The following is a 442,767-nucleotide window of genomic DNA, read 5'->3' on the forward strand; positions in this document are numbered from 1 at the left end:
ATTCTCACGAGTATGTTTCCCATGACCAATGGTAGGATCATTACCATGATCTGCAGTAACTAACAAAATGTCGTCTTCATTTAATAAATCTATTATTTTTTCTAAATTTTCATCACTTATTTTTAATTTCTCTACATATCTCTCCACGTTTTCAGCATGCCCTGCTAAATCTGTTTCTTGGATATTTATACAAAAGAAACCTGTCTTTGTATTTTTAATTTTTTCTAGAGATATTTTAAATATTTTATTTGTATCAACTATACCTTCATAATTTTCTCCATAAAAATTTTCTACTATATCAGCAACTTTACCTACAAAAATACTTTTTATTTCATTTTTACCTAATATAGTTTGAACCTGCGTTTTTTCATTTATACCATAACCTAGATGCCTTACTTCATATCCCTTGTTATACACTCCTGATTTAGGAGCATTTATCCCAATATATTTCCCCAACTTTTCTTCTTTAGCATCTTGAATCTCCTGAATAGTCACTCCTTCTCCTCCAAAAGCTATGACACGCGCAACTTTTACTTCCTCTCTTACAATTTTACCTATCTTTAGCAATTCATCAAAAGAAATTTTATCCAAATTTGCTGTAAGGTTGTATACTTGTCCGAGATCAGCTTCTAAATTATCTCCAATAGTTAAAACATTGTTCACTAAAAGATATTTTAAAGTTTCACCTACATATTTTACTTCATAACCTTCTTTTATTAACCTTAAATAGACACTATCTATTACTTTTGAAAAAGGCTGAACTAGAGGCTTCTTAGGTGTTGATCCCATTATCTCTTGATGTCCAAAAAAGGTATCGCCTCCAAAATGTTGTAATTTAGATTGACCAAAATTAGCTTCTTTTGAAATATCCATAATATTTATTTTTTTTCCTAAAGCATTAATAAGGCCTAATTTTTCAAAAGTTTTTAAATTTAAATTTAATTTTTTCTCTAAAATATGTTTACAAGTGTTAGCCCCTATATCTTGTGGTCTCACTTTTTCTACATCATCCATATACCCGATACCAAATGAATCTATGACTACTACTATAAATCTTCCCATATTTATCTCCTTCTTTTAAAATAATATTGATACTTATTAAAATTAGGAGTTTATCCCTTTTCTTTTGGATAAACTCCCCCTCTTTATTTTATAATTTTCTTCCTAATGAATCATAAATTCCAACTAATTTAGGAGAATTTTTAGATAATCCTTCTACTAATGCTACATCACTTCTAGTTACAAAAATTTGAGTTCTAAAAGCCATAATAGTTGCTTCACCTATTATACCTTCGTCTTCAATTTCAAAATAGTAATCAATAGCTTCAGGTGATGGCATAACTACTTTTGATAATCTTTCGTTTTTTGCATCTCCGCCTAAAATTATATTTTCCACATGTGAACGTCTATAATGTCCTCCTCCATATATATACCCATGACCTTGGAAATTATGAGAAATCTCACTTACATATACAATTGCAGGTAATTCAGGTGCTGATAACTCATTATGAAAAGGAGTGGTTCCTGATAATCCATGTCCTGGCTCTCCATGGGTTCCTCCAAATTCAGCTATTTTCCCCATACTTTTCACACAAGTTGAAGACGGTAGATTTAATTGAGAAACTTTAATTCCATTTTTCTCTAATCTCTTATTTGCTTCAATCACAGTATTTAAATTATGGGTTGCTTCAATTTTATTTGTTTTTTCATCATATAAAAAACAAGGGAAATGAGTAATTCCATCTATTTTGATATTTTTAAAACCTTTTAATTTTTCTATTATTTCATCTATTTTTTCAATTTCAAATCCACTATATTGACCAGGATACAATAAATCTCCATCCTTATAGATTTTTAGCATTATACTTTGAATAATTCCTTTTTTCTTTGCTGCTTCATTTATTTTTTTAGCTTTTTCTATACTGTATACAGTAATAATTTGAGGATTCATCTCTAGTATATTTTCTATTAAACTATCAGGAATTTGGACTAAGTGGCCTACATGTCCTATTTTAACTCCTTGATTATGGAGAACTCTTGCTTCTTTATAATCTACAACTACCGCTCCTTCATATCCAAGTTCATCTATCTTTTTGCATATATAAGGGTTTCGACCTAATTGTTTTGACATATAATAAAGTTTTATCCCGTATTTATCTGCCGACTCTTTTATCATTTTTGCATTTTCCAAAACGGCATCTACATCTATTACATAAGTATCCGGCAATATCTTTTTTGTCTTATGTAACTTTCTTGCAATTTCTATAAGTTTAGGATTTCTTTTTCTTGTTATTTCTAAAAACATCTACTTACTCTCCTTTACCCTTTTATAAGCTTCCTTTAAAATTCTAATTATTGTTTTCTCTCCACTTCTATTTGGGTTAATTCTTATCATTTTCTTTTCTAGTGTCGAGTCAGCTTTCCTAAAGGTTCCAGATATTCTATAAAACAAAGGCACAAATTCATATTTCGATTCTGCTCCTACAGGATTAGGTAAAGCTCCTAGCTTACTAGCTTCCTTTAAAATTTCCTCCGCTATTTCCTCTTTAAATTCAATTAATAATACTTTCGACTGAGCATTAGCTAATACAGCCCCTTTTATAAACTCAAGTTCACCACTTTCTAATAGTTTACACAAATTTTCATTTACTTCACCTTGTATAGCTAAAGCTACCGGAGCATAAGTTAACCCTCTTAAAACTTCCATAGCTTCATATCCTTGAACTTGACTCCCACCAGAATAATTATATTTCACTACTTTTTCAATTAATTTTTTTTTGCCAATTAAACAACCAATTCCTTCAGGACCTAATAACTTAAACAGCGAAAAAGCTGATAAATCTGCTCCTAACTCTACTCCTATCTTTTGCACTTTCATTACAGCATAGTTATCATCTGTAATAATAATTGTGTCTTCATCAATTTCTTTTATTTTTGATATCACTTCTCCTATTTCATAACTATCTTCTATTTTTTGTCTTGTATATTGGACTAATGCAGATTTTAACTGCCCTTTATTTTCCAATAATACTCTTTCTAAATCATAAATATTATTAAAATTAGCTTTTATAAATTCTACTCCCATAGTTTCTAAACTAACTAAACTTGTTGGATATACTGGAGCATCATGAACCAAAACTTTATCTCCTGCTTTCAAATGAGATATGAATCCCCACCTAAGAGCTCCAGTCCCCGCTCCTCTTACTAATACTGCCTTTTCTGCTCCAAAATAATCTGCCAATACCTCTTCTACTTTTATTGTTTGATATGGTTTATTCGTCCCACTTCTTACCCCTAAATCGCCTAACGATAACATCTCTTCTCCAGTAAAATTAGCTGTAATAGTATCTATTAAATCAAATTGTTTCTTCTTTGCTTCTTCTAAGGTTATTGATTCTAATGGAAATGTTTTCAAATTTTCCCTCCTATATATTTAAAATTCTATTCGGATTATCTCTTAATAATTTTTCTATGGATTTTTTGGTTACACCTCTTTCAATCAACATTGGAATAAAAGTATCAAATAAATAGTTATATCCTACTCCACCTAAATATTGCATATGTGATTTTCTAGTTATATCCATTGATAAAACAATTTGTTCTTCCCACCCTTTATTGATTAGACTAGTTAATATATCTGCTCTAATCTCATCTGATAGATAACTTAATTTTCCGATTGTATCAAATTCTATATTTACCCCTGTTTTTAAAATTAATTCAATATATTCTTCATCTCCACTTAGATCTAGGTGACCTATTATCACTTTTTTTAGATTTATTCCTAGCTTATTAAACAACTCTACTTGCTCCATTCCACAAGTTCCTAAAGTTGTATGAGTTGTTATCGGTACTCCTGTTTTTAGATGGGCTATTGCACTAGCCATAAAATTTTTTTTTTCTAATTCTGTCATTTTATCCTTGCTTGTCCCTATTTCCCCAATAATACTAGCTTTTATTTCACTACCATCTATTCCAATAGTAATTTCTTCTATCATTTTTTCAGCTAGTTCTTCTATTGTTTTTGTTGATACTTCTTTTGGTAAAAATGGCTCTTTATAATAACCTGTTGAAATTAAAATATTAATGCCACTTTCTTTTGCAACTTCTTGAATATATTTTATATCCCTACCAATTCCAATATTTGTTACCTCTACTATATTTCTAACTCCATTTTTATAAAGTTCTTTTAATTCTTTTATAGTTTCTTCTTTACAATCTAACCTGCAATCATCACTTTTCTTAATTACAGATAGATCAATAAACATATGCTCATGCATCATTGTATAATTCATTATATTTTCTCCTATAAATCAAATATCATATCATTTTTACTATCTAGATATGAATTTTTAAAATATCTATAATATAGTTTTGGCAGGTATTCTCCACTAAGTTTAGAAGCTATTTTTAGAGCTTCTATTCCATATTCTACTCCTTCTCTTGCTAGTATAATTACACCAGATGCTAATCTTTCATCAGGAATAGTTACAACTGTTAAATTCATCATATTAGCTACTTTTCCTAATACTTTTTTTGAATTTTTTTGATTCTTTCTACTTTTTTTCCCCAAACTTCCAAAAACTGAATCTCCTAATCCATCTATTTCAATATCATTTTCATAAGTTATTATTATATCTTTGTTTTCAAATATTTCTTTCAATGATTTCATAAGTTCATTTCTATCATCATTAAACTCATCTTCTATATTAATTTCTCTTTTATCAAAATTTAATTTAATTTTTTTAAAAAGTTCTTTATTTTCTATTTTATTTATATTTATTGTTCCTATTCTCATACTTGCATTTAATTCACTATCTAAATCATATCCTAATTTTTTAATAGCTTTTTCTATTACATCAAATTCATGGCTAATAAAACCTATTCCTGGAGTAAAACTTATCCCATCTGTCGATTCTTTAGTGTATTTACCATGTAACCCTATCCCTTTTCCCATTAGAGAATAAAGGTTCAATGACATTGCAGGGTAGATTATAGACCCACCACCATCAGTTCCAATTCCTAGGTCATTTATTCCGTATAACACGTTAATAGCTGTACCACTTGAAGATCCAGTCATTAAACTTCCTGTGATTGGATTCTTTAATTTTATATCTACTGCTCTACCTCTATCGCTTCCAGAATCTATTGTATGCCAAATAAATTCATCGCCATCACATATTTTCTTTATAAAATCTCGCTCAATATTTTTATTGTTTTTTATTCCTATAAAATAATTTTTTCTAAAATTTGATCTATCTGCAAGGAGAAGTGTATCTTTATTTATTATATCTATAGACTCTTGTAAAAATTCTCTTCCAGTTATTGTTTTTAATGATAAATTTAAGATATTCTTCATGACTACAACTCCTATTATTAAAGGGAGCTTTATACTCCCTTTAATTTAAAATTTATTACTCCTTTGCTACCCCGTATACAGACCTACCAAAGATAATATATTTACTATTATTCCTAATGATATTGCTGCTACTGGTCCTACTGCCATATCTACTAATGGTTTTTTAGAAGTTTTATTAAGAACATATGCTCCTGCTACAAATAAATACCCTAATCCTGGAGCTATATCATTTGCTGCAACCATTCCACCTACTAATAGAGCAATTTCTAATATTCTACTCATAGCTGTCCTAATATGATCCCCACAACTTTTCATTCCTGGAAACTTATCCAACCCTTTAGCTATTACTTCTAATAACATAATTTCAATTACTATTACTATTGCTCCTACTATAAATGCTATTAACGGATTCTTAATAAATATTCCTACTACAAATACTAATGTCATCCCTGCTGGCCCATATACACCTGTAGTTATAGCTGTAGTTGCAACTAGAGGGACAAAACCTATTCCTCTAGCTAATGCTGCTAACCCTGCTTCTGAGTATTTACCTTGAGCCAATAAGTTTAATGAGATAGGATCTCCCGCCATTATTCCTGCACTTGTTGTAGCGGCTATTAATCCTCCCATTATCGCTAATAAAGGCATATTTTTCTTTACTCTTGCAACTCTTTTAGAAAAAATACCAAGCAAAGCAGTATTTGCACCAGGAGAACCTTCTGGAGCTTTTTCTCTAATTGCAAAGAAAATCATAACTACCATTCCTACTAGTAAAGCCATTCCATCTTGATTTAATGTAATATTCTTTCCTTCTGCAAGAGCAAATGTTCCGTAATATTGAAAGAATTGTCTTGATATAAATGTTAGAAGAAAAGCTATTAAACCATTTTTAAACCCATATTGGTAAGCTACTACCAATGCCGGAAATGCTGCAAATGCCACTACAATCGGAGCTCCGACTTTCCCTAGTGAAGGTAAGAAATTTATTGGTAACATTGCAAACAGATCTACAACAAACTGCAATCCAAGCATAAGGCCTAATCCATAAAGAGCTCCTATAATTCCTGCTATAACTACACCTTTTTTTCCATCTGGTGATGAACTTCCTATTATATCGGTCCCTAATAATATGCAATGAACCAACAATATTGGCGTTGTTAGTGAAAATGGGATCCCAAAACCCACTACTAATCCAAAGCCTAACGCTAAAGAGGTCGCTGCCAATGATTTCCTATCCATTCTTCCTTCTAAATGTTCCGGCACGATAGGTCTTAACCCATCATTAAATACTGCAATACCCTTGTTCGCTAAGATAGAAGCTAATGCTCCTAACAACATAATTAATACATTTGCTAACATATTCTCCCCCTAAGTATTTTAGATTAATTTATTCATAATAATTTTAATGACCGCTTCAGCATCTTGAGGTGTAAAACCAAATGCTTTTTTCCCTGACTCTATATTATCTATGATTTCTTCTTCTGTTAATCTCTTACCAGGCATTCCCACAGTCACGCAGTTAGAAATCCCTAAGATAGCTATAGCCATTGCTAAAGCTCCTCCTCCTCCTGTATTACAAGCTCCAAAGTAATAATCTGCACTTCCAGACTGTATTGCCATTGCGGCTTCAATATCTGATTTAATAGTTATACTAGCCTTCCCCATTGAATATTTTTCTAATAAATCTGCTAAAAGTTGTTTATCTATTTGTCCTCCAACTACTATATTCATATTAATTTCCCCCTTCATTTAAATTTTCTAATATTAAAGTATTATTTACTAACATATATTTTCTCTCGCTATTTGGTAATTCTATAGGCAATATAGATTTCATATCTTCTAAGATCTCTTTTCCTTTTTCAAAGAATTCGCTTTCTGTAACTTCTTGATAAACTTCTTCATCGATTTTATTTACCGGTAATCCGTTTTTTACTCTCATTAGTGCCATAGAAAGGTGCGTAACCATCATTTGACCATTTTCTTCTGTTAATTCAATACCCCAATTCTTCTTAAATAATTCAATAACCTTATTCATAGCAATAAAAACTTCCTCATCAATTTGATCCGCTTTTTTTAAAAGTTCTAACCTAAAAACTAATCCCATTTCTTCCTCCTTTTCTAATAAGTTGGTATTACATTTCCTTCAATTACTTCATTTTGGTGTATTATTATATTTTTTCTATTTAATACTTTTTTTAGATAATTTTCTAACCATGTATTTTCTTTTTTTACTACAATAACTGCTTCTCCCAATAATTTTGTATAGTCATCATCTTTAATTTTTATATATGGTACATCTAATTTTGCTTCATTTAAATTATCAAGATTCCATATTGCTGCATCTATTTTTTTTTCTTTTAATAAACTCATTATTTCGCTATAGTTTATGTCAACAAACTCACAATCTTCATTTTTTTGAAAATTGATTTTAGTAAGAATTTCATGATCTTTTGAATTTCTATCTATTCCTATTTTTTTTATCTCTTCTCCTCTGTGGACTATAACATGTTCTCCCATATACGTTTTTTCTCCAAACTCAAAAGCAATTTTTATGTTTCTATTTTCTTTTATATATTCTTTTGCCGCCAATTTAGAAAGGATTGCGCAATGATAATTATCACTCTCTAAAAACTTTATTCTAGTTCCAGCTCCTCTCATATAGGCAAAATATAAACTATCTCCCATACTTTTTTTTATTCCGCTTGCTAATCCTTCGTATCTCTTTAAATACGGTAACGGCATTACACAAATTATATTTTTTAATCCACTTAAGTTCCATAATTTTTTATAGTCTTGTAAAACTAAAAAAGTTCCTAAATGTCCCTTTTTTTCTAACTCTACTCCACCACCTATTTCTATTTCTTTTATAGCTTTTGAGATAGTTCCAACTGATAAATCTAATGTTTTAGAATAATCTTTTACAGTCTCAACTTTATCTCCAATATTTAACCCCATAAATTCTTTTGCAAGCTCTTGAACAGCAAGCGCATTTTTTTTCAGCATACTTATCTTCTCCAATATTCATTTTTTTGAACTTTGAATTAAGTATAGCTTTAGAAAATAATTTTGTCAACTATTTTAAAAAAAATCCAACATTAAGTTCTAAAAGAGTTCAAAATCAACATATTAAATCAAAAATACTATAATTTTATATTTAGATATTATTTTTTCTTTTATGAAGATCAATCTCTTTTTTAGATAAATTAAGATTTGGAGCTTCAATATCTTTAAAATACCTATATGTACTTACCTTTAACTCTCCACAGGCATCTTCATCTGATACTATTATTCCTTTGGGGTGTAGTTGAAGTGCTGAGATAGTCCACATGTGATTTATTCCACCTTCTACAGCATGGTACATAGACCTAGCTTTATTGTGCCCACTTATCATCAAAAGAACTTCTTTAGCATCTAAGATTGTTCCTACACCTACGGTTAACGCAAGTTTTGGAACCTTATTTATATCTCCATCAAAAAACCTTGAATTTGCAGTTAAAGTATCCGTTGTTAATTCCTTATCACGAGTTCTAGAAGCAAGAGAAGATCCTGGTTCATTAAAAGCTATGTGTCCATCTGGGCCAACGCCACCTAGAAATAGATCTACTCCACCCACAGCCTTTATCTTTTCTTCGAATCTTGCACATTCAGCTTTGTAATCTAAAGTTGTTCCATCTAAAATGTTAATATTTTCTTCTTTTATGTCTATATGCTTAAAAAAGTTATCACACATAAAATAATGATAACTCTGCGGATGATCCTTGTCTAAACCTACATATTCATCCATATTAAAAGTTATTATATTTTCAAATGAAATTAAACCTTCTTTATAATATTCAATTAATTTTTTATACATTGGTAGTGGAGTACTCCCAGTAGGTAAACCTAATACAAATGGATTTTCTTTTGTAGGTTTAGCATCCAGTATTTTATTTGCTACATAAATTGCACTCCAGTGACCAATATCTTCACCTATTATTACTACTCTCATTTCTTCCCCCTTATAATTTATCAACAATAATGTTTAAGTTAGCACGTCTTTTTATCCAGGTCAAAAATAATAATTTATGAACGTTCAAATTTAATTTTTTATAAAAAAAATACTCTTTAAGTATTTTAACTACATAATTTTAGTTTAATTTATATTGCCCAATTGAATCAATAATAAAAGATAGGTTTATGCTAAAGTTACCTGTTGTTATAAATATTGTTTTTTATCTTATTCTATTTTCAATTTTACAGATATATATATTATATATTATTCATATTTTTTAATAAGTATTTAACTGACAAAACATTAATCATAGAAAATATTAGAGATTATTGCTTTAATAAATTTATATACATCATTAAATGTATTTTAAATTCAAAAATCACTTAAAAAAGCACTTTTATTTACCGTTTTCGTCTTTTATATGCTATTTTTAGGCTCTGTTATTGACATACAAAAAAGAAAGTCCTAATATATTAAAAATGAGAAGTAATAATTAAAAAATTATTACTCCTCATTTTATAAAAGTTTTACATTAATTTTTAGAGTTTACACAAAACTTGCAACAGCCCATTTTTTTTATACTTTTTTTGATTTTGTTTGCGATATTATTTATTATTTGTTTGTGATATTTGTTAATTTTTCTAAATATTTTTCTAATTGTTTTATTTTTCATTTTTAGCCTTTTATTTTATAATGTGTGTAAAAAAATAAAAAAATTACACATATATGAAAAAAAGGGGTATAATATACCCATATACATCTTATTAGAGTAAAAAAATAAAGAAATTACCCGTATGGAGGTTTTCATGGAAGCAAATAATAATTTAAAGTTTCTTCCCCCAAAGGCAGAAATTGAAACAATAACTATACTAAAGCAGCTGAATAAATCAAGTAGAGCCTTAGCAGAATTAAAGGCATATTCCGAGCTCATTCCTAATAGGGATATCTTGATAAGCTCCTTAGCCCTTCAGGAAGCCAAAGCCAGTTCAGAGATAGAAAATATAGTAACTACCAATGATAACCTTTACAAATCTATCGTCACTGAAAAAAATATAGATCCCAATACCAAAGAAGTTCTTAACTACCGAAAAGCTCTTTGGAAAGGAGTTGATCTGGTTAAGGAAAGTGGTTTTATCAGTACCAATATTATCTTGGAAATACAGCAGATGTTGGAAGATAATAAAGGTGGAATTAGAAAGATACCAGGCACAGCCCTGAGAAATTCCCTTACCGGGGATGTAATATATACTCCTCCTTCTGGAGAGTCCCTTATCAGAGATCTCTTAGCTAATCTGGAAGGATACTACAATATAGAAACAGAAGTGGATCCACTGATAAAATTGGCTGTATCTCACTATCAATTTGAGGCAATTCACCCATTTTATGATGGTAACGGAAGAACCGGCCGTATTTTAAATATCCTTTATCTTCTCAAAGAAGAACTCCTGGATTCTCCTATCCTCTATCTCAGTTCATACATTATAAAAAATAAGCAGAGCTATTATACTCTCCTAAACAAAATAACTACAGAAAATAATTGGGAAGAATGGATTCTATATATACTCAAAGCCATAGAATTTACAGCGAAGGAAACCTTGGAGTTGGCTAAGGGGATAAAGACATTGATGGATAACACTATTGCTGAAGTCAGGGAAAAGCTCCCGAAAATTTATAGTAAAGAGCTTATAGAGTTTATATTTACTGAAATTTATACAAAAGGATCCCACTTGGTAGAAAAAGGATTTGCCAATAGAAAAACAGTTTCAAAATATTTAAAATCACTGGAAGATATAGAGATTTTAAAGAGTGAAAAAATGGGAAGGGAAGTTATCTATATAAATATCCACCTTTTTAATCTGTTAAAAAATAAATAAACTTCTAAATCAAGAATAACTTCTGAGAAATAAACTCAGAAGTTATTTTTTTATTTTCTCCTACTTTCGCCAATATTCTTTTCTCATTCCGGGCGATTCTCCGAAAGATTCAGCTGGAGACCAGCTCCTGTACGACCAGGTATCCGCTTTTCTCTTTCGTCCTTATTGGAGACGGACTCGGAGGATCTCCAGCCGAGGGGAGCTTACTTCATCCCCCCTCGCCGTTCCCCTCACACTCCCCTTGGCTACCCCCTCTAAAAGGTAGCGTTCGTGAGGGGATACTCATATGGGAGATTCAGCTCGTTACGCACTCGCTTGGTGTAGATAGTAGGGATAGCCCTGTGACTATTATATTTTATAGCCTCTTCCACTTTTTTATAGAACACTAGGCAGGAAGGGGCTACCTGCGTCACTAGGGCCGGAAGTACAGGCACCTCATAAGCTCCCATAGCGATTCCCTGTAAGACTTCAAACCCTTCTCCACCCCTCCTGGATAGAATCTCCAGTTAGCTCCCAACAATTGCAGGTATTCATTGGGAAGATAGTAATACTAAAAAGAGCTTTTTAAACAAAAGCTCTTTTTATATTGTTGTTAATTTAAAAATAACTTGATTTATAAACTTAATTTAAGTATCATTTAATTAAAATTTAAATTGAGGTGATGAAATTTGTATAGAGGATTTAAAATTACAAAAGAAACAATAGAGAAAATTTTAGAGGATAAAGAATATTATAGAAGGGGATATAAAAGAGACGCAGAAGAAATAAAAAAAAAAATTAAGAATAAATTAGAAAAGTATTTAACTTCAAATAGTAAAATAGATGTAGAAAAATTAAGAGAGGAATGGTTTCCTACAGGCGAATATGATATATTCCTTTCTCATTCTCATGGAGACATAGAGGATATAGAAGCTCTAGCAGGATATTTAGTAAATGAAAAAGGACTAAAGGTGTTTGTAGATTCATTTATCTGGGGATACTATCATGAATTATTAGAAGATTTAAATAGGACATATAACTGGAATAAAAATACTCAAACCTATGATCATTCTGGAGCAAAGTGGTGTTGCAGTAACGTAACAATGATATTAAATTCAGCATTACAGGAGGTAATAGATAAATCAGAAGTTTTATTTTTCTACAATACTCTTAACTCTATTACCCATGACTATAATAGTAAAAATAGAACGGAATCACCTTGGATATTCTCAGAAATAGAGACCTCGAGGATCATAAGAAAAAATATGCCTAGAAGAGTCGAGGCAATGTGTGAAGCTGTAAGAGAAGAATTCTCAGATGATTATGAAAAGAAAGTGGCTGAATTTAGTTACTGGTTAAATAATAATCATCTTATTAAAATTGATCAGGATCAGTTTAATGAATGGACGGGGAATGTAGAAAATAATGATTATTTAAAATTTTGTGATATGGTGAATATTCCTCACGGAGGGCTAGAAAATTTAATAAAAGCTGGAGAAGAGCTAGATAAACTATATGAAATAGTGGGGGAAGAAAAGTAATTATGAGCGATAAGATATCTTTAGCAGAGGAACTTAACTTAATACAAACACAAATACAAAGAATGGGGAACAATAGCTTTATAATAAAAGGATGGTATGTAACAATTCAATTAGCTCTAGGAAGCTACCTATATAAAAATTTTCCATTAGGTAAAGAGTGGTTTATTTTAGTAGTAGTATTCCTAGCTTGTTCTATATATGATATGTATTTCTTAAGGTTAGAAAGAATTTATAGAAAAAAATATGAATGGAATATTGCAGAAGCAAATAAGGGCCATGAGCTAAGTGAGAGATTGGAGCTAAATCCTACAAAGATAGTAGGATTAGAATATAAGAGTAATTTACCTAAGAAAATAGATGTAGATGGCTTAAGGAACTTTTATATTACGGAAATGTCTGATTTTGGTGGAATTACATTTAAGGTTTACCTGTTTTCTATAATTATATTAGGACTTGTAGCGTAAAGAGGGGAATTAAAAATGGGGAAAAAGATATTTATTTCATATAAATATGCTGATAGAAATGTTAAAGAATTGGAAAATGATTATTGGGTAGAAGATCCAAGAGGAGTAAGTCTACAGAATAATCCAAGGATAACAACAGTTAGAAGTTATGTAAATAAGGTGCAGGGTTTATTAGATATAAAAGAACATACAAATAAAGGGGAAAGAGACAACGAGGATCTATCTCATTTATCTGAAGCAAATATAAGACAGAAGCTTAAAACCAAAATACATAATAGTAGTGTGACAATAGTATTTATATCACCTGAAATGAATGAAACTTTAAAAAAAGACAGAGAGCAGTGGATTCCTTGGGAGATATCTTATTCCTTAAAAGAGGTAGAAAGGGGTGGTTTAAGAGGTAGAACTAATGCAATACTTGCAGTGGCGCTACCAGATAGAAAGGGGAGCTATAACTATTTTGAAAATTGTGATGGAACTATAAAGACACATAACTTATTTAATATACTTGCAAATAATATGGATAATAGACAACCTTGGGCGACAACAAATGAGAAGAGCTTTATAAAAACTATAAAGTGGAATTCTTTTATAAGGAATATTAATAATTATATAGAGAAAGCTGTTGAGATAATGAAGAATATTAATCAGTATGATGTAAGTAAGGAAGTGTAGGGAGAAGTAATGACAGTAACTAGAGATGAAAATATGGTAAATGAACTAAATTTAATACAAATGCAAGTTCAAAGAATGGCTAATAACAGTTTTATAATCAAAGGGTGGTATATAACATTTTTTGTAGCGTTTATATTTTTTATGTTAGAAAAGAAGAATTATAAGCTTATTCCACTTGGGATAGGAGGTGCATTTCTTATAGCACTTTATGATTGTTATTTTTTAATGTTAGAAAGAAAGTATAGAGAAAAATATAATTGGGTAATAAAAAATAGTAGTAATAATAGAGATTTATTCGACTTAAATCCTTATAACATTAATACATTTATAACAGGAAAAGAATGTAGAGCTAGTGAATGGATTAAGAATTTCTTGTTACCAAAAAATTCTGGAAAGTGTTTATGGGAATATATAAAAAAACAGTTTAGAGTTATATTAGAATTTACTATAGCTTTCTTTAGTAAACCTATATTATTTTTTTATGGAGTACCAATTGTATATCTAATAGTGTTAGCTTAGGTTAAGAAGAAAACAAATTGTAAAAAAGATATTTATATCATATAAAAGAAATTTAAGGAGGAATAAAATGGCAAGAAAAATATTTGCATCATATAAGTATGCTGATACTGATGTACAGGAGTTGCCTTATAAGTATAGGGTTCAACATCCACAATATTGGAACTCGTTACAAACAACAACAGTAAGAAGTTATGTTAATAAATTAGAAGATATATTAGATAGAGGAGATCATATTTATAAAGGGGAAAGTGATGGTGAAGACTTATCTTATCTATCGGAATCAACTATAAAGGAAAGATTAAAGAATAGAATCCATGACAGCAGTGTTACAATAGTTTTTATATCTCCAAATATGAAGGATTTTTTTAAATGCGATAGAGATCAATGGATCCCTTGGGAAATTTCTTACTCTTTAAAAGATATTGAAAGAGGAGGACTAAGAAGCAGAACAAATGCAATTCTTGCTGTTGCTTTGCCTAATACTTATGGTAGCTATAGTTATTGTACAAACTATGGTGAAAATATAAATACTTCTATTTTCTTCAATATTTTAAAAAATAATATGAACAATAAAAAGAATTATTTATATAGTGGGGAAGATAGTTATATAAAAACTGTAAAATGGTCAACATTTGTAAGTAATCCAAGTCACTATATAGAGAAAGCTGTTGAAATAAAGAAAAATATTAATAATTATAATGTGGTGAAAGAAGTTTAAAAATAAGGGGGGGGAGTATGATATATTTTTTAAGACCTGAGATTTCAGGTCTCGATGATCAAATTTGGAATGACTTTTATGATGGTGCTCATGAATTATTAAGAAAATTCAGGCCACAAAAAGTTATTGAGATATCAAACTTGGAGCACTTTTCATTAACAGAGGATAGAAGTAGTAGCTTGTTAATATTCTTTGTTCCTCATAGAGATATTTATAGATTAAAGAAGGTTCTACAGGAAGCTGTAGAGATAGGAATGAAAATTTTTCCTATTTCTACTTCTGAAGAAAATAGATTTCCAATTGAAATTTTAAAAGAAAAGCAAAGTTTTGATATTGTAACAGAAAAAGAATTAAGAGGATTAAATGATAATTTTATAAAGCTAATAGGGGAATGTTTTGCCCGTGAAGTTATAACATTAAATTATCCAGCTTTTTTTGGTAAAAAGATGAATATTTTCTTAAGTCATAGAAGAAATGATGGAGAGAGAAAAGCTCGTTATTTCAAAAAGTCACTCCACCCAGAAAAAGAACATGTATTCATTGACTTACATGAGATTAGAACGGCAGAGGATGCACAGAAAAAAATAGAGGCAAATTTAACAGAAGATGCTGATATTTTAATTTTTGTACAAACTGAAACAACCTTTGAATCACATTATCAACTAGTGGAGCTAAAAAAGGCTTTTGAACTTGATATCCCAGTATTATGGGTAACTTTAGGTTTAGAAAAAAACGAATACAGAAATCTACCTTTACACCCAGTAGGGGCTCCTCATTTTGAAATAAAAAAGTTTACAGCTGATAATGTAAATCAAATAACTAATTATGCTTTTGATATGATTAGGCTTAGAAAACAAAGATTACTAGATAATGTAATTTATAAATTTAAATCTTTAAAAGAAAAAGGAATTACTTACAGAGCACTTTGTGATAAACATAATCTTTATTTGATAAATAGAACAAGTGAAAGTGCCTTTGGAATTGAAACTTCAAAAATGATTTTTAAGTGTTTATGTAGAGAATATGAAAAGGAAGATTTTGAAAGTTTAAAATCACGTTCTGAAGAATTAGATACTAATTCTAATACAATTTATATAAATAAAGGAGAGGAAAAGGAATTAGGTTGTAGAACAAATTTAAAAAAATACTCCTCTTTGTTAAAATCAAGAGATTCTCAAAAAATAAATGGTGGAATTATAATTTCGGGATCATTCCCTGAAAATTTAAGCTTAAAATACCAACAAAATATTATAGATTCAGTAAGTATTATAGTTGAAGATATTCTTAATAGTGGAGGAAAGATAATATTTGGATCCCATCCTACTTTTCAAGGATTAATATTAGAAAAATCTAAAAAATATAATACTTCTACTGAAAAAAAAGTTAAATTATATGCTTCTAAAAAGTTTAAAAAATTTTATGAAGTAAATATGGAATATTTTCATGAAAACGCAGAAGTTTATGAGATAGAAGAGATAAAAGGTGAAACTGAAGGTGAAAGCTTTTCTTTATCTTTAACTAAAATGAGAGAAGAAATGATTAATGATAGTGAAGCTATAGCTTTGATAACTTTTGGAGGGAAAGATGCTAAAGATTCTTTCACTAAAATCCCAGGGATAGATGAAGAAATAAGTTTAGCAGAAAAAAAAGGTATCCCAGTTTATGTGATAGGAAGTACGGGTGGAAGAAGTGCAACTATTGTAAAAGAAGGTTTTGAAAATCCTATAAGAGATGAGAATAAATATGAAGAAGTAGCTCAAGGAGATAATTTTAGATACATTTCTGAAATTATACTAGATGAATTATCAAGAAAATAGAAAAGGAATGATTATTAATGGGTATTATTAAATATTTAGAATTACATCCTCAATTAAGTACATTATTTTCTGTACTTATCGGTGGTATATTAACATTCTCAGGAGTTTATTGGCAACAAAAACAAAATAAAAAAACAAAAAATTTAGAATTTATTGAAAATACAAGGGTTGCATATGAGGTATTAATAGAAGAAATAAAAAAAATTCATAAATTGATTGATGAATGTTTGAGAGGTTATAATAATTTTATAGAGTTTCATATAGATACCGAAAAGCTTTAAAAATTTGAAGAAGAAGAATTTTATAGTTGTGCAACTTCTGACAAAGAATTAGAAGAGCTAAAAAAAATGGGACAAACACTAAAAGAATTAAGGGATAAAATGCGTTCAAATAATAAAAATTTTTTAGAACAGAATAAAAAACGTGTTAATGAAAATTTATCCGTAACACAAAGACCAGGGAACTATCTACATAGTTATATTTTGTTAGCTTTACCAAGTGAGAAACTCAACTTATTTAGAGTACAAATTGAATTAAATAATATCATAGACAAATTAAATAAAATTTTGGTAAGAGATCATCTAAATTTAACAGAATATCTAAATGCTGACTATCAAAATACTTTCAATAAAAGAATAGAAGCTTTAAAAAAAGAAACTTCAGAAAAGTATAAAATATTTTCTTCTATAAAAGTTCCAAAATAGAAAATTCTTCTGCGGTTATTCCTATGGGTTCTTTTTTCATTCTTGGCCTGGTAGGTGGTTTTAGATTAGTTCTTTGGCGGATTTTAAGGGGGGAGTATCGTGTTTGGAGTAAAGGAGATAGAGGTCTGTGATTTAGAAGGGGACTTTAGATTTGAAAATATTGGCGGTTATCTCATGTTTAATTTTCTTTGTTGTCACGTTGAGAACTTAGAGTATATCTATGAGGCCATAGAACCCAGAGTTCTGAGAGCTTACTTCCTACAGTCATATTAGATAGAAGAAGTCCTATCAGCTTATAACAGTATTATAGACCGAGGGAAAATTAGACGAGGAGTTGGTCGGTTATTACTTTGTAGAGATCATTGATTTTCAGAGGATACTTCATATTTTTAGTGATTTTTTTTAATTGACCTTTTCTATAAAATATTCTTTCAATGTTAGAGCTATCATAGCCATATGCCAACTATGTTCTGCATCATTTTATCTTCTTTTATTAAAAGCTAGAGATTTTCTAAAGATATCTTTTACCCTGTCAATTTCATGTAAAAAATCCAGTTTTTACACACCAAATATTACTTTTATCTGGAGACGGTCTAGGAGGCTCTTCAGTTGAAGGGAGCGCCCCCTCTATATATTCATAGGGGATTTAGCTCGTCTTCCCTCGCTCGGTGTAAATAGTAGGGATAGTCCTGTGACTATTACATTCTATAGCTTATTCCACTTTTTAATAGAACACTAGGCAGGAAGGGACTACCTGTGTCACTAGGGCCAAAAGTACAGGCACCTCGTAAGCTCCCTACAGTGATTATATATTTTTTTACTATATATAATCCTATTTTTTAAATAAATTCTTATCTCCAAATCTGATAGAATATTATCCCCGTAAAAATAAAAAAAGCCAAAATTATTTTGGCTTTTAGCTTTTAATGATTTATAAATCTCTGCTTATTATATAATCTTTTACTTTTTTATTAAAAGCTGGCTCTATATAATCAGCAGGAAGAGCTAAAAAAGTATCTTCTTCGTAAAGACTTATAAAGTGACCTGTATCTCTATTAACAGTTTTACAACATTCACAAGTGTATTTTGGAGATTTTTCATTAAACATGTTTTTTCTAATTATTTTAGGTATTTTATCTGTTTTCAGATATGTATAGTTACATCCGTCATCTGCTTTAACTGAAGATCTAAACCAATCATATTTACCATTATCATCCTTCATTATCACACCTACTATTCCATTAGTTCTAGATTTTTTATCTCCACGTTTAATTTCTTTTAATGAATATGATATTTCCCAAGGAATCCATTTGCTTTCATTCATCTGAGGTGAAATTATTAATATTGTCACTGAAGTATTATAAATCATATCTTTTAATTTCTCTTTAATTGTTTCTGTCGTTACATCATCTAAGCTAGGTGACTCCGAAGTCTCTCCTGTATAAAACCTAGAGGCATCTCCTAATTTTATTATTATTTTATCTCTTAATTCCTGAGCTTCACTATATTTATAAGATATAAATGTTTTTTTTGCCATAATAGTGCCTCCTCAAAATTTTATTTGATTGTTATTTCTAACTTTGTTTCTACATTTTTGACTACGCCCTTTATCACAATGTTTTGTGATAATAATAAAACTCCGATAATTAAACTAAATATCGGGATATACATTAATAATATACTTTTAGATTTTAAACAATCCTTAAGCTTAGTAATTTTTACTTGGTCTTCAATTAATAAACTTCCATCTATTGTTTCTACAATACTTTTGTATTTTACCCGAAGTTATCTTTCTAAAGAAAGATAATATGCTTCAAGAAGTACTCCAAGTACTAGTACAAAAAATATTATCCAGATATGGACTTTATCTTTACTAAGAAGTGCTATAATAGCTGTTACTACCCAACCTTTAATAAAAAAAAGTATAAGAAGCCATTCTTTTAATATTTTCTTGTACACAATCTAAAACTTTTAGTTTTGCTGTTTCATTTATACTACACATCTTTTTTTTTCGCCACCTCTTCTAATATTATTTCTGAAATTAATTTAAAATTATTACCATAAGTAATTTCATTTTTTTTATCCTCAGTAGATAAAGAATTCTCAAAACCTTCTTCTATAAGTTCTTTACTTCTACCTCCTGTACTACTAATTACAAAAATAGGAAGTTTTTTTTCTTTAGCTAAGTTTATTTCTTCATCTATTCCAGGAATTAAAGTTAAAGAATCACCTTTTTCTTTTCCTCCAATACATACTAAAGCAACTGCTTCTAGATCAGAGACCATAGCCTTCCTCATTTGAGTTAAAGAAGCTGGTATTTTTTCAACTATTGATTTCTCTATTTCAAAGACTTCGCTATTTTCTTTAAAATATTTGATATCATACATTCCTTCGAATTGTTTTGAAACATATAATTTCACTTTTTTTTCACCATTAACATTAAATTTTTTACTTTTTTCTAATATAAGACCTTGAAAAGTGGGGTGAGATCCAAAAATTATTTTTCCACCTCTAATTAACGTTTCTTCAACTATTACAGAAATTGCATCTATAATATTTTGTTGATATTTTGGATCTATGTTGTCTGGAAATGAACCAGATATTATAACACCACCAAAGAATTTTTGCTCTGTTTTAGAGTTTAAAAATTGTTCGTATTTTTTTAAGTTTATGTTATTTTCTAGCTCTCTTTCCTCACCTTTAATTGAAAGGATACAATTTTGATTATGTTTTTCTATTTTAAGAAGATGTTCTTTTAAATTTGTAAGATCTTCTTTTTGGTATTCTCTACATAAACACTTAAATAATCTAGCATTTTTTATGCTTGTACCAAAACAAGGGTCTAGACTTTCTTGTTCAATTAAGTAAATACTATCTCTATTACAAAGTTCTTTATAATCAATACCATTTTCTTTTAAAGACTTTAACTTCCAAATTATTTTATCAAGTAACCTTTGTTTTTTTAATTTAATCATATCAAAAGCATAATTAATTATTTGGTTAGTTTCAATAGATGTTATTTCATCTAATTCAAAATGAGGCTTTCCTAGTGGATGAAGAGGCATTTTTTTAAATTCATTCTCTTTTAAATCTAAAGTTATCCATAATACAGGAATAGATAACTCAAAAGCTTTTTTTAATTCTTTTAATTGAAACTCGGATTCAAAAGTTGTTTTGGTTTGAATAAAGATAAGAATATCTGAATTTTCTAAATTTTCTTCTATTATTTCTTGAGCTTTCTCACCAGTGCTAACTTCATGTAAATCAATAAATACATTTTCTTTTTTATCATGAAGTGAATCTTTAAAAAGTTTAGCGACATCTTCACATTCTTTTCTGCGATGGCTTAAAAAAATCTTTATTTTTTTATTAAAAATAGCAGAAAATTCATGAATAATAATCTCACGACCAAAGCATTCTCCGATAATTTTTATATAATTATCATCTAATCCTCTTATATTTTTTTCTGTAATACTGTCAAAGCTCTGATACTCATCTATATCATCAAGAGGTTTTCTATTTGAGGTTGATGTTGAAATAGGAAACATTCTTATATTTTCTTCAGCTGCTGCCTTCAATATTTTCTCTAATTCATAAATTTTTATATTTGGATTAAAGAATATTAAAAGATCTTCAGAGTTCATTTGTTCTAAGGAAAAATTATCGAGATTATTAATATCTGTAATATTCTGAGGTTTAAAGTTTTTTAAGACTTCATATGCTCCTTCATAAAATTGTTCCCAAATTTCGTCTTCAATTTTTGATACTTTAGGTTTAAAAAAATAGATCATGTCTTCACTTCCTATTTAGAGTAATTAATTTTATTTTTTATAGCACCTTAAATTTTCTTATTTTTCTTTACTTATATCATAATTACCTTTTTCATTTATTTTTTCATAAGCTCTTTCAATATACATATTGGGGTCTTCTAAAAAATGGTCTTCTTTAACAAATGAAATATAAGACCCTTTATCACCACACCAAATTTCACAGTTTTCACAATGATAAATAGGTGGTTCAGAGTTATACATATTTTTATTAATTATAGGGTATAATTTTCCATTATCATAAGATATATAACTACAACCATCTGTTTTAGTTCCAGTATTGGCAATCCAACTATAATCTCCATCAACTTTTTGAACTATTCCTACAATTCCATTGATTTTAGAAGTTTGATCTCCTCTTTTTATTTCCTTTAAAGCATAAGCAATCTCCCAATCTATCCAGCTACTTTCTTTAATATTTGGTGATATTATCACTACTAAAACCGAAGTATCATAAATCATATCTTTTAAATACTCTTTTATTGTTTCTGTTGATTTATCGGTTAAATCAGGGGAGCTGCTTGTTTCCCCTTTATAGTATCTAGCGTCTTCTCCTAATTTTTCTATAATATTATCTCTTAATTCTTGTGCTTCATTATACTTGTATGATATAAATGTTTTTCTAGCCATTCTGTCCTCCTTTTATGCAATCACGATAAATTAAGCAACAAAAACAAAATAAATAAAAACACTCCATCTTTTATTTTTATTTTTTGTTACATCTGAAAATCCCATAGAAAAATTAATTTGAGATTCTTCTTTATTTCGAACTTCATCATATGTACCTCTAAACATTCTTTCTTGTTGTAAATAAAAAGAATCTAAATACCAAAATATTAAAACAAATATAAATATTATTCCTAAAATTATTAATTCTTCATTTTGAGCTAAATCTTTTGCAAAAATAAATCCTAATGTTGCTGTAATAATAGTTATTGTCCATCCTTTTAACTTAAAAGAACAACTAGCCATTCTAAATACTACACTTTGTATAAATTCTAAATGTTTAATTTTTTTCGCTACTCATTATTTATCACTTCACAATTTTATATAAAGAATCTAAATGCTTTTCTGCTGTCCAGTGTATACAATAACAAGTTTGAAACCACTGATCTATATGATCTTTTGTTATTTCTTTTAAATGAGTAACATCTGTCTTATATGAGTAACCAATACTTTCATCAACACTATTTTGAAATTCTCCTTTTTCCATACTTTTCATTATTATACGTCTAGGCTTTTGTTTTCTTATAATTTGAGTTGTATTTATCTCTGAATAAATCCAAGGAGATCCAGTCCTTGTTTCATTAGACTTTTCAACATCAGAAGTATTTAAAGAATTAGGAGTATTTAAAAATAAAATACATTCTGTATTATCTATCATTTTATTTAAAGCGCTTGCCAACATTAAATATACATTTGATGCAGACCAATTTGAATTACTATAATGATATGTATTATTCGGTTGAAGATTATATTTATTATTTATTTCTTTTAAAAGATCTTCAGCATATCCCCAAACACAGGAATCTATAAAAACTTTAATCCCAAAATGTTCTTTTAAAAAGCCAGATAAAATTAAAGCATTATCTTTATCTTCGTGTGAATGGGATAAAAATATATGTGCGCCTACTTCTGGAAACCAATCATTTTGAAGTTCAGAAGCATCTATTTTACCATTTGGTAATAAATATTCATCTAATCTTTGTTTTATCTCAATATTTATTTTTTCTTTGTTTTCTTCTCCAATTTTTTTATATCTTTCTTTATTATTAAAATTATTTAATAAATCATTTCTTAAAAATTCATCATTTAATTGAAACCCTTTATACATATTTTTTTCACTCCTTCAGTTACATAAATTTTTTTATATCTTTCTAAAGAAATTAATTCCAAAGTTTTATTGGTAATCTTACATACTTTAAACACTTAAACTTTCATCATATAAATCCCAAAAATACTTATGTTAAATTATTTAATAAAAGTTACTATCGCGGTTACTTTTTGTCCATTCTTCTTTCTATACTGAAATTAATATGGCTATAGAACCCTATACTACAAGAATCTAAGTTTTAAGAATATTTTCCCCAATTTCTTACAATAAACCAGTTAGGTTGCCATTTTACATAATCTTCTGGAGAAAAAGAATCTTTTAAAATTTCTATATTTATGATTTGAGAAGGTAAAATTGATAAATTATGTTTTCCTTCAGGACTATCTAAGTCATAAAAATGGAATCTTGATTTTTTATCTTTGTACTTTCTACTCGGTCCAAAATCAAATGGGATACAAATTCTTTCAATTCTCCCTTTTTCTTTAGAATTAAGTATTACTTTAACTTTTTTCATTGAATGGATTGCTGTTTCTAATATTTCTAAATACATCACACACTCCTTTTTATCAAAAGTAAATCTATAGCCAAAATTTATATTTATTTAATCCAATCTAAAAAACTTGTACACCCATTATCATTTATCAATAAATTTTGTTTCGAAGCTCCCTTATCTACATATGGATATAATTCTAGATATTCAGTCCCCTCAAAAATTGAATTTTCATCAAATAATATTGGTAAAACTGCAACTTTACCTTTAATACCATCAAAATATCCAAGTTCCCAAGGCATCCATTTTGAATGTTGATAGTTTTCTGTTGTAGCATAAAATAAAGATTTGCAGCTTTCCATTCTTTTTTTCAATAGCAGGGCTGTTTTTTTATTTACATTTTTTCTGTTAAGTGTAAAATCTTCGATCCAATCTACATATACGGAAAATCCCATATTCTCAATTTCTTTTTTTATTACATAAATTTGTTTTGAATCCAAATAACTATGTGATAAAAAAATATCATAGATTTTTGTAGAAGCATCATTTTCTAATCCAGCAGATTCCATTATTACAGATTCTCCGTATAATTTATTAAAATTACTATTTTCGATTGTTTTGTTTATATCTTTCAGATTAAAAAAATTCATATTTATATCTCCCTTTGAACATTTATTTTAAAACATTATGATTATGGTTTTTGCGGTAACAATCACTAATTTTTACTATTTAGTTAAGATAAAACCTTGAACATACTTGCTTAATTATGGGTATCTTAACTCTTTTTTTAGTTTTTTACAATTAATTTAGCTTTATTTTTATAATATCGTTTTTTATTTTCAATTTTTTTTACAAAACAACAGTTTCTATTGTCTTTTGTTTTGTTTTTACTTTTCATTTTTAGATAAAACTCCATTTATTTTCTCTTTCCAATCAGAAGAGTGTATTATTCTATCTGATTGAAGGTTACCAAAAAGTACTTGAGTTTTAGTTAATTGAGATAAACTTTCCCATATTTTCTCCTTTTGTCAAAATTATAAAATGATTATATGACATTTAATAAAACATATAGCCTCCTCATTAAACACCACTCCACTATATTTAGTTGGCTACAAAAAAATACTACCATATGTAGTGTAAACTGTCTAATTCATTTTACGAGATAGAGGGTATATAAAATTTATATATTTAGGTTTAAGATTGATAAATAAGGACTAGAAAAAGATAAAAAAACAGGAAAAATTTCTTACTTGACATTGGATTTTTTGTTTTATGAAAAATTTTAAAAAAAACTTACATTATTTCTTCTTTTATTATTATCATGATATTTGGTGTAAAATTAACTAGCTTCCTTTATTTCTTTAGTCATGTCTAAAAATTCTCTGGGTTTTGGTACAAGTAAGCTGTTTCAAAATGTGAGATACGGTGGAATTTTAGTTCCTAACGCCTTCATTTTTTATTACCTCTAAACTTTACTATTTATATAATGCAGTAAACTTAAGTATTTAAGATCACCCTTTTATTATTCTACTATTTTTTAGAGAAATATCCTCCTAAAGTTACTAGAATACCTCCTACAAAAAATGTCCAAATTACTGATATATTTTCTACAAGATATCCTCCTATTAGTAAACCTAACAATAAAAACACCTTAAAAAGTGGAAGCATAACTGCCATTATTTTGCTTCGGTACCTTTCCTCTTTCTCTCTTTGTAACTTACACATTAAAGAAATATCATACATACTCACAAGAATTCCAATTATAATCAAAACCACTCCATAAAACATTATATATCCAACATCTCCAACTTTAGGAAGAGGTATAGTTAAAAACATTATTACTATTCCTATCAAAGAACATATAGTTATTATTTTACTTTCTATATTCAATCTCTCTTTATATTTCATTATAACCATAGCTCCAAATATTATTCCTAAAGAAAAAAATCCTTGTATTATCCCATAACTTTTAGATGAAACCTCTAAAACCTTCATCAAAAGTACAGGTAAGGCTACTTGTAGAGACGCTCCCATTGCAAAATTTAGTACCATTGCTGTTTTTATTATTACTAGGTATTCTGGATTTTTAACAATATAATTAAAAACCTGTTTATAAGAAACCTTATTATTCTCTTTTCTCATATTTTTATTTCTAACTTCTAATATCATCTCTAAGACAGCCGAAGTTAGAAAACTAATCCCGTTTATCAACATAAAAATCTCTATCTCCATAAAGGAATAAACTACTCCACCCAACACAGGACCCATTATCATCGAGGTAGAGTTTATTATCCTACCTATAGAGTTTATATTTACAAGATTTCTCTCCTCTACTAACTCTGGTTTTAGTGCCTCTGTTGCTACAAAGAATATCACCATAAATACAGAGCTAATTAATGTTGTTACATATATTAGATGCAATCCCAATATTCCCTTCATTTTTAATAAATAAAGAGATAAAAATATTATGCCATTCATTACATCCATTACTATTATTATTTTTTTCTTGGAAAATTTATCACATAGTATTCCTGCAATAGGAGAAAATATTATTAATGGAATACTCCCCATTACTAGATTTATAGCATAACTTCCACTTGAATCATAGGTTTTAAGTATATACAAACTCATCGCAAACACATAGATAGATGACCCAAATGCGGATATTCCCGTCCCTAAAGAATATACAAATATATTTCTTTTCCCTTTACTTCTTTGCTCCCACTTCATTATTAAATCTTTCACCTATATCGTCCTCCTTATTTTCTTGCTATAAGTATATAGGATAGACCTCACTCCACTTCAATAACCTTTTACAACTATAATATTTAAGTTTTCAAAAAAAAGGTGGAGCTAACTCCACCTTTTTCCATACACTACATAACCAGCTATTTTACTCCCTTTATTAATAAAATTTTCATGCTTACTATCGACAACTCTAGGTTCAAAATAATTTTCTTCTAATTTATAATCTAAACTTAAAAGTTCACTTCTACTAGCCTCTATATTTAAATTTTTTACTATTTCTTGTGAAAGACCAGTTCCTTCCCCTGCTTTATCTGTTACCATATAAGCGCCCAAGAGCTCTGCATCCTTTTTTATAAGATTGTTAATTTTCTTCAAAAGGTCATTATTTCCTCCAATCCTGTATCCACTACTTCCCCATGCATCTACCACTACATCCACAGTTTCTTCTGCTAGAGGTATCTCTGTAAAGTCGCTACAAATATAAATTATATTCTTTTTTTCTTTTTTATCCATTATATTTTTCAAAAATCTCAATCTATCTATTTTATGATCTATTGCTATATAAACATCTTCGCTCTTTAGCTTATCAACTATTTCTCTAAAGAAAAATCCAAATCCACTTCCTAAATCTAATATTATTTTATTTTTCTTATCTATTTTTTTATATTTCTTCACTAGGCAATCCAACTGTTGATATAGACTTTTCTTAAACTCTTCATTTGTCTCCTTTAAATACTCCCCCATCACTTCTTCAGTCATTTCTTCACTACTTGATTGTTTATTTATTACTAGTATCCCCCTACTTATCTTATATCCTTTCCCACAACTGCACCTTAACTCTCCATCTATTATCTGATTTTCTTCTACTCTCCCACTTAATATTTCTAAGTTTTTACCACAATTTATACATTTTATCATTCCTAAATAAAGTATATTTATACCAGATTCTTTCCCCAATCTGATATCTTTCTTTTTTTCTAATTCTTCCTCTAGTTCTTTAGATATTTCTCTTAACCCTTCTATTTTTTCTTTTATTTCATCTAACTTTTTTATAAAGGGTTCCCTGTCACAACAAGATGTGAGTTTCCCCAAGGTTCTATGAAGGGCTATTACACTTATTTCCTTCAAGGTAAATTCTAGTTTTTTTAATTTCAATATTTCCTTAAGAGTTTCTTCATCCCTTTCACAAAATATATATTGCCCCCCCTTTTTTTCAGGATTCAATAGTTCTAGTTTCATATAAAATCTTATTGTATCCTTTCCTACTCCATATTTATCAGAAAACGCCCCTATCCTCATATTCTCCTCCTATTCCTCTATCTTCTACATATTATACTTTTAAATCTACTTTTACGCTATCTCTTGATAGAAAAGCAACGTGATATCACCTTATAATTATAAATGTTTTTTTTATTCTTCATTGAATCAATTCTAAAATTTTGAATTTAGAAATGACTGAAAGCAATCGTCCAACTTCAGTGCAAATATTCAACTCTGTTCCATTAATTAATAAAAAAAGAGCTAAAGTTTATCCTTAGCCCTCTTACTATATCAAAACTGCAATATTTGCAGTTGTGGATTTGTTGGTGGAAGTGACGCTTATCAAACCCGTATCCAACTTCAGTAATAACTTTTACAACTTCACCTTCTAATTTATATACTCCTCAACTTATTAACATATGCTTGAACTTCCTCTTTACTAAATTGAGGATCGCCTAATTGACCAGTCAAAAACTCTTTTATGTGGTTTATTAATTCGCTCTTATTTAAAGCATAAATATATTCTTTTTCCTTATTTTTATCTTTATCCTTAAGGAGCGTCCTACAATCGGTTAAAGAAGTCCTCTTTCCATTTCCCTCAGAAATATAATTTAATTCGCTAGGCACTAATATTGCAACTTTATACGATTTAATTTCGTCGTCTATATCTAAGATTTTATAAAGCCCTTTTACAGCAGTGCCAACTTGAGTTAATGGAGTCGATTTTCTGATTTCATAGTGGGTATCAACATAGCCACTTTTCTTTTTCTTTTCATATTCTCGAACGGTCACTATAGAAGAATGTCGAGTACTATATATTTCACTCTTTAAAAGATTTGGTAGAAATGTCTTAAACCTATCTGTATAAAAGCACTCTTTATGTCCAATTCCGATATAAGAATTGCCAGAGTAAAATTTTGTCTCAATTGCTAAAAGTCCATATATAGAAATAATAAGGTGGTCTATTTGCTTAAATTTATCTTTTATTTGTTCATGATTTTCTGAGTCATGCTTTCTAAAAATAACATTATGAAGAACTTGTGGATAGCTACTACCCCTATATGTATTTACGCATGAATCTACAATACTTTTAACAAATGCTTCTCCGTCATTACTTGTAATTTCTTCGACTTTTTGTGTATATTCACGGTGTTTACTTATTAGTTGATCTTTTTTTGTTTTATGTTGCGATTCTAATTTAGAGATTTCATTACTATGATTTTCTTTAAGAGAAGTAACCTTGGTATCATAATCATTTTCAAGAGTGCCAATTTTTTCGTTAAAATTACTTTTTTGGGATTTATTATCTATGTATAGTTTATAAGCAATTAATAACAGTAAAATAATTAAAAAATATAAAAAATAAATACTCTTCAACCAAATAACAACCCTCTCCATTACAAGCCCCCCTTAGATTAAAAAATAATAAATAAATTTTTACCATTCTGCTCAAATAGGTCTTAATTACTTTTTTTCATTTTTTACTCCTCTTCTACAATCTTAAAATAATCCCATGTAGTTCTTTTAGTATCGTCTATTTCATAATCACCACGAAGGACATATTCGCCTTCACCTTGGTACTCAATTTTTATTTTATTTATTAACCCTGTAGAAATATAATGGTATTCCCCTAAAATTAATTTTAATTGTTTAAAAGGAATTGAAATTGCAAGTCTGAGGGCGCTAGACCACTCTATATTTCCATTTTCTAATAACTTTCCCATTGAAATAGTCAGCTTAACCTCTTTATCTTCAAAATATGGAAATATAGAATACATATCAAGTTCTTGATTAACTAATAATTTTAATTTATCTTCCCCTTTTTTTATTTTTAATAAAGTAATTCCTTGAAGACCACCTTCACGTTCATCTGAACGAACCATCAATGTTATATTATTAAATTTCATTTAGACCTCCAAAGATTAATAGATTAAATTGCTATCCTTCACCCAAACAACGTCTGAAACCAAAATAACTGCTCCCACGTGATTTTTCCCCCTTTATTTATTACCTCTAATTTAAACATTATTCGAGTAGGTTTTACTCTTTTTACTTTAATTGACCTATTAACCAATCAGTTCCAGTTTTTAATTCATCGAAATTTTGATATCTTTTATCGATTTCACTAACACCTTTATTTAAAAATTTCAATATTTTTTTATCTTTGATTTTTTTAAAACTCAATTTTCTAGCAGCAATCATACTAATTAATTTACTTAACGCATATGTTTCATGTCTAATTTCATAACTGTCAAATCCTTTTAAATCTAAATCGTTTGTATCATTTAGTGAACCCCTTAGTTCACTATCTTTATCAGTTAGGAAACTTTCGGGAATTTTAACTAACCCAAAGTCACTAACTTTTATTAAAATAGTATTATGATATTTATTTAACAAAATGTTTCTAGGACTTATATCTCTATGAAGAATATTCTTATGCGAAAGGTAATCAAATACTTTTAACAATTGAACTATTATTTCAAGCCTAATACATAAATTTGAGCTTTCTTGACTTTTTAAAAAATCTTCTAAAGTAATATCACAAAGCTCCATTTTATATTCATATTTTTTATCATCAAAAGAATAAACCTTTACTATGTTGGGGTGATTTAAAGACTTCATTGTCTTAAATTCTCTAGCGAATCTTTCGAGTTCTTTCTCGGTTAATTTTTGAATTGCTCGCTTTAATACAAATTCTTCATCATATTGCGAATCTTTATATTTAAAAACCTTCGCATAAGATCCTTGGCCTATAGGTTGTAAATGAATTGAATGGTCATTGTTTGACCTCATTGTATCTTCAGAAATAAAAATAGATTTAGTTTCTATTGTTTTTATTCTTTTAAAATCCTCTGGAACATTGGTTCCTCCTGAAGCCTGAAGAAAAGTTTGAAGTGTAGATATTATGTTTTTATAAGCTTCAATTAACTCTACAGAATAGCTCTCTACATTATCGAAGACAATATTTAAATCCTCAAAACATAATAACGCCTCCTTAGAGTCGCCTGCATGAAAATATCTATAATGTAATTGCCCATTCATATAATTAAAAATTTTATTTATTTTAAAGTGAAACGAGCTCAGAATCTCTGAAAACTCTTGAGGAAAGCTATTGTATAAACTAATATAACTAGTTGAGTAACTTTCTTCTTTTTTCAACTTAAGTATAATCCTTTGCAAATAACTTGTTTCTCCTCCAGTTAAAAGTTGGCCTTCTTCTCTTGAAGGTTGACTAGCTTCTTCACATTCTTTTTTTAATTTCTCGAATGACTCAAATATAGCCTTTCTCCTGTCTGCATATCCACTAATATTCTTAATATATCCCCAAAAGCTATCTAGAGAATGATTAGTTTTTATATATGATGGTAACTCTTTAAACTTAATAAAATTATTCCTCAATTTGATATAGTCTTCAGAGCTATAATCACCATTGGTTGCTTTCGCTATGAGTAAGTTTTTAAAATATTCTACCCTTTCAATATTTGAGACTAATTCATCATATATTCCAGGTATCTCCTTTGCAATTTTCATCTATTCTCCTTTTATTCAGTCTAAAATTAGATTTTCTTTCATCAAATAAACTCCACAGTTTACTGTTAAATCACCTTTATAAAGCACTGATAGCCTTCTTACTTTATTGCTTTGCCATTATCCAAAGAACCTTTCCACAAAGACTAAAAGAATCTTCTTCCCTTACTTCTCTTGGTGGATAATCAGGGTTATCTGAATATAAGAAACGTTTCCCATCAAAACACTTATACCTTTTAACAAGAGGTTCATCATCATAAATGAATACCCCAATTTCATTATGGTTTACTTCTTCATTTAATTTTACCAATATGCTGCTTCCATCTTTTAATGTCGGTTCCATACTATCCCCATGAACATTTATTATTACACAGCCTTCAGCCATTCTCTTAGGTAGAGGAACATATTCTACAGGAGTAGGTTCAGCTTCAAGGCCTGCTTGACATCCTGCTGAGACAGAATCATAAACTGGGACATTTATCATTTCTTCCATTTCTATGGGACCTAAATTCGATTTGATCTTTTCTTCATTTTTGTAGTCTTCTTCTTCTAAGTAACCTACTATTTTATATAATTCTTTATAGTCAACTCTTAAAGCATAAGCTAATTTTTTTAATTGATATGGATTAACTCTTTTGTTACTACCGCTTAAGATTTTAGTCAAAACTCCAGGATTTACTTCGGATTTTATTGAAAGTTGATTAAATCCTAATTGTCTTTTTTCTTTTAATTCATTTAAATATTTAGCTAATTTGATTCTTAATTTTTCTGGGACTTCTGTTGTATTTTTTGACATAAAAACCTCCTTAATATTAAAATATTACACTATTTTAATCAACTTGTTGATTAATAAAAAAAAAACTACTTTACAAGTTGATTGTTTTGATATATACTCAACATATAAAGTGGTTAGTTATAAAACTGATTAGTTTGTGGACTACTTAACGAAAAGGGGATGAGTATATGAAATTAAAAGATAAAGTTAAGATTGAATGTTTAAAAAAAGGGGTTACAATGGCCGATTTAGCTAGAGAAATAGGAATTACTAGGCATAATTACTATTTTCATTTAAATAAAGAAAATGAAGTTATAGTGCGAAAAACTGAAAAAATTCTTGAATTAGAAGATGGTTTTTTTAAATAGTGTAATTTATTTGATAATAAAAGGGGGGAATTATGGAAATTTCAAATGCTAAGGTTATAAAAAGTGTATTTAAGAATAAAGATAAGATAAAAAAGAATGAATTTATAAAAACAGTAAAAAAGATTTCATATGATGTTACTCCTAATGGAGAAAAGCAATATAAATTATTTTAAAGGAGGGATAACCATGGCTAGACCAGACTCAGCTTTATCTTTAGAACTAGAAAGAAGTATGAATATGCAGGTACGGGTAGCAACTTTTGAAGAACATCTGAGACAAGCTCAGATAATAAGTGATTTAGACCATGAAAGAAGGGTAAAGAGTTTTAACCTTAACAAATGAAATGAAGATATGCAAAAATCATTTACTAAGACTAGATCTAGCCTCTTGGAATTAACCGATCTTTTATCTATGAAAGAAGCTCTAAAAGAATTAGATAAAAAAATAAACAAATTTAATTATACATACTTAAAAAAGAGAAAAGAGATAGATGATTTAGAGATCCAATATGATGCTCTAAATAAGAAGTTAATTCTGTGGCTCTTAAAATATGCTGTTAGTTGCAGGGAAAAGTTAAGAATAGAAAACTGTAATATTGAGAAAAAATTTATTAAAGAGAATTTAAATTGAAAAAGAGGAGGACTCTGATGGAATACTTTACAATTAGCGATATTAGTAACCAAGGCTTTTATCCAATCCCTGAAAAGTTATTTAACAATCAGCACTATCAAAAGAAAGTAAAAAAAATCAAAAAGATAAAAGAAAGGGAAGTAATGGTTCCTAAAGAGGTTATCACAACTGAAGAGCTTATTTCCGATACATCAAAACTTATGTATGGGATCATGTGTAGATACCTGAACTTCTCCCTTCAAAATGGATGGTTTGATGAAGATAAGAGAGTCTATATAAAACTATCAGTAACAACTTTATCTAAGATCTTAAATAAATCTAGAGATACAATCGTTAAAAGTAAAAAACAACTTGAAGATGTAAAACTTTTAAAGATTATAAAAACAAAATATGAAAGCGATATTTTCTATTTAGGAAAGGTAAAAGATAAACCTAAAGATGATATTTTTATGGAAATTGAAGACCAAATTAAAGCTGCTAAAATCCTTGAAGTCGAAGATGTCGACCAGTCGAAACTTTCGGATGAACTAGTCGAGGATGTCGACTCCAACCTAGTCGAAGATGTCGACTCTAATAAAGATATGCTTATTAGAGATCATAAAAGAGTAGTAGCAGAGAAAAAAGATCCTGCTGCTGCTTCTGATGAAATTATTTTAAAAAACATAAAAGAGCTGATAGTTAAAAATGGATTTAAGAACTATAACTCCCAAACTCTGAAAAATATAAAAAATTATTCAAAGGGATCTACAGAAGAAGTTAAAAAGGTAATTAAGTTTATGAAATTAAAAAATAAATCTTTGAATTCTAAAATTTTAGTAGCTATCTTGAAAGATAAAGATCATTTGGTTGTTGATCCAATAGATATAAAAAAAGTTCCAAGGAAAGAAAAGATAAAGTTTATGGTTGAAAAATTGGGAGAGTATCAAATCAGATCTATGAGAAATAAAATTTTAAAAGATATTGGGTATGAGTGTCAGGGTGTAGATGATGATCTCGGTAACCAGCTATGTAAAAAATATAATAAATTAAAAACTCAAGAGGGAAGCATATAAAAAAAGTAAAAGAAATGCCTAGAAATAAGCAATAGGAGTGATAGTGATGAATATAGAAGAATATTTTACATTATTGCTATTCGTGCTAATAGTGATGGTAGTGTTGATAGTATTAGAATCTATCTTTTCTTTTATAGAAGAAAAAATAGATTTAGGTCCATATGAATTTTATATAAAAAGCTTTGTATTACTCTGGATCTTATTATCTATTTATTTCTTTTTATTCAATTAATTTTTTTAAAATTTATAAATAATTGGAGGGAGTGTATGAAAAAACCTAAAGAAAGACCTAGTCATAAAGAAATTATAGCCATGAGTTTAGTTGACCTGATCTTTATATTAAAAAGTGAATATGAGTTGACCAACAGGCAGGTAAAGCAGATCAAATCAGAGATTAAAAGAAAACGTGGGAAGGTGATTGTCTAATGGGAAAAGTAATTTTATTTAAAAATAATAAAGGGGGAGTAGGAAAATCATTACTAACATTTTGGACTGGACATATATTATCTTCCCTTGAAAAACCTAATGGGAAGAAAAATAAAGTATTAATTCTTACATCGGACTCTCAAAACAATATCTTGCAGCTGGCAGGCGTTGATACAGGGTATGGAAAAGGATTAGAGGGATACATTGAGAATGGCTCTGGAGAGCTTATGAGGCTGCGAGAAGGCTTGTTGTATATCCCACTGACTACTACAAGGATTAAATCTACATTTGAAGATAAATTTTTAAAATTAATTGAGATTTTCAAAAAGCAATACGACTATATCTTAATCGACGGGTCGCCGGTACTGAAACTAGATGACATATTTTTAAATGTCAGTGATAAAGTGGTTATTCCTACATTTTTAGATAATGTGACTACTAAAGGGATGATCAATCTAATTAAAGAGATTGGTATTGAAAAGGTAGCTATGGTAGTTCCTAATAGAGTTGGCAGAAGTAAGATGGAACAGGACCACCTAAGAAGGCTTAAAGATAATTTAGATAGAGGAGGAATCCAAGTTCTAGACCCGATCTTTCAATCTTCAAAGATCATGAAATTAACAGAGAAAGGGAAAACAATCCTGGAAACTAAAAGTATTCAATACAAAACTATACAATCTACCTTCGTAAAGATCGTAAAGGGGGTGATGTAGTGGATATCTTTGGGGAGTTGCAGGAAGTAATAAAAAAAGATATCTATGTTTCTAATTTTGATTTCGGAAGTTACGAAATTGAAGAAAAGGATATTGAGTTTATAAAAAGTAGTGAGCAGAAATTAAGAAAAAGTTTTATGACTATAAGTAATTCTCTATATGATATTTGTACAATGCTTAACCAGGTATCTTTAAAATTTAAGAATTCCGGTGATTTTATGAAGTGGTATCAAGCTAATGGGTTAAATAAAGATAATATCTCAGAATTTAACAAGAGGTTTATTTTATTTAATGAGTTTAAAGAAAAAAAAGATCTTATTTCTTCTCTTTCTAATCAGTCGGTAAAACTCTTAACCCATAAAGATGTAACTTACAGCACCAGGGAAAATATCATTAAAGAAAACATTACTAAAGCTGAAACTATTAAACAACTACTGAGATCTAAAAAAGATCAGGGTATCATTGAATTTAATGATAAACCAAAAACACATGTAAATTTAAAAAAGTTTGAAAAGATGAAAACTAACCTGACAAAGGTTAAAAACTCAGAAGAACTAAAAGATATAAAAAGCGAGATAGGTGCCATTGAAAAGTATCTAAAAGAGATAAATCAAATAGTTAAAAATAAAGAAGATGAGTTGGATAAGAAAAATAATTTAACATTACTATAGGGGGGAGAACTATGACTAATAGAAACCAAGAAGATCTAGGAGAATTATTATCAAAGATCCAAAAGAATGAAATTAAGTTAAATAGTAATTATAAGGGAATGAACTTAGATTTAAAAGGTTCAGTATGCAGCTTAAAGATAACATATGACTTTAAATTTAATGTTAGTGATCTTGAGCAAATTTTAAAAAATAAAGCACTTAATAACTAATAATCAATAACTTAAAAATTAAATATAAATAAATTAGTAGGGATTAACCTAAAGGTTTGTTTATAAAGGGAAGATTAATTTTTAAATAACAATAGATAGTGGGCATAATGACTCAAAGTCTGTTAGAAAAAGCAATTAAACGTTGCTTTATTTTAGCAGGCTTTTTTTATCGTTTTTTTTAGGAGGTAATCATGAAAAATAAGGAAATTAAAGCAATTGAATTTATCAAAGAGAACATTGGATTTTTAACTATAATAATCTTGTTTATTGTATTAAACCAAGCAAGTCTTGCTTCAGGAGTAGGACTGCCATTTGAAGGTAAGCTAGATAAGATTATGGAATCTATTACAGGTCCTGTAGCTAAATCACTTGCAATTATTTCAGTTGCTTCTTGTGGTCTTGCTATGGCATTTGGAGAAATGGGTGGTGCAATGAAAAAATCAGTAAACATAGTATTTGGTATTTCCATAGTGTTTGCAGCAGCAAATTGGGTTCCTTCATTCTTTGAATTCTCAGGTGGAGTAGGATTTTAAATAGGGAGGTAGAGAGTTATTATGTGGAAAACAAATATAAAAAAAACTAAGGATAAGGTAGAGCTTTCTCCATGTAGTCCTTGGAATGATAGATATATGAAATTAGCAAAAACAGTAAAAAATTGGCAGTTAGCATTTTTAAGTATGTTAATAATGTTTAGTATTAGCTTATTTGTGACACTTCGTATATCAACAAAAGCTTCATTTGTTCCTTATATAGTTGAAATAAAAGAAACCGGGGAAGTCACCAATATTGTGAGACCTCTTGAGAGCAGATACAGTATCTCTGATATCCAGTATAAACACTATTTAAGACAATTCCTGATTAAGGTTAGATCAATACCATTAGATCCTGTCTTATTTTCAACTGAATATAAAGAAGCTCTTAAGTATACAGGTTTGGAAGCGAAAACTAAATTAAGAAAAATATATATGGAAGATAACATCAACCAAAAATTTAAAGAGAAAGAAAGTAGAAATATTCAAATTAGTTCTATAGTAAAAGTTCCAAATACTAATTCATTTAAAGTTAGGTGGGAAGAAACGAGCTATAGAGAGGGCGGAATATCGAAAAGGATAAACCAGGAAGGGATCTTTAGTTTGAAGTCTATTCCTGCTAAGACAGAAGCAGAGCTAATTATTAATCCATTAGGGATAACAATAACAGATCTATCTATTAATCAAGATTTTTAAGGAGGACTAAATTTGAGAAAAAAATTATTAATTTTAATCATTGCTATTAGCAGTATTATTTCATTTAGTGAAGATTTTACAATGGAAAAAAGCAGGATACAAAGTGGTTTAAAAGAAACTAAGGCAAATATAAAAACAACTTTTGTATACAACAAGAGCGATTCATACAGCATCTATGGGAAACTTGGATATTTGACTGCTATCAATCTTAATAAAGATGAAGAGATTATCTTCATAGGAGCAGGAGATACCTCTAGATGGGGACTTGAGACTGTCTCAACACCTAATGGGTCAAGAGTATATATAAAACCATTTTATAAAGATATAAAGACTAATATAACAATTCAAACAGATAAAAGAGAATATAACCTCTTAATAAATTCATCTACTAATCAATGGAACTCAGTTGTTGAATTTGATTACCCACAACAAAAACTGGAGTTTAAGAAAAATAAAGAAAGAATAAAACAAGAGCAGGCAGCAAAAGATCGAAATGAATTAACAACTGTAAACACTGAAAGTATTAACTTTAGATACAAAATATATAGTCGTAAATTAGAGATTGCACCTACCCAGGTATTTGATGATGGGAATAAGACTTTCTTTGTTATGAAAGATATCATGCAAGAAGCACCATCTTTATTTTTAAAAGATGGTAAAGATCTAAAATTAGTTAATTACAGAGTAAAAAACAACTACTATATCGTAGATCGTTTAGGAAAAGAGTTCATATTAAAACTAGGTAAAAAAAGTGTGAAGATTAAGAAAAAATAGGAGGCTATATGGAAAAGATAGAAATTAAAGGAGTCCACATTTCAAAAAAGATGGTTGTACTAACAGCTTTAGGTGTAATTCTTGTATTTATCCTTCTTTTAGCCCTTAAACCATCTAAAGAAAAAGTGGTAAAAGTAGCTGAGCCTCAAGAAATTGAAAAAGTAGAGGAAGATATAGGGTTACCTGGAGACTATGCTGCACAAAAAGAATGGGAGAATCAGGGAAAAGAAACTGAAAGTTATAGCTATGAAAAACCTACGGAATATACTCCAGGAGATAGATATAAAAGTGATTACGAACAAGAGGTTCCATCTTATTATACTGATCAAGAAGAACAAAAGAGGTTAGCAGCTATTGAGTTAGCTAAGTTAAGTAAAATAGGATTTGTAAATTCAAGTGCAGATTATTCTAAGAAAAATATTAAAGAAAAAAAAGAAGCAGAATCAATTAATCAAACTGACCTGGGATTCTATAATACAAATTATCTGAAAGCTAGAGAAGAACTCCCGTTAAAAGAGTTAGAGATAAAACAAGGAACTATTATTCCATCAGTGACTATTTCTAAAATAAATAGTGATCTTCCGGGAGATGTAGTAGCACAGGTTTCTGAAAATGTTTACGATTCAAAGACAGGAAACTATTTACTAATACCTAAAGGGTCTAAACTCTATGGAAATTATTTATCAGACATTAACTTTGGACAAGAAAGGATAGGAGTAAATTGGGATAGAATAATTTTTCCAAATCAAAAGTCTATAAATTTACTTGGAATGGCTGGTATCACTTCTTCAGGAGAAAAAGGGTTAAAAGATAAAGTAAACAATCATTATGGGAAGTTATTACAAGGAATTATATTTTCAAGTGTACTAGCTACAACAGTTTCTATTATTACAGATGATGATAGTGATGATGACGAAGATAGAAGCTATTCATCAATTGCAGGTGAAGCAGCATCACTTGAAACAATCAAAGTTGGAGATAAAATTATTGAGAGAAGCCTCTCAATAGATCCAACAATAGAAATACGAAATGGAATGAAGTTCAATATCTTAGTTAATAAAGATATTATTCTTTCAGAATATAAAAAATAGTGAGGTGGAGAAATGAATGATGGAGTAAAGGATTTTAAGGTGATGTTTCAACTAGTTTTATGTATTAGTATTATCTATTTTACGTATCTCTTATTTTCTAAATTAGTTTTTAAATTATTAGAGAAACCAGAGAATAGAAAAAAATACTTATATTATATACTACCAGTTAATGAAAAAAGGCTTATTTCAATTTTAGAAATTAAGCCAACTGAATCTCAGCAGTTTTCAAGAATGTTGCTATTACTATCTATACTCTCTATTTTCGCTTTAATAGCTCTAGAGTGTCTATAAGGTAGAGCAAAGATTTAAAAATTTCAACATATATATATGTTGAAATAAAAACTAAAAGAAAATAAGGGAAATTCAAATAACCTGTTAAATCAAGAGTATTAATATCTATATTAGTATGTAAAATTTTTAAGAATAACAAAAAAAATAAACCCGTTAAACTCTTAGTTAAAACTAGTTTTTTATCTTTTTCAGTAGGTAAAAATATAGATGGTAAAAATATAAAAATCACCATAAAAATATCTATAAAACTTGATGGAAAGATAAGTTTAAAATAATAAACTATAAATCCTAAACTAGAGTGAATAAAGGGTTGGTAAGTATATATTAAATTTTCAAAAATATTTAAAAGTTTAGGAAATAAAAAGCTTGTACTTCTTTTAAAAATTTCAAAAAAGGTTATAAAACCACCAGATATTATGAAAAATGCGATAAAAAGTTCAAAAAAAGAATAATTGTTCAACTAAATCACCTCGGTATATTAATAGTAAATAAATTCTATAACGGAAAGGAGACAAAATCAAATGAATAATATAATTTTAACTTTTTTTATTCCTGTATTTGCAGCAATTGTAGTTCTTTTAATTCTACCTATCTTAGTAATGAATTTAAAACAAATTGCAGCAAGACATACAAAAACAACAGATGAATTAATTAAAGAGTATGAACTTAAATTAAAAGACTTAAAAAATACAGCTGAAGTTGAAAAAAGTAATGAAGTCATAATAAAATCATTTTCTTTTTTAATCGATCATCCACGTTTTTTACAAAAACTAAAGGATGGTAAGTATGAAGAAAATTCAAGTTTTAAACAACAAATCATAGAAGTGTTAGAAAAAATTTAGTTTGGAGGTAGTGAATAGGCAATGAAAAGAAAGAAATTATCAATATTGCTGCCTTAATAACTTTTATCTTTGATTTACAATCTGAAAGCCAAATCATAAACATAGACTGTCATATAAAAATATCATTATTAAGTATATCCATCATAACATCCTCTATTTAGGTATTTATCTTAGTAATGGAAAGGAGGCAAAATCAAATGAATAATCCAGATTTTATTAGTTTTCTTTTAATGTTTACAGGAGTTTTATTTCTTTTATCTATATATATTTTTGTAATAAATTTAAAACAAATTGCGGCAAGACGTACAAAAACAACAGATGAATTAATTAAAGAGTGTGAACTTAAATTAAAGAACTTAAAAAATACAGCTGAAGTTGAAAAAAGTAATGAAGTCATAATAAAATCATTTTCTTTTTTAATCGATCATCCATGCTTTTTACAAAAACTAAAGGATGGTAAGTATGAAGAAAACTCAAGTTTTAAACAACAAATCATAGAAGTGTTAGAAAAAATGTAGTTGGAGGTAGTGAATTGGCAATAAAAAGAAAAAAATTATCAATAGCTGTTACCTTAATAACTTTTATCTTTGCTTTACAATTTGCAAGCCAAACATATGCTAAGTATACCAATTATCATAGGAGTTTAAGTAATCCTTTATTAGTTATAAAGTCAACTCCTATCTATCCTTTTTATAGTTTTTTCATATGGGGGATAAAAGGATTCTTTAAAAATACTCCCATAGCTTTTGATAAAAGTATGAATTCTATATTTTTATCAGTTTTAGTTGGATTTATTATCCTAATCTTTTTAAATAAGAGTAAAAAACAATTAGACTCACACGGTACTGCTAGGTGGGGAACAAAAGAAGATCTAAAAAAAGCTGAGTTATATCCAAATTTTAAAAAGATAAGAAACAGTTTGAAAAAAAGTGGAATGTGGAAGAGATACAGCAAAGTTCTCCCGAATGAAGAGTTAAAAAGGGATGGAGTAGTTTTAGGGTTAGATGATAAAAAGAATGAGATCTTAGATAGCAGTGTTACACATATTACTCTCATGGCTCCTACAAGATCAGGGAAAGGTGTAGGTGTTATTATCCCTACACTTCTAACCTGGAAGCACTCAACTGTGGTAAATGACATCAAAGGAGAGAACTTTCAGCTCACTGCTGCATATAGAGAAAAGGTATTAGGTCATAAATGTTTTAAGTTTGATCCAACTAATCCATATGATAGTTGTAGATACAATCCTCTAAGAGAAATTAGAAAAGGAACAGTTTATGAATATCAAGACAGTATGGTAATAGCCGAGATAGTTTGTTCAGCAGAAAAAGAAGACCATTGGACTATATCAGCCAGAAAAATATTTTCAGGAGTATTGATGCACATTCTATATATCGAAGAGGAACCTACAATAGGTAAAGTTCTTAAGTTTCTAACTGATCCTTCAAAAAATTTAGAAGAAAAGATGGAGGAGATAATTGAAACAAAACATACAGATGATTCTACACTTTTTGAAAAAATATATAATGATACAACAAAAGTTAAGATGGAAAACGAAGAGGGTGATATTCAAGAGGTAGCAATGAAACATACTCATCCTAAAGCTTCACGGGAAGCAGGAGATATAATCTCTAAGCCAGATAAAGAAAGAGAAAGTATTATGTCTTCTTTAATCTCTATGCTTGGAGTATATGCAGACCCAATAATAGATAAAAACACTTCTTCATCAGATTTTTCAATAAAAGATCTAATGAACGATGAAGTTCCTTTAAATCTATATTTAGTAACACCACCAAAGGCTATAAAGATAACAGCACCAGTATTTAGATTAATGATAGCTCAAATAATAAATGGCCTGACAGATGAAATGGATTTTTCAAGTGGGACGGAGAATAAGGGATTTAAACATAGATTATTGCTGCTGCTAGATGAGTTCCCAGCTTTAGGAAAGATTCCTATCGTAGAGACTGCATTAGCATATATTGCAGGATATGGAATGAAAGCATTAATCATTACTCAAGATATCAATCAAATCAATAGGCTATACACAAAGAATAACAGTATTTTATCAAACTGCCATATAAATATGTTTTTTACTCCAAGTAAAGGGGACTATGAGACACCAAAAATAATATCAAATGCACTAGGAACTAAAACAATAGAATACCAAACTAAATCTTTTAAAGGAATAAAGTATTTTTCTGATTGGAACCATACAGAACACATTGCATCTAGAAATTTACTTACTGTAGGAGAAGTCGGGACCTATAGTATGGATAAAAGTTTAATTCTTGTAACAGGAGAACACCCTATTCAAGGAACTAAAGTTAGATATTTTAAAGATCCTAAGTATTTAAAAAAGATAGATAAGAAAACCTTAAATAAAATAGCTAAGGAAAAAGAAAAAGAGGTAACGGAACAACCAAAAGACATAGAAATTTAAATAAATAAGTAATAAAAATGAATTTCGGAACTTCCGAAATGGAGGAAAAAATATGAAGGAAACTACTGTGGAAAAACAATTAACTCCCCTAGAAAAATTAGAAGTTAAAGAGCAAAAGCTCTTAATTGAGAAAAAGAAAATTATCAGATTAAAAAAAGAAATATTGAAAAAGGAAGAGATTAAGCAAGAAAAGGAATTGATAAATTTTGTTAAGAAAACTGACATATTTAAAACATTCTCAAAATCTAAGGAGAATAAAAAGATAATATTTGGAGGTATCCTCTATGCTTTCAATGCTATTAAAAACAATAATACTTCTGAAATAAATACTTTAAAAAATCTAGTGAATAATCTAGAAAAGAAAAAATAGGGTATTAGAGTGTTCTTGTAAGAGGTTACTCTAATATCCAACCCAACCAAAGGGCGGAAGAATAATTTGAAATAAGACAGGGTCAAGGAGAGAAATATGATTAATTTATCACTATTAAAAAGTGCTTTAGGAGATAAAATTTTAACCTATCTAGATGATAAAGATGTAATAGAAATAATGGTTAATCCAGATAAAAAGCTTTGGATAGATACTCTTTCAAAAGGAAGGATCTTTACAGGAGAAATAATCCCTTCACAAAATTCAAGAAAGATAATAAATATTGTTTCAACTAATAGTAATGAGGTTATGAATAAGTTTAGCACCATTATTAGTGCTGAACTCCCAGGATGTGGGTCTAGATTCCAAGGAATGATTCCACCTTCAGTTATTAATCCAAGTTTTACAATTAGGAAAAAAGCTTCAATGGTCTTTTCACTAGATAGATATGTAAAAGATAAGATAATGACTCTTGAACAAATGAAAGTAATCCAAAGAGCTATTGAAGAAAGGATGAATATATTAGTTGTTGGAGGTACTTCTACAGGGAAAACAACACTAACTAATGCAATTATCAATGAGATGAAGAACTATAATAATCGAATTGTAATATTAGAAGATACACAGGAACTTCAATGTAATAATGAAGATCATGTATTCATGAGAACTACTCCACATACAAGTATGAGAGATCTACTAAAATCAACTATGAGATTTAGACCAGATAGAATAATAGTTGGGGAGGTAAGAGGAGGAGAAGCCCTGGACCTTTTAAAAGCATGGAATTCAGGTCATCCAGGAGGTGTTTCAACTATTCATGCTAATGACAGTAAATCTGGATTAGATAAGTTGGAACAGTATATTCAGGAGATTTCATCTACCCCTCAACAAAAAATGATTGCTGAAGCTGTTAATTTAATTATAAATATAAAAAAAGACGGACTTAAACGAAAAATACATGAAATAGTTAAAGTTAAAAAATATGAAAAGAATGAGTATATATTAGAAAAAATAAATTAAGCTGGAGGTTCAAATGAAAGAATACCAGGTATGTAAAGCGATAACTAAAGAACATACTCTAGCAGGTGGAGATAGAAAATTAGTTATTTTGAATTCAACATTAATAGCTATATTTATCTTAGGTTTACAAAACATGATGGTTATACCGGTGTTTCTGGTATTCCATGTTCTAATAATTATTGCTACAAAAAAAGATAGTGATTTTTTTAAAATTTTTATGAGGTACATAAAAACTAAAAAAATTTATTACCCATAGGAGGAATAGAATAAATGATATTTAAAGAATATTCAAATGAAGATAAATTGTTTAATTATATCCCTTGGGGATACTTAATAAATTTAGATGTTGAAGAAGATGAGAAAAATAATCAATTAGGTCTTATGCTTAATAAAGATGGGACTTTACAGGTAACTATTAAATATAGAGGTCAGGACCTAGATTCTAGTCTTGATGATACTGTTGATCTAATATCCTATAAGATAAATGAACTAATGAAAAGGTTAGGGAGTGAATATAGTTTCTATATAGAAGCTAGAAGAAAGAAAAGTAAGGTATATGAAAGTCATATAGATAAAACCAATAAAATACCACTTTACCTAATGGAATCTAAAAGAAAAGAGAATTTTGAAAGTGGTAACCACTATGAGAGTGAATACTATTTTACCATTGTATATAGTCCTCCAAAGGATAATTCTCAAAAGATAAGTGATCTATATATAACGAAAACTAAGGATGATGTAAAAGAAATTATTGCTAAAAAATATATAGATGATTTTATCTCAAAAATTTCATTTTTCTTTAGTGAATTTTCTACATATTTTGTTGAAGCTAAACTATTAAATCAGCAGGAATTGCTGACATACTTACATTCAACGATATCTAGACAAGATATAAATATGACAGTTCCAACTTTAGAAACACCTATAGATTATTATTTATATGACACTGAATTAATTGGAGGTTTAGAACCTAGATTAAAAGATGAATATCTGAAAGTAATATCTATAAATAGTTTCCCAGATACTTCTTATTCTTGTATTTTAGATGCCTTAAACAGGCTACCTATAAACTATAGATGGGTAACCAGGTTTATCCCTATAGAGAAAGAAGAAGCTCTTAAAACATTGAATTCTCAGTATAAGAAATGGTTTGGAGGAAGAAAATCTTTTTTCCAACTAATACAAGAAACTTTTACCGGGAGGGAAACCGAACATAACATCAATAGAGATTCATTATCAAAAGCTGAAGAAGTCCAGGAAGAGAAAGAACTTATCCAAGGTGAATATGCATCTTTAGGATACTATACAAACGTATTAATCCTTCGAAATAAAGATTTTCAACTCTTAAGAGACAATAGTAATTTAATACAAAAAGTCATAAACAGTATTGGGTTTACGTGCGTAGAAGAAAGCTTAAATAGTGTTGAAGGGTATTTAGGTAGCTTACCTGGAAACTTCACATATAACGTAAGAAAGCCGCTAATAAATTCTATGTTCTTATCACATCTTTTACCACTTAGCTGCGTTTGGCAAGGAGAGCAAAGAAATAAACACCTGAAAGATACATCATTAATAGCTACTAGTACTAGTGGATCAACACCTTTTTATCTTAATTTACATCAGGGGGATGTAGGACACACAATGATTATTGGACCTACAGGAAGTGGTAAATCAGTATTATTAAATGCAATTACTAATAACTGGTTTAAGTATGAAAAATCAAAGGTATTTACTTTCGATAAGGGAGGCAGCTCTAGAGTATTAACTAAAGCACTAGATGGTATCTTTTATGATTTAGGGCATGAAGAGAATATTATCAGCTTTCAACCATTAAAAAATATAGATAAAGATATAGAGTTTTGCCAGGAATGGTTAGAAGACATATTTATCCAGGAGAAAATAGAACTGATTCCTGAAAAAAAGGAACATATATATAAAGCATTATTAGATTTAAAAGAAACACCAGTAGAACTAAGAACTATTTCGTCATTTGCAACATACCTTCAAGATGAAGAGTTAAGGTTAGCTATAAAGCCTTATACGAATCAGGGAATTATGGGGAAATACTTTGATTCAAATGACGAAAATATAGATCTAAATAATTTTTATACAGTATTTGAAATGGAAAAGATCTCAGATAATAAAACTGCCATTACACCCATACTTTCCTACCTTTTTTATAGGTTAGAACAATCTTTAGATGGAAGTCCTACCCTTATAATTCTTGATGAATGTTGGTTATTCTTTGATAATGAGCAATTTGAACAGAAAATAAGGGAATGGTTAAAAGTTCTTAGAAAGAAAAATGCCAGTGTTGTATTCGCGACTCAAGAACTATCAGATATTATTAATTCGAATATATCTAATACTATAAAAAATTCATGTAAAACAAAGATTTTACTTCCAGATCCATTAGCACGACAGAATATAGAATTATATAAAAGCTTTGGTCTTAATGATCAGGAAGTAGAGATACTATCCCAGGCAACTCAGAAAAAAGAATATTATTATAAAAGTGAAAAGGGGAATAGGTTGTTTGAATTAGATCTATCACAAATAGAGCTTTCATATCTAGCAACCTCTAGTGAAACTGATAATAAGAAGTATCAAACTTTAGAAAATTTAGAGAATAAAAATTTTAATATTGAGTGGCTTATGTATAAAGGTATTGAAAAACCAAATGAAGTAGTTGAGAAAGTAATAAAACGTATTTCGGAACTTCCGAAATGAGAAGGAGGGAAAAAGAGTGAATAGATTGAAAAATATTTTTCTAATGCTGATTGCTATGAATACAATAACCTTTGCTACTTTACCAGTTTATGATCCAATGAACTACTTATTGGCTGTAGAACAAAAACTAAATCAAATAAATATGATAGAAAACCAGATAAAAGGCTATCAAAATCAAATAAAGAGTTTACAGAATGAAGCTAAACAGCTTGCAACTCTAGACAGAAGCTTAAGTGTGAATAGTTTACAAAGCTTACAACAGTCACTCCATCAAATAATACGATTAAACAATTCTACAAAAAGTGTTATTAAGAGATCTGAAGATATGTCTAATAAATTTTTAGATCTATTTCCTCAAAATCCTGATACTTCTATGTCGGTAAATGATTTAAATAGTAAAAGCAAAGAAGTTGCTGATGAATTAAATAATAGTGTTTATGATGCACTGAATAGTTCTTTAGTAGATCCGGATAAATATAATAATGATTATGAAAGGGTTAATGCATTAGTAGAATCTGCTGGTAATTCAGAAGGGAGTTTGCAGGCTCTGCAATCAGCCAATCAAATAGCAGGGTTAAGTGCAGGTCATTTAATGGAATTAAAGCAGTTACAAGCTCAAGAGATAAAGTTAATAGGAACTATAGAAGCAAGTAAACAAGAAAAAGAAAGAATTCGTAAAGAAACTGAAGAAAAATTAATGGATGAATATCTAACAAAAGATAGAAAAGAATCAGAAACAGGAAATCTAGAAATAGGAAAATTTAAGTAGGGGGGATTATGGGAAATTTAACAGAATTAATGAAATTCTTTGAAAAAAAGTTATTAGTTATTCCAGATAATTTACAACCCTATGCATTGGGACTTTTAGCTACATTAGTTACGATAGATCTAGGATTATTAGCTTTTCAATTAGGAGAGATAGATGTCATAAAAACATTATGTAAAAAAACTTTTAAATACGGCATGATCACATACTTTATAACTGATTATTCTAGTTTAGTAAATGTTCTTATTGATTCATTTATTAAAATAGGAGAGGTTGCTTTAGGTGGGAAAGCAGGTATTGAATTCTTTAGAAGTCCTTCTAAAATAATTGATATAGGAGTGAATCTAACAGCTGATATATTAAGTAAAGTTAAAGATATGGGAATAACAAATATAGGAGATATAGTAGTTAGTTATTTTTATATAGCTATTATTTTAATTATTGTATTTTTTATGGCTCTTTCAATATTCATAGCATGGATGGAGTTTTTTGCAATAGTGGGGATAGGAGTTATCTTTTTACCATTTGCAGTGCTGAACAAAACGGCATTTTTAGCAGAAAAGGTTTTTTCTTTAGTTTTGAATTTATCAATAAAGTTAATGGTTTTATCGCTAATTTTAAATCTATCAGTTGATTTCTTAACCTCTTTTACTACAAAGGCAGCAATACTGAATGCCCATCAAGATAGTATTTATAAAGTTTCATCTTTAGGAACATTGATGTTTTTAATGCTTAAATGTCCTAGTCTTGTTGCTAGTATATTATCTGGCTCTCCTAATCTGAGTGGAAATGATGTTGCTACATTAGGGGGATCGACAGGAAGGTCAATCATTAATAATACTAGAGGTGGAATACAGAAAGCTGGGAATTTAAAAGAAGGGTTAAAAGGAAATGCATCTTCTAGAACATCCATGTCTAATTTAGCGGGAAGAGGAGCTAACATTATTGGAAAAGGTGGAATGGGATTAGGAAAAGCAGGTGCTAGTTTAGGTAAGAAGTTTACAGGAAAAAAATAAAAGCTATAGCATAAATCAAAACAAAAATAAAGCATCTTAGTGAAGGCTATATCTATGTTTAATTTAGTAAAATATATAGTTAATAGGAATAAACAATGAAGGAGGAATACAAATGAAAAAACTATTGTTAGTATTAGGGTTAGTAGGGGTATTAATAGGGTGTGGAATGAAAACATATTCTCCAAACGAAAAGAGAGAATTAATTTTAAAAAGTTACTCAGAGGATGAAGCAACAAGAGAAGCAGCAGCAGAGAAGTATTATAAAATACTTAGAGAATTGTCTCGATTATATGACAAAGGTAATGAAGATGCTTATGCTGAGTACAGAGAATGGGAATCAACACTCGAAGAAGTATCTAAAGAAGTTAGAATAAAAAGAAGAGCAATTTCAAGGGTGAATTTTAGGAGAAAATATAATGATATCAATGAAGAAGAATATAAAAAAGAATTAATAGAAGCAACAAAGGATCCGGGAGCTTATTTAGAGAGAATAGACAGAGAAAAACCAGCTTTCCCACATTTTAAATAGGAGGGGGTTAAAATTAAGAAGAAGTTTATTATTATATTCATCTTAGGAGTGATTTTGTTATCTAGATTTTTTACATATAATATTAGTGATTCTATCCCAAAAGGTTTTTATTTTCTTTCACCAAAGGCTCAAAATATAGAAAAAGAAGATATTGTAGTTATACCTATTGATAGGTTAGATAAAGAGATACAAAATATAATATTTGAGAGAGGTTATTTACCTAGATTTACAAAATATCTTATTAAAGAGGTTAAAGGAACATATAATGACGATGTTTACCTAAAAGCAGATGAACTTCATATATCAGGGGAACAATTTAAAGTACAAACATACGACACATTAAAAAGACCTCTTCCGGTATTAAACAATGATGATTTTACTCTAAAAGAAGATGAATTCCTAACTTTAGGAGTCAAAGAAAACTCTTTTGATTCTAGATATTTTGGGAAAATTAAAAAGGATCAAATTAAATATATGGCTAAAAAAGTAAATAACAAATATTTTAAAATTAAGACTAATAAAGATAGTCGTTGATTAGGGTATCACTCTAAAATGAATTTTAAAATTATATTAGGTTAGTGAGCAAGAGCTCAAGGTCTGTTAGAAAAAGTAATCTTTGATTATTTTCTTTAACAGGCCTTTTATTTTATCAATAATTTAAGGGAGGTAATATGAAAAAAAAGATAGCAATTATAGCACTAATAGCTATATCAAACTTAGCTAATGCACAATTAAATGAAAATCAAAATGAATTCATTAAAGTAAATAAAAACAACTTATTAAATGATGAGAAAAGATTTCAAGAAAATAAGATATTAGTATTTGGAAATTTCAATTACTACAATAAGAATAGTAGACATTCTAAGAGTTATAAAAAGAAAGGAACTGTAAACCCACCATTAAGGCCAATAGGTGAATACAAGCCGTTAACCCCAGAAGTAGATCCATTAAGGCCAATAGGCGAGTATAAACCATTAACTCCAGAAGTAGATCCATTAAGACCAATAGATAAATATGAACCTATAACACCAACAGTTCCTCCAATATATAAACCAGAGATAATAATTTGGGAAGATGGAAAAGATATTACAGGAACTTCATATACACTAACGCATGATGTTACAACTAATACGAATGATGGTTTGAAAACAATAGGCGGTGAAATTATAAACGAAGCAACTATAACAGTTGCAGGAGAGTGGAAATATGGAATGAAGGTAGAAAATGGAGGGAATGGAATAAATAACGGGATTATTAATGCTTCTAAAGGTGTAAGAGCTATAGATGGTGGGAAAATAATTAATAACGGATTAATCTCTTTAACAGAACCTAATATTTCTAAAGTAGGTATGCAAGCTGATACTTCTGGAGTAGTTGTAAATGAAGAAACAGGAGTTATAGAAATAGAGAGTAACGGCGGAATTTGGGATTCTGGGATGAAAACAGTGGATGGTATAGCGAAAAACAAAGGGGAAATAATTTTAAGTGGCGGCGGCAGTATAAAAGATGGAATGTTTGCAATAGGTAACGGAACGATAATCAATGAAGAAACAGGAATAATAGAAATAAATAGTGATGATGGTGATAGTTATGGGATGAATGCAGATGACGATAGTACAGCAGTAAATGAAGGGAAAATAACTTTAAATGGTCATGGGATAGGAATGACTGCAGGCGATAGAGGAGTAGTAACAAATAAGGGAAGAATAATTTTAAATGGTGATGGAAATACAACATTTGGAATGTATGCAACTGGTAATGGAACAATAATTAATGAAGAGAAAGGGATAATAGAAGTGTTAAATAGTGGTGATGATGGAAGTTACGGATTGATTGCCCATGACGATAGTACAGCTATAAATAAAGGAACAATTAATATAAATAGTAAAAATGGAATTTATGATTCTGGAATGTATGTAGACGGTACAGGAATAGCAACGAATGAAGGAACAATTAATATGAATGGTGGAAGCTATGGAATGAATGCGAAAGATAGTGGAACGATAATCAATGAAGAAAAAGGAATAATAGAAATAAAAGATGGAATTTGGACCTATGGAATGAGTGTAGAAAATGGAATAGCAATAAATAAAGGGAAAATAGTTTTCAATGATGGTTATACAGGAAAAGTAGGAATGATTGCAATAGATAGTGGAACGGTAACTAATGAAAATATCATAGAGATTAATGCTATGAATGGTGTAGGAATGAGAGCAAATAATACATCAACAGCAATAAATAAAGGAACTATTAATATAAATGGTGATAATGGTATCGGTATTGAAATTAATAGTGGAGCAACAGGAATAAATGATGACCTTGGAGTAATTAATCTTAATGCTAATGATGGGATAGGGATTAAAGTAGATGGAGTAGGTAGTTCATATGTTAATAATGGTGATATAAATATTGCTTCTGGAACTACAGGAAATCAAAAGATTGTTTTATCTGGTGGTGCTACTTTTTCAAACTCAGGATCTATAGTTACGGAAGGAGAATTTAATACAGATAAAATGGGAAATGGTCAGTTCATTATGTCTGATGGAGGGAGCCTGGAAGCAGAAACAATAAAAGGTGATATCTATGCTAGTGGAGCTTTAGCAATGGGCGGATATGATGATATTTATAGTACATATAAGATGTTGAAGACAACAAACTTAGAAGGAGAGATAATCTCTAATTCAGCGATGTTTAATGCTGATTTTACGGAAAATGCAGATGAAAATGGGTTTTATGATGTTGTCTTAGATAGGAAAGATTTTAATGCCATTGTTAGCAATGAAGAGTTAGGAAAAATATTAGAAGATAACTATGAAGAAAATGGAGATAAATTCAAAGAGAACTACTATGATGCCCTAAAACTAGTGACAACAGAAAAAGGCTTGAATAAAGCTGCTGAAGATAGTTATGGAATGTCTTACTATCCAACATTAGCTAAGCAGACTTTCGAAATAATAAACGATAGTAATCAAGTAATAGTTAATAATGTTATAGATAACGTGAAGTATAGAGAAGTAGATGAAACTATAGCAATAGCAGGGGTTAATGTAACAAGATTAGAAAATGATTCATATAATGATATCTCAGGATATGATACTGATTTATACAGTGTTTATTTAGGAGCAGAAAAACAATTGAGTAAAAATACTCGTATTGGTGGAATTATTACTATTGGAAAAAGTGATACAGAATCTAAAGAGAACGAGGGTGGGCCTAGAGAAGATTATTATTATCAAGGGAATTTATACCTTACATATGAAAATGATGAAAGGTTAAAGTTTACATCCATGGTTTTTGGAGGAATTACAGATACGGCATTAGAGAGAACTTTGGCATTTGGGAGCTTAAATGAAACTATGACAGATGATATTAATAACTATTATTTAGGAATAAACAATGAAGTAAGTAAAAAATATTATTTTAACGGGAACTATATAAAGCCTAAATTTGAGATTAATTTTACATATATGATGCAAGATGATATTTCAGAATCAGGAGATCAAGGTTTAGAAATTGATGGTGTAAATTCCATATCTCTAGAAACAGGGATAGGTTTAGCACTAGGAAGAGATTTCTATTTAGAAAACAGAAGTAAAATCAATCTTGAGGGAAGTGTAACAGGATATGCAGAGTTAGGAGACCCATATAAAGATTTAGATTCAACATTTAATACTTTAAGCACAGATAAAGTTAAGATAGATGGATATAACAATGATGATTTTTATGGGGAGATCTTAATGGGAGGAAGCTACGAAACAGAAGACTTATTAACTATATATACAAAAGTAGGATATAGGATAGGGAATGACTTTGAAGGTTTTGTAGGAAATATTGGATTAAATTACTTGTTTTAATTAAAAACCCCACTTCTAGGAGAAGCGGGGGACAGATAAAAAACAGAGTGACAAAACTCTTTATCTAGGTTCCTAAAAATATTTACTTTAGGAATAAATGAAAGAGAAGGAACCTAAGTTAATCTTATATCAAATTTCAGCCATAGTCAAAAAATTTATAAGGATGAACTATCTATTTTAAATTTAGGGGATATAAGTGTTCGCGTATGTGGTTACTTAGATCACCAACCCAACCGATAGGGCGGAAGATAAAGGCTTAAAAAAATGGGGATTATATTCTTAATGTATATAAAATTCTATGGAATTTTAAGATGAATGAAAGAATAAAAATTGCTAAATTTATTATACGAGAGAATGGAAGTTGATCGAAGAGGTGAAGGAATGAAACTTTATAATCTAACAAGAGAACAATTTATAGATCATTTAAAATATACTATAGAAAAAACCGATTATATAATTTGTAATAATGCTTATCAGCATAAGGTTTCTAAAAAGGGCGAAACTGTAAATGTACTTGCTATAAACTTTGGATTTGATACCAATAGAATTTTTATTGAAGAATATATAGGAATAAATAAAAATAATATCTATGCAAGAGAAAACTATAAAAAAACTACATCAGATTTTATTTGTTGGGAAAATATTAATAATATTGAGTTAATCGTTGATGACGATGGTTTACCATTAAAGATTAAGTATATAACCCATGATAATATAACAATTATAAAAATAAAACTCAATGAATTAGGGTTATTAGAGAGTTTTCAAGAAATAAAACAAGGATTAAAAACTATAAATGAAACAAGGAAGGGTTAATAAAATTACACTATAAATTTGGACTTTGACAATTTAATAAGGCTTAAAAAAATTAAAAGGGGGTAAAGATGAAAAAATATGAATTTACAGGAAATGTATCTTTTAGTAATTACAAAGATACTTCTGTAAGATTAAAAGAAATAATAGCATTAAAAGATTTTGGGAATATAAAAAAAGGTACAGTTGGAGGGGAAATTTCAAGTGAAGATGATCTCTCACATGATGATAATTCATGGGTCCCTTATTCTTCAAGCTTATATAAAAGTAAAATATCAGAAAATATAAATCTTGAATGTAGCGAAATTTTTGAAAGTGAAATCAAAGGGAATGGAAAGATAGATAATTCTAGAATAGAGGCTTCTTTTTTAGAATTAAGAGGTAAAAGTAAAATTATCGATTCAGAATGCATATTTAATCTAAGAGCTAAAGGAATTATTAGAATAAGAGACAGTGCTATTTTTTATCAAATTATAGAAGGTAAAATATCTATTAATGAATCGTTAATTTTAAATGAAAAACCTATATTAACCGCATCACTAAAAGGAAATATAAAAATTTCTAACAGCGATATTATTCATACAATTTTATTAGGTAAATTTAAAATATTTGGAGGATATATTCGAAATAGTAAAATTAAAGGGAAATTTCTTAAGAATAAATTTTGGGTTTTAGATAAAGCAAAAATAAACTCTCCAAAATATTTAAAGAGTTATAAATCAAAAGATCAGGTTATTGTTAAGTTTAAAGAGGGGGAAAAGTGGAAAGAATACAAAGGAAATCCAATTTACTACGACAGAGAAATTATTATGTCTAATAAGTTATTTTTGTGTTAAAATACCTCTAAAAGATGGAGGTATTTTATGGGAATGATAGGTTTTTACAGTAAAAAAGATAATAGAGAATACGATCTTAAATTTTTTATTGAAAATTATAGGAACTATAAAAATGATGCTTATTGTATGGGGTGTAGGAAGCCTAGAGTAATAGGGGTTTTTAATGTGATTAATAGAATACCCCATATTCGTAAAGAACCTCGTATTTTACATCGACAGGGTTGTCCTTTAAAAAATAAACGAATTTCTATTAAATTTTTTCAGGAGATTAAAAAATCTCCTGAAAATACAGAAAGAATAAAACAGCTTTTAGTAGGAGTTTTTAATGATAATTTTCTTCCTAATAGAGAAAATGATGAGTTCGATATTATAAATGATAATACAATATTTGAAGTATTTTCTCTTCAAAATAAAACTGAGCATCAAGTGAGGTATTATTTACCGAGAAAAAAAATAAGTATGAATAAAAAATATATAGACGATGAATTGAGAATTTTTTATGGTGAAATAACGATTAACTCATATACTAAATATGATAAAGATCAAAAAGTTGTTTTGAGAACAAATCGTGATTCAAATATTCCAAATATTTTAATACCTTTAAATTTATTTTTTAAATTGAAGGTAAAAGAAAGTTATAATATTGTTTTTATTGGTTCGAATGTTCATTTTAACCATGGTGTTTATTTAGAAATAAAAGATATTAATTTTTGTAAAATTGAAAAAATATAAAATACATACTAAAAGCCTATGAATTATCATAGGCTTTTTTTATTATAAAAAAGGAGAGTATAAAATGAAGTTAATAATATGTGAAAAACCAAGTTTGGCTCTAAACATAGCTAAAGCATTAGGAAAATTTGATAAAAAAGATGGATATTTTATTGTGAATGATTATATTGTTACTTTTGCCTTTGGCCATTTATTTGAATTGAAAAATGTTACAGACTATCTAGGAGAAAAAATAAAATGGTCAGACATTAAATTGCCATTTATACCAAAAGAATTTGAATTCCGAATAAAAAATGATGAAGGGGTAAAGAAACAATTCAAAGTAATTAAAGATATTATTGAAAAAAATCAAATAGAAAAAATAATAAATTGTGGAGACGCAGATCGTGAGGGACAGATAATCATAGACACGATAATCGAGCAATTGGAGTATGACGGTCACGTAGGGAGAATGTGGTTGCCGGAACAAACAAAAGAAACTATAATGTTGAAATTACAAAATACAAAAGATAATAAAAAATATCTTTCGTTAGCTAATGAAGGCTATGCCAGAACTTATATGGATTGGCTTTTAGGAATTAACTTTACAATTTATTGTACAGTAAAAAAAGGGACATTATTAAAGGTTGGAAGAGTGATGACTCCAATTATAAAGTATATTCATGAAAGGGATTTAAAAATAAAAAAATTTAAATCTGAAAAATATATTCAATTAGTTTCTGAAGAAGATATAAAGTTAAATCTTAAACAAAAATTTTCTCCTGAAGAAAAAAATTATATTGAAGAGGTAAAGGATAAATTAAATAAGTCGGAAGCTATAGTTGTAAAAGTGAAAAAAGAAAATATAAAAAGAGTTCCTAAAAAATTATTTTCATTATCAAAACTGCAATCAGAACTTTCAAAATCTCATAAGATTAGTTTTGAAAATTCATTAAAGACTATTCAGAGTCTTTACGAGAAACAACTTATTACTTATCCAAGAACTAATACAGAGTATCTTGCTGAAAATGAGATTGAAAAAATTGAAGAGATAATTAAAAATTATTCAGAAATTAATTTAAAAGTAGAAAAGAAAAAATCAATATTTGATGATTCTAAGATTGAAAGTCATAGTGCGATTATAGTAACAAATAAAAAAATAGATGATGTAAATCTTAATAAAGTTGAAAGTATTGTATATGACACTATACTAAATAGATTTATTTCTAATTTTTTAAATGAAGAAACTGTTATATCTAAAACAACTTTAGAAATTAAAATTGCAGATGAAATTTTTAATTTAAAAGGAGAAGTAATAGACCAGGAAGGTTTTTTGAAATATGAACCTGAAAAAATAACAGACAACCTTCCAAAGTTAAAAGAAGGAGATAGAATTAAAATTAATTTTAAAGAAGTTGAAAAAGAGACTATTCCGCCAAAGAAAATTAATGAGAGTAGTTTAGCTGCCTTTTTAAAGAATCCGTTTAAAACAGAAAAAACAACAGAGGATGAAGAGTATAGAGCAATTCTTGAAGGTGTTGAAATAGGTACTGAAGCTACAAGGACAGGTGTAATCACCAAATGTTTAAAAGAGGGATATATAAGTAGGCAAGGTCAAAATTTTTCTATAGAACCGAAAGGTGAGATTCTAATAGAGACCTTAAAGATATTAGAGGTAGATCTATTTAAAGAAAGAAATATTGAATTTTCAAAAAAATTGAAACGAATCAATAAAGGAGAATTATCTTTAAAAACCCTAATTGATGAAATTTCTAAAGAATTAATAGAAACTTTATCAAAAGTTATTGAGGTTGATAAAGTCGAAGCTAATGCTGAAAAAGAGATTATAGGAAAATGTCCAAAGTGTGGAAAGAATATTTATCAAGGAAAGACGAAAACAGATAAATTAAATTACTATTGTGAAGGATATAAAGACGGTTGTAAGTTTACTTTATGGGAAGAAGCAAAGCATTATAAGAATTCAATAAAAATTACTAAAGCAAAAGCAAAATTATTGTTAAAGAAAAATGGAACAGCTAAATTTATGGTAGGAAAAAGTGTAAAGAAATTAAAAATAAAACTTAATGGTGATTGGGTTAATTTTGAAGAAAAATTATAGATTTTTATGAATTTTCATTTCGGAAGTTACGAAATTGAAAAAAGATCATAGAGGGGGGGATTAAAGAGTTGTCAAAGATAAAGAAAAGGGATGGTGAAATAAAGATAATTTAAAATTAGTATAGGAGGTAGAGATGAAGGATTTCTATAGAAAAGAAGATTTAATGAAGATTTTAGATATATCGGAAAATACAGCGTATAAGATAATAAGAGAGTTAAATGCAGAGCTAAAAGAGCAGGGGTATAAAACTATTTGTGGCAGGTTGCATAGAAAATACTTTGATAAACGTTATAGGAATAATTAGTTTATGAGTGTATATAAAGATAAGATAAGGAATAGCTGGTATGTAGAAATAAGGTATAAAACCTATAATAATGAACATAAAAAAAAGAAAAAAAGAGGCTTTAAAACAAAAAAGGAAGCCAAGGAGTGGGAAATTAAATTTATTTCTCAAGAAAAAGAGACAAGCTCAATGTTAGGTTTTAAACAATTAGCAGAAATTTATTTAGAAGATATAGAGGTAAGGGTAAAAGCTAGTACATTTGCAAGAAAAAAAAGAGTATTTAACGGGAAGCTTATACCGTATTTCAAAGATAAATTAATCCAGGATATAACACCTGCAGCTATAAAAAAATGGCAAAACCACGAATTAAAAAATGAATATACAAAAAGTTATTTTAAAACCTTACAAAAAGAATTGAGTGCAATATTTAATTATGCGGTTAAATTTTATGGAGTCAAAGAAAATCCTGTTAGAGTAACCGGAGGAGTCCAGGAGTCACCTTTATTAAAAGATAAAAAAGCAACCAATATAATAACTCCTGAAATATACAAAAGGTTTATAAGGGAGATTAAAACATTTGATAATAGTGAAATTTCACTTATATTTTCTCTACTGTATTACACTGGTTGTCGGATAGGTGAAGTATTGGCTCTAAATAGAAAAGATATAAATTTTAATGATGGAAGTATAAAGATAAATAAGACATATTCAAAAATTGATAAAAAAGGGTATATTACAAAACCAAAAACTAAATCATCAGTTAGAGTTATAAAAGTTCCAGATTTTTTGATGGATGATTTAAAGGTATATATAGATACTCTGTATGACAAGGAAATAAAAAGAATTTTTCAAGTTAGTAGAACCAATTTACATAGACGTAAAAATTTGACAATAAAAAAATTGAAACTAAAACAATTCAGCCTACATGATTTTAGGCATAGCCACGCTTCAATACTTTTTCAAAGCGGAGTAAACATTGTTAAAATTTCAAAAAGATTAGGTCATGAAAGTATAAAGATGACCTTAGATACATATTCACATTTAGTAGATACTGATGAAGATAAGGTGTTAGAAGTTTTAAATAAATTAAACAATATTTAAACTTTTGTCCCCAAATTGTCTCCACAGATTTATAAGCTCAATAAACGCAATTGTTAAAATCAAAAATGGCGCACCTAATAGGAATCGAACCCATAACCCTCTGATCCGAAGTCAGATGCTCTATCCAATTGAGCTATAGATGCAAACCAAGTAGGGTTAGTTTACCTTAATTACAGTGTTATGTCAACCAGAATTATTAATGAGGTTTAAGATTGGAGGGGAAATATGAAAAAACTATATATAATATTAATTATAATAGCATCTCTCTATGGTTGTAGTGCTAAAGAGGTAGTTCTTCCTGTAGAGATAAAATTAACAGTAATAGAAAATACAGAGACGGAGGAGAGTATACCTGTAGAATTAAAAACATTACCACTATATCAAAAAAAAATTGAATATACTGGAGAGTTACCACCAGTAGATTATTTGTTCACTAACTCCAAAGTTAATATAAGGAGTGAGGCATCGATAAATGGAAGGATCTTAGGTAGGACAAAGGTCAAAGAAAAAATAGAGGTTTTAGGAAGGGTAAACGGAGACAGGATTAGAAATAATAGGTTATGGTATAAGGTAAGATATAAAAATTATAGTGGATATCTCCATTCTTCTGTAATTGTGAAAAGAGAGTTTAGGTTCGAAGAGATGGCAAAAAGAGCAAGAAATTTAGATCTTTTTATTGCAGAAGCCGAGGTAAATAACTGGAGTACTGAAAGAATCATCCAGTACGCTCCGGGTTCTAGTGAGGAAGAGGGAACTCCTGTAGATGAGTACGGAAATAGGGGAGAGCAGAGTATTATAGGTATCTATACAAATCCAAGTGGGAAAAATTCTTTGAGACATCTTTCAGATGGAAGAATTATTGCTATAAAGGGGAAAGTTCAAGGAAAAGATCTTATAAGAATTCCAGATTCAATGAGAAAATATAGAATAGAGAGCGGGAACACTCGAAAGATTAATTTAGATAAAGGTATAAATAGAATTATAGTGATTGATTTGAAGAATCAAAATCAAGGTATCTTTTTAAAAGAAGATGACGTGTGGCAGCTAATCTCATATTCGTTGATTACAAGCGGTATAAATAATAATCGTGATTCGTATGAAACTCCAAAAGGTTATTTTTTAGTCGGAAACACAGTGAGACAAGTTATTTTTCCCTATGAAGAAAAAGTAAAAAAAGAAGATCTTGGTGAGGGAGTTGTTGAAAATATAACAGAAGAAGGGTTAAATGAAGATGATTATGAAGTAGTAAAAAAATATTCTAGAGCTAACTACGGAATAAGGTTTAGTGGAGGTGGTTATATTCATGGGATCCCGTTAAAGGATGATATAGTGGAGGAACTTGGGAATGAAAAAGCTGTAAAAGAAAGAAAAGAAAGAGCAATAATCACGTTGGGAACATATAAAAGGTCCCATAAATGCGTTAGGAGTCCAGAGGAACACGAAAGTTTTTTATACCATGACTTTGTAGGTTATGATCCAAAATATGAGGGGAAGTGGTGGAGAATTCCGAGGCAGAATGTAGCAGTTATTGTATTTTAAAGATAAAAATTCTAATTTAAAAATAATGTCAGTAGAATATCATTGATTATTAAGATATGGAGGGGATAGGATGAAAAATTATGATATTGATAAGATAAGAAATATTATATTTTTAGGACATGGGGGAAGCGGTAAAACCACTATTACTGAAGCTCTTTTAAATGTAGCTGGAGTGACCAATAGAATGGGAAATATTGAGGAAGGAAATACGATTTCAGATTTTGAAAAGGAGGAGATCCACAGAGGTTTTTCTATAAATACGTCTGTTATACCTATAGAATATTGTGGAAACAAATATAATATCTTAGACACACCTGGCCACTTTGATTTTAAAGGGGAAGTCAGTGCTGCACTCAGAGTAGCTGGAGGAGCAGTTCTTGTGGTAGATGCCACTTCTGGAATTGAGGTAGGAACAGAAAAAGCTAATAAAGTATTGGAAGAGAAAAAAATTCCAAGGGTAATCTTCATAAATAAGATGGATAAAGGATTCATTCAATACACTAAAATATTGGAGGAGCTAAAGGATACTTTTGGAAAAAAAATAGCGCCATTTTGTGTACCTATAGGTGAGAAGGAGAGCTTTGAAGGATTTGTAAATGTAGTAGATCTAAAGGGAAGAAAATTTGATGGAAAAGCCTGTGTAGATTCAGAAATTCCTGAAGGGATGCAGATTTCTTCCATAAGGGAGATGTTAGTAGAAGCTGTAGCAGAATCTAATGAAGAGCTAATGGAGAAATTCTTTAATGGGGAGGAGTTTACAGAAGAAGAGATTCACACTGGTCTTCATGCAGGTATTGTAAATGGAGACATAATACCGGTATTAGTAGGATCAGCTGTTAATTCTATAGGTATTCATACTCTATTTGATACATTTTTAAATTACATGCCTACTCCAAACGAGATGCAAGATGGAGAGAGAGTAGGGGAAGATCCTAAAACGTCTGAACTTAAAATTAAAAAGGTAGCTGTTGATGATACATTTTCTGCTATTGTATTTAAGACAATAGTAGATCCATTTGTAGGGAGGATATCGTTATTTAAGGTAAATTCTGGAGTATTAAAAACAGATATGGAAATATTTAATACAAATAAGAATAAGAAAGAAAAAATATCTAATTTGTTTTTTCTCAGGGGAATAAATCAAATAAATATTGATGAAATAAGAGCTGGAGATATTGGTGGGACTACCAAGCTGCAGCACACTCAAACAGGGGATACACTCTGTGATCTAAAGGATCCTATCCTCTATCCTGCTATTGATTTTCCTGAACCATGTCTCTATCTGGCTGTAGAACCGATCAATAAAAGTGATGATGAGAAGATAAGTACCCTCCTACAAAAACTGACTGATGAGGATCCGACTTTTAAAGTCGAAAGAAATTATGAAACTAAACAGTTGTTGATAGGAGGACAGGGGGAGAAACATCTCCAAGTTATAACTCATAAACTACAAAATAAATTTGGAGTAAACAGTGCCACGTCTGAACCTAAGATAAGTTACAGGGAGACTATTAAGGGTATGATAGAGGTTCAGGGGAAACATAAAAAACAAACTGGTGGATCGGGTCAATATGGAGATGTACATATAAGATTTGAACCGAGTAATGAAAAATTTGAATTTGTAGATAAGGTAAAAGGTGGGACGGTTCCAAAACAGTATATACCAGCAGTAGAAAAAGGTATCGTCGAAGCAAGTCAAAAGGGAATTTTGGCAGGGTACCCATTGATTAACTTTAAAGCTACTCTTTTAGATGGTTCTTACCATTCTGTAGATTCAAATGAACTTTCTTTTAAAATGGCAGCGATGCTTGCTTACAGGCTGGGGATGCCTAAAGCTAAACCTGTAATTTTAGAACCAATAATGCAGGTAGAAGTCTTAGTACCCAATGATTATTTAGGAGATGTAATAGGTGACTTAAACAAAAGAAGAGGTAAAATACTTGGAATAATACCCCTTGGAGATCAACAGAGGATAAGTGTAGAGGCTCCTCAGAGAGAGATGCTAAAGTATACTACCGATCTGAGAGCTCTTACTCAGGCTAAGGGAGAATTTACTCTGGAATTTAAAAACTTTGAGGAACTACCAGAAAAGATCAGTGAAAAAATAATTTTACAAAATAAAGCATAAAACATAGACAAAAAAATAAAAACCTGTGAAACTGGCACTAAAAAGTGTTTTCACAGGTTTTTTTATACTCTAAAAATAAAAAGCAGGTTTAATTTAAAAGATTAAAAATCATTGTTTGATTCTAGGTGAATATATTCAAAAATTTTATCTATTAATTTCCTTCCTTTTAGAATGAATAAAAATCCAGCGAATAACCCTAATAGGTCTATAAAAATATCAAAAAAATTAGAATCTCTCCCTAAATTAAAACTTTGTAAATACTCATCTAAAAATGGAATAAAAATAGACAAAATAAGGAGTTTTTTGTCAAGTTTCGTGCCTATGACTCCCAAACAGAAATATAGTGTAAAATGTGCTATTTTTCTTATAAAATTATGAAAGAAAAAATAATTTTCAGTTTGATAAATAATGTCATGTTTTGTTATTATTCCTATCCATATGAGTATATTATCTGAAATAGTTGAAGAATCAGATTTTGATTGAGATGAGAATAAAAAAATTATAATAATAAATGAAATAAATAGTAATTTTGTGATTTTTTTCATAGTTTTCTCCTTTTAATAACTTTTAGTATATAGACACTGTATAATATTTTCGAAAAAAGCTATAAAATCCTTTTATATTGATCTTTATAAAAGGATTTTACACCTAACTAAGGTAAATAATGGAAAGAAAGATTTTAAAAGATATTTTATATGGCAGGTGACAATATGGAGATAGATTTTGTATTAATAGGTTTAAATAGTGAAAAAACAATTGAAAGTTGTGTTAAGAGTATTAAAGAAGTAAGTGAATTTTTAAACAGATATACCCTTAAATATGTAGACGGAGGATCTACAGATAATACATTAACCTTGGTAAATAAAATTGATAATTTAAAAATATTGCATTCTATGGGAGATCCGACACCGGGGAAACAGCGAAATATAGGTTTTAAAGATGGATCATTGGAATATGTTATGTTTTTAGATTCAGATACACTTTTAATGGAGGGTTTTTTAGAAAGAGCATTGGATAGTATAAAAAAATCAGAAATAGCTGCAGTTTGCGGTAGGAGGGATGAGATATATCCAAATAAGACAAAGTATAACTATATCTCTAACATTGACTGGAACCCTTCCTTTGGGGAAGTAGAAGCTTTTGGAGGAGATGTATTGATGAAAAGATCAGTGCTATCTAAACTAGGGGGATATGATGAAGTCTTGGTAGGAGGAGAAGATCCAGAATTCTCTCGACGAATTTTAAAAGATAGATATAAAATAATTCGATTAGATATACCCATGACAAAACACGACATAGATATGCATACTCTTAAACAGTATTTTAAAAGAGGATATCGTACTGGATATGGATATGCTGCAGTGAATAAAATACATCCAGAATTTTGGGGTCATGAAATTAAAAGAATTTTAATCAGGGGAGGACTTAGTTTTATGTTTTTGTCCCTCATACCCTATAACTCTATTTTTTTGGTGTTTTTATTATTAATCTTATTTCGGCCTAGATTATCACTAGTTAAATACTTTGAGGAAAATCTAAACTTAGATAAAGAGAGTGCAACGTTATATTCACTTCATGCATCGGTTATTGTAATCCCAGAATTTCTAGGACTTGTAAGGTTTTATTTAGGACAAGTCTTAAGTAGACCACTAAAAAACAAAAGGAAGTGAAAAAATGAAAATTATTATTTTATTTATTATGTTTAACCTTTTGATAGGTTGTAATAATATAAAACCAAATCAAGAGCTGGTAAATTCAGGAGAAAATATGGATTTTAAAGTAGATGCAGCTAAAGGAAGTAAATTTACTACTCCAGAGGCGGTAGAAATCCTGTCCAATGATATCTCCGATAATTACTTACTAGGACCAGGAGATGTTTTAATCCTCAATGTTTGGAATAGATCAGATGTCTCCAAAGAAGATATAATAGTAGGGCCTGATGGAATTATTAATATAATTAGGATAGGTATAATCCATGTAAATGGAAGAACTAGAGTAGACGTCCAAAATGAAATTTCTGAGAAATTAGCAAAATTTTATGTCGGACCAGAAGTAACTCTAGAGATAAAAGAATATACCAATAATCGTGCTTTTGTTCTAGGGCGGGTAAGTAAACCAGGTATAGTTAAGTTCCCAGGACAGGGGACGCTCTTAGAGGCACTTTCATTAGCAGGAGGGCTCCCTATCTTAGATGATGCTAAAGCACCATTGACACAATGTGCCATATTGAGGGGAAAAGATAAAATTATATGGATAGATTTAAAAGATCTTTTAAATAACGGGAATATGCTTTTAAATGCAAGGATTAAAAATAATGATGTTATCTTTATTCCTGAGAGTGGTGAGAGTGAATATGTATATGTCATGGGAGAAGCCAAGAAAACAGGGGTAGTAAAATTAACAAGTCAATTGACAGTTTTGGATGCTCTTATGCAGGTTGGAGGAGTAAGTAAGGATGCAAATACTAAAAAGATCTACTTAATTCGATTAGGAGTCGAGGGTCAGAGCCAGGCTAGAGAAGTTAATTTAAAAAACATGTTAGAGACGGGAGATATCAGACAAAATTATGTGTTAAACAGCAAAGATGTAATCTTTGTAAGTGAAAAAGGGATATCTAGCTGGAACTATATCATGAATAATATTATGCCGACACTTGAAGTTTTAGATCTTGGAAACAGTGTACTAAATGGAACTATTAGTTTAGATGATGTAAAAGTTAAATAATCTATCTTTATGGAGAAGCAATAAAACTAAATTTTTTATAATAAGGGGGAATAGATGAATAAAGTACTGAAGAATTCCATCATGGGAATGGGAACAAATATGATTTATTTAATAACTCGATTACTTATAACCCCTATTATACTAAGCTTTATAAGTTTAGAAGAATTTGGTCTATGGTCTATATGTTTTGTAATCATAAGTTATATTGGTTTAACAGGAAGTGGGATAGGAAATGCTTATATTACGTATACAGCTAAATTTTATGCAAATGGAAATAAGGAGAAAATTAATCAATTAATCAGTAGTGGGACTGTATTTTTAAGTGTGACCTCTATTGTCTTATATTCACTGGTTTATTTTTATATTGATCTAATTCTCTCATTTTTTAAAATAGAGAACTTAGAATTTTACAACACAGCTAAGGTCTTAATCTTAGGATCTGTTATTGCTTTTTTGATAGAACTTACTTTTGAGGGATTTGAGAATTTTTTTGAGGGAATTCAAGAGTTTGTTACAACAAGAACAATTTGGATTGCAACAAATTTTTTAGAGATTTTTTTGAGTATTATATTTTTGTTTAATGGGTTTGGAGTTAAAAGTCTTTTGTATGCTTATCTTATAAAAGCCATAGTCAAGGTAAGTTTGCACTATATCTATATGCATAAATACATCAAGCCAAAATTTATATTTAATTTTAATATACTTAAAGAAATTTTTAAATTTGCCAGCAAGATACAAATTTTAAGTATTATTGGGATTTTTATGACTACATTTAATCAATTGGTAGTGGCTAATATTTTAGGACTAAAACAGACAGGGTTATTTGAGTTAGGACGTAAATTGCCTCAAAAGGGAGCATCTATAGCTGGAGGCGCCTTTATATCTTTTATGCCTGCTGCAGCTGAAATTTTAAAAAATAACACCACTAAAAATGAAAATCATAATAATACCGATGAAAGAAGGACTAAAATTTATATAAAATTAGTGGGGTTAGGGATATATATAGGAGCTTTAACAGTCTTCTTTCATCTAATTTATACAGAAGCATATAAATTCAAGAACATAAGAATTAGTGGCTATTCATTTATTTTATTATCTGGAGTCAGCTTATTTTTTATGGCTTCAGGATTTGTTGGATTTAGAAATTATCTTTTGAAAGGTGATAGTGAACATATTGAAAATATAAAACTAAAAAAATTATATTTAAATGGGAATAGATATATATCACTTTTAACTTTTTACCTCTTTGTATTTTTAATTTTCTTTGCCCATGAAATATTATACGTTTGGATAGGAAGAAATGATTGGATGATTACAGCAACTATGATAATCTTTTCTTTTTCCATTATGACTAATTTAAATACTGGGGTAGGTAGTTCTATTATGAGAGGAGTGAATAAACCAGAATATGAGATAGAGTACGCAGTATTGAATTTTGTTTTAGCTATTTTTTGGATCATTTCTTTTACACTTTTATTTGGAATAGTAGGAGCAGCTATGGGGACAGCATTGAGTACTATAGTATCAAGCATTTATTTTATCTTAAGAATAAATAGGAATTTTAAAATAGAAATTACCGAATACTATGAAAAAACTTTGAAATACCCTCTTGTAATTTTCTTAATAGGGGGAGTATTATCTCTGTTATTATCTCTATTTAGAGTAGAAAATAGATGGATTGGTTTAGCTGTTTTAGGAAGTAAATTTTTAATTTATACTGTGGTGATTTATCTGACTCTTAAATATTACTTTAAATTAGAGGAAATAAGCCGATTAGAGAGAAAAATAAGGAAACTACTGGGAAAGGAGAAAATTTATGAAGGGGAAAAAAAATAAACCCATTGATATTATTACAACAATAACCAGATATATAAAAAGGGTCATTATAATTGGGACTGCTACTTTTTTAATCCTAAGCCCCTTAGCTTTTTTGATGAATAAATTAACTTATTTAACATCAGGAACCATAAAAATAGAACCTGTAGCTATGACAACATTATCTGGGTATGAAAATTCAATCACTAGTTATTACAAAGATTTTATCCAGACACAAATTTTTAAAATTCATAGTAAAGAAATTATTGAAAAAGCACTAAATTCCCTTCCAGAAGAAAAGAGAAAATTGTTTATAAAGGGCGAATTGCCATATAATAAAGAGTTGGAAATTATATGGAGGAGTATAGGGGTAAAAGCTGTGAGGGATTCACATCTTATTAATATAAATTTTACTTGGGAAACATCACAGGGGATGGATGAACTGGTCAATGCAATAATGAAATGTTACTTTACAAGCGTAGAAGAGGAGATTGGAAATAAGAATAATAAGAGGTTAAACTATCTAAAGACTGAACTTCAAAGGTTAGATAAGGAGATTAAAGTTGAATTTGACAAATTAAAGGATATAACCGATAAGACTAATACTTCTACATTTTCAGAGCAATTTAATCCGTATAATAGTCGGATAGCTTATTTAAATGAAGCTTATATAAGAGCATATGATGCCAAACTTCAAAGTGAAAATCGTTATTTAGAGGTTATGAATGAAATAGAAAATATAAAGGCTGTTCCTTTAACGGCTTTAATAGATGAGATGGTAGAAAAAGATCAATCTCTTTGGGATCTAGGATTTTGGACATATAAGACCTTGCAGGAGATGAGAGCTAGTCTAGATGGGATGACTTTACAAAATACAGATAGAAAATATGTAGAAGATAGAATGAAAAATATGTCTGAACATCTAGAACAACTTAGAGAAGATGTTAGGAAAAGAGCTACTAAAGTTATTACAAATAAAAGAGATTACACTTTAAAATTAAAAGAAATAGATTCTCTAAGTTTGCATCAATCTACAGCAAGGACAGAAAATCAGTTATGGGAAGATCTAACAGAGGAAAAACTTAAAGCTGCAGAAGTGTCTAAATTGATGCTTATAGGTGCAAGGATAGAAACAAATTTAAAAAATTTAAGAACAACATATGATCAAGTTACAGAAAGAATATATTACCTTACTGCAGAATCTATGGCGCCTAGTAGATTGAGCTTGGTAAAATCAGCAGACTATCCATTTGAACCATCAGGAGCTACAAAAAGTAAGTTATTAGCATTAATATTTATGGTATCTTATGGTTGGATTGGAGGGCTATGTATATTTATAGATCTTGTGGACAATAGGATAAGAAAAAGTAAGGATATTGAGAGTGCATTAGGGTTTAAATCTAATTGGCCGATTTCAGCTTTAGAGGATGGAGATTTTTTAAAAACAAGTCTAGTATATAAAAAAAGTCAGCCATATCAGGCTATGGAGTCCATAGCTGTACGGTTAAATAGAGATCATTTTTTGAATAAATCAAAAATAGTGACTTTTATTCCTACTGATTTGGGAATTGGAACTACGGAGATCATAGTAAATTTAGCAGATCTACTGTCTAAAACAATACCTAGGGTATTAGTAGTAGAGATAAAGTCTTCTGGCTGTTCCTTAGGAGAAAAATTAAAAATTACTGTAGAAGATGAAATCCCATACTACGAAAAAGAAAGAAATATTTATATCTATCCTAAGTTAGACGATGAAATAATGGAAACAACTAAAATATTAGAGATATTAAATAAGCATAGAGATGAGTTTGATTTAATTCTTATAGATAGTGAACCAATTTTAAGTTCTGGTATTACTGAATTTGCTGCTATCAATTCAGATATTGTTTATATTGTAACTCATGGAGACTACAGCCGATATAGAGACCTAAGAGCAGCAGTAGAGATAATAGAAAAACTAAAAATTGAAGCTCTTTCAGTAATTTTAAATTGGGGAAGTAAGGGTATTATAAAAAGACGAAGATAAGGGGGAATACATTGAATATATTTTATTTAACTCCTAAAATAAAAAAGATTGTAAGGTATGAAGATGATACTACTATATTAAAAAAATTAAAAAGAATATTTTTTAATGATAGAAAAGCTTCTGGAGGAATTCAGGTAATCTATGAACATGCTGATATTTTAAATGAAAATAATATTACAACTAAGGTAGTAAGTTTAGGAGGGAGATATAATAGTATCAATGCCGATTGGTTCGAGCATAAGACAACTATCTCATACTTAAAAGGAGAATTAAAAGGAATAGAAGAAGGGGATCTTATCATCTGTCCTGAGGTCATACCCCAAGAAATTTTACAGTTTAAAAAAGGAAAAAAACTTCTTTTTGTACAAAATTGGGCTTTATATAGGGAGGGAAGTGCTGAAAAATATGGATTTGATGGGATAATAACTCTAGAAGGGTATTGTACTGAGTATATGAAGGAGCGGTCAAATCTGCCTATTTTTAGTGTCTTAAATGGGCTAGACTTAGATAAATTTAGTTATACAAAAGAATTGAAAACTCCTAATACAATGCTAATTTTATATAGAAAGAATCAAAAAGATATAGATGAGTTTATTGAGAAGTTTCCAGATGATTTAAAAGATACTTTTGAATTTGAGGTTATATATGAACACTTAGAAAAAGATGAGTTGATAAAAAGATATGAAAAAAATGATATCTACCTGTCTTTTGGTTACCCAGAGGGATTTGCATTACCTCCCTTGGAAGCTATGGGGTGTGGATGTGTAGTCATAGGTTTTACAGGCCGTGGGGGAGATATTCATATGATACACAATAAGACTGCTCTTACAAGCATGGATGGAGATGTAGAAAGCTTGTATACCCATCTTTATAGATTAAAAAATGAACCTAGACTCAAAGAAGAATTGAGATTTAATGGGACAGAGAAGATAAAAGAGTTCAGTAAACAAAATATGGAAAGCAGTGTACTGAAATTATTTAAGGAGGTAGAAGATGTACTATAACTATTTAATTCAACTACCTGTTATGATAAAGGAAGATAAAATCTATATGGGGAAACTACCTGCGATAGATATAAACCTTCATATAGATCTATTGCCTAAAGGTGTAAAATTAAGGTTGATAGCTCCTTTAGTTTTAGATTTAAACGAAGATTATATTTCATTAAACGAGAATATGGAGTTTATCCCCCTTGAATATGAAAATTCATTTAGAGAGGGCCTTAGAGTCTATCGAAAGAATAAAAAAATAATTAACAACGCTCTCTTAGAGGGAGGAGTGCTTCATACTGGAGGAGGAGGATATCCATATATGATCTCCTCTTGTTACACAGGAATTAGAGATTCTCAAAAATATGATATAAAGAAATTATTTATAATGGATTGTGATCTTGTAGGGAAATTAAAAGCAGATCAAGTAGATAGGAGTAAAAATATTTTAAAAAAAATATTTTGGACAGGGTTTATGCATTATTCTAAACACTTATATGAAAAGAGCATAGGAATCGGAGACACTGCCTTTATGTTAGGGGAAGGTGTTTACCAAAAATACTCTAAATTTAGTAAAAATCCATTTAAAATTTACCAACCTATTGTAGGGGAAGATCAAATAATTGAGGAATCAGCTTTGGAGAAAAAGTTGAATTCTATAGATGAAGATTTCGATAAAATCAAATTTTTTTATATAGGCAGGCTAGCCTATGAAAAGGGGTTAGATACATTAATAAATGGATTCATAGGGATTTCTAAAGAAAAATATGAAATTAATATAATTGGTGATGGAGATGAGATGGATAGGTTAAAAAAGTTAGCTGAAGACCTGGATATCGATGTTAAATTTTGGGGATGGGTACCTTGGGGTGAACAGCTATTTTCTATTATTTCAAAACAGCATATAATAATAATACCACATAGAACAGAAGAGATGACTCGTACAGTATTTGATAGTATGGCCCAAGGTGTCGGTTTTATAACAACAAAAACTATTGCACTATGTGATGTAATTACTAAAGTAAAAAATGGGATAACATTTGATATCGATGATACAAATGAACTAAATAAACATATTAAAAGGGTAATAGAAGATACAGATTTGATAAAAAAATGGTCTATGAATTCTTTTAATTATATAAAAACACATAATAATAGGAGTTATATTATTGAAAGGATTAAGAAATTAGAAAAAGATGGTTTTTTTAAAATATAATTTAAAGGAATGATGATTATGAAGGCATTAGCACTTTTTCCATTGATTATAAATATAATAGTTTTGATGACAAAGGGTGAAAAAGCTGCTTTTAAAGTAGTTTTATTTTGCCTTTTTGCAATACCTAGCTATTATTATTTTCCCACTCCAGGTCTTCCAGATTTTAATTTTTTTCACTTTTCATTGTTCCCACTATTTGGTTGGTGGGTCATGAATAGAGCGAGTGAGTTTAAAATTGAATTTTTAGATATTTTGGTTTTTCTCTATGTTTTAATCTCTATTATGAGTGAATTTACTACAATGGGGTTTGCTGATGGGAGAAACCTTTTAATAGATAGAACAGTACAAATAATAATGCCTTATATTTTAGCTAAAGAATTTCTATCTACTTTAGAAGATAAGATTGAATTTGCAAAATTTATTACGGTTGTAGGGGCTATTTTGGCTTTTTTCTCACCCCTTGAGTTCAAATTTGATTTAGCAGTTGTAGATGTTTTGCAATTTGTCTGGCCAGAGTATCTTAGGTGGCCGGGCTGGGCAAGATATGGATATGTAAGAGCAGCAGCTGTATATGCACACCCAATTTTGGCTGGGATGATGTGGGCTTTTTATTCCTTGTTTGCTATTTGGTTACGAAGGAGAAAAGTTTGGAAAAATGACAATATTGCAAAACTAATAATACTTTTAAATGTTGCAGGGATGTTAATGTCGATATCTAAAGGACCTATTTTAGGATTTATTGCTGGAGGAGTCCTTTTGGTTATTGGCTGGACAAAGAAGAGATTTATGGCTTTTACATTGGTAGCTATAATTTTAGCTATCGGTCTACCCCCTGCAAGTATAAAATTTATACAGTATGCATCTGTAAATAGATTTAATGCTCAAAATGAAACTCAGGAAAACATAGCATACAGAAAAGAGCTCATAGATAATTATGTTGTTGAGGTAAAAAAACAACCTTTATTGGGATATGGAAGGAATGGAATGCCAGTAGTCAATGGGCAGGTAAGTATAGACAATCAGTATCTTTTCATTGCTCTTCTACATGGGGTAATTGCTATGTACCTTTTTTTAGGAATGACATTTTATAGTATGTTTAAGTGCTTGAGAATTGGATTAAATACATCATTTGATAACCCCTACGGGGAGTTATCCTGGCTTATAGTAGCTTGTGCATTTACATGGTTTGTTACTTTGGCAACTGTCTGGATGGGGGCTCAGAGCGAGCAGATTGTATTTGTATTTATTGCTTTTGCTAGTACAATGAAAGCTGGATCTTTTGTTGAAGAATCCAAAACAGAAGATATCTCTTCAGAGTGGAACTTTAGACAGATATAAAAGGGGGAGTTTTATGAAGATAGCTTATTTAGTAAGTGAGTTTCCGGGGATATCTCATACATTTATCCTACGAGAAATAGAGGAACTAAAAAATAATAATGTAGAAGTAGTAACAGTCTCTATAAATAGTCCTCAAAATTTAGAAAAAATGGACGAAAAAGAAAAATTATATTATGACACGACTTTGTATCTAAAGAGGGAATTAAAAAAAAATCTTTTTAAATATTTTTTTAAGATGTTTACACCGCAAGGGATAAATATATTTTTTTCAACGGTTAGATTAAATTATTTTAAAGGGCCTAAAAGTCTTATAAAAACTGTTGGATATTTTTTAGAGGAATTGGTTCTCTTAGCTCATTTAAAAAAATTAGAAGTAGATCATATTCATATTCATTTTGCCAACCCAGCTGCATCTTTGGTCCTGCCAATAAATAAACACACCGATATAAATTATAGTCTTAGTGTACATGGACCAGAAATTTTTTATAACACTGATAAAAATTTATTGGAGGAAAAATTCAGAGGTGCTGTTTTTATACGAGGAATAGGATTTTTTTGTAGGAGTCAAATTATGAGATTTTTAGACCCCAAACAATGGGAGAAAATTCATATGGTCCCATGTGGAGTAGACCCAGAGATTTATAGGAGATCTGAGCTGCCTAGAAATGAAACAGTTAATATAGTATCGGTAGGAAGGCTTACACCTAGTAAAGGGCAGATTATAATCTTGAAAGCGTTGAACAGATTGGCTAAAAAAGGGTTGAATTTTAAGCTTAATATAATAGGTGGAGGGATTGATGATTCCCTTTTAAAATCTTATACAAAAGAGAATAATTTAGAGACACATGTAAAATTTTTAGGAGTGAAGTCAAGAGAGGAAACTAAAGAATTTTTAAAAAAAATGGATATATTTACATTGCCATCTTTTGCCGAAGGAATTCCAGTCTCTTTAATGGAAGCTATGTCTATGGAAATACCAGTTGTAAGTACCATAATAAATGGGATACCGGAATTAATTCAAGATGGTAAAAATGGATTTTTGGTTATGCCAAGTGATATAGAAGGCCTTTCAGAAATATTTGAAAAATTGATTCTAGATGATGTTCTTCGAAAAAAGATTGGAGAAGAAGGAAGGAAAATTATAAAGAATAAATATAATATCTATAAGTCTGCTGATAAAATGGTAGAACTTTTTAAAACTTATTGAGCTAGGAGGGTTTTATGATTTTTATTTTCTGGTTACTTTATATAGCTAATATTTTTTCTATATTTTATTTGAGTATTTTACTGTTTTCTTATCTTTTTATAAAACAGAAAACTTATCCCATTGTAAATACACAGAAATCTTTTAAATTGGCTGTCTTGATTCCTGCACATAATGAGGAGCTCTACATAGAAAAATGTTTAAACTCCCTTCAGAGAGCTTCTAAGGGTGGTAATTTAGTAAAGTTTTATGTTATTGCTGATAACTGTACAGATAGTACTGCTGATCTTGCATCAAAATGTGGAGCAGAAGTGATGGAAAGGAAGGACACTAAGAAAAAAGGTAAGGGATATGCTTTAGAATATGCATTTGATAAATTAAAAGATTATGATTATGACCTCTATCTTATTGTGGATGCTGATAGTGTGGTAGAAGAAAGTTATTTTCTTTCAATCTTTGATGGATATAGAAAAGGCTTCGAAGTGATGCAAGGAGGATATTTTGTAAAAAATAGGGTAAATAATAAAAATAAACTGATGAATTTAGCACTTTTAGTATTTCATGGGATTAGACCCTATGCTAGGGAAAAATTAGGTGCATCTGTGGGTCTCTTTGGAAATGGATTTGCTGTAAGTAAAGAAGTGATTACTGAAATACCATATAGAGCTTACTCTATAGTAGAAGATGTTGAATACCATTTGAAATTAATAGATAAAAATAAAAAAGTACACTATATTAAAGAGGCTAAATTATATGCTGATTTCCCCATATCCAAAGAAGGAGCGAGTACTCAAAGAGCAAGATGGGAAGGGGGAAGATTACTAATAATTAAGACCTACCTTCCAAAGTTAATTATTAAATTTTTAAAAGGTAGAGTTAATTTTATAGAGCCGATATTGGAATTGGTTACTCTACCTATGGCATATATAGTTTTGATTCTTTCGTTGCTGCTTTTATCTGGATTACCGTTTTTTATGATATTTTCTATTTACGGTTTTTTACTCATAGGAGTTTATGTTATTGTTGCGGTAAAGAGATTTGGCGATAGAACTGATTTTATATCTCTTAGAGGAGTTCCTTCCTATGTATTTTGGAAGATAATAAAACTACCACTTATCTTTAAAAATAGTAAAAAAAATACAAATTGGAAAAGGACTAAAAGAGATTAGGAGGTATTATGGATATTTCGATTATTATAGTTTCATTTAATACAAAAAATTTACTTATTGACTGTATTGAGAGTCTGAAGAAAGAAATAAAAAAATTAAAAAATAAATATCCTGTGATAAAAACAGAGATAATTATTGTAGAAAATGGTTCACATGATGGCAGTGATATTATGTTGAAAGAACAATATTCAAATTTAGAACTTTATTTTTCAAAAGTCAATTTAGGTTTTGGTGAAGGAAACAATGTGGGAATGAGAGTTGCCAAGGGAGAATTTGTAATTTTATTAAATTCTGATGCTTTTTTTGAAGAAAATTCATTGTTAAAATCGTATGAATTGATGTTAAATAATCCAAAAGTAGGAGTAGGAGTAGGGAAATTAATAGGTCGTGACCAAATATTTCAACCTTCTAAAAGGTCTTTTCCCAGTGTTTTTAATGACTTTTTCAAATTGAGTGGTTTAGAAAATAAATATCCTACTTCTAAATTATTTGGTCGGGGTGACTATCTCTATGAATCACCTGATTTAGAAAGGGAATGTGACTGGGGTCCAGGGGCATTTAATATCATAAGAAATGAAGTTTTAAAGGAAGTTGGATTATTTGATTCTGCTTTTTTTCTCTACTATGAAGAGGTAGATTTGGCTAAAAGAATAAAAAAAGCAGGCTATAAGGTCTATTACTGGCCTCAAATAGAGGTAGTTCATATAGGAGGGGAATCGGCTAAATCTTTAGATAAAAAAAGAGTAGCAAAATCAGGAAATCAGTTAACTCTTTGGAGACTTCAGAGTCAGTATATCTATTATAAGAAGCATCATGGAGCTTTTACAGCGTATTGCTCAAAATTTGTAGAATCCAGCTGGAGTAGATTGAGGATTCTTAAATCTTCAGATCAAGTAAAGAAAGATCAGTTATTGAACCACATAGAAACAATTTCGGAAGCGTGGGATAACACCGAAGGGGGAAAAATATCTCCTCCTAAACCTTGGAAGTAGGTGAATATTATGTTTGGAAATATAAAAAAAGATTATATAAATCACAATAAAGAGTTTTTAAATGTTGGTTTCTTTGCTATGGTTGTCTATCGTTTCGGACGTTGGAGATACGGTATTAAAAATAAATTTATTAGAAAACCTTTTTCTCTCATCTATAAACTCCTTTATTTTAATATAAAAAGTCGTGGAATTGAACTCCCATGCGAAGTTATTTTAGGAGAGAACTTTCAAATTCACCATAATGGAGGGATAGTGGTGAGTGGCTACACTCAATTTGGGAATAATTGTATTGTAAGAAATGGAGTAACTATAGGTACGGCACGAATTGATAAGATTGAAGCTCCAAGGATAGGGGACAATGTAAATATAGGTACTGGGGCAAAAATTTTAGGTGGTATTGTAATAGGAAATAATGTTGATATTGGTGCTAATGCTGTTGTTTTAAAAGATATACCAAATGATTGTATAGCTGTTGGAATTCCAGCTAGAATAATAAAAAAAGACAAATAAATACTAATTCCATGAATACTGATATTTTGCAGTAAATAAAGGTTGACTAAAATTAAATGATGTTTTTTCGTTCTAATGAATTTATTAGTTAAAAAAAGCATCTAAATATTGTAAAAGTTCAGATAATAATTATCAAGGTAGGTGTTTTATGATGAAGAATAGTGTAGTTTCTGTATTTGGTTATTTATTTAATAACTATAGTACGCCTGAATTAGCTGCAAAGATAATGGAACATGTAAAAAAAGATAATAAAATACTTTGGCAGATAGTTACTGTAAATATGGATTTTATTGACCGAGCCAAGAGGGATGAAGAGCTGAGATATATAATAAAATCATCTAATATAGTTACTGCAGATGGGATGCCTATTATCTGGGTCTCCAAACTATTTGGGAAACCTTTAAAAGAAAGGGTTACAGGTTCAGATCTGACGCCAATACTGATAAAAGAAGCTGAAAAAAATGAAGTACCACTATTTTTTTTAGGAGGAACCATAAAAGAAAATGAAATAGCGATAAAAAATCTTAAAAGAGACTATCCAAAGTTAAAAACAGGAAATTTTTCACCGGAAGTAAAACCCCTTTTAGCTATGGAAAATGAAGAAATCTTAGAAAAAATAGCAGAAATAAAGCCTAAAATATTATTTTTATCTTTGGGTAGCAAAGCTGAAAAATGGGCTAGAATGAATAGAGATCAGTTAGAAGAGATAGGAGTAAAAGCCGTAATAGGTGTAGGAGCGACTATTAAATTTTTAGCTGGAACGGTCAACAGAGCACCATTGTGGATGCAGAAAAATGGTTTGGAGTGGTTTTATAGACTGATGCAGGAACCGACCCATCTGTATAAAAGATATTCTAGAAATTTTGTAGCATTGGTGGCTGAGGTTGTCCATGAATTATGGAGGAGTTCAGAACAGGAATTCAATGGGATTATCTATAATCGAAGAATCTTTGCTTCACCTATAGTTGAGGACTTAAAAATTCCTGAAAAAGGGGTTTTACAACTGAAGTTAAAAAATAAAATACAGGTTTATCACCTGAATAAATATAAAAAAAGGCTTCATAAAGTCATATATGGAGATGAAATTCAAAAAGTTGAGATAGATTTTTTAAGAGTAACATTTTTAGACTCAGCAGCTCTAGGTTACCTTTTAAGGATGAACCAAGAGATGACTATGCTGGGAAAAGAACTGAAAATTTTAAGGATTTCACCACAATTATATAACTTGTTTAAATTTAGAAAATTAGATGATTTTCTAGACATGGATTTTTATGTTCAGAGAAAACCGCCAGAACTGGATATAAAATATTTGGAAGAATATAAAAATAAAGAAATTTTAAATGATGGATTATATTTTTTCAATAAAAGAATTATAGATTTAGCCGGAACCACTGTAGGTTTAGCTTTATCTGCACCTATAGTACTGTTAGCAGGGTTAGCTATAAAACTAGAGGATGGAGGACCAATCTTTTTCAAACAAGTCCGTGTTGGTAAGGGAGGGAAACCATTTTATATTTATAAACTCAGATCAATGGTTTTAAACGCCGAAGAATTAAAGGTGCAGCTGGAAGATAAGGCGGAGATAAAGGGAAAAATATTTAAGATGAAAAATGATCCTAGAATCACAAAAGTTGGTAAATTTTTAAGAAAAACCTCTATTGACGAGATGCCGCAATTTTATAATGTGTTCAGGGGAGAGATGAGTTTGGTAGGACCTAGACCAGCCATAGATCATGAAGTTGGAAAATACAGTTATGAAGAATGTGGAAGAGTAGTAAAAGTAAAGCCTGGTATTACTGGTATTACTCAAATCAGAGAAAGATTAGATGGGAAATTAAATTTTGAAGAACAGATTAAATATGATTTTGAATATATTGAAAAAAGAAATAGTCTTCTTGACCTTTGGATATTATTTAAAACTGTATATGCTGTTTTAAAAGGATCTGGTGAATAAAATGGAATATACAGCAAGGGTAAAGATAAATTTAAAAGAAGTAAAATTAATTGAAGAGTTACTCAAAATAGAGATTAATAAGAATAAATTGACTATTGAATCTCACAATTTAATTGAATACAATGAAGTTTTAAAACGCTTATTGAAAAAAATTCAAATGGGACAAATTCATATTTTAGAGGATATTTTAGAGCATTCAGAGGAGAATAAGTGAAGTATCCAATGTATATTATTTAAATTTAAAGACCTAGTAAGCTACCTTACTAGGTCTTTTTTTGCTAATAATTAAATTCTTTTAAAAATCTGTCTATTCCGTCTTGCCAGGCAGGCATCTTTATTCCTAGTGTTTTTTCAACTTTTTCATTTGAAAGTTTTGAATATTTAGATCTTTTAGCTGCTAAATTAAAATCACTTGTTTTAGCCCTTTCTAGTTTTCCTTTCCATCCAATAGAATTTAAGATATATTCGGCTTGGTCAAATTTACTGGCTTCCCCGCTATTCGTTATATGATATAATCCATATTTATTAGTTTGAATTAATTTCCATGAAAATAGTGCCAGATCATAAGAATATGTAGGAGAAGATGTTTGATCATCTACAATACTTAATTTTTCATTGTTCTTTGACCAATTAATCACTTGCTTATTGAAGTTGTTATTTCCTACACCGAAAACCCAAGAAGTTCTTATAATATAAGATTTATTGTGTGTAGTTGATACTAGTTTCTCCCCTTGAGCTTTGGTTTTTCCATAGATAGATAATGGAGAGACTTCATCTGTTTCAACATAGGGAATACTCTTATTTTCTCCAAAAACAAAATCACTGGAATAAGTGACGTATATCGCATCTATTTTGTTAGCTATTTCAGCTAACATGTTTGGTGCAATTGTATTTAGTTGATAACAGAAGTCTTTTTCTATCTCAGCTTTGTCGACATTATTATAAGCAGCACAATTAATAATATGAGTAAATTTTTTATTTTTTATAAATGCTTCAACATTAATTTTATTGGTAATATCAAGCTCTTTATGATCAGTAGCAATATATTCAATGTTCAAATCAGTAAATAGTTTTTGAAAATCTTGGCCTAACTGCCCATTAGCTCCTGTAATTAATATCATAATTTAACTCCTTTGTTTAAAAATTCTTTTAATGATTGCTGGATTTTATCTTTCTCTGAAAGTAATAACTCACTTTCATTTATTTCATATTTTTCAAAATCCCAGTTGATATTGATATCTTTATCATTCCAAAGTATTCCTGAATCAAATTCAGGAGCATAATAGTCTGTACATTTATATTGAAATTCGGTATTATCTTCTAAAGTTAAAAAACCATGTGCAAACCCTTTGGGGATATAATACATCTTTTTATTTTCTGCACTTAAGAGAACTTTATACCACTGACCGAAAGTTTTACTTCCATGGCGAAGATCTACTCCGACGTCTAAAACAGATCCAGAAATCACCCTTACTAATTTACCTTGGGCATTTTGGGTTTGAAAATGTAAGCCACGGAGAACACCTTTTTTAGATTTAGAGTGATTGTATTGTACAAATTCATCATTTATCCCCAGAGCGTCAAAATCTCTTTTAGAATAACTTTCTAAAAAAAATCCTCTATCATCTCCAAATACAGTAGGTTCAATGATTATAAGTTCATCTATTCCTGTTTTTATTTTTTTAAATTTATTCATATACCCTCCTACTTGATTAAATTCATGAGATATCTTCCGTAATTTGACTTCAATAATGGTTTTGCTAATTCTTCTACTTTTCCTTTATCTATCCATCCCTTTAAATATGCTATCTCCTCCAAGCAGCTAACCATAATTCCCTGTCTCTTCTGGACTGTAGAAACAAAGTTAGCAGCATCTAATAAGCCTTCCTGAGTCCCTGTATCCAGCCATGCCATACCACGACCTAAGTTGATTACGCTTAAGCTCCCTTCATCTAAGTAAATTTGATTTAAGGAGGTTATTTCTAATTCACCTCGAGGAGATGGCTTAACTTTTTTAGCTTTTTCTATAACTGTATTGTCGTAAAAATATAGTCCTGGTATAGCAAAATTTGATTTAGGATTTTTTGGCTTTTCCTCTAAAGAAATAGCCTCACCGTTTTCATTAAACTCAACAACACCAAAGTCTTCTGGATTATTTACTGGATATCCAAATATTGTGGCTCCTTTTCTTTTTTCAAAAGCACCTTTAAGTTTACCAGTTAATCCATGACCATAAAACACATTGTCTCCCAGTACGAGAGCACATGGGCTGTCCCCAAGAAACTCTTCTCCTATTATAAAAGCTTCAGCTAAACCATTTGGAGATTCTTGTATAGCATACTCTAATTTTATTCCATAATCAGATCCACTTCCTAGTAACTCCTCAAAGACACTTATATCACGAGGTGTAGAAATTATTAATATCTCTTTAATCCCTGCTAACATGAGCATAGAAAGGGGATAGTAGATCATAGGTTTATCATATATGGGATTTATTTGTTTGCTGATTGCTTTAGTTATAGGGTAGAGCCTCGTTCCAGATCCACCTGCTAATACGATTCCTTTCATAAATTGACCTCCATATGTTTAATAAATTTTAGTATTTAATTCTTTTAATTTTATCAAATAGATATCATTTTTTAATTTATCTAAAACAGTTTCTAATCTTTCAGGTTTACCAAGATAGTATCCTTGGAAAATAGAGACTCCTAATTCCATTAAAAAGTTAATTTCCTTTAGTTCTTCTACACCTTCGACTACAATTTTCAGGTTTAAATTTTTCCCCAGCTGAATTATTGTTTTGATAACATTCATATCTCTATGAGTTTTAAACATATTTACTACAAAAGATCGATCGATTTTAAGGGTTGTTACGGGCAATTTAGCCAGTGAAGATAGAGATGAATATCCAGTTCCGAAATCATCGATAAGAAAATTTACTCCCCTGTCTTTTAAAGTTTCAATTTTTATTATAGAATTATCGACCTCGTCTATAAAATTGTCTTCTGTTAACTCAAATTCTATGTCATCTAGATTGTCATATTTTTCAAGCATTTCCTCTAGGAAAAATTCTCTATTAAAATGAACGGGAGATATATTTAAAGATACCTTTGTTTTTAAAAGCTCAATATCTTTTTTTACCTGTTTTATTAAAAACTCAGTAAGGGAGATTATCAAGGAGGATCTCTCGGCTATAGGTATAAAATTCATAGGAGAAATCATCCCTTTTTCCTTATGATTCCATCTCATAAGTGCTTCAAATTCAACGTTTTTTGTCAAGACATCTATTTTAGGCTGATAGTAAACTTCAAATTCATTGTTATGAAGACCTCTTTGAATATCTAATTCCATCAAAGCAGTTTCTTTTTCACTATTTCCTTTTATAAATCTCAATTTTTCAAATAAAACTCTTAACATAGGGTTTAAGTTAGTTTCTCGGTCCCATTTTAAGAAGACTTTACGAACGGTCATGTGTAGCTCTCTTTTTTTCATAAAATCATATTTTTTTAAAAATAATTCAAATCTCTTTTCTAATTCTTCGATTGTTCCACCAGAGAGGGGTTCTTTGATAGCTACTAAAAACTGATCTCCATTTAACCTTATTATTTCATCTGTTTCTCTAAAAGCCATTTTTAAGACCTCAGCAAGTTTTTTTATCATATCATCGCCTACTTTTGTTCCAAATTCTTCATTTATATAGGTCATGTCCATGATGTCAAACAATCCCACAAACATTTTTTTATCTTCAAATGGTAGATCTTTTATTATTTGATTCATCCTTTCTATCCCTTTTTCTCTTTTTAAAACCCCAGTGAGGCCATCATAACTGATATTTTTGATGAAATTTTCTCTAATTTTTTTCTGTTCTTTCATATTTTTAGATATTATTAATATAAATAATAATAATATTAATAACATCAGCAATGTATGTAATATCTGATAAGAAATCTTTTTAAAGATAATTTTATTTAAATTAGTTATTGTCATGTCAGCACCAGATATATATTTTCTACCGTCTTCAGCAGTTGAGATGATATATATCGATCTATACTTACCTAGGTTATCAGAACTGTTGATATATATGATATCCCGATTGTTAAACATATCGATAGTTTCTTCAATTGAATCATCCTCAACATCCTCAAAAGTAAACCAATAAAATTGAGAGAGATCTTTATCTTTAAAATACTCAAGGTATTCCTCACTAGATCCACCAATAGAAGTATATGTAGGCATATTATCTTTAATTATAATGGTATATAGATAGTCAATTTCGTTTATATGGGCTATCTCTATAAGTTTTTCTGATGTTTCTAGAATTTGCTTTTCATCATATGACTTTTTGTTCATGCCATGAAAATTGTAATCATCTCCTATATAAAAAGGCATATTTTTTGCAGTTTTATAAAGGTTTTTATCTATTCTTTGAAGTTCTTCGTGGTATAGGGTGTTAGTTTCATAGTATATATCCAGCAATACTCCCGCCAATAAAATCAGAAAAACATATGTACTATTCACTTTAATTTTTTTTAATTTCATAAGAACTCTCCTTAAAATCAGAGATATAAGAACCTTGATTTTCCCTTTGTTTTATTTGAATCGCAGTAAAATGTTAAAACCTTAATAATTATTTATACAGATATATATTTTTTTTCCTTTTATTATAATAAGAGAAAATATAAACTAAATATAATTTATGGGGGGGAATAAGAATGCACAGTCGAATTTCTTATAAAGCTCTAAGAAATAAAATGATAAATTAAAATAAATTTTGAATTTATTTTATTTAGAGGTAGACTTTATTATAGATAGCTTTTTTCTTAGAAAAATAATATTTTTTTTAAATTTGATCTCCCAATAAAAATTTAATTTTATTTGTTGGAGGATTACGAGTGTTATTTTTTTAGTATTTACTGTATATCAGTTATAAATATTCGGTAATTATACAAAAAATAAGGAAATAGTACACTTGTTTATTTTTTTTGTTGACAAATAAGAAAAAATGAAGTAATATTATCTTAGAAAGAGCTTAAAAAAATAAGAGGAAATAGGGAGGAAATATGAAAAAAGTTTTATTATTGATTTCATCATTGGTTGTCTTATTAACACTAACAGCCTGTGGTGGCGGGGAAAAAGAAACTAAGGTAAAAGATACATTGGTGGTAGCTCAAGGGGCTGACGCTAAATCATTGGATCCACATGCATCAAATGACCAACCATCATCTAGAGTATCGGCACAAATTTATAATGGTTTGGTATCGACTGATGGAGATATGAATATTGTACCTGCACTTGCTGAATCATGGGATCAACCAGATCCGAAAACAACTATCTTTCATTTAAGAAAGGGAGTAAAATTCCACAATGGAGAGGAATTAAAAGCATCAGATGTTAAATTTACAATTGAAGGGATGTTAGCTTCACCAACAATTCATCACATTATAGAAGCTGTAGATAAAGTTGAAGTAATAGACGATTATACAGTTAAGATCATTACAAAAGAACCATTTGGACCATTATTACATCATTTAGCACATACAGCATCTTCTATCTTAAACGAAAAAGCTGTTACTGAAGCTGGAGACGACTATGGACAAAATCCAGTAGGAACAGGACCATATGCATTTGTAAAATGGGATTCTGGAGATAAAATTGTGTTAAAAGCAAATAAAGATTACTTCTTAGGAGCTCCTAAAGTTGAAAATGTAATCTTTAGAAATATAACTGAAGGAACAAACAGAACTATTAGTTTAGAAACTGGAGAAGTAGATATCGCATATGATATTGAACCTATTGACAAAAATCAAGTTAAAGGTAATGAAAATTTAGACTTAATAGAAGAAGAGTCGTTATCTATGGCATATATCGGATTTAACTTCGATAAAGCTCCATTTGATAATAAATTAGTTAGACAAGCTATTGGACATGCAATAGATGTAGATATCATCATCGATGTAGTATTAGATGGTGCTGGATCAAAAGCAAATTCACCTATCGGACCAAAAGTATTTGGATATGATAAAGATGCAAAATCATATGATTATAATCCAGAATTAGCTAAGAAATTATTAGCAGAAGCAGGATATGCAGATGGCTTCAAAACTACAATCTGGACAAATGATAACCCAGTAAGATTACAAATTGCAACTATTGTACAGGATCAATTAAAACAAGTAGGAATAGAGATGGCAGTAGAACCAGTAGAATGGGGAGCTTATTTAGATGGAACTGCAAGAGGAGATCATGAGATGTTTATCTTAGGTTGGGTTACTACAACAGGAGATGCTGACTATGGATTAAATGCCTTATTTAATAGTGCTAACATCGGTGGAGCTGGAAACAGATCTTTCTATGCGAACAAAGATGTAGACAAGTGGTTAGATGAAGCAAAATCATCTACAGACCCACAAGAAAGATTAGAATTATATGCTAAAATTCAAAAGCAAATCATGGAAGACTTACCAGTAGATCCATTATATTACCAAACAATGAATGCTGGTATTAATAAAGATGTAAAAGGATTTAAATTAAATCCAGCAGGACATCATAAGATCTACGGAGTATATTTTGATCAACAAAAATAATCTTAATTGCCCTCTGAAATAATTAATTTTAGAGGGTAATTTTTTTAAGAAATAAATGTAAAAATCAGGGAGGGAACATGCATAAGTATATATTTAAAAGATTATTATTATTGATACCTGTTTTATTAGGTGTATCATTTTTAGTATTTTCAATAATGTCATTTACACCTGGAGACCCAGCTCAACTTATTTTAGGAGAAAGTGCTCCTGAGGCACAGGTTTTAGCATTAAGAGAGGAAATGGGATTGAATGATCCATTCATAATGCAGTATGGAAGATTTGTTCTAAACGCAGTACAAGGCGATTTTGGAAGATCATATACAAGTGGTAGAGAGGTATTTGGTGAGATATTCCAAAGATTTCCAAACACATTGATCTTAGCAATAATTGGTGTAATAATAGCAATATTAATTGGTATACCAGTAGGGATTATATCAGCGACAAAACAATATTCTATAATGGATAGTACCAGTATGATTGCAGCACTTTTAGGTGTAGCAATGCCAAACTTCTGGTTAGGACTTATGTTGATCTTATTTTTCTCAGTAGGATTGGGATGGCTACCATCAGGTGGATTTGGTGGCTGGAAGAGTTTGATCCTTCCGTCAATTACATTAGGAACAGGAGCAGCAGCAATAATTACTCGTATGACTAGATCGTCGATGTTAGAAGTAATTAGACAAGATTACATTAGAACAGCTAGAGCCAAGGGAGTTACTGAGAAAAAAGTTATAAATAAGCATGCTTTGAAAAATGCATTAATTCCAGTAATCACAGTTGTAGGATTACAATTTGGATACCTATTAGGTGGAGCTGTACTTACAGAAACTGTTTATTCTTGGCCGGGAGTAGGAAGAATGATGGTAGAAGCTATTAGAAGTAAAGATACACCAGTTGTATTAGCAGCGGTTTTATTCCTTGCGACAACGTTCTCAATAGTAAATTTATTTGTAGATATATTATATGGATTTGTAGACCCTAGGGTAAAATCTCAATATAAATAAAAGGAGGATTTAATTATGTCAGAAGTACTAAGCAGTGAAAATATAGAGAAAAATTCTTCTGTTGAAACTGTAAATAAAAAAAGAAGTCAAATGGCTGAAGTGTGGAGAAGGTTGAAAAAAAATAATATGGCTATGGCCGGTCTTGCAATCTTAGGAGTAATAGTATTGTTAGCAATTTTTGCTGATGTTATTGCACCATACGACAGTGTAGCAATAAAGCAAAATTTAAAAGATAGATTACAAAGCCCAAGTGGAGCACATATTTTTGGAACAGATGAATATGGTAGGGACATGTTTGCCAGACTTATTCATGGTGCTCGTGTATCACTACAAGTTGGTATTTTAGCTGTGGGAATCTCTATCGTTATTGGTGGAACATTAGGAGCAGTAGCTGGTTATTATGGTGGTAAACTAGATAACGTTGTCATGAGAATCATGGATGTTTTCCTTGCAGTACCTAGTATCTTATTAGCTATTGCCATCGTTTCGGCATTGGGGCCAAACTTATTTAATCTTATGCTTGCAATCAGTATATCTTCAGTTCCAGGGTATGCAAGAATTGTAAGAGCATCTGTAATCTCAATAAGAGACCAGGAATTTGTAGAAGCTGCAAAAGCCATTGGGGCAGATGATTTTAGAATTATATTTAAACATATCATACCAAATGCACTTGCTCCAGTAATCGTTCAAGGAACACTAGGAGTAGCAGGGGCAATACTTTCTACAGCTGGACTTAGTTTTATAGGAATGGGAATTCAACCACCCGCACCAGAATGGGGAGCAATGCTTTCTGGAGGTAGACAATACCTTAGATATGCACCTCATGTAACGACTATTCCAGGTATAGCAATAGTAATTACTATCTTAGCTTTAAACTTAGTTGGAGATGGACTTAGAGATGCATTGGATCCAAGATTAAAATCTTAATTAAATAAAAAAGGAGACACACCTTATGAGTGATAAATTATTAAATATAAAAGATCTTACTATTCAATATAAGACTGAAGACGGAGTAGTAAAAGCAGTAAATGGTATAAATTTAGATTTAAAAGAGGGAGAAACATTAGGTCTAGTAGGAGAAACTGGAGCAGGAAAAACTACAACAGCTTTAGGAATGATGAGATTGATCCCAAATCCTCCAGGAGAAATAATGAGTGGAAATATTGAATTTGAAGGAAGGGATTTATTGTCACTTTCTGAAGATGATATGAGAGGAATTAGAGGAAACAAGATCTCTATGATATTTCAAGATCCAATGACATCATTAAATCCAGTATTGAGTGTTGGGGAGCAAATATCAGAAGTAATCTTAATTCATCAGGATATAAATGTTGAAACAGCAGTTGATAAAGCTAAAGAAATGCTGGAGTTAGTAGGTATTCCAGGAGCAAGATATAATGACTATCCCCATCAATTTTCTGGTGGAATGAAACAAAGGGTGGTAATTGCCATTGCACTTGCGTGTAATCCAAAGTTGCTTATAGCGGATGAGCCTACAACAGCTTTAGATGTTACTATCCAAGCTCAAGTATTGGATCTTATGAACAATTTGAAAGAAAAGTTTAAAACAGCTATGCTTATGATTACACATGATCTAGGTGTAGTAGCTCAAGTTTGTGATAAAGTAGCTATAATGTATGGTGGAGAAATTATAGAGTATGGAAAGATAGAGGATATATTTGAATCTACAAAACATCCATATACAATGGGATTATTTGGTTCTATACCAAGTTTAGATAGTGATGTTACTAGACTTAACCCAATCAAGGGAAGTATGCCGGATCCAACAAATCTACCTTCTGGATGTCCATTTCATCCTAGATGCGATAAAGCAAGAGATATTTGTTCTAGCAGAGTACCTAAACATACAAATGTTGATGGACACAGAATTAAGTGTCTAATGTTTGAAGAAGATATTAAACAAGAATGGATATAGGGAGGAATAAAGGTGGCAGATAAAATATTAGAAGTAAGAAATTTAAAAAAACATTTTAAAACTCCTAAAGGGATGCTGCATGCAGTAGACGGGGTAAATTTTTCTATAGAAAAAGGTAAGACTCTAGGGATAGTAGGAGAATCTGGGTGTGGTAAATCTACAACTGGAAGAGTAATTCTTAGACTTTTAGAAGCTACAGATGGAGAGATATTTTTCGAAGGTCAAAGTATAAGGGAATTTGATAAAAATCAAATGAGAAAATTAAGAGAAGATATGCAAATAATATTCCAAGATCCATTTGCCTCTCTAAACCCAAGAATGACTGTAAGTGAGATTATAGGAGAACCATTAATTATACATAAATTAGTTAGCAACAAAAAAGAGTTAAGTAGTAAAGTGAAGGAATTGATGGACTTAGTAGGATTAAGTCAAAGATTATTAAATACATATCCCCATGAATTAGATGGTGGAAGAAGACAAAGAATTGGTATAGCTCGTGCATTGTCATTAAATCCAAAGTTTATTGTCTGTGATGAACCTGTATCAGCATTAGATGTATCTATCCAAGCTCAAGTTTTGAACCTTATGCAGGATCTACAACAAAAATTGGGATTAACTTTTATGTTTATCACTCATGATTTGTCTGTAGTTAAGCATTTTTCAGATGATATTGCAGTAATGTATTTGGGTCAATTAGTAGAGAAAGCACCATCTGCTGTATTGTTTAAAAATCCAAGACATCCATATACAAAAGCTCTACTCTCTGCGATACCAGTAGCAAGCCTAAAGCATAAGATGGATAGGATTGAGTTACACGGAGAGATAACTTCTCCGATAAATCCAGAAGAGGGGTGCAGGTTTGCAAAGAGATGTGCATATGTTAGACCTGAATGTAGTCACGGAGATCCTGTATTAAATGAAATTTCAGATGGACATTTTGTAGCATGTCATCTAGTAGATAATTTAGTACAAAATAGATAGAATTAAAATTTAAAAAATCAGGAGAATTTTTTCCTGATTTTTTAATGTGAATAATTTTGTATTTTCCAGTCTTCTTTCAAAGGTCTTAATAGGATAGAAGTAATTGTAGAATAAGTTCTATTCTATATTTTACTTTTTTATTGAACTTTTTCTTAGATTAAAGTATAATTATAGTTGATTTTTGGACAATTAAATAGGAGGAACAAGATGATAAAAGAATTAGAATTTTATTCAGATGGATATAAACTTAAAGGAAACCTCTATCTTCCAGAGGGGTATAATGAAGAGAACCCTCTTCCGCTCATCCTCCTGTGTCATGGTTTTGCAGGAGTAAAAGAACTTCTTCTTCCCAACTATGCACTAAAATTTGCAGACAAAGGATATGCCGCTTTTACATTTGATTACAGAGGCTTTGGAGGCAGTGAGGGGCCAGCGGGACAGATTATTCCAGAGGAACAGGTTAGAGATATAAGAAATGCAATAACATTTATCAGTTCTCAGTCAGAAATCGACTGCGACAAGATCGGATTGTGGGGAACATCTTTAGGAGGAGCCAACGCTCTTATGACCTCTGCTGTGGATGACAGAATAAAAGCACTTAGTGTACAGATAACATTTGGAGACGGTGAAAGAAACAACACCTATAACCTCTCAAAAGAGGATAAAGAAAAAAGAGCACACTCTCTGAATAAATCTTTACTGGCTGCTGCAACGAAGAATAAAGTTATGAAGCTGCCATTAAAAAAGATTCTTTCAGATACACAGTCTAAAAAGTTTTTTGAGGAGTACAGTCCTTTATTTCCAGAGGCTCTCAAAGCAAAAATACCTTTTATTACCACTAAGTATATCGATGAGTGGAAACCTGAAAACTACCTTCATAAGATAGATATTCCTGTATTAGTGGTAGGAGCTACCAATGACATGGTAAATCGTCCTGAGGAATCTAAAGAGATATTCAATAAGCTTTCTACTAAAAAGAAAAAACTTCTTATGGTAGATTCTACTCATTATGACATCTATATCGATGAAGATCTGGATAAAGTAAGCTGTGAGCAGCTTAAATGGTATGAGGAGAATCTATAATTTTTTAAACTTAGTTAATATAATGTAGGTTTGAAAAATTATATAAAAAGAGAGAGTTTAATTTAAACTGAACCCTTTGTCAAGAACACTAAAAAAGATGGTTATATATTCTTAAAAGATGATTTCTGTATTGTGCAGGAGTCATCTTTTTTAAGTTTCGTTGATACCTATAGTTAGAATAGTAATACATATATTTAGGTAGTTCTTTCTTTATATAATGTTTTTTAAAGGCTTTAAACTTCTTCTTTTAAATTCATATATATTTTTATACTAGACTTTTCTTTGGAATTAAATCTGACTTTTATTTTCCATGGGAATATATTGTAGTTAAAAATTCCATTCATCCTTAGATGTTGCAATTCTTTCAAAAAATAGTAGTTATAACTGAAATTAAAAATAGAAAGTTCCTTATATAATCGCCCTTCAATCTTAAAACAAGAGGTGAAATTTTCAGAGATATCTATAATTTTTACAGTTTCATCTTTTAATCTGTAGTGACTTTTTAATGCGGCCTCTAAAAAAACATCAATAGGGGGAGCAAAATTTAATTTAATTTTATCAATTAATTTTAAAATTATTTGTGGTTCTCCTTCATCTAGAGAAGATTCAATTAATTTACTTATTTTAGGTATATCATGGATCTTATTTTTAATTGAATGTATGGTTATATTTGTATTTTTTAAAATTTCATCTTTTTCACTATCGATAAATGAAAACTTTAAACATGTTATTTTATTTGTTTTTCCTTGACCATTTTTAATTTTTTCATAATGGATATGGATTTTAGAAGACTTATTTATATCGTTGATAATAGGTTTTATAATATTTTTTTCAAAATCATAAAATCTTTCATAATAATCATCTTCAACTCCTAGGATTTCTTTTAATTGAGTTATATTATACTCAAATTTTTTAGAGTCATAGTTTTCAATTATTTTGGGGTAAAAATTAAATGTATGTTTTTCTTTAAACCTTATGAACGTTGATAGATCTATTCTATGAAAGATAGATTTTTTATCCAATGAGTAGATCAGCTCCAAAGGAGGAGTGACATATACTCCATCATTTTTAAGGTAGATAGAGTTCAAAAGATAAAATTCTCCTTGAATAGTTTCTTTCTCTAAATTTATCAATGTAAAAAACATTTTTTTCTTACTCAGTCTCAAAATATTTTTCTTTATTTCTAAAATATCTTTAGATTTATATATTCCATATAGTTCACCTAAAGAAAAAAAAGCTATATGAGAATTAATTGATATTTTTTTTATCAATTTATCCAAAAATATTTTTTCTTTTGATTTTAATTTAGGTTCGATTTTTAGAGAAAATGATTTCTCAAATGATTCTGCATCTAAAAAAATAGAATTTTTTGACATTTTTTACAACCTCCTAAAATTATTTTGTGGATTCTAAGGGTTAAATCTTTAATATTTGACGAAATAAATATAAAAGTTAATCGTTATATACTGATTATACTTTGAAAAAAAGTAAAAGTATATATTTTATCAACTAAATTAGACGAAAAAAACTTTTTTTTTGAGGGATTTGCTTTTGAATAGTTCATAATATACACTTGCAGTATAGAAGATGGTTAAAAGAAATTTATTTTAATTTGAAAAAAGAATGGATTCTTAGGAGGGGTAAAAATGAAAAAAATATTATTATTATGTAGTGCAGGAATGTCGACAAGTATAGTAGTAAAAAAAATGAGAGAGGCTGCAGAGTTAAAAGGAATTGAGTGTGAAATAGAAGCAATGGGGTTGGAACAATTTCATTTGAATTTAGATGAGTATGATGTCTTCTTATTAGGTCCACAAGTAAGATTTAAAAAAGATGAGTTAAATAAAATAGCTAATGAAGTTAATAAAACTGTAGAAGTTATCAACAGTATGGACTATGGAATGATGAAAGGGGAAAAAATATTAGATTTTGCTCTAGAGCTAATAGGGAAATAAGGAGGCTATCATGAATAAATTTACAAAAGAAGAACTTATAGAGGGATTTATGCCAATAATTGCAATGGCAGGAACAGCTAAAAGTATAGCTCTAGAAGCTCTTCGAAATAAGGATAAAAGAGGATTATTAGAGGCGAGACAACTATTATTAGAAGCCCATGGGGTACATCATAAATATGTAACAGCAGAATGTGAAGATGATGATAATGTGGTAGTGGAGTTAAATCTAATAATTGCCCATGCTGAAGATCAATATATGTCAGCTGAGACGATTATTTCGTTAGTAGAAATATTATTAGAAGTTATTTAATCTTAAATAAAATATATTTAAAAAGAATTTTTAATTAGTATAGGGGGAGAATAATGAATAAATTTATGACTAAGTTTACAAATTTTACAGAAAAGCATTTGATGCCATTAGCATCTAAGATGGCTAACCAAAAACATCTTACAGCACTAAAAGATGGATTTGTATTTGCCATGCCATTTTTAATAGTAGGATCTTTTATATTACTTTTAGTTAACTTACCTTTTACGGATAAAGCGTCGCCATTATATATGCAGTGGTATGTTGATTTGATGAGTGCTCATAAAGCTAATTGGGTTCAGCCGTTTTATGTCAGTATGGGAGTTATGTCTTTATTTGTGTCTTTTGGAATTGGATACAGTTTATCTAATCAATATAAGTTAAATGGTATTACAGGTGGTTTTTTAACATTATTTACATTTCTTATGACATCGGCAAAACTAGACTGGGTTCCTATGGCAAAAGATCCACAAGTAATTAATGTATTTCATGTAGATGGCGGGTGGATGCCAGTAATGGACGCTAGATATTTAGATGCAAACGGTTTATTTACAGCAATAATAGGTTCATTTATAGCAATTGAGATATATAGGTTTATGGCTACAAAAAAAATGGTGATAAAGTTACCTGATTCTGTTCCCCCAGCAATTGCAAAGTCATTTGAATTATTGACACCAATTATTGCGATAATAATAATTCTTCAACCTATTAATAATTGGGTTCAAAGTACAGGGAAAATGATTCCTAAATTAATAATGGATACTTTTGCACCACTTATTTCTGCATCGGATAGTCTACCAGCAGTTTTATTAATTATTTTAATCGTCCATATACTATGGTTTGCTGGGCTACATGGGGTAAATGTAGTGGTAGCGATCATAAATCCGATTATTTTATCTAATTTAGCAGTCAATCAAGCTGCACTTCAAGCCGGAGATAAAATTCCTAAGATACTAGCCGGTGGTTTTTTAGATGCCTTTGTATACTTAGGAGGTGCTGGTGCAACGTTAGGACTTGCAATTGCCATGTCTAGAAGTAAAACAGATCACTTAAGGTCTATAGGGAAACTTGGGACAATTCCAGGGCTCTTCAATATAAATGAACCCATAATATTTGGAGCTCCTGTAGTTATGAACCCGATATTGTTTATACCGTTCTTAGGAGTTCCAATAATTAATGCAACTATAGCTTGGTATGCTGTAAAAACAGGTTTAGTAGGTAAAATTGTAAGTTTAGTACCGTGGACAACACCAGGACCAGTAGCTGCATTATTAGCGACAAATTTTAGTGTTGGAGCATTGATTTTGAGTGTTGGACTGGTTATATTATCTTACTTTATATACACACCTTTTGTGAAAGTATATGAAAAATCTTTAGAGTTAGAAAATTAAAGATTAAAAAGGAGACTTATAATATGAGAAGATTAGGAATTTCAGTATATCCTGAACATGCTGGTTTAGAAGAAAATAAAAATTATATAGCAATGGCAGCAAAATATGGGTTTGATAGGATATTTACTTGTTTATTGTCTGTAAAAGGCGATCAAGAATCCATAGTTAGAGAGTTTAAAGAGATAATTACATATGCTAAAAGTTATAACTTTGAAGTAATAGTAGATGTAGCACCATGTATATTTAAAGAATTAAAAATATCCTATGATGACTTATCATTTTTCCGTGAAATAGGGGTAGATGGATTAAGGCTAGATGAGGGCTTTTCTGGAGTAGAAGAAGCAATGATGACTTACAATAAAGAAAATTTGATGATTGAGTTAAATATAAGTCAACCAAATAAATATCTTGAGAACATACTATCATATTGTGCTGATATCCATAATATTTTAGGATGTCATAATTTTTATCCTAAAAAAAGAAGTGGTTTAAAGAGGGAATTGTTTTTAGAAACTTCTAAAAACTACAAAAATAATGGAATAAGAGTAGCTGCATTTATAAACTCTACAGTTGCTACCTTTGGCCCTTGGTCGGTTTCTGAGGGGCTATGTACATTAGAGGACCATAGGTATATAGAGGATATTACAGTCCAAGCAAGAGATCTTTGGAATACTGATGTTGTAGATGATGTTATTATAGCTAATTGCTTTGCTTCAGAGGATGAATTAAGGGCATTAGGGGAGCTTAGGAGGGGATTATTGACCTTAGATATAGACTTAGAGGTTGAAGTCTCTGAAATAGAAGCTAAAATTTTATACGATGAACTTCATTTTTACAGAGGGGATGCTAGTGAATATACTATAAGATCTACTATGCCCAGAGTAAAATATAAAGATTATGAAATATCTTCTAAAAATACAAGGAATATAAAAAGAGGAGATGTGATTATTGAGAATTCAAATTATGATAGATATAAAGGGGAATTACATATAGCCTTAAAAGATTATGAAAATGAAGGGAATAGCAATGTAGTCGGTAGGGTTCGTGAAGATAATCTCATTTTCATAGATAAGATTAAATCATGGCAAAAATTTAAATTAAAATAATATATTAATTAAATTATGGAGGGGAAGATGAAAAAAAAATTATCGATATTAGGATTAATTGTATTTTTAGGTACTAATACTTTTGCAGAGGAGGCACCTCAGACATTAGAACAGTTAAAGGCAGAAAATTTAAGTTTGAAAGAAAAATTAGCAAATACAGTACTTGTAGTAGAAGATAGTGGAAAAGCAGAAATAATAAAACAGGGAAATCAAGGAGAAGAATGGCAAATCTCAGCTAGAACTTATATAGAAAAAGAAAAGTATGATCTAGGATCTAAGGATTTTGGAGAAAGTGAAAATATTTTGATGTTTGGGACAGGAATTAATGCTGTTAAGGGGAATTGGGGTTATCACTTAAATGTAGAGCAGAGAGGAACTGGACATATTAATTCTGATGGAGCAGATAATCAAAATACAAGAGTAGATTATAAAATTAGATATCAAGCTACACCAAAAATTGGGGTTGCTTTTAAGTATAGAAGTGAAAGGGGAACAAAAAAAAGAGATGCATATGCAGCAGAACAAAATAGAAATAGAGACAGGGTAGAGTTAGGATTAGACTCTTCATATCAATATGTTTCTGGTTGGTTTGTAGTAGGACATGATGTAGATAGTACTAATGGAGCTAAAAATAAAGGTAATTATTATGAGGGAGATTTAGGTCCAACATTTTCAATCACAGATAATTTTGCATTAAGACCAACGGTCTATTCAACAGGAGAATTTTATAATAATAATGATGAAACTATGTATGATCATCAAGTTAGGTTAATGGGGATTTATCAAGCGACAGATAAGTTAACAATTATGCCTAGAGTTAGATATTCATTACTAAGAGATCTATCAGAAACATCTAAAACTTATGATTATACAAGTGACTATAGAGTAAGAGCAGAATTGTTAGCAGCTTATAAAATTAACGATCAATGGTCGATAGATGGTGGTATAGCTTATGACTGGCAGGATAGAGAATATGATAGAGGAACATATAAAGAGAATAAAAATATAGATATGTTTTGGTATACGGCAGGAGTTAATTACAAATTCTAAAATAATTTTTTAAACTTAGTTAATATAATGTAGATTTGAAAAATCACATGAAAAAAGAGTGTTTAATTTAACACTCTTTTTTTATTTCATTGTGCATATCTTTTATATTTTTAAGAACTTGATCCAATGTGTTTATTGTTTGAAGATACTCTTCTTCTGGGATCTCTTTTACCATATCTTTCAAAAAATCAGCCGCTTCAACTTTAATTACTTTATAAGCTTTCTCTCCTTTAGGTGTCAAATAGAGATTAAAAGCTCTCTTGTCTTTAGCATCGGGTATTTTTTCTATTAATCCGCTCTTCAAAAGCTTAGTAACAGCTTTAGTCGTAGTAGCTCTATCTATCACTAAATATTTACTGAGTGTCATTAGAGAAAGGCCTGGATCTCTTTTTATGGATACAAGAAATGGATATGTTCCTGCTGTTATCCCAGACTCTGTAAGATTATGATTCAATACTGTCATTTGGTGCCTGTAGATTGCTGCTATATATTGCATAATTTCAAATTTTTTTTTCAAAATATTCCACCTCTTTTTAGTTAATCCTTATAACTATTGTATAGGTAATAAATAAATAAATCAATCCTTTTGAAATAATCCAAAAATAAAGATCATAAACAACATAGCACTGCTCAATAAAAATGCTCTCAGTGTAGACTTATACAATGCAGCACCATCTGTTGATAAATAAAGTGTTAATGGAACAATAATCCCTGTAACCATTTTCATATTATGATATGTTTTTTTAGGATGATTAGGACATATTGCCCTTTTAATTATAGGTATAAAGATTAAAAACAGCCCTGATACTAATAAAAAAATATTTTCATTCATTCCAAAAATAAGCAGACTAAAAATGGTCGTTATAATACAGGCTTTGGTGTATGCTTTGATATTTTCTTTTGCTTTAAATTTTGCTTTTTTTATATCAAAATCTCTAAAGAGAGAGATAATAATAATATAAGGAAAAAATGCAAACCGCAGTTCAAATAGCATAAAACACTCCCAAATAATGAGGAGTATAAAAGCATAAAAAATAATTTCTTTATCTGTCATCTTAGCCACTTCACAGGGAAGAGGTTCATCACTTTTTCCCCTGCCTGGAAAAAGAAAAAAGCCCGCTGTCACAATGATAAATACCCATAAAGCTTGAAACCAATATTGATAAACTAATATTTCATAGGAAGATTCAATATAACTTCCAAAAATAGATGACAAATTAAAAGTCATAATAAACATAAGGGCATTCCCGCAATTATGTTTATGTGCAAACAATTTTAATACAGTGATAAATATAGCATATGCTGCTATACTCTGCAAAAAAGGAAATCCATCAAATATTTGGCCATTTAACATTCCTATATAAAATCCTAAACAAATTATCTTAATTTTAAAAAATAACTCCTTAAAATTATATTTTTTCATTCCCAAAGTTATAATTAAAGGAAAGATACATAAAACCATGGGGTTGATAAAATGAAATAATTTAGAAAGGGTAATACCTGATACAGAGGTAAAGAGAAGTCTTCTATATAAATTTTTCAATTCTTTTTCCATAGCACCCTCCTAATAAATATAATTAGCAAAACTCATTAGTTTTATCCATACCCACGCTATTTTTGATAAAATCTTATGGTTGGAGTTTATAATGGTTACTGCTCCTTTTGAACCAGAACTTATATTTATACCTTCTGAAAGTTCTTCATTTAAAACTATTTTTACCCTTACCCGTCCGGAAGCTCTGATCCACCTGGTGTCTTTTTCTATTGTGTAAAGTTTATCAGGAGAGGTATAACCTGATTGCATTATTGAGACTGTTTTATCGATAGACCCCTTAAATATTTTTCCAGGAACAGAATCAAAAATGATAAGAGCCTCTTGTCCGGATTTAAAATTATTTAGACTTTTCTCCATATAGTCTACATAAATATTTAAATTATCTTTATTATAGATATAACCGTAACTGGTACTTGTATTTACCATCTGACCTTTAAAAAGCTGATGCATTGATAGATAACCTGAAAAATGAGATCTTACCACTGTATCCTTTAAATCCTTTTTTACTAATTCAATTTGAGTTTTAATAGATTTAAGTATTTCATTGTCTGAAGATTTTTCTCCCCTTTTTTCAATTAAAGAATTAACCATAAACTCAACTGCTTCGACTTTTTTCTGGGATAGTTTATATTTTAGCTGCCAATCCTCAAATTCAACTTTAGCTATTAGTTCTTCTAAATAGAGTTCTTTATATCTGACATAATTGATCTTTGTATAATGTAAGGTGATTTTAGCTTCTAGAAGTTGTTTTTTAGCCTCCATTATCTTATAATCCATAGCTTTTAATTGATTTTGCTGATCTTTATATTGATATGTCAATTCTTCCAATTTCAATTTTAATTTTTTATCATCTACTTTAAATAGAGGAGCTCCTGGTTCCACCCATTCTCCATCATCTATTAAAATTTCAGTTATTTTCCCGTTAACTTCACTATAGATAGGATAAAGGCTGTATTCAATACTTGCTCTTGCTGAATAGGGAGTATAGTAAGCCAAAGCTGCAGATATAATAAAGGTCAATATAAAAACTCCAAGTATTATAAAATAAATATTTTTTAGTTGTTTTAAATATTTCATGATAAGTTCCTCCAATTAATTTTTTACTGTTTTAATATAGTACAACAATATTGTTGCAATTGCAACTTTATTTGTTGCGGCCGCAACTTTATTTTGATGTGTTAAAAATTTTATGTTTCTATTCCTTTAAACTGCAGTCATTATATTTTCAAAATCTATTTTTTTATTCAATTTTGAAAAAATAAGTAGTATACTAATAATAAGTACAGTATTAAATATAAAATAAATAAAGATTTATAGCTATTTACTTCTGATAAAACCTTATATTTGGAGATTTTAAATATTTATATAAAAAATAATGGAGGATTTCATTGAAAAAAAATCTAGAAAATTCTATGAAAAAATATTTCTTTTCTCTCGTATGCATAATGACCTTTACCTATATAAGTTCTTATATTTTGGTTGTTATTCCTGCTCTTAAAAGGGCTACCAGAGAAAAACATAAGCAGGATATAAATAAATTATTTTCAGTTACATCACAACAATTTGATCATCTTTCCTCAATCCTAAAGGATAACTCAGAATGGGATACACTATATGAAAGTATGGATGGAACTATGAGTAGGAAGGAAAAAGAAATTTTTTTAAATGACCTTTTTGCAGAGGATTCCTTAAAACTTTTTGGATTAGATTATATTGCTATCTATGATGAGAAGCAAAACGAAGTTATCAATTATTCTATCTCCAAAACAAATATAAAAAACGCCATCTCATTGAAGGGAAAAAAATATTTTCTCAGCAGCCAGCCCAGCGGTAAAAATAGAGTCAAAACAGTATCAGGGTATATGGATATAGCTGGAAAAGCCTATATGTTTTTTTCTCATGTTATTTTACATAACGATGGTACCGGCAGATCCATTGGACATCTTTTATTTATTAAGGAAATAGATGAAGACTACATATTTGATTTAAAGATAAAAAATAATTTATTGTTGCAAATTTATATCCCCAATGAAAATGATGAAAAACTTATAAAGAAAATTATTGATTCAAAAAAAGAATTAGATTTTTATTCTCACCGAATAGAAGGCGGTAAGAGGTTATATTACGTCCCTTATATGAAAAGTGTTCACAATATAGCCTACATCATAAAGGTGACAGTAGATGACAGTATCTCCAAGGGAGCCCTATTAAATTTTTGGATAGGTATGACCCCGATTATTCTTTCGTTCTTTTTTATTTTCTTTGTAAGAAATAGATTAAATGAAAAATTAATTGCTCCTCTTGTATCACTTTATAGCCATATTATCTCTATAAAAGAAAATCAAAAATATAAGCTCCTTGTATATCCTGAGGTAGGGAATGAGATGGATGAAGTTCTCAGAGCATTTAATAACTTCATGGTTAAAGTAGAAGAGCAAAAAAATGATATAAAAAATAAAAAAATTGCACTAGAAAAGCTGGCATACACAGATTATTTAACAGGTCTGGCTACCAGAAGATTTCTAGATGAGGGGTATGACCTTTTATTTAAAAGTGCTAAAAGATCTGACAGTGTATTAACACTCATTATGATGGATATAGATTTTTTTAAAAAATATAATGATAGGTATGGCCACCCTGAAGGTGATCGGATTTTAAAAATAATTGGAAAACTTCTAAAAAAAGTTTTTAAAAGAGAGGGAGACATAGCCGGCAGGTACGGAGGGGAGGAGTTTTTAATAATTTTATATCAGACCCCTTTAAAAGAAACTATACGTCTGGTAAATGAATTCCAAAATAAATTAGAGATGTGCAATCTAAAACACGAAGATTCTTATTTTGGAAAAGTAACAGTTAGTATGGGCATAAAAAGTTCTAAGATAGTTAAAAATCAAAATTCTCATTTATTTTTAAAAGAAGCTGATAAAGCTCTCTACAAAGCTAAGGAAAGCGGCAGAAATAAATATATATTTGAACTTTAATAAAAACATTTAAACTATTTCTCGCCTAACTGACCTAAGTTTTTTTCTTAAATATAAATAAAGACCTCCCAGCTGGGAGGTCTTTATTTATATTTATTTTGAATGTTTTAAAATTACCCTTCCAATCAGCCTTGAATTTAGCATGTCCTGCACTTTTCCTAATATCTCATTCAATTGAACTTCTTCAATTCCATTTTCTAACTGACTTCCTTTCCAAGACTCAGCTAACAACCTCCATACTTCCTCTCTCTTTTCTTGAGGACATTGTACAGAATCAATTCCAATGAGACGTACTCCCCTTAAAATAAAAGGATAAACATTCATATTGTCAATATTTCCTCCTGCTATATTCCCGCAAGTAGTGACAACACCACCATATTTTAAGGTTCTGATAGCAGTCGACAAAGGATCTCCTCCTACTGTATCAATAACTCCTGCCCAAGTTTGTTTCAACATTGCTTTATTAGATGTATCTTTAAATTCATCTCTGGTAAGGGTATCACTAGCTCCTAATTCCAATAAAAAATTTCTTTTTTCTTCATTTTGAACAACACCTACTACTTCATAGCCTAATTTAACCAAAAACTTAACTGTGTGACTTCCTACTCCTCCAGAAGCTCCTGTTACAAGTATTGGTCCGTCTTCAGGATCTACTATTGAAATTAACTCATAGACAGACAATGCTGAGGTAAATCCAGCTGTCCCATAGATCATTGCCTCTTTTAAAGTTAAATTTTTAGGTTTTTTTACTATCCAGCTAGAAGGGATTCTTATATATTCACCAAATCCTCCATCTGTATTCATCCCTAGATCATATCCAGTGATAAAAACTTCCTCACCTGCTTTAAAAGCAGGGTTTTCAGATGAATAAACAATACCTGCAGCATCTATTCCCGGTGTATGTGGAAAATTTCTCGTTACCCCTTTATTTCCTGTACAAGATAGTGCATCTTTATAATTTAAAGACGAATACAAAACCTTAATAACTACATCTCCTTCTGGAAGATTTTCTATCTTTCTTTCTACAATTTTTGGGATATACTGACCCTCTTCTTCAAAAATTCTTACAGCTTTAAAATTCATCTCTCCAACTCCTCTTATCTAAATATTTAATTTTTATTGATTAAAACTTCCATAGTAATTTCTTTTGAAATTCTCAATTGAACTACCTCTAATCCAAATGGTACGATACCGTACTATTTTGTTTAATGATATAATAAATGATAACAAATGTCAAGAATTATTAATTTTGACTTTATATATTAAATATTTGAATAATAATATTCTATAAAAATTTACTTCAAAAGTATTACTCCTCCTTTATTATTTTTAATTTTTTTGTAAATAAAAAAACCTGACTTTAATACTGTTAAAGTCAGGAGTTCTTCTATAAAAATAAAACTCTTTTTCAAGTTTTTTACTCTGTGATTCTATCCTTTTTCTTTTTAATCCCTCTTAAATTTTCTTTGAAGGATGTTCCCTAGTAATAGAGATGAAATAACAATGCCTATTAAAAATGAACTGTTAAATCCACTTTTTTCGATAATATACCCTAAAATAATCTGAATAAAAAAAGTTGCTATAGTTGCTATACTGCTCACTAAAGAAAAAATTGAAGCTTTATACTTTGAAGGTGCATAGTTATTAATATATGTTGAATTCAGGATATACCCTAGTCCGCTTGCCAGACCAAAAAAAATCAATGCTAATATAAGTGGAACTATACTCTGTACAGTATTGGATATCCTGAAAAAAACAAAGGATAAAGCCATATTAAAAAATATAAAAAAACTAATTTTTTCGGTATTTTCATGAAATAATTTAATAAAATAAGAACCAAAACTCAAAAAAATAGAATATATTCCAAAAAGTACAGGGATATACTTTATATCTCCTAAAATATTTTTTGCAATGGGCTGCCAGGTAAATATAAAAATTGTAAAAAATGTATATATGGCAATATTAATCCATATAATATACCTCAACTTACCCTCCTTTAAGGTCAGCTTGATCACATTCATATATATTTTCCTTAACTTATCCGAACTTCCATAATTTTCTTTAAAAAATATGATTACGAAGATAGATATAATTATATCCACTATGGCTGTTAATAATATTAAATAGCCTATATTTTTAAGTTTCAGATAGATAAATATAATGGGAACAATTAACTTAATAACACTAGAAATTAATTTTGTTCTTAAAAGTGTATTTTTATAAGCCTCTTTATCCTCTGTATCTCCAAGCCAGGTTATAAGTGAACCGCTGAGCTGGGAACTCCCGATGCCCTTTAAAACATAGGAAAAAATAAGTGACTCAAAAGAAATACCAAAAAACAATATAAAATATGACAAACTGGTGAAAAGTTTCCCCACGATATATATATTTCTTCTCCCATATTTATCCGCCAATCCTCCTGTGGGATAATCCAATACAGCTGTTGTTCCTAAATACACTGAAAACAGCAGCCCTATTTGAGAAAAACTCAATCCTTTTTCAATCAGATATAGTGTTAAAAATGAATTTAACAGGACTCCTAATATTCCTGAAACTCCTACCAAAGTTATATATTTTTTATTCACCCTCTCCAGTGAAAACCTGAATTTCTTCTCTTTAAAATTTCGACTTATTGACTCTCCGACTGCCCTAATCATGATCCATACTCCTTCTATAAATATCAAGTTTTTTTATAAATTCAGTGATATTATCCTTTCTTCAAAAAAAGAGAGTATCCCACTCTCTTTACTTAAAGAGTATCCTATTTTATTAATTTCAACTAATTTCTTTGTAAAACATTAAACTTTGGAATTTTAATTCATTGTTTTTTCCAAGAGATATAAGAAATTCTTTTCAATGAAAACTCCCCTATTTGAAAATTGCCCCTACATTCCCCTCCTCTATACCTATTTCTTTTTGAGGAGTTAACAGTAAAAATACCAATGATACTGCTATGGGAATTACCCCTAAAATTATACTGTAACTTGGTGTACTCATATCGATGATTTTCCCAGATAATAATAGTGCTATAGGCATTATTGTTTTTATAATTCCAATGAACAGACCTATTACCTGTCCTCTGATATTATCCGGTATCTCCTGCTGAAAATAAGTCAATAAGGGGATATCTACCAAAGCAATCACTCCTCCTGTGAGGAACATTCCAATGGCATAGATTGTTGTTGTTCCCATCTGCTCTAAACTCACAGATATTGGAATTAAGAATAAAATATTTACTCCTATAAATCCAATAAATAATACTTTTATTAGTTTAAGTGTCAATTTGAGGTTAAATTTCCCCATTATCATAGCTACAATTATCAATCCTATGGAAAACATAGACTGTATCCCACCTAAGACCTTACTTCCATATTGAAAATAATTTGTAATGAGATATGGAATAGGAACTATTATTGCCATGGGAAATGAAAAATTTAAAATGACTAATAAAACAACATATTTTTTTAATTTTTTATCTAGCATCATATATCTGAAACCTTTGGTCAAAGACATCTTCTCTTTTTTCTCTGTTTCTGTTTTGACTTCTTCTATACTTAAGAATATTTCTGTAATCATAGAAAATAAAAACGAAATCCCATTGAATAAAACAAAGCTTCTTATATCAATAAATGCATATATCAGTCCTCCTAAGAATGGCCCCGCTATCCTGCTTCCAGAACTGATTATAGATGATAAAGAATTAGCCTTTACCAGCCAATCCTTTTCAAACATCTGAGGTTTCCCACTTTCAAACCCTATGGATACAAGAAGAGAAAATATACTGGTAAGTACAGTACCTGTGTAGATTAAAGTGATGCTATCTATATAGTTCCACATGTAGAAGATTCCAAACATCAAAAGAGCATTTAAGAGGTCTCCTAGGATTATCAGTTTTTTCTTGGAGTACCGGTCTACAAATATCCCAAAAATCGGTGATAAAACAACAACCGGTATTGTGTATAATATTATATTAAAAGCATACGATGTCCCCTGATGGGTTACATCTAATAAATACATCCCTGTGGCAAATGAAAATAATACCGATCCCAGTAGAGATATAAATATCCCCGGAAAATATATCAATTTATTTTTTAAATAACTATTCATCTCTTTCCTCCCTAATATTTTATTGTCTTAACCTCATTATAGAATATAGAGGTAAGGCAACCGCAACAGCTAAAATAAAGAAAATTAATAATAAAAATGCTAAAAGGTAGGGTTAACCCTACCTTTTACCAAAATATAGATATGTTGAAATTATTTCTCCGGGAACGGTAAAATCCTCATATTTCCCTAATTCTCCATCAATAAAAAAGGAAGGGAGGTGCTTTTGGGATAAAACCTTATAATTCATTTCAAATAGCTTAGTTTCAATATTTTTTAAGATTAAATATTTCCTGAAATCTGGTTTGATAAGTGAATTATTTTTAAATTTTTCAAAGATAATATACCCACTTAAAAGAGATGAGTTATTTTTTAAATATCTATCTACTTTTTCCATAAGAAACTCTTTATTTCTAAAGGAAAAATTACTGCTGGTTAGATAATCTACGAGAATGTCAATACTAGCTGTCTTTATTGGCATCTCTTTAAAATCTGAACAGATAAAAATTATATTTTTCTTAAGTCCTTTATTTTCAAGGTTTTTTTTTAGAAAAACTTGTGAATCAAAATTTAAATCTACAGAAATATAAGTAGTGTCTTCACTTAGATCATCATAGATATTATTCAGAAAAAAACCTATTCCACTTCCTATCTCCAATAAAATCTTGTTTCTAAAAAAATTGTTGGGGATTATATTAGAAAACCACTCTGAGTTTTTATAAACATTCTCTAATAACTCATCCCTGGTATTATCAATATAATTTAATAAAAAGTCTTTAGGATAATCATAGTTACTTTCAAAAGGAGTATGAGAAACAATAAGAATTCCATTTTTAATTAGATACTCTTTTTGACAGCTGCATTTTAAAACCCCTTCTAAAATTTGATTATCTTCTATATTTCCCCTATAAATTTCGAGATCAGACTGACAGACAGGACACTGTAATAGATGAAGACTGTTTAAAGGGATACCTATCTTTATTTTAGAGTTTTCCTCTTGTAGAAGTAAACTTTCAATTTCCTTGTTAAGCTCTTTATCAATTTCTTTTAGAGATTTAATTTTTTCTTTTATTTCCCCGCTTTTTTGGAGGTAGTATTTTTTATATAAATAAGAACTGGTTTTTGAATCAAGGTTTCCTAGTTTTTTAGTTAAAATAATATTTTTAATCTCACTTAAGGTAAAGTTTAAAGATTTTAGACGTAGAATCTGATCTAGTGTTTTCTGATCATTACCAGTAAAATTATATTGGTTATTTATTTTTTTAGGGTTAAGAATTCCAAGATCTATATAATGTCTGATCGTATCCTTAGTCAAGTTATTTTGTTTTGTAAAATTTCCTATTTTCATATAGTTCTCCTTATATATTGGATCTTAATAATTATTATCTATCCCATATTTTTTACCACTTTTATAGATCTTTCTGTATATTACTAATCCCAGTATAAAATAGATCATACTTACAAAAATCAACCTGACAATCAAATCTACAGGGGTTTCTCCATAATCAATGATACTTTTAGTTGCTTTTATAGCCAGTGCTAAAGGCTGAAAATTATTAATCCACTGAATGACCTTAGGAAGACTTGAGTTAGGAACAACTCCCCCGCTGGTAAAAAGAAGTATATAAGAAATAATAGATACAAAGTTTCCTATCTTTGCCGTTTTTATTGTCATACTCGTAATTATATAACCAAGACCTTGAAGAGCTATGAAAAGCGAAAGACTTATCAATATAATTTTCCGATCAAAGTAAAGCTTGAGCTGGATAGTCAAAATCCCTATCAAAATAACAAAACATATTTGAAATAAAGAAAATCCCAGCCAAAAGATATTTCGATAAGTTATTATTTTTAAAAAAGAAACTGGTTTTAAAAGCAGCTGCTGAAGAGTTCCTGTTTGTTTCTCTTGAGATGTTGAAATAGATCCATTGGATATGATCCCGCTGGCTAAATACCAATAAATAAAAGTCAGATAGTAACTTTTTGAATGATCTCCTAATCCCTGCATAAGTCCAAAAAATATAATTGTTGTCATCAGCATTTCACTGATATATCCGGCACTGTATGCCTTTATTTCTAAAATACACCTTTTGCACTCAGTTAAAAATATTCTCATTTCTTTTCTCCCTTACTTAAGTTTATAATTGCATTTTCAAGTTCATTTTGTGTTAAAGAAAAATCCAGTATTTCATACCTATGCTTTATAAGATCAGCTAAAATTTCATTGGAGTCATTCTTTTCGTCTATATAGATCTTAGTAATCTCATTTAAATAACTCTGCTTTAGAGATATAAACTCCTTTTCATTTTTTAAGACACCTTTCACACTGATTACTTTTTTAGATTTTGCAAATTTCTTTTTGAATTCATCGATATGAGCACAAAACTCTATCTCTCCATTATTTAAATAAGCTATCCTATCTGAAACTTCATCTACAGTAGATACTTCATGGGAAGTTAAGATTATTGAAATATTATGATTTTTAGACAGTCCTTTCAATTTTTTAATTAATTCCTTAGTGGAGATTAGATCAAGACCTAAAGTGGGTTCATCTAAAAATAAAACCTTAGGAGTTCCCAATAGGGCTACTCCAATTCCTAACTTTTGTTTCATTCCAGTGGAAAGATCTCCAGCTTTTTTATTTCGATGCTCATAAAGATCTAATTCTTTTAAAAGGCTTCCCCCTTTCTCTTTTATCTCACGTTTTTTTAGGCCTAAAAGTCCGCCATAATAATATAAATTATCCATTGCAGTAATATAGCTGTATAAATTATTCTGTCCCTCTAAAATAACTCCTAGATCTTTATAGAGATTATGTCCATAGGATAAAACCTCTTTGTTATTAAACTTTATACTTCCTGAATCATAACTTATAAGCCCCATCATTGTTTTTAACAGTGTTGATTTTCCGGCTCCATTTTTTCCTATAACAGTTATAATCTCTCCCCTTTTTATTTCAAGATTTATATTTTTCAATACTTCTTTTTTTCTGTAGCTTTTTTTTAAATTTTTTATTCTATAAATTGATTGATTTTCGTCGTTCATTGAATTCATTTTGGTGGGCCCCCTTTTTAGCTTCATCATGTTTATACGATTATTTTTTTGAGTTGTCAACAAAATATTTTTATTTGAATTGTTTCTTTAAAAAAAAATATGTAATAATTTTCAAAAATTATCGTATTTTACTTATTATTTAAAACTACATGAATGATTTACTCATCAAGAAAAATAGATAAATTAAAAAGGGTTCCTAAGAACCCTTTTAATTTATCTATTTACATACCTTTTAAATCTTGTGCTATAAATTGAGCTTTTGCTCCAAAGATTGCTTGAACACCATTTGTACCAACTTTAAGTACTCCTGAAGCTCCTAATCTTTTTAATTCTTTATCGTTTACTGCGTTTACATCTTTAACTTCTAATCTAAGTCTTGTAATACAAGCATCGATTGTAACTAAGTTATCTTTACCACCTAAAGCAGCCATAACTAAGATAGATAGTTCACTTCCGCTTACTTTTACTTCTTCTTCTAATTCTTCATCTTCTCTACCTGGAGTTTTAAGATCGAATTTTCTGATAACAGCTCTGAATAGGAAGTAATAAACAACAGCTAAGACTAACCCTACAACTATTACCATATACCAGTTGTTGTCGAAATCTCCTCTGATTCCTGGTAAAAGTCCGAATAAAACATAGTCGATAGCTCCACCTGAGAATGTCATACCGATTCTAACATTTAACATATTCATTACCATAAATGATGTCGCTGCGATTACACAGTGAATACCATATAAAACTGGTGCTACGAATAAGAATGCGAATTCAATTGGTTCAGTGATACCTGTTAAAAATGATGTTAATGCTGCTGAGAATAAGATACCTCCAGCTAATTTTCTTCTTTCAGGTTTTGCTTCATGATACATAGCTAATGCTGCTGCTGGTAGTCCAAACATCATGAATGGGAATTTACCAGTCATAAATTTACCTGCACCTACATAAGTATCAGATGAGAAGTTTCTAACTCCATCATTAAACATTGCAAACCAAATTCTGTTATCTCCTTGAACTAATTGACCAGCGGCATTTGTATATTCACCGAATTGGAACCAGAATGGAGAATAGAAGATATGGTGTAATCCGAATGGGATTAATGCTCTTTCTATTAGACCAAATATAAATGTTGATAAGTTTGAGTTATTAGGATCATTGGCTATCATAGATAATGATTCTAATCCACCTTGGATTGGTACCCAGATATAAGGCATGATCATACCAACGATAAATCCTACTACAGCTGCCATGATAGGAACTAATCTTTTACCTGCAAAGAATCCTAAGAATGGAGGTAATTCTGTTTTATGGAACTTATTATACATAGTCGCTCCGATAATACCTGCAATAAGACCACCGAATACTCCAGTTTGAAGTGTAGGTGTACCAAGAACTAAAGCGAATGCTTTATTCCCTGCTTCTACTCCTGCTGCTGCATCAGTTAAACTTCCCATAGTAACGTTCATAATTAACATAGCGACAATACCTGCTAAACCAGCGACTCCATCTCCACCTGCTAAACCTATAGCTGCTCCTACTGCAAACAGTAATGGTAGATTTCCAAATATAACGTCACCTGCATTCTTCATTAATGGTATATCCGCATGTGCTCCTACTGCTAAGAATATACCGGCTGCTGGTAATATTGCGATAGGTGTCATTAGTGCTTTTCCGACTCTTGATAATTGTGCAAACATTTTCATCTTCATTTCCTCCTAAATTATATATTTTAGTGATAATAATTATCTACAAATTTAAACTTGTTTTCCTTCCTAGAAAATAAAAATCCTTTAAAATTATTACATTTTTGATGTTAATGTGTATATTTTTGATTTATTTTTTATCTAGTTGTTCTAATTGGGAACTTTCAAGTCTTTTTTGCTTCATGCTTTAGAATAAAACTTTTTTAGAAAAAAGTCAACATTTTTTTTGAAAAAAAATGAGCCTTTTTTCAAAAAAATGAAAAAGAATCACTATTTTATTGACGTAGATAGGTTATTATTAAAAAATAATAATTAAGCGGTTGTTAACATTTTATATAAAAATTTGACTTATTTATTTAATTATCATAAAATCAAGATAAAATGATTAGTTATCAACTGTTTTGTACGAATTAAGATTAGGAGTAGTTATGAAAAAAGATAAGTATAGTATAATAGAGCCTTTTTTAAAAAAGGAAAAAAAATTGAAAGAACTCAGCAGTGAACATGATATCCCATATAGTACCCTTAAGAGGTGGATAAAGGCATATAAGGAATTTGGTACCAAAGGTCTCTCTAAAAAAATTAGGAGTGATAAGGATAGTTTTAGAAAAGCTGATGATGAAACTATGGAATATATAATGAAAGAACATAAAAAAAATCCAAACATAAATATAACAACTCTTTATAATAATTATTTAGCTGCTTTTAAAAATAAAAATATCACTAAGTTAAGTTACAATACTATATATAGAATGGCTACTAATTTAGACCCATTCAGTCAAAAATATGTAAATAAGAACTTAACTAATATAAAGAAGCCAAATGATATATATAGGGTATCCACTGAGAAATTGCACATTAAAAATTTAAATATTAATGAAGGTATTGCTACCATAGTGATCGTATATGATGTTTATGATGATAGTATATTAAACTATAAGATATATACTGGAGAAGTCATGGAAGAACACTATCTCATGCTTATTAGGGAGACCATTATAAAAAACAGGGTAGAAGACTATTTAGTAAAGCCTAAAAATATATTTATAGATGATTTTAAGATGAAAAATAAAGAAAAGTTTTTTAAAATTTTGAAGGAATTAAACATAAATATTAATGGGACTCTAGAAAAAAATAAAGAGATAACAAAATTTGTTAGATTTTTAGAAAAAGATATTATAAATATTTTTAAGGGGGAACCACTTTCTATTAAATATTTAAATTATAATCTTGAAAAATATATATGTAACGGTGTTTTAAAAAATATTCCAGAGGGGAATAAATTATTCGATCTTAATAAATTAGATTTTTTGTTCGAAAGTGCAGATAGAAAGATTCAAAATTATGGAATACGTTTTAAAAATAATTTATACAGTGATGAAGTATTGAAAGCATATATAGGGAAAATAGTAACTTTAAGATATAATACTTTTGATCTAAATGTTTTAAAGATATACCAAAATAATAAATATTTATTTTCTGTATACCTAACTGATGCATTGATTTAAAATCCTTTTTTAAGGTTTTTTTTCTAGAAGGTTAGAGTGTTTTGATAAAAAAATTGAGTTTAATTAAAAAACGTCACGAAATTTTTCGTGACGTTTTTAATAAATTTTTATTGCATTAATAATTTATTCAATAGGACTATTTTTCTGTTTGCAGATTTTTTTGGTAACTCTCATTTTTACTTATTTTTTTCTCTTTTCTTTTCCTAAGTAAAATTAAATCTCTTAAATAGTTTTCATTTTTAGCTTCTAACCATTTTTCTTGGAAATTATCATCTTTAATTAATGATGCTATTGATGCCAGAGTCTGTAGATGTAATTTATTTAGTTCAGGGCTGCTGACGAATAAAAATACAGCTTTTATCTCTGGGTGTTTTTCACTGAATCTAATTCCATCTTTACATCTAAATACAGCCATATGGAATGAATCTATATCATCTAAAACAATATGTGGAATAGCTGTAAACCCTGATATTGCAGTGGTTATGTCATTTTCTCTTTCAAAGAAAAGATTTTCTAATTCTAAATTATCTTTCCCTAATATAGTAGAAAATTTTTCAGCCTCCACTTTAATCAATTCTTCTAAACTAGTAAAACCTTTTAGATCTACAATGGGAGCATCCATAACTATCTTATCAAATTCTGTAAGTTCAACATCATCTCTTTGATGAATAATATCCCGTAGTTCACTCTCTAGGCTATGACCTAATTTGAGGTTATCGGTAATTCTGATCAAAAGGTGTAATAATGCATATTCCTTATTGGAATTTTTCTTTCCATAGATAAAATAAATAATTAAACTTATAAGGATAAGACCGATACTAGATTCTATGGCAGCGACTCCTAATTGAGCTATAAAAGATATAAATACAAATATAGTAAATATTTGAACCCATGGGTATAGAGGGGCTATAAAAGATGGTCTATAATTTTCTAAATTACTTTCCCTGATGATAATTACCGACAGATTAGTAAGGACATATGTCGTTAGTATTACTGCTGATGCTGTTTTTGCCAATGTTTCTAATGGTAATAATAGTGACCCGACCATAAGTAATCCTGTAGATATAATAGCTACTGTAGGAGTTTTAAATTTTTCATTTACTCGACCTACAAATGAAGGGAATAATTTATCACGACTGAGAGCCAATGGATATCTAGAAGCTGCCATGATTCCAGCATTTGCTGTAGAGATAAAGGCTAATAGAGAAGCTACTGTAATAACAATATATCCGGGGTTTCCTGCTAAGACCCTTGCAGCATCGGCAATGGGAGTCAGTGAATTTGCTAACTCGTCTCCTGGCAAAACACCTACGGTAACAAATAATGTAGCGGCATATACAAATATTATTACAATAATAGAAGAGATTAACCCTTTAGGAATATTTTTCTTAGGGTTTTTAACTTCTTCAGAGACACATGCTACAGTCAATAGTCCTCCGAATGATACAAAGATAAGAGCAGCACTAGAGACTACAAGACCTGCACCTAAAGCAGAAAAAGGTGAACCTGAACTCACTAAGGTTAATTTGTCGTTTACAACTTCATAAATTTGGACAAAGGGATTAAAAAAATCAAGATTGACATTGAACATTCCAACAGCTATAAAAATTCCCATTAATAATAATAAACCTGTCACTATAATAGTTTCAAATTTACTGGCTGCTTCAACTCCAACAATATTTAAAATTAAAAATACTGTAGTGACTAAAGAGGAGATGATGATCAATGTTTGATGATCCATAGTATCTCCGTACAATATTCCACCAATAACCCCAGCTATACCAAAGATTGCAAAAGCAGTTTTTAAGCAGATTGCAAACCAGCTGAGTACTCCAGAAATAGTTCCTATAAGAGGGCCGAGGGTTCTCATTATAAAAAAGTAGTCTCCACCGGCTTTTGGCATTGCAGTGATCAATTCAATAACAGACAGTGTACCTACAAGTACAATTAATCCACCTAAGATATAACCTAGAATCATCATTGGACCTGCCTTACTAAAGGCTATTCCAGGTAATATAAATATCCCTGAACTTATCATCGCTCCAGATGAAATACTAAATACATCCATAAATCCAAGTTCTTTTTTTAGTTCCATAATCTCACCCCATTAATATATTTTAATAATCTAAGTATACTCTATTTTTGTAACATTTCAAACTATTTTGTTAAGAAAAAACTAATATATTAATGAAAAACTAAGAATTATAAAGTTATTCTAAATAAAAAAACGTCACAAAAATTTAGTGACGTTTTTCTAAAAATATTTATTTTCTTTTTTTCTTTTTTCTTTTTCTGAGTAAAATTAGATCCCTTAAATAATTCTCGTCTTTAGCCTCTAACCATTTTTCTTGAAATTTATCATCTTTAATTAATGTTGCTATAGATGCTAGAGTTTGAAGATGTAATTTATTTAATTTAGGACTGCTGACAAATAAAAATACAGCTTTTATCTCTGGATGCTCTTCACTAAATTTAATACCATCTTTACATCTGAATACAGCCATATGGAATGTATCTATATCATCTATAACAATGTGTGGAATAGCTGTAAAGCCGGATATAGCCGTAGTTATTTCATTTTCTCTTTCGAAAAAGAGGTTTTCTAGTTCCAAATGATTTCTCCCTAAGATAGTAGAAAATTTTTCAGCTTCTAACACGATTAATTCTTCTAAACTAGTAAAACCTTTTAAGTCTACGATGGGAGCTTCTATGACTATCTTATCAAATTCTGTAAGTTCTACATCATCTCTTTGGTGGATAATATCTCTGAGCTCACTCTCTAAGTTATGTCCTAATTTAAGGTTATCGGTAATTCTAATTAAAAGGTGTAACAGTGCATATTCCTTGCTAGAATTTTTCTTTCCATAGGTGAAATAGATAATCAAACTTATAAGGACAAGACCGATACTAGATTCTATAGCCGAGATTCCTAATTGAGCTATAAAATATGAAAATACAAATATGGTAAATATCTGAATCCATGGATAGAGAGGAGTTATAAAGGAAGGCCTGTAATTAGATAAATTACTTTCTCTGATTATAATCACCGATAAATTAGTAAGAATATATGTCATTAATATAACAGCTGATGCTGTTTTAGCTAGTGTTTCAAGTGGTAACAATAAAGATTCGACTATGAGTATCCCAGTTGATATAATAGCTACTGTAGGAGTTTTAAATTTTTTATTAACCCTCCCTACAAAATTAGGAAATAATTTATCCCGGCTCAATGCCAGTGGATATCTAGAAGCTGCCATGATCCCTGCATTTGCTGTAGAGATAAAGGCTAAAAGCGATGCTATAGTTAGGACTATATATCCTGGCTTTCCAGCTAATATTCGTGCAGCATCGGCAATAGGAGTCAGTGAATTGGCTAGTTCTTTTCCTGGTAATACTCCTACAGTAACAAATAATGTAGCTGCATAAATAACAGTTATAACTGTTATTGAGGAGATCATTCCTTTAGGAATATTAACTTTTGGATTTTTTACCTCTTCAGAGATAGAAGCAACCTTCAAAAGTCCACCAAAGGATACAAAGATAAAAGCTGCTGTAGATATTATAACTCCTGCTCCTAAAGATGAAAAAGGTCCGCCACTGGCAACTAATTCCAATTTATTATCCACTAAATCATATATTTGAATAAAAGGAGTAAAAAAATCAAGATTGATATTAAACATTCCAACAGCTATAAAGAGTCCCATTAATAAGAGTAAGCCTGCAACTAAAATAACCTCAAAGGTACTGGCTATCTCTACTCCTATAATATTTAAAAATAAAAAGACAGAGGTAACAATAGCCGAGATAATAACCAGAGTATGGTGATCTAGATTATTCCCATAGATAACTCCGCCTATAACTCCTGCTATACCAAAGATTGCAAAAGCAGTTTTCAAACAGATTGCAAACCAACTGAGGACTCCAGAGATGGTCCCTATGAGAGGGCCCAAGGTTCTTACGATAAAAAAATAATCTCCACCAGCTTTCGGCATAGCAGTGGTAAGTTCAATAATAGACAATATTCCTGCAAATGCAATTAAACCGCCTAATATATAACCTAAAATCATCATTGGCCCTGCCTTACTAAAGGCTATTCCAGGCAATATAAATATTCCTGAACTTATCATTGCTCCAGATGAAATACTAAATACATCCATGTATCCAAGTTCTTTTTTTAGTTCCACAATATCACCTCGTTTTTTTTATTTTAATAATCTGATTATACTTCATTTTTACGCTATTTCAAACGAAGCTAATGCTAAAATTAGACTGTTAATTATAAAGCTCTTCCCAGATAGAAGGGAATGGAATCAATTTTAAAGGTTATTATATTTTTCAACAGACCTGATTACAAATAACAGATGTCTGTTTATCCTCCTAAATTTCTCCATTATTCTAAAATAGATATGAATTTCCATAGTATTTTCCTTTTTTTTATTAAATTGTAAGATTTGGTTAATATCTTCAGATCTTTTGATGAGATCTTTTATTTTATTGTTATCTGGATATTTTAATAGATCAGAAAATTCAGAATTTATATTATCTATCAAAGAGTGTATTTTTAAGATAGCCTTTTTTCTGTTAGGATGAAAATGCAGGTCATCTCTTTTCAATTGCAGATATTGTTTAGCTAGACTGGCTTCATAATCTCCTAAAGACTCATAAAAATTTGCTAATTCTAAATAATATCTCACTTCTAAGACGGATTTATTGGAATCGCTGTGTCTAAGAACAGAGGTCAGTGAATCGGTTATAATAATCTGAATTTCATCTAATTCCCGTTCAGCTTTAAATAATCCATCCACACATCTATTACATTTTTTTGAATCATCCGACATAAGTATCCCAAAATCATGAAAAGCAGAAGAATATATATCGTTCATCTTAGAGATTAAAAGTTTAGATTTTTCTAGAACAATAAATGGAACTTTAGCTAAATTGTCGTCATCAACTTCTAAATTCAAATTTTCTTTACTTTCTGGGACAATATAATTGAGTAGTTTTTCTAATTTAGTTGTAAATGGTAAAAACAATATTGCGATAAAAATATTAAATAAAGTATGAGAAATTGCAATATATTTAACTATATTTTCTTCTGGGCTGACTATGGAAGCAACAAATTTAACATAGAAAAAAAATAGTGGAATAATGATTGAAACTCCTATTATCTTTATACTGATATGAGCATAAGCTGCTTTTTTAGCGCTGGTAGATCCAGTAAGAGATGCTAGAAAAGCTGTGATAGTAGTTCCTATGTTTTCTCCTAAGACTAGAGCAACGGCACTGTTAGGACTTAGAAGCCCTTGACTTGCCATAGCCATAGTTATTCCTATAGTAGCTGAAGATGACTGTAAAATAGCCGTAAGAAGCGCTCCCATGACAGCAGATAAGATAACACCTTGAAAATTAGAGGCTTCAAATTTACTAAAGAGTTCTATAAATGCAGGAAGATCTTTAAGGGGTCTGATTCCGAGTTTCATCAGTTCTAATCCAAAGAAGATCATACCGATTCCTAGGATCAAATTGCCTCTTTGCTTCCATCTAGATGATCTATGAAAAAGAAAAATAAAGATACCAATTCCTGCTATAGGTAAGCCATATTTACCGATCTTTAAAACTAATAGCCATCCTGTAATAGTAGTTCCTATATCTGCACCTAAAATTATGCCTATGGCCTGCCTCAGAGTCATGAGGTTCGCATTTACGAACCCTACTACCATAACCGTTGTGATAGATGAAGATTGAATAATGGCTGTGATAGTAGCTCCTACACCTAATCCCATGATTCTATTAGAAGTCATACTATTTATGATGTTTCTTAGTTTCTGCCCCGCTAATTTTTGTATACTATCAGACATTCGAAACATCCCATAGAGGAAGATGCTTAATCCACCGATAGTATTAAATAATATCTTTAATGACATCTCCATAAGATCACCCCTTTAATATCTTTCAAACTTATCTCTAGGCCATTGATATCTACTTTTCCTAAAAAAAATTTATATTTTATTTCCCCGTACATTATTTGCAGATTTTGATCTTTAATATAGTAGATCTTATAAAAAAAATCTTTTTTTAGCCTGTATTTAGATATTTTTTTCTGATTCCATAAATAATCCAAATAATCTAAATATAGTAAAGCCTTATTTTTCAGTGTTTTCTCATAGCTCTCTATGAGATTTTCAATATTGATGTTTTTATAATCAGCTGTATGTTTACCTTTGTGAGTACAAATATCATAAGAGGTTTCCAAAATTTTAAGCTGAGATGGAGTATAGAATTTTGTAGGTAGGAGGCTGCTCTTTTGGTTGTTGCATTTTTTACAGAGGAGAACGGCGTTATATTTATTATCTATTTTTAAACCATACCCTAGAGACAGAGGTAGATGATGGTCTATTTGCAGGTTTTTTTTACTTCCGCAATTAAAGCAGCGATGCTCAAATAGATGTTTTATCCATTGAGAGTCGGCATAGGTAAAATTTGAATCTATAATTTTATGTCTTTCATACCGCTTTCCCTTAACTTTAAATATTTTATTAATTTTTTTTTCGGTAACACTAAAGGGGATCTTACCTTTAAAATCCCCTTTAATTATTCTATATGCAATTTCTTCTTTTTTTTTAATAAGTTCATCTATCCCATAAGGTTTCCTCCTTATATAAATTTATATCCATTTTTTTTCAGCCATCTACGGTAAGATTTTGGGTTTTCTATATATTTGCCTATATATTCCCAATATTCATTGGAATGATTAGGGTGTTTTAGATGTCCTAGTTCGTGTACCACCAAATATTCAATAACGTTTAGTGGAACTTTTACAAGGTTAAGGTTGAAAGTAATAGTTCCACTGGAATAACAGATTCCCCAGGCAGACTTCAATGGTTTAATTTTAATTTTTTTTGGATAAAGTTCCATAAGTTTAGTATATTTTTCAAGGTAGATCTCTAAAATCCTTTTTATTTTTTGTTGATACCACTCATTTAAGAGCAAATCAAACCCTTCAGAATTATTGGCAATTATATTTTCCCCTACTACTTTTATAGGAATTTCAGATTTTTTTATCTTCACTGAATAGAGTTTACCCAAATAATAGGTCCCTGAATTATTGGATGCAGAGGAATATTTTTCCAATTTTTCCTCTATCCAGGCAGATTTTTCTTCTATTAATTTTAATCCGTAGGAGTAGGATATCCTCATAGGGATACTTAAAATGATCTCCATAGATGGTTTTACCTGAAGGGAAATATTTTTCTTTTTTTTCTTGATTATTATGAGCTCTCGTTCTTTATTTGCAAGAGTTATCTTATATTTTTTTATCATTTTTTCCCTACGAGTAAGAATAATGGATATTTTTTATTGTTTTTTTCGATAACAAAAATATTTTCAACTACTTTTATCTCTTTAAATCCTGCATCTTTAAAAATTTTCTCTAAAAATTCATTTGAGAATCCCAAGGCATAAATTCCATCCAATGAACTGTGAAATGAACCATCTTCTTCCATCAGATCTGCAATGGCTATCATCCCATTAGGGTTTAAAGAATCATATAGTTTTTTTGCTAACTTTTCTATATCTTTTATATGGTGCATAACCATAGAACTCATAATAAGATCAAAGGTCGAGGTGATTTCAAATATTCCTGTAAGTTCTGTAGTTAAATTTTTGTATTTTTTACCTTTTTCTTTTAAAATATCCAACATATTAGGAGCCAGGTCTATACCATGAACTGACCCGATCTTCTCTATTAATGGAAAAATTAGTAATCCAGTACCGCATCCAAAGTCTAAAATTCTCATATTTGTATCTAATTTTATATTATTTTTTATTGATTGGGCAATTGCATTGCTACGTTCGATTTTTGATTCTGTATCCCAGTCTTTTGCACGTTCATTAAAGTTGCTCATATTTACTCCTCCTAATTATTTTTCTAGTATAATTATACAATAAAAAAGCCATAAACAAATGATTTTGTTTATGGCTTTAAATTTTAAATATTATGAGATTTCTAATTCTACCTCTGTTGGTTCTAAATCTCTACCTTTTATTCTTATATCATCCCAAAGTTTAAAGTCACCTTGAATTCCAATTTTATTAGGATCAAAATCCCAATCGTCTTGAGTTCCATTTTTCATTCTAGATTTATAATCTTTTAAACAGATTATAGTTGGTTTAAACATAACTAAGATACCTACTATATTAACCCAAGCCATCATTCCTACACCAATGTCACCCAATGTCCAAGCTAGACCACCAGACATGATTGTACCTAAGAATGTGAATCCTAAAAATACGATAGTTAATATCTTTCTAATTTTTTTACCAGAAGCTTCATCTCCAAATAGATAGACTGCAGCTGAGTCACCATTCCAGAAATAAGCTAATATTGTTGTAAAGGCAAAGAACATGATAGCTATTGCTACGATATATGCTCCATAACCAATACCAGCATCTAATGCCGCAGTTGTGTTAAGAGGACCAATAGTTGAAACTGTCATTTCAGCAGAAGATCCAAATCCTGAGTAGATCTCTTTTCCAGTAGGGCTGAAAACTTTATAAGCGCCTGTTATGATGATCATCAATGCAGTTGCAGTACATACAAATACAGAATCTATATAGATAGAGAAAGCTTGAATTAATCCTTGTTTAGCAGGATGTGAAGTATCAGCGGCAGCGGCAGATGCAGGACCGGTACCTTGACCAGCTTCATTAGAGTAAATTCCTCTTTTAACTCCCCACATAACAGCAGTACCTACGATACCAGCAAAGGCTTCTTCTTGACCAAATGCAGATCTAACGATTAGTGCTAATGATGGAACAATATCTCCAGCATTTAAAGCTAATACAATAAGAGCTACGATAATATAAGCTATAGCCATAAATGGAACTACTACACCGGCAAATTTCGCTATTCTTTTTGCACCACCAAATATAATTATTGATAATAATGTAACGATTGCTAATCCAGTTACCCATGTAGGGATTCCAGTAGCTGTCTGCATAGATCCTGCAATTACATTAGATTGTACAGAAGGCATAAATAATGACATACCGGCTACAGTTACAATGGCAAATAAGTTACCATACCAAGCTTTACCACCTAAGAAACCTTTTTTAAAGTAGTAAGCTGGACCTCCCCTGTATCCTCCTTCGATTTGTTCTTTATATAGTTGTCCTAGTGTAGATTCAACATATGATGACGCTGCACCTAAAAGTGATATAACCCATAACCAGAAGATAGATCCTGGACCACCTAAAGCAATAGCTGTAGCAACTCCTGCAATATTTCCTGTTCCGACCCTCCCAGAAACCGACATACACATTGCCTCAAATCCACTTATTGAGTCTTTTGATCTTTCACCTGGTTTAACATCTTTTCCTAATAATAGTCTTATCATTTCTTTTACCATAAAAAATTGTGCTCCTCCAATCTTTAGAGTGAAGAATAGTCCTGCTCCTAGACAAAGATAGACTAGTAGCGGTGACCAAATAATACCATTTAACTGATTAATAAAACTTTCCATAAAATACCTCCGTTTAAATACAATTTAAAATAATTGAAATTCGATCTGAATAATTGGAACGATAGTCTTTATCATTGGTAACAATTAAAGGATAGCACCCTATAAATAAGATGTCAAACCTAAAAAGAAACACTTTATTTGTTTTTAGGACAGGAACGTTTTGAAGTCTTTTATGAGTTAGTGAATTTTTTATTTTAATTTTAATGTAGAAAACGTCAGTTTGGATAACGTTTTTGTTGTAGGAAAGGGTGAGGAATAAGAAAAAAAAAGAGAAATGCCTACTAATTAATAGGCATTTCTCTTTTAATTTAAATTTTCTTATATAGTGAATTAAATAACAATCTTGTTGAATTATTTAATTTTTTTTACTCCCTCAAAAAAATTAAAGTTTAATTCTTTTCTAGGTATTTTTTAACTAGGTTTTCACTATTTTTTACAATCTCATCGATCTCTAAATCCTTAGGAAATAGAGGAGGAAGGAATGTTAAGTCAACATTTGTAGCTTTTGGAAACTTACTTCCAATAGGCATAGATTTGTAGGCTCCGTCGATAACAAATGGCTGAACTGGTATATCTAGAGTTTTACTCAGTATAGCAAAAGCCTTTTTAAATTCTGCCATTTCCCCATCTCTACTTCTAGCCCCTTCAGGGAAGATAACTAGGTTTTTTCCTTGACGAAGAACCATAGCAGCAGTCTGTAAAGTTTCACTTAAGTTATTATCTAAATCTAAAAGGATTATATTTCCATGATCAGCACCCCATTTTTTCAATGAACCGTTAAAATGTTTAGAGATAGCTAAGTAATAGGTATTTTCTAAAATTTTCTTATCCATAGCTGTATTGAGTATAAAACCATCTAAGAAACTTTGATGGTTTCCTATGAAAATTGCAGGCTGATTGGTTATATTTTCTAAACCACTTTTATTTATTTTGATGTAACCTTTAAAAAATGGAGTCAGGATACATTTTGCAAATTTTAAAGCGGCACTAGATTTAGGAATGAAGACATCGATATCTTTATTTAATATTTTAGACCAATCATTTTCTTTCTCTGTGATTTCGACACCTTTTTCATGTAAAAATTTTGATAGATCATATAGAGTAGGGTACTGAGAAAGTTCCTCTTCCATAATGATAACATTAAATGTATTTCCAACAAATGACAATAATTCAACAAAATCCAATGAATCCATACCTAGATCTAATTCAAAATGATCTTTTGGTGTAGAAGAGACCCCTTTCAAATTTTCTATAAATTTTTTCAATATTAAGTATTCTTTTGTAGTTGGTTCTGCTATTTTCTCTACAACTCTTTTTTTCTCTTCTAAGAGATCTTTCAACTTAAATCTTCTAAGTTTTCCGAGCCTTGTTTTAGGCAGTTCTTCCTGTACAATTTTGATATCTAATATTTTTCTATAACTAGGAGCTTCGATATTATATGGATCTATAACATTCCATTTAATAGCTTCACTTATATTTTTTATACCCTCTTGCTCAATGATGGCAAAATTAGGGTATACAATTGCAACTAGATGATTTTTATGTTCAGTAACAGCTAATTCAGAAATTAAATTAGTTTTTTTCATAATACTATCTTCAATATCCTGCGGGTTGATGTTTTTTCCGTTTGGAAGAACGATCATCTCTTTTTTTCTACCTATAATATAGAGGTAACTATCTTTTATCTCCCCTAAATCTCCAGTATGAAACCAGCCATCTTTATCTATTACTTCTGCTGTAGCTTCTGGTTTGTTATAATATCCCTTCATTACGTTTTTTCCACGGGCAATGATTTCACCATCATCAGCTATTTTTAATTCAATCCCCGGGAGTGCTCCACCACACGATCCAGGCCTTATATCATCATATCTATTGAATGTAAGGATTGGAGATGTTTCAGTAAGACCATAACCTTCTAGCATCCTAAATCCCAGAGTATTAAAATCTTTAACTATCTGTGGATCTATCTTAGCTCCTCCAGAAACCATAATATGCATGTGTCCGCCAAAACCATCCTGTACTTTTTTGAATATCTTTCTACCAAGCTCTATATTGTTTGTTTTAGAAACAATTTTAAAGAGGGTTCTAGGAATAAAACTTGAATTTATTTTTTCCATTATTCCCTTATGAAACATCTCCCATAATCTAGGAACCCCTATAAATAATGTAATCTTATATTCCTGCAATGCACCTTTAATGGCAGCAGAGGAAAGATCATCTAAGATAATAACTGTACCTCCAATCTTTATAGGAAGGATCAGATTTCCCATAAGTGGAAGGACATGGTGCATGGGTAAAAGGGCCAAGATTCGATCAACTTCACGGTATAAGCCAACTTTAGCAATATTATCGATATTGGAAAGGAGGTTATCCATAGTAAGCATAACTCCCTTAGGGTCTCCAGTAGTACCTGAAGTATAAAGGAGTAGGACAGTTCGATCTCCCACAGGAGCTTCGATATAGTCTTTTCTACCTATGTAATTTTCAGGAACTTTCACTTCATCTAAATTGATGATTGGGATATCTAATCCGGATATTTTAAGTGCTTCTGTAGCGACTTCTAAGTTTTTATTACTGGTATATAGATACTTTGGTTGTGCATCGGTTAAAAAATATGCGATTTCAGCAGCACTACTTCCAGCATCTACATTGATGGAAATTCCTTTTTTTTCCCAGATTGAAAATACAGCATATGCGATCTCAGGTCGATTTTCCAAAAATACTAATACCTTATCCTCTGGATGTTCTAATTTTAACATATCTGAATAATATAAAATTCTTCTTACTAATTCTTTATACGTAATTTCAGTTCCCTTGTATATTAGGGCTGGTTTGTCTCTTGAAATAATAAATTTCATGATATTCCTCCTAAATTATTGATAAACATTTTAACTTATTATACTATATTTATTGATGTAAAACAAACATACCCAAGGAAAAATAAGAATAAAGGTGTTATTTTATTTTTCTGGAAATTTATATGGAACTAAATATAAAATTTTTAATTAATTTAATAGGAAATTATAAGGAAATAAAGTATAGTCTATTAATCAAATAAAATGATTCATAAGGGGGGGCTGACCATGTATGCTCAAGAAAATGATAGTCAATTAATTAATGTAGAGCACATCTTGCCAGAAAATTTAACGATTTTGCCAATGCTAACAAGACCAATATTTCCAAACATTATGATCCCTATAACTTTTTCAGGGGAGGTTTTTTTAAAAACTATTAAAATGGTAGAGGAAACAGAAAATAAATTATTAGGTTTAGTTTTTGTAAAGGAATTAAATCAATTTGATATTTTTAAATCAGAGTTATATGAAGTTGGAACAGTGGTAAAAATACATAAGATAACACCACTTTCAGCTAATACAATTCAGATAATAGTTCAGGGGTTAAATAGATTTGAACTATTAAAAGTAATCAAAAAAGACCCTAATACAGTCTGGAATGTAAAATATGACAAAGGTGAGGAGGGACCTCCAAACGATGAAATACGTGCTTATATGCTGGCAATCATGTCATCTTTAAAGGAAATTTTTAAAGTTAATCCAATCTTGCAGGAGGAACTAAAGTTACTGATGACTCAGGTGAATTATGAAAAACCAGGTGTCCTCATGGATCTTATTACATCTATGCTGAAAACAGAAAATAAAAATCTGCAAGAAGTACTGGAAGAGTGGGATCTAGCCAAGAGAAGCAGACTGCTGTTAACAATGCTGAAAAAAGAACTAGAGATATCACATCTTCAGCAAAAACTTCAAAAACAAATTGAAGAAAAAGTAAGTAAACAGCAAAAAGAATATTTTTTAAGGGAACAATTAAAGTTGATCAAAAAAGAACTGGGAATGGAAAAAGATGATAAAGAGAGTGAAGTTGAAAAGATATTACAAATATTGGAAGGGAAAACTCTAAGTGAAGAAGCATTAAAAACTGTAGAGGAACAAATAGAAAAACTAAAATTATTGGACAGCCATTCTCCGGAACATAATGTGGTAAGATCTTATCTTTTAGCCATAGCGGAGTTACCATGGGGGATCTATTCAAAAGATAGTTTGGATATAAATAAATCGAGAAAAAAACTGGATGAAGATCACTATGGATTACAGGATGTAAAAAGTAATATATTAGAATTTATTAGTACTATTATGAAAACGGGAACGGTAAGTGGAGCTATCCTTTGTTTAGTAGGACCTCCAGGAGTGGGGAAAACTTCCATTGGAAAATCAATTGCCAATGCATTAAATCGTGAATTTTTTAGATTTTCTGTAGGTGGTATGAAGGATGAAGCGGAGATAAAAGGTCATAGAAGAACTTATATAGGTGCTATGCCAGGGAAGATACTACAGGCTATTAAGAAAGTCGGAACAGCAAATCCAATAATAATGTTAGATGAGATAGATAAAATAGGGAACAGTTATCAAGGGGATCCAGCATCGGCTCTCTTAGAGGTATTAGATCCAGAGCAAAATGTTGAATTTTTAGATCATTATTTAGATGTCAGGTTTGATCTATCTAAAATTTTATTTATAACTACGGCCAATCAGTTAGATACTATCCCTAGACCACTCTTAGACAGGATGGAAATAATTCAACTTCCAGGTTATATATTAGAAGAAAAAGAGGAGATAGCAAAAAAATATTTAATTCCTCATCAAATGTTAGAACATGGATTAACAAAAAAAGAAATATCAATATCAGCTCCAACATTAAGAGAAATTATTGATAAATATGCTCGGGAAGCAGGAGTAAGGGGGCTAGAAAAAAATATTAAAAAAATTATGAGAAAAGCTACTCTGAAAATTGCCGAAGGTGAAGAAAAGAAAATAAGTGTAAATAAAAAAAATATGGAAGAATTTTTAGGTAAACCAATTTTCACCACCGAGGAATTATATAATAAAAACGTCCCTGGGGTGACTTTAGGGCTGGCTTGGACATCTATGGGAGGAGTTACTTTATACATAGAGGCAAGCGTTATAGGTCATCAAGGTGGGTTTAAGCAAACAGGTCAATTGGGAGATGTAATGAAAGAATCCTCAATTATAGCCTATTCATACATCAAATCTTTAATGTGTAAAGAAGACTGTGATAAAGATAAGAAAGACTTCTTTGATAAACATAGTATCCATCTCCATGTACCTGAAGGTGCTACTCCAAAAGATGGACCTTCTGCCGGTGTGACTATGGCACTTGCTTTATATTCACTGGCTAAAAATAAACCAATCAAAAATAATATAGCTATGACTGGAGAGATAACTCTAACTGGAAAAGTATTACCTATTGGAGGAATAAGGGAAAAAACAATAGCTGCAAGAAGGGTAGGAATAGATACATTGTTAATTCCAAAAGATAATAAAACTGATTTTGAGAGATTACCTAATTATATAAAAGAAGGAATAACAGTGCATTATGCTGATTATTTTGAAGATATATTAAAAGTTGTATTTTAAAATCTTAACTTAATAAAAATCGTATTAATTTGAGAGGGTTATCTTTAATTAATACGATTTTTAAATATAAACGCTATAAAGTCCGATAATAATAGATTATAAAATTAAATTTCAAAACAAAAATAATTTATATTATAATACTAAAAAAGATGGAGGTTAAATAATGATATTAGTTCACGAAAAATTAAAAAAATATATGACTAAAAAAAATCTTAATATTATAAAAATTTCTATTAAAACAGCCACAAGCGGTTGATGTGCTGGAGCACAGTCGCTTCAGGTTGAAGCAATAAAAGAGATGGAGAATGAAAATGGATTTACTAAATACGAAGTAGATGATCTGAATATATATATCTATGATGGACTGAAATTAGAAGATAAAGTAGAGGTTAGATATTTATATTCCATACCTATAATAGGAACTGTCCTCAGTGCTTCTGGGTTAAGACTGAAAAATTAAAAATAAAGAAGTAAGATATTTTAAATATTTTTTTTAATAAGGGAGCTTTTGGGCTTCTTTATTTTTTTATTTTCTTGGAAAATCTAAATTTGATTACAAAAAATATGAGCTGAAAAAATCTAAATTTACTATAGGGGGGAATCATGGAGAAAAAGATAGAAAAAAAAGATATAGTTTTGAAAAAGCGAGATCTTCAAGGGTATAAGGGTAATTATGGACATGTGATAGTGATAGGAGGGAGCAGAGGGTTTACAGGAGCGCCTGTGATTACAGCTAATTCCGCAGTGAGATCAGGGGCTGGTTTGGTAACTCTTTGTATAGAAAATGAGATCGAAACTATGGTGGCATCCAACCTTTTAGAAGCTATGACCTGTGTTTTTTCATATGAAATAAGATTTAAAAAGTTACTAAATACTGCTACTGTAGTAGCTATAGGACCAGGGATGGGAATAGAGAAAACTTTAAATGTTTTAACACATACTCTAGATAACTCTGCATGTCCCTTGGTAATAGATGCCGATGGAATAAATGTATTGAATAAAAATATGGAATTGTTAAAAGGAAAAAAAGTAGTTTTAACTCCTCATTTAGGAGAATTTTCAAGGTTGACAGGGTTAGATATAGAAGAGATAAAAAAAGATAGATTAAATATCGCTAAAGAATTTGCCGCAGTTCACAATGTAGTTTTACTTTTGAAAGGATATAGAACTCTTATTACTGATGGGAAGGAAACATATATAAATACAAGTGGAAATTCTGCCATGGCAAATGGAGGTATGGGGGATTCTCTTACTGGGATAATTGCCTCTTTGATAGCACAGGGTTATGATCTGTTAGAAGCTGCTTATATGGGGGCTTATATCCATGGTTATATAGGAGAGGAGTTATCCAAGGAAAGATTTTGTGTCACAGCAAGGGATATAATAGAATGTCTTCCTATATATATGAAAAAGTTTCAAAAATAAAAGGAGGAATTTAATAAAAATAGGATTCTTTTCCTGCTTTTTTGATAAATATAATAATTATGCTTGTAATTTAAATTAATTTACAAGTATACTATAAGTATAATTAAATTGCTGTAGGGGAGAAAATATGCTGAGGATAAAGAGTTTAACGGTTGTGAGTGTTTCTAGTCTAATAGTTTTTATATTTATGTTTATTTATTTAAAAAAATCAATCGACACAGATTATAAAAATTTAGAAATAATTAGATCAGAGTCTGTATATCATCTGATAGATCAGGAGTTTCAAGGGGTGTATAAAAATTTAGAAAAACTCAACACTGACTGGAGTAAGTGGGATGATACCTACGAATTTATAGGGGGAGATAATAAAGTAAGGGGAAAATTTATAGAACGTAACTTAGAATATGGAGTACCGTACGGAATATTGTCAGACTTAAATTTAAATTTTATTATTTTTATAGATGATGAGGGACAAATTTTATATCAACAGGGTTATGATAATTTATCTGGAAATAAAATATCTGAAGAAAAAATTTATAGGATAACAAAAACAATATCAAAGTATAATGAAAAAACAGGTATGCTAGCTGGTGATAATGAAGAAGTTATTGTTTTTTCTAATCTGAAGATAACCGATAGTCAGGAAGTAAAAAAATCAAAAGGTAATTTAATAATGGGTTATTTTTTAAATAGAAACAGGGTTATGGCTATCGAAGAAAAATTAGGAATCCAATTTGGTATGGCAGGAACTTCAGAAATTTTTGAAACCCCCTATAAAATTAATATAGGTAGAAATAAAATATATAATAAACTATATATACCAGACCTCTCAGGGGGAAGTGTTATTTTTAATAATGAAAGAGATGCTGATATATTAATTTTAGGGAAAAAAAATATAAAAAAATATGTGATTGTGTTATTTGTTAATTTTATAATCCTGATATCTGCGATCTATATCTTTATGGAATATATTATAGTGAGAAGATTAAGAAAGATGGATCAGTCTGTAAGGGAAATTATAGAATGTCAAGATTTGGGGAAACGTCTTAAGATCAATGGCAGAGATGAAATTGGAAACTTGGGAGAAAATATAAACAATTTATTGGAAGACCTTGAGATTATGAAGGCAAAATTATATAATTTAGCCACCTATGATGTGATGACTGGAATTTTAAATAGACATACGGGATTAGAGAAGCTAGAAAGAAATTTTAAAATGAGTCAAAATAATAATAAAATTTTTACAATTGCTTTTATAGATATAAATGATTTAAAATATGTAAATGACAGGTATTCCCATGAAGAGGGAGATAAATTGATTAAAAACATTGTAAAAATTATAGAAAATAGTTTGAAATCAGAAGATATTTTTTTAAGGTTTGGAGGAGATGAATTTATTCTGGGATTTAACAGATTAAACTTATTAGAAGTAAATCTATTATTTAATGAAATTGAAGAAAAATTAGAAAATTACGATAATAAATCCAAAAAAGAATATACACATAGTATAAGTGTAGGAGTAGTAGAATGTCGAGAAAATAAAACTTTAGATGAATATGTCAATATAGCAGATATCAATATGTATGAAAACAAAAGATATAAAAAGAAATTTCCTGAAAGAAAATATGTAAAATAAAAAAAGAGGTATTTTTATACCTCTTTTTACATGGAAAAATTATTTTTCACAATAAAAACACACTTTTTCCCCTTTGAGATCTATCCACTTTCCTCCTAAATTCTCTATCTGTGAGATACATTTAAGATTTTCACATTTTTTATCTATTCCATCATATAGAGGTTTAGTGTGATCTTTCATAAGTAAACTCATGATGGCCTGTCTGACGAAAACACCATTTTTAGCCTGGGAAAAATAAATGGCATTGGGAGTAGAGTCTAAATTTGTATGGATCTCTCCAACCCTAGGCAGCGGATGGAGAATTTTTAAATCAGGCTTGGATATTTTTAAAATTTCTTTATCTATTTGATATTTACCGGCACATTTTTTAAAATCTCTGGGATCATCAAATCTTTCCTCTTGTATTCTGGTCATATACAGGATATCTGTATCCCCCATGATAGATTCATAGTTTTCTAAAACCTCATATTCCAAAGAAAGAGAATCTAAGATGTAAGATGGTATCTGCATCTCAGGAGGGGCTATAAAATAAATTTTATTTCCCCTAAATTTGTCCAGTGCCTTAGCCAGTGAATGAACAGTTCTACCATATTTAAGGTCTCCTACAAATGCAACCTCTAAATTATCTAGTCTTCCTTTTTCCTTTTGTATAGTATAGAGATCGAGTAAAGTCTGGGTAGGATGCTGGTTAGCTCCATCACCTGCATTTATTACAGGTATATCTAATATTTCGCTGGCTCTTTTGGCTGTTCCCTCATAGGGACTCCTGATTGCCATAATATCTGTATAGAGGCCCATCATGGTAAGGGTATCAGAGATTGTTTCTCCTTTTTTTAGGGAATTATTCCCTCCTCCATCTAACTCTATTACCTTCCCTCCTAATCTATACATAGCACTGATAAAAGATAATTTAGTCCGGGTAGATGGTTCAAAAAAAACAGTGGATAAAATTTTATTCTCTAACTCAGAAGGTTTAGGGTCATTTTCCAACTCTCTTGCTTTATCTAAGATATTTAAGATATCTTTTACTGTTAAATTATTTAATGATAGTATTTCTTTCAAATTTTCCTCCTTATTTTCCTTTCCTTTAATGATTTTTCTAAAGGAACATAAATTATATATTATGAAAGAGGTCATTATACAACCTCTTTCAAATTTATTATTAAATTTTATTTTTCCTGCTATAGATAGAATATCGGATAGTGGAGTTGTTTAGATTTTACTTATATCAAAGATATCTAAGTCTCTGGTATCTACATCTTTTTCCATGATATTTAATACTGCATTTAGTGTATCCAGTGAAGTTAGTACTTCTACACCATATTCTATAGCAGTTCTTCTTATCTTAAACCCATCTCTTTGAGCATCATTTGCTTTTGTAGGAGTGTTGATAAGGAGATCTATTTGTTGAGTCTTTAATTTATCGATTATATTAGGAGATGCTTCATTTATTTTATTAACAGTCTCACATGCTACACCATTATTATTTAGATATTCAGCAGTCCCACCAGTTCCAATCATTGTACACCCTTGATTTATAAGTCTTTTAGCCAGGCTTAAAAATTCATCTTTATCGCTTCCTTTTATAGTAGCTAAAACTCTTTTATTCTTAATTTCATGGATTCTGTATCCTCCTACAAGGCCCTTGTAGATAGCTTCATCCATATTGTTTCCTATTCCTAATACTTCTCCTGTAGATTTCATCTCAGGTCCTAATGATACTTCTACACCACCAAGTTTTTCAGTAGAGAATACTGGGACCTTTACTGCTACTAGATCCGGTTTCTTGTATATACCTGTACCGTATGGTAGATCTGCTAATTTTTGCCCTAGCATTACTTTTGTTGCCAGTTCGATCATTGGAACACCAGCTACTTTCGAGATGTAAGGTACCGTTCTAGATGATCTAGGGTTTACTTCTATTATATATAGTTTATTTTCATAAGCTATAAATTGTATATTCATCATTCCTATTATATTTAACTCTTTAGCTAATTTTCTAGTGATATCTAAGATCTCTTCTTCTGTTCCTTCATATAGGTTTTGTTGTGGATAAACTGTAATTGAGTCACCAGAATGTATTCCTGCTCTCTCTAAATGTTCCATGATTCCAGGGATAAGAACGTCTTCACCATCACAGATTGCATCTACTTCGATCTCTACACCATTTAAGTATTTATCTACTAATACTGGATTTTTAGGATCTCTAATGAAAGAAGCTTCTAAGTAACCTTTTAAGTTTTCCTCTAAGTAACAGATCTCCATCCCTTGTCCGCCCAATACATATGAAGGTCTTACTAATACCGGATATTTTACTTTTTCAGCTTCTGCTATACCATCTTCAGTATTCCAAACAGCTCTTCCCTTTGGTCTATTTATATCTAATTTTTCCAATATAGCTTCAAATCTTTCTCTATCTTCAGCAGCATCTATCATCTCAGCAGAAGTACCGATTATATTGATTCCTAAATCTGCCAGATCATTTGCTAATTTTATAGCAGTCTGCCCACCAAATTGTAAGATAACTCCCTCTGGGTTCTCTTTTTCAATGATATTCATTACATCTTCTAATACCAATGGTTCAAAGTATAGTTTATCAGCTGTTGAGAAATCTGTTGAAACAGTCTCAGGGTTATTGTTTATAATGATTGTCTCTATATCTAAATTTTGTAATGCTTTTACTGTGTGTACTGTACAGTAGTCAAATTCAATTCCCTGTCCTATTCTGATAGGCCCAGATCCAATAACTATAACTTTTCTTCTGTCTGATATTTCTACTTCATCATGCATGTCATAAGTTGAGTAGTAATAAGATGAAGAAGCTTCAAATTCTCCTGCGCAGGTATCTACCATCTTGTATACAGGCATAACGTTTAACTCTTTTCTTTTAGCGACTATATCATCTTCGCTTATTCCCATAAATTTTGCCATTGCTCTGTCTGAGAAACCTTTCTTCTTCCAGTTTCTAAGATTTTTAGGAGTAAGGTCAGATAATTTAGTTTTCTTTAAAACTTCTTCTTGATTTACTATCCACTGTAATTTTTCCATGAAGAATGGATCCATTCCGGTAATCTTTTGTAACATAGTCTTTGTATATCCACGTCTCAGCATCTCAGCTAGATCAAATATTCTTTCATCGTCTGGGCTTACTACTCTCTTCTTTAATTCTTGCATAGATCTAATTGTAGATGCTTTATGTTCTAAACCATATTGTCCGATCTCTAGTGATCTAACACCTTTTAAAAATGCCGCTTCAAAGTTGTTTCCAATAGCCATGATCTCTCCAGTAGCCATCATCTTTGTACCTAATTTTCTGTCAGCCTTCTCAAATTTATCAAATGGCCACTTTGGAATCTTTACTACTATATAATCCAGTGCTGGTTCAAAACAAGCATATGTTTTTCCTGTAACTTCATTTTTTACTTCATCCAGGGTATATCCTAATGATAATTTTGCTGCTACCCTTGCAATTGGATATCCAGTAGCTTTAGAAGCTAGTGCAGATGATCTAGATACTCTAGGGTTGATCTCAATAATTGCATATTCAAATGAATCAGGGTTAAGAGCGAACTGTACATTACACCCTCCTACAATTCCTATCTCATCTATTATGTTAAGTGCAGATGTTCTCAACATTTGATATTCTTTGTCAGATAATGTTTGAGATGGTGCTACTACTATACTATCTCCTGTATGAATTCCAACTGGGTCGATATTCTCCATATTACATACTGTAATTCTATTTCCATTTATATCTCTCATTACCTCATATTCTACTTCTTTCCAACCAAGGATCGATTTTTCAACTAATACTTGTCCTACTCTAGATAAAACCAGTCCTTTTAATAAGATGTCTTCTAATTCTTGAGGATTATTTGCCATCCCTCCTCCAGTACCACCTAATGTGTATGCAGGTCTTACAATTAATGGATATCCTATTTTTGCAGCGAACTCCAATCCATCTTCTAGGTTCTCAACTATCATACTCTCTATAGTAGGTTCCCCTATCTTATTCATGGCATCTCTAAATAGGTCTCTGTCTTCTCCCCTTTTAATAGAATCAATAGTTGTTCCCAATACCTTTATATTGTGTTCTGTTAATATTCCACTGTCTTCTAATTCTACTGCCATGTTAAGAGCAGTTTGTCCACCCATTCCAACTAAGATTGAATCTGGTTTTTCCTTTATGATTACCTTAGTTACAAATTCCAATGTAATAGGCTCTATATATATTCTATCAGCGACACTTTTATCGGTCATTATCGTAGCGGGGTTAGAGTTTATTAATACTACTTCTATTCCCTCTTCCTTTAATGCTTCACAAGCCTGGGTTCCAGAATAATCAAATTCAGCAGCTTGTCCTATTACAATTGGTCCTGATCCTATTACAAGGGTTTTCTTTATATTTTTATCTAACATTGAGTTAACCTCCATATATTTAAATTAGTAATTACTAATTTGTTTCTAGTATATTATCTTTCTTCTGTATAACCATTAATTGTTTACTCTGTCTATCCCAGCATTTTAATAAAATCATCGAATACATATTGAGAATCTTCCGGTCCCGGTGCTGCTTCTGGATGATACTGTACCGATGCTATCTTATTCTTGTAGTCTTTCATCCCCTCTACTGAGTTATCATTTAAGTTTATTTGAGTGATCTCTACACCTTCTGGCATCTTGTCTACCACATACCCATGATTTTGAGATGTGATAAAGATCTTATTTTTTTCCAAGTCTTTTACCGGATGGTTAGCTCCTCTATGACCAAACTTTAATTTATTAGTGGAACCTCCTAATGCCCAAGCCAATAGCTGGTGTCCTAAACATATTCCGATTATAGGAGTTTTTCCAATCATTTTCTTTATTTCGTTTATTACGTCTGTAAGATCAGCGGGATCTCCAGGCCCATTAGATAAAAATACACCATCTAGGTCATAGGATAAGATCTCCTCAGCAGTTGTATTCCATGGGAATATAGTTAAGTCACAGTTTCTCTTGTGGAATGATCTGATGATATTTTGTTTGATACCAAAATCAATCATTCCGATTTTTTTATTTACTTTTTCAGCACCACATGGAGCTTCATAGATCTCTTTTGTACTTACTGTACTTACTGCGTCTATATTTGAAAAATCATTCATTGTATTTTTGATTTCTTTTTGTGTAAGCTCGTCTACAGTGATGATAGCTTTCATAGATCCGTTATCTCTTATGATCTTAGTCAGGTGTCTTGTATCTATACCTTTAAATCCCATTATCTTATGTTGTTTTAGATAACCATCTAATGTCATCTCACATCTAAAGTTGTTTGGTAATTTAGCAGGTTCTTTTATTACAAATCCTCTTACCTTTGCACCATTACTCTCTAAGTCATCTAGGTTAAGACCATAGTTTCCTATCATTGGATAAGTCATTACAACTATTTGTCCATAATAAGATGGATCAGTAAGAACTTCTTGATACCCTGTCATAGATGTATTAAACACCAACTCTCCTACAGCTTCCTCTGTGTAACCAAAAGCTTTTCCTTCAAATACCATTCCATTTTCTAATATCAATTTTGCCTTCATAACGCCTCCTAGGTTCTCATAAGTTTATGCTAAAAAAAAAGAATAATAACTAAAATAGATTAGTCATTATTCTTTAGAATAAAATTATTATTAAAATTTAAAAACAAAGATACAGCTCCATATGCTATATAGGGAACATCTTTTAAAAATAAAAATTTGTTAAATTGAAATATATTGTTAAAATTAATTGGTATTACTAATAGTCTATTATTTTTCAAATTTAACGCCTCCTAAAATTTTCTTATATCAGAATATCAAAAATAATTGAATGTGTCAATATTTATTTTTGAATTCCCTCGGATATTGGTGTAACATGATATATAGCCTAAAATAATTTTAAATAGCAAAGGAGGAGTAAAGATGAAGAAGATATGTATTTTTTTGTTTATGATTTTAATTTCAGTTTTCAGTTTTTCAGAGTCGGAAAATATTTTTGGTAAATTCGCAATTGGAGAAAATGTAGTTGTAAATGATGTTGATGAAGGGGATTTAGTTGTAGCAGGTAGAGAAGTCCTGATAGACAGGAATTTCTCTAAACGTGTAATTATTGCTGGGGAAAGAATTACAATAAAAAGCAGATCGAAAGAGGTTTATTTAGCAGGGAAATATATTAAAATAGATGGAGGAGTAGAAGAAAATTTAAATATAATGGCTAAAAGTTTATATATAAATGCTCCTGTAGGTGGAGATGTCAGGATGGTTGTTGAAAATGCAGTTGTCTCAGAAGGAGCAGTTATAAATGGTGATATTGAGATAGATGGAAATCTTTTGATATCTAAAGGGGCAGTTGTTAAAGGGAATATTTATTATGATGATCAATTGCCTGTTATAGAAGGTCGTGTAATGGGAGAACTTGTAAAGAAAACAGATAAAAATTATTCCTATGAAAGACACCTTACTTTTCTTCCATTTAAACTGTTTTCGGTATTTTATTTATTTATACTCACCTATATAATTTTTAAACTAAAAAAAGAGTTAGGAAGGGAAAGACTAGAAAGATATTTAAATAATAAAAGTTTAATTCTATTCAATGGATTTGCAGGCTTGGTACTTATCCCTGCAGCTGTAATACTACTCTTTATCACAATTTTAGGATTTCCTGTAGGAGTCTTATTGATATTATTCTATTTTATATTGATGTTCTTGGCTATCCCTATAGCAAATCTAATAATAGCTGCTAAATATTTTGATGAGATAAATTTTCTCAAACTTCTACTAACTAGTTTTATTATAACAATTTTAATAAATTTACCATTTGTAGGCTGGTTGATAAAATTATTCTTAATCTTACTTGGGTTAGGAAGCATAATAGATAGTTTTAAAAATAAAATCAGATTATAATAAAAAAGAGGAGAGACGACCCAGAAGGGTCGTCCTCTTTATTTTATGTGTTCCCTATTGGATTCAAAGATTAGATTAAATTTTTCATTATGTTTTATAAATATATTTACAATCTCAGGATCAAAATGTTTTCCGCTTTCCTCTGAAATGATTCCCATAGATTTCTCATGGGTAAACCCGTCTTTGTAGGATCTTTTTTGCCGGAGTGCATCATAGACATCAGAAAGAGCAACGATTCTTGCTTCTAAAGGAATTTCTTTCCCCTTTAACCCCTCTAAATACCCCATACCATTCCATTTCTCATGGTGATAAAGTGCTATATTCTCTACCATAAGAGGGAGGTTAGCGTCTTTTATAAGATTATATCCTATCTTTACATGTTCTTTCATAGATTTAAATTCTTCTTCAGATAACCTGCCTTTTTTCTTTAAAATACCATCATGTACTCCTATCTTCCCTATGTCATGGAGGGAGGCATAGAAACCAATATCTTTAATAAAGTTTTTGTGACACCTGAGCTTTTCTGCAATTAATCTTGAATATTCATTGACCCTTCTTATATGATTACCGGTGTCTTCATCATTATAGTAATTAGCATTTTCAAGAGTAGTAACTAGGGATAGAGTGATTTTTTGCAGGGCTACCTTTCTATTTGTAACATTCCTATAGGAAATAAGGGTAATACTCAATATAACTAGGGAAATAACTAATATAAATATAGAAACCTTATAATCACTGGTAAAACTACTATAGTGAGCATTCCACTTTTTCATCAAAAATTTATTTTCTATATGAAGCTTAGAGAATATCTTATTTAAAACACTATAAAGTTCAGGGTTGTCTTTACTTACAGCAAAGGAAACCTCATAAATTTTATCGGTAACTCCAGCAATCTTTATATCGTTTATTTTGATACCAGAAAGGCGATTTTCAATAGTTTTCATATCTCCTACCAAGAAATCAACTTTACCCTCTCTCAAGAGGTTGAAAGATTCTCCTAGGGAGGTAGTGTTAATATAGGTTGCACTATTCAGGTGCTCTTTTAAATAACTGATATAATATGCACCTTTAATTACTGCTATAGTAGTATTTTCCAAATCTGAAATCTCATCTATAAATCCACCTGATTGCCGGTTATAAACACTTAAATTAAAGGAGTAATATGGTTCCGGGAATAAGAATTTTTTTTCTCGTTCAGGGGTTTTAATTAAAAGAGGGAGGATAAAATCTTTGTGGGTATGGGAGTCCTCATAAATTTTATCTTCCTTCACTATATATTCTACATCTATATTTTCATTTAATATGTTTTTTATAGATTTTATATAGTCGATTGTAAGCCCCTTTAGATCACCTTTGGAATCTCTAGAATAGTAAGGGTAATAATTATCATCTTTTAAAAGGACTAACTGTAATTTTGAAAGGTGGCTTAAAAATTCCCTTTCCTGAGAACTGAAATGGATACTGTTTTTTTTATACTGCAGGAGGTAATGTCCTATAAGTTGTGATCTATCCTCATCACTATACAGATCTATAAGTTTATTAAAAATATCTTTTAGGGGACTGTATTCTTTTTTTATGGCAAATTTGAGATTGGAATGAATATCAGGTAATAAAATATTAAGTTTAATAGTAGTATTTAAGTCGATAAAATTACTATTTTTTTCTATTTCACCTATATATAACAATGACTCATTTTCATTTAATTTTTTGAACGCTTGCTTTCTATCTTTTACAAAAATAGGCGTTATGTTTAAATAACCGTATTTATCTATAAAATCATCATATAATTTATCTCCCTTTAAAAAAATGATTTTTCTATCTTTTAAATCTAAGATTTTTTTTATGTCCTGCTGTCCCATAACTGCTGTATTAAAATCATAGATGGGGTTAGAAAAAACATAATAATTCTGCAAGTCCTTTTTTTCTAACATATCAAAGATTATTGTTCCTTCTCCCCTTTCTTTGAGTTTAGACAACTCGAAGATCTCTTTGGGAATTATATTTAAGTTAAGACCAAAACTTTTATTCATCCCTTGGGTGATCTTAGGGTAGAGTCCTCTTTGATTTTTTTCAAGATCGTAAAAAAATAAAAAATTGTCAGAATTTTCTACAAATACGTCTATTTTTTTACCTTCTATTTCCTTTAAAAAAGTTATCTCCTTTTCTGAAAGAGAGATTTTAGATAGATCAATTTCAGATTTTGAATAAAGATTAGTTCCTAAAAAAAATATAACCAAAAACATTATATATTTATTCATTTTTCTCCTCCTTTTATTTTTCCTAGTAAATAAAATTTACTAAGAAATAAAAAATTTCCTAGTTAGAATAAAAAAAGGAACCTGAGGTTCCACTTTTTATTCTTATAATATATATTATATATTGCTGTTAGCTATTAAAATCATAACTAATTTTTCTAAATTAATTTTATCTTCCTCAGAAAATCTATTCAATTTTGGACTGTCTATATCCAATACCCCAATTAATCTATTTTCTTTTATCAGTGGAATTACAATCTCTGAGTTAGATGCTAAATCACAGGCTATATGACCAGGGAATTTATGTACATCAGGGACTACATATGTAACTTTGTCTCTTGCAGAACTTCCGCAGACTCCCTTTCCCAACTCAATTTTAGTAGTAGCTGTAAGACCTTGAAAGGGTCCTAAAATCAATTTCTCATTTTTCCATAAGTAAAACCCTGCCCAGTTTAGATCCTCAATATTATTAAAGATCAGGGAAGAAATATTGGCACAGTTGGCAATAAAATCGTCTTCAGTTTCAGTTAAATTTTTAGCTAAGTTTAAAAGGTAGGTATAACTTTTAACGGGATTACTATTCATGATGTCTACAACTCCTTAATTTTTAGTTTAAGTGAGTATATCATAATTTATAAAAAAAAGAGAGATATATCTCTCTTTTTCTCTGTATTTACCTTGGGTAAAAAATACAGTAAATGTTCTATTTAGTTTTTCCCACAACATTTTTTATACTTTTTACCTGATCCACATGGACATGGGTCATTTCTACCAATTTTAACTTCTTTTTTGATAGTCTTTTGTGTAGATAATGCTGAATCATACATCCATGCTCCATCTATCTTTTTAAATACTGATCTTTCATGGTGAAACAATGTTTCTCCCTCTTCTAAATAGTGACCTTTAAATTCTACAATACCTTCAGAATCGTCAGCTCCTCCATCTACAGTTTCAATTATTTCTAATTTATTCCACTCTGTAGATTCAGACCAGTGTTTGATCTCTTCTTTACTAAGAGTTCCACGTGTTTTAGGATTATGTGTATTATAAACATAATCTACTTCTCCTACAACATAAGCTGTATATCTAGATCTCATTGTATCTTCAGCAGTAATTGGTGTTTTCTCACCTAATATATATGGCTTACAACATTCTTCATAACTTAATTCTTTTCCACAAGGGCAGTTTTTCATTTATTTTCCTCCTAAATATTATGCATAATTGCTTATAATTATACCATATGTAGAGTAAATTTCCTAAGAGTTCCTATAGATAGACAGAAGAGCATAAATATTAAAAAAAAATTAAAATTTAATTAGAAAAAAGATGAAAATAGAGTATACTAGGACAAGGAGACAAAAAAATCAGGGGGGTAAAAATGACTAAGAAATTAGAGGTTTTTAAATGTGAAATATGCGGTAATATTGTAGAGGTAGTTCATACAGGAGCTGGAGTATTAAGCTGTTGTGGAAAAGAGATGGTTTTACAAATAGAGAACACAAGAGATGCTGCTGTAGAAAAGCACATACCGAAAGTTATTAAATTAAGTGATGGTTATGAGGTTCAAGTGGGGTCGACTCTTCATCCTATGACAGAAGATCATTATATTGAATGGATAGAATTAATAGTGGATGGTTGTGTATCTACTCAATTTTTAAAACCGGGAGATCTGCCAAAAGTTACTTTTAAAGCATGTTATGGAGAAAAAGCAGAGGCTAGAGCTTATTGCAATCTTCATGGACACTGGAAAAAATAAAGAAATTCCTTGACAGTTCCTTATGGCTGTGGTAATATCTCTAAAAGATAAAAAAAGAGAGGGAGGAATAAGATGAAATTTTTAACGATAAATAATAATTCTATAAATTTCATGGATAAATTTCTTATTTTTTTAACTGATGTTCCCTATGTTATATTTGGAGCAGTCAATTCAATTTTTAATTTTTATATTTATAATAGTGGGAATAAAAACTAATATTTTAGTTTTTATTCCTTTTTTTTTAAAATTAATATGAGAGTATCTAGGAGGAATATATGTTTTTAGAAGATGTTAAGGTAATAGAGAATATACAAATAGCAGATAATTATTATTTAATGAGGGTAGAAGGAACAAAAATACCTCAACATTCTAAACCAGGTCAGTTTTTTATGCTCCAATGCAAAGACAACTCAAAAGTTTTAAGAAGACCGATAAGTTTACATAATGTAGATGGAAATATTTTAGAGTTTTACTATGAAGCTTTGGGAAAAGGAACTAAAGAATTTACTAGATTATCCATAGGTGAAACTATAAATATCCAAGGACCTTTAGGAAATGGTTATGATACAGATCTTAAGGGAAAAAATATAGTAGTAATCGGTGGAGGAATGGGGATGGCTCCAATCAAATATCTCATTAAAGATTTGAAAGATAACAATGATATCACCTTTATCGGTGGAGGAAGAAATGCAGGAGCTGTAAAAATAATAGAAAAATTCGATTTTAAAAATATTCAACTAAAGGTAGCTACCGATGACGGTAGTGTAGGAATAAAAGGAAACACTGTAGATATACTAAAGAAAATACTAAAAGATGAGAATAAAAATATAGACATAATCTATACATGCGGACCACATCCTATGATGGAGGCAGTGGCAAAAGTAGCACAGGAAAATAATATAAGATGCCAAATATCTTTAGAAGAAAGGATGGCATGTGGAATAAAAGCCTGTGTAGGATGTTCCATATTGACTAAAAAAGGAATGAAAAAAGTTTGTTACGATGGGCCGGTATTTGAAAGTACAGATATAGTAGACGTAGATGTGGTAGATCCAAATGGAGGATGTAAATAATGAGTAATAGATTAAATATAAGTTTTTTAGGAAAGAAATTAAATAACCCTATAATGACAGCATCAGGATGTTTTGGGTATGGACTGGAATATAAAGATTATTTTAATCCCAATGAATTAGGAGCTGCTGTATTAAAAGGAATTACTATGGAACCTAGAAATGGAAATCCCGGTACCAGAATTGCTGAAACACCATCTGGTATGTTAAATTCAGTTGGATTGGAAAACCCAGGTATTGAAGAATTTAAAAAGATAATCCCGTCTATAAAAAAAGAGCTTAATATTCCCCTGGTAGCAAATATAAATGGGAAGATTTTGGAAGAATACATAGCAATCGCTAAAGAAGTTGAACAAATAGAAGAGATAGAGATGGTAGAACTAAATATTTCTTGCCCCAATGTTAAGGATGGGGGGATGGCCTTTGGAGCTAATCCAGAGATGGCAAGATTAGTAACCCGTGAGGTAAGAAAAGTATTAAGTAAACCTATGATTGTAAAATTATCCCCAAATGTAACTAATATAGTAGAGATTGCAAAAATAGTAGAGGAAGAGGGAGCAAATGGTGTAGCTCTTATCAACACACTATTAGGAATGGCAGTAGATATAAGAAAAAGAAAACCAATTTTAGGAAATATAATGGGTGGATTATCAGGGCCTGCAGTAAAACCAGTAGCACTCCGAATGATATACCAGGTTTCTCAGGCAGTATCTATCCCGGTTCTTGGAATGGGAGGGATATCTTCTACAGAGGATGCAATTGAATTTATTATGGTAGGAGCCAGTGCTATATCATTAGGAACAGGGATGTTTGCTAACCCGACACTACCGATAGAGATAAAAAAAGGATTAGAAAAATACTGTATAGAAAATAACATAGATAATATCAGTGAAATTGTAGGAGCGGCCCATCCTGATGGAGGAGCAGCTTATAGAAGTAGACTAGGAGGGAATAATGAAATTAAAGGCTAAAGATAGATTAATAGTAGCATTAGATTATAAAACGTTGGATGAGGTAAAGGATATAGTAAATGAAATTGGAGATGCTGTATCTACATATAAGGTAGGTTTAGAATTATTCTTAAATACTCGTGGAGAAGCGGTAGATTATCTTCATAGTATAGATAAAAAAGTATTTTTAGATCTGAAGTTTCATGATATCCCAAATACAACAACGATGGCATCGATGTTTGCAAATAAACAAGAGGTATTTATGTTTAATGTCCATGCAGGTGGAGGGCCTACTATGATGAAGTCCGTTGCAGATATGCTGAAAGAAAATAATTCTGACTCAATAGCAATAGCAGTGACTATATTGACATCATTTACAGAGGAAGAGTCAGCATCACATTTTAAAAGTAATTTAAATATCAGTGAATTAGCTAATCACTGGGCTGAAGAAACTAAGGAATCAGGATTACATGGAGTAGTGTGTTCTCCCTTGGAAGCCAAGAAGATAAAGGAACTTTGTGGTGAAAACTTCTATACAATCTGTCCGGGAGTGAGACCACTATGGGCAGCTTCTAATGACCAAAAAAGAATTATGACTCCTAAGATGGCTGTTGAAAATGGTGCTGATTTCTTAGTAGTAGGAAGACCAATAACTAAATCAGAGAATCCAGTCCATGCAGCTAAATTAATATTAGAAGAAATCCAGGAAGGGTTAAATAATTAATTTTTAAGAAATTTAGACTTTTAGATTTAAAATTAAAGTAGCTCAAAAGAACGGGGAGGAGTTAAATTTGTTAATAAAAAATGCCAGAATAAATACTATAGACAATGAATATGAGATAAAAGATATCTATATAAAAGATGGTAAGATTGCTGAAATAGGGTCTGATGTCAACAGTTTAAATATAATTAGAGAGACATTTTTATCCTCAGATGAAAATATAAAAAAATTAGAAATTATAGATTTAAAGGGAAAGAAATATCTTATCCCGGGAGTTATAGACCCTCATGTACATATGAGAGATCCGGGACTGACTCATAAAGAAGATTTATATACAGGGTCAAGAGCGTGTGCCAAAGGTGGGATTACCACTTTTATAGATATGCCAAATACAATACCTACAACTACAAATTTGAGTGCACTTCAAGATAAAAAAGATCTGGCTTCAATTAAATCACTTGTAAACTATGGATTTCATTTTGGAGGTACCAGTACAGACAACAGTGATATTATCCCTAGTGAAGGAGTAGCTTCTACCAAAGTCTTTATGAATATATCTACAGGAAAGATGTTAGTAGAAAAAGATGAAGTTTTAAAAAATATATTTTTAAAATCAAAAATGGTATCTGTTCATGCTGAAGGAGAGATGGTAGAAAAAGCCATTACCTATAATGAAAAATATGGAAAAAAACTATACCTTTGTCATATATCAAATGAAAAAGAGTTGGATATTATCAGGAAAAACAGGGAAATCGCTACAAAGAAAATATATACAGAGGTAACTCCACACCATCTTTTCCTCAGTGAAAATGATATAAAGGGAAAAAATGAAATGTTATTCAGAATGAAACCGGAATTAAAAACAAACGATGATATAGAAGCTTTATGGAAAGCTATAAATGATGGAACTATTGACACAATCGGTACAGATCATGCACCTCACCTTCTTTCAGAGAAGTTAGAAAAGGTAACATTTGGAATCCCGGGAGTGGAAAACTCATTACCGTTGATGTTAGATGCTGTATCTAAAGAAAAGATCACTTTATCTAAATTGATAGAACTTATGTCTAAAAACCCAAGTAAAATATTTGGTATAAAGGACAGAGGAGAAATTAAAGAAGGTTACTATGGGGATCTGGTAGTAGTAGACCTAGAAAAGAAATTTACCTTAGAAAATAAAACTACATTATCAAAATGCGGATGGACTCCATTTGATGGATATACAGGATTTGGTAAAATTGAAACTACGATAGTTAATGGAACAATAGTATATAATAAAAATCAAATAATTGAGAATACAGGGAGTGAGATTGAATATGAGTAATGCAAAAAAAGTAGCTAGAGCACTATTAAAAGTAGAAGCGGTGAGATTAAACGTAGCAGAGCCATTTACATTTGTATCAGGGATAAAATCTCCTATATACTGTGACAATAGAAAAGTTATTGGTTTCCCAGAGGAAAGAACGGATATAGTAGATGCTTTTATAGAGGCTTTAAAAGATAAAGACTTTGATATCCTAGCAGGAACTGCAACAGCAGGAATTCCATGGGCAGCATTTATCGCAGAAAAGATGAATAAACCAATGGCTTATATCAGATCTAAACCCAAAGCTCATGGAGCAGGAAAACAAATAGAAGGAGCCGATGTAGAAGGTAAAAAAATAATTGTAATAGAAGATCTTATCTCTACTGGAGGAAGTTGTATTTCGGCACTTGAAGCCGCAAGGAGAGAGGGAGCTAAAGATGTAGAAGTTATGGCTATATTCTCATATGAGTTTAAAAAGGCATATGACAGATTTGAAGAAGCTGACTGTAAATGGGAAACTCTTTCTGGATTTCCTGATTTAATAGAATTAGCAGTTGAAGAAAATTATCTTTCTTCTAAAGATGCAGAAGAAGCCAGCCAATGGAATAAATCTCCAAATACTTGGAAAAAATAATTTTACAACATTAGACTCTATAATTTAAATTATAGGGTCTTTTTTTATTTGTGCTAATTACAACTGATACTAGTAATTTAAATACCAATTGTCGCTGAGAAAAGTTAGTGGTAAAAAAGGTTAGAGGTTTTAACTAATAATTATAGTTCTCTGACAAGTTGCTCTTATTTTCATTTTAATATAATTCATGAAAATTGGATTATTGAATCAACTTGCCTATAATTTAAATTATGGAGTTTTTTTAATATATGGAATAAATAAGAAGCTCTAAACATCAATAAAATCAATGTTTTTCATCAAATACTCGATTTAAGGGTGTAGTAAAACAAAAGGCAGACACTTGCACCCTTAAACCTCTTATAATCGAAATAAGAGCTTCATTGTTTTTTATTCGTTTCCAAACTATAGTCCGATTAATTAGAGTATGGAATATTTTGAAATTTGGAAAATGTTTTTATTTTAAAATTTGAATGAGAATATGGAAGAATTCATAAATAACTCTGTATTCCCTGTTTTTATAATGGAACATTCGTTTTTTGAAGAAGAAGTGAAGGCTTTTATCCCTTTATTTTCAAGGATCTATTCCGAAAGTTCCAAAATAAACATTTTGGAACTTTCGTTGAAATATAGTGGGTTTTAGGGTATGATATAGTAAGTAGAAAAATTTGACTTAAAAGTTAAAATAAAACTAAATAAAAAATTATAGGAGAAAATTTATGGATATAAATCAATTGGATGCTCTGAGAAAAAAATTAGAAGAAAATAAAGATGATGTAGTAATCAGTATGTTGTTAGAAGATAAGATAAAGGAATTAGAAAAACAGCTAAAAAAAGGAAAGAAGAAAAGATCTGTAAACAGGGAAATTAAATATTTAACTAACGCAGAATTTGATAAATTAATGTTATCTTTTAAAAAAGCGGAAAAATTATTTTTGTTGGATAAAAAGAAACAAAAATTTAAATTTTATGAAAGAGATAAGTTAATTTTTCTCCTTGCTTATGAGTGCGGGTTGAGAGCAAGTGAAATTTCTAACTTAAAAAAGGAAGATTTTCATGAAAATAGTAAAGAATTATTTTGCAGAAGATTGAAGGGAAGTAGAAATAATACTATTCGTTTGACGAGAGGGACAAGCAAATTATTAAGCGAATATATAGGTTATGAAAACAACTCAAATTATATATTTTTAAGCAGAAAATCTACACCTCTCAGTCGTCAGCACCTCACCAGATTATGTAAGAAATATTTTGATCTGGCGGATATCCCAAAAGAAAAACAACACTTCCATACTTTAAAACATACAGCTGGAGTACATTTAGCTGATTGCGGACTTGATATAAAGGAAGTTCAGTACATTTTGGGCCACAGAAATGTAGAAAATACTATGATATATTTCGATTTCACATCTAAACAACAAGAAGTTTTATATGGTAAATTAGGAAGAGATTAAGCGGTCATCAGAATAAAAATTATCCCATGTAATTTAGTATAAATAAAATAAAAAAAAGGAGATAAAATCTCCTTTTTAATTTTTTTAGTTCATCTTGTCGTTTAATTTTTTTCCAGCTTTAAACTTAACAGCTTTCTTAGCAGGAATAGTGATTTCTTCACCAGTTTTAGGATTTCTTCCTTTTCTTTCAGCTCTTGCAACTACTTCAAATTTTCCCCATCCGATAAAGTTAACTTCATCTCCGTTTAATAATACTTCCTCAACAGTTGTCATGAACGTATCTAATTTTCTTTCAGCTTCTGCCTTAGATTCAAAATTTCCTCTCTCTGCAAATAATGCTACGAATTCTTTTTTAGTCATTTTAATACCTCCCATTTTTTATCCCTTATAAAACAAGGGCTTCAATGCCTCTATCAATTTATACCATATTTAATAGAGGATTTCAACTTTTTTATATAATTATTATTCTGTTTATTCTCAATAAATAAATAATTTTTCCTCTAATATTGTATATTTTTTTAAAATAATAGTATGAAAATATCGAAATCGGTGGTATATAATATATTATAAAACACAATATTTAGTAAAAAGCATAAAATAAAAACTATATAATGGGGTGAAATTATTTTGAACGAGGTGAAGTGGCTAGGAGAAGAAAATATTTTAGGACAGGATATTTGGAGAAAAAAATATAAATATAGTGATGAAACTTTTAAAGAATGGCTGGAGAGAATTTCTAATGGTAATCTTTTGTTGAAAGAAGCTATAGTTAATAAGGAATTTATTTTTGCAGGAAGGATATTAGCCAATAGGGGGCTACACAAGTTAGGAAGAAAGATAACTTATTCAAACTGTTATGTGTTAACTCCTCCTGAAGATAACTTAGAATCGATATTTGAAACAGCAAAAAAATTGGCTCGTACTTTTTCCTATGGTGGTGGATGCGGGATCGATATATCCAACCTAAGACCCAGGGGAACTGTGGTTAATAATTCGGCTATGGAAACTACAGGATCTGTATCTTTTATGGATCTATATAACCTTACTACAGAGATCATAGGACAAAATGGGAGGAGAGGGGCACTGATGCTCTCCCTTTCGATTGATCATCCGGATATTCAAGATTTTATAGGGATAAAGGGAGATCTTTCAAAAGTCCAGAAGGCTAACATTTCAGTTCGGATGACCAATGAATTTATGGAAAAAGTAAAAAAAGATGAATTGTTTACATTAAAATTTGAAGTTTTAGATACAGATCAGGTCATGGAAAAGGAAGTTAGAGCTAGAGAGCTATTCAAGGAATTGGCACGTCAAAATTGGAATTATGCTGAACCAGGGATGTTATTTTGGGATAGAATATCAAACTGGAATCTTCTCAGTGAAGATGAAAATTTTGAATTTGCAGGAACCAATCCTTGTGCAGAGGAACCTCTTCCTGCAGGAGGAAGCTGTTTATTAGGATCATTGGTTCTTCCTAGTTTTTTAAATAAGACAAAAGATGAGTTTGAGTTTGATAGATTGAAAAAAGCTGTAAGGATAGGAGTAAGAGCCCTCAATGAAGTTTTAGATGAAGGCTTACCCTTACATCCATTAAAGGAGCAAAGGGAATCAGTTGCTGACTGGAGACAGATAGGGTTAGGTATCTTAGGAGTAGGAGACCTCCTTATCCAGATGGACCTCAGATACGGTTCTCCTGAATCTATAGAGTTTTGTGATACCTTGGGGAAGGTCATTATCACTGAAGCTCTAAAAGAGAGTGCTATTCTTGCAAAAGAAGATGGATCTTACCCTAAATTTGATTTAGAGACAATTTTAAAGTCACCGTTTTTAATTGAAAACTCCGATGATGAAGTTATAGAATTAATTAAAAAATATGGACTCCGAAATTCTCAGTTACTCACCATAGCTCCTACAGGGTCTATCGGTACTATGTTACAGATGAGCACTGGAATCGAACCTAACTTTGCCTTTTCCTATATAAGAAAGACTGAAAGTTTACATGGGGAAGATGTATTTTATGAAGTATTTGCTCCAATTGCAAAACAATATATGGAAAGATACGATATCCAGAGTATCGAAGATCTGCCTGAATCTTTTATAACAGCTCAAAATTTAGATCCTATTGAAAGATTGGAAATGCAGGCTACTTGGCAGAACAGGATAGATGCCAGTATCTCCTCCACTGTAAATTTAATAAATAAAACTACTATTGAAGAGGTTGAAAATATCTATCTAAAAGCTTGGGAGTTAGGATTAAAAGGAGTTACAGTATATCGATCTGGATGTGCTCGTGAAGGAATCCTGACATTGGGAAATAAGGAGGAAGATGAGACCTTAGAACTATCCAGGGGAGAATTAAAAAGTATAGCTGAAGATACAATATATTACCCTAAAAACTTACGAATTGGCTGTGGAAAATTAAAGGTAATGATTGGATATTCTCCAAGTGAAAATAAGATTCAGGACCTGTATGTAATAAGAAGTGGATCTGGAGGTTGTGAAAAAAATATTCAAGCTGTAGCCATATTTATGTCCGGGATGCTCAGGTTAGGAGGAAACTTATTTATGCTGGAGAAATCTATTGAAGGTATCAGTGGCTGTCCTGCTTTTGCAGGAGGAAATGCTGTAGGAAAAAAATTATCTAAAGGTGATACCTGTCCACTTGCGATCTTAAATGTATTAAAGGAATTTGAAACTGAAATGGGATTAAAAGACTATGAAGCTGCACAGGCCTTTATAAAGCAGAAAGAGGAGAAACTTAATGAAGAAACCGATGAAGTAAGCACTCACAATGCAGTCTGCCCTGAGTGCGGGGAAAAATTAGAGATCTCTGGTGGATGTTATTCTTGTAGAGCTTGTGGGTATTCAAAATGTGATTAAATTTTGATTAAGTTGAAAACCTCTTACTTTTATAGTATTATATAAAAAAGAGTAGGAGGTTTAATATGAAAATTTTGGTTATAAATGGTCCCAATATAAATATGTTGGGCATTAGAGAGAAAAATATATATGGAAATCTGTCATATCCTAAATTAGTAGAGATGATAGAAGAAAAATCTAAAAAATTAAAGATACAAGTTGAGTGTTTTCAAAATAATATTGAGGGTGAAATAATCAATAAAATTCAAAGTGGATATGGTGAATACGATGGAATTATAATAAATCCTGCAGCATATACCCACTATAGTATTGCTATCTTAGATGCGATCAAATCGGTATCAATACCAACGATAGAAGTCCACCTAAGCAATATACACTCTAGGGAAGAGTTTAGACACCGTTCTGTTACAGCTTCTGCATGTGTAGGACAGATATCTGGATTCGGTCCCTATGGTTACCTTATGGCATTAGATTATTTTAATGAGACAGGAGTTGTTGATGAAAAAATTTGTAATTAAGGCAGATATTATCTTTATAGTTTTATTCATTGGATTTCTTTCTTTTTTTACATTTTTCAAGATAAAAAACAGCTATACTCTGTCACCCTTACCTAGTACAAATAAGAACCTTACTCTGATTAGGAGATCTGTAGATGATTTCTATAGTACCTATAAGAGATATCCTAGTGAGGAAGAGATAAATGGCTGTGATGAAGAAAAAAAATTCTTCTCTATTTTAGCTGATAATAGTAACAGTGGATTTCACCTCTTAAAGAATTTTGAATTCCCAGGGACTCCGGCATATACAAAGGAAGTAGATGGTATACCTGTAGAGATAGAAACAAACAACAGTATTAAAATTTGTAATAAATTAGAAAATTTAGGTTTAGCTAATGAGTTTTATTCTTCAAATGGTGGATGGATCTATTCACCGAAAAACGGTGAACTCAGAGCAAACCTTCAAGATCGTCAGGCTAAAGATAAAAAAACAGCTCCTAGTAGACCTAAATGGGGCAACAACATAGATTGGTATTATAAATAGGAGGGGTAACCCTCCTATTTATATATCTTTAAAATTTTCTTTTTTAATTCATCTGGAACTATATAACTACTGCTAGAGATGTTTTTTATAGCAGTAAAAGGTTTATGTCTATAGTTTTTCTTAACCCTATCCTTCCCCTCAAGTTCCTCTTCTATATCATTTGTAAACTCAACTATCTCTCCTATCTTTTTACTGATTAATCTCCTGATCCCCTTATTTTGTCTCCTACTGACAAGACGTGTCTCTTCATCTCTCCAAAGATGTTCATCTTTATCATATACAGCTACATATGGTATTTTATATTGATTTAATAATCTTATAAATTGAGGAATACTGCTCTTACTTCCACATTCCACAATGGAGTATTCATATTTGTAGACTCCTAATTTTTTTGCTAAAAACGGTATAATAATCTTATCCGTCTGCCCCTCTACTAAGATCACTTTTTTAGCAAAGAAAAGTTCTCCCCTGTCAGGGTTCATCCAATAGTTCATATTGAAATTTTTAATCTCGTCTCCTTTAAATAGATCACCCTTATGCTGCATTACGTGGGTCCCGTCATCATTTTTTCTAACTAAACATATAGATTTATAATTATTTAGCTCTATAAATGAACTAGAATGGGTAGTTACATAGATCTGGCCGCCATACCTGGAAATATTTGTCATAACCGAGTGCAGTTCCCTTTCAGCTTGTGGGTGAAGGTATAGTTCTGGTTCTTCATACATAATAATTGTATTTCCTAATAAGTTATACCGAGTACTCTTTGTTACGCTGGCTATTCTCCTCATTATCCTGAACATTACTTCCCTTTGAAGACCTCTACTGGCATATCTTTCTTCTAGATACTGCATCTCTAAATCTAATTTTTCTATTAATTTTTCTACATAAACAAGTTTATTATTGTTACTTAAAACCAATATAATTTTTTCATATATATCTAAGATTGTCTTATTAGACGAAGCAGAAAATGATGGAACAAATATGATCTCTATATTTTCCCTTATATAATACTCTAAGTGCTTTGATAAAGGTTGGAATTCATTATTGTTTTTTTTATAAAAATACTCTTTTTTATCTTCAGAAAGAACTTTTTTTATTACAATTTCGTCCTCTGAATTTTTAATATCTTTAAAAACATTCAACTCTTTTAATCTCAAACTGTCAAAGGTGAGGATAAGTTCTGTAGGAGTATTCATATGATAACTATGTTTATTTTTAAAAGTAATCTTATCAAAAAATAGGAGTATAGCAGATAAAATATTTGATTTACCGTGGTTACTCTGTCCTATGAATAATAAGAAGTTTTCAAAATCTATATGAGTTTCCTCTATAGATTTCCAATTTTTAATTGTTAAGGTTTTAATATGCATCTATTTCCTCCTATTATTAAACTCATTACTAGTATACCTAATGTTTCATAGAAATGCTAGAAATACTAAATTTTAAAAGGTTTTAAAAGATTTATTTAGTATATAGAAAAAGACTATAAGGCTACTAGGAGGTAGGAATATGAAGATAGGTATTATAGGTTTGGGTAAGATGGGAGGAAAGATTGCACAGAGGTTATTAAAGTATAATCACCAGGTTTTCGTGTATGGACACCATCAGGATAAGGTTGATTTTATGGTAAAAAATGGCGGAATAGGATTTGATGATATGGATAGATTTATAGAAGAGATAAATACCCACGAAACTCCTATAGTTTGGGTTATGATCCCATCTGGAGATCCTACAAACAATGTTTTAATGGAACTTGGGAAAAAATTAAAAAAAGGTGCCATAATCATAGATGGTGGCAACTCCAATTATAAAGATAGCATCAATACAGCAGCACTATTAAAGACAAAATCAATAAATCTATTAGATATAGGAACCAGTGGAGGCCTTTGGGGATTTGAAAATGGATATTGTTTGATGGCTGGAGGAGAAAAAGAACCCTTTGATGCAATAGTTCCTATCCTAAAAGACCTCAGTGCTCCAGAGGGATATGAATATATGGGTAGGAGCGGCAGTGGCCATTTTGTAAAGATGATACACAATGGTATTGAGTATGGGATGATGCAGGCCTATGCCGAAGGATTTGAGATCTTAAAATCTAAGGAAGAATTTAATATAAACCTTGATAAGGTTTCAAACGTATGGCAGCATGGGAGTATTATCGAGTCTTTCTTATTAAATCTAACCAGGGATATGTTTAAAAATGATCCTGATCTAAACAATGTCAAAGGCTGGGTAGAGGATTCAGGAGAAGGACGTTGGACAGTATTGGAAGCATTGGAAAACAATGTTTCTGCACCTGTAATAACCCTGTCACTACTGCAAAGGTTCAGGTCTAGAAAAGAGGAAACGTTCAGTGATAAAGTTTTGGCAAGTTTGAGGAAGGAGTTCGGAGGGCATAGTATAAAGGAGAAGTAGGAGGAATCGAATGGATTTAGATATGAAAACATTATGTGACCTAGGGGGTATTGAGGTAAATACCCAGCCTTTTATTTTAATTATTTTTGGAGGTGGAGGAGATTTAAGTCAGAAAAAATTACTTCCAGCCCTTTATAATCTCTTTAAATTAGATAAATTAAATAATGACTCCTATATTCTTTCCTATGGCAGAAAAGAAAGAACTCAAGCTGAATATAGGACCTTGGTAAAAACTTCTGTTGAGAAAACTTTTAAAGGAAAAAAAGTAAATATTGAGAATAGTTTTTTAGAAAAATTTAGCTATTTCAATGGAGACTCTGAAAAATTAGAGGGTATAGATAATATAAATAAATATATTTGTAAATTTAAAGGTATAAAAAAATATCAAATAATATTTTATCTGGCGACTCCTCCAAATTTAGCAAAAAATATCTTAAAGTTAATTCAAAATCTGGAACTTTGTGACAAACCTTTCAAAAAGAAGATTGTCATGGAGAAACCTTTTGGGATAGATACCGTATCTGCAATAAATTTAAATGATAATCTGCATAAAATATTTAAAGAGGATGAAATTTACAGGATCGATCATTATCTGGGTAAGGAAACTGTTCAAAACATCTTATTTTTCAGATTTGGAAACAGTATATTTGAACCTCTATGGAATAGAAGTTATATAGATCATATTCAAATTACAGTAGCAGAAGATATCGGGATTGGATCTCGTGGAAGTTTTTATGAAAAAGCCGGTGTTTTAAAAGATATCATTCAAAATCACATGATGCAGCTTATAGCACTGGTATCTATGGAGCCACCTACTAACTTTGAAGCTGACTGTATAAGAGATGAAAAAGTAAAGATATTTAAAAACATTTCCAGTATGAGTGAGGAGTATATGGCCGAGAACTTAGTTTTAGGCCAGTATGGACATGGGAAAATAAAACAGGAAGATGTTGCAGGATATAGAGATGAAAAAAATGTATCTAAAGATTCAAATATGGGGACCTTTTTCTCAGGTAAATTCCATGTAGATAATTGGCGTTGGGCAGGAGTTCCATTTTATGTAAGAGCAGGAAAAAGGCTGAATAAAAAATTAACTGAAATAGTAATCACTTTTAAAACTCCACCATTAAAATTATTTGGAAATACTTGCAGAGATATACTTGCCAATGAGCTTATTTTCTCTATCCAACCTGAGGAAAAGATATCTCTATCGATAAATATGAAATATCCCGGAGTTGAAAATTACCCTCATCCAGTAGAGATGAACTTTAATTATTCTAAATTAGACACAATCTCCCTCACTGCCTATGAAAGACTGATCGTTGACTGTATAAAAGGGGACCTAACATTATTTGCCAGACAGGATGGTATAGAGGAGATGTGGAAAGTCATAGATCCTATAGTGAAATATTTCAATAAAATAAACTTTAAATTCCCAAATTATCCTGCTGGTAGTTGGGGACCTGTGGAAAGTAGACACTTATTGGAAAAAGATAATAGGAAGTGGAGAATATGACCCCTATCAAAATATTTGAATCTGAAAGATCCATGGCTATAAATGCTATAGGCATAATAAAGTTTGAATTAGAGAGAAAAAAAAAATTATCCATAGCTTTTTCTGGGGGTAAAACCCCCATTAGATTCTTTCAATTACTGGCTTTAGAAGATATAAATTGGAAAAATATAAATATTTTTTTAGTAGATGAACGATGGGTCCCATTAGATAATTCGGATAGTAACTATCAGATGATAAATACGTTTTTATTAAAAGATATTGCCATTCCAAATAAAAATATCCATCATATACACTATTTTTCATCTATAGAAATGTCTAGAAAAAAGTATGAAGAGGATCTTTTAAAACATTTTAAAGGAGATATAATATTTGATCTGATATTTTTAGGAGTAGGAAATGATGGTCATACGGCATCTATCTTTGAAAAAAATGAAGTAGATTTACTAGAGAGTGTTATTGTGACATCAAGTAGGAGACACTCTCATAAGAGGATCTCCTTAGGGATGTCTTTGATTAATAGAGCTAAAAGAAAAATATTTTTATTGGGGCCTGAAAAAATATTGGTTATAGAATCCTCTACTTCTAAAGATCTTCCTATATCTAAGGTTGTAGATCCAGAGTTTTTATCCTATATAAAATAAATTAAAAAGAAGAGGGAGCAATTAAATAATTGCTCCCTAAATTATAGACTAAATATTGTATTTACAACAAAATAAACTATAATACCTATTATTACAGCCCTTTTATCAGTTCCGCCAATAGATTTCATCTCATTTTCCATATCCTCACTAGAAATAGATCTACTTTCTATAATAGTTTTTGATTTTAAATATCTTCTATACACAAGATTATGAAGTAACCCTCCTGAAAGTAATCCAATAAATAATGATGCTCCTCCTACCATTTCAGCTAGATTTGGCATATATTTACTTACGGCACCTCCTAGGATGTGTACCAATAAAAAATAAGATATCCCTTCAAGGTAGCACTTTCTATAGAGTAAATATAACCAGTTCCCTAAAAATGCCCACCAAGACCATTTCCATGAAAATCCTCCCGAAAGATCTCCCTTTTCAAAGGAGTCTTTATACCAGTTTAAAGTTTTTTTAGTTTTTTCCAGACTTTCTTTCTCGCCAATATAGGCACTTATCAGTCTCTCTTTATCCACTATTCTTCCTCCTTATGCCGTTGATATACGGCTGTTTTTAATTCTTTTATATATTCTGTTTTTTTAGGCATATCTGTAGCACTTGCATCAGCGATCGATTTTTCTACATCGTAGGGAACTCTCACCAAAGATGTCAATATAGGTGAAGATTTCGCTGATTGATAATGTCCTTCTATTATAGCATAAGATGCTTGAGGAATTTCCAATGGATTTCCTACACTACCTACATTAAATAAACTTTTCCCACGAAAATTATCTATAAATGCTCCATGAATATCTCCATATCCCACTATATCCGAAGTTGTTTTAAGATCACTAGGAGACTCAAATAATTCTAGTTTTTCATCTATAGTATTAGTGATATATGTTCTTTGAAAAAGATCTTTAGGTGAGGCATGAAATAATCTTACTAATTTACCACTGATATAAAACTCCAAATATAGGGGGAGACTTTTCATATATTCAAGTCTTTCCTCCCCTAACTCATTTTGATGCCACTCTAATTCCTTAGAAATATTTTCCTTAGTAACATAATAATCCCAGTTTCCTTTGACAACCCATTCACAATTTTTTCTTACTGTGTCAACTACACTTGCTGAGCTGGGACCTTTTCCTATAAGGTCTCCTAAACAAAATATTCTTTCTATACCTCTTTTTTTGATATCTTGCAGTACCGCTGAAAGAGCAGGTAAATTGCCGTGTATATCTGAAATAATAGCTATTTTTTCCATATTCTCCACCCCTACTTTATCTATATAAAAAAAACTGTAAGTATCTACAGTTTTTTTTATATCTTATTTTTCAAATAAATCTTTTCTATTATTATCCAAGAACTCCTCTAATTTTAAAATTCTTTTTTTAGATGCTTTGCATTTGTGGAATTTATAGAGGAAGTAATTTACTATGTCTTCCCTTGTCCCCAAAGAAAAATCTGAAAAAATCTCCATTAAAACATCGCTTCTTTTTAAAAATTTGGTATTTTTTTCTTTTTTCATATTTGCTAGATGTCTTTCAAAGCTAAAAGGCAGCTCTTTTTTAAAACGTCTAAAATAATGATAGACAATGTTGTCATTAAAATCTTCAAAATTATTTTTATTAATTTCAGATACTAATTCCATTACTTTTCCCCATTTTTCTGTCATAATATCCCCCTCCATTGATAAATAAAATAAAACCCGATACTATTTATATACCTCAGTTTCAATGATTTATCAAGGGTTTAATTAAGTTTTATTAATTCAGAAAAAAACCACCTATTCAAATTTATTGAATAGATGGCTGTATATTGACTTTATTTCTTGATATCTTCTAGAGTAATAGAAGATATATTTGTTGCTCTTCCCTTGTTATGCAGGTTTATTTTATCTTGGTTTAATAGTTTTTCAGCTAACTTACTCTCTTTATTATCAGGCAACCCGATAATTTTCCAGTTATTACTAGCTTCTATATCTATTATTCCACCTTTGACATCTTTAATATACTTCATTGTCATATATCTAATTGTACCATCCATCTCACCATACACTTCTTTGGAATCCCATGTTTTTTTAATATTAGTTCTGCCTTCTAGAGCACCACCCTTACCTAACATTCTCTCCATTCTGTATGAGTTCATTCCCAGCTTAATCTTTGTATTATCTTTGATAGGAGTTCCATTTAGAAGAGTTAAATTTTTAATTCTATCTCCTGATTTCTCTCTGACATCGATATCATAAGTAACTCCTTTGGCAAAATCAAAGGTAGCATATTTTTCACTTCTTCTATCTAAATCAAAACTGATCAGTAGATCTCCATCTTTTATAGTGTTGTAATAAGCTGCCGACCATTCTAAATAATCCTTTAAATCTTTACCAGTAACTTCATATACAGTTATCTCTCCCCCTGTATATCTATAGTTAAAGTTGATATCCTTTTTCTTAATCAGTCCCTTGTCCAAGTTAGCATGTTCCTGGTCCACTGAAAGTGCAATTACGTCCACTCCGCTTTCTTTGGCAAAATAGAATCCTACTTCTCCAAATAGAGTAGCTAAACCTGTATCTTTTGTATAGATAGTAGGAATTCCTTTCAATTCATTTTTAGCCACTAGATCTTTTTTTGTTTCACCTACTACAATATTAGCATCTGCTCTTAATTTATCATGAAATCTCTTATAGATTTCTTCAATCTTTTTATCTGATTTTACACCTTTAACTGAAACACTTTCACTACCTTTAGACAATAACTTTACTTTTTTATCTGTTACATCAAATTTTAAATCTACTACTGAAATATTTTTACCATATTTATATGGTTCAGTAATTAATACACCATTGATAATTTTTTCAGATATATTTTTATGGTAATGTCCTGCCAAGATAACATCTATTTCCGGAATTTCATTTGCAACGTCTGTTACTCCTGTTCCTGCTATATTATTTTCATTAGGTAACCCCATATGAGCTAATAATACGATACTGTCAACACCTTTACTCTTTAATCTTACTATTTCTTTTTTTATCTCTGCGATAGGATCTCTAAATACTAAATCTCTTAAATTGTCAGTTCCCTCTTCAAATTGCTCTATAAGGGGAGTAGTCACACCAATTATTCCGATTTTAACACCCTCTATCTCTACTATAGTAGATGGCTTATAATAGTTTTTATTTGATTCCGTATAGACATTTGTAGCTAATATATCTCCATTAAATTGATTAAAAGCTCTATCCAAAAAATCCATCCCAAAGTTAAATTCATGATTTCCTGGAACTATCATATCATATCCCATAGTATTATAGATTTGCATTATAGGATGCTTATTTTCCTTATAATATATATCATTAAATTTTTCAATTCCATTATCCTGTATAGCATCTCCTAGATCAACTAAAACAACATTATCATTCGTTTTTCTATAACCTTTTACAAGTGTTGAGATCTGCGAGTATCCACCTGAATAATTTTCCATATCAGTAGAATAATCCCACGGTGAGATCCTTCCATGCACATCAGAAGTTCCTAGGATCTTTACATCCACTTCCTTGGCAAATAACATATTACCTAAAATTAAACAACCAACCACTAACTTAAACATTTTTTTCATTTTTTTCTTCACATCCTTCTAATTAAGTAGAGACATTATAGCACATCAAGGGGTAAGAAAAATAGACTAATATTAATTTGTTCTTAATTTATTTTTAATTTAGAAAAAAACCACCTATTCAAATTTATTGAATAAGTGGTTTATATATTTAATTTGTTTTTAATTTAGTTATTTTAATTATAGAAAAAATCATAATACTCATACTTATCCATTGAACAAGTAGTGGTAGACACTCGGAGTAGGAAATAAAAGTTCACAGTAGATTTTTTATCCTACTACATGAAATATTCCAAAAAGAGATTAAGATAATTTTCACCTTATTCTTCAACAAGGTTTTGATTTACAAGTTTTTTTGTTTTATAAATATATTTCTCTTTATAGTCTTTTAATAATTCAAAAAATTTACCACTTAAAATTAAAATTGTAGCAACATTAATAAATGTAGGAATAGCTGTAGTTATATCAGCTAAAAGCCATACTGTCCCACCTGGCATTCCAGAATAAACTGCTATAACAACCATTAAAAAACCAGGGATAGGATAAAAAATTCTAAAGAATTTTAAAATTTTATTTTTTAAAGTTATATTTTTTTTCATTAAATGTCTTAAAATTATTTCATAATATGCATACCAACCTGAAGAAGTAGTCACCCCAAATAAAAATATTCCAGTTGCCAAAAAAATTCTACTTGATGATCCCATACCTGTTTCAAACGCTGATAAAGTTAAAGATGCTCCTGTTAAGCCACTATTCCAAACTCCTGACATTATTATTACAAGAGCTGTAATACTACATACTACCATTGTATCTACAAATACTTCAAATGCTCCCCATAAACCTTGTTTTATAGGGTGACTTGTTTTCGCTGAAGCATGAATCATTGGTGAACTTCCCCATCCAGCTTCATTACTAAATACAGATCTTGCAATTCCTGTCCTCATTACTGCTATAAATGCTGCACCTGTAAATCCTCCAACTGCAGCTGTACCGTTAAATGCACCTTCAAATATTAATCCAAATACTTCTGGAAGTTCACTAATGTTAGAAAATATTATGAATAATCCTGAACCTACATAAAATAAACACATAAAAGGAACTAATTTCCCTGCTATTTTTCCTAACCCTGAAATTCCTTTAATAATCATAATATAATTAAAAACAATATAAATAATACTTGCAGTAATAAGGTTAACACCAAAAGTAGAGCTAACAGCTTCCGAAACTGTGTAATTTTGTACAGTTATAAAGAACGTTGAAAATATTCCTCCTCCAAACATAATAGCGAAAACATACCAATATTTAAATCCTTTTTCTTCTCCAAGACCTTTTTCCATATAATAAGTAGGTCCTCCATAAGGTGAACCATTTTCATCTATATTTCTATAATGCACTCCTAAAGTAACCTCAACCATTTTGATTATCATCCCTAAACTAGCAGCAATCCATAACCAAAATAATGCGCCAGGGCCACCTGTAGCTATAGCCGTGGCCACTCCTCCAATATTTCCAACACCAACTGATCCTCCAATTGCAGTACTCACTGCTTGGAAAGGTGTTATTAATCCGATTTCTTCTTCCTTGTTTTCATCTTTTTTATTTTTTATTACACTCCCGATAGTATGACTAAATATATGAGTAAAGTACCTTATTTGAAAAAATCCACTTTTTACTGTAAAATATATTCCAGTTGTTAATATAGTTAAAATTAAAGGTAATCCCCATAAATACGAAACCAAACTTTCCATAAATGAATTTATCATTGCATTCCTCCTTTATTTTTTTGTTACTTCTATGAATTTTTCAAAAATTTTAAGCATATCCTTACTTCCACGAGCAGTCATCATTTCAGGGTGCCATTGAACTCCTAATAAAAATCTTTCTTCTTTACTTTCAATAGCTTCTATTATTCCATCATTAGTAGTAGCTACAATTTTTAATCCTTTTCCTATTTCATCTAACGCTTGATGATGGAATGAATTAGTTATAAGTTCTTCTCCAAATAAATCATTTAAGATACTATTTTTTTTGATATTAATTTTATGTACTTTTAATTCTGGAAGATAATCTTGATTATGCTTTAATATTTCTTTTGATATGTTCTTTATATCTTGATGGAGTGTTCCACCTTTAAAAACATTAATCATTTGCATCCCACGACATATACCTAAAATAGGCTTATTCATAGACAAAAATTCTTCTAATATTATCCATTCGTTTGTATCTCTTTCAGGAGATACAAGATTAGTTCCCTCTAAAAAATCCTGATTATAATACCTTGGATTAATATCCAAGCCTCCGGACATAAGAAGTCCATCAACCAACTCTAATTGTCTTTTAATTACCTCTCTATCATTTAATACCGGTATTATAAGTGGAATTCCACCTGCTTTGACTATTGATTCTGCATAATCAATGCAAACCGTCGTTCGATGATAATGTTTCAATTCTTTCTCTTCTTCATATGCAGATGTGATTCCAATTATAGGTCTTTTCATATTTCCCCCTCCATAATGTAGTGAATACTATATTAATACAACAAAAATGTAGTGATGTCAATAAAAAATAAAAAATATTTAAATAAAAAATAAAAGCCTGGAAAACCCAGCCTTTTATTTAAATTTTATTATTACTTTGTATTTAAATATAAAAAATCCATTTCTACCCTTTTGCTTTCTAATTCTTTATAGATTTTTTCTTTATTTTGCTCTAATAAAGCCATTAATAATATATTACAAAATTCCATTACTACAACATAAGAATTAAAGAAACTTTCATTCTCTCCATTAACTTTAAATACAACATCACTAATAAGATTTATTTCAGAAAAAAGACTTCCTGTTACAGTAACTATTTTTGCTTTTTTAGATTTTGCAATCTCTGCTGCCTTTAATTCATCGATTAATGTTCCAGGAAAAGTAATTATGAGAAGAACATCATCTTCTAAAATATGAGTCAAATTTTCGTAAAGGCCTACTCCACCTCCTTGAAGTAATACAATATCTATCATCATTCTCTTCATGTGCCACGATAGAAATTCCGCTACAGCTCTACTTGCTCCAATACCCATTACATAAACTTTTTTATTTTTTTCTATATAGCTTACAGCTCGATCTAATTCTTCTGGATCTATTTCTCTAAGAAATTCTTCTAACCCTTTAAGATCTGATTTAACCATTTTATCAACTATATCGTGACTAGTATTAAAGTTATACCAATTTTCTTTGATTCTTTTAGATGGTGTTTTAGCATTGCTTAGTTCTTTAATTACATATGATTTTAAATCTGAGAAACCTTTAAATCCAATTGACCTTGACGTTCGTATAATAGTGGCATCGCTTACTCCTATTTCTTTTCCCAATTCTAAAGCAGATAGTATAGCTACTTTTTGTGGAAACTTCCCCATAAATTCTAGAATCTTTTTCTCTCCTTTTGTTAAACCTTTATAATTATTTTTATAATACTTTAAAAAATTTATCATTATACCTCCTCAACTATTTTAAAACAATTAATCCCATTATACCTTAAATAATTGTTTTTATAAAAAAAAGCTAATATTGTTTGTAAATTCTTTGATTTGATATATATTTTTAAAATATTCATAATGATATCATCTTTAATTTTCCTATTTAATATGCTATCTAATTTATTATTTGAATTTTGAGTAATAAAAAAACAATAATATTTAATTGATTTTTAAAATGATTGAGATTGTATCGTCTATTTTAAATAAATATACAATAAATAAAGTTCGTAATTATAACATATTAGTCTAAAAAAAGATATAACATAAGGTATGGTTGTAACATAAGAAATATATTACAATTTAAAACAAAGTTACTTTAATATAAAATCTATTACATATATAATGCTTTGAAGAATATTGTCGTAATACTTTAATTTATCAAAAAGTAGCTAAAATTGTTAATTAAAATAAAAGGGGGTTATTTATGTGAAAAATGAAAAAATGAATGGTTTGACCTTACTAATAATTATTGGAGTATCTGCTGGAGGAATGTTTAGTTTACCATATTTACGAGATACGTATTTTGTAGCGTTAAGAGATGGTCTACGTTTAACAAATACTCAATTTGGAAAATTATTATCAGTGTATAGCATTGTTAGTATTGCTATCAGTATTCCTTGTGGTTGGATAGCAAGTAAATATTCAGCCAAAAAAATCCTTATAGGAATTGTAGGATTAACTGCACTGTCAGGATATTGGTATGCAACATTCCCAACTTATTTATCTTGTCTAATTATTTTTAGCATTTGGGGTTTTACAACTACAATGTATTGGCCATTGTTAACAAAAGCTGCGCTTACAGTAGGAGGAAAAAATGGGAATGTAAAATCTTATGGAGTTGTTGAATCAACAAGAGCTGCTGCATATGCAATTATAAGTTTTATATCTGTAGGTTTATTCTCTTATTTAGGGTCTCAATCATTAGGAGTTCAAGGTGTAATTGTATTTTATTCTTCGATATTATTAATAGTAGCAATTGCAGCAGGAGTATTTATAAAGGACGATAAAGAAGATAAGGTTATTCAAAACGAAAACATTGATAAATTTAAACAAGTAATCAGAATATTAAAGAATCCCAATGTTTGGTTACTTGGTATGACTATTTTTATAACATTATCTATGTATATTTGTAGTGGAATGATTATTCCTTACTTAGAAGAAGTTTGGAAAGTGTCTCCTGAATTTGCTGCAATTTTTGGAATTTTCCGTTCAGCAATTCTCATAACAGCAGCTGGGTTAATTGGTGGAATAATCTCTAAAAAATTAAATAGTGTAATAAAGATGATTTTTATAGCATATGTTGTTGCCATAGGAGTTACAATAATTTTAATTCTTATACCTACACAACCAATGTTTAAAACTGTTTTAATCATTGTTTCTTTGTTATTAATATTTTCTATAGTTATTAATAAAACTATGTATATGGCTCCTACAGTAGAGATAGGAATTAGACCTGAAGATGTCCCAATGGTTTCAGTAGTATTAAGTATGATTGGGTTCTCATGTGAGATGTTTATGTATACATTAGTAGGTAACTTTGTAGATAAAAATCCAGGTATAATTGGTTATAGAAATGTATTTTATCTATTGATTTTTTATGGAATAATAGGTGTAATAATAATGGGAACTTTAAGATATAGAATTTCTAATAAGAATAGCAAAGTTCAATCTCAAACATTAAATTAGAAAAATATTGTATAAATGTATTATTTAATGAAATTATATAGGAGGATAACAATGAATATAAATAGTGAATACTTATTAAAGAAATTAACAGATATACTAGCAATAGATAGCCCATCAGGAGATTGTATTGAGGTTATAAATTATTTGAACAAAAATTTTAAAGATTTAGGACTTACAACAAAAATTTCACCTAAAGGTGCCCTTACAGTAATTATTAAAGGGAGAGATGTAGAAAATCCAGTAGCAGTGACTGCACATGTTGATACTCTAGGAGCTATGGTTAAAGAAATAAAACCTAATGGAAGATTAAAACTTACACAAATAGGAGGATATCCTTGGCCGACAATAGATGGAGAATATTGTACAATTTCTAGCTTAGATGGGAAAAAATATAGAGGTACAATCCTTTTTGATAAAACTTCGTGTCATATCTATGGTGATATTCCTAGAACAATGATAAGGAATGAAGAAAATATAGAAGTAAGAATAGATGAATTAGTTTTTTCAAAAAAAGATACTACTAAACTAGGAATAGAGGTAGGAGATTATGTATATTTTGATAAAAGAACAGAGATCAGGAAAAATGGTTTTATAAAATCTAGACATTTGGACGATAAAGCTTGTGTAGCAATACTCCTTGAAGTTGCAAGAAATATTGTTGAAAATAATAATATTCCATCAAAAACAACTTATTTTATCATATCGAATTATGAAGAAGTGGGCCACGGAGGAGCAGGTCTAATAAATAATAAAATAAAAGAAGTTATAGCTGTAGATATGGCTACACCTGGAATAGGGCAACAATCAAAAGAACAAGAGGTAACTATATGTGCAAAAGAAAGCACAGGACCCTATGATCTAGAATTAAAGAAAAAACTTATAAAAATAGGAAAAGAAAAAAACCTTAATTATAATATCGATGTGTTTAAATACTATAATTCTGATGCGAGAGTTGCATTGGTTGCAGGAGGGCAGTTTAAGCACGCTCTTATAGGTCCAGGAGTAGACGCATCTCATGCTTACGAAAGGACTCATATACAAGGCCTTGAAAATACAGTTAAGTTGCTTATAGCATATTTAAACTCTTAAACATAAGTAGTATTTAAACTATTCTGTTAGTTTTAAAGTGAAAGGGAAGAGTATTAAAATTTAAAAATAATCTTACTTGTAGGTGATTATGACAGATAAAAAGGAGGAGAAATAATGAAAAAAGCAAAAATACAAATAACAGTAGTTAATAGGCTAGGTAAATGTAAGTGTCACCGTGGACATCAAATTGGAGATTCTTTTGATTATGATACACAACGAGGTGAGATCTGCCCTATGGCAATGCATATAGCATTTCCGTATATTGATATTCTCAGATATGGTGGATCTCTTCCAGCTAATAAAGATGGAAAAAATTATTTTTGTTGCTCAGATGTAGATGTAATCAATGTTTTTAGTCTTGAAATTACAAAATAAAATAAATCTTATCTATATGTTCTTTTAAAATCCAAAATAATTTAAGATTATGTTAATTTTTTATTGTCATCATTAATTTTGGCGTAATAATTATAGAAAAATATAAAAGGGCATTTCGATCTAATCAATCGGTCTGCCTTTTCTTTACAATATTCCTTATTTTGATTTTTAGATTAAATAAAATAATTATTATAATACATAATATCTGTATATATCAACCCTTACTGGCAGAAATTAGAATTTATATAAATTAAAAAGTTGTAAATTAGTACATAATCATAAATTTAAATATATATTTATAAAAAAAAGAGAAAAGTTAAACCATCAAATGCTAAAAGTATTATATTTGATAGAGGAAAAAACTTGCTAAATGGGAAGAGATGGACAAATCTACTAAAATTGGTATATTCTTTAGCGAGCCTAGTTCAGCAAGGCAGGAATTGTTAAAAAAATCTGCCTAAATCAACAGACCTATCAAAACATAGCCAAAAAAGAGGGTGTCCAGAAAAGTCTGCAAAGAGAAAATAGTTCCTATGATAATTTTTAACACGATAAAAAGGGGCTGTTGCAAGTTTTGTGTAAACTCTAAAAATTAATGTAAAATTTCTATAAAATGGAGAGGTGTAATTGCTTTAATTACTGTTTCTCCTTTTTTACATAGTAGAACTTTCTTTTTTGTGTGTCAAGAGCAGAGCCTAAAATTAGCCTCTTTAAAAAGGTGTATTTTAGATTGTACTTACTTTAATCTTTTTTCAAAAAATATTTGTAATTGAGAGTGAATTACACCCCAGTTTCTTCGGCGTCCTGTCCATTTTCGTGTAATATCCATTGTAGTGAGATAAAGAAGCTTAAATAAACTATCATCTGTAGGAAATACAGATCTACTTTTACTTGCTTTTCTTAGCGGCCTATTAAACCCCTCTATTCTTTAATTCATTCATTTAAAGTAGCTAGAACTTAGTACTTTCATTTTCACCAACCCACATCCATAAAATTTCTTTCATTCCATCCATATTAATTCCAATAGCGATATAGACAGCCTTTTTAACTATGCGCCCTTCACTTCGAACGTTGTAATGAATTGCATCCATAAAAACTACAGCATATGTGTCTTCTAATGGCCTATCTTGCCATTCTTTAGCTATAGGAAAGATCTTATCAGAATTCTACTAATAGAACTTTTGGAGATATCAAAATCATACATATCAGCGACATGAGTCTTAATATCACTAAGAGTCATTCCTTTGGCGAATAAAGAAGTAACTTTTCCTTCAAAGTCTTGGCTTATTGAGTTTTGATGCTTTTTAATGATCTGTGGTTCAAAATCATTGTTTCTGTCTCTAGGAACACTAATCTCAATTTCTCCAGATCTACTTTTTAGTGTTTTTTTAGAATATCCGTTTCTAAAATTATCCGTAGGTTTATTAAGGTAATCATATTTACTATAACTAAGTTGCTCCTCAAACTCTCCATCCAAAGCACCTTCAAGCATTTGTCCTAATACACTAAAATCTAAGCTATTATTAGGTGCTTTACTAAGGTACTCTCTTATTAGCTCTTTTCGCGCTAATTCATTAGGGAATAAATCTTTTCTAAAAAAACCTCCAAATTAATGTAATTATAGCTTACACCAATTTGAAAGTTTACACAAAATATGAGACAGATCCTTCTAATCACTATATCTTAAGAATAACGACTTACTATCTACCACAAACTTCCTCCTCTTAAAACTATTATTGACACTTCTCAATTTTAACCTTAATAATATTTCCACCTATACTTTCAACTAGTTTTTCAGCCTTATTTTTATTTGTAAATAACCTTGGCTTTCCTATTGTACAAAATGTTATACGAGTCGGAATTGAAGTTTCTACAAGATATGCTTCATTTTTTACTATTATATAAAAATTCTGTTTCATCAACCCTCCTACTACTTAGCTAATATCCATTCTCTATTTATTTTAAAGTCTGATTTTATTTAATATTATAATAAATTTACTCCTTAATATCTCTAATGGTATGAATTGTTTTCCAACAATTTATATGTTATAATATTAATTTTTTCTAATTAAATTGAAATTGCATTACTTCCTCTAGAAGAAATATAAATCATAGTTTTTATAATAAACAACTAAAAAGGCACTAATTTAGTGCCTTTTTTAACATCTCAATTATTTAGGTTGAAATTCAACTTTTTTTAATTTTTCTACTATATATTTTGCTATACTTGGTTCATATGAATAGTGTCCTTTCGAATTATAAAAATCTTTATCTGAAATATAATTTTCTAAAACTTTTTTCACTACCGGATATGTATTCCCCTTTGAATTTCTAATTTTCAATTCATCATAAATACTTACAATTTCAAAGGGGCGTCCTGTCTGCGTTTTTAATTTTAACCCTATATGTAGTATATCTAAATAACTTAAAAAGCTATCATTATTTTTTATATCCCCCACTTTATTTTCTAACTCTTGATTTTTACTAATTAATTTTTGAATCTCGCCTGAGTATTTAATCTCTTTTGTTTTAAACCCCTCTATTATTATATTTTTTTCTTGAATAGCATTTGCTAGTTTTTCTTTCTGAGATTTCATCCTTTCAACACTTTTTTCTAAATTATCAATTATTATATTTAACTCAGCTAGTTTTTCTTTTTCTTTGATTCCAAACAAACTCATAATAAACCTCCATTTTTAATTAAAATAACTTATTCAAATCTTTAATTATTTTCTTTTGTATTCCACACAATAGACTCTGTTATTAATTCCAATTCAAAATCCGTTTCTGCTAATTTTTTCGCAACAGAAAGAATTTCAAGTGCTTTTTTATGCTCATTTAACCTACCGTATAATCTACCTAATTCATAATAAATTTTAGCTTTTGGTTTAGATATTTTTTTAGCTTTTAGAAAATATTTTATAGAATCCTGGTATCTCTTAACTTCTCTGTAACAATCTCCTAAATTCATCAAGAGTTTAGGGTTATTTTCTTGGCCTAAAGAGATTAAAGTCTCAAATACCACTATAGCTTCTTGATAAATTTTTAGCTCAAAAAATGACTGTCCAATTATATCCATAAAAAACATATGTAAATTAAGATTATTTTCATTCATATCCTTTAAATCTACTTTTTTTATATACTCAAGTGTTTCAGTATATCTTTCTAAATTATAAAAAGTACAAATTATTTCACTATAATTATCATAACTATGATTACCTTGTTTTTCTGCTTTCAGTAGATATTCTAAACCTTCCTCTTGTCTTCCTAACCTTATCAGGGCAAAACCAAGTTCATATAGTAGTGTTGGTGTTAATTGATTTTTATTTATCTTCTCTTTTGAATCTTTTACGTGATTATTTAGATTTTTTATAAGTTCTTCATCTATCTTTTGAACCTCTTTTTCATTCGTAGAGATTATTTTAGCATTCACAAGATAATTCCAACCTTCATGATATCTTTTTAATCGCGTCAAACAAAACCCTATCTCATAATACAAGTCATTTTTTACTCCTAAATTATTTTTAGCATATTGTTCACAATAGACTAAAGCTTCTTTAGCTTTTGCTAACATAGTTTCATTGTCTATATTATCAGATTCTAATCCTTCTAATGCTCTACATTGTTCTATCCTTATTTTAGCTAAAAATAATGACCTTTTTTCTTTAATTGATTCTAGGCAATTAAAATAAACTTGCTGTAAATTTTTATGGAGAAGATAATCCCCAAGATAAATAATAAAATCAATATTTTTTAGATCTGATATAAGGTTTTCTACTTGTTGAAACTTTTCTAATTCAATATTATTTTTTATTAAATATTCTATTATTATAGAATTTTCATTCTCATTCAATGTTTCGAACTTAGACAGCCACCTTAAAGACTGTTTATAATCTTTTAATTCGTATAGTGTTATTCCTATATTTTGTATTATATCTTTATTCCAACCACCTGAAATTTCCAACCCCTTATACAAGATATCTAACGATTCTTTTTTTCTTTGAAGTATTCGATAAGTTGTTCCCAACTCATTAAAGATCCAGGGATCCTTTCGCCCGAGTTCTTTGGCTCTCAATAAATTTTCTAAAGCTTCTTTTGATCTCCCCAGCGCATTTAATGTCCACCCTTTTTCACTGTATATCCACTCATCATCTCTTCCTTCTTTTGAAACTTCCTCTAAATATTTAATGGATTCTTCATAATTGCCTAAACTATTATTTAAATGTGCTAAAAAAGATATATTCTCTATATCTTTTTTGTAATGGTAAGAAACTTTAACCATCTCTAAGGCTTCATATGGACTTTCCATAGCATTTAATACCTCACTTTTTAAGAAATACAATTTAGATAATTCTGTAATTTCTTCTTCCGTTAAATCTTTTCCCATTCTATTTATAACATGATCTATATTTAATAGAGCCGTTGTATACTTTCCTTCTTCATATAAAGTTCTCATTTTTTTTAAATCTTTTATCGACATAATGCCTCCTAATTTTAATTATATTATTTAAAATAGCTATTATGAATAAGCTATTATGACTAACATTATAATTATTACACCTATTATATTTTTTAATATAAATTTCATAATTTATTACTCCTTTTAATTGCCTTTCTAAACATGAAATAATAAAAAGTTGCTTTAAAATTAATTTTAAAACAACTTTTTATATTTTTTTTGTATCTATTCTCACAATAGATAGTTCTTTTATATCCTTACTCCTCCTATAGACATTTTAGAATAAGTAAACTTAGTTATTCGTTTCTATAAATGTAATTTCTACACGTCGATTGGCTGCCATTTCAGGGATAGATTTTTCCAGTTTATAGATAGGTTCTCGTTCTCCCTTACCAACAACTTCTAGTTGATATTTATCAAAGTCTAACCTTTCCTCCATATAGTTCTCTATAGCCCTAGCTCTTCTCATAGAAAGTTTATCATTATATTCATAACTACCATTTGTATCGGTATGCCCAATTATAATTAAAGTTCCTTCTAATTCTTTAATTTGGTCTATAAATTCATTTAATTTAGGAATATCTTTATTTAGAAGGACTGACTTGTCAAAATCAAAGTTCGCCCCTGCACTAAGAGTAAGTTTTAAGATTACCCTTGGAACTTTTCTGATTACAATTTTTTTATCTTCTCTATAGTTTGGTTCAGCACAAGAAATAAGTGTAAGAACCATAACTAATAAAAAAAGTTTTTTCATGTGTTAACCACCTTTTTAAAATTTACCCACAATATTAATAAACCAACCGTTTGCATCATAGTCATCATAACGAAGATCATCTTCAAAACTAGAAAAATTATAACCTAATCCAACTTTAAGGTTGTTTCCCAAATGTCTATTGACGCTTATAAGTGCACCTTGCTCTAAAGCATTTTCATATTGATCAAATTTCCAATGATATTCAGAAAATATATCCCAATTTTTAATAATATGATAAGTTGATTTCATCCCTACTAGATAGATCTGTGTTCTCATCTTAATATTATTTCCAGAGGCCCTCTCAATTATTTCACTTTTATCCTTTCCTGCTAATTTCAGTCCTAAATCCCATCTAGCATTATATGAATAAATTGTTTCAAATTCAAAAATGTGACTATTTTCATCGGAATAATCTATATCACGATCACTTTCCTTTTCTTGATCTTGTAAATAGGTATATCTAGTAAGAAAATTCAATTTATCGTTGTATATAGGCCTATAAGCTAGTCCCAAATTACCTTCTGTAAATTCCGCTTCCTTTTTAGATGTAGTTTTATTATCTGTCCTAGAATAATTTAATTTTCCTACAATTGTATATTCATTAGTCCACTTATATTTAAAGCTATTGGTAGTTACCCATTGGTTTACCTTTTCATCTCCCTTATCTTGTCTAAATTCAACCTTATTCTTTAGAGTTAATTTTGAGATTTCAGCACTTTGATATAAGCTAATAGCTCTTCTACGAACATCTTCTTCATTATCTTTTTTTAACTCCCCTGTTTGCAAAGCTGCTCCTATTTTATAATCTTCAATATATTCATAATCTATTCCATAGGAATCTGTTCTTCCCTTACCGTTATTTTCATCCACAAATTGATTTTCTTGATAAATGTCCACTTTCTCAGTAAGGCTAGCTCTTTGCCCAAAGGTTACGTTATTTTTATCAGAATCTTCCATCTCTTCTAATACATATCCTAAGTAAATATCGTAGTCGTCATATAAACTATAATCAGCTGTAGCATCTGCTGAATATCCACGATCACCAGTGCTATATTCTCCAGTTAACTTTAGTTTATCGTTGATTTCTGTTTCTCCTCCAATAGTATATAGATCATTATCACTATAATCATCATTAGAGCTTACAGTTGTTTGAGCTTTTACATATAGCTTCGTATCCTCTGTAAATTCATACTCAACCATTCCACCTACAAGATTACCTTTACCCAATTTATCATTTTCCAATTCTTGAACATGTTTGGCCTCTGCTCCTACCTTTAATTTATCAGTAACAGCATACTCTCCTTGGATTTGAAGCTCTTCAGTATCTGTAACTTTTTTTTCATTTATATCTCTTTCTATTGTAGAAAGATAACGCGATTTAAATTGCAAGTTATTATTAGGACGATACCTAATTTCTGTACCATAGCTCTCCCAAGAAAGATTATCATCTTTAGAAGCATATGAATACTCTGCATCCTTGTTTTGGTACCAAACTTTAATATCATTTCCATATGGACTAAATAGTTCTGGGCTTAGATCATAAAAACTAAATACTCCTGCTACTCTAAATGCTTCTCCATCTTTATCTTTGCCATTAGAATTTGATATTTCTTTGAAATTTAATCCTCCATCAAAAGATACAAAATTACTATCAACTTGAGTTCCCTCTGACTTACTATATTCAGCTGTTAAATATGTTCCTTCAGTAGCTCTTAAAGTAAGATCTGTTCCCATCATTTGGTAATCTTGAGCATCTTTTTCTTCATTAACATAGGTACCACCTATTCCAATATGATCATTGACCCATCCTTTTCCACGTCCTCCAAATGTCAGGTTATCCATGGAATCAGAGTCATCTGGAATATATTCATAATCTACAACTAAATAATTTTCATAGCCATCTCTAGGATTATCTTTTATAATAGATCCAAAAGAATCAGAAGAAATATCCGATAGTGGTCTAGTTAAGATAATACGTCCTTGATAATTATCTATTTCATAGTCTTTCCCTTCTTGGATATAGATTATATCCTCAGTAACTTTAGTAGTTTTATTAACTAATTTTATTGCTACTTTGTCACTACCAGCAGCTATATCTCCATGTTTTAGAAAATATAAACTTCCACCTGTTCCTAAAAATTCATCATGGGAAGAAAGTAAATTTGGTTCAGAGACAAATCCAACTAAATTTAATTTATCTTCTCCATAGCTAGTAGTCTTACGTGTTCTATAGTCAGCCTTAGCACCATATAAACTCCTGTTATATTGACTAAATTCTGTAGCTGTTAAACCAGTATTATAGTTCCCCCATAAATATCTTGATTTATCATAATCTACACTAAGATATAGTTTTCCTTGAGTATTTACTTCACGACGAATAGTCGATTCATCACCATAAGTGGGGTAATATCTATCGTCATCATCTACCCTTTCAAAAATATTATAGCTATCACTTTTGTATATATCTTTAAACAGGTCTTTTATATTATTTTCACGGGTATCCATCTGTGCAGTTACTCTTAATTTATCACTAAATTTTCCCATTCCAAAATATGCTAACCTTCCACGGTTATAAATATCTCCATCATATTCAGAGTCTACACTAAGAACTTCTTTATTTGAAGTGACATAATTTTTACCGATATACATATCTGCTAATCCAGTCTGAACAAAATATTTTTCCGGAATTTCAACATAAATTTCATACTCTTGAGTTTCTTCATTATCATAGACTACTTCTACAGGAATAAAGTATCTATCGGTAGGAAGATACTCTTCAGCAAAAAGCGTTTCTTTTTCGATAGTATATTCTTCTTGTCCAATAATAACTTTGTCAACTCCTACTAGGTTAGTTCCATGAAATCTAACCATTCCCGAATTCACGGGAATATTATGACGCATTAGTTTTGCTTGTCCAAATGTTCTTTTGTCATCTTCTAATTCTCCAAAATCTTCCATGGTAAAATCTGTTTCTTTTTTTACTAGATCTACTACTCCTGTAGTGGTAATATCCATATTTCCTTCAGCATCCCATGATACTAACCTAAAGAGGAGTTGTCTTCCTCCCTTTAGGTCATAGTCTTCAGCTATCCCATCCCACTTTATATCCATATTATTATGTAGTTCATCGCCTGTAATTGTTTTTATTGGTGCCATAAGATTAATATCATCACCACGATAGATAGCTAATTCCCACTTTTTTACATAGTACCCATAGTTAGTTTTCACACTAAAATTCATTTCTTGTTTAAGATTTCCACTTTCTACTACTGCTTCATTGTTTACTGTTATTTTCATATCAGGTTCAATTGTATTTATATCTCTAGTTGCCCATATAGCCCCTTCATTTAGATAAACTCTAGTGTTATCTGTCTGCACGCCCATTTTATTATCTATTTCCATCTCTTCACTTCTTATTAACTCTAAATTTTCTACTTCGTTCGTAGGAATTTCTACACCTAAAGCTGCTACAGAAAGTAATGAAGTTATTAGTATTATTATTTTTTTTGTATTAGCCATTTTCTTTACCCCTTACCTTTCTGACTTTATTTGCATCTTTGATATTAAAATCATCCAATTCCCTTTGAATACTAAAGTTAAATTTATTAAGTCCATTAGGAGTTATTCTCTTTACTCTAGGATTTTCACTAATAACTCTCATCCCTTGAGGCAGACTATCTCTATCAACTTTTACTAGAAAATTTGAACCTGTTTTTTTAGTAACCCACTCATCCGGTACATGGTAACGACCAAATTCATCAGTAGTTATAACTACTCCTCCTAAAGTAATTAACCTTATCCCAGGGATTCCATCCTCATAAATACCAAAGTTTTCCACCACAATCTCTTGGAGATAATTTGGTGATCCCTTTTGTGCATATATATTTCTTGTGATTTTTAGGTTTTCTCTAGCCAGTCCTTCTTTTAAATCGCCTTTATGAGAAGCTTTTGCCTTCCCATTACTATCTATAAGAATAGTTGTTCCATCTTTACTAGTAACCTTTAGAGGTTCCCATGTAGAAGTTATTGTTTCATATCTTATAATAGCTTTATTAGGCTCTTTTATTTTTCTATTTCTAGAAACACCACGAAGTTTTCCTATAGTGATACCTCTAACTAAAGGTGAGCTTTTATCTTTAATTTTTGTTGTTTTATCGCCAATAGTTAAAGTTGTAGTATTTGGAATATAGTTTGTAGGATCTATTGAGCTTATTAATTTAATTCTTTTAGCAGTTGCATCTGCTTGATATCCATCTCCATTTATATCTTCAAATACTTTTCCTATAATAGTTGCCGTATCAAACAATGCATCTGGAATAACTTCTACATCTGCTGAGTCATAGTTTGATACAACCTTCCCACCAGATACAGCATGTGCAGTATTTACATATTTACCAAAAGTGGTTCCAATACTAGCACGCAGTAGATACCTTATACGAAGATTTTCTTTAGGAGCTATATTTACAGCTGTAAAGCCTAATGTATTTCCTATAATTGGTTCATCTGAAACATCTCGATCATCATTATTACCAAATTTTCCATCTGTACTTAAAATAATCTCAGTTGTATCCTTCACATAAGTAAATCCCGCAGGTGTTTTATCTTCTACAGCTACATTAGTAAAATAAACGTCTGTAGGGTTATTAACTATAATCTCGTATTCTACTACTTGACCTTTCTCAACATCCTTTTTTAACGCACGTTTACTTAGTTGTAATATACCTTCATTAAGTTTTATTTTGGAGCTTACTTCTGCAAATGCAGTATTTTTATTTCCATCATTGTTAGTAAAGGTATAATCAGCTCTATTTGTTATATCTTCTCCTATAATTTTATTAGTAGTACCTACTAAAGTAAATATAATGCTATCATTAGGAGCAATATCAACTAGAGTATCTAAATTTTTATTAGGGTCATATGATTCTATGTTACTTACAGGGTTTAAAGAGCCACTATTGTCTGTAATAACTACACTGTCAAAAGCTTTAATAGAGTTTCCACTTATAGATTCATTTTCAATATCCAAAATTAAATCTATAACTTTAACATCATTTGCAATTCCTAAGCCTGTATTTGATATTGTTACTACATAAGTTAGATCTTTCCCTGCAACAAATTCACTTGTATCAACAGTTTTAATGATATTAAGTTTTGCATTAGCTGGGTTAGATTCAGCATTAGCCGTCCCCTCTTTATCAGTTCCATCATTATCGGTATAACTAAATTCCGCAATGTTATCTATCTTACCAACTACGTCTAAAGAAACATTACTTGCAATAGTATAGATTGCATATCCATCTCTAGGTAATTCTAGTTCCGAAGTAAAAGCATTTCCAATATTACTAAGTGGTTTGTTTTCGCTGGCATTATTAAATAATTCTACTTTAATAACCTTACTTGTAGCAGGATCAAATGCATCACCATTTCCACTAGTTGTAAGTGCCTGAGGAAGTATATCCTCAAACTTAACTTTATGAGCTGGCCCTGGTCCAACATTCCATACTTTAATAGTGTATGTAATCTCTTCCCCTGGTGCAAAAGTAATTTTATCTACTATTTTTTCAATATGTACTTCCGATCTAGATGGTTGGAAACTATCTGAGTCACTAATATCTGAAGCTTTAGTTCCGTCATTATACTTATCTTGGTCATAACTACCTGTAGCACTATTTGTTAGCTCTCCAAATGCTTCAGGGATAACAGTGGCTATAATTTTAAATTCAACTTCATCTTCTGGTGCAACATCTATATCTATATCTAAATTTTTAGCTGAATCAAAAGTCGGAATAGAGGTTATTGGTGAGTTTCCTTCATTTTCTATACTAATAGTCCAATTACTAAATGCTAATTTTTTAATTCCACCTATAGCATCTACCATAACCTTGTCTAATTCATCTGAAATATGGAATTTATCTCCTATTCCATTTCCATCATTAGTAACCTTAATTTTAAATTCAACTTCATCTCCTGGAATATACCCTCCTAAATTAGGATCAACTATGGCAATTTTATCTATCTTCATATCTGCGTTAGCCACAGGTACTGATACTTTAGATTCACCTATTGTAGGAAGTTCATCATAGTTTTTAGTAAATTCAAAAGTTGCGGTGTTGATAATAGTTCTATCAGTGGGATCAGCATTTATACCATAAACCATAGTATCTTTTAGTTTTCCTATGATCTTAATTTTTACCTCTCCATCTGCCTTTAAATCAAATGTACTATTAACCTCATTTCCAGTTGTATCTAACACTGGTATTTTAGGTGTAGCACCTGTTGCACTAATTACACTAGCACTAATACTCTCAAATACATGTCCTCTAAGGTTAGTATCTGATAATAACCCTTCAATAGATGAAAGATCATCTATAAACTTAAGGTCATTAGCTAAACCACCTTTATTTTTTATAAGGACTTCATATTCTATATTTTTTCCAGGTATAGCTAAAGGTGTAGTTGTGGTCTTTTCTATAGTGATTTCAGCAGGTGTCGGCTCAAAGATCACTTCATTAGAATCCTTTGTTTGAGCCCCACTATTATAACTAGCAGTCGCAGTATTTTTAATCTCTCCTATAGCAGTATCTATAATAGTAGAAGTAACAATAAACTCAACTTTATCATTAGGAGCCAAATCTATAGTTACATCTATCCCATTTGTATAATCAGGTGTTCCTACTACTTTACTTGGGGCATTTATTGTTGGTTTTACCGAAATCGAATTAAATGCCTTAACATAGTTAGGAATACCTGAGCTATCCACCATAATATCACCTACAATATCTTGGACTTTCAAGTTGTGTATAAAAGAAGTATTTTTATTTTCTACAGTTATTTTATAGTAACTTTCTCCTCCAGATTTATATTGCATTGGAGCATCACTATAATTGCTACCACCTATACTTTCTTCCTTTGTTATAATTAGGTTTTTTAAGTCAACATCTTTTGAAATAGCAGTTACTACATTAGTATCATACCCTGTACTTTTTTTTGTGAATGTTGCCATATTGTCTATTTCACCTATAATATTATTATTAATAGTAGCTTCTACATCAAAGGTCATAGTTTGTCCAGGTCCTAGATCAAAAATTCCTTTTAAATTTTTATCCAAAACATCTATTTTACTATAGTTTGGTGTTCCTGTATTAATATTAGTTATCTTAATTGTAGCAGGATCAAATGCTGGACCTTGTCCACCACCTGAAATATCTGCTTTAATTTCTTTTATTTCATCTAATATTTCAACGTCATCAATCCACCCTGATCCTGTACTATTATCAGCAATAATTCGGTAATAAATAGTATCTCCTGGAGAATAAATAATTTTATTAATACCATAACTAGTCCCATCTGAACTTATCTCTTTTTTTATTTTCACATCATCTTTTACAGAAGAAATTTTAGCTGATGCAATTAACTCTTTAATAGCTTTTACAACCTTAGTAATACTAGGATCAAATTTAACAACTACATTTGTAGTTATTTCTTTCATAGCTTCTTTATTTAATTTACTAGTAATCCATATTTGGAAAGTATCTCCTGGTGCAATATTTACTTTCCCTTCAAATCCAAGTGTTTCATTTGGAGTTCCAATAGGTCGTGTATCTAAAGAACCATTTTTAGATCTATACTTCACTTCTAAAGGAATAGTCCCACTATTTTCTCTAAAAGCATCTACTTCATGGGTTGAATCGCCTGGAAAATTTCCTCCTCCTAAGGTTTTTATCTCCATAAGTTTATCTGAAATATCTACTCCTAGAGCGAATCCTTCCCCAATATTTTTTACTTCTATTAAGAAAGTTTTTTCCATTCCAGGTGTATAATTACTATCCCTTGTTATACTAATCCTATCTACAACTGGAGTCTTAACCACAATTATATCCCCATCTGAGTGGAGGATATCCCATTCTTTAGACACTACAGTATCATAATAATCTGTTGTAAATGTATTGCTTATATCCCCTATAGCATCATCTATAACGGTCGCATCAATGGAGATGGTCACTTTATCTCCTGTACCTAAAGTTATTGGTCTATATTTTATATCTCCATTTGATGGTATCTGTGAAATGTCACTATTTCCATCTCTATCATCAAGAACTGTTGAAATACTCCATCCAGGTTTAAATGCAGGCTTTTCTGTTCCTCCTATAGTTTCAACCTTTATCTCGCTTATAAGCTCATTTAAAATAATATCCTGAGCTGTTGAGGCCCCTGTATTTTCAACTGTTAGAGTATATGATACAGGATTCCCTGGCCCATAATAGTCACTTCCTGTTTTAGTAGATTCAATAGTCGATTCAGCTAAATATGCTATTACTTCCTTTGTATTTGTACCATCTATAGTCGCTTTGTTTTTTATTTCCCCTAAAGCTTTCTTACTCACCTTTGCATTTACAAAAAACTCCACCTTTGCTCCAGGTTCTATATCTATACTAGTATCAAATCCATTGATATTATTTTGGAAATTTGAAACAACAGTTTTGTTATCTGTAGTACTATAAGTTTCGTTACCAGCTTTATCCGTAATTTTGATTGTAGTGCTTACACTACTAAATGCAGAATTACCCTTACCATCTATAACGTTTTTTAGAATATCTTTTGTGTTTACCTTTACACCATATCCTAGCCCCTTATTTTCTAATATTATTTTATAATAAAGACTATTTGAAGGAATATAATATACATAACCAGTACCATAAGTAATTCCGTCATTACTAATCTCTTTATGATAAGTAAGTTTAGGAGGGTTGGGAGTAATTACATCTGTTGTATCTTCATCTAAATCAATAGTTCCATCTTTAACAGCAACAGAATTCCCAGGTATAGTCCCGATTAAGTTATCTCTTATTTTTGCTTTAATATTAAATGTTATAGTATCATTAGGTGCTATATCTACTTTAACATTAAGATCTTTTGTTTTATCATAGGAGTGAATAAATGTAAGATCATTAGTTTTACTATCTTCTGTAATTTCCCAAGATTCAAATGCTGTATCTGTAGTGTTTCCTGAAATATCACTTCTTATAGAACTTAAGGTATCTACTACTAAAATATTATTCCCAAAAGATTCTCCTGTATTAGTAGCTTTAATCTCATAAATAACTTCTCCTCCAGGTTTATAATGCATCCCAGTTGTCCATGGAATCCCATCTACAGAAACAATTTTTTTCTCTACTTCCATTTTAGGAGCTAAAGGTCTTAATACAGCAGTATCATGAATAGTTTTTTCCTTTGATAAATATGTTCCCTTATTAGTAATAGAGGTCATAGCATCATCTCTAATTATCGCAGTAACTACATATTCAATCCAACCTCCAGGTGCTAAAAATATATTATTATTTTTAATATTCAAATTGCTTATAGGTTTAAAATCACCTAAAGTAGTAACATTATCCCTACCATCATTGTAGTTACTGCCGTCTCCTATGGTAATACTTTGGCTATTTCTTTTACTAGCAGTAACATTCCAACTAGAAAACGCTTGCTTGCTTAAATGAGGTTCACCAGGCGTTTCAACAACTACATCTTCTAAGAAATCTTTAAAACTTGGAGTTTTTCCTATGGAAATACCGTCTCCTTTATTCTCTACCCTTATAACATACTTAACTTCGTCTCCCGGCTTATAAGTTATCTTATCAAAATCCTTATCAGTACCGTTTATTTCAAGAACTTTTTTATTAATCGTTATATCTTGCTCCTTCATCTTAGATATACCACTTTTCTTCGATGAGGTTTCACTAGTTGCAATATTTTCTATCTCACCTATGGCTCTTTCATCAACTTTAGCTTTTATCTTAAAGATTATTTCACTTTTAGAAGCTATGTCTATTATCATATGAACTCCATCTCCAGGTGTTTCAAGTAAATCTTGATTTTTTATAGGGTAATTGACTCCCTGTCCTGGAACTGTTACAGAGCCTCCAGTATGGGATTCTGTAATATCCCATCTGGAAAAAGCTTTAAGGTTTGTTCCATCTATCCTGTCTGTTTTAATTTTACTTACGAGATCTCCTAAAGGAATATTATTTATAACCCCATCTCCTTGATTTTTTAGAGTTAATAAATACTCAATATATCCTCCAGGCTTATAACCTCCTGTTATTTCAGTCTTCCCATCTCTGTCATAATATTTATTAATTTCTTTACTAATTTCTAATCCTGGTCTAGCAGTTCCTATCCCAGTTCCTACTTGATCTCCATCAATAAATGCTGTATTAAGAATGTTCCCAATAGCTTTTGGGTTAACTTTAGCTGTAATCTTATATTTTATTTTAGTATTTATAGGCAAATCAAATTTAGTTATGATATCTGTATTATCTGGAGTACTCCCAAAATCTACATAATCAATATAGTCACCTGACTTTTCTCTTGTAATAGTCCAAGCCAATGGGTCAAAAGCATCTCCAATAGTTCCATCAGAAAGGGGAACTTTAATATCAGATATAATATCTCTTATAGGTATCTGCCCTGCATTTCCATTACTATTATTTTCTATATCAATTATAAATGACATATTTTCACCAGGTGTATATGCTGCTATATCAGTTGTTTTTTTTATATCTAAATTATATCTGTGTTGCTTGGTTACGAGCCCTTTATAACTTATGTCTCCATTTGCATCGGGTCTTATTCTACCTGTAACAGTATAGGTAATCATATCTCCTGGAGCTACATCTAGAATTTCATTAATTATATCTGTATTATCAGCTGGTTTAGAAGGATTACTTGTTCCCGAATTTGTAGCACCAACATCTAATGTCCAGGTATATTTAGGGGCTATACCATTTATATCTCCAAATACAGGTCCACTAGTACCATCCATCAATTTAACTTCAATTTTACTAATTTCTTCCAAGAGGTCTATATTATTTGCATATCCATTTGCACCACCTTGAACTACTATAGTATAAGTTAAGTTTTGGCCAGGAATATATTCTTGTTTATCAACCGTTCTAGTCAATTCCCCATAATCTCCGCCTCCATTAAGTTCTACAGAAGCTTTTGCAAATTTATCGTTGTTGTTATCGATTAGAAAAACTTTATTTTCCATTTTTCCATGTAAAACACGATTACTAATTCGTGTTTTGACATCGTATTGATAGCTCCCATTTGCAGGAATCGTTGGTTGATCGTTGATATCTCCACTACCTTCGGTCCCATTTTCCCCTGTCCAATTAATCTCGTCAAAAGGATCTCCAGCAAAAATATCTACATAGGGATTCACCCCATCATTAGCTAAATCCACTTTAATATCACTAAATTTATCGCTAACTGTATAACCTGAAGCTTTAAAATCTATTGGATCATTTGTAGTATTAAAAATTGTTATAGTATAACCAAGAGGTTCTCCTGGAATATAATTAAATTTATCAGCAACTTTAGTAATATATAGACCATCGTTTGTACCATCTAACTCAACAGAAGAAGAATAGTCGTTCCCACTTTGAGTGTCGTGTACATTAGCAAGATTTGAGATCATTTCGCTAGGTAAAACCGTCGATTTCACTAATGCTTCTATATGATATTCTACAAATCCACCAGGTTTTATATCTGTTAATACATCAATATTTTGAGTGTTTTGACCACTTGGAATACGATTATTAACATCAGCATTACTTCCTCTATATCCACTTGTTCCTTTATCTCCATCTGTTTTAGTTGTTATAGTCCAATATTCAAATTGGGTATTATTAAAAACATCAGTGACATGAGCATCATTAGCATATCCATTCCCATTATTATCTACACGAATATCATAATTAACTATTTGACCAGGAAAAAATTTAAGATTTGTTGTAGATTTTACTATGGCTAAATTAGGTTGCCTAGGTAAGGTTATAGCATCAATATTTATAGTCGAACCATTTTTAGGAGTTACAGTTCCTGTGTTTTTTATTGCTCCATAGGGTATATGATCTATTGGATAATCTTTTTTCAAGGTAGCTTTAATAATATATTTAATTGTTTGGTTTCCACTTAAACTAGTTGTTTCATCTAAGATCCCATCAAATACTTTAGCTCCTTTAGGAGAAGGACTAGTACTGCTGCATCCTCCACTGTCGATAATTTCCAAAGTATATGATGAGAAAATATCTGTAATTTTATTTCCGTTTAACAATTCAACTTCAATGTTAGTTAGATCATCTCTTATATCTACTTGCTCTATATATCCACCATTTACATTATTTAAAGTAATTGTATATGTTAAAATATCATTTCCATCAATAGAAGCATAATTTCTAACATCCACTGTTTTTGTAGCCGTCAAATTCGATGGATTAGATACAATACCCTTATCAGCAACTAATAACCCATTTATCGTTGCTTTATTTTGTATTCTCCCAGTAGCTTCACAATTTATAACGGCTTTAATTGTATATGTTAATTTTGTATTGGGGCCTATTTGTGCTGTTTTCATATAAGGGTTATCTGGATCTATATTATTAGGAGACATCAATGGTTCACTTATAATTCCTGAATGCCCACTAGCTGGTCTTCCAGGGGAAAGTCCTTCTAATTTTGAAGTAACCTCCCAACTAGAATAAGCCTTTACCCCTGTATCAGAAACAATTTCTGATAATAAATCTACTACTTCTATATTCTGAGCATACCCATTTCCTGTATTTTCAATAATAACTTCATAGGTCATCTCTTCATTGGGACTATAATTTGTTTTATTTACAGTTTTTACAATTCCTAATTCAAGAGAAGACATCACCACACCTTCGTCATTTTCAATAACATTATCTCCATTGATATTATTATCAACTATCTTTCCAACTGCATTTTCTTTTATTTTAGCTTTTAATTGATATTTTATAGATTCACCAGGTGCAATATCTAAATTAATATTAATGTCTGCATCTGTTACAATATCTGTTCCTGGTTTAGTTCCATTAATTGAACTAGTAGGATCAACTGTTGTAAGTGTCCAACTTTCAAAGGCAGAGCCTCTAATAGTTTGACCATAGGTAGGGCTATTAATATTAATATCTAAAAGATCCGTTTCTATATTAGTTATAGTATCCTTCAGATTAAAATTATTGATGAAATGAGCTGTATCAGTATTTGTCACAAGAATATCATAAGTTATTTCATCACCAGGTCTATATTCTTTTTGAGATATAGGATCAATTTTTTTAGTGATTTCTACTCCACTTTCCTCTCCTAATTTCTTAGGTGTAGTAATAGCATTAGCAGTCTTAGGAAAATCACTATCTCCACTAGGTGAAGTTACTACTACTTCATTATTTATATCTCCTATGGCACTAGGATTAGTCGGAATTATTATTTTATATTTCAAATATTCCCCAGGTGCAATATAAACCCTATCAGTTAAATCTTTATTACTTTGTTGGGAACCAAGAGTATAGTTTTTAGAGCTACTATTATCTCCAATGTATATAAGCTCAATAATTCCTATTCCAAAGGGATTTCCACTAGTAATGTCAGTAGAATCAAAATAATTTGTATTTTCATTAGCTAGTAAAGTTTTAACCTCGCTTAAAAGGTCTTCGACTATATATTCCTCTCCATATCCTCCACCATTATTTTCTATTTTTATAGTATAGGTCAAACTATCCTCTGGAAGGTAATCCTTGGTTTTATCTACTTTTTTTGTTACTACTATATTAGCTTTTCCAGGATCAACAACAACTTCATTACTAGTTTTAGTGTTGTTATCTCTAGTAGTTTCAATAATCGTAGCTGTATTTCTTATTTCTCCTATAATATTATTATTAATTTTAGCAGAAATAGTATACTCTACCCATCCATTAGGAGCTAACTCAGCTGAAGTAGCTACTAAATCTCCATTAAGTGGGTTACTAGATAGACCAGAGTGAGAACCTGAACTTACGTTGGCACTAACGGTAGTATTAGACATATCAAAGGCTAATCCATCACTTCCTGCTGTTGTATTAGCTACAATAGTAGATAAAAGATCTGTAATATCTAAACCTTTTACCTTGTTTGTTTTATTATTTTCTAGTCTTAAAGTATATATAAGCGGTTCCCCTAAGGTGTACTTTGATTTATTGACACTTTTAAAAATACTATAATCATAAAGTATCCTTGTATGAGTGACTGTAGCTACTTTATCTGTTCCAGCTATTGTAGCTTTAGCTTTATTTACAATAGGGTAAGATTGAGTATTATTAACTGTACCAGTAAGGGTATAGACTATGCTTCCATTTGGTCCTATTATTGCATCTGGAATATCTAGTTCCATACTCGGTAGGTTACCATCTGAAACTTTTGAATCTGTTCCTATACCACTGGTAGACACTACAAGATCTACATTACTAAACCCCAAACTAGACAGATCATCTAAAATTTTAATATCTTTAACTGTTTTATTACTGCTATTAGTTAATTTAATCTTATATTCTATTTTCTCCCCATTGTCATATTCAGTTGTTGGAGAAGTTTTACTTAAACCAATGGCAGCACCTTGATCTAATTCTTTTACAACTACATTAGAACTTTCAGAAATTCCTGCACCCATGACTTTAGAAATATTAGTAATATCTCCATTAGCATCAATGTCTAATTCAACCTCCAAAGTATATTCTATATAACTATTTGCTCCCACAGTAACATCTGAAGCATTAAATTTTTTATTATTAAAACTATAAGTTTTACTGCTACTGCCTATTCCTTCATCTACAGACACAGATTTTTCTATAAGAGGTAAACTACTCATATCATCATTTACTGTTAAATTTCTTACTTCTACAAAATCATTATTTTCTATCCTTATAGTATAGGTGAAAACTTCTCCAGGTATATATTCTGATATACTTGCGTCTTTATTTATAGTTATTGCCCCTAAAGCATACGCTGTTGTTATTAAAAATAACATAATTTTAAGCAACTTTCTTTTCACTTCTATTTCCCTCCTAAATAAATTTAAAATATATATTATATTTCCCTTCTTACTTAACTCTTTCTAACTTTATTCAGTTCAAAATCTCAAAAAAATACAGATCTAAAAAAGATCTGTAACTGGCTGCCATTTTAGAGGCCCTATAGTTTTGCGTCACAAGATTTCCCTTGGTTTGCCAATGAGTTTAAAATATATTTGATTGAGAGATCCATTTAATTTATTCTAAAAGCCTATCAATGTAAATAATCTATATAAAATTCCTTTAATCTTTCGTAATTTAATATTTTTATGCTATTTTTAGATTTTTCAATTATGCCGTCCTTTAAAAATTTATTTATAGTAGAATAAAATCCATTCCCACTGATGTTTAAGCCTTTTATTACTTCATTATAATTTTCAATATATATATATCCCTCTTTTGACTTTTTTATTAAATAATAAGCTATAATTCCTTTGTTCCCTGAAAAACTCCTTATAGTCATTACTTCTACAGTTTCTACCCACCGTTTAGAAGTTATATTTAGAATATAATTACTAAACTTTACACTTTCCTCTAACAACCTTTTAACCATGTTAACATCTAATTTTATAGCTTTTAAAGTGTTTGTTGTAACTACTGCATCTCCCGCCCCTACTCCATTCAAAAACTTCATTATTCCTATAATATAACCTTCTGAAAGAATAGAAGCCGAAGCCAACCTTATTTTTTCTAAATTTTTAAAAAATCTAGCTTCTCCTTCTAATATAAAATAAAATTTTTCTTCTTCTTCAATCAAAGTTATAATTTCATTTTTTTTATAAATTTTTACTTTAAAATTTTTCCTTTCTTCAACGGTTAATAAGTTATAAAATGGAAATTTTTCTTTATCTTTCATAATTTCAACTTTTAATACTTATTAGTTTACAGTGTTTTTTTTCTTTCGCCCCTCAATCCATTATAATTTTTGAAATAAATAAAAATCCTCTCCTTATTTTGTAATTTAATCTTATTTATAATAACAATTTTTCTATTTTCTATCCCTACCTATAGAGATTGTTTTTTGATGATTTATATGTTATAATTATATTTTTGTTTTCCTTTTCTTCCTATCGCTATACTGATATAAATTAAATATTTTTTAGAATGCACTTCCCAATGTACTTTAACTTTGTTTACACTCGTAGTATTAAATCTTTATCAAAAACCCACGGAATAAATACTTTTATTTAGTATCCTACTCCATGGGTTATAATTTAAATTAGTAATCTATCTAAAACTTCCTATTTGAAAAACAAACTGCATCAACTAAAACACTAAGGTATAAATTCCTAAATATTATATATCATAGTATTTTTAATAATTTTAAGTGATATTTTATTGATTTTAAACTTTAAAAACTATACTAACATTTTAAAGTAGTTATAAGCATTTTCAAAATCTTTTTCATCTGGATGTTTAGCAGCTTCTTTCCATCTTTGGACATTCCCTTTGCTAGCTGAGAGTGGATTTTCAGCCGGAAGCTCTGACATCCAGGAAATTAATTTAGGATCAATTGCACCCTGGCAGTGGAAGTTTCCAATGAGGGTATTTTTATTATCCAGGAACAATTTATCTATATTTTTTATGCAGTCATTTGCATGATCAGAATTTGGATAAGCACCCAATGTAAAGAAATAAGCTATTTTTTTCTCTTTTATAGTTTCTATGAATTTAAGAGCCTTTGCATCTGCGGTCCCCTTATCAATCCATGTCCCGACAATAATAAGATCATAATCAAGATTATCTATATCTTTGATGTCACTAATTTCTCCTTTAGGAAAAGCCTTTAAAATAGACTCCGCGACCTTCTTGGTGTTTCCTGTTTTACTTGAATAAGCAATTAGTGTTTTCATTGTTACCTCCGTTATGTTTTAAATTTGATGATTTATTTTGTTTTTTTCAATATAATTACCTTTTCATCTTCTTTAAAAGGATCATATGAATCTGTCGATGTAAAAAGTAACTTTTCGTCTTTCATAATCTTAACTCTTACGTTGTATCTATGGTTTTGAATAATATCTTTTTCAGGAAAATCAATTGTTAGTTTATAAGGTAAATTCCCTGCCGGTATCTCTTGTTTTGCTATTTCAATACTAGGTGCATCTGCTTTAGAAACATCTTCTAGTATTGCTATAACTTTGGCTCCAGGTAATAACGCTATCCTCTCACGGTAAGTTGCAGTTATATTTATACTTGATTTTTTTTCTTTATCTAAATTGGAATTACAACTTACTAATGTTAAAATAGATAAAACTATTAATATTATTTTTTTCATTGTTCCTCCTATACTATTTAGCTATAAAATTAACTTCTATTCTTCTATTAGTTTTTCTTTTATTGAGAGTAGAGTTATCAGTTAAAAAATTAGTTTCTCCTAATCCTTCTGATATAACTTCAATATTTTCATTATTGATTCCTTCTCTTATTGCTTCAGCAGCTTTATCTGCTCTTTTTTTAGAAATTCTTAAATTAGCTGCTTCTGATCCTGTATTATCTGTATAAGCCCTAACTGTAAGAGTCCCAGACTCTTCGGATAAATCACTAGCAATATTTTCTAAAAATTCTTGATTGACATTCATAGGTTTGTTTTTATCCATAGAATAACCATCGGCAACAATCACGTTATTATATTTTTTTAGGATTTCGGTTCTTTCATTTTCTTTAGCAATATTTTCAGTCTCTAAAGCAGCCGCTTCTTCCTTTGTTTTATTTTCTGCAGCTATTTTAGCAGTTTCCTCAGCTTGTTGTTTTTCATACTCTGCTTTTAATGCCTCTTCTTTTTCTCTTGAGATTACATCTCTCTTATTTTCGCCGAATTTATAACCAAATTTGATTGATGCCAGGTTAGCTCTATCACCTGAATACATATGAGAACTTCCACTTAAATCCATAGATTCATAAAGTGCTTCTACAGTAATGTGACCAAATTGTTTTCCAACTCCTACAGCTCCATAAAATCCATCAATAGATTCAGAAGTATCGTACATAGCCCATCCAGCTCTCCCTACTAAATAAAATAAATCTGCTCCTATTCCATATTTACCAGTTAAATACACAGGAAATGCATTACTTTTTGTTTCAGCTAATACATTATTTTCTCCTCCAGAAAATTCAGATTTCCACTCCATTCCTATACCATAATCAAATGGGCTATTTTCTGCATTAAATAATAGTTCTGCTCCTAAACTTCCACCTTGATCAAAACTTGAAGATGAATTATTTCCTTCTCTCCAAGGTTCAAATCCACCTTTTAGTTCTAGTTGTGCCCCATAAGAAACTCCAGTAATAACTAAAGCTGCTAATAAAATTGATATTTTTTTCATTTTTTCCTCCTTATAATTGTTTTAACATTAAAATTGTACCTATTAGAAAAATTAAAATAAATTAATATTCTATTAGGAAATAATTATAACAAATCAAAATAAAATTAAAACTCACCGTTGAAATTTATTTTTTTTAAAATTTATGATATAATTAAAGTTTTTATATTTTTATACTCATTTTTAACAAACAAAATGACCTTACACATTTTAATAAAAAAATCAATCACTATAGGTCGTTATATTTGAAATAAATTTTATTATAATCTATAAATATAAAAATAAAGATCACTTAAGTGTATATTTTGATAATTTATGAAGGGAGATATTTATGGAAAATAAATTAAAGAAAAAAACAAAATGTTTAAAATGTAAAAGAGTGTTTGAAACAGAGATAGACTCTTGCGGAGTCCCTTATAATAAAATTTGTAAAGGGTGTAAAAAAAATAGAACATCACAGAATAGAGGTATTCTTTCCAGTTTCCAAAAATCTTATAATTGAGATAAATAATTAATAAAAAAGCTTTCAGAAAATTATATTCTGAAAGCTTTTTTATTTGCAGTTAAAATAGGAAAATAAGATAATTCAGAGCGTATCTAAATCTTTGAAATGTTTCTACTGCAATAAATTATTTAAATATATTTTTATTAATTTAAAAAATCCATATAAAGTTCTTTAAGCTTTTGAGCATCTAAAATTTTTATACTATTTTTTGATTTTTCTATTAATTTATCTTTAACAAGCTTATTTAACGTACTGTAAAAACCATTATGACTAATATTTAAATAGTCAATAACTTCATCATAATTTTCTATGTATAAATATCCATTTTCAGAACATCTAATTAAATAGTAAGCAATTATTCCTTTAATCCCAGAAAAATTTTTTACTGTTAAAGCCTCTACAGTTTCCATCCCACGTTTTACAGCTAAATCAAGTAAATAGCTATTAAATTCAAGACTTTCTTCTTTTAATCTTTTAATTATATTAGGGTCGATTTCTATCACTTTTACAATATCCGTTGCAGCTATAGCGTCACCAGGTGATCTTTCCCCTGTTAAAAATACCAATATCCCCAATATGTATCCCTTAGATAATATTGAAACCCCCATTAATTTTAATCTGTCTAAATTTTTAAAAAGTTTTACTTTGCCATCTAGAATGAAATAATATTTTTGTATATTTTCAAAAGAAACTAAAATTTCGCCTTTTTCATAAACTTTTAATTTTAAACTTTCTTTTTCTTCGTCTGTTAATAAATTGTAAAATAAAAAATTTTCTTTTTCGTCCATAGTTTGCTCCTTTAATTTTAATAATTTTTTATTATTCATATAAATATCCATTTATAGATTTGATTTTGAAACTAGAAGTTTCTAAAATTCAACTTTTACCATTTTCATAGATTGAAAATATACATCCCAATAATAAAAAATACTGCATCAAACACTGTATACAGTGTTTAATATTGAATCCGCATACTCAATTATTTCCATAAAATATCTCGACCTTCTAAAAAATTTTCTTATGCTCTAGCTGCCCCAATGAATACCGTCTTTATTATAATAATACAACCAAGGCAATACTTATCCTACTTATTAAATTTTTAGAATAATTGCTTTAATAGAACAACCTCAGTTATTAATATAAGAGATCCTAGAAAAACACAAAGCTATTTAGGCTATCGAAAATTAAATAGTCATTGATATAAGAAATCTGTGTAAATATCTTTAAGACCTTGAAAATCCAAAATTTTTATACTATTTTTTGATTTTTCTATTAATTTATCTTTAACAAGCTTATTCAATGTACTATAAAAACCATTATGACTAATATTTAAATATTTAATGATCACATCATAGTTTTCAATATATAAGTAACCATCTTTCGAATATTTTATTAGATTATAAGCAATTATTCCTTTAATCCCAGAAAAATTTTTTATTGTTAAAACATTTACAGTTTCCATACTACGTTTTACAACTAAATTGATTAAATAACTATTGAATTCAATACTCTCATTTTTTAATCTTTTAACTACATCATATTCTATTTCAACCACTTTTAAAGTCTCACTTAAGACTACTGCTTCATCATTTGTTCCTTTTCCTGTTAGAAACCTTAATAACCCAACTAAGTATCCTTCTGTTAATATTGAAACAGATGCTAGTAACATCTTATCAAGATTTTTAAAAATTCTAACTTCCCCATCTAGAATAAAGTAAAATTTATGTACATTTTCAAAATAAGTTAAAACCTCTCCTTTTTCATAGTTTTTTATTTTCAAACTTTCTTTTTCTTTATTTGTTAATAAATTATAAAATAAAAACTTCTCTTTATCGTCCATACTTAGCTCCTTTAAATTAATTTTTCATTTATAATAACATATTAATAGTAAAAAATTAATTTTTTTTAAGAATTATTTTGATATTTTATTAAAAATTAGGATATATAGTCATAAAAGTTATAGTCATTCTTTCCTTAAAAAATAAATAAAAAATCAGGAGTATTTCTCCTGATTTTTTATTTATTCTTATATTTTTTTACTTATCCATATGAATATCCATTTGCGGATATGGGATGGAAATTCCTGCTTTATCAAATTCAACCTTTGCCATTTTCATAGACTGGAAATAAACATCCCAATAATCAGGTGTGTTACACCAAACACGATATACAATATTTATCGATGAATCAGCATACTCTATTATTTCTACGAAAATATCTGAACTTTTTAATATTTTTTCCTGGGATTTTGCTATTTCAACTAGTACTGCTTTTGCTTTATCCAGATCGTCATTATATCCTACACCAAAGGTAATATCTACCCTCCTTGTTGAGTTTTTAGAGTAGTTCATAAGGGTTTCATTGGATAATTTCCCATTAGGGATAACGATTCTCTTATTATCTAATGTATTTAAAAGAGTAGCAAAAATTTGAATTTCTACTACGATCCCGCTAACTCCATTGGCTTCTATAAAATCACCGATTTTGTAAGGCTTAAACAGGATAATTAATACTCCTCCTGCGAAGTTAGCTAAACTTCCTTGTAGGGCAAAACCAATAGCTAAAGAAGCCGCACCTAATACTGCTACAAATGAAGCCGTTTGGATACCTAAAGTTGAAATTATTACAATGAATAAAAAAGTATATAAAAGTGTGTTAACAATAGAATGTAAGAATTTTCTCAAAGTTATCTCTGTTTTAGTAATCTCCATTTTTTTATCAACTAATAACATTAATTTACTAATAACAAACTTCCCTATAATCCATATTATGACAGCGTATAGAAGCTTAAGACCATAATCGACAAAAAGTTTAGATAGATAGTCAAAATCTATATTTTTCATGATGTACCTCCTAAAATAAATTTAATATAAAGTATTATAACAAAGATTTCAGACAAAAATTAAGTTTTTAACCACGAAAGTATTTCGTTAGAATTATTTTTAGCATCTTCATAACCTAATTTGTATAATTCTTCTATCTTTGAAATATTTTTTTCTAACCGTTTCACCTCAATATTTTTACTAGGTCTAAGAATGTATGCTTCACCTGTATTTTCAAATTTTTCTATAGTTTCCATAGTTTCGTTATAAATTTTATGACGATTTATAAGTGCTTTTGCTACTCTTGGATGTTTAGAATAAAAAAGATTTATTAAAGGTTTGCATTTAAGTGTCTTTTTTATATAACCTTTACCTTGAGTTAGTATTATAAGATGTTTTTTATTTCCAATTTTAACTGATTCATTAATTGGTATAGGATCTGCTATGCCTCCATCTAAATAAATTTGGTTGTTTATATTTACTTTCTTTGATAAAAAGGGTAGACTGGTCGACGCTATAAGTGCAGTAATAATTTCATCAAAACTTGATAAATTATCCTTAGAAAAAAAATCTGTTTTCCCAGTTAAACAATTGAATGCTCCTATTTTAAAATCTATTTTTGAATTTTTAAAAGTTGAATAATCCAGTGGTATTAATTCTTTAGCCATCTTAAAATGAGCAAAATCAGGATCAAATAAATTTCCTTTTATAATAAGGTTTTTCAAACTCATATATCTTTTGTCGTTCATATATCTTTTTTTTATCATCAAAGAACGCTTTTTTTGTTTAGAGATATAAGCTGCTGGAAATAATGCCCCCGCTGAAACGCCTACAAGAGATGAAAAATATAAATCCTGATCTATAAAATAATCTAAAACTCCTGCGGTATATATCCCTCTTAGCCCGCCGCCTTCGCAAACTAAACCGACATTTTTCATTTAATTTTCCTCCTACAACTCTTTATTATAATAATAGATATAGTATAATTATTTTTTATAAAAAAAATATATATGCCTTGTTTTTTATTTTACGATATAGAGCAGCAACGCTTATTCCTAAAGCCTCTGCTGCTCCTTTTTTTCCTCTTAACGTATCACCTTTTCATTCTGATAGAAGTATTTGAAATAAAAACATATATAGTGATGTTAGCACCAAATAAATTCCGATTAACATGTATACTTTACGAGTTTTTCTTCTCCCAATTAATTTAATCATCTTTTTTGCTTTTACGTGCCCATAAAATTCATCTAAATCTTTATGGGCTTGTAAAAATAAGTACCAGCCTGCAATAAGTACTGAAATCATAATTATATAATTCCCCATAATAGCCTCCTTGTTCTTTTATAAATTAACAGTTCAACTAATCTAGTTTATCATAATTAAAATATTTCAATCCCTCCCAACAGTGATTGCTTTACAACACTTTATATGCTATAAAATTTATTTATTTTTAATATTGAAGGTGAACCTCTTAATACCGACCTTAAATCTCTTCAATATATTGGATGTTATCTTATGAGAGCTGTTATTGCTGAATATCGAATTATTAAATTTGTGAACAATGAAGTTACATCTTGATATATCGATGTAGTTACTTAAGAAAAAATATTTCTAATTCTTTTACTATTTAAATTTATTGGAAGCCTTATTCTTCATATTAAACCTAGAGGTTTTAAAGCAATGGAAAATATGGATTTTATACCCGTAACATTAAAAGTAATCTCAAAGAAAAATTTAAATTTCTCTTTAAAAACACTTTATGGAAGAAACCCTTTAACTTGTTCTAATTATTTTTCTAAACCAAAGTTAACATCATCTCATCATAAAAAATATAGTGATCTGTATCCCCTTAGATTTCAAAAATTAAATATATCACCTTAACTTAATTTTTAAGTCTTTTTTTTATGCAGTTTTTCTAATAATCCAGTGCTTAAAACACAGCTTTTAACTTTAAATACTACTTTATTGCAAATCTCTAACTAGATTTGCTTTTATAATTTCTAATATAATAAAAAAGAAGAAGAGATGTAAAATCCCTTCTTCCAATCTTATACTGCTGCTACAACTGAAACTTCTACAAGTAACTCTTCTCTTGCCATTTTAGCTTCTACACATGCTCTGGCTGGAGTAAACCCTTCATTTACCCATTTATCCCAGATTTCATTCATATCTTGAAATAATGACATATCCTTAACGTAGATAGTAGCAGATAATATCTTATCTTTGTTTGTTCCTACGCTGGCTAGTAATTCATCTATTTTTTCAAGTGTTGTGATTGTTTGTTCCTTCATTCCTTTAGTAGAATCTTTGGCCACTTGTCCGCACAGATATACTGTATTATTGTGTACCACTGCCCTACTCATTCTTTTCTTAGTTTCATATCTTTTGATTTCCATATTATCTTCCCGCCTTTTTATTTATTTTTATCTTTAAGCCTATTTATACAGACTAAAGTTGTTGACTTATCTCTTATTTTCCAAAACTGCAATTTGGGTATCTGCATACTTCACAACTTTGACACAGCCCCCCTTGACCATATCTCATAATGTCTTCCATATTCAATTTTTCTCCGCTTAGAACCCTAGGTAATACTAGATCAAATACCGTTTTTTTACAATACATCACACAGCCAGGAAGACCCATGATTGGGATTTCATCTAAATATGAAAGTAGAAACATGGAACCTGGAAGAACAGGGGATCCATAACTCACTAATTCTCCTCCTAGTTCTATTATAGAAGCAGGTGTTAGATCATCTGGATCCACAGACATCCCGCCGGTACAAATAACCATTTCAGCACCATTATCTAGGTGTTTTCTAATAGCATTCTTTATCATCTCTTTATCATCTGAAACTATTATCTGACCAATAACATCACAACCATATTCTTTTATTTTATCTTCAACTACAGGTCCAAATTTATCTATGATTCTCCCATGGTAAACCTCACTTCCTGTTGTTACAATTCCTGCCTTCATTTTTTTAAAAGGTTTAACATTTATAAGTTTTTGATTTATAAGAGTTTTAGCTTTCTCCATTTTTTCTTTTTTTATGATAAGTGGAATAATTCTAGCTCCTCCCACCTTTTCCCCTTTTTTTACTGGGATATTTTCAGATAATGTAGCAAATGATACTTGGCCCAGCATATTTAGTTCTAAGAGTTTTTCTTTGTTTACTTTGAGTAATCCGTCAGCCTGTGCATAGAACTCTATCTTACCTTCTTTAATTTCTTCACTTAAATAGATATTTTCTCCACAACCAATCTCTCCCAAGATAATAGCCGCTTCATTTTCATGCATCTCATCATCTTTCATTTCAAATATATAGATGTGTTCTTTACCTAGTTTTAAAAGTTTTTCAATATCTATCTCTCTTATGATATCTCCCTTTTTAAAAGCTCTGCCTTTAAATTTTCCAGGTATTATTTCTGTAATATCATGTGAAAGGATATGTCCTATTGAATCTTTAACATTTATTTTTTTCATAACCCTCTCCCTATATTTTTATTTATTTGACTTCCTTCATGTATTCCCCTATTCTATTGTTTTTTGATCTTCGTTTTCGTTTTGAAGATGATGGTAATAAGATTTCTTCCCTATATTTAGCAATTGTTCTTCTGGAAATTTTTATTTTTTCTTTCAAAAGTAGTTTTGCTAAAGTTTCATCTGAATAGGGTTTATTTTTATCTTCTGTCATTACTGTTTTATAAATAATGTCTTTGATATAATCTCTTGTCATTTCATCAGTAGTACCATTATTATTTCTGGGTTTAAATTGCTTTGCAAAAAGATCCTTTAGAGTCATAATTCTTCCATCTATATCTATATCCCTGTTTTTTATAGATCTTGAGACTGTTGATTGGTGCATTTCAAGAGAATCTGCTACTTCTAAAAGTGTTAAAGGTTTTAGCTCACCACCTAGAAAGAATTCTTTCTGCCTTATAATCACTTCTTCAATAACTCTTTTCAAAGTTTCTTGACGTTGTTTGATACAGCTTATTATAAACTCTGCTCTTTTTCTGCATTTTGATATATATTTTTCATATTTTTTATTCCCGCAGGATGATTCTGATTGCTCTATGAGTATTCTAGGAATAACTTGTTCATTTAACTTTATATTTATGTTTTCACCATCTACTTTTACATATGCATCAGGAATAAGCTTCTCTCTTCTCTCTTCTATATAATACCCATTAGAAGGTATCGGATTTAAGCTCTTTATTCTTTCTATTGCTTTAATCATTTTTTTCATGTCTATCCCAACACTTTTAGCTATTTTTCGTTTGTCTCCATAAGCTAAATCCTCTAGATAGTCTTCTATTATTATTTTTTCATATATTTCATCCTCATTTAATTGTAATAAAAGGCAACTTTTTAAATCATCTCCCGCTACTCCTATAGGATCAAAACCTCTTACTATTTCTAAACATTTCTCAAAATCAAATTGATTATAAGGATGCCTCAACCAATGGCTAATATATCCCCTTGAATCTATATTATCAACTATGTATTCACATATTTCTTTCATCCTTTGAGTAAGACTTAGTTCTCCTATTTGAGAGTATAGATGGTCATAAAAAGATATCTCTTTTTCGGTAACTTCTCCATAGGGATCATACTCACTATCTTTATAACTGTTTCTTCTTCCTATTTCTCTTTTTTCTATTTTTATAAGAATATTGCTTTCCTGCTCTTTTTGTATAAATTCATTTAATTCTTTCGAATTCATTTGAAGAATTTTTAAAGAAAGCTTCATCTTTTGAGTGAGAAATAATTTTTGCGATAAACCTATTGATAAACTATTCATTAATTCCATAGCTCACACCCCCAACTACATTTTAAATAAAAGGGTCCCTTTTGTAAAATTTTATTAAAAATAATTAATAAAATAAAGAAACTAAAATATTATTTTAGCTTTTTTATTTCATGAATATATTTTAGAGGGTGCCATAAGACACCCTAAATTTTATGTCTAATCTAAGTAATTTTTTGTAAGGTATGCTGTCACTTCGATTTCTATTTTTACATCTAAAGGTAATCTAGCTACTTCGACACAAGCTCTTGCAGGTTTATTTTTATTGAAATATTCACTGTATACTTCATTTATTGCTGCAAATTCATTCATATCTTTAATAAAAACTCCTACCTTTACTACATCATTTAATGACGCTCCAGCTTCTTCCAGGATAGCCTTTACATTTTCTAATGATTGCCTTGTTTGTTCTTTAATATCCTGAGATACTAGTTTCATAGTTGATGGAACGAATGGAATTTGACCAGATACGAATAACATGTTCCCTGCTTTCATAGCCTGTGAGTAAGGTCCTACTGCAGCAGGTGCTTTTTCTGTAAAAATTGGTTCATTCATCTTTTTCTCCCTCTATTATAATTTTATTTTTTGTATGCTGTTTTCTTTAATGGTAATTCAGTTCTAAATTCACCATCAAATTTATAGTATGCTCCTTGGACTGCTGGAGCAGTAGGGATTACTACAATCTCTCCTACACCCTTAGCTCCATAAGCTAACTCTTCGGTATTTTTTTCTACAATTATTGATTTGATTTCTGGAATCTGGGTTGCTCTTAACAATCCTAAAGTACCAAATTTTACCTGTGGCATACCGTTTTCAAAAGACATTACCTCAGTGAGAGCATAACCTAACCCCATTACAACTCCGCCTTCAATCTGTCCTTCTACAGATTTAGGGTTTATAGCTTTTCCGACATCATGGGCTGCTACTACTTTTTCTACTTTCCCATTCTCATCTAATACAACTAATTGAGTTGCATACCCATAAGCTATATGACTTTTAGGATTTTCTTTATCTATTCCTATTTTATCAGTAACTCCAGAATACTCTCCGATATGATCATATCCGTTGATCTCTTTCAGTGTTTTTCCCTTGAGAGCTTTTTTCAGTTCGAATGCTGCAACTCTTACTGCTTCGCCTGTAAATACAGTTTGTCTTGATGCTGTTGTTGTTCCTGAATTAGGAGTTATATGAGTATCCGGAGTTTCTATAATTATGTTTTTAGGATCAATTCCGGTTGTCTGGCATAATATTTGCAAGTTAACAGTTCCTACTCCCTGGCCTATACATGCTGCTGAAGTTCTTAAATGGACTTTTCCATCTATGACAGTTAATCTACATTTTCCAATGTCAGGCAGTCCTACTCCTATTCCTGCATTTTTAAAGGCACAGGATAATCCTACATATTTATTTTTATCAAATTCATCCTTTACAGCTTCCAATGTTTCTACTAGCCCTGTTCCTTTATCTGCAATCTGCCCGTTTGGTAATATTTGTCCAGGCCTTATTGCATTTCTATATCTAATTTCCCACGCTGAGATTCCTACTAGTTCAGCTAATTTGTTGATATTTGATTCGGTAGCAAAAACTGATTGAGTCACTCCAAATCCCCTAAATGCTCCTCCAGGAGAATTGTTGGTATAATACGCTTTCCCGTCTACTTCAATATTATGATAGTTATATGGTCCCGATGCATGAGTACACGCCCTTTGAAGAACTGGTCCTCCTAAAGATGAATAAGCCCCTGTATCAGATAAAATAGTAGCTTTCATTGCTGTTAATATCCCATTTTCATCACAAGCTGTGGTCATTTCAATTTCCATAGCATGCCTTTTAGTGCTCACATAAATACTTTCTTGTCTAGATAAAGTTACCTGGACAGGTACCTGTAAAACATACGCTATTAACCCTGCATGATGCTGAACTGTCATATCTTCTTTACCACCAAATCCTCCACCTACTAAAGTAGAAGTTACCCTTACTTGAGATGGTTCTAGCCCTAACAATCTGCTTACTTCCCTTTGTTCGTCATATATAGACTGAGATGAAGTGTATAACTGAACTCCATCTTCTGTTGGCAGTGCTGTTGCACTTTCAGGCTCTAAATATGCATGTTCTGTTGCAGGAGTCTTGTAAACATGGGTTATTGTGTGTTTTGATTCAGCTATTGCTTTCTCTACATTTCCTCGATTCAAAGTTTGATGAAATAATAAATTTCCCTTTTCATGAATTTTTGGTGCATCTTCTTTTTTTGCTTCCTCTACAGTCAGTATTGGAGTTAACTCTTCATATTTTACTTTTACAGCTTTTTTAGCAGCTTCCAAAGTTTCTTTATCCTTAGCAGTGACTAGTGCTACAGCATCTCCTCTATACCTGGTTATTTCTCCAACTGGAATTAATGCATCCCAATCTGAGATAAAAGAAAGGTGCCCTATGTTATTAAGTCCCGGAACATCTGCTGCTGTTAATACTTTTAGTACACCTTCCATTGCTTCTGCTTCACTTACATCTATTGATATTACTCTTGCTCTAGGATATTCTGATCTTACAGCTCCTCCATAGTACATACCATCTATCCTTATATCTTCTGCATAAACTCCTTCACCTACTGCTTTAGCCGGACCGTCTATTCTATGTGCATTTGTCCCGACCATTCCTTTACACTCTCTTTTGGGAATTACTCTGTCTGTTCTTAATATTTCTGCCGCCAGTTCAATAGCTTGTTCTATTTTTACATATCCTGTACATCTGCAGATATTACCGATCAGTGCTTTTTTTATTTCTACTTTGGTTGGGCTTAGAGTTTTTAAGAATAAAGCTGTGGCACTCATAACCATTCCTGGAATACAGAAACCACATTGAACTGCCCCTGCTTCTGTAAAAGCATATGCAAATACATCTCTTTCTCTCTGGGATAACCCTTCTAAAGTAGTTATCTTTTTCCCTTCTAATTTATCTGTCTTAAGAATACACGCTTTTATAGCTTTCCCGTCTACAAGAACCATACATGTACCGCATGCTCCCTCTCTGCATCCATTTTTAGAAGCTTTTAAATCAAGGTCATCCCTTAAATATTCTAATAGATTTTTTACTTTGTCCGATTTATAAACATTTCCATTTATCTCAATTTTATACATTACTCCCCCCTAGGTATTACGCTAAAATCGATTCCTTTTTATAAATTTTCCCCGTCCTTTTTTTCCTAAAAATTTTCCGTTTTTTACTATTATTTCCCCATTAGAAATAGTCATAGTTGGGTATCCGACCAGATCTATTCCTTCATAAGGTGTATAATCAACGTTTTCATGTAAATTTTTATGTTCTATAGTCATCTTTTTTTTAGGGTCTATAATCATAAAATCTGCATCTGCTCCTAAAATAATTTCTCCTTTTTTAGGATATAATCCAAATAATTTAGCTGGTGTTGTACTTACAACATCGACAAATTTAGTTATGCTTATTCTCTTTTTAGTTACTCCCTCAGAATACATAAGAGCTATTCTAGTTTCTACCCCTGGTGCTCCATTTGGACACTTGGTAAAGTCTTTACTTCCAAGCTCTTTTTTTAATTTAAAATCAAAAGGACAATGGTCTGTTGCAACAGTCTGAATATACCCTTCAGCTATTCCTTTCCAAAGCCTTTTATTATTATTTTTTTCCCTGAGAGGAGGACTCATTATATATTTAAGGCCTCTATATTTATCCTCAAGATACTTATCTTCATTCAAAAATAAGTATTGAGGACAAGTTTCAGCATAAATATTTCGTCCCTCAGCTCTTGCTTTTTTTATCACATCTAAACCATCACCAGAAGATAAATGAACTATATATAAAGGAGCCTCTCCTGCTTCTTTAGACATTTTTATCATTCTTTCTATAGCTTCAACCTCTGCTTTTACAGGTCTTGATTTAGCATGATATATTGGTTCAACTTTCCCGTCTTCTATATACTTTTTTCTAAGTTCTTGTATTTCATCATGAGCTTCAGCATGGACAGTTGTCATTGCTCCCAAAGAACTCAGCTTTTCCATAATAACTTTCATATTTTTATCCTGTAATTTATAATCATATGTCATATAACCCTTAAAAGAAGTTATTCCATCCTCTACCATTGAGTCCATTTCATCTAATATTTCATCATTAATATGCTGGATTACCCCGTGAAAACTATAATCAATTACAGCATCTGTTTCTGCATCTGCCTTATATTTATCCAATTGGTGATGAAGTGTACACCCCTTAGGTCCAAACCCCATATGATCTATTATTGTAGTGGTCCCTCCACAAGCAGCAGCCACAGTTCCTGTATAAAAATCATCTTTTGCAACTGCTATTCCTATATCTAAATTAAAGTGTGTATGAACATCTATTCCGCCTGGCATAATGTATTGTCCATGAAGATCTACTGCTTGCCCACTATCTATAGATAAATTTTTGCCAATTTTGGATATCACTCCATTTTCTACAAGGATATCTTCTTTAAATACTTTACCACTTGTTACTATAGTTCCGTTTTTCAGTAGAAGTTTCATTGTTAACCTCCTATCTGGCAATAGTCATAGCATCTTTAGGACACTTAGATACACATACTCCACATCCAAAACATACATTAGGATCAATTACAGCCATCTTATCTTCATTTATTTTAATTGCATGGTATGGACAGAGGTTTGCACAAATACTACAGCCGATACATTTCTCTGCTTTTACTACTGGTGGTGTAGTTACATAGTTATGAGCTGTTCTATTTTCTAAATGTTTCCCTACCATTCCTCTTATATCATCTAAACTTTCATACCCATGGTCATCTAACCATTTTTCAGTCTCTCTAACTATTCTTCCAAATGCCTTAGGACCTTCAATGATTGCTTGAGTACATACTTGTACTGCTGTTGCTCCAGCCATTATGAATTCAATTACATCTTCACCTTTAGTTATTCCTCCAACTGCGAATACAGGAATATCAACTGCTGCAGATAATTCATATACTACTCTCATTGCAATTGGCTTTATAGCTGCTCCTGACATCCATCCATATCCATTCTTAGACCCCATATGAGGTTTTCCAGTTTCCAAATCGATGGAAAGACATGGTCCTACAGAGTTTATAGCTACCAATCCGTCTGCTCCATTTGCTTCTAATTGTCTTGCTACTTCACCTAAATTTTCTACACCTGGAGATACTTTCATGAATACCGGCTTCGCAGATAATTCCTTAGCTGCTCTTAATGTGTTTAACATTGGAGTTAGATCTCTTCCAACATAATGACTTGATATTTCGTATCCGTCAGCAAACTCGTCTACCATGGGTATTAATTTTCTAATATCAGCTTCTACATACCCCAATCCAATGATTAATGGCTCATTTGCTGCTTTACATCTTGCATATTCATTTTTTACCCAATGTTCTGGTGATTCTTCAGACCATAATTCTGTATTTAAAAAATGTTTCCCTTTAAAATCATGCATACATGGTTTTGGGATCTCTGCTGCTACAGATGATATAGTTTTTGCTACTACTCCTGCTGCTCCATTTTTTACTGCATTCACGCAAGTCTCAGCATCTTTTGATGGTGGTCCTGCTGCTACGATTACCGGATTTTCATACTCTAGTCCTGCGAAATTTACTTTTATATTTGCCATTTTATTCCCCCTATATTCTGTAATTTCCTCTCAATATTTTGAATAATTGATTTATCAATATCAGCGTAATATTTTAACCCCTTGCCCTTATAAGTATTTAATTAGAACAATTTAATTTTTCAACAAGAATGTTGGCTTTTAAAGCCACTTTTTTCTCATCTATATTAACTAATTTTCCATTTTCAACTACAACATTCCCATTAACAATGGTATAATCAACGCTCCCTTTTACTCCAACAGTTCCAAGCATAGCCTTATAATCATATTGGGTTCCGACTAACTCAATTCTATTCGAGTCTATCATAAATAGATCCGCAGCTTTCCCCACTTTTAAAGACCCTAAATCATGTTGCCTTCCTAAAATTTCAGCACCACCATTAGTTGCTAATTTTAAAATTTCATATCCACCGATAGATTCATTACTATATTTCAATCTTTGAAGCAGGTATGCTACCCTAATCTCTTCAAGGATATTCGAGCCATCATTACTTGCACTACCATCAACAGCTAAACCTACAGGAATTTCCATTTTCTGCATCTCAGAAATTCTTGCAATTCCTGAAGAGAGTTTCATATTTGAAACTGGACAATGAGCAACTCCAGTTTTCGTTTTAGCTAATAGTTCCAGTTCCTCATCGTTAAAATGAATCCCATGAGCAAACCAAACATCATCTCCAATCCATCCAAGACTTTTCATATACTCAAGTGGTCTCATCCCAAATTTTTCAATTGTAAAGTTTTCTTCATCTATAGTTTCACAAAGATGGGTGTGTAATCTAACATTGTATTTTCTCGCAAGTTCAGCAGATTTCTTCATAAGTTCCCCTGTAACACTAAATGGTGAACATGGAGCCAAAACCATTTGTCTCATAGAGTATGGTTCTGAATCGTGGTATTCTTTTATAAGTCTTTCAGAGTCATTTAAAATTTCTTCAACAGATTGAACAACGGCATCAGGTGGTAAACCGCCATCTTTTTTACTTAATGACATACTTCCTCTAGAACAGTGCATTCTAATCCCTAATTCCGTTGCAGCTTCAAACTGTACATCGATAAGATTATTGGCAACATTATTAGGAAATACATAGTGGTGATCAAAACAAGTCGTACAACCTGTTTTTAAAAGCTCTCCCATCCCAACTAGCGAACTAAATCTGATTGTATCTGCATCTAAATTTTTCCAAATTTCATAGAGATGTAATAGCCAAGGGAAAAGTTCCATATTTTGTACCTCTGGAAGGTTTCTGGTAAAAATTTGATATAAATGGTGGTGTGTATTTATTAATCCCGGATATATGATCATTCCAGTAGCATCAATTGTTTTTTCAGCTTCATAAACTTTATTACTTATATCCTTAATAACTCCACTTTCAATGAATATATTCATATTTTCATAAACTTGATCATTCGAATCACAACTAATTATGGCTTTTACATTTTTTATAAATAAAGTTTTATTTTTCATTAGCTACCTCTTTATTTTATTTGATTTTAACTACCTAAATATTTTCTTGTATGACTTTTTTCTTGCTATTAAAACTATCTATTAACCTGTATAATTCTTGAAGTATTAAAGCGATAATAACTCCTGATATAAGGGATGATTTACCTATCAATGTTTGGATTGTTGGTGAAAATTTTAAAAACATTGTTGGATTATAAGTAATTCCAATACTAATTGCAATCGATATTCCAGCTATTAATTTTGAATATTCATTATCACCTACTCTGTTTAAAAGACCCATCCCAGAGATAGTAATCATTCCAAAAATTACAAGAGTTCCGCCTCCTATTACTGAATTTGGTATAGATATTAAGCAGGATGCTATTTTAGGAGATATACTAGTGACTAGTACCATTAATGATGCTAAAACAAATATAACCTTTTGGGTTTTTTTATTTATCGAAATAATTGCTGCATTTTGTGTAAGTCCGGCCATTGGTATAGATCCAAATAAAGACGATATAACAGAGCCTACTCCCATTGCTATAGTACTATTTGCAATTTCTTCACCTTTAAGCGGTCTTCCATATGCACCAAATGTTGTTACTGTTCCACACCCGAGTAAAGAAATAATAGAAATAGCATAAGCTATTGTAAATGTAATTATTATTCCTGTATCAAACTCAATTCCATAAGCCATTGGTTTTGGAATTGCAAGCCATCCAGCTTCAGCAATACTTGAAAAATCAACCATCCCTAAAGGAATTGCCACTATATAACCGACTATCATTCCGATTACAATAGCCGCATTTTTTATCATACCTCTACCAATTTTATTTAAAATAGCTATTATGAAAACTACTAATAATCCAACAAATATATTTTTAGGATCCCCATAGTTTTCAGGTTTTATCCCAGATGCAAAATTCTTTACTGCTGATGGGTAAAGGCCTATCCCCATACATATAACTAATACTCCTGATATAAGTGGTGTAAATATTTTTTTTATTCTATCAACATAAAACCCCATAAAAACTCCAATTATTGAAGCAACCAACAAACTACCAAATAAAACTGGTAATCCTTGATCCTTTGCAACTGCTACAGTTAATCCTAAAAATACATAACTCATTCCCATCATCATAGGAAGACCGGATCCTAATTTGTATTTTTTGAATAAAGGTAGTGGAAATAACTGAATAAAAGTTGCTATTGCCGATACAAAAAGTGCTGATTGAATAAGAGTTATTCGTTGCTCAATCGAGGCACCAATTGCCCCTGCTATTAAAATTGGAGGTACAATTGTCCCTACAAACATTGCTAACAAATGCTGAAAACTAAGTGGTAATGCTTCTCCTATTAATAATTTATTGTTATCGCTCATTAAAAATTCCCCCTAAATATTTTTATTGTGATTTTTAGCTATCCACATTCCTTTTCATCCTAATAATTAAAATTTATTTTAATTGCATTTTATTCCACATTTTTTTTGCATGTTCTCTTGATCTTTCAAATATTTCATTTTCATTTATTCCTACTAATTTTCTATCTTTCATTATAATTTTTCCATCTATGATGGTGGTATTCACACTTCTACCCATCAGCCCAAATAATATATGACTGCTATAATTTGTTTCATTCATAGGAGTTAATGGGTTATAGTCAGCTATTATTATGTCTGCCATAGCTCCTTTCTTTAACACTCCTATATTTCCATCAAAATACTTAGCTACAATCTTTCTGTTATTTTCAAACAACATCTGAGGTGTTTCTCCCCAAGCTACAGAAGGGTTTGATTTTACATGTTTATGTATTATATTAGCGACTTTCATAGACTCAAACATATCATTTGTATAACCATCGGTTCCAAGTCCTACATTAATCCCTTTTTCTAATAATTCTAAAGCTGGGGAGCAGCCCACTGCATTTCCCATATTTGATTCAGGATTATGAACTACCTGAGTTCCATTATTTTTTAAGATATTCATTTCATTGTCATCTACGTGGATACAATGAACTGCTATTGTCTTTTCTCCTAAAATTCCATATTCATCAAGTCTCTCTACGACTCTCTTGTTGTATTTAGTTAATGAATCTTCTAAATCATCTATAGCTTCCGCTGTATGAACGTGATAACCGGCATCTAGGCCTTCCATAGATTTTACACACTTGTGTAAAGATTCACTTGATAGAGTGAAAGAAGCATGCATCCCAAACATTCCCTTAATCATATTTTGGTTTTTTGTGTTGTAGTATTTAATAAAATCTGTATTCTCTTTAATTCCCTCCTCTAATATATCAATACCATCTCTGTCTGAAACTTCATAACAAAGGCAGGTTCTTATTCCAATCTCTTTAGCGGCATCTGCAATGGTGAATAAACTGTCTTTTGCTGCCATTGGACTTGCATGGTGATCAAATATTGTTGTTACTCCATTTTTTATGCTTTCTATATATGTCGTAAGAGCACTGTACTTTACATCTTCTAATTTTAAATTTTTATCCACTTTCCACCACATATTTTCTAAAATATCTACAAAGTTTTTTGGAGCTGGACCTGTAGAAGCCATACCTCTTGCAAAAGCACTATATATATGATGATGAGTATTGATCATTCCCGGCATTATCAATTGACCTTTTGCATCAATAAATTCTGCATCCGGATATTTTTCTTTCATTGTTTGAGTTTCACCTGTTTCTATTACTTCATTCCCTTCTACCACAACAGTTCCGTTGTGATAGAAGGGATTCATTTCTTCTTGTGTTATCAATCTTCCATTTCCAATTAAAAACATCTTCCCCCCCTTTAGTTTCTTTTAACTACCTTCCCTGCAAGGATCTTATTGTAAACACCTTCATCTATTACGTGATGTCCATTAATAAAAACATTATCTATTCCCACAGGAAATTGAACAGGGTCTATAAATGTTCCTTTATCAATAACTGTTTCCATATCTATAATAAGAACATCAGCATGTTTTCCAACTTCTAAACTGCCTCTTCCTTTAATCCCGATAGCTTCTGCAGCTTTTTTAGTCATCTTATTGATAGCCTGCTCTATAGTAAGTACTTTCTTCTCTCTTACATATCTTCCAAGTATTTTTGGGAAAGAACCATATGCTCTTGGGTGAGGTTTCCCTTTAGCCATTAATCCATCAGTACAAACATTATGTTCCGGTCTTTTCATGAATTTTATTATGTGCTCTTCTTTTCCATAAAAATCTACCATTCCAACTGCATTCTCTTCATCCCTTAAAAGATCAAAAGTTGCATCCAATGGATCTTTCCCTTTAAATTTTCCTAATTCTTCTAAACTCATTCCTACTACTTCCTGATTTTTATCAGTTTTAACAGATGTTACAAATATTTGATCAATTCCAGCAAAATCCACAAAGTTATCCCAGCCTGGAATCCCTTTTTCTATATCAGCTTTCATTTTTTCCCTATCAGATTTACTTTTCAACCTTTTTATTAATTCATCTGTTCCCCCATTATGTGCCCAGGGAGGTAAAATAACTCCAAGCATAGTGCTTCCTGCTGCATATGGGTATTGGTCAAACGATACTTTTATTCCGGTTTTTTTAACTTCTTCCAACAACTCAATAACTTCATCGATGTATTTCCAGTTTTGCTTCCCACATACTTTAAAATGAGAAAAATGAACTTTTACCCCCGATTCTTTTCCAATTCTTATAATCTCTTTCATAGAATTTAATATGGTGTCGGCTTCACTCCTTTGATGGACTACAAATACTCCATCATATTCAGCTACTACTTTACACATCTCTATAACTTCTTTTGTCTCGGAATAAGCACACGGCATATAGATGAGTCCAGTAGAAAGACCATAGGCTCCTGCTTCCATCTCTCTTCTTGTTATTTCACACATCCTTTCTATCTGTTTATCTGTAGCTGCTTTCCCAGCCAACCCCATAGCTTCCATTCTTATATTCCCGTGGGGGACTAAATACGTTTCATTTAAACCCACGCCTTTTTTAGCCATCATATTAAGATAATTTTCTGTTGTTTCATATTCCCAGTCTATATCATCTGAATCACCATCAAGACCAGCCAGATTTTTTCTCCAAGGACTGATATATTCAATAGGGAGTGGAGCCATAGATATTCCATCCTGGCCCAGCACCTCTGTTGTTATTCCTTGTCTAATCTTTACTTCATTGTAAGGATTGAGGAGCATCACTAAATCTGAGTGACTATGAGTATCAATAAATCCCGGAGCAACTACACGGCCCTTGGCATCCACTATTTTTATTCCATCAATATGAATATTTTCACCTATTGCATGTATTTTCCCGTCTTTTATATGGAGATCTCCTATGAAAGGTTTTGCCAGTGTTCCATCAACTATATTTCCATTTTTTATTAGAATATCCATTTTCACACCTTCTTAAGATTATTTGTTATAAACTGATTTTAAAATCCCATAATATCCTTTTGCTCCCAAGCAAAGTTGCTCTATTTCAATATGTTCGTCAATTGTATGAGCTAAATTTTCTTTTGATGGTCCAAATCCTATAGTTTTGATTCCTGCTTCACCTGCATAATGAGAACCATTAGTACAGAATGAATATTGAGTAATTTCAGAATTAATTCCTGCCTCTTTTAATCCTTTATGTGCCGCCTGTACAAACTCATCTTCTTCAGAGTAAAGCCAACCTGGGAAGAACCTTTCTCCTTCGATATGGTTTCCTGTATAACACATTTCTTTACCTATTGCATAGGATACTTTTGCTTTCAATTGGGGATCTGCTGCCATCATTTCTTCTAATAATTTTTCTATTGGAGCAAGAACTGATTCTTTTGTTTCACCAACAAGAAGCCTTCTATCAAAAGTTGCTCTACAGTGTTCAGGGACTACAGATGCTCCTGGATATGGTGACGATTTAATATCAGTTAAACAAAGAATTCCTTTTCCCAATTCTGGATGCTCAGTGGGCACAAGTTTTTCTATTCTTTCTATTATTCCGGCCATTTTAACTACAGAGTTAATTCCTTTATGCGGGTTAGCTGAATGTGCAGGTTTTCCAAATACTTCTACTACAATTTCTCCTCTACCTCTTTGACCTATTTTAAGGTTAAGCTCTGAAGATTCTCCAATTACTACATAATCAGGTTTGATATTTTTAGAAATTTCTCTAGCTGCAATCCCTTCAAATATTTCTTCATGTACTACACCTGCTACATAAATTTCTCCAGCAAAATCTTTTTTTATATCTTCAGCAAAATAAGATGCAGCAGCAATCATTGCAGATACCTGTCCTTTCATATCTGAAGTTCCTCTCCCATAAATCTTACCGTCAACAATTTCTCCTCCAAATGGAGCATATTTCCATACTGAATCATCCGTTACCGGGACAGTATCAATATGACCATCGAATAATATTGCTTTTCCTGGTTTATTTCCCTTAATTCTTCCTATGATATTTCCATATCTATCTATCTGAACATCATCAAATCCAAATTCATCTAACATTGCCTTTTTTATTGCTTCTACTACCTTCTCCTCTTCTCCAGAAACAGATGGATTTCTAATTAACTCCTGACATAATGCAATTAACCTCTCTTCTCTAGTTTGATTTAACATTTTATTCCTCCTGAATTTATATTATTTTTTTATTGTATTTCCAGAAACTCAAAACACCGTAAATATTTGAGTTATTTTGTATGAGCTCCATGCCATACTATCTTTTTGTATACTTCAGGATCTGTATCTCCCTCAGTGGAAAATAATAATACTTTTGAATTCTCATCTAACTTTAAATCTTCTTTCATTTGAGCATATTCAGGGTTAGTCATTACTTCAAATAATAATCCCGCTGTAACTGCTCCTGATTCTCCTGAGACTACTTGGTCATCTCCCTTAATAGGGCACCCTAATATTCTCATCCCATTTGCAGCTACCCAGTCCGGACAAGATACAAATGCTGCCGAATGATTCTTTAATACTTCCCAACCTATTGTGTTTGGCTCACCACAAGCAAGACCAGCCATAATTGTCTGCATATCTCCACCAACATATTTCATTTCTCCTGCCTTTGCTGATTTATATAAACAATCTGCTAAGTTTGATTCCACTATTACAGTTGTCGGACAGTCATCTCCGTATATTGAAGCAAAAACTCCCTGCACTGCACCTGCTAATGACCCTACTCCTGCCTGTAAAAAGATATGAGTAGGTTTTTCTATCTTCTTTTCTTTTAACTGCTCTATTGATTCTAAGGCCATTGTTCCGTATCCCTGCATAATCCATGCCGGGATCTCTTCATATCCCTCCCACGCTGTATCCTGAATAACTACCCCATTATTTTTATTTGCGTAATCTGTTGCAATTCTTACTGCATCGTCATAGTTCACTTCTGTGATGCTTGCCTCAGCACCTTCTGCTCTTATATTTTCAAGTCTTGTTATAGAAGATCCTTTTGGCATATAAACTACTGATTTCTGATTTAATTTATTAGCAGTCCAAGCTACTCCTCTACCGTGGTTTCCATCAGTTGCTGTAGCAAATGTAATATCTCCTAATTCTTTTTTTACATCTTCTGAAATTAGTTCTTTATATCCCAATTCAGAAATATCACGACCTAATTTAGAAGCAAGGTATCTTCCCATTGCAAATGACCCACCTAATACTTTAAATGCATTTAGCCCAAATCTATATGATTCATCTTTTAGATAAACTCCATTTAATCCAATATGGTTAGCCAGGTTACCTAAGTCAGCTAATGGAGTTACTGTATATTGATCAAAACTTTCATGAAAACTCTTTGCTTTTCCTACTTCTTTTTCACTTAAAAATTCAATACATTCTTTATAGTTGGTTCTCTTGATATTATTTTTAGTCCATTTTATATTTTTTTCCATGTCACTCTCCTATATTTTAATTTTATTGATTTTCTTAGAATAGTTAAAGTCACATATAAGTTATTCTTTTTTCGTCTACTTTAAATAAATTAAAAGTTTCACTTAATTATCCTATTGCCATCTATAAATTAGTATAAGCAAATTTTATGCCAAGTGTTTTTCTTTTAATAAAATTAAAAGCATATTTTAAAAAGTTGAACCCTAAGTTTTTCGGCTATTTCCTCTTCTACTCATTATATTTACTCTTATTTTGTTGTTAAAATACTATTTAAAACTGATATAAAAAACGAAATTATCAAAATGAGAATCGATTATTATCAAAATGAGAATGCATTTTATTTAACCTTTTATTGACTTTTAAAAATATATATAGTGATTTTCATCTCAAAGTTATCATTTTGATAATTAGAGAAAACCTTTACTACAATAAAAAAAGGTTAGTACAGATTTAACTGTACTAACCTTTTTAAATATTATATTTTTCAACTTTCCTATATAATGTTGCTATTCCTATCCCTAATTCTTTTGCAGCTTCTTTTTTCCCACTTGTATTATTTCCATATTTATTTATTGCATTATCTATTAAAATCTTTTCTGCATCAGCTATAGTTAAAATACCTTCTAAAATATTTACATCAGATTTTTCTTCTGAAATTAAATTGTCAGGAAGTAAGTCTTTTGTTATAATACCACTTTCATCAGATAAATTTATCATAAATTCTACTACATTTTCTAATTCCCTGACATTTCCAGGCCACTCATAAGACATTAATATTTTTTTAGTTTCAATGTCTATGGTATGAACATACTTATTTAAAACTTTATTATATTTTTTCATCAGCTGCTCTATTATTAAAAGTATGTCTTTTCCTCTGCTCTTTAGATTTGGAATTTCAATAGGAATTACATTTAATCGATAATAAAGATCTTCTCTAAATTTTTTCTTTTCAATCCTCTCTTTGAGATCTATATTTGTAGCTGCTAAAACCCTTATATCTAAATCCATTAATTTATTAGATCCTATTCTTACTAATTTTCTTTCTTGCAGGACTCTCAGAAGTTTTGCCTGTAAATAAAGAGGCATATCTCCTATTTCATCTAAAAATATTACCCCTTTATTCGCTAATTCAAATTTTCCCATTCTCCCATTAGAACTAGCCCCTGAAAAAGCTCCTTTTATGTAACCGAATAATTCACTTTCAAGAAGAGAATCTGGTATCGCTGCACAATTTATGGCTATAAAAGGTTTATCCTTTCTATCAGAGTGAGCATGGATAGCTCTAGCTACTAATTCTTTTCCCGTTCCACTTTCTCCGGTTATTAATACAGTAGATTTAGTTGGAGCTATTTTTTTTATCTTTCCTTTCAGCCTGAGCATCGGGTAAGATTCCCCTATTATAGCTTCTATCCCTAAAGCTCTCTCCGCTGATAATTGCTGAAATTCATCATTTAATTTTTTAATACTATCAAATATAAAGACCTGATATGTTTCTTTTTTTAGGCCATCCGTTTTAAACTTTTTTCCTACAATAATATAGCTCTTTTTACTTGCAGTTATAGTTACTTCATATGTCTCTTTCCCAAATAAAAATTCATCCTTATTTTCTATATTTATCTTTTTATTCAATGAATTAGGGGATAACTCTAATTCTTTCATGGCAGAGTTATTTAAGTTGACCACCTTACTATTTTCATCTAATACGATTACACCTTTATCTATAACACTCAATATCTCATAGAACAGTTTTGCCCTTTCCTTTCTAAATAAATTATCATTTTGTTCATTTATTTTTATAGAAATAAATTCACTTATTTGTTTTATAAACTTAAGATGTGAGTTTAAATTTTCTAGAACTTTTTCCTTTTGATAATTTGTAGAACATACTAAGCCTATTACTCCTATTATCTCACTATTATAAAATATTGGAGTTGATATTTCCAGCGTTTCTGGACACCTATCTTTTTCTGGGCATGTTATACACAATTTATCTTTTCCCGGCTCCCTTATTATATGAGGTTCTCCTGTTTTTAATACATCTTTATAAACTGATCCTTTGGCTGTCACTCCAACACTTTTTTTAAAAATTCCTGTTCCTGCTATTCTTATCATATCTTTATCAATTATCTCTACATCTACCTTCATTGCTGAAGAAATTATAGCAGCGTATTGTTTTACATGTTTTTCTATCTGAATTAACTCTGTTTTATTTTCTATCATTATAAATTACCCGCCTATTTGATTCATATTATATTTATCTTCGAATTTATTTATGTTATTAAATAAATGCTTTTCAGGTTTATTATATATTTCTTTAGCAATAATTTCTATTTTTTCTTTTTCATTTATACTATTTTTCATAATATTACTTAATTTAAAGGTTGATTTTTTATTAAGACACTGTTTCATTATTCCTTTTGATGTGACTCTTATCCTATTACATTCCCGGCAAAAACAATTACTTATTGGATTAATAAATCCTATCTTCCCTTTTCCCCCTTCTAATTTATAATATTCTGAAGCCCCCTCTTTTCTTTTTAAATTCTTTAGTTTTTTACTCTTGCATATGATCTTTCTTATATCATTTCCTGTAAATCCTTTATACCTCTTTCCTTCTCCTATAGGCATTAATTCTATAAACCTTACATCTATAGGATATGTTTCGGTTAAACTAGCTAAATTTATTATTTCATCTTCATTTACTCCATCTATTATTACACTATTAATCCTCACTTCTATCCCATTTTCCATAGCTCTCTTTATTCCTTTCCAAACTTTATTAAAGTCTCCTGTCTTAGTTATTTCTTTAAATTTTTTTTCTTTTAAAGAATCTAAACTTACATTTATTCTTGTCACTCCGCAAATTTTGAGAAATTCTATTTTTTCATTTAAAATACTCCCATTTGTAGTAAGGCATAATTCTTTTATTTCCTTTATTTTAGATATTTCATATAATATTTTATCTATATCTTTTCGAATTAAAGGTTCTCCGCCTGTTATTCTTATTTTCTTTATCCCTAATTTTACCCCTACCTTTACAATCTCTAGTATTTCATTTTTAGTGATAGGATTTTCTTTTTTCAATTCAATATTTTCTTCTTGAGACATACAATAAAAGCACCTATAGTTACACTGCTCTGTTACAGATATTCTCATATAATCTATTTCTCTGCCAAACTTATCTTTCATAGACTCATCCCTTTTTTATTTATCCAACAATAGTTATAATTTCACTTTATATAAAGTTAATACATATAGTTATACAAGCTATTAAGCCCGCCTTTCAAGTAAACACTAATTGAATTCTATCTCACCACAAATCCATATTTTTTAAAAATTGATATTCTTTTCATCAGATATTCATTAAATTTACTTCCTTCAACACTTCCTTTTCTAACTCCTGCAGAATATATAATAGGAGAATGTTTTCTTTTATCCACCTGATAGATTTGATACCCTTTTTTGGGATTTGTATCGGTTTTATAAACAAATGAATAATCAACTTCTCCTCTTTCAGCATATGATAATGCTGACCTTACATCCTTTGTTTATAAAATATTTTTTTTTACGCTGCTCCATATACCTTCTGTTATTAAAGCTTCTTTAGCGTATCTCCCAGCTGGAACAAAACCAGGATCTCCTATCGCTATTAATCCAGTTATATCCTTTAATTCCTCCAATTTATTTTTACCTATAACTACTAAATTATTTTCAAGTAAATCTTCTTTTTTTTCTACAAGACCTTTCTGCAGTAATTTTCTTAAATCTTTTTCAGAAGCTAAAAAGATAAAATCAACAGGAGCTCCTTCTTCTACCTGTTTTCTTAAAGACCCAGAACCACCTAAATTTAGAAAAGAAAGAATTAAAAGTTTTATATAAACAAAAAAATAAAAAAAGAGCAAACTAATATACTTAATTTGCTCTTTTTTTATTTTTTTCCCTATACTATTAAAATTTTTAAATAGTATCTTTGGGCTCTTTCTAAATGTTCATAGAGAACTTCCTCTGCTTCTTCTATTTTCTCTTCTAAAAGAAGATTTATTAATATGATGTGTTCTTCTGTAGATTGTAAAATTCTTGCTTTTAATTTTTTCCCTAAAGAAAACATTTTAATTCTTTTTGCATGTTCCATGATATTTATAGATGCTTTGTTTAGAAAAAAATTATCATAAAAACTAAGTATCATATTATGAAACTCATCATCTATATCATCCATTTTTTTCCTATCATCCACAGTAAGACCGTCAAATTTTTCTTTTAAAAGTTCCAATTTTATTTTTGGAAGTTTATTTGTAGTTAATTTTAAAGCTGAAACTTCTAAATTTTTCCTAGCATCAAATATATTATTTATTAAATTTTCATCAACTTTAGACACATATATCCCTTTTCTTGGATATATTTTTACCCACCCTTCATCCTCAAGACGGCTTAAAGCTTCTCTCATTGGAGTTCTACTGACTTCCAGCGAATCACTTATTTTTTTTTCTTCTAGATATTCCCCAGGAACATAGGTTAAATTTATTATGTTTTGCTTGATAATTTCATACGATTTTTCTTTTAAGTTCATATATTTAGACATTTCACCCTCCCAATAGGTCTTAATTATACTTCTCTATACCCATATAAGTCAATCTTTTCTCTTTACAAGGATAAATTAATGTAGTAATATACTCTCTAAGAATACCTGTGTATACACAGGTATACTAAAAAATATTTCAAGGGGGAATTATTATGAAAAAAACGCCTACACTTGGGCAATCTTTGTTTCCAATAGTCTTTATGGTATTAGCTTTAGCTATTGGATATGGTTATTTTGGGTTTAGAACAGAGCCTATTTTGGTAGCATCTGCTTTTGTTGCTGGAACTATAGCACTTAAATTAGGGTATGGCTGGAAAGAGATGGAGGGGGCTATAGTTGAAAAAATTACTAAAGCTATGCCTGCTACACTGGTTTTATGGAGTGTTGGATTTCTAATCGGTTCATGGATGTTTTCAGGAACAGTTCCTATGATTATCTATTATGGTGTTCAAATTGTAAATCCTAAATTTTTACTTGTATCTGCATTTATAATTACTGCTCTTGTCTCTACAGTTACCGGGACATCTTGGGGAGCTGCCGGGACTATAGGAGTAGCTATTATGGGAATAGCTGGCGGGTTAGGTATATCTCTTCCTGCTACAGCCGGAGCTATCGTTGCTGGAGCTTATTTCGGTGATAAAGTATCTCCACTTTCAGACACTACTAACCTTGCTCCTATTGCAGCGGGGAGTGAATTATATGAACATATAAAACACATGTTTTATACTACAATACCTGCAGCTATTATTTCTATTGTAGTATATTTAATTGTAGGGCTAAATTCTAGTGGTCAGACTACTAATCCTGAGACTGTAGCTACTATGCTTTCTCAGTTAGATTCAATGTATAGTTGGAATATCTTATTATTATTGCCAGTATTTATAATTATTTTTGGTTCAGTAAAAAAATGGCCTGCTGTTCCTACGATGTTAAGTGCAAGTTTTGTTTCTATAATTCTAGGTATTTTTATACAGGGGTTTGCTCTTAAAGACGGTTTAGCTTCCCTTGTTAAAGGATTTAACGTTGGTATGACTGGTACCGAAACTAAGATTATCTGGGAAGTTACCAGGCTGATTAACAGAGGGGGAGTAGTTTCTGTTACAGGTACCACAGTTTTAATTTTCTGCGCTATGGGCTTTGCAGGTATAATTAGTGTTACAGGAATGTTAGACACTGTTCTAAATTCTATTTTAAAAAGAGTTCGTTCAGACAGTGGTATTATTTTATCAACTATCTTCTCATGTTTTACAATGGCATTTGTAACAGGTAGTTCATACCTTTCAATTCTTATTCCTGGAGAATTATTTAAAAATACATATATTAAAAGAGGCCTTCATCCCAAAAATCTCTCAAGAACTCTTGAAGATTCGGGAACAGTACTAGTTCCTTTAGTGCCATGGTCGGCAGCGGGAGCATATATGGCGGCAACATTAGGGGTTCCGACATTTCAATATCTTCCATGGGCAGTTTTAAATTATGCAGGTATTATAGTTGCAATTATTCTTGCTATTACTGGTATAGGAGTTACAAAATTAAAGGATGAAGAAAAAGCTGAATTTAAAGCTGCTTTCGGAATTCAATAGGAGATGAAACAAATGTTTAAATTAATTAAAAATGCAAGGGTTTATTCACCTAAAGATTTGGGAATAAAGGATATTTTGATTTGTAACGATAGAGTTATTGAAATAGAAAGTAACATACAATTTACACATAAAGAATTAGAGGTAATAGATGCTGCTGGAAAAATTATTATACCTGGAATTATAGATCAGCATGTTCATGTCACTGGAGGCGGGGGTGAAGGCAGTTTTAATACCAGAGTTCCCGAGGTTATGTTAAGCGAATTAGTACAAAGTGGAATAACAACTGTAGTTGGTCTCCTTGGTACAGATACAGTTACTCGAAGTGTTGAAAATCTCCTTGCAAAAACTAAAGCTCTTAAAGAGGAAGGGATTACAGCTTACTGCCTTACTGGAGGATATGAATATCCTAGTCCTACTATAACTGGAAGTGTGAAAAAAGATATTACTTTTATCCAAGAAATTCTAGGAGTAAAGCTTGCTATTTCAGACCACAGGGCTTCTCATATTACCAAAGATGAATTTACAAAATTAGTAAGTGATATCAGAGTAAGCGGAATGTTTTCTGGGAAATCTTCTTATATTAAATTACATATGGGAAATAGTTCCGAAAGATTTTCTATCATTAATCAAATATTAAATGAAACTGATCTCTCTATTTCTCATTTCAGGCCTACTCACGTTGGGAGACGTAAAGAATTGTTTGAGGAAGGCATGGATTTTGCTAAAAGAGGCGGAATTATAGATATTACCGCATGCAATAATTCTAATATAGTTCCTCTTCCTAAACTTTTTAATATCATTAAAAAAAACGAAGTTCCTTTAAAAAATATAACTCTTAGTTCAGATGGAAGGGGAAGTTGGTCTACTTATGATAAACTGGGAAAATTAGAGAAAATTGGCCATGCAGCATGTGACACTATATATAAAACTATCAAAGACTTAACAAACAAAGGTGTTCTTTCTTTTGAAGAAGCTTTAACTCTTGGTACGGAAAATGTGGCATTGGCTCTTGATTTAAAGGGGAGAGGCGTCATATCTAAAAATGGATTTGCAGATATTCTTATTCTAGATGATAATTTGGATCTGAATTCTGTTCTTATAAATGGGCGACTTATGATGAAAAATAAAGAAACTATAGTAAAAGGTACTTATGAGTAATAGATCGTTTTAGATTGCAAGGTTACCTAGAAAATATTATAAAAAAGAAGGAGCTAAGACAATGAATATAGCAGGTATTTTAGGTGGGATGGGACCCCTTGCCACAATGGATTTATCAAATAAAATAATAAAATATACTGATGCAGAAAAAGATAGCGATCATGTGCATATATTAATAGATAATAATACAGAAATCCCAGATAGAACTGCATATATTTTGGGAAAGGGAGAAAACCCTGAAAAATATCTGATTGATTCAGCTTTAAGATTAGAAGCTATGGGGGCTGATTTTATAGTTATGTCCTGCAATACAGCTCATTATTTTTATGAACATATTAAAAAATCTGTAAAAATACCCTTTATAAATATGATAGAGGAAATAGCAAAAGAATTAAAAGGAATAAAAAAAGTAGGTCTTTTGGCTACCAAGGGAACTTATTATAGTAATATTTATGAAAATATCTTTAAAAAATATGGAATTGAAGTAGCTGTCCCTCCTATGCATTTACAAGAAACTGTAATGGAGTTAATCTATAGAGTAAAAGATGGTAATAGTGATATTAACGAGGTCCCTATAAATTCTGTTGTAGAATATTTTTCTAAATTAGGAATTGATAATATTATTTTAGGGTGTACAGAACTTCCTGTAGCTTTTGAAAAAATGGCAATAAAGGGAAATTTTTTAGATCCAACCAAAATACTAGCCATTAGTACAATAAAATTGGTTGGGAAAAAAGTAGCAAGAATATAAAAAGAAAAAATTATTTTTATTTTTTTAGGTATGGTAGAGGCTTTCTTAATGAAAGCCTCTTTTTTTACAAAAAATGTATTATTATTGACATTTTTGATTTTATACTGTATAAATATACAAAAGGACTTGTCCTAAAGAGTCCTTTATTAAAAAAGGGGGATATATTATGACTACACAGAATCACATGTTTTATGCAAATCATCCATTAATTTGGGCGAGTGCAATCTTTGGAATCTCTATCGTTTTAATTCAATCGGCTTTAATAATCAAAAAATCAATTAAGGTAGGTAAAGCAATTGGGATATCAGAAAATGATATGAATAAGGGAATAAGAACTAGTGCTATTGCCAGTATCGGTCCAGCTTTAGGTGTCGTAGGAAGTTTGCTAGCACTATTAGTAACAATGGGCTCAGCGGTTTCAGCAGTAAGGTTAAGTTTAATTGGAGGTTCTAATTTTGAAGCAATGGCAGCCAATTTTGGTGCTAAAGCAATGGGAGCAGAATTATCTACGAATATGCTTCCAGTTGTGTTTACAAATGCTCTTTGGACAATGGCATTAGGTTCATTAGGATGGATTACTTTTGTTTTTTTATTCGCACATAAGATGGATAAAGTAAATGGGTTGTTAACCAATGGTAGAAAAGCACTTCTTCCAGCAGTGGGACTAGGAGCTATGTTAGGATCTTTTGCCTACTTTAACGTAGGCAATTTACTGAAAGTAACTACAAACCCTGAGATAACTCTTTCAGGCGGAACTGGATTGATCATTATGGTTGCCTGTCTAAAAATTGGAGACACAAAAAAAATTACTTGGCTGAAGGAATGGGCTCTAACATTTGCAATGTTTGGTGGAGCAGCTATAGGAACATTGATTGTTTAATATTATATTATTAAGGAGATGAAAAATGAATACAAATATAAAAGCAAGTAATATTATATCATATGATTCGTATATTGATGATATCACAAAGATAGGTAGAACAACTATGGTTTTAGGAGCACTGGCTTCTTTATTCCCAGCTTTAATCATGACATTTTATTTTGGAATTAATCCTGGAATCGCGGCAATAATGGCAGGGGCAATCTCGCAAATGTCAGTCTCTGGAGCTTTTTATATCAGTGAACCAATTAGTTATTATCCAATAGTTGGTAGAGCCGGATTATATATGGGGTTTTTATCTGGTAATTTAGTAAATATGAGAATACCCGCAGCTATTTCAGCGCAAGAAGCTTCTGGGCATTCTGCCGGAACTGAAGAAGGATCAATTATGGGTACTATAGGAATTGGTGTTTCTATATGGGTTGGTATTTTCTTTTTAGCAATTTCTGTTTTAGCAGGACAAGCTCTTTTATCAAGTTTACCGCCTTCTTTAATGGCTATGCTTAAATTAATTATTCCAGCGTTATTTGGTGGAGTATTTGGACAATTCGCAATAAAATCTCCTAAGACTGGTATTTTTGCTCTAGTTATCTCATTTATAATGACAAAAGTTGTTGCTTTAATTCCTGGTAACCCATCATTTTTAATAACTTTAACATCTGTATTTGCGACTATAATATTTGCTAAAAAATTAATGTTAAAAAATAAATAAGGAGTAAAATTATGAATAAAGAAAGGATAATCGAAAATTTTATAGAAATGATTAAAATACATTCTCCTTCAAAAAACGAGAAAAACTATACGAATTATTTAGTTGAAAAACTCAATGAATTAGGATTAGAAGTTTATTTAGATCATGGGTATAAAAACTATGATGGAAATGCTCCAACTATTTTTGGAAAATTAAATGGTAAAATAGCAGGAGAGGGAGTAACACTTGCAGCTCATACAGATGTAGTTGAACCTTCGGAATCTGTAAATGCTATAATTGATGGACATATTATAAAAACAGATGAAACCACTACTCTAGGCGGAGATGACAAAGCAGGAATAGCTTCTATATTAGAAGTTTTAAGAGTAATCCAAGAAAAAAATGTTCCACATAAAGATATATTTGTTTTATTAACACCATGTGAAGAACTAGGAATGTTAGGAGCTAAAAATATTAATTGGAATTTAATCCCAGAACATATGAAACCAGCTAAAAATATGCTTGTAATTGATAATGCAGGAAGAGCAGGGTTAATTGCTCATACAGCACCTACCAAATATGATGTAGATTTAATTTTTAAAGGAAAAACTGCACATGCTGGAATAGAACCTGAAAATGGGCTTAATGCAATCCAATTAGCTTCTATAGCGATCGCAGATATGAAGATGGGACGTATTGATGAATTAACTACTTCAAATATAGGATCTATATTTTCAAATTATGCAACTAATGTTGTAGCCGAAGAATGTATTGTAAAAGCAGAGGTAAGAGGACATTCTACAGAAAAAGTTTTAGAAATTATTAAGTCTTATGAAAAAAGTTGTGAATTGGCTATTGAAAAATTTGGAGGCAAATATAGTCTTAAATATATATGTGACTATCCAACACTAAAACCAAAAGATAATTTAAAATTTGCTAATGAATTTAAAGAAATATATAAATCCTTAGGTATAAAATCAGAATTAGCAGTTATTGGTGGTGGATCTGATAGTAATATCTTAGCTTCAAACGGTTATAATTCTATTATAATTGGAGTAGGAATGTATAATGTACATACAGTGTATGAAACTTTAGATACTAGAGATTTATTTTACACAACAGAAGCAATTTTAACTTACATAAAAAAAAGGAGCTAAAATGAATAAACAAGAGTTAAAAAATAGAATTATAAAAACTATTGATGATAATCGGTACTCTATTATTGAAGCAGGAAGAAAGATTTATTCTACTCCTGAATTAGGCTACAGAGAAGTAGAAACAACAAAGACTGCGGTAACTTTCCTTAAAGAATTAGGGTTAGAAGTAGAGGAAAATATTGCTATTACTGGGTGTAGAGCAAGATTGAATCAGAACTCTATAGGACCTAAAATAGCCATCTTAGGAGAACTTGATTCTATATCTGTTACTAACCACCCAGATGCCAATGCTAACGGTAATATACATGCATGTGGTCATAATATTCAAATGGGTGGATTATTAGGTGCAGCTCTTGGACTTGTTAAATCAGGCATATTAGAAAAATTAGATGGAAAAATTGATATTATGGCAACTCCTGCTGAAGAGTTTATAGAACTAGAATATAGAGAGCAACTAAGATCAAAAGGTAAGATAAAATATTTTGGAGGCAAACAAGAGCTTATAAGTAGAGGAGCCTTTGATGATGTTAATATGTCTATAATGTTTCATTCTTTAGATCTAGGAGAAAACAACGCTTTAATTGGACCTGTAAGCAACGGTTTTATAGGTAAAAAAATAAAATTTATAGGAAAAGAATCCCATGCAGGTTCTGCTCCAGAAGATGGTATTAATGCATTAAATGCAGCAATGCTTGCTATAAATAACATTAATGCTCAAAGAGAAACTTTTAAAGATTCAGATAGAGTAAGAGTGCATCCCATTATTACTAAGGGAGGAGACATAGTCAACGTTATTCCTGCTGATGTAAGGATGGAAGCTTACGTAAGAGCTAGAACTATTGAAGGAATGTTGAGTTCAAATGTTAAAGTAAATAGAGCTCTTAAAGCTGGAGCAATGGCTGTAGGAGCAGATATTGAAATAACAGAAATCCCTGGGTATCTTCCAATATTAAAATATTCTGATATGGATAAGCATTTTAAAGAAAATCTTGAAAATTTAGGATTAAAGGGAAAAATTATAGAAGGTGGGGATTTTACAGGCTCTTTTGATTTCGGTGATGTTTCACATCTAATGCCTACGCTTCATCCTATGATAGGAGGTGTTAAAGGGGCTTTACATTCCGTTGATTTTAATATCATAGATGAAGATTTAGCATATATAGTCCCTGCTAAAGCAATGGCGATGACGGTAGTTGACCTTCTTTTCAATAACGCGGAATCCGCTAATAATATTTTAAATGATTTTAAGCCCGTAATGACTAAAACTCAATATCTTGAATTTATGGAAACAAATAATAAAGTTATCAAAAATTAAATATATTCTTAAATTCCTCTTATAACCTAGACTTTAACATTGTCTAAACTATAAGAGGATTTTTAATTTTTTTAGATACACTAAGATTCTATGGTAATATATACATATACACAATCTATAATTATGGAGGTTCCGATGAAAATAGGAATAATTGGTCCCAAAGATTCAGTAACTAAAGTTAAAACTATAATAAATAAAATTTTCCCAGAAATATTAATAAATATATATATAGAAGAAAAAATAATAGATGCACTTAAAGTTTTTGATAAGTGTCAAGATGAAAATGATGGAATCATCTTTACTGGAATTGGAGTAATGAAAAGTATTTTAAATTCTAATAAAGTTATCAAAAAAGAGTATGAATATATCCCTAGAAGTGGGTCTAGTATTTTTAAAGCTCTTTGGGAAATGAAACAATATGGAATACTTCCTAAAACAATTAGTATAGATGTAACTAGTGATTTTTTATTAAATGAAACTCTAGAAGAACTTGAGATATCCTTTGATAAAATTTATAGTCTTCCATATTCCTCGTTATTAAGTGAAGAAGAATATTTAGAATTCCATGAAAAAAGATATCTTTCAGGACAATCAGAAGCTATTATTACAGCCTATGGCTCTGTCTATACTTCTTTAAAAGAAAAAAAATACCCTGTATTTAGACTTTCTCCTACAAATATTCAAGTAAGAGAAACAGTAGAAAAATTAATTTCAAAAATTAAAACACAAATTATAAGTGACTCTGCAATTGCAGTACAAGTTATCAAATTAACTTCCCCTGCAACTTCTTTATGTCAATATGAGATGCAAAAAAATAAAGGATTTTTTGAAATAGACCTTTTAGAATACGTAAAAAAAATACAAGGTTCTCTCTTTAATTTTGGAAGGGACGAATATATTATATTTTCTACTCGTGGAGCAATTAAAAATAGAGAAAATATGATTGATTTTTTAGAAATATTAAAAATAAAAACAAAGTCAAACTTCACAATATTTACTGGAATAGGATATGGAAGCACATCATATATAGCTGAAATGTCTGCTAGAAAAGCTCTTAATAATTCAATTTCATATAATAAACCATCTTTGTTTATAATGGATGGAAATGAAGTTAGTGGGCCGATTGGAGAAAAAAGTGAACTTTTTTATGATATAAAGATATCAGATAAAAAAGTTATAAAAATAGCCGAAACTTCAGGCGTTAATGTATTACACATAGTAAAATTAATTTCTCTTTCTCAAAAAACTAAAAAAAATGAATTTGACTCTCAAGAAGTTGCAGCTTACCTTAATATTACAGAAAGAAGTGCCCGTAGAATATTGAAAAAACTAGTTGAAAATAATTTTGCAACTCTTTATGGTAAAGAAGCTCCAAAAGGCGGAGGTCGACCTAAAAATATTATTAAAATAAACATAATTTAACTTCAGAAAGTAAAAAAAGTTTTCCCTAATAAAATTTAATAAGGAGATTCAACTATGTCTTTAAAAATTAAAACAGAAAATCTAAAAATTTCATCTGCAAAAATAGGAGAAATTGAAAAAATAATACTTCTTGAAAATAAAGAAGAAAATAAAAAGTTTGTATGGCAAGGAACTTATGAAGAACATATAAAAGAAATAAATAGCTCTTCAGATTTTTTGCTTACATTTAAAGAATGCAAAAGTAAAAAAATAGTTGGTTTTTCACTTGTAAATATTAATAAAAAATCAAATGTTTTTGAATTAAGAAGAATAGTAATTTCTGAAAAAGGAAAAGGATATGGAAGAGAGTCTATATTTGGTTTAATGAATTATGCCTTTAATAAAAAAAATATAAATAGATTTTGGTTAGATGTTTATACAGATAATGTAGTAGCGATAGAATTATATAAAAAATTAGGCATGACATTTGAAGGAACTCTCAGAGAATCATATAAATCAGAAAGAGGATATCTTGATCAAATGATATTTTCTATATTAAAAAAAGAATTTAAAACAAAATATCAAAATACTAATATCATTAAGTAATAAAATTAAAAAGCAAAGAAAAAACTCTATTCTTTATTTTAAAAGGATGAAATGCTAAATTGATAACTAGAAAATCAAAAAGATCACCATATGTTAACTCTTTTTGGACTCTAAAAAATAAAAACACCTAGTCTCAAATATGATACTAGGTGTTTTTATTTAATAAACTTGTATATTTTTTTCCAAATTTTCTCCTTTTTCCATTTTTTCAATTGGTTTATTTATAGAAAATAAGATCAGACCTACTACAACCAACGCTACAGTGAATCCTAAAAATACCTGTAATGGGCCCAATTTATCCACAAAAAACTGCACATATCCGGAAGCTTTTGAGGCTAAGAATGTGCTTGCAAACCAAACTCCCATCATATTTATCCTGTAAATTTATTTATATATAAGTTTATATTAATTACTTTTCTAATAAATTTTTCATTCTTTTTTCTAATTCATCCAAAAGATCATGAAGACAGTCAATTTCTTTCTTGTCATTTTTTAATTTTAATTTTTTGTTCTTTATCAATTCATATCTTAAACGAAAAATTAAATCTAATTCTATTCCCATATCAACCTCTTTTCTTTATAAAAGTGACTTACTTTTGATTCTAATTAATTATAAATTTCTCATATATATTTTCAATTATAATAAGCTCTAATTTTTTTCTCCTTACCTTTAGTGATTGTTTTTTCATACATTATATGCTATAGAATTAAATTATTCTTTTCCTATTTACTACCTCAAATAAGCGCAGTTAAAAATAATGCCGATACCATTAATGAATATTAAAGAATAAATAAATAAATAAAAGTTCCTAAAAAATTAGGATCTTTTATTTATTTATTTATTTATTTATGAGGAGACAAACTCTGGCATATGTTTCTATCCACTTCCTTTACAAGTAACATACTCCCTAAAATTAAACAACTAACTACTAATCATTCTCATTCTTCATATCCACCTAATTAACTAGAGACACTCTCGCACACCAAGGGGTGAGAAAAATAGAGGAATATTAATTTATTTTCCTTTTGGATATAATATCACGTTGATTTTTTATTTAGAAAAAAACCACCTATTCAAACTTATTGAATAGGTGGTTTATATATTTAGTTTGTTTTTAATTTAGTTATCTTAATTATAGAAAAAATCATAATACTCATACTCACCCATTGAAATGGAGATAAGATACTTCCATTGAATAGGTAGTCAAATAAGATACTTGAGATAGGGAATGAAAGTTCACAAATTGTAGCTACATTTGCTTTTACATGTCTCAATCCATAATAATATATAAATGCTGCTCCACTTCCACTTGTCAATCCAATAATTATAAATATTTGCCAGTTAAGGGTAGTTATTTTAGAAAACTGACCAAAATTATTACTTAAAACATTTACAACTGCAAGAATCAGTGTTGTAAGCCCATACCTGAAGAATAATGTCTGTTTATGCGTAATTGTTGAAACCATTCTTTTCCCAAAAACGGTAGAACTACCAAAGGCAAAAGCTGCAACTATAGCATACATAGATGCTTCTAACATATTTTGATGTTCAATAGAGAACGGATTACTAAATTCAAAAGTTAAAAAATATCCTGCTGTTAAAGCTAACATAGCCCATACCACAAATTTTTTAGCAATTTTCTCTTTGAGGATAAACCTAGCTAAAACAATGGCAAATACCGGCTGTAATTTTTGTAGAAGTGTTACTATTGTCAGATGCTGAAAATTTAATAAAAACAGTGCTTTTACAATGGATAATGTCCCTATGACTCCTCCAAAGAGTGCAACTAATGTCATAAATATATAGTCATACTTAGTAAACTTTTTTAATGCTTTATATTCCTTATAAAATATAAAGTTCATTCCTATAAATGGCAGCAGGTGAAGCATAAACACCACAAATTTTGTATCCAGGTTATATAGACGAGGTGTCAGTACTATCCCATCTAATCCCCATAAACTTGCTGCTATAACTATTGCCAATCCACCTATTTTGCTTTTTCTTTCGTCCATTTCTTTCTTCCTCCTAATAAAAAATACCCCAAGTAAACTTAGGGCATTAAAATTTAGGATATTTATTCCGATTTTTTTAATAACTTCTATCATCCAGACTATACTGTCGGTATCAGAATTTCACTGATTCAGCCTAAGCTCGCGGACTATCACCGCCGGTAGGGAATCAAACCCTGCCCCGAAGTTTTATATAATTTATAATTGATTATAAACCATATCAATTTACTCTGTCAACATTATTTATTGTAATAGGTCATAGCCTCCGGAAGATATCTCTCAATATCTGCTATCCTGTGTTCATGGGATGGGTGAGTGCTCATAAATTCATTTCCCTCATTTTTACTAAGTTCTGACATTCTTTTCCAAAATTCTATTGCTTCCTTGGGATCATATCCTGCCATAGCCATGAATATAAGTCCCAACCTATCTGCTTCTAATTCATGTTTTCTGGAATAACTCAAGATTCCCAAGTTGGTTCCTACTCCATACGCCTGAAGTGCTAAATCACTTGAAACAGGTATCTCCACATTGGATAAACCTAAATTTAAAAGGTTAGCGCCTGTTTGTACAGCCATTTGATGACTCAACCTTTCAGAACCATGTCTAGCCACTGCATGTGCTACCTCATGCCCCATAACCACTGCTATTCCAAGTTCATCTTCTGTTATAGGCAGGATTCCAGTATAAAAAGCAACTTTTCCTCCAGGCATACACCAAGCATTTACCTCTTTCCCCTCAACCAGATTAAATTTCCATTCATATCCCTCAAGAAGTTCTTCCTGTCCTTTCCCTTTAAAGTATAACTCCACAGCTGCAGATATATTTTTTCCAACTTTTTTTACCAATTCAGAATTTTTATTGTTTAAAGGTCTATTTTCCTTTAAAAAATCCTGATATTGTTTTTCACTGGATACAATGATCTCACTTTCATCTACCAGCATCAATTGATTCCTTTCTGTAACAGGAACATTACTACAAGATATTATAAACATTAAACTAAATAATAACATTAATTTCTTCATTTTCTTCCTCCCTAGTTCTCTTTTTCTTCTGATTATCTATCAAATAATTTTACAAATATTTCTAAATTCCCATAGAAATGGATGTGTGGGTATCCTGCAATGATCTTATCCTTTTTATAGCCGCACGACCACATCCTACCGTTCTTTTTCTTCAGCTCAAAATATAAATCTTTTTCATCTATATCATAGAGGTCTGAATAGTGAAATTCATGGCATCTCCCGGTTACTCCATCTTTACTCTCATAATCTACATATCCAAATCTTTTGATATTGAGTCTAGATTTCATCTCTACCTTTATATCTAGCAATCCACACATAGGATCAAAGTCACCATCTAACTGCTTTATTCCCTTTGTAAGGTACATGAACCCCCCACACTCAGCATAGATAGGTATCTTCTTGGAAGCTTTGCTTATATCATCCATCATAGAGATATTCTCATATAGTTTTTTACTGAATATCTCTGGATATCCTCCACCTAAATATATATAATCTAAATCAGGGGGCAGATGTGAATCATTTGTAGGAGAAAATTCTACTATCTCCATACCTGTATATTCCATAAGTTTTAAGTTTTCAGAGTAATAAAATGAAAATGCTCTGTCCTTTGCTACTCCTACCCTTTTCCCTTTGAATCTATCTTTTAGGTATTCTGCTGGATTTTTAAACTCCTGGGCCTCATTCCCGTCTTCTGCAATCTCTAATATCTTGTCTAAATCTATATATTTTCTTGCCATATCCTTTAATATCTCTATCTTTTCATTCAAGTCCTCTATCTCGCTGGCCTGCTGCAACCCAAGATGACGTTCCCCTATAGATACCCTTTCATCCTTTGGAAAGTATCCTACACATGCTATTTCAGTATATCTCTCTATCCCTTCCTTTAAAAGGTTATACAATGCCTCACTTCCGACATTATTTAATATAACTCCCCTTATCTTTACTCTGGGATCCAGATGTTTAAATCCAAGTACCGTAGCTGCAATACTAGTAGAAGTCCCCTTCCCGCTGACTACTAATATTACAGGGATATCCAAGACACGGGATAGGTGGGCACTGCTATAGTTATCCAGCTCATGGTTCAAACCATCATAAAGGCCCATAACTCCCTCTATTACACTGATATTTTTAGTATTTTTAGAAAATATATATTTTACTGCATCTTCACCCATCATAAAAAGGTCCAAGTTATTAGATGGGTTTTTAGTTATAAATTCATGAAATTTTGGATCGATATAATCAGGCCCTGCCTTAAATGGAGAGACTCCTTCTAAAGCACCCATTATAGCTGTACTGATTGTTGTTTTCCCGGCTCCACTGGATGTTCCTGCAATAAGTATTTTTTTCATTTTTCCCCCTATTCTAAAAAGATATCTCACTTTCTAAATTTTAATACTAAAATTATACAATTCCTTGGAAATTTTTGCAAAGATAATAATAAAAAGCAAATGACGTTCCATTTATGTAAGCATAATTTAGTTCTTGTAGGTATCACTTCTTATACAATAAAAAATGAAGGACAATCAGCCCTTCATTTTAATTTTCTTATTTTAACACACTTATTAATCTACTTCTTTAAATAGTAGTTATAAAGAGTTCTTACTATTTGTCCAGTACCACCATGAGTATAATAACCATATGGTGCATCTGCACACGATGTTCCTGCAATATCAAGATGCATCCAAGGAGTCTCTCCTACAAATTCCTCTATAAACATTCCTGCTGTAATACTTCCGGCAAATCTTCCACCTGTATTTTTTAGGTCTGCTATCTTAGATTTATAAAGTTCTTTATACTCAGGGAAGTTAGGTAATCTCCATACCCTTTCACCTGCTGTCTCAGAAGCTCTCTCTAAGTCTTTATACATCTCATCATTGTTAGCTAGTACACCTGTCGTAGACATCCCTAGAGCCACCAATACAGCTCCTGTAAGTGTAGCTACATCTATTACTTCCTTTACATTTTCATGGTTGATGATATAGTGTACTGCATCGATAAGAGTTAATCTTCCTTCAGCATCTGTGTTATCCACCTCTATAGTCTTTCCACCCATAGATCCAATGATATCTCCCGGTCTATAAGCATTCCCTCCAATTGAGTTCTCACACGCAGCAACTACAGTTACTATGTTTTTCTTTACTTTCATTCTAGAAAGAGCACACATAGCTCCTATAACAGTAGCAGCTCCACCCATATCTGTTTTCATATTAGCCATCCCTGCACTAGGTTTCAATGATAATCCACCTGTATCATATGTTAATCCTTTTCCTACCAGTCCATGAATCTCTGTAGGATTTGAAGGATCTCCTAAATGTCTCATAACTATAAATTTAGGTCTTTTTTCAGCAGCTCTAGCTACCGATAAAAATGCTTCCATCTTTAATTCTGTTATCTTTTCTTCATCAAATATTTCCACTTCAAACTCATATTTTTTTCCTAGGGTTTTAACTTCATGAGCTAAGCTCTCAGGGAAAATAACATTTGCAGGTTCATTTACTAAGTCTCTAGTTAACATTACTGCTTCTGCTAAAGCTACCCCTTCACAGATAGCATCTGTATCTTCCTCTACAAAGATATCAAAGTTAGATTCTTTCTTCTCTTTTTTATCTGTTTTATATTTATCGAAATCATATTTAGCATAGTGTACAGCTTCTACTACCTGGGTAACTTCTACACCATGAGTTCCTACTAATATCTCTCCCTCTAAACCTTTAAGTTCCTTATAGAAAGCTTCTATTACATCATAGGTCTTTAATTTATCCCTTTTTCCAAGACCAATATAAGTTATGTTAACTAATTTCCCTTTATGCATCAATTCACAGCTAATAGATGTTTTCTTTTTACCTGTAAACTCTTTTTTTTCAATCAATCTTTCTAAAACTATCTTTTCCTCATCGGTTAATCCGTCGTAGATGTGTACCTCTCCTTCGAATTTTGGCATTACATATGCATCGTAGATCTTGTTAAAATCCTTTACTAAGTTAATATTCATAATCCCCTCCAGTTTTTATTTCTCTATCCCTAGTATAGTATATCTAAACTGTATAAGCAAGTTATTTGTAATGATTATAAAAAATAATATAATTTTATGAATTTCCATTGTTTAAAGTAATAAAATTATATACAAAGTAGTCAAAGTAATGATCAATAACTAAAAAAAGCTCCAGTATTTAAACTGAAGCTCTTAACCTAACTATTATTAATCTTTTCCTCTACAGCTTTTATTACAAGTGAATTAAGTAATAATGAACTTTCCAATAAAAAACTTAAATTTTCTAAGTCTGATTCCAACTCTTTCAAAATTCTAGGAATATGTTCTGTCACATGTGATCCATTGGATAGGAAATAAGGAATTACTGTGATCTCTCTAAATCCTTCCGAATACATAGACCTTATAACTTCTTCCAGTCTTGGATCAGCCAGAGTTAAATTTGCTCCCCTAACATCTTCTCCTGTGTTTTTTCTTAAAATTTTAATCAACTCTTTAAATTTTTCATTTACTTCTAAAACTTTACTTCCATGTCCTACTACTAAGATTCCTCTCATGCAAATCACCTACTTTATTCCAGGATATTTCATACCAGACCAATATACATTATTTTTCATAACAGAATATTCAGGCAGATCCACACCTTTAAGAGCCCATTTTTTAAACTCCATAAATCCTGTCCTATCTACTATATACCCTATATGCTCTTTTGGCAACCTTCTATCGATATATTTATCTACATAATCGTAAGTATTCTTAATTATCTTTATAATGCTTGCTTCATCAGCCCAGATAATCCAGTCTTCAGCTAAACGAGGATTTCTTTTCCCTGTTCTTCCCATTATAGCCAATCTATAATATTTTTTAGGATCTCTAGTCCAGGCAGATGTAGGGCAGTTTAAAACACATTCTCCACACCCGATACACCTGTCATGATCTCTTTGAGGTTTATAGTTAACAGATGTTAATGCACCTGTAGACAACCCTTTACATTTTTTTACACATCTTCCACAAGATACACATTTTGATGTATCCAGTTTAGGCAGTGTCATCCCGATTATTCCAAAGTCATGCATTCTTACTTTCTGGCAGTCATTAGGACAGCCTGTAAGTGCTACTTTAAAGTGAAAGTCATTTGGGAATATAGCTTTTTCTATTTTCTTAGCAAACTCAGTTGTATTATATTGTGCTTTAGGACAGACCTTATTACCTATACAGGCAGCTATATTTCTTGTTCCTGCGGCTGGATAACCTGCATTGGCATCGATATGATTTATCTCTAATTTTTCCATTAGAGGAGCTACCATCTCATTTACTTTATCCATATCGTTCCAGTCTATACCTAGAATTTCAAACCCCTGTCTTGTAGTCAGGTGGATCCTTCCATCTCCGTAGGTATTAGCTATTTTAGACACTATCTCTACTAGGTCTCCTGTAATTTCTCCACCAGGAACTCTTACTCTCAGGGCAGTTTTATCTCTTACTTTTGTTAATCTATAAGCATTCTTTGTGACTTTTTTTCTATTTATATCTAAAATCATCTTATCCCCCTTAATCTAAAAGTTTTTTTCCTTTTGTATAGTTAAATACAGGCCCTTCTAAACATACATACGTTTCATCTATCTTACAGTGACCGCATTTTCCTACAGCACACGACATCTTTCTTTCAAAGGATAACCATATTTTATCTTCAGGTACTCCATGTTTTTCAAATTCAATAGCTGCAAACTTCATCATCATAGGAGGTCCTACAATTACCACTTCTAAATCATCTATATTTGAAAGGTCTAATTTATCCACATGTTGCGTTACAAGTCCCTCATTGACTCCTAAATCACAACTATCTCCCTCACACATCTTATCTACAGTAAGTACTAAGTTGTTTTCTTCCTGCCAGCTTGTAATCTCATCTTTAAAAATTATACAATTAGTATCTTTAAATCCTAAAATAAGTTCCATTTTTTTAACAGATTTAAACTTTTTATGAACTGCATTGATCATAGATCTTACCGGCCCGCATCCAGACCCTCCTGCTACGATTACCAGGTGTTTATCCTTATACTTTTCATCAAATGGGAATCCATTTCCATAAGGTCCTCTCAAGAATAGTGTATCTCCTGCTTTTAAATCAAATAAAACATCTGTAACTTTTCCAACTTTTCTGATTAAAAATTCTATCCATCCCTCTTCTGCATTGAATTCTGTCACCGAAATAGGAGCTTCTCCAACTTTAGGAATTGATATTTGAATAAACTGGCCGTAGTTGATCTCATCAGCTCTATCAAATTCAACCTTAAAAAGCCATTCTATATTTGTTACCTGTTGAATATCCAAAATTTTATAAGGACTGGGCATATAAATATTATTCATCTTCTCCTCCTAGTACTGCTGTTAATTTTTTTATACAATTTGAAAAAGAAATATATTCAGGACAGGCATCGTCACATCTTCCACAACCTGTACACATGTGATATCCAAACCTCTTTTTAAAATCTCCAATTTTATGCATAGTTTTAAATCTCATTCTGTCACCATGTTTCTTTCTAAATTCATGACCTCCTGCCATATCTGTAAACCCGTCTACATGACACGATGCCCATACTCTTCTTCTTTCACCTGTGTTCTCATTCTCACTGTAGAAGATATCTTGAGTTGTTGTACAAGTACATGTTGGACAGACAAAATTACATTTACCACATGCTACGCATCTTTTATCATATTCTCTCCATAGATCCAAATTGATTACATCCTCTAAATTTATCTCCTCTGGAACGTTTAATTCAATTTTATTCATAGCAACTTTATCTATTTCAAATTCTTTATCTTGTCCCTGGAAATTAGCCTTTAACCCTTCATCTAAGATCTCTAACTCCACTTCATCTTCTCTTATGTTTATTCCCATATGATAGTCTTCAGGAATGTTAGTCCCCATGCTTACACAGAAACAACTATCAAAACCTGTTTTACACCCTACAATCACAAATTTTATCTTGTCTCTTCTTTGGCTATAATAGATATCAGAAAATTTATTTTTTAAGTAGATCTCATCAAATCTTTTTACACTGTGAAGATCACAAGATTTTAAAAATACTAAAGTCCCCTTTTCCTCTACATCTGGTTCCTTGTATTCCTTCTCGGTAAAATAAAACATCGTTTCCGATTGTGGCAATAATATTTCTTTAGGTGAGAAATCTGATTTTTTATCAAATACCATCTCCTCTATAGTAGATACCTCTGCATATCTTACTAAATCTGTATCAGAAAATCTTCCTGCATACGGGAAAAGTTTAGGCGCATATATCTTGTATTTCTCTTCTAATTTTTTCAAACTTTCATTAAAATTCATCTTACTCATTGAAATTTTCAAATTCATCCCTCCAGCTTCTATTTTTTTTACTTTTAAAATCTATTTAGATTTTCTACCCATATACCAATATACCAATCCTATAGCTCCTCCACCTACAACATTACCTAAAGTTACCCAAAGCATGTTATGTCCATACCCGGCTAAAGATACTTCAGGCCCATGATTAAGTAGTAAACCAGCAGTAAATATAGACATATTAGCTATACTATGCTCATATCCAGATGTAATAAATGCAAATAGACACCAAAATATCATAATTAATTTTCCTGATTCACTCTTCATCTTGATATAAGCTAATACCGCTAAACAAACTAAGATATTACATAAAACACCTTTAAAAAATAAAGATGTAGGGTCTCCAGACATCTTAGCCTTTGAAAGAGCTACAATAAATTCTCCTACCTTACCTTTAGGAGCACCACTGAATACATATAACATACCAATGATAGTAGACCCCACTAAGTTCCCTACATAACTTGTTCCCCATACTTTCAACGTATCCTTTAAAGATACTTTTTTGTTTGCAAGTCCAGCAGTCATGATCATATTATTTCCTGTAAAAAGCTCAGATCCAATAACTAAAACAAGACTCAGTGCAATTCCAAAACCTAAACCTATAAATATTTTAAAATGTGGACCCATTCCTTTGGTTAACCCACCAATAGTCATAATAAGAAATATTCCCAGTCCTACATAAAGTCCTGCCATAACAGATGCTAAAAAATATTTACCCTTACTCTCTTCTATCAGTTTCTTTTTTCCAAATGCCGCATTAGATAATTTTTCCAGTGTTTCTGCATACATATTTTTTCCTCCTAAATATAATATTTTCACCATAGTAAATATCAAAAATATCATGTCAGATCAAATATATTTGTCCAAAATATGATTCTTGGATTCCAAATAAGACCAAAATATTTTTTTCACTATAAATTCTAATTGTATTCTAACAAAATATAAAAAAAAATAACGTGATACTCATCACGCTATTCTTACTTTCTATAAAATTGTCTTAATTCCTTTCTTTTTACAAAAATTCTTTTATCAATCCATTTAATGTAACCATATCCCTCTAGTTTTTTTAATTCTCTAGATATGGTTTCCCTGGTACTACCTAGCATATCAGCGAGGTATGTTATACTTATTTTAAATTCTAACCCTATCCAGCAATCATTCTTGCAAGATATACAATGATTTTCTTCTATCTCACAAATCACACCATAATCCTTTGATAACTTCCATAATTTAGAGGCTACCTTTTTATCTAGACTGATGGGGACGGTATTCTTTAACTGCCTGTACAGCCTTCTGACCTTTCGCCCTGTAGATTGTATGATTCTATATGCCAGTTCAAAATCTTGAGACATTATTTGTTTTAATTCAGCAGCTGAATATTCTAATATCATAGCATTTTCAAAGACTTCAGCATTTATACTTGCAGGGAGTTTATCAAAAATTACTTCATTTATAACTTCTCCGCTCCCCAGTATATATATTATTTTTTTCTGTGCTTTTTGAGTATATCTATGGAGGGTAACTTTTCCAGAGACTATTATATATATCTTTTCAACTTGATCTTTCTCAAAAAAAACAAATTCACCTTTTTTATATTTCTTGACTTTTAATTTTTTCTCTAACAAATCTATAGTTTCTGGATTTAGACCTTTAAATATTGCTAGTTGATCTATTTTCATGATCTACCCCCATATAATACTCTGTATTTTATTTTTCTAAACTTTTTTCAATCTGCTTTTTTAATTCCAATGCTCTTTTAGGGTCCCCTTCATCTGTAGAAATGGCTACCTGGAAATCTTCTCCCTTATGAACAGCACAAAACCTTGCATTGAGGTCTTCCTTAGTCGTTATATTGTTAACTAAAATATTTTTAGAGTCTCCTAATTCATAGATCTTTTTATTTAACTTCTTGTTGTTAGTCGCACCTACAACTAAAAATCTATTCTCAAGATCACTATCTTTAAATTCTCTCAGTGTAATATTAATTTTTTTTTCCTCAAATAAAAGATCAATCTTTTTTTCTACAATTTGAGGAGTTATAACCTCGATCTCAGCTCCGTAATTTAAAAGTGTCTTTATCTTACGGTAAGCTATCTTTCCCCCTCCAACCACAAGGATATCTTTTTTTTCTAAATCCAATAATATTGGAAAATATTTTTTCATTTTGACTCCTATTTTTGTTTATTAAAAAATTAATTTTGCCACCAAATCATTGTAGATTGGTGGCAAAATTTTCTTTATTGATTAAATATAAGATATTAACCTTACAAATTATTTAATATTACTTTGAAATTTCAATAAAAGCTTTTTCCATTGCAGATAAAGTTTCATTTAAGATCTCTTCACTATGAGTTGCTCCCATAAAGTGTGCTTCAAATTTAGAAGGTGGTACTACTACTCCACTTTCTAACATAGTATTAAAGTATTTAGAGTATTTACTGGTGTCACTAGCCATTACATCTTCTAATGTTTCAACTTTTTTCTTATCTGTAAAGAATATAGTGAATAGTGAGCCTGCCTTATTAACACACACTGGTACATCATATTTTTCAGATAATTTATATATCCCTTCTACAATATAATTTACTTTGGCTTCTAAATCTGTGTATAGAGATGGAGTATTTTTTAATATACTCAAAGTTTCAAATCCAGCTGTTACTGAGATAGGATTTCCTGAGAGTGTTCCTGCATGATATACATCTCCTACAGGTGCAATCATATCCATTATTTCTCTCTTTCCACCAAATGCTCCGACTGGATATCCTCCACCAATTATCTTTCCTAATGTAGTAAGATCAGGAGTAATTCCATAATGCTGTTGTGCTCCACCAGATGCAATTCTAAATCCACTAATAACTTCATCAAAGATCAATATAGTATTATGCTCAGTACATAACTTTCTCAATCCTTCTAAATACTCCTTTTTAGTTTCAATAAGACCCATATTAGCAGGAATAGGCTCTACTATGATACAAGCTATCTCTTCTTTTTTCATTAAATCTTCCACTTTTTCTAAGTTTCCAAATGGCAGTGTTAATGTATCTTTTAATACACCCTCTGTAAGACCGTTACTATCTTGGTAACCTTCAGTTAATAATCCAGATCCAGCTGCTACTAACAATGAATCTGAATGACCATGATAACATCCTTCAAATTTTAATATCTTATTTTTCTTTGTATATGCACGGGCTACCCTTACTGCTGCCATTGTAGCCTCTGTACCTGATGTAGTTAATCTTACTTTTTCAATAGAAGGAACCATAGATATGATTAGTTCAGCCAGCTCCACTTCTTTTTTAGTAGGTAATCCAAATGAACATCCATCTAAGATAGCAGCTTGAACAGCCTTTATTACCCTTTCATCATTGTGTCCTAAGATCATAGGCCCCCACGACTGGATAAAATCTATATATTTATTCCCATCTTCATCTATAACATGAGCTTTATTTGCTGATTTTACAAAGATAGGAAATTCTTTTTCCACTGATTTAAATGCTCTAACCGGGCTATTTACTCCTCCTGGAATTATATTTACTGCTTTTTCGAATATATCTTTAGAATTTTTGTAATTCATAATTTCTCCCCTTTTATTTTTTTAGCCACCAAATTTTACAATTGGTGGCTAAATATTTTATTTTAATTTTTTTACTTCTCTTCTTTTAACCATCTAGCTATATCTTTTGCAAAATACGTAATGATTATATTTGCTCCTGCTCTTTTCATTGCATATGTTTTTTCCATAACTATATTTTTTTCATCTATCCATCCATTTAATGCTCCTGCTTTTATCATTGCATATTCTCCACTTACACTGTATGCAACTACTGGAACTTCAAATGTATCTCTTATTTTTCTAATTACATCTAGGTATGATAGAGCCGGTTTCACTATTACCATATCTGCTCCTTCTTCCAGGTCAGATCTGGCTTCAGATACTGCATCTATACTAAATCTATAGTCCATTTGATATTGCTTTCTATCTCCATGTGTAGGAGCTGAATCAGCAGCTTCTCTGAATGGTCCGTAGAATGATGATGCATATTTTACACTGTAACTCATAATAGCTAGTTCTTTGAATCCGTTTTCATCTAAGATATCTCTTATTGCTTTTATTCTACCATCCATCATATCTGAAGGAGCTACTATATCTGCACCAGCTTTTGCATGTGATAAAGCAATCTTTGCCATATATTCAATGGTAGTATCGTTTATAACCCCAGATTCATCTATGATACCACAGTGACCATGAGAAGTATACTCACACATACAAACATCAGTTATAACTACCATCTCAGGTGAATGTTTCTTGATCTGTCTAACTCCCTCTTGTACAATACCAGTATCATTATAAGCTTCTTTTCCAACACAGTCCTTTTCCAAAGGAATTCCAAACAATAATACCGAATTAACTCCTAATTCATTCAATGTATCTAACTCTGCATCTAACATATCCAGTGACATTCTGTATTGTCCTGGCATAGAAGAGATCTCAGTTCTTATTCCAGTACCTTCCTCTAAAAATATTGGATATACCAAATCATCCACACTTATATATACATCTCTCACTAATTTTCTAATTCCAGCTGTTTTTCTTAAATTTCTGTGTCTTTTAAACATTTACTCTTCTCCTCTGTTATAAGTTAGTATAATAATTTTTAACCTCTGTTAATAAACCCTGTGCTGTAGAAGTCTTTGCTTCGATCTCTACTTCCAAACCATAACTTTCAATGCTTTTTGTCGTCATCTTTCCTATAGATGCTATCTTTATGTCAGGGTTATGTTTTTTATCTCCTAAACTCTCTATATATGCATCTACTGCTGATGAACTTAAAAAAGTAATCATGTCCACTTCTTTTATTTTATCATCTATATCAGTTGTTATTACCTTTTCTGTTTTAAATATTCTGGTAGCTACAAATCTTCTATCCATCTTTTCAGACCATTCCTCTGTCTTGACAGGTGAAATATCCGACGTTATAAATAAGATCTTATCTCCATCCTTTGTAAAATTAACACTCTCTTCTGCTAACCTTTCTCCCAGATACTTTTCAGGCATAAAATCAGGTTTAATCCTATGTTTTAACAGCTCCTCATAGGTTTTTATCCCCACAACACCTATTTTTTTATCCCCTAACACACGTACATCATCTAACTTTTCAAAGAAAGTTTTTACTCCATTTTGGCTGTTAAATAATATTGCTTTAGCATCTTTTATATCCAATTCAATATCTAAAGGCTCTATATTTATAAGAGGCAGGACTGTAGCTTTACCGCCTAATTTTTCTATTTCGTAGGCAAACTCTACAGATTTTTTATAATCTCTTGTAGTTAATATATTCTTACCGAATAATGGTAATTTTTCAAACCAATTGAATTCAGATCTCAAGTTAACTACTTCTCCAATAATTATAATTGCAGGTGGTACAACTTTTTCTTCCTTTGCTATCTCAACAATGGTTTCTAATGTTCCCTCTACTACCCTCTGTTTACTTGTGCTACCTTTTTCTATTATAGCCACAGGAGTTGTAGGAGATTTTCCATATTTAATCAAATCACCAGCTATCAGGTCTAAATTTTTAATTCCCATTAAAAACACTAAGGTCCCTTCTAATTTAGCAATGGCATCAAAATTATGCCAAGTTCCCTCTTTAGAGGTATGTCCTGTAAACACATGAAATGAACGAGCTATATTTCTATGAGTAACAGGTATTCCAGAATAAGATGGTACAGATATAGAAGATGTAATCCCAGGAACTACTTCAAACTCTATCTCAGCTTCATTTAGAGCTAATATCTCCTCTCCTCCACGACCAAATACAAAAGGATCTCCTCCCTTTAATCTTGTAACTGTTTTACCCTCAAGAGCTTTTTCTACAATAGTTCTATTTATTTCATCCTGAATAACTCCGCCTTCGGTATTACCCTTCCCTAAATATATCAATTCACACTCTGTTTGAGCTAAAGAAAGTATCTGAGGATTTACCAGTCTGTCATAGACAATACAATCGGCTTCTTCTACACATCTTTTACCCTTTAATGTCAATAACTCTAAATCTCCAGGGCCTGCTCCTACTATATAAACCTTACCCATATATCTGCCCCCTAATCATCTCAGCTAATTTTACAGCCAATTCTTTTCCATTTTTTTTATCTCCAACTATCTCATCTTTGTAGATCTTATCCCCATGGAAGTACATTCCTTGTATCTTGATACTTTCACCATCTATAATTGCATGACATCCCATAGGAGTAGTACATCCTCCACCGAATATCTTGGAAAACTCCCTCTCTGCATCAATAACTAAGCTGGTCTCTTTATGATTTATCTTATCTAATAGTTCCAATGTAAACTTATCATCTTCCCTGCACTGGATACATAGGGCTCCCTGAGCCGGTGCTGGCATTATTCTAGATGAATCAAATATTTCAGTAGCCACTCCTTTTAATCCAACTCTTTTTAATCCTGCGTAAGCAAGGATGATTCCGTCAAAGTTCTCATTTTTTAATTTTTCTATCCTGGTATGGATATTTCCACGGATGGGTTCTATTACCAGGTCAGGTCTCAAGCTTCTGATACTCTCTACCCTTCTCAAACTACTGGTTCCAATTATTGAGCCTTGTGGTAACTCATCTAAAGTAACCCCTGAATTAGTTATTATAATGTCCCTGTTATCTTCTCTCATTGGAACTGCTCCTATTGTAAGGCCCTTAGGAGATACCGCAGGCATGTCTTTCATAGAGTGTACAGCCAAGTGGATCTCACCATCTAAAAGTGCTCTTTCAATCTCCTTTACAAACATGTCCTTAAGGGATTTATTATCTTTATTCCAATTGGTCCTTTGATCTTTATCTCCACTGGTAATAATTTTTTTTATTTCCACTTCCAAATTATCACAGCTATCTAACAACATCTTTTTAGTCAGTTCTGCCTGAGCTACCGCTAAAATACTTGCTCTAGTTCCAATAACTATCTTTTTTTGCATCTTAAATCCCCTTTATATTCGCAATATTTTAATAAATTTCTTATCTGATCCTCTAATATGTATTTATATTCCTTTAGAAGTTTTTCTCGTTTTTCTTCATTTCCTCTGACTACTGCCCATAGATGATCTAGATTATAGAGGTTTATATTTGGATAGTCTTCGATAGACGGTTCTATATCCCTTGGGACTGCTAGATCTAAAAATATTCTTTCCTTCTCCATATCTAATCCCTTTATCTCTTCTTCTAATAATACAGCATGAGGCGCAGAGGTTGCACTTATAATTATATCTGATTTTTCTACCTCAGAGTATCTGTCTTCAAAGTCAACTATATCAATATCATATTTTTCTTTTAATTCCAAAACTCTTATACGGCTTCTATTTGTCATAACAATATTATTTATGTTATTTCTAGTAAATATATTGAGTATAGCTACAGCCATCTCTCCCGTTCCTACGATGAATATTCTCTTATCACCTAAGTTCTCAAAGTGTCCCTTTATAAACTTTAGGGCTATAGCTTCTAAAGACATAGCATTCTTTGAAACTTGGCTTCTATGACGGAACTTCTTCCCTACCTCAATAGCTTTATTAAAAATAACATTTAAAGTTTTTGTAGTACGTTTTTCCTCTAGTCCCTTTAAAAAACTATTTCTTACTTGGGATAAGATAGAATCTTCCCCCTTAATAATAGAATTAAAACCACAGACTACATCAAATAAATATTTCACAGCTTCTATCCCACTTTTTTTAACAAACAGGGGACCGATATTAAATTTTTCTTTTACCAGCTCTATATTTTCAGATTCCATATAGATTTCAACTCTAAGACAAGTCTCTAGCAAAACATAACCTTTAACAACTTCATCTTCTACAAGACTCTCCATTATTTTTTTAGGCCCACCCTTTATAAATGCTTCTCTCTCTTTTAAAGTAAGATCCTTATGGGTAACTCCTAATATATAAAATTTATTTAATTGCATCTTCTACACACCTCAAGACTTTTATATTGTTAACTCTATCCTTTATAGCCAGTCTAAAATATTTGTCATCTAAATAGTTAAAATTACTGGCGTCTCTGACCAAAACACCCAATGAAATCATTTTTTCTCTAAAATCTTTTACTCCCATACCAGTCATTAATTTTACCAGGATAAAATTTGTTTCTGTAATATAGGGTTTTATACCTTTTATTTTTTCTAATTCCTCATACATGAATCTTTTTTCTTCCCTGATCCAATTCTCTGACTTGGCTATATACTCTCTGTCTTCTAACAAAACTTTAGTAGCTAATTCAGCTATTGCATTAACACTCCAAGGCTCCCTGTTCCCTTCTATCTTACCTTTTAATTTCTCATCAAAGGTTATCCCATATCCCAAACGTAATCCAGGTATAGCAAAGAACTTAGTAAGAGCTCTCACAATAAATACATTTTTATGCTTGTATTCTACCAGTGACCTATCCATACTTCCATCTACAAACTCTATAAAAGCTTCATCTAAAAGGATACTTATTCCTTTCTCTTTACAAGATAGAGACAATTCATCTAAGATAACCTTGTCTATAAATTTTCCTGTAGGATTATTAGGATTACATACTACCAATAGATCATATTCATTATCCAAAGTTTTCTTTAATCTTGGGATATTTAATATAAAATTTTCTTCCTCTTCTAATTGGAAATAATCAATTTTACAATCTACAGTTTTTAATGCTCTTTCATATTCTGCAAAGGTAGGAGAGATGATCAGAACTTTTTTAGGTTTTAGGTTTTTAGCATATAAAAACATAATCTCTGTGGCACCGTTTCCTACGATTATATTTTCAACCTCTACTTTGTTGTGTTTCGCTATTACCTCTTTCATCTCCAAATAATCTGGATCGGGATATTTTTCCAGAAGATCTAAGTTTTTACCTATCTCCTCCTTGAGTCTGTCAGACAGACCCATTGGGTTTATGTTAGCACTGTAATCCAATACCTCTAAACCTTTTTCCCGTTTCAATTTGTATATGTTTCCCCCATGTAGTTCCATACTCATCTTCTCCCTTACCATTAATTATAATTTTTTAGTTTAAACCATTTAATATAAGTACAGCATAAGCCATTCCCATACCTAGTATAGATGACCCATACATCAATTTAATATTTCTCTTTATATCCATTAATTCAAACTCTTTTTTCTTATCTCCTATTGTAGGCTTCTCCTTCAGTCTACCAAAATAACTGGTAGCTCCTCCAAATTGAACCCCCAATGCTCCTGCCACAGCTGATTCAGATTGTGCTGAATTTGGGCTGGCATGATTATATCTATCTCTAAAGAATACCTTCCATGAATTTTTAAAGTCATATCTAAGGAAAAGTGCCGATATAGGAATGAGTATTCCTCCAGTTAATCTGGCAGGAATCACGTTAGCTACATCATCTACACGAGCTGAAAACCATCCAAAATCTTTATACTTTTCATTTTTATACCCTACCATAGAATCCAATGTATTAATAGCTTTATATCCCATTGCAAGGGCCACTCCAAGGGGAGTTGCAGGTGCTATTAAATATCCTACTACCATAAAAAATAATGGCGATATTATTCCATCTACTGTATTTTCAGAGATAGTTTCCATAACACTTCTAACAATATCCTTCTCCTGCATATAGCCAGTGTCACGGCTGACTAAGTAGGAGAGTTCCTTTCTTGCCAACTGCATATCTTTTTTCTTTAATATATTAAATACTTTCACTCCTTCAAGAGCCAGTGATCTAGTAGCAAATATAGTGTATATCAGATAGATCTCAATTATCTCCAGATAACCTGAAATTAGGTATGTTATACCAACAGTTAATCCTACTACTATCAAATTTAATATTATCCCGCCTATTTTTTTATATTTATATAATATTTTTTCTAAAAAAGTAATGATTCTCCCGATTACTACCACTGGGTGTAATAAACTCCTAGGATCTCCAAATACCAGATCTAAAATAAATCCAGTCAATATTATATCTTCAACTCTCATTTAATCGCTCCTATCAAATCATCTATCTCATTATAAAGGTTTCTATACTGAACTACCGGTCTTTTTAAAACTACTACTTTTACTCCTAAATTTGAAGCTGCTTCTACTTTTTCCAACTCCCCACCTGTGGCACCACTCTCTTTGGTCACGACATATTTTATATCATAATTTCCGTAGATAGCCTCGTTAAAGGTTGTGTTAAAAGGGCCTTGAAGACCTAATATCTGTGAGGGCCTAAACCCTGCATCCTCACATTTTTTTATGGCATATTCAGTAGGTAGTACCCTGATATAGATAGACTTTTTGTTTTTTAAATCTTTAAATAGATGGATATTATTACTTCCTAAAGTAAGTAATATATTTCCCCTTACACCTTCTAAAAAATTAATTAATTTCTCTAAACTATAAAAACTATTTTCTTTTTTATATTCTAACATACTTCTTTCATATCGATAATAGGGTACACCTAAAATTGTTGACAATTTAAGTAAATTATTAGAAATCTCTATGGCATAGGGATGAGTAGCATCTACAATGCAACTTACATCCATCTCATTAGCCAAATTTTCAAGACCTTCTAAATCTAGTTTTGCTACTCTGACTTCTAAATCTAAGTGAGAGATCAACTGTCCACCATACTCTGTAGCTGTAGTCACTATGATCTTATGTTTATCTATTAAAAGCTTTTCAGCTATTATTCTAGAATCTTTAGTTCCTCCAGCAAGCAAGATCAAAGTTTATATCCTCTTGGTGTTATCATTTTCCCATTTTTTACATAAGTTTTAGAATTTCCTACTATTACCACAGTAAACATATTTATCTCGTGGTTCAGCATATCTTCTAATGTAGTTAGAACATATTCTTCTCCGTTTCTTTTTGCATTTCTTACTATTGCTACAGGCGTATCTTTCTTTTTATGTCTTAGCATGATCTCTCTTGCTTCTACAATTTGAGTAGTTCTAGAAAAACTCTTAGGGTTATAGTATGAGATTACAAAATCACCTTGAGAAGCTAGATCTATTCTCTTCGTTATTAATTCCCAGTCAGTTAACAGATCACTCAAACTAATCGTTGCATGATCGTGCATTATAGGTGCTCCTACAACACTTGCTCCAGCATTAGAAGCTGTAATTCCAGGTACTATCTCTACCTCGATATCGCTGTCTAAAGCTACTTCCAGCATAATTCCTGCCATTCCATAGACACCTGATTCACCACTACTGATTAGAGATATAGTTTTTCCACTTTCAGCTAGTTTTAATGTTTCGTTGCATCTGTCTATCTCTTTTTTCATAGCAGATCTAATTAATTCCTTTTCAGGGAACATATCTTCTACCAATGAAATATATGTCTTATGTCCAATTAATATATCTGATTTTTTCATAGAATCAAAGGCTTTAAAACTCATATTGTCCTTATTTCCAGGCCCCATTCCAACTACATATATTTTTCCTTTCATTATTTCCCTCCAAGTCTATTCTTCATATATTGATACTGTCACACCATTATATCTCTTCTTCTCTTTTATAAATTTACCAACTTTATTACTAGATAGATACGCTACAGGAGCAGAAACACATCTCACTCCTATAGTTTTTTCTACAAAGTCAGATCCTTCATAGTTATTTTGGATAAGCTTTATCTGCTTCCTATCTATAACTATCAATTCTTTGCCTAACTTCTCACAGACTTCTAATAATCCAACCTCATCTGCTTTTACATCTACAGTGGCAATATGTTTTATGCTATCCATATGCAGGTTACACTCTTTCATAGTTAACTCTATACCATCTAGTATAGTTTCAGCAGGTGTATCCCTCCTGCATCCAATCCCCAGTATTATATTTTCAGGAATTATTTGTGTTACCTCAATGTTTAGCCTGTTAGACATAACCACTATACCTGATATACCTTTTTTTATCCCTTTTGTTTTATTACAAACAGGGGAATTAGAATTTAAGTTTACCGACATGTTACTCGGTAACCTTAGCTCTACCCTTTCTCCATTAACTATAAGAGCAGTTACATCTTTAGCACTCTCAAGGTCTCTCAGGTGGGCTTTTAACTTCATAGCTATAGTATCTACTGCTATACTTCCAGACACATCTGAAGCTGTGGAAATAACCGGTATTCCACCTATATTTTCTGCAATCATAGAAGCTAATTCATTAGCTCCTCCTAAATGACCAGAAAGTAGTGATGTGATAAACTTACCATCTTCATCACTTGTAATTATAGCAGGATCTACATCTTTGCTTTTTAGGAGGGGAGCTATAGTTCTCACTACTATCCCGCTTGCCATGATAAAATATAAACTGTCATAACTATCAAATATCTTAGAGATGGTGTCTTTAAACCCATTCTCCATAGGGATGGTTTTATCATCACTGTATTTTGATAATGTAAATACATCTATAGTTTTAAATCTATTTGTAGGAGTAAGCAGGTCTTTTATCTCAATACCTTTTCTAGTAGCCTTTTTAGTTAATGTGATAATAGCTAACCTCATAAAACCCTCCTTGTTGTATATTTCTTGATGCAACCTTACCCTCTCTCTTTGTCTCTCTCCCTGATTATGACCCTCATCCTCCTACGTTGCTCCCTCGTAGGGAGTAACAAAGTAGAGGTAATTACTATAGGTTTCTCCCTACAAGGGAGAAATCCGATAAAAAGGGAAGAGGGTCTTTACTTTATTCCTTCTCTGTATTCATGGGTAAAGTGCTTGTCATATAATTTTGATTTTGAGTATTCATCCCCCATAAATCTACCTACTAAAATTTGAGCTGTTTTCGTGATATTTGCCTTTTCTACTTTTTCTGCAATATTTTCTAATGTTCCCATTACTATCTTCTGATCTTCCCAGGTAGCTCTTTGGATTACCGCTACTGGTGTATCTAGATCATAGTGGGATAATAATTGATCTACTACCTTGTCTATCATCTGTACCGATAAGAAGATTGCCATAGATGTCTTGTGAGACGCTAATAACTCTAACTTTTCTAATTCTGGAACTGGTGTTCTTCCTTCCATCCTAGTACAAATAACAGTTTGAGAAACATCTGGAAGTGTAAACTCTTTTTTTATAGCAGCGGCTGATGCTAGGAAAGAACTTACCCCTGGGATAACTTCAAATTCTATATTGTGGCTGGCTAATATATCCATTTGTTCCCTATGAGCTCCATAGATAGCAGGGTCTCCTGTATGTACTCTAGCTACCATCTTCCCATCATTTATAGCTTTTACTGTTACTTCTATCACTTCGTCTAAATTCATAGATGCACTATTGTATACCTCTGCTCCATCTTTATGGCACTCAATTACCTGTCTTGGTACTAATGATCCTGCATAGATAATAACATCAGCTTCCTTTACTAGTCTTTGTCCCTTTACTGTGATTAATTCTGGATCTCCAGGGCCTGCTCCTATGAAAAATACTTTTGCCATTGTCTTACACCACCCTTTTTAAGTAATATAGTCGTGAAGTATGAGATATCATCACGAGTGATATTTTCTAAATCATAATAGATTTTTTCTGAATCTTTCCCGCAGTTAGAGATTAAAACTACATTATCCATATTTCCAGTTTCTCTAAAAGCTTCCTTTAATCTCTCTAAATTTCTAGTGACTTTCATAAAGACTAAATTATCTGCCGACTCTATCTCTTTTACTAAATTTGTTTCTTTAGCAATAGGGATAACTTTTAGTGTTTCGTCTCCCATAAGTAAAGGTGTTCTCAGTCTTGAAGTTATAGAAGCAAATGAAGTGATTCCAGGGATAGATTCAACCTCTATCTTATCCTCTAATAACTCCATTGCATATACAAATGTACTGAGGGTCATAGGGTCTCCAATAGTTATAAATGCTATATTTTTCCCTTCTTTTACCAATTTATTTACAATCTTTGAGTATTCTAATCTATCATCTTCACGTATTTTATCGTTATCTACAGTTGTGAAGTCTAAAAATACCTTTTCGATATCTTCTTTCATATATCCCTTTGCAATTTCAAATGCTGTACTATAGTTTTTTGTATTTGCACGGGGTAAGATTACTACATCTGATTCTCCCAGGGCTCTTACAGCTTTCATTGTTAACATCTCCGGATCTCCTACACCTACACCTATTCCATATAATTTTGCCATTTTTTATTTACTCCTTTTGGCCGATATAATATATATCGGGTTTTCACCCATCATCATATTATATCTACCTATTTTTTTATTTCTTGCTATATTTATATTAACTACTTCTATCTCACAAAATTTAAGTTTTTCTAATCCTTTCATAGCTTCACCCAAACTTTCTAAAGTTATAGTATTTATAACCACTTTTGCGTTTTCTCTAGAATGACTCAAGAACCATTCCAAAATAGTTTCTAAGTTTCCCTTAGATCCTCCTATAAACATCCTGTCTACTTCTATTTCAGGGATATCACTTGGAGCTAATCCTTCCACCAGTTCATAATTTGTCACATTAAACTTTTCTATGTTTTGATGGATCACTTCTATTCCATCAGGGTTTACCTCTATTCCAAAAACTTTACCTTTTGGTGTAAAGTTAGCGGCCTCTATTCCAACACTGCCGGACCCTGCTCCTACATCGATTAAGACACTATCTTCTTTTAGGTCTAGCTTTGCTACAGATATACACCTAACTTCCTGCTTAGTCATAGGTACTTTGCCGCGGATAAATTCTTTATCTTCTATATGAACCATTATCTTCTCCTCCTTTTCCTATTGTATTGCCTATAAGGCTCCTTCTTTCATTAGGAAGAAAGATTGTCGGGTATTACTATCACTACATTTATATCAAAAATAATCTTTAACTCTGCCATCTCTTTCAAACTAAGTTTTGTTATTCTTTCATCATCATAACTTAATCTTTCTCCTACAAATATAGTCCCTTTCACTTCATTTTTTAATAAAATCTGTGCTATTACCTGGGGAGTCATTTTATTATCTGTAAGAAGTCCTGCTTTTTTACCATCCTTTATAGGAGTAATATAGTCACATTCCCTGCCGTGAACACTACCTATAAAAGTATCTTCATAGGAATAACCTATTGCCGAAAACATATACTGCATGGAGGAGATACCTGAAATAATATTTAAATCTTCTATCTCAAAATACCTTTTCATAAAGGGAATCATACTATAAAATCCTGTATCCCCTGAGACTATAAGGGAAATTCTTTTCTCTCTATTTTCTTTAATATAGACGGCTAACTGATCTAAATACCTGTCTATATATCTTATCTCTTTTCCCTGCGCAAGGGTTCCTAAAGATTCTATATTTCTCTTGCCTCCGATCAATATATCAGATTTTGTTATATATTCTTTAGTGATAGGAAGGATATATTTTTTATTCCCAGGGCCTAGCCCCAGTATATTAATTTTTTTCATAGTTATCCACCATCCTGTTAAATCCATCTGTTCTGGCTAATTCTCCATGATCAAAGGAAAAAGTCAACACCTCAACCTCTACTTCATCGAAAACTCTCTTTTCACATTTCTGTTTAATTTTTTTTGCAATTGTTTTGTTGGTTTCCTTTAATTTTAGATAAGACAATCCCTCTTCTGTAGTATTAGCCTCTATAATTTTAATTACATCTTCTGGGGCTTCTCCTGCTAATAGAGCATTGGCTCCTAATATTTCCATTCGTCCATCGGATATCTTTGAATGAGTATGAAATATTCCTCCGGCCACCTTGATGAGTTTTCCTATATGTCCCACTAAAACTATTTTTTTATATCCTAATACTTTTATGTTATCTAGGATAAATCCCATAAAATTACTGATGATGATGATCTTTTTAGGATCTACCTTCAGTTCTTCTACCAAAAACTTCTTCCCGTAGTTTCCAGGAGTAATAATTACCGTGTCTTCTGAGTATTCTTCTAAAAGCATCTTCAATTCTATGACTATAGAGTCCCGCCAAGATTCTTCTGACATCGGTTTTACTATACCAGTAGTTCCTAATATCGATATCCCGCCTAATATTCCTAGTTTAGGATTAAAGGTCTTTTTCCCTACTTCAACTCCCATTGGAATATCTATAGTAACCTCGACCTTTTTTCCCTTAGGTAAGACCTTTTCTATCTCATAAAATATAGTCCGGACAGGCACAGGGTTTATTGCCGGCTTTCCTATAGCTACCTGCAATCCCTTTTTAGTGACTCTTCCTACACCTATCCCGCCACATAGGGATATATTCTTTTTATCATTGATAAAGTTATCTCCCCTGTCTTCTATCTTCTCATCCTCTAAAATTTCTTTGAGAGTTGCAAATATTTCTATTTTGTCAGTAGCATCGGGGTCATCCCCACCATCTTTTATAATACTAGTTTTAACATATCTATAGTTATCGATAACCCCTATTTCAATACTGTTTATATCTAGATTTAAATTCCATCCCTTAGGAGTTTCTATCTCTATAGTAGATAGGTCTTCTTTTTGAAAATATATTTCCACTGCGCTCTTACAGGCTCCTGCTGCAGTTGACCCAGTAGTATATCCATATCTCATCTTTTTTCCGTTTTGGACGGTATATTTATCTAATTTCATAATTAAAATTATTCTCCTAAAAATCCTTTTCTATCATACATATCATATAAAATACCGTGGAATGTAGCTACAGCTACTGTACTTCCACCCTTTCTTCCCCTAGTTACAATATAAGGAATATCCAATTCTCTCAGCCTTTCTTTGGAATCTTCAGCTCCTACAAATCCAACTGGCACTCCTACTACAAGATTAGGTCTATACCCTTTTTCAATAGCTTCCATCAATGTAAATAGAGCTGTAGGAGCGTTTCCGATCAAGAATATCTTTGTTTTTGCATCTTTTATTGCTTTTTCCATCCCCACTATCGAACGAGTCAATCCTCTTTCCTTTGCTTCTATTACCACCTTCTCATCTGAAACCAGACAATAAGCACCTACATCCCATTTTTCCATAGTTTTCTTACTCAGACCATTTACGATCATATTGGTGTCACAATAGATCTTACTTCCCTCTTCAATGGCTTTTTTTCCGCTTTCTATCGCATCTTTTGATATCTCTACTATGTCAGCATATTCAAAGTCAGCAGTAGTATGAATAAGTCTCTTTACAATTTTTAACTCACCTTCGGTAAATTGCATTGCTTTTTCACCTAATTCATTAGTGATTATCTCAAAACTCTTATTTTCAATTGCCATAGGCTTTTTTACATAACTCATTTTATCCCCCTGTTAAAAATATTTTGGATAGACAACATGTCCAATTTCATTTATCCCATCTAATAATCCATTTGTTGGTCTCGATACATTATATTCATCTATTATATAGATTTCATCTTCCCTTACTGCTCTTATTGCTTTGTAACCAGGTGCTTTTTTTATTATATCCACAGTGGGCCTATTCATAGCTCCATACTGTGCTAAATATACATCTATCTTTTCCCCTCGTGCTAACAATAATTCTTTGGGAAAATCAGCCACACTGGACCCTTTTTTTGTAGGAGTAGCATCATAAGCTATATTCTCTATATCCAATACTCCTAAAATATAAGCTGGTATCCCATCTAGGGAGGTTGTTTGATTGGTTTTATGTCTAGCCTCAAAGAACACTGTTTTCCTTTCATTAGTAGGTATTGAATCGGCCTTTTTCTTTAATTTCGCTAAGTTCATATGAAAATCATCTGTATATTGGACCGCTTCCTTTTCATAACCGCTTAGTTTACCTAGTGTCAGCCAATAGTTATCTAATTCTTCAAATTTTGTAGGCTTTATAGTTACTACAGTCAAATTTGCATTCTTTAATGATCTTATTAATCCGCTGAACCTGTCTCTAATCATAGGTCTTATTAAGATCAAATCCGGTTTCGCAGATATAAATTTTTCTACACTGTCTTTATACGAAAAAACCTCTATCCCCAGATCAGCATTACTTTTTTCTACTCCTACCAAGTTCTTCTCAGCACCTATATTTACTAAAACATCTGTATGAGCTCCATAGAGGGAGATTATCCTAGTGTGAGGTTTAGTCAGATCTATTATTTTCCCAGATTCACTTATTATCTCTGTATTAGAAGGAAAACATAACTGTGTCATAAAAATAAAGATCGATAATAATTTTATTATTTTAATCATTCTAAATCATCTCCTAGTCTTGGGAATACAAATGTGTTCTTTTCTGTTTTATATTTCTCCCATCCGATTTTAAATACTTCTTCTAATTTTTTTGAATTAAGCACATCTTGGGTTTTTCCGCTGGTTACAATCCTTCCCTTCTCCAATAAGAGGATTTCATCACAATAAAGTGAAGCTAAATTAAAGTCGTGAAATACCCCTATCACTGTGGTTTGTTCCTCTACCACTCTTTTTCTTACAAGGCTCAGTAAAGTATGGGAATAATAAGGATCCAAATTCGAAGTTGACTCATCTAGAAATAAAATAGGTGTTGTCTGAATCAATGCCTTTCCAAATATTACCCTTTGTTCCTCTCCGCCACTTAGAGTAGTTATTTCCTTATCTAAAAATTCTTCTAACCCTATTTCTTTTATTACTTTGTCGATAATCTCATAATCTTTTTTCTGAAGACTAAAAAACTTTTTCTTATAGGGATATCTTCCCATCTCCAATATGTCAGAAACAGAGAAAGGAAAAACTATATCAAATTTTTGCGGTACTATTGCAATTTTTTTTGCTAACTTTAAATGAGAATATTCCTTTAATTCCTTTTTTTCAATATAAATTTCAGATTCTGTGGCATTCTTATATCCACTTAAGATATCCAAAAAAGTAGTTTTTCCACTTCCATTGGGTCCTAATATTCCATAAAATTTACCCTTCTCAAATTTGAAAGACAGGTCATCTAAGATTTGAGTTCCATCTATAGAATAGTTTATTTTTTTTATATCTATCATCTCAGATTTCCTCCTCCCATCTTTTTCCTAAAAATCAGAGCAAAGAAAGGTGCTCCTAGTAGTGATGTGATTACTCCTACAGGAATATCATTAGGTAATACTACTCGGACTACATTATCAGCAGCTCCCATAATAACTCCACCCCATATAGCACAGCCTATAATTAATTTTTTATTGTCTGTTCCCATGATGAATCGGAGAAGATGAGGTACTACAAGTCCTACAAATCCTATTATTCCACAGGTAGAAACTGCTACAGCTGATAAGATCGAACTGACAACCAATAATATCCTCCTGATCCTGCTGGGGTTTATCCCCAACGAGATAGCACTTTTTTCTCCCAATGCTAGTATATTTAAATCTTCTGCATAATAACAAAAAAATACGAATCCAAAGACCCATATTGCACTCAAGATACTGACTTCCATCCATGATTTCCCGGTAAAGCTCCCAAGCAGCCAAAATATAATAGCCCCTACACCCTCGTCAGCTAAATACTTTAAAAAACTTAATCCTGCAGAGAAGAAAGCTCCAATTATTATTCCTCCTAATATTATAGAAGTAGGATTCATCTTCCTCTCAAAAGATCCCATCTTGATAACAACTGCCAAACAGAGTATTGCAAATATAAATGAAACTATATGTGTGCTGAAAATTCCAAAAACTGTTATGTTTAGAACTATAGCAAGAGCAGCACCAAATGAAGCACCACTTGAGATCCCCAATGTATATGGATCAGCCAAGGGGTTTAATAAAACCCCTTGAAATACCAATCCGCACATGGATAAAATTGAACCTATTAAGATCGAAGTGAGAATCCTCGGTAATCTCACTTCATGGATAATATACCAATTAGGAGCTCCCTCCCCGCCTTTTATACTCTCTATCACTTCCTTTAATGGAATTTTTATATATCCCATTTGAAGGTAGAAGAATACTGAAAGAATTAATAGTATTATTCCAATTATTGTCCACAATTTAAAATGTTTTTTCATAAATTTCTACGGTTGCATCCCATTTGCATACTCTTTCTTTTTAGCTAACATATTTTCTTTTTCATGAGTCAACCCAAATTCTGCATGTTTAACATATATCTTTCTGATCCCTTCATTCTCTCCTAAACCAACCATGTGAGCTTTTACAGTAAACCCATTTTTTTCTAATTCTTCCTTCATCTCTCCAGCTATATCGTTGTGTGCATGATCTCCAGCAACTATCATAAATGGATATAAATTTACATGTTTAATTTTCTTTGTTTTTAATTGTTTAATTATTGTATCTAATGTAGGGTACCCTTCTACAGTTCCAAAGAATACATTTTCAGAATAATACTCATGGAATACATTTTCGATCATAGAATATGCAGAATTTGCTGGATGGTGAGTACCATGCCCGATAAATACAGTTGCTTCATCTTTCTTTAAAACTTTATAAGTAGGAGCTAATGCTGATGCAGTATCTTTATAATCAGCTAACAATGTTAATAAGGGGTCACTAACTTTTAATACTTTAAAATCTCCCTCATGTAAGGCAACTTCTTTCTTTAAAGTTTCAGATTCTAATCCGTTCATAATATGTGTTCCTTGGACTAACACATGTGTATATCCTTCTTTTTTTAATATATCTAGTGCCTCACTTGGATTATTAAAAGTAATCCCTTCATTCTTTTTAATTCTTCTCATGATAATTCTAGATGTAAAAGCAGTTACTACTTTAAAATCTGGATATGAATTTTTAAATTCTTTCTCTAAAGCCATAATCGTTTTTGCTCTTGTTTCTGGATATGTTGTCCCAAAACTTACTAATACAATAGCTTTTTTTTCTGCCTTAAACAGATCCTTTGATGGTTCATGTACTGCTCCCTTTGCTAATAATGTTACACCCATTACCAACATCACTAATACTACTAACACTTTTTTCATTTTTTTCCTCCTGAGTTTAATTTTGAGAATAAAAAATAAGATGAAATTGTCTCTTTTTTCGTAAAAAAAAGTCCCCTAAAACTTAGGGAACTAGAACATTTTATACAGCAAAAGCTACAAATGTCTACATCCTTGTCCTCGCAAGTTCGTAAAAATAATCTGGCAGGTCTCCTGACTTGACTTCACCTTACTCATAGCCCTTCCCGAATTGCTTCAGTGGTATACTATTTTCATCTGTCTTACAGTGGCGGGACCGTGTAGGATTTTCACCCACTTCCCTTTTAATCGATACAAATCGAACCAAGATTATATTTTATTAAATTGTCATTAACTTTATACCATGTTTACTTTTTTTTTACAACGTATTTCTTTTAATTCAACATTAATTTTTTTAATTTAAAATTAATATTTTTTAATAAAAAGTAACTGTTTTTTATACAGATTAAAAATTGAATGTATGCCGTGAGTTATATTACTTTCCTTTTTTATGTCAAAATTGGAAAACTGTCATAAAGAGAGTTACTAGTTACTCGTCTAACGATAAAGTTTAGCATAGGATCCTTCTAATTTTAATAGTTCCTCATGGGTTCCAGTTTCTACCACACCTTCTTTATCCATAACTACAATTCTGTCAGAATTTATGATAGTTGAAAGCCTGTGAGCTATAGTTATAGTAGTTCTGTTTTTGGATAGTGTCGTAAGGGCTTCCTGGATTAATTTTTCTGTAATATTATCTAAAGATGCAGTAGCTTCATCCAATATCAATATCTTTGGATTTTTTAAAAATATCCTGGCTATAGATATCCTTTGCTTTTGCCCTCCGGAAAGTTTGACTCCTCTTTCTCCTACCAAAGTATCAAATCCCTTTGGTAAACTAATTATAAATTCATATATGTTGGCGTTCTTAGATGCTTCTACAAGGTCTTCTTCAGCTGCACCTAACTTACCATAGCTTATATTCTCCCTTATCGTTCCCCCAAATAAAAATGCCTCCTGAGGGACAATCCCTATATTCCCTCGAAGAGAAGTTAATTTTATCTTACTTATATCTGTTCCATCTATAGTTATCCTTCCAGAATCAATATCATAGAACCTTGGAATCAAATTTGAAATAGTTGATTTTCCTACACCACTAGATCCTACTATGGCTATATTTTCTCCAGATTTTATTTTCAAATTAAATTCATTTAAAATTAAAGATGATTTTTTATAGGAGAAATTTACATCCTGCAGCTGTATCTCTCCTTTTATTTCCTTTAAAATTATTGGATTTTCCACCTCTTTTATCTGTGGAGTTATTTCCATCATCTCCTGAAACCTTCTATATCCTGCCATTCCTTTTTGATAACTTTGAACCAAGATCATCATCTTTCTGATAGGCTCCATAAATCTATAGGAATACAAGAGAAAACTAATTAAGATACCATAGGTTAACTCTCCGTGCAATATTAAATATCCTCCATAAAATATTACTATAAACTGCATAAGGTTCATAAATATATGGATTCCTGAGAAAAAAACAGCAGTAGTTTTATAAGTTTCTTTTTTAGCTTCTTGAAATTCCTGGTTTTTTTCCTCGAATTTATCTATCTCATAATTTTCATTATTGAATTGCTTTACTATCCTAATCCCACCAATGCTTTCCTCAGCACAGGAATTTATATCTGCTATTTTTTTTCTGGTTTTACCAAATGCCATCTTCATCTTCCATTTTTGAGTGATAGAAAAGTAGATCATAAAGGGTAAAACTGAAAATATAACCAAGGTTAATTTTACATTTAAAGTGATCATTAATGCAAAAGCTCCTGCTAATCTGATTACAGCAATAAATAGGTCTATAGGGCCATGATTGGCTAACTCCGATATCCCGCTCAGATCATTTACTAATTTTGACATAATTACTCCGGTTTTATTGTTATCAAAATAACCAAAAGATAACTTTTGAATATGAGTAAATAATTCCTTTCTCATCTTGGTCTCTATCTTAATTCCTAGAACATTTCCATAGTACAGCTGACAGTAACTGACAGCATATCTCATTAAATACATAAATATTAATCCAACAGATATATAATAAAATGTTTTCAGATCTTTTGCCGGAATTACTTTATCTATTACTATTTGAATCACTTTTGGAAAAATTAAATCCAGTGATGCAAGTAGTACAGCACAGGCTAATGTAAACATTAATAATTTAATATGGGGTCTATAATATTTTATAAATGATTTTAATTCGTTCATTTTAGCTCCTTTGATTTTAATTTTATATTAATAAATTATCGGTCTTTTCAAGGATCGTATGAAATTTCCCTTTAAAATCATCTTATCATATCTTTTCAAATAAAACTATATCCTCCATTTACAGAATAAAAAAAGGGAGAAATTTCTCCCTAAGATTTTTACTATACTCATCAGCTATGTGACATTAGATCCAAATCTGTCATAACCCAAATTTTTATAAACTTTAATTCATCTATAAACTTTATATTTTTTTTATGATTTTACAAGGATTCCCTCCAGCAAACACATTTTCCGGAAGATCTTTGGTTACGACACTTCCTGCTCCTATAGTGGTATTCTTCCCAATGGTTACACCTGGTAGAAGGATAGCTCCTCCTCCAATCCAAACATTGTCACCTATTGTTATGGGTTTAGAAGATTCCAGCCCTTTTACCCTCTCTTTGGCATCTAATGGATGTGTTGCTGTATACACCTGGACATTTGGTCCAAACATCACATTGTCACCAATGATTACTCTATTTACATCCAATATAGTGCATGAAAAATTGGCATAAAAGTTTTTTCCTATCTCTATATTATACCCATAGTCACAATAAAATGGAGGTTCTATTTTTATCCCACCCTTTACAACAACTAATCTTTTCAGGATTTCTTTTCTTTCCTCTTCTTCTATTGGTTTGGTAGAATTATACTCAGAAATTAACATCCTTGCCATAAGCCTATCATCCATCAGATTCTGATCTCCAGAAAAATATAACTCCCCAGCCAGCATCTTTTCTTTTTCACTCTTCATACATCTTCTCCTCTATTACTTAAATTAGTTTAATTATTGATAACTATAAAACAATTTTTTCAGTTTAAGTATACTACATTTACCATCTAAAACAATTTTTTATCAAAAAAAGAGGCCTCAGCCTCTTATTTCCTTAACATCCTCAGATCATTCCCCGTAGGATTTTGAAATACTGCCAGATCAAATGCATGGATTGTCGGTATGAGATGTTCAAAGAGATCCGATTGAATCCCTTCATACTCCTGCCATACAATAGTTTTGGCAAAACAGTATATCTCAAGGGGAATCCCCTGAAATGTAGGTTCTTGCTGCCTAACTAATAGAGTTAAATTTTGATTGATATATGGACTACTTTTTAGATATAGTTCTACATAAGCTCTGAACATTCCAATATTTGTAAGTCTTCTACCGTTGATAGGAGTAGACATAATATTTTTATCCCTATTGGAATCATCTATCTCCCTTTCCTTCTTTTCAATATAATCCTTTAAAAGGTCTATTTTTTTATACTCTTTAACTTCTTCCAAAGATAAAAATTTTACACTATTACTGTCTAAAAATATAGATCTTTTTATCCTTCTGCTTCCTGTAGACTGCATTCCCTTCCAATTTCGAAAAGAGTTGCTGACAAGGGCATAACTGGGAATAGTTGTAATAGTCTTATCAAAATTTTGAACCTTTACATTGGTTAGATTGATCTCTATAACATCTCCATCAGCCAGTTGATTCGGCATCTCGATCCAGTCTCCTATCCCGACCATATTGTTAGCCGCTAATTGAATACTGGCAACAAACCCCAAAATAGCATCTTTGAAAATCAACATAATCACAGCTGTCATTGCACCTATCCCACTTAAAATTTTAAGGGGTGATTTATCCATAATTATTCCTACAGATATTGTCGCAGCTACAACCACTAAAAATAAACTCATAACCTGGAGGTAACTCTTAATAGGTCGCCTTTTAGAAATACTGTATGTACTATAAATATCACTGAATACCGACAAAATCCCATTTGCAATAAGGGTAAATATTATTACCATCCCAATATCTATAGTCTTTTCAAAAAAAGATTTAAAAAAATTTAATTTTCTTATCATAATTTCAAAAACAATTAACGGTACTAAAGCATTCAAATACTTAAAAACATTATTTTCAATTAAAAAGTCATCCCATTTGGTTTCACTTTTTTCAATCAATTTAATCAAATGGTTTTTTATTATGTAGCTTGTAATATAATGCATAATGATAGCTATTATTAAGGTGAGTACCATTATTATCCCTACAATAAAAATCCTTTGATAATGTCCGCTTACATTTAAATATTCAGTGATTGTATTATAAAATTCATTCATAGCATTTCTCCTATTTTTTTTACTGTTAAGTCTAACTTATAAGAGTTTTCCCCCTGTATTTTTCCTAAACCTATATTTTTTTTTAGCCCAAGAGATCCAGTGGGGTCTAGATATCATGGCTCTTCCAACAGCCACTAAATCTACCAGGTTATTTTCAATTAAATAACTGGCTTCAACTTCTTTTTTAATAGCTCTTACAGCTATTACAGGTGTTTTAACATGTTTTTTTATCTCTACTCCCAGATATACTACCCAGTCCAGAGGAAAGTCTGATGGCATATCTACCTTCCTATCCTGCTTGAACGCAGGGTCAGGGACTCCACTAGATACATGGATTAGATCCACCCCTGCTTTTTCAACTTCTTTTGCAATATAGATTCCCTCTTCTAAGGTAGGCTCATTTCCTCCTATCCTAATCCCCAAAATAAAGTTGTCATCAAAAATATCCTTTGTTCTCTTTATCAATTCACGGGTAAAATAAAGTCTCTCACCGTACTTATCTGTCCTTTTATTCCAAAGTTTAGAATGAAGCTGAGATATAAGGTAAGTATGTGCTCCATGGATCTCTATCCCATCAAATCCACATTTTTTTGCCCTGTGAAAAGCTGAGATAAATTCTTCTAAGATTTCATCTAGTTTTTCCTCAGATACAGTAGCTATCTCATCCTTAAAACCAGCATGGTGCAGCTGGATAAGGGTAGGGGTTTTATGCTTCCTGCATATATCTGCTACCTTAGTCAGACCTTCTATAAAGGTATCGTCCCATATTCCGATTTGATTATCCCTTAATTTCCCATCTTTGGCAACACAACAGGCTTCCAAGATGATCATCCCGACTCCTCCAAGAGCAATATCCTCATACCATTTCACCAATTCATCGGTAACATGTCCATCCTTACCAATAAGGCTAAACCTTACCATAGGCGGTAAAACTACCCTGTTTTTAAGCGTTATTCCCTTTATCTTAAATTCCGTAAACAGATCCACTTTTTCTTTCATTTCCATATCTTTCTCCTAATTTTTTTATTCCTCTTCCCATTCCTCAATAAATGAGCACTCATATATATCTACATTTGAATTAAGTTTATAAATTACATCTTTTCTTTCTACAATAATTTGAATTTTTTCCTTTAAACTTTCATTCTCCTGGATATTCTTTAAAAGACCCTTAGCCGGATTTATTGTAATTGGATGTCCCACTGATTTCATCATAGTAAGGTCACCATTGGTGTCTCCATAAGCATAAGATTCATCTAGATGTATATCATATTTTTCTACAAATTCATCTATAGCTCTCTGTTTGCTGACAGAATCCCACATAGGTGTAGTTTCACCGGTAAATTTTTCCCCGTCATAGTGGTAGATAGTCCCGCAGTAATCATCTGCACCATATTTTTTAGCCATCTTAGATACTAAAAATTCCGGACTTCCAGATATAAATATAACTTTATGTCCCTGAGCTTTATGCCATTTTATCCTATCTCTAGTATATTTATATACTCTTCCTGCCTTTACATCCATTACCTGGTTAGCAACAAACTCATTTTGTTCCACCGTTATATTTTGAATAGCTTCTACATAACTCTCTACCAGACCTAGAAGATATGCATCATAGCCCCCTTCTCTCATGTCCCACTGGGTATAGAGGTCTTTCACCTTATTTTCCCACTGTCTAGGGTCTATCAACTCATATTTTATCAACCTTTTAAAATGCTCTGTTAAAAGAGAATCTCTGTATATAGTTCCATCAATATCAAAAAATGCTGCTTTCATAATCTCCTCCTTTTATTCCACTAGTATACTTAGCATTATAACATAATTTTATTTATATCCTACTTTTTCTTTTAATCCAGCCCATTCTTAACTTGTTATTAAAGTAGAGTTTTAAATAGATTTTTTCTATAATTAAATTTAATTAATAATATGAGAATTAAACTCCTATATGTGTTACAATATAAATATAAAAACAAGTGTTATTTTGAAGTGTTAAAGGAGGAAAAATGAAGGTTATTAATCCATATTCAAAATTAGAGGAATACATGAGCTCAATAACTCATCTGTTAGGAGCTGGGATGGCGATAAGCGGCTTAGCTTTTTTAATTATCCATGCTGTAAAAGTGGGAGGAGTAAAGCAGATTATAGGCTTTAGTATCTTCGGTCTTTCAGCCATATTTTTATATCTTATGTCGGGAATATACCATATCCTTCCCATGGGAAAATATAGAAAAATTTTTAAAATATTAGATCATTCAGCTATCTATGTACTTATATCCGGATCATATACACCATTTTTATTGATATTAGGGGGAATTACAGGCTGGGTAATCTTGGTTATTCAATGGACTCTAACTAGTTTAGGAGTTTTATTTAAAATTAAATTTGCAGGTAAATTTCAATTACTATCCACTCTGATCTATTTATTTATGGGATGGATGATAGTTTTTGTCTTCGGAAATTTAAAGAGTAGTTTAAACTCTGTGTCACTGACCCTATTGATAGTCGGAGGTATTTCTTATTCTGTAGGAGCGATCTTTTACTCCATGAAAAAAGTTAAATACACTCATGTTATATGGCACTTTTTTGTCATTGCAGGAACCACTCTTCACTATTTGTCTATCTATAATTCCATATAAATATTTAATAAATATATTCATATAAAAAAGAGGCTCCCAGTAAAATCCGGGAAGCCTCTTTTTTATATAGTTAATCTTATCTTTTATTTAAATTTCGGCAGATATACCGTAAATGAACTCCCTACTCCTTCTGTACTCTCTATTTCCAGCGTTCCTTTATGTACTTCTACTAGATGAGATACAATAGATAGGCCCAGTCCTGAACCAGATTTTTTAGTAGTTCTAACCTTATCTTCCCTAAAAAATCTTTCTGTTATTTTCTTTAAATTATTCTTTTTAATCCCAATCCCTGTATCTGAGATCCGAATCCCAATTTTGTCTTGAGTCATAAAAGAGGTAACTTTAATCTCTCCTCCAGTCTTATTATATTTAATAGCATTGGAGATTATGTTTAAAAATACATCCCTAAGCAACGATTCATCACCCAAAATTTCCCTCTCATGATCTTTTAAGGCACACTTTAAGGTTATCTCTTTTTCTAGAGTGAGAACATCCATAAATTCACATAATTCCATGGTCATCCTTTCAACATTTACAGGTCTGAAATGCTCCTCCAATGCTTCTGGATTTTTAGTAAAGATTAATAATTTCTGGATGATACTGTTTAACCAGTTGACTTCATCCAATACTTTCCCTAAATCCTCCTGGTACTCCTCTATAGTCCTCTCATTGCTAAGTTCCACTTCTATCATACTTCTTATAGACATTATAGGTGTCTTCAATTCATGACTGACATTATCTGTAAATTCACTTATCTGAATAAAACTATTTTCCACCCTGTCTAGCATAGAGTTCAGGGTGGATATCAAATTAGCTATACTCTTATTTGTACATGTAGTTTCAATCCTTTCAGATAAATTTTTAACTTTAATGTCATTAGTCGACTTAGTTATCTCATCTATTCCTACCAAAAGGGTATCAACTATATTGTTGGTATTATAGTAGTTCCAAACTATAGCCAAAATACTTATTATAGCAAAGGTTATGGTCAGCCACGAAAGGTAGAGCTTTACATCTGATATATCTCTAATAAGAGCATAGATGTACGGTTTCTCTCCATTGGTAAAATTCCCTATGAGGAGTCTTTTGTTTTCAACTGTAGCATATAAATTTTTCTTCAAATCTATATTTTTTATAAGCTTTGTCAAAGCCTTTGAATTACTGAAAAGAAATGAATCATCGCTTATTTCCACATATACAGGTTTTTTAGCTTCTGCATCTATTACTACCATATCTAAACGTACAGGGAGAAGATCCAGGTAATCTATCATGGTATTAGCTTCAAAGATTACCCCTTCCTCCTTTAGAAGATATTGAAATACCGCAGCTTCAGTAGCTAACTCTTTATCCACATAGTTCTTGAATAGACTTGAAGTTAAGAAAAAGACTCCTGTAAAGATAATACCCAAGGCAATAAAGTTCCGAACACTACTCTTAACCAAAGTTACAAATATTAAATTATTTTTTTTAAATTTAGTTAATCTTTTAATATATACCCCACTCCTCTAACAGTATGGATTAATTTTTTATCAAATGCTTTGTCAATTTTTTTTCTTAAATGATTTATATATACATCTACTACATTTGTATCGGAGATAAAGTTGATATTCCATACTTTTTCCGTTATCATCATACGAGTTAAAACAGTATTTTTATTCTCTATAAAATACTCCAAAAGATTAAATTCTCTAGTTGTCAGCTCTATTACCTGGTCATCTCTAGAAACAATTCTCTTTACTAAGTCCATCTTTAGGTTTTGGGCTGTTAAAATATTGTCGTTCCCCTCGCTATTTCTTCTGAATATAGCTCTTATTCTAGCTAACAGCTCAGAAAAAGCGAATGGTTTTACTAAATAATCGTCTGCTCCTGCATCTAACCCCACAACTTTATCCTGGATTTGATCCTTTGCTGATATAAGGATTATATGAGTACTGTCTTTTTGTTTTTTAAGATATTTCACCACTTCTATCCCACTCTTTTTAGGAATCATGATATCAAGTAATATTAAACTATAGTCGTAATTTGTAGCATAACTTATAGCATCTTCCCCATTATCTACAGTATCTACATCGTATCCTGCTTCTAAAAGTCCCTTGCTTATATAGTCCGATATCTGTTTTTCATCTTCTACTAATAATATTTTCATTCTTTCACTCCTCTGTATACCCTCAACAAATCAAATATTTGTATTAAAGGGAATAATAATTTTTAAGTAACTTTTTTAAATTCATAAGATCTTGCACACCACATAGTTCACGAATGGAATGCATTCCAATCATTGCTAACCCTAAATCTACAGCATTTATATCTAGATGTGTCGAAGAAATCGGCCCTATTGTAGACCCTCCTGGTGTATCTGATCTATTTACAAAGTATTGATATGGAATCCCATTAGGTTCTAATATTTGTTTTACTACAGCCAATGAATGCGCATCTGAAGTATAAGATTGATTAGCAGTAACTTTAAGTGCCACACCATGATTCATCTTAGGTCTTATAATTGGATCTGTCTTTTGATTTTGAGCTGGATGAACTGCATGAGCCCCGTCTACAGAAAGCATAAATGAATTTGATAGTGCACAAAAGAACTCCTCTCTATCTAGTCCTAAAGATAGAGATATCCTATCTAGAGCATTTAAAAGCATATTTGAGTCCGCTCCCTGCTTCGTACTACTTCCTACCTCTTCATTATCAAAACAAGCTAATATATTTACTCCATTAAAGTCTTTAGCTTCGATAAAAGCATCTAAACCAACATAGAGCGCTCCTAAATTATCTATTTTGGCAGCAGAGATCATCTCTTCATTTAATCCTACAAGAGTTCCCTTCTCAAATTCATAAAGATATAGGTCGAAATCTAAAATATCAGCTATATCAATATTATTTTCTTCAGCAATTATTTTCAATAAGAAATTTTCTTTTTCTAACTCCTCATTTACCAATGTTAAGATAGGTAGAGTATCGTTTTGTTTGTTCAATTCAACCCCTTTATTAACCTCTCTATTTTGGTGGATTGCAAGGTTTGGGATGATTAAACATGGCTTGTCTATATTCACTAAGACTGTTTTAGGTTTGAAAACATTTTCTGATTTCATAACTACCCTTCCTGCAATACTTAGAGGTCTGTCTAGCCATGTATTCAAAATAGGCCCCCCATATACCTCTGTATTCAATCTAAGGTATGAATCTCCTACCATCTCTGGATTAGGTTTTATCCTAAACCCTGGAGAATCTGTATGATTTCCTGATATTTTAAATCCACATTCATTTAACTTTCCATTTCCAATAGAGAATGCAATCAATGAAGAATGATTTTTTTTGAAGAAATATTTCCCATCGGCCTCTAGATTCCATTTTTCAGATTCGAAGATCTCTTTGTATCCATTGTCCATCAATATATCCGCAGTATTTTTTACTGCATGAAATACAGATTTTGAAGAGTGGGAAAAGTTAATAAAGTCATTTGCAAGTTTTTTCATTTTATTCCTCCTAAAATTATATATATTTATACTTATTTTATCCTTAATATTAGTTATACAATATTATTCATGAAATTAAAATATCTTAATTCTTAAAATTATTAATTTTATCTTTTAATTCTTGTATTTTTCTTTCCTTCTTTATTTCCCCTACATCTTTAAAAGACAATTGATACTCCTTATTTTCACTCAAATTCCCTAGATTTACCCCCAATAATTTTATTTTATTTTCTAAATTAATCTCCTCGAATAGCTCAACCATCAACTTTTTTAAATTTTCTATACTTTGAGTGGATATATAGATACTTTTAGATCTGGTGATAGTTTTTCTATCCAAATACCTCACCTTTAAAGTCAGAGTTTTGGTATGAAATTTCTGCTGTTTCAACCTCTTATGAGTTTTTACCAACAGATTTAAAAATTCAGACCATATAAATTCCCTGTCTTCTAAGGGAGTCGAATAAGTTCTCTCATTACTGATAGAATGTGTTTTAGATTCTATAGATACTTTCCTATTGTCAATCCCCCTGCAATATTCATATATCATCTCACCTCTGTTATATCCCAATATACTCCTAAGTTCCTGCAGTGACATTTTTAAAACATCCGATACCTGTGTAATACTTTTCCGACCTAAGATCTCCTGGGTTTTCTTTCCTACCCCCGGTATGAGTTTTACCCCTTTATCCGACATAAAATCAGCAAATTCACCTAGATTTTTGATAAATGTTACTCCTCCAGGTTTTTTAGCATCACTGGCTAATTTTGCACTGAGTTTGTTATATCCTATACCAATAGAACATGTCAATCCCGTGTTTTTTAATATGCCCCTTTGAAATTTATCGGCAAAGATTTCATAGGATGGGTAGTTTTTTATAATCTCTGTAATATCTACAAATCCTTCATCCAAAGCTATAAACTCTACCTTGTTGGTCAATTTTAAAACCAAGTTTTTTATCTGTTTTGAAACTCTGCTATACTTTTCTTTATCAACTTTCAGATATATCCCATAGGGGCAGAGTCCCCTGGCTTTCGTTACACTCATTGCAGAATGTAAGCCGTATTTTCTGGCTTCATAGTTACAAGTAGTTATAACACTGGTTCCTACAATTACAGGTTTACCACTAAGATTAGGCTGATCCCTTATCTCTATAGATGCATAAAATGCGTCCATATCGTAGTGAAGGATAACTCTTTTACTTTTTTTCATACCCTTTCCTCCTGCTCAACACTATAAAATTATTGATAAATATAGAAATATTATAACATATGACCGGTTACAATGGAAATATACAAAAAAAACACCTGTAATAGGTGTTTTTTTAAAATTCTAAGGTAATTATTTGATCATTCTCCAAACTTTCCCTTATGTCTATAATTCTTTGGTTACTGCTGCCTCTAAAATATAAATCTGGATCATAGTCAGCTTTTTGAAATTTACCATCGACCAATACGTCAATATAGTCCAAACATTCCCTCATGGTAGGATCTTTCAATAGAGTTTCAAAGGTATACCCGGTATAAGACCATATGTTTTTATGAGTTCTGGCTTTTATCTCCTTTAGAAACTCTAAAAGTTCTGCCGGATTAAAAAATGGATCTCCTCCAGAGAGAGTTATCCCATCTAACATATAGTTAGAATTTATCTCTTCCACTATTTCATCCATATATTCCTCATCTAAGGCTCTTCCTATGTCACCCTTCCACGTATCATGGTTATGACACCCTTCACAGTAGTGGGTGCATCCAGAGAAGTATATGGAGTATCTAAATCCGAATCCATCGGAGATTGTTTCTTTAAATATTTTTATTATCTTCAATTTTATTCCTTCTTTCTTCTTATTTTTGTCATAAAATTTATAAATTAACTTTTATAACATTTAGCGTTTTAGTCTCCTTAATTTCTGATACTTTCTCTTGAAAAAAAGTATCCAAAGTTCAAGACTGTATAAAAATTACTATTCCATAATCAAAGGAATTTGAAAGAATCGAAACTCGCTTCGCTCAAACAGTCGAATATCTTTCTAAATCTCTTTTTCCTATTTCATTTGCATAATTTTTATAATGTCATTTCTTAGTTAAAAATTATTTATAAATTCAATATGATCTTTAATTATAAAACGTTCACTATTGAAAAGCATATTCATCGGTAATCTATTTCCTCTAGTCATTAATCCATCTTTAATTGTAAAATCAACAAATTCTATTTTTTTAACTCCATTACAGTTTTCATTTATCACTTTTAACATTTTTAATATTTCATTTTGAGATATTCTTTTTTCAAAAATCAGCCATTTTAAACTTTTTTCAAAATTTTCAAAATTATTATTTTGAAGTGGATCGTTAAATCCTTTAGAAGTTGATGTATAACTTGAATACCTTGATAAAACTTTCGATTTACCGCTAACTAACTCTTTATAAAGTTCATTATATTTTTGATTCAGACAAATAAAATATCCATATACCATCCAATAAATATCAATTGAATCACACATTTCATCTGTTCCTACTTTATGATATTCCAATTTAGATAGTGGTAATATTAGCTTAATTCTGTAAAATAACTTTTCTAAATCCCTTAAACTTATATCTTCCATTTTTGCAAAATTACTTATAACTTTCCAAAAATGCTTGGTATTTTCCATATTCTCGTCTAAATTATGTTTTTCCATTAGATACTTTAAATAATTTTCTTTACTTGGATTAGGTAGCGAATAGTCTAAATCTATAAATCTCCTCAAATAACCTTCTGAATCCATTCCGCTTCCATAAATTGTAGATACAGAATGAGATAGTTGCTCTTTGTCTAAAGATAAAACATATATATAATCATCTACTCCAAATAAATGCTTTATCTTCTCTAAGGTTTCAATGGCGTAGTCAGGTCTGCACCTATCCAATTCGTCTATAAAGAAAATAACTTTTTCTACTCCGAGTTTTTCTTTAATCTTAGTTAGATCTTCTTTTATTCTTTCTTTTAAATCCTTATACTCTTTATAATTATTAAAAAGACCTCTTTTTTTCGTCCCATCTAGCTCCTTATAGAGTTCTTTTGGATTAATTATTCCTAGAGTCATAAAATTAACAACACTGCTTGCAATATTCCCTGTAACTTTTTTTAAATCTTCTTTATCTACATCCTTATTGGAATTATCTAAATATTTATCTAATTCTCCAATCAACGATAAAAGAACATTTCCATAAAAATCATTTTCCCAAGCATTAAAGTGGATTGTAAAAATCTTATCTGATTTTTCTAACTCTAGTTTTTTCTGCCACATCTTAATAAAAGTAGTCTTTCCAGTACCCCAAGGTGAATCTATTCCGAGAACAAAACTTCCCTTCCCCCCTAGATTTTCAATAATCTTAGTCAAATTATCTGCTATGGGTTCCCTTTCAAGTTTACAGTTTTTAAATAAATATTCCATATCATCTGATTTCTCAAGTATTAGATTAGACATTAAATCACCCCTATAGTCTAAACTAAAGAGGGAATTATCAAAATTCCCTCTCTACAATAAATATTTTACCTCTTCCACTATCCCTTCTCCTAATCTAGGAGAAGGCTAGGATGAGGTCTAGGTTTTTCTAGTTATGTTTTACTCTATCTTGCTCTTCAGCTTGCTTATATGAGTTCCAACCATCTAAATCTCCAGTTAAGTAACCTGTGATTCTTCTAGTTCTAGATATTTCCTTACTTCCACATACAGGACAAGTACACTCTATTATCCCCTTGTGTCCACATAATCTACATCTGTCTACAGGATGGTTGATAGATCCATATCCAATTCCCTCTTTTTGCATAGCTTTTACGATTTTCATAATAGCCATTACATTCTTTTTAGCTTCTCCATCTAACTCTACATAAGTGATATGTCCACCACGAGTAAGTTCATGGAATGGAGCTTCTCTCTTTATTTTTTCGATAGAAGAGATGTTTTCTTTAACATCTACATGGAATGAATTGATATAATAATCTCTGTCATTTACCCCTTCAATAACTCCAAACTTCTCACAATCTATCTTTGTAAATCTTCCAGATAACCCTTCAGCAGGAGTTGCTAATGCTGAGAAGTTTAAGTTGTGTTCCTTACTCTTTTCTGTAGCAATATCCTTCATATCCGATACAGCCTTATACAGCGTGTTATACGCCTTATCGTTCTTTCCATGACCTTCACCATAGAGAGCCATCATTGCGTTATGCCCACCGATAAATCCTATACCTAGTGTTCCTGAGGCAAATGTATCTCTAACGTCATCGTTAGGACCTAAGTTTTGCCCTCCATCCCAAATACCATTTTCCATCATAAATGGAAATTGTCTAGCTACTGCTGACCCTTGGAATTCAAATCTGTCTTTTAATTGAGACGCTACAAAGTAAGACATCTCCTTTACATTTTCATGGAATAACTCTACCGCTAGTGTTTCTACTTCTGATGAGTCTGCTCCTAATCTTTCTATAGCTTCCTTTCTAGCTTTAATAGCTAGTCTAGGCATGTTGATAGATGTAAATGATACATTTCCACGACCAATAGAAGTTTTGTCTCCTCTGACATTTTCAAATACTCTCGTTCTACATCCCATTGTAGCTACTTCATATAAGTATCTATCAGGGTCATTTATATCCCACTTCTCATGGAAGTTAAATGGTGTATCTAAGAATACAAAGTTAGGGAATAATCTCTTTGAAGTAACTTCACATGCTCTGATAAAAAGATCAAAGTTAGGAGTTTCAAATTCTAATTCTCCCTTAGATGCTTTTGCCCAGTTATTTACAGCTAATTCAAAGTCTTTTTCAGAGAAAGATATTCCTGTCTTCACTTTGAATATTTGAATAGGGAATACAGGTGTCTCAGAATCTCCTAACCCCTCTTCAGTAGCTTTGAATAGTTCCTCTATAACCATTCTACCCTCAGGAGAGAAATCAGTACCATAGTTGATAGAACTAAAGACTACCTGGTTTCCACCTCTAGAATGCATTGTGTTTAAGTTATGGATAAATCCTTCCATAGCTTGATGTGTTTCATTCTTCGTATCTGCATAGGCAATTTTAATTAATTTCTCGACAGTTTTCATGTCCATACCTAATTTTTCAGATAGTGTATTTTTAATCTCCTCACTGACAGATATAGTAGTGATAGAGTTATTTATAATCTCTTTTAATTCCTTGTTTTTATTCTCAATATAGTCTGCATCTAAAAATGTCAATGATCTATATCTAAGATGTCTTCTAAATGATTTCAATACTCCTGGAGCCATGAAAAAGTCAAATGCCGGTATAGCTTGTCCTCCATGCTGCTCGTTTTGGTTTGTTTGAAATATTATAGTTGCTAGTGTAGCATATGTTGAGATAGATTTAGGTTCACGGATCTTTCCATGTTTTGACTTAAATCCTTTTGAAAATAATTTTTTCAAATCATACTGCACACACGTAGAAGTTTTTGTAGGATAGTAATCTAAATCATGGATATGAATATCCCCGGCCATATGAGCACTTGAATATTCAGGATTTAATAGATATTTATGTGTATAATCCTTTGTTGTTTCACTTGCAAATGTCATCATTTGACCAGCAGGAGTATCTCCAGCCATATTTGCATTTTCATTATTTATATTATTTTTTTCCACAGTAACTATACCGTCGAAAGATTTTTTTATAGTTGTTCTCTTGTGTCTCTCTATATTCCTCATATCTCTATACAAGATATAGTTTTTAGCCATATCTGGATATGTTTTCATCAATTCTTTTTCTACAAGATCTTGTATCTCTTCTACCTTTAAATCTTTATTTAAATCTACGATTTTATTTACAACTTCCAATGCAAATTTTGTGCTAACATCCTCTTTAGAAGCAATAGCCGCCTTGTTTATAGCACAAACTATCTTATTTGCATCAAAGTTAACTTTTTGTCCATCTCTCTTAACTACTTTCATCAAACACCACTCCACTATATTTAGTTGATTCCGATAAAAATATTACCACATATAGTAGAAACTGTCTAATTCATTTTTCAAGATATAGGTATATAAAATTTATATATTTAGGTTTAAGATTGATAAATAAGGGGTTGAAAAAGATAAAAAAACATAAAAAAATTCTTACTTGACATTGGATTTTTTTGTTTTATGAAAATTTTAAAAAAAACTTACATTATTTCCATATTTTTCTAGAATAAATAATTTAGTTTCTTTACTTTGAATCAGCTTAGAAAATCGAACAACTTTTTTGTTTTCAAGCATTTCTTCCCTAGAAGCTATTATATTTATATATTTTTTATTGAAGTCTTCTAAAAATAATGAATCTATTTCTGGAGTGTATCCTACACTAAAAGCCATTCCACCATTTAGGATCACATAATCAGCAACTTCTAAAAACCTAGGCAGTATAGAAGCATCTACACCTACAATCTCTATTTTAAATGGATTCGAAAGAATTCTGTCTATTGTGATTTGTTTTCTATGATCTAGTTTTATAAGTCCCATCTTCTCTAAAAAAATCAACGACCTTTTCTTGTTAGAGGGATCATTAGGAACAGCTATGATATCTCCTGCCACCATACTTTTGATAGTGCTATGTTTATCGGAATAAATTCCTATAGGCTCTGTATAGGTCTCTCCTATGGACTCAAGAGAACTATCATTTAAGTCATTATATGAATTTAAATAATCTAAGGTCTGAAAGATATTAACATCAATTTTTTCATCTAAAAGCTCTCTATTTAAATTCTTATTCTTTTCATACCTGACCAGTTCTATATCCAGGGTTTTATCCTGTTCCATTATGAAATTCACTAATTCAGCATTAAAATCCGAACTCACTCCTATTTTTAAAGGAGCAGAAAATAAAGACAAACTAAGGAGAAAGAACAAACTAATCCTTTGTATAAAAACTGACTTCTTTAAATTTATCACTTATACCACTCCTAAAAAAACAATCAAATTTAATTAAATAGTTTCTCAATAATTTTTCATTGTTACTGTATTTTTTACATATATCAATGATACTGGTAATAGCTGATTTCATTAAGATCATAATGAAATCTTCATCAATATTTCCATATTCAACACTACTTTCCCTCTTATATTCCAGATATTTCTTTCCTCTGATCTCTACCAGTTCCTCTAAAAAATTCTCATATTTCGTTCCTGAAGAAGCGTCGAAGAGGATAGAAAATTCCATAGGCTTAGAAGTAGCCAGGTTTATATAGTTATTTAAAAAGTTTTTCGGTCTTTGATCACACTCAGAAGATACTCTCTCTAATTTCTCATGGATATGATTATATTTAAGACTTGAGTAGAGTTCAAATACTATTTCATCAAAAAGTACTTCTTTATTTTGATAATATCGATATATATTACCGATAGGAACTTTAGATTTTTTGGATATATCTTTCATAGTTGCTCCCCTATATCCTTTCTCTTTAAATACTTCCATAGCTCCTTGATAGATCTTATTCTGAACCTCTTTCTTCTTGATTTGCATCTTTTGTTCCCTCCTTTAAAGAGTGCTTATTAATATTATAAAGTACACCAATAGAAAACAGGGTGGTCCACAGAGAAGTCCCCCCATAGCTCATAAGAGGCAGCGGTATCCCCGTAACCGGCATAAGTCCTGTAACTACATATACATTCATTATTATTTGGCTGAATAAGTAACCTGTAATTCCAATGGCTAAGTACTTACCAAAATGATCTTTTGTTGATTTTGCAATGGTTATTCCAATCTGCAAGATAATTATATAGGTTAAAAACATGATGGCAACTCCTACAAATCCCCACTCCTCTCCTACCGAGGCCATTATAAAATCCGTATGAATTTCTGGAAGATAACTATATTTCTGTGTTCCATTCCCTAATCCCTTACCAATAAGCCCACCATTTCCTACAGCGATCAGAGACTGTTTTATTTGATACCCATCTCCATTGTCATAATCATCATATATTACACCGTTTACATAGGCTCTTATCCTCCTGTTTCTATAGGAAGTATCATCTCCTAAAAAATATGCGTAACTACCATAGGTAACTCCTATCACAACAATTACAGCAATAAATTTAAAAATATGTTTTAGCTCTATATCTGAAAAAAATATCATTATAAATGAGATCGCTATATAGTGAAGTGCAGTTCCAAGGTCTCTTTGAAAAAAAACAGATAGAACAAAGAACATTACAAATGGAAATATAGTTAAGATTACATCCATATCTTTATATTTCCTCTTCTTACAGGCATTAAGTCCCTTGGCTATCAAGATAATATATGCAATTTTTAATAGTTCTGACGGCTGAAGCCTGATAATTTTAAAATCTATCCAACGTCTACTTCCATTAATGATTGGAACTATAGAGTTTATTCCAAAAGCTGTTCCTATAGCAACAACTCCAAATAAAATAAATGTAAGTATGACGATCAATTTAATCGCCTGTTTTTTTTCATACCATCTATAATTGATCCCTAATCCCATAAATAAAGGGATTATTCCAGCTAAAAGAAATAAAAACTGTCTCTTCACAAAAAAATACTCTGTTTTATAAAATCTCATAGAGGTATAAAAACTTGCACTGGCTATATTTAAAAGACTGAATATCGCCAACCCTAAAGTAGCTATGATCAATATCCATCCTCTGACCTTAACAAATGAATCTATGGACCTGTCTCCTATTTTTTCCTCTATCTCAGAATCTTGTCCATACAAACTTTGATTTTTTATCTTCATAAATTTCCTCCTAAAATACACCTTCAATAATGTATTTTACATTATACCTTATAAAAAACTAGAAGAAAACAAAAAAAAAGTGCTATATTTAATTGTAAGCTAAAAAATAAAAAATTTGGAGGGTTTTATGAAAGCAGATAATATTCGAAAAGCTAAAAAAGAGGACAAAGTTGTAGATCTCATTATGAGTGCAGCAGGGGAGATATTCCTACCTATGGATCCATCTTTTAAAAACGAAAAAGCAAGGGAGGTATGCAAATTTTTATTTCAAAGTGAATATAATAAATTAAGTTTTGAAAATTGTTTTGTCTATGAAAAAAATAATACTATTATGGGAATGGTCATCGTCTACGATCAAAACTTAGAGATAAGTTTGGGAGAAAATCAGAGTTCTATATTATTAGAGGAATATAATGTGGATGTAAATTTTCCAATCGAAGGGATCAAGAACTCTTATTATATAGATAGTATCGCTGTAGGAGATAAGTACCAAGGACAAGGAATAGGCAAGTCCCTCCTGCAGTTTATCACCGATAAATTTAACCCTTGTGGATTAATTGTAGATGTAGAAAAAACATCTGCAAGATCACTCTATGAAAAAATGGGGTTCAAAATTTTAAATAATATCGACCTCTTTGGAAATCATTACTATCAGATGAAAACAAACGAAAAAATATAAAGATATATAAAAAAACCAGCTTTTAAAAGCTGGTTTGTATTTTAATTGGTGGCGGGAGCAAGATTTGAACTTACGACCTTCGGGTTATGAGCCCGACGAGCTACCAGGCTGCTCTATCCCGCGACATGGATTTCTTTTAACTTTAGTATAATCTGGTTTATGTTTTTGTTGGTGGCGGGAGCAAGATTTGAACTTACGACCTTCGGGTTATGAGCCCGACGAGCTACCAGGCTGCTCTATCCCGCGACATGGATTTCTTTTAACTTTAGTATAATCTAGTTTATGTTTTTGTTGGTGGCGGGAGCAAGATTTGAACTTACGACCTTCGGGTTATGAGCCCGACGAGCTACCAGACTGCTCTATCCCGCGACATGGATTTCTTTTTTAATCTTTGGAGCGGGAAACCAGGTTCGAACTGGCGACATTCAGCTTGGAAGGCTGACGCTCTACCAACTGAGCTATTCCCGCAACATATATGGTTATTCAATTTTTTGGTGGCGGGAGCAAGATTTGAACTTACGACCTTCGGGTTATGAGCCCGACGAGCTACCAGGCTGCTCTATCCCGCGGCATGGATTTCTTTTAAAGTCTTTGGAGCGGGAAACCAGGTTCGAACTGGCGACATTCAGCTTGGAAGGCTGACGCTCTACCAACTGAGCTATTCCCGCACTTTCAAAGACAGGATCAGTATACATCAACTTCTAAACAATGTCAACTTTTTTTGAAGTTTTATTTCAAAAAAAATAAAATGGAGGTTAAAACCTCCACTCTATTTTTTAATTAATCTTCATAGTCTTTTAGCTTTTCTTTGACTAATTTAGACATGAGTAAAATCGCAATTAAGTTGGGGAAGATCATAAGTCCATTAAAGAAATCTGCGACTTCCCAAACAACTGAAACTTCTATCCCTGTTCCAATAACAATACAGATCAATACAATAGCTGTATAAACATTTGTAGCTTTATCACTTCCAAACAAAAACCTGATATTTGCTTCCCCGAAGAAATACCATCCAACAATAGTTGAAAAAGCAAAGAAAAACAAGGAAACCGCAATAAATACTCCACCGACAGAACCAAGAGACGCTATGAAAGCCTGTTGAGTAAGAGCAATTCCTATCAATCCTCCCCCTCCTAAAGGTGTATTAGCGATTATTACAAGAGAAGTTAACGTAAGTATAACAAATGTATCAAAGAAAACTCCAAACATAGCTACTAACCCCTGATCACAAGGATGTTTAACTTTTGCAATTGCATGGGCATGAGGTGTAGAACCCATTCCGGCTTCATTGGAGAAGAGTCCACGTGCAACTCCATATCTAACAGCCTGTTTAACTGTAACACCTAGAACTCCACCAGCAGCAGCTTTAGGAGAGAAAGCACATACAAAAATTAATTTGAAAGCTTCCATGGTACCCTGAGGATTTTTAAATAAAATTATTAATGCTCCAACAATATAAAGAACGGACATAATTGGAATAACTTTTTCTGTAAATGAAGCGATACTCTTTACCCCACCCTTAAAAATTAATCCAGCTAAAATTGCTACAATTACACCAATAATAATAGGGTTCACATCAAAAGATTCTTTAAACGCATTTCCTATGGAATTGGCTTGAACCATATTACCTACAAAACCAAGCGCTATAATAATACTAATTGAGAAGAAACTAGCTAAAAATTTGGCTAGTTTTTTATTTTTAATACCTTCCTGTATGTAGAAAGCAGGTCCTCCTCTCATCTTACCATTTACTTCTTTTTTAAACATTTGAGCTAATACAGCCTCTGCAAAGACAGTAGACATACCGAAAAATGCAGTAATCCACATCCAAAAGATTGCTCCTGGTCCACCAGATACAATTGCTGTAGCTGCTCCGGCTAAGTTTCCTGTACCTACCTGTGCTGCAATTGCTGTAGTTAAAGATTGGAATGAGTTCATCCCTTTATCTCCAGCTTCCTCACCTATGCTAGCACCACCTATGGCTTTTTTTATACTGTCGAAAAATCTTCTGACTTGGACAAATTTTAATATAAAGGTATAGTAAATCCCTGTACCTGCCAGCAGAAAAATCAATAGATAGCCCCAAAACAAATTGTTCATACTTTTTACAAGATCAAATAACATTTTTATTCCCCCTTTTAATATTGTTAAAAAATTAATTGAAAATTTAGAGTATTAAGTGCAAAAGATGAATAATTTTTTTAATAAAAAAGGTTTCTCATCTAACTTTAAATTTCTAATCTTGGTTTTAAATACCTAGTTAAAGTATTTATTCACAACATCTTAAAAATAAAAAAGTTAAGTGCCTTAACATGTTTCAATATAACTATACCTCAAAAAAATAGAAAAACAAACTATTTTTTGTTGTTTTTTTAACCATAATTTAAGTTTATTTTTAGAAAACTTCTATAGTAAGTGAAAAAAAATATCAAATTTTTTTAAGATTAGATCTCAATATCTTTATTTTTTTAATTATTGAGTCAATGAAAAAAGCAACGTGACGTTGCATCCAATTAGGTATAATCAAAATTTATCCACCACTAATTCACCTAATATTTCTACCTTTCTCTATACAATAAAAAAAGAGGAGATTATATAATCTCCTCTCTTATTTCTTATATTATGTGTATTGACTCTTCATCAAAAACAAAGGTTAACTTTTCTCCGACTTTTCTAATCTCTTTTCCGTGAGGATTATTTAAAGATACCTCAATTTTTTCATCTTCTACCATAATTTCATATTCATGGTTCTCTCCCATAAAGACACTTTTTATAACTTCTCCGTGATGCTTATCCGAATTAAATTTAATAGATTCAGGTCTTATCACTACTTCTACAACCTCTCCTACACCATAGTCAGCTTCACCAGCTACTATATATTCAGAATCTAATAATTTTATTTTTGTCTTTCCATCCTCTTTTGAAACTATTGTCGCTTTTAAAATATTGGCTCTCCCTATAAACTTAGCAATAAATTCACTGTTTGGTTTTTGATATATTTCTATTGGAGATCCTACCTGCATTATCTCTCCATCCTTCATTATTACTACCTTATCAGACAATGACATGGCTTCTGCCTGATCATGTGTTACATAGATTGAAGTTATCCCAACATCCTGCTGAAGTTTTCTGATCTCATCTCTCATGTGCAATCTTAATTTAGCATCTAAATTTGACAGCGGTTCATCAAATAATAATACCCCTGAATTCATGATCAATGCTCTTGCAAGGGATACCCTCTGCTGCTGTCCCCCAGACATCTCCGAAGGTGTTCTCTCAGCAAAGGTTTCCATCTTCATTAATTTTAAAATTTTGTTTACTCTTTCATCTATTTCTTTTTTAGATTTTTTTTGTATTTTAAGTCCATATGCAATATTATCATATACATTCATATGTGGAAATAGTGCATAGTTTTGAAATACCATGGCAGTATCTCTCTTATCTGGAGTAAGGTTTGCTACATCTTTATCCCCTATAAATATACTTCCTGAAGTAGGTATTTCAAATCCTGCCAACATTCTAAGCATCGTTGTTTTTCCACATCCAGAAGGCCCTAATAAACATATAAATTCCCCAGGTTCTACAATTAAATTAATATCATTAACTGCCTTTACTTTATTTTTCCCTGATATAAATGTTTTTGTTAAATTCTTTATCTCTACTCTTTTAGATTCTTTCATTAAAATACTCCCCTAATTTGCTTTATTTTTTACACCTATTTTTGAGATGAAAATTTTCATAGCTATCATTACCGTCGATACGATTATGATTAATATTGTACAATAAGCCGATGCTATTCCTATCCTTCCAGTATCTATATTATCCATTACTGTTGGTGTCAATAACTTCCATTTAGCCGATATTAAAAAGATAATCGTACTAACCAAGGTCATACTTCTTGCAAATGAATAGATCAATCCACTGAAAAACGCTTCTTTTATCATTGGTATAGTTACACTTGAAAAAACTTTACTACTTGAAGCTCCTAATATACTCGCTGCTTCTTCTATAGAAGGGTCAATTTGTTGAAGGGAACTCATTCCACTTCTAACTCCTACAGGTAAACTTCTGATGATAAAGGCTATAACAATAATAAGTGCCGTTCCTGTAAGGGGCGGTATCAATGTTATATTTGTAAATGGTATCTTATAAGTAATATTATAACTGATTACATATCCTAGACCTATTATTGTCCCAGGGATAGCTAGAGCCATAATCGTTGTAAACTCTATAAATGTTTTCCCTATGAATTTTTTCCTTACAATTAAAAACGCAAGAACCATAGAGAAAATACTCGTTATTATAGTTGCTATTATTGCTAATACAGTAGTCTGTATTATAGGATCCATACCAAAATCAAAAATATACTTATAGTGATCTAGGGTAGGAGTGTAATTAATTCCCCATAATTTTACAAATGACCCTATAGGGATCAAGATATACATCAATATTACAAATAAAGTAAGGGTAATTAAAGTTATAAATACAGGTATTGTTACCGCTTTATCCTTTATTAAGTCCCTTGCTCTGGAAACCTTTCCAGTTACAGTTATATAAGATTTCTTATTTATATAAAATCTTTGTACTACAAACATCGAGATAGACATTGAAAGCAGTATCATTGCAAGAGCAGTTGCTATTCCCAATTGGAAATTCCCTATCCCTTCCTGGTAAATTTTTACAGAAATTGTTGTGAAATTTCCACCAATTACTACAGGGTTGGCAAAATCTGCAATAGATTGTATAAAAACTAATAAAAAAGCATTTGCTATCCCTGGAATAACCAATGGAAATGTTACACTTGTAAATACTTTTAGTTTAGATGCTCCTAAATCTCTAGAGGCTTCCTCTACAGATGGATCGATCCCCTGTAATAAACCAACTAACATTAAATATGCTATTGGAAAAAAACTTAAAACCTGTACTAAGACTAATCCATGAAATCCATAGATTTCAAAATCTTTAATTCCTAAAATCCCACGGGTGATAAGCCCCTGTCTTCCAAATAATAATATTGCTGATAATGCTACAACAAAAGGGGGTGATATAATAGGCAGCATTGCTATAAAATCAAATATTTTTTTCCCTTTAATCTTCATATAAGACGTACTATATGCAAAGAAAAATCCAATAATCAGCGATAATGTTGCAGTTATAAAACCTAATTTTAAAGTATTTAAAATTATCGCGACATTTCCACTTCTTCCAAAAGCATTTTTATAATTTTCAAAACTAAATACATCTTTAAAAGTGAAACTTTCCTTCAATACATTGTAAAGTGGTACCAGTACAAAGAAAGACACAACTATCAATGAAAATATTATTGTTAAAAATAATGTCGGATCATTCGTTAATTTTTTCATATGTTTTAATTCTTGATTTATTTTTAATTTAAGGTTGTTCATAAGTTCCTCCAATTTCCCTTTATATAAAGACTTCCCTTAGCCAAAGAACTAAGGGAAGTATCTTAATTATTTTTTTGGGGCTGTAGTACTTGTCTCAGTACTAAATCTTTCCACTAATCTTATTCTATTTTTTCCTGCCCAATCAAAATCATATTTAATTAATTTTGTATTTTTTATTGGGTCTGCTTCTGATGGCGGCATTGCATCTTTATTAGTTAAAAATTGGAACGATCCTACTGTTTGTCCCATTTCTTGAACTCTTTTAGTTAATACCCAGTCAATGAATTTTTTAGCTGTTTCTTGATCTGGTCCATTTTTCAATAGTGCCACTCCACCAATTTCGTATCCTGTTCCTTCAGACGGTGCAGAGATTACGATATCTTTATATCCTTCTTTTTTATATTTTATTGCGTCATGTAAGAATGTTATTCCAATTGTTGTTTCCCCTTGTCCTGCCATTCTTCCTGGAGCAGTACCAGATTTAGTGTATTGTCTAACCTGCCCGTTAAATTTTTTCAAATATTCCATAGCTTCATCTTCACCCATAAGCTGAACTAGAGTAGCTAACATTGTATAAGCAGTTCCTGATGACCCAGGATGAGCTACTACGATCTCTCCCTTATACTCAGGTTTTAATAGATCTGCCCATGATGTAGGCATTTTTAATCCTTTTTCATCTAACATTTGCTGGTTTCCAACAAATCCTAAATATCCTACATATATTCCTGTCCAGTATCCTTCAGGTCCTTTTAATCCCTCTTTAATATTAGCCGCTTCAGGAGACATATATGGTTCGATTAAATCAGCTTCCTTTGCTGCTACAAACGCATCTAAAGGTCCGCCGTACCATACAGACGCAGACATGTTATTTCTTTCTGCTTTTAATCTAGCCAAAACTTCTCCACTACTCATTCTTACAAAATTTGTCTCAATTCCTGTCTCTTTTTCAAATTCCTTAGCAACCATTGCTGCATGATCTTCCTGTAATCCTGCGTAGAATGTCAAAGTTTGACCTGTTTTTTCAGCTGTAACTTCAGATTCTTTCTTTCCACAAGATATAACGAAGAGTAAAACTGATAATAATAATAATATTTTTTTCATGTTGTTTAAACTTTAAATATTTATATTTAAAGTTTATTCACCTCCTATTTTGTTGTCTATATCTGAGTATACAACATTAAGTCCATGATTTCAACAGTTATTCTTAAATTCGAATAAAAAAATCACAAGAAATTCTAACATTTTAATAAATTTTTTCATAAATTTTAATTTTTCAATAAATTTTATCGTAAATTTCTATGTCTAAAAGATAAACTATTATCTCAAGGATCTTAAATTATATAATAGTATTTATCTCAAATTTCTTAATTCACATCGTGAATTTATGATACTTTGGTGATACTTTTGTAGTATTTTATTGATTCCACTAAGTAGTATCATTTCCTGGATAATAAAAAAAATAGAATTTCATAAGAAATTCTATTTTAAATATTTCCAGCTATACTTTAAAAACCTGCCTATATCCTTGGCTATATAATCCCAAGTATGAGTTTCACCTTTATAGATATAAGCTTCAAAAGGAAGGTTGAATCTTTTTATCCTTCCTACCATGTCTACCCATTGGTGAACCATATAATAAGGCTCTTTATCTTCCGAACCAACTGAAAGATAAAAATGTTTTCCCTGTTGTTTTGTAGTATCCAATTGTTTTATAAGAGTATAGGGGTCTTCTTTGATAATTCCCTTTCCCCACGATCCGAATATATTAATAAACCTCTCCTTATCCTGATCTTTAAACAAAAATTCAGGCAAGTAGATAAACTTAACTATTCTCGTTATCCTCTTATTGATAGTAAGTCTTACCAGGCTGACAGCTCCTGCAAAACTACCAATCACTTTAAATAACTCCAGATGCTTTAAGCCTAATTTAAAAGCACCATATCCCCCCATAGAAAACCCAGATATCCCGGCATTGTCTACATTAAATCTATTTTTAACATCTAACATCAATTCATCTATAAAATATGATTCATATTTTTTATTTTTTACTTTTTTAAAATCACTATACCAAGATTCACCGCAAAATCCTGAATTAGGAAGGATAATTATCATCTTCCCTATATCTTTTTTCTCCAGTAGAAGTTCAAAGTTATCCAAAAGCCTTCCTTTTTCTATCCAGTCATGGGCATTATCCCGTAACCCATGAAGCAAGTAAAGCACTGGATAACTTTTTTCAGGAGTATAAGATTTGGGTACTACTGCTAAATATGCCATCTCTTCATCTACGTTTTTACTCTTTATCTTTAAACTCTGAACAATAAAATTTTTACTTTCAAGGGTCAGATCCTCCAAAGATTCCAAATTCTCCTCACTTTTACTTTCAGGAATGATGTTAACATTCTTATAAGTTATAGTTCTTTTTATCTTGATTTTCATCCTCTGTTTTCTGCTGCCTGTTATAACAAATACTGTATAGAATATAAATATACCTATTAAATAATACATAAACTCTCCTCAAGTCATTAATTCGAAGCTATCTCTATTAATTTTTTTATTTGATCCTTTGTCCCCAGCACCAATAATTTTTCATTCTTTCTGAGTAACTCATGGGACATAGGGTTTATCTTCATGATTCCATCCACTTCGTGACCAATAACTATTAGATTGGTTTTAGCAGGTATCTTTGCTTTCATCAAAGTTGTGTTCTCCAGCTGGGATCCTTTTTTTATCTCAACCAGTTCAAATGTTAATCCCTCTATCTTTGATTTTTTACTAAAAACATCTACGAAACTAATTAAATTAGTCTGTGTAGCTGTGGCAATTATTCTATCAGCAGCTATCTCAAAAGGCGAGATTATAAAATCAGCTCCCCCTCTCTTTAATTTTTTTTCACTGCTTGCATCTACAGCCCTTGTAATCACCTGTATTTTTTCATTCAAATCTTTTGTAGTAAGGGTTAAAAAAAGATTGTCAGCGTCTGTTGATAATACCGATATCAATACTTTAGCACTTTTTACATTGGCCTGGAGGAGGGTTTCATCTTTAGTTGCATCTCCTATTACATAGAGTATTTTTTCCCTATATATCTCCTTTAGTTTTTCAATAGTCTTTTCATCATTTTCCACAACTACAAAATTTAGATCTTTTTTTAAAAAATCGCTTATAATCTTAGTTCCGGTTCTACCAGCCCCACATACTATATAGTGGTCATTTAATTTAGCTATTTTTTTATCCATTTTTCTCCACCTCAAATAAGATCTTAGTTCCCCTTCAATAAAAAATTTAGTAATATTTCCCAATGTATAAACAACTACAGTTATTCCAGAGAATATCAGGATCGATGTAAAGATTTTCCCATTAGGGCTGAGTGCCTGAACCTCTCCAAATCCTACTGTAGAAAGGGTAATAGAGGTCATGTATAGTGCATCTATTAAATTGTAGTTTTCTATATATATATATCCAAAAACACCTATAAAAAATATTAAAAATAATATAATTCCAGGTATCAATATTTTTTTTATTTCAGATTTCATCTGTCCTCCACTTTTTCTGCTTTGTAAAGATACATTTTATCACAATATTTTCTATAATACTATATCTGTAAAACCTTTCAACAATTTAAATTTTAAAGGATTTAATTGACCTCTCCAGTAATATATTCAACAGGAAATAATTATAGTTGAATATTAAGACCTTTTATTACTTATATATAAATTGTAACTTTTTCCTTTATCTATTAAAATAAACTAAAACTTAACACTTGGAGGTAAAACTATGTATGACTTAATAATAATAGGAGCCGGAGCTGCAGGACTAACCTGTGCATATACAGCTAACGGATTGAGAAAAAAAATTCTCTTAGTAGATAAGGGTTTACCAGGAGGGACTTGTACTTGGTCAGGATGTATGCCTAGTAAAGCCCTTATAAACATAGCTAAGGATGTTCATACAGCCAAAAAGTATTCATCTATAGAGGTAGATACTGCGAAAGTTATGAGAGATGTCAGAGGTGTGATAGACGAGGTCTATTCCCATGAATCTCCAGAAGTCTTAGCTAACGATGGAATAACATTCAAACAAGGAAAATCAATTAAACTGATAGAACCAAAAATTGTATCGATAGACGGGGTAGAATATCATGGAAAAAACATAGTTATCTCCACTGGTACTTCTCCATTCATCCCCCCTTTAGAGGGACTGGATAAGATAGATTACCTGACCAATAAAAACCTTTTTCAATTAGAAAACCTTCCTAAATCCATGATAATTTTAGGTGGAGGAGCTATAGGAGTAGAGATGGCTCAATGCTTAAACAGATTGGGGACAAAAGTTCACATAATAGAAAGATCTTCTCGGATTTTTAATCGTGAAAATGAAGAATTAGTAAATATTTTGTCCAAAACTTTAATAAAAGAAGGAGTCAATATCCATGTCAATACCACTGCTTCCTCTGTGACTCAGAATGAAGGGATCATTACTCTCAATGTGGAAACTAATGGAGAAGCAAAAAAAATTGAAGCTGAAGCTCTTCTGGTTTCTATCGGGAGAGTTCCAAATATAGAAGATCTTGGATTGGATGAATTGGGATTAAAATATAATCGAAAGGGGTTAGAAGTAGACGATTATCTAAGGACAAATATACATAATATCTATGGTGTAGGAGACGTAGCAGGTCCATATCAGTTTTCACATATGGCTAATTATCAAGGAATTTTGGCAGTTAAAAATATGTTTTTACCTCTGAAAAAAAAGGTGGATTATTCTAATATAAGCTGGTGTACATTTACCTCTCCTGAACTGGCATCTCGAGGACTCCCCGATCCAAAGAGAAAGGGAACTAAGATATATTCCTATGGACGGAGTGACTCCGAGAGAACTATAACAAAAAAAGATGATATTTTTGAGATGAGAGTAGAGACTAACCACAAAAAAGAAATATTAGAAGTAAAACTCTTAGCCGAAAGAGCAGGAGAGATGATCTCCTCATTTCAAATAGCAGCAGAAAACCACCTTACTCTGGATAAATTTTCATCGGTTATCTTCCCCCACCCAAGTTATAGCGAAATTTTAGGAAGTTTAGGTAAGAAAGCATATGTTGATAAATTATTAGAAAACCCACTCATAAATATCTTTACAAAATAAACAAAGATCCTAAAATTTGACATTTCCATATATAAATTATATACTACTTTATAAGTTTAATTATTTATTTATATACTTAAAATCTTTTGCTACGACTGAATAGCAAAATTTAATATTATTTTATGGGAGTGTGGTAGGATGAAAAAAATGACTTTAACAACAAAAATTTTTATTGGATTAATTAGTGGGATAATATTAGGATTGATTTTATACCCAATGAGAGAGGTTCCCTTTGTAGCAAATTACATTATCGGATTTTTCCTAAAACTGGGAGGATCGGTATTTATAAATGCCATTAAGATGATGGTAGTTCCATTGGTCTTTGTTTCGTTGACTGTGGGAAGTTCAGCCATGGGAGATATTAAAAAATTAGGAAGAATAGGAGTGAAAACTTTAAGCTTTTACCTATTTACTACAGCTGTAGCGATTGTTATAGCCCTTACTCTGGCAAATGTAATTAACCCAGGAGCAGGACTGTCCGCTGACAGTATTCAAAAAACTACCAAAACCATCAAAAGTTCAAAACCATTTGTAGATGTACTTATTGATATAATACCATCTAACCCTATAGCATCCATGGCTAAAGGAAATATGCTGCAAATTATAGCTTTTGCACTTTTAACAGGGGCTGGATTGACTATCTTAGGTGATAAAGTCAGCAAAGTAAAAGATCTATTTGACCAAGCCAATGACCTTGTTTTAGAGATGGTTAACCTTATTATGAAAGTTGCTCCATTTGGTGTGTTTTGTCTTATTGCTAAAACATTTTCATCTCTTGGATATACGGCAATGGTACCGCTGTTAAAATATATGCTTACAGTAGTTGGAGCTTTATTTATCCACGGTTTATTCACTTACCAAGGCCTTTTAGTTGCTACGGTTAAGATGAATCCATTGACTTTTTTAAAGAAATTTTTACCTGCTATCTCTGTAGCGTTCTCTACATCTAGTAGTGGGGCTACACTTCCTGTTACTTTAGAAACAGTTCAAGAGGAATTTGGAGTATCTAAAAGTGTTAGTTCATTTACAATACCACTAGGAGCTACTATCAATATGGACGGAACTGCTATCATGCAGGGAGTTGCAGTAGTATTTATTGCTTCTGTATACGGCGTTGATTTAACAATGGGTGACTATATAGCAGTAATCTTAACAGCTACACTAGCATCTATAGGTACAGCCGGCGTTCCTGGAGTAGGACTGATCATGCTGTCAATGGTATTAACTCAGGTTGGACTACCAATCGAAGGAATTGCTCTTATAATGGGTGTAGATAGAATTTTAGATATGACTAGAACAGCTGTAAACATAACAGGAGATGCTGTATGTACTCTAATCATAGCAAAAACAGAAGGGGAAGAATTGAATATTTCTTCCGATAAAGAAATAGAAATAGTATAGTAAATTATTATTAAAATAATTTAAATTACATTAACTAAAAAAGGGATATTAATAATTAATATCCCTTTTTTTATTACCCTTTAGCTTTTTTAAGATAGCAAAGTTCCTCTAATCTCTTTCTATATAAAAAATCAATGAATTATCGAATATCTATCAAATGAATTATTTCACCATTAATTATAAATTAATTATATTGACATTTTTGATTAAATACTGTAAATTTAGGAGGCTATCATAACATTAATTGAAAAGGAGTACTAATATGAATGTGCATAATAAGTCGAGTATGATTTATAAAGATTACTCATGGAAAACTTATGCCGAGGGAGATCCAAAAGTAACAGGGAAATTAGATTCTACAATATTTGATAAAAAAGAAGGTTATGAGGTCCTTTACCTTATAGAAAAAATGACAGAAATATGGAAATTAGGAGACAGAGGCAGCAGAAGAAAGATTGAAAAAATGATCTATAAATTTTTGCCATCTGATCTAAAAAAACAGGAAGAGATTAAAAATTGGGTGCGTGATAACTGGGACTATTACTAGTATTAAATAAAATTATGGCGGGTACAAGGTATGAAATTTTAACTATAGCTGCTATAATTTTTTTTATGTCTATTAATTGATTTAATATATATTAAAATATAATTTTTTAAATTTCTTTTTACAATTACTTTAATTCCGTAAAAAATATAAAATATTTATAATTAATTCTTGGAGGTTTAAAAACCTCCTTTTTTTTATAAAAAAATATTAAACTATTAAAAATTAGGATTCTCTTACCAAACTTATACTTTTTTCATATCAATACAATACTATTTAGATATTTTTATTAATTGTTGTTTTTTAGTATAATCATACAGTATTAAGTTTGATAGAAATTAACAAAATTACATATAATATCAATAGGAGTGTGGAAGTATGAAAAAAATGACGTTAACAAGTAAAATTTTAATCAGTTTAATAGGTGGAATAATAGTTGGTTTGCTGTTATTTCCCTTAAAGAATATACCATTTGTAGAACACTATATAATTGGATTTTTCCTTAAATTAGGTGGTTCTGTATTTATTAAATCAATTAAAATGCTGGTAGTTCCCCTAGTATTCATTTCTTTAACAGTGGGAAGTTCTGCAATAGGCGATACAAAAAAACTTGGAAGAATTGGAATAAAAACTTTAAGTTTTTATCTATTTACAACAGCTATTGCAATAACTATAGCCCTTGTCTTAGCTAACATAATAGACCCAGGAAATGGTTTAGTAATTGAAAATATCAGTAAAAGTGATACTGTTGTCAGCGAATCTAAATCTTTTGTAGATGTCTTAATCGATATTGTGCCATCTAACCCTATATCAGCCATGGCAAAGGGAAATATGTTACAAGTAATATTCTTTGCCCTTCTTACAGGTATGGGATTGACTATCTTAGGAGATAAAGTCAGTAAGATAAAAGATCTATTTGATCAATCTAATGATCTAATTTTAGAATTAGTAAACCTTATTATGCAGTTCGCTCCCATTGGTGTCTTCTGCCTTATTGCTACAACATTTTCTACACTGGGATATCAAGCTATGATTCCTCTATTTAAATATATAGGAACTACACTTTTAGCACTATTAATCCATGTTTTAATTACATATCAAGGCCTTTTATGCCTGGTAGCTAAAATAAATCCAATTGTATTTATAAAAAAATTCATTCCTGCTATCTCTGTAGCATTTTCTACATCAAGCAGTGGAGCCACTATACCTGTTAACTTAGAGATCCTTAGGGAAAAATTTGGTGTTTCAAAATCTACAAGTTCATTTACAATACCCCTTGGAGCTTCTATTAATATGGACGGAACTTCTATTATGCAGGGGGTCGCTGTGGTATTTATAGCTACTGCTTATGGGATTCAATTAGATATGGGTGATTATATGATGGTTATTTTAACTGCTACACTGGCATCTATAGGTACAGCAGGTGTTCCAGGAGCTGGTCCAATAATGCTTTCAATGGTCCTTACCCAAGTTGGTCTTCCTATCGAAGGAATAGCTCTTATCATGGGAGTAGATAGGATAATAGATATGAATAGAACTGCTGTAAACATAACTGGAGACGCTGTCTGCACCCTGATTATTGCCAAAACTGAGGGTGAAGATATCGGAAAAGAGATTAAAGCAGAATTAATTTAAAGGAAATTTCATAAAAAAAGCCAATTTATTAAGTAGTAACTTTACTTTAGAATTGGCTTTTTTTATTATTTCAAAATTCATACAACTACATGTTATTTTCATTGAAGGAGGTTATTATGAATAACTTATCTGAATTTATAGATGTTTTAACTAAGAGAAAAAAATCGGATCTAGTTTTTAAAAATGCAAAAATTATAAATGTATTCAGTCATGAAATTATAGAGGGGGACTTAGCTGTCCATGGAGACCAGATCGTAGGAATCGGTGATTTCTCTGGAATTTCTGAGATAGATCTTTATGGTGCCTATATTTCACCAGGTCTAATGGATGCCCATGTTCATATAGAATCCTCCATGCTGACCCCTGAAAATATGGCAAATTTAATCCTCCCCCGAGGGACTACGACTATTATAGCTGATCCTCATGAGATAGCTAACGTTTCTGGGATGAAAGGTATAGAATATATGTTAAAAGCCACTGAAAACATTCCCTTAAATGTTTTTATCAACCTCCCATCCTGTGTTCCTGCTACGACCTTTGAATCTTCAGGGGCTATTTTAGGAGCAGATGATCTAAAAAAACTTATTCACCATAAAAGAGTTTTGGGTCTGGCAGAATTTATGGATTTCCCAGGGATTTTAAAAAAAGATCCTGCGGTTTTAAAAAAATTAGATCTAGCTCAGAAAAATAATAAAATTATCGATGGTCATGCACCGAATATGAAGGCCAAAGATATTCGTACCTACGCAGGAATAGGTGTATCCACCGATCATGAATCTGAAACCTACAAGGAATTATTAGATAAAATAAGAAACGGAATTTATGTATTGATGAGAGAGGGATCAGGAGCTAAAAATTTAGAAGCCTTAGCTAATGGTGTTTCTACTAACCTCTCCCTTGCAAGATGGTGCTGCCTGTGTACAGATGATTCTCATCCAGAAACTCTGATCAGACAGGGACATATAGACCACCTCTTAAAAAAATTAGTGAAATTAAATATAGATCCCATTACTGCTGTCCAAATGGCAACTATAAATACTGCAAAATGCTATGGTTTAAGTAAATTAGGAGCTATAGCTCCTGGCTATAAAGCCGATTTAGTTATTTTCCAGGATCTCGTTGACTTCAAAGTATTAAAAACCTATAAAGGCGGCAGAGAAATCTATAACGGTATAGATGAGGTGAAAATCCAAAATACCTATATAGACAAAAGTTTACTCTCCACTGTAAATATCAATATAGATAAAAAGGATCTAAAAATACTTTCAAAGGATGAAAAAGTAAACCTAATTGAGCTTATCCCTGGAAGTTTACTCACTAAAAAAACTGTTTCTCAAATAATTTTAGAAGATGGAGAATTTAAAACAAGAAATAACCCAGACATTTTAAAGTTATTTGTAATTGAACGTCATCATGGAACAGGAAATATCGGAAAAGGTCTAGTTAAGAATTTTGGTGATTTTAAAGGCGCTATAGCATCTACAATCTCTCATGACTCCCACAATCTAGTAGTTATAGGAGATTCAGATGAAGATATTAATCTCGCTGTTGAGGAGATTAAAAGAATTCAAGGAGGTCTTTGTTTAGTTCATAATAAAAAAATAATATATTCCATTCCTCTCGAAATAGGAGGTATTATGACACAACTTCCCGGAGAAGAGGTTGCACTGAAAGTAAAAAAAATCTTAGACTCAGCTTATAAATATGGAGTAAATAGAGAATTAGACCCATTAATGAACCTAGCTTTTTTAGCCCTCCCAGTTATCCCGGAAATAAAATTAACTGATCGTGGTTTATTTGATTTTGAATCTTTTAGACATATATCTTTAGAGTTATAAGTATAAAAAATTACAACTTTATTAAAAAAAAGACTTGCTTTTCTTTGGGAGTTCTAGTATAATAATTTTTGTAGATGCCTGAGTGATGGAATGGTAGACATAGGGGACTCAAAATCCCCCGGGCGTATGCCCTTAAGGGTTCAAGTCCCTTCTCAGGTACCATATAACCCCTCTACGTTTAGAGGAGTCATCACAAAAATTAATTGAATAACAATATAAAAAAAGAAGTATTAATTAATACTTCTTTTTTAGTATTCTAAAACTATGTCATACTCAAAATTCTTCCTATTATTTATATTCTTTACCACTATCTCTTTTATTATCATTCTTAGAAGTTCTCGGAGATCCATAATATCATAATTTTTATAGTTATTTGCAACTTCTACCAATATCTCAAAGTTTTCATCTGATCCATCTTCTTTCTTTCTCATAGTTTCTTCTATAACAGATATTTCCTTTATTACAATTTCTAAATCTTTACCTATTTTTTCTCTATTCTTAGTAAATTCAGATTCATCTATCAACTCTTTCAAAAGTAGTGAAAGCAGCCTATCCTTTTCTTTTAATATACTGGCCCTTCTATTTTTATATACTTCTAAATTCTTTTCTAGCTCTAGACTATCCAAAGACACATCATTTATTTCTCTTAATTGTTCAAATTCTTTCAACCTTTCAAAGATCTCTCCCTCTATTATATCTGCGTCAATTTTCTTTTTACAATTGTCACACTGATAACTCCTGTATAACCTATCATATTTTTTTACATAGTTTCCATTCCCATACATCTTTTTCATACAACTACATCTGATCAACCCTCCTAATATGAAATTAGATTTTTTTATGTTTTTTTTATTTAAAACACGATTCCCTTTTATATATAACTGTACCCTGTCGAACATTTCTTTGTCTATAATAGGTTCCTGGGTACCATCTACTAATAGATATTCTCCTTTTCTCTGCTTTTTTTTATTATGAAGATTATTTTTCCTTACACCAAATCTATATTTCCCTATATAAAAAGGATTCGTTAAGATCCACCTCATACTTTCTACAGATCTCCCGAACAAATCAGAAGTTTTTTTTAAGGATCGATTTCCTATAAAGGTCATAAAAAAGTTTCTTACCTGTCTTGCTCCTACTTCGTTTATAACAATATTCTTTTCTTCATCCCTCTTATATCCTATGGGAAGCTGCCCTGCCATCCAATGGCCTTTTTTAGCCCTCTCATATGCACTAGATTTTACTCTAGTTGATATTTGTTCCCTCTCATATTGGGCTAACCCAGCATTTATAGTGAAGAACAACCTTCCTGTGGATGTAGTAGTATTAAGATCCGGCTGTGAGATTGAAACAAAATCCACATTTTTTTCTATTATATTTGAAATAAATGAAATCATTGTACTACTTTTTCTAGATATCCTGGAAGTTTCATAAACTAATAATATATCAATTCGCCCATTATCTATATCTCTTTGTAATTCCTTAAAACCTTTTCTTTCATCATCTCCTCCACTCCCAACATCTTCATAGATCATATGAAGATCATAATCATGAAGCTCACAAAATGATTCTATTTTTGATATCTGAGTCTTTAAGGAATCATTTTCTTCCTGCATACTGGTAGAAACTCTCACATAAGCTCCTACTTTCTTTTTACTTCTCATCTTTCTTCCTCATTTTTTTTAATAATTTTACTATATTAACTTTTCTTTCATTACTCATAATTAATTTCCTCCTTATATAAATTTTCGACTTAAATCTATAGCATACACCTTAGTTCCAGATTTTATAGTGTCAAAATATTCTTTTTTTCATGATCACCTCCTAACAAATTCTTATTTGTTTCTATAAATAAAAAGCACACTATTTTAAATAGTGTGCTTAAAACTTTCTTTAAAAAATTTTCTAACTCTTTCGTTCATACGATTTTCTTGCTCATCTGGTTCCTTTTCTTCAAGATAGTATTTATTAGTCATAATATTTTTAGATAATGAATCTAGCGGAAAACCTTTTATTTTTTTGTTATAAGGTTTTTCTGATATTATAAAATTACTAAGAGATATTTCAGGTCCTTGATATTCAAAGCTAGTATTTTCATCTATTTTTAGATAGATAGCATTTTCATAGCGACTAATAATTTCGCCACCATTCTTTTTCGCAATTTTTGAATAATATTCTATCATTTCATCGTCAGAAAGTTCTCTTCCTTTAACCCTTCTTATATAAACTCCAGGTTGATCTATATCCTTTACTCCTTCGAAATAGAGTCCTGAATCACAAGAAAAAACTGGAATTTTAAATTCTTGAAAATATGTCTCAGCTTTTTTCTTGGCGTTTTCTAATGGAGTTTCCCCATCTTCAATTACTTTAGGTATTTTTTTTTTAATATCGTTTAACCCAATGATTTCAATATCCATACCATTTAACGCCTCTTTCATCTCTTTTACCTTGGCATCATTTGTTGTACCATAAATGATTTTTTTCATTAATTTCTCCCTTTGCTTTTATTTTAGAATCTCTATATGGTTTAATGGAGCCCATCCTTTCTTTTGTGGTTCTTTTTCTTTATAACCCCAAATCCATCCATTTAAAGCTTTTTCTTCCACTAAAATTTCTCCCATTTCAAGATTAAATTCTGTAGCGTCATAATTTTCTAATATAATTCCTTTATCATTATTTTGATCAATAATTTGTTGTGGGATCCACCCTTCATTATTAATAGTTTTACAAAAAATCCAACCTTTCCAATCACCATTTTCATTAGACTCTTCGATGCATTTAACTTTTTCTCCTTTTAAAACTTTAATAGGATTTGGAAACTCTGATTCTCTTCCTTTCTCAACTAAATATTTATTCATTACAACCCCCAATAATAATTTATACTACAAGTATAGCCTATAAAGTAATTTTTAAGCACACTATTTAATTTTTAATGTCCACCAAACAAATAATAATTTGTTTCTCTCCTACATCTTAAATTTTATCGCTTCTCTTACTAAATATGACTCCCTTGCATATTTTTTTATACTCTTTTCATCTGTATAGATCTCTCCCATGAATTGAAGTTCTTTGATGCTATCAAGCATAATGGTGCTGAATTTTACCCAATTTGAAATAGTTCCTTGAAATTCCATCTTTATCCCTCCTAAATTAAATACAATTTTTATATTAGCTGCTATAATCCAGGTAGATCATTAGCACTCCTAATATTTTTTCTTTGGTCGGAAATTTTAATTTTGTGCTATAATTTACCTGTAGGAGTGGTTTTCATACCTCTATTTTTTTCTTTGGTCGGATAAATTTTAGATGTTGATTGCTCCTGCTTTTTTAATTCTTTTTTAGACTTCCAATTTTTTACTGCCCAAAAGAATGTTTTTTCTGTAATTCCCAAAGCATCGCAGTACATTTTAATTTCGTACTCTGGGAGATTTCCTCTAAGTTCTATGATACTTATCTTAAAGCGATCCTTCAGTTCATCAATTAAGCCATTCGGTGTCATTATCTCATCCATCAATTCCCCCTCTGAAGCTTGTTATATCTCCTGCAAAAAATATTTTCTAACTCAGTATTTACTATATTTTCATCACTTTTACTCAGGTTGTTATATTCTTCATACCCAAATGATTTAGCTATCTGCTTACATAGGTCATCAATTTCATCCTGTGTAGTGATTTTCAGCATATGGGCTACTTTATCAGCCTTAGGAACCTTTTTTAAATCTATCGGCTCAACTATCTTGTGATCTCCATCTTTGAGAATTGCTACTAAGGTTTTAGAATTTATAGCTTTATTTTTTAGTTTCATAAATTCAATTACTTTTTTAACCTCTTCCAGTGATCCCTTTGAATAATTTTTAATATTTTTTAGGGTCTGGGAATTATAGTTTTTAAAATTATTTTTAATGAGTAGATCTTTTAGATTTTGAAAAAAAGTTTCATCAGAGGCAGCAGCGGGATTTGATTCTGTGCTACTACTATCTTTTTGTGGGAGTATCTTTATAGGAGTATTATCAGACGACTTTTGAGACGGTGTAGAGGCTACTTTTGAGTCGAAACCACACGACTTTTGAGACGGGTGCGGAGTTTGTTGACCTAAAAGACCCATCTTTTTTTTCATCTCTTCTATCTCATCTTCTGTATCTTCTATTTTATTAAATTCAAATAAGGTATTGAACTTTTCTTCCAAGAAGATAAAGTTATATGATCCGTAAACCAAATTTTTATGTAGGTGTCTTTTTATTAATCCTAAATTCTGATATTTTTTTAATCTTCTAGACAGTACATCGTTTGTAGTGATTTTTAATGCAGGAAGATAAGAGAGTAATTTAGAATAATCAACCCACATATATACATCCCCATTTACAGTTTTTTCTAAAAGATTTTTCCAAGTCTTCATATCTTTTAGGTAAGAAATGATAAAAGCATCTTTTATATCTAATCCTAAGTCTATAAGTTTATCCTGCTGAACTTCAGCTATGGTATATTTCACAGTTTCTTTATTCATATCTTTCCTCTCTTTTTACCTAAATTTTCTTTAATAAGTTTCTTTTCAATATTAGAATTTTCTATCTTCAGCTTTTCTCTGCAGCTGACAGCATATTCTAGGAGCCATACTCTTACTTCATCATCCAAAGCTTCATACTGGACCTCTAAGGCATCTATCTGTTTTCTTTTCTCAAAATATGTTTCATTGAAATCATTTATTTTTTCATCTAGATCTTCCAGGGCTTTTTTCATAGATAAGAGATCTTTTAATTTTAGGATCTTGGATCTAGTTTTAGTAAATGATTTCTGCATATCTTCATTCCATTTATTTAGATTGAAACTCTTTACCCTTCTCTCATCATCGAGATCGTCTATTACTCCTGCATGCCTCAGATGTTCTTCAAATGTTTCTACTCTTACCTGCATATTCATACTTCTTTCTAGCTCTAAGGATAGAGCTGAATCTGGTCTAGCCATAGTTATCCTCCCTTAAAATAATTTATATTGCTTCTCCCCAGTAGGAGTAAGATCATAGGTCAGCTTTTTTACTTTCTTTATAAATTCATTCTTTTTTATCTTATCTTTATTCCTAAATACAGTTTTTATAACCTTAGCATTTGAAATTTCCATAGTTCCCCCCTTGTTATTAAATAAAATATTATTTTTTCAAAATAAAATCTATTTGCAATTGTAATTTATTTTTTGAAAAAATTTTTAGATAAATTTAATGCTACTTCGATTTTCTCTATCACAAAAGGATTGTTTTTATTAATATGATAATACATGTTTTCTCTACTAATCCCTATGTTTTCTGATAAAGAAGTTAAAGTCGTATCATTTTTTACAGCTTCTATTTTTATTTTTTGAATAAGCTTCAATAAATCACCCCCTACCGCTTTCAATTGTAAGTCTACTACATAAATTTGCGTTTGTAAATACTTTTTAGAAATAAACTTACAAATGTAAAGTTAGCATAATATAATATTAAAGAAGAACAGGAGGTTTTTGATTCATGATTAAAAGTTATGATGTACCAGAGAAGAAAAGAAAAGAACTAGGAAACTATATAAAAAGTCTTAGAGAGAAAAGAAAATATGGATTTAATCAATTTGCACTAAAATCAAATTTGAATGTTGCAGATTTAAATAGAATTGAAAAGGGAGATAAAAAGAAAATAAATGCTTTTCAATTAAGAAATATTGCAACTGCTCTAAGAATTGATTATAAAGAATTATATAAAATAGTTGGATACTTAGAAGAGGATGATTGTCTTCCAGAAGGAAATATAGATTTAGATTGTAATTTTAAAAAAATTCCTCTTTATAACTCTATTTCAGCAGGAGCAGGCCTAGAAGATTTAGAGGATGAAGAGGTTCAATTTATAACTGTTCCTGATATTAAGCAGTTCTCAGGAAACGTTGTTGCTATCAAGGTTTCTGGGGATTCAATGGAGTATACTATTGAGAATCGTTCTATAGTCTTCATAAGGAAAGATGTAGAAGTTCCTAATAAAAAAGTAGGAGCATTTATACATAATAATAAAGCATTACTTAAAAGATATATATGTCAAGAAGATCACTGTTTCTTAAGGTCAGATAATAGAGACTATCCAGATGTTGAAATTAAAGAAAGTGACGAGTTTGTTATAGTTGGTCGTTTTATAGGGCAGTTGAACGAGGAAGAGTAAATAAAATTAAGTTTTAAAAGAGGTTAGAGATATGAACATAGAAAATATTATTGATAATTTTTTAGAAAATGAGTATAAGTATAAAAAATTTTTTCCTATTATTTTAAATGATTTTAATAAATTATCTATTGAAAAAAAAGAAAAACTTTGTTTAGAAACTAAAAATTCTTACCATAAAGGCATGTTTTATTCCTCGGCGGATAGAACTCTAGAAGCTCTTTATTATTTAAAAGAATATTTTAATTGTAAAATTAAATTTAAGGATGCAGAACTTCTTAATTTTTGTTTAGTAATAGCGAGATCAGGAGCTTTAAATTATTTAAAAGGTCCTATTGTTGAAAAATTTAATAAAATGGAGCACTCAAATATTGAAAGAGTAAATTTCATGCTCGCTCTAGCTGATCGAAAGAACAAAGAAGTAAAAAGAATTTTAGAATATTACATCAATAATAAAATTGATTTAATAGATTTAGATTACCCTTTGATTAATGACGCTTTATTATTTATTTCTAAAGATGGTGAATCCCTTTATAGCGAACTTTTATCTTTGGAGGGTTTTGATTTTAATAAATTAGATAAGAGTGTTCAAAAGCACTATATTAAAAAATATTTTATTAAAAAATTATTATTCTGTTTGAATTTAAAGGAGTGAAAAAATGTTTTTAGTAACTAGATTAGTAGCACATAATACAATTCTTCTTCCTCATCCTAGAATATATGGAAATGTTGAAATAAAAAAAATAAAAACTCTTTTTAAAAAAGAAAAAGAGTTGTTTGAAGAATCTGCTAAAAGTTTTGAAGAAACAATTCCTAAAGTAGTTTCTCAAATAATTTCTATTTTTATAGAAGCTTCTACACCTAAAGACGCTGATGAAAAAGCAGAAAAAGAATTTTTAAAAGTTTTAGATTTATATGATGGATTAAAATATGGAATAATGTCTAATAGCAGTTTAAAAGAAGCTGGTATCATTAGAAATTTTGAAACAAATAAATTATATTCTAGAAAAAGAAATGGTACTGGTTACCAAACTGCTTTCGAAATGGGAAGGAATTTTATAAATCCTATAGATAATGCCCAAATATATATTCACTATGCAACTGAGAATGAACTAAAAAAAGATTATTTTAAGTTTTTACATTGGATGAGACTTATCAAAGAAGAAAAAAATTATCACATGAAGTTTTTAAAATACTGGTTTGCATTTGAGGGGATTGTAAAAATAAAAGGAGATGATCTAATAACGTCTAAATTAGCTGGAATTGCTGGCTTTTCAGAAGGGTTTTTAGGCCAACATTTAAATAAAGAAACAATAAAGATAGTAGTTTCTAGAAATGATTACCGAAAAAATAGAAAGAAAACTAAAGAAATCTTAGAACAATTTAAAACTTTAAGAGATAAAACTGTACATGAAAGTATAGAAACTTTTCAAATTAGAGAATACTATAAAGAACCACTTGGTTTGTTACAGCATATTTCAAATAATATAAAACGTTATATAGAACAGGCTTTAGCGCAAGATGTTTCTTCGAAGAAAGAATTTTGGGAATATTTCCCAATTTTATATACCGAATTTATTAATACAGATAATTTTCGACTTCCTTTTGAAAATAATTTTTATTTAACAGAAGAGGTTAGATATGACGAAGAAAGTTAAAGAAAATATTTTTAAGTTATAGGAGAAAAAAATGAAAAAAGTTAGAAAGCAAAACAAACATTTAATAAAAGAATTAATAGATCTAAGGAAAAGTAGAAAATCTATTAAAGATTTTAATTTCAATTTTCTTGCTAATTTTAGTGAAAATACAATACTAATGCATAGTCACTTAGGGAAAGAGGAATTAAAAAAAGATTTAGTAAAAATTGCGAGTAGACAATATTTCGTATTTCTTATAAGTTGTTGGGAAACTTTCTTTAGAGACATCTTTATTTTTATCTACTCAGAAGATGAGGAAAGTATAAAAAAGTTGTTTGCAAAAATGAAAATCACAGAGGACTCTATGGAACTTGAAAACATTACATTAATAGAATTATTGAGTAAAAGTTTTAATTTTCAAAATCTAAATGATTTAGAAGATGCTTATTCTAGCTTATGGGGCTCAAATTTCTTTGAATATGTGTGTGTAACAAAGATTGATCTTTTTGGTTTTAATGGAAAATTTGTTAAGGAATCTTCTATTTCTTCATTGTTCCCTGAGTGGTTGGAAATAATTAAAAAATCATTTAGTATAAGACATAAGATTGTACATGATGCAAATTATCGAATTGATTTAGATATTAATTTTATTCGAAAATTTGAAACTTTATTTTTAATAATTCCACAATTTGTCACATACTTTACAGCTAAACGTTTTAAGTTAGACCATATTGTTTTATCTGATGGAAGAAACACTGTCCCTTATATCTTCTCAATTCATGATATTTTAGCTAATGATTGGGAAGTTCTTTAATTATTTATATTTATAAATTAAACAGTTTAAAAGATGATAGTAAAACAAAAGGAAATAGCTATCTTGGGATTATAGGAGAGGACAGAAAAATAAAACTATCTCCAATAACAGCTCACCAAAGAACTTAGATTCTGTAGTATATGTAACCAAAAGTGGGAAGAAGTATCATAGAGAGAGCTGTAGGTATAATAAAAATGCTACGGCTATGGGTATAGATCAGGCTAAAGGAAGAGGATTAGAAGCTTGTAAGGTTTGCAAACCATAGGATAAAAGGAGATGGTAAATTAATAACAGAAGAATAACTTATCGATATATATAATTAGTCTTTATTAAAATTTTAATTTTTAAATGGAGGTACTAAATGTCTAGTAAAGTTGCAATTAAAGGTGTTATGAAAATGTTAGATGAAGGAAATATTTCTACGGAGGATCTCCTTTCAGATGAATTTTTTAAGAGGTATTCCTCAGTGAGATCTCTGGAAGAATTTGAAAGTAAATTTGATACCGGCCCTGGAAAAGGGGTAACAAAAGAAAAATATGCACAAGAAATTATTAGAGCACATACCGAATTTAAAAATATTGATGAAATGAAGAATAAAGCTATTGAATTTTATGCTGAGGAGTAGGAGATGAATGTAAATCTATCAAGAGAAACATTGGACTTAATATCTTATGTCCCAAAACTTGGGGGTATAATATCTCCAATCTTAGCAATTCATGATTTAGGATATTCAATACAAGAAAAATTATTTAATAAAAAATTATATACTTTTTTATATTCTTTAAAAGAAAAAGATTTTGAAGAAAGAGTAAAATTTTTATCAAACTATGTAAACGGTGATGAAGAAAGATTTTTTGAAAGAGTTATATCTGTATTATCTAGTGCTGATTCCAGAGATAAAGCATATTATGTTTCTCAAGCATTTCATGGTTTTTTGTATGAAAAAATAACCCAAAAAGAATTTTTTAAACTATTAAAGGTTATAGATGAAACTTTATTAGAAGATTTAGAAGAATTTTTAAAAATTAAAAATTTTCCAGAAAGCTATACAAATGAAGAATTAGGTGAAAAAAAAGAAATGATGCTTGAATTTATCCTGTCCAAAAATGATATTTTTTATTATGAAGCCGGTTATGGGAATATGAGGTGGAATAATTCTTGTAAAAAGTACTTACTCACTGATTTTGGGAAAAAAGTTTATGAAACTTTAAATAATTAGAATTAAATCAATAGCAAGACTAGGTGATAATCATCAATATCCACCTATTGTTTTGAGAAAAGATGATACCTACCATGAGTATGGTAGGGTTGCTAAGATGATATTAGATTTGTAGGAAATAAAGGGGAGCAAATGTCTAAATTTAATAAGTTAACATCAGAAAGAAAAAATTTTTTAGAACAACTTTATTCATTAATTTCTTTAGAATTTGAAGATCAAAAAGGTAATATAGAAAAAGATGAATATGAAAAAATAAGGACCATCTCGATTAATGCTACATGGGGAATGGGAAAAAGCTTATTTGCAGAAGCATTAGAAGAATATATTATATATAATAATGTGGATGAATTTAACATCGAAGTTTTAAAATATAACGCTTGGCAAAATGATTGCTTTAGTGATCCCATGAAAACGATAATAGGAGAATTAAATGAGCAATTAACCTTAAGTTTTGAATTAAAAGAGAAAGCAGAAATAGTTTTAAAAAATATTGCTAAAAAAGGGTTAAAAGCATTATTTGAAATTATACTTAAAAATTTTAAAATGACAGATAAAGATATTGAAAATTTAAAAGAATTATTTACAGGTATTAATGAAAGTTCTTTAACAGAGTATAAAGAATACAAAAAAATGATAAATGATTTTAAAATTGCTTTATCACAAGAAGCTGTTATAGGGACTAGTTTTAAACCTAAAGTCATATTAGTCGATGAATTAGACAGATGTAGGCCTGATTTTGCTATTGAAGTTTTAGAAACAATAAAACATATATTTGATGTAAATAACATAATATTCATTTTTTTAATAAATAAGTCACAGTTAAAATCTAGTGTAAGTAATATCTATGGAGAAGATTATGGGAATGAAGATTACTTTAAAAAGTTTTTTAATTTAGAGTTGAATCTCCCAGAATTAAATTATCATGAGTTTAAGGAAATTGAATATACAAATTTAAAAAATAATATTATAAAAGAGACTGAAAATAGACAGTATATAGCTGATTTAAATGAATTTAATAAGGGATTATTTTTAAATTGTTTAAAAAACTTAACTATAGAAACTTCTACAAGACAAAGAAAAATGATGCTTAAAAAATTTGAATTATTGCTTAAAACAATGAATAATATTCAAAAAAACAATTTGATATTATCGATAGCATTAATTAACTATTTTATATATCAAGAGGTTGGAAAAGAAAGAACTGAAAAAAAAGTAGGAGGAGAAGTATCATTTGATGAATGGTTTGATTTTTTTTGGTATGAAGAAACTCCCGATAATGACGATAATGTAAAAAAAATCAAAAGTGAAATAGAATATTTTGATGAAATCATCTCCCTTTTTAGGGAACATTTACAGAAACAAAATAATGGAGAAACTAATAACTCTGAATATAGAATAGTTCAAGCATATTGTAATAATTCTTTAGGGTTTGATGACTGTTCTATCTGTGAATCAAGCAATTGTGGGAAATATGGTGCCAACCAAGTTATTTATGAGAGAAAAAATTTAAAAAATTTACATATAGGTGCAACAAGTATACGCCGTACTTATCAAATAGTCTTACCACTAGAAGATAGATACTTCAATAGTTATAATGGTGTAAATATGGTTATTCAGTGGTGTAAAGATAAATATAATTTTATATCTTCAATAGGATAGAGATAACATTTTATAAATTTGAAGATAAGCTAATACATGTGAAAGAATCCTGAGCTACTGTCGAGTCACAAGCTGAATGGGGGAAAAATATTTGGAGGAGCCATGAAAAAAATAATTATCCTTTTAAATTTTCTATTTGTTTTTACAATTTTAAGTGCCCAGACTCTTACAGGTAATGTTTCTTATGTAAGTGATGGAGATACAATCCATATAGTAGCTAATAACCAGAAATATAAGATCAGGTTTTATGGAATCGATACTCCTGAAAAAACTCAAGAATACGGATTAGAAGCCAAAGAGTTTGTGCATAAAAGAATAGCAAATAGAAATGTAAAAGTAGAAGTAATGGATACAGATCGTTATGGCAGGAAGGTAGGGAAGGTCTACTATAATGGAAAGTATCTAAATAAAGAAATTGTAAAAAATGGGTATGCCTGGTGGTATAAAAATTATGCTAGAAATGATAAAGATCTGGAGAATGCAGAAAAATATGCCAGGGTTAATAAATTAGGATTATGGAAATCATCTAATCCAATAGCTCCCTGGGATTATAGAAGAGGTAAGAAAAATAAAACTACTTCTACCAGCAGTTCATCAAAGAATCTAGATTCTGTAGTATATGTGACTAAAAGCGGTAAGAAGTATCATAGAAAAGGATGTAGATATCTGAAAAGTATAGGAGGGAGTTATCCTCTGAAGGAAGCGGAAGCACTGGGGTATGAAGCTTGTAGTAAGTATTAAAAAAATTGCAGTTGGTTCTACACCAAGTGTTATGATAATTAAAAAGAAAAAGACAGTACTAACTGTCTTTTTTTGTACAAAAAAATTGAAAATAATACAGGGATTTATAAAAATTAAACTAAATTAATTGTAAAATAACTAAAAAAAAGTTAATATAGATATAATTAACCAACTATAGACTAAGGAAAACTTGGAAAAGAGGAAGATAGTTTTGATCTATGAAATGGAAAAAATATTTAAAGGAGGATATAAACAAAATGGCTAAACCAAGAATTTTTATAAGTTCAACATTTTATGATCTAAAACAGATTAGATCAGACTTAGATTCTTTTATCCAAACTTTAGGGTATGAATCAATTAGAAATGAAGAAGGTAATATTCCTTATGGAAAAGATGAAGCCCTTGAAGAATATTGCTATAAAGAGATAAAAAATGTTGATATTTTAATTTCCATTATAGGTGGACGTTATGGGAATGAAGGTAAAATTAAAAATAATTCGATTTCTCAAATAGAATTAGAAACAGCGTATAAAGAAGATAAACAAGTTTATATTTTTATTGAAAAAAATGTTTTATCAGAATATGAAACATACCTTTATAATAAAGATAATGATATAAAATATCGTTATGTTGACGATAAAAAAATTTATGAATTTATAGAAAAGTTAAAAGCTAAAGAGAAAAATAATAATATAAAAAGTTTTGAGTCGTCATCGGATATAAGCAAATATTTAAAAGAGCAATTTGCTGGATTATTTCGAAATTTTTTAGAACAACAAACAAGAAACAAAGAGATCAAATTAATAGAAAAATTAGAAAATAATATCTCTAATCTAGATAAACTAGCTACATTTCTTAATGAAGCGAATAAAGATAAATCCGAAGAAGTAAATAAAATTATTAGTATCAACCATCCACTAATAGAAGCGTTAAAAGAAAGATTACTAATAGAATATAATTTTTACATTGAAGGAATAGAAGATTTAAAAAAATTATTAAAAGATAAGCATTATTACGAGGGAAGTGATATCGATTTTGATTATTTAGTATTTACAGGGACTAATCCAACACATAAATATACAATTAAAATTAGCCGTAACTTATTCGATAAAGAAAAAAAGCTTAGATATATAAAAAAAACGGATTGGGATAGAAATTATTTAATATATGAAAGCACTCTTATTTCTAATAATGATGATGTTGAGGCCATATTTTAATAAAATATAAAGAGAACACACACTAAAAAAGGAGAAAAGAAAATATGTTTAAAAAGATAAAAAATATGAAAATTAAAGTTAATTTTTTTGAAAGAAACCTAAGATCAAGGTATTTAAATTTAGTAGCATTTATTTCAACGGTAGCTTCCTTTGGCTTAATTTTTGTAGATATCCAAGGGAAAGAAAAATGGATAGGTTTAATATTTTTATTTGTTTTGATGGGTGTGTATATAACCTTATGGTATAAAGCTAACACATTAGAAGAAGTTACTTTAAAAATAAATAATTCAGTAATTGAAATCAAAGTTGCAGATATATTTGAAGAAGAAGGATATAAAGTTATTGCATTTAACGAATATTTTGATACCACAACTGATCACGAAATTATTTCTAAAGAAAGCTTAAATGGTCAATATATCGAAAATAAATTATATATAAAAACTGGTTCTATCAATTCTATTGAAGACCTCGATTCTAAGATTGAAGAATCAACCTTTTTATCAAATAAAAAATTAGAAGTTAATAGCAAGAGAAATAATGGAAAAAAACAAAAGTATAAATTGGGATCTATTTTTAAATTAGAAAATTACCTATTGACCGCAATGACAAAATTTGATAACGAGAATAGAGCATATTTATTACAAATTGATTTTATTAATTTTTTATTTGAATTCTGGGATAATATAGATACTGTTTATAATGGTAATACTATTGTTCTCCCTGTATTTGGTAGTGGGATGACTAGGTTCAAGGAAAATATCGGTATATCTGATCAAGAATTATTAAACATTATTATTTGGTCTTTTAAAATTAGCAAGACAAAATTAACTTATCCTTCTAAATTAAAAATTGTTATATATGAAAAGAAAAAAGACAAGATAAATTTCTACCAATTAAAACAATTAGAAACAATTTAATAAATAAAGGGAGGCATAAAAATGGCAGGAACATCTTATAGAACAGGTACATATGTTGCTTTTGATGGAAATGGAGAAAAAGATCCGGTAAAAAGTGATTTTAGATGCTATGGCTTAATTAAGGCTTGGAATAAATCAGATAAAATTGATTTTAGATTCACTGATAGCCATGAAAAAACTTATAAAGTTAAAGATGGAAGTTTAAAAAGAACATTAGAAACTAGATTAAAAGAAAGATTCTCTAGATCAAAAAACATGGTAATTCTTTTATCTGCTGACACTAACTGGGATAGAGGAGCTTTAAATTGGGAAATAGAACAGGCAGTAGACGTCTATGACTTGCCTATAATCATTGTATATATTGGTTATAAGTATATCTTAAAACCCGAAGCTTGTCGTAAATATTGGCCTAAAAGTTTAGCTAAAAGAATTGATAATGATACTGCGAAGTGCATTCATATTCCTTTTAAAAAAGAACCATTATTTACGGCTGTTAATCAATTTACAGTTCAAAATCAGGAATTAACATTAGGTGTTCATTATTATAATGCAGAAACTTATGAAGAATGGGGATTAAAGTAAAATCAATTTCAATTAGAGCCTATTTAAAGTGCATCTATTAAAGATACAATCTCTAGATGATTTTTGCATGAATGTTATTTAAATGGTTCTAAAAACTTTTATAAAAACTATAAGGAGAAGATATTATGGAAAAAGGATATTCAATAAATATAAAAAACTTAGAAGGAGATGTTAAATTAAACAGTAAAAGTGATAATTCTAAAAAATTTACTCCAAACCTTTCTAAATTAATAAAAGAATTTAAGGAAAAAGAAATTTTAGATGGAGATATGATCGAAAATTTATTTTTTCCAACTCAAGAAATATACGATATTTTTATCTCTCATTCTCATACTGACAAAGAAATTGCGAAAAATTTTGCAGCCTATTTAACAAACGAAGGATACAAAGTTTTTTTAGATTCAAAAATATGGGGTTCAGCAGATGAGTTATTAAAATTAATAGATGATCGATATAGTAAAAATATAAATGATGATTACTATTCTTATGAAAAAAGGAATTTCTCAACCTCTCATATTCATTCTTTATTAAATAGTGCTTTATCAAAAGCAGTTGAGAATAGTAGAGTATCAGTATTCATAACAGGAGAAAATTCAATTAACAATTCTGGAAATGAATTAGAAACAAAAGTTAAGTCTCCATGGATATACCAAGAGTTGAATATTTATAATTTAATCATGAGGCAAAAACCAGGATTTGGTTTGGAAGTTAAAAAAACTGCATTAATTGAAAATTGTTTACAAATAGAAAGAGATGCAGACATGTCTAACTTAGAAATATGCTCTAGTTTAAATGCTTTATTATCAGAATTAGATAGAATTAAACCAACTAAATAAATACTTGAAACAGTTAAATAAGGAGAGATGAAAATGGTAAAAGCAAATGTGTCAATACAACATGTTATGCCTAATCTTAAAGGAGGATGGAGCGTAAAAAAAGATGGTTCACTACGCGCTACCAAAACATTTAAAGAAGTAAAAGAAGCTATTTTATATGCAGAAAAAATAGCCATCAATCAAAAAGGAGATATAATTGTTCATAAAAAAAATGGAGCGGTTGCAAAAAGTATTCCCTATGCTAAAAATAGCATTCTATTAAAAGGTATAAAAAAATGAGCTATCAAAAGTCTGTTTTTATAAATTGTCCATTTGATAAAAAGTATGAAGATAATCTACGGGAATTAGTTTTTACAATTATATCTTTAGGTTATGTTCCCAGATTAGCAATAGAGTCTTCTGATTCAGGAACAGTTAGATTTAATAAAATAGTAGACTTAATTAAAAAATCAAGCATAAGTATTCATGATTTATCTCGAATTAAGTCCGAAACAGTAGCAGAATTTTTTAGAATGAATATGCCTTTTGAACTAGGAATAGATTTTGGTTGTAGAGAATATTCTGGAAAAATAGAGCATAATAATAAAAAATATTTAATTCTAGGAGAAAAAAAATACGAATATATGAAGGCTCTTTCTGATATTTCAGGAATGGATATTAAATACTATACTCCAAATGTTAAAATTATAGCAGTCACAAGAGATTGGTTTGTAGAAAATATTACTAGGGATTTTGATACACCAAGCCCTAATATGATTTGGAATAAATTTATGGATTATAATTCATATTATTTGGAATTTGCAAAAAGTAGAGGGTATTCAGATAAAGAGATTTTTAAAATGCCTCTAATCGAACAAATTAATACTATAAAGAGATTTTTAATTTCAAATCCATATGCTAAAAAAATATAATTTTATAAGGAAAAGATATAAATAAAAGAATTATTTAAAAGGGAGAATATAAGAAAATGAAATGGAAAATGTATCAGTTATTTAAAGCAAAAATTAATATTTTAAAAATGTATTTTATGATAGTAGGAGTTATTTCGTCATTTGCAACGATAGTTACCTCCATTTTTCCAGATGTTAGTAACTACTTTATTGGATATGGAATTAAATCTCTACTTCTATTCTTTGGAGGATTACTTATATGTGCTATAATTTTTGAATTAAATTTATTATTTCAAGTAATTAAATTTCAAGTAACTAAAAAAATAGAAATGGGAATATCAGTAGGCAATATCTTAAAAAAAAATAGTATTATAGTAATACCTGTTAATGAGTATTTTGATGTCGTTGTAGATGACAATATAATTGCAAAAGAAAGTTTACATGGTCAATTTATTACTAACTTTTTTGGTGGAAATACTGAAGAATTAAAAAATAGAATCAAAGCAAAATTAGATGGGAAAGTCGGTCTATTAGGAAATAGAAATGAAAAAAAATATCCTTTAGGGACTGCTATAAAACTAAAAGAAGAAGGAAAAACGTTTTTTTTGATAGCACTTTCAAAATTTGATGAAAATGATAAAGCATACTCAAGTATGGAAGAATATAAAAAAGTTTTAGAATCTTTGATCTCATATATCCATATAAATTCAAATGCTAAAAAAGTATGTATTCCTTTAATAGGTGCAGGGCAGAGTGGAATAGAATTAACAGAGCAAGGAATTTTAGAAAATTTAATACATATGTTTAAATTAAGGGGAGAAGTAACTGTCTCAGGAGGAATAGAAATAGTAGTATATACAGGCGATGCTTGCAAAATAAATTTAGCAAGAATAAGGTCAATAGTAAACGAACAATAAAAATTAGAAATAACAGAAGGAGGATTAGAATATGAAAGTTTTTATCAGTTGGTCTGGTGTAAGAAGCCAAAAGGTAGCTGAATTACTTAACGATTGGATGCAATGTGTTATTCAAGCTGTCAATCCATGGATGTCTTCAAAAGACATTGATAGGGGTTCTTTATGGTTTTCTGAAATTAACGACCAACTATCAGATACAAATGTGGGGATTATATGCTTAACACAAGAAAATAAAAATAAACCTTGGATACTATTTGAAGCGGGAGCTTTAGCTAAAGGAATTAATTCTAGTAGAGTTTGTACATTTTTAATTGATTTACAATCATCTGATGTTGGAAATCCATTGGCACAATTTAATCATACATTTCCAGAAAGAGAAAGTGTTTTGGGATTAGCAAGAACTATAAATGCTTCACTGAAGGAAAAAGCGTTAAAAGAATCAATTCTTGAAAAAGTTTTTGATACATATTGGTCTAAATTTAAATCTGATTTTGAAAAAATCATATCAGAAACACCTGATGAAGAAGTTGTAAGTGAAAGGACTGAAAATGAAATTCTCCGTGAAATTTTAGATTCTACACGTGGAACCGATAGAAGATTAAGAGCACTGGAAAATAAAAATAATCGAGGTGAATTGATTAAAGAAGAATCTCAAAATACATTAGAATCTATTAAACAAAATAAATCTGTGTCACTTCAAATGCTTCGTAGTAAGGTAAAAAACTTATTATCCTATGGTTTTACAGCTGAGGAAATTTTTCAGGAATTATCGATGTATAATTGTACTTTAAATACAATAAATAAACTTATAGATACAATTGAGAATTCATCAAAGATATAAAAAAGTTAGAAAAGTCTAATAAAATCAAAGATGATAAAAACTAAGACACTAAGAGTCAAAATAATTTTGGCTCTTTTTTTATTTTATACTTAACAGGAAAAAATATTTATGCTATTCTTAAAATAAGACCGAAGAAAAAAGTTTAATTGAGGAGGATATTTTATATGGAAAAAAAAAACAAAGACAAGACCGAAAAAATGTGTGAAGTTATCAAAAAGCAAAAGACCAATAAATTCACAGGGAAAATGGAGATCAATTTCTTTAATGGAGTTCCTGAAACAATAAAAAAAACAAGTTGTGAAAAAGTTTAGTTGCGAACTGAATAAAAATAATGTATATTTAAATTATAGTAAATAAAATTAAATAATTAAGTGGAAGGTTGAATTTCAAATTGAGCTAATCGATAAAAAGAAAGCAGATTTGTCAGCATAAGACCTTTGACCATGAACCAAACGTATAAAGCCGGGGTACATGATATAGACGATATAAGTCTATACATGTACTTCGGCTTTTTTTATTTTTTATAAGGGAAATAGTTAATTTAACGGGAAACTATTCAACATTGAGAAGGTGGGAACTCAATTACCCGATAGGGGGAGAAGATGAATTGGAAAGAACAAAGGGAATTAAGACAAAGTCAGATGAAAGCCCTGGAAGATGAAAGAAAGGATCTTGCCAAGATAGGGTGGAAATCTATGGGGAAGATAGAAAGAGATCAATTATACAAGAAAATAAATTTTGATTGGGATAATATGCATAAATTTATAAGGGATAGAATACCTTCCAAAGAGGGATATGTAGCATTAGAGATAGAAAACTATTGTGTAGAGAAAGCTAGGAAACTAAAATAAAAAATTTATGTATTTTTAAAGATATTGCAATGAAGTGGACCTCCTAAAACAAATCACTATTGCAGTATCTCTATGAATATATAAATTAAATGAGGAGGTGAACCTATGAAATGCTAAACAGAGATAAGTTAGAAAGAATTGGAATAGATAAACTGGTCCTCTCCGGGATAAAAATAGAAACAGATAAAAAATCATTGTTTACTGAAGGTCAGGGATGGGTAGAAGAGAAGTTTGAAATCAAAGAAGAACTCTTCAGTATAGAGAAAACTATTAAGCTCTATGAAAGCGGGGAAGTCAGAGAAGTTACATATCTAAGGTTTAATCCAAATAAACTCCTACACGGACACAATATATATAATGCAAGAAATTTTGAACTAAAAGAATCTATTAACAGATTAATGAGTTTATTAAATGACAAGAAGATCTATATAGATCTTTCTGAAGCTAAAATCAGTGAGATAGAGATAAATATAAACCTGGATCTGATCTTTGAAGAATATAAAGAAGTATTTACTCTTTTATTCCTGAAGCTGCCTAAATTAAGAAAGATAGGTAACATTAATTTAAATGAATCATATAAAAAACTATTTGCTGATTCTACACTAGATGGTGGATGGAAGAACCATAAGGTCAGAGTCTATGACAAAAAAAGGGAAGTAGATGATAGCAATCTTTTAAATTTTGAATTAACCAGGCTTGAATGGTGGTTGTCCAGTTCAACATATAAATACTATGCCACTGAAAGGTTTAATATCGATAATACCCTAGAAGCATTATTAGAAGACCATAATATCTTAGACAATATATTTATTGAGTTATGCCGTGAAAAACTATTTAAAGAAGCATATAGATACCTGGAAAAAGAATTAGTACCAAACTTAGAACTGAGTTACTTAGACTTTAAAAGATCGAATAAGCTGGCTAGGACTACTGGTAGAAAAGCAAATACAAATGTATATAAATATCTGGAAGATAACTCCTGGATATTTGATTCATTAAATTTAATAGAGATAGTTAAAATCCATGATAAAAAGCATCGTGGAAGGGAAATAAAGAGAATAAAAGATAAATATCCTCACTTAAATAACAAAGGAAAGTTAAGTTATTTAGTGAGTATAATTTTGCCCCACAAATCCCAATTAGTGGGGCAAAATAAAAAGGACTAATTTCTTTTCAAAGTCATATAAATTAAAGTTTTGAGAAGAAATGAAAAAAAATAATTGTGACACAGTTTCCCTATATAATGAGGCAGAAAATTTAAAGTGATTTATGACATTATTATGACATAAAAATGAAGTTTGGAGGTGAGAGTCATGATGCTAAAAATGAATGACAAAGATTTTACTGAAATGATAGAGAGTGCAGAGAAGTTTAAGATCTCATCTTTTCAAACAGATAGATCGTTAGAAACTATAAATATCTTTGCAAACAGTTATGTATATTCTTTTAATAGTCCTGGCTTTGATGTTGTAAGTAATAAAGATCCATCTAAGCTCATGGAAGCAATCATAAAGAAGATAAATACGGAAGCAGTAATGGGGAAGTTACTTATAGATCTAATAGAAAAAAGATCTGGAGTAGATCTAAGTGGTCAAAGGCTGATTACTGATGAATAGATACAGAAAAATTAATAATGATAAAAAGAAAGACATGAGAAAAGCATATGAAGCCGGAATGGATCTACTGGATATATCAATTGAGTATATGGTCAACTATGGAACCCTTAGGAACATTTCCAGTAAAGAAAGTTGGAGTAAAGGAAAGACTAAAGCAATATTACAACAGGCATTTATTGAAGATGATATTACCAAAAGAGTTAAATTAAGAGATAAAGTCATTACTGATTACAGGACTCTTCACCAGTCTAATTTATCTTATCTCATGGAATTGAATACTAGTGGAACGAAGCCAAAGGTCAAAGCTCATGAAGAAGCTCTAAGGAATCGAATAGCAGCCACTACAGAACTGTATAAGCTAGGTAAGGAACTATTCAGTCTTCAGACATCTACAGAACAAATAGACTATAAGTTAAAGCAAATTAAATATGAAGAATCAAAGAAAGTTGTTACAAAAGAAAAAGGTGTGATGTTTATGGATGAAGAAGAGGATGGATAAAAATAAAAAGGGCTAAAGAGCCCTAATTATTTCTGAGTATTAATACTTGAACAACAATACCAACAACCATCAGCGTTACAATATCCTTCGTCTTTAGCATCTGTTAGTGCATCATCATCATCTAGATACATTCCTAGCATATTCATCTCTACTAAAGATATATGCGGACACACTGATTTGTGAATAGTATGAGTTATATCGTCAATAAAATAAGTCATAAAAACACCCTCCCCAAGGTAGAAAAAATACTACTCATCCTAATCTTAACACAAAAAAAAGTAAAGTCAACTTAAAAAAAAAAGGTACTGTGAGAGCTTTAAAAAAAAGCTTTGCGGTGGGTCGGCGCGGAACTTTGACCGTAACAAAATTTTTATTCGGGACTTCCAAAATTTTTAGGAGGATATATGGGACAAATAATTTTAATCAGTGAAAAACAGTTAGCCAAACAGTTTTTAATTACTGAAAGACAAGTAAGAACTCTATTTAAGAATTTCAAATATGCTCCTGGAGAATATCTCTATGGGAAATGTGTTAAGGAGTATATTAAACAGATCAAAAGTAAAAATGGAGATCATAATCTTGGAGATCAAAAGTTAAAAAAAGCAAAAAGAGAAACACAGGAATTTAATTTAAAAATATTAAAAGATGAATATTACCCTGATCATGTAGTCAGAGGGGCCTTGTCTGATATGTTCATAAAATTTAAATCTCAGCTTCTCAGTACCAGTAGAAAAATAACCATTGAGATAGAGCAAAATGAAAAACCAAATATTAAAAAAATTGTAGAAAAACATGTATTAAAAGCCTTGGAAGAATTAGAAAAATATGATCCTCCAAGTAATAAAGGTGATAAATAATGAGTGGTAAGAAAAAAGTAAGAAAGTTATTAAAAGAATGCCTGGAACTGTTAAAGCCACCACTTAAATTAAGTATCAGTGAATGGGCAGATGCAAATAGGATCTTATCTTCTGAAGGTTCTAAAGAAATTGGAGCCTGGGAAACTAAGAGAACTCCATACATGATAGAGATCTATGAAAGACTAGAATCTGGAGAAGTTAGAGAAGTAATACTTATGATGGCTTCGCAACTCGCGAAATCAGAATTTATTAATAATATCTTCGGAAAATATGCACATCTAGATCCTTGTCCAATGCTCTTGGTACAGCCGACAGATACCATGGCAATAGCATATTCCAAGGAGCGGATAGCTCCAATGATAAGAGATACTTATGTTTTAAAAACTAGGATTAAAGATGCTAATTCAAAAAACTCAGGGAATACAGTTTCACACAAGATGTTTCCGGGAGGATATCTTGCTTTTATAGGATCTAATTCACCAAGTAAGTTAGCAGCCAGGCCAATCAAATTAATTTTCTTTGATGAAGTAGATCGGTATCCGGAGTCTTCAGGTAGAGAAGGGGATGTAATATCTCTTGGGAGAAAGAGACTGACAACCTATGGTGATGAAAGTAAATGTATTATAACTGGAACACCTACCGTAAAGAATAAAAGTGCCATAGAAAAAGAATTTGCAAACGGATCACAAGCAGTATGGAAGTTACCTTGTCCCCACTGCGGAGAGTACCAGGTATTAGATTTTAAAAATTTAAAGTGGATTGATGATGATCACGAAACAGTAGAGATGGTTTGTAATGAATGTGGAGCTTTATCACATGAAAAAGAGTGGAAAAAAGGAAATCAGTCTAAAGGGAAATGGATACATAAGTTTCCTGAAAAGAAAAAAAAGTTAAGCTATCACCTAAGTGCATTAGCTAGTCCATGGAGAACCTGGGAATCAATTGTTGAAGAATGGATAGAATCCCAGGGTGATATGGAGAAAATAAAAACTTTTAAAAATACTGTCCTAGCTGAAACATGGGAAGAACAGAACATCAAAACGATAGACTATATGACTCTATTTAAAAGAAGAGAAAGCTATAAAGCAGAAATACCTGAAGGAGTGCTACTACTAACTGCAGGAGTCGATGTGCAGCATAACAGAATAGAATTAGAACTTGTAGGATGGGGATTAGGTCGTGAAAGTTGGGGAATTACATACCAGGTGTTTTATGGAAACCCTTCAAAAGAAGAAGTTTGGAATGAACTGTATGAGTTTTTAAAATCAGATTTCTACTTTGAAGATGGAACTCCATTAAAGATCTTTACAACTTGTATCGATACTGGTTACAACACACAAAATGTATATAACTTTGTATCTGATAAAGAGGATGAAAGGATCTTTGGAATTAAGGGGCAGGGTGGAATAGTACCAATAAATAACGGATTTAGAAAAACTAAGAATAATGAAATTAACCTTTATTCTGTAGGAGTCAATGCACTAAAAGATTCAACTATGAGTAAATTGAGGATAAAAAAGAAAGGAAAAGGATATTGTCATTTTCCTAAAAGCCCAACAAGAAACTACACAGAAGAATATTTTATGAGTTTAACTGCCGAAGTGAGAGATCCTAGTAGCAATAAATGGATAAAAATCAGAGAAAGAAATGAAGGTTTAGACCTTAGAAACTACTCTGAAGCAGCATTGGAAATATATGACTATGATATGAAAATTTTAGCAGCATTATCTAAAGAAGATTTAAGTTTATTATCTAAAGTTGGATATCTAGAAAGGGAGGAGTAATGAGTGTAACAGGAATAACCTTGGAGATGTGCCAGGAAAAATTAAAGATGTATTTAAAAGCTGAAGAAAAAGTCTTACTAGGCCAGGCATATAACATCGATGGAAAAGAAGTTACTAGAGCAGATCTAGGAAGAATTTTAAAAGGAATTGAACTGTGGGAAGAAAGATGTAGAAAATATGGAAATCCCAATGATGTGGGAATGATAATAGAAAATATAATACCAGGAAGACATTAGGAGGATAAATATAGAATTAATAAAAGTGGATAAAAATATAACAATAACAAGTAATATGATCGCAGAATTGACAGGGAAAGAACATAAAAATGTAATGAGAGATATACAAACAATTATTGAAAATATTGGTACTAAAGAGGTGAGCTCAGATTTGAGCCCATCTAATTATATTGATAAATTAAACCGAACAAAGCGAAACTATACTTTATCTAAAGATGGTTTAATGTTGGTTATTACAAAATATTCAGATATCCATAGAATGAAATTAATAAAGTATGCTAGATCTCTAGAAGCACAACCAAAAGAGTTATCAGTTGTAGAAATACTAGAGCAGTCAACTAAGATGCTAAAGCAATTAAACAATAAAAATATAGTTTTAGAAAATAAAATTGAAAAAGATAAACCTCGGGTATCTTTTGCAGAAACTATTGAAAAATCTAGTGAGTGTATCTTGATCAGAGAGTATTCTAAGATCCTAGCTAACGAAGGAATCAAGTTAGGAGAACGAAAGCTATATGCTTGGTTAAGAAATAAAGGATACATTCAAAAAAATAGTACTGAGCCAACTCAAAGAGCTGTTGAGCAAGGGTTATTTAAAGTATCCGAAAGAATTGTTAAAACAGTTAAAGGAGAGATCCTAAGTCAAACAACTAAATTGACAGGTAAAGGCCAAATATTCTTCATAGAAAAACTAAAAATTAGTTCTTAGGAGGTAAGAATGGAACTATCATTAAAAAAAATGTTCCCTGGATTAGCAGCTAGGAGAATAAGAGCAGAGACAAAGCTTTATCATGCTGAGAAAAGCTATGAAAATATAGTCCAATATCATAACCATGGAGCAGGAACTCAAAATGCTATGGATTATGACGATGAAATAAATAGTGCTGATGTGGATATTGGAGAATCGAAAGATACCCTTGTGGCTAGATCCAGAGATGAATTCATGGGAAACGCCATAGCAAATGGAGCTATAAAAAGAATTAGATCTAATGTTGTAGGTGTTGGAATAAAGCTTAAAGCATCTATAGACAATAGTATCCTAAACCTCGAGCAAGAAAAGAAAGAGGAGATAGAAAAAAACATAGAGAACCTATGGAGAATGTGGGCAGGATCAACTGAATGTGATTGGGGAAGACAATCTAAATTAAGTCATATTCAATCACTAGCTATCTTAACATCTCTAATTGATGGAGAATGTTTTGCAGCGCTATCATTTAAACTTCATCCGGGTGAGTTATTTGGTTTGAAAGTAAGGCTATTAGATCCTGCTAGTTGTATTAATCCTTCAGACGCTGGAGAAAAAGATATTAAAAACGGTGTAGAAAAGGATAAAAACGGGATAATAACTGCTTATCACTTTAAAAAGAATAAAGATGGATCTGAAACTACTAAGATTCAAGTTCATGGGAGTAAAACAGGAAGAAAAAATTTATTGGTTCTCATGGATAAAGAAAGAATAGGTCAGAGAAGAGGTATTCCCCTAATTGCTCCAGTTCTTGAGATCCTCCATCAAATGAGAAAGTTTACCCATGCGGAACTTATGGCAGCTACTATAAATTCATATTTTACAGCTTTCTTAGAAAATGAAACACAGGAAACTAAACAAAAAAGTCCTTTTAAAAGTAAAAATGGAAAAGATTTTAAGCTTAAAAGTGGAGCTTTTAACCACTTGGCTCCTGGACAAAAAATAGTATTTCCTGATTCTAACAGACCTAATTCAGGGTTTACTAAATTTATGGATACTATGTGTGTTCATTTAGGCGCAGCTTTAGAATTAGCTCCTGAGCAATTACTTCTTAAGTTTTCTAATAACTATTCGGCTTCAAAAGGAGCCTTATTGGAGTCCTGGAAGATGTTAAAAACTAGAAGGCAGTGGTTTACAGATGATTTTATGCAGCCTATCTATGAGGAGTTTTTAGATTATTGTGTGGCCATGGACTATATCGACCTTCCTGGATATGAAGACCCTTTTAAAAGAAGAGCATATCTTAAAACACAATGGTTTGGACAAGCTCAGGGGTCATTAGATCCGAAAAAAGAGGCTCAAGCTGCAGAAATTAGAATCAAAAATAATTTGAGTACAGGTGGAAGAGAAAGTATGGAGCTCAATGGTAGTGATATTGATGATAATATCGAGCAACGTGGAAGAGAAGTAAAGAAAATAAAAAAATATGGATTAGCAAATAAGGGAGAACCTAAAAAAGAAAAAACTAAAGAAGGTGAGGAAGATGAGCTTACTTAATGCGGTAATGATAAGCAAAAAGAAAGCAGAAATAAGGATCTATGGTGTCATAGGTGAGGGTTGGTTTGCCGACGCTACTCCTAAGAGCGTCAATGAAGAATTAGATACATTAGGAGATATCAGTGAGATAGATGTAAGGATCAATTCTCGAGGTGGAGGAGTATTTGCAGGGTGTGCTATATATAACAGTTTGAAAAGGCATCCAGCTAAAGTAAATATATTTATCGATGGTATTTGTGCCTCTATTGCCACTGTAGTAGCCATGGCAGGGGACACGATACATATGAGTAAGGTTTCTATGATGATGATCCACAACCCATATTATGGGGCGACTGGTGGAGAAGCTAAAGAACTTAGAAAACAAGCTGATGACCTGGATCAATTTAGAGAAGTATCCATAGAAGCCTATCTAAGCAAAGTTAACATAACTCGTGATGATCTTATAGAGAAAATGGATGCAACTACCTGGATGACCGCTAAGACAGCTTTAGCCCATGGTTTTGTAACTAACATAGAGAATGAAAGTAAAGCTCAAATGAGTTTTCAGAATAATATGCTTATGTGCGGTAGTGAAGAAATTTTAAATGTATCAGAATTTAAAAATCTAGATGAATTTTTAGAAAAAGAAAATATTAAAAATAGTATGAAAAAAATAGAAGATCCAATAAACAAGAATTTAGAAGATAAAAAAGGAGCTGATAAAATGAATTTAGAGCAATTAATGCAAGAACATCCGGAACTATATAAACAAATAGTTCAAGTAGGAGTTAGCCAGGAAAGAATAAGAATTCAAAACCTAGAAACAATAGAACAAAGAGCAGGAAGGCCATTGGATTGTATCCAAAAAGCCAAGTTTGAAACTCCAATAGAAGCTACTAATCAGGAGTTAATTAATGATGTTCTTCAAGAGATGGCAACTCAGCCTAAAAATACTGAAGTCCCACCTAAAGTTGAGAATAAAATGGAGATCTTACTAAACAAAATCGATGATGCAAAAACCGGAGGAGTCCAAGAACAAATATTAGATGGAATGACTCCAGAAGAGATGAAGATAAAGCAGGAAGAGGAAGAGATAGATGACATAGTAGCGTTAGCAAATGGAATCGAATAAGGAGAGTGATTTTAAATGGGTAAAGAAACAATAACACCTGAAAACCTGAAAGCCGGAGGAGTAGTTCCCTATCTAGTAGAACCTATGGGATTTATTGCAGGGACTTATACTAGAGGGATGCTCTTAGAGTTAGATCCTGCCACTTTAAAACTATCAAAGTGTACAAATGAAACTAAATTCTTTGGAGTATTGAGTGAAGATGTAGTGGTAGCAACAACAGAAACAGCAATGGTTTACGTCAGCGGGATGTTCTATAAAAATGGAGTTATCAAAGAAGATGCTACAGATATAGAAAAGATAAGAATACACGGTATTCCTAAAAATATCTATATGAGATAAAAATTTAAATAAGAATAAGGAGTGATTTAGAATGGCAGGACCATATGAGGCAAGAAAGATAACCGCAGCAATAGAAAGAGTAAAAAGACCAGTTAATTTCCTATGGAACATCTTAATTGGTAAAGAGATAGAGGAAGTAGTCCAGGAGATCGAGATCCACTCAAAAGACAATGGAAGAGTAAGAGCAGCATTTGTAGGGCCTTTATCTAATGGAATACTTATTGAAAGAGATGGATTTGCAGTTGAGAGATATAAGCCGCCGTTTATCTCTTTAAAGATACCTGCGACTGCTGACTCAGCATATCATCAGCAATTTGGTGAAGGAATCTATGTTACTGGTAAAAAAGATCTGAATAAGATCTTAAAGAAACAGGTAGCAGAAGATTTAAAGACTTTAAAAACAATAGCCCATAGAACTAAGATCTGGGCATTATCTCAATTGATAATGACTGGAGTATTCCCTATGGGGAATGGAAAAGAAGGGATTAGATATGGAAATTTTGCATTAAAGGTATTAACAGGATCAGATAAGTTTGATGCGGTTGATTCAGATATCATTGGATGGTTAAGTAATCAAAAACTTGAGGTCCAAAAGAACACAGGAAATGTTGTTGATACAGTAATTGTTACTCCAGATGTAGCCAGATCTATTATCAACAATAAAGTTCTTATGGAAAAAATAAAAATTCTAAATAGTACTCTTATTGATCTTAATCCAAAAGAAAAAGAACCAGGTGTTTCATACATTGGGTATATCCCAGAGATAGACACCAAGATCTATTCATACATGGATTGGGTAAAAGAATATGGTAAAGCTACTGAAGAGCCTATCTTGCCTGATGGAACACTTTTATACTTTAAAGCTAAGAGTTTTAGAGTAAATTATGGAAGTTTCCCATTCAGAGAAAAAATCACTGATAGAGCAAAAATATTTGTTGGAAAAGAAGCAGTAAAAACTGTTCCTTCATCTGAAGGTAATACAGATCTATTAGAAATTAGATCTTCACCATTAATCATACCGGAAGATGCTCAAGGCTGGGTCGCAGCTAAAGTAATATAGGGAGGTAACAATGAAAAAATGTAAAGTTAAATTAACAGCCATTGAATATAAGGGAAAGACGTATAAGCCAGGGAAAGTAATCGAATTAGATGATAAAGATGCAGCAGATCTTATTAAATCTGATTTTGTAGCTGAGATAAAACCTCACTTCCAGGAAGAGAAAACTCCTGAAGAGTTAGCCCAGGAAGAAAGAAGAAAAGAACTGGATGATCTAACTATTCCTGAATTAAAAGAGATGGCAGTGGATATGGAACTACAATTAGAAGTAACTAAAAAAGCTGAGATTATAGAAGTTATTATGGAAGCTGAAGATGAACTTTAAAGATATGATGGATGAAGATTTGGATCTCCTCTTTGACCCTGAAGAGATAGGAGAAAAGGTTATCTTTGAAGATAATGAAATCGTGGTGGTTAAATCTTCAGAAACCTTTAGGACAAAGTATAAAGGTAAAGCTGAAGAGATGGGGATCTATACCAATGGAGTCTGTGTATCTATCAGGAAAACAGACTTTCCATCAGGTTTAGCACCTAATGACAGAGTAGAGATGGACAATGAATCCTATGAAATTCTAGATATAGAAGATCTGGGGAACACATACCGGATAGATATAGCTACTAATTATAGATAATTCCTACTGAAGGTGAAATTTTATGATTGAGATCGATAGTAAATTAATGGATAAAATTAAAAAAGAACTGGAAGGCATAACAGATGGTATTGAAAGTGTAGTTTCAGGTGCTGCTAATAAGGCAGCCCTGGAAGCTAAAAGAGATATTGTGAGTCGTATTATTGATGAATTCTATATCGATAAGAAGCCCATAAATGCCAGTATCACAATAAAAAAAGCCAATGAAAGTAATACAGTAGCCCAGGTTAAAAACAACAGGAAAAAGGATACATTTACTCTTAAAAGATTTAAAGTAGATATCCCAAGTAATGGTCCCATCAAGGTAGCTCAAAGCAGAAGTGGTGGGATAAAAGAGTTAAAAAGAGGGTTTGTTAATGCTCCTAAGAATCAACCTGGAAACCTTCAGGTATTCAGAAGAGATGGAAAGAAAAGAAATCCAATTAGTTTACAAAGAGGATACTCTACCGGTGGAATGTTAGAGACAAATAATGTAATCGAATTTATTGAGGATCTTATTCAAGAGAAACTAGAAAATAACTTAGGTACACAAGTAGAAAAATTCTTTGAAAAATAGGAGAAACCTATGTCAGTTAGAAACCTAGAGCAAGAGATAAAAAGAAGAATAACTGAAGCAGTAAAAGGTATTCAGTTGATAAATGATAAAGGTGAATTTGTCTTACCGCTAGTTGAAACAGGTGCATTGCCTAAATCAGCAGTAAGAGGTGAGCCATATATATTAATCCAAACTACCCATATTGAAGATAAAGAACTAAGTGGTATCGCAGATATCAATATTTTGTATGGAACTATTGGATTAAGTAAAAAAGATGAAAATCAAGAGGATTTAGTTAAACAAACTCATGCTACCGGTCATTGGGATGTACTCTCAGTGATAGATAAAATCAGGGAGGATTTCTTCAAAGATACAAACTTTCAGTTTGGAATATTAAAGAGATCTATGAAGCATGAGGTATACGGAGAAATTAAATTCCCTCATTACCTAGGTGAAACTAAATGTACCTTTGAAATAGCAGTAACGCAGCCACAAGATGACTATCTGTAAGGAGGAATGATGGCAGTAAAAAAAGTAACTAAAAAGAAAAAAATAGAAGAACCAAAAGAGATAAAAAAAGAAAGCACATTTTATATAGGTCCAAGAGTACAAAGAGGGATTTTAGATAAAGGAACTATCTTTCGGGGAGATCTTCCTGAAGAAGTAAAAAAATTAAAAGAAAAATATCCATCTATAGCTTCTCTATTTGTTTCTGAAGATCAATATGTAGAATCATTAAATGAAATAGATCAACCAGGAACTATAACAAACATCCTTTTTAATAAAGCATTAGAGGAGGTAATGAAATAATGGGATCTATAAATCATGGAGTAAAAACAAGTGAATCTTCTACCTCTATAGCAAGTGTAATAGAAAGTGGTAATTGCGCAGTAATTATAGGAACTGCACCAGTAAATCTAGCAAAGTCACCTAAGATAAATACCCCCGTTCTTTGCTATTCAGAAAGAGAAGCAATAGAAGCTTTTGGATATTCAGATGAATGGGCCAGTTATACCCTTTGTGAAGCTATAGATGTATTCTTCAGGCTATTCAAAGTAGGACCGGTAGTCTTTATAAATGTTTTAGATCCTGCTACTCACAAGGAAGCTGTCAGTGATGGAGCTATCACATTTACTAAGAAAAAAGGAATTATAGCAGACAAAGGAATCCTGTTACCTAGTCTATCTTTAAAACAATCTGATGATAGTCCAGTTCCTAAAGATAAATACACAGCAGTATTCAATGAGGATGGTTCTGTAAGTATCATAGTTATAGATGAAACATTAGCAGAAACTCTAAACACAGGGAAAGTAAGCTACGATAAACTAAAGCCTAGCTTAGTAACTGAAACAGATATTATTGGAGGTATTGATACAACTACTCTTAAAACTGAAGGAATAGCTTTAATAAATCAGGTATTTCCTAAATTTAATAAGGTTCCTAATATCGGATTAGCTCCTGGATGGACAGATAAAAGTAAGGTTATGACATCCCTAGTATCTGCTATGAAAAGTATAAATGAAGTTTTTACTGGAATAGCATTAGCTGATATAGATGCAACTACTATCGATAAGTATAACAAAGTTCCTGCATGGAAAAACGATAATAGTTATATCCATGAGAATTTGTATAACTTTTGGCCAATGGCTTTAATCGATAAAACTCTTTATCACATCTCTACTCTAGTAGCAGCTTCTATTTACGCAGTAGATACCAAAAACGGAGATATTCCATATGAATCACCTTCCAATAAGCCTCTTAATATTACAGGGATATGCCTAAAGAATAAAACAGAGGTCGATCTCCTATTAACCCAGGCAGATTATCTAAATGATAATGGAGTAGCAACTTCTATTAACTTTAATAATGGTTGGAGACTATGGGGGAATAGAACCGGATGTTACCCATCTAACACAGATATCAAAGATAATACTATTTCTTGTAAGAGAATGTTTATCTGGGATAACAACAACTTTACTTTGACTTACTGGTTAGATGTAGATAAGCCGGCTAACAATAAGCTCATGGATAAGATAGTAGACAGCTATAACGACTACTACAATGGTCTAGTCACTACAGGAGCTATATTAGGTGGAAGGATTGAGTTTAATAAACAGGATAATCCTACTACTAAGTTAATGGATGGGAAGTATAACTTCAAAAGATATATGACTCCAGTAGGAGTAGCAGAAAAGATCGAATCAGCTCTAGAGTATGATACAGAATACTTAAAGAAACTATTTGGAGGTGGTAAGTAATGAATGGATTTCCAATATCCCTAAAGGGATTTACTCTATATATAAATGCATTATTAGAAGTAGGAACTGTAGATGTAGAACTGCCTAATATTCAATTTATGACCGATACAGTTACAGGATCAGGAATAGGAGGAGAGTTAGAAGTTCCTATTGCAGGACTAACTAAATCAATGACTATGAAGATCAAGAAAAGAGCAGTTAACAGTCAATTCACAACACTCGTTGCGCCTATCATCCACCAATTAGCTTTTAGAGGTAAAATTCAAATGGCTGATCCTGGAAGTGCAATAGGTAGAGTTAAAGAAAGAACTATAAGGATCATGGCTAAAGTAATGCCTAAGAGTAAGAATTTAGGGAAAGCAGAAACAGCTAAAGCTATGGATACAGAAGCAGAATTTGAAGTAATTAGTATAAGAATATTTGTAGATGAGATTCCAACTCTTCATATCGATAAATTAAATAATATATTTGCAGTAGATGGAATTAATTATCTAGACGATGATGACTTCCTATAAAGGCAAAAGAGTTCTTGTATAGTCAACAAGAACTCTTTTCAAGAAATAAATAACGGTATTAATATTTACTGTGGTTTTATATTAATACATTAGTATAATTACCTTGAAAAATACTGAAAGTCAAGTAAAAAAGGAGAAATTAATGAAAGAAAATGAAGAACTTAAATTAGCAGAAGATAAAAAGAAAAAAGACTATGTAACTGTAGTCGGTGGAGTAACTACTATTAATTTAAAACATCCTATTAAATTTAATGATGTGGAGATCAAAGAAGTTAAGATGGATTTTAATTCTTTGACTGGAGCAAAGTTATGCGAAGCAGAGGTAGTCTCTCAGGGTAAATATTACAGTCCTAGTTCAGAGATTAAATTCGGACAGGCATATCAAGCTGCAGTAGGAGCAGCTGCAGCAGACCTTCCATATGAAGCAATCTTAGAATTAAAACATTCTGATTTTGATATCTTAGCAGAAGTGGTAAAGGGTTTCTTATTAGCTTAGATTTAAACAGCACTGAGAAGCTTTTAAAACTAAGAACTATGATGATAAAAATCGGTCAAGTTACTAAAACAGGAATAGAATTTTTTAGTGATTTAAAACTGAGAGATTTCGTTAAATGGATGGAGGCGATACCTGATGAATAGAGATTTTATTATTAAGATAGGTGGAACCCTTAATCCATCAGTAAAGAAGAGTTTTAGTAAGGCTAGTAAGGAACTAGAAAAATTAGGCTTGGAAATGAAGCAGATGAAAACAAGGAGTAAAGCTTTAGGAAAAGCCAAACAGGAAAGCTCTAAACTAGAAAATCAATTCATTAAAAGTCGTTCTCAATTTCAAAAAAATAGCAAGGAATCAGAAATTTTAGCAGATAAGATTGAGCAATTAAAGATTCAGGTTAATGGATCGGGAAAAGCCAGTAAAGCCGCAACTATTGAATTTAAAAAAGCATTACAAACACAGAAACAATTAGATAAGAATCTGGTTAAATCAAAAGAATCAACAGAAAGATATAGTAATGAATTATCTAAAGCTAAATCAAGGGTATGGATGCTATCTAAAGGTGAAAAAGAACTTGGAGACAAGATGCAGAGAAATCTTAAGATCCAGGAAAAAATGAGAAAAAGTCAGAAGCGATTTAAAAGCCATAAAGAGAATGGCCAAAAAAGAATGAAGAAAATGATCCCTCCTGCTCTCATGATCGGAGTAGGAGTTAAATTAGCTATAGATGATGAAGCTGCATTTGCAGATGTGAAAAAACAATTAAGTATCAGTGATCCTAAAGAGATCCAAAAATTTAGAAAAGAACTATTGCAGACAACAAAGGATATTCCTTTGATGAACACTGAGATATATGAAATAGCTGCAGCTGCAGGTCAAGCTGGTATAGAGCAAAAAGAACTGGCTAAATTTACCGCTGATACTGCAAAGGTAGCCGTTGCTTTTGGTGTTGATGCAGATAAAGCCGGCGGGAATCTTGCTACCTGGAGAACTTCCCTTAAGATGACTCAAACAGAAGTCATGGGATTAGCAGATCAGATAAATACATTGGGAGATAATATTAAAGTTACTCCCGCTCAAGTAAGTGATATTGTAACAGCCATGGGACCTTTAGGAAAAATGGCTAATGTTACAGTATCGGAAACCGCTGCTTTAGGCGCAAGTCTTATTGATTTTGGTGTTAAAGATGCAAGTACTGCCAGTACTGCACTAAGAAAACTATATTCCACTATGAGTAGTGGAGAATCAGCCAGTAAAAGTAGAAAAGAAGCATTTAAGGCACTAGGATTTGACTCAGGACAGATTGCAAGAGATATGCAAAAAGATTCTATGGGAACTATAAAGAAGGTTCTAGGAGCATTTGAAAATGTAGATAAGAGTAAACGAATGTCTATAGGAACCATGCTATTTGGTGAAGAAGCAGTGGGAGCACTCCTGCCTTTAACCAATCAGTTAGGGAAATTGCAGAATAACTTGGATCTTATAAATGATAAGAAAAAAGTGGCTAATAGTGTTAATAATGAATTTAACAATGTGAATGGCACTGCTTCAGCTCAATTGAAAATATTAGGAAAATCACTACTTAATCTAGGTCTGGCTTTTACTAATTTCTTACTTCCCCCTTTAAAAGTTCTGACTAAATTATTTACTAAAGGCTCACAGATAATTACAGGATTTTCACAAAAATTCCCAGGACTAACAGAGTTTCTAACTCTAACAGCAACAGGATTTGTAGGAGTAAATTTAGCTATTGGAGCAGCTACTTTTGGAGTAGGTGCTCTGGGTACAGCTTTTACTGCACTAATGTCTAATCCGATCCTTTTAATTTTAGCTGCAGTTGCAGCAGGTGGATATTTAATCTATAAGAACTTCGATAAGATCGAATCTAAAACTATAGAACTATGGAATGGATTTAAAACCAATATAGGAAAGATGAAAGATAAAACTTTAGAGTTATGGGATGTATTTGAAAAATCCCCAATATTTAAAGTATTTGAGTACAGTCCTTTAGGAATGTTTTTAAAGGGTATTAAAAGAATATATACTTGGTATAAGAAATTTAAAGGTGAAAAAGGAGAAGAAAATCAAGTTACTTTTAGCAAAAAAGTTAATTCTCAATACAGTTTAAACGGTAAACCAAGATTAAACCCCAATATTCCTAAATATGCTACAGGAGGAACAGTCACTACCCCTCATTTAGCCATAGTAGGAGATGCCCCAGAAACTATAGTTCCTCATGATGGAACCAGACAATCAAAAAGCCTTTGGTATCACGCAGGAGCTAAGTTAGGAATGTTTGCTGGAGATGGGATCCCATCCTTAACTTCCAAAGTTGAGAAGAAATTAGTTAATAATTCTACCGATAAAAAGATAGAGATTAAGGTAGATTTTAATCCTACTATCCAAGGTAATGTAAATAATATCAGTGAGATCCTAAAAAAATCAAGTGAGGATCTAGCACAAATAATCAAGAAAATTGTTAAAGATACAATTGCTGAAGAAACTAAATTAGAGAGGAGGCTAAGTTTTGATTAGAGAAGTGGATATATACAAAACTATCCAGGGAGATACCTGGGATAATATTAGTTTCAAAGTATATGGAGAAGATAAATTCTCTAAATCATTAATAAGAGCTAACCCAAGATATATGAATATAGCCATCTTCAGTGGTGGGATAGAGTTGATATGTCCAGATATCCCTAATACTAGAAACTTAATCCTTCCACCTTGGAGGCAGCCATGATATCCAGGAGAACCTATATAATCGTTACTTATGAAGGTAAGGATATCACAGGAGACATATCTTCATATATTCAAGGGTTCTCATACACAGATAACCTAGATAAAGGTGATAGTGTGACCCTCAGCCTCACAGGGGATAAATGGATAAAAGAATGGGCTATCTTAAAAGGAGATAAGCTCAAAGTCGAATTAGGAGTAATTAATTGGAGAAATGAAGGAGATAACAGGATCTTAAAATGTGGAACTTTTACCATAGATGACCTTTCTTTTTCAGGGACACCAGACACTATGCATATCTCAGGAACTTCTATAGATATAACTAAAGATCTAAAAGGAGTAAAAAAAGACAATACTTGGGAGAATGTATCTTTAAGAGAGATTGCTCAAGAGATATCAAATATTTATTCCATGGATCTATTCTATGACTGCTCTAAAGAATTTACCTTTGACAAGGTGAATCAACTAAAAGAGTCAGATGCTAGTCTACTAGCGAGATTATCAAAAGAACAAGGGATGGCCTTGAAGATAACTATGGATAAAATCATTCTTTTTGATGAAAAGACATATGAAGACAAAGAAACCGTAGTTACTTTTAATAAATCAGATCTAATGAGCTATGACCTTCAATGTGACGATCTAGAGGTCTATGATGGATGTGAACTTACATTCTATGATCCGGTCTTGGGAGAACTCCTAAAAGGAAAATATGAAGCTCCTATGAGTTCTTTCTATAAAGTAAAAACAGGAAAGATCCTCCATAAAAATGTAGATACAAAAGTTACAGGAACTACTAAAGAAGAAAAAGAAAAGTTTTTAAATGAACGAGCAAAAAAGATACTTAGAAATATGAATAAAAATGAAACAAAAATGAAAATATCTCATATGGGAGACCCGGAATATTTAGCAGGTTTAACAACTAAAATTTTAGGTTTTGGAAGATATGATGGAGTCTATCTAATAACTTCAGTTACCCATGATATTACCAGGGAATATACCTGCGGTTTAAATATGAGAAGGAGGTTGGACTTTTAATGGAGTTTAGGTTTTTAAGGACTGGAAAGGTATCATCTATAAGTTATAAGATGACTACAGCAAGGGTAGAATTTGATGACACTCCTGGGAAAATATCTAAACCTTTACAAGTTCTAACAGATCATACGAATAAAGAAAGAAGTTATTCAATGCCTAGTCTAAAAGAAAATGTAGTTTGTATTTTTTTGCCAGGCTCAAATGAGGGAGCAGGCTTTATTTTAGGTAGTTATTCAAGTGAAAAGAATCTACCAAAAGATACCGGTAAGATAAAATATATTATCTTTCCTGATGGAACTAAGGTCAAATATAACTTTGAAACCCATCTATTAGAAGTTGATTGTATAGGAGATATAGATATAAAGGGAGCTAATAACGTAAATATATCTTCTAAAAACATAGTGATTACTAGCGATAATCTAACTATTAACTCAAAAGCTACTTCTATTGCAGGAACTTCACTAGCTATAGATGCAATAACAACAGCTAAAAATATCACAGCTGAAGAAGTAGGAGTAAGCAAATTAACCACTCCTAAAGGAGATGTAGACCTCCATAAACATAAAGATGCAGAAAATAGACCAACTACAGTACCAGAATAGCATTTTTATATAGTAAAAGCCTTAACTTCGCAAGTCAAGGCTTTTAAAAGGTATTTGAATAAGAAAATCTGAAGGTCTTCTTATTTAAAGTCTGCATCATAAATTACAAAAAGTCAAATTTATGAGGAATATTATGTAAGTAACGAAATCGAGGTGATAACAATGATAGGAAAGTTAGGAGATATTCCCTTTGAAGTCTCCTTTGATGGGAAGAATAAGAAAATATTAAATTTTAGTAACTTAAAATTAAATAGCGGGGCTAACTATGGAAAACATACCCAGAAAGGGCAGAAACCTGCTCTGGAATTTATAGATCTAAAATCCGATATTCTTACTTTTAAGATGACTTTCAGAAGTGACTTTGGGATAGATCCCCAAGAACTTCTAAAAAAATTAAATGAGTATAAAAATAATGGTGAGACATTAGATTTTAGTTTAGGAAATAACCCTGTAGGAAGTGGCCAATATGTTATTACTTCCTATGATGCAGGATATGAATATATTACCAATGGCGGAAAGATAAGAAAGATAGATATTTCCCTTACTTTAGAAGAGTATCTGGAGATGATATACAAAAATATAGATATTGTAGTGAAACCTAAAAAAGCTACCAAGAAAAAGAGTGTCTCTCAAGGATTTAATCAAGGGATGATAGATAGAGGTGAGGGATAGATGATCTATACATTAGAGCCACAAAGTAAAGTCAATCTAAAAGCTACCGGAATAGACAGAATCCTTCAAAATGGAAGGAATATCCTCTCTGTAGTAATAGGGGAAGTTATCCTAGCCAGAGGAATTGGAATAAATGGAGATATAGTAGATTCACCACTAAATAGGAGTGCTGCCTTAATGGATATACAAACCCAGTTTAAAAAATATGAACCGAGATTAAAGATTCATAAGGTTACATATCTAACAGATCATCAAAGGGGAACTTTAAAGCCCATTATGGAGGTGAGTATTATTGAATGATTTAAATATACATAATGAAAGTTCAGAAGAGATCCTCGGAAGGATGGTTAAAAAGTATGAAGAGTTAAGCGGTGTTTCTTTAGGGTTAGCAGATGAAAGAAGATGGCTTCTGCAGACAGTTGCTTATTCTTTATTTGTCAGAAATGAAACTACCAATGAGGGACTTAAAATGAATTTGCTCCGATATACAAAGGGAGATTATGCCACAGAGATGGGAGCCTTTACAGACACAGAGAGGTTGAGTGCTAAAAAAGCCAGTGTACTTTTAAAATTTGAAATAGAGGAAGAAAAGGAACATCTTTTAGGAGTTAATTCAGTGAGGGTAACACCAGGAAATAACATGTATTTTTTAACACCATATTTTGAGTTTAAGCCAGGAGAAACTATTAAAGAAGTTATTGCTATTTGTACTAAAGAAGGAATAGTTGGCAACGGATATCTTCCAGGAGAAATAAATAAGATAGTTGATCCTTTTCCATTTTTTAAATCAGTAATAAATATGGAAATATCCCAAGGAGGAGCTGAGATAGAATCAGACAGCAGTCTAAAAGAAAGGATCCGAACAGCTCCAAGTAAATTTTCAACTGCAGGTCCAGGAGACGGATATATCTATTGGGCAAAAACTGCTAACCAGGAGATTATAGATGTAAATGTAGAAATGACCACACCAGGAACAGTCCGGATAACTCCTCTAATGAAAGGCGGAGAACTTCCTACAGATAGTATACTTCAAGATGTATTAACTATTTGTAGTGCAGATAAGAAAAGACCACTGACAGATAATCTAATAGTAAATAAACCTACGCAAATAGATTATGATATAGATTTTACCTACTACATTTCTAGTAAAAATATAGGGCTGGTAAATGAGATCCAAGACCAAGTTAATAAGGCAGTTAGTGAATATGTTTCCTGGCAAAAAGGAGCTCTTAAAAGAGACATAACCCCTACTGAATTAATCTACTTAGTTAGGAACGCAGGAGCTAAAAGAGTTAATATTGTATCTCCAGCTTTTAAAATTGTTAACTCATTTGAAGTGGCCAAGGAAAGTGGTTTAAACATTAGATATGGAGGAGTAGAAGATGATTAAAATAGATGACATTTCAATTTTGAGACTCCTCCCTAATTTCCTTCAGGAAGATAAAGAGATAAAACTATTAATCCAGGTTATCCAGGAAGAGCTAGTCCTGATTAATACCAGGGAAAAGAATCTTTTTCTCTATGGGGATTTCAAGGTATTGGATGAGTCTATCCTAGATGAATTAGCATATCAATGGAGAGTTGAGGGGTATGAACAGACTTTATCTAAAGCAGTTAAAGCCAGTTTAGTAGAAACAGCATATATCGTAAGGAAAACCAAAGGAACTAGGTATGCAGTAGAAAAAACTATGAAAGATATTCATGGTGATTTTGAACTTTTAGAATGGCAGGAGTATGGAGGATCTCCATATCACTTTAAGATCATTGGGAGTACCTCACCAACCAGTGAAAAATTAAAAGAACTATATAAATCAATCAATATGACTAAAAATGAAAGAAGTTCCCTCGATGGAATAATAATCAGCAGCCAATGGGAAGGGACAAACTACTCTGGAACTATCTTTCATTCATCACTCTATGAAGTTATTCCATTAGACCCTAATGTAGCTTCAGATTTTGAAAAATATTTAGGAGGAAGAAATGGCTAAATATACAGGAACAGTCCTTACTAATAAAGGGAAAAAGCTATTAGCTAGAGCGATCTTGGGAGAGGTAATAGTTTTTACCAAAGTAGAAATAGGAGAAGGGATCCTTTCTCCAGGAACAGATAAAGAAACTTTAACTTCCCTAGTAGATAGTTTTAAAATTTTAAGTATTACCAGTTCATCCAAACTACCTAATGGAGGATATAGGATAAGGATATCCTTTAATAATAAAGGTTTTATAGATGATACATACCTAAGAGAAGTAGGAGTTTATGCCAGGGGAGAAGATGGAGTAGAGATACTTTATTCTTACTGTAATACAGATACACCTAACTTAATCCCCAATGAATCCAGTGGAATCATAGAATCCGTAGAAGATATTATCACCTATATATCAAGTGCAGCAACTATCAATGCAGTTATAGATCAAAGTAATGTCTATGCTACCATAAAAGACCTTGTAGAAGGTCTCGCAACTAAGGAAGATAAGTTTAATAAGAATGATGCTTTTAATAAATCATTTGGGACTATTACCGGAACAGTAATGGAAGGAGATAAAAGAGCTACCGATCTAGGAGGAGAGGGAGCTTTTAATAAAAACAGCGGATTCAATAAAAATAAGAGTGATGCAGTAAACTCAAATGATTCTAATACTTTGGCTACCAGTAAAGCAGCAAAAACTGCCTATGACAGAGGAACTAGCGGAGTTACTAAAGCGGATGCTGCTCAAAATTCAGCAAATTCAGCACAGACAAAAGCAAACCAGGCTTACACTTTAGCAAATGAAAAAGAACCTAAATTCAGTAAGAAAACAGGTTGGAATTTAGATATATCACATCTAATAAATTCATCCAGTAAAACATTAGTTGCTTCAGCATTAGCGGTTAAAATTGCTTATGATAAAGCCTTAGAAGCTCTTGGGTTAGCTAATACAAACAAGAATGCAATACAAAATAATACAGAACAAATAGAGAATTTAACAAAAGTAGTAAAAGTGAGTGGGAGTGATTTTCAAAAGTTAATTAGTATTCCTTATCCAACAGGATTCACAAGAAATAACTGTAAGGTGTCTTTTCAAGACATGGGTTCAGTTGTACATTTCATACAAGGATATAAGGTTACAACAGATGGAAGGAACTACATAGTTAATAGATTATTAGGAACTTCAAGTGATTATATTGCAGAGATTACTTTTACAAAACAATTCTAAATTTGTTTTGGTTGATAGATAAAAAGAGAGGTGGAAAATGAAATATAACTTATTAAAAAAAGAAGCAGCCAATACTTGGGAAGAGGCTAAAGAAAAACATATAAAATCTGTTTCTTTGAATGAAAATAGAATCAATGGGGAATATGAAAAAGTATTTCCATATGACTATGATCCGGAAGTTCATTTTGTATATGAGGGGAAAATAACAGGACCATATACTATTCAACCTGACTTTACTCTGTATTTTCTAAATGATAGAGAGCAAATAGAAAAAGAATATAAAGCCCTTGAAATTGGTGAGATCTTAGAAGGGGACGAAATAAAAAATATTCCCTCTCCTGGAGAATTTTATACCTGGAATAATAACACATGGATCTATGATAAACAAAGGGAGATAGATAGTATAAATAATAGAATAAAATCCATTGAAGTTGATTTAGAAAATAAACAGGCTAGATTAGATTCCAGAGAGAAACTAGGTATGAAAGTATCTAAACCAGACCCTGAAATAGTAAGACTATTACAGCTCCATGCTGATACTTCTCAAGAACTTACTTTAATCTAAATTAGGAGGGATTATTTGGAATACAATATTACATTAGACTTAATAACATATATTATAGTCTTAATAGCATTCGGAACTATAGGAAGTTGTTACCAGGCATATAAAGACCAGGGAACTACTAAGCCATTTTGGGCTAGGGTTATATGCGGAGCATTTGCTGGATCAGTTACAATGCTTGTTGTGTTTATATTAGGACTAGAAGGAACTCAGGCTTTTATTCATTTTGGTATCGCAGCTCTTTTAGGTCTTCTATCTGAAAAAGGAGAAACACAAAAAATAGTAGATTTGATCTTTAACAGAGGAGGAAGAACATGAAAATATCTAAACGAGGGATAGACCTTTTAAAGCATTTCGAGAGTTACGAAATGAAGGCATATAAGTGTCCTGCAGACGTTTGGACCATTGGTTGGGGATTTACTCGGGTTGATGGTGTAAAAGTCAAAGAAGACGATATTATGACCTCAGAAGAGGCCAATCTAGAACTAATAAAGCAACTAAGAACTTATGAGAATGTAGTTAAGAAAGCCATTATGATAAAAAAGATAAACCAGAACCAGTATGATGCCTTGGTCTCTCTTTGCTATAACATTGGAGGATCCAGTTTTAGGAGATCCGATATAGTTAAACTGGTCAATAATAGAAATTTTATAGGTGCATGTCGGATCTTTAATCTATGGTCCAAGGCAGCTAAAAAAAGATCCAAAGGATTATTGAGAAGAAGGATGGCAGAAAGGAATTTATTCTGTAGTTGGCCAGACCCAATTGTAAAAGTTGTTCCTAAAAATTACCAGGAAACATTAGAGAACTATAAGGAGAGTGAAAAATGAAAGAACTATTAGGAAATGCATTACTATGGCAGGTATTATTGGGGATTATATTATTAATCTTACCATCACCACTACTGAAGAAAGCAGGAGATCAGGTAGGAGATGCCATTGAAGGAGTAGGAGGAGAAAAAGCCAGGAATGTAGCTTACAAAATTCTTACTGACTTTGCTGAAGGATTAAAGAAATCTAAACATAATGGAGATATTAATTTAACCTCTAATTATCAGATAGACAGTGAATTGGATAAATATAAGGTGTCATTGGGTTTGGAAGATTTAAAATCAAAGGTAAAGGATTAGAATTTAAGATAGACCTAATTCATCATAAAACCAAGTTATTTCAGTTTAAGATTTTTAGGAGAGCTAATTCAATAAGAGAATTGTTTTGGAGATATAAAAGATAGATTAAAGGGATATTAATTTATATCCCTTTTTTTTAAAATTGAAATTTTAAATATTATCAAGCATACTTAAATGACAATGAAAATGAAAATCAAAGGAGGGGGATAATAATGAATAAAATATTATTAATATTGATAATTAGTATCAGTTTAACGAGTTATGGGAAATCAATTAACATAGAGCAATTAGAAACACGAAACGGTATAGATTATGAGATAAGTGAAGAAACTCCATACACAGGAACAGCTATTAGGTATTACGAAAATGGTCAAATCGAATTTAAATCAAATTATAAAAATGGATTAATAAATGGAGAATGGGTTTTTTATTATGAAAATGGTCAAATTAAATTAAAAGGAACTTGTAAAGATGGGGTACTAAATGAACAACGAAATTATTACGCAACTGGAAAAATCAGAGATAAAAAAAATTATAAAGATGGAGAACTAAATGAATGGATTTTTTATTATGAAAATGGAAAAATTAAAAGAAAATGGAATTATAAAGATGGGGGAAAAAATAGGGAATCGATTTCTTATTACACAACTGGAAAAATCAAATCTAAATGGAATTATAAAGATGAGGAAATAAATGGGGAATCGATTTCTTATTATGAAAATGGAAAAATCAAATCTAAAGAGAATTATAAAGATGGGAAAAAAAATGGGGAATCGATTTCTTATTATGAAACTGGAAAAATCGAATCTAAAGGGAATTATAAAGGTGGAGAAAAAAATGGGGAATATATTTTATATTACAGAACTGGAAAAATCAAATCTAAAGGGAATTATAAAGATGGGAAACGAATGAACTAATATAAAAGTCATGAAAGTTCCGTAGGAAATGGTTTGGAACTTTCATTTGAAAGCTTAATAAAATCAATCTTAAAAGGACGCTGCAAATTTAGCGTTCTTTCGATTTAAATTGAAAATTTTATAAAAAAAAGTTTTCAATGAAATCAAAGACAGTAATTAAGAATTAAAAAAAGTCATTAGTAAGGATAACTTTTTGTTTGATGGAGAGGAAAATATAAAAATAAAGATATAAATATATATAAAGCTTTATTGAGCTAAATATTATATTAGTTTTACTTTATTATCAAAAACATAACAAAGGAGGTATTAAAATGAATAAAAGAATCAAAATAAAAAAAGAGTCTTTTTATATTCCATTCCGTGAGCATCTAGTTGATATTTTCGGAACCTTAGTTCCTGGAATTTTATTCTTAAATTTCACTATTTTTACTTTAGCTTGGCCTATATGGGCGATATTGGCAGAATTTGATGATAAGAGGTTAATGACTTATGAAATCGCCAAAAGAATAATTAAATTTACTAAGTTTTTTAAGAGTGAAATAGGAATTGTTTTGATAATTATTAGTTATGCATTTGGGCGTATTTTCTTTCGTCTTAATAAAGACAAGGTTGATGAAGATAGTTATAGATATATTGCTCGAAAAAAACTCCTCAATAAAGAAACGTTAGAAAATTGGGTAGTTAGAAAGAAAGGAGAGGTTTCAGAAAACTGGATAGTTAGAAAAATAAAAGAAATTTCAGAATATTGGGTGATTAGAAGTACAAAAAATGAGTCACCAATTTGTGACTACCCTTATTATTATTTATATGAATATTTAGAATCAAAAGGAATGAGTCATTTAACTAAATTTGTCCCTTGGAGGGGTGAAGATGAAGAAACATATAAATACCGAGCAACACATCGAATTAATGCTATAAAAATTAGGCTTATGTATTATGAACCATATAGTTTCACTTATATTTTTAGAAATGAAGCACATATTCGTATGATGTCTTCAATTTGGTATGTGATGACATACATTTTAAGGCTTGGGTTAATTTTGATAATAATAAGTATAATTTTACTTTTATACTTTCCAATTGATCCAAGCTATTTAGTGACTAGACGTATTATACCTATTTTAACAAGCTTTATTATGCTAGTACTCGCATTTATTATAAAAAGGGCAATTAAAAAAATTTATCATTTCATGCGAGTAAGGGAAATTGTTCTTATATTAGAAGGTGCTTACATTGCATCAATTGAAAATCCAGATTTTCTTAAAGGGTTGAATTAATCAATAATATTAAAACAATCTACATTTAAAAATTCTAGTATGGAGAAAGCGTTGTTCATAAATGTAAATTAGAAATTTATAATTAATAGCTAATGAACATTCCTAAATAATTCTTTCGGAACTTTCATAATTAACATCAATGAAATCAATCTTAAAAAGACACTAAATTTAGTGTCTTTTTATTTAAATTTTGTATGAGATTTTTTTTTTAATAATATAAACATAATGTAGATAATTACTCTTTTATGAATACTGTTACCGTCTGTTTATATCGTTTACTCTATAGATCTTGGCGATAACCAAACTCACTCGATAGATTTTTTATTAATAATGAGTACTTCTCTATGATAACTTTCATCTCAGTCGGCACATTAGAAAATAATTTTTCCCAGCTTTCTTCCCAATTTGGAAGTGTCTTAAGTTGATACGTGTTAGTCTTTATTTTCGCATTAGACCCTACACCTGTATAGGTTTCAAAGGCTATATTCATAAATTCTGTATATGATAAGAAAGCACTATCAGACCAATAAGGTCGACTTATATACATGTTCCGATCAATATCTCTTTTTTTCTCTATAATTTGATTTGGAGAAAATTCCTTCCAGTCTCCAACTTGCAGTAGATATACAAAAATATCGTTCAAATCCTTACCAATAGTTTCATATATATCTACACGTTTTTTAATAATACGGTCATTCAAACTGGCCCGTTTTTCATAGTTAATCGCAATGTTTTTTGCCCAAATTCCTAATAATAGAATTATTATAGGTGTGGCAAATGGCACAATAATATCAATAATAATTTTACTAATACTCATATTAATACTCCCTTTAGACATATTTTATTTCAAGACTTAACTTTCAAATATATCTTTCATTATAAATTTAACTTTGTCAAATAAACATATGAATTTTTGCTTGATATCCATAAACCTTATTTTATCCTCACTTTTTTTGAATTTATCCATAATTATTTGATTTTATATATATTTTAATGCAAACTTAAATAAGGGTAAATAATTTTAAATGATAGAAAAAATACTATTATAAAAAGGAGGTTTTTTATGGAAAAGAAATGGTGGTATGCACCGGATTCTTTTATTAACGAAGAATCCAATTTTCAAAGTACAACAAAACGATGTAGTGAAGATAATAAATTTAAAAATGCTCAAAAATTAAGAATTACTGTAGAAGGAGCTTGGATCCATGAAAATATGGATCGGTTAATGTGGACTAAAACTAATGACCTCATTATTTTTAGTCAAATTGGATACGGCAGTAAACCCCCAATAAAAAAAGTTCATTTCTATGAAAAAAACGTGAAAGAAAAGAAATGGATTCCCATCGTATTTCATCCTGATATTTATGCAACCTCTGATTTTAATGAATCAATAGAAGAAATAAATATAGGAATATTTGTCTATGATGAAGACGGATTAAATAAAAGTAAAGCTAGTGAGCTTTCTTCAAACTTTGCTTCCGCAGCTTCCATAGCAGCTATTGCCTTTCCTGTGCTCTTACCTTATTCGCCTCTAATATCTAGTGTAGGGAAATCCTTAATAGGGATAATTAGTAATATGGATGACCATGATGAAATAATCAATGGAAATATAAGGTTAGCAGTTAATAAATCCTCTGATGAGGCCTACAATTTATTACAACCTGGATTTTTTGTTTGTTTTGCAGAACCAGTAGAGATAAAAAATTTAATTCTCAAAGAAGATAAGAAAGTTTATACAAAAAAAGGAGATCTGTACACTCATAATTCATATATTGTATTACGAGTAACTAAAGATACTTCAATTTCCTCTGAGTTTCTTATTAATCAACGAATGGCAACACTCTTATCTGAACTTGAAAAAGGGAAGGGTGAAAATTCTATTCAAGCTTTAGATTTTCTTCAGGATACAATGAGTTCTTATTCACTAATGAAAAAATTAAAACGTTATAAGGAACTCAAAAAAAAATCTATCCGTACAGAGGACGAAGAAAATCTATATCATGAATTAAGTAATGATGATGAATTATCTGAATATTATTTGTAAAACAAAAGGAGGGCAAAAAATGAAATATAATGATTTGAAAAAACTAAAACTTAGTCCAGAAATTTGGACATTAATCCAAAAAGGGTTGAATCATGCTGGATTTTATAACGGAACTTATTTTGGAAAACCTGGTCCTAAAACAGAAAAAGCTTACAATGCTTATATTAATAATGATGTTAGCGAACCAAAATGGATGTCTGTAGCAAGAAACGAAATAGGAGTTAAAGATTATTCTGGCAGTGCTGATAATCCTGATGTTCTTAAATATCTTAAAAGTGTTGATACTCTCAGTGTGAGTGCTCAAAGGAGAGATGAAACTGCTTGGTGTAGTGCTTTTGTTAACTGGTGTATGGAAGAAGTTGGGATAAAGGGAACAGAAAAAGCTAATGCTAGATCTTGGCTTAAATGGGGTAAAAAATTAGAAGTTCCTAAAATAGGTTGTGTTACTATTCTGTGGAGAGGAGACCCTAAAGGATGGCAAGGACATGTTGGATTTTTTATAAAAGAAACTACTTCACATGTATATCTATTAGGCGGAAATCAAAGTGATGAAGTAAAAATTAAAAGATATCCTAAAGAGCGTATTCTAGGATATAGGGATATATCCCAAGTGTAATTCTATGAGTAGAAAAAACCTTATCTAATACAAACCACAGGGACTAATATCTAGTAAAAAAACTAAATTTAATAAGGTATGCTTTCGCCAATATATAAATATTAACTGAGCTTAGGAGGAAGATGATTATGGATAAGTTAAGTCCGGACACAAAATCAAAAAATACGGTTAATACAGAATTAACTAGAGAAGAAGTTGAACAGCTTCACCAAATAAAGCTCCTCGAAGAAATAAAGCGGGAATTAATTGTATGGGCCAAGCGTCAAGTATGGTTATTTTTAATTGTGATATCTATTTTAGTCGCTTTTGGTATTCATCAGACTATTGATATTTTAGTTGATCGTAAAATAAAACAGAATATAGCTGAGAAAGAAGCAATTATTACGCATAGTTTAGACATTATGCACGACGCTACTGTTGAAGGGACTGTTGAAGCAAAGAGAATCAAGGCTACACTATTCAGTTTGGAAGAGATGAGATCCAGTGCTCAAGAAAGTTTAGATTTATTAAAAATAGAGGCTAATCAACTTCAAAAAGATTTTGCAAATATTAATGCAAACATCAATAGCCTACGGGAAGGACTTAAGAAGAATACTGAAAATTTACAGATTCAAATAGGAGGGATAGCTTCTAAAACCAGCGTTGATATTTCTTCCTCAAAACAAAAAATTTTAAATTTTGAAGCTAATTCAGAATATACTGTATTGGTGTTTTATACACTTTCTCAGAAGGTTATAGCTAATGATCTTAAAGAGAGTCTTCTATCCGAAGGGTATCGTTCTTCTAGTACTGCCACAGATTTTTCAGAGCTTTCAAAGGTGTATTCATCTGGAACTATCTCTATAAATTATACAAATCGAGGAACTAATGTAGTAGAGAAGATTGAAGAAATGCTGACTAAAAAGGGTCTATCAGGCTCTTTCAAGATTCAAAAAAGTATTACTCCATTACGACGCGGCGATGTGCAAATTTTAATCTTCTGATACGAATAATTACACATGGCACTTATAATATTAGCTAGAATGTATTTAATATTATTTTTTTTAACTTTTATTTGAAAGGCTAATAAAATCAACTTTAAAAGAATATTGATTTTAAGGCAAGCTTAAATAAGACTCTTCTAAAGATAATCAATATTTAGGTTTGTTTTTCTAAAAAGTTATGAATTTTTATCATAGAATATATGTAAGAAAGTTAGGGAGAATATATACTTATTTAATATCTGAATATAAAATAATTTTTTAAATAAACTTAAAAAAGGAGGAGAACTATGAAAGCAGAAAGTATAAAAGAATTAAAATATTACAAGAATAAAAACTCTAAAGCTTTAACAATTTTGGCAGAAGGCGATTCTTGGTTTGATTATCCTAGAAATATGTTTTTTCTAGGTCCAGATGCTAATATAATCGATCATCTTTATGATAAAAAAGATTTAATCATCTATAATATGGCTAGTAATGGAGATGAAGCTGTCGAGATGCTTTCTGGAGAAAATAAATTTAAATTAATTAAAGCATTAGAAAGCTATAAATTTGATATATTACTTTTTTCTGGTGGCGGAAATGATATTGTAGGAGGTTATGATTTTAATTTTATTTTAAATGAAAAAAAAGACAGTATGAAATGGAAAGATTGCATTAACTTAGAAAGATTAGAAATTAAAATAGATCAAATTAAAAGCTCGTATAAATTTTTATGTGAGATAGCAAAGGATTATCCAAATATAAAAATAGTTTCTCACACTTATGATTTATGTCCTCCAAGTAAAACTGGTTTTAAACCAATAAAATTTTTACCTACCACTTTTGGAGATGGATGGTTAAAAGTTTATTTAACAGAAAAAAAAATTTATAATTATGATGATCAAAAAAATATTATAGATTACATTTTGAAAGCTTTAAGAGAAATTCTAATTGAAATTGATAAAAAATATGATAATTTTACAGTTGTCGACACTCAAGGAACATTAGGTGATAAACATTGGAGAGACGAATTACATCCTAATTCAGTGGGATTTGAATTAATTTCACAAAAAATATATAAAGCTTTGGTTTAGGTGTTATAAATTTTCTTGTAAAATAATAGAAGTAAACTAGTGATCATATATAAGAAATTCATGATATAATGTTAAAGAAAATAATTATTTATTTAGATACATAAACTTAGAGGTCAAAAACGGTATTTACTCAGGTACCATGTCGAACCTTAAGTTTTTACGAAAACTTTATACTATATAAAAAGAGGAGTGCTTCGGTACTCCTCTTTTTATTGCTACAGCATAATCTCATACTTATCCCCTCTTAAAATAAAAAAAGAATGGAGTTTAACTTCCACCCTTTCAAAACCTTTATTCAACTCAATATTCTATTTTATTCATACTATCAGCATAAATTACCCTTCCCAGATTCTTTATTTTAAATGTAGCATATTATTCACCCCAAAACAAGAGATCCTCATCTATTAAGTTTTGTTTTAATGAAATAAAAATTATGATAAGATCTAATAAATAATAAAATAAAAGGTGGATAGAATGATTTATGAATTAGAACCAATGATTGTTGAAGATGCAAAGAATTTACATGAATTTTTTAACCAAATAGCAAGAGAAACGAACTTTGTAACTTTTGAAGAATTTGAATCTCCAAGTGAAAAAGTGTGTAAATCAATAATAGAATCAGCTAAGGAAGCTCCCAATTATGCTTATTGTATAAAAAAAGATGGGAAAATAATTACTAGTTTAATAGCTACTACTAGAAATGGTAGATTAAGAGAGAGACATAAATCAAATTTTGGTATAGCAGTTTCTAAAAAACACTGGGGAAAAGGTATAGGTTCGTTACTTATAGAAAAAGTAATCGATGAATCTAAAAAAAATTCTATATCTAAGATAACTTTAAAAGTTAATGAAAAAAATACTAGAGCCATAAAGCTATATAAAAAATATGGATTCGAGATAGAAGGTATCTATAAAAAGGACAGACTTGTCAATGGGGTAATGGAAACAGGAATTTCAATGGCACTATTTTTATAAAAACAACAAAATTATAAAAAAAAAGACTTTATTTTTCAAAAATTTTTATTAAGTAAGTCCCTATAAAATATTCTAATGTTTTGAATATTCATAATTTCTATCATACTAAAAAAATTGAAATAAAAAAGCTGGCTTTGGCCAGCTTTTTTATTTCAATTTTTAACCTCTTTCTTTCTCTCTAAATAATCTATCTCTAATATCAAACATTTCAAAATTAATCATTCTTAATAATTCTTTGTCATGAGTTACTAAGACAACGGCACCGTGATATTCATTTAACATATTTGCAATTGTAGACCTAGAGTAACTATCCATATAAGTAGAAGGTTCATCTATTACAAGTAAGTGAGTTTCAGCTAAGATGTTAGTAAATATTTCTAACCTCTTTTTCTCTCCACCACTTAACATATACAATTTTTTACTTCTAAATTCTTCTTCGTAATTGAAAAGAGAGTCAATAGCTCCTTCAATAAAGTCTTGGTTTAGACCAGTTTTATCCTGAATATATTCTGTAATCTTCATATTTTCATCTTCTAAGATAGTTTCTTGCTCTATATAAGAGAATTTTGCCTTAGGGTTTATATCAATAGTTCCTGTAGTAGGGACTTCTTCTCCTAAAATCATCTTTAATAAAGTTGACTTTCCAGCTCCATTTTCTCCTACGATACATATTTTACTGTTTTTTAATATATCAAAGTTAACATCTTTATATAATATTTTTTCAGGGAACTCCTTAGAAACATTATTAACTGAAGCTATTACATCACCAATATCTTTATTAATTGTAAAATATTCTTTAGGACTAGAGTCATAAGCATATTCAGATTCTTTAGAATGTACATTTTTCCCTTTTTCTAACTTTTCTAATTCTCTTTCTAACCTTCTTAAGATTACAGCATGGGAACGGTTATTTCCAACACCTTGAACTAATATTTCCTTTTTCTGTAGTCTTTCACGGGTTTTTTCTATTTCAAATTCTTTTTCTCTATTTTCTTTCTTTTCTTCCTTTAGTTGTATCTTTTTGTCCTTTTGGTAAGTTCTATAATCCCCTTCATATGTAGTTACTTTAAAATTATCTACATCAAAGAATTTATTAGAAAATGATCTAATAAAATCAACACTATGAGAAATCACTAAAAATGCTTTAGAACTTTTAGTAATAAAGTTAGCTAACCAAGCAGTCTTCTTTTTATCAAAATATGATAATGGTTCATCTAAGATTACAAGGTTAGATTCTTTGAATAAAGCTATTGCAAGTCTTACATATTGCTTTTCTCCACCACTTAAATCTTTAAATTCTCTATCTAACTTACTACCTAATTCGAATACATCTATAAATTCAGATTGTAAATGAATATAGTCATATGCTCCTAAACTTTCAAAAAGGTCTGAAGCTTTTTGAAATTCTTCCATTACTTTTTCATCATTGTCTGCTTCACCAGTAAACTGAGTCGAAACTTCTTCTAAGTGAACTTGAGCTTTTACTATATGCTCAAATGGTGAGTCTAATAACTCTTTTACTGATTTATCTAAACTTGTTTCTCCAAATTGATCAAAGTAAGCAATTTGTGCTTCCTCTTCAATTACTATATCTCCATAAGTTGGATATTCATCTTCATTTATTAATTTTAATAAAGTTGATTTTCCGCTTCCATTATTACCAACAATAGCAACCTTGTCTCCCTTGTTGATCTCTAAATTAACATTTTCATATAACTTTTGAGTTAAATGTGATTTTGCTACATCTTTAAATTCAATAATATTCATATCTCTTCTCCTATTTTAACGATTCGCTATAAATAACCTAAATACTATTATAACGCATATTTGATAAAATTCAAAATTAAACTATAAAAATATTATGTTGTTTTGTTTAAGAGGAGTTATAAATCCAGATTTTACTATAAAATATACTTAGATGTCTTTAACATATTTATCTTCTATATGTTTTAATTTTTCGTAGCAACCTCCATGTATTATTTAAATTTTAATCTAGCCCTCTATATAAACAAATAATAATTTGTTTGTATTTTTTCTTACGATAAGATATTCTTAAGCTTAATTTTCTTTAAGTTTGATATCATTTTTTTTACAGGTAAAGGAATGATTTCTCAACTTTCTTTCATCCTACAAAGGTATGATTCCAAGCAGTTTTTAGCCTTATAATAGGCTTATTTTGGTGTGATTCCAAAAGTAAAACCTTGGTCTAGATTAGGAAATCCTATTGAAATATCATCATCAATAGCAGCATATGAAAAACGTTTTTTAATTAAAACTAATTTAATGGTAAGATAAAACTAAATAGTTTTTATTTTATTAGTCCTCCTAAATAATTCTCTCTATTACTTTCTATAAGGAAAGTTAAGTGCTATACTTTATTAGAGTCGGAAAAGGAGCGTTATGAAAATTTTTAACAATAAAATAAAGTATAGTGGAGTAATAAGCACCGATACTTTAATCGGCGGAAGTTCTAAAGGGCACCTTACTTTAAATAACTGCAGTGTAATCATTAACGGAATGCATAAAGGTACAATTAATTGTACTCCAAACTCGAAACTTGAAGTAAATGGTATGTTGAAAGGAACCATTACCAATAGTGGAGGTTATGTTAAAATAACTGGAATTATTAATGGCAAAGTTAATACTATTACTGGTAAAACAATAATTGATCAAACAGCTATAATAAAATAATAAATGATGCCGACTCTTAATACTTTTTTTAGTTTTCATAAATTTAGAACCTCCTAAATTAAATATAGTTTTTATATTAGTTGCTATAACCTAGGCAGATCATTAGAACTCCTAATATTTTCTTTGGTAGAAAATCAATAGAATTAAAGTATAGAGTTAATTTCTGAAAAAATATTGTATATACATTTAGTAAAAGCAATTAAGGAGGAGATATGGGGCTAAACTGAACTGAACGGCAAAAAATTATTGAAAACATTCAATATGAAATACTTAATTTAGAAAAATATGAAGAATACAGAGGAAGCAGTAAAGAAAAAAAATTTATTGATGAAGCCTCTAATCCAGTCATCAGTATAACAAAAGATCTATTCTTTCATAACTTACATGCATATTCTAAAAATCTTGAAGAAGAGTTCCAAATTCGAGAAATAGATATTATAAAAGAAGAAATAAAAAAAGAATTGCTTTTATTTATAAAACGAAAAAAATGGATAAATAAAGAACGAATAAAGAAAATCGTAAAAAGTAATGTGCATGATGGTATAGAAACTGTCTAAAAAATATAAAAGAATTAATAAAGTTAAAGTTGGTCTGGCATCAAGTGCTATTATAGTGCCGTGAGGAGAAGATGGTGAAAACTATCTTTTTTTATACAAAAAAATGGAAATAATACAGAATCAAATGAAAGTCCTGGAAGATAAAAGAAAAGATCCTGCCAAAAAAGGATAGCTAAAAAAACTTATTAGTTTTTGTTAGGATAAAATTCCAAACTATACTAAAGGTAATTATATCCGATTAAAAATCAGAAACACTGTTTAAATTTTCCCAAAAACTAAAAAAAACCCAAAATAAAATGGGTCTTTTTAAAGATCAAAAAATCTGTTGAGGATAGATTTTTCTAGGTAGATTCTATTTTTTAACTAGACTAGAATCTAATTCACATGAAATTTAGGAGAGAGAGTCTTAAAAACATGTGTTTCGAATCCACTTACTAATATTTTATTACTAAACGCCTAAAAAAACAACATTGATTAATTAAATAAACTATTAACTAACTAAACTAAATATTTTCTTATTTTTAAAAAAATTTTTTAAACATTGCAATGAAGTGAACCTGTAAACAAATCACTGTTGCAATATCGCTAAGAATAAGAGAAGGAGCTACAGAGCAGCCCAAAATTATTATTTTAAAACTATATATTGCAAGAATTGCAAATAGAAGTATTTATAAACCCTTTAGACTTAGCATGAATTAGTGCCACCTCTAAATTTCTATAGATACCTAAATAGATATTATCTTCAATTGGTATATGATTACATCCAAATTGATGAATTTCGTTAGTTTTAGTATCGATATAAAAATCAACATAAACTGTCATTGAAATCACCTCCTTTTATTTTAAAAAATAATACCATAAAATTCATACAAATGAAAATTATAGAATTTAATTAGATAAATATGAAAATCATTAGAATTAATTATGGATAAGAAAAAATGGACAGAGCAATATATCTAATGGAGTTTAATCAAAATATATATGCAATAACTAAAGAAGATATAGTACATATTAGAGGTCGTCAAAAATATTCTTGGGATGAAGTTTAAAAAATTTAGAGTAAATAAAAAAAGAGCCAATAAATAGCTCCAATTATTATCCTAAGATAATTGAATATTGTAAGTTACCAGTCTATGAAAGTACAACAGCAAGAAGATCCTTTAGCGTTAACATAACCTTGAGTAATCCCCATTAGTACAGCAGATTCTAAATTTTTATGAAGTCCTAAATTAATATAAAATTTAAATTTAGTACGAAAAATTGGTAGTATATCAAGATGCTTTCTTAGTTTAGAACATTGTTTTGCATGAATCTTATGAGTTTTAGTATCGATATAAAAAATCATATTTAATCCTCCTATAGTGTTTTTTGAAATTATAGCATAAAAACAAATGAAAAACTAAGAATATAAATATAATTCTAAGATATAAAATGAGTGCTCTAACTATTTATAGCTAAAGAAAAGATAGATAAATTGACTAAGGAACAATTAGCAGCGCTAGAGCTATATAATTTAGGAGAAACTCAGAAAATAGGTGGCTATTCAAGACTATCCCCTATGATATAGAACGATCGAAAAATCTGACTTAAACGATAGAAGACTTATCAGTGATACAAAACCGGGAGTATCCACATAGATCAACAATCTAAAGGATTTTAGAAAAATACTCAGGAAGGTGTGATAAAAACGGAGAACGTAGAAAAAAATACACTAGATGGGAGAAAAGTAAAGAAGGTTGTAAAAAATAAGAAGTTTTATAGGCAGAGATCAATGTTATAAAGAGGCATGAGCTTCAATATGATGATTTAAAGGTCTATGGTGCCTGTGAACTAACATTCTATGGTCCAATCTTAGGGAAACCCTTAAAAAGCAAATATGAAGATCCTCTATAAAAATTAAAATATCTCATACGGGAGATCTAGAATACTTAGCAGGTCTACAATTAAAATTTTAGGATTTGGAAGGTTTAATAAAGTCTAGGTTTTTAAGGACTGGAAAGGCATCACCTATAAATTATAAGACAACTATAGCAAGGGTAGAATTTGAAGCCGCTCTTGGATTCATATCTAAGCCTTTACAAGTTTTAATAGGTCATACAAAAATAAATTATTCAATGCCTAGTTTTCCTGTGTCTTTTTACCCAATTCATCCGAAGGAGCAGGTTTTATCTTAGGGAGTTGTTCCAGTGAAAAAACTTCCTAAAGATACCAGTAAGACAAAATATATGATTTTTCCATATGAAACCGAGGTTTAATATAACTTTGAAACACATTTATTGGAAGTCGATTGTGTCGGAGATATCGATATAAAGGAAGCTAGTAGCATAAATATATTTTCTAATAATATAGTGATGACAACAAATAGCTTAACTTAAATTCAAAAGCTGCTTTTATTGAAGGAACTTCATTGAATATAAATGCAATAACAATAGCTGGAAAAGTAGGAGGAGGTAAATTAACTACTCCTAAAAATGTAGATCTCCATAAGCATAGAGATACAGAAAGCAGTCTAACTACAATACCGGAATAGTATTTTTATATAGTAAAAGCCTTAACTCTAGGAAATTAAGGCTTTTAAAAAGATTATAAACATAATAATTAAACCTGAAGGGTGTTTAATTACTTGAAGTCTTCCCTATAAAATAAGAAAAATAAAATTTATTTTTAATAAATAATAAAGCATTCTAACAATAATTATTTATCAATGGCAAAAGCCTTAACTTTAGAAGGTTAAGGCTTTCACAAAAATACACATACGATGATTAAACTTTGGGGAAGTTTAATCACTCAGATTATTACTTATAAATCAAAAAAAGTCAAATTTAAAATTTATATTTTTTGAGTAACGAAATCGAGATGATGACAATGATAGGATTAAACCTCTTATTTTTTTGATAAAAAAAGGAAATAAAAGAAAAATAGATAATAAATTAAATATAAAATTTAATTTTTGATTATTTTTTCGGTTCCAATAAAAATAAAATATTCTCGAAGAGGTGATAACCGATGGTGAAAAAAAGTACCATCAGGATAAATGTCCATATGCTAAAAAATTTAAAATCAATGTCTCTAGAAGATACTATCAAAGAAGAATATACTCCATGTAAGTTTTATAATGAAAAAATATATAGAAAAAGATTAAAAAAGAGGGTGGAGGAATGAAAAAAATTATATTAATGATGCTTTTGTTATGTAGAGTCGTATTTGGAGCAGAGTGGGAATTGGTTAAGCTAGTTGATGAATTTGGAGACAAAACTGGAGATGTTGTAATAATAACAAGTATAGAAAATGGAATTTTTTCTAATACCGCAACAAGCAATTCTAAGTTAGATGGATTTGTAAAAGTTGGGACTAACTCTATATCTTTTAATACTTATGAATATGGATATTCTAGAGGAGTTAAATCAGATATGAAAGACATCACCGTTAAGATGAAGAATTTAGACAATGAAATTTTAAGTATAGGATTAAGCTCTATGTATGTTTTTGATTTTCCACGATATAACAGTTATAATGCAAAAAAAATTAAAAATTTTATAAAAAAAAGTAACGGAAACATTAAAGTTATTATCTATGGAAAGTACTCTAAAGTCCAAAAATTTAGTTTTAATGCCAACGGTTTTACAAAAAATTTAAAATTAATTAAAAATAAAAAAAAGAAGGTAGTGTTACAATATAAGGATGGTCTAGCATATGAAAAAAATAAAGGAACTCCATACACAGGAGAATGGCTTGGCTATTATGAAAACGGGCAAGTTTTAGTAGAAGTTAATTTTAAAAATGGGAAACGAGATGGGGAGCGAGTTATATATGATAAAGATGGGGAGGTTGAATTCAAAACAACTTTTAAAGATGGAAAAATAATCGACTAACATTTTTTGGAATAAAGCACGAATATCAAAAATAACTATTGCAAAAATTTCGTAATAGTTATTTTTTTTAATTGTATTACTTTTAACTCAATTTCAAAGTATGTCAAATTTATTAGAATATCCTATAATACAATATTTTAGTATACTAAATTTAATAAATGATAAAATATGATAGAATATGAAAAGAAGAAAAAGTTTAATTAGAAAAATATTAGAATAAAAAGGTGGCCTATGATGAGTAACTATAAAAAAAGTGTTAGAAAAACTATTATCTCCCAAAGAGATCTTCTTAAACTTAATGATATAAAGGAGAAAAGTAATAAAATCATTAACAAGCTCTATAATACTTCAAACTTTATTAAAGCTAACACCATTTTTATTTTTGTTTCTTTTGGAAGTGAAGTAGATACAAGAGAAGCTATTAAATATATGCTATCTTTAGGCAAAACAGTGTGTGTTCCTAAAGTTATGGGGAAATTGGATATGAGAGCTATAAAAATAAGTACAATAGAAGATTTAGCTATTAATAAGATGGGAATACTCGAACCTAGATGTGGAGTAGAGATAGATTCTACAATTATTGATATGGTTGTAGTTCCTGGAGTTGCCTTTGATAAAAAGGGATATCGTATTGGATATGGAGGAGGATTCTATGATATTTTTATGAGTAAATTGCAAGGTCATACTTCTAAGGTAGGCATTGCATTTGATCTACAAGTGATTGAAGATATCTCCTATGATAGTTTTGATATGAAAATTGATAGTCTGCTTACAGAGACAGCTCACTTTATATTTTAATTATTATAAAAGCTACTAAAAAAGATAAATTGGATGAATTTAACAATCATAAAAAGTTATTTTTATATAAAAAAAGTGCGATACAAAAGTATCGCACAAGTGTTGAAGTAACTCGGTACCTCAACTTATAGGACAGGCTAACGTCTCAAAAGCATTGTATCATTTTTAATAAAAAAAAACAAGTTATATCTATCATAAAGTTTAAAAACATCCTATATTTCAAAGTTGTAATTATTCTGTCTTTTCAAAATCTTCCTTCGACGCTCCACATAAAGGACACACCCAGTCTTCGGGTAAATCTTCAAACTTCACACCTGGTCCTATATCATTATTATCATCCCCAATTTCAGGGTCATAAATATAACCACAAGGTAAGCACATCCATTTTTTCATATGATTCCTCCTTTTTTATAAGAATTTAGCTAAATCACTATCTACATCGCTGATAGTTCCAACGCCAAATTTTTCAACTAAAACATTAGTAACATTTGGTGATAAAAATGCAGGAAGAGTTGGCCCTACATGAACATTTTTTATACCTAGATGTAATAGTGCTAATAATACTAAAACTGCTTTTTGTTCGTACCACCCAATATTAAATACAATAGGAAGGTCATTTATATCATCTAATCCGAAAACTTCTTGTAGTTTCATAGCCACAACTGCTAAAGAATAAGAGTCATTACATTGACCAGCATCTAAGACTCTTGGAATTCCACCAATATCTCCTAAATCTAATTTATTATATCTAAATTTAGCACATCCAGCAGTTAGAATTACAGTATCCTTTGGTAACTTTTCAGCAAACTCAGTATAATATTTTCTATCCTGCATTCTAGCGTCACAACCTCCCATAACGAAGAACTTTTTGATTGCACCAGATTTAACTGCTTCAACTACTTTATCAGCAACAGCTAGTATTTGGTTGTGAGCAAAACCACCTGTAACAGTACCAGTTTCTATCTCTATAGGGGAGGCACATTTTTTAGCATGTTCTATAATTGCAGAAAAATCTTTTTTTCCATCTTTATCTTTAAGGATATGTTTAGCTCCTGTCAATCCGGCTGAATTAGTAGTGTATATTCTATCAATGTATTCCGATGCTTGCCCTCTAGGAGGGACTATACAGTTACTGGTAAACAAAACTGGACCATTAAATGAAATAAATTCTTTAGTTTGGTGCCACCAAGAACCACCATAGTTTCCAGCTAGATTATCGTATTTTTTAAATGCAGGATAGGAGTTAGCAGGTAACATTTCAGAGTGAGTATATACATCTACTCCTGTTCCCTTTGTCTGTTCTAACAGCTGCTCCAAATCTTTTAAATCATGTCCTGATATTAATATACCTGGATTATTTTTTACGCCAATATTTACTTGAGTTGCCTCAGGGTTTCCATATGTACTAGTATTTGCACCATCAAGAAGTGCCATAGCTTCTACACCATACTTTCCTGTTTCTAAAGTAAGAGCTACCAATTCATCTACAGATAAAGTATCATTATCTAATTCAGCCAATGCTCTAGTCATAAAACTATATATTTTGCAATTTTCTGAACCAAGGTTCATAGCGTGTTCAACATAAGCACTCATCCCTTTTAGACCATAGGTAATAAGTTCTCTTAATGACCTGATGTCCTCATTCTCAGTTCTCAGTACCCCTACTTTTTCTCCAAATTCAATCATACTTTCTTTAGAAGAAATATTACAAGCACGGTCTAAGAGTGGGTTATTCTCGTTTGGTGCAGAAATTCCTTTCTCATCAAAATCTATACTATCGTCTTCAGAAGTAATATGGTAAGTACATTGTAAAAATTGAAGATATTTATCAGGAATAGTTATTCCTAGTTCGTTAACTTTTACTCCTAATTCTTTTTTATAAGCATGACCTTTTCTTATTTCAGCCATAATAGCTTCATCATCAAAATTTGAATTAGTTATAGTCGTAAATAAAGCATTAATAACCCATTTATATTTGTCTCCTGATAATTCGGTTTTACCTTCTAATATATTGCAGTATGCCGAAACTCCCTTAGCCATATAGATAAGTAAATCTTGTAATTTAGCAGTTTCCGGAGTCTTTCCACAGACCCCCCTGATAGTACAACCTTTATTCATTGCTGTTTCCTGGCACTGGTAACAAAACATTGACATATAACATCTCCTCCTAAATATATTATAATATAAAAATTATTCTGCCGAAACTATACATTCCACAGGACATACTCCTGCACAGGCAGCACAATCTATACATGCATCCTCATTGATTCTATAAGACATTTTTCCCTCCTTTTCATTTCATGAATTAGCATCAAACATATACCGCTAATTTTAAATTAATCCTTTATTTAAATTGAGAAGCATTTAAATTAGAATCTAATGTTTCTCATGCAATTTTACATAAGTAAAAACCTATCGTTGTGATTAGAAAGTTGTATTTTAAAAAAACACTTAAATTATATATAATTGTTATATAAAAACTTAGGAGGAATAAATATGGAATGTGCATTATGTCAAAATAAAATATGTCTTAAAGGTATAGAGTGTGATAAATTTTATGGAATAAATTCAAAAACAGAAAATATAAAACATTATTTAGAATCTGATTTAGATACTAGAATTTTAAATACAAGTTCTAAAATATCTAAAAATATTTCAAGAATTGAAGAAGTTTCAAGTTATATTGATTTTATGGGGATAAAAGTTGTAGGTATAGGATTTTGTAAGGGTCTTCAAAAAGAAGGAGAAATATTACATAATTATCTTACTAATAAGGGTGTAGAGTGCCATTCAGTTATTTGTGGACATGCTAGTATCGATAATGAAGATTTAAATTTAAGAAAAAAAAATAAAGATGTCTTTGAGGTTAGTTGTAATCCATATGGACAAGCAACTATTATGAATAATTTAAAAACAGAATTAAATATTGCTCTAGGATTTTGTATTGGTCATGATATTCTATTTTCTAAGTATTCAGAAGTACCTGTAACAACTTTAGTTGTTAAAGATAGAGTCCACAGACATTGTCCTACAATTGGTTTTATGAGTAAATAAAAAAATAATTATAAATTAAATAAAAGAGGAATAAAACTCAATCAAAGCTATACAGAATAAATCCTGTATAGCTTTGATTTTTTATTTCCACTAAGTTTTAAAATTACCATTCATTAATATAACCTCTTCATAAATTTAATTTTTTCAATTTTTTTAGCACTTTTATAAGTTTTTTAGTGATTTTATAAGTTTTTTAATGTATACTCCTATAAGTGATATAATTTAAGACTCGAGGTCTTTAAGATTTTTTAGGGGGGTGAGGTCCTGTGTACGCAACAGGTGAAAAACCAGGTGAAGGAACTTATATTTGTACTATGTGTTCTCTAGAGATAGTAATAGAGAGTAACAGTGATGAATTACCGAGATGTCCAGACTGTAGTGCTACTTTCTACAATGAAGTGATTTAAAAGGGTGGGTTAATCACCCTTTTTTATTACTCAAAATTAAATGTTTGATAACTATGATATACTTTATCTAATGAGAATTGGAGGTGTTAACTTGAAAGGAAGAATATATTTAGAGCATGATTTTCTCGGTATCATTGAGATCACCGAGGAAACTGATGGAATAAGCGGTATTCATTTTTTAGATAAAAAAAAGAATGAGGAGATACCCAGCCCTGAAGTGATTAAGTGTAAAAAAGAATTAGAAGAATATTTTGAAAAGAAAAGGACTAAATTTACCATAAACATTGATTTTAAAGGCGGTACAGAATTTCAAAGGGCATGCTGGAAAGCTATGTATAAGATCCCCTATGGAAAAACTATCTCTTATTCAGAAGAGGCTCAGTCTATCAATAACCCTAAAGCTGTGAGGGCTGTAGGAGGTGCAAATGGAAAGAATCCAATTTCAATCATAGTTCCCTGACATAGAGTCATAGGTAAGTCGGGTAAACTTACAGGATTTGCATCTGGTATTTGGAGGAAAGAATACCTCCTAAAATTAGAAAATGAAAATGAATAAAAAAGCGGTTTGACGTTGCATCCAAACATGCATATAAAAAAGAGGCTTGACCCATTGGATCAGCCTCTTTTCAATTTATTTATACTAAAGATATATTTTCGTCTGTTTCATAGTCAAAAATATGACATTTTTCCATATCAAACCAGAAATTATAATTTTTTCCGTTTCCTGTTTCTTTTACATTTTCAGAAGTTAATCTAGCAGAATATTGAATTCCATCTATTGTGAAATAAATAAACTCCTCATTTCCCATTTGTTCTACAATAGAGATCTTCCCAGTTATGTATTCTTCCTTCTCTGGATGAGTTTCATGAGATCCAATATGTTCCGGTCTAATTCCAAACCATACTTTTTTTCCTACAGAATCTTTTACTTTTTCTGCCTTTTCTTTAGGTAGATGTAAGATTGTTTCTCCTACTTTCACAGCAACTTTACCTCCATCCATCATTAATTCAGATGGAATGATGTTCATAGATGGTGATCCGATAAATCCTGCAACGAACTTATTCTTTGGTCTGCTATATAAGTTAATAGGAGTATCTACTTGTTTGATTACACCATATTCTAATACACAGATTCTATCTCCCATTGTCATCGCTTCTACTTGATCATGGGTAACATATACCATAGTAGCAGGCTGACCAGCATCTTTTAACTCTTGGTGTAATTGAGTGATTCTAACCCTCATAGATACCCTTAATTTTGCATCTAAGTTTGATAGTGGTTCGTCAAATAGGAAAACTTCAGGTTTTCTAACAATAGCTCTTCCTACTGCTACCCTTTGTCTCTGTCCTCCAGACATCTCTTTAGGTTTTCTATCCAGTAGATCAGTTATCTCTAATTTTGTAGCAGCATCTCTTACTCTTTCATCTATCTCAGCTTTAGGTAACTTTTGTAATTTCAGACCAAATGCCATATTTTCATAACAAGTCATATGTGGATAAAGCGCATAGTTTTGGAATACCATAGCAATTCCTCTATCCTTAGGAGGCATTTCATTTACAACTTTATCCCCTATGATTACTTCTCCACCTGTAATATCTTCTAATCCAGCAATCATTCTAAGAGTTGTAGATTTTGCACAACCAGACGGACCGACAAATACCATAAATTCTCCATCTTTAATGTCTAAATCTATTCCATGAACTGCCTTAAATCCATTTGGATATGTTTTTTCAACTTTTTTTAATTTTACTACTGCCATTTTTATCCCCCTGTATATATTATTTAATAATTAGTAATTTTTATTTCCTGCACTTTCCCTCAACACTATATTTAAATCTATCGATTGATTCCTTAAAAAAGTTTTCCCTTCTATCTCATCAAATATCATCTGTACTGCAACTATTCCTTTAGTAGAAAAATTAAGGTCTACAGAAGACAGAGTAGGAGTTGTATACTGACATGAATCGTTGTTATCAAACCCTATAATTTTTATATCTTCTGGTATTTTTTTGCCATTTTTTAATAGAGATGATATTATGCCAAATGCCATTATATCAGAAGCTATACATAAACCATCTATATCAGTTTGAGATATTGCTTCTCCTAAGGCTAAGCCTCCTTCATAGGTCGGTTGATCTAGGTACAACCTTTCCTCACCCAGAGAATACTCCATAAGAGCACTTTGGTACCCTAGGTATCTCCTACTATGAATCTCTATATCTTCACTTCCCACAAAGGCTATATTTTCACAACTCTTTTTAGCTAATATTTCAGTAGCGTTAAATCCTCCAATAGTATCATCACTATTAATATAATTAACACCATAGAGATTATTCTTGTAGTTATCTATAAAAACTATGGGGATCTTTAATTTTTTTAATTCTTTTTCTTTCAAAGTATCTATATCTCCAACGATAATGATTCCCTCTAGATCTCTTTTTAATGACCATTCTAAGATATCCAGTTCTTTGAGATTATTCCCAATTACTAAATCATATGATTTTTTTGAAAGTTCAAAGGTTATAGAATTTAGAATTTTTTGATATGAATTATTTTTTCGAAAGATATCATTTTCAACAGGAAATAATATTCCAATTAGGTTAGATTTTTTACTAACTAAGGTTCTTGCTGCCTGATTAGGTTTATAACCCACTTCTTTCATTAGGTTAAATATCTTTTCTTGAGTTTCTACACTACATTTCCCCTTTCCATTTATAACATTAGAAACTGTAGATACAGAGAACCCAGATTTTTTAGCAATATCTTTAATCGTTAACTTTCCCATTTTCACCACCTTTTAGGTAAAACGTTTTACCTGAGTTTAGTATACTATACTTTTTACGAAAATCAAACTTTTTTTACAACAACAGCTCTTTTTTTCTCGTTTTGGACCATTTAAATATAAAAACCATACACAGGTACTAAAAAAACTTGCACTAACTCAAAAAAAATGATACTATACCCTGTAAAATCATTATATTTAGGAGGAAAAATTACAATGGAAAGATCAATTAAAGATACGACTGCCAATCCAGCACCTTTAGGGCTTTTAGGATTTGGAACAACAACTTTATTATTAAATTTACACAATGCAGGTTTATTTGGACTAAATGACATGATCTTAATGATGGGACTTTTTTACGGAGGATTTGCACAAATAATTGCAGGTATCCAAGAAAATAAAAAAGGTAACACATTCGGAGCTACAGCATTTACTTCTTATGGAGCTTTCTGGTGGACATTAGTTGGAATTTGGGTATTAAACAAAGCTGAATACTTAGCTGCTGACAGTGTAGCTCTTGGTTCTTATATGTTTGTATGGGGTCTTGTTACATTTATCTTCTTCATCGGTACATTAAATGGAGCTACTATAGGGAAAATAGTTTTCGGTACATTAACTATTTTATTTATATTATTAGGATTCCACTTTGTACTTGAAAGTGCATTATTCGGTAAATTAGCTGGATTCGTAGGAATCATATGTGGTTCTTCAGCAATCTATGAAGCAGCAGGATTAATTTTAAACGAAAAATACGGTAAACAAATATTACCACTATAATTAAAAGAGGCTTATCCCAGTCAGGGACAGCCTCTTTTTTTATGGTTATTTGAAAGTATGATTTTTTTCTTCTCTCTAATTTAACAATTCTTAAAGTTTAATAAAGATTTAATCAATCAAATTAAAGTTGTTCTAATCCCGAATAAATGGTACAATTTCCTGTAAAATCATAATATAGGAGGAACAAATCACAATGGAAAGAATAGTTAAAGACACTACGGCTAATCCAGCACCTTTAGGGCTTCTGGGTTTTGGAGCTACAACTTTGTTATTAAATTTACACAACGCAGGTTTATTTGGACTAAATGACATGATCTTAATGATGGGACTTTTTTACGGAGGGTTTGCACAAATAATCGCAGGTATTCAAGAAAATAAAAAAGGTAATACATTTGGAGCAACGGCATTTACTTCTTATGGAGCTTTCTGGTGGACATTAGTCGGAATTTGGATATTGAATAAGGGCGGGTATATGGCAGCTGATCATATCGCTTTAGGCTCTTATATGTTTGTATGGGGGATCGTTACGTTAATCTTCTTTATAGGAACTTTAAACGGTCCAACTATCGGTAAAATAGTTTTTGGATCAGTAACTCTTTTATTCATACTATTAGGTCTGCATTTTTTCTTTGAAAGTGCATTACTTGGAAAAATTGCTGGATATGTAGGAATCATAGCTGGTTTATCTGCTATGTATGAAGCAGCTGCATTAATTTTAAATGAAAAATATGGTAAACAAATACTCCCATTATAATAAATACGGCCTATAAAATTTTATGGGCCTATTTATTTATATTTTTTTATCATCTCACTCAATTTTCTAAATTTTTTTTAGAAAATGTGCTATAATATGGATTAGTTAGATCATAGAGGAGGTCATTATGGAAAAATTATTAAAGGGACATCAAAAATTTAAAGAGATAAAATTCAAAAAAAATAAAGATTTATATTTAAAATTAGTAAAAGATGGGCAGCATCCAGGAACATTGTTTATAGGGTGCAGCGATTCCAGAGTAATTCCGGGGTTGATTACAGGATCTAAACCTGGTGAGCTTTTTACCATTCAAAATGTAGGAAACTTCGTAGCTCCTTATAAACCTGATGAAGATTATCATTCAACAGCTTCAGCAATAGAATATGCAGTATCAGTCTTAAAGGTAGATGATATAATAGTTTGCGGACATTCCCATTGCGGAGCTATCAAATCTCTCTATAAGGATTTAGATAAAGAGGTAGATTTAGTTCATACAAATAAATGGCTGGAGTTAGGTAATGAAGCCAAAAAAGTAGCACAATTAGTAGGAGGATCTGAGGAAGAAAAACTTATCAATACAGAAAAACTTTCTGCTATGTTTCAGTTAGAGAACTTATTGACATATCCTGCTGTAAAAAGAAGGGTTGATGAGGGTTCATTACACCTTCATGTATGGTATTACAAGATAGAAACAGGTGAGATAGAGTATTATGATGATATCAAAGGATCATTCATTCCTATGGACAACTAAATCTCCTTTGAAAAAATTGAAAAATATAATGGGCTGTCCGTTGGACAACCCATTTTTTAATATCTATTTTTTATAAATAATCTTTAGACGACTTCAATAGATCTAAGAAATATTTCCATACATTTTCAACAGAAGATATAGATAATTTTTCTTCTGGAGTATGAACGTCAAACATATTAGGACCAAATGAGATCATATCACAATCAGGTAATTTTTCACCTAATAATCCACACTCTAATCCTGCATGGATAGCTTTTATTCCAGCTTTTTTACCAGTTGATTTTTCATGAACTTCCAATGCCATATCCTGTAATTTTGAATTAGGATTAAATTTCCAAGCAGGATAAGTAGCTCCTTGTTCAAATTTAGCTCCTGTAACCATTGCAAGAGTCTCAACTTCCTTTGTTAGTAAAGCTTTAGCAGCGTCTACAGAACTTCTAATAGCTGATTGTAACACAACACCTGCATCTTCTGTAGTAAGGACACCTAAGTTAAGTGAAGTCTCAACTAACCCCTCTATATCCAAACTCATTCTTTGAACACCATTAGGGTATAAAAATAGAGTGTTGATAACTCTGTTAGTCGTCTCTAAATCCATCACCTTAGAAGTTTCTAAACCTTTTACCTCTGTTATACTAATCTTAACGCCTGCATCTGAAACTCTTAATTCCTCTACTATATCTTTAGCTACATCAGCTAAAATTTCATTTAAAGCTTTTATATCTTCTTTTGCTACAGAGATCAATGTATCTCCTTCACGAGGAATAGCATTAGTTTTTGATCCACCATTTATTTCTATTAGGTTAATAGTTAATTTATCAGATACAGCCTTTAATATTCTAGCCATGATCTTGTTTGAATTTCCTCTCTGTAATTGGATCTCCATTCCTGAATGACCACCAAATAACCCTCTAACACTGATATTAAAGAATGAATCCAATGTAGCCTCAGTATATGTTACAGGAATTGTAAGAGTCGTTCTATTACCACCTGAACAACTAACATAGATCTCTCCCTCTTCCTCAGTATCTATATTGAATAAATATTTACCATCTAATAAATTCCCATCTAAAGCAATAGCTCCAGACATCCCTGTTTCTTCATCAGAAGTAACTAATACTTCCAATTTTGGATGTGGAATATTATTTGAATCTAATACAGCCAATGCAAAAGCAACCGCTATACCATTATCAGCACCTAAGGTAGTACCCTTAGCTTTTATAAAATCTCCATCGATTAAAAGGTTTAACCCTTCGTTTTCAAAATCAAATTCAGTATCTAGATTCTTTTCCCAAACCATATCCATATGTCCTTGGATAATTATAGCCGGTATCTCCTCATATCCCGGAGTAGCATCTTTTTTAATAATTACATTAAGAGCCTCATCCTGGATAGTTTCTAATCCTCTAGATTTTCCAAAATTTGCTAAATATGCACTTATTTGTTCTTCATGCTTTGATCCTCTAGGAATAGCACTGATCTCCTCGAAAAAATTGAATACCTTTTCAGGCTTTAAACCAGATAAAACGTTCATACTTGTCTCCCCCCGTATATTTAAATTAATGTTGTTGCTATAAATTATCGATTAACTCCTCAAGCTCCTCTTTGTCCTTAATATTCAGATCATATCCTGACTCTAAAATCTTCAAAACATTGGATTCACAGCCTGTCATGGAATTTTTCAGTATTTTAATTAACATTCTTTTATAAAAATCCATATTTCCTCCTAATCTCTAAGGGCTAACGGCATTAAAATATAAGTATAGTTGTCGTTGTCCATCTCTTTTAAGATAAACATTGAACTGGCATTAGTAGCTCTTATAATTATATTTTTTTCTATATTATTTAAAAAATCTTCTATAAACTTTACATTTAAAGAAGATTTGAAGTTATCTCCTTCTTTGATTGTATCCAGCTTTTGCGTAGTTTTAGCACTTCCAGAAGATACCGATATCTTCAGTTTATTCCCATTAAAATCAAAATATGCACCATTTTTTGTTTCTTGATTTCTTTTAGCAATAGTAAGAACTTTTTTTAATGCTGATTTAAATTCTTTTAAATTCATCTCAATTGTTTTGCTAGAGTTCATACTTCCTAAAATAGCATTGTAATCAGGGAATGCTAAGTCTACCAGTCTAATAGAAAAAACTAATTTTTCAGATTTTACTCTCAATTGACTTCCATCGATAAAGAAGTTTAAAGTCTCCTTACTTCCTCTGAAGAGTTTGCTTAAAATAGTAGCTCCCTCTAAGGGGATAGATATCTCTTTATTCAACTTAGTTTCACTCTCTAAAACATAGTGAGTTAGTCTATATGAATCTGTAGTGATCAAATAAATTTTGTTGTCTTCTAATTTCATCCTAATAGTATTAATAGCCAAATTTTCTGGAGTCATAGAAGCTGAAAATGATACCTTATCAAAAGCTTCTACCAATGTATTTGCCTCAATATCTAATAGTGGCTCCCCACCTAATATATTTAATTTTGGATATTCATCACTATCTAAAGTTGTAAATTCAGCGTTATGGATAAATAACTTGTTTTCGGTAGCACTGACCTCTATCTCATCTTGGTTTAATAATTTTATGTATTCTAAAACCAATCCTATTTTAAAAACTACAATTCCTTCTTCTATAATTTCACCATTTAAATATGATTTTATAGTTGTTTCCAGTGTTGTTCCGGTAAATCTAATTTCGTTATTTTTTACCTCTAATTTAGCCCCTGATATTACAGGTCTTATGGAATTATCTTTAATCACTAAAGATAAGTCGCTCAGGTTGTGAATCAATTCGTTTCTATTGATTATGATTTTCATTTTTACCTCCAAAAATCCTTTATTTAAAATTTATAGTATATACACAATACATCTATAACTTTTTTTAAGGATTACATTCCTTGTATTCGTTACATTATACAACATCGACAGGTATTTTTCTATGATTAGGTATAAATTTTTAGTAATACTTATATATCTATCACTTTTTTGAATTTTTGACTCCCTTTAGTTGAAGAAAGATATGATAATTCACCTCCGTCTTCATTAAACAAAACATCTTGAATACCATCTATTAATAAAAATGATGAATTAGAATTTGTTGAAAAGATAAAAAAAGATCTAGATTTTTAAGTCTAGATCTAAGAAATTTTTAATTTAGCAACCCATTGTAGTATGAGAATTTAATTTATAACCAACTCCTCTGATAGTTTCAATAGATTCATTGAGTAATGGAATTTTAATCTTTAATCTTCTAATATATACATCTATAGTTCGATTCCCTTCAAAATATAATTCATCCCAAACATTTTTGTATATTTTTCTCCTTGTGAGAACTATATTTTTATTTTCTATAAAATGTAGAAGTAATTTAAATTCTGTTTTTGTCACTTTAATCATTTTACCCTCATATGTTATAGTTTGAGAATCTGGATCAATAATTATAGATTTATAAATATAAGAGTGTTGAGAGGTCATAAAATTTCTAGTTGCAGCCTTAATTCTTAATTTTAACTCCTCAGGGTTAAATGGTTTTTTTAAATAATCATCCGCACCATTTCTAAATCCTTCCACCACATCTTCGGCGTTAGTTTTTGAAGTAAGGATTATAATATAAGGAGTTCCATAAACTTTAGGATTAGCTTTTATCTTTCCAGCAATCTCATAACCATTCATGTCAGGAAGATTTATATCTAAAAGTATAAAATCAATGGGGTTATTAGCTAAATGAGTTAATCCAGTAGTTCCAGATGAAAAGCCCGAAACGCTATAACCCTCTTTTTTTAAAATTGATACTAATAATTGTCTAGTTGACATGCTATCTTCTAAGACTAAAACATTCATTTTTTCACCTCTTTTAATTGATAATTGATTATTTTTATAAGTTCCACTCCTTCTAAATATAGAGGTTCAATATCTTCTATACTTAAGTTCTGAGTTCCGATTTTTTTAAAAATTTCAACAATTTTTTCTGTTCTTAAATCTCCTAGTATTCCTCTAATTTTATGTGATAAAATTTTTATTTGATCAATGTCTCTATTGTTTATAGCTGTTTTTAGGTCCTCTAAAACATTTTTATAAGAGTCTAAATATGTAGTCACAAGAATTGAAAAAATATCAATTCCATAAAGAGTTTCTAAAAACTTAATATCAATCAAGTCATTTGAAAAGTATTTAGTAGCTAAAGCTCTTAACTCTTCAAAGATAATTGGCTTAGAGATATAATCATCCATTTCATGAGATAAACATTTTTCTTTATAACCAGTATATACATGTGCAGTTATTGCAATAATAGGAAGGTTATATTTCTTCCCTCTTATAATTGAAGTAAGTTCAAAACCATTAATTTTAGGAAGTTGAATATCCATAAATATTACATTAAAATCTTGAGAATCATCTAAATATTTGAGAGCTTCATCTGCATTCTCAGCATGTATAGCAACAATCCCTAATTCTTTAAGATAATGGGTCAGCACTTGTGCATTTATAAGGTTATCCTCTACAATAAGAGCTTTTTTATTCAAATTAATCTGATTTTGTTTATAACTTTTAATTTTAACTTGTTTGGATTCTAATAAATCCGTTTGAAATAATGGGGTTCTAAAAGAATAATTTATTTTTAGTGATTCAAAAAAGCTTAAATTTTTATACGATTCAGTTAAAATTTTAATTTTATTATAGTTATTTTGAGAAATAACCTTTAAAAAATAATCTCTATATTTCATAAAAAGTGTTTCTGAGATAATAAACTTGATATTTGGGTCGATAATAATATCTTCAAAAAGTTCCTGAAATTCATCAAAATCAGAAAAGTTCATATAGGAAATATTATAACAAGTCAGCATTTTATTTATATGCTTGGTTACGATTTTATCAGTTTCAAGAATAATACAAGTATTTTTAGTATCAAATATATACTTCTTAGAATTAGTGACTTCTAATTCTAGAGTAAAATAAAACAAACTTCCCTTTCCAAGGATACTTTTGAAACGGATATCACTTCCCATAGAAAGTAAAAATTTTTTTGAAATACTCAATCCTAAGCCAGTACCACCATATTTTCTAGTGTAAGAATCGTCTAATTGAGTAAAGCTTTCGAATAACCTATCTTTCTTTTCTTGAGAAATACCGATTCCAGTATCGATTACAGAAAAAATAATCTTACATTTGTTAGGAGGAATATTTTTCAACACTCTAACCTTAATAATTATTTCTCCATTAGGAGTAAATTTTATTGCATTATTTATTAAATTTATTAAAATTTGCTTTATTTTTAAATAATCACCTTTAACTTTACCTGGAATATTCTTATCGAAATAAAAACAGAGTTGTATGTTTTTTTCTTGGATAGAGTTTGAAAAAAGCTCACTAATTTCTTTTGATAACCGAATAATATTAAAACTTGTTTCTGAAAGAATAGTTTTTTTTGCTTCAATTTTACTAAAATCTAAAATCTCATTAACGATGTGTAAAAGGTGTTTTGCACTAGTTTCAATTATATTTAATTTGACCTTAGTACTGGTATTCCCTCCAAGAAGATCATCCTTTACTATATCAGTCATACCAATTATTTCATTTAATGGAGTTCTGATTTCATGGCTCATATTTGCTAAAAATTTTCCTTTTATCTCATTATTTTTATCAGCTTCCGTTTTTAAAAATTTTAATTCTTTTATTAATGATTTCCATTTTATTAAAATAAAAATCGAAAGGCTCAGAAAAATTATCAAGATAAAAAATGAGAAATTAATAAGGTTCGTTTTGTTAACAAGAATAAAGAAATCATTTTGATTAAAAAACTCAACACGTTCTAGAAGGTTCCGATGAAAGATACGATATCGATTTAAATGCTCGTCATTAAAAGAATAAAAAGAACTGAAAAGTCTAACATCATTATCTTGAAAATTAAAAGTATTATTATTTAGTATATTTATTATCTGTTGGCCTTTCATGAAAAAATCTTCTCTAAAAACTACAGAATAGTCATCTTTGAGGGGTAGATTAAAGGCATAAACAGGGTTATTCAGAGATGTTATCTTATTCATAATACCTTTATCTGTAACTTCTTTAACTAATAAAAGTCCATCTTTAGAAGTTAATAGATCGAGTAATGATAACCCAATACGATCTTCTAAATATATAATTTCAAATTCCACATGAGGATACTTTTTCTTTAGTTGAATTAATTCATAGAAACTGATTTCTTGGATATATAATTTTTTTATATATGGTTGAATTCGAATAATATTGTCGATAAAATACTCAATATTGTTTTCAGAGACATTTACAAACGATTTAATAGAACTTCTACTAGTAATAGTAATATATTTACTTTTTTTAAAGACCTTTTCAAATTTATAAGTCCCAAATGGATTAACATTAATAACATAGTCAAATTGAATATTTTTATATTTTAAAAGTAGGAACTGGTGTATTTTTTTTTTATATTCTTTAGTTGAATTAAAATCAAAATCGAGATATTCAATATAAAGCTTTTGATCTTTATTTTGATTTGATATAACTCCTTCTATAATTTGATCACTTTCATATGTACCTTTTGAATGATAATTAAGAACTAAAATATCTTGTCCATAGGTAGATAAACTAAGAATTAAAAAAACAAAAACAAGTATTTTTTTCGCCATTTTACGACTCCTTTAGTTAAAATTGTAAAAAAAAATAACAAAATGTTTAATTTTGAAAAAAATTAACACTCTGTTAACATTTTATATTCTATAATTATATCACAATATAATGCGAATAATACATTGCATTAAATAAAATAATTTGGAGGAGGAAATATGAAATCAAAAATTTTAAAAGTATTAGGAACTATGTCATTGCTTGTAGCTTTTATGGCATGTGGACAAGAGAAAGAGGCTGAAAAGGTAGAGAGTTACCCAAGTAAAAATATAAATGTAATTGTTGCCTACAAAGCTGGTGGGGGTACTGATATTGGTGCAAGAATATTAATGAAAGAAGCCGCAAGTGAATTTGAAAAACCTTTAGTAATAATAAATAGACCAGGTGCAGATGGACAACTTGGATTTACAGAACTATCTAAAGCAAAACCTGATGGATATACGATAGGATTTATTAACTTACCTAACTATGTTTCAATTTCATTAACAAGAAATGCTCAATTTGATAAAGATAGTATAATCCCAATTATTAACTATGTTTATGACCAGGGAGTGTTTGTAGTTAGAGGAGATAGTAAGTGGAATACAATAGAAGAATTTGTAAATGATGCCAAAGAAAATGTTAATAAATTAACAATATCAAACAATGGTACTGGTGCTTCTAATCATATTGGAGCAGCAGAGTTTTCAAACCAAGCAGGAATAGAAGTAAAACATATTCCGTTTGGTGGATCATCAGACATGTTAGCAGCTCTTAGAGGTGGGCATGTTGATGCAACTGTAGCAAAAATTTCTGAAGTAACAAGTCTTGTAAAGTCAGGAGAATTAAGAATATTAGCTTCATTTACAGATAAAAGGTTAGAAACTTTTAAAGAAGTTCCTACATTAACTGAAAAAGGATATGAAGTTATATTTGGTTCTGCAAGAGGGTTAGCAGCTCCTAAAGGAACTTCAGATGAAGTAATAAAAGTATTACATGACAAGTTTAAAACTTCAATGGAATCAAAAGAACATATAGAAGCAGCTAAAACAGCTAATCTTCCTATCTATTATATGGGAAGTCAAGAATATAGAGAATTTATTGATAACCAAGAAAAATCTTTAAAAGTTTCTTTAGAAGAATTAGGATTTATTAAGAAAAAGTAAGTTTAAAAGGAGTAATTAAATGGAAAAAAAAGGAAGTTTATTATTATGTGCCATCTTCTTGATAATTTCAACTGTATATGCTTATTCTCTTAAGAGCTTATCTGCGGAAGATGCAATGTACCCTAAATTTGTCACATATATGTTGTTAGGATTGACAATCATGTTAATATTAGAAGTTTTACTTTCAAAGGGAGAAGAATTTAAAGTTAAATTATTTGAAGAATTTGCAGCTACACAATTTTTTACTGTATTTATAGTAGGCATATCATATATAGTTTTAATAAATATACTTGGATATTTTATTTCCACTTTACTGTTTATGATTATTACTCTAATATTGTTAAAGAATAAGAAAAAAATATCTATAATTGTTACACTTGTATTTTGTACTTTTCTATTTGTAATATTTAAATTATTTTTAGGAGTGCCAGTACCTGCAGGAGTTATTTTTTAAAAGAAGGAGTAAATGATGAGTGAAATTATACATGGTTTTTTAAACGCAGTAATGCCTATTAACCTACTTGCATCACTATTAAGTGTAGCAGTAGGAATAATGATAGGATCATTACCAGGATTATCAGCAGCAATGGGTGTTGCATTATTAATCCCACTAACATTTGGGATGAGCACAGAAACAGGATTAATAGCTCTGGCAGGAGTATATTGTGGAGCAGTATTTGGAGGATCAATATCAGCTATATTAATCCATACTCCAGGGACTTCGTCAGCAGCAGCAACAGCCTTAGACGGTTATCAACTAACTTTAAAAGGTAAAGCAAAAAAGGCTTTAAATACAGCTGTTATAAGTTCATTTGGTGGCGCTATGATGAGTGCTATAGCATTATATATGTTTGCACCACCTCTAGCTAAATTAGCATTAAAATTTGGTCCAGCAGAAAACTTTTGGCTTTCAATATTCGGACTTACAATTATAGCGGGAGTTAGTTCTAAGTCGGTAATCAAAGGATTACTTTCTGGTGCATTTGGATTGGCATTATCGACTATTGGAATGGACCCAATGAGTGGAACTGCTAGATTTACTATGGATTCTATCTATCTTTTAGATGGCTTACCTTTTACTGCTACTTTAATAGGATTATTTTCAATGTCACAAGTTTTTATACTTTCAGAAAAAAAACTAAAGAAATCATTGAGAAAACTAGTAGATGACGGGGATGAAGAGGGAATTTCATTAAAAGAATTAAAGATGTTATTACCAACAATATTAAGATCGGGTGTAATAGGAAGTGTTGTAGGAATATTACCAGGAGCTGGTGGAACAATAGCAGCATTTATAGGGTACGATACAGCAAAAAAAATGTCTAAGAACAAAGATCAATTTGGGAAAGGATGTATAGAAGGAGTGGCAGGACCAGAAGCAGCCAATAATGCTGTAACAGGCGGATCATTAATACCTACTTTAACTCTAGGAATCCCCGGAAATTCAGTTACTGCAGTATTAATGGGTGGACTTATAATTAAAGGGTTACAACCAGGACCAGATTTATTTACCGTTCATGGGAAAATTACTTATACTTTTTTCGCAGGTTTTATAGTAGTTAATATATTTATGCTTTTATTAGGTTTATTTGCTTCTAAACATTTTGCAAAAATATCAAAAGTACCAAACAGTGTATTAATTCCTATTATATTTGCTCTAAGTGTAATAGGTTCATATGCTATTAAGAATTCAATGTTTGATGTAGCTATCATGTTTGTATTTGGTATAATTGGATATTTTGTAAAAAAATTCGGATTAAATGCCGCTGCAATAGTATTGGCTTTAATAATTGGGCCAATAGGAGAAGAAGGGTTGAGAAGAGTTACTTTGATGTATCCAGATAATGTTATGGGACAGCTTTTCAGTAGTCCAATAAGCATAGTTCTTATAACTGTAAGTTTATTATCATTAGCATCACCAATAGTGATGGGAATATTAGAAAGACGCAGCAATAGATAGCAATTATTAAAAGAAGTTTTGTAAAATAATAATTACAAAACTTCTTTTTTATACATATTTAGAAAATAAAATAAAATTATATTTTGATTAATTTGAGTAAGAGGTGATATTGTGGAATTTGTAACAACAATATACGGAATGAGCTTGTCTGAATTTATGATTAGATTATTTATAGCTTGTATCATAGGTGGATTATTTGGACTGGAAAGAAAAAATAGAGGAAAACCTGCAGGGATAAAAACAAATATGCTAGCTTGTGTAGGAGCTGCAATTGTGGCAATAATTCAACTGATGATATCTAATAAAACTGGAATGTCAGGAATAGAAGTCGGAAGTGCTAAAGCAGATCCTACAAGGATGACCGCTCAGGTAATCTCAGGTTTAGGATTTTTAGGTGCTGGTGTGATAATGACGGGAGGAGATAAGGTAAGAGGGCTAACTACAGCAGCTACATTATGGCTTGTTGCAGTATTAGGAATTGGTATAGGCTATGGTTTTTATTACTTTATAATACCAGCGGCAGCTATGATTTTACTGTTATCTTATCTAATAAAGCAAATTGAAATAATTTTTATAGATAAAAGAAAGATAAAGAAGATAATTTTAGAATATAAGCAATGTGCTGACCTTGAAGGGATAATTAAAGATATAACTAAAGAGAAAGAAATTAAGATATTAATAGATAAGAAAATAAGTGAGGTTGACTTCGGTGAGCATATAGTGATAAAAAAAGTAATCCATTTTTCTTTACCGAGGTATGTAAGCTCTAAATATTTTTTTAATATTATCAAAAAATTTGAAGGGGTAACAGAACTCACCAGAATAAATTAAATAATACGGTACCCATAAATAGTTTATGAATTTACATCCTAAAATGACATTTTAATATAATCTCTCAAAACACTGTTTTATATAGTTTAAATTGACTAAATTGTTGTTCTTTAATATGGTAATTATCTTTAGGAGGTTATGGACAACTACCTATCAAAGGTAAGGTATTGGGTTCCTTAGGTTTAATACTATATAAACTAAAATTAGAAAATATTAGTTTATATAGTCATGAGGTTGCATGGGAAGATATGGTATATTTTAAAATCTATTAAAAATTATGATGTTGTAGAGACTGATACTAATTGATATAAAAAAGCTAGATTCAAATGAAATTAAAAGGAGGATGAGGGTGTCCAGAAAAGTCTGCAAATAGAAAAAAGATTCCTATGATAATTTTTAATACGATAAAAATTTATGAGTTTTCATTAATTTAAGTATAAGTTCTAAATTTTAGCATGTCAAGTAAGCCTTTAAGAAAAGGCTTCTTGGCATATTTTTTTACTTTATTCTGGGATTCTATCAGCATACATTATTGATAATTCTCCATAGACTTTGCCCCAATTTCTAAGAGGATAAGCCCATTTTTTAGTAGCTACTTGAGTTGCTAAATACAATGCTTTGAGTAGTGAAGTATCTGAAGGAAAAACACTTCTTTGACGATTTAGGCGCTTGTAAGTACTGTTTAAGCTTTCTATTGCGTTAGTGGTATAAATTACCTTTCTTACTTCTGAAGAAAACTTAAAAATTGGCGTTAATACATCCCAATTGCTATTCCAACTCTTCATAGAGTTAGTATAAAATTTATTCCATTTATCTGTAACTTCAACCATTAATTCATATCCTCTTTCTTCAGAAGGAGCGGTATATATTCTTTTAGGTCTTTCGCGTATTCTTTTCTATCTTTATACAACACATATTTAAGAGTATTTCTGACTTAATGTACAATACATCTTTGATATTCTGTTTCTGGAAATGCCACTGAGATGCTTTCTTTTATCCCAGATAATCCATCTGCTCACATTATCAAAATGTCCTTAACTCCTCGATTTTTAAGTTCATTTAGAATACCTAACCAATATTTACTGCTTTCATTCTGTCCAATATATAGCCCTAAAACTTCTTTATAGCCGTCTTGGTTTATTCTCAAGACAACATAGGCAGCTAACTTTCGGATCATTCATCTCTAACAGAGAAGTGAACCGCATCAATAAAACAATAGGGTACAAAGTACTCAAGGGTCTATTCTGCCATTCCACAATATCAGGTAATATTTTATTTGTAACATTAGAAACAAAACTTTGACTAATTTCAAACCCATAAATATCTTCAATTTGTTCCGAGATTTGATTAGTAGTAAGACCACACGCATACATAGCAATGATTTTTTCATCAATTTGTGATATTTCCTTTTGCCTCTTGGGAACAATTTTAGGATCAAAAGAGCTTTCACGATCTTGAGGAACAGATAAATCATTTCGTTTTCTTTTCACCATAAAAAATAGCCTCCTTTAGTAATATTATTACCACAGGAAGCTACTTCTTCATATTTTATTTACAGACTTTTTTGGATAGTCCCAGGAGGATCACAATTCCATCCTCCTACAATTAATAATCTATAGTATCTTTCAAATATTTACCAAAGCATACTCCGCTGCCCAATTCATCTTTAAATTCATGTATATCATTCCCATCTATTTTTATCGAATATAACCCCTTGTCTTCTCTATATTTAAATTTTTCATTTGGAGAGGAATATTTTTCTTTAGGAATTTCAAACAGATATAATTTATTTCTTTCCCTATCATTTAAGAGTAAATTTAATATTTTTCCAAATTTTTTTGGAGTTGGCTCAACCCACCATTCCCCTGTTGTTTTATTTCTATTTGAAAAAATAACATCCCTAGACTTTAATCCTTTATTTTTTTCTCTATTAACTATTTCTATAGCTTTACATTTTTTTATTTTCCCATCTGATTTTTCAACATTTAAACCTTCTATATTTGACAATTCTTCTAATTTTTCTATTTTTATTTCAACTGTTTCCACTTCATTCTTTAATCTAACAAATTGTCTCTCTACTCTCTTGAGTTCATTTTTTTTAACCTTTAATATCTCTGTCAATTCTTTTATTTCTTCTGCAAACATAATTCCTCCCTAAGAATCCCTTTCATACTTAGATTATATCACATTAATTAAATTAAGCTTAAAAATTAATTAAGCTAGTTTTTTTGAAAATGAGGGAAATAGCCGTTAAACCATAGCCATAATGTTTTGCTCAGTTATTTTTTTATTTTAAAGGCATATAGCTTTCACAATAATTATAATGCTAAGAGCGATATATAAATTAAGTTCCACAACTTCTTACCCCATTTTTTATACAATCTATAAATATGCTCCTAAAAAATAAATATTTTTTTGTCTGTCTAAAGCCTTTTAATCTTCCAATTCCTACCTTTTGGTAACTACACCACCAAAAAGTGCCTTCTTTTTTTTCTAAAAATTTTAATATATACTAGTCACATGTAAAAAATATTAAATAATTTCAGGAGGAAACAAATATGCAAAGATTTACAATACCAAGAGACCTATATTTCGGAGAGGACGCATTATCACATTTAAACACAATTAAAGGAACTAAAGCCTTTATCGTTATAGGATCACAAAGATTAGTTAATGACGGGACAGTACCTGCTGCTGTTGAATATTTAAAAGCAGCTGGAATAGAGAGTGAATTATTCGTAGGTGTAGAAAATGACCCCTCAGTAGCCACTGTTATGAAAGGTGTAGAAGCTATGAACAAATTTCAACCAGATGTAATTATAGGAATCGGTGGAGGATCACCGATAGATGCTGCAAAAGCTATGTGGATCTTCTATGAGCACCCGACATTCACATTTGAAGAAGCTGCAAAACCATTTAACTTACCGGAATTAAGAAACAAAGCTAAGTTTATAGCAGTTCCTACAACAAGTGGTACAGCTACAGAAGTTACATCATTTGCTGTAATCACAGACAATGAAACTAATATCAAATATCCAATCGCAGACTACAACATCACTCCAGATGTGGCTATTGTAGATACTAACTTAGTACAGACAATGCCTAAGGGATTAGTTGCTAACACAGGAATGGATGCATTAACTCATGCACTAGAAGCTTATGTTTCTAAAGCTAGAAATCCATTTACAGATGCACTTGCAATGAAATCTATTGAGATGATCGCAGATACTTTAATCAACTCTTACAATGGAGAAGACCAACCTAGAAAAGATATGCATATTGCACAAAACTTAGCAGGAATGGCATTCTCAAACGCTATCCTTGGTATAGTTCATTCAATGGCTCATAAGACTGGTAAAGTTTTAAATATTGCCCATGGATTAGCTAATGCAATCTATCTTTCTTATGCTATTGAATTCAATGCAAAAGATAAAGTTGGAAAAGCACAATATGCCCATGCAGCCAAGACAATAGGATTAGCTGGAAACAATGAAACTGAATTAGTTGAATCATTGGTAAACTTAGTTAAAGAATTAAGAGAACAAATGAATATGCCTCATTCATTAAAAGAATTTGGAATAGAAGAGGAGTTCTTCTTAGCAAACTTAGATGAGATCGCTAGAACATCTGTCGCGGATCCATGTACAGGTACAAACCCAAGGGAGATATCTGTAGAAGAGATGAAAAACTTATTCAAAGCCGTTTATTACGGTGAAAAAGTAACATTCTAAAAAATTCATAGAAAAAGGCTGACTGTTCAGTTAGCCTTTTTTCTTTGTTCAATTTATAAAAAAAATTAATTATATATATATTTAAAAAGGAGTCGAAAAAAATGATGAAAAAAGTATGCATAGTTTATAACGAGAATAAAAAAGAAGCTCTTGGTTTTTATGAGAAAACCGTAGCATATTTTAAGAAAAATGGAGTTACGGTATGTCCTATAGAAGAAGTAAAAAGTTGTGATTTTGCAGTAGTAATAGGAGGGGATGGTACCCTTTTAAGAGCAGGGAAGAAACTAATTGTTAACAGTGATATTTTTGTAATAGCTGTGAATATGGGAAACCTCGGATTCCTTACCGAAATAAAAGTTCAGGAAGCTTTTGAAATATACGAACAGGTCCTTAAAGGAGACTATGAATTAGAAGAAAGACGTGTAATGGAAATAACTATGGGAACAAAGACCCTTTCAGCAATCAACGAGGTAGTTATTTCTAAAGGAGGTCTCCTTACTAAATTAGTGAAAATAGGAGTATATTCCAATGGAGATCTTATGAACACCTTTAGAGCTGACGGTGTTATTATCGCTACACCTACAGGTTCTACAGGATACTCCCTTTCAGCAGGGGGCCCAATCATAAAACCCACATTAAATGCAATGGTTGTGACTCCAATTGCTCCACATAATTTAAGTCTCAGACCTGTAGTTATAGACGGAACTGAGGAATTAGTTTGTTCTATTAAAGATTTAGACGGAGAAGGGTATCTTACAGTTGATGGAGAACAAATTTGTAAAATATCCCCCGAAAACAAAATAAAGATAAAATATTCAGATAAAACTTTAAAATTAGTCTTACCAAAAAATAGAGATTATTATGATATATTGAGAGAAAAACTTAAGTGGGGAAACAAGCTTTATTAAGAAAATTACTAATTGGAGATCCTATACTAACTAAAGTATAAAGGTTAAAATCTTTAATGTCAGTTTTTAAGATAAAATAATCAAAAAAAATACAATTTTCTAAAAAAAACTTCCATATATTAAAAAAAAAAAGTATAATATTATGTACAAAAAAAAGAAATGATAGCATTTATATAAACTATAAGAATTGGAGGAGTGGGATGAAAAAAGTACTAGTGATTAATACAGGTGGAACCATTGGGATGGTTCATATTGAGAAAGGTAATCCATTGAGTCCGTTAAAACCCGCAGAAGATTGGAATGAGATTGCGGCAAATTATCCACTTTTAAATAATTTTGATACTGGATATATTCAGGTAAAAGAACTTATCGATTCTTCAGATATGAATCCAAACATTTGGATTGAAATAGCTCAAATAATAGAAAAAAATTATGATAGATATTGTGGCTTTGTTGTTTTACATGGAACCGACACCATGGCTTTTACAGCTTCAGCCCTCTCATTTATGCTGAATAACTTAAGTAAACCTGTGATCTTAACTGGATCTCAAGTACCTCTTGAAAACCCTAGAAGTGACGCTCTTCAAAACTTAGTAACAGCTATTCAAATAGCAGGATCGGACCTATATAACATTAGTTTAGTACCAGAAGTATCTATATTTTTTAGAGATCATCTTCTCAGAGGAAACAGATCTAGAAAATTAGACGCAAGTAACTACTATGGTTTTTCTACTCCTAACTATCCAAATTTAGGAGTAGCAGGATCAGATATAAAGATAGATTGTTCAAAAATTAGAAAACCATCGGAAAAAGATTTCTTTGTAGACTATTCAATGGATACAAATGTATTAGTGTTTGATATTTTTCCGGGATTCAATCCCGAGATATTAAAAAAAATATTTAAAACTAATGATATAAAAGGACTCATCTTAAAAACCTATGGAAATGGAAATGCTCCTACCAGTGATGCATTTGTTTCTGTTATTGAAGAAATCATAGATTCAGGTGTTACCGTTGTAAATATCAGTCAATGCCCTACTGGGATGGTTAAAATGGGTCTCTATGATGCCAGTACAAGGCTTTTAGATGCAGGTGTAGTCAGTGGTATGGATCTTACCCCAGAAGCAGCTATTGCCAAGCTTATGCACCTTTTAGGTAAGGGAATGGATAGTAAGTCTATTGGAGAAGCTATCCAACTTGATATCTGCGGAGAACAAAGCTTGGATCTCCTTGCTCATCGGCTGGATAATGCCAATGAAGGAGTTACTTCAAAATCATTTGAGATAGCTCTTTCAAAGGAAATAGATCCCTCGAAGATAAAAAGAACTAGGTTTAGAGTTAGAAATATAAGTTCTTCCGATCCAATAAATCTAAGTGTAAGTATTAAAGGAGATACTGAGTTACCTCTAAAAAATTCTATAAAAACTCTAAATAGAGATGGAGAAATAGCTGATTTTTTAATTAGTTTCGATCATTCTACCGCTCAAATTTTAGAAAAAGGCACAAAAATTTATTTCAATATTGAATCCCAAAGAAAAATTTCTTGGGACAGGGTAGTCTTTGAAATTTTTATAGACAAGTATTAGGTAAAAAGTAAAAAGTGATAGGTTGAGCATACGTATACTCAACCTATCACTTTTTTTATCATTCGAAAAATTATAAATTAATTCTAAAAATTTTAGTGTGACTTATTTAGATGCAACACCATGTTGCTTTTTTATTCTTCTTCATCTACCTCATAACTTATTCTGCTGGTCACACTACCATCTTTTCCATAGGAAACTGCATCTCCAACCATAACGTCATCTTTAAATCGAACTTCAAATTTAATAGCTGAATTTTCATAATATTCAGTTAGCATCCCATTCAATCTTCCCTGACTGTAATTTTCTACTATTTTTTTATTCCCATTTGAATAATACTGATATTTTGTACCATCTAACTTATTTTCAATGAAATTCATCTTTGATCTCAAATTACCATCTTCATAATAAAATAAAAATTCTCCATGGAATTTCCCATCTTTAAAAGTTCCAAAAGCCTTTTCATGTTTTTTTTCATAATAAGACCTAGCTTCACCTGTATAGAGTTTTTCATTTTTATAATAAAGGCCGTCTTTCACCTTTAAGTTGTTAAATTTTGTTTCTTTCGTAAAAAAATCAAGGCTGGTACACCCTCCCAAAATTAATAATATCAGAATAATCATAGATTGTTTTAACTTCATATTCCACCTCCCTGTTTATTATACAGTTTTTAAAAAATTATTTCTAGAAGAATTTAAAGTTGAATTTATTTATTTTTTCAACTATACTTATAATAAAGAAAAAATATGGAGGAGCCTATGAGTTTATTTGGAATTAAAGAAAAAGAGAAAATTGCTGAGTTAAATATACTGATCGATAGCCTGCAAAAAGAAATAATCAAAAATAAGACCAAAGAGGATGACTTACTAAACATCATCCAAGAAAAAGAGAAAAAAATAGAGAAAATATCCAAATCTCCTCATGATAGACAATTTGAAAAAATCACCTTAGAGTTTGATAAGGTAACAAAAGAAAATACAGATCTAAAAAATTCAAATAAAATTTTTAAATTAGAAAATATGAAATTAATTACTGAAAACCATGAAATCATTGAAAAAATAACAGAAATAGAAAAAATGGCAGATAGTTTAAGGGAAGAAAACAAGATTTTAAAACAATCTAAAGAACCCAAAATTGTTAGAGAAGAACCTCGATATAGAGTTTTAATTAAAGACCTTTATTCAGCTAGAAAACATGACGAATTTAAGAAAATCTGTGACAATTCAAGTTACATATATGTAACTGAATTAGAAAATTTAAATTTTGAAAAATTAATAGCAGATGGGATCTCTAAAACAAAAATAAATAATGCTGAAAATGAATACATCAAATTTAAAAATGGTGAATTTAGTTCCGATATAGAGGAATACTTAATCTACGGACACAAAGTATCCAAGGTATTTTTTAGATATAGAAGTTTTGTTTCCTACTTAACAGAAATAGGAATAAAGTTTATCTACCAACTAGAAAACTTTGATTTTGAACTTTTAAAAGGGGAAAACTTTACCCCTACACAGGTCGAAAAATTAAAAGAAAAGATAGCTGAATATAATGAATTAAGAAAAAAATAATTTTTTATTGGGGGGACATATGAAAAAAAGTTTTGCAAGCGACAACTACAGCGGGGTACATCCTAATATTATGAAAAGCTTAATCAACGCCAATAGTGGTCATCAATCTCCATATGGAGGAGATGAATATACCACAAAGGCTAAGGAAAAGTTCAATGAAATATTTGGGCCGGTAGAAACCCTATTTGTATACAACGGAACTGCATCAAATGTTTTTGCCTTAGATATAATGAAGGAGATAGGCAGCGCTATTATCTGTCCTGAGACTGCTCATATATTCACAGATGAGACCGGCTCCACAGCTAAGGTTACTGGAATGCAGATGTTGACTGTCCCTACTACAGACGGAAAATTAGACATAGAAAAAGCTAAAAAATATCTATTATTTAAAGATACTTTTCATAGACCCAGCCCCTCGATTATATCAATCAGTCAGGCCACAGAAAATGGAACTATCTATACTTTAGACGAGATCAGAGAGATCTCTAATTTTGCTAAAAAACATGGTATGTATCTTCACATGGATGGTGCCAGAATATCTAATGCAGTAGTGGCTATGGGGTGTTCATTGGAGGAGATGACAAGAGGATGCGGAGTAGACGTTCTTTCTTTTGGAGGCACTAAAAACGGTATTATGTTTGGAGAAGCTTTGGTTATCTTTAATGAAAAACTAAAAGACAAAGTAAAAGAATTTGAATACCTCAGAAAACAAAATTTACAGCTTCATTCAAAGATGAGATATATTTCGGCTCAATACCTAACTCTTTTAGAAGATAACCTTTGGTATGAAAATGCCAAAGTTGGAAATGAGATGGCAAAATATCTAGAAAGTGAACTCCTAAAAATTGATATTTCTATAACCAATGAGGTCAGAGGAAATACTGTTTTTGCAATTTTACCGGAAAAAATTATAGAACCCTTACAGGAGTTTTGTTATTTCTATGTCTGGGATCCTAATACTTCAGAGGTCAGGTTCGTTATGTCCTTTGATATCCTAAAGGAAGACATAGACCTTTTCATAAAAAAAATAAAAGAATTAATAAGTAAATAAATTAATAAAAATAGGAGGAAAGCTCATATGAGCTTTCCTCCTATTTATTTATACTAAACTACTATGCTAAACTATCATCTGCTACATGATATTGAGGATCTTCAAATACATTTACCTCTATTATTTCCTCTGCATTTTTTAACAATACTAAACAATCTGGACTTAGATGTTTTAAATGAATTTTTTTTCCTAATTCACTATATTTTTCTGTGATAGCATTTATCGCCTCAATGGCAGAATGATCACTTATATGGGAGTTAGCAAAATCAATATATACTTCTTTTGGATCTTCCTTTGGAGTAAATATCTCCTTGAAACTTACTGCAGAACCAAAAAACAACGGTCCATCTAATCTATATATTTTTACACCATCTTCTCTAACCTCAATTCTAGCACCAATTTTTTTACCTTTTTCCCAGGCAAAAATTAACGCTGATATGATAACACCAATAATTACTGCAAGTGCTAAATCATGCAGAACAGTAATAACTGCAACAATCAATATTATAACAATATCTTTTGTTGGAACTTTTTTTCTTAACTTTAAACTATCCCAGGCAAAAGTTTCTATAACTACCATAAACATTACTCCTACAAGAGCTGCTAATGGAATAATTTCTATTATTTTAGAACCGAATAAAACAAATGATAAAAGTGATAACGCTGTGGCAATTCCTGAAAGTCTACCTCTACCATTACTGGTAATATTAACAATTGACTGACCGATCATAGCACAACCACCGGTACCACCCATAAATCCATTGAGGAGGTTTCCTATTCCCTGTCCAATACATTCACGATTTCCCTGTCCTCTGGTATCTGTAAGATCATCAACTAGTGAAAGTGTCAACAATGATTCAATAAGTCCAACCAATGCAGCTGTTACTGCAAATGGAACTATGATCTCTAAAGTTTCAAGGTTGATTGGCAGGTTAGGAATATGAAATTGCGGTAATCCGCCAGATATTCCACCCTTTGCAAATTCTTTAACATTAGGCATGTGAATCCCTACTTTATTCAGCCACATAGCTAAACCAGTAGTTACTACTATTCCCACAAGAGATGCCGGTATAGCCTTTGTAAATTTTGGTAAAAAATGAACTATTGCCATAGTTAATAATACTAAAGCTACCATTACATACAACTGTGCCCCTTGCATTAATTTCCCATCAACTTTAAATTGATTTAATTGAGCTAGGAAGATTACGATGGCTAAACCATTTACAAATCCTAAAATTACTGGATGAGGAATCATACGTGCAAATTTCCCTAATTTAAATACACCTGTTAGTATTTGTATTAACCCCATCAATACCACTGTGGCAAATAGATATTCTACCCCATGTCTGGCAACTAGAGCTACAAAAACTACAGCTACACTTCCTGCTGCTCCAGAGATCATCCCAGGTCGTCCCCCAAATATTGCAGCACAAAGACCGATGATAACCGATGCATGAAGACCTATTAATGGATCGATTCCAGCTACAAAAGCAAAAGCTATAACTTCTGGAACCAGAGCTAAAGCTACTGTAATACCTGCAAGAACTTCATTCTTGAGGTTTATATTACGAATTATTGATATCATTTTTCCTCCCTATTTTTTAAAAACATATAATTTTATATACAAACAGCATTGTATCATTTTCTTTAAACTTTTACAACTTTTCTTAGATAAATCTTAGGAATTTAAACCTTATAAAAAAATAGGGTAGATAAATCTACCCTATCCCTAATTATCTGTTGTAATTATTTACGATTATTTCCTTAACTACATTATGAATATTCTTTAAACCTTCTCTATCATAATTTTTGGTATCCACTACCTTCCCAATGATCAATTTGACATTTTTATTTTTAAACATCTTAACACTCTTTTTATTTTGAATATCATATGTTCCTTTTAATGTGATTGGTATAATCTTTGCCTTAGAGTCAATGGCCACTTTAAACCCACCATTTTTAAATTCTCCTATCTCTCCAGTATCAGATCTAGTTCCTTCTGGAAAAACCAGCATAGGATAACCATCTTTAATAAATTTCACAGATTTTCTTATAGCTTTAATCCCTTCTCTAGGATTTTTTCTGTCTATAAATATGGAGTTAGTAATTGGTATCCAAGTTTTAAAAAACATCCAAGTTTCCATCTCTTTTTTAGCCATAAATCCGGGTACAAAAGGGAAATAGCCTTGAATAGCAGGAATATCTATATTACTTTGATGGTTGGATATTAAAACCATAGGTTCATCCATAGAAAGACTTTTAAACTCATCCTCGTCTTCATAGACCACTTCTACTTTAGAATTAGTCCTCTCAATAATTCCCCTTCCAAATCCTCTAAATAAATCTCTAGCATAAAAAACACGATCTTTTTCATCATCTATTTTTTTCACCTTAGACAATTTAAATATGTTCAGTTTTAAAAAGTATAAAAATCCAAATAATGTTACTCTTAATAATGTCATCGCTTTCCTCCTAGCTTTTAAATTACACCTGTCATCTTAACATCTTAAGCCAGTAAAGTCAACGGATATAAGTTTTTTTTACATTATAGGTGAAAGGAGTTTTGAAACCGATTCTTTAAACCGGATTACGAATTTTCTATTCTTATATTTTTTAGAAGTAATCAGGGTAGACTTTCCAATATCCTCTAAAAAAGCATCCTTTAATTGAAGTGCTATCTCAGGATCGTAGATAAAAACATTTATCTCAAAATTCAGTAAAAAACTCCTGATATCCATATTAGTAGACCCAATAGTACAAATTTCATCATCAACTATTACAACTTTAGAGTGTAAAAATCCATTGTCATAGGTATAGCATCTAGCCCCTAATTTAACCAGATCTCCGATATAGGAAAGGGTTGCCCAGTAGACAAAAATATGGTCAGGTTTAGAAGGAATCATGATATTTACTTCTATCCCACCCATAACAGCAATTTTTAAGGCATTTAATACGGTCTCATCAGGGATAAAATATGGTGTCTGTATATAGATATTTTTTTTTGCTCCTGTAATCATCTTAAAGATACCATTTTTTATAAATGGTTCTTCATAGTCCGGACCGCTGCTTACTATCTGTAAATCACTATGGCCGCTGCTTTTTTCAAAGTGTAGATAATCATCTATAGAGTAATTTAATTTTTTCTTCCTCCTCTTAAAGAGAGATTTTTGCTCCCTCATAAAATCCAGGTTTATTAAAAATTCTTTTTCTAATCCTAAAACACCAGATCCTTTTATCCGAAGGTGTGTATCCCTCCAATAACCAATTTTTTTATTTTTTCCTAAATATTCATCTCCTATATTCATGCCGCCTAAAAAACCACACTTCCCATCAACTAAAACTATTTTTTTATGAGTTCTATAGTTAGCCCTCAGTCCGAATCGGGAAAATAATGGAGGAAAAAAGTTAAGCACTTCCCCTCCTGCATCCTGAAGTCTTTGAAAAAAACTATTGGATACGTGAATACAACCCATACCATCATAGATCAACTTTACCTCTACTCCATTTTTAGCTTTATTTATTAGCAGATCCATAATTTCATTACCTATATCATCATTTTCGAAGATATAGTATTCCATATGAATATATCTTTCAGCTGAACTGATCGATTCTTTGAGATCCTTAAAGAGGTTCTCCCCATGATTATATAATTTAATCTCATTTTTGGTTCTTAAATAGGCATGATTTTTTACATTAAATAACTGAATCAAATTATTCTGCGGATGGGAGCTTGTATCGCTCACTATGTCCTGTTTAAATTTTTTCTTATCAAATGAAAATTTCTTATAATATTTACGGGTAAATCGCCTCTTTCTCAAACTTAATCCAAAAAAAAGATAGAGAATAAAGCCAAATATATGAGTTAAACTAAGGATAAGAATCCATATTATAGTACTTGTATTTTTTCTTTTTTCAAAGAATATAATAATAATAATAAAGATAATATTTAGTATATAAACCCCTGTAAAAATACTATTCATAGAATCGCACTCTTATTTTTTCCATTCTTTTTCTATTTACTCCAAAATCACTATACCCGGTTCTAGCCAAAGATCTGATATGGATAATATTTTTGTCCTTAGGAAAGTAAAACTCTACATCATCTACAAATTTAAAGAACGATGATCTTACCTTAGCATGAATATATTCATCACTTTCTTCTACGATACTGGTATTTTTTAATTCTTTTAAAATGACAGTGATTTTTTCTATAGCCAACTCTCTTGTAATATTATTATAAACAATAGGCTCTATATAGTGAGAGTCCTCCTTAATAGCCATAGAAGACACGCAGTTTGGACTGGTTGGACATGGGTAAAATTTCCCCTCAATTACTCCTGTTTCTTTTTTTATAGCAGAGGTACATCCTACAAGTAATAGCAGTGATAGTGTCAGCATATATTTCATAATCTTCCTCCTTGTATTCTACACACATTTTTAACTCTTATTTTAAATAGATCTTTTCTCAGTCTAAGTATACCCAAGTTTAGCCTAAGATTCAATTAATTTAATGTGAAAAACAACGTGATGTCATATCTAAATAAACATATTCTAAACCTTTATAACTTTTGTTTGGTCTGTAATTTTTACCTTAAAACTATTTATTGGTGTCTTTGCAGATATGATTTCTTAGATAATAAAAAAAGGGGCCAGAAAATTCCAGCCCCCAATAATTAAATTAAAACTATTTATTCTTTTTTTTCAATAATTCTTTTCCAGAGATTCCAGGATTAGTCATATTATACACATCTAATATAACATCTAATTCCTCATTAGTTAATAATCCTTTTTCTACTGTAAGTTCTCTTACAGTTCTTCCAGTTTTTAATGATTCTTTAGCAACTATAGATGCATTTTCATATCCTACATGAGGATTGATAGCAGTGATGATTCCAATTGAATTTTGAACCATCTCTTCAGTTCTCTCTGCATTAGGAGTAATTCCTTTGATACAGTTATAGTTAAGTGTTTGAGCACCATTTTTTAAGATTTGGATAGATTGGAATAAGTTGAAGAACAACACTGGTTCAAATACATTTAATTCCAATTGTCCAGCTTCTGCAGCCTTAGTTATTGTAAGGTCATTTCCAAATATTTGGAAAGAAACTTGATTCATTACTTCAGGTATAACAGGATTTACTTTTCCTGGCATAATAGATGATCCTGGTTGTTTCATAGGTAAATTGATCTCAAAGAATCCAGCTCTAGGTCCAGATGCCATCAATCTAAGGTCATTTGCCATCTTAGATAAGTTTACAGCACACACTTTTAATGCCGATGATAACCATACAAAACCATCTAAGTTTCTAGTTCCATCTACAAGGTCTGTACTCTGCTTAAAGTCCATCCCAGTTACTTCACCTAATTTAGCAGCGATATCCTTTACATATGTAGTATCTGCATTTAATCCAGTTCCTACAGCTGTAGCTCCCATATTAACAAAGTAAAAATCTTCCAATGTTTCCTTTATTCTTTTTATATCTCTTCTTATAGGTCTAGCATAAGCTTTAAATTCTTGTCCTAATCTAATAGGGATAGCATCTTGAAGATGAGTTCTTCCCATTTTGATAACATGGTCAAATTCTGCTCCTTTTTCATATAAAGATTCTTTTAAACCTTCTAATTCACTTAATAGTGACTCACATAACTGTATTACAGTTAATTTTCCACTTGTAGGAATTACATCATTTGTTGATTGCCCATAATTAACATGATCATTAGGAGTAACAAATTCATATTTACCTAATTTCCCACCCATAAGTTCATTGGCTCTATTAGCAATAACTTCGTTGATATTCATATTCATAGAAGTTCCTGCTCCACCTTGAATTACATCTGTGATAAATTGATCTTGGAATTTCCCATCTATGATCTCTTCACTAGCTTGAATCATAGCGTCAGCAACATCTTTCTCTATTACTCCAGCTTCTGAGTTCATAAGTGATGTAGCTTTCTTTACCATTGCCATTGATTTAATAAATGTAGATGATAATTTGTATCCTGTGATACCAAAGTTATTTCTTGCTCTAAGTGATTGGATTCCATAATATGCATTTGCAGGGACTTCCATTGTTCCCAATGAGTCTCCTTCAGTCCTAAATTTAATCATTTTAATTCCCCTTTTAATATTTAATTTTTTAAATTAAACTTACATAATAAATTATGCCTCTCTCCTAAATTAAATAGAAATATATATAAGTTTTATTTTAATTATTGATGTTTTATAATAATTAAATTTTTTTTAATACTAGATTTTTATTTAAATCTAATAATACTAAAATTTAAATTATTGTTTTCTAATTAAGTTGTTCTCTATAGCTATTTTTTTAACAGTTTCAGCTACTACAGATGCTACTCTTTCATCAAATGGACTAGGAATAATGTAGTCTGCTCTTAATTCCTCTTCCTTTAATACGTTAGCAATACCATATGCAGCTGCTATCTTCATCTCATCGTTAATTACTGTAGCTCCAGCTTCTAACGCACCTTTAAACAACCCTGGGAATGCCAATACATTGTTTACTTGGTTAGGATAATCTGATCTACCTGTTCCCACTACTGCTGCTCCAGCTTCTAACGCATCTTCAGGCATGATCTCAGGTGTAGGGTTTGCCATAGCTAAGATAATAGGATCTGTATTCATAGATCTAACCATATCTTTAGTTACCATTCCTGGTGCAGATACTCCTACAAATACGTCTGTTCCTTTAATCATTCCAGCAACTGTATCTTCCTCTAAGTTTTCTGGTGTATCTATAATATTTTGATCTAATAATTCCTTTACTAAGAATCTATATTTGTCATATTTATCCTGCGTTACAACACCTTTTGAGTTGTATGCGTATAATGATTTAACCCCTAATCCCTTAAGCATTCTAGCGATAGATGATCCAGCAGAACCAGTTCCGATCATAGATACTCTTAGGTCAGAGATATTCTTTCCTAATAATTTACATGAATTTATTACTGCTGCTGTAGTAACTATTGCCGTACCATGTTGATCATCATGGAATACAGGAATATCTAACTCTTCGATTAATCTTCTTTCAATTTCAACACATTTAGGAGCTGCTATATCCTCTAAGTTTATTCCACCAAAAGTAGGTGCTAATAATTTACAAGTTCTGATAATTTCTTCAGTATCTGTAGTATCTAAACAGATAGGGAATGCGTCTACTCCTCCGAATTCTTTGAATAAAATTGCTTTTCCTTCCATTACTGGTAGTGCTGCTTCAGGACCGATATCTCCTAATCCTAATACTGCTGTACCATCAGTGATTACTGCTACCATGTTTCCTTTAGCTGTATACTTATAAACATCACTTTTATTTTCTGCTATTTTCTTACAAGGTTCTGCTACACCTGGTGAATAAGCTAAACTTAAATCCTCTCCATTTTTAACACTTACCTTTGAAATAACTTCAATTTTACCTCTGTTTTCGATGTGCAATTTTAACGATTCTTCATATACTGACATAGTTATACTCCTCCGTTTTTCTTATTTTAATGACTCTTATCCTTAGTTTATCTCTATAAATGGTTTTTTACTAGCTTTTTTTAATTTATTTATTATTTTTTTAATTTTATAATTTCCTAAATTAATTTTTCTAATCACGCTGATTTTTATCCATCTTATAGAAAACTTTCGAATTATTTTATATTGCTTTTCCAATATTTTTTATAATCATTGAAATAAAATTCGACTTAATTCTAAACTATTTTACTTTTTTCATTCAAATTTAATGACCGTTAAAAAAATATGTACAATTTCAGTTTTTCTAACTAAATGTATATTACAAAAAGTCATAAAAAATGTCAATATATTTTTGAATAAAATTATTCATTTTTTTTATTTTGAAGAATTTAAATCTTAAAACGTTCAAAATGAGCAATCAAATATCAAATATAATCCCTTCTTTTACTTCTAGAATTCTTGACAAACGAGGAGAAAAATTATATCCTAAATCAAATATAAAAAAATAAGTTTTTTTAAGTAAACAGGCTATTTTAAAGGTAATCAGAAGGAGGAGACATGAAAAAAAACAAGTTTAATTTAGAAGAAAAAATTCAAAATATGGTATTAAATCTTCCACCAAAACAGAGAAAGCTGGCAGGGTATATTTTGAAGAATCTGAAGCCGTGTGCCTTCATGACCTCTACAGCTTTAGGTACAGCTGCAGGAGTAAGTGAATCTACAGTAATAAGGTTTGCTTCATACATGGGATATAAAGGGTACCCTGATTTCCAACAGGAATTGAGAGAATCCCTGAAAAATGAATTATCTGCTTTGGATAAATTTTCCATAGAAAAAGTTGAAGATACATCTACCGCCTACCAGGAGATCTTTGAATCAGAGGTCGGAATAATCAACAGAACACTAAAAGAGTTATCTTCTGAAACTTTTAATAATGCAGTAGAAGCTCTCTACGATAAGGAAAGTATCCTCACAGTGGGATTTAAGGGATCTTACTGCCTTTCTAGCTATGCAGGCTATAATCTTAGCAAGATTCATGCTAAGGTACTTATTATAGACGACTGGAACGAAAGATGGTTTAACTATTTAAATGATCTCAATGAGAATACAGCTGCTATACTCTTTGGATTTCCAAGGTATCCCCAGAATGTGTTAACGATCGCAGAAACTCTGAAAAAAAGAGGAGTACCTCTCATAGTAGTTACAGATAGTGTAGTTTCACCTTTAGCTGAGTATGCAGATTTCTTATTTATTATCCCTGTAAAAAAAGCCTTCTTTGTAGATCACCTTTCTGCAGTAATGTGTCTCATAAATGCTCTGATTTTTTCCCTTTCCTATAAAGATAAAGAAAAAACAGAAAAGTACCTCAAGAGATTTGAGAAATTTGTCAATGAAAATAATTTCTTTGTTAAAAGTGACTAAAAAAGCAACGTGACGTTGCATCCAAACAAACACAATCTAAATTTTTATAATTTTTATCTCAAAACTCTATGTTTATGTAAATTTCTCAAACTAAAAAAATCCCTTACTTAACTAGTAGTTAAGTAAGGGATTAGAAATAAAAAAATATTTATCCTATTAAATCTCTATAATTTTTTCTTTTTAATTAATCTTCACGATTAAATTCTTTTTGACCCATTTCATAAAGATCATTTCCATAGATGTCATTTATAACGATGGCAGGAAAATCTACTACTTCCATCTTTCTGATAGCTTCAGCTCCTAAATCATCATATGCAATAACTTCAGCTTTTTTAATAGATTTTGCTATAAGAGCTGCTGCTCCGCCTACTGCTGCAAAATATACAGCTTTATGTTTTTTTATGTATCCTTTTACTTCATCACTTCTAGCACCCTTTCCAATCATTCCCTTTAATCCAACTTCAATTAATCTTGGTGCATATGGATCCATTCTATAAGAAGTTGTTGGTCCTGCACTTCCGATTGCATTTCCTGGCTTAGCAGGAGTTGGTCCTACATAATAAATTATTTGTCCCTTTGGATCAAATGGTAATTCTTTTCCTTCGTCCAATAATTTAACCAATCTTGCATGGGCTGCATCTCTTGCTGTATATATAGTTCCAGAGATCAGCACTGTATCTCCTGTTTTTAGTTTTTCTACATCACTATCTTTTAATGGTGTTGTTAATTTCATTCTATAACCTCCATATATTAAATTCTAAAATTCTTTTACGTTGAGTATTATAAATTAATTTAAAATACTCAATATAATTTTTTTATTCGCAGTTTAATTTATTAATCCCAATAATTTTAAGACACTCTTATAAGATTATTTCCTTATGTCTAGCAGCATGACAGTTTAAGTTAATGGCAACCGGTAATGACGCAATATGACAAGGGTAAGTTTCTACCTTTACTGATAATGCTGTATTTCTTCCACCTAATCCCATAGGTCCTACTCCTGTTTTATTTACTAACTCCAATAATTCATCTTCTAATTTAGCATTTATTGGATTAGAACTACTGTCATTAACGTCTCTCATTAAAGATTCTTTAGCTAACAATGCAGCTTTTTCGAAAGAACCTCCGATTCCTACACCTACAATAATTGGAGGACATGGATTTCCACCAGCTTTTTTAATTGTTTCTACAACAAATTCTTTAATCCCTTCGATACCATCAGCTGGCTTTAGCATTCTTATAGCACTCATATTCTCACTTCCGCCGCCCTTTGGTGCTACGATAATCTTCACTTTATCGCTTCCAGGCACTAACTTAGTATGGATAATCCCAGGTGTGTTATCTTTTGTATTTACTCTATCCAATGGATCTTTTACAACTGATTTTCTCAAGAATCCTTTTTCATAACCTCTTCTGATTCCTTCATTTACAGCTTCATATATATCTCCATCCATATAAACCTCTGTACCAATTTCTAAAAATACTACTACTATTCCAGTATCCTGGCACATAGGCACTTCATTTTCTTGAGCAATTTCATGATTAGTTACAATTTGCTTTAATATATTTTTTCCTACAGGAGAATCTTCAGTTTCAGCAATTTTTTTTAAATTATTTAAAACATCAGAACCCAGGTAAAAATTTGCTTCCATACACATTTTTTCTACAGCATTCGTCACTTTATTTAAATCCAAATTTTTCATACAACCACCTCTTAAATTATTTAGCACGATATCAATTTAGTCTTTCCAATATCACTTTTTTAACATTTTTAATTATCATCAAACAAATTTCACTTTAATACTACACTATTTAACTTTATTTTTCAATCAACTTAACGACACTTTGAAAATATATATATATATTAACAAAAGTAATAAATTATATATATGCATTTATTAAATTTCATTGTGAATAGAGGAAAAATAAAGTATAATTAATCGAATATATTTATGCAGGAGGGAACGATTTGGAAATTTTTAAAAATGTAAATTATAACAATTATGCACTTTGGATAGGTGATAATATAAATAAAAAATTAAATATTCCTACAAAAAATGAGTTAGCCTTAACAATCTTCAAAGAACTCAGTGAGGATATAAAGAAAAAGGTGGAAAATAAAGAGAGACTGACCGAAGTTTCCCAGGTGTTTTTAGATAGTGCTACTGGAAATATGCTAAATTTAATCTCGCTTCTTAGCAGTGAGTTAGAACTAGAAGATAGGCCAAATCCCTATTCCTATCTTTCAGAAATAGGTGCTATAGATACTATAATCACCCATGACCATTCTGAAATTTTAGAATCTATATGGAAAGAAGGAGAGATCCATAACGTCTTTTGCGAAAAAGAACTCACAAGATCTAATGTTAACTTATTTAAGATCTTAGGAGATTATAACCATACAGAAAGGATAATATTAACTTCTCAAAATATGAGAAAAGTTAAGAAATTAAAATTATATGATCATTTTTGGAAAAAATTGAATGGAGAATTAGAAAATAAAAATTTGATCTTACTAGGAGTTAACCTAGATGAAGACACCAAAGATATTCTTAGTCTGGTATTTTCTAAAACAAATTTATTAAATACAGCTAGATATTTTGTAACTTCTAACCCTATCTCTTTAGAGGACGAATCATGGTTAATTTCAAATGAATTTGAATTTATCTACGAAGATGACTTAAACTTTGTAAAAAAAATGGCTTTATATTTTAATAATGAAAATATAGACACCATAAAAAAAGAGATTGATTTAGTTGAGGATATAGAAAATATTCAATCGATTGAGATCGAAGGTAACAATCAGATTGAAGAGAGTAAACTAAATACCAAAATTTTAGAAGAAATCGTAGAAAAAGTAATGGTTGAAGAAGAAAAAAGTGAAAATATAGAAGAAGTACAATTAAAAATATTTGAAAAGGAAGAAGACGCCACAGTAATCGATGAAAAAACAAATAATCTAGAGGTCCATGAAATAGCTGTAGACAAGGAAGAAAAAGTAATTGAAGAGTCTTTCGAGACTCTAGAAATAAATGTAGAGGTTCAAACAACAACGGTCAAATCAGTGGAAGAAATAGAAGAAACAGCAATTGAAGATACCTTTGAGGCTGTAGAAAAAAAGATCAAGGTTGAAACAATAAAGCTTCAGTCTACTGAAGTGGAAGAAGAAATTCCCACAGCAACTGATGAAAAAGATGAAACTATAATTGATAGTGCCTTTGAGGCTATAGAGGAACATATCGAGATTGAAAGAGCAGAAGCCGAACTAACAGAAGAGAAATATATAGTAGAAAACTTAGAAATCCCTCTATACCTAGATGAGAAGACACTAAAAGGGGAAATAATTGAAACTGAAGTCAGAAACAGACAAAGAAGATTAGTTGAGTTTAGGGAAAAAAGATACCCGTCTTACAAAGTTGATGATTTTTCAGAAATCAACCACTATAAAGCCCTGGATATAAAAGTTCCCTTTGAATCTGCTGAATTTCCTCAGGTAAAATTAGAGAAAAAAATATTTGCTGGAAAGGTAGATATAAAATGTAATGACCAGACAATCTATGGAGTTGCAATTAAATCTCATATGTCGGGTAAATATCAAGTTGTAGATTTTAAAAATCATGATTTCACTTTAAGACTTCTATTAGAAGGCGACAAAGTCATGAAGTTTGCCTATAAAATTTCTGAAAATACAGTTAATATCAAGGGAAGAAATATTTATATATTCTTTAAAAACTTATTCAGCGGATTTGAATTGAATTTTAAAAGTAAAAAAATTAGTGGAAATTTCAAGGTTATTTCAAGTGAACATGTAGAAAAATTAGATATAATTTTAGACACAATAGATAAATATCTGTCTATAAAGAAACAGATAAAGACTAGAGACATTAATTTAAAAGAACTTCTAAAAAATACTAGAAGTTTACAGGTCTTATTTAGCTATTATAACAATACTCCCAAGCTAACAACTGGAAACATTACCATCAGAACTAGTTTTTCAGGAGATATAAGTAAGATAGAAAAACTTGTACTAAGCTATCCTATCAGTATCAACTTTTTAGGATTTACAAGATCATTTATAGAATCAACTGAGATTGAGATAAATAGTTCAAATATAAGCTATACAGAAAATCAATTAGAAGTACAGGCTTTCAATGCTGTTCAAAATACAACATATAAAAAAATCATATAATAAAAATAGAGGGTAGTGATCTGTTGATCATTACCCTCTTATAAATTATTCTTTTATTACTTCAATAGACTGAACTTCTAAATATTCAGGCCCTGAATCTACAGGATATCCATCCTTTAAAGTTCCTCTTACCTCTACTTTTTTTCCCTCATACTTATCTAAATTAACCTTTTCACCACTTAAAGCAGTCAATGGTTTACCTGTATCATCTGATAAAACATGGGTACCATACATCCAGGTAGACATCTGTATAGTAGTTAGAATTCCCTCTCTCTTTATACCTTCATCTTTAACTCTATTTGAAGTACAGCCTCCTAAGACCATCAAACATACTCCTATTAAAATTAGCTTTTTCATAAAACCTCCATCTAATACTTATAAAAATAACTTCCACCTATAAATTCCTTTAATATGGAATTATCTGGTACCAGTTCTTTATCTATTTCTCTGAAGTAACTCAAGAATTTTATGAGTCTTATAGCTTCCTCATAGTGTTGGCTAGATGAGTCTATCTTCTCCAACTCCTTTGTTGCATATCTTTTTAATACTCCTAATTCATATATTAAATTAGAGTTAAATATTGCATCAGCTTCTTCCTGGTACGGGAAAATATTTTTTCCCTCTCCTTTTCGTATAGAGTCCCACATATCCAAAGTTCCATTAGCAGAAGTTCCACGGGACAATGAATCCCTCACAATTCTTCTTAATTTCCTAACTTCACTTGTTGGTATCCTATTATGATCATCAATATTTAATGCAGTCAAACAACTAATGTAGATCTTAAATTTATGTTTTTTCTCAATATGACTGGTTAATTTTTCATTTAGACCATGAATTCCTTCTATCAATAATAGTCCATTTTCAGAAAGCTGAGTCTTGACTCCCTTGGTTTCCCTCTGTCCAGTATGAAAATTATATATAGGAACTTCTACTTCCTCCCCTGCTGTTAACTTGACCAGATGGTCATTCAATAAATTTAAATCCAATCCATCTATAGATTCAAAATCTTTTTCCCCATTTTCATCTAAAGGGATATATTTTCTTCCTCTATAATAATTGTCCAAAGATACCACTACCGGTTTTACTCCATTTGCCCTTAACTGAATAGCTAGCCTTTTGGTAAATGTAGTTTTTCCTGATGAAGAAGGCCCCGCTACCGTAACCAGTTTAATATCTCTACAGTTAGTTATCTCATCTGCTATATAAGCTAATTTTTTTTCATGTAATGCCTCATTGACTCTTATTAATTCTCCGATATCATCCTCTTGGCTTATTTTATTCAGTGCTCCTACATCTGGAATATCCAATATTTCACCCCACCTTTCACTCTCACAAAATATCTTTGCTAATTTAGGGTGATCTACAGTTTTAGGAAGCGTATATACCCCTTCTTTCACAGGGGCTTTTAAAATTATTCCATTGTCATCTTCATATTTTAGGATATCAAATAAGTTAATATAACCAGTGCTGGGGAACAACCCATTGTGGAAAAAGTCATAAAATCCATCCATCTCATATAAACTTATATCATGATCAGGTGAATATTCAACCAATCTGGCTATATCTTCCCTACGATCAAAACATGAATTTTTAACAAATTTACAACTTTTCATATCTTGTCTCTTTACAAGGATATCCGAATGTATTATCTCACTCATCCTTTCTTTGATCAATTGAACTTCCTCTTCTGTGATACTATTTTCCCTTATGATTTCTCCTAAAACTCCATTATTTAGTGAGTGAAGAATCTTTACTTTTGAATTTGGAAACAGATCATTTGTAGCTTTAATAAATATAAATTTTAATGTTGAAAAGTATTTTAGGTTCATAGTTACCCCCTCCTCTAGTATAAATTACTTTGTTTTTTTAGGTAAGCTCGATCTCAGATTTTCTAAAAATTTGTCTATATGTTTGGGTTCGACCTTCCTATATCCTAGGATATTTAAACTATGTTCTTTACAGCTTATATGTAGTGGAAACTCTGGTCCTTTTTCTCCATCTATATCGGTACGGATCTCTTCAGCACAATCTATCCTGATATTATTGGTTCTGAAATAAGTTATCCCATCATCACTGTCTTCTAAATGATTTCTAATTAAAAAGTTTAAAAATGATTTAGCTGTATGTACTAGATCTGCTTTTACTATTATTACATCTAACATTCCATCATCTAACTCTGCTTTATATGCAATATTAATGTTCCCAGCTGTTTTCCCGTTAAAAATAAATACTAAAAAAGCATCTCCTACATAAAAATATTCTTCTCCCTCTACAAAGACCTTTAATTTCTTAAATTTTGGAAGTTCCTTGATCCCATTGATATAATAAGCCAATTTTCCCATGGTATTTTTAAGATTTGTAGGAGTGTTTTGCGATACTTCTGTAAACAATCCAAAACTCAGTACATTTATAAAAAATTTTCCATTGACGTATCCTAGATCTATTTTTTTTGATTTAGAATTTATTATCTGTTCACAGGCTTCTCCCATAGTACCAGGTATTCCTATACATTTAGCAAAATCATTGGCTGTTCCCGTGGGTAAGATACCAACAGGTAGATCTATTTTCTTTTTTTTCATCATATTGATACTGTCACTAACTGATCCATCTCCACCAGCTAGGAGTAGATGATCCCAACCCCCATCATTCAAATCTGTAAAAGCATCTTCTAAAGAAGCTTCATAGGAGATTCTAAACGGTATTAATTGATATCCGTGTTTTTGATATACTCCTATTATCGTATCTATCTCATTTATTATTTTATTATTCCCTGAAAATGGATTATATATTAACTTTACTTTTTTCACCTTATCACCTCTATCCTTATGTTTACAAGCTTTCTCTTCTATAATTCTATTATACTACAAAAGATGAAAAAAAAAAATAATAAGAATAGCTCAATTCTCACTCTAAAAACTCCTATAAAAGGATAGATGATGGTATAAGTCTTTAAAATAATTATTTATTCTATGGTAACTTTAATTTTATGAAAGTGATTATTTCCATTCCTCTAACTTTAACTTCCCCTCAGCTTTTTCTTCTAGCCTTGCTAAAAGATATATAAGATCAGAAAGTCTGTTTATATATTTTTTCACTTCTTCACTTATTTCTGTCTCATCTGCCAAGGATAGTATCCTTCTTTCAGCTCTCCTGGCTATAGTTCTGGCTATATCTAGTTTAGCAGACTGCAGCGTCATTCCCGGCACTATAAAACCTTTGAATTCAAACTCTTTTTCCAGCTCATGCACCATATTCGTGATGTGGTCGACATGATACTTTTCAACTGGTTTACTAAATCCCCCTACAGTAGCCAAACTTCCTCCAACCCTGAATAGATCATGCTGTATCCCTTCTATTATCTCTTTTACCTTTTCTAGTTTCACATAATGTTTTGCTTCTCCAAGGTGTGAATTCAACTCATCTATTGTTCCATAGGCTTCTACCCTGACATTATTCTTTGCTATTCTTTCGCCGCTCCAAAGAGATGTTTTTCCTCTATCTCCACCCTTAGTACTTATAGACATAATGCACATTCCTCCTTTACTATGTTTTTTACCTCAATAACTTTATACCCCACTTAGATGAAAATCCTGTTATGGAGAAATACCTCATCTCTAAAAAATAAAATTAAATATCAAAAAAGCTGCTATATAAGCAGCTTTTTTGATATTTAATTTGTTTATTCGTACAATCCATCCAAAGCTTCAGGTCCCTCTTTTGACCTTATAAAATGCCCAGCTCTCATGGATGTTTTCATATCACCTATAAGAATAGCTCCAACTATCCTATTATCCCTTACAAAAAATTTTCTATATATACCGTTTTTATTATATCTATAGACAACTGCCCCATTTTCATCTATATTCCCACCCGAAAATAGAGATATCCCTGTAACTTTAAGACGTACCTCAGGCATAGTAGGGTTATAGTTACGAATCTTGATCCCTGTCATATTCCCACCAGCTACTTCTCCTTGTTCTTTAGAAGGTGCCCATAGTCCATAAAGGGTTCCCTTATATTCAGCAGCATCTCCAGCAGCAAAAATTCCCTTCACATTAGTCTCCATATGTTCGTCCACAATAATTCCTTTATTAAACTCAATCCCTCCACTTTCACATAACTCCAGTCTTGGAATAATCCCTGCTGAAAGAACTACGCATCCTGTATCGAAAATCGTCCCATCTTCAAACTCTATTCCCTTTACACTTTTATCACCTAAAACCTTTTTAATAGTTTTTCCCAATATAAATTTTATATTCTTTTCCTCTAATGTCTTTTGTAATATATCAGACCCTTCCCTGTCTAATTGCCTGTGGAGCAACCTATCAGCCGATTCTATCACAGTAACATCTTTGCCTGAGTTTACCAATGAATTAGCAGCTTCTATCCCTAAAATTCCTCCCCCTAATACCACAACACGATCACATATCTCTATATGCCTTATTATCTCATCTGAATCACTGGCTCCACGAAATTTAAGGATGCCTTTCTTATCCATCCCTTCTATATTTGGGTAACGAGGTCTAGCTCCTGTAGCCAAAAGTAGCCTGTCATAAGTCATTACACTTCCATCTTCAAATTCTACTTTTTTATTTTCACTATCTATCCTAACAGCCTCCTTATTTAAAGTTACTTTTATCTCCTTATCATCATAATAAGCATCTCCATAAGCTATCAATTTTTCTATAGGTGTTTTTTTTGCAAGATATTCAATAAGTCTTATCCTGTAATAAAATGGCATAGGTGACTTGGTTACAACAGATATTTCCCCTGTTACATCGTGTTCTCTCACAGAAATCGCAGCAGATATTCCTGCAATTCCATTTCCTAATATAAGATATTTCATAAGTTCCCCCTTTTTTTATTTTCATTTGATTATAGAATACAAGTTTTATCAATATTTTCCTTCTAGCTACCCTTTAATTAGCTGTTTTCTCCATAGGCAAAGCTTCATAAGCTCTCAACTTATAGCCTTCTAAAACTTGACTTTTTAGGTATTGTGACGTATATACATTATGGCGAACACTCTAAGCTTAAGTTTTTTTAGAGAAACTTTTTTTGAAAATTTATTTTGCTAGGAAAGATGGAATAGAAAAAAGGTCAGAAAGGATAGATCTTAACTATTTAATATCCTAGATATTTAGCTTCTAGAAAAAATATTGTAAGAGGAGGAATAGAAATTGAGTAGATTGTGCGAGATAGATAAGGTATTACACTCTATGCCTGAAATAGCCTTAAAGGAATATAAAACTGCAGAATTTATAAGAAACAGCTTGAACAAAAGGGGGATTCCCTATGATATTTCAGCAGAAACAGGGACTTTAGTTTATTTTCAAGGAGAGGATCTTGAGGTCACGGCTTTTAGAGCAGATATAGATGCACTTCCACTAGCAGATGATTCAAATCATATCTCACCATCTTTAAATTCTGGTTTTTCTCATGCTTGCGGTCATTCGGGACACGCATCAGCTTTACTTGAAACAATCTTACGGGTAGATGAAAATATAAAAAAAGGAATAAAACTAAAAAAATCTCTTTTATTTATCTTCCAACCTGGAGAGGAGGGAGTAGGAGGAGCTAAATATATAATAAAAAGTGAGTCTTTTGAAAAATATAAGGATAGAATAAAATGCTTTTTTGCAACCCATGTGAAACCAGATATATCTCAGGGGATCGTATCTATCAGAGAAGGCTATTTATCTGCTCAAAATATAAACCTTAACTGGGATATAGAAGGCCAGGGGTGTCATGGTGCCTACCCTCATATGGGAATAGATATTGTAGTGGTGATATCTGATCTCATAGGTGCATATCAAACAATAAGATCTAGAAATATTGATCCAGATGATATGTATATCTTGACTATAGGTAAATTTTTGACAGGATCTAAGATAGATGGCGAGTTTAAACCTGGAGGAGCAAGAAATATTATACCTAATAATATAGAGCTAGAGGGTACAATAAGGGTGTTTGATCCTAAATATATAGAGATATCTAAAAAAAGGATGGAATCCATAAATCGGGGATACGAAGAAGCCTATGGTATCAAGATTAATATGGATTTCCAGCCAAACTATCCTCCTATGATTAATGATTCACAACTATATAGAAAGATGACCGAGGTCTTAAAAAGTTTGGATGTTAAGTATGAGGACTCTAAAAAAATGACAGGATCGGAAGACTTTTCCTTCTATAGGAATATAGCTCCTACTTTTATGTTTTTTACAGGAATAAGGGATGAGGAGAAGGGACATACTTCACCACTACACAGTCCTTCCTTTGGTTATGATTTTCAAGCTTTAGAGACAATAATTAAAGTGTATATGGGAATTATATATTCAGAATAGGTAGATAATAATAACTAATAAAAGCAGCCGAAATGGCTGCTTTTATTAGTGTATGTTTTAATGTAATCATCTATTTTCAAACTATCCTTTGAAATATCTAATTACTTTGTAATCTACTAAATTGTTGTTGTCCAATCGATCTTTTCCCTGACCAATTTTAACAACTTCAGAATTGCATTTTTCTTTTAGATTAACGTGCCCCATCAGTCTTACAGGGTTTTCAATCACCGGTATTCTTTCCACCTCAGTAGCATAGACATTAGAAACTAGAGCAAATAGATTTTTATCCTCTAAAAAGTGAGAATAAAGCATAGCTCCTCCAATTATCGAAATATTATTAGTCTTACTTTCTTCCTTGATATACTCCTCTAACCCATCTAAATTTATAAATGTTAAATTTTCAATATATTTTTCACCTAAAATTTCTTTGGCATCTTCTGTTGTTTTTATTTTATTTGAAACTATCACATGTTTCCTTTTAGGTAATCCCCCAGTAGGCAAAGATTCAAAGGTTTTTCTTCCCATTATCATAGTAGTTCCAATGGTCATCTCTTTAAAAAATTGAAGATCTTCCCTGATATTAAATACCAAGTCATTTGTATCACTGTTTCCAACTATGTTCTCCTTGTAGGAGATAGAATAGATCATATTAATCATAAATTTTCCTCCTATATAGCTATCTCAATCTTATTTGACTTAGATTTGGGTTCATATCCTACTAGGTCAAAATCATCGATGGTAAAATCAAAGAAGTTCTCTACCTCGTTTTTAATGATTAATTTTGGTAGCTCTGATTCTGTATCAAATTCTTCTCCAATGGTAATCATTTCTTTTACATAATCTATATGTCTGTCATAGATATGGTGATTTACAGTTAGATGAACAAACTCCCCTACTTCTAATCCTGCTATATGAGCCATCATATACACTAGAGTAGCATATTGTATCTCATTGTATCCTCCAGGTCCTGAAGCCGCTAAGAAATCTCCTGAACGTTGATCTAAGACTGCATTAAGTTTCCCACCTATCACAGAAAAAGTAATAGTATGAGCACAAGGAACCAGACCCATATCTTTCATATCTTCATTGTTCCAGATAGTTACTACCATCCTTCTGTCACCAGGTTTATTCTTCAACAGATATATTACTCTCTCTACCTGAGTCATATTTCCTTCAGGAAAATCTATCTTTTTTCCTAACTGATATCCATAGGCTTTACCGATACTTCCATTTTCATCAGCCCAAGAATCCCATATTTTTAATGGAAGATCTTTGATATTATTAGAATTTTTTACCCATATCCATATCAATTCCTGTATAGCACCCTTCCAATATTGACGTCTTAAAGTAGTTATCGGTAACCCTTTAGACAAGTCATATCTTGTAATTGATGCAAATTTTGCTACTGTATTTGCAGTAGTTCCGTCTGACCACACAGGTCTTACTCCGTCTAATCCGTCATTTGTAGCTCCAGCTAATATATCCTTAGCTTCCTGTATAAATAATTTATCTGAATAATTCATCCTAACCTCCTAAAATTTCAACATATATTCTATCATATTTCTCAAAAACTTTCTTTGAAATAATCTATAGAATAATTCCGTATCCCCTGTAATAAACAATCTATAGGTTTTTACTTGGGTTATCTAAACTATCCTGTAATAAAGAAAAGTATTTTCCTACATGAAGACCATCCATCAATGCATGGTTTACCTGAACTGAAACCGGTAATTTTAATTTCCCATTTTCTTCAAAATATTTTCCCCATGCTATCCTTGGTATGGAATCACTAGGTGATAAATTTATTGGGTGAGTTACACTTGTAAATGAAACCCATGGAATACTGGTAATAAATACACGATCATCCCTATTAGGTTCATCTTCTACATCAACCTTTCCATTTAATAGTTCTAGTTTTTCTTCAACTCTCTCCATAAAACAGTGAAAATCATCTGTATAATCAACATTACAAAAGCTGAAGACTTCTGACTGGGTCAGAAATGTAAAAGCCGGGTGGACAAAATCATATTGTACTATCTTCTCATCCTCCATCCTATACTTAAACTCTGTTATATTATTTGCAATTTTAGAAGTAAAAAATATCATTGCTCTGAAAAAAGATATCTCATTTTTCTTTACATAGGAATACATCTCAGTTATATCTACATTGGCACAGATATTAAAATGAGGATAATCCATCTGTTTAAAAAGTTTATACTGTGCTTTCCTAGGCCAGGATTCAATGTCTATATATTTTTTCATTATATTCCCCCTTGGGATTCCAAATATCTCTTAACATTATTTTTCGCAGACAAAATATCCAACTCTATAAGTCAATTGTTTTGATAAATAACTCCTAATCATCTGTGTATTTGTATACCCTATACCTGTTACTCCAGTATTTTTAAGGTGTTTTAATCCCTCCATGGGAGTATCAAAAGCTAATTTAAACTCCTTCTCATATTCCATAATATTTTTAAAATAAGGAGTTAGAAGTGTTTTTAATTCTTTCATATCCAAATATTTTAATGATATCCCAAAATGATCTGAAATTTCCCCTAAATTTCCCTTTATATAGATGGAAAATACCAAAGTATCTGTAGCACTAGATATTTTTTCAAATAATTTATCTTTATCTTCTATCCATTGAAATACTGAGCTAGATATAATTAAATCCATTTCCTTTATCTCTATTTTTTCAATATTTCCTCCTATAAATTCTACAGAAGGCAGGTCTTTTATATATTCTTCACTCTCAAAGTATTTATCGTTGACTATTAAATTTTTATACTCTATATTTTTTACTATATTCTTGGTCAAAACTCCTGTTCCGGCACCAATTTCAAAAATAGTATTATATTTTTTTTTAGGAACTAAATTTATTAGTTCTTTTGCTACAACTTTTTGAATATGAGCATTTTCCTCATATCTGTCAAACTTTTTATCAAAATTCATCCAATATCTCTCCCCAGCTATTCCACCTATCAAAGGGGTAATGCTCTTCCTCGATAAGTTTGTATTTCATTCCTTTATAGTAATTCATCAAGCTTCTAGAGGAAAAAATTCTGTCCTTGGTAGAGATCAATGAATATTTGAATATCGATGGAATCTCCCGGTAATTTTCACCAAATTCAGCTAATATATCCTTGTATTTTGTTATAACTTCTTCATCTTCAACCTCTAAGATATCCAAACCAGTATTTTTCATAAATTCTAAATATGTATTCATATCTAAATTTTTTAGAGTTCGATCAAATATTATAGGAGAAATTCCATACCTTCTATGGATTGCATTTGTACTCCCATTTATTGCGACTACTTTATTTAAAGTTATATCTTTTAGATCTCCCAATTGTTTTGAAGCATTATATACCCCAAATGACCAGGCAATAACATCTATCTCCTCATATTTTTTTAGATCCTCTAAATCTACTTTTTCTTCCAAATCTATAATCCTGACTTCAAAATCATCTCGTGCTAAAAATTTAAAGATCTCTTTCGGAACTCCCCATCCATTAAAAAATAATATTAACTTCATCTGACACCTCCTAACGACCCTTTATAAAATTTAATTATATTCATTAGTATAATTCATGGCTGAGTTTATCTACAAACTTTTCTAGTTTATCTACTTCCATATCTGCTGTTAGTGTAAGTCTTATCCTGGCTGTTCCCTTTGGAACTGTAGGTTCCTTAATCGGGTAGACAAGATACCCCTCTTTTCTCAAAGTTTGAGATATATCTATACACCTTTTATTATCTCCAATAACTATACTTATGATCTGCTCTGTACTTATAGTTTCTATATTTTTTTCCTTTAATTTTTTATAAAATGATTCTTTCAATAAATTTAATTTTTTCCTTTTATCCTCTAAAGATGGCATATTTTTAAATACATACCTGTTCCAGTTGGTCTGAATAGGAGATGGAGCTGTTGTATAGATAAATTTTCTTCCCTTGTTTATTATATATGATCTTGCAATATCATCTAATATCAGTATCCCACCGTTACTAGAACCACCCTTTCCCAAGCCCAACATGATAAAATCTACATCTTTCACCAAAGATTTGGTATAAGCTAATCCATAACTTAAAACACCATACGAATGTGCTTCATCCAGATAAAGCTGTGAATCATACCTTTTTTTTAATGAAACTACCCTATCTAAATCGACTATATCTCCATCCATACTGTAGATACTCTCTGTTATAATTAGAGATTTTTTACAGGTGTCCCTATATTTTTCTAATTTTTTCTCTAGGTCTATATAGTCTAAATGTTTATATCTCACTATCTTAACTCCGGAATTTATAAGGCCATCATAGATGCTGGCATGATTATACCTATCGGTAAAAATTATATCTCCTTTAGAATAAAAGGTCTCTATAACTGTAGTGTTGGCGTCATATCCACTTCCAAAAACTAAAGATTTTTTCTGAAAGACTTCATCTATCTCATCTTCAAAATCCCTAATTTCCCTATAGTTTCCCCCTAAAAGTCTAGAACCACAACTTCCAAATGAAATATCATTGTGAACTAGATTATCTGTAAAATTTTTCTTGAAACTTTTATCCAAATTTAAATTCAGGTAATCATTGGAGGAAAAATCTAAAATATAACTGTCCTCAATAACCTTTAATTCCCTATAATTAGATTGTTTTTTTAGTTCCTCTAGTTCTTTCTCAAGCTCCTTATAAAACATCTTTCTGTTCCTGCTCAAACCAAGTTTTAAAGGTTTCAACTACATAATTTAGTTCATCTGTAGATATTATATAAGGTGGCATGATATATGCAAAGTCCAAAAATGTTCTATTCCATATCCCTTTTGAAAAACAATAATCCTTAAATCCCTTTAGAATTTTGTTATCTGTTACCTCTACACATCCACACCCACCGATTACTCTGACTTCCTTTATAAGAGGATGATCTATTTCGTTTAACTTCATAAGAATCGATTCTATCTTTTTTATCTTAGACAGATAGTCTTCCCTCTCAAATATTTCAATTGATTTTAATCCTGCTGCACAGGCAAGAGGATTCCCCATAAATGTAGGCCCATGCATAAAGGCATCTTCTGGAGAATCAGAATAAAATCTATTATAGATCTCATCTGTAGCCACTGTCACAGAATGACCTAAGTATCCACCAGTTAGAGCTTTTCCTAAGACTATAATATCTGGAACCAAATCTTCAGAAGCAACAAACAGATCTCCTGTCCGGCCAAATCCTGTGGCTACCTCATCAAATATAAATAGTACATCATATTTATCACAGAGTTTACGGGCATTTTTCAGGTACTCCCTCGAATGGATCTTAAATCCTCCTGCTCCCTGTAAAATTGGTTCCACTATAAATCCTGCTATCTGTTCAGAATGTTTTTTCAATATTTCTTCTAATTGCTTTATATTCCCTGGCTCCACATAAAAGTTTTGTGGGATACTTTCTCCCTTAAAGGCCTTATGATAATCCGGATCATCTCCTACTTCCATAGCTTTCCATGTATCTCCATGATATGAATCTGTAAAAGATATAAATTTTGCCTTTCTTTTACCCACATTACTAAAATATTGAACTGCCATCTTTAAAGCTACTTCAACCCCTACAGATCCACTGTCGGAAAAAAAACAATGATTTAAGTCTCCTGGAAGGATACTCGCTACTTTCTTACTAAAATCCATAACAGGCTCATGTACCAGCCCTCCCAACATGATATGGGACATCTTGTCCACTTGATCTTTTATAGCATTATTTATCTCTATATTATTATATCCATGAATTGCACACCACCAAGAAGAAACGGTATCTATTAATTTATCTCCCTCTTTAGTATATAAATATACCCCTTCCCCCTTTTCTATTTGGATAGGTGTACTCATAGTCTTCATCTGTGTATATGGGAACCAAATATTTTCCAATTTGCTTACCTCCATTTAATTTTATTTTATTTTATTCCACTAATTATATCATGTATAACTAAATAAAAAAAGCAACGTGATACCCTGAAAAATGAACTTCTCTAGACTAAAAAAAGGAACCTCCGGTTCCTTTTAAGCAAACTAAATAAAGAAAAGTGACGCTCCTCCTACAGATATAACAGCTCCTAAAATTTCTACAGGTTTCACCCTTTCCTTGAATATCAATATACAAAATGGTATTACCAGTATTGGACTTGTAGACGAAAGTGTAGAAACTATTCCTGCACTTGCATTTTTTAACGCTATAAGCATCGCTGTAACTCCTATAAATGGGCCAAAAAACGATCCTACAACTAACCATTTAAGAGCTTTTTTATCTTTCATTCCTTCTTTTACTTCTCCCCATTTTCCTCTCATGGATATAAGGATTATAAAGGCTATTGTCGCTACAATTATTCTGATCTGGGTAGCAGCGATAGGATCATAGGATTCAAGACCTATTTTACTGAAGACCATTCCCAAAGACTGCCCTAAAACTCCACCTATGGCACAGAGAATACCCTTTATTGGGAATTTTTCTTTTTTCTCTCCCTTTCCATTCCCATAAAACATCACCAAAAATATCCCGCCTATGGTAAGTAGCACAGCTATTCCCTCTTGAAAACTCAATGTTTCCCCAAGTAAAATCCATGCTGTAAGTGCAGTTACTACAGGAACCGTAGTCATTATCAAGGTAGTTATACGTGCTCCTAACAGAACAAAGGATTCAAACATAAATAGATCACCTAAAAACATCCCTATGAAACCAGATATCCCTAAAAATGTATATTCTTTTAAACTGGCATCTGTTGGTAAGGGCAAGCCCCTCATGTATAGAGAAGTAATACTTAAAAAAATCATCCCCTGTATAAGTCTCACAATATTTACCGTAAGGGAACCTACTTTTTTCCCTGCTACTTCAAAGGAAATCGATCCTCCTGCCATTCCAAGTGCTGCTACTAACGCCATTATTTCCCCTAAATACCTAATTTCCATCGCCTCCTATAACATATTATTCATCAAATTATATTATTTGTATGAGTTTAAAGTCAATACAAAATAATGCAATATCAAGTATATTGTTTTTAATGAACAATATATATAACACATTTTGAATAAAGAAAAACAAAAATAAAAGAAATAACTTTAATTTAAGGTTATCTCTTTTTTATCGGACTGAGTGTATCTAAGATGAAAAAACGAAGACAGGACTATCAATTCTGTACCTTACCAAGTTATTTCTAAACCTACTCCAACTTCTTTTACAGGCAAAGTTTTATTTATTTCTGCTCTAACAGAAAATGAAGTACAATGTGAAGGATATAATTCTTTCAAATCATTTTCTACTAGATAATCTATAGTTTTATTGATCTGTTCGTTTACTTCAAATAAATGAAATCCTCCTATAACTCCCAATACTCTATCATCTTTACATACTTTTTTTGCATATTCTATTATATTGCATATCCCACTATGTGAACATCCTGTAATAATATAAATACCGTTTTCATTTTTATATGCAAGGGCTGAATCATCCATTACATAATCGTCGACTGAATCCCCATCAATAGTTTGTGTGCCAATAGCTTTTCGATTTTCAAAATTATTCATTTGAGGTATTTCTCCTAGAAATATTATATTTTTACTAACTTTAATAGGTTGTTTTGAAAGAATCAAATTACATTTTTCTTTCAACTCCTCTACTAAAATAGGAGAACAAATTTTTAAACCATTAATTTCTTTTTCATTAAATGCATCTGGATGAGCAATAACAGAAATATTTTTTTTATGATTTTCTCCAAAATAGTATTTTAACCCTCTTGTATGGTCATCGTGACCATGTGAAATAACAATAGTGCTTATATTTTCTAAATTTATACCTAGTGCAGTTGCATTTTTTAAAAATAAATCAGAATATCCTACATCTAACAGTAAACTAGTATCCTCATCTTCAATATAATACGAAACAGCAGGTTCACCACAATAATATTGGTCAATATAAGTGTTATTATCGACTAAAACTTTTAATTTCACTTTACTACCCCCTTATTCATTTTCATCTAACTTATAATAACACTATATTTTTTTTAATTCAAAAGATTAAAAATCAAAGAGGATATCAAAATAAATCTAAACCCTTTGTCATTGTTAAACCATTTAACCGTTTCTTTTAATACGTGTGTCCTATAAAATATACTTCAGGAGAAAAAAGGAAATCCCTAAAAAAACATAACATATATATTATAGAAAAAATTACTGTATTTATGTATAAAGGAGGCGGTTATGAAGATAAAATATTTCCCAATATACTGGGTCAGACAATATCAGAGAGGAATAGTGGAACTTTTTGGAAAATATCGGAGGTTTGCAGAGCCAGGATTTCACGTTCAACTTCCTATTTTTGAGATAACCAGGATCAGGGATGTGAGAGAACACACTATGGATATCGCTCCTCAAAATGTCATAACTAAGGATAATGTCGAGATAAATGTAGATGGAATAGTCTGGGCAAGACCTCTCTACCCTGAAAAAGAGATAAAGAAAACTTTTTATAATATCGACAATTGGAGAAACGCTGTGATGAAATTAGCCCAGACAAATCTCAGACAGGAATTTGGTAAATTGACTTTAGATGAAAGTTTGACAGCCAGAGGAAAGATAGCTATGGATATGCAGGTATCATTGGATAAATTAGCAGAAGAATGGGGAATAACTGTAACTAAGGTAGAAATAAAGGTCATCGATCCTCCAGCAGATATAAAGGCAGCCATGCACAAGCAAAAAACCGCTGAACAAGAGAGGCGAGCTATGCGTCTTTTGGCTACAGGTAGATTTGAAGCTGCGGAACAAGATAAATTGGCACTTATACAAATTGCTGAGGGTAGAAGGGAAGCTAAAATAAAAGTAGCTGAAGGTCAGGCTCAGGCTATAAAACTTGTCAATGAAGCAGCTAGGCAGTATTTTGTAGGAAATGCCAAAGATCTTAAGAGATTAGAAGTAGTAGAAGAATCTTTGAAAGATAACTCTAAAATCATCCTTACTAAGGAGGGAATAAATCCAAATATCATATTAGGAGATATCCCCCTCCATGAAAGAAAAAAAGAGGAAGGAGTCCCATCTAAAGGTGACACCAAAAATCTTTCAGAGGAAATACTAAAAAGATATGATGTATAAAAAGATCAAAATAAAAGGGAAAGCCTAGCTTTCCCTTTTATTTTGATCTTTTTATAATTAATAAGTTGTAAACTTACATCCTATATAGCTTTTTTATGATATATGTAAATTTTTCTTCCACTTCAGGAGAGTCCAAGCTAGAAAGAACCTCTAAAGCCTTATCTAAAAATAAGTTACTCACACCATAGGTTTCCTCTAAAGCAGAACTTTTTCTAACTTCACTTGTCAGTTCATCAAACTCAGGTTTTTGGGATTTGTAGGTCACTGAAAGGATTTTCTTCTTAAAAGCAGAATCTTTTCCCATTAAGAGCAGATAAGGAAGAGTAATTATTCCTCCCTGTATATCTTGACCACATACCTTCCCGGTTTCTTTTTCTAAACCAGTTATATCCAAGATGTCATCTAAAATTTGAAAACTACATCCTATATTAAAACCAATATTGTAGAGTTTCTTTATCATGTCCTCGGTTACTCCAGATAGAATACCTCCCATGATACATGAGAGAGCAAAAAGAGAAGCTGTTTTTCCAGAGATTCTGGTTATATAATCACAATAATCTATTTCAAAATTATATCTTTCATCCAATTGTTTTAGTTCTCCTAAACAAAGAGTTTCTAAGGTATCTATCATAGCAGCTGAAGCTTTTTCACTGCCTAAAGAGATAATTTTATCCATGGCAAAAAAAGAAAGGATACCCCCTACAGAAACAGCCTTTTCTCTTCCATAAATATTCACCGTAGTTTCTCGGCTCCTCCTCATTTCTCCATGATCAATTATATCATCGTGAATTAGAGACGAAGTATGAAGGAGTTCCAAAGAAGCCGCTGCTTCATAGCACTTTTTATTGATTGTTCCAGCCTTAGCAGCTAAGATCAGAAAAAGAGGTCTCAATCGTTTACCACCTGAGCTTATAAGCCTCTTAGTCTCTTTTTTGGTGAATTCATCCTCTATGGATTCCATTAGAATCTCAATATTTTCCTCTATCCCTGCCAATTCTTTTGTATATATCAACTCAACTCACCTCCCTTAGGAGTTCTAAGAGCTCTTCTTTGTAATCACATTTTCCATAGGTAACTTTTTCAGAATAGCAAAGAGTAACCCTATCTGTGATTTTTTTTAAAAGTTCCCTGTCTAAGATTAGGAGGTGTCTGTTTAAAAGAGATATGAAGAGATCTCCTAGAAGTAGTTTCTTTCCATCCGTATCACTTTTAGAGTTATGGAAAAAAAGGATGAGATAAGCCATTTTAAAAGCTTCCTCTATATAATCTTTTTTCGATATATGAGAAATATCCATCAAATATTCTTTCTCTATGAGATCAAAATATTTTTTAGTGATCATCTTTTCCTCCTTTAATTCCAAAATGCAGAGTACAGCTCCCAAAAAGGTAGGTTTTAAGATTTATATCGGTAAATCCTGCTTCCTCTATAAGTCCTGTGAGTTCTTCTTTGGGTATAAAAGCCTCCACAGATTCATCTAACCAACGATATTCTCCATAGGACCTTGCTAAAAACTTCCCCATAATGGGAACTAAAAACTTACAGTAAGCTTTCAGAATTTTCCTGAGTAGAAATGGCTCTGGATAGGAAGCCTCCATACAAAAAAATATCCCTCCAGGGGTCAAAACACGATTTATCTCCCTGAGAACCTTTCCATAATCAGATGTATTTCTAATTCCAAATGAAATAGTAACAGTATCAAAGCTGCTGTCTTTAAAAGGGAGAGAAAGTGCACTCCCCTGAATAAACTCTATATTTTTTAGTTGTTCTGCCATCATTCTTTTTCTGGCAACTTGAAGCATTTTATCACTAAAATCAAGGGCTTTTATCTGGGAAGTCTTTAATTTATTCCCCATTCCAATAGCTATATCTCCCGTACCACAGCATACATCCAATACCCTTTCACTTTTCATCGGGATATTTTTAATAAGATCTTTTTTCCATAGTCTATGTATTCCAAGGGTAATAATATCATTCATAAAATCATAGCAAGATGAAATATTTTGAAATACATTATGAGCTCTCCTCTCCTTATCCCTTTCAATCGCCATTATAAAAACTCACTCCTTAAAATTTCTCCTAAAATAATTATTATATAGAAGAGGTAAAAAATAATCCCTGATAAAACTGAATTCCCCATAATATTAGATCTACTTTTTAAAGATATATTTTCGACTGTGATAAACTTAAGTTTTTTCCTAATTAATGGAACCGATAAAAAAATTAAAAACATTGAGATAGGTAAAATTTTAAGAATAACACTTAAAAACACAAAAATATACATCATTATATAGGAGAACTTTAAGATGTCTATAGATCTCTCTCTTCCCATAATAATTGGAATTGTAACCCTAGTCGCTCGATCTTTTTCTATATCACAAAGACCATTTGTAAGGAGGATAGAACCTATGTAGATTATCAGTGGTATTGAAATTAATATAATATTTTTATCTATATAACCACTCTGAACATAGTACGCTAACCAGGTTATAAGTCCACCCATGGTAATTCCCGAGAATAACTCCCCTAAAAATGTTTTAGATATAGGTAGCGGCCCTGCAGAGTAAAAATATGCTACTAAAAACCCTATTCCCCCAATAATAGCAACCACAATTCCTCCATGAAGTAGAAGATAGAATGCTGGAATTAATGTACATAGTACCAGATAGACCATCAATTTTTTTACTTGAATAAGGGGAATGCCATCAAAAACCAAAATGCTTCCCTCTCTGTCATGTACTGTATCTATAGTATCTAAACCACTCACATAATCGGAATAATCATTGATTACATTTGCAAAACATTGTGCTCCTACTGCTGAAAGTAACATGGCTATAAATAGATCGAATCTAAAGTTTTCAAATCGATATGTTGAATAAAGGGTTCCCACAAGTACCGGAATAACAGATGCCGACCAAGTTTTTGGATCGAGGATGGCAAATAGTTGTTTTTTAGTCATAATTCCTCCTGAAAGCTAAAATTTAATGTAAAAATTTGTCTCTTTATCCTAGCATTTATAAGGATCTTTTACTAGATATATTCCTTATTTCCTATATATTAATATTTTAATTATAATATTAATATATAAATAACCTGCAGAATAGAAACTAAAGTTCAGCTCTATCCTACAGGTTATTATTTTGGCTTTCAGATTAAATTTTTTAATATAGCTTTAGTTTTAGTGCAATAGTTACATCCTCTTCTCCCACAAGGCTGTATCCTTCTTTTAAAAGTTTTTTCACCTTGTATCTATTATAGATATACGGGAACGACAAATTAAGGGTTATTACCTCACCATTACTAGACATTAATTTAATTTTCATTAGATCCTCCTTTTCAAAACGTTTCACTTAGTTATTTTTGCTTTCTTTTGATTTTATTTTATTTCATTTAGTTTCAAAAGTCAAGGAAAATTATTTTTTATAGAATTTATGATATAATTAAATTAAAAAATAGGAGGGGTTTAAATGTTTGCCCAAGAGAGAAGACTAGAAATATTAAAGATTCTTATGGATAAAACTAAGGTAAGGGTAAAAGAATTAAGTCTTACCTTCGATGTAAGCGAAGTAATCATACGAAAGGATTTGAAACTTTTAGAGGAAGAGGGAAAATTAGAAAGAACCCATGGAGGAGCTATATTAAAAAAAGAGATCCCTACAGACATCTCCCTTAACCATAGAAAAGTCACTAATTTAGGAGGAAAAAAAAAGATAACCAATAAACTCTATAAAATTATAGAGGAAGGTGAGATAATATTTTTAGATTCTTCCAGTACAAATCTTATGCTCGCTGAAAAATTAGCTGAATCACCTAAAAAAATAACTGTAGTAACTAACATGTTAGGCATCATGAAATGTTTGGATGGGATAGATAAGATTGAGCTTATCGGCATTGGTGGCACTTATCATAGTATTCTAGGAACATTTCTGGGAGGACTGGCTTTAGACTCTGTCCGTAAAATAAATACACAAAAACTTTTTTTAGGAGGAGCAGGAATAGATGTTCAAAAGGGAAATATTAGTATCTTTGATTCCAATGAAGTAACTTTAAAAAAAGCCATGATTCAAATGGCATCAAAGGTCTATTTTGTATGTGAAAAAGATAAATTATATTCCTATGGAATATATAACTTTGGGACCATAGATGATCTGGACGTTATAGTTGTAGATGAAAAACCTGAAAAACAATTCGAGGAGAAATTAAGGGAAAATGGTGTGGAAATTATTTAACTATTCTAATTTGAATTATATAGTAAAATATAATACACTATTATAATATATAAGTCATTGGCATTTTAATACTTACCTAGGGAGGAAATAACTTGAATATCGAAGAATTAAAAAAATCTGAAAATTTTCTTGAAGTTCTCATGGATAATCTAGAGAGCAATGTAATGGTAGTAAATCAGGATATAAAGGTAGAATCCGTAAATCCTTTTCTTAAAAATATGCTCCATAAAGATCTAAATCAGATAGAGGGAAAAAAATGTGGAAATGCCCTTGGGTGCCGTCATGCCGTCGAAGAAGGGAAGAATTGCGGTGAAACTACTTTCTGTAATACCTGTAATCTCAGAAAAACCATCATCTCAACCCTTGCTGACAGATCCAACCACTCGGGAAATGTTCTTTCCAGAGAATTTTATATGAATGGCGAAAAGGTAAAAAAATATTTTCTCTATTCCTGTAAACACGTTAAATTTAATAGTGACGATATGGCTCTTCTCATCATGAATGATGTAACTGAATTAGAAGAAAATAGAAGAAAGATGGAAAAAATGGCCTTGACCGATGATCTCACAGGACTTTTCAACAGAAGATATATCTTTGATTTTCTAGCAGACAAAGATACCCAGGATAAAGGATTTTCCATCATCATGGGAGATGTCGATCACTTTAAAAAAATAAATGATAGTTATGGCCATCCTTTTGGGGATGTTGTATTAAAAAAAGTTGCTGATATAATAAAAGATGTTATTGGGAAAAAAGGGGTAGCCGCTCGATTTGGAGGAGAAGAATTCCTTATAGTTCTGCCTAATATTATATCCAAAGATGCTTATTTTTATGCTGAAGAATTAAGAAAAAAAATAGAAACTCTCAAAATAAATGATTTTTCATCAGGAACTACCATTAGTTTAGGAGTCGCAGAATATCTCAAGGGTCAGGATATAAGTGAAGTTATCAAAGCTGCCGATAAACTCCTCTATCTCGCTAAAGAATCCGGGAGAAATATAACTAAAGTTAAATAAAAGAATAAGATCACATCTAACTAGCTATAATAATAAAATTCAAAAAAGCCAAGAATTAAAATCTCGGCTTTTTTATATTCTGAGCTGATTTTATCAGCTTCTATCCATTCATCATCTTCATATCTACTGTGGTGTGTTTCTTCCACGCATCGATTATTCCTTTTAATATCTGCGGTACACTCACCCCTTCTATTTTTTTAGTCAAAAAAACAAGGGTCGAATCATCCCATCCTTGGGTACTCTTTTCCACATCTATCATACTTCCTACCATATCAACCTTCATCATATCGCCCTCTACCTGGGTGAATCCCTTTACTCTATAGACCATAGGCCCTATCTCTTCTAAAAAATTATTTAGTTCCGAATGAGAAATTTCAGATTTAATATTCATAGTAAATGTTTTTGGTTTTGTATCTACAGTATTGGTGGTTTCTTTTTTAACAATATTTTGTAAGAAATCTCCTTCTCTATTAAAAAACTCTATTCCTATCTTTCCAAAAGTAGTTCTATGAATATCTGCATCAGGATTTATAAATGCTATTTTATCCCTTATAACAGAGGTATCCTCTACAAGATCAGATTTATTTATTACTACCATGTGTGCCTGTTGTATCTGGTTAGTTATAGCCTCAATTCCGTCTACCTCAGCTAAAAATGTTCTTGCATCTACGATACATATTGCTCCTGAATAAATATATGGATTATCTTCTACTTTCATATAGGCCTTTAAAGCCTCTAAAATTTCTCCTATATTAGAAGGGTCTGCCAGCCCAGATCCCTCTACAAATACTCTGTCCACATCAGTTTTCGCTATCCTTGCAAGCTCAGTAACAAAATTTATTTGAAGACAGCTGCAAAAGATAGATCCTCTGTTAATCTCTGAAAGTTCTATATCAAATTCTTTTAATAAACTTCCATCTATTCCCGTTTTACCAAATTCATTCATAATAACAGCATTTTTACTTTGAGACAGATCTTTTAAAATCCCCTTTAATGTGGTTGTTTTTCCTGCTCCTAAAAACCCCGTAAGCAGATAAAGTTTTTTCTTCTTCACTATTGTTTCCCCCTTTTTATACAATCAATAATTTTACTACTTGATAAAATTTATTATCTCTTCTATCTGAGCAACTCTTCCAGTCACTACTACCTCTCCATCAATAACAAGTGCTGGACTACTCATCACTCCAAAGGACATGATCGATACAATATCCTCCACCTTTTCTACATCTGCATCCTTACCAGCCTTTGAAAGAGCCTTTATCACATTGTCATATAGGTCATCACATTTTTTACACCCTGTTCCTAATACCTTTATTTCCATTTTTAGTTCCCCCTATTTTAAAATAGATATATTCTTCTTATTTTTTATTTTATTAAAAAATCTATCATTCATATTAAAAAAAATTTTCCCCTTTATATAATCATATTAAATAAATATCCAACTGCTATTATTCCTACTCCTGTTATCCCTGTAAATACAGTTATTAATTTAGGCTTTATAACCTTTCTCAAAAGAATCATCTCAGGGAGTGATAAAGCCGTAGTTGCCATCATAAATGCCATAGCAGTTCCCATCCCCACTCCTTTATTTATAAGAGCTTCCGCAATTGGAATAGTTCCCATTGCATTTGAATAAAGGGGAATAGCTATAATCGTTGCAAACAATACTGCCAATGGATTTTCAGGTCCTGCATACTTTGAAAGGATCTCTTCAGGAGCCCATCCATGGATGAGAGCCCCTATCCCTATCCCTATAAGAAGATATTTCCATATCCTTCCAACTATATCTTTTACATTGGATTTTGCAAATTCTATCCTCTCCCTTTTAGAAAGAGTTTTTATGATAGTATCTCCCATCTTTATTTTATATACATAGTCCTCTACATATCTCTCTAATTTTAAAAGGTGAATTATATATCCTCCTATTACTCCCAATACTACCCCTGAAAATACATAGTATCCTGCTATTTTTGGACCAAATATCCCCAAAAGAATAACAAAAGCAGCTTCATTTACTATCGGAGAAGTTATCAAAAAAGAAAAAGTTACACCAAGGGGTATCCCTCCCTCTATAAATCCTATGAAAAGCGGAACACTAGAACACGAACAAAAAGGTGTTACTATCCCTAAGAGACTGGCAGCTACATGAGCCTTGAATCCTCCTAATTTTTCCAATATTTTTTTTGTTCTTTCTACAGAAAAATAACTTCTCATATACGAGATTATAAATACCATCATTGAAAGAAGTATCAAAATTTTTATAGTATCATAGATAAAAAAATGAATGGAGCCGCCGAACCTTTCTCCTGTATCTACTCCAACCCTATTAAGAATCCATGTTGTTCCCTGATTCAGCCAAGCAAAAGAAAATATATATTTTATCACGACTAACTCCCCCTCCATCATATAAGTTTATAAGCAATTACTAATATAGTTATATACTATAAAAATATCTTTTGCAAATTAATTTATATTTATTAGTGAATTTTATATTTATTTACCAAAAAAAGACCTCTAACTATTTTAGAGATCTTTTTTTTAAATTATTTTTTTGATTTTAACATCTCTTTCATACAGCTTACAGGTGTTCCTTTTTCAAGATGAAAATTTATACACTCACAACATTTCCCATGTCTTGGACACTCTACATTTGTACACGTACACGTTTCTTGATTACAACTCATTTTAATCCCCCTGTTATTTTAAAAACTTTTTAAAGTTTCTTTTAAACACTTTTAATAAAAGAATAACACAAGAATATTTTCTTGTCGATAATTTATCCAAAAATTTATTCTACAATATATTTTAACTCCATAGGTAAATTTTCTTCACCAAAGACCTTAATATCATTTAGTACAGGCTGCCCAGCCTCTTCCAATAACCTTAACCCCTGCTCCTTATCAAATAAAAACTTTAAAAATTCTATAGCAATCTCATTATTTTCACCTGTATTTGGCATAGTTAAACTGTAAACGATTGGTTGACCTTTTTTAGTGATGAATTCACCCGGTGTTTTCCCATCCAGCTGAATTGTTGATTTTGCATAATCATTTTTGTAGTCAATTGAACTTAAATTAATCTCTTTAGGTAATTTCACATACATTAGATTTGGATTTTTTTTGGCATGTTGCATTGCTACAGACTCATATTCAAATGCATAATCTAAAGCACCTGTATCTAACATTGCTATTAATTGTACTGCCTTTGCCCTAACATTTCTAGGGGGACAATTTTTAAGTAATTTATTATTTAATCCTTCAATTCCATAATGATTTTCAGCTAGTTGCCATAATAACACAGATCTATATCCACACGGATCTGCATTAGGATCACTATGACCATAATTAACTCCCTTTCGAGTTAAGACTTCATACCAATTTTCAGATGTAATCTCATCAGCATATTGGCTATGTTTTGAATATACAATAACCATTGAATTTTCTGCAAATAATCCATTCCAATTTGCAAAATCTGGCATAACCAAAGTATCAATTACCGTATAATCAGCAGAACAGAGTATATCTACAGAGTCACCAAATTCTGTTACTTTTCTTGCAACTGTTCTACTCCCACCTGGAGTTCTAATAACATCTACCTTTGGATATTTTTCTTCAAATTCTTTCTCTAAAGATTCAAATGGTATCGTTAAACTTCCTGCATGATAAATAACCAGTTTCCCCTCTAATTGATTTTCTTTTATTTTCACATCACTATTTGAATCTTTATTTTCACATCCACCTAAAAACAATGCTCCTAACATCAATATAATTAACCATAAATTTTTCTTTTTAAACATCTTACAATCCCCCTAAAAAAATTTTAAATAACCATCTAGTTTATACTATTTTTTTTCAATAAAATCAAATTTTACCTACAAAATAGTAGGGAAATAAAATATTTTTTTATTTGTTTGACAATAGTAGGGTTATATCTGTATAATATTAGCGATTTAAGCAAATTTTAATTAAATATTAATTAAATCTGGAATTTTGATATATATTTCAATTATCTATACTTATTCAAGATAAAATTATTTTAGGAGGCTAAAAAATGGAACATGTATTCAATCCAAAACTATTCACTTTATTTAAAGGGGGTCTCGATAAAAAACAAGTCACTTCCGATATATTAGCAGGAATTGTTGTTGCTATTGTTGCCTTACCACTTGCTATTGCCTTTGCAGTGGCTTCAGGAGTTTCACCGGAAAGAGGAATAATAACATCGATTATTGCAGGATTTATTATTTCTTTCTTGGGAGGAAGCAGAGTACAGATAGGTGGACCGACTGGAGCTTTTATCGTTATTGTATTTGGTATTGTAGAAACATACGGTATTAACGGTTTAATCATTTCATCGATTATGGCTGGAATAATATTAATAGTATTTGGGCTATTGAAATTAGGAGGATTATTAAAATATTTCCCTAACTCTTTAATCATTGGGTTTACAAGTGGAATTGCATTGGTTATTTTTTCAACACAAATAAAAGATGCATTGGGTTTAAATATTACCAAGGTACCATCGGAATTTATTGAAAAATGGAAACTTTATTTTGCCCACATAGATGAAATTAATATGGTTGCTGTAATTATTACAGTAATCACCATATTAATAACTGTTTTTTCAAAAAAATTAGTAAATAAAATACCAGGATCATTTATTGCAATTATTTTAATGACAATTGGAGTACAGGTATTTAATCTTCCGGTTACAACTATCGAATCATCATTCGGAGAGATTCCGAATCATTTTAATTTTACAATACCATCCTTTGCTTTCAGTGATTTAGCTATATATATAGGCCCTGCCATTACCATAGCCTTATTAGGGAGTATTGAATCTTTACTCTCTGCCGTTGTTTCCGACGGGATGATAAGTGGAAATCATAGATCTAATACAGAACTTATAGCACAGGGTGTCGCAAATATAGTTACTCCATTCTTCGGTGGTATTCCTGCTACGGGAGCTATTGCAAGGACAGCTACCAATGTTAATATTGGTGGCCGGACTCCTATCTCAGGAATAGTTCACTCTATAACACTATTATTAATTATGCTTTTATTCGGTAGATGGGCAAAGTTAATTCCAATGTCCTGTCTTGCTGGAGTATTAATCGTTGTAGCTTTTAATATGAGCGAATGGCGTTCATTCAGATCTATACTTAGAGGATCTATTTTTGATATTATTATTTTGCTTTCGACTTTCATATTGACTGTTTTGGTTGATTTAACAGTGGCTATACAGGTTGGAATAGTTTTATCGGCACTATTATTTATGAAACGGATGGCTGATATCAGCGGGAAAATTCCCCTTGAAATTGATAGTGATCTAATTGAAGATTATTCAAAACTACCCAAAGACATTTCAATCTATGAGATAAGCGGTCCGCTTTTTTTCGCCTCAGTAAAAGAGTATACAGAGGTAATAAAAAGAATAGGGTTTAAGAGTAAAGTTTTAATAATACGTATGCGTCATGTACCCTTTGTTGATTCAACTGGTCTAGAAAACCTTAAAGGGGTCATAAAGATATTAAAAGACTACGGTGTGACAATTGTTTTATCCGGAGTCAATGAATCCGTTCTAAAAGATTTTGAAAAACACCAATTGATTTCATTGGTCGATAAATCTAATATCCATGATTCCTTTGAAAAAGCTATAAACTATTCAAAACAACTACTAAAATAAGTTGATATCTAGTTCAACCTCCTGCCCCCTCCTTGGGGGCTTTTTTTATATATTTTAATCAGAACTACAGCTAAAATAATTTGTTCTGCTGAGGATTCTTCATCTTTGACATTACAAAAATAAATTTAAATTCCCTTAATTTAAATAATATAATTAGTGTTCATTATCTATGATTTAAAATTTATTCTTGAATTTAGATTTATTACATAATATAATAATTAGATCTCTTTAAAGAGAATTACAAGAACGATGATTTTTTAACAGGAAAAAATACTGATCATCTCTTTAAGGTAGAGGAGGTCTTAAAAGATAAAAGTATAGAACATGCAAAAACCAATCGTTTTTGACAACTAAGATGAAATAACTTTTTTTATCATAAAAATAGAGATACAATTTCATCTACAAATTAAAAAAATGGGAGAATTAAATTGAAAAAAAATATATCATTATTATTATTAGGTGTCATAGCCATAACAGGATGTAAAAGTATCGATCCATATACAGGTGAAGAAAAGTTCAGCCAAACCAGCAAATATGCTCTAGGTGGAGTTCTTGCAGGAGCAGCAGCGGGTCAAATAGCAGGAAAGGACACAAAATCAACATTAACAGGGGCAGCAGCAGGAGCCTTAGCAGGAGCCGGATTGGGTTATTATTTTGACAGACAGGAGGCAGCTTTGAGAGCAGAACTTCAAAAAACAGGAGTTTCTTTAAAAAGAGTTGATAATAAGTTACAGCTTGTTATGCCAGGAAACTTAACTTTTAATAGTAGCAGCTCAGATGTTAGAAGTGATTTTTACGAAGTCCTAGATTCGGTATCTAAGGTATTGAACGAATATGATAAAACTGATGTGTTTGTTTCAGGACACACAGATAACACAGGTAAAAATTCTTATAACATGACTTTATCTAAAAATAGAGCAGATAGTGTTGCAAAATACCTTAAATCAAGAGGAGTTCAAAATACTAGAATTACAAGCGAAGGTTTAGGTTCTAAATTCCCTATAACTTCTAACTCTACTTCACAGGGAAGAGAAAATAATAGAAGAGTTGAAATAGAAATAATAGCAAAGAAAGGCTAGTTTTATGCCTTATCTTAAATAGATAATTCATTTAAGAGATTTGATTCCTGTAAAATACAAGACTCAAATCTCTTAGTTTTTATAAAATATATCATATTAAAATATTCATATGATTCTTACTAAGAAAAAGAGGAGGAATAATGGAAAATAAATGCTGCTATGATTTTTTTATGGATCCCATAGAAAAAAAATTTTTAAATAAACTTCGAAAAAAATTATTGTCTAAAGCTGAGGGTAAAATTTTAGAGATTGGTTCGGGAACAGGAGTAAATTTTGAATTATATGGGAAACATGATGTTGTTGCCATGGAACCAGATGAAAAATTAAGAATAAAATCATTAGATAAAGTAAATAATAAAAATATAAAAGTTATTTCAGGAGATGCTGAAAATTTAGAGTTTAAAGACAATGAATTTGATACCGTGGTTGTGATGCTTGTTCTTTGTACAATTCCCGATAATAAAAAAGCACTCTTAGAAATCAGAAGGGTTTGTAAGGCAGGCGGAAAGATCTTAGTCTTAGAACATATCAAACATAAGAATAAAGTTTTAGCTGTGATCCAGGATATCCTCACCCCAGTATGGAAAAAAATAGCTATGGGGTGTCATTTAAACAGAAAAACTGTAGATATTATAGGAAATCTAGGATTTCAAATAATAAAAAAAGAATATCATATAGGAAATAATTTTGCTCTTTTGGAGATTATTAATAACAAATAAAGGTCTGAAATTTTTCCATTCTCAGGAAAAATTTCAGACCTTTGCATTTTTCTAGGGTTATTATTTTACCGGTTTTAATTTAGCTGTAAAATGTCTTAGGATCTTTGGCTCCTCCTCAATCTCATACCCCTTTATTTCATCTCTTCTCTTATAGATATTAATCAGAGCTTTAGCCACTACATTCATATGATTGTTAGTATATACTCTTCTAGGGATAGTTAATCTCAGTAATTCCATAGCAGATTCCAGCTGCTTTCCTGTATCGGGGTCATTTCCCAATAAAAATGATCCAATCTCTACACCTCTGACACCGGCTTCTCTGTATAACTCTACACAGAGTGCCTGAGCAGGAAAATTATAGTAGGGAATATGAGGCAGAAACTTCTTGGCATCCACAAAAACTGCATGACCTCCTACAGGATTTTGTATTGGAACTCCTCCTTCTGAAAGTAATTTCCCAAGGTATTCAACCTGTCCTATTCTCGAAGCCAAATATGACTCCTCAATAACTTCAGTAAAGCCAACAGCTAGAGCATCCATATCTCTCCCTGAAAGTCCTCCATAGGTAGGAAATCCTTCAATAGGAACAACCATAGCCCTTACACCATTAAATAGTTCTAAATCTTCCTTTATAGCAATCAGTCCACCCATGTTTACAATCCCGTCTTTTTTAGCACTCATGGTGATAGCGTCTCCATAGGAAAAAACCTCTCTTACAATCTCCAAGATCGAACAATGCCCATATTCTTCCTCTCTTTTTTTTATAAAATAAGCATTTTCTGCAAACCTGGCAGAATCAAAGATTATTTTAACTCCATATCTGTCGGCTATTCTCTTAGTTTCTTTTATATTTTTTAAGGAAACAGGCTGTCCTCCAGCACTATTGCAGGTAATGGTAATTATGATAAAAGCGATATTTTCTGATCCTTTTTCCAGTATTATTTTTTCTAAACGGTCATTATCCATATTTCCTTTGAAGGGATGATCGAGAGCCGTGTCATAAGCTTCAGATATTACACAGTCAATAGCTCTTCCCCCCTTTAACTCCACATGTGCTTTAGTTGTATCAAAATGCATGTTAGATATACTATACTGCCCTTTTTTTATTAAAAGAGGAAAAAGTACATTTTCCGCTCCCCTTCCCTGGTGGGTTGGAACAAAATATTTATACCCTGTAATATTCTGAACTGATTTTTCCAACCGATAAAAACTCCTACTCCCTGCATAAGATTCATCTCCTAACATCAGTGCTGACCATTGATGGTCACTCATAGCTCCAGTTCCAGAATCAGTTAGGAGATCTATAAAAATATCTTCAGCTTTTAATCCAAATTGATTATAACCCACTTCCACTATCCTTTTTTCCCTCTCCTCTTTAGAGATCAAACTAATTTTTTCTACCATTTTTATCTTGTACGGTTCAGCTAATGTCGAGTATTCACACATATTTTCCCTCCTAAAATATCTTATTAAATGACTATTAAATATTATTTCAGTTCTTTATATCATACCGAATATATTCTCTATTTTATCTACCTATCCTTTATTATAATTCTAAAAATCAACTGTAAGATAAAAAGCAACGTGACATTGCATTCAATTAGTTTTAATAAAAATTTCAAGATAATAAAAAATAAGTCTATCCACCACAGGCAGATAAACTTATTTTTTATTATCTTCTTTTAAGAGATTTTATAATCTTCCATCTATATTAAAAAATGGAAAAACTGGGAAAAATCCATTTTTTGCAAAGTTAATAAATCCTATTTGAACACCCTGTAAGTCATTGGTGAAGTTAACTGCACCCAGTTGAAAAGTAGTTTTTTCTGCATAATTTACAAATCCGATATCAACTATCGATTCTCCCTGGTTAAAGTTAATTGCTCCCAGATTAATCACTGATTTTTTCTGGTTAAAGTTAACAAATCCCCACTGTAAACCTGTAAAATCATTGGTATAGTTAACAAATCCTAAAGCTACACCTGTAGACTGTCCCAAATGAATATTAGCTGCACCTATACCTACACCTGTAAATGAATTATTCACTTTGTTGGCTCCAATCCAAAATGGGCTTAACTGCACCCCTTTAAAGTTATTAGTTTCACCTAAAGCTAAAATATTTATATCCAAACCACTCATATTGGTATTTTTCCCATAAAGTAAGTTAAGTCTTACCCCTTTTACAGTTTGATCCGCCGGCATATTAGTCCCTGGTACACCTAATTGAAATGGTGTCTCTGCAAATGTTATGGTGGAAATTAAGCATATCATCCCCAGTAAAGTTTTTATTCTTTTCATATTTATCCTCCTAATTTTATATTTTAAATATTGTACTACGTATTTAAAAAAAATTACAGATTATCTAAATAAAAAAAGTGCCTCTATTAATATTAGAGACACCCTTTAAAAATTTAAATTCTAGAATATTCTTCCATCGATATTAAAGAATGGAAATATTGGTAAGAATCCAGTCTTAGCCATGTTAATCAGACCTATTTGTACTCCAGTAAGATCATCAGTCATATTGAAAACACCTAATTGGAATGTAGTTCCTTTAGAAATGTTAACAAAACCGATATCTGCTGTTGTTCTTCCATCAGAGATATTCGCTGCTGCCCATTGAAGACCTTTTACATTATGGGTCATATTTACTAGTCCTAAAATAGCTCCTGTAGACTCCCCACCATGGATATTTGCTAAACCAAATCCAACACCTTTAAATGAATTATTGACCTTGTTAGCACCAATAAATAATATAGGAAATTGTACCCCAGTAAAGTTATCAGCTTCTCCCAAAGCTAGAATAGGAAGATCTAACCCACTTACATTAGCAGTCTTACCATAAAGTAAGTTTAATCTTAATCCGCTGACATCTTGAGATGCTGGCATTTGATTATCCAATACGTTAAACTGAAATCCAGTTGCAAATGACATACTAGATAACAAAAATAACATTCCCAATAAAATTTTAACTCTTTTCATATTTCTTACCTCCTAAAAATTTTGTTTTTTTCATACTTCCATAACACTATACTATGAATTTCAGATTAATCCTACAATAAAATAAAAAAATTATACTGGTATTAATCCCAGTAAATATAGTGTAAAATAGTATATAAAAATATATATTATTACCACCAATTAGCACCAATCAAAACATGGATTGAAATCAATAGTGATAGAGCTATCAAAAAGTGATTATCATAGATATTTTAAATCTATTTTTAAACTAATATTTCAAGGGGGTTACCATGAAAATACTAATAGAGGGAGACACTAAATCTGGAAAAACAACCCTCCTTAAAAAAAAATATATTCAGATGATCAATAGCGGTATAGATTCAAATAACATTTTAGTACTCATTGCCAATAGGATGGAAGCTATAAAATTTAAAGAAAATTTAACTTTGGAATATTCCGGTGAAAACAGGATCTACTCCTATTTTGGATTTGTTCAGCATGAATTAAATAAATTCTGGCCAATAATTTTGAAAAAAAGTAAAAAAATTCATAAACTAAATATAATCCCAACTTTTATGACCTTTGAGGCCTCTCAATGTCTCATGGGAAAAACAGTTGAGTACTATAGAAAACAAGGATTTTTAGGAGAGTTAAACATTTCTAATGAAGAAATCTCAAAGAAACTACTCTCCAACATCTTAGACGCATCCTTAAACAACCTAGTTTATACTAAGATTGGTGACAGATTAAAATCATTTGGCGAAGTTCAAAGGGATCAATTATATGATCAAATGAATATAATTATCGATAAATATATGGAAAAAACATTGGAAAATGGGAGTTTTGATTATGGAACTTCTATCTACCTATACAATAATTTCCTTTTAAAAGATGAGTTTTACTTAGATAATTTTAAGAGGAATACCACCTATCTTTTAGTCGATTCTGGTGAAATAGGCTCCATAGCAGAAGTTGACTTTGTAGCCAAGATCAAAGATTATCTAAAAGGCCTTATTATCACCTTAAATACAGACGGCCCCTATGGAATTCATAGCTATTCCAAAGGTTACTTAGAAGAAACAATAATAGATTCAGAATACAAGAGGATAAAATTAGATAGTAAAAACCTTGAAACCCATAATTTTTTAGACCGATTAGAGGAAAAATTTTATTCCTATGAGACAATAACTGGTCTGGTAAACCTGCATCTAGATATAGAAAATGAATATAAAAGTATAAACAATAAGAAAGTTATTAAAAAGGTTTTAGAGCTCCTAGATGATTCTGTATCTCCAATAGATATCTCGGTAATTGTTCCTCAGAATGACCTGGTATTGGAATTTGCCTTAGAAAAAATAAGCCAGGAAAGAGGCTTTAAATATATGAATATAGGGAGGAATGAGAGAATTTTAGATAATCCCTATGCCTATATCTTGGTTATATCCAGTATATTATTCTATGAGTTTAAAGAGATCAATTTAAATTTTGATGAAATTAAGGTATTTTTTAATCTTGCTCTGGGATTAGATTCCATCAGGAGTGCTCTTTTGGCTAATTATATAGGGAGCCGTAGCAAGGACAGATATAGATTGATTGATATTGACAGTCAGGAGATAAGAAAACGAATCCCTCAACAAAATATTGATAAATATGATAAAATAAGAGGAATATTTAATAAAATTCCTAAGGATATTGAGCTCTATGATTTTTTTGAAATCTTATATATTGAGCTCATTGCAGGTGAGGAGGAATTTTTTAAGAATATAAAGGGGTGCAGGGAGCTGATAGATTCATCTAAAAAATTTATTGAAACTCTCCATAATTTTGAAAACATCAAAGATCTTAACTATGAATTTATAAAGTTCTTACGGGATGGTGCCAAAGCATCGGAAAGTTTAATAGAGTTAGATGAAAGATTAAATGGAGAATATCTCTCTATATCAACACCCTATGCCTATATAAATTCCGGAAGAGATTCCAAATATCAAATTTGGACAGATATAAGAAATAAAAATTTCATTCCAGATACAAAAAATATCCTTCAAAATTCATGGGTACTCTCTAAAACTTGGAAGGGTGAGAGATTCTCTATAGAGGATCAGTTTTACATTGAAAAAATAAATACCATGGGGATTCTTCGTAGATTGATGAAATCTTGTCATGGGGATATATATGTGTATGGATCTAAATATTCTAGTGGCAGCCACGGACAAGGAGGGCTCCTCTATAACGGATTTAAAAAAATTAAATAAGGGAGAAAATTATGAAATATATAAGAAAAATCGGGATATTATTATCCTTATTGATGTTGTTTGGTTTTTCATATGGACAGGAAGATTTTAGAGCAAAATCTATGAAACTGATCCTAAATAAAACCACAGCTTTAGCCGATGGGCAGGATGAAATAAATATTACCTATAGGATCGAGGATGATAATGGTGTCCCTCTTAGAAATATTGACAAAAAAGAAATAAGTCTTCTGATTGATGGAGTTGAAAGCAATGTATTCACCCTGAGATCCAATGATAGTAAGATTTTTGAAATAACTTTGATTTACGGAGATCTCAAAGCTGAGACCAAGGTGAAATTTATAAAAGAAAATAAAAAATTAAGAATATACCTGTCTAAAACAAGGATTTTAGCCGATGGGATCGATGAAATAATTATAGGAACCACAGATGATCAGGGAAATAAATGGAATGATAATGTAACTCTATATATAGACGGGGAGGAAATTCCTACTAATTTTTTTAAGACAAAAAAAACAGGAGAATATCAAGTCGTTGCCAAATCCGGGAAATTCGAGAGTGAAGAAGAAAAAATAACTGCATATGAAAAAATTAATACTTTAAATTTAAAGGCAGACAAACTTAATCTTCTTTCTAATGGAGTAGATAAACTAAGTTTTACCTTAGATGGCAAGGACCAAAATGGAATCACCCGAATCATAGATAATTTTACTCTAGTAAATCCTCAAGGGAAAAATATATCTAAAAACAAAGCATTAACTAGTAAAAACCCAGGGACTTTCAAGGTTAGAGCAGTCTATAAGGGAGAGTACTCCAACTATATTACTTATAGTTCTAAATCGCCTAAAAAGTTTAGTGTAGTTTCATACTACCCGATGGAGGAAACCATTAATTTAAACACCGAGATAGAAGTTACCCTAAATATAGAACCTAGGGATTATAAAGATAGTTTAGAAGTTTTCTTGGATGGAAAACCTGTTTCAGGCAACCTTACCTACAATAAAAAATCTAAATCACTTACATTCATTCCGGACCAGCCGTTAAAATTAAATTCAAAATATGAGGTAAGACTAAAAAAATCCATCACAGGAATAGATGAAAATAAATTAAAAAAAGATTTTACCTTTGAATTTGAAACTACTTCTAGAAAAGACATAGAAACGGTCAAAGTAGAGAGGGGATTATTTATACTAGGAGACGAAACCGGTAAACTGTGGAAGTTTTCATCTCCTACACAGGAAGCCTTTATCCAATACGACTACTTTATTGGAAAAACACCAGTAACATTCGATATTTACGATCAATATACTAGAGATATGAGACTTCCTCTTGTAGATGATAATGGATGGGGACGTAAGACTAGACCAGTTATTAATGTAACTTGGAACGATACCATAGGATTTTTAAATTGGTTATCTGAAAAAGAAAACCTGTCACCGGCCTATGATAAAGACGGAAATCTTATAGATTCAGATGGAAACAGAACCAGAGATATAAAAAAGGTTACAGGATATAGACTCCCAACCGAGATTGAATGGGAATTTGCTGGAAAGGGAGGAGTAAAATCTAAGCCTACCCTATTTAGCGGATCAAACGATGTAGGAGCTGTAAGTTGGTATTCTGACAATTCAATGGGTAAAACTCATGAAGTAGCTACAAAAATGCCAAATGAATTGGGAATCTACGATATGAGTGGAAATATCTGGGAGTGGATAAACGATAATAGTGGCGTTTATTCGGGAATAGAGAGAATAAACAGTGTAGGTCCTAAAAGTGGTTCGTTAAAAATATTAAGAGGTGGTTCTTTTAACAGTATAATGAGTGACTCTCAACTGACTTTTAGAGATGAACTTTCTCCTAACACCAAAGATATATATTATGGATTTAGAGTAGCAAAAACAATTAAGGAGGAAAAATAATGGTAGAAAAAACTCCATTTTTAGTAAAAATATACGAATTACTTACCGATACCGACAGATTTGCAGGACTTATTGAGCAAATCATTTTATTTTCTATACGTGCAATTATTGCAGTTTTAGTATTTCTAGCCTTTAGAAAAATTATAGATATTCTCATGAAAAAATATGAACAATTGGATAAAAAGGATTCTAATAAATCCCTCCATACTTTTTCCAGGTCAATACTGAGATTGACTTTAAATTTTGTAGCAATCATGATTGCTCTTCTAATAATAGGTGTAAAACAGACTGCTTTTGTAGGACTTCTAGGAGGAGCAGGTTTAGGAATTGGTTTAGCACTAAAAGATACACTGGCAAATTTTGCTGGTGGAGTCATATTAATAATATTTAAAGCTTATGAGATAGGGGATTTTATAGAGATTGACGGTCAAAGTGGGAGTGTCCACGAAATAAATGTTTTTGCTACAACACTGAATACCATCGATAATAAGAGGATTCTCGTTCCAAATGGTCTGGCAACCTCACATCAAATTATAAACTATACAAAGAATAAAATGAGAAGAGTAGACCTTTTATTTGGAATTTCTTATAACGATGATTTCAAAAAAGCTATAAAAATATTGACAGAGATAGCAGAATCTCATCCTCAAATTTCACAGAAGATAGATAAGACCATTAGATTAAGGGAATTAGCTGACAGCTCTGTAAATATTACATTTAGAGTTTGGTGTAAATCTGAAGATTATTGGGGAGTCTACTACGATATCATGGAATCAGCAAAGCTTAGATTTGATGAAGATGGTATAAGTATTCCATTCCCACAAATGGATGTCCACATGCATAACCCAGAGGAAGAAATTGTACCTAATAACTAATAATGATCAATATATATATAATATGTAACCCAAAGAAAGAGGTAGACTATGTTAAAGAAAGCTGAAAAAGTATTGTTCCAATATTTTGGATATAAAAAATTTAGAACCAATCAAGAGGAGATCATCTCCTCTATTTTGGATGGAAGAAATCTTTTGGGTATAATTCCAACCGGCAGTGGGAAATCAATCTGTTATCAGATTCCGGCATTACTTTCACCTAAACTTACTATAGTTATCTCTCCCTTGATCTCCCTTATGAAAGATCAGGTAGATGCTCTTAAGATATCTAATATCCCCTCAGCATTTATAAATAGTTCCCTCACAAAGGAGGAGTATGTAGATATCATCCGACAGTTACGACAAAACAAACTGAAACTTCTTTATATAGCTCCTGAAAGACTCCTCAATGCTAAGTTTATAAACCTGCTGACCAGCCTTCAGATAGGTATGGTTGCTATAGATGAGGCTCACTGTATATCCCAATGGGGTCATGATTTTAGGAAATCTTATCTAGAGATCCCTAAATTCATTGAAAAATTAAACCAAAATATACAGATAACAGCATTTACAGCTACAGCCACCCCAAAGGTAAAACAAGATATTATAAATCTGCTGGAGATGAGGAACCCCAAAACATTTGTAGGAGGCTTTGACAGAAAGAACCTATTCTTTAAAGTAGTAAAAAATGAAGATGCAGAATCATTTTTAGTAGATTATTTAGATACCCATAGAAAAGCTCCTGGTATCATCTATGCTTCTACACGAAAAGAAGTGGATAACCTATATGCGTATTTGAGATTAAAGCATTTCAGTGTTGGAAAATATCATGCAGGACTCACCGATGAGGATCGTAAAAAATTTCAAGATAAATTCATAACCGGAGATATCAGAGTTATGATTGCAACCAATGCCTTTGGTATGGGGATTGATAAATCTAACGTAAGGTTTGTTATCCACCGAAATATACCCAAGGATATAGAAAGTTACTACCAGGAAGCCGGCCGTGGAGGTCGTGATGGGGGACAAGCAGAGTGTATCTTGATGTTCTACCCTGAAGATATTGGCACACAAGAATTCTTTATAGATATGAATAGGGAACTCTCTCCGGAATTAAAAAGAGATAAATTAAAAAAACTAGATAAGATGGTAGCCTATACTGAGATAAAATCCTGTCTTCGGGAGTATTCATTGAAATATTTTAGTGACAGAAGGATAAAAAATTATTGCGGTAATTGCAGTAATTGTACTGGTGCAAAGGATGTTGAAAATAATACTGTAGATACACAAAAAGTTCTCTCATGTATTGGAAGATCCAAGGAGAACATTGGTATTAGGATGGTTATCCGCCTCCTATTAGGTGAGATAAGTGATAAAATTACAAGAAAGGGTCTGGATAAGATCTCAACCTTTGGAATTTTTAAAGACTACAATAAAAACCTCTTGGAGGAGTTTATTAACTACCTTATCTCTGAGGGGTATATAGATCAAACCGCAGGGTCCTATCCAGTTCTTAAGTTAAATGAAAAATCTTTTGATGTTCTAAACGGGAATATTCAAGTACTTCGAAAGAAAAATGAAGTTGTCTCCTTTGATTATTATGAAAACCCTATCTTTGAAAGATTAAATGAAGTACGGCGTGAGATCGCAAACAAAGAGGGGATCGCTCCATATGTGCTCCTATCCGATGTTACCCTCATGGAACTGGCAGACAAAAAACCTATCAACAGGTGGGAGATGCTGAAAATTAAGGGGATAGGTAACCAAAAATTTGAAAACTACGGGCAACAATTTTTAGATGTCCTCATCACAGAGGTGGAGATTGAAAATTTAAAAAATGACGATTCTCAAGATATCAAAAAAAACAGTAAAAAATACCTGGTTGAAATAGAAAAGGTAAAACACCTTAAGGAAAGTTTAAACTTAGATGTAGATGTGGAGGAATTAGCCCAGGCTATAAGTGAGATATTCTTCTAACCTTACCTTTATTTACTTAGTTTAAAAGAATTATTTAAAAGTAAAATAAGAAAAAGAGTCTAAAGTTTAGACTCTTTTTTTTGCTAAATTTTTATCTTCTTTATTTCACTCTATACTAATTCACCATTCTCTGAACCTTATTTTAAAATAATAACCTTATTCGCTATCCTTTCTACAAATAGATAATCGTGCTCTATAAATAGAATAGTTGGATTATATTTTAATATAGCTTTCTCAATCCTTGTTCGGGTATGTAGATCTAAAAAATTTAATGGCTCATCCCATATGAAAAAATCTTTTTCTAAATAGATATTCAGTGCCATATACAGCTTTCTAGTTTCTCCCTGACTGAGGAGTGATGTATCTTTACTGAGTAAGTTACCCCGGATATCAAAAGCGGCCAAAAAAGGTGTAAATAATTTGATATCAATATTTAAATCGATCAGGAACTCTTCCAATTTCATATTTTTCGGTAGAAGTTCCTGGGGTAGATAACCTATATTTATTCTGGAATCAATAAATATGTTCCCTGTAAATTTTATCTGGTTTAAGACAGCTTTAATAATACTGGTTTTCCCACTTCCATTGGGACCTGCAATTGCTACCCTTTCACCCCGGTCTATACTAAAGGATAAATTTGATATGACTTTCTTATCCCCGTAGCTAATATTCAGATTATCCACCCTTAAAACTTTTTGAGGCAGCAGCTTAATATCCTTAAACTTTATTTCATATTCTTTTTCAAAATTTTTAACTAGTTTTTTCTTAGCTTCAATGTGTTCTCGAGCTTTTTTTTCATAACCTTTGGCGCTTTTCATAAGTGCCTTAGCCCTTACTCCTAAAAGCTCTAACCCACCTTTACTTCCACTAGCAGGAATTTTTGCCATCTTCCTCTGAGCTTTTTCAGCCCATTCAGATTTTTGTTTAAAGCTATCTTCTTTTTTCTTTATATTAGATTTTAGATTTTCATTTTGTTTCTTTTCTGATTTTAATAACTGTAGATAATTTTCTTCAAACTTAAAAAATGTTGTATTATAGATCTTAGCCTCTCTTTTACTATGCAAATGAAGGATGTGGTCTCCTACTGTATTCAAAAAATTCCTATCATGGGATATACAGATGAAACCTCTCTTCTGATCTTTTAGATACTTTCCTATTAATTTCCTGGATTCAATATCTAAATGATTTGTCGGTTCATCTATAAGGGGAAAACTATTTTTCTTTAAAAATAATGAAATTAATTGTATCTTTGTCTTTTCTCCGCCGCTCAAAGAATTGTAAAACCTATTTAAGATACCTAGATCTAATTGTATCTTTAGCAACTCTCTCTCTATTAAATTTTCAATTTGATATCCATCCAATTCCCGGTATTTTTCCTCGATTTCCCCATATTTAATCAAGTTATCCTGGGTAGGATCTAACAACAACCCTTCCATCTCATCTTCATAGAATTTATAAGGTCCTAAATTGTCCTTAATAAACTCCAATACTCTGGTATTCTCATCTGCTTTCTGCTGGAAAGAGAAGTTAAAAAAAGTTTTACTACACTTTATTTCTCCGCCGTCTTTAATCAATTCACCATCTATTAATCTTAACAGTGTACTCTTTCCCCTGCCGTTTTTCCCATAGATTATAGTTTTCCACGATGTATCAATCTCAATATTTAAACTATTGAATATTTCCTTATAGGGGTTCTCATAGGAAAAACTTAAATTTGTTATATTTATTTTATTCAAAATATCACTCACCTCATATTAATTTATTTTAGATAAATTAAGGCTATAATAAAACAGTGATATATTATTTTCTGTTTAAATTATAGTCCTATTACTGTAGTTTCCATATTTAAATCACCTCCATCATATTCTTGTAACTTTTTTAATATACTAGTTATTTTTTCTTTTGTCAATTAAAAATATTCTACGACTATAAATTTCAGATTAAAAATCTTAGCTTTTAAAAAATTTAAGTTCCTTCTTTCCTAACAAAAATATTTTTCTTCACTTAAAAGAGGTAGATTTCAGTGAAATCTACCTCTTTTTTATTATTAAAATTAATGTTTCACCCCAGCCCTTAGGACAACATGGGATAAAAACCTAGTTAAATTTCTTAGCCACTAAATCTTTAATCAATTCTTCATTTGGAATATAAGGCAGGGTAATATGATCAGTTCCTGCATTATTTTTATTGTATTCCATAGATGTAGTGATGGAGTTCTTATTTCTAGCCCAAGCACGTCTAGCAACTCCTCCCATTACATCCCATGGCATAGCCTGATACAAGATGTTGTCGACTCTCTTAGAGCCGTCTAATACCATTCCAAATCCACCGTTGATAGATTTTCCTATTCCTACTCCTCCACCATTGTGAAGAGCGATAAGACTCATTCCACGAGCTGCATTACCTGCAAAACAATGGGTAGCCATATCTGCCATTATATTTGATCCATCTTTGATATTAGAAGTTTCTCTAAATGGTGAATCTGTTCCTGAAACATCATGATGATCACGTCCAAGCATGATAGGCCCAACCTCTCCATTTCTTACCATCTCATTGAATTTCAATGCAATATTGGTTCTTCCCATGGCATCCTGGTATAAGATTCTAGCTTGAGTTCCTACTACTAATCCATTCTTGTCAGCGTCTCTCACCCAGATATAGTTATCTCTGTCTTGGTATCTTCTGTTAGGATCGATACAACTCATAGCTGCTGCATCTGTTTTTAAAAGGTCCTCTTTCTTTCCACTCAAACAAACCCATCTAAATGGTCCATATCCATAATCAAATAGTTCAGGTCCCAATACATCTTCTACATAAGAAGGATAGATAAATCCACCTTTATCATCTCTACCATTTTTAGATATCTCCTTTACTCCTGCATCATATACAGATTTTAAGAATGCATTTCCATAGTCAAAGAAATATGTTCCTTGTTCTGTTAATTTTTTTATCACATTGTAGTGACTTACCAGTGTTGTATTTACTAGCTCTATAAATTTATCTTTATCCTCTGCTAACAATCTAGTTCTCTCCTCAAAAGAGATCCCTTGAGGGCAGTATCCACCGTCATAAACTGCATGACAAGAAGTCTGATCAGATAATAGATCGATCTTTATTTTATTCTCAGCTGCATATTCCAATAAATCCACGATATTTCCATGGAATGCTATTGCAGCAGGTTTTTCTGCTTTAAAATAAGCTTCTACCTGGTCAAAGGCTTCCTTAGGAGAACGAGCTATACTAGATACCCACCCTTGAGAGTGTCTTGTTTCTATCCTTGAATAATCCACCTCTGCAATTATTCCCACACCATTTGCAATCTCAACAGCTTTACCCTGAGCTCCAGACATTCCTCCTAACCCAGAAGTTACAAATAGCTTACCTTTTAAGTCTCCATCTTGTGGTACTCCTAAAAATAATCTACCTGCATTTAAGATAGTGGAATAAGTTCCATGAACTATCCCTTGCGGCCCGATATACATCCATCCACCGGCAGTCATTTGACCATAGTTTGCTACACCTAATGCAGCTGCTCTGATATAGTTTTCATCGTCGTCAAACATCCCTACCATAAGGGCATTTGTAATAATAGTTCTAGGTGCAGAAGGGTGTGATCTAAATAACCCCATTGGATGCCCAGATTGAATTACTAAAGTCTGATCTTGAGTTAATTCCTCTAAATATCTTTTGATCAATTGATACTGCATCCAGTTTTGGCAGACTTGTCCAGTTTCTCCATAAGTTACCAATTCATATGGATATAAACAGATATCAAAGTCTAAATTGTTATCCATCATTACTTGAAATGCTTTCCCTTCCATACATTTACCTTTATATTCATCTATAGATTTTCCAGATAATCTTCCTTCTGGTCTAAATCTATATCCATAAATTCTTCCAGTTTCATATAGCTCTTCTAAAAATTCAGGAGCTAGCTCAGCATGAAATTCTTCCGGGATATATCTCAATGCATTTTTTATAGCTAATTCCACTTCATCTTGAGATAGTGTAAGACTTCTTTTAGGAGCTCTTCTATATTTAGAATCAAATTTAGGAGTTTCCTTTGGTATATCAGTTAATTTTATAGTCATTGCATCTTTTATGTCATTATTTGTAAACATTATGATTATCTCCTTTTATTAGTTATAAATTTTGATCTTTGATTTTTTCTAAAATTATAGTAGTTCTCCTACTACTTCCTCTACTCTATCTATCATATCTTTGCTAGAAATTAATTCATAACACTTATTTATATATTTATACATCACTACATCTTCATCAATAAACTTCACATCTTCTCTAATAAAGTTATATGCAATTTCAGTTCCCTTTCCTAAGAAGTTTTCCTCTCTAAGATCTATTGCCTGACAAGCTCCTAAGATCTCCATAGCTATTACATTTCTTGCATTTTTCATAATATCTCTAGCTTTTCTACCTGCAATTGTTCCCATAGATACATGATCCTCTTGGTTTGCAGAAGATGGGATAGAGTCTACCGAAGCAGGATGTGCTAATACTTTATTTTCTGATACCACTGATGCAGCACTGTATTGTACAATCATAAATCCAGAGTGTACTCCTCCATACTTTGTTAAGAATGCAGGGAGTCCATTACTTAGAGCAGGATTTACAAGTCTTTCTAATCTTCTCTCTGAAACATTGGCTAATTCTGCCAGTGCTATCCCCATATAATCTAATGGTAGTGCCATAGGCTGTCCATGAAAGTTTCCTGCTGAGATAGCTTCCTCAGTTTCAGGAAAAATCAACGGATTATCTGTCACAGCATTTACCTCTATCTCTATTTTTTCCTTTATAAATCTTAGTGCATCCTTACTTGCTCCATGAATTTGAGGCATACATCTAAGAGCATACGCATCTTGAACCCTCAAGTCTCCCTGTTTAGTAATCATCTTACTTCCATCTATTAAATTTAAAAGGTTCTTAGCTGTATCTATCTGACCGCTATGACCTCTTATCTCATGTACCCTAGGATCCAATGCACATTTAATTCCTGTAAGAGCTTCCATAGTCAATGCTCCTGCAATATCAGCTATCTTAGATAAGTTTAACGCATCATAGATAGTCAAAACACCTACCGCTGTCATAGCCTGAGTTCCATTTATTAATGCTAATCCTTCCTTAGAAGTCAAGTATGGTAATGCTTCTATCCCTGCTAGCTCAAGAGCTTTTATACTATCCATCCTTTCACCCTTATAGAAAGCTTCTCCTAATCCAAGCATAGTTAATACCATATGAGATAGTGGAGCCAAGTCTCCTGAAGCTCCTAGAGATCCCTTTTCAGGAACTACAGGATGTACCTCTTTATTTAAAAGTTCAATCAATTTTTCTACAGTTAATAATCTAATCCCAGAATTCCCCTTTGTCAGTGAATTTACACGAAGTATCATCATTGCTCTTACAATCTCTTCGGCAAAAGGCTCCCCTACTCCACAAGCATGACTTATAATAAGGTTTCTCTGAAGATCATTTGTCTCTTCCTTTGAGATAACTACATCGGAAAATTTACCAAACCCAGTTGTGATACCATATGATACTCTCTCTTCAGCAACAAATTTATCTACTACAGCCCTAGCTGTATTGATTCTATCTTTTGCTCCATTACCTAATTTCACCTTAAAGTTAAACCTAGCTACATTTACTATATCCTCTATGGATAATTTTTGATTATCAATTAGTATCTTTGACATTTTTCCCTCCTCGTATTTCTTTACTACTACTTTATTACTCTATTTAGATGTGAAAGTCAACCGAATAGTACTAAAGTAATACGATTTCTTATTAACAGAGTATAAATATGTCAATAAAAAATTGATTTTTAATCCAAATTGGAGTAAACTTTTGTTAGAAAGTTTTTAAAAAAGCAACGTGGCATTGCATCCAGATAAGCACAACTTAGGTTTTTATAATTTTTATTTTAATAAACTTTATCTCAAAATCCTATGTTTATTTAGTAAAATAGTAGTATTTTGGTGATGCCCTTACGGGTATAATTTCCTAGATAATAAAAAAGATTTCGCTCCAGGCGATTAGGGGGAAGAAAATTGGAATTTTTAAAGAAATATAAGTATATAAATAAAGAATTTTTTAGAAATTACCGAAGGGTAAAAAAAAATGTATGGAAGGGCAGAATCGACGGTGAGGATCACGATTCCCTTAGATGGCATCAAAATATTCAAGTTATTGACTTAGAAGATAACCTAGAAGATCTTAAATTTGAAAATGCAGTCTGTTTCATTGGGTTTTCCAGTGATGAAGGGGTAGAGAGAAATAAGGGAAATGTAGGAGCTGCAGAAGGCCCTAACGCTATACGTCGTGAGATGTGTAACTTCCCTAAAACCAGAGAAGATGTAACCCTCTACGATGCCGGAAATATATTCTGTATCGATGAAGATCTCGAAGGCGCTCAAAAAGCCCTCTCTACCGCAGTATCTAAGATCATAGCCTTGGGGATGTTTCCGATAGTTTTAGGAGGAGGACATGAGGTAGCTTTCGGTACTTACAATGGTCTCCTGGATGTAGTCTCTAGATATCAAAAGAAACCCAAAATTGGAATAATAAACTTCGATGCACATTTTGACATGAGACCATATGAGGATCAAACCAGTTCTGGGACCATGTTTTTACAGATAGCTAACCAGTGTAAAGAGAGAGAATTAGATTTTTCCTACTTTGTATTGGGAATTCAAAAATATGGGAATACAAGATCCCTCTTTAAAACAGCCGATAAATTTGGGGTTAAATATATTTTAGCTCGAGATATCAATGACTATAAGGAATTAGAAGTAAAAAATAAACTAAATATGTTTATAGAGGAAAATGATCATATATATGTAACTATATGTACAGATGTATTTTCATCTGCTTATGCCCCTGGAGTAAGTGCCCCTCAGCCCTTTGGTATCCATCCAAAATCTGGGAGGGAACTTATAAGACATATTGCAGGCACTGGGAAAACTGTCACCTTTGATATAGCTGAGGTGTCTCCAAGATATGATTCTGGAAATATCACCTCTAAACTAGCAGCTATTTTAATTTTTGAGGTAACAGATAATTTAGGAAGATTTTCATTAAAGAAGGAAGAAAAATAATCTAATACCAAAAGGAGGAGCTGAGCTCCTCCTTTTTTTAAAGTTTTCCTATAAAGTTTATAAACCATCCCTTTGCGTCATAATCTCTCTTTGTAAGATCATCATCAAAAGAAGTAAAGTTATATCCTACTCCTACTTTCATATTATTATTGACGTGATATTGAACAGAAACAAGATATCCTTGTGACATATCTTCCGCCTCTCTAGATACAAGCCAGTGATGCTCTCCCATAATATCCCATTTTCTAATGATATGATAAAGAGCTTTCACAGCATAGAGTTCAGTAGAGTTACTAAACCAATCCCCATCATCTCTACCCTCTCTGAGCATAGATTTTTTATAAGCTACTTTTCCTCCTAAACTCCATTTTTCATTGAGGTCATATATCTCTTCTACAGCAAAAATATGCGCTTTTTCATCGTTAACCGAATCATCCTGCCCCTCACTAGGAAGATCATATAAATAAGTATATTTACTTATTACATTTAATCTGTCATTCCATATAGGTCTATAGGCTGCACCAATACTAAGTTCAGCAAATTTTGCATCATTTTTATTGGAGATTTCATCCTCTGTGTAGGAAAAATTCCCCTTACCTTGAAGAGTCCATTCATTGTTGAAAATATACTTCAATCTATTAGCTGTAAGCCATTGATGTTTCTTCTCATCCTGGCCTTTATCTCTTCTATATTCTAATTTGTTTCTTAAAAATATTACTCTGGCATCATAGGATGAATAAAGACTCACACTACGTCTTCTAATTACATCATCTTCTTTATCCAGATCTCCCTGTTGGTAGGAGATTCCTGTTCTAAGTTTTTCTGTAGCATCAAAGTCCAGTCCATAACTTTGGATTAATCCGCTTCCATCTGCATCACTATTAACAAATTGATTTTCTTGATAGACATTATATCTCTCGCCCATTTTAGCTTTTTGTCCAAAGGTGATACTTCTTCCTCTTTCACCTTCGTCTTCAGATAAAAGATAGTTCACATACATATCGTGATTTTGTCCAAAGGAGTAGTCTAATCCTGCCTGAACAGAATCCCCTCTAGATCCTTGACTTGACTCTAAATCAACTCTCAGCTTATCTCCTAACTTTGTTTTTCCACCAAGGGTTATCATATCATTTGTTTCATAATCTCCATCTTTATAGAGAGTCCCTTGAAGAGCTGTATATAGAGAAGTTGAAGGAGTAAAGAAATATTCTCCCCTGATTCCTCCAAGAAATCCATCTCCCTTTTCATCTGTATCCTCTTCATGGTTTCCCTTAAGTTCCGTACTTAGGAGAAGTTTTTTATATCTATAGTAAGCTGCTGCTCCTAAATTTTCTTCAACGTCTTTTTCATCGGTAACAGCTTCTGAGTAATCATAATAAAACTTCAATTTCAATTTTTTAGAATACTTATAGGTAGCCTTAGTTCCAAAATTTAGCTCCTCTCGGTCATCCTCAAGACTTGAAGTTGAAAATCCTTTTTCTTTTTTTCTGTACCAACCTTCAGCAAGTACATTATCACTCAATTTTTGATTCAGATCTGATAATCTAGATTTTCCTTTCACTGAGTAAGCCTTCCCGCTTTGATTTTTTTCATTTTCTTTTATTTCTCTAAAGGAAAGTCCTCCATCATCAGAATAAAATTTACTTCCAGATTCTCGTCCTTCACTCTCTGCTACTTCTAATCTTAAAAAAGTATCCTTAGTTTTTCTGAAAATTATGTCGGCTTCCTTAAGAGTATAATCTAAATCATTGTCATTCCCCTCTACATAGGTTCCTCCTGCATAAATCCCTTCATTAACCCAGGTTCCACCTCTTATCCCACCTGAGAGGTCATCATCAACTATTCCTGTAGAATAAAATTCATAATCAGTTCTTAGGTAAGCTTCCTTCCCGTCTAAAGGGTCACCCTTTATTATAGAACCATCCTGCCCATCACTTACTATTTGCATAAGAGGTCTTGAAAGAATTATCCTCCCTTGGAAATACTCTATTTCATAATCTTCTCCACCTGTAAGGTATAGGTTTTCAACTACTAATCCTGTCTTTTTATCTTTTATCTCTACCCAGACTTTTTCACTTCCTACTACCATATCTGTATGTTTTAGGTAGTAAAGACTTCCCCCAGTTCCTAAAAATGAATCATGGGCAAATATTGTCCCAGGCTGAGATATAAAGGCTTTTAAACTGTTTTTATCTTCTCCCCATGAGGTACTTTTTCTACTTCTCAAATCCAGTTTTGCACCATAAAGACTTCTGTTGTAGTTGGCAAATTCAGTTCCCGTAAATCCAGTGTTATAGTTCCCCCATATAAAGTTGTTTTTATCCCATTCCAACTTCAAATAAAGCTTCCCCTGGGTATTTACATCACTATAAGTCGTAGATTCATCCCCATAAGTTGTGTAATACAGATCCCTTTGCATATCTCTGAAGACACTTCTATTATCTCTTTCGTCCAAATTATTGAACATATTTTTCAACTCTTCTTCCCTAGTATCCATATGGGCAGTAAGAAGATACTTTTTATACCTGTTTTTAGAATAAAAAGCCACTCTACCATCGGTATAGAAAGATTCATCATAATGATAGTCCTTTGAAAGGATCTCATCGTTTCCAGAAACATCATATTTCCCACTCTTTACATCGGCAATTCCCACGATAAAATTGTATTTATCGGGAACTTCTACCTCCAATGGGTAATAAAAAACTTCTTCTTTTTCAATAATTCTAAGATCTAGAATATGAGTTCCTGGAGAAAAATGTTCTTCAAAGGCAAATTTTCCATTTTTATCAACAGGAATCTGTTTTTTACCCAAATAAAGTTTCATATTTTCGTCAAAATCACGTCCATAAAACCTTACCTTGGCAGCATCTAAAGGAATATTATGAATGAGGAGAGCATCTCTTCCATAAATCTCTCCCCCTTCTTTTTGCCTCTTCCCTTTTTCATCTGTTGAGGTGTTCTTTTCCCATCTTTCTTTTGTGACAACTTCCATAGATTTCAATGAAGTTTCATCAAAATTACCTTCTCCATCCCAAACTTTAACCCTGTATTCAATCTCATCTCCAGGAAAAAATTCCTTCGAAGGAGTCCATAATATTTTTTTAGAAAAATCAATATCAGTCCCTTTAAGATTTACAAATGGGTCATCCTCACCTCTTTTGTATATATCTATTTCCCATTTTTTTATAAATTCACTGTAGTTGGTATAAATTTTAAACCAGCTTTCCATCCCTGGAACTATTTCTCCCCTTTCAGAAGTAATATTTAACTTAGGAGATATTGTCACTGGATCTACAACTGCCCATAAAAGTCCCTTATTATTTTCAAGCTTTATCCTATTTCTGTATATCACATCTGTTCTTCTATTTTGCTTCATTCCTTTAAAAGTATCATTTTTAGTTATTGGTCTGTCCTCACCATTAGATATCAATTCCACACTATAAGGCAATTGTTTTTCAACGGGAGATTCCTCAAAATCTCCCTGTGTAGAAACAACTCTTTCCCCTAAAGCATCTACTCCCAATAACATAAGAAAGATAACAACCATAAATATTCTTTTTTTATTCATTATCTTTCACCTCCAGAGAGGTCTGTAACAATTTTTACATTAGAAATCATATCTTTCCCCATTATTTTTTCCAACTCTTTCCCAATAGATTTGGCTCTTTTTAATGCCAGAATCTCATTATATTTATTCGATGCCCGACTATCAGTATTTCCTTCTACCACAATAACTCCACCCCTATACTCAGTAAGGAGCGATGATATCTTCTTAAGGTTATCTATCTGATCCTCTCTTACATTCCACTTATCCGTTAGAAAGAATACACTTCCAACTCTTACTTTTATCTCTTTTTCTTTAACTCTTCTTTTTACCTTTGGAATTTTTACCCCGAAGTTAAATTTTTCCATGACCTTGGTAAGAGTTTTTACCCTTGGATTTTCTGTAGTAAACTCTGTTCCTGAAGGAAGAGTAACCTTATCTACTTTAATAATAAAGTTTTTACCTCTGTCCGGTATATCATCTATACCATCCACATGATATCTTCCAAATTGGTCAGTTTCAATTACTAATCCTTCCACTGTAGCGAGTCTTACTCCTGGGATTCCCTCTTCTGAAATTCCGTCATTTCTTATCTCTACCTCTTCAAAGTAGTCACTTTCATCTACCTTTAGAGGTATTTGTTTCATAATTTCCTCATCATACTCTATAACTATCTCTGTTCTTCTATTAAGCTGTCTTCCACTGCTTGTTCTGTTGCTTCCTTTAGGATTTTTAGGTCCCTTCCCCTCTATAACAAACATCTCTTCTGAAAGATCTAACTTCATCGAAAGATAATCTTTTAACGTATTAGCTCTTGCAATAGACAACTCATGGTTATTTTTAAACGTTGCCTTTTTAGAAGGCTTTTGAGAATCAGTGTAACCTACAATGACTAACTTAAGATTCTTTTTATTACTCAACTTTTCCAGATATTGTTTTAATTTTTCATTTTCACCATCTCTGATATTGGCATATGCTGAATCAAAATATATAGGCTCTATAAAGTTCTCTATCCTTACTTTTTTTAAACTCTTAACATTCTTTAGTTCTTCCCTGTATTTAGGATCTTTTATTACTCTTCTGACTACTTTTAAATCAACCCCTGTAAGATTTCTATTCCCACTATGGTTTCTTAGAACTTCACCTGTAGATTTTAAAGTGATATTTGATCCTTCTTTGGATTTAATCAGGATATCTCCTATTTTTTTAGGATCTTTTATCCTTCTTCTTAAAATCACCTTTTGAGATCTTTCACTCTCATCTCCCCTTCCATCAAGGTTTCCTAAGAGTAATTCTTTAGACTCTGAAGAGATTCTCCATTCTTCTTCTCCTTTTTTTACAGAACCATCTAAGTAGTTGTCTTGAGAAGAAAGGGTCTGCACTCTGATATCATAAGCATTGGCATCGTCCTGCCAACCATCATTGTCTCTGTCATGGAAAACTTTTCCAATTATTACCGTACTATTAAATAACGGATCATTTATAACTTCTACACTGGCTTCCCCGATGTTAGACAGGTTCTTTCCAGAAGTATTTTCTATCCATGCTTTATTTTTATAAGAGCCAGGTTTAACTCCAGTTCCAATCCTCAAAATATAAGTTATTTCAATTTTTTTATCTCCTACTAGCTCTAAATTATTGAAATAAATAGTTCTGCCTCTAAGGTCTTCATCTGCATCATTTCCATCTACTTTTCCAGATCCTTCAGCATATTTAAATCCAGGAGGCATCATATCTTTTAAACTTAAATTTTTAAGTACTGTCCCCTTATTCCCTGAAAGGTTTTGAACAGTTATCTTATAACTGATCAGGTCTCCTATGGAAACCCATTTTTTCTTAGCTGTTTTAGTCACCTTTATCTGGGCATCTGTCACTTTAAGGGTAGCTTCAGCCTGCAGTTCTAAATTTTCTCCTGCTTTTACTGTATTTTTTACCTCTCCCTTTGAAAGAGTATCTTTAAGCCGTCCAACTACTGTATACCTTTTAGTTTCTCCAGCCAAGAGTTCTATTCCATTCTCCGAAAGATCTTTTCTCAAGCTGGTTTTAAGGAGTGATTCAGGTGTTTTTGATATTCCTGATTCCCATGTCCAGCTTTCAAAAGCCTTTATTTCACTGACCTTATCCTCTACTTTTATGTTTCTTCCTATAACTTTAGAAGTATTCTCCAGAGTAATATCATAAACTACTATATCTCCCGGATAAAATTCATCTTTTTTATTTCTTATCTCCTTCGAGAGGGTATATGTCGGATTAGCAACATTGAGGACTACTTTATTAGAACTTTTATTAATAGGAGTTGCTGCTCTCATCAACTTTTTAAGAGGTGAAGTTTCTTGAAGTGAAAGATACGCTTCATTTGGAATTGTATCATCCTGGTCTACGTTTTTCCCTTCATAGCTGAATCCCACCATAAACTTTAACTCTATCGTTTCTCCTGCCTTTATTTCAGGTAAGACTATCCCCTCTTTTAAATCTTTTCCAGTTAATTTTTTCCCGTCAGATGAAACATATTTATATGAATCATTTTTATACAGGTATAACCCCTTATAATCATCAGATACCAATACATTTACAGCATTTACAGGTGTCGGATTAGTTATAGAGATGGTATATTCTGCTTCCTCTCCATCATCTACTATTCCGTCTCCCCTTTCAAATCCATTTCCTCCTAGATCCTCTACCTGAAGTTTTATGTCTAGGTCTGTAGCCACGAGTTTTTGAATAGGAAGGCTTACTTTATTTGAATCTTTCGTTGTACCTCCATATGATACCGTTGCCATATTATCTATTGTTTCTCCCGGTACTGTATTTAATGGATATATTGCTTTCAATTCAAAACTTACTGTTACTGATTTTCCTGCTTCTATTTCCGGTAATGTTACTCCGGTTTTTATGTTTCCTGTTGCTCCTACTAAATTCGGCGCTGTCTGTCCATCAAAGAACTTTGAGTCTAATAGGTCTGTTAATACTGCGCCTACTACTTTTACACTTGAATTATTCGTTACCTTTATTGCATATGTTAATTTCTCATCTGCTTCGGCTATATCATTCGTATTTGCATCTGTTACTGTTTTTTCTACTAATAAATTTGTTTTAGCTGTTGCACTTTCTATTGCTGTCTTCGTAATATTTGAATCTTTCGTTGTACCTCCATATGATACCGTTGCCATATTATCTATT

At 30.9% G+C, this 442,767-nt stretch carries 418 protein-coding genes, 8 tRNA genes, 4 pseudogenes and 3 riboswitches (1 of these 433 only partly in view); of the genes and pseudogenes, 200 read left to right on the forward strand and 230 right to left on the reverse strand.

The genetic code is table 11. From position 1 onward, the window contains the following. The 10 genes from K337_RS0114295 to nagB form a co-directional block, all read right to left on the reverse strand. Nucleotides 1-1,062, reverse strand: partial view of a phosphopentomutase gene (locus K337_RS0114295; protein WP_028857202.1) — the 5' portion only. Its footprint begins 147 nt before the window's first position; 1,062 of the gene's 1,209 nt are visible here — the first part of the coding sequence; it begins with the start codon at nt 1,060-1,062; its stop codon lies off the left edge, out of view. 88 nt (nt 1,063-1,150) lie between these two features. After that, the gene (locus K337_RS0114300; protein WP_028857203.1) at nt 1,151-2,305 is read right to left on the reverse strand and encodes an alanine racemase; all 1,155 of its coding nucleotides are present in this window, start codon (nt 2,303-2,305) and stop codon (nt 1,151-1,153) included. Continuing rightward, nucleotides 2,306-3,415 (reverse strand): aminotransferase class V-fold PLP-dependent enzyme, encoded by a 1,110-nt coding sequence (locus K337_RS0114305; RefSeq protein ID WP_028857204.1) that lies wholly within the window; start codon nt 3,413-3,415, stop codon nt 2,306-2,308. Nucleotides 3,416-3,425: 10 nt separating this feature from the next. After that, nucleotides 3,426-4,292 (reverse strand): phosphotriesterase family protein, encoded by an 867-nt coding sequence (locus tag K337_RS0114310; RefSeq protein ID WP_028857205.1) that lies wholly within the window; start codon nt 4,290-4,292, stop codon nt 3,426-3,428. 11 nt (nt 4,293-4,303) lie between these two features. Then, entirely contained in the window at nt 4,304-5,356 is a 1,053-nt protein-coding gene (locus tag K337_RS18635) for an amidase family protein (protein WP_051251805.1), read from the reverse strand. A 66-nt stretch (nt 5,357-5,422) separates the two neighbouring features. Next, on the reverse strand, nt 5,423-6,715 hold the full coding sequence (locus tag K337_RS0114320; RefSeq protein WP_028857206.1) for a YhfT family protein: 1,293 nt from the start codon (nt 6,713-6,715) through the stop codon (nt 5,423-5,425). An 18-nt stretch (nt 6,716-6,733) separates the two neighbouring features. Next, a complete protein-coding gene (locus tag K337_RS0114325) occupies nt 6,734-7,087 on the reverse strand; it encodes a DUF2620 domain-containing protein (RefSeq protein ID WP_028857207.1) in 354 nt (117 codons plus the stop codon). 1 nt (nt 7,088) lies between these two features. Then, entirely contained in the window at nt 7,089-7,460 is a 372-nt protein-coding gene (locus tag K337_RS0114330) for a PRD domain-containing protein (RefSeq protein WP_028857208.1), read from the reverse strand. Between the two features lie 14 nt (nt 7,461-7,474). Continuing rightward, complete coding sequence (yhfZ, locus tag K337_RS0114335) at nt 7,475-8,359, reverse strand: GntR family transcriptional regulator YhfZ (protein WP_051251806.1); 885 nt, start codon at nt 8,357-8,359, stop codon at nt 7,475-7,477. Nucleotides 8,360-8,510: 151 nt separating this feature from the next. Further along, nucleotides 8,511-9,344, reverse strand: a complete 834-nt coding sequence (gene nagB, locus K337_RS0114340; protein WP_028857210.1) for a glucosamine-6-phosphate deaminase — start codon at nt 9,342-9,344, stop codon at nt 8,511-8,513. Nucleotides 9,345-10,153: 809 nt separating this feature from the next. Here nagB and K337_RS0114345 point away from each other — a divergent pair. The 10 genes from K337_RS0114345 (at nt 10,154) to K337_RS19975 (ending at nt 17,911) form a co-directional block, all read left to right on the forward strand. Next, a complete protein-coding gene (locus tag K337_RS0114345) occupies nt 10,154-11,221 on the forward strand; it encodes a Fic family protein (protein ID WP_037029957.1) in 1,068 nt (355 codons plus the stop codon). Between the two features lie 668 nt (nt 11,222-11,889). Next, nucleotides 11,890-12,741, forward strand: a complete 852-nt coding sequence (locus K337_RS19360) for a hypothetical protein (RefSeq protein ID WP_051251807.1) — start codon at nt 11,890-11,892, stop codon at nt 12,739-12,741. Nucleotides 12,742-12,743: 2 nt separating this feature from the next. Then, on the forward strand, nt 12,744-13,205 hold the full coding sequence (locus K337_RS19365; RefSeq protein WP_051251808.1) for a hypothetical protein: 462 nt from the start codon (nt 12,744-12,746) through the stop codon (nt 13,203-13,205). Nucleotides 13,206-13,220: 15 nt separating this feature from the next. Then, entirely contained in the window at nt 13,221-13,880 is a 660-nt protein-coding gene (locus tag K337_RS0114360; RefSeq protein WP_028857212.1) for a TIR domain-containing protein, read from the forward strand. 9 nt (nt 13,881-13,889) lie between these two features. Then, nucleotides 13,890-14,399: a hypothetical protein gene (locus tag K337_RS0114365; protein WP_028857213.1), complete on the forward strand. Its 510-nt coding sequence runs from the start codon at nt 13,890-13,892 to the stop codon at nt 14,397-14,399. A 67-nt stretch (nt 14,400-14,466) separates the two neighbouring features. Beyond that, nucleotides 14,467-15,117: a TIR domain-containing protein gene (locus K337_RS0114370; RefSeq protein ID WP_028857214.1), complete on the forward strand. Its 651-nt coding sequence runs from the start codon at nt 14,467-14,469 to the stop codon at nt 15,115-15,117. Nucleotides 15,118-15,134: 17 nt separating this feature from the next. Beyond that, nucleotides 15,135-16,934: an SLOG domain-containing protein gene (locus K337_RS0114375; RefSeq protein ID WP_028857215.1), complete on the forward strand. Its 1,800-nt coding sequence runs from the start codon at nt 15,135-15,137 to the stop codon at nt 16,932-16,934. 17 nt (nt 16,935-16,951) lie between these two features. Beyond that, a complete protein-coding gene (locus K337_RS0114380; RefSeq protein ID WP_028857216.1) occupies nt 16,952-17,215 on the forward strand; it encodes a hypothetical protein in 264 nt (87 codons plus the stop codon). Nucleotides 17,216-17,281: 66 nt separating this feature from the next. Next, the gene (locus tag K337_RS0114385; RefSeq protein WP_028857217.1) at nt 17,282-17,638 is read left to right on the forward strand and encodes a hypothetical protein; all 357 of its coding nucleotides are present in this window, start codon (nt 17,282-17,284) and stop codon (nt 17,636-17,638) included. A 99-nt stretch (nt 17,639-17,737) separates the two neighbouring features. Beyond that, nucleotides 17,738-17,911, forward strand: coding sequence for a hypothetical protein (locus K337_RS19975; RefSeq protein WP_156877395.1), 174 nt, complete (start codon nt 17,738-17,740; stop codon nt 17,909-17,911). 129 nt (nt 17,912-18,040) lie between these two features. On the opposite strand, the pseudogene K337_RS20485 reads toward K337_RS19975, so the two are convergent. The 15 genes and pseudogenes from K337_RS20485 to K337_RS0114460 form a co-directional block, all read right to left on the reverse strand. After that, nucleotides 18,041-18,109 (reverse strand): annotated as a pseudogene (locus K337_RS20485) (hypothetical protein); the annotation flags it as partial. A gap of 460 nt (nt 18,110-18,569) precedes the next feature. Further along, entirely contained in the window at nt 18,570-19,175 is a 606-nt protein-coding gene (locus K337_RS0114395; protein WP_028857218.1) for a TIR domain-containing protein, read from the reverse strand. A gap of 248 nt (nt 19,176-19,423) precedes the next feature. Next, the gene (locus K337_RS19980; RefSeq protein WP_156877396.1) at nt 19,424-19,597 is read right to left on the reverse strand and encodes a hypothetical protein; all 174 of its coding nucleotides are present in this window, start codon (nt 19,595-19,597) and stop codon (nt 19,424-19,426) included. A gap of 35 nt (nt 19,598-19,632) precedes the next feature. Continuing rightward, nucleotides 19,633-21,429: an SLOG domain-containing protein gene (locus tag K337_RS0114400; protein ID WP_028857219.1), complete on the reverse strand. Its 1,797-nt coding sequence runs from the start codon at nt 21,427-21,429 to the stop codon at nt 19,633-19,635. Nucleotides 21,430-21,486: 57 nt separating this feature from the next. Then, a complete protein-coding gene (locus tag K337_RS0114405) occupies nt 21,487-22,095 on the reverse strand; it encodes a TIR domain-containing protein (RefSeq protein ID WP_028857220.1) in 609 nt (202 codons plus the stop codon). Nucleotides 22,096-22,125: 30 nt separating this feature from the next. Next, entirely contained in the window at nt 22,126-22,437 is a 312-nt protein-coding gene (locus K337_RS18650) for a hypothetical protein (protein ID WP_051251809.1), read from the reverse strand. Between the two features lie 61 nt (nt 22,438-22,498). Beyond that, nucleotides 22,499-23,299 carry a toll/interleukin-1 receptor domain-containing protein gene (locus K337_RS18655; protein ID WP_028857221.1) on the reverse strand — a complete coding sequence of 267 codons (801 nt, stop codon included), beginning with the start codon at nt 23,297-23,299 and terminating at the stop codon, nt 22,499-22,501. 238 nt (nt 23,300-23,537) lie between these two features. After that, on the reverse strand, nt 23,538-23,849 hold the full coding sequence (locus K337_RS0114420; protein ID WP_028857222.1) for a hypothetical protein: 312 nt from the start codon (nt 23,847-23,849) through the stop codon (nt 23,538-23,540). Nucleotides 23,850-23,896: 47 nt separating this feature from the next. Continuing rightward, nucleotides 23,897-24,439, reverse strand: coding sequence for a toll/interleukin-1 receptor domain-containing protein (locus K337_RS0114425; RefSeq protein ID WP_028857223.1), 543 nt, complete (start codon nt 24,437-24,439; stop codon nt 23,897-23,899). A gap of 880 nt (nt 24,440-25,319) precedes the next feature. After that, nucleotides 25,320-26,534 (reverse strand): MFS transporter, encoded by a 1,215-nt coding sequence (locus tag K337_RS0114435; RefSeq protein WP_028857224.1) that lies wholly within the window; start codon nt 26,532-26,534, stop codon nt 25,320-25,322. Between the two features lie 108 nt (nt 26,535-26,642). Continuing rightward, on the reverse strand, nt 26,643-27,836 hold the full coding sequence (locus K337_RS0114440; protein ID WP_028857225.1) for a MerR family transcriptional regulator: 1,194 nt from the start codon (nt 27,834-27,836) through the stop codon (nt 26,643-26,645). Between the two features lie 354 nt (nt 27,837-28,190). After that, nucleotides 28,191-29,195: a nuclease-related domain-containing protein gene (locus K337_RS0114445; RefSeq protein ID WP_028857226.1), complete on the reverse strand. Its 1,005-nt coding sequence runs from the start codon at nt 29,193-29,195 to the stop codon at nt 28,191-28,193. Between the two features lie 83 nt (nt 29,196-29,278). After that, nucleotides 29,279-29,704 carry a hypothetical protein gene (locus K337_RS0114450; RefSeq protein ID WP_028857227.1) on the reverse strand — a complete coding sequence of 142 codons (426 nt, stop codon included), beginning with the start codon at nt 29,702-29,704 and terminating at the stop codon, nt 29,279-29,281. 142 nt (nt 29,705-29,846) lie between these two features. After that, a complete protein-coding gene (locus K337_RS19370) occupies nt 29,847-31,328 on the reverse strand; it encodes a protein kinase family protein (RefSeq protein WP_051251810.1) in 1,482 nt (493 codons plus the stop codon). Between the two features lie 103 nt (nt 31,329-31,431). Continuing rightward, entirely contained in the window at nt 31,432-32,121 is a 690-nt protein-coding gene (locus K337_RS0114460; protein ID WP_028857228.1) for a S24 family peptidase, read from the reverse strand. Nucleotides 32,122-32,288: 167 nt separating this feature from the next. Between K337_RS0114460 and K337_RS0114465 the strand changes: the two genes are divergently transcribed. The 14 genes from K337_RS0114465 to K337_RS19375 all read left to right on the forward strand — a co-directional run bounded on the left by K337_RS0114465 (nt 32,289) and on the right by K337_RS19375 (nt 39,260). After that, nucleotides 32,289-32,468: a hypothetical protein gene (locus K337_RS0114465; protein ID WP_028857229.1), complete on the forward strand. Its 180-nt coding sequence runs from the start codon at nt 32,289-32,291 to the stop codon at nt 32,466-32,468. 32 nt (nt 32,469-32,500) lie between these two features. Beyond that, nucleotides 32,501-32,641 (forward strand): hypothetical protein, encoded by a 141-nt coding sequence (locus K337_RS19985; RefSeq protein WP_156877397.1) that lies wholly within the window; start codon nt 32,501-32,503, stop codon nt 32,639-32,641. A 13-nt stretch (nt 32,642-32,654) separates the two neighbouring features. Next, a complete protein-coding gene (locus K337_RS19990; protein ID WP_156877398.1) occupies nt 32,655-32,810 on the forward strand; it encodes a hypothetical protein in 156 nt (51 codons plus the stop codon). A 9-nt stretch (nt 32,811-32,819) separates the two neighbouring features. After that, nucleotides 32,820-33,098: a hypothetical protein gene (locus tag K337_RS0114480; protein ID WP_028857230.1), complete on the forward strand. Its 279-nt coding sequence runs from the start codon at nt 32,820-32,822 to the stop codon at nt 33,096-33,098. A 17-nt stretch (nt 33,099-33,115) separates the two neighbouring features. After that, entirely contained in the window at nt 33,116-34,150 is a 1,035-nt protein-coding gene (locus tag K337_RS0114485) for a replication initiator protein A (protein ID WP_028857231.1), read from the forward strand. Between the two features lie 46 nt (nt 34,151-34,196). Then, on the forward strand, nt 34,197-34,382 hold the full coding sequence (locus tag K337_RS0114490) for a hypothetical protein (protein WP_028857232.1): 186 nt from the start codon (nt 34,197-34,199) through the stop codon (nt 34,380-34,382). Nucleotides 34,383-34,417: 35 nt separating this feature from the next. Next, entirely contained in the window at nt 34,418-34,576 is a 159-nt protein-coding gene (locus K337_RS19995; RefSeq protein WP_156877399.1) for a hypothetical protein, read from the forward strand. Next, nucleotides 34,576-35,289, forward strand: a complete 714-nt coding sequence (locus K337_RS0114500; RefSeq protein WP_028857233.1) for a ParA family protein — start codon at nt 34,576-34,578, stop codon at nt 35,287-35,289. Before K337_RS19995 ends, K337_RS0114500 begins: the two co-directional genes overlap by 1 nt. Further along, a complete protein-coding gene (locus K337_RS0114505) occupies nt 35,289-35,960 on the forward strand; it encodes a hypothetical protein (protein ID WP_028857234.1) in 672 nt (223 codons plus the stop codon). The genes K337_RS0114500 and K337_RS0114505 overlap by 1 nt, the downstream gene beginning before the upstream one ends. A gap of 11 nt (nt 35,961-35,971) precedes the next feature. Further along, nucleotides 35,972-36,169, forward strand: coding sequence for a hypothetical protein (locus tag K337_RS0114510; protein ID WP_028857235.1), 198 nt, complete (start codon nt 35,972-35,974; stop codon nt 36,167-36,169). A 191-nt stretch (nt 36,170-36,360) separates the two neighbouring features. Beyond that, a complete protein-coding gene (locus tag K337_RS0114515; RefSeq protein WP_051251811.1) occupies nt 36,361-36,702 on the forward strand; it encodes a TrbC/VirB2 family type IV secretion system protein in 342 nt (113 codons plus the stop codon). A 21-nt stretch (nt 36,703-36,723) separates the two neighbouring features. Continuing rightward, nucleotides 36,724-37,395, forward strand: a complete 672-nt coding sequence (locus tag K337_RS0114520) for a VirB8 family type IV secretion system protein (RefSeq protein WP_028857237.1) — start codon at nt 36,724-36,726, stop codon at nt 37,393-37,395. A 12-nt stretch (nt 37,396-37,407) separates the two neighbouring features. Continuing rightward, on the forward strand, nt 37,408-38,169 hold the full coding sequence (locus tag K337_RS0114525; protein ID WP_028857238.1) for a TrbG/VirB9 family P-type conjugative transfer protein: 762 nt from the start codon (nt 37,408-37,410) through the stop codon (nt 38,167-38,169). Nucleotides 38,170-38,177: 8 nt separating this feature from the next. Next, the gene (locus tag K337_RS19375; protein WP_051251812.1) at nt 38,178-39,260 is read left to right on the forward strand and encodes a TraB/TrbI/VirB10 family type IV secretion system protein; all 1,083 of its coding nucleotides are present in this window, start codon (nt 38,178-38,180) and stop codon (nt 39,258-39,260) included. Nucleotides 39,261-39,516: 256 nt separating this feature from the next. On the opposite strand, the gene K337_RS0114540 is transcribed toward K337_RS19375, so the two are convergent. Beyond that, the gene (locus K337_RS0114540; protein ID WP_028857240.1) at nt 39,517-40,011 is read right to left on the reverse strand and encodes a hypothetical protein; all 495 of its coding nucleotides are present in this window, start codon (nt 40,009-40,011) and stop codon (nt 39,517-39,519) included. A gap of 61 nt (nt 40,012-40,072) precedes the next feature. On the opposite strand from K337_RS0114540, the gene K337_RS0114545 reads away from it, so the two are divergent. The 18 genes from K337_RS0114545 to K337_RS0114630 all read left to right on the forward strand — a co-directional run bounded on the left by K337_RS0114545 (nt 40,073) and on the right by K337_RS0114630 (nt 58,981). Then, a complete protein-coding gene (locus K337_RS0114545; protein ID WP_028857241.1) occupies nt 40,073-40,393 on the forward strand; it encodes a hypothetical protein in 321 nt (106 codons plus the stop codon). 197 nt (nt 40,394-40,590) lie between these two features. Next, nucleotides 40,591-40,911, forward strand: coding sequence for a hypothetical protein (locus tag K337_RS0114550; protein WP_028857242.1), 321 nt, complete (start codon nt 40,591-40,593; stop codon nt 40,909-40,911). Between the two features lie 14 nt (nt 40,912-40,925). Continuing rightward, entirely contained in the window at nt 40,926-42,836 is a 1,911-nt protein-coding gene (locus K337_RS0114555; RefSeq protein WP_028857243.1) for a type IV secretory system conjugative DNA transfer family protein, read from the forward strand. 52 nt (nt 42,837-42,888) lie between these two features. Further along, on the forward strand, nt 42,889-43,206 hold the full coding sequence (locus tag K337_RS0114560) for a hypothetical protein (protein ID WP_028857244.1): 318 nt from the start codon (nt 42,889-42,891) through the stop codon (nt 43,204-43,206). A 96-nt stretch (nt 43,207-43,302) separates the two neighbouring features. Then, nucleotides 43,303-44,223, forward strand: a complete 921-nt coding sequence (gene trbB, locus K337_RS0114565; RefSeq protein WP_028857245.1) for a P-type conjugative transfer ATPase TrbB — start codon at nt 43,303-43,305, stop codon at nt 44,221-44,223. A gap of 13 nt (nt 44,224-44,236) precedes the next feature. Then, nucleotides 44,237-44,479 carry a VirB3 family type IV secretion system protein gene (locus K337_RS0114570; RefSeq protein ID WP_028857246.1) on the forward strand — a complete coding sequence of 81 codons (243 nt, stop codon included), beginning with the start codon at nt 44,237-44,239 and terminating at the stop codon, nt 44,477-44,479. Nucleotides 44,480-44,493: 14 nt separating this feature from the next. Then, a complete protein-coding gene (locus tag K337_RS18670; RefSeq protein ID WP_051251813.1) occupies nt 44,494-46,953 on the forward strand; it encodes a TraG/VirB4 family ATPase in 2,460 nt (819 codons plus the stop codon). A 16-nt stretch (nt 46,954-46,969) separates the two neighbouring features. Beyond that, nucleotides 46,970-47,722, forward strand: a complete 753-nt coding sequence (locus K337_RS0114580) for a hypothetical protein (RefSeq protein ID WP_028857247.1) — start codon at nt 46,970-46,972, stop codon at nt 47,720-47,722. Nucleotides 47,723-47,730: 8 nt separating this feature from the next. Further along, the gene (locus K337_RS0114585; RefSeq protein ID WP_028857248.1) at nt 47,731-48,735 is read left to right on the forward strand and encodes a type IV secretion system protein; all 1,005 of its coding nucleotides are present in this window, start codon (nt 47,731-47,733) and stop codon (nt 48,733-48,735) included. A gap of 112 nt (nt 48,736-48,847) precedes the next feature. Next, on the forward strand, nt 48,848-49,264 hold the full coding sequence (locus K337_RS0114590; RefSeq protein WP_028857249.1) for a hypothetical protein: 417 nt from the start codon (nt 48,848-48,850) through the stop codon (nt 49,262-49,264). Between the two features lie 39 nt (nt 49,265-49,303). Then, nucleotides 49,304-49,798, forward strand: a complete 495-nt coding sequence (locus tag K337_RS0114595) for a S26 family signal peptidase (RefSeq protein ID WP_281168354.1) — start codon at nt 49,304-49,306, stop codon at nt 49,796-49,798. A gap of 137 nt (nt 49,799-49,935) precedes the next feature. After that, a complete protein-coding gene (locus K337_RS0114600) occupies nt 49,936-53,118 on the forward strand; it encodes an autotransporter domain-containing protein (RefSeq protein ID WP_028857251.1) in 3,183 nt (1,060 codons plus the stop codon). Nucleotides 53,119-53,472: 354 nt separating this feature from the next. After that, on the forward strand, nt 53,473-53,934 hold the full coding sequence (locus K337_RS0114605; RefSeq protein ID WP_156877400.1) for a hypothetical protein: 462 nt from the start codon (nt 53,473-53,475) through the stop codon (nt 53,932-53,934). Nucleotides 53,935-54,002: 68 nt separating this feature from the next. Then, nucleotides 54,003-54,767: a hypothetical protein gene (locus K337_RS19380; protein ID WP_051251814.1), complete on the forward strand. Its 765-nt coding sequence runs from the start codon at nt 54,003-54,005 to the stop codon at nt 54,765-54,767. 27 nt (nt 54,768-54,794) lie between these two features. Next, nucleotides 54,795-55,499: a hypothetical protein gene (locus K337_RS0114615; protein WP_028857253.1), complete on the forward strand. Its 705-nt coding sequence runs from the start codon at nt 54,795-54,797 to the stop codon at nt 55,497-55,499. A 64-nt stretch (nt 55,500-55,563) separates the two neighbouring features. After that, the gene (locus K337_RS18680) at nt 55,564-57,597 is read left to right on the forward strand and encodes a DNA topoisomerase (protein ID WP_037029964.1); all 2,034 of its coding nucleotides are present in this window, start codon (nt 55,564-55,566) and stop codon (nt 57,595-57,597) included. Between the two features lie 133 nt (nt 57,598-57,730). Then, nucleotides 57,731-57,901, forward strand: coding sequence for a hypothetical protein (locus tag K337_RS18685; protein ID WP_037029966.1), 171 nt, complete (start codon nt 57,731-57,733; stop codon nt 57,899-57,901). A gap of 3 nt (nt 57,902-57,904) precedes the next feature. After that, complete coding sequence (locus K337_RS0114630) at nt 57,905-58,981, forward strand: site-specific integrase (RefSeq protein ID WP_028857254.1); 1,077 nt, start codon at nt 57,905-57,907, stop codon at nt 58,979-58,981. Nucleotides 58,982-59,047: 66 nt separating this feature from the next. On the opposite strand, the gene K337_RS0114635 is transcribed toward K337_RS0114630, so the two are convergent. Next, a tRNA-Arg gene (locus tag K337_RS0114635) sits at nt 59,048-59,124 on the reverse strand. An 82-nt stretch (nt 59,125-59,206) separates the two neighbouring features. Between K337_RS0114635 and K337_RS0114640 the strand changes: the two genes are divergently transcribed. Continuing rightward, complete coding sequence (locus K337_RS0114640) at nt 59,207-60,520, forward strand: SH3 domain-containing protein (protein ID WP_028857255.1); 1,314 nt, start codon at nt 59,207-59,209, stop codon at nt 60,518-60,520. A 70-nt stretch (nt 60,521-60,590) separates the two neighbouring features. Then, nucleotides 60,591-62,648 carry an elongation factor G gene (gene fusA / locus K337_RS0114645; RefSeq protein WP_028857256.1) on the forward strand — a complete coding sequence of 686 codons (2,058 nt, stop codon included), beginning with the start codon at nt 60,591-60,593 and terminating at the stop codon, nt 62,646-62,648. 101 nt (nt 62,649-62,749) lie between these two features. Here fusA and K337_RS0114650 read toward each other — a convergent pair whose 3' ends face one another. Next, complete coding sequence (locus K337_RS0114650) at nt 62,750-63,193, reverse strand: VanZ family protein (protein WP_028857257.1); 444 nt, start codon at nt 63,191-63,193, stop codon at nt 62,750-62,752. A 150-nt stretch (nt 63,194-63,343) separates the two neighbouring features. Here K337_RS0114650 and K337_RS0114655 point away from each other — a divergent pair, with 150 nt between their 5' ends. The 13 genes from K337_RS0114655 (at nt 63,344) to K337_RS0114715 (ending at nt 78,799) form a co-directional block, all read left to right on the forward strand. Beyond that, the gene (locus K337_RS0114655) at nt 63,344-64,318 is read left to right on the forward strand and encodes a glycosyltransferase family 2 protein (protein ID WP_028857258.1); all 975 of its coding nucleotides are present in this window, start codon (nt 63,344-63,346) and stop codon (nt 64,316-64,318) included. 4 nt (nt 64,319-64,322) lie between these two features. After that, complete coding sequence (locus K337_RS18690; protein ID WP_051251816.1) at nt 64,323-65,372, forward strand: SLBB domain-containing protein; 1,050 nt, start codon at nt 64,323-64,325, stop codon at nt 65,370-65,372. A gap of 54 nt (nt 65,373-65,426) precedes the next feature. Continuing rightward, the gene (locus K337_RS0114665) at nt 65,427-67,208 is read left to right on the forward strand and encodes an oligosaccharide flippase family protein (RefSeq protein WP_028857259.1); all 1,782 of its coding nucleotides are present in this window, start codon (nt 65,427-65,429) and stop codon (nt 67,206-67,208) included. Continuing rightward, on the forward strand, nt 67,189-69,213 hold the full coding sequence (locus K337_RS0114670) for a hypothetical protein (protein WP_028857260.1): 2,025 nt from the start codon (nt 67,189-67,191) through the stop codon (nt 69,211-69,213). Before K337_RS0114665 ends, K337_RS0114670 begins: the two co-directional genes overlap by 20 nt. Before the next feature lie 11 nt (nt 69,214-69,224). Continuing rightward, nucleotides 69,225-70,217, forward strand: a complete 993-nt coding sequence (locus tag K337_RS0114675) for a glycosyltransferase (RefSeq protein WP_028857261.1) — start codon at nt 69,225-69,227, stop codon at nt 70,215-70,217. Beyond that, nucleotides 70,207-71,418, forward strand: a complete 1,212-nt coding sequence (locus K337_RS0114680; protein ID WP_028857262.1) for a glycosyltransferase — start codon at nt 70,207-70,209, stop codon at nt 71,416-71,418. The genes K337_RS0114675 and K337_RS0114680 overlap by 11 nt, the downstream gene beginning before the upstream one ends. 18 nt (nt 71,419-71,436) lie before the next feature. Further along, nucleotides 71,437-72,756, forward strand: coding sequence for an O-antigen ligase family protein (locus K337_RS0114685; RefSeq protein ID WP_028857263.1), 1,320 nt, complete (start codon nt 71,437-71,439; stop codon nt 72,754-72,756). 13 nt (nt 72,757-72,769) lie between these two features. Further along, nucleotides 72,770-73,963 (forward strand): glycosyltransferase family 4 protein, encoded by a 1,194-nt coding sequence (locus K337_RS0114690; protein WP_028857264.1) that lies wholly within the window; start codon nt 72,770-72,772, stop codon nt 73,961-73,963. A 14-nt stretch (nt 73,964-73,977) separates the two neighbouring features. Further along, a complete protein-coding gene (locus tag K337_RS0114695) occupies nt 73,978-75,129 on the forward strand; it encodes a glycosyltransferase family 2 protein (RefSeq protein ID WP_028857265.1) in 1,152 nt (383 codons plus the stop codon). Nucleotides 75,130-75,137: 8 nt separating this feature from the next. Continuing rightward, on the forward strand, nt 75,138-76,121 hold the full coding sequence (locus K337_RS0114700) for a glycosyltransferase family 2 protein (RefSeq protein ID WP_037029970.1): 984 nt from the start codon (nt 75,138-75,140) through the stop codon (nt 76,119-76,121). Nucleotides 76,122-76,130: 9 nt separating this feature from the next. Next, nucleotides 76,131-76,631, forward strand: coding sequence for a serine O-acetyltransferase (locus K337_RS20320; RefSeq protein ID WP_028857267.1), 501 nt, complete (start codon nt 76,131-76,133; stop codon nt 76,629-76,631). A gap of 151 nt (nt 76,632-76,782) precedes the next feature. Then, on the forward strand, nt 76,783-78,585 hold the full coding sequence (locus K337_RS19660) for a WecB/TagA/CpsF family glycosyltransferase (protein WP_169712893.1): 1,803 nt from the start codon (nt 76,783-76,785) through the stop codon (nt 78,583-78,585). 1 nt (nt 78,586) lies between these two features. Beyond that, the gene (locus K337_RS0114715) at nt 78,587-78,799 is read left to right on the forward strand and encodes a hypothetical protein (RefSeq protein ID WP_028857269.1); all 213 of its coding nucleotides are present in this window, start codon (nt 78,587-78,589) and stop codon (nt 78,797-78,799) included. 64 nt (nt 78,800-78,863) lie between these two features. Here the strand turns inward: K337_RS0114715 and rfbD are convergent, their stop codons facing one another. From rfbD to K337_RS19385, 4 genes are read right to left on the reverse strand one after another with little or no spacing between them, the layout of a single operon-like run. Further along, nucleotides 78,864-79,706 (reverse strand): dTDP-4-dehydrorhamnose reductase, encoded by an 843-nt coding sequence (rfbD, locus tag K337_RS0114720; RefSeq protein WP_028857270.1) that lies wholly within the window; start codon nt 79,704-79,706, stop codon nt 78,864-78,866. Further along, complete coding sequence (rfbC, locus tag K337_RS0114725) at nt 79,703-80,281, reverse strand: dTDP-4-dehydrorhamnose 3,5-epimerase (RefSeq protein WP_028857271.1); 579 nt, start codon at nt 80,279-80,281, stop codon at nt 79,703-79,705. The genes rfbD and rfbC overlap by 4 nt, the downstream gene beginning before the upstream one ends. Before the next feature lie 8 nt (nt 80,282-80,289). Then, nucleotides 80,290-81,153, reverse strand: a complete 864-nt coding sequence (gene rfbA, locus K337_RS0114730; RefSeq protein ID WP_028857272.1) for a glucose-1-phosphate thymidylyltransferase RfbA — start codon at nt 81,151-81,153, stop codon at nt 80,290-80,292. A gap of 18 nt (nt 81,154-81,171) precedes the next feature. Next, nucleotides 81,172-83,124 carry a GGDEF domain-containing phosphodiesterase gene (locus K337_RS19385; protein ID WP_028857273.1) on the reverse strand — a complete coding sequence of 651 codons (1,953 nt, stop codon included), beginning with the start codon at nt 83,122-83,124 and terminating at the stop codon, nt 81,172-81,174. A 521-nt stretch (nt 83,125-83,645) separates the two neighbouring features. On the opposite strand from K337_RS19385, the gene K337_RS0114740 reads away from it, so the two are divergent. The 6 genes from K337_RS0114740 (at nt 83,646) to K337_RS0114765 (ending at nt 90,173) form a co-directional block, all read left to right on the forward strand. Then, nucleotides 83,646-85,169, forward strand: coding sequence for a glutathione ABC transporter substrate-binding protein (locus tag K337_RS0114740; protein ID WP_028857274.1), 1,524 nt, complete (start codon nt 83,646-83,648; stop codon nt 85,167-85,169). A gap of 77 nt (nt 85,170-85,246) precedes the next feature. Further along, on the forward strand, nt 85,247-86,173 hold the full coding sequence (nikB, locus tag K337_RS0114745) for a nickel ABC transporter permease (RefSeq protein WP_028857275.1): 927 nt from the start codon (nt 85,247-85,249) through the stop codon (nt 86,171-86,173). Between the two features lie 15 nt (nt 86,174-86,188). Then, nucleotides 86,189-87,100: an ABC transporter permease gene (locus K337_RS0114750; protein ID WP_051251817.1), complete on the forward strand. Its 912-nt coding sequence runs from the start codon at nt 86,189-86,191 to the stop codon at nt 87,098-87,100. A 25-nt stretch (nt 87,101-87,125) separates the two neighbouring features. Next, nucleotides 87,126-88,109 carry an ABC transporter ATP-binding protein gene (locus tag K337_RS0114755; protein ID WP_028857277.1) on the forward strand — a complete coding sequence of 328 codons (984 nt, stop codon included), beginning with the start codon at nt 87,126-87,128 and terminating at the stop codon, nt 88,107-88,109. 72 nt (nt 88,110-88,181) lie between these two features. After that, the gene (locus K337_RS0114760; RefSeq protein WP_425414024.1) at nt 88,182-89,090 is read left to right on the forward strand and encodes an ABC transporter ATP-binding protein; all 909 of its coding nucleotides are present in this window, start codon (nt 88,182-88,184) and stop codon (nt 89,088-89,090) included. 207 nt (nt 89,091-89,297) lie between these two features. Continuing rightward, the gene (locus K337_RS0114765) at nt 89,298-90,173 is read left to right on the forward strand and encodes an alpha/beta hydrolase (RefSeq protein WP_037029975.1); all 876 of its coding nucleotides are present in this window, start codon (nt 89,298-89,300) and stop codon (nt 90,171-90,173) included. 88 nt (nt 90,174-90,261) lie between these two features. Here the strand turns inward: K337_RS0114765 and K337_RS19665 are convergent. Together K337_RS19665 and K337_RS0114770 are read right to left on the reverse strand one after the other, a co-directional pair. Beyond that, nucleotides 90,262-90,381, reverse strand: a pseudogene (locus K337_RS19665) (hypothetical protein); the annotation flags it as partial. A 25-nt stretch (nt 90,382-90,406) separates the two neighbouring features. Beyond that, entirely contained in the window at nt 90,407-91,549 is a 1,143-nt protein-coding gene (locus K337_RS0114770) for a replication initiation protein (protein WP_028857280.1), read from the reverse strand. Nucleotides 91,550-91,819: 270 nt separating this feature from the next. On the opposite strand from K337_RS0114770, the gene K337_RS0114775 reads away from it, so the two are divergent. The 5 genes from K337_RS0114775 to K337_RS0114795 are packed head-to-tail and all read left to right on the forward strand — an operon-like array spanning nt 91,820 to nt 95,982. Next, the gene (locus tag K337_RS0114775; RefSeq protein WP_028857281.1) at nt 91,820-92,128 is read left to right on the forward strand and encodes a PTS sugar transporter subunit IIB; all 309 of its coding nucleotides are present in this window, start codon (nt 91,820-91,822) and stop codon (nt 92,126-92,128) included. Nucleotides 92,129-92,138: 10 nt separating this feature from the next. After that, the gene (locus tag K337_RS0114780) at nt 92,139-92,438 is read left to right on the forward strand and encodes a PTS lactose/cellobiose transporter subunit IIA (RefSeq protein WP_037029977.1); all 300 of its coding nucleotides are present in this window, start codon (nt 92,139-92,141) and stop codon (nt 92,436-92,438) included. A gap of 53 nt (nt 92,439-92,491) precedes the next feature. Beyond that, nucleotides 92,492-93,826 carry a PTS cellobiose transporter subunit IIC gene (gene celB / locus K337_RS0114785; protein WP_245584902.1) on the forward strand — a complete coding sequence of 445 codons (1,335 nt, stop codon included), beginning with the start codon at nt 92,492-92,494 and terminating at the stop codon, nt 93,824-93,826. 23 nt (nt 93,827-93,849) lie between these two features. Continuing rightward, nucleotides 93,850-94,932 carry a DUF871 domain-containing protein gene (locus K337_RS0114790; protein WP_028857284.1) on the forward strand — a complete coding sequence of 361 codons (1,083 nt, stop codon included), beginning with the start codon at nt 93,850-93,852 and terminating at the stop codon, nt 94,930-94,932. Nucleotides 94,933-94,959: 27 nt separating this feature from the next. Then, nucleotides 94,960-95,982, forward strand: a complete 1,023-nt coding sequence (locus K337_RS0114795; protein WP_028857285.1) for a TonB-dependent receptor — start codon at nt 94,960-94,962, stop codon at nt 95,980-95,982. 67 nt (nt 95,983-96,049) lie between these two features. Here K337_RS0114795 and K337_RS0114800 read toward each other — a convergent pair whose 3' ends face one another. From K337_RS0114800 to K337_RS0114810, 3 genes are read right to left on the reverse strand one after another with little or no spacing between them, the layout of a single operon-like run. Continuing rightward, a complete protein-coding gene (locus K337_RS0114800; protein ID WP_051251818.1) occupies nt 96,050-96,499 on the reverse strand; it encodes a MarR family winged helix-turn-helix transcriptional regulator in 450 nt (149 codons plus the stop codon). Between the two features lie 60 nt (nt 96,500-96,559). Then, on the reverse strand, nt 96,560-97,537 hold the full coding sequence (locus K337_RS0114805) for a DUF2955 domain-containing protein (RefSeq protein ID WP_028857287.1): 978 nt from the start codon (nt 97,535-97,537) through the stop codon (nt 96,560-96,562). Nucleotides 97,538-97,546: 9 nt separating this feature from the next. Then, the gene (locus K337_RS0114810; protein ID WP_028857288.1) at nt 97,547-98,614 is read right to left on the reverse strand and encodes an HlyD family secretion protein; all 1,068 of its coding nucleotides are present in this window, start codon (nt 98,612-98,614) and stop codon (nt 97,547-97,549) included. 311 nt (nt 98,615-98,925) lie between these two features. Here K337_RS0114810 and K337_RS19390 point away from each other — a divergent pair, with 311 nt between their 5' ends. Further along, nucleotides 98,926-100,518, forward strand: a complete 1,593-nt coding sequence (locus K337_RS19390; RefSeq protein WP_051251819.1) for a sensor domain-containing diguanylate cyclase — start codon at nt 98,926-98,928, stop codon at nt 100,516-100,518. Between the two features lie 93 nt (nt 100,519-100,611). Here K337_RS19390 and K337_RS0114820 read toward each other — a convergent pair whose 3' ends face one another. The 7 genes from K337_RS0114820 to ptsG all read right to left on the reverse strand — a co-directional run bounded on the left by K337_RS0114820 (nt 100,612) and on the right by ptsG (nt 109,376). Next, complete coding sequence (locus tag K337_RS0114820) at nt 100,612-101,601, reverse strand: YhdH/YhfP family quinone oxidoreductase (protein ID WP_028857289.1); 990 nt, start codon at nt 101,599-101,601, stop codon at nt 100,612-100,614. Nucleotides 101,602-101,963: 362 nt separating this feature from the next. Continuing rightward, nucleotides 101,964-103,175, reverse strand: coding sequence for an MFS transporter (locus K337_RS0114825; protein WP_028857290.1), 1,212 nt, complete (start codon nt 103,173-103,175; stop codon nt 101,964-101,966). A 211-nt stretch (nt 103,176-103,386) separates the two neighbouring features. Next, on the reverse strand, nt 103,387-104,625 hold the full coding sequence (locus K337_RS0114830; protein WP_028857291.1) for an MFS transporter: 1,239 nt from the start codon (nt 104,623-104,625) through the stop codon (nt 103,387-103,389). A 118-nt stretch (nt 104,626-104,743) separates the two neighbouring features. Continuing rightward, entirely contained in the window at nt 104,744-105,970 is a 1,227-nt protein-coding gene (locus K337_RS0114835; RefSeq protein WP_028857292.1) for a MerR family transcriptional regulator, read from the reverse strand. A 24-nt stretch (nt 105,971-105,994) separates the two neighbouring features. Next, nucleotides 105,995-106,738, reverse strand: coding sequence for an ABC transporter permease (locus tag K337_RS0114840; RefSeq protein ID WP_028857293.1), 744 nt, complete (start codon nt 106,736-106,738; stop codon nt 105,995-105,997). Then, a complete protein-coding gene (locus tag K337_RS18705) occupies nt 106,735-107,676 on the reverse strand; it encodes an ABC transporter ATP-binding protein (RefSeq protein ID WP_051251820.1) in 942 nt (313 codons plus the stop codon). Before K337_RS18705 ends, K337_RS0114840 begins: the two co-directional genes overlap by 4 nt. A 221-nt stretch (nt 107,677-107,897) precedes the next feature. Next, the gene (gene ptsG / locus K337_RS0114850; protein ID WP_028857294.1) at nt 107,898-109,376 is read right to left on the reverse strand and encodes a glucose-specific PTS transporter subunit IIBC; all 1,479 of its coding nucleotides are present in this window, start codon (nt 109,374-109,376) and stop codon (nt 107,898-107,900) included. A gap of 428 nt (nt 109,377-109,804) precedes the next feature. Here ptsG and K337_RS0114855 point away from each other — a divergent pair, with 428 nt between their 5' ends. Then, nucleotides 109,805-110,884, forward strand: coding sequence for a Mu transposase C-terminal domain-containing protein (locus tag K337_RS0114855; protein ID WP_028857295.1), 1,080 nt, complete (start codon nt 109,805-109,807; stop codon nt 110,882-110,884). A 136-nt stretch (nt 110,885-111,020) separates the two neighbouring features. Here the strand turns inward: K337_RS0114855 and K337_RS18710 are convergent, their stop codons facing one another. From K337_RS18710 to K337_RS0114895, 8 genes are all read right to left on the reverse strand, one after another. Beyond that, the gene (locus K337_RS18710; protein WP_051251821.1) at nt 111,021-112,979 is read right to left on the reverse strand and encodes an amino acid permease; all 1,959 of its coding nucleotides are present in this window, start codon (nt 112,977-112,979) and stop codon (nt 111,021-111,023) included. Between the two features lie 169 nt (nt 112,980-113,148). Continuing rightward, nucleotides 113,149-115,068, reverse strand: coding sequence for an amino acid permease (locus K337_RS0114865; protein WP_037029980.1), 1,920 nt, complete (start codon nt 115,066-115,068; stop codon nt 113,149-113,151). A 132-nt stretch (nt 115,069-115,200) separates the two neighbouring features. Beyond that, nucleotides 115,201-116,814: a Na/Pi cotransporter family protein gene (locus K337_RS0114870; protein ID WP_051251822.1), complete on the reverse strand. Its 1,614-nt coding sequence runs from the start codon at nt 116,812-116,814 to the stop codon at nt 115,201-115,203. Then, the gene (locus tag K337_RS20490) at nt 116,799-117,548 is read right to left on the reverse strand and encodes an HNH endonuclease (RefSeq protein WP_084140944.1); all 750 of its coding nucleotides are present in this window, start codon (nt 117,546-117,548) and stop codon (nt 116,799-116,801) included. The genes K337_RS0114870 and K337_RS20490 overlap by 16 nt, the downstream gene beginning before the upstream one ends. Next, entirely contained in the window at nt 117,539-118,204 is a 666-nt protein-coding gene (locus K337_RS19395; RefSeq protein WP_028857299.1) for a M48 family metallopeptidase, read from the reverse strand. Before K337_RS19395 ends, K337_RS20490 begins: the two co-directional genes overlap by 10 nt. Then, complete coding sequence (locus K337_RS0114885; RefSeq protein WP_028857300.1) at nt 118,201-118,788, reverse strand: class I SAM-dependent methyltransferase; 588 nt, start codon at nt 118,786-118,788, stop codon at nt 118,201-118,203. The genes K337_RS19395 and K337_RS0114885 overlap by 4 nt, the downstream gene beginning before the upstream one ends. Nucleotides 118,789-118,878: 90 nt before the next feature. Continuing rightward, nucleotides 118,879-120,405, reverse strand: a complete 1,527-nt coding sequence (locus K337_RS0114890; RefSeq protein WP_028857301.1) for an alanine/glycine:cation symporter family protein — start codon at nt 120,403-120,405, stop codon at nt 118,879-118,881. A 389-nt stretch (nt 120,406-120,794) separates the two neighbouring features. Then, nucleotides 120,795-123,263, reverse strand: coding sequence for an AMP-binding protein (locus K337_RS0114895; RefSeq protein WP_028857302.1), 2,469 nt, complete (start codon nt 123,261-123,263; stop codon nt 120,795-120,797). A gap of 225 nt (nt 123,264-123,488) precedes the next feature. Between K337_RS0114895 and lon the strand changes: the two genes are divergently transcribed. From lon to K337_RS0114920, 4 genes are all read left to right on the forward strand, one after another. Then, nucleotides 123,489-125,858: an endopeptidase La gene (gene lon, locus K337_RS0114900; RefSeq protein WP_084140914.1), complete on the forward strand. Its 2,370-nt coding sequence runs from the start codon at nt 123,489-123,491 to the stop codon at nt 125,856-125,858. A gap of 298 nt (nt 125,859-126,156) precedes the next feature. Then, complete coding sequence (locus K337_RS20000) at nt 126,157-126,318, forward strand: hypothetical protein (RefSeq protein ID WP_156877401.1); 162 nt, start codon at nt 126,157-126,159, stop codon at nt 126,316-126,318. A gap of 143 nt (nt 126,319-126,461) precedes the next feature. Continuing rightward, nucleotides 126,462-127,283, forward strand: a complete 822-nt coding sequence (locus K337_RS18720) for an NAD(P)H-hydrate dehydratase (protein WP_051251823.1) — start codon at nt 126,462-126,464, stop codon at nt 127,281-127,283. Nucleotides 127,284-127,410: 127 nt separating this feature from the next. Further along, nucleotides 127,411-128,919 carry a sensor domain-containing diguanylate cyclase gene (locus tag K337_RS0114920; RefSeq protein WP_028857304.1) on the forward strand — a complete coding sequence of 503 codons (1,509 nt, stop codon included), beginning with the start codon at nt 127,411-127,413 and terminating at the stop codon, nt 128,917-128,919. Nucleotides 128,920-128,958: 39 nt separating this feature from the next. Here K337_RS0114920 and pyrB read toward each other — a convergent pair whose 3' ends face one another. The 4 genes from pyrB to K337_RS20005 all read right to left on the reverse strand — a co-directional run bounded on the left by pyrB (nt 128,959) and on the right by K337_RS20005 (nt 134,710). Then, nucleotides 128,959-129,981, reverse strand: coding sequence for an aspartate carbamoyltransferase (gene pyrB / locus K337_RS18725; protein WP_169712894.1), 1,023 nt, complete (start codon nt 129,979-129,981; stop codon nt 128,959-128,961). A gap of 150 nt (nt 129,982-130,131) precedes the next feature. Then, the gene (carB, locus tag K337_RS0114930; RefSeq protein WP_028857305.1) at nt 130,132-133,338 is read right to left on the reverse strand and encodes a carbamoyl-phosphate synthase large subunit; all 3,207 of its coding nucleotides are present in this window, start codon (nt 133,336-133,338) and stop codon (nt 130,132-130,134) included. Nucleotides 133,339-133,430: 92 nt separating this feature from the next. Next, on the reverse strand, nt 133,431-134,492 hold the full coding sequence (carA, locus tag K337_RS0114935) for a glutamine-hydrolyzing carbamoyl-phosphate synthase small subunit (RefSeq protein WP_028857306.1): 1,062 nt from the start codon (nt 134,490-134,492) through the stop codon (nt 133,431-133,433). A 59-nt stretch (nt 134,493-134,551) separates the two neighbouring features. Further along, nucleotides 134,552-134,710 carry a hypothetical protein gene (locus K337_RS20005; protein ID WP_156877402.1) on the reverse strand — a complete coding sequence of 53 codons (159 nt, stop codon included), beginning with the start codon at nt 134,708-134,710 and terminating at the stop codon, nt 134,552-134,554. 142 nt (nt 134,711-134,852) lie between these two features. Here K337_RS20005 and K337_RS0114945 point away from each other — a divergent pair, with 142 nt between their 5' ends. Then, nucleotides 134,853-135,833 (forward strand): bactofilin family protein, encoded by a 981-nt coding sequence (locus K337_RS0114945; protein ID WP_028857307.1) that lies wholly within the window; start codon nt 134,853-134,855, stop codon nt 135,831-135,833. 38 nt (nt 135,834-135,871) lie between these two features. Here the strand turns inward: K337_RS0114945 and K337_RS19400 are convergent, their stop codons facing one another. The 3 genes from K337_RS19400 to K337_RS0114960 form a co-directional block, all read right to left on the reverse strand. Beyond that, nucleotides 135,872-138,091, reverse strand: coding sequence for an HD domain-containing phosphohydrolase (locus K337_RS19400; protein ID WP_051251824.1), 2,220 nt, complete (start codon nt 138,089-138,091; stop codon nt 135,872-135,874). Between the two features lie 114 nt (nt 138,092-138,205). Next, nucleotides 138,206-138,673, reverse strand: coding sequence for a GAF domain-containing protein (locus K337_RS0114955; RefSeq protein ID WP_028857308.1), 468 nt, complete (start codon nt 138,671-138,673; stop codon nt 138,206-138,208). A gap of 122 nt (nt 138,674-138,795) precedes the next feature. After that, nucleotides 138,796-139,281: a YchJ family protein gene (locus K337_RS0114960; RefSeq protein ID WP_028857309.1), complete on the reverse strand. Its 486-nt coding sequence runs from the start codon at nt 139,279-139,281 to the stop codon at nt 138,796-138,798. A 185-nt stretch (nt 139,282-139,466) separates the two neighbouring features. On the opposite strand from K337_RS0114960, the gene K337_RS0114965 reads away from it, so the two are divergent. The 8 genes from K337_RS0114965 to K337_RS0115000 all read left to right on the forward strand — a co-directional run bounded on the left by K337_RS0114965 (nt 139,467) and on the right by K337_RS0115000 (nt 145,973). Continuing rightward, on the forward strand, nt 139,467-139,844 hold the full coding sequence (locus tag K337_RS0114965) for a desulfoferrodoxin (RefSeq protein WP_028857310.1): 378 nt from the start codon (nt 139,467-139,469) through the stop codon (nt 139,842-139,844). Nucleotides 139,845-139,916: 72 nt separating this feature from the next. Beyond that, a complete protein-coding gene (locus tag K337_RS20010) occupies nt 139,917-140,060 on the forward strand; it encodes a hypothetical protein (RefSeq protein ID WP_156877403.1) in 144 nt (47 codons plus the stop codon). 59 nt (nt 140,061-140,119) lie between these two features. Then, nucleotides 140,120-140,917: a dihydroorotate dehydrogenase electron transfer subunit gene (locus K337_RS0114975; RefSeq protein ID WP_028857311.1), complete on the forward strand. Its 798-nt coding sequence runs from the start codon at nt 140,120-140,122 to the stop codon at nt 140,915-140,917. Beyond that, nucleotides 140,917-141,885 (forward strand): dihydroorotate dehydrogenase, encoded by a 969-nt coding sequence (locus K337_RS0114980; RefSeq protein WP_028857312.1) that lies wholly within the window; start codon nt 140,917-140,919, stop codon nt 141,883-141,885. Before K337_RS0114975 ends, K337_RS0114980 begins: the two co-directional genes overlap by 1 nt. Continuing rightward, nucleotides 141,869-142,588 (forward strand): orotidine-5'-phosphate decarboxylase, encoded by a 720-nt coding sequence (gene pyrF / locus K337_RS0114985; RefSeq protein ID WP_037029983.1) that lies wholly within the window; start codon nt 141,869-141,871, stop codon nt 142,586-142,588. Before K337_RS0114980 ends, pyrF begins: the two co-directional genes overlap by 17 nt. Before the next feature lie 67 nt (nt 142,589-142,655). Then, nucleotides 142,656-143,909, forward strand: a complete 1,254-nt coding sequence (locus K337_RS0114990) for a dihydroorotase (RefSeq protein ID WP_028857314.1) — start codon at nt 142,656-142,658, stop codon at nt 143,907-143,909. Then, nucleotides 143,902-144,525, forward strand: a complete 624-nt coding sequence (gene pyrE, locus K337_RS0114995) for an orotate phosphoribosyltransferase (RefSeq protein WP_028857315.1) — start codon at nt 143,902-143,904, stop codon at nt 144,523-144,525. The genes K337_RS0114990 and pyrE overlap by 8 nt, the downstream gene beginning before the upstream one ends. A gap of 716 nt (nt 144,526-145,241) precedes the next feature. After that, on the forward strand, nt 145,242-145,973 hold the full coding sequence (locus tag K337_RS0115000; protein WP_051251825.1) for a tyrosine-type recombinase/integrase: 732 nt from the start codon (nt 145,242-145,244) through the stop codon (nt 145,971-145,973). A gap of 84 nt (nt 145,974-146,057) precedes the next feature. Here the strand turns inward: K337_RS0115000 and K337_RS0115005 are convergent, their stop codons facing one another. Continuing rightward, nucleotides 146,058-146,333: an HU family DNA-binding protein gene (locus K337_RS0115005; RefSeq protein WP_028857317.1), complete on the reverse strand. Its 276-nt coding sequence runs from the start codon at nt 146,331-146,333 to the stop codon at nt 146,058-146,060. 276 nt (nt 146,334-146,609) lie between these two features. Between K337_RS0115005 and K337_RS0115010 the strand changes: the two genes are divergently transcribed. The 3 genes from K337_RS0115010 to K337_RS0115020 all read left to right on the forward strand — a co-directional run bounded on the left by K337_RS0115010 (nt 146,610) and on the right by K337_RS0115020 (nt 149,894). Beyond that, complete coding sequence (locus tag K337_RS0115010; RefSeq protein ID WP_245584903.1) at nt 146,610-148,853, forward strand: adenosylcobalamin-dependent ribonucleoside-diphosphate reductase; 2,244 nt, start codon at nt 146,610-146,612, stop codon at nt 148,851-148,853. A gap of 65 nt (nt 148,854-148,918) precedes the next feature. Beyond that, nucleotides 148,919-149,371 carry a type II 3-dehydroquinate dehydratase gene (aroQ, locus tag K337_RS18735; protein ID WP_037029985.1) on the forward strand — a complete coding sequence of 151 codons (453 nt, stop codon included), beginning with the start codon at nt 148,919-148,921 and terminating at the stop codon, nt 149,369-149,371. Next, nucleotides 149,352-149,894, forward strand: coding sequence for a hypothetical protein (locus K337_RS0115020; protein WP_028857319.1), 543 nt, complete (start codon nt 149,352-149,354; stop codon nt 149,892-149,894). The genes aroQ and K337_RS0115020 overlap by 20 nt, the downstream gene beginning before the upstream one ends. A 14-nt stretch (nt 149,895-149,908) precedes the next feature. Here the strand turns inward: K337_RS0115020 and K337_RS0115025 are convergent, their stop codons facing one another. Further along, complete coding sequence (locus tag K337_RS0115025) at nt 149,909-151,267, reverse strand: ATP-dependent nuclease (RefSeq protein WP_028857320.1); 1,359 nt, start codon at nt 151,265-151,267, stop codon at nt 149,909-149,911. A 139-nt stretch (nt 151,268-151,406) separates the two neighbouring features. On the opposite strand from K337_RS0115025, the gene gnd reads away from it, so the two are divergent. From gnd to pgl, 3 genes are read left to right on the forward strand one after another with little or no spacing between them, the layout of a single operon-like run. Continuing rightward, a complete protein-coding gene (gene gnd, locus K337_RS0115030; RefSeq protein ID WP_028857321.1) occupies nt 151,407-152,312 on the forward strand; it encodes a phosphogluconate dehydrogenase (NAD(+)-dependent, decarboxylating) in 906 nt (301 codons plus the stop codon). 10 nt (nt 152,313-152,322) lie between these two features. Then, nucleotides 152,323-153,828: a glucose-6-phosphate dehydrogenase gene (gene zwf, locus K337_RS0115035; RefSeq protein ID WP_084140916.1), complete on the forward strand. Its 1,506-nt coding sequence runs from the start codon at nt 152,323-152,325 to the stop codon at nt 153,826-153,828. Then, a complete protein-coding gene (gene pgl / locus K337_RS0115040; protein WP_028857323.1) occupies nt 153,825-154,469 on the forward strand; it encodes a 6-phosphogluconolactonase in 645 nt (214 codons plus the stop codon). The genes zwf and pgl overlap by 4 nt, the downstream gene beginning before the upstream one ends. 41 nt (nt 154,470-154,510) lie before the next feature. Here pgl and K337_RS0115045 read toward each other — a convergent pair whose 3' ends face one another. The 7 genes from K337_RS0115045 to K337_RS0115075 form a co-directional block, all read right to left on the reverse strand. Further along, on the reverse strand, nt 154,511-154,996 hold the full coding sequence (locus K337_RS0115045; protein WP_028857324.1) for a DUF2628 domain-containing protein: 486 nt from the start codon (nt 154,994-154,996) through the stop codon (nt 154,511-154,513). Then, nucleotides 154,996-155,727: a metallophosphoesterase family protein gene (locus K337_RS0115050; protein WP_028857325.1), complete on the reverse strand. Its 732-nt coding sequence runs from the start codon at nt 155,725-155,727 to the stop codon at nt 154,996-154,998. Before K337_RS0115050 ends, K337_RS0115045 begins: the two co-directional genes overlap by 1 nt. Before the next feature lie 63 nt (nt 155,728-155,790). Further along, on the reverse strand, nt 155,791-156,138 hold the full coding sequence (locus K337_RS0115055; protein WP_028857326.1) for a hypothetical protein: 348 nt from the start codon (nt 156,136-156,138) through the stop codon (nt 155,791-155,793). A gap of 149 nt (nt 156,139-156,287) precedes the next feature. Beyond that, nucleotides 156,288-158,075, reverse strand: coding sequence for a bifunctional metallophosphatase/5'-nucleotidase (locus K337_RS18740; protein WP_084140918.1), 1,788 nt, complete (start codon nt 158,073-158,075; stop codon nt 156,288-156,290). Between the two features lie 317 nt (nt 158,076-158,392). Then, nucleotides 158,393-159,835, reverse strand: coding sequence for an alanine/glycine:cation symporter family protein (locus K337_RS0115065; RefSeq protein ID WP_051251826.1), 1,443 nt, complete (start codon nt 159,833-159,835; stop codon nt 158,393-158,395). A 12-nt stretch (nt 159,836-159,847) separates the two neighbouring features. Next, the gene (locus K337_RS0115070) at nt 159,848-160,570 is read right to left on the reverse strand and encodes a gamma-glutamyl-gamma-aminobutyrate hydrolase family protein (RefSeq protein ID WP_028857328.1); all 723 of its coding nucleotides are present in this window, start codon (nt 160,568-160,570) and stop codon (nt 159,848-159,850) included. A gap of 131 nt (nt 160,571-160,701) precedes the next feature. Continuing rightward, nucleotides 160,702-161,553 carry a MurR/RpiR family transcriptional regulator gene (locus K337_RS0115075; RefSeq protein ID WP_028857329.1) on the reverse strand — a complete coding sequence of 284 codons (852 nt, stop codon included), beginning with the start codon at nt 161,551-161,553 and terminating at the stop codon, nt 160,702-160,704. A 471-nt stretch (nt 161,554-162,024) separates the two neighbouring features. Here K337_RS0115075 and K337_RS0115080 point away from each other — a divergent pair, with 471 nt between their 5' ends. From K337_RS0115080 to K337_RS0115090, 3 genes are all read left to right on the forward strand, one after another. Then, nucleotides 162,025-163,284, forward strand: a complete 1,260-nt coding sequence (locus K337_RS0115080) for an MFS transporter (protein ID WP_028857330.1) — start codon at nt 162,025-162,027, stop codon at nt 163,282-163,284. Between the two features lie 51 nt (nt 163,285-163,335). Further along, nucleotides 163,336-164,373 (forward strand): M42 family metallopeptidase, encoded by a 1,038-nt coding sequence (locus K337_RS0115085; protein ID WP_028857331.1) that lies wholly within the window; start codon nt 163,336-163,338, stop codon nt 164,371-164,373. A gap of 114 nt (nt 164,374-164,487) precedes the next feature. Next, a complete protein-coding gene (locus tag K337_RS0115090) occupies nt 164,488-164,748 on the forward strand; it encodes a TIGR04076 family protein (RefSeq protein ID WP_028857332.1) in 261 nt (86 codons plus the stop codon). A gap of 950 nt (nt 164,749-165,698) precedes the next feature. Here K337_RS0115090 and K337_RS20455 read toward each other — a convergent pair. The 34 genes and pseudogenes from K337_RS20455 to K337_RS0115270 all read right to left on the reverse strand — a co-directional run bounded on the left by K337_RS20455 (nt 165,699) and on the right by K337_RS0115270 (nt 214,870). After that, nucleotides 165,699-165,902 carry a transposase gene (locus K337_RS20455; protein WP_211226124.1) on the reverse strand — a complete coding sequence of 68 codons (204 nt, stop codon included), beginning with the start codon at nt 165,900-165,902 and terminating at the stop codon, nt 165,699-165,701. Then, nucleotides 165,890-166,300, reverse strand: a complete 411-nt coding sequence (locus K337_RS20215) for a transposase (protein WP_281168355.1) — start codon at nt 166,298-166,300, stop codon at nt 165,890-165,892. Before K337_RS20215 ends, K337_RS20455 begins: the two co-directional genes overlap by 13 nt. A gap of 181 nt (nt 166,301-166,481) precedes the next feature. After that, nucleotides 166,482-166,667: a hypothetical protein gene (locus K337_RS0115105; protein WP_028857334.1), complete on the reverse strand. Its 186-nt coding sequence runs from the start codon at nt 166,665-166,667 to the stop codon at nt 166,482-166,484. Between the two features lie 252 nt (nt 166,668-166,919). Beyond that, on the reverse strand, nt 166,920-167,429 hold the full coding sequence (locus tag K337_RS0115110) for a coiled-coil domain-containing protein (RefSeq protein WP_028857335.1): 510 nt from the start codon (nt 167,427-167,429) through the stop codon (nt 166,920-166,922). Nucleotides 167,430-167,470: 41 nt separating this feature from the next. Next, nucleotides 167,471-169,228, reverse strand: coding sequence for a tetratricopeptide repeat protein (locus K337_RS0115115; RefSeq protein WP_028857336.1), 1,758 nt, complete (start codon nt 169,226-169,228; stop codon nt 167,471-167,473). 271 nt (nt 169,229-169,499) lie between these two features. After that, on the reverse strand, nt 169,500-169,961 hold the full coding sequence (locus tag K337_RS0115120) for an OmpA family protein (RefSeq protein ID WP_028857337.1): 462 nt from the start codon (nt 169,959-169,961) through the stop codon (nt 169,500-169,502). 15 nt (nt 169,962-169,976) lie between these two features. Next, nucleotides 169,977-173,480 (reverse strand): hypothetical protein, encoded by a 3,504-nt coding sequence (locus K337_RS0115125; RefSeq protein ID WP_037029991.1) that lies wholly within the window; start codon nt 173,478-173,480, stop codon nt 169,977-169,979. Continuing rightward, a complete protein-coding gene (locus K337_RS0115130; protein WP_028857339.1) occupies nt 173,473-184,848 on the reverse strand; it encodes a DUF11 domain-containing protein in 11,376 nt (3,791 codons plus the stop codon). The genes K337_RS0115125 and K337_RS0115130 overlap by 8 nt, the downstream gene beginning before the upstream one ends. 111 nt (nt 184,849-184,959) lie before the next feature. Further along, nucleotides 184,960-185,035, reverse strand: a riboswitch (cyclic di-GMP riboswitch). A 46-nt stretch (nt 185,036-185,081) separates the two neighbouring features. After that, nucleotides 185,082-185,723 carry a Crp/Fnr family transcriptional regulator gene (locus K337_RS0115135; RefSeq protein ID WP_028857340.1) on the reverse strand — a complete coding sequence of 214 codons (642 nt, stop codon included), beginning with the start codon at nt 185,721-185,723 and terminating at the stop codon, nt 185,082-185,084. A gap of 502 nt (nt 185,724-186,225) precedes the next feature. Continuing rightward, nucleotides 186,226-186,720 (reverse strand): flavodoxin family protein, encoded by a 495-nt coding sequence (locus K337_RS0115140; protein ID WP_028857341.1) that lies wholly within the window; start codon nt 186,718-186,720, stop codon nt 186,226-186,228. Between the two features lie 32 nt (nt 186,721-186,752). Further along, the gene (locus tag K337_RS18750) at nt 186,753-187,142 is read right to left on the reverse strand and encodes a YbaY family lipoprotein (RefSeq protein WP_051251827.1); all 390 of its coding nucleotides are present in this window, start codon (nt 187,140-187,142) and stop codon (nt 186,753-186,755) included. A 13-nt stretch (nt 187,143-187,155) separates the two neighbouring features. Then, nucleotides 187,156-188,190, reverse strand: a complete 1,035-nt coding sequence (locus K337_RS19405; protein WP_028857342.1) for an OmpA family protein — start codon at nt 188,188-188,190, stop codon at nt 187,156-187,158. A 645-nt stretch (nt 188,191-188,835) separates the two neighbouring features. Continuing rightward, nucleotides 188,836-189,480, reverse strand: coding sequence for a Crp/Fnr family transcriptional regulator (locus K337_RS0115160; protein ID WP_169712895.1), 645 nt, complete (start codon nt 189,478-189,480; stop codon nt 188,836-188,838). A gap of 404 nt (nt 189,481-189,884) precedes the next feature. Then, a complete protein-coding gene (locus K337_RS0115165) occupies nt 189,885-190,532 on the reverse strand; it encodes a Crp/Fnr family transcriptional regulator (RefSeq protein ID WP_028857344.1) in 648 nt (215 codons plus the stop codon). Nucleotides 190,533-190,728: 196 nt separating this feature from the next. Then, a complete protein-coding gene (locus K337_RS0115170) occupies nt 190,729-191,535 on the reverse strand; it encodes a mechanosensitive ion channel family protein (RefSeq protein WP_028857345.1) in 807 nt (268 codons plus the stop codon). Between the two features lie 59 nt (nt 191,536-191,594). Further along, nucleotides 191,595-192,452, reverse strand: coding sequence for a patatin-like phospholipase family protein (locus K337_RS0115175; RefSeq protein ID WP_028857346.1), 858 nt, complete (start codon nt 192,450-192,452; stop codon nt 191,595-191,597). A 163-nt stretch (nt 192,453-192,615) separates the two neighbouring features. Next, nucleotides 192,616-192,837, reverse strand: coding sequence for a hypothetical protein (locus tag K337_RS0115180; RefSeq protein ID WP_028857347.1), 222 nt, complete (start codon nt 192,835-192,837; stop codon nt 192,616-192,618). Nucleotides 192,838-193,562: 725 nt separating this feature from the next. Further along, complete coding sequence (locus K337_RS0115190) at nt 193,563-193,910, reverse strand: RidA family protein (RefSeq protein WP_028857349.1); 348 nt, start codon at nt 193,908-193,910, stop codon at nt 193,563-193,565. A gap of 73 nt (nt 193,911-193,983) precedes the next feature. After that, complete coding sequence (locus tag K337_RS0115195) at nt 193,984-195,000, reverse strand: molybdopterin-binding protein (RefSeq protein WP_028857350.1); 1,017 nt, start codon at nt 194,998-195,000, stop codon at nt 193,984-193,986. A 22-nt stretch (nt 195,001-195,022) separates the two neighbouring features. After that, a complete protein-coding gene (gene rpoN / locus K337_RS0115200; RefSeq protein ID WP_028857351.1) occupies nt 195,023-196,330 on the reverse strand; it encodes an RNA polymerase factor sigma-54 in 1,308 nt (435 codons plus the stop codon). Between the two features lie 156 nt (nt 196,331-196,486). Continuing rightward, nucleotides 196,487-196,882: a RidA family protein gene (locus K337_RS0115205; RefSeq protein WP_028857352.1), complete on the reverse strand. Its 396-nt coding sequence runs from the start codon at nt 196,880-196,882 to the stop codon at nt 196,487-196,489. Nucleotides 196,883-196,905: 23 nt separating this feature from the next. Further along, nucleotides 196,906-199,461, reverse strand: a complete 2,556-nt coding sequence (gene xdh, locus K337_RS0115210; RefSeq protein ID WP_028857353.1) for a selenium-dependent xanthine dehydrogenase — start codon at nt 199,459-199,461, stop codon at nt 196,906-196,908. Nucleotides 199,462-199,482: 21 nt separating this feature from the next. Beyond that, the gene (hydA, locus tag K337_RS0115215) at nt 199,483-200,856 is read right to left on the reverse strand and encodes a dihydropyrimidinase (RefSeq protein ID WP_028857354.1); all 1,374 of its coding nucleotides are present in this window, start codon (nt 200,854-200,856) and stop codon (nt 199,483-199,485) included. 10 nt (nt 200,857-200,866) lie between these two features. After that, entirely contained in the window at nt 200,867-201,967 is a 1,101-nt protein-coding gene (locus K337_RS0115220; RefSeq protein ID WP_028857355.1) for a 4Fe-4S binding protein, read from the reverse strand. A gap of 97 nt (nt 201,968-202,064) precedes the next feature. Then, nucleotides 202,065-203,432 (reverse strand): 8-oxoguanine deaminase, encoded by a 1,368-nt coding sequence (locus tag K337_RS0115225; protein ID WP_028857356.1) that lies wholly within the window; start codon nt 203,430-203,432, stop codon nt 202,065-202,067. Nucleotides 203,433-203,466: 34 nt separating this feature from the next. Next, on the reverse strand, nt 203,467-204,795 hold the full coding sequence (locus tag K337_RS0115230; protein ID WP_028857357.1) for a uracil-xanthine permease family protein: 1,329 nt from the start codon (nt 204,793-204,795) through the stop codon (nt 203,467-203,469). 73 nt (nt 204,796-204,868) lie between these two features. Continuing rightward, complete coding sequence (ssnA, locus tag K337_RS0115235; protein ID WP_028857358.1) at nt 204,869-206,206, reverse strand: putative aminohydrolase SsnA; 1,338 nt, start codon at nt 206,204-206,206, stop codon at nt 204,869-204,871. An 11-nt stretch (nt 206,207-206,217) separates the two neighbouring features. Continuing rightward, nucleotides 206,218-207,807, reverse strand: coding sequence for an N-acyl-D-amino-acid deacylase family protein (locus K337_RS0115240; RefSeq protein WP_028857359.1), 1,590 nt, complete (start codon nt 207,805-207,807; stop codon nt 206,218-206,220). Between the two features lie 18 nt (nt 207,808-207,825). Then, entirely contained in the window at nt 207,826-209,016 is a 1,191-nt protein-coding gene (locus tag K337_RS0115245) for a YgeY family selenium metabolism-linked hydrolase (RefSeq protein WP_028857360.1), read from the reverse strand. Nucleotides 209,017-209,087: 71 nt separating this feature from the next. Continuing rightward, nucleotides 209,088-210,293, reverse strand: coding sequence for a diaminopropionate ammonia-lyase (dpaL, locus tag K337_RS0115250; RefSeq protein WP_028857361.1), 1,206 nt, complete (start codon nt 210,291-210,293; stop codon nt 209,088-209,090). A 466-nt stretch (nt 210,294-210,759) separates the two neighbouring features. Then, nucleotides 210,760-212,511, reverse strand: a complete 1,752-nt coding sequence (locus K337_RS0115255) for a sigma-54-dependent Fis family transcriptional regulator (RefSeq protein WP_037029995.1) — start codon at nt 212,509-212,511, stop codon at nt 210,760-210,762. Between the two features lie 6 nt (nt 212,512-212,517). Continuing rightward, nucleotides 212,518-213,480 carry a GTP 3',8-cyclase MoaA gene (gene moaA, locus K337_RS0115260; RefSeq protein ID WP_028857363.1) on the reverse strand — a complete coding sequence of 321 codons (963 nt, stop codon included), beginning with the start codon at nt 213,478-213,480 and terminating at the stop codon, nt 212,518-212,520. Nucleotides 213,481-213,596: 116 nt separating this feature from the next. Further along, nucleotides 213,597-214,193 (reverse strand): annotated as a pseudogene (modA, locus tag K337_RS20460) (molybdate ABC transporter substrate-binding protein). 38 nt (nt 214,194-214,231) lie between these two features. Then, on the reverse strand, nt 214,232-214,870 hold the full coding sequence (locus K337_RS0115270) for a GntR family transcriptional regulator (RefSeq protein WP_028857364.1): 639 nt from the start codon (nt 214,868-214,870) through the stop codon (nt 214,232-214,234). A 152-nt stretch (nt 214,871-215,022) separates the two neighbouring features. Here K337_RS0115270 and nhaC point away from each other — a divergent pair, with 152 nt between their 5' ends. The 9 genes from nhaC to K337_RS19415 all read left to right on the forward strand — a co-directional run bounded on the left by nhaC (nt 215,023) and on the right by K337_RS19415 (nt 224,412). Further along, nucleotides 215,023-216,453: a Na+/H+ antiporter NhaC gene (gene nhaC, locus K337_RS0115275; RefSeq protein WP_028857365.1), complete on the forward strand. Its 1,431-nt coding sequence runs from the start codon at nt 215,023-215,025 to the stop codon at nt 216,451-216,453. A gap of 12 nt (nt 216,454-216,465) precedes the next feature. After that, nucleotides 216,466-217,611: a beta-aspartyl-peptidase gene (iadA, locus tag K337_RS0115280; protein ID WP_028857366.1), complete on the forward strand. Its 1,146-nt coding sequence runs from the start codon at nt 216,466-216,468 to the stop codon at nt 217,609-217,611. A gap of 61 nt (nt 217,612-217,672) precedes the next feature. Next, entirely contained in the window at nt 217,673-218,362 is a 690-nt protein-coding gene (gene cuyB, locus K337_RS0115285) for a cysteate racemase (protein WP_028857367.1), read from the forward strand. Nucleotides 218,363-218,528: 166 nt separating this feature from the next. Then, nucleotides 218,529-219,242 (forward strand): DUF5058 family protein, encoded by a 714-nt coding sequence (locus tag K337_RS0115290; protein WP_028857368.1) that lies wholly within the window; start codon nt 218,529-218,531, stop codon nt 219,240-219,242. Between the two features lie 25 nt (nt 219,243-219,267). Beyond that, nucleotides 219,268-219,954, forward strand: a complete 687-nt coding sequence (locus K337_RS0115295) for a hypothetical protein (protein ID WP_051251829.1) — start codon at nt 219,268-219,270, stop codon at nt 219,952-219,954. An 11-nt stretch (nt 219,955-219,965) separates the two neighbouring features. Beyond that, entirely contained in the window at nt 219,966-221,090 is a 1,125-nt protein-coding gene (locus K337_RS0115300) for a M20/M25/M40 family metallo-hydrolase (protein ID WP_028857370.1), read from the forward strand. A 1-nt stretch (nt 221,091) separates the two neighbouring features. Continuing rightward, on the forward strand, nt 221,092-222,405 hold the full coding sequence (locus tag K337_RS0115305) for an amidohydrolase (RefSeq protein ID WP_028857371.1): 1,314 nt from the start codon (nt 221,092-221,094) through the stop codon (nt 222,403-222,405). Nucleotides 222,406-222,540: 135 nt separating this feature from the next. Further along, nucleotides 222,541-223,827, forward strand: coding sequence for a hypothetical protein (locus tag K337_RS0115310; RefSeq protein ID WP_028857372.1), 1,287 nt, complete (start codon nt 222,541-222,543; stop codon nt 223,825-223,827). Between the two features lie 54 nt (nt 223,828-223,881). Continuing rightward, a complete protein-coding gene (locus tag K337_RS19415) occupies nt 223,882-224,412 on the forward strand; it encodes a GNAT family N-acetyltransferase (RefSeq protein WP_051251830.1) in 531 nt (176 codons plus the stop codon). Between the two features lie 159 nt (nt 224,413-224,571). On the opposite strand, the gene K337_RS0115320 is transcribed toward K337_RS19415, so the two are convergent. From K337_RS0115320 to K337_RS0115505, 38 genes are all read right to left on the reverse strand, one after another. Continuing rightward, nucleotides 224,572-224,778: a hypothetical protein gene (locus tag K337_RS0115320; protein ID WP_028857373.1), complete on the reverse strand. Its 207-nt coding sequence runs from the start codon at nt 224,776-224,778 to the stop codon at nt 224,572-224,574. 43 nt (nt 224,779-224,821) lie between these two features. Continuing rightward, nucleotides 224,822-224,974 (reverse strand): hypothetical protein, encoded by a 153-nt coding sequence (locus K337_RS20020; RefSeq protein WP_156877407.1) that lies wholly within the window; start codon nt 224,972-224,974, stop codon nt 224,822-224,824. 542 nt (nt 224,975-225,516) lie between these two features. Beyond that, nucleotides 225,517-226,425, reverse strand: a complete 909-nt coding sequence (locus K337_RS0115330) for a DMT family transporter (protein WP_028857374.1) — start codon at nt 226,423-226,425, stop codon at nt 225,517-225,519. A 77-nt stretch (nt 226,426-226,502) separates the two neighbouring features. Beyond that, a riboswitch (FMN riboswitch) is annotated at nt 226,503-226,615 on the reverse strand. Between the two features lie 46 nt (nt 226,616-226,661). Beyond that, nucleotides 226,662-227,447, reverse strand: a complete 786-nt coding sequence (locus K337_RS0115335) for a M48 family metallopeptidase (protein ID WP_028857375.1) — start codon at nt 227,445-227,447, stop codon at nt 226,662-226,664. A 32-nt stretch (nt 227,448-227,479) separates the two neighbouring features. Further along, complete coding sequence (locus K337_RS0115340; RefSeq protein ID WP_028857376.1) at nt 227,480-228,796, reverse strand: cobyrinic acid a,c-diamide synthase CobB; 1,317 nt, start codon at nt 228,794-228,796, stop codon at nt 227,480-227,482. 218 nt (nt 228,797-229,014) lie between these two features. Next, nucleotides 229,015-230,439, reverse strand: coding sequence for a leucyl aminopeptidase (locus tag K337_RS0115345; protein WP_028857377.1), 1,425 nt, complete (start codon nt 230,437-230,439; stop codon nt 229,015-229,017). 197 nt (nt 230,440-230,636) lie between these two features. Then, entirely contained in the window at nt 230,637-230,993 is a 357-nt protein-coding gene (locus K337_RS0115350; RefSeq protein WP_028857378.1) for a sirohydrochlorin chelatase, read from the reverse strand. A 9-nt stretch (nt 230,994-231,002) separates the two neighbouring features. After that, nucleotides 231,003-231,977, reverse strand: coding sequence for a sulfite reductase subunit C (asrC, locus tag K337_RS0115355; RefSeq protein ID WP_028857379.1), 975 nt, complete (start codon nt 231,975-231,977; stop codon nt 231,003-231,005). Between the two features lie 10 nt (nt 231,978-231,987). Beyond that, nucleotides 231,988-232,806 carry an anaerobic sulfite reductase subunit AsrB gene (gene asrB / locus K337_RS0115360; RefSeq protein WP_028857380.1) on the reverse strand — a complete coding sequence of 273 codons (819 nt, stop codon included), beginning with the start codon at nt 232,804-232,806 and terminating at the stop codon, nt 231,988-231,990. After that, complete coding sequence (gene asrA, locus K337_RS0115365; RefSeq protein WP_156877408.1) at nt 232,799-233,803, reverse strand: anaerobic sulfite reductase subunit AsrA; 1,005 nt, start codon at nt 233,801-233,803, stop codon at nt 232,799-232,801. Before asrA ends, asrB begins: the two co-directional genes overlap by 8 nt. 39 nt (nt 233,804-233,842) lie before the next feature. Then, on the reverse strand, nt 233,843-234,607 hold the full coding sequence (locus tag K337_RS0115370; RefSeq protein ID WP_028857382.1) for a formate/nitrite transporter family protein: 765 nt from the start codon (nt 234,605-234,607) through the stop codon (nt 233,843-233,845). Nucleotides 234,608-234,795: 188 nt separating this feature from the next. After that, nucleotides 234,796-235,497 carry a Crp/Fnr family transcriptional regulator gene (locus K337_RS0115375; RefSeq protein WP_037029999.1) on the reverse strand — a complete coding sequence of 234 codons (702 nt, stop codon included), beginning with the start codon at nt 235,495-235,497 and terminating at the stop codon, nt 234,796-234,798. A 28-nt stretch (nt 235,498-235,525) separates the two neighbouring features. Beyond that, a complete protein-coding gene (locus tag K337_RS0115380; RefSeq protein WP_028857384.1) occupies nt 235,526-235,981 on the reverse strand; it encodes a precorrin-2 dehydrogenase/sirohydrochlorin ferrochelatase family protein in 456 nt (151 codons plus the stop codon). A gap of 118 nt (nt 235,982-236,099) precedes the next feature. After that, nucleotides 236,100-237,392, reverse strand: coding sequence for a glutamate-1-semialdehyde 2,1-aminomutase (hemL, locus tag K337_RS0115385; RefSeq protein WP_028857385.1), 1,293 nt, complete (start codon nt 237,390-237,392; stop codon nt 236,100-236,102). 71 nt (nt 237,393-237,463) lie between these two features. Continuing rightward, nucleotides 237,464-238,435 carry a porphobilinogen synthase gene (hemB, locus tag K337_RS0115390; protein ID WP_028857386.1) on the reverse strand — a complete coding sequence of 324 codons (972 nt, stop codon included), beginning with the start codon at nt 238,433-238,435 and terminating at the stop codon, nt 237,464-237,466. A gap of 16 nt (nt 238,436-238,451) precedes the next feature. Beyond that, entirely contained in the window at nt 238,452-239,909 is a 1,458-nt protein-coding gene (cobA, locus tag K337_RS0115395; RefSeq protein ID WP_028857387.1) for a uroporphyrinogen-III C-methyltransferase, read from the reverse strand. Then, nucleotides 239,902-240,801, reverse strand: a complete 900-nt coding sequence (gene hemC / locus K337_RS0115400) for a hydroxymethylbilane synthase (RefSeq protein WP_028857388.1) — start codon at nt 240,799-240,801, stop codon at nt 239,902-239,904. Before hemC ends, cobA begins: the two co-directional genes overlap by 8 nt. Then, complete coding sequence (hemA, locus tag K337_RS0115405) at nt 240,786-241,784, reverse strand: glutamyl-tRNA reductase (RefSeq protein WP_028857389.1); 999 nt, start codon at nt 241,782-241,784, stop codon at nt 240,786-240,788. The genes hemC and hemA overlap by 16 nt, the downstream gene beginning before the upstream one ends. Continuing rightward, the gene (locus tag K337_RS0115410; RefSeq protein WP_028857390.1) at nt 241,771-242,835 is read right to left on the reverse strand and encodes a pyridoxal phosphate-dependent aminotransferase; all 1,065 of its coding nucleotides are present in this window, start codon (nt 242,833-242,835) and stop codon (nt 241,771-241,773) included. The genes hemA and K337_RS0115410 overlap by 14 nt, the downstream gene beginning before the upstream one ends. Nucleotides 242,836-242,869: 34 nt before the next feature. Then, complete coding sequence (gene cbiB / locus K337_RS0115415; RefSeq protein ID WP_028857391.1) at nt 242,870-243,817, reverse strand: adenosylcobinamide-phosphate synthase CbiB; 948 nt, start codon at nt 243,815-243,817, stop codon at nt 242,870-242,872. Then, nucleotides 243,814-244,551 carry a precorrin-6A reductase gene (gene cobK, locus K337_RS0115420; RefSeq protein WP_028857392.1) on the reverse strand — a complete coding sequence of 246 codons (738 nt, stop codon included), beginning with the start codon at nt 244,549-244,551 and terminating at the stop codon, nt 243,814-243,816. The genes cbiB and cobK overlap by 4 nt, the downstream gene beginning before the upstream one ends. Beyond that, nucleotides 244,548-245,276, reverse strand: coding sequence for a precorrin-3B C(17)-methyltransferase (gene cobJ, locus K337_RS0115425; RefSeq protein WP_037030015.1), 729 nt, complete (start codon nt 245,274-245,276; stop codon nt 244,548-244,550). Before cobJ ends, cobK begins: the two co-directional genes overlap by 4 nt. A gap of 15 nt (nt 245,277-245,291) precedes the next feature. Beyond that, a complete protein-coding gene (gene cbiG, locus K337_RS0115430) occupies nt 245,292-246,326 on the reverse strand; it encodes a cobalt-precorrin 5A hydrolase (RefSeq protein WP_028857394.1) in 1,035 nt (344 codons plus the stop codon). 176 nt (nt 246,327-246,502) lie between these two features. Continuing rightward, nucleotides 246,503-247,261 carry a precorrin-4 C(11)-methyltransferase gene (cobM, locus tag K337_RS0115435; RefSeq protein WP_028857395.1) on the reverse strand — a complete coding sequence of 253 codons (759 nt, stop codon included), beginning with the start codon at nt 247,259-247,261 and terminating at the stop codon, nt 246,503-246,505. Next, complete coding sequence (gene cobI / locus K337_RS0115440) at nt 247,240-247,959, reverse strand: precorrin-2 C(20)-methyltransferase (RefSeq protein WP_028857396.1); 720 nt, start codon at nt 247,957-247,959, stop codon at nt 247,240-247,242. Before cobI ends, cobM begins: the two co-directional genes overlap by 22 nt. A 3-nt stretch (nt 247,960-247,962) precedes the next feature. Further along, entirely contained in the window at nt 247,963-248,532 is a 570-nt protein-coding gene (cbiT, locus tag K337_RS0115445; protein WP_028857397.1) for a precorrin-6Y C5,15-methyltransferase (decarboxylating) subunit CbiT, read from the reverse strand. A 50-nt stretch (nt 248,533-248,582) separates the two neighbouring features. Next, nucleotides 248,583-249,218 carry a precorrin-6y C5,15-methyltransferase (decarboxylating) subunit CbiE gene (cbiE, locus tag K337_RS0115450; protein WP_028857398.1) on the reverse strand — a complete coding sequence of 212 codons (636 nt, stop codon included), beginning with the start codon at nt 249,216-249,218 and terminating at the stop codon, nt 248,583-248,585. Continuing rightward, complete coding sequence (gene cbiD, locus K337_RS0115455; RefSeq protein ID WP_037030017.1) at nt 249,205-250,380, reverse strand: cobalt-precorrin-5B (C(1))-methyltransferase CbiD; 1,176 nt, start codon at nt 250,378-250,380, stop codon at nt 249,205-249,207. The genes cbiE and cbiD overlap by 14 nt, the downstream gene beginning before the upstream one ends. A gap of 8 nt (nt 250,381-250,388) precedes the next feature. Beyond that, nucleotides 250,389-251,036, reverse strand: coding sequence for a precorrin-8X methylmutase (locus K337_RS0115460; protein ID WP_028857400.1), 648 nt, complete (start codon nt 251,034-251,036; stop codon nt 250,389-250,391). 12 nt (nt 251,037-251,048) lie between these two features. Further along, nucleotides 251,049-251,948, reverse strand: coding sequence for an ABC transporter substrate-binding protein (locus K337_RS18770; RefSeq protein WP_051251831.1), 900 nt, complete (start codon nt 251,946-251,948; stop codon nt 251,049-251,051). After that, the gene (locus tag K337_RS0115470; RefSeq protein WP_028857401.1) at nt 251,945-252,724 is read right to left on the reverse strand and encodes an ABC transporter ATP-binding protein; all 780 of its coding nucleotides are present in this window, start codon (nt 252,722-252,724) and stop codon (nt 251,945-251,947) included. The genes K337_RS18770 and K337_RS0115470 overlap by 4 nt, the downstream gene beginning before the upstream one ends. Beyond that, complete coding sequence (locus K337_RS0115475; protein ID WP_028857402.1) at nt 252,721-253,719, reverse strand: FecCD family ABC transporter permease; 999 nt, start codon at nt 253,717-253,719, stop codon at nt 252,721-252,723. The genes K337_RS0115470 and K337_RS0115475 overlap by 4 nt, the downstream gene beginning before the upstream one ends. A gap of 6 nt (nt 253,720-253,725) precedes the next feature. Next, the gene (locus K337_RS0115480) at nt 253,726-254,646 is read right to left on the reverse strand and encodes a sirohydrochlorin cobaltochelatase (protein WP_028857403.1); all 921 of its coding nucleotides are present in this window, start codon (nt 254,644-254,646) and stop codon (nt 253,726-253,728) included. Nucleotides 254,647-254,790: 144 nt separating this feature from the next. Continuing rightward, nucleotides 254,791-254,967: riboswitch (cobalamin riboswitch) on the reverse strand. Nucleotides 254,968-255,180: 213 nt separating this feature from the next. Continuing rightward, nucleotides 255,181-256,887, reverse strand: a complete 1,707-nt coding sequence (locus tag K337_RS0115485) for an ABC transporter ATP-binding protein (RefSeq protein ID WP_028857404.1) — start codon at nt 256,885-256,887, stop codon at nt 255,181-255,183. Between the two features lie 241 nt (nt 256,888-257,128). Then, a complete protein-coding gene (locus tag K337_RS0115490) occupies nt 257,129-257,680 on the reverse strand; it encodes a sugar O-acetyltransferase (RefSeq protein WP_028857405.1) in 552 nt (183 codons plus the stop codon). Between the two features lie 125 nt (nt 257,681-257,805). After that, on the reverse strand, nt 257,806-259,035 hold the full coding sequence (locus tag K337_RS0115495) for a mechanosensitive ion channel family protein (protein ID WP_028857406.1): 1,230 nt from the start codon (nt 259,033-259,035) through the stop codon (nt 257,806-257,808). A 36-nt stretch (nt 259,036-259,071) separates the two neighbouring features. Further along, a complete protein-coding gene (locus K337_RS0115500) occupies nt 259,072-260,040 on the reverse strand; it encodes an NADH:flavin oxidoreductase (protein WP_028857407.1) in 969 nt (322 codons plus the stop codon). Nucleotides 260,041-260,058: 18 nt separating this feature from the next. Beyond that, nucleotides 260,059-260,808, reverse strand: coding sequence for an HAD family hydrolase (locus K337_RS0115505; RefSeq protein WP_028857408.1), 750 nt, complete (start codon nt 260,806-260,808; stop codon nt 260,059-260,061). A gap of 227 nt (nt 260,809-261,035) precedes the next feature. On the opposite strand from K337_RS0115505, the gene trhA reads away from it, so the two are divergent. Beyond that, nucleotides 261,036-261,668: a PAQR family membrane homeostasis protein TrhA gene (trhA, locus tag K337_RS0115510; protein ID WP_028857409.1), complete on the forward strand. Its 633-nt coding sequence runs from the start codon at nt 261,036-261,038 to the stop codon at nt 261,666-261,668. 83 nt (nt 261,669-261,751) lie between these two features. Here trhA and K337_RS0115515 read toward each other — a convergent pair whose 3' ends face one another. From K337_RS0115515 to K337_RS18780, 10 genes are all read right to left on the reverse strand, one after another. Further along, nucleotides 261,752-263,077, reverse strand: coding sequence for a sensor histidine kinase (locus K337_RS0115515; protein ID WP_169712896.1), 1,326 nt, complete (start codon nt 263,075-263,077; stop codon nt 261,752-261,754). Nucleotides 263,078-263,145: 68 nt separating this feature from the next. Beyond that, nucleotides 263,146-263,814, reverse strand: a complete 669-nt coding sequence (locus K337_RS0115520) for a response regulator (RefSeq protein WP_028857411.1) — start codon at nt 263,812-263,814, stop codon at nt 263,146-263,148. A 43-nt stretch (nt 263,815-263,857) separates the two neighbouring features. Then, nucleotides 263,858-265,147, reverse strand: coding sequence for a M18 family aminopeptidase (locus tag K337_RS0115525; RefSeq protein ID WP_028857412.1), 1,290 nt, complete (start codon nt 265,145-265,147; stop codon nt 263,858-263,860). Between the two features lie 85 nt (nt 265,148-265,232). Next, nucleotides 265,233-266,357: a DNA polymerase IV gene (gene dinB, locus K337_RS0115530; protein ID WP_028857413.1), complete on the reverse strand. Its 1,125-nt coding sequence runs from the start codon at nt 266,355-266,357 to the stop codon at nt 265,233-265,235. 112 nt (nt 266,358-266,469) lie between these two features. Beyond that, complete coding sequence (nrdG, locus tag K337_RS0115535) at nt 266,470-266,967, reverse strand: anaerobic ribonucleoside-triphosphate reductase activating protein (protein ID WP_028857414.1); 498 nt, start codon at nt 266,965-266,967, stop codon at nt 266,470-266,472. A 258-nt stretch (nt 266,968-267,225) separates the two neighbouring features. Beyond that, nucleotides 267,226-268,608, reverse strand: a complete 1,383-nt coding sequence (locus tag K337_RS19420) for a KAP family P-loop NTPase fold protein (RefSeq protein ID WP_051251832.1) — start codon at nt 268,606-268,608, stop codon at nt 267,226-267,228. 127 nt (nt 268,609-268,735) lie between these two features. After that, nucleotides 268,736-271,081 carry an anaerobic ribonucleoside triphosphate reductase gene (locus K337_RS0115545; protein WP_028857415.1) on the reverse strand — a complete coding sequence of 782 codons (2,346 nt, stop codon included), beginning with the start codon at nt 271,079-271,081 and terminating at the stop codon, nt 268,736-268,738. 201 nt (nt 271,082-271,282) lie between these two features. After that, a complete protein-coding gene (locus K337_RS0115550; RefSeq protein WP_028857416.1) occupies nt 271,283-272,059 on the reverse strand; it encodes a MetQ/NlpA family ABC transporter substrate-binding protein in 777 nt (258 codons plus the stop codon). Then, nucleotides 272,019-272,630, reverse strand: coding sequence for a TetR/AcrR family transcriptional regulator (locus K337_RS0115555; protein ID WP_028857417.1), 612 nt, complete (start codon nt 272,628-272,630; stop codon nt 272,019-272,021). Before K337_RS0115555 ends, K337_RS0115550 begins: the two co-directional genes overlap by 41 nt. Further along, nucleotides 272,599-273,864 (reverse strand): FtsW/RodA/SpoVE family cell cycle protein, encoded by a 1,266-nt coding sequence (locus K337_RS18780; RefSeq protein WP_051251833.1) that lies wholly within the window; start codon nt 273,862-273,864, stop codon nt 272,599-272,601. Before K337_RS18780 ends, K337_RS0115555 begins: the two co-directional genes overlap by 32 nt. Before the next feature lie 127 nt (nt 273,865-273,991). On the opposite strand from K337_RS18780, the gene K337_RS0115565 reads away from it, so the two are divergent. Continuing rightward, complete coding sequence (locus tag K337_RS0115565; RefSeq protein ID WP_028857418.1) at nt 273,992-274,543, forward strand: GNAT family N-acetyltransferase; 552 nt, start codon at nt 273,992-273,994, stop codon at nt 274,541-274,543. Nucleotides 274,544-274,589: 46 nt separating this feature from the next. Here the strand turns inward: K337_RS0115565 and K337_RS0115570 are convergent. From K337_RS0115570 to K337_RS0115625, 12 genes are all read right to left on the reverse strand, one after another. After that, a tRNA-Met gene (locus K337_RS0115570) sits at nt 274,590-274,666 on the reverse strand. 46 nt (nt 274,667-274,712) lie between these two features. Further along, nucleotides 274,713-274,789, reverse strand: a tRNA-Met gene (locus K337_RS0115575). A gap of 46 nt (nt 274,790-274,835) precedes the next feature. Continuing rightward, nucleotides 274,836-274,912 (reverse strand) — tRNA-Met (locus K337_RS0115580). A 23-nt stretch (nt 274,913-274,935) separates the two neighbouring features. Then, nucleotides 274,936-275,011 (reverse strand) — tRNA-Gly (locus tag K337_RS0115585). A 24-nt stretch (nt 275,012-275,035) separates the two neighbouring features. After that, a tRNA-Met gene (locus K337_RS0115590) sits at nt 275,036-275,112 on the reverse strand. Between the two features lie 23 nt (nt 275,113-275,135). Continuing rightward, nucleotides 275,136-275,211: transfer RNA gene (locus tag K337_RS0115595), tRNA-Gly, on the reverse strand. A gap of 112 nt (nt 275,212-275,323) precedes the next feature. Further along, nucleotides 275,324-276,667, reverse strand: a complete 1,344-nt coding sequence (locus K337_RS0115600; protein WP_037030021.1) for an alanine/glycine:cation symporter family protein — start codon at nt 276,665-276,667, stop codon at nt 275,324-275,326. A 491-nt stretch (nt 276,668-277,158) separates the two neighbouring features. Next, nucleotides 277,159-278,223, reverse strand: a complete 1,065-nt coding sequence (locus K337_RS0115605) for an ABC transporter ATP-binding protein (RefSeq protein WP_028857420.1) — start codon at nt 278,221-278,223, stop codon at nt 277,159-277,161. A 12-nt stretch (nt 278,224-278,235) separates the two neighbouring features. Beyond that, complete coding sequence (locus K337_RS0115610) at nt 278,236-279,948, reverse strand: ABC transporter permease (RefSeq protein WP_028857421.1); 1,713 nt, start codon at nt 279,946-279,948, stop codon at nt 278,236-278,238. 66 nt (nt 279,949-280,014) lie between these two features. Next, on the reverse strand, nt 280,015-281,049 hold the full coding sequence (locus K337_RS0115615; protein WP_028857422.1) for an ABC transporter substrate-binding protein: 1,035 nt from the start codon (nt 281,047-281,049) through the stop codon (nt 280,015-280,017). A 378-nt stretch (nt 281,050-281,427) separates the two neighbouring features. Continuing rightward, nucleotides 281,428-282,453: an alpha/beta hydrolase gene (locus K337_RS0115620; RefSeq protein WP_028857423.1), complete on the reverse strand. Its 1,026-nt coding sequence runs from the start codon at nt 282,451-282,453 to the stop codon at nt 281,428-281,430. A gap of 17 nt (nt 282,454-282,470) precedes the next feature. Further along, the gene (locus tag K337_RS0115625) at nt 282,471-283,481 is read right to left on the reverse strand and encodes a potassium channel family protein (protein WP_051251834.1); all 1,011 of its coding nucleotides are present in this window, start codon (nt 283,479-283,481) and stop codon (nt 282,471-282,473) included. Nucleotides 283,482-283,722: 241 nt separating this feature from the next. On the opposite strand from K337_RS0115625, the gene K337_RS0115630 reads away from it, so the two are divergent. The 6 genes from K337_RS0115630 (at nt 283,723) to K337_RS0115655 (ending at nt 290,670) form a co-directional block, all read left to right on the forward strand. After that, the gene (locus K337_RS0115630; RefSeq protein ID WP_028857425.1) at nt 283,723-285,090 is read left to right on the forward strand and encodes a dihydrolipoyl dehydrogenase family protein; all 1,368 of its coding nucleotides are present in this window, start codon (nt 283,723-283,725) and stop codon (nt 285,088-285,090) included. Between the two features lie 138 nt (nt 285,091-285,228). Continuing rightward, on the forward strand, nt 285,229-286,491 hold the full coding sequence (locus K337_RS0115635; protein ID WP_028857426.1) for a dicarboxylate/amino acid:cation symporter: 1,263 nt from the start codon (nt 285,229-285,231) through the stop codon (nt 286,489-286,491). 286 nt (nt 286,492-286,777) lie between these two features. Continuing rightward, the gene (locus tag K337_RS0115640; RefSeq protein WP_169712897.1) at nt 286,778-287,038 is read left to right on the forward strand and encodes a hypothetical protein; all 261 of its coding nucleotides are present in this window, start codon (nt 286,778-286,780) and stop codon (nt 287,036-287,038) included. Nucleotides 287,039-287,413: 375 nt separating this feature from the next. After that, nucleotides 287,414-288,670 (forward strand): dicarboxylate/amino acid:cation symporter, encoded by a 1,257-nt coding sequence (locus K337_RS0115645; protein ID WP_028857428.1) that lies wholly within the window; start codon nt 287,414-287,416, stop codon nt 288,668-288,670. Nucleotides 288,671-288,786: 116 nt separating this feature from the next. Continuing rightward, complete coding sequence (gene ade, locus K337_RS0115650) at nt 288,787-290,508, forward strand: adenine deaminase (protein WP_028857429.1); 1,722 nt, start codon at nt 288,787-288,789, stop codon at nt 290,506-290,508. A gap of 76 nt (nt 290,509-290,584) precedes the next feature. Next, nucleotides 290,585-290,670 (forward strand) — tRNA-Leu (locus tag K337_RS0115655). Nucleotides 290,671-290,756: 86 nt separating this feature from the next. Here K337_RS0115655 and K337_RS0115660 read toward each other — a convergent pair. From K337_RS0115660 to K337_RS0115700, 9 genes are all read right to left on the reverse strand, one after another. Then, nucleotides 290,757-292,172, reverse strand: coding sequence for a recombinase family protein (locus K337_RS0115660; RefSeq protein WP_028857430.1), 1,416 nt, complete (start codon nt 292,170-292,172; stop codon nt 290,757-290,759). A gap of 204 nt (nt 292,173-292,376) precedes the next feature. Beyond that, complete coding sequence (locus K337_RS0115665) at nt 292,377-292,994, reverse strand: non-canonical purine NTP pyrophosphatase (RefSeq protein WP_028857431.1); 618 nt, start codon at nt 292,992-292,994, stop codon at nt 292,377-292,379. A gap of 18 nt (nt 292,995-293,012) precedes the next feature. Next, a complete protein-coding gene (locus tag K337_RS0115670; RefSeq protein ID WP_028857432.1) occupies nt 293,013-293,366 on the reverse strand; it encodes an SH3 domain-containing protein in 354 nt (117 codons plus the stop codon). A gap of 108 nt (nt 293,367-293,474) precedes the next feature. Next, nucleotides 293,475-293,642, reverse strand: a complete 168-nt coding sequence (locus K337_RS20025) for a hypothetical protein (RefSeq protein ID WP_156877409.1) — start codon at nt 293,640-293,642, stop codon at nt 293,475-293,477. Between the two features lie 107 nt (nt 293,643-293,749). Continuing rightward, nucleotides 293,750-294,019, reverse strand: coding sequence for a hypothetical protein (locus tag K337_RS0115680; protein ID WP_028857433.1), 270 nt, complete (start codon nt 294,017-294,019; stop codon nt 293,750-293,752). Beyond that, nucleotides 294,019-295,011 (reverse strand): hypothetical protein, encoded by a 993-nt coding sequence (locus K337_RS0115685; RefSeq protein WP_028857434.1) that lies wholly within the window; start codon nt 295,009-295,011, stop codon nt 294,019-294,021. The genes K337_RS0115680 and K337_RS0115685 overlap by 1 nt, the downstream gene beginning before the upstream one ends. Further along, nucleotides 295,008-295,469: a hypothetical protein gene (locus K337_RS0115690; protein ID WP_037030024.1), complete on the reverse strand. Its 462-nt coding sequence runs from the start codon at nt 295,467-295,469 to the stop codon at nt 295,008-295,010. The genes K337_RS0115685 and K337_RS0115690 overlap by 4 nt, the downstream gene beginning before the upstream one ends. 12 nt (nt 295,470-295,481) lie before the next feature. Next, nucleotides 295,482-295,622, reverse strand: a complete 141-nt coding sequence (locus K337_RS20030) for a hypothetical protein (RefSeq protein ID WP_156877376.1) — start codon at nt 295,620-295,622, stop codon at nt 295,482-295,484. 65 nt (nt 295,623-295,687) lie between these two features. Then, on the reverse strand, nt 295,688-295,870 hold the full coding sequence (locus K337_RS0115700; RefSeq protein ID WP_028857436.1) for a hypothetical protein: 183 nt from the start codon (nt 295,868-295,870) through the stop codon (nt 295,688-295,690). A gap of 134 nt (nt 295,871-296,004) precedes the next feature. Between K337_RS0115700 and K337_RS0115705 the strand changes: the two genes are divergently transcribed. The 52 genes from K337_RS0115705 to K337_RS0115975 all read left to right on the forward strand — a co-directional run bounded on the left by K337_RS0115705 (nt 296,005) and on the right by K337_RS0115975 (nt 336,114). After that, nucleotides 296,005-296,679, forward strand: coding sequence for a helix-turn-helix domain-containing protein (locus K337_RS0115705; RefSeq protein ID WP_028857437.1), 675 nt, complete (start codon nt 296,005-296,007; stop codon nt 296,677-296,679). Nucleotides 296,680-296,710: 31 nt separating this feature from the next. Next, nucleotides 296,711-297,331 carry a hypothetical protein gene (locus K337_RS0115710; protein ID WP_028857438.1) on the forward strand — a complete coding sequence of 207 codons (621 nt, stop codon included), beginning with the start codon at nt 296,711-296,713 and terminating at the stop codon, nt 297,329-297,331. Between the two features lie 4 nt (nt 297,332-297,335). Beyond that, complete coding sequence (locus tag K337_RS0115715) at nt 297,336-298,334, forward strand: hypothetical protein (protein WP_028857439.1); 999 nt, start codon at nt 297,336-297,338, stop codon at nt 298,332-298,334. Nucleotides 298,335-298,365: 31 nt separating this feature from the next. Further along, nucleotides 298,366-299,127: a HEPN domain-containing protein gene (locus K337_RS0115720; protein WP_028857440.1), complete on the forward strand. Its 762-nt coding sequence runs from the start codon at nt 298,366-298,368 to the stop codon at nt 299,125-299,127. A gap of 361 nt (nt 299,128-299,488) precedes the next feature. Then, complete coding sequence (locus tag K337_RS0115725; protein WP_028857441.1) at nt 299,489-299,752, forward strand: hypothetical protein; 264 nt, start codon at nt 299,489-299,491, stop codon at nt 299,750-299,752. A gap of 3 nt (nt 299,753-299,755) precedes the next feature. Beyond that, nucleotides 299,756-300,346: a hypothetical protein gene (locus K337_RS0115730; protein WP_028857442.1), complete on the forward strand. Its 591-nt coding sequence runs from the start codon at nt 299,756-299,758 to the stop codon at nt 300,344-300,346. 132 nt (nt 300,347-300,478) lie between these two features. After that, complete coding sequence (locus K337_RS19425; protein WP_051251837.1) at nt 300,479-302,005, forward strand: KAP family P-loop NTPase fold protein; 1,527 nt, start codon at nt 300,479-300,481, stop codon at nt 302,003-302,005. A gap of 102 nt (nt 302,006-302,107) precedes the next feature. Continuing rightward, nucleotides 302,108-302,746: a thermonuclease family protein gene (locus tag K337_RS18790; RefSeq protein ID WP_051251838.1), complete on the forward strand. Its 639-nt coding sequence runs from the start codon at nt 302,108-302,110 to the stop codon at nt 302,744-302,746. Nucleotides 302,747-303,003: 257 nt separating this feature from the next. Continuing rightward, the gene (locus tag K337_RS0115750; RefSeq protein ID WP_028857443.1) at nt 303,004-303,963 is read left to right on the forward strand and encodes a DUF4062 domain-containing protein; all 960 of its coding nucleotides are present in this window, start codon (nt 303,004-303,006) and stop codon (nt 303,961-303,963) included. 44 nt (nt 303,964-304,007) lie between these two features. Continuing rightward, nucleotides 304,008-304,880: a macro domain-containing protein gene (locus K337_RS0115755; protein WP_051251840.1), complete on the forward strand. Its 873-nt coding sequence runs from the start codon at nt 304,008-304,010 to the stop codon at nt 304,878-304,880. Nucleotides 304,881-304,901: 21 nt separating this feature from the next. Further along, the gene (locus K337_RS0115760; protein ID WP_028857445.1) at nt 304,902-305,462 is read left to right on the forward strand and encodes a TIR domain-containing protein; all 561 of its coding nucleotides are present in this window, start codon (nt 304,902-304,904) and stop codon (nt 305,460-305,462) included. Between the two features lie 125 nt (nt 305,463-305,587). Beyond that, nucleotides 305,588-306,298 (forward strand): toll/interleukin-1 receptor domain-containing protein, encoded by a 711-nt coding sequence (locus K337_RS19430; protein WP_051251842.1) that lies wholly within the window; start codon nt 305,588-305,590, stop codon nt 306,296-306,298. A 33-nt stretch (nt 306,299-306,331) separates the two neighbouring features. Next, complete coding sequence (locus K337_RS18800; protein ID WP_037030027.1) at nt 306,332-306,577, forward strand: DUF2188 domain-containing protein; 246 nt, start codon at nt 306,332-306,334, stop codon at nt 306,575-306,577. Then, nucleotides 306,574-307,209 (forward strand): hypothetical protein, encoded by a 636-nt coding sequence (locus K337_RS0115775; RefSeq protein ID WP_028857446.1) that lies wholly within the window; start codon nt 306,574-306,576, stop codon nt 307,207-307,209. Before K337_RS18800 ends, K337_RS0115775 begins: the two co-directional genes overlap by 4 nt. A gap of 56 nt (nt 307,210-307,265) precedes the next feature. Continuing rightward, nucleotides 307,266-308,105: a macro domain-containing protein gene (locus K337_RS0115780; protein WP_028857447.1), complete on the forward strand. Its 840-nt coding sequence runs from the start codon at nt 307,266-307,268 to the stop codon at nt 308,103-308,105. A gap of 31 nt (nt 308,106-308,136) precedes the next feature. Next, nucleotides 308,137-308,946 carry a toll/interleukin-1 receptor domain-containing protein gene (locus K337_RS0115785; RefSeq protein WP_028857448.1) on the forward strand — a complete coding sequence of 270 codons (810 nt, stop codon included), beginning with the start codon at nt 308,137-308,139 and terminating at the stop codon, nt 308,944-308,946. A 164-nt stretch (nt 308,947-309,110) separates the two neighbouring features. Then, the gene (locus K337_RS20035; protein ID WP_156877410.1) at nt 309,111-309,257 is read left to right on the forward strand and encodes a hypothetical protein; all 147 of its coding nucleotides are present in this window, start codon (nt 309,111-309,113) and stop codon (nt 309,255-309,257) included. 291 nt (nt 309,258-309,548) lie between these two features. Beyond that, a complete protein-coding gene (locus K337_RS0115795) occupies nt 309,549-309,797 on the forward strand; it encodes a hypothetical protein (RefSeq protein ID WP_028857449.1) in 249 nt (82 codons plus the stop codon). A 110-nt stretch (nt 309,798-309,907) separates the two neighbouring features. Beyond that, entirely contained in the window at nt 309,908-310,963 is a 1,056-nt protein-coding gene (locus K337_RS18805) for a hypothetical protein (protein WP_051251844.1), read from the forward strand. Between the two features lie 147 nt (nt 310,964-311,110). Next, nucleotides 311,111-311,413, forward strand: coding sequence for a hypothetical protein (locus K337_RS0115805; RefSeq protein ID WP_028857450.1), 303 nt, complete (start codon nt 311,111-311,113; stop codon nt 311,411-311,413). Then, on the forward strand, nt 311,406-311,912 hold the full coding sequence (locus K337_RS0115810; protein ID WP_028857451.1) for a hypothetical protein: 507 nt from the start codon (nt 311,406-311,408) through the stop codon (nt 311,910-311,912). The genes K337_RS0115805 and K337_RS0115810 overlap by 8 nt, the downstream gene beginning before the upstream one ends. A 404-nt stretch (nt 311,913-312,316) precedes the next feature. After that, nucleotides 312,317-312,769 carry a hypothetical protein gene (locus K337_RS0115820; RefSeq protein WP_028857453.1) on the forward strand — a complete coding sequence of 151 codons (453 nt, stop codon included), beginning with the start codon at nt 312,317-312,319 and terminating at the stop codon, nt 312,767-312,769. After that, complete coding sequence (locus K337_RS18810; protein WP_051251846.1) at nt 312,769-314,553, forward strand: phage terminase large subunit family protein; 1,785 nt, start codon at nt 312,769-312,771, stop codon at nt 314,551-314,553. Before K337_RS0115820 ends, K337_RS18810 begins: the two co-directional genes overlap by 1 nt. Then, nucleotides 314,553-314,789 carry a hypothetical protein gene (locus K337_RS18815; protein ID WP_037030030.1) on the forward strand — a complete coding sequence of 79 codons (237 nt, stop codon included), beginning with the start codon at nt 314,553-314,555 and terminating at the stop codon, nt 314,787-314,789. Before K337_RS18810 ends, K337_RS18815 begins: the two co-directional genes overlap by 1 nt. A gap of 25 nt (nt 314,790-314,814) precedes the next feature. Beyond that, nucleotides 314,815-315,498, forward strand: a complete 684-nt coding sequence (locus K337_RS19435; protein WP_051251848.1) for a phage antirepressor KilAC domain-containing protein — start codon at nt 314,815-314,817, stop codon at nt 315,496-315,498. A gap of 9 nt (nt 315,499-315,507) precedes the next feature. Then, a complete protein-coding gene (locus K337_RS18825) occupies nt 315,508-317,031 on the forward strand; it encodes a phage portal protein (protein WP_051251850.1) in 1,524 nt (507 codons plus the stop codon). Further along, complete coding sequence (locus K337_RS19440; RefSeq protein WP_051251852.1) at nt 317,018-318,142, forward strand: head maturation protease, ClpP-related; 1,125 nt, start codon at nt 317,018-317,020, stop codon at nt 318,140-318,142. Before K337_RS18825 ends, K337_RS19440 begins: the two co-directional genes overlap by 14 nt. 15 nt (nt 318,143-318,157) lie before the next feature. Further along, a complete protein-coding gene (locus K337_RS0115850; RefSeq protein WP_028857454.1) occupies nt 318,158-318,481 on the forward strand; it encodes a hypothetical protein in 324 nt (107 codons plus the stop codon). Between the two features lie 31 nt (nt 318,482-318,512). Next, the gene (locus K337_RS0115855) at nt 318,513-319,541 is read left to right on the forward strand and encodes a major capsid protein (RefSeq protein WP_028857455.1); all 1,029 of its coding nucleotides are present in this window, start codon (nt 318,513-318,515) and stop codon (nt 319,539-319,541) included. 10 nt (nt 319,542-319,551) lie between these two features. After that, nucleotides 319,552-319,863, forward strand: coding sequence for a DUF7210 family protein (locus K337_RS0115860; RefSeq protein ID WP_028857456.1), 312 nt, complete (start codon nt 319,552-319,554; stop codon nt 319,861-319,863). Beyond that, nucleotides 319,853-320,170 (forward strand): head-tail joining protein, encoded by a 318-nt coding sequence (locus tag K337_RS0115865; RefSeq protein ID WP_028857457.1) that lies wholly within the window; start codon nt 319,853-319,855, stop codon nt 320,168-320,170. The genes K337_RS0115860 and K337_RS0115865 overlap by 11 nt, the downstream gene beginning before the upstream one ends. Before the next feature lie 22 nt (nt 320,171-320,192). Continuing rightward, on the forward strand, nt 320,193-320,744 hold the full coding sequence (locus K337_RS0115870) for a phage tail protein (RefSeq protein ID WP_028857458.1): 552 nt from the start codon (nt 320,193-320,195) through the stop codon (nt 320,742-320,744). Nucleotides 320,745-320,753: 9 nt separating this feature from the next. After that, nucleotides 320,754-321,233, forward strand: coding sequence for a hypothetical protein (locus tag K337_RS0115875; RefSeq protein WP_028857459.1), 480 nt, complete (start codon nt 320,754-320,756; stop codon nt 321,231-321,233). Between the two features lie 9 nt (nt 321,234-321,242). Continuing rightward, complete coding sequence (locus tag K337_RS0115880) at nt 321,243-321,533, forward strand: hypothetical protein (protein ID WP_028857460.1); 291 nt, start codon at nt 321,243-321,245, stop codon at nt 321,531-321,533. Further along, nucleotides 321,533-322,981: a phage tail sheath family protein gene (locus K337_RS0115885; RefSeq protein WP_028857461.1), complete on the forward strand. Its 1,449-nt coding sequence runs from the start codon at nt 321,533-321,535 to the stop codon at nt 322,979-322,981. Before K337_RS0115880 ends, K337_RS0115885 begins: the two co-directional genes overlap by 1 nt. Beyond that, the gene (locus K337_RS0115890; protein WP_028857462.1) at nt 322,981-323,496 is read left to right on the forward strand and encodes a phage major tail tube protein; all 516 of its coding nucleotides are present in this window, start codon (nt 322,981-322,983) and stop codon (nt 323,494-323,496) included. The genes K337_RS0115885 and K337_RS0115890 overlap by 1 nt, the downstream gene beginning before the upstream one ends. Nucleotides 323,497-323,638: 142 nt before the next feature. Next, nucleotides 323,639-323,992: a phage tail assembly protein gene (locus tag K337_RS0115895; protein ID WP_028857463.1), complete on the forward strand. Its 354-nt coding sequence runs from the start codon at nt 323,639-323,641 to the stop codon at nt 323,990-323,992. Nucleotides 323,993-324,127: 135 nt separating this feature from the next. Further along, nucleotides 324,128-326,524 carry a phage tail tape measure protein gene (locus K337_RS0115905; protein WP_028857464.1) on the forward strand — a complete coding sequence of 799 codons (2,397 nt, stop codon included), beginning with the start codon at nt 324,128-324,130 and terminating at the stop codon, nt 326,522-326,524. After that, on the forward strand, nt 326,517-326,732 hold the full coding sequence (locus tag K337_RS0115910) for a tail protein X (protein WP_028857465.1): 216 nt from the start codon (nt 326,517-326,519) through the stop codon (nt 326,730-326,732). Before K337_RS0115905 ends, K337_RS0115910 begins: the two co-directional genes overlap by 8 nt. Then, complete coding sequence (locus tag K337_RS0115915) at nt 326,729-327,763, forward strand: phage late control D family protein (RefSeq protein ID WP_028857466.1); 1,035 nt, start codon at nt 326,729-326,731, stop codon at nt 327,761-327,763. The genes K337_RS0115910 and K337_RS0115915 overlap by 4 nt, the downstream gene beginning before the upstream one ends. Next, nucleotides 327,763-328,362, forward strand: a complete 600-nt coding sequence (locus tag K337_RS18835) for a phage baseplate assembly protein V (RefSeq protein ID WP_051251854.1) — start codon at nt 327,763-327,765, stop codon at nt 328,360-328,362. The genes K337_RS0115915 and K337_RS18835 overlap by 1 nt, the downstream gene beginning before the upstream one ends. Before the next feature lie 162 nt (nt 328,363-328,524). Continuing rightward, the gene (locus tag K337_RS0115925) at nt 328,525-329,034 is read left to right on the forward strand and encodes a phage tail protein (RefSeq protein WP_028857467.1); all 510 of its coding nucleotides are present in this window, start codon (nt 328,525-328,527) and stop codon (nt 329,032-329,034) included. Beyond that, entirely contained in the window at nt 329,035-329,334 is a 300-nt protein-coding gene (locus K337_RS0115930) for a hypothetical protein (protein WP_028857468.1), read from the forward strand. It begins immediately after the preceding gene. Continuing rightward, nucleotides 329,327-330,424, forward strand: a complete 1,098-nt coding sequence (locus K337_RS0115935; RefSeq protein ID WP_051251856.1) for a baseplate assembly protein — start codon at nt 329,327-329,329, stop codon at nt 330,422-330,424. Before K337_RS0115930 ends, K337_RS0115935 begins: the two co-directional genes overlap by 8 nt. Then, the gene (locus tag K337_RS0115940; protein WP_028857470.1) at nt 330,417-331,022 is read left to right on the forward strand and encodes a phage tail protein; all 606 of its coding nucleotides are present in this window, start codon (nt 330,417-330,419) and stop codon (nt 331,020-331,022) included. The genes K337_RS0115935 and K337_RS0115940 overlap by 8 nt, the downstream gene beginning before the upstream one ends. Then, nucleotides 331,015-332,229 (forward strand): tail fiber protein, encoded by a 1,215-nt coding sequence (locus K337_RS0115945; RefSeq protein ID WP_028857471.1) that lies wholly within the window; start codon nt 331,015-331,017, stop codon nt 332,227-332,229. The genes K337_RS0115940 and K337_RS0115945 overlap by 8 nt, the downstream gene beginning before the upstream one ends. Nucleotides 332,230-332,266: 37 nt before the next feature. Continuing rightward, nucleotides 332,267-332,794, forward strand: a complete 528-nt coding sequence (locus K337_RS0115950; RefSeq protein ID WP_028857472.1) for a hypothetical protein — start codon at nt 332,267-332,269, stop codon at nt 332,792-332,794. Nucleotides 332,795-332,809: 15 nt separating this feature from the next. Continuing rightward, a complete protein-coding gene (locus K337_RS0115955; protein ID WP_028857473.1) occupies nt 332,810-333,109 on the forward strand; it encodes a hypothetical protein in 300 nt (99 codons plus the stop codon). Further along, nucleotides 333,106-333,621, forward strand: a complete 516-nt coding sequence (locus K337_RS18840; protein ID WP_051251858.1) for a lysozyme — start codon at nt 333,106-333,108, stop codon at nt 333,619-333,621. Before K337_RS0115955 ends, K337_RS18840 begins: the two co-directional genes overlap by 4 nt. Further along, entirely contained in the window at nt 333,618-333,920 is a 303-nt protein-coding gene (locus K337_RS0115965) for a hypothetical protein (RefSeq protein WP_028857474.1), read from the forward strand. The genes K337_RS18840 and K337_RS0115965 overlap by 4 nt, the downstream gene beginning before the upstream one ends. Nucleotides 333,921-334,132: 212 nt before the next feature. Continuing rightward, the gene (locus K337_RS18845) at nt 334,133-334,837 is read left to right on the forward strand and encodes a toxin-antitoxin system YwqK family antitoxin (RefSeq protein ID WP_028857475.1); all 705 of its coding nucleotides are present in this window, start codon (nt 334,133-334,135) and stop codon (nt 334,835-334,837) included. Nucleotides 334,838-335,148: 311 nt separating this feature from the next. Beyond that, nucleotides 335,149-336,114, forward strand: a complete 966-nt coding sequence (locus K337_RS0115975) for a hypothetical protein (RefSeq protein WP_028857476.1) — start codon at nt 335,149-335,151, stop codon at nt 336,112-336,114. A gap of 280 nt (nt 336,115-336,394) precedes the next feature. Here the strand turns inward: K337_RS0115975 and K337_RS0115980 are convergent, their stop codons facing one another. Further along, nucleotides 336,395-336,931: a hypothetical protein gene (locus tag K337_RS0115980; RefSeq protein WP_028857477.1), complete on the reverse strand. Its 537-nt coding sequence runs from the start codon at nt 336,929-336,931 to the stop codon at nt 336,395-336,397. A gap of 246 nt (nt 336,932-337,177) precedes the next feature. Between K337_RS0115980 and K337_RS0115985 the strand changes: the two genes are divergently transcribed. The 5 genes from K337_RS0115985 to K337_RS18850 all read left to right on the forward strand — a co-directional run bounded on the left by K337_RS0115985 (nt 337,178) and on the right by K337_RS18850 (nt 341,805). Beyond that, entirely contained in the window at nt 337,178-338,158 is a 981-nt protein-coding gene (locus K337_RS0115985) for a hypothetical protein (protein WP_028857478.1), read from the forward strand. A 19-nt stretch (nt 338,159-338,177) separates the two neighbouring features. Then, complete coding sequence (locus tag K337_RS0115990; protein ID WP_051251860.1) at nt 338,178-338,774, forward strand: TIGR02594 family protein; 597 nt, start codon at nt 338,178-338,180, stop codon at nt 338,772-338,774. A gap of 128 nt (nt 338,775-338,902) precedes the next feature. Beyond that, nucleotides 338,903-339,757 (forward strand): hypothetical protein, encoded by an 855-nt coding sequence (locus K337_RS0115995; protein ID WP_028857480.1) that lies wholly within the window; start codon nt 338,903-338,905, stop codon nt 339,755-339,757. Nucleotides 339,758-340,044: 287 nt separating this feature from the next. Continuing rightward, nucleotides 340,045-340,830, forward strand: a complete 786-nt coding sequence (locus K337_RS0116000) for an SGNH/GDSL hydrolase family protein (RefSeq protein WP_028857481.1) — start codon at nt 340,045-340,047, stop codon at nt 340,828-340,830. Nucleotides 340,831-341,304: 474 nt separating this feature from the next. Continuing rightward, nucleotides 341,305-341,805, forward strand: coding sequence for a GNAT family N-acetyltransferase (locus tag K337_RS18850; protein ID WP_051251862.1), 501 nt, complete (start codon nt 341,305-341,307; stop codon nt 341,803-341,805). A 159-nt stretch (nt 341,806-341,964) separates the two neighbouring features. On the opposite strand, the gene K337_RS0116010 is transcribed toward K337_RS18850, so the two are convergent. After that, a complete protein-coding gene (locus K337_RS0116010) occupies nt 341,965-343,572 on the reverse strand; it encodes an ATP-binding cassette domain-containing protein (RefSeq protein ID WP_028857482.1) in 1,608 nt (535 codons plus the stop codon). A gap of 633 nt (nt 343,573-344,205) precedes the next feature. On the opposite strand from K337_RS0116010, the gene K337_RS0116015 reads away from it, so the two are divergent. Continuing rightward, nucleotides 344,206-344,496, forward strand: coding sequence for a hypothetical protein (locus tag K337_RS0116015; protein ID WP_028857483.1), 291 nt, complete (start codon nt 344,206-344,208; stop codon nt 344,494-344,496). 1,193 nt (nt 344,497-345,689) lie between these two features. Here the strand turns inward: K337_RS0116015 and K337_RS0116020 are convergent. Then, a complete protein-coding gene (locus K337_RS0116020; protein ID WP_028857484.1) occupies nt 345,690-345,875 on the reverse strand; it encodes a hypothetical protein in 186 nt (61 codons plus the stop codon). Between the two features lie 301 nt (nt 345,876-346,176). Next, a complete protein-coding gene (locus tag K337_RS0116030) occupies nt 346,177-346,398 on the reverse strand; it encodes a hypothetical protein (RefSeq protein WP_028857485.1) in 222 nt (73 codons plus the stop codon). Nucleotides 346,399-347,460: 1,062 nt separating this feature from the next. Between K337_RS0116030 and K337_RS20415 the strand changes: the two genes are divergently transcribed. From K337_RS20415 to K337_RS0116050, 4 genes are all read left to right on the forward strand, one after another. Further along, nucleotides 347,461-347,583, forward strand: coding sequence for a hypothetical protein (locus tag K337_RS20415; RefSeq protein WP_281168340.1), 123 nt, complete (start codon nt 347,461-347,463; stop codon nt 347,581-347,583). 476 nt (nt 347,584-348,059) lie between these two features. Then, nucleotides 348,060-348,215, forward strand: coding sequence for a hypothetical protein (locus tag K337_RS20045; RefSeq protein ID WP_156877413.1), 156 nt, complete (start codon nt 348,060-348,062; stop codon nt 348,213-348,215). Further along, complete coding sequence (locus K337_RS18855; protein ID WP_037030032.1) at nt 348,212-348,925, forward strand: toxin-antitoxin system YwqK family antitoxin; 714 nt, start codon at nt 348,212-348,214, stop codon at nt 348,923-348,925. The genes K337_RS20045 and K337_RS18855 overlap by 4 nt, the downstream gene beginning before the upstream one ends. A 234-nt stretch (nt 348,926-349,159) precedes the next feature. Then, nucleotides 349,160-349,723 (forward strand): 5-formyltetrahydrofolate cyclo-ligase, encoded by a 564-nt coding sequence (locus tag K337_RS0116050; RefSeq protein ID WP_028857486.1) that lies wholly within the window; start codon nt 349,160-349,162, stop codon nt 349,721-349,723. A 231-nt stretch (nt 349,724-349,954) separates the two neighbouring features. Here K337_RS0116050 and rd read toward each other — a convergent pair whose 3' ends face one another. Genes rd through K337_RS19680 form a run of 3 tightly spaced genes read right to left on the reverse strand, consistent with a single transcriptional unit; the run spans nt 349,955 to nt 352,003 of the window. Further along, on the reverse strand, nt 349,955-350,116 hold the full coding sequence (gene rd, locus K337_RS19675; protein ID WP_084140923.1) for a rubredoxin: 162 nt from the start codon (nt 350,114-350,116) through the stop codon (nt 349,955-349,957). Between the two features lie 15 nt (nt 350,117-350,131). Then, a complete protein-coding gene (gene hcp / locus K337_RS0116060) occupies nt 350,132-351,877 on the reverse strand; it encodes a hydroxylamine reductase (protein WP_028857487.1) in 1,746 nt (581 codons plus the stop codon). A gap of 36 nt (nt 351,878-351,913) precedes the next feature. Continuing rightward, on the reverse strand, nt 351,914-352,003 hold the full coding sequence (locus K337_RS19680; RefSeq protein WP_084140924.1) for a 4Fe-4S binding protein: 90 nt from the start codon (nt 352,001-352,003) through the stop codon (nt 351,914-351,916). 216 nt (nt 352,004-352,219) lie between these two features. On the opposite strand from K337_RS19680, the gene K337_RS0116070 reads away from it, so the two are divergent. The 3 genes from K337_RS0116070 to K337_RS18860 all read left to right on the forward strand — a co-directional run bounded on the left by K337_RS0116070 (nt 352,220) and on the right by K337_RS18860 (nt 353,740). Beyond that, nucleotides 352,220-352,777 carry a DUF1847 domain-containing protein gene (locus K337_RS0116070; RefSeq protein ID WP_028857488.1) on the forward strand — a complete coding sequence of 186 codons (558 nt, stop codon included), beginning with the start codon at nt 352,220-352,222 and terminating at the stop codon, nt 352,775-352,777. A 266-nt stretch (nt 352,778-353,043) separates the two neighbouring features. Next, entirely contained in the window at nt 353,044-353,184 is a 141-nt protein-coding gene (locus K337_RS19685; protein ID WP_084140925.1) for a zinc ribbon-containing protein, read from the forward strand. A 70-nt stretch (nt 353,185-353,254) separates the two neighbouring features. Then, complete coding sequence (locus tag K337_RS18860; RefSeq protein ID WP_084140945.1) at nt 353,255-353,740, forward strand: methylated-DNA--[protein]-cysteine S-methyltransferase; 486 nt, start codon at nt 353,255-353,257, stop codon at nt 353,738-353,740. Between the two features lie 79 nt (nt 353,741-353,819). Here the strand turns inward: K337_RS18860 and K337_RS0116085 are convergent, their stop codons facing one another. Then, nucleotides 353,820-354,944 carry an ABC transporter ATP-binding protein gene (locus tag K337_RS0116085; protein WP_028857489.1) on the reverse strand — a complete coding sequence of 375 codons (1,125 nt, stop codon included), beginning with the start codon at nt 354,942-354,944 and terminating at the stop codon, nt 353,820-353,822. Nucleotides 354,945-354,974: 30 nt separating this feature from the next. Continuing rightward, complete coding sequence (locus K337_RS0116090) at nt 354,975-355,970, reverse strand: LacI family DNA-binding transcriptional regulator (protein ID WP_028857490.1); 996 nt, start codon at nt 355,968-355,970, stop codon at nt 354,975-354,977. A gap of 213 nt (nt 355,971-356,183) precedes the next feature. On the opposite strand from K337_RS0116090, the gene K337_RS0116095 reads away from it, so the two are divergent. The 3 genes from K337_RS0116095 (at nt 356,184) to K337_RS0116105 (ending at nt 358,249) form a co-directional block, all read left to right on the forward strand. Further along, nucleotides 356,184-356,744, forward strand: coding sequence for an acetate uptake transporter (locus tag K337_RS0116095; protein WP_028857491.1), 561 nt, complete (start codon nt 356,184-356,186; stop codon nt 356,742-356,744). A 193-nt stretch (nt 356,745-356,937) separates the two neighbouring features. Then, nucleotides 356,938-357,498: an acetate uptake transporter gene (locus K337_RS0116100; protein WP_028857492.1), complete on the forward strand. Its 561-nt coding sequence runs from the start codon at nt 356,938-356,940 to the stop codon at nt 357,496-357,498. A 127-nt stretch (nt 357,499-357,625) separates the two neighbouring features. After that, complete coding sequence (locus K337_RS0116105; protein WP_028857493.1) at nt 357,626-358,249, forward strand: carbonic anhydrase; 624 nt, start codon at nt 357,626-357,628, stop codon at nt 358,247-358,249. A gap of 70 nt (nt 358,250-358,319) precedes the next feature. On the opposite strand, the gene K337_RS0116110 is transcribed toward K337_RS0116105, so the two are convergent. The 5 genes from K337_RS0116110 to K337_RS0116130 form a co-directional block, all read right to left on the reverse strand. Beyond that, entirely contained in the window at nt 358,320-359,783 is a 1,464-nt protein-coding gene (locus K337_RS0116110; RefSeq protein ID WP_028857494.1) for an aminoacyl-histidine dipeptidase, read from the reverse strand. Between the two features lie 37 nt (nt 359,784-359,820). Continuing rightward, nucleotides 359,821-359,967, reverse strand: a complete 147-nt coding sequence (locus K337_RS20120) for a hypothetical protein (protein ID WP_169712898.1) — start codon at nt 359,965-359,967, stop codon at nt 359,821-359,823. Between the two features lie 8 nt (nt 359,968-359,975). Then, complete coding sequence (gene dnaN, locus K337_RS0116120) at nt 359,976-361,067, reverse strand: DNA polymerase III subunit beta (protein ID WP_028857495.1); 1,092 nt, start codon at nt 361,065-361,067, stop codon at nt 359,976-359,978. Between the two features lie 336 nt (nt 361,068-361,403). Continuing rightward, complete coding sequence (locus K337_RS0116125) at nt 361,404-362,090, reverse strand: response regulator transcription factor (RefSeq protein ID WP_028857496.1); 687 nt, start codon at nt 362,088-362,090, stop codon at nt 361,404-361,406. After that, nucleotides 362,087-364,891, reverse strand: a complete 2,805-nt coding sequence (locus tag K337_RS0116130; protein ID WP_028857497.1) for an ATP-binding protein — start codon at nt 364,889-364,891, stop codon at nt 362,087-362,089. The genes K337_RS0116125 and K337_RS0116130 overlap by 4 nt, the downstream gene beginning before the upstream one ends. A 156-nt stretch (nt 364,892-365,047) precedes the next feature. Here K337_RS0116130 and K337_RS0116135 point away from each other — a divergent pair, with 156 nt between their 5' ends. The 4 genes from K337_RS0116135 (at nt 365,048) to K337_RS0116150 (ending at nt 368,825) form a co-directional block, all read left to right on the forward strand. Further along, a complete protein-coding gene (locus K337_RS0116135) occupies nt 365,048-366,034 on the forward strand; it encodes a tripartite tricarboxylate transporter substrate binding protein (RefSeq protein WP_028857498.1) in 987 nt (328 codons plus the stop codon). Between the two features lie 19 nt (nt 366,035-366,053). Continuing rightward, nucleotides 366,054-366,488 carry a tripartite tricarboxylate transporter TctB family protein gene (locus K337_RS0116140; RefSeq protein ID WP_028857499.1) on the forward strand — a complete coding sequence of 145 codons (435 nt, stop codon included), beginning with the start codon at nt 366,054-366,056 and terminating at the stop codon, nt 366,486-366,488. 15 nt (nt 366,489-366,503) lie between these two features. Continuing rightward, the gene (locus K337_RS0116145) at nt 366,504-367,994 is read left to right on the forward strand and encodes a tripartite tricarboxylate transporter permease (protein ID WP_028857500.1); all 1,491 of its coding nucleotides are present in this window, start codon (nt 366,504-366,506) and stop codon (nt 367,992-367,994) included. A gap of 111 nt (nt 367,995-368,105) precedes the next feature. After that, nucleotides 368,106-368,825: an MgtC/SapB family protein gene (locus K337_RS0116150; protein WP_028857501.1), complete on the forward strand. Its 720-nt coding sequence runs from the start codon at nt 368,106-368,108 to the stop codon at nt 368,823-368,825. A 503-nt stretch (nt 368,826-369,328) separates the two neighbouring features. Here the strand turns inward: K337_RS0116150 and K337_RS20420 are convergent. From K337_RS20420 to K337_RS0116165, 4 genes and pseudogenes are all read right to left on the reverse strand, one after another. Then, on the reverse strand, nt 369,329-369,715 hold the full coding sequence (locus K337_RS20420) for a transposase (protein ID WP_281168356.1): 387 nt from the start codon (nt 369,713-369,715) through the stop codon (nt 369,329-369,331). 44 nt (nt 369,716-369,759) lie between these two features. Next, nucleotides 369,760-370,002, reverse strand: a pseudogene (locus tag K337_RS20425) (transposase). Beyond that, complete coding sequence (locus K337_RS20430; protein ID WP_028857503.1) at nt 369,947-370,318, reverse strand: transposase; 372 nt, start codon at nt 370,316-370,318, stop codon at nt 369,947-369,949. The pseudogene K337_RS20425 and the gene K337_RS20430 overlap by 56 nt, the downstream one beginning before the upstream one ends. A 112-nt stretch (nt 370,319-370,430) precedes the next feature. Continuing rightward, a complete protein-coding gene (locus tag K337_RS0116165) occupies nt 370,431-370,970 on the reverse strand; it encodes a hypothetical protein (protein ID WP_028857504.1) in 540 nt (179 codons plus the stop codon). 413 nt (nt 370,971-371,383) lie between these two features. Between K337_RS0116165 and K337_RS0116170 the strand changes: the two genes are divergently transcribed. From K337_RS0116170 to K337_RS0116180, 3 genes are all read left to right on the forward strand, one after another. Beyond that, nucleotides 371,384-372,556 (forward strand): iron-containing alcohol dehydrogenase, encoded by a 1,173-nt coding sequence (locus K337_RS0116170; RefSeq protein ID WP_028857505.1) that lies wholly within the window; start codon nt 371,384-371,386, stop codon nt 372,554-372,556. Nucleotides 372,557-372,657: 101 nt separating this feature from the next. Then, entirely contained in the window at nt 372,658-373,464 is an 807-nt protein-coding gene (locus K337_RS0116175; protein ID WP_037030035.1) for an NAD(+)/NADH kinase, read from the forward strand. A gap of 200 nt (nt 373,465-373,664) precedes the next feature. Continuing rightward, nucleotides 373,665-375,050 carry an asparaginase gene (locus K337_RS0116180; protein ID WP_028857507.1) on the forward strand — a complete coding sequence of 462 codons (1,386 nt, stop codon included), beginning with the start codon at nt 373,665-373,667 and terminating at the stop codon, nt 375,048-375,050. A 131-nt stretch (nt 375,051-375,181) separates the two neighbouring features. Here K337_RS0116180 and K337_RS0116185 read toward each other — a convergent pair whose 3' ends face one another. Further along, complete coding sequence (locus K337_RS0116185; protein ID WP_028857508.1) at nt 375,182-375,688, reverse strand: toxin-antitoxin system YwqK family antitoxin; 507 nt, start codon at nt 375,686-375,688, stop codon at nt 375,182-375,184. A 117-nt stretch (nt 375,689-375,805) separates the two neighbouring features. Here K337_RS0116185 and K337_RS0116190 point away from each other — a divergent pair, with 117 nt between their 5' ends. After that, entirely contained in the window at nt 375,806-376,618 is an 813-nt protein-coding gene (locus tag K337_RS0116190; RefSeq protein ID WP_028857509.1) for a hypothetical protein, read from the forward strand. 19 nt (nt 376,619-376,637) lie between these two features. Further along, the gene (locus K337_RS0116195) at nt 376,638-377,669 is read left to right on the forward strand and encodes a threonine aldolase family protein (RefSeq protein ID WP_028857510.1); all 1,032 of its coding nucleotides are present in this window, start codon (nt 376,638-376,640) and stop codon (nt 377,667-377,669) included. A gap of 61 nt (nt 377,670-377,730) precedes the next feature. Here K337_RS0116195 and K337_RS0116200 read toward each other — a convergent pair whose 3' ends face one another. From K337_RS0116200 to K337_RS0116225, 6 genes are all read right to left on the reverse strand, one after another. Next, nucleotides 377,731-379,254, reverse strand: coding sequence for a SulP family inorganic anion transporter (locus tag K337_RS0116200; protein WP_028857511.1), 1,524 nt, complete (start codon nt 379,252-379,254; stop codon nt 377,731-377,733). Nucleotides 379,255-379,402: 148 nt separating this feature from the next. Continuing rightward, nucleotides 379,403-380,131, reverse strand: coding sequence for a lysophospholipid acyltransferase family protein (locus K337_RS0116205; protein WP_028857512.1), 729 nt, complete (start codon nt 380,129-380,131; stop codon nt 379,403-379,405). 78 nt (nt 380,132-380,209) lie between these two features. After that, on the reverse strand, nt 380,210-381,649 hold the full coding sequence (cls, locus tag K337_RS0116210; protein ID WP_028857513.1) for a cardiolipin synthase: 1,440 nt from the start codon (nt 381,647-381,649) through the stop codon (nt 380,210-380,212). After that, nucleotides 381,642-382,076: a DUF1499 domain-containing protein gene (locus K337_RS0116215; protein ID WP_037030036.1), complete on the reverse strand. Its 435-nt coding sequence runs from the start codon at nt 382,074-382,076 to the stop codon at nt 381,642-381,644. Before K337_RS0116215 ends, cls begins: the two co-directional genes overlap by 8 nt. A 277-nt stretch (nt 382,077-382,353) precedes the next feature. Continuing rightward, complete coding sequence (locus tag K337_RS0116220) at nt 382,354-383,778, reverse strand: aspartate ammonia-lyase (protein ID WP_037030038.1); 1,425 nt, start codon at nt 383,776-383,778, stop codon at nt 382,354-382,356. A gap of 177 nt (nt 383,779-383,955) precedes the next feature. Continuing rightward, on the reverse strand, nt 383,956-385,146 hold the full coding sequence (locus K337_RS0116225; RefSeq protein ID WP_028857516.1) for an NAD(P)-dependent malic enzyme: 1,191 nt from the start codon (nt 385,144-385,146) through the stop codon (nt 383,956-383,958). A gap of 555 nt (nt 385,147-385,701) precedes the next feature. Here K337_RS0116225 and K337_RS0116230 point away from each other — a divergent pair. After that, the gene (locus K337_RS0116230; RefSeq protein ID WP_028857517.1) at nt 385,702-386,565 is read left to right on the forward strand and encodes a MurR/RpiR family transcriptional regulator; all 864 of its coding nucleotides are present in this window, start codon (nt 385,702-385,704) and stop codon (nt 386,563-386,565) included. 184 nt (nt 386,566-386,749) lie between these two features. Here K337_RS0116230 and K337_RS0116235 read toward each other — a convergent pair whose 3' ends face one another. Beyond that, nucleotides 386,750-387,298: a Fe-S-containing hydro-lyase gene (locus tag K337_RS0116235; RefSeq protein WP_037030039.1), complete on the reverse strand. Its 549-nt coding sequence runs from the start codon at nt 387,296-387,298 to the stop codon at nt 386,750-386,752. Between the two features lie 127 nt (nt 387,299-387,425). Next, the gene (locus K337_RS0116240) at nt 387,426-388,268 is read right to left on the reverse strand and encodes a fumarate hydratase (RefSeq protein WP_028857519.1); all 843 of its coding nucleotides are present in this window, start codon (nt 388,266-388,268) and stop codon (nt 387,426-387,428) included. A 266-nt stretch (nt 388,269-388,534) separates the two neighbouring features. Between K337_RS0116240 and K337_RS0116245 the strand changes: the two genes are divergently transcribed. Next, on the forward strand, nt 388,535-390,754 hold the full coding sequence (locus K337_RS0116245) for an SIR2 family protein (RefSeq protein WP_028857520.1): 2,220 nt from the start codon (nt 388,535-388,537) through the stop codon (nt 390,752-390,754). Between the two features lie 45 nt (nt 390,755-390,799). Here the strand turns inward: K337_RS0116245 and K337_RS0116250 are convergent, their stop codons facing one another. The 5 genes from K337_RS0116250 to K337_RS18870 all read right to left on the reverse strand — a co-directional run bounded on the left by K337_RS0116250 (nt 390,800) and on the right by K337_RS18870 (nt 395,600). After that, entirely contained in the window at nt 390,800-391,111 is a 312-nt protein-coding gene (locus K337_RS0116250; protein ID WP_028857521.1) for a hypothetical protein, read from the reverse strand. Between the two features lie 11 nt (nt 391,112-391,122). Then, the gene (locus K337_RS0116255) at nt 391,123-392,583 is read right to left on the reverse strand and encodes a nucleoside kinase (protein WP_037030041.1); all 1,461 of its coding nucleotides are present in this window, start codon (nt 392,581-392,583) and stop codon (nt 391,123-391,125) included. Nucleotides 392,584-392,607: 24 nt separating this feature from the next. Further along, nucleotides 392,608-393,561, reverse strand: coding sequence for a YegS/Rv2252/BmrU family lipid kinase (locus tag K337_RS0116260; RefSeq protein WP_028857523.1), 954 nt, complete (start codon nt 393,559-393,561; stop codon nt 392,608-392,610). A gap of 189 nt (nt 393,562-393,750) precedes the next feature. Further along, nucleotides 393,751-394,278 (reverse strand): cob(I)yrinic acid a,c-diamide adenosyltransferase, encoded by a 528-nt coding sequence (locus K337_RS0116265; RefSeq protein ID WP_028857524.1) that lies wholly within the window; start codon nt 394,276-394,278, stop codon nt 393,751-393,753. Nucleotides 394,279-394,433: 155 nt separating this feature from the next. Then, nucleotides 394,434-395,600: an NAD(P)/FAD-dependent oxidoreductase gene (locus tag K337_RS18870; RefSeq protein ID WP_051251864.1), complete on the reverse strand. Its 1,167-nt coding sequence runs from the start codon at nt 395,598-395,600 to the stop codon at nt 394,434-394,436. A 334-nt stretch (nt 395,601-395,934) separates the two neighbouring features. Between K337_RS18870 and K337_RS0116275 the strand changes: the two genes are divergently transcribed. Beyond that, the gene (locus K337_RS0116275; protein WP_028857525.1) at nt 395,935-397,101 is read left to right on the forward strand and encodes a M20 metallopeptidase family protein; all 1,167 of its coding nucleotides are present in this window, start codon (nt 395,935-395,937) and stop codon (nt 397,099-397,101) included. Between the two features lie 81 nt (nt 397,102-397,182). On the opposite strand, the gene K337_RS19445 is transcribed toward K337_RS0116275, so the two are convergent. The 9 genes from K337_RS19445 to K337_RS0116320 all read right to left on the reverse strand — a co-directional run bounded on the left by K337_RS19445 (nt 397,183) and on the right by K337_RS0116320 (nt 405,090). Continuing rightward, the gene (locus tag K337_RS19445; protein ID WP_051251866.1) at nt 397,183-397,758 is read right to left on the reverse strand and encodes a dihydrofolate reductase; all 576 of its coding nucleotides are present in this window, start codon (nt 397,756-397,758) and stop codon (nt 397,183-397,185) included. Between the two features lie 11 nt (nt 397,759-397,769). Beyond that, nucleotides 397,770-398,624: a thymidylate synthase gene (gene thyA, locus K337_RS0116285; RefSeq protein WP_028857526.1), complete on the reverse strand. Its 855-nt coding sequence runs from the start codon at nt 398,622-398,624 to the stop codon at nt 397,770-397,772. Nucleotides 398,625-398,724: 100 nt separating this feature from the next. Continuing rightward, nucleotides 398,725-399,363, reverse strand: a complete 639-nt coding sequence (locus K337_RS0116290; RefSeq protein WP_037030042.1) for a chloramphenicol acetyltransferase — start codon at nt 399,361-399,363, stop codon at nt 398,725-398,727. A 36-nt stretch (nt 399,364-399,399) separates the two neighbouring features. Continuing rightward, the gene (locus tag K337_RS0116295) at nt 399,400-400,056 is read right to left on the reverse strand and encodes a methyltransferase domain-containing protein (RefSeq protein ID WP_028857528.1); all 657 of its coding nucleotides are present in this window, start codon (nt 400,054-400,056) and stop codon (nt 399,400-399,402) included. Next, a complete protein-coding gene (locus K337_RS0116300) occupies nt 400,046-400,639 on the reverse strand; it encodes a pimeloyl-ACP methyl esterase BioG family protein (protein WP_028857529.1) in 594 nt (197 codons plus the stop codon). The genes K337_RS0116295 and K337_RS0116300 overlap by 11 nt, the downstream gene beginning before the upstream one ends. Nucleotides 400,640-400,682: 43 nt before the next feature. Next, a complete protein-coding gene (locus K337_RS0116305; RefSeq protein WP_028857530.1) occupies nt 400,683-401,804 on the reverse strand; it encodes an aminotransferase class I/II-fold pyridoxal phosphate-dependent enzyme in 1,122 nt (373 codons plus the stop codon). Continuing rightward, a complete protein-coding gene (gene bioA, locus K337_RS0116310; protein ID WP_245584904.1) occupies nt 401,794-403,017 on the reverse strand; it encodes an adenosylmethionine--8-amino-7-oxononanoate transaminase in 1,224 nt (407 codons plus the stop codon). Before bioA ends, K337_RS0116305 begins: the two co-directional genes overlap by 11 nt. 141 nt (nt 403,018-403,158) lie before the next feature. After that, a complete protein-coding gene (locus tag K337_RS0116315) occupies nt 403,159-404,052 on the reverse strand; it encodes a DMT family transporter (RefSeq protein ID WP_028857532.1) in 894 nt (297 codons plus the stop codon). A gap of 231 nt (nt 404,053-404,283) precedes the next feature. Continuing rightward, entirely contained in the window at nt 404,284-405,090 is an 807-nt protein-coding gene (locus K337_RS0116320; RefSeq protein WP_028857533.1) for an MBL fold metallo-hydrolase, read from the reverse strand. A 249-nt stretch (nt 405,091-405,339) separates the two neighbouring features. On the opposite strand from K337_RS0116320, the gene K337_RS18880 reads away from it, so the two are divergent. Continuing rightward, entirely contained in the window at nt 405,340-406,230 is an 891-nt protein-coding gene (locus K337_RS18880) for an SPFH domain-containing protein (RefSeq protein WP_051251868.1), read from the forward strand. A 73-nt stretch (nt 406,231-406,303) separates the two neighbouring features. Here the strand turns inward: K337_RS18880 and K337_RS0116330 are convergent, their stop codons facing one another. The 5 genes from K337_RS0116330 to K337_RS20050 all read right to left on the reverse strand — a co-directional run bounded on the left by K337_RS0116330 (nt 406,304) and on the right by K337_RS20050 (nt 409,551). After that, nucleotides 406,304-407,242: a polyprenyl synthetase family protein gene (locus K337_RS0116330; protein WP_028857534.1), complete on the reverse strand. Its 939-nt coding sequence runs from the start codon at nt 407,240-407,242 to the stop codon at nt 406,304-406,306. A 1-nt stretch (nt 407,243) separates the two neighbouring features. Then, a complete protein-coding gene (locus tag K337_RS0116335; RefSeq protein WP_028857535.1) occupies nt 407,244-407,570 on the reverse strand; it encodes a hypothetical protein in 327 nt (108 codons plus the stop codon). Beyond that, the gene (locus K337_RS0116340) at nt 407,560-408,279 is read right to left on the reverse strand and encodes a demethylmenaquinone methyltransferase (protein ID WP_051251869.1); all 720 of its coding nucleotides are present in this window, start codon (nt 408,277-408,279) and stop codon (nt 407,560-407,562) included. Before K337_RS0116340 ends, K337_RS0116335 begins: the two co-directional genes overlap by 11 nt. After that, the gene (locus K337_RS0116345; RefSeq protein WP_028857537.1) at nt 408,279-409,187 is read right to left on the reverse strand and encodes a prenyltransferase; all 909 of its coding nucleotides are present in this window, start codon (nt 409,185-409,187) and stop codon (nt 408,279-408,281) included. The genes K337_RS0116340 and K337_RS0116345 overlap by 1 nt, the downstream gene beginning before the upstream one ends. Nucleotides 409,188-409,389: 202 nt before the next feature. Further along, a complete protein-coding gene (locus K337_RS20050) occupies nt 409,390-409,551 on the reverse strand; it encodes a hypothetical protein (RefSeq protein ID WP_156877414.1) in 162 nt (53 codons plus the stop codon). A 144-nt stretch (nt 409,552-409,695) separates the two neighbouring features. Between K337_RS20050 and K337_RS0116355 the strand changes: the two genes are divergently transcribed. Both K337_RS0116355 and K337_RS19450 read left to right on the forward strand, forming a co-directional pair. Further along, complete coding sequence (locus tag K337_RS0116355; RefSeq protein WP_028857538.1) at nt 409,696-410,457, forward strand: DeoR/GlpR family DNA-binding transcription regulator; 762 nt, start codon at nt 409,696-409,698, stop codon at nt 410,455-410,457. Between the two features lie 92 nt (nt 410,458-410,549). After that, the gene (locus K337_RS19450) at nt 410,550-411,473 is read left to right on the forward strand and encodes a sensor domain-containing diguanylate cyclase (RefSeq protein ID WP_028857539.1); all 924 of its coding nucleotides are present in this window, start codon (nt 410,550-410,552) and stop codon (nt 411,471-411,473) included. Nucleotides 411,474-411,573: 100 nt separating this feature from the next. Here K337_RS19450 and K337_RS0116365 read toward each other — a convergent pair whose 3' ends face one another. The 5 genes from K337_RS0116365 to wtpA form a co-directional block, all read right to left on the reverse strand. After that, nucleotides 411,574-412,527 carry a CobW family GTP-binding protein gene (locus tag K337_RS0116365; RefSeq protein WP_051251871.1) on the reverse strand — a complete coding sequence of 318 codons (954 nt, stop codon included), beginning with the start codon at nt 412,525-412,527 and terminating at the stop codon, nt 411,574-411,576. 36 nt (nt 412,528-412,563) lie between these two features. After that, complete coding sequence (locus K337_RS0116370) at nt 412,564-412,794, reverse strand: thioredoxin family protein (RefSeq protein ID WP_028857541.1); 231 nt, start codon at nt 412,792-412,794, stop codon at nt 412,564-412,566. 92 nt (nt 412,795-412,886) lie between these two features. Further along, nucleotides 412,887-413,858 (reverse strand): permease, encoded by a 972-nt coding sequence (locus K337_RS0116375; RefSeq protein ID WP_028857542.1) that lies wholly within the window; start codon nt 413,856-413,858, stop codon nt 412,887-412,889. 158 nt (nt 413,859-414,016) lie between these two features. Then, the gene (locus tag K337_RS20125; protein ID WP_169712899.1) at nt 414,017-414,157 is read right to left on the reverse strand and encodes a hypothetical protein; all 141 of its coding nucleotides are present in this window, start codon (nt 414,155-414,157) and stop codon (nt 414,017-414,019) included. Nucleotides 414,158-414,261: 104 nt separating this feature from the next. After that, the gene (gene wtpA, locus K337_RS0116385; protein ID WP_028857543.1) at nt 414,262-415,269 is read right to left on the reverse strand and encodes a tungstate ABC transporter substrate-binding protein WtpA; all 1,008 of its coding nucleotides are present in this window, start codon (nt 415,267-415,269) and stop codon (nt 414,262-414,264) included. A 254-nt stretch (nt 415,270-415,523) separates the two neighbouring features. On the opposite strand from wtpA, the gene K337_RS0116390 reads away from it, so the two are divergent. From K337_RS0116390 to K337_RS18890, 3 genes are all read left to right on the forward strand, one after another. Beyond that, complete coding sequence (locus K337_RS0116390) at nt 415,524-417,158, forward strand: SulP family inorganic anion transporter (RefSeq protein WP_028857544.1); 1,635 nt, start codon at nt 415,524-415,526, stop codon at nt 417,156-417,158. Nucleotides 417,159-417,586: 428 nt separating this feature from the next. Further along, nucleotides 417,587-418,237, forward strand: a complete 651-nt coding sequence (locus tag K337_RS0116395; RefSeq protein ID WP_028857545.1) for a YiaD family glycine zipper/OmpA-like lipoprotein — start codon at nt 417,587-417,589, stop codon at nt 418,235-418,237. Between the two features lie 140 nt (nt 418,238-418,377). Continuing rightward, nucleotides 418,378-418,956, forward strand: a complete 579-nt coding sequence (locus K337_RS18890; protein WP_037030044.1) for a class I SAM-dependent methyltransferase — start codon at nt 418,378-418,380, stop codon at nt 418,954-418,956. Nucleotides 418,957-419,016: 60 nt separating this feature from the next. Here K337_RS18890 and K337_RS0116405 read toward each other — a convergent pair whose 3' ends face one another. The 3 genes from K337_RS0116405 to K337_RS0116415 form a co-directional block, all read right to left on the reverse strand. Beyond that, entirely contained in the window at nt 419,017-420,402 is a 1,386-nt protein-coding gene (locus tag K337_RS0116405; RefSeq protein WP_028857546.1) for a tryptophanase, read from the reverse strand. 246 nt (nt 420,403-420,648) lie between these two features. Next, complete coding sequence (locus tag K337_RS0116410; protein WP_037030046.1) at nt 420,649-421,254, reverse strand: LA_2272 family surface repeat-containing protein; 606 nt, start codon at nt 421,252-421,254, stop codon at nt 420,649-420,651. A 120-nt stretch (nt 421,255-421,374) separates the two neighbouring features. Beyond that, nucleotides 421,375-421,938 carry a VC2662 family protein gene (locus tag K337_RS0116415; protein WP_028857548.1) on the reverse strand — a complete coding sequence of 188 codons (564 nt, stop codon included), beginning with the start codon at nt 421,936-421,938 and terminating at the stop codon, nt 421,375-421,377. Nucleotides 421,939-422,207: 269 nt separating this feature from the next. On the opposite strand from K337_RS0116415, the gene K337_RS0116420 reads away from it, so the two are divergent. The 4 genes from K337_RS0116420 to recQ are packed head-to-tail and all read left to right on the forward strand — an operon-like array spanning nt 422,208 to nt 428,934. Beyond that, entirely contained in the window at nt 422,208-424,169 is a 1,962-nt protein-coding gene (locus K337_RS0116420) for a UvrD-helicase domain-containing protein (protein ID WP_028857549.1), read from the forward strand. An 11-nt stretch (nt 424,170-424,180) separates the two neighbouring features. Further along, nucleotides 424,181-426,085, forward strand: a complete 1,905-nt coding sequence (locus K337_RS19455) for an SUMF1/EgtB/PvdO family nonheme iron enzyme (protein WP_051251873.1) — start codon at nt 424,181-424,183, stop codon at nt 426,083-426,085. Then, on the forward strand, nt 426,085-426,960 hold the full coding sequence (locus K337_RS0116430) for a mechanosensitive ion channel family protein (protein ID WP_051251874.1): 876 nt from the start codon (nt 426,085-426,087) through the stop codon (nt 426,958-426,960). Before K337_RS19455 ends, K337_RS0116430 begins: the two co-directional genes overlap by 1 nt. Before the next feature lie 48 nt (nt 426,961-427,008). Continuing rightward, entirely contained in the window at nt 427,009-428,934 is a 1,926-nt protein-coding gene (gene recQ / locus K337_RS0116435; protein ID WP_028857551.1) for a DNA helicase RecQ, read from the forward strand. A 137-nt stretch (nt 428,935-429,071) separates the two neighbouring features. On the opposite strand, the gene abc-f is transcribed toward recQ, so the two are convergent. The 3 genes from abc-f to hutH all read right to left on the reverse strand — a co-directional run bounded on the left by abc-f (nt 429,072) and on the right by hutH (nt 434,642). After that, entirely contained in the window at nt 429,072-430,670 is a 1,599-nt protein-coding gene (gene abc-f, locus K337_RS0116440; protein ID WP_028857552.1) for a ribosomal protection-like ABC-F family protein, read from the reverse strand. A gap of 360 nt (nt 430,671-431,030) precedes the next feature. Further along, nucleotides 431,031-433,055 (reverse strand): urocanate hydratase, encoded by a 2,025-nt coding sequence (locus K337_RS0116445; RefSeq protein WP_028857553.1) that lies wholly within the window; start codon nt 433,053-433,055, stop codon nt 431,031-431,033. A gap of 54 nt (nt 433,056-433,109) precedes the next feature. Next, nucleotides 433,110-434,642 carry a histidine ammonia-lyase gene (gene hutH, locus K337_RS0116450; protein ID WP_028857554.1) on the reverse strand — a complete coding sequence of 511 codons (1,533 nt, stop codon included), beginning with the start codon at nt 434,640-434,642 and terminating at the stop codon, nt 433,110-433,112. 354 nt (nt 434,643-434,996) lie between these two features. On the opposite strand from hutH, the gene hutG reads away from it, so the two are divergent. Beyond that, the gene (gene hutG, locus K337_RS0116455; protein ID WP_211226114.1) at nt 434,997-436,043 is read left to right on the forward strand and encodes a formimidoylglutamase; all 1,047 of its coding nucleotides are present in this window, start codon (nt 434,997-434,999) and stop codon (nt 436,041-436,043) included. A 37-nt stretch (nt 436,044-436,080) separates the two neighbouring features. Here the strand turns inward: hutG and K337_RS0116460 are convergent, their stop codons facing one another. Together K337_RS0116460 and K337_RS0116465 are read right to left on the reverse strand one after the other, a co-directional pair. Further along, nucleotides 436,081-439,611 carry a hypothetical protein gene (locus K337_RS0116460; RefSeq protein WP_028857556.1) on the reverse strand — a complete coding sequence of 1,177 codons (3,531 nt, stop codon included), beginning with the start codon at nt 439,609-439,611 and terminating at the stop codon, nt 436,081-436,083. After that, nucleotides 439,611-442,767: OmpA family protein (locus tag K337_RS0116465; RefSeq protein WP_169712900.1), on the reverse strand; the 3,157-nt coding region annotated here is incomplete at its 5' end. The genes K337_RS0116460 and K337_RS0116465, both read right to left, overlap by 1 nt.

The organism is Psychrilyobacter atlanticus DSM 19335 (assembly GCF_000426625.1).
Classification (GTDB): domain Bacteria; phylum Fusobacteriota; class Fusobacteriia; order Fusobacteriales; family Fusobacteriaceae; genus Psychrilyobacter; species Psychrilyobacter atlanticus.

Excerpts from the sequence above, each read along its gene's own strand:
- K337_RS0114300 (WP_028857203.1), bottom strand. The coding sequence starts at position 2,305 with ATGTTTTTAGAAATAACAAGAAAAAGAAATCCTAAACTTATAGAAATT.
- K337_RS0114310 (WP_028857205.1), bottom strand. The coding sequence starts at position 4,292 with ATGAATTATACAATGATGCATGAGCATATGTTTATTGATCTATCTGTA.
- K337_RS18635 (WP_051251805.1), bottom strand. The coding sequence starts at position 5,356 with ATGAAGAATATCTTAAATTTATCATTAAAAACAATAACTGGAAGAGAA.
- K337_RS0114320 (WP_028857206.1), bottom strand. The coding sequence starts at position 6,715 with ATGTTAGCAAATGTATTAATTATGTTGTTAGGAGCATTAGCTTCTATC.
- K337_RS0114325 (WP_028857207.1), bottom strand. The coding sequence starts at position 7,087 with ATGAATATAGTAGTTGGAGGACAAATAGATAAACAACTTTTAGCAGAT.
- K337_RS0114330 (WP_028857208.1), bottom strand. The coding sequence starts at position 7,460 with ATGGGATTAGTTTTTAGGTTAGAACTTTTAAAAAAAGCGGATCAAATT.
- yhfZ (WP_051251806.1), bottom strand. The coding sequence starts at position 8,359 with ATGCTGAAAAAAAATGCGCTTGCTGTTCAAGAGCTTGCAAAAGAATTT.
- nagB (WP_028857210.1), bottom strand. The coding sequence starts at position 9,344 with ATGAGAGTAGTAATAATAGGTGAAGATATTGGTCACTGGAGTGCAATT.
- K337_RS0114345 (WP_037029957.1), top strand. The coding sequence starts at position 10,154 with ATGGAAGCAAATAATAATTTAAAGTTTCTTCCCCCAAAGGCAGAAATT.
- K337_RS19365 (WP_051251808.1), top strand. The coding sequence starts at position 12,744 with ATGAGCGATAAGATATCTTTAGCAGAGGAACTTAACTTAATACAAACA.
- K337_RS0114360 (WP_028857212.1), top strand. The coding sequence starts at position 13,221 with ATGGGGAAAAAGATATTTATTTCATATAAATATGCTGATAGAAATGTT.
- K337_RS0114365 (WP_028857213.1), top strand. The coding sequence starts at position 13,890 with ATGACAGTAACTAGAGATGAAAATATGGTAAATGAACTAAATTTAATA.
- K337_RS0114370 (WP_028857214.1), top strand. The coding sequence starts at position 14,467 with ATGGCAAGAAAAATATTTGCATCATATAAGTATGCTGATACTGATGTA.
- K337_RS0114375 (WP_028857215.1), top strand. The coding sequence starts at position 15,135 with ATGATATATTTTTTAAGACCTGAGATTTCAGGTCTCGATGATCAAATT.
- K337_RS0114380 (WP_028857216.1), top strand. The coding sequence starts at position 16,952 with ATGGGTATTATTAAATATTTAGAATTACATCCTCAATTAAGTACATTA.
- K337_RS0114385 (WP_028857217.1), top strand. The coding sequence starts at position 17,282 with ATGGGACAAACACTAAAAGAATTAAGGGATAAAATGCGTTCAAATAAT.
- K337_RS0114395 (WP_028857218.1), bottom strand. The coding sequence starts at position 19,175 with ATGGCAAAAAAAACATTTATATCTTATAAATATAGTGAAGCTCAGGAA.
- K337_RS0114400 (WP_028857219.1), bottom strand. The coding sequence starts at position 21,429 with ATGATCTATTTTTTTAAACCTAAAGTATCAAAAATTGAAGACGAAATT.
- K337_RS0114405 (WP_028857220.1), bottom strand. The coding sequence starts at position 22,095 with ATGGCTAGAAAAACATTTATATCATACAAGTATAATGAAGCACAAGAA.
- K337_RS18650 (WP_051251809.1), bottom strand. The coding sequence starts at position 22,437 with ATGGCTAGTTGTTCTTTTAAGTTAAAAGGATGGACAATAACTATTATT.
- K337_RS18655 (WP_028857221.1), bottom strand. The coding sequence starts at position 23,299 with ATGTATAAAGGGTTTCAATTAAATGATGAATTTTTAAGAAATGATTTA.
- K337_RS0114420 (WP_028857222.1), bottom strand. The coding sequence starts at position 23,849 with ATGTATTTAGAAATATTAGAAACAGCAATCCATTCAATGAAAAAAGTT.
- K337_RS0114425 (WP_028857223.1), bottom strand. The coding sequence starts at position 24,439 with ATGAATTTTTTTAATCTGAAAGATATAAACAAAACAATCGAAAATAGT.
- K337_RS0114440 (WP_028857225.1), bottom strand. The coding sequence starts at position 27,836 with ATGAGGATAGGGGCGTTTTCTGATAAATATGGAGTAGGAAAGGATACA.
- K337_RS0114445 (WP_028857226.1), bottom strand. The coding sequence starts at position 29,195 with ATGGAGAGGGTTGTTATTTGGTTGAAGAGTATTTATTTTTTATATTTT.
- K337_RS0114450 (WP_028857227.1), bottom strand. The coding sequence starts at position 29,704 with ATGAAATTTAATAATATAACATTGATGGTTCGTTCAGATGAACGTGAA.
- K337_RS19370 (WP_051251810.1), bottom strand. The coding sequence starts at position 31,328 with ATGAAAATTGCAAAGGAGATACCTGGAATATATGATGAATTAGTCTCA.
- K337_RS0114460 (WP_028857228.1), bottom strand. The coding sequence starts at position 32,121 with ATGTCAAAAAATACAACAGAAGTCCCAGAAAAATTAAGAATCAAATTA.
- K337_RS0114465 (WP_028857229.1), top strand. The coding sequence starts at position 32,289 with ATGAAATTAAAAGATAAAGTTAAGATTGAATGTTTAAAAAAAGGGGTT.
- K337_RS19985 (WP_156877397.1), top strand. The coding sequence starts at position 32,501 with ATGGAAATTTCAAATGCTAAGGTTATAAAAAGTGTATTTAAGAATAAA.
- K337_RS19990 (WP_156877398.1), top strand. The coding sequence starts at position 32,655 with ATGGCTAGACCAGACTCAGCTTTATCTTTAGAACTAGAAAGAAGTATG.
- K337_RS0114480 (WP_028857230.1), top strand. The coding sequence starts at position 32,820 with ATGCAAAAATCATTTACTAAGACTAGATCTAGCCTCTTGGAATTAACC.
- K337_RS0114485 (WP_028857231.1), top strand. The coding sequence starts at position 33,116 with ATGGAATACTTTACAATTAGCGATATTAGTAACCAAGGCTTTTATCCA.
- K337_RS0114490 (WP_028857232.1), top strand. The coding sequence starts at position 34,197 with ATGAATATAGAAGAATATTTTACATTATTGCTATTCGTGCTAATAGTG.
- K337_RS19995 (WP_156877399.1), top strand. The coding sequence starts at position 34,418 with ATGAAAAAACCTAAAGAAAGACCTAGTCATAAAGAAATTATAGCCATG.
- K337_RS0114500 (WP_028857233.1), top strand. The coding sequence starts at position 34,576 with ATGGGAAAAGTAATTTTATTTAAAAATAATAAAGGGGGAGTAGGAAAA.
- K337_RS0114510 (WP_028857235.1), top strand. The coding sequence starts at position 35,972 with ATGACTAATAGAAACCAAGAAGATCTAGGAGAATTATTATCAAAGATC.
- K337_RS0114515 (WP_051251811.1), top strand. The coding sequence starts at position 36,361 with ATGAAAAATAAGGAAATTAAAGCAATTGAATTTATCAAAGAGAACATT.
- K337_RS0114520 (WP_028857237.1), top strand. The coding sequence starts at position 36,724 with ATGTGGAAAACAAATATAAAAAAAACTAAGGATAAGGTAGAGCTTTCT.
- K337_RS19375 (WP_051251812.1), top strand. The coding sequence starts at position 38,178 with ATGGAAAAGATAGAAATTAAAGGAGTCCACATTTCAAAAAAGATGGTT.
- K337_RS0114545 (WP_028857241.1), top strand. The coding sequence starts at position 40,073 with ATGAATAATATAATTTTAACTTTTTTTATTCCTGTATTTGCAGCAATT.
- K337_RS0114550 (WP_028857242.1), top strand. The coding sequence starts at position 40,591 with ATGAATAATCCAGATTTTATTAGTTTTCTTTTAATGTTTACAGGAGTT.
- K337_RS0114560 (WP_028857244.1), top strand. The coding sequence starts at position 42,889 with ATGAAGGAAACTACTGTGGAAAAACAATTAACTCCCCTAGAAAAATTA.
- trbB (WP_028857245.1), top strand. The coding sequence starts at position 43,303 with ATGATTAATTTATCACTATTAAAAAGTGCTTTAGGAGATAAAATTTTA.
- K337_RS0114570 (WP_028857246.1), top strand. The coding sequence starts at position 44,237 with ATGAAAGAATACCAGGTATGTAAAGCGATAACTAAAGAACATACTCTA.
- K337_RS18670 (WP_051251813.1), top strand. The coding sequence starts at position 44,494 with ATGATATTTAAAGAATATTCAAATGAAGATAAATTGTTTAATTATATC.
- K337_RS0114585 (WP_028857248.1), top strand. The coding sequence starts at position 47,731 with ATGGGAAATTTAACAGAATTAATGAAATTCTTTGAAAAAAAGTTATTA.
- K337_RS0114590 (WP_028857249.1), top strand. The coding sequence starts at position 48,848 with ATGAAAAAACTATTGTTAGTATTAGGGTTAGTAGGGGTATTAATAGGG.
- K337_RS0114600 (WP_028857251.1), top strand. The coding sequence starts at position 49,936 with ATGAAAAAAAAGATAGCAATTATAGCACTAATAGCTATATCAAACTTA.
- K337_RS0114605 (WP_156877400.1), top strand. The coding sequence starts at position 53,473 with ATGGAAGTTGATCGAAGAGGTGAAGGAATGAAACTTTATAATCTAACA.
- K337_RS19380 (WP_051251814.1), top strand. The coding sequence starts at position 54,003 with ATGAAAAAATATGAATTTACAGGAAATGTATCTTTTAGTAATTACAAA.
- K337_RS0114615 (WP_028857253.1), top strand. The coding sequence starts at position 54,795 with ATGGGAATGATAGGTTTTTACAGTAAAAAAGATAATAGAGAATACGAT.
- K337_RS18680 (WP_037029964.1), top strand. The coding sequence starts at position 55,564 with ATGAAGTTAATAATATGTGAAAAACCAAGTTTGGCTCTAAACATAGCT.
- K337_RS18685 (WP_037029966.1), top strand. The coding sequence starts at position 57,731 with ATGAAGGATTTCTATAGAAAAGAAGATTTAATGAAGATTTTAGATATA.
- K337_RS0114630 (WP_028857254.1), top strand. The coding sequence starts at position 57,905 with ATGAGTGTATATAAAGATAAGATAAGGAATAGCTGGTATGTAGAAATA.
- K337_RS0114640 (WP_028857255.1), top strand. The coding sequence starts at position 59,207 with ATGAAAAAACTATATATAATATTAATTATAATAGCATCTCTCTATGGT.
- fusA (WP_028857256.1), top strand. The coding sequence starts at position 60,591 with ATGAAAAATTATGATATTGATAAGATAAGAAATATTATATTTTTAGGA.
- K337_RS0114650 (WP_028857257.1), bottom strand. The coding sequence starts at position 63,193 with ATGAAAAAAATCACAAAATTACTATTTATTTCATTTATTATTATAATT.
- K337_RS0114655 (WP_028857258.1), top strand. The coding sequence starts at position 63,344 with ATGGCAGGTGACAATATGGAGATAGATTTTGTATTAATAGGTTTAAAT.
- K337_RS18690 (WP_051251816.1), top strand. The coding sequence starts at position 64,323 with ATGAAAATTATTATTTTATTTATTATGTTTAACCTTTTGATAGGTTGT.
- K337_RS0114665 (WP_028857259.1), top strand. The coding sequence starts at position 65,427 with ATGAATAAAGTACTGAAGAATTCCATCATGGGAATGGGAACAAATATG.
- K337_RS0114670 (WP_028857260.1), top strand. The coding sequence starts at position 67,189 with ATGAAGGGGAAAAAAAATAAACCCATTGATATTATTACAACAATAACC.
- K337_RS0114680 (WP_028857262.1), top strand. The coding sequence starts at position 70,207 with ATGTACTATAACTATTTAATTCAACTACCTGTTATGATAAAGGAAGAT.
- K337_RS0114685 (WP_028857263.1), top strand. The coding sequence starts at position 71,437 with ATGAAGGCATTAGCACTTTTTCCATTGATTATAAATATAATAGTTTTG.
- K337_RS0114690 (WP_028857264.1), top strand. The coding sequence starts at position 72,770 with ATGAAGATAGCTTATTTAGTAAGTGAGTTTCCGGGGATATCTCATACA.
- K337_RS0114695 (WP_028857265.1), top strand. The coding sequence starts at position 73,978 with ATGATTTTTATTTTCTGGTTACTTTATATAGCTAATATTTTTTCTATA.
- K337_RS0114700 (WP_037029970.1), top strand. The coding sequence starts at position 75,138 with ATGGATATTTCGATTATTATAGTTTCATTTAATACAAAAAATTTACTT.
- K337_RS20320 (WP_028857267.1), top strand. The coding sequence starts at position 76,131 with ATGTTTGGAAATATAAAAAAAGATTATATAAATCACAATAAAGAGTTT.
- K337_RS19660 (WP_169712893.1), top strand. The coding sequence starts at position 76,783 with ATGAAGAATAGTGTAGTTTCTGTATTTGGTTATTTATTTAATAACTAT.
- K337_RS0114715 (WP_028857269.1), top strand. The coding sequence starts at position 78,587 with ATGGAATATACAGCAAGGGTAAAGATAAATTTAAAAGAAGTAAAATTA.
- rfbD (WP_028857270.1), bottom strand. The coding sequence starts at position 79,706 with ATGATATTAATTACAGGAGCTAATGGGCAGTTAGGCCAAGATTTTCAA.
- rfbC (WP_028857271.1), bottom strand. The coding sequence starts at position 80,281 with ATGAATAAATTTAAAAAAATAAAAACAGGAATAGATGAACTTATAATC.
- rfbA (WP_028857272.1), bottom strand. The coding sequence starts at position 81,153 with ATGAAAGGAATCGTATTAGCAGGTGGATCTGGAACGAGGCTCTACCCT.
- K337_RS19385 (WP_028857273.1), bottom strand. The coding sequence starts at position 83,124 with ATGAAATTAAAAAAAATTAAAGTGAATAGTACATATGTTTTTCTGATT.
- K337_RS0114740 (WP_028857274.1), top strand. The coding sequence starts at position 83,646 with ATGAAAAAAGTTTTATTATTGATTTCATCATTGGTTGTCTTATTAACA.
- nikB (WP_028857275.1), top strand. The coding sequence starts at position 85,247 with ATGCATAAGTATATATTTAAAAGATTATTATTATTGATACCTGTTTTA.
- K337_RS0114750 (WP_051251817.1), top strand. The coding sequence starts at position 86,189 with ATGTCAGAAGTACTAAGCAGTGAAAATATAGAGAAAAATTCTTCTGTT.
- K337_RS0114755 (WP_028857277.1), top strand. The coding sequence starts at position 87,126 with ATGAGTGATAAATTATTAAATATAAAAGATCTTACTATTCAATATAAG.
- K337_RS0114760 (WP_425414024.1), top strand. The coding sequence starts at position 88,182 with ATGCTGCATGCAGTAGACGGGGTAAATTTTTCTATAGAAAAAGGTAAG.
- K337_RS0114765 (WP_037029975.1), top strand. The coding sequence starts at position 89,298 with ATGATAAAAGAATTAGAATTTTATTCAGATGGATATAAACTTAAAGGA.
- K337_RS0114770 (WP_028857280.1), bottom strand. The coding sequence starts at position 91,549 with ATGTCAAAAAATTCTATTTTTTTAGATGCAGAATCATTTGAGAAATCA.
- K337_RS0114775 (WP_028857281.1), top strand. The coding sequence starts at position 91,820 with ATGAAAAAAATATTATTATTATGTAGTGCAGGAATGTCGACAAGTATA.
- K337_RS0114780 (WP_037029977.1), top strand. The coding sequence starts at position 92,139 with ATGAATAAATTTACAAAAGAAGAACTTATAGAGGGATTTATGCCAATA.
- celB (WP_245584902.1), top strand. The coding sequence starts at position 92,492 with ATGAATAAATTTATGACTAAGTTTACAAATTTTACAGAAAAGCATTTG.
- K337_RS0114790 (WP_028857284.1), top strand. The coding sequence starts at position 93,850 with ATGAGAAGATTAGGAATTTCAGTATATCCTGAACATGCTGGTTTAGAA.
- K337_RS0114795 (WP_028857285.1), top strand. The coding sequence starts at position 94,960 with ATGAAAAAAAAATTATCGATATTAGGATTAATTGTATTTTTAGGTACT.
- K337_RS0114805 (WP_028857287.1), bottom strand. The coding sequence starts at position 97,537 with ATGGAAAAAGAATTGAAAAATTTATATAGAAGACTTCTCTTTACCTCT.
- K337_RS0114810 (WP_028857288.1), bottom strand. The coding sequence starts at position 98,614 with ATGAAATATTTAAAACAACTAAAAAATATTTATTTTATAATACTTGGA.
- K337_RS0114820 (WP_028857289.1), bottom strand. The coding sequence starts at position 101,601 with ATGAATTTTAAAGCTGTAAGAATTTTTGAAGAAGAGGGTCAGTATATC.
- K337_RS0114825 (WP_028857290.1), bottom strand. The coding sequence starts at position 103,175 with ATGATTAGGGCAGTCGGAGAGTCAATAAGTCGAAATTTTAAAGAGAAG.
- K337_RS0114830 (WP_028857291.1), bottom strand. The coding sequence starts at position 104,625 with ATGAATAGTTATTTAAAAAATAAATTGATATATTTTCCGGGGATATTT.
- K337_RS0114835 (WP_028857292.1), bottom strand. The coding sequence starts at position 105,970 with ATGAAAATAGGAAATTTTACAAAACAAAATAACTTGACTAAGGATACG.
- K337_RS0114840 (WP_028857293.1), bottom strand. The coding sequence starts at position 106,738 with ATGAGAATATTTTTAACTGAGTGCAAAAGGTGTATTTTAGAAATAAAG.
- K337_RS18705 (WP_051251820.1), bottom strand. The coding sequence starts at position 107,676 with ATGAATTCAATGAACGACGAAAATCAATCAATTTATAGAATAAAAAAT.
- ptsG (WP_028857294.1), bottom strand. The coding sequence starts at position 109,376 with ATGAAAATGTTTGCACAATTATCAAGAGTCGGAAAAGCACTAATGACA.
- K337_RS0114855 (WP_028857295.1), top strand. The coding sequence starts at position 109,805 with ATGAAAAAAGATAAGTATAGTATAATAGAGCCTTTTTTAAAAAAGGAA.
- K337_RS18710 (WP_051251821.1), bottom strand. The coding sequence starts at position 112,979 with ATGGAACTAAAAAAAGAACTTGGATTTATGGATGTATTTAGTATTTCA.
- K337_RS0114870 (WP_051251822.1), bottom strand. The coding sequence starts at position 116,814 with ATGGAGATGTCATTAAAGATATTATTTAATACTATCGGTGGATTAAGC.
- K337_RS19395 (WP_028857299.1), bottom strand. The coding sequence starts at position 118,204 with ATGATAAAAAAATATAAGATAACTCTTGCAAATAAAGAACGAGAGCTC.
- K337_RS0114885 (WP_028857300.1), bottom strand. The coding sequence starts at position 118,788 with ATGAGCAACTTTAATGAACGTGCAAAAGACTGGGATACAGAATCAAAA.
- K337_RS0114890 (WP_028857301.1), bottom strand. The coding sequence starts at position 120,405 with ATGGAAAGTTTTATTAATCAGTTAAATGGTATTATTTGGTCACCGCTA.
- K337_RS0114895 (WP_028857302.1), bottom strand. The coding sequence starts at position 123,263 with ATGAAATTTATTATTTCAAGAGACAAACCAGCCCTAATATACAAGGGA.
- lon (WP_084140914.1), top strand. The coding sequence starts at position 123,489 with ATGTATGCTCAAGAAAATGATAGTCAATTAATTAATGTAGAGCACATC.
- K337_RS20000 (WP_156877401.1), top strand. The coding sequence starts at position 126,157 with ATGGAGAATGAAAATGGATTTACTAAATACGAAGTAGATGATCTGAAT.
- K337_RS18720 (WP_051251823.1), top strand. The coding sequence starts at position 126,462 with ATGGAGAAAAAGATAGAAAAAAAAGATATAGTTTTGAAAAAGCGAGAT.
- K337_RS0114920 (WP_028857304.1), top strand. The coding sequence starts at position 127,411 with ATGCTGAGGATAAAGAGTTTAACGGTTGTGAGTGTTTCTAGTCTAATA.
- carB (WP_028857305.1), bottom strand. The coding sequence starts at position 133,338 with ATGTTAGATAAAAATATAAAGAAAACCCTTGTAATAGGATCAGGACCA.
- carA (WP_028857306.1), bottom strand. The coding sequence starts at position 134,492 with ATGAAGGCAAAATTGATATTAGAAAATGGAATGGTATTTGAAGGAAAA.
- K337_RS0114945 (WP_028857307.1), top strand. The coding sequence starts at position 134,853 with ATGAAGAAGATATGTATTTTTTTGTTTATGATTTTAATTTCAGTTTTC.
- K337_RS19400 (WP_051251824.1), bottom strand. The coding sequence starts at position 138,091 with ATGAATAAATATATAATGTTTTTGGTTATATTTTTTTTAGGAACTAAT.
- K337_RS0114955 (WP_028857308.1), bottom strand. The coding sequence starts at position 138,673 with ATGAATAGTAATCCCGTTAAAAGTTATACCTACCTTTTAAACTTAGCT.
- K337_RS0114960 (WP_028857309.1), bottom strand. The coding sequence starts at position 139,281 with ATGAAAAACTGCCCTTGTGGAAAAGAATTAAGTTATGAAGAATGTTGT.
- K337_RS0114965 (WP_028857310.1), top strand. The coding sequence starts at position 139,467 with ATGACTAAGAAATTAGAGGTTTTTAAATGTGAAATATGCGGTAATATT.
- K337_RS20010 (WP_156877403.1), top strand. The coding sequence starts at position 139,917 with ATGAAATTTTTAACGATAAATAATAATTCTATAAATTTCATGGATAAA.
- K337_RS0114975 (WP_028857311.1), top strand. The coding sequence starts at position 140,120 with ATGTTTTTAGAAGATGTTAAGGTAATAGAGAATATACAAATAGCAGAT.
- K337_RS0114980 (WP_028857312.1), top strand. The coding sequence starts at position 140,917 with ATGAGTAATAGATTAAATATAAGTTTTTTAGGAAAGAAATTAAATAAC.
- pyrF (WP_037029983.1), top strand. The coding sequence starts at position 141,869 with ATGAAATTAAAGGCTAAAGATAGATTAATAGTAGCATTAGATTATAAA.
- pyrE (WP_028857315.1), top strand. The coding sequence starts at position 143,902 with ATGAGTAATGCAAAAAAAGTAGCTAGAGCACTATTAAAAGTAGAAGCG.
- K337_RS0115000 (WP_051251825.1), top strand. The coding sequence starts at position 145,242 with ATGGATATAAATCAATTGGATGCTCTGAGAAAAAAATTAGAAGAAAAT.
- K337_RS0115005 (WP_028857317.1), bottom strand. The coding sequence starts at position 146,333 with ATGACTAAAAAAGAATTCGTAGCATTATTTGCAGAGAGAGGAAATTTT.
- aroQ (WP_037029985.1), top strand. The coding sequence starts at position 148,919 with ATGAAAATTTTGGTTATAAATGGTCCCAATATAAATATGTTGGGCATT.
- K337_RS0115020 (WP_028857319.1), top strand. The coding sequence starts at position 149,352 with ATGAAAAAATTTGTAATTAAGGCAGATATTATCTTTATAGTTTTATTC.
- K337_RS0115025 (WP_028857320.1), bottom strand. The coding sequence starts at position 151,267 with ATGCATATTAAAACCTTAACAATTAAAAATTGGAAATCTATAGAGGAA.
- gnd (WP_028857321.1), top strand. The coding sequence starts at position 151,407 with ATGAAGATAGGTATTATAGGTTTGGGTAAGATGGGAGGAAAGATTGCA.
- zwf (WP_084140916.1), top strand. The coding sequence starts at position 152,323 with ATGGATTTAGATATGAAAACATTATGTGACCTAGGGGGTATTGAGGTA.
- pgl (WP_028857323.1), top strand. The coding sequence starts at position 153,825 with ATGACCCCTATCAAAATATTTGAATCTGAAAGATCCATGGCTATAAAT.
- K337_RS0115050 (WP_028857325.1), bottom strand. The coding sequence starts at position 155,727 with ATGGAAAAAATAGCTATTATTTCAGATATACACGGCAATTTACCTGCT.
- K337_RS0115055 (WP_028857326.1), bottom strand. The coding sequence starts at position 156,138 with ATGACAGAAAAATGGGGAAAAGTAATGGAATTAGTATCTGAAATTAAT.
- K337_RS18740 (WP_084140918.1), bottom strand. The coding sequence starts at position 158,075 with ATGAAAAAAATGTTTAAGTTAGTGGTTGGTTGTTTAATTTTAGGTAAT.
- K337_RS0115065 (WP_051251826.1), bottom strand. The coding sequence starts at position 159,835 with ATGATAAATTCATTTATGGAAAGTTTGGTTTCGTATTTATGGGGATTA.
- K337_RS0115070 (WP_028857328.1), bottom strand. The coding sequence starts at position 160,570 with ATGAAAAGACCTATAATTGGAATCACATCTGCATATGAAGAAGAGAAA.
- K337_RS0115075 (WP_028857329.1), bottom strand. The coding sequence starts at position 161,553 with ATGATAAATTTTTTAAAGTATTATAAAAATAATTATAAAGGTTTAACA.
- K337_RS0115085 (WP_028857331.1), top strand. The coding sequence starts at position 163,336 with ATGAATATAAATAGTGAATACTTATTAAAGAAATTAACAGATATACTA.
- K337_RS0115090 (WP_028857332.1), top strand. The coding sequence starts at position 164,488 with ATGAAAAAAGCAAAAATACAAATAACAGTAGTTAATAGGCTAGGTAAA.
- K337_RS0115105 (WP_028857334.1), bottom strand. The coding sequence starts at position 166,667 with ATGAAACAGAATTTTTATATAATAGTAAAAAATGAAGCATATCTTGTA.
- K337_RS0115110 (WP_028857335.1), bottom strand. The coding sequence starts at position 167,429 with ATGAGTTTGTTTGGAATCAAAGAAAAAGAAAAACTAGCTGAGTTAAAT.
- K337_RS0115115 (WP_028857336.1), bottom strand. The coding sequence starts at position 169,228 with ATGTCGATAAAAGATTTAAAAAAAATGAGAACTTTATATGAAGAAGGA.
- K337_RS0115120 (WP_028857337.1), bottom strand. The coding sequence starts at position 169,961 with ATGAAAAAACTTTTTTTATTAGTTATGGTTCTTACACTTATTTCTTGT.
- K337_RS0115125 (WP_037029991.1), bottom strand. The coding sequence starts at position 173,480 with ATGGCTAATACAAAAAAAATAATAATACTAATAACTTCATTACTTTCT.
- K337_RS0115135 (WP_028857340.1), bottom strand. The coding sequence starts at position 185,723 with ATGAAAGATAAAGAAAAATTTCCATTTTATAACTTATTAACCGTTGAA.
- K337_RS0115140 (WP_028857341.1), bottom strand. The coding sequence starts at position 186,720 with ATGAAAACACTAATTGCTTATTCAAGTAAAACAGGAAACACCAAGAAG.
- K337_RS18750 (WP_051251827.1), bottom strand. The coding sequence starts at position 187,142 with ATGAAAAAAATAATATTAATAGTTTTATCTATTTTAACATTAGTAAGT.
- K337_RS19405 (WP_028857342.1), bottom strand. The coding sequence starts at position 188,190 with ATGAAAAAAATATCAATTTTATTAGCAGCTTTAGTTATTACTGGAGTT.
- K337_RS0115160 (WP_169712895.1), bottom strand. The coding sequence starts at position 189,480 with ATGGACGAAAAAGAAAATTTTTTATTTTACAATTTATTAACAGACGAA.
- K337_RS0115165 (WP_028857344.1), bottom strand. The coding sequence starts at position 190,532 with ATGGACGATAAAGAGAAGTTTTTATTTTATAATTTATTAACAAATAAA.
- K337_RS0115170 (WP_028857345.1), bottom strand. The coding sequence starts at position 191,535 with ATGAAAAATATAGATTTTGACTATCTATCTAAACTTTTTGTCGATTAT.
- K337_RS0115175 (WP_028857346.1), bottom strand. The coding sequence starts at position 192,452 with ATGAAAAATGTCGGTTTAGTTTGCGAAGGCGGCGGGCTAAGAGGGATA.
- K337_RS0115180 (WP_028857347.1), bottom strand. The coding sequence starts at position 192,837 with ATGGGGAATTATATAATTATGATTTCAGTACTTATTGCAGGCTGGTAC.
- K337_RS0115190 (WP_028857349.1), bottom strand. The coding sequence starts at position 193,910 with ATGGAAATCAAAAGATATGAAACTAAGAAAAGAATGAGTAGGGCAGTG.
- K337_RS0115195 (WP_028857350.1), bottom strand. The coding sequence starts at position 195,000 with ATGAAAAAAATAAATGTTAAAGATTCAATAGGACATATCCTTTCACAT.
- rpoN (WP_028857351.1), bottom strand. The coding sequence starts at position 196,330 with ATGGAATTAATGAATAGTTTATCAATAGGTTTATCGCAAAAATTATTT.
- K337_RS0115205 (WP_028857352.1), bottom strand. The coding sequence starts at position 196,882 with ATGAATGAACCAATTTTTACAGAAAAAGCACCTGCTGCAGTAGGACCT.
- xdh (WP_028857353.1), bottom strand. The coding sequence starts at position 199,461 with ATGTATAAAATTGAGATAAATGGAAATGTTTATAAATCGGACAAAGTA.
- hydA (WP_028857354.1), bottom strand. The coding sequence starts at position 200,856 with ATGAAACTTCTACTGAAAAACGGAACTATAGTAACAAGTGGTAAAGTA.
- K337_RS0115220 (WP_028857355.1), bottom strand. The coding sequence starts at position 201,967 with ATGGCAAATATAAAAGTAAATTTCGCAGGACTAGAGTATGAAAATCCG.
- K337_RS0115225 (WP_028857356.1), bottom strand. The coding sequence starts at position 203,432 with ATGAAAAATAAAACTTTATTTATAAAAAATGTAAAAGCCATAATTAGT.
- K337_RS0115230 (WP_028857357.1), bottom strand. The coding sequence starts at position 204,795 with ATGAGCGATAACAATAAATTATTAATAGGAGAAGCATTACCACTTAGT.
- ssnA (WP_028857358.1), bottom strand. The coding sequence starts at position 206,206 with ATGTTTTTAATTGGAAATGGAAGATTGATAACACAAGAAGAAATGAAT.
- K337_RS0115240 (WP_028857359.1), bottom strand. The coding sequence starts at position 207,807 with ATGGATATTCTAATAAAAAATGGAAATATAGTTGATGGAACACTGGCA.
- K337_RS0115245 (WP_028857360.1), bottom strand. The coding sequence starts at position 209,016 with ATGTTAAATCAAACTAGAGAAGAGAGGTTAATTGCATTATGTCAGGAG.
- dpaL (WP_028857361.1), bottom strand. The coding sequence starts at position 210,293 with ATGGAAAAAAATATAAAATGGACTAAAAATAATATCAAGAGAACCAAC.
- K337_RS0115255 (WP_037029995.1), bottom strand. The coding sequence starts at position 212,511 with ATGATAGAAAATAAAACAGAGTTAATTCAGATAGAAAAACATGTAAAA.
- moaA (WP_028857363.1), bottom strand. The coding sequence starts at position 213,480 with ATGAAAGATAAGTTTGGCAGAGAAATAGATTATATGAGAATATCTGTA.
- K337_RS0115270 (WP_028857364.1), bottom strand. The coding sequence starts at position 214,870 with ATGTCTAAATATATGAACTTAAAAGAAAAATCGTATGAAATTATCAAG.
- nhaC (WP_028857365.1), top strand. The coding sequence starts at position 215,023 with ATGAAAAAAACGCCTACACTTGGGCAATCTTTGTTTCCAATAGTCTTT.
- iadA (WP_028857366.1), top strand. The coding sequence starts at position 216,466 with ATGTTTAAATTAATTAAAAATGCAAGGGTTTATTCACCTAAAGATTTG.
- cuyB (WP_028857367.1), top strand. The coding sequence starts at position 217,673 with ATGAATATAGCAGGTATTTTAGGTGGGATGGGACCCCTTGCCACAATG.
- K337_RS0115290 (WP_028857368.1), top strand. The coding sequence starts at position 218,529 with ATGACTACACAGAATCACATGTTTTATGCAAATCATCCATTAATTTGG.
- K337_RS0115295 (WP_051251829.1), top strand. The coding sequence starts at position 219,268 with ATGAATACAAATATAAAAGCAAGTAATATTATATCATATGATTCGTAT.
- K337_RS0115300 (WP_028857370.1), top strand. The coding sequence starts at position 219,966 with ATGAATAAAGAAAGGATAATCGAAAATTTTATAGAAATGATTAAAATA.
- K337_RS0115305 (WP_028857371.1), top strand. The coding sequence starts at position 221,092 with ATGAATAAACAAGAGTTAAAAAATAGAATTATAAAAACTATTGATGAT.
- K337_RS0115310 (WP_028857372.1), top strand. The coding sequence starts at position 222,541 with ATGAAAATAGGAATAATTGGTCCCAAAGATTCAGTAACTAAAGTTAAA.
- K337_RS19415 (WP_051251830.1), top strand. The coding sequence starts at position 223,882 with ATGTCTTTAAAAATTAAAACAGAAAATCTAAAAATTTCATCTGCAAAA.
- K337_RS0115320 (WP_028857373.1), bottom strand. The coding sequence starts at position 224,778 with ATGGGAGTTTGGTTTGCAAGCACATTCTTAGCCTCAAAAGCTTCCGGA.
- K337_RS20020 (WP_156877407.1), bottom strand. The coding sequence starts at position 224,974 with ATGGGAATAGAATTAGATTTAATTTTTCGTTTAAGATATGAATTGATA.
- K337_RS0115330 (WP_028857374.1), bottom strand. The coding sequence starts at position 226,425 with ATGGACGAAAGAAAAAGCAAAATAGGTGGATTGGCAATAGTTATAGCA.
- K337_RS0115335 (WP_028857375.1), bottom strand. The coding sequence starts at position 227,447 with ATGAAGAAATTAATGTTATTATTTAGTTTAATGTTTATAATATCTTGT.
- K337_RS0115340 (WP_028857376.1), bottom strand. The coding sequence starts at position 228,796 with ATGAAAAAAATACTTATTGCAGGAACATCCAGTGGAGCCGGGAAAACA.
- K337_RS0115345 (WP_028857377.1), bottom strand. The coding sequence starts at position 230,439 with ATGAATATTAACTTAGTAAAGGATTTTAACAAGATCTACGATGCATAT.
- K337_RS0115350 (WP_028857378.1), bottom strand. The coding sequence starts at position 230,993 with ATGAGAGGAATCTTAGTAGTAGGACATGGAAGTAAAGTTTTAGAAGTA.
- asrC (WP_028857379.1), bottom strand. The coding sequence starts at position 231,977 with ATGATTTTAGATATAAATAGAAAAAAAGTCACAAAGAATGCTTATAGA.
- asrB (WP_028857380.1), bottom strand. The coding sequence starts at position 232,806 with ATGAATAATATTTATATGCCCAGTCCTTATAAAATTTTGGATATTCAA.
- K337_RS0115370 (WP_028857382.1), bottom strand. The coding sequence starts at position 234,607 with ATGTATGCAGAAACACTGGAAAAATTATCTAATGCGGCATTTGGAAAA.
- K337_RS0115375 (WP_037029999.1), bottom strand. The coding sequence starts at position 235,497 with ATGAAAATAGATCAACTAGCAATATTTAAAGGTCTAAATCCAGAAACT.
- K337_RS0115380 (WP_028857384.1), bottom strand. The coding sequence starts at position 235,981 with ATGAAAAAATATTTTCCAATATTATTGGATTTAGAAAAAAAAGATATC.
- hemL (WP_028857385.1), bottom strand. The coding sequence starts at position 237,392 with ATGAATTACAAAAATTCTAAAGATATATTCGAAAAAGCAGTAAATATA.
- hemB (WP_028857386.1), bottom strand. The coding sequence starts at position 238,435 with ATGTTTAAAAGACACAGAAATTTAAGAAAAACAGCTGGAATTAGAAAA.
- cobA (WP_028857387.1), bottom strand. The coding sequence starts at position 239,909 with ATGGGTAAGGTTTATATAGTAGGAGCAGGCCCTGGAGATTTAGAGTTA.
- hemC (WP_028857388.1), bottom strand. The coding sequence starts at position 240,801 with ATGCAAAAAAAGATAGTTATTGGAACTAGAGCAAGTATTTTAGCGGTA.
- hemA (WP_028857389.1), bottom strand. The coding sequence starts at position 241,784 with ATGCAATTAAATAAATTTTATATATTAGGAGTTACCCATAAGGATCTT.
- K337_RS0115410 (WP_028857390.1), bottom strand. The coding sequence starts at position 242,835 with ATGGAACTACATGGGGGAAACATATACAAATTGAAACGGGAAAAAGGT.
- cbiB (WP_028857391.1), bottom strand. The coding sequence starts at position 243,817 with ATGAGAGTTGAAGATATAATATTGACTGGATTTATTTTAGATCTGGTA.
- cobJ (WP_037030015.1), bottom strand. The coding sequence starts at position 245,276 with ATGAAAGGAAAAATATATGTAGTTGGAATGGGGCCTGGAAATAAGGAC.
- cbiG (WP_028857394.1), bottom strand. The coding sequence starts at position 246,326 with ATGAGGTTAGCTATTATCACATTAACTAAAAAGGCTACTAGAAAAGGT.
- cobM (WP_028857395.1), bottom strand. The coding sequence starts at position 247,261 with ATGGCAAAAGTATTTTTCATAGGAGCAGGCCCTGGAGATCCAGAATTA.
- cobI (WP_028857396.1), bottom strand. The coding sequence starts at position 247,959 with ATGGCAAAATTATATGGAATAGGTGTAGGTGTAGGAGATCCGGAGATG.
- cbiT (WP_028857397.1), bottom strand. The coding sequence starts at position 248,532 with ATGGTTCATATAGAAGATAAAGAATTTATCCGCGGCAAAGTACCTATG.
- cbiE (WP_028857398.1), bottom strand. The coding sequence starts at position 249,218 with ATGAAAAAAATTAATATACTGGGGCTAGGCCCTGGGAATAAAAAATAT.
- cbiD (WP_037030017.1), bottom strand. The coding sequence starts at position 250,380 with ATGAAATTAGATAAATATACCGTCCAAAACGGAAAAAAGATGAGATAT.
- K337_RS0115460 (WP_028857400.1), bottom strand. The coding sequence starts at position 251,036 with ATGAGTTATGTAAAAAAGCCTATGGCAATTGAAAATAAGAGTTTTGAG.
- K337_RS18770 (WP_051251831.1), bottom strand. The coding sequence starts at position 251,948 with ATGATTAAAATAATAAAATTATTATCGATCTTTATTTTTATGACACAG.
- K337_RS0115470 (WP_028857401.1), bottom strand. The coding sequence starts at position 252,724 with ATGATAGATATAAAAAAAATAAACTATTCTATAGATGGAACTCAAATC.
- K337_RS0115475 (WP_028857402.1), bottom strand. The coding sequence starts at position 253,719 with ATGAAAAAACATTTTAAATTGTGGACAATAATTGGAATAATACTATTA.
- K337_RS0115480 (WP_028857403.1), bottom strand. The coding sequence starts at position 254,646 with ATGAAAAAAGTGTTAGTAGTATTAGTGATGTTGGTAATGGGTGTAACA.
- K337_RS0115485 (WP_028857404.1), bottom strand. The coding sequence starts at position 256,887 with ATGAACGAATTAAAATCATTTATAAAATATTATAGACCCCATATTAAA.
- K337_RS0115490 (WP_028857405.1), bottom strand. The coding sequence starts at position 257,680 with ATGAAGAGTGAAAAAGAAAAGATGCTGGCTGGGGAGTTATATTTTTCT.
- K337_RS0115495 (WP_028857406.1), bottom strand. The coding sequence starts at position 259,035 with ATGAATGAATTTTATAATACAATCACTGAATATTTAAATGTAAGCGGA.
- K337_RS0115500 (WP_028857407.1), bottom strand. The coding sequence starts at position 260,040 with ATGGAAATGAAAGAAAAAGTGGATCTGTTTACGGAATTTAAGATAAAG.
- K337_RS0115505 (WP_028857408.1), bottom strand. The coding sequence starts at position 260,808 with ATGAAAGCAGCATTTTTTGATATTGATGGAACTATATACAGAGATTCT.
- trhA (WP_028857409.1), top strand. The coding sequence starts at position 261,036 with ATGAAGGTTATTAATCCATATTCAAAATTAGAGGAATACATGAGCTCA.
- K337_RS0115520 (WP_028857411.1), bottom strand. The coding sequence starts at position 263,814 with ATGAAAATATTATTAGTAGAAGATGAAAAACAGATATCGGACTATATA.
- K337_RS0115525 (WP_028857412.1), bottom strand. The coding sequence starts at position 265,147 with ATGAAAAAACTTGCAAATGACTTTATTAACTTTTCCCACTCTTCAAAA.
- dinB (WP_028857413.1), bottom strand. The coding sequence starts at position 266,357 with ATGAAAAAAAGTAAAAGAGTTATCCTTCACTACGATATGGACGCATTT.
- K337_RS19420 (WP_051251832.1), bottom strand. The coding sequence starts at position 268,608 with ATGTCTAATCTAATACTTGAGAAATCAGATGATATGGAATATTTATTT.
- K337_RS0115545 (WP_028857415.1), bottom strand. The coding sequence starts at position 271,081 with ATGAAAGTAGTTAAGAGAGATGGACAAAAAGTTAACTTTGATGCAAAT.
- K337_RS0115555 (WP_028857417.1), bottom strand. The coding sequence starts at position 272,630 with ATGCAAATCAAGAAGAAAGAGGTTCAGAATAAGATCTATCAAGGAGCT.
- K337_RS18780 (WP_051251833.1), bottom strand. The coding sequence starts at position 273,864 with ATGAAGATAAAAAATCAAAGTTTGTATGGACAAGATTCTGAGATAGAG.
- K337_RS0115565 (WP_028857418.1), top strand. The coding sequence starts at position 273,992 with ATGAAAGCAGATAATATTCGAAAAGCTAAAAAAGAGGACAAAGTTGTA.
- K337_RS0115600 (WP_037030021.1), bottom strand. The coding sequence starts at position 276,667 with ATGTTATTTGATCTTGTAAAAAGTATGAACAATTTGTTTTGGGGCTAT.
- K337_RS0115605 (WP_028857420.1), bottom strand. The coding sequence starts at position 278,223 with ATGAAAGAATCTAAAAGAGTAGAGATAAAGAATTTAACAAAAACATTT.
- K337_RS0115610 (WP_028857421.1), bottom strand. The coding sequence starts at position 279,948 with ATGAACAACCTTAAATTAAAAATAAATCAAGAATTAAAACATATGAAA.
- K337_RS0115615 (WP_028857422.1), bottom strand. The coding sequence starts at position 281,049 with ATGAAAAAAATATTATTATTATTATCAGTTTTACTCTTCGTTATATCT.
- K337_RS0115620 (WP_028857423.1), bottom strand. The coding sequence starts at position 282,453 with ATGTATTATTTAATAGGTATATTTATATTCTATACAGTATTTGTTATA.
- K337_RS0115625 (WP_051251834.1), bottom strand. The coding sequence starts at position 283,481 with ATGAAATCTGAAATAAAAAAAATATTGATACCTGGAATTATATTATTT.
- K337_RS0115630 (WP_028857425.1), top strand. The coding sequence starts at position 283,723 with ATGTATGACTTAATAATAATAGGAGCCGGAGCTGCAGGACTAACCTGT.
- K337_RS0115635 (WP_028857426.1), top strand. The coding sequence starts at position 285,229 with ATGAAAAAAATGACTTTAACAACAAAAATTTTTATTGGATTAATTAGT.
- K337_RS0115640 (WP_169712897.1), top strand. The coding sequence starts at position 286,778 with ATGATTTATAAAGATTACTCATGGAAAACTTATGCCGAGGGAGATCCA.
- K337_RS0115645 (WP_028857428.1), top strand. The coding sequence starts at position 287,414 with ATGAAAAAAATGACGTTAACAAGTAAAATTTTAATCAGTTTAATAGGT.
- ade (WP_028857429.1), top strand. The coding sequence starts at position 288,787 with ATGAATAACTTATCTGAATTTATAGATGTTTTAACTAAGAGAAAAAAA.
- K337_RS0115660 (WP_028857430.1), bottom strand. The coding sequence starts at position 292,172 with ATGAGAAGTAAAAAGAAAGTAGGAGCTTATGTGAGAGTTTCTACCAGT.
- K337_RS0115665 (WP_028857431.1), bottom strand. The coding sequence starts at position 292,994 with ATGAAAAAAATCATTTATGGTACAACAAATGATGCCAAGGTAAAAGAG.
- K337_RS0115670 (WP_028857432.1), bottom strand. The coding sequence starts at position 293,366 with ATGAATAAATATTTAGTTGAGAAAGGAAGAGAATCAGAGTTTCCAAAT.
- K337_RS20025 (WP_156877409.1), bottom strand. The coding sequence starts at position 293,642 with ATGGAATTTCAAGGAACTATTTCAAATTGGGTAAAATTCAGCACCATT.
- K337_RS0115680 (WP_028857433.1), bottom strand. The coding sequence starts at position 294,019 with ATGGATGAGATAATGACACCGAATGGCTTAATTGATGAACTGAAGGAT.
- K337_RS0115685 (WP_028857434.1), bottom strand. The coding sequence starts at position 295,011 with ATGAATAAAGAAACTGTGAAATATACCATAGCTGAAGTTCAGCAGGAT.
- K337_RS0115690 (WP_037030024.1), bottom strand. The coding sequence starts at position 295,469 with ATGGCTAGACCAGATTCAGCTCTATCCTTAGAGCTAGAAAGAAGTATG.
- K337_RS20030 (WP_156877376.1), bottom strand. The coding sequence starts at position 295,622 with ATGGAAATTTCAAATGCTAAGGTTATAAAAACTGTATTTAGGAATAAA.
- K337_RS0115705 (WP_028857437.1), top strand. The coding sequence starts at position 296,005 with ATGATTAAAAGTTATGATGTACCAGAGAAGAAAAGAAAAGAACTAGGA.
- K337_RS0115710 (WP_028857438.1), top strand. The coding sequence starts at position 296,711 with ATGAACATAGAAAATATTATTGATAATTTTTTAGAAAATGAGTATAAG.
- K337_RS0115715 (WP_028857439.1), top strand. The coding sequence starts at position 297,336 with ATGTTTTTAGTAACTAGATTAGTAGCACATAATACAATTCTTCTTCCT.
- K337_RS0115720 (WP_028857440.1), top strand. The coding sequence starts at position 298,366 with ATGAAAAAAGTTAGAAAGCAAAACAAACATTTAATAAAAGAATTAATA.
- K337_RS0115725 (WP_028857441.1), top strand. The coding sequence starts at position 299,489 with ATGTCTAGTAAAGTTGCAATTAAAGGTGTTATGAAAATGTTAGATGAA.
- K337_RS0115730 (WP_028857442.1), top strand. The coding sequence starts at position 299,756 with ATGAATGTAAATCTATCAAGAGAAACATTGGACTTAATATCTTATGTC.
- K337_RS19425 (WP_051251837.1), top strand. The coding sequence starts at position 300,479 with ATGTCTAAATTTAATAAGTTAACATCAGAAAGAAAAAATTTTTTAGAA.
- K337_RS18790 (WP_051251838.1), top strand. The coding sequence starts at position 302,108 with ATGAAAAAAATAATTATCCTTTTAAATTTTCTATTTGTTTTTACAATT.
- K337_RS0115750 (WP_028857443.1), top strand. The coding sequence starts at position 303,004 with ATGGCTAAACCAAGAATTTTTATAAGTTCAACATTTTATGATCTAAAA.
- K337_RS0115755 (WP_051251840.1), top strand. The coding sequence starts at position 304,008 with ATGTTTAAAAAGATAAAAAATATGAAAATTAAAGTTAATTTTTTTGAA.
- K337_RS0115760 (WP_028857445.1), top strand. The coding sequence starts at position 304,902 with ATGGCAGGAACATCTTATAGAACAGGTACATATGTTGCTTTTGATGGA.
- K337_RS19430 (WP_051251842.1), top strand. The coding sequence starts at position 305,588 with ATGGAAAAAGGATATTCAATAAATATAAAAAACTTAGAAGGAGATGTT.
- K337_RS18800 (WP_037030027.1), top strand. The coding sequence starts at position 306,332 with ATGGTAAAAGCAAATGTGTCAATACAACATGTTATGCCTAATCTTAAA.
- K337_RS0115775 (WP_028857446.1), top strand. The coding sequence starts at position 306,574 with ATGAGCTATCAAAAGTCTGTTTTTATAAATTGTCCATTTGATAAAAAG.
- K337_RS0115780 (WP_028857447.1), top strand. The coding sequence starts at position 307,266 with ATGAAATGGAAAATGTATCAGTTATTTAAAGCAAAAATTAATATTTTA.
- K337_RS0115785 (WP_028857448.1), top strand. The coding sequence starts at position 308,137 with ATGAAAGTTTTTATCAGTTGGTCTGGTGTAAGAAGCCAAAAGGTAGCT.
- K337_RS20035 (WP_156877410.1), top strand. The coding sequence starts at position 309,111 with ATGGAAAAAAAAAACAAAGACAAGACCGAAAAAATGTGTGAAGTTATC.
- K337_RS0115795 (WP_028857449.1), top strand. The coding sequence starts at position 309,549 with ATGAATTGGAAAGAACAAAGGGAATTAAGACAAAGTCAGATGAAAGCC.
- K337_RS18805 (WP_051251844.1), top strand. The coding sequence starts at position 309,908 with ATGCTAAACAGAGATAAGTTAGAAAGAATTGGAATAGATAAACTGGTC.
- K337_RS0115805 (WP_028857450.1), top strand. The coding sequence starts at position 311,111 with ATGATGCTAAAAATGAATGACAAAGATTTTACTGAAATGATAGAGAGT.
- K337_RS0115810 (WP_028857451.1), top strand. The coding sequence starts at position 311,406 with ATGAATAGATACAGAAAAATTAATAATGATAAAAAGAAAGACATGAGA.
- K337_RS0115820 (WP_028857453.1), top strand. The coding sequence starts at position 312,317 with ATGGGACAAATAATTTTAATCAGTGAAAAACAGTTAGCCAAACAGTTT.
- K337_RS18810 (WP_051251846.1), top strand. The coding sequence starts at position 312,769 with ATGAGTGGTAAGAAAAAAGTAAGAAAGTTATTAAAAGAATGCCTGGAA.
- K337_RS18815 (WP_037030030.1), top strand. The coding sequence starts at position 314,553 with ATGAGTGTAACAGGAATAACCTTGGAGATGTGCCAGGAAAAATTAAAG.
- K337_RS18825 (WP_051251850.1), top strand. The coding sequence starts at position 315,508 with ATGGAACTATCATTAAAAAAAATGTTCCCTGGATTAGCAGCTAGGAGA.
- K337_RS19440 (WP_051251852.1), top strand. The coding sequence starts at position 317,018 with ATGAGCTTACTTAATGCGGTAATGATAAGCAAAAAGAAAGCAGAAATA.
- K337_RS0115850 (WP_028857454.1), top strand. The coding sequence starts at position 318,158 with ATGGGTAAAGAAACAATAACACCTGAAAACCTGAAAGCCGGAGGAGTA.
- K337_RS0115855 (WP_028857455.1), top strand. The coding sequence starts at position 318,513 with ATGGCAGGACCATATGAGGCAAGAAAGATAACCGCAGCAATAGAAAGA.
- K337_RS0115860 (WP_028857456.1), top strand. The coding sequence starts at position 319,552 with ATGAAAAAATGTAAAGTTAAATTAACAGCCATTGAATATAAGGGAAAG.
- K337_RS0115865 (WP_028857457.1), top strand. The coding sequence starts at position 319,853 with ATGAACTTTAAAGATATGATGGATGAAGATTTGGATCTCCTCTTTGAC.
- K337_RS0115870 (WP_028857458.1), top strand. The coding sequence starts at position 320,193 with ATGATTGAGATCGATAGTAAATTAATGGATAAAATTAAAAAAGAACTG.
- K337_RS0115875 (WP_028857459.1), top strand. The coding sequence starts at position 320,754 with ATGTCAGTTAGAAACCTAGAGCAAGAGATAAAAAGAAGAATAACTGAA.
- K337_RS0115880 (WP_028857460.1), top strand. The coding sequence starts at position 321,243 with ATGGCAGTAAAAAAAGTAACTAAAAAGAAAAAAATAGAAGAACCAAAA.
- K337_RS0115885 (WP_028857461.1), top strand. The coding sequence starts at position 321,533 with ATGGGATCTATAAATCATGGAGTAAAAACAAGTGAATCTTCTACCTCT.
- K337_RS0115890 (WP_028857462.1), top strand. The coding sequence starts at position 322,981 with ATGAATGGATTTCCAATATCCCTAAAGGGATTTACTCTATATATAAAT.
- K337_RS0115895 (WP_028857463.1), top strand. The coding sequence starts at position 323,639 with ATGAAAGAAAATGAAGAACTTAAATTAGCAGAAGATAAAAAGAAAAAA.
- K337_RS0115905 (WP_028857464.1), top strand. The coding sequence starts at position 324,128 with ATGAATAGAGATTTTATTATTAAGATAGGTGGAACCCTTAATCCATCA.
- K337_RS0115915 (WP_028857466.1), top strand. The coding sequence starts at position 326,729 with ATGATATCCAGGAGAACCTATATAATCGTTACTTATGAAGGTAAGGAT.
- K337_RS18835 (WP_051251854.1), top strand. The coding sequence starts at position 327,763 with ATGGAGTTTAGGTTTTTAAGGACTGGAAAGGTATCATCTATAAGTTAT.
- K337_RS0115925 (WP_028857467.1), top strand. The coding sequence starts at position 328,525 with ATGATAGGAAAGTTAGGAGATATTCCCTTTGAAGTCTCCTTTGATGGG.
- K337_RS0115930 (WP_028857468.1), top strand. The coding sequence starts at position 329,035 with ATGATCTATACATTAGAGCCACAAAGTAAAGTCAATCTAAAAGCTACC.
- K337_RS0115940 (WP_028857470.1), top strand. The coding sequence starts at position 330,417 with ATGATTAAAATAGATGACATTTCAATTTTGAGACTCCTCCCTAATTTC.
- K337_RS0115945 (WP_028857471.1), top strand. The coding sequence starts at position 331,015 with ATGGCTAAATATACAGGAACAGTCCTTACTAATAAAGGGAAAAAGCTA.
- K337_RS0115950 (WP_028857472.1), top strand. The coding sequence starts at position 332,267 with ATGAAATATAACTTATTAAAAAAAGAAGCAGCCAATACTTGGGAAGAG.
- K337_RS18840 (WP_051251858.1), top strand. The coding sequence starts at position 333,106 with ATGAAAATATCTAAACGAGGGATAGACCTTTTAAAGCATTTCGAGAGT.
- K337_RS0115965 (WP_028857474.1), top strand. The coding sequence starts at position 333,618 with ATGAAAGAACTATTAGGAAATGCATTACTATGGCAGGTATTATTGGGG.
- K337_RS18845 (WP_028857475.1), top strand. The coding sequence starts at position 334,133 with ATGAATAAAATATTATTAATATTGATAATTAGTATCAGTTTAACGAGT.
- K337_RS0115975 (WP_028857476.1), top strand. The coding sequence starts at position 335,149 with ATGAATAAAAGAATCAAAATAAAAAAAGAGTCTTTTTATATTCCATTC.
- K337_RS0115980 (WP_028857477.1), bottom strand. The coding sequence starts at position 336,931 with ATGAGTATTAGTAAAATTATTATTGATATTATTGTGCCATTTGCCACA.
- K337_RS0115985 (WP_028857478.1), top strand. The coding sequence starts at position 337,178 with ATGGAAAAGAAATGGTGGTATGCACCGGATTCTTTTATTAACGAAGAA.
- K337_RS0115990 (WP_051251860.1), top strand. The coding sequence starts at position 338,178 with ATGAAATATAATGATTTGAAAAAACTAAAACTTAGTCCAGAAATTTGG.
- K337_RS0115995 (WP_028857480.1), top strand. The coding sequence starts at position 338,903 with ATGGATAAGTTAAGTCCGGACACAAAATCAAAAAATACGGTTAATACA.
- K337_RS0116000 (WP_028857481.1), top strand. The coding sequence starts at position 340,045 with ATGAAAGCAGAAAGTATAAAAGAATTAAAATATTACAAGAATAAAAAC.
- K337_RS18850 (WP_051251862.1), top strand. The coding sequence starts at position 341,305 with ATGATTTATGAATTAGAACCAATGATTGTTGAAGATGCAAAGAATTTA.
- K337_RS0116010 (WP_028857482.1), bottom strand. The coding sequence starts at position 343,572 with ATGAATATTATTGAATTTAAAGATGTAGCAAAATCACATTTAACTCAA.
- K337_RS0116015 (WP_028857483.1), top strand. The coding sequence starts at position 344,206 with ATGAAAATTTTTAACAATAAAATAAAGTATAGTGGAGTAATAAGCACC.
- K337_RS0116020 (WP_028857484.1), bottom strand. The coding sequence starts at position 345,875 with ATGACAGTTTATGTTGATTTTTATATCGATACTAAAACTAACGAAATT.
- K337_RS0116030 (WP_028857485.1), bottom strand. The coding sequence starts at position 346,398 with ATGATTTTTTATATCGATACTAAAACTCATAAGATTCATGCAAAACAA.
- K337_RS20045 (WP_156877413.1), top strand. The coding sequence starts at position 348,060 with ATGGTGAAAAAAAGTACCATCAGGATAAATGTCCATATGCTAAAAAAT.
- K337_RS18855 (WP_037030032.1), top strand. The coding sequence starts at position 348,212 with ATGAAAAAAATTATATTAATGATGCTTTTGTTATGTAGAGTCGTATTT.
- K337_RS0116050 (WP_028857486.1), top strand. The coding sequence starts at position 349,160 with ATGAGTAACTATAAAAAAAGTGTTAGAAAAACTATTATCTCCCAAAGA.
- rd (WP_084140923.1), bottom strand. The coding sequence starts at position 350,116 with ATGAAAAAATGGATGTGCTTACCTTGTGGTTATATTTATGACCCTGAA.
- hcp (WP_028857487.1), bottom strand. The coding sequence starts at position 351,877 with ATGTCAATGTTTTGTTACCAGTGCCAGGAAACAGCAATGAATAAAGGT.
- K337_RS19680 (WP_084140924.1), bottom strand. The coding sequence starts at position 352,003 with ATGTCTTATAGAATCAATGAGGATGCATGTATAGATTGTGCTGCCTGT.
- K337_RS0116070 (WP_028857488.1), top strand. The coding sequence starts at position 352,220 with ATGGAATGTGCATTATGTCAAAATAAAATATGTCTTAAAGGTATAGAG.
- K337_RS0116085 (WP_028857489.1), bottom strand. The coding sequence starts at position 354,944 with ATGGCAGTAGTAAAATTAAAAAAAGTTGAAAAAACATATCCAAATGGA.
- K337_RS0116090 (WP_028857490.1), bottom strand. The coding sequence starts at position 355,970 with ATGGGAAAGTTAACGATTAAAGATATTGCTAAAAAATCTGGGTTCTCT.
- K337_RS0116095 (WP_028857491.1), top strand. The coding sequence starts at position 356,184 with ATGGAAAGATCAATTAAAGATACGACTGCCAATCCAGCACCTTTAGGG.
- K337_RS0116100 (WP_028857492.1), top strand. The coding sequence starts at position 356,938 with ATGGAAAGAATAGTTAAAGACACTACGGCTAATCCAGCACCTTTAGGG.
- K337_RS0116105 (WP_028857493.1), top strand. The coding sequence starts at position 357,626 with ATGGAAAAATTATTAAAGGGACATCAAAAATTTAAAGAGATAAAATTC.
- K337_RS0116110 (WP_028857494.1), bottom strand. The coding sequence starts at position 359,783 with ATGAACGTTTTATCTGGTTTAAAGCCTGAAAAGGTATTCAATTTTTTC.
- K337_RS20120 (WP_169712898.1), bottom strand. The coding sequence starts at position 359,967 with ATGGATTTTTATAAAAGAATGTTAATTAAAATACTGAAAAATTCCATG.
- dnaN (WP_028857495.1), bottom strand. The coding sequence starts at position 361,067 with ATGAAAATCATAATCAATAGAAACGAATTGATTCACAACCTGAGCGAC.
- K337_RS0116125 (WP_028857496.1), bottom strand. The coding sequence starts at position 362,090 with ATGAATGTTTTAGTCTTAGAAGATAGCATGTCAACTAGACAATTATTA.
- K337_RS0116130 (WP_028857497.1), bottom strand. The coding sequence starts at position 364,891 with ATGGCGAAAAAAATACTTGTTTTTGTTTTTTTAATTCTTAGTTTATCT.
- K337_RS0116135 (WP_028857498.1), top strand. The coding sequence starts at position 365,048 with ATGAAATCAAAAATTTTAAAAGTATTAGGAACTATGTCATTGCTTGTA.
- K337_RS0116140 (WP_028857499.1), top strand. The coding sequence starts at position 366,054 with ATGGAAAAAAAAGGAAGTTTATTATTATGTGCCATCTTCTTGATAATT.
- K337_RS0116145 (WP_028857500.1), top strand. The coding sequence starts at position 366,504 with ATGAGTGAAATTATACATGGTTTTTTAAACGCAGTAATGCCTATTAAC.
- K337_RS20430 (WP_028857503.1), bottom strand. The coding sequence starts at position 370,318 with ATGGTGAAAAGAAAACGAAATGATTTATCTGTTCCTCAAGATCGTGAA.
- K337_RS0116165 (WP_028857504.1), bottom strand. The coding sequence starts at position 370,970 with ATGTTTGCAGAAGAAATAAAAGAATTGACAGAGATATTAAAGGTTAAA.
- K337_RS0116170 (WP_028857505.1), top strand. The coding sequence starts at position 371,384 with ATGCAAAGATTTACAATACCAAGAGACCTATATTTCGGAGAGGACGCA.
- K337_RS0116175 (WP_037030035.1), top strand. The coding sequence starts at position 372,658 with ATGATGAAAAAAGTATGCATAGTTTATAACGAGAATAAAAAAGAAGCT.
- K337_RS0116180 (WP_028857507.1), top strand. The coding sequence starts at position 373,665 with ATGAAAAAAGTACTAGTGATTAATACAGGTGGAACCATTGGGATGGTT.
- K337_RS0116185 (WP_028857508.1), bottom strand. The coding sequence starts at position 375,688 with ATGAAGTTAAAACAATCTATGATTATTCTGATATTATTAATTTTGGGA.
- K337_RS0116190 (WP_028857509.1), top strand. The coding sequence starts at position 375,806 with ATGAGTTTATTTGGAATTAAAGAAAAAGAGAAAATTGCTGAGTTAAAT.
- K337_RS0116195 (WP_028857510.1), top strand. The coding sequence starts at position 376,638 with ATGAAAAAAAGTTTTGCAAGCGACAACTACAGCGGGGTACATCCTAAT.
- K337_RS0116200 (WP_028857511.1), bottom strand. The coding sequence starts at position 379,254 with ATGATATCAATAATTCGTAATATAAACCTCAAGAATGAAGTTCTTGCA.
- K337_RS0116205 (WP_028857512.1), bottom strand. The coding sequence starts at position 380,131 with ATGACATTATTAAGAGTAACATTATTTGGATTTTTATACTTTTTAAAA.
- cls (WP_028857513.1), bottom strand. The coding sequence starts at position 381,649 with ATGAATAGTATTTTTACAGGGGTTTATATACTAAATATTATCTTTATT.
- K337_RS0116215 (WP_037030036.1), bottom strand. The coding sequence starts at position 382,076 with ATGAAATATATGCTGACACTATCACTGCTATTACTTGTAGGATGTACC.
- K337_RS0116220 (WP_037030038.1), bottom strand. The coding sequence starts at position 383,778 with ATGATTAAATTTAGGACTGAAGGAGACTCATTGGGAACAATGGAAGTC.
- K337_RS0116225 (WP_028857516.1), bottom strand. The coding sequence starts at position 385,146 with ATGTCAGTATATGAAGAATCGTTAAAATTGCACATCGAAAACAGAGGT.
- K337_RS0116230 (WP_028857517.1), top strand. The coding sequence starts at position 385,702 with ATGAAAAAAAACAAGTTTAATTTAGAAGAAAAAATTCAAAATATGGTA.
- K337_RS0116235 (WP_037030039.1), bottom strand. The coding sequence starts at position 387,298 with ATGAAATTAACAACACCATTAAAAGATAGTGATGTAGAAAAACTAAAA.
- K337_RS0116240 (WP_028857519.1), bottom strand. The coding sequence starts at position 388,268 with ATGAAAAATTTGGATTTAAATAAAGTGACGAATGCTGTAGAAAAAATG.
- K337_RS0116250 (WP_028857521.1), bottom strand. The coding sequence starts at position 391,111 with ATGAAAAAGCTAATTTTAATAGGAGTATGTTTGATGGTCTTAGGAGGC.
- K337_RS0116255 (WP_037030041.1), bottom strand. The coding sequence starts at position 392,583 with ATGAACCTAAAATACTTTTCAACATTAAAATTTATATTTATTAAAGCT.
- K337_RS0116265 (WP_028857524.1), bottom strand. The coding sequence starts at position 394,278 with ATGTCTATAAGTACTAAGGGTGGAGATAGAGGAAAAACATCTCTTTGG.
- K337_RS18870 (WP_051251864.1), bottom strand. The coding sequence starts at position 395,600 with ATGAAATATCTTATATTAGGAAATGGAATTGCAGGAATATCTGCTGCG.
- K337_RS19445 (WP_051251866.1), bottom strand. The coding sequence starts at position 397,758 with ATGATTAATATGATCTATTCTATCTCCTACAAGGAGAACATAGTTGGA.
- thyA (WP_028857526.1), bottom strand. The coding sequence starts at position 398,624 with ATGAATTATTCAGATAAATTATTTATACAGGAAGCTAAGGATATATTA.
- K337_RS0116290 (WP_037030042.1), bottom strand. The coding sequence starts at position 399,363 with ATGAAAAAATATATAGACATTGAATCCTGGCCTAGGAAAGCACAGTAT.
- K337_RS0116295 (WP_028857528.1), bottom strand. The coding sequence starts at position 400,056 with ATGAATTTTGATAAAAAGTTTGACAGATATGAGGAAAATGCTCATATT.
- K337_RS0116300 (WP_028857529.1), bottom strand. The coding sequence starts at position 400,639 with ATGAAGTTAATATTATTTTTTAATGGATGGGGAGTTCCGAAAGAGATC.
- K337_RS0116305 (WP_028857530.1), bottom strand. The coding sequence starts at position 401,804 with ATGTTTTATAAGGAGCTTGAGAAAGAACTAGAGGAACTAAAAAAACAA.
- K337_RS0116315 (WP_028857532.1), bottom strand. The coding sequence starts at position 404,052 with ATGGAAATTAGGTATTTAGGGGAAATAATGGCGTTAGTAGCAGCACTT.
- K337_RS18880 (WP_051251868.1), top strand. The coding sequence starts at position 405,340 with ATGAAGATAAAATATTTCCCAATATACTGGGTCAGACAATATCAGAGA.
- K337_RS0116335 (WP_028857535.1), bottom strand. The coding sequence starts at position 407,570 with ATGATCACTAAAAAATATTTTGATCTCATAGAGAAAGAATATTTGATG.
- K337_RS0116340 (WP_051251869.1), bottom strand. The coding sequence starts at position 408,279 with ATGGCGATTGAAAGGGATAAGGAGAGGAGAGCTCATAATGTATTTCAA.
- K337_RS0116345 (WP_028857537.1), bottom strand. The coding sequence starts at position 409,187 with ATGACTAAAAAACAACTATTTGCCATCCTCGATCCAAAAACTTGGTCG.
- K337_RS20050 (WP_156877414.1), bottom strand. The coding sequence starts at position 409,551 with ATGAAAATTAAATTAATGTCTAGTAATGGTGAGGTAATAACCCTTAAT.
- K337_RS0116355 (WP_028857538.1), top strand. The coding sequence starts at position 409,696 with ATGTTTGCCCAAGAGAGAAGACTAGAAATATTAAAGATTCTTATGGAT.
- K337_RS0116370 (WP_028857541.1), bottom strand. The coding sequence starts at position 412,794 with ATGGAAATAAAGGTATTAGGAACAGGGTGTAAAAAATGTGATGACCTA.
- K337_RS20125 (WP_169712899.1), bottom strand. The coding sequence starts at position 414,157 with ATGAGTTGTAATCAAGAAACGTGTACGTGTACAAATGTAGAGTGTCCA.
- wtpA (WP_028857543.1), bottom strand. The coding sequence starts at position 415,269 with ATGTTTAAAAAGAAAAATTTATGGTTAATTATATTGATGTTAGGAGCA.
- K337_RS0116390 (WP_028857544.1), top strand. The coding sequence starts at position 415,524 with ATGGAACATGTATTCAATCCAAAACTATTCACTTTATTTAAAGGGGGT.
- K337_RS18890 (WP_037030044.1), top strand. The coding sequence starts at position 418,378 with ATGGAAAATAAATGCTGCTATGATTTTTTTATGGATCCCATAGAAAAA.
- K337_RS0116405 (WP_028857546.1), bottom strand. The coding sequence starts at position 420,402 with ATGTGTGAATACTCGACATTAGCTGAACCGTACAAGATAAAAATGGTA.
- K337_RS0116410 (WP_037030046.1), bottom strand. The coding sequence starts at position 421,254 with ATGAAAAGAATAAAAACTTTACTGGGGATGATATGCTTAATTTCCACC.
- K337_RS0116415 (WP_028857548.1), bottom strand. The coding sequence starts at position 421,938 with ATGAAAAGAGTTAAAATTTTATTGGGAATGTTATTTTTGTTATCTAGT.
- K337_RS0116420 (WP_028857549.1), top strand. The coding sequence starts at position 422,208 with ATGAAAATACTAATAGAGGGAGACACTAAATCTGGAAAAACAACCCTC.
- K337_RS19455 (WP_051251873.1), top strand. The coding sequence starts at position 424,181 with ATGAAATATATAAGAAAAATCGGGATATTATTATCCTTATTGATGTTG.
- K337_RS0116430 (WP_051251874.1), top strand. The coding sequence starts at position 426,085 with ATGGTAGAAAAAACTCCATTTTTAGTAAAAATATACGAATTACTTACC.
- recQ (WP_028857551.1), top strand. The coding sequence starts at position 427,009 with ATGTTAAAGAAAGCTGAAAAAGTATTGTTCCAATATTTTGGATATAAA.
- K337_RS0116445 (WP_028857553.1), bottom strand. The coding sequence starts at position 433,055 with ATGTTTACAAATAATGACATAAAAGATGCAATGACTATAAAATTAACT.
- hutH (WP_028857554.1), bottom strand. The coding sequence starts at position 434,642 with ATGTCAAAGATACTAATTGATAATCAAAAATTATCCATAGAGGATATA.
- K337_RS0116460 (WP_028857556.1), bottom strand. The coding sequence starts at position 439,611 with ATGAATAAAAAAAGAATATTTATGGTTGTTATCTTTCTTATGTTATTG.